This window comes from Aquimarina atlantica (assembly GCF_000626715.1).
GTDB lineage: Bacteria > Bacteroidota > Bacteroidia > Flavobacteriales > Flavobacteriaceae > Aquimarina > Aquimarina atlantica.
Window position 1 is genome coordinate 57,672 of sequence record NZ_AQRA01000004.1, and the last position, 461,373, is coordinate 519,044.

Annotated in this window: 421 protein-coding genes, 5 tRNA genes and 1 pseudogene (2 of these 427 running past the window's edge); 257 read left to right on the forward strand and 170 right to left on the reverse strand. The window is 32.5% G+C overall.

Features of this window, described 5'->3' with window-relative positions; translation table 11 throughout:
• Nucleotides 1–436 carry the 3' portion of an AI-2E family transporter gene (locus ATO12_RS09160; RefSeq protein ID WP_034241431.1) on the forward strand. Its footprint begins 653 nt before the window's first position, so 436 of the gene's 1,089 nt are visible here — the last part of the coding sequence; its start codon lies beyond the left edge, outside the window; its stop codon occupies nt 434–436.
• The gene (locus ATO12_RS09165; RefSeq protein ID WP_034241432.1) at nt 437–1,624 is read left to right on the forward strand and encodes a THUMP-like domain-containing protein; all 1,188 of its coding nucleotides are present in this window, start codon (nt 437–439) and stop codon (nt 1,622–1,624) included.
• 21 nt (nt 1,625–1,645) lie between these two features.
• Here ATO12_RS09165 and ATO12_RS09170 read toward each other — a convergent pair whose 3' ends face one another.
• The gene (locus ATO12_RS09170; RefSeq protein WP_051575706.1) at nt 1,646–2,116 is read right to left on the reverse strand and encodes a hypothetical protein; all 471 of its coding nucleotides are present in this window, start codon (nt 2,114–2,116) and stop codon (nt 1,646–1,648) included.
• A 30-nt stretch (nt 2,117–2,146) separates the two neighbouring features.
• Nucleotides 2,147–3,745, reverse strand: coding sequence for a hypothetical protein (locus ATO12_RS09175; RefSeq protein ID WP_131248800.1), 1,599 nt, complete (start codon nt 3,743–3,745; stop codon nt 2,147–2,149).
• A 268-nt stretch (nt 3,746–4,013) separates the two neighbouring features.
• Between ATO12_RS09175 and ATO12_RS09180 the strand changes: the two genes are divergently transcribed.
• From ATO12_RS09180 to ATO12_RS09285, 24 genes are all read left to right on the forward strand, one after another.
• Nucleotides 4,014–4,097 (forward strand) — tRNA-Ser (locus ATO12_RS09180).
• 16 nt (nt 4,098–4,113) lie between these two features.
• Nucleotides 4,114–4,188: transfer RNA gene (locus ATO12_RS09185), tRNA-Pro, on the forward strand.
• A 22-nt stretch (nt 4,189–4,210) separates the two neighbouring features.
• Nucleotides 4,211–4,284: transfer RNA gene (locus ATO12_RS09190), tRNA-Arg, on the forward strand.
• A 51-nt stretch (nt 4,285–4,335) separates the two neighbouring features.
• Nucleotides 4,336–4,584: a GIY-YIG nuclease family protein gene (locus ATO12_RS09195; RefSeq protein WP_034241434.1), complete on the forward strand. Its 249-nt coding sequence runs from the start codon at nt 4,336–4,338 to the stop codon at nt 4,582–4,584.
• Between the two features lie 659 nt (nt 4,585–5,243).
• Nucleotides 5,244–5,414, forward strand: coding sequence for a hypothetical protein (locus ATO12_RS26015; RefSeq protein ID WP_165583357.1), 171 nt, complete (start codon nt 5,244–5,246; stop codon nt 5,412–5,414).
• A 35-nt stretch (nt 5,415–5,449) separates the two neighbouring features.
• Nucleotides 5,450–5,623, forward strand: coding sequence for a hypothetical protein (locus tag ATO12_RS26020; protein ID WP_165583358.1), 174 nt, complete (start codon nt 5,450–5,452; stop codon nt 5,621–5,623).
• 189 nt (nt 5,624–5,812) lie between these two features.
• A complete protein-coding gene (locus ATO12_RS24735; protein WP_051575707.1) occupies nt 5,813–6,781 on the forward strand; it encodes an ATP-grasp domain-containing protein in 969 nt (322 codons plus the stop codon).
• Entirely contained in the window at nt 6,778–6,957 is a 180-nt protein-coding gene (locus tag ATO12_RS09205) for a hypothetical protein (protein WP_034241435.1), read from the forward strand. Before ATO12_RS24735 ends, ATO12_RS09205 begins: the two co-directional genes overlap by 4 nt.
• Before the next feature lie 5 nt (nt 6,958–6,962).
• On the forward strand, nt 6,963–7,844 hold the full coding sequence (locus ATO12_RS09210) for a hypothetical protein (RefSeq protein WP_034241436.1): 882 nt from the start codon (nt 6,963–6,965) through the stop codon (nt 7,842–7,844).
• Nucleotides 7,845–8,087: 243 nt separating this feature from the next.
• Entirely contained in the window at nt 8,088–10,277 is a 2,190-nt protein-coding gene (locus tag ATO12_RS09215) for a tetratricopeptide repeat protein (protein WP_034241437.1), read from the forward strand.
• 211 nt (nt 10,278–10,488) lie between these two features.
• Nucleotides 10,489–10,698, forward strand: a complete 210-nt coding sequence (locus ATO12_RS09220; protein WP_034241438.1) for a hypothetical protein — start codon at nt 10,489–10,491, stop codon at nt 10,696–10,698.
• 96 nt (nt 10,699–10,794) lie between these two features.
• A complete protein-coding gene (locus ATO12_RS09225; protein WP_034241439.1) occupies nt 10,795–11,364 on the forward strand; it encodes a hypothetical protein in 570 nt (189 codons plus the stop codon).
• Nucleotides 11,365–11,397: 33 nt separating this feature from the next.
• On the forward strand, nt 11,398–12,822 hold the full coding sequence (locus tag ATO12_RS09230) for a DUF1566 domain-containing protein (protein WP_034241440.1): 1,425 nt from the start codon (nt 11,398–11,400) through the stop codon (nt 12,820–12,822).
• Nucleotides 12,823–13,021: 199 nt separating this feature from the next.
• Nucleotides 13,022–13,585: a hypothetical protein gene (locus ATO12_RS09235; protein ID WP_034241441.1), complete on the forward strand. Its 564-nt coding sequence runs from the start codon at nt 13,022–13,024 to the stop codon at nt 13,583–13,585.
• Between the two features lie 14 nt (nt 13,586–13,599).
• Complete coding sequence (locus ATO12_RS09240) at nt 13,600–14,193, forward strand: hypothetical protein (protein WP_131248801.1); 594 nt, start codon at nt 13,600–13,602, stop codon at nt 14,191–14,193.
• A 46-nt stretch (nt 14,194–14,239) separates the two neighbouring features.
• Nucleotides 14,240–14,689, forward strand: a complete 450-nt coding sequence (locus tag ATO12_RS09245; RefSeq protein ID WP_034241443.1) for a hypothetical protein — start codon at nt 14,240–14,242, stop codon at nt 14,687–14,689.
• 31 nt (nt 14,690–14,720) lie between these two features.
• Nucleotides 14,721–15,926: a type III secretion system chaperone family protein gene (locus ATO12_RS09250; RefSeq protein WP_034241444.1), complete on the forward strand. Its 1,206-nt coding sequence runs from the start codon at nt 14,721–14,723 to the stop codon at nt 15,924–15,926.
• 3 nt (nt 15,927–15,929) lie between these two features.
• Complete coding sequence (locus ATO12_RS09255) at nt 15,930–17,003, forward strand: trypsin-like peptidase domain-containing protein (protein WP_034241445.1); 1,074 nt, start codon at nt 15,930–15,932, stop codon at nt 17,001–17,003.
• A 26-nt stretch (nt 17,004–17,029) separates the two neighbouring features.
• Nucleotides 17,030–17,356, forward strand: a complete 327-nt coding sequence (locus tag ATO12_RS09260; RefSeq protein WP_034241446.1) for a hypothetical protein — start codon at nt 17,030–17,032, stop codon at nt 17,354–17,356.
• Between the two features lie 5 nt (nt 17,357–17,361).
• Nucleotides 17,362–17,871 (forward strand): hypothetical protein, encoded by a 510-nt coding sequence (locus tag ATO12_RS09265; protein WP_034241447.1) that lies wholly within the window; start codon nt 17,362–17,364, stop codon nt 17,869–17,871.
• A 118-nt stretch (nt 17,872–17,989) separates the two neighbouring features.
• The gene (locus ATO12_RS09270) at nt 17,990–18,550 is read left to right on the forward strand and encodes a LemA family protein (protein WP_034241449.1); all 561 of its coding nucleotides are present in this window, start codon (nt 17,990–17,992) and stop codon (nt 18,548–18,550) included.
• A gap of 14 nt (nt 18,551–18,564) precedes the next feature.
• Complete coding sequence (locus tag ATO12_RS24740; RefSeq protein WP_051575708.1) at nt 18,565–19,374, forward strand: DUF1266 domain-containing protein; 810 nt, start codon at nt 18,565–18,567, stop codon at nt 19,372–19,374.
• Between the two features lie 3 nt (nt 19,375–19,377).
• A complete protein-coding gene (locus ATO12_RS09280) occupies nt 19,378–20,448 on the forward strand; it encodes a DUF3137 domain-containing protein (RefSeq protein ID WP_034241451.1) in 1,071 nt (356 codons plus the stop codon).
• Nucleotides 20,449–20,693: 245 nt separating this feature from the next.
• Nucleotides 20,694–21,569, forward strand: a complete 876-nt coding sequence (locus tag ATO12_RS09285) for a hypothetical protein (RefSeq protein WP_034241452.1) — start codon at nt 20,694–20,696, stop codon at nt 21,567–21,569.
• A 261-nt stretch (nt 21,570–21,830) separates the two neighbouring features.
• Here the strand turns inward: ATO12_RS09285 and ATO12_RS09290 are convergent, their stop codons facing one another.
• Both ATO12_RS09290 and ATO12_RS09295 read right to left on the reverse strand, forming a co-directional pair.
• The gene (locus tag ATO12_RS09290) at nt 21,831–22,718 is read right to left on the reverse strand and encodes a DMT family transporter (protein ID WP_034241453.1); all 888 of its coding nucleotides are present in this window, start codon (nt 22,716–22,718) and stop codon (nt 21,831–21,833) included.
• A 42-nt stretch (nt 22,719–22,760) separates the two neighbouring features.
• Nucleotides 22,761–23,978 carry an MFS transporter gene (locus ATO12_RS09295; protein WP_051575709.1) on the reverse strand — a complete coding sequence of 406 codons (1,218 nt, stop codon included), beginning with the start codon at nt 23,976–23,978 and terminating at the stop codon, nt 22,761–22,763.
• Nucleotides 23,979–24,100: 122 nt separating this feature from the next.
• Here ATO12_RS09295 and ATO12_RS09300 point away from each other — a divergent pair, with 122 nt between their 5' ends.
• The 3 genes from ATO12_RS09300 (at nt 24,101) to ATO12_RS09310 (ending at nt 26,722) form a co-directional block, all read left to right on the forward strand.
• Nucleotides 24,101–24,994: a LysR family transcriptional regulator gene (locus ATO12_RS09300; protein ID WP_034241454.1), complete on the forward strand. Its 894-nt coding sequence runs from the start codon at nt 24,101–24,103 to the stop codon at nt 24,992–24,994.
• Between the two features lie 179 nt (nt 24,995–25,173).
• Nucleotides 25,174–26,223, forward strand: a complete 1,050-nt coding sequence (locus ATO12_RS09305; RefSeq protein ID WP_034241456.1) for a hypothetical protein — start codon at nt 25,174–25,176, stop codon at nt 26,221–26,223.
• A gap of 1 nt (nt 26,224) precedes the next feature.
• On the forward strand, nt 26,225–26,722 hold the full coding sequence (locus ATO12_RS09310; protein WP_034241457.1) for a GNAT family N-acetyltransferase: 498 nt from the start codon (nt 26,225–26,227) through the stop codon (nt 26,720–26,722).
• A 62-nt stretch (nt 26,723–26,784) separates the two neighbouring features.
• Here ATO12_RS09310 and ATO12_RS09315 read toward each other — a convergent pair whose 3' ends face one another.
• Nucleotides 26,785–27,621: an AraC family transcriptional regulator gene (locus ATO12_RS09315; RefSeq protein ID WP_034241459.1), complete on the reverse strand. Its 837-nt coding sequence runs from the start codon at nt 27,619–27,621 to the stop codon at nt 26,785–26,787.
• A gap of 95 nt (nt 27,622–27,716) precedes the next feature.
• On the opposite strand from ATO12_RS09315, the gene ATO12_RS09320 reads away from it, so the two are divergent.
• The gene (locus ATO12_RS09320) at nt 27,717–28,733 is read left to right on the forward strand and encodes a zinc-binding alcohol dehydrogenase family protein (protein WP_034241460.1); all 1,017 of its coding nucleotides are present in this window, start codon (nt 27,717–27,719) and stop codon (nt 28,731–28,733) included.
• A gap of 56 nt (nt 28,734–28,789) precedes the next feature.
• Here the strand turns inward: ATO12_RS09320 and ATO12_RS09325 are convergent, their stop codons facing one another.
• The 20 genes from ATO12_RS09325 to ATO12_RS09420 form a co-directional block, all read right to left on the reverse strand.
• On the reverse strand, nt 28,790–29,362 hold the full coding sequence (locus ATO12_RS09325; RefSeq protein ID WP_034241461.1) for a uracil-DNA glycosylase family protein: 573 nt from the start codon (nt 29,360–29,362) through the stop codon (nt 28,790–28,792).
• Nucleotides 29,363–29,558: 196 nt separating this feature from the next.
• Complete coding sequence (locus tag ATO12_RS09330) at nt 29,559–30,035, reverse strand: YHS domain-containing (seleno)protein (protein WP_034241969.1); 477 nt, start codon at nt 30,033–30,035, stop codon at nt 29,559–29,561.
• Nucleotides 30,036–30,054: 19 nt separating this feature from the next.
• The gene (locus tag ATO12_RS09335) at nt 30,055–30,405 is read right to left on the reverse strand and encodes a hypothetical protein (RefSeq protein ID WP_034241462.1); all 351 of its coding nucleotides are present in this window, start codon (nt 30,403–30,405) and stop codon (nt 30,055–30,057) included.
• A gap of 9 nt (nt 30,406–30,414) precedes the next feature.
• Nucleotides 30,415–30,765, reverse strand: a complete 351-nt coding sequence (locus ATO12_RS09340) for a hypothetical protein (RefSeq protein ID WP_034241463.1) — start codon at nt 30,763–30,765, stop codon at nt 30,415–30,417.
• Between the two features lie 108 nt (nt 30,766–30,873).
• Nucleotides 30,874–31,980, reverse strand: coding sequence for a helix-turn-helix domain-containing protein (locus tag ATO12_RS09345; RefSeq protein WP_240486117.1), 1,107 nt, complete (start codon nt 31,978–31,980; stop codon nt 30,874–30,876).
• 154 nt (nt 31,981–32,134) lie between these two features.
• Complete coding sequence (locus ATO12_RS09350) at nt 32,135–32,647, reverse strand: hypothetical protein (RefSeq protein WP_131248802.1); 513 nt, start codon at nt 32,645–32,647, stop codon at nt 32,135–32,137.
• 32 nt (nt 32,648–32,679) lie between these two features.
• A complete protein-coding gene (locus tag ATO12_RS09355; protein ID WP_034241465.1) occupies nt 32,680–33,639 on the reverse strand; it encodes a phage tail protein in 960 nt (319 codons plus the stop codon).
• Nucleotides 33,623–34,147, reverse strand: coding sequence for a hypothetical protein (locus tag ATO12_RS09360; RefSeq protein ID WP_034241467.1), 525 nt, complete (start codon nt 34,145–34,147; stop codon nt 33,623–33,625). The genes ATO12_RS09355 and ATO12_RS09360 overlap by 17 nt, the downstream gene beginning before the upstream one ends.
• The gene (locus ATO12_RS09365) at nt 34,147–35,334 is read right to left on the reverse strand and encodes a PilN domain-containing protein (RefSeq protein ID WP_034241468.1); all 1,188 of its coding nucleotides are present in this window, start codon (nt 35,332–35,334) and stop codon (nt 34,147–34,149) included. Before ATO12_RS09365 ends, ATO12_RS09360 begins: the two co-directional genes overlap by 1 nt.
• Nucleotides 35,334–37,229 (reverse strand): type II secretion system protein GspD, encoded by a 1,896-nt coding sequence (locus tag ATO12_RS09370; protein WP_081802017.1) that lies wholly within the window; start codon nt 37,227–37,229, stop codon nt 35,334–35,336. The genes ATO12_RS09365 and ATO12_RS09370 overlap by 1 nt, the downstream gene beginning before the upstream one ends.
• 2 nt (nt 37,230–37,231) lie before the next feature.
• Complete coding sequence (locus ATO12_RS09375; protein ID WP_034241470.1) at nt 37,232–38,647, reverse strand: GspE/PulE family protein; 1,416 nt, start codon at nt 38,645–38,647, stop codon at nt 37,232–37,234.
• The gene (locus tag ATO12_RS09380) at nt 38,644–39,129 is read right to left on the reverse strand and encodes a hypothetical protein (RefSeq protein WP_131248803.1); all 486 of its coding nucleotides are present in this window, start codon (nt 39,127–39,129) and stop codon (nt 38,644–38,646) included. Before ATO12_RS09380 ends, ATO12_RS09375 begins: the two co-directional genes overlap by 4 nt.
• Nucleotides 39,129–39,551 carry a hypothetical protein gene (locus tag ATO12_RS09385; protein WP_034241473.1) on the reverse strand — a complete coding sequence of 141 codons (423 nt, stop codon included), beginning with the start codon at nt 39,549–39,551 and terminating at the stop codon, nt 39,129–39,131. The genes ATO12_RS09380 and ATO12_RS09385 overlap by 1 nt, the downstream gene beginning before the upstream one ends.
• 9 nt (nt 39,552–39,560) lie before the next feature.
• On the reverse strand, nt 39,561–40,694 hold the full coding sequence (locus ATO12_RS09390; RefSeq protein WP_034241474.1) for a type II secretion system F family protein: 1,134 nt from the start codon (nt 40,692–40,694) through the stop codon (nt 39,561–39,563).
• Complete coding sequence (locus ATO12_RS09395) at nt 40,684–41,178, reverse strand: PulJ/GspJ family protein (protein WP_131248804.1); 495 nt, start codon at nt 41,176–41,178, stop codon at nt 40,684–40,686. Before ATO12_RS09395 ends, ATO12_RS09390 begins: the two co-directional genes overlap by 11 nt.
• Complete coding sequence (locus tag ATO12_RS24745) at nt 41,165–41,506, reverse strand: hypothetical protein (protein WP_051575710.1); 342 nt, start codon at nt 41,504–41,506, stop codon at nt 41,165–41,167. Before ATO12_RS24745 ends, ATO12_RS09395 begins: the two co-directional genes overlap by 14 nt.
• On the reverse strand, nt 41,484–42,707 hold the full coding sequence (locus ATO12_RS09405) for a bactofilin family protein (protein ID WP_131248805.1): 1,224 nt from the start codon (nt 42,705–42,707) through the stop codon (nt 41,484–41,486). Before ATO12_RS09405 ends, ATO12_RS24745 begins: the two co-directional genes overlap by 23 nt.
• Entirely contained in the window at nt 42,704–43,480 is a 777-nt protein-coding gene (locus ATO12_RS24750; RefSeq protein ID WP_051575711.1) for a toxin-antitoxin system YwqK family antitoxin, read from the reverse strand. The genes ATO12_RS09405 and ATO12_RS24750 overlap by 4 nt, the downstream gene beginning before the upstream one ends.
• 729 nt (nt 43,481–44,209) lie before the next feature.
• On the reverse strand, nt 44,210–47,395 hold the full coding sequence (gene ccsA / locus ATO12_RS09415) for a cytochrome c biogenesis protein (protein WP_034241977.1): 3,186 nt from the start codon (nt 47,393–47,395) through the stop codon (nt 44,210–44,212).
• Nucleotides 47,396–47,634: 239 nt separating this feature from the next.
• Nucleotides 47,635–48,963 carry a hypothetical protein gene (locus ATO12_RS09420; RefSeq protein WP_205625232.1) on the reverse strand — a complete coding sequence of 443 codons (1,329 nt, stop codon included), beginning with the start codon at nt 48,961–48,963 and terminating at the stop codon, nt 47,635–47,637.
• A gap of 302 nt (nt 48,964–49,265) precedes the next feature.
• Here ATO12_RS09420 and ATO12_RS09425 point away from each other — a divergent pair, with 302 nt between their 5' ends.
• From ATO12_RS09425 to ATO12_RS09435, 3 genes are read left to right on the forward strand one after another with little or no spacing between them, the layout of a single operon-like run.
• Nucleotides 49,266–50,030, forward strand: coding sequence for a Rossmann-like and DUF2520 domain-containing protein (locus ATO12_RS09425; protein WP_034241478.1), 765 nt, complete (start codon nt 49,266–49,268; stop codon nt 50,028–50,030).
• On the forward strand, nt 50,014–50,538 hold the full coding sequence (locus tag ATO12_RS09430; protein ID WP_034241479.1) for a KdsC family phosphatase: 525 nt from the start codon (nt 50,014–50,016) through the stop codon (nt 50,536–50,538). Before ATO12_RS09425 ends, ATO12_RS09430 begins: the two co-directional genes overlap by 17 nt.
• A 44-nt stretch (nt 50,539–50,582) precedes the next feature.
• On the forward strand, nt 50,583–51,152 hold the full coding sequence (locus ATO12_RS09435) for a non-canonical purine NTP diphosphatase (RefSeq protein ID WP_034241480.1): 570 nt from the start codon (nt 50,583–50,585) through the stop codon (nt 51,150–51,152).
• A gap of 1 nt (nt 51,153) precedes the next feature.
• Here the strand turns inward: ATO12_RS09435 and ATO12_RS09440 are convergent, their stop codons facing one another.
• Nucleotides 51,154–51,786, reverse strand: coding sequence for a CPBP family intramembrane glutamic endopeptidase (locus ATO12_RS09440; RefSeq protein WP_034241481.1), 633 nt, complete (start codon nt 51,784–51,786; stop codon nt 51,154–51,156).
• 841 nt (nt 51,787–52,627) lie between these two features.
• On the opposite strand from ATO12_RS09440, the gene nhaC reads away from it, so the two are divergent.
• The 3 genes from nhaC (at nt 52,628) to ATO12_RS24760 (ending at nt 57,256) form a co-directional block, all read left to right on the forward strand.
• Nucleotides 52,628–54,112 carry a Na+/H+ antiporter NhaC gene (gene nhaC, locus ATO12_RS09445; protein ID WP_034241482.1) on the forward strand — a complete coding sequence of 495 codons (1,485 nt, stop codon included), beginning with the start codon at nt 52,628–52,630 and terminating at the stop codon, nt 54,110–54,112.
• A 296-nt stretch (nt 54,113–54,408) separates the two neighbouring features.
• Nucleotides 54,409–55,647 (forward strand): S8 family serine peptidase, encoded by a 1,239-nt coding sequence (locus ATO12_RS24755; RefSeq protein WP_051575712.1) that lies wholly within the window; start codon nt 54,409–54,411, stop codon nt 55,645–55,647.
• A 361-nt stretch (nt 55,648–56,008) separates the two neighbouring features.
• Complete coding sequence (locus ATO12_RS24760; RefSeq protein ID WP_051575713.1) at nt 56,009–57,256, forward strand: S8 family serine peptidase; 1,248 nt, start codon at nt 56,009–56,011, stop codon at nt 57,254–57,256.
• 285 nt (nt 57,257–57,541) lie between these two features.
• Here ATO12_RS24760 and ATO12_RS09460 read toward each other — a convergent pair whose 3' ends face one another.
• The 4 genes from ATO12_RS09460 to ATO12_RS09475 are packed head-to-tail and all read right to left on the reverse strand — an operon-like array spanning nt 57,542 to nt 62,416.
• Complete coding sequence (locus ATO12_RS09460) at nt 57,542–58,099, reverse strand: OsmC family protein (protein ID WP_034241483.1); 558 nt, start codon at nt 58,097–58,099, stop codon at nt 57,542–57,544.
• A gap of 29 nt (nt 58,100–58,128) precedes the next feature.
• Nucleotides 58,129–59,946, reverse strand: coding sequence for a PLP-dependent transferase (locus ATO12_RS09465; protein ID WP_205625233.1), 1,818 nt, complete (start codon nt 59,944–59,946; stop codon nt 58,129–58,131).
• A gap of 13 nt (nt 59,947–59,959) precedes the next feature.
• Complete coding sequence (locus tag ATO12_RS09470) at nt 59,960–61,402, reverse strand: aldehyde dehydrogenase family protein (RefSeq protein WP_205625234.1); 1,443 nt, start codon at nt 61,400–61,402, stop codon at nt 59,960–59,962.
• Between the two features lie 3 nt (nt 61,403–61,405).
• Nucleotides 61,406–62,416, reverse strand: coding sequence for a homoserine dehydrogenase (locus tag ATO12_RS09475; protein WP_034241484.1), 1,011 nt, complete (start codon nt 62,414–62,416; stop codon nt 61,406–61,408).
• A 116-nt stretch (nt 62,417–62,532) separates the two neighbouring features.
• On the opposite strand from ATO12_RS09475, the gene ATO12_RS09480 reads away from it, so the two are divergent.
• Entirely contained in the window at nt 62,533–63,003 is a 471-nt protein-coding gene (locus ATO12_RS09480; protein WP_034241485.1) for an Lrp/AsnC family transcriptional regulator, read from the forward strand.
• Nucleotides 63,004–63,024: 21 nt separating this feature from the next.
• Here the strand turns inward: ATO12_RS09480 and ATO12_RS09485 are convergent, their stop codons facing one another.
• Entirely contained in the window at nt 63,025–63,417 is a 393-nt protein-coding gene (locus ATO12_RS09485) for an acyl-CoA thioesterase (protein ID WP_034241487.1), read from the reverse strand.
• A gap of 90 nt (nt 63,418–63,507) precedes the next feature.
• Between ATO12_RS09485 and ATO12_RS09490 the strand changes: the two genes are divergently transcribed.
• Both ATO12_RS09490 and ATO12_RS09495 read left to right on the forward strand, forming a co-directional pair.
• Nucleotides 63,508–64,137 carry an NAD(P)H-dependent oxidoreductase gene (locus ATO12_RS09490; protein WP_034241488.1) on the forward strand — a complete coding sequence of 210 codons (630 nt, stop codon included), beginning with the start codon at nt 63,508–63,510 and terminating at the stop codon, nt 64,135–64,137.
• 142 nt (nt 64,138–64,279) lie between these two features.
• The gene (locus ATO12_RS09495) at nt 64,280–65,485 is read left to right on the forward strand and encodes a DegT/DnrJ/EryC1/StrS family aminotransferase (RefSeq protein ID WP_034241489.1); all 1,206 of its coding nucleotides are present in this window, start codon (nt 64,280–64,282) and stop codon (nt 65,483–65,485) included.
• A gap of 18 nt (nt 65,486–65,503) precedes the next feature.
• Here the strand turns inward: ATO12_RS09495 and ribB are convergent, their stop codons facing one another.
• The 9 genes from ribB to ATO12_RS09540 form a co-directional block, all read right to left on the reverse strand.
• On the reverse strand, nt 65,504–66,655 hold the full coding sequence (gene ribB, locus ATO12_RS09500) for a 3,4-dihydroxy-2-butanone-4-phosphate synthase (RefSeq protein ID WP_034241490.1): 1,152 nt from the start codon (nt 66,653–66,655) through the stop codon (nt 65,504–65,506).
• Nucleotides 66,656–66,702: 47 nt separating this feature from the next.
• Nucleotides 66,703–68,148, reverse strand: a complete 1,446-nt coding sequence (locus ATO12_RS09505) for an LptF/LptG family permease (protein ID WP_081802018.1) — start codon at nt 68,146–68,148, stop codon at nt 66,703–66,705.
• 113 nt (nt 68,149–68,261) lie between these two features.
• Nucleotides 68,262–68,894 carry a LolA family protein gene (locus tag ATO12_RS09510; protein ID WP_034241989.1) on the reverse strand — a complete coding sequence of 211 codons (633 nt, stop codon included), beginning with the start codon at nt 68,892–68,894 and terminating at the stop codon, nt 68,262–68,264.
• 58 nt (nt 68,895–68,952) lie between these two features.
• Entirely contained in the window at nt 68,953–71,448 is a 2,496-nt protein-coding gene (locus tag ATO12_RS09515) for an FtsK/SpoIIIE family DNA translocase (RefSeq protein WP_034241492.1), read from the reverse strand.
• 67 nt (nt 71,449–71,515) lie between these two features.
• Complete coding sequence (locus tag ATO12_RS09520; protein ID WP_034241493.1) at nt 71,516–71,884, reverse strand: diacylglycerol kinase; 369 nt, start codon at nt 71,882–71,884, stop codon at nt 71,516–71,518.
• 6 nt (nt 71,885–71,890) lie between these two features.
• A complete protein-coding gene (gene tpx, locus ATO12_RS09525) occupies nt 71,891–72,391 on the reverse strand; it encodes a thiol peroxidase (RefSeq protein ID WP_034241494.1) in 501 nt (166 codons plus the stop codon).
• Between the two features lie 113 nt (nt 72,392–72,504).
• On the reverse strand, nt 72,505–72,762 hold the full coding sequence (locus ATO12_RS09530; RefSeq protein ID WP_025664919.1) for a DUF6952 family protein: 258 nt from the start codon (nt 72,760–72,762) through the stop codon (nt 72,505–72,507).
• Nucleotides 72,743–73,057, reverse strand: coding sequence for a thioredoxin family protein (locus tag ATO12_RS09535; RefSeq protein WP_034241495.1), 315 nt, complete (start codon nt 73,055–73,057; stop codon nt 72,743–72,745). Before ATO12_RS09535 ends, ATO12_RS09530 begins: the two co-directional genes overlap by 20 nt.
• A gap of 74 nt (nt 73,058–73,131) precedes the next feature.
• Nucleotides 73,132–73,770: a peroxiredoxin gene (locus ATO12_RS09540; protein WP_034241496.1), complete on the reverse strand. Its 639-nt coding sequence runs from the start codon at nt 73,768–73,770 to the stop codon at nt 73,132–73,134.
• A 279-nt stretch (nt 73,771–74,049) separates the two neighbouring features.
• Here ATO12_RS09540 and ATO12_RS09545 point away from each other — a divergent pair, with 279 nt between their 5' ends.
• The 4 genes from ATO12_RS09545 to ATO12_RS09560 all read left to right on the forward strand — a co-directional run bounded on the left by ATO12_RS09545 (nt 74,050) and on the right by ATO12_RS09560 (nt 78,430).
• Complete coding sequence (locus ATO12_RS09545; protein WP_051575715.1) at nt 74,050–76,284, forward strand: tetratricopeptide repeat-containing hybrid sensor histidine kinase/response regulator; 2,235 nt, start codon at nt 74,050–74,052, stop codon at nt 76,282–76,284.
• 122 nt (nt 76,285–76,406) lie between these two features.
• Nucleotides 76,407–77,576 carry a trans-sulfuration enzyme family protein gene (locus ATO12_RS09550; RefSeq protein WP_034241497.1) on the forward strand — a complete coding sequence of 390 codons (1,170 nt, stop codon included), beginning with the start codon at nt 76,407–76,409 and terminating at the stop codon, nt 77,574–77,576.
• Nucleotides 77,577–77,579: 3 nt separating this feature from the next.
• Complete coding sequence (gene bshB1, locus ATO12_RS09555) at nt 77,580–78,296, forward strand: bacillithiol biosynthesis deacetylase BshB1 (RefSeq protein ID WP_034241498.1); 717 nt, start codon at nt 77,580–77,582, stop codon at nt 78,294–78,296.
• Between the two features lie 58 nt (nt 78,297–78,354).
• Nucleotides 78,355–78,430, forward strand: a tRNA-His gene (locus ATO12_RS09560).
• Between the two features lie 72 nt (nt 78,431–78,502).
• Here the strand turns inward: ATO12_RS09560 and ATO12_RS09565 are convergent.
• Nucleotides 78,503–79,561, reverse strand: a complete 1,059-nt coding sequence (locus tag ATO12_RS09565) for a M28 family metallopeptidase (RefSeq protein WP_034241499.1) — start codon at nt 79,559–79,561, stop codon at nt 78,503–78,505.
• A 171-nt stretch (nt 79,562–79,732) separates the two neighbouring features.
• Here ATO12_RS09565 and ATO12_RS09570 point away from each other — a divergent pair.
• A tRNA-Ser gene (locus tag ATO12_RS09570) sits at nt 79,733–79,817 on the forward strand.
• Nucleotides 79,818–79,908: 91 nt separating this feature from the next.
• Here ATO12_RS09570 and ATO12_RS09575 read toward each other — a convergent pair.
• From ATO12_RS09575 to ATO12_RS09585, 3 genes are all read right to left on the reverse strand, one after another.
• Nucleotides 79,909–80,442, reverse strand: coding sequence for a flavodoxin family protein (locus tag ATO12_RS09575; protein WP_051575716.1), 534 nt, complete (start codon nt 80,440–80,442; stop codon nt 79,909–79,911).
• A gap of 117 nt (nt 80,443–80,559) precedes the next feature.
• Nucleotides 80,560–81,159: a flavodoxin family protein gene (locus ATO12_RS09580; protein ID WP_034241500.1), complete on the reverse strand. Its 600-nt coding sequence runs from the start codon at nt 81,157–81,159 to the stop codon at nt 80,560–80,562.
• 27 nt (nt 81,160–81,186) lie between these two features.
• Complete coding sequence (locus ATO12_RS09585) at nt 81,187–81,573, reverse strand: hypothetical protein (RefSeq protein ID WP_034241501.1); 387 nt, start codon at nt 81,571–81,573, stop codon at nt 81,187–81,189.
• A gap of 197 nt (nt 81,574–81,770) precedes the next feature.
• Here ATO12_RS09585 and ATO12_RS09590 point away from each other — a divergent pair, with 197 nt between their 5' ends.
• Entirely contained in the window at nt 81,771–82,529 is a 759-nt protein-coding gene (locus ATO12_RS09590; protein ID WP_051575717.1) for a BRO-N domain-containing protein, read from the forward strand.
• Nucleotides 82,530–82,692: 163 nt separating this feature from the next.
• Here the strand turns inward: ATO12_RS09590 and ATO12_RS09595 are convergent, their stop codons facing one another.
• Both ATO12_RS09595 and ATO12_RS09600 read right to left on the reverse strand, forming a co-directional pair.
• On the reverse strand, nt 82,693–83,133 hold the full coding sequence (locus ATO12_RS09595) for a GNAT family N-acetyltransferase (protein ID WP_034241502.1): 441 nt from the start codon (nt 83,131–83,133) through the stop codon (nt 82,693–82,695).
• Nucleotide 83,134: 1 nt separating this feature from the next.
• On the reverse strand, nt 83,135–84,373 hold the full coding sequence (locus tag ATO12_RS09600; RefSeq protein WP_034241503.1) for a YncE family protein: 1,239 nt from the start codon (nt 84,371–84,373) through the stop codon (nt 83,135–83,137).
• 244 nt (nt 84,374–84,617) lie between these two features.
• On the opposite strand from ATO12_RS09600, the gene ATO12_RS09605 reads away from it, so the two are divergent.
• Complete coding sequence (locus ATO12_RS09605; protein ID WP_034241504.1) at nt 84,618–85,409, forward strand: LytR/AlgR family response regulator transcription factor; 792 nt, start codon at nt 84,618–84,620, stop codon at nt 85,407–85,409.
• A 1-nt stretch (nt 85,410) separates the two neighbouring features.
• A complete protein-coding gene (locus ATO12_RS09610) occupies nt 85,411–86,478 on the forward strand; it encodes a sensor histidine kinase (protein WP_081802020.1) in 1,068 nt (355 codons plus the stop codon).
• A 34-nt stretch (nt 86,479–86,512) separates the two neighbouring features.
• On the opposite strand, the gene ATO12_RS09615 is transcribed toward ATO12_RS09610, so the two are convergent.
• On the reverse strand, nt 86,513–87,184 hold the full coding sequence (locus ATO12_RS09615; protein WP_240486118.1) for an SGNH/GDSL hydrolase family protein: 672 nt from the start codon (nt 87,182–87,184) through the stop codon (nt 86,513–86,515).
• A gap of 263 nt (nt 87,185–87,447) precedes the next feature.
• Here ATO12_RS09615 and ATO12_RS09620 point away from each other — a divergent pair, with 263 nt between their 5' ends.
• The 5 genes from ATO12_RS09620 to ATO12_RS09640 all read left to right on the forward strand — a co-directional run bounded on the left by ATO12_RS09620 (nt 87,448) and on the right by ATO12_RS09640 (nt 93,481).
• Complete coding sequence (locus ATO12_RS09620) at nt 87,448–88,263, forward strand: hypothetical protein (RefSeq protein ID WP_034241507.1); 816 nt, start codon at nt 87,448–87,450, stop codon at nt 88,261–88,263.
• A 238-nt stretch (nt 88,264–88,501) separates the two neighbouring features.
• On the forward strand, nt 88,502–89,398 hold the full coding sequence (locus ATO12_RS09625; protein ID WP_034241508.1) for a LysR family transcriptional regulator: 897 nt from the start codon (nt 88,502–88,504) through the stop codon (nt 89,396–89,398).
• A 79-nt stretch (nt 89,399–89,477) separates the two neighbouring features.
• Entirely contained in the window at nt 89,478–90,425 is a 948-nt protein-coding gene (locus ATO12_RS09630; protein ID WP_051575719.1) for a YeiH family protein, read from the forward strand.
• A 477-nt stretch (nt 90,426–90,902) separates the two neighbouring features.
• On the forward strand, nt 90,903–93,107 hold the full coding sequence (locus ATO12_RS09635) for a PAS domain-containing sensor histidine kinase (RefSeq protein WP_034241509.1): 2,205 nt from the start codon (nt 90,903–90,905) through the stop codon (nt 93,105–93,107).
• Nucleotides 93,104–93,481, forward strand: a complete 378-nt coding sequence (locus tag ATO12_RS09640; RefSeq protein ID WP_051575720.1) for a response regulator — start codon at nt 93,104–93,106, stop codon at nt 93,479–93,481. The genes ATO12_RS09635 and ATO12_RS09640 overlap by 4 nt, the downstream gene beginning before the upstream one ends.
• Before the next feature lie 43 nt (nt 93,482–93,524).
• On the opposite strand, the gene ATO12_RS09645 is transcribed toward ATO12_RS09640, so the two are convergent.
• The 3 genes from ATO12_RS09645 to ATO12_RS09655 form a co-directional block, all read right to left on the reverse strand.
• Nucleotides 93,525–94,634 carry a DEAD/DEAH box helicase gene (locus tag ATO12_RS09645; protein ID WP_034241511.1) on the reverse strand — a complete coding sequence of 370 codons (1,110 nt, stop codon included), beginning with the start codon at nt 94,632–94,634 and terminating at the stop codon, nt 93,525–93,527.
• 89 nt (nt 94,635–94,723) lie between these two features.
• A complete protein-coding gene (locus ATO12_RS09650) occupies nt 94,724–95,113 on the reverse strand; it encodes a hypothetical protein (protein ID WP_034241512.1) in 390 nt (129 codons plus the stop codon).
• A gap of 210 nt (nt 95,114–95,323) precedes the next feature.
• Nucleotides 95,324–96,217, reverse strand: a complete 894-nt coding sequence (locus ATO12_RS09655; RefSeq protein WP_034241513.1) for a DUF72 domain-containing protein — start codon at nt 96,215–96,217, stop codon at nt 95,324–95,326.
• Nucleotides 96,218–96,375: 158 nt separating this feature from the next.
• Here ATO12_RS09655 and ATO12_RS09660 point away from each other — a divergent pair, with 158 nt between their 5' ends.
• The 4 genes from ATO12_RS09660 to ATO12_RS26025 all read left to right on the forward strand — a co-directional run bounded on the left by ATO12_RS09660 (nt 96,376) and on the right by ATO12_RS26025 (nt 101,317).
• Complete coding sequence (locus tag ATO12_RS09660; protein WP_034241514.1) at nt 96,376–97,113, forward strand: LolA-like protein; 738 nt, start codon at nt 96,376–96,378, stop codon at nt 97,111–97,113.
• Nucleotides 97,114–97,178: 65 nt separating this feature from the next.
• Complete coding sequence (locus ATO12_RS09665; protein WP_034241515.1) at nt 97,179–100,247, forward strand: WD40/YVTN/BNR-like repeat-containing protein; 3,069 nt, start codon at nt 97,179–97,181, stop codon at nt 100,245–100,247.
• A 387-nt stretch (nt 100,248–100,634) separates the two neighbouring features.
• Nucleotides 100,635–101,039: a hypothetical protein gene (locus tag ATO12_RS09670; protein ID WP_034241516.1), complete on the forward strand. Its 405-nt coding sequence runs from the start codon at nt 100,635–100,637 to the stop codon at nt 101,037–101,039.
• 113 nt (nt 101,040–101,152) lie between these two features.
• Nucleotides 101,153–101,317, forward strand: coding sequence for a hypothetical protein (locus tag ATO12_RS26025; protein WP_165583354.1), 165 nt, complete (start codon nt 101,153–101,155; stop codon nt 101,315–101,317).
• 69 nt (nt 101,318–101,386) lie between these two features.
• On the opposite strand, the gene ATO12_RS09675 is transcribed toward ATO12_RS26025, so the two are convergent.
• Together ATO12_RS09675 and ATO12_RS09680 are read right to left on the reverse strand one after the other, a co-directional pair.
• Nucleotides 101,387–102,334, reverse strand: a complete 948-nt coding sequence (locus ATO12_RS09675) for a phosphoribosylaminoimidazolesuccinocarboxamide synthase (RefSeq protein ID WP_034241517.1) — start codon at nt 102,332–102,334, stop codon at nt 101,387–101,389.
• Nucleotides 102,335–102,456: 122 nt separating this feature from the next.
• Nucleotides 102,457–103,413 carry a PhoH family protein gene (locus ATO12_RS09680; protein ID WP_034241518.1) on the reverse strand — a complete coding sequence of 319 codons (957 nt, stop codon included), beginning with the start codon at nt 103,411–103,413 and terminating at the stop codon, nt 102,457–102,459.
• Nucleotides 103,414–103,678: 265 nt separating this feature from the next.
• Here ATO12_RS09680 and ATO12_RS09685 point away from each other — a divergent pair, with 265 nt between their 5' ends.
• From ATO12_RS09685 to ATO12_RS09735, 11 genes are all read left to right on the forward strand, one after another.
• On the forward strand, nt 103,679–104,509 hold the full coding sequence (locus tag ATO12_RS09685; RefSeq protein ID WP_034241519.1) for an SAM hydrolase/SAM-dependent halogenase family protein: 831 nt from the start codon (nt 103,679–103,681) through the stop codon (nt 104,507–104,509).
• Nucleotides 104,510–104,577: 68 nt separating this feature from the next.
• Entirely contained in the window at nt 104,578–104,862 is a 285-nt protein-coding gene (locus ATO12_RS09690; RefSeq protein WP_034241520.1) for a putative quinol monooxygenase, read from the forward strand.
• Between the two features lie 69 nt (nt 104,863–104,931).
• Nucleotides 104,932–107,331 (forward strand): gliding motility-associated ABC transporter substrate-binding protein GldG, encoded by a 2,400-nt coding sequence (gldG, locus tag ATO12_RS09695; protein WP_034241521.1) that lies wholly within the window; start codon nt 104,932–104,934, stop codon nt 107,329–107,331.
• A 137-nt stretch (nt 107,332–107,468) separates the two neighbouring features.
• Nucleotides 107,469–108,182 carry an ABC transporter ATP-binding protein gene (locus ATO12_RS09700; protein WP_316932922.1) on the forward strand — a complete coding sequence of 238 codons (714 nt, stop codon included), beginning with the start codon at nt 107,469–107,471 and terminating at the stop codon, nt 108,180–108,182.
• A 34-nt stretch (nt 108,183–108,216) separates the two neighbouring features.
• Nucleotides 108,217–108,576, forward strand: a complete 360-nt coding sequence (locus ATO12_RS09705) for an MmcQ/YjbR family DNA-binding protein (RefSeq protein ID WP_034241523.1) — start codon at nt 108,217–108,219, stop codon at nt 108,574–108,576.
• A 79-nt stretch (nt 108,577–108,655) separates the two neighbouring features.
• The gene (gene rmuC, locus ATO12_RS09710; RefSeq protein ID WP_034241524.1) at nt 108,656–110,002 is read left to right on the forward strand and encodes a DNA recombination protein RmuC; all 1,347 of its coding nucleotides are present in this window, start codon (nt 108,656–108,658) and stop codon (nt 110,000–110,002) included.
• A 21-nt stretch (nt 110,003–110,023) separates the two neighbouring features.
• Nucleotides 110,024–110,362 carry a hypothetical protein gene (locus ATO12_RS09715; protein ID WP_034241525.1) on the forward strand — a complete coding sequence of 113 codons (339 nt, stop codon included), beginning with the start codon at nt 110,024–110,026 and terminating at the stop codon, nt 110,360–110,362.
• Nucleotides 110,363–110,371: 9 nt separating this feature from the next.
• The gene (locus tag ATO12_RS09720; RefSeq protein ID WP_034241526.1) at nt 110,372–110,704 is read left to right on the forward strand and encodes a hypothetical protein; all 333 of its coding nucleotides are present in this window, start codon (nt 110,372–110,374) and stop codon (nt 110,702–110,704) included.
• 44 nt (nt 110,705–110,748) lie between these two features.
• Nucleotides 110,749–111,909 (forward strand): serine hydrolase domain-containing protein, encoded by a 1,161-nt coding sequence (locus ATO12_RS09725; protein WP_034241527.1) that lies wholly within the window; start codon nt 110,749–110,751, stop codon nt 111,907–111,909.
• Between the two features lie 2 nt (nt 111,910–111,911).
• Complete coding sequence (locus ATO12_RS09730) at nt 111,912–112,280, forward strand: hypothetical protein (protein WP_025664882.1); 369 nt, start codon at nt 111,912–111,914, stop codon at nt 112,278–112,280.
• A 42-nt stretch (nt 112,281–112,322) separates the two neighbouring features.
• Nucleotides 112,323–112,865 (forward strand): acyl-CoA thioesterase, encoded by a 543-nt coding sequence (locus tag ATO12_RS09735; RefSeq protein ID WP_034241528.1) that lies wholly within the window; start codon nt 112,323–112,325, stop codon nt 112,863–112,865.
• Nucleotides 112,866–112,998: 133 nt separating this feature from the next.
• On the opposite strand, the gene ATO12_RS09740 is transcribed toward ATO12_RS09735, so the two are convergent.
• Complete coding sequence (locus tag ATO12_RS09740) at nt 112,999–113,427, reverse strand: lipocalin-like domain-containing protein (protein WP_034241529.1); 429 nt, start codon at nt 113,425–113,427, stop codon at nt 112,999–113,001.
• A gap of 151 nt (nt 113,428–113,578) precedes the next feature.
• Complete coding sequence (locus tag ATO12_RS26030) at nt 113,579–113,737, reverse strand: hypothetical protein (protein WP_165583359.1); 159 nt, start codon at nt 113,735–113,737, stop codon at nt 113,579–113,581.
• 351 nt (nt 113,738–114,088) lie between these two features.
• Here ATO12_RS26030 and ATO12_RS24765 point away from each other — a divergent pair, with 351 nt between their 5' ends.
• Complete coding sequence (locus tag ATO12_RS24765; RefSeq protein ID WP_051575721.1) at nt 114,089–114,469, forward strand: c-type cytochrome; 381 nt, start codon at nt 114,089–114,091, stop codon at nt 114,467–114,469.
• Nucleotides 114,470–114,563: 94 nt separating this feature from the next.
• Here ATO12_RS24765 and ATO12_RS09750 read toward each other — a convergent pair whose 3' ends face one another.
• Nucleotides 114,564–115,781: a S8 family serine peptidase gene (locus ATO12_RS09750; RefSeq protein ID WP_051575722.1), complete on the reverse strand. Its 1,218-nt coding sequence runs from the start codon at nt 115,779–115,781 to the stop codon at nt 114,564–114,566.
• Nucleotides 115,782–116,567: 786 nt separating this feature from the next.
• Between ATO12_RS09750 and ATO12_RS09755 the strand changes: the two genes are divergently transcribed.
• Nucleotides 116,568–118,820 carry a TonB-dependent receptor gene (locus tag ATO12_RS09755; protein WP_034241530.1) on the forward strand — a complete coding sequence of 751 codons (2,253 nt, stop codon included), beginning with the start codon at nt 116,568–116,570 and terminating at the stop codon, nt 118,818–118,820.
• Nucleotides 118,821–118,953: 133 nt separating this feature from the next.
• On the opposite strand, the gene carB is transcribed toward ATO12_RS09755, so the two are convergent.
• Together carB and rpmH are read right to left on the reverse strand one after the other, a co-directional pair.
• Complete coding sequence (gene carB, locus ATO12_RS09760) at nt 118,954–121,806, reverse strand: carbamoyl-phosphate synthase large subunit (RefSeq protein ID WP_034241531.1); 2,853 nt, start codon at nt 121,804–121,806, stop codon at nt 118,954–118,956.
• Nucleotides 121,807–121,906: 100 nt separating this feature from the next.
• A complete protein-coding gene (gene rpmH / locus ATO12_RS25300) occupies nt 121,907–122,065 on the reverse strand; it encodes a 50S ribosomal protein L34 (RefSeq protein WP_074410140.1) in 159 nt (52 codons plus the stop codon).
• Between the two features lie 176 nt (nt 122,066–122,241).
• Here rpmH and ATO12_RS09770 point away from each other — a divergent pair, with 176 nt between their 5' ends.
• The 3 genes from ATO12_RS09770 (at nt 122,242) to ATO12_RS09780 (ending at nt 124,607) form a co-directional block, all read left to right on the forward strand.
• A complete protein-coding gene (locus ATO12_RS09770; RefSeq protein ID WP_034241533.1) occupies nt 122,242–123,126 on the forward strand; it encodes a DUF6263 family protein in 885 nt (294 codons plus the stop codon).
• Between the two features lie 8 nt (nt 123,127–123,134).
• On the forward strand, nt 123,135–123,650 hold the full coding sequence (locus tag ATO12_RS09775) for a hypothetical protein (protein ID WP_034241534.1): 516 nt from the start codon (nt 123,135–123,137) through the stop codon (nt 123,648–123,650).
• Between the two features lie 150 nt (nt 123,651–123,800).
• Nucleotides 123,801–124,607, forward strand: coding sequence for a TlpA family protein disulfide reductase (locus tag ATO12_RS09780; RefSeq protein ID WP_051575723.1), 807 nt, complete (start codon nt 123,801–123,803; stop codon nt 124,605–124,607).
• Nucleotides 124,608–124,615: 8 nt separating this feature from the next.
• On the opposite strand, the gene ATO12_RS09785 is transcribed toward ATO12_RS09780, so the two are convergent.
• The 3 genes from ATO12_RS09785 to ATO12_RS09795 form a co-directional block, all read right to left on the reverse strand.
• The gene (locus tag ATO12_RS09785) at nt 124,616–124,984 is read right to left on the reverse strand and encodes a sulfite exporter TauE/SafE family protein (RefSeq protein WP_034241535.1); all 369 of its coding nucleotides are present in this window, start codon (nt 124,982–124,984) and stop codon (nt 124,616–124,618) included.
• 210 nt (nt 124,985–125,194) lie between these two features.
• Entirely contained in the window at nt 125,195–126,145 is a 951-nt protein-coding gene (locus ATO12_RS09790) for a lytic transglycosylase domain-containing protein (protein ID WP_034241536.1), read from the reverse strand.
• Nucleotides 126,146–126,212: 67 nt separating this feature from the next.
• Nucleotides 126,213–126,884: a hypothetical protein gene (locus ATO12_RS09795; protein ID WP_034241537.1), complete on the reverse strand. Its 672-nt coding sequence runs from the start codon at nt 126,882–126,884 to the stop codon at nt 126,213–126,215.
• 299 nt (nt 126,885–127,183) lie between these two features.
• On the opposite strand from ATO12_RS09795, the gene ATO12_RS09800 reads away from it, so the two are divergent.
• A complete protein-coding gene (locus tag ATO12_RS09800) occupies nt 127,184–127,495 on the forward strand; it encodes a GNAT family N-acetyltransferase (protein WP_081748243.1) in 312 nt (103 codons plus the stop codon).
• A gap of 80 nt (nt 127,496–127,575) precedes the next feature.
• Here ATO12_RS09800 and mtaB read toward each other — a convergent pair whose 3' ends face one another.
• Nucleotides 127,576–128,889: a tRNA (N(6)-L-threonylcarbamoyladenosine(37)-C(2))-methylthiotransferase MtaB gene (gene mtaB, locus ATO12_RS09805; protein WP_034241538.1), complete on the reverse strand. Its 1,314-nt coding sequence runs from the start codon at nt 128,887–128,889 to the stop codon at nt 127,576–127,578.
• Between the two features lie 156 nt (nt 128,890–129,045).
• On the opposite strand from mtaB, the gene ATO12_RS09810 reads away from it, so the two are divergent.
• Entirely contained in the window at nt 129,046–130,653 is a 1,608-nt protein-coding gene (locus ATO12_RS09810; protein ID WP_034242005.1) for an ABC transporter substrate-binding protein, read from the forward strand.
• Nucleotides 130,654–130,809: 156 nt separating this feature from the next.
• Here ATO12_RS09810 and ATO12_RS09815 read toward each other — a convergent pair whose 3' ends face one another.
• The 3 genes from ATO12_RS09815 to ATO12_RS09825 form a co-directional block, all read right to left on the reverse strand.
• Nucleotides 130,810–131,991: a GlmU family protein gene (locus ATO12_RS09815; protein WP_034241539.1), complete on the reverse strand. Its 1,182-nt coding sequence runs from the start codon at nt 131,989–131,991 to the stop codon at nt 130,810–130,812.
• Between the two features lie 902 nt (nt 131,992–132,893).
• The gene (locus tag ATO12_RS09820) at nt 132,894–133,145 is read right to left on the reverse strand and encodes a type B 50S ribosomal protein L31 (RefSeq protein ID WP_025664866.1); all 252 of its coding nucleotides are present in this window, start codon (nt 133,143–133,145) and stop codon (nt 132,894–132,896) included.
• A gap of 136 nt (nt 133,146–133,281) precedes the next feature.
• Nucleotides 133,282–133,758: a hypothetical protein gene (locus ATO12_RS09825; RefSeq protein ID WP_034241540.1), complete on the reverse strand. Its 477-nt coding sequence runs from the start codon at nt 133,756–133,758 to the stop codon at nt 133,282–133,284.
• 328 nt (nt 133,759–134,086) lie between these two features.
• On the opposite strand from ATO12_RS09825, the gene ATO12_RS09830 reads away from it, so the two are divergent.
• The 8 genes from ATO12_RS09830 to ATO12_RS09865 all read left to right on the forward strand — a co-directional run bounded on the left by ATO12_RS09830 (nt 134,087) and on the right by ATO12_RS09865 (nt 142,787).
• On the forward strand, nt 134,087–134,614 hold the full coding sequence (locus ATO12_RS09830; protein WP_034241541.1) for a DUF4199 domain-containing protein: 528 nt from the start codon (nt 134,087–134,089) through the stop codon (nt 134,612–134,614).
• A gap of 164 nt (nt 134,615–134,778) precedes the next feature.
• On the forward strand, nt 134,779–135,300 hold the full coding sequence (locus ATO12_RS09835) for a DUF4199 domain-containing protein (protein WP_034241542.1): 522 nt from the start codon (nt 134,779–134,781) through the stop codon (nt 135,298–135,300).
• Between the two features lie 3 nt (nt 135,301–135,303).
• Nucleotides 135,304–136,251 (forward strand): glycosyltransferase family 2 protein, encoded by a 948-nt coding sequence (locus tag ATO12_RS09840; RefSeq protein ID WP_034241544.1) that lies wholly within the window; start codon nt 135,304–135,306, stop codon nt 136,249–136,251.
• 120 nt (nt 136,252–136,371) lie between these two features.
• Nucleotides 136,372–138,099 (forward strand): phospho-sugar mutase, encoded by a 1,728-nt coding sequence (locus tag ATO12_RS09845; RefSeq protein WP_034241545.1) that lies wholly within the window; start codon nt 136,372–136,374, stop codon nt 138,097–138,099.
• A gap of 31 nt (nt 138,100–138,130) precedes the next feature.
• On the forward strand, nt 138,131–139,960 hold the full coding sequence (locus ATO12_RS09850; RefSeq protein ID WP_034241546.1) for an ABC transporter ATP-binding protein: 1,830 nt from the start codon (nt 138,131–138,133) through the stop codon (nt 139,958–139,960).
• Nucleotides 139,961–141,226: 1,266 nt separating this feature from the next.
• Nucleotides 141,227–141,775 carry an RNA polymerase sigma factor gene (locus ATO12_RS09855; RefSeq protein WP_034241547.1) on the forward strand — a complete coding sequence of 183 codons (549 nt, stop codon included), beginning with the start codon at nt 141,227–141,229 and terminating at the stop codon, nt 141,773–141,775.
• Nucleotides 141,776–141,806: 31 nt separating this feature from the next.
• On the forward strand, nt 141,807–142,331 hold the full coding sequence (locus ATO12_RS09860) for a hypothetical protein (RefSeq protein ID WP_034241549.1): 525 nt from the start codon (nt 141,807–141,809) through the stop codon (nt 142,329–142,331).
• A gap of 9 nt (nt 142,332–142,340) precedes the next feature.
• Nucleotides 142,341–142,787 (forward strand): hypothetical protein, encoded by a 447-nt coding sequence (locus tag ATO12_RS09865; protein WP_034241550.1) that lies wholly within the window; start codon nt 142,341–142,343, stop codon nt 142,785–142,787.
• Nucleotides 142,788–142,836: 49 nt separating this feature from the next.
• Here the strand turns inward: ATO12_RS09865 and ATO12_RS09870 are convergent, their stop codons facing one another.
• Nucleotides 142,837–143,898 (reverse strand): WD40/YVTN/BNR-like repeat-containing protein, encoded by a 1,062-nt coding sequence (locus ATO12_RS09870; RefSeq protein ID WP_034241552.1) that lies wholly within the window; start codon nt 143,896–143,898, stop codon nt 142,837–142,839.
• 84 nt (nt 143,899–143,982) lie between these two features.
• Here ATO12_RS09870 and ATO12_RS09875 point away from each other — a divergent pair, with 84 nt between their 5' ends.
• The 9 genes from ATO12_RS09875 (at nt 143,983) to ATO12_RS09915 (ending at nt 158,331) form a co-directional block, all read left to right on the forward strand.
• Entirely contained in the window at nt 143,983–145,194 is a 1,212-nt protein-coding gene (locus tag ATO12_RS09875; protein WP_034241553.1) for an RsmB/NOP family class I SAM-dependent RNA methyltransferase, read from the forward strand.
• 204 nt (nt 145,195–145,398) lie between these two features.
• Nucleotides 145,399–149,073: a phosphoribosylformylglycinamidine synthase gene (gene purL, locus ATO12_RS09880; RefSeq protein WP_034241554.1), complete on the forward strand. Its 3,675-nt coding sequence runs from the start codon at nt 145,399–145,401 to the stop codon at nt 149,071–149,073.
• A complete protein-coding gene (locus tag ATO12_RS09885; RefSeq protein ID WP_034241556.1) occupies nt 149,070–149,627 on the forward strand; it encodes an isochorismatase family protein in 558 nt (185 codons plus the stop codon). Before purL ends, ATO12_RS09885 begins: the two co-directional genes overlap by 4 nt.
• A 301-nt stretch (nt 149,628–149,928) precedes the next feature.
• Nucleotides 149,929–151,701 (forward strand): AMP-dependent synthetase/ligase, encoded by a 1,773-nt coding sequence (locus tag ATO12_RS09890; RefSeq protein WP_034241557.1) that lies wholly within the window; start codon nt 149,929–149,931, stop codon nt 151,699–151,701.
• Between the two features lie 195 nt (nt 151,702–151,896).
• On the forward strand, nt 151,897–152,352 hold the full coding sequence (locus ATO12_RS09895) for a MarR family winged helix-turn-helix transcriptional regulator (protein ID WP_034241558.1): 456 nt from the start codon (nt 151,897–151,899) through the stop codon (nt 152,350–152,352).
• Between the two features lie 17 nt (nt 152,353–152,369).
• The gene (locus ATO12_RS09900; protein WP_034241559.1) at nt 152,370–154,775 is read left to right on the forward strand and encodes a 3-hydroxyacyl-CoA dehydrogenase/enoyl-CoA hydratase family protein; all 2,406 of its coding nucleotides are present in this window, start codon (nt 152,370–152,372) and stop codon (nt 154,773–154,775) included.
• A gap of 41 nt (nt 154,776–154,816) precedes the next feature.
• On the forward strand, nt 154,817–155,176 hold the full coding sequence (locus ATO12_RS09905) for a four helix bundle protein (protein WP_034241560.1): 360 nt from the start codon (nt 154,817–154,819) through the stop codon (nt 155,174–155,176).
• Nucleotides 155,177–155,235: 59 nt separating this feature from the next.
• Nucleotides 155,236–156,429: an acetyl-CoA C-acyltransferase gene (locus tag ATO12_RS09910; RefSeq protein WP_034241561.1), complete on the forward strand. Its 1,194-nt coding sequence runs from the start codon at nt 155,236–155,238 to the stop codon at nt 156,427–156,429.
• Between the two features lie 90 nt (nt 156,430–156,519).
• Nucleotides 156,520–158,331, forward strand: coding sequence for an acyl-CoA dehydrogenase family protein (locus ATO12_RS09915; protein WP_034241562.1), 1,812 nt, complete (start codon nt 156,520–156,522; stop codon nt 158,329–158,331).
• Nucleotides 158,332–158,418: 87 nt separating this feature from the next.
• Here ATO12_RS09915 and ATO12_RS09920 read toward each other — a convergent pair whose 3' ends face one another.
• From ATO12_RS09920 to ATO12_RS09935, 4 genes are all read right to left on the reverse strand, one after another.
• Nucleotides 158,419–159,108 (reverse strand): ArsR/SmtB family transcription factor, encoded by a 690-nt coding sequence (locus ATO12_RS09920; RefSeq protein WP_034241563.1) that lies wholly within the window; start codon nt 159,106–159,108, stop codon nt 158,419–158,421.
• Nucleotides 159,109–159,205: 97 nt separating this feature from the next.
• A complete protein-coding gene (locus ATO12_RS09925; RefSeq protein ID WP_034241564.1) occupies nt 159,206–159,676 on the reverse strand; it encodes a DinB family protein in 471 nt (156 codons plus the stop codon).
• A 12-nt stretch (nt 159,677–159,688) separates the two neighbouring features.
• Nucleotides 159,689–160,081, reverse strand: a complete 393-nt coding sequence (locus tag ATO12_RS09930; protein WP_034241565.1) for an amino acid-binding ACT domain-containing protein — start codon at nt 160,079–160,081, stop codon at nt 159,689–159,691.
• 149 nt (nt 160,082–160,230) lie between these two features.
• Nucleotides 160,231–160,686, reverse strand: coding sequence for an OsmC family protein (locus ATO12_RS09935; protein ID WP_034241566.1), 456 nt, complete (start codon nt 160,684–160,686; stop codon nt 160,231–160,233).
• Nucleotides 160,687–161,171: 485 nt separating this feature from the next.
• Here ATO12_RS09935 and ATO12_RS09940 point away from each other — a divergent pair, with 485 nt between their 5' ends.
• The gene (locus ATO12_RS09940; protein ID WP_034241567.1) at nt 161,172–161,966 is read left to right on the forward strand and encodes a sugar-binding protein; all 795 of its coding nucleotides are present in this window, start codon (nt 161,172–161,174) and stop codon (nt 161,964–161,966) included.
• Nucleotides 161,967–161,970: 4 nt separating this feature from the next.
• On the forward strand, nt 161,971–163,125 hold the full coding sequence (locus ATO12_RS09945) for an MFS transporter (protein WP_034241568.1): 1,155 nt from the start codon (nt 161,971–161,973) through the stop codon (nt 163,123–163,125).
• 49 nt (nt 163,126–163,174) lie between these two features.
• Here the strand turns inward: ATO12_RS09945 and ATO12_RS09950 are convergent, their stop codons facing one another.
• Complete coding sequence (locus ATO12_RS09950) at nt 163,175–163,648, reverse strand: RNA polymerase sigma factor (protein WP_262482576.1); 474 nt, start codon at nt 163,646–163,648, stop codon at nt 163,175–163,177.
• Between the two features lie 202 nt (nt 163,649–163,850).
• Between ATO12_RS09950 and ATO12_RS09955 the strand changes: the two genes are divergently transcribed.
• The 19 genes from ATO12_RS09955 to ATO12_RS10040 all read left to right on the forward strand — a co-directional run bounded on the left by ATO12_RS09955 (nt 163,851) and on the right by ATO12_RS10040 (nt 186,239).
• A complete protein-coding gene (locus ATO12_RS09955; protein WP_051575725.1) occupies nt 163,851–165,020 on the forward strand; it encodes a FecR family protein in 1,170 nt (389 codons plus the stop codon).
• Nucleotides 165,021–165,289: 269 nt separating this feature from the next.
• Entirely contained in the window at nt 165,290–168,844 is a 3,555-nt protein-coding gene (locus ATO12_RS09960; protein ID WP_165583360.1) for a SusC/RagA family TonB-linked outer membrane protein, read from the forward strand.
• A 13-nt stretch (nt 168,845–168,857) separates the two neighbouring features.
• A complete protein-coding gene (locus tag ATO12_RS09965; RefSeq protein WP_165583361.1) occupies nt 168,858–170,339 on the forward strand; it encodes a RagB/SusD family nutrient uptake outer membrane protein in 1,482 nt (493 codons plus the stop codon).
• A 12-nt stretch (nt 170,340–170,351) separates the two neighbouring features.
• Entirely contained in the window at nt 170,352–171,287 is a 936-nt protein-coding gene (locus tag ATO12_RS09970) for a substrate import-associated zinc metallohydrolase lipoprotein (RefSeq protein ID WP_034241571.1), read from the forward strand.
• 17 nt (nt 171,288–171,304) lie between these two features.
• Nucleotides 171,305–172,642 (forward strand): DUF4302 domain-containing protein, encoded by a 1,338-nt coding sequence (locus tag ATO12_RS09975; protein ID WP_034241573.1) that lies wholly within the window; start codon nt 171,305–171,307, stop codon nt 172,640–172,642.
• A gap of 304 nt (nt 172,643–172,946) precedes the next feature.
• A complete protein-coding gene (locus ATO12_RS26355) occupies nt 172,947–174,476 on the forward strand; it encodes a nuclear transport factor 2 family protein (protein ID WP_034241574.1) in 1,530 nt (509 codons plus the stop codon).
• 25 nt (nt 174,477–174,501) lie between these two features.
• Complete coding sequence (locus ATO12_RS09985) at nt 174,502–176,229, forward strand: amidohydrolase family protein (RefSeq protein ID WP_034241575.1); 1,728 nt, start codon at nt 174,502–174,504, stop codon at nt 176,227–176,229.
• A gap of 80 nt (nt 176,230–176,309) precedes the next feature.
• Nucleotides 176,310–177,647, forward strand: coding sequence for a M28 family peptidase (locus ATO12_RS09990; RefSeq protein ID WP_034241576.1), 1,338 nt, complete (start codon nt 176,310–176,312; stop codon nt 177,645–177,647).
• Between the two features lie 119 nt (nt 177,648–177,766).
• Complete coding sequence (locus ATO12_RS09995; RefSeq protein ID WP_034241577.1) at nt 177,767–179,389, forward strand: M1 family metallopeptidase; 1,623 nt, start codon at nt 177,767–177,769, stop codon at nt 179,387–179,389.
• A 9-nt stretch (nt 179,390–179,398) separates the two neighbouring features.
• Nucleotides 179,399–180,124, forward strand: coding sequence for a sulfite exporter TauE/SafE family protein (locus ATO12_RS10000; protein ID WP_034241578.1), 726 nt, complete (start codon nt 179,399–179,401; stop codon nt 180,122–180,124).
• 186 nt (nt 180,125–180,310) lie between these two features.
• Nucleotides 180,311–180,484 (forward strand): hypothetical protein, encoded by a 174-nt coding sequence (locus ATO12_RS26035; protein WP_165583362.1) that lies wholly within the window; start codon nt 180,311–180,313, stop codon nt 180,482–180,484.
• Between the two features lie 166 nt (nt 180,485–180,650).
• The gene (locus ATO12_RS10005) at nt 180,651–181,160 is read left to right on the forward strand and encodes a GNAT family N-acetyltransferase (protein WP_034241579.1); all 510 of its coding nucleotides are present in this window, start codon (nt 180,651–180,653) and stop codon (nt 181,158–181,160) included.
• A 14-nt stretch (nt 181,161–181,174) separates the two neighbouring features.
• Nucleotides 181,175–181,528, forward strand: coding sequence for a hypothetical protein (locus ATO12_RS10010; protein ID WP_034241580.1), 354 nt, complete (start codon nt 181,175–181,177; stop codon nt 181,526–181,528).
• A gap of 196 nt (nt 181,529–181,724) precedes the next feature.
• On the forward strand, nt 181,725–182,423 hold the full coding sequence (locus ATO12_RS10015; RefSeq protein ID WP_034241581.1) for a hypothetical protein: 699 nt from the start codon (nt 181,725–181,727) through the stop codon (nt 182,421–182,423).
• 59 nt (nt 182,424–182,482) lie between these two features.
• On the forward strand, nt 182,483–183,589 hold the full coding sequence (locus ATO12_RS10020) for an AraC family transcriptional regulator (RefSeq protein WP_034241582.1): 1,107 nt from the start codon (nt 182,483–182,485) through the stop codon (nt 183,587–183,589).
• A gap of 99 nt (nt 183,590–183,688) precedes the next feature.
• Entirely contained in the window at nt 183,689–184,144 is a 456-nt protein-coding gene (locus ATO12_RS10025) for a nuclear transport factor 2 family protein (RefSeq protein ID WP_240486120.1), read from the forward strand.
• Nucleotides 184,145–184,314: 170 nt separating this feature from the next.
• The gene (locus tag ATO12_RS10030) at nt 184,315–185,154 is read left to right on the forward strand and encodes an alpha/beta fold hydrolase (RefSeq protein WP_034241583.1); all 840 of its coding nucleotides are present in this window, start codon (nt 184,315–184,317) and stop codon (nt 185,152–185,154) included.
• Nucleotides 185,147–185,641: an RNA polymerase sigma factor gene (locus tag ATO12_RS10035; RefSeq protein WP_034241584.1), complete on the forward strand. Its 495-nt coding sequence runs from the start codon at nt 185,147–185,149 to the stop codon at nt 185,639–185,641. The genes ATO12_RS10030 and ATO12_RS10035 overlap by 8 nt, the downstream gene beginning before the upstream one ends.
• Nucleotides 185,634–186,239, forward strand: coding sequence for a hypothetical protein (locus ATO12_RS10040; RefSeq protein WP_034241585.1), 606 nt, complete (start codon nt 185,634–185,636; stop codon nt 186,237–186,239). The genes ATO12_RS10035 and ATO12_RS10040 overlap by 8 nt, the downstream gene beginning before the upstream one ends.
• 137 nt (nt 186,240–186,376) lie before the next feature.
• Here ATO12_RS10040 and ATO12_RS10045 read toward each other — a convergent pair whose 3' ends face one another.
• Nucleotides 186,377–187,318 carry a hypothetical protein gene (locus tag ATO12_RS10045; protein ID WP_034241586.1) on the reverse strand — a complete coding sequence of 314 codons (942 nt, stop codon included), beginning with the start codon at nt 187,316–187,318 and terminating at the stop codon, nt 186,377–186,379.
• A 726-nt stretch (nt 187,319–188,044) separates the two neighbouring features.
• Between ATO12_RS10045 and ATO12_RS10050 the strand changes: the two genes are divergently transcribed.
• From ATO12_RS10050 to ATO12_RS10070, 5 genes are all read left to right on the forward strand, one after another.
• Complete coding sequence (locus ATO12_RS10050; RefSeq protein ID WP_034241587.1) at nt 188,045–188,857, forward strand: TraB/GumN family protein; 813 nt, start codon at nt 188,045–188,047, stop codon at nt 188,855–188,857.
• A gap of 63 nt (nt 188,858–188,920) precedes the next feature.
• Nucleotides 188,921–189,793, forward strand: a complete 873-nt coding sequence (locus ATO12_RS10055; RefSeq protein WP_034241588.1) for a ketopantoate reductase C-terminal domain-containing protein — start codon at nt 188,921–188,923, stop codon at nt 189,791–189,793.
• A gap of 13 nt (nt 189,794–189,806) precedes the next feature.
• Nucleotides 189,807–190,583 carry an agmatinase gene (gene speB / locus ATO12_RS10060; protein WP_034241589.1) on the forward strand — a complete coding sequence of 259 codons (777 nt, stop codon included), beginning with the start codon at nt 189,807–189,809 and terminating at the stop codon, nt 190,581–190,583.
• A gap of 86 nt (nt 190,584–190,669) precedes the next feature.
• A complete protein-coding gene (locus ATO12_RS24770; RefSeq protein WP_051575728.1) occupies nt 190,670–191,560 on the forward strand; it encodes a helix-turn-helix domain-containing protein in 891 nt (296 codons plus the stop codon).
• A 49-nt stretch (nt 191,561–191,609) separates the two neighbouring features.
• Nucleotides 191,610–192,122, forward strand: a complete 513-nt coding sequence (locus tag ATO12_RS10070) for an SRPBCC family protein (protein ID WP_081802025.1) — start codon at nt 191,610–191,612, stop codon at nt 192,120–192,122.
• Between the two features lie 87 nt (nt 192,123–192,209).
• Here ATO12_RS10070 and ATO12_RS10075 read toward each other — a convergent pair whose 3' ends face one another.
• Nucleotides 192,210–193,181, reverse strand: a complete 972-nt coding sequence (locus ATO12_RS10075) for an NAD(P)-dependent alcohol dehydrogenase (RefSeq protein ID WP_034241590.1) — start codon at nt 193,179–193,181, stop codon at nt 192,210–192,212.
• Nucleotides 193,182–193,436: 255 nt separating this feature from the next.
• Between ATO12_RS10075 and ATO12_RS10080 the strand changes: the two genes are divergently transcribed.
• The 5 genes from ATO12_RS10080 to ATO12_RS10100 all read left to right on the forward strand — a co-directional run bounded on the left by ATO12_RS10080 (nt 193,437) and on the right by ATO12_RS10100 (nt 198,651).
• Nucleotides 193,437–193,874, forward strand: a complete 438-nt coding sequence (locus ATO12_RS10080) for a hypothetical protein (protein ID WP_034241591.1) — start codon at nt 193,437–193,439, stop codon at nt 193,872–193,874.
• 264 nt (nt 193,875–194,138) lie between these two features.
• A complete protein-coding gene (locus tag ATO12_RS24775) occupies nt 194,139–195,623 on the forward strand; it encodes a M28 family peptidase (protein WP_051575729.1) in 1,485 nt (494 codons plus the stop codon).
• Nucleotides 195,620–196,585 carry a threonine ammonia-lyase gene (locus ATO12_RS10090; protein WP_034241592.1) on the forward strand — a complete coding sequence of 322 codons (966 nt, stop codon included), beginning with the start codon at nt 195,620–195,622 and terminating at the stop codon, nt 196,583–196,585. The genes ATO12_RS24775 and ATO12_RS10090 overlap by 4 nt, the downstream gene beginning before the upstream one ends.
• A complete protein-coding gene (locus tag ATO12_RS10095; RefSeq protein WP_034241593.1) occupies nt 196,569–197,525 on the forward strand; it encodes an ornithine cyclodeaminase family protein in 957 nt (318 codons plus the stop codon). The genes ATO12_RS10090 and ATO12_RS10095 overlap by 17 nt, the downstream gene beginning before the upstream one ends.
• A gap of 4 nt (nt 197,526–197,529) precedes the next feature.
• Entirely contained in the window at nt 197,530–198,651 is a 1,122-nt protein-coding gene (locus tag ATO12_RS10100) for an aminotransferase class I/II-fold pyridoxal phosphate-dependent enzyme (protein WP_034241594.1), read from the forward strand.
• Nucleotides 198,652–198,755: 104 nt separating this feature from the next.
• Here ATO12_RS10100 and ATO12_RS10105 read toward each other — a convergent pair whose 3' ends face one another.
• The 4 genes from ATO12_RS10105 to ATO12_RS10120 all read right to left on the reverse strand — a co-directional run bounded on the left by ATO12_RS10105 (nt 198,756) and on the right by ATO12_RS10120 (nt 202,570).
• The gene (locus ATO12_RS10105; RefSeq protein ID WP_034241596.1) at nt 198,756–199,466 is read right to left on the reverse strand and encodes a hypothetical protein; all 711 of its coding nucleotides are present in this window, start codon (nt 199,464–199,466) and stop codon (nt 198,756–198,758) included.
• A 139-nt stretch (nt 199,467–199,605) separates the two neighbouring features.
• Nucleotides 199,606–200,307: a hypothetical protein gene (locus ATO12_RS10110; protein ID WP_034241597.1), complete on the reverse strand. Its 702-nt coding sequence runs from the start codon at nt 200,305–200,307 to the stop codon at nt 199,606–199,608.
• Between the two features lie 144 nt (nt 200,308–200,451).
• On the reverse strand, nt 200,452–201,129 hold the full coding sequence (locus ATO12_RS10115; RefSeq protein WP_034241599.1) for a hypothetical protein: 678 nt from the start codon (nt 201,127–201,129) through the stop codon (nt 200,452–200,454).
• Between the two features lie 274 nt (nt 201,130–201,403).
• On the reverse strand, nt 201,404–202,570 hold the full coding sequence (locus tag ATO12_RS10120) for a threonine synthase (protein WP_034241600.1): 1,167 nt from the start codon (nt 202,568–202,570) through the stop codon (nt 201,404–201,406).
• 316 nt (nt 202,571–202,886) lie between these two features.
• Between ATO12_RS10120 and ATO12_RS10125 the strand changes: the two genes are divergently transcribed.
• Complete coding sequence (locus ATO12_RS10125) at nt 202,887–203,183, forward strand: putative quinol monooxygenase (RefSeq protein WP_034241601.1); 297 nt, start codon at nt 202,887–202,889, stop codon at nt 203,181–203,183.
• 147 nt (nt 203,184–203,330) lie between these two features.
• Here the strand turns inward: ATO12_RS10125 and ATO12_RS10130 are convergent, their stop codons facing one another.
• The 3 genes from ATO12_RS10130 to ATO12_RS10140 all read right to left on the reverse strand — a co-directional run bounded on the left by ATO12_RS10130 (nt 203,331) and on the right by ATO12_RS10140 (nt 205,734).
• On the reverse strand, nt 203,331–204,080 hold the full coding sequence (locus ATO12_RS10130; protein ID WP_034241602.1) for a hypothetical protein: 750 nt from the start codon (nt 204,078–204,080) through the stop codon (nt 203,331–203,333).
• Nucleotides 204,081–204,265: 185 nt separating this feature from the next.
• On the reverse strand, nt 204,266–205,045 hold the full coding sequence (locus ATO12_RS10135) for a hypothetical protein (RefSeq protein WP_034241603.1): 780 nt from the start codon (nt 205,043–205,045) through the stop codon (nt 204,266–204,268).
• A 119-nt stretch (nt 205,046–205,164) separates the two neighbouring features.
• Nucleotides 205,165–205,734, reverse strand: a complete 570-nt coding sequence (locus tag ATO12_RS10140) for a Crp/Fnr family transcriptional regulator (RefSeq protein WP_034242019.1) — start codon at nt 205,732–205,734, stop codon at nt 205,165–205,167.
• Between the two features lie 242 nt (nt 205,735–205,976).
• Between ATO12_RS10140 and ATO12_RS10145 the strand changes: the two genes are divergently transcribed.
• The 17 genes from ATO12_RS10145 (at nt 205,977) to ATO12_RS10225 (ending at nt 222,544) form a co-directional block, all read left to right on the forward strand.
• Nucleotides 205,977–206,351, forward strand: a complete 375-nt coding sequence (locus ATO12_RS10145; RefSeq protein WP_034241604.1) for a hypothetical protein — start codon at nt 205,977–205,979, stop codon at nt 206,349–206,351.
• Between the two features lie 132 nt (nt 206,352–206,483).
• Nucleotides 206,484–206,924: a hypothetical protein gene (locus tag ATO12_RS10150; protein WP_034241605.1), complete on the forward strand. Its 441-nt coding sequence runs from the start codon at nt 206,484–206,486 to the stop codon at nt 206,922–206,924.
• Nucleotides 206,925–207,176: 252 nt separating this feature from the next.
• Nucleotides 207,177–208,232 (forward strand): serine hydrolase domain-containing protein, encoded by a 1,056-nt coding sequence (locus ATO12_RS10155; protein WP_034241606.1) that lies wholly within the window; start codon nt 207,177–207,179, stop codon nt 208,230–208,232.
• Nucleotides 208,233–208,385: 153 nt separating this feature from the next.
• Nucleotides 208,386–209,120 carry an acetolactate decarboxylase gene (locus ATO12_RS10160; RefSeq protein ID WP_240486121.1) on the forward strand — a complete coding sequence of 245 codons (735 nt, stop codon included), beginning with the start codon at nt 208,386–208,388 and terminating at the stop codon, nt 209,118–209,120.
• Between the two features lie 251 nt (nt 209,121–209,371).
• Complete coding sequence (locus ATO12_RS10170; RefSeq protein ID WP_131248806.1) at nt 209,372–209,791, forward strand: hypothetical protein; 420 nt, start codon at nt 209,372–209,374, stop codon at nt 209,789–209,791.
• Between the two features lie 86 nt (nt 209,792–209,877).
• Nucleotides 209,878–210,555 (forward strand): CPBP family intramembrane glutamic endopeptidase, encoded by a 678-nt coding sequence (locus ATO12_RS10175; protein ID WP_034241609.1) that lies wholly within the window; start codon nt 209,878–209,880, stop codon nt 210,553–210,555.
• Nucleotides 210,556–211,877: 1,322 nt separating this feature from the next.
• A complete protein-coding gene (locus tag ATO12_RS10180; protein WP_034241610.1) occupies nt 211,878–212,618 on the forward strand; it encodes a LytTR family DNA-binding domain-containing protein in 741 nt (246 codons plus the stop codon).
• A 158-nt stretch (nt 212,619–212,776) separates the two neighbouring features.
• Nucleotides 212,777–214,276: a nitrilase-related carbon-nitrogen hydrolase gene (locus tag ATO12_RS10185; RefSeq protein ID WP_034241611.1), complete on the forward strand. Its 1,500-nt coding sequence runs from the start codon at nt 212,777–212,779 to the stop codon at nt 214,274–214,276.
• A 145-nt stretch (nt 214,277–214,421) separates the two neighbouring features.
• Entirely contained in the window at nt 214,422–215,591 is a 1,170-nt protein-coding gene (locus ATO12_RS10190; RefSeq protein WP_034241612.1) for a WG repeat-containing protein, read from the forward strand.
• Between the two features lie 499 nt (nt 215,592–216,090).
• A complete protein-coding gene (locus ATO12_RS10195; RefSeq protein ID WP_034241614.1) occupies nt 216,091–217,248 on the forward strand; it encodes an FAD-dependent monooxygenase in 1,158 nt (385 codons plus the stop codon).
• Nucleotides 217,249–217,559: 311 nt separating this feature from the next.
• Nucleotides 217,560–218,801: a C1 family peptidase gene (locus ATO12_RS10200; RefSeq protein ID WP_034241616.1), complete on the forward strand. Its 1,242-nt coding sequence runs from the start codon at nt 217,560–217,562 to the stop codon at nt 218,799–218,801.
• 165 nt (nt 218,802–218,966) lie between these two features.
• Entirely contained in the window at nt 218,967–219,128 is a 162-nt protein-coding gene (locus tag ATO12_RS26040; protein ID WP_165583363.1) for a hypothetical protein, read from the forward strand.
• Between the two features lie 91 nt (nt 219,129–219,219).
• Complete coding sequence (locus ATO12_RS10210) at nt 219,220–219,993, forward strand: N-acetyltransferase (RefSeq protein WP_034241620.1); 774 nt, start codon at nt 219,220–219,222, stop codon at nt 219,991–219,993.
• A gap of 110 nt (nt 219,994–220,103) precedes the next feature.
• The gene (locus ATO12_RS24780; RefSeq protein ID WP_051575731.1) at nt 220,104–220,955 is read left to right on the forward strand and encodes a helix-turn-helix domain-containing protein; all 852 of its coding nucleotides are present in this window, start codon (nt 220,104–220,106) and stop codon (nt 220,953–220,955) included.
• A 69-nt stretch (nt 220,956–221,024) separates the two neighbouring features.
• Nucleotides 221,025–221,747 (forward strand): metallophosphoesterase family protein, encoded by a 723-nt coding sequence (locus ATO12_RS10220; RefSeq protein ID WP_034241623.1) that lies wholly within the window; start codon nt 221,025–221,027, stop codon nt 221,745–221,747.
• Complete coding sequence (locus tag ATO12_RS26695; RefSeq protein WP_449371650.1) at nt 221,737–221,952, forward strand: DUF7220 family protein; 216 nt, start codon at nt 221,737–221,739, stop codon at nt 221,950–221,952. Before ATO12_RS10220 ends, ATO12_RS26695 begins: the two co-directional genes overlap by 11 nt.
• A gap of 181 nt (nt 221,953–222,133) precedes the next feature.
• Complete coding sequence (locus tag ATO12_RS10225; RefSeq protein ID WP_034241625.1) at nt 222,134–222,544, forward strand: hypothetical protein; 411 nt, start codon at nt 222,134–222,136, stop codon at nt 222,542–222,544.
• A gap of 56 nt (nt 222,545–222,600) precedes the next feature.
• Here ATO12_RS10225 and ATO12_RS10230 read toward each other — a convergent pair whose 3' ends face one another.
• From ATO12_RS10230 to ATO12_RS10265, 8 genes are all read right to left on the reverse strand, one after another.
• Nucleotides 222,601–223,233, reverse strand: coding sequence for a GyrI-like domain-containing protein (locus ATO12_RS10230; RefSeq protein ID WP_034241627.1), 633 nt, complete (start codon nt 223,231–223,233; stop codon nt 222,601–222,603).
• Nucleotides 223,234–223,362: 129 nt separating this feature from the next.
• On the reverse strand, nt 223,363–223,917 hold the full coding sequence (locus ATO12_RS10235; protein ID WP_034241629.1) for a GrpB family protein: 555 nt from the start codon (nt 223,915–223,917) through the stop codon (nt 223,363–223,365).
• Nucleotides 223,918–223,969: 52 nt separating this feature from the next.
• Nucleotides 223,970–225,307, reverse strand: coding sequence for a M16 family metallopeptidase (locus tag ATO12_RS10240; RefSeq protein WP_034241630.1), 1,338 nt, complete (start codon nt 225,305–225,307; stop codon nt 223,970–223,972).
• Between the two features lie 64 nt (nt 225,308–225,371).
• Complete coding sequence (locus ATO12_RS10245) at nt 225,372–225,977, reverse strand: FMN-dependent NADH-azoreductase (protein WP_034241632.1); 606 nt, start codon at nt 225,975–225,977, stop codon at nt 225,372–225,374.
• Nucleotides 225,978–226,083: 106 nt separating this feature from the next.
• Nucleotides 226,084–226,425, reverse strand: a complete 342-nt coding sequence (locus tag ATO12_RS10250) for a VOC family protein (protein WP_034241634.1) — start codon at nt 226,423–226,425, stop codon at nt 226,084–226,086.
• A gap of 248 nt (nt 226,426–226,673) precedes the next feature.
• Nucleotides 226,674–227,978, reverse strand: a complete 1,305-nt coding sequence (locus ATO12_RS10255; protein ID WP_034241636.1) for a hypothetical protein — start codon at nt 227,976–227,978, stop codon at nt 226,674–226,676.
• A gap of 148 nt (nt 227,979–228,126) precedes the next feature.
• The gene (locus ATO12_RS26360) at nt 228,127–228,987 is read right to left on the reverse strand and encodes a response regulator transcription factor (protein WP_034241638.1); all 861 of its coding nucleotides are present in this window, start codon (nt 228,985–228,987) and stop codon (nt 228,127–228,129) included.
• Nucleotides 228,988–229,161: 174 nt separating this feature from the next.
• A complete protein-coding gene (locus ATO12_RS10265; RefSeq protein WP_034241639.1) occupies nt 229,162–230,799 on the reverse strand; it encodes an ABC-F family ATP-binding cassette domain-containing protein in 1,638 nt (545 codons plus the stop codon).
• 133 nt (nt 230,800–230,932) lie between these two features.
• Here ATO12_RS10265 and ATO12_RS10270 point away from each other — a divergent pair, with 133 nt between their 5' ends.
• Complete coding sequence (locus ATO12_RS10270) at nt 230,933–231,508, forward strand: YdeI/OmpD-associated family protein (protein WP_034241641.1); 576 nt, start codon at nt 230,933–230,935, stop codon at nt 231,506–231,508.
• A 7-nt stretch (nt 231,509–231,515) separates the two neighbouring features.
• Here ATO12_RS10270 and ATO12_RS10275 read toward each other — a convergent pair whose 3' ends face one another.
• Together ATO12_RS10275 and ATO12_RS10280 are read right to left on the reverse strand one after the other, a co-directional pair.
• Nucleotides 231,516–232,244 carry a LytR/AlgR family response regulator transcription factor gene (locus ATO12_RS10275; RefSeq protein ID WP_034241643.1) on the reverse strand — a complete coding sequence of 243 codons (729 nt, stop codon included), beginning with the start codon at nt 232,242–232,244 and terminating at the stop codon, nt 231,516–231,518.
• 29 nt (nt 232,245–232,273) lie between these two features.
• Nucleotides 232,274–233,344: a sensor histidine kinase gene (locus ATO12_RS10280; protein WP_034241645.1), complete on the reverse strand. Its 1,071-nt coding sequence runs from the start codon at nt 233,342–233,344 to the stop codon at nt 232,274–232,276.
• Nucleotides 233,345–233,532: 188 nt separating this feature from the next.
• Between ATO12_RS10280 and ATO12_RS10285 the strand changes: the two genes are divergently transcribed.
• The 4 genes from ATO12_RS10285 to ATO12_RS10300 all read left to right on the forward strand — a co-directional run bounded on the left by ATO12_RS10285 (nt 233,533) and on the right by ATO12_RS10300 (nt 242,304).
• Nucleotides 233,533–235,950: an outer membrane beta-barrel protein gene (locus ATO12_RS10285; protein WP_081802026.1), complete on the forward strand. Its 2,418-nt coding sequence runs from the start codon at nt 233,533–233,535 to the stop codon at nt 235,948–235,950.
• Nucleotides 235,951–236,039: 89 nt separating this feature from the next.
• Nucleotides 236,040–239,348 carry an amidohydrolase family protein gene (locus ATO12_RS10290; RefSeq protein WP_034241647.1) on the forward strand — a complete coding sequence of 1,103 codons (3,309 nt, stop codon included), beginning with the start codon at nt 236,040–236,042 and terminating at the stop codon, nt 239,346–239,348.
• A gap of 57 nt (nt 239,349–239,405) precedes the next feature.
• The gene (locus tag ATO12_RS10295; protein WP_034241649.1) at nt 239,406–240,782 is read left to right on the forward strand and encodes an amidohydrolase family protein; all 1,377 of its coding nucleotides are present in this window, start codon (nt 239,406–239,408) and stop codon (nt 240,780–240,782) included.
• Between the two features lie 25 nt (nt 240,783–240,807).
• Nucleotides 240,808–242,304, forward strand: a complete 1,497-nt coding sequence (locus ATO12_RS10300) for a S10 family peptidase (protein ID WP_034241651.1) — start codon at nt 240,808–240,810, stop codon at nt 242,302–242,304.
• 124 nt (nt 242,305–242,428) lie between these two features.
• Here the strand turns inward: ATO12_RS10300 and ATO12_RS25800 are convergent, their stop codons facing one another.
• Nucleotides 242,429–242,623 carry a hypothetical protein gene (locus tag ATO12_RS25800; protein ID WP_131248807.1) on the reverse strand — a complete coding sequence of 65 codons (195 nt, stop codon included), beginning with the start codon at nt 242,621–242,623 and terminating at the stop codon, nt 242,429–242,431.
• A gap of 397 nt (nt 242,624–243,020) precedes the next feature.
• On the opposite strand from ATO12_RS25800, the gene ATO12_RS25670 reads away from it, so the two are divergent.
• From ATO12_RS25670 to ATO12_RS10320, 5 genes are all read left to right on the forward strand, one after another.
• Nucleotides 243,021–243,194 (forward strand): hypothetical protein, encoded by a 174-nt coding sequence (locus ATO12_RS25670; RefSeq protein ID WP_205625235.1) that lies wholly within the window; start codon nt 243,021–243,023, stop codon nt 243,192–243,194.
• Nucleotides 243,195–243,197: 3 nt separating this feature from the next.
• Nucleotides 243,198–244,208, forward strand: a complete 1,011-nt coding sequence (locus ATO12_RS10305; protein WP_034241653.1) for a pirin family protein — start codon at nt 243,198–243,200, stop codon at nt 244,206–244,208.
• Nucleotides 244,209–244,359: 151 nt separating this feature from the next.
• Nucleotides 244,360–246,378: a response regulator gene (locus ATO12_RS10310; RefSeq protein ID WP_051575732.1), complete on the forward strand. Its 2,019-nt coding sequence runs from the start codon at nt 244,360–244,362 to the stop codon at nt 246,376–246,378.
• 161 nt (nt 246,379–246,539) lie between these two features.
• Nucleotides 246,540–248,618, forward strand: coding sequence for a response regulator (locus ATO12_RS24785; protein WP_051575733.1), 2,079 nt, complete (start codon nt 246,540–246,542; stop codon nt 248,616–248,618).
• A gap of 7 nt (nt 248,619–248,625) precedes the next feature.
• Nucleotides 248,626–249,450: a DUF1853 family protein gene (locus ATO12_RS10320; protein ID WP_051575734.1), complete on the forward strand. Its 825-nt coding sequence runs from the start codon at nt 248,626–248,628 to the stop codon at nt 249,448–249,450.
• A 21-nt stretch (nt 249,451–249,471) separates the two neighbouring features.
• Here ATO12_RS10320 and ATO12_RS10325 read toward each other — a convergent pair whose 3' ends face one another.
• The 3 genes from ATO12_RS10325 to ATO12_RS10335 form a co-directional block, all read right to left on the reverse strand.
• Nucleotides 249,472–252,126: a T9SS type A sorting domain-containing protein gene (locus tag ATO12_RS10325; RefSeq protein ID WP_034241655.1), complete on the reverse strand. Its 2,655-nt coding sequence runs from the start codon at nt 252,124–252,126 to the stop codon at nt 249,472–249,474.
• Between the two features lie 232 nt (nt 252,127–252,358).
• Nucleotides 252,359–253,822 carry a sigma 54-interacting transcriptional regulator gene (locus tag ATO12_RS10330; RefSeq protein WP_034241657.1) on the reverse strand — a complete coding sequence of 488 codons (1,464 nt, stop codon included), beginning with the start codon at nt 253,820–253,822 and terminating at the stop codon, nt 252,359–252,361.
• Between the two features lie 45 nt (nt 253,823–253,867).
• Nucleotides 253,868–254,998, reverse strand: coding sequence for a vWA domain-containing protein (locus tag ATO12_RS10335; protein WP_034241659.1), 1,131 nt, complete (start codon nt 254,996–254,998; stop codon nt 253,868–253,870).
• Nucleotides 254,999–255,208: 210 nt separating this feature from the next.
• Here ATO12_RS10335 and ATO12_RS10340 point away from each other — a divergent pair, with 210 nt between their 5' ends.
• The 3 genes from ATO12_RS10340 to ATO12_RS10350 all read left to right on the forward strand — a co-directional run bounded on the left by ATO12_RS10340 (nt 255,209) and on the right by ATO12_RS10350 (nt 258,970).
• Entirely contained in the window at nt 255,209–256,681 is a 1,473-nt protein-coding gene (locus tag ATO12_RS10340) for a M28 family peptidase (RefSeq protein ID WP_034241660.1), read from the forward strand.
• A gap of 258 nt (nt 256,682–256,939) precedes the next feature.
• The gene (locus ATO12_RS10345; protein WP_034241662.1) at nt 256,940–257,302 is read left to right on the forward strand and encodes a hypothetical protein; all 363 of its coding nucleotides are present in this window, start codon (nt 256,940–256,942) and stop codon (nt 257,300–257,302) included.
• 192 nt (nt 257,303–257,494) lie between these two features.
• A complete protein-coding gene (locus ATO12_RS10350) occupies nt 257,495–258,970 on the forward strand; it encodes an SLC13 family permease (RefSeq protein ID WP_034241664.1) in 1,476 nt (491 codons plus the stop codon).
• Nucleotides 258,971–258,977: 7 nt separating this feature from the next.
• Here ATO12_RS10350 and ATO12_RS10355 read toward each other — a convergent pair whose 3' ends face one another.
• Entirely contained in the window at nt 258,978–259,214 is a 237-nt protein-coding gene (locus ATO12_RS10355; RefSeq protein WP_034241666.1) for a hypothetical protein, read from the reverse strand.
• 116 nt (nt 259,215–259,330) lie between these two features.
• Here ATO12_RS10355 and ATO12_RS10360 point away from each other — a divergent pair, with 116 nt between their 5' ends.
• The gene (locus ATO12_RS10360) at nt 259,331–260,104 is read left to right on the forward strand and encodes an MBL fold metallo-hydrolase (protein WP_034241668.1); all 774 of its coding nucleotides are present in this window, start codon (nt 259,331–259,333) and stop codon (nt 260,102–260,104) included.
• 19 nt (nt 260,105–260,123) lie between these two features.
• Entirely contained in the window at nt 260,124–263,345 is a 3,222-nt protein-coding gene (locus ATO12_RS10365) for a VPS10 domain-containing protein (protein WP_034241670.1), read from the forward strand.
• Between the two features lie 89 nt (nt 263,346–263,434).
• On the opposite strand, the gene ATO12_RS24790 is transcribed toward ATO12_RS10365, so the two are convergent.
• From ATO12_RS24790 to ATO12_RS10380, 3 genes are all read right to left on the reverse strand, one after another.
• Entirely contained in the window at nt 263,435–265,531 is a 2,097-nt protein-coding gene (locus ATO12_RS24790) for a M12 family metallo-peptidase (RefSeq protein ID WP_081802029.1), read from the reverse strand.
• Between the two features lie 206 nt (nt 265,532–265,737).
• Nucleotides 265,738–266,577 (reverse strand): DUF5694 domain-containing protein, encoded by an 840-nt coding sequence (locus ATO12_RS10375; RefSeq protein ID WP_131248809.1) that lies wholly within the window; start codon nt 266,575–266,577, stop codon nt 265,738–265,740.
• 48 nt (nt 266,578–266,625) lie between these two features.
• Nucleotides 266,626–267,927: a hypothetical protein gene (locus ATO12_RS10380; protein WP_034241673.1), complete on the reverse strand. Its 1,302-nt coding sequence runs from the start codon at nt 267,925–267,927 to the stop codon at nt 266,626–266,628.
• A gap of 202 nt (nt 267,928–268,129) precedes the next feature.
• On the opposite strand from ATO12_RS10380, the gene ATO12_RS10385 reads away from it, so the two are divergent.
• The 35 genes from ATO12_RS10385 to ATO12_RS10555 all read left to right on the forward strand — a co-directional run bounded on the left by ATO12_RS10385 (nt 268,130) and on the right by ATO12_RS10555 (nt 302,251).
• Nucleotides 268,130–269,173 (forward strand): sensor histidine kinase, encoded by a 1,044-nt coding sequence (locus ATO12_RS10385; protein WP_081802030.1) that lies wholly within the window; start codon nt 268,130–268,132, stop codon nt 269,171–269,173.
• A complete protein-coding gene (locus ATO12_RS10390) occupies nt 269,170–269,880 on the forward strand; it encodes a LytR/AlgR family response regulator transcription factor (RefSeq protein ID WP_034241675.1) in 711 nt (236 codons plus the stop codon). The genes ATO12_RS10385 and ATO12_RS10390 overlap by 4 nt, the downstream gene beginning before the upstream one ends.
• A gap of 116 nt (nt 269,881–269,996) precedes the next feature.
• Nucleotides 269,997–270,686, forward strand: a complete 690-nt coding sequence (locus ATO12_RS10395; protein WP_034241676.1) for a DUF2490 domain-containing protein — start codon at nt 269,997–269,999, stop codon at nt 270,684–270,686.
• Nucleotides 270,686–271,258 (forward strand): cysteine hydrolase family protein, encoded by a 573-nt coding sequence (locus ATO12_RS10400; protein WP_034241678.1) that lies wholly within the window; start codon nt 270,686–270,688, stop codon nt 271,256–271,258. The genes ATO12_RS10395 and ATO12_RS10400 overlap by 1 nt, the downstream gene beginning before the upstream one ends.
• Before the next feature lie 464 nt (nt 271,259–271,722).
• Complete coding sequence (locus tag ATO12_RS10405) at nt 271,723–272,121, forward strand: hypothetical protein (RefSeq protein WP_131248810.1); 399 nt, start codon at nt 271,723–271,725, stop codon at nt 272,119–272,121.
• A gap of 280 nt (nt 272,122–272,401) precedes the next feature.
• Nucleotides 272,402–273,040 (forward strand): hypothetical protein, encoded by a 639-nt coding sequence (locus ATO12_RS10410; protein ID WP_034241682.1) that lies wholly within the window; start codon nt 272,402–272,404, stop codon nt 273,038–273,040.
• A 257-nt stretch (nt 273,041–273,297) separates the two neighbouring features.
• Nucleotides 273,298–274,227 (forward strand): hypothetical protein, encoded by a 930-nt coding sequence (locus ATO12_RS10415; RefSeq protein ID WP_034241684.1) that lies wholly within the window; start codon nt 273,298–273,300, stop codon nt 274,225–274,227.
• A gap of 100 nt (nt 274,228–274,327) precedes the next feature.
• Nucleotides 274,328–275,683: a hypothetical protein gene (locus ATO12_RS10420; RefSeq protein WP_034241686.1), complete on the forward strand. Its 1,356-nt coding sequence runs from the start codon at nt 274,328–274,330 to the stop codon at nt 275,681–275,683.
• Nucleotides 275,684–276,021: 338 nt separating this feature from the next.
• Nucleotides 276,022–276,273, forward strand: a complete 252-nt coding sequence (locus tag ATO12_RS10425; protein ID WP_034241688.1) for a type II toxin-antitoxin system ParD family antitoxin — start codon at nt 276,022–276,024, stop codon at nt 276,271–276,273.
• 339 nt (nt 276,274–276,612) lie between these two features.
• Nucleotides 276,613–277,626, forward strand: coding sequence for a helix-turn-helix domain-containing protein (locus tag ATO12_RS10430; RefSeq protein WP_051575737.1), 1,014 nt, complete (start codon nt 276,613–276,615; stop codon nt 277,624–277,626).
• A gap of 62 nt (nt 277,627–277,688) precedes the next feature.
• A complete protein-coding gene (locus ATO12_RS24795) occupies nt 277,689–279,098 on the forward strand; it encodes a serine hydrolase domain-containing protein (RefSeq protein ID WP_051575738.1) in 1,410 nt (469 codons plus the stop codon).
• A 308-nt stretch (nt 279,099–279,406) separates the two neighbouring features.
• Nucleotides 279,407–280,243 carry a LytR/AlgR family response regulator transcription factor gene (locus ATO12_RS10440; protein ID WP_034241691.1) on the forward strand — a complete coding sequence of 279 codons (837 nt, stop codon included), beginning with the start codon at nt 279,407–279,409 and terminating at the stop codon, nt 280,241–280,243.
• Nucleotides 280,244–280,367: 124 nt separating this feature from the next.
• On the forward strand, nt 280,368–281,030 hold the full coding sequence (locus ATO12_RS10445) for a CPBP family intramembrane glutamic endopeptidase (protein ID WP_034241693.1): 663 nt from the start codon (nt 280,368–280,370) through the stop codon (nt 281,028–281,030).
• Between the two features lie 257 nt (nt 281,031–281,287).
• The gene (locus tag ATO12_RS10450) at nt 281,288–281,770 is read left to right on the forward strand and encodes a hypothetical protein (protein ID WP_131248811.1); all 483 of its coding nucleotides are present in this window, start codon (nt 281,288–281,290) and stop codon (nt 281,768–281,770) included.
• Between the two features lie 213 nt (nt 281,771–281,983).
• Entirely contained in the window at nt 281,984–282,931 is a 948-nt protein-coding gene (locus tag ATO12_RS10455; protein ID WP_034241697.1) for a GTP-binding protein, read from the forward strand.
• A gap of 52 nt (nt 282,932–282,983) precedes the next feature.
• A complete protein-coding gene (gene mog, locus ATO12_RS10460) occupies nt 282,984–283,532 on the forward strand; it encodes a molybdopterin adenylyltransferase (RefSeq protein ID WP_034241700.1) in 549 nt (182 codons plus the stop codon).
• Nucleotides 283,533–283,664: 132 nt separating this feature from the next.
• On the forward strand, nt 283,665–284,159 hold the full coding sequence (locus tag ATO12_RS10465; RefSeq protein WP_034241702.1) for a hypothetical protein: 495 nt from the start codon (nt 283,665–283,667) through the stop codon (nt 284,157–284,159).
• A 274-nt stretch (nt 284,160–284,433) separates the two neighbouring features.
• Entirely contained in the window at nt 284,434–284,949 is a 516-nt protein-coding gene (locus ATO12_RS10470) for a DUF6886 family protein (protein ID WP_034241704.1), read from the forward strand.
• A 200-nt stretch (nt 284,950–285,149) separates the two neighbouring features.
• Nucleotides 285,150–285,971 carry a LytR/AlgR family response regulator transcription factor gene (locus ATO12_RS10475; protein WP_034241706.1) on the forward strand — a complete coding sequence of 274 codons (822 nt, stop codon included), beginning with the start codon at nt 285,150–285,152 and terminating at the stop codon, nt 285,969–285,971.
• Nucleotides 285,972–286,075: 104 nt separating this feature from the next.
• The gene (locus ATO12_RS10480) at nt 286,076–286,726 is read left to right on the forward strand and encodes a dioxygenase family protein (protein ID WP_165583364.1); all 651 of its coding nucleotides are present in this window, start codon (nt 286,076–286,078) and stop codon (nt 286,724–286,726) included.
• Between the two features lie 3 nt (nt 286,727–286,729).
• Nucleotides 286,730–287,206 (forward strand): DoxX family protein, encoded by a 477-nt coding sequence (locus tag ATO12_RS10485; RefSeq protein WP_081802032.1) that lies wholly within the window; start codon nt 286,730–286,732, stop codon nt 287,204–287,206.
• A 256-nt stretch (nt 287,207–287,462) separates the two neighbouring features.
• Nucleotides 287,463–288,569 (forward strand): helix-turn-helix domain-containing protein, encoded by a 1,107-nt coding sequence (locus ATO12_RS10490; protein ID WP_034241708.1) that lies wholly within the window; start codon nt 287,463–287,465, stop codon nt 288,567–288,569.
• A 100-nt stretch (nt 288,570–288,669) separates the two neighbouring features.
• Complete coding sequence (locus tag ATO12_RS10495; RefSeq protein WP_034241711.1) at nt 288,670–289,716, forward strand: S41 family peptidase; 1,047 nt, start codon at nt 288,670–288,672, stop codon at nt 289,714–289,716.
• A 305-nt stretch (nt 289,717–290,021) separates the two neighbouring features.
• A complete protein-coding gene (locus ATO12_RS10500) occupies nt 290,022–290,897 on the forward strand; it encodes a hypothetical protein (RefSeq protein WP_034241713.1) in 876 nt (291 codons plus the stop codon).
• A gap of 272 nt (nt 290,898–291,169) precedes the next feature.
• Nucleotides 291,170–291,775 carry a histidine phosphatase family protein gene (locus tag ATO12_RS10505; protein ID WP_034241715.1) on the forward strand — a complete coding sequence of 202 codons (606 nt, stop codon included), beginning with the start codon at nt 291,170–291,172 and terminating at the stop codon, nt 291,773–291,775.
• A gap of 90 nt (nt 291,776–291,865) precedes the next feature.
• Nucleotides 291,866–292,954, forward strand: coding sequence for a serine hydrolase domain-containing protein (locus ATO12_RS10510; RefSeq protein WP_034241717.1), 1,089 nt, complete (start codon nt 291,866–291,868; stop codon nt 292,952–292,954).
• A 111-nt stretch (nt 292,955–293,065) separates the two neighbouring features.
• On the forward strand, nt 293,066–294,343 hold the full coding sequence (locus tag ATO12_RS10515; RefSeq protein ID WP_034242041.1) for a serine hydrolase domain-containing protein: 1,278 nt from the start codon (nt 293,066–293,068) through the stop codon (nt 294,341–294,343).
• 84 nt (nt 294,344–294,427) lie between these two features.
• A complete protein-coding gene (gene bla, locus ATO12_RS10520; protein WP_394331713.1) occupies nt 294,428–295,333 on the forward strand; it encodes a class A beta-lactamase, subclass A2 in 906 nt (301 codons plus the stop codon).
• Nucleotides 295,334–295,508: 175 nt separating this feature from the next.
• The gene (locus ATO12_RS10525) at nt 295,509–296,675 is read left to right on the forward strand and encodes an FAD-dependent monooxygenase (protein ID WP_034241721.1); all 1,167 of its coding nucleotides are present in this window, start codon (nt 295,509–295,511) and stop codon (nt 296,673–296,675) included.
• A gap of 128 nt (nt 296,676–296,803) precedes the next feature.
• Nucleotides 296,804–298,063 (forward strand): hypothetical protein, encoded by a 1,260-nt coding sequence (locus tag ATO12_RS10530; RefSeq protein WP_034241723.1) that lies wholly within the window; start codon nt 296,804–296,806, stop codon nt 298,061–298,063.
• A gap of 26 nt (nt 298,064–298,089) precedes the next feature.
• Complete coding sequence (locus ATO12_RS10535; RefSeq protein ID WP_034241725.1) at nt 298,090–298,827, forward strand: class I SAM-dependent DNA methyltransferase; 738 nt, start codon at nt 298,090–298,092, stop codon at nt 298,825–298,827.
• 386 nt (nt 298,828–299,213) lie between these two features.
• A complete protein-coding gene (locus ATO12_RS10540; protein ID WP_034241727.1) occupies nt 299,214–299,777 on the forward strand; it encodes a Crp/Fnr family transcriptional regulator in 564 nt (187 codons plus the stop codon).
• 170 nt (nt 299,778–299,947) lie between these two features.
• Nucleotides 299,948–300,337: a RidA family protein gene (locus ATO12_RS10545; protein ID WP_034242042.1), complete on the forward strand. Its 390-nt coding sequence runs from the start codon at nt 299,948–299,950 to the stop codon at nt 300,335–300,337.
• Nucleotides 300,338–300,677: 340 nt separating this feature from the next.
• The gene (gene map, locus ATO12_RS10550; RefSeq protein WP_034241729.1) at nt 300,678–301,442 is read left to right on the forward strand and encodes a type I methionyl aminopeptidase; all 765 of its coding nucleotides are present in this window, start codon (nt 300,678–300,680) and stop codon (nt 301,440–301,442) included.
• A gap of 44 nt (nt 301,443–301,486) precedes the next feature.
• Nucleotides 301,487–302,251: a class I SAM-dependent methyltransferase gene (locus ATO12_RS10555; RefSeq protein WP_034241732.1), complete on the forward strand. Its 765-nt coding sequence runs from the start codon at nt 301,487–301,489 to the stop codon at nt 302,249–302,251.
• 371 nt (nt 302,252–302,622) lie between these two features.
• Here ATO12_RS10555 and ATO12_RS24800 read toward each other — a convergent pair whose 3' ends face one another.
• Entirely contained in the window at nt 302,623–304,062 is a 1,440-nt protein-coding gene (locus tag ATO12_RS24800; protein ID WP_051575741.1) for a serine hydrolase domain-containing protein, read from the reverse strand.
• Nucleotides 304,063–304,270: 208 nt separating this feature from the next.
• Between ATO12_RS24800 and ATO12_RS24805 the strand changes: the two genes are divergently transcribed.
• The 6 genes from ATO12_RS24805 to ATO12_RS10590 all read left to right on the forward strand — a co-directional run bounded on the left by ATO12_RS24805 (nt 304,271) and on the right by ATO12_RS10590 (nt 308,702).
• Nucleotides 304,271–305,347 (forward strand): sensor histidine kinase, encoded by a 1,077-nt coding sequence (locus tag ATO12_RS24805; protein ID WP_051575742.1) that lies wholly within the window; start codon nt 304,271–304,273, stop codon nt 305,345–305,347.
• Nucleotides 305,344–306,030: a LytR/AlgR family response regulator transcription factor gene (locus ATO12_RS10570; protein ID WP_034241734.1), complete on the forward strand. Its 687-nt coding sequence runs from the start codon at nt 305,344–305,346 to the stop codon at nt 306,028–306,030. The genes ATO12_RS24805 and ATO12_RS10570 overlap by 4 nt, the downstream gene beginning before the upstream one ends.
• A 178-nt stretch (nt 306,031–306,208) precedes the next feature.
• Nucleotides 306,209–306,784 (forward strand): Crp/Fnr family transcriptional regulator, encoded by a 576-nt coding sequence (locus tag ATO12_RS10575; protein WP_034241736.1) that lies wholly within the window; start codon nt 306,209–306,211, stop codon nt 306,782–306,784.
• A gap of 68 nt (nt 306,785–306,852) precedes the next feature.
• Nucleotides 306,853–307,422, forward strand: a complete 570-nt coding sequence (locus ATO12_RS10580; RefSeq protein WP_034241738.1) for a sugar O-acetyltransferase — start codon at nt 306,853–306,855, stop codon at nt 307,420–307,422.
• 1 nt (nt 307,423) lies between these two features.
• Entirely contained in the window at nt 307,424–307,720 is a 297-nt protein-coding gene (locus ATO12_RS10585) for a SemiSWEET family transporter (RefSeq protein WP_034241741.1), read from the forward strand.
• Complete coding sequence (locus tag ATO12_RS10590; RefSeq protein WP_034241743.1) at nt 307,713–308,702, forward strand: Gfo/Idh/MocA family protein; 990 nt, start codon at nt 307,713–307,715, stop codon at nt 308,700–308,702. The genes ATO12_RS10585 and ATO12_RS10590 overlap by 8 nt, the downstream gene beginning before the upstream one ends.
• Before the next feature lie 59 nt (nt 308,703–308,761).
• On the opposite strand, the gene ATO12_RS10595 is transcribed toward ATO12_RS10590, so the two are convergent.
• A complete protein-coding gene (locus ATO12_RS10595) occupies nt 308,762–309,868 on the reverse strand; it encodes a helix-turn-helix domain-containing protein (RefSeq protein WP_034241745.1) in 1,107 nt (368 codons plus the stop codon).
• A 154-nt stretch (nt 309,869–310,022) separates the two neighbouring features.
• Here ATO12_RS10595 and ATO12_RS10600 point away from each other — a divergent pair, with 154 nt between their 5' ends.
• From ATO12_RS10600 to ATO12_RS10610, 3 genes are all read left to right on the forward strand, one after another.
• Complete coding sequence (locus ATO12_RS10600) at nt 310,023–310,571, forward strand: type II toxin-antitoxin system RatA family toxin (RefSeq protein WP_034241747.1); 549 nt, start codon at nt 310,023–310,025, stop codon at nt 310,569–310,571.
• Between the two features lie 10 nt (nt 310,572–310,581).
• On the forward strand, nt 310,582–311,451 hold the full coding sequence (locus ATO12_RS26635; RefSeq protein WP_316932921.1) for a VOC family protein: 870 nt from the start codon (nt 310,582–310,584) through the stop codon (nt 311,449–311,451).
• A gap of 120 nt (nt 311,452–311,571) precedes the next feature.
• Nucleotides 311,572–312,783, forward strand: coding sequence for a bifunctional alpha/beta hydrolase/OsmC family protein (locus ATO12_RS10610; RefSeq protein WP_034241750.1), 1,212 nt, complete (start codon nt 311,572–311,574; stop codon nt 312,781–312,783).
• A gap of 82 nt (nt 312,784–312,865) precedes the next feature.
• On the opposite strand, the gene ATO12_RS24810 is transcribed toward ATO12_RS10610, so the two are convergent.
• Nucleotides 312,866–315,934, reverse strand: coding sequence for an InlB B-repeat-containing protein (locus ATO12_RS24810; protein ID WP_051575743.1), 3,069 nt, complete (start codon nt 315,932–315,934; stop codon nt 312,866–312,868).
• A 184-nt stretch (nt 315,935–316,118) separates the two neighbouring features.
• Nucleotides 316,119–318,497 (reverse strand): Ig-like domain-containing protein, encoded by a 2,379-nt coding sequence (locus ATO12_RS24815; protein WP_051575744.1) that lies wholly within the window; start codon nt 318,495–318,497, stop codon nt 316,119–316,121.
• Nucleotides 318,498–318,661: 164 nt separating this feature from the next.
• On the opposite strand from ATO12_RS24815, the gene ATO12_RS10625 reads away from it, so the two are divergent.
• Entirely contained in the window at nt 318,662–319,549 is an 888-nt protein-coding gene (locus ATO12_RS10625) for a DoxX-like family protein (RefSeq protein WP_034241752.1), read from the forward strand.
• An 18-nt stretch (nt 319,550–319,567) separates the two neighbouring features.
• Here the strand turns inward: ATO12_RS10625 and ATO12_RS24820 are convergent, their stop codons facing one another.
• Nucleotides 319,568–322,837, reverse strand: coding sequence for a M36 family metallopeptidase (locus ATO12_RS24820; protein ID WP_051575745.1), 3,270 nt, complete (start codon nt 322,835–322,837; stop codon nt 319,568–319,570).
• A gap of 412 nt (nt 322,838–323,249) precedes the next feature.
• On the opposite strand from ATO12_RS24820, the gene ATO12_RS10635 reads away from it, so the two are divergent.
• Both ATO12_RS10635 and ATO12_RS10640 read left to right on the forward strand, forming a co-directional pair.
• Nucleotides 323,250–323,732: a YdeI/OmpD-associated family protein gene (locus ATO12_RS10635; protein WP_034241754.1), complete on the forward strand. Its 483-nt coding sequence runs from the start codon at nt 323,250–323,252 to the stop codon at nt 323,730–323,732.
• Nucleotides 323,733–323,835: 103 nt separating this feature from the next.
• Nucleotides 323,836–324,435, forward strand: a complete 600-nt coding sequence (locus ATO12_RS10640) for a superoxide dismutase family protein (protein ID WP_034241756.1) — start codon at nt 323,836–323,838, stop codon at nt 324,433–324,435.
• Between the two features lie 57 nt (nt 324,436–324,492).
• On the opposite strand, the gene ATO12_RS10645 is transcribed toward ATO12_RS10640, so the two are convergent.
• Genes ATO12_RS10645 through ATO12_RS10655 form a run of 3 tightly spaced genes read right to left on the reverse strand, consistent with a single transcriptional unit; the run spans nt 324,493 to nt 326,059 of the window.
• The gene (locus tag ATO12_RS10645) at nt 324,493–325,110 is read right to left on the reverse strand and encodes an alpha-ketoglutarate-dependent dioxygenase AlkB family protein (protein ID WP_034242056.1); all 618 of its coding nucleotides are present in this window, start codon (nt 325,108–325,110) and stop codon (nt 324,493–324,495) included.
• The gene (locus ATO12_RS10650; protein ID WP_034241759.1) at nt 325,097–325,342 is read right to left on the reverse strand and encodes an Ada metal-binding domain-containing protein; all 246 of its coding nucleotides are present in this window, start codon (nt 325,340–325,342) and stop codon (nt 325,097–325,099) included. The genes ATO12_RS10645 and ATO12_RS10650 overlap by 14 nt, the downstream gene beginning before the upstream one ends.
• Before the next feature lie 3 nt (nt 325,343–325,345).
• Nucleotides 325,346–326,059 carry a 2OG-Fe(II) oxygenase gene (locus ATO12_RS10655; protein ID WP_034241760.1) on the reverse strand — a complete coding sequence of 238 codons (714 nt, stop codon included), beginning with the start codon at nt 326,057–326,059 and terminating at the stop codon, nt 325,346–325,348.
• Between the two features lie 292 nt (nt 326,060–326,351).
• Here ATO12_RS10655 and ATO12_RS10660 point away from each other — a divergent pair, with 292 nt between their 5' ends.
• Entirely contained in the window at nt 326,352–327,536 is a 1,185-nt protein-coding gene (locus ATO12_RS10660) for an LETM1-related biofilm-associated protein (protein WP_034241762.1), read from the forward strand.
• Here ATO12_RS10660 and ATO12_RS10665 read toward each other — a convergent pair whose 3' ends face one another.
• Both ATO12_RS10665 and ATO12_RS10670 read right to left on the reverse strand, forming a co-directional pair.
• Entirely contained in the window at nt 327,537–328,160 is a 624-nt protein-coding gene (locus tag ATO12_RS10665) for a hypothetical protein (RefSeq protein ID WP_034241764.1), read from the reverse strand.
• A gap of 4 nt (nt 328,161–328,164) precedes the next feature.
• Complete coding sequence (locus ATO12_RS10670) at nt 328,165–328,659, reverse strand: RNA polymerase sigma factor (RefSeq protein WP_034241766.1); 495 nt, start codon at nt 328,657–328,659, stop codon at nt 328,165–328,167.
• Between the two features lie 145 nt (nt 328,660–328,804).
• Between ATO12_RS10670 and ATO12_RS10675 the strand changes: the two genes are divergently transcribed.
• The 16 genes and pseudogenes from ATO12_RS10675 (at nt 328,805) to ATO12_RS10740 (ending at nt 341,343) form a co-directional block, all read left to right on the forward strand.
• Nucleotides 328,805–330,100 carry an NAD(P)/FAD-dependent oxidoreductase gene (locus tag ATO12_RS10675; RefSeq protein WP_034241767.1) on the forward strand — a complete coding sequence of 432 codons (1,296 nt, stop codon included), beginning with the start codon at nt 328,805–328,807 and terminating at the stop codon, nt 330,098–330,100.
• Between the two features lie 674 nt (nt 330,101–330,774).
• Nucleotides 330,775–331,158: a hypothetical protein gene (locus ATO12_RS10680; RefSeq protein ID WP_240486122.1), complete on the forward strand. Its 384-nt coding sequence runs from the start codon at nt 330,775–330,777 to the stop codon at nt 331,156–331,158.
• 91 nt (nt 331,159–331,249) lie between these two features.
• Complete coding sequence (locus tag ATO12_RS10685) at nt 331,250–333,403, forward strand: TonB-dependent receptor (RefSeq protein WP_034241771.1); 2,154 nt, start codon at nt 331,250–331,252, stop codon at nt 333,401–333,403.
• Between the two features lie 29 nt (nt 333,404–333,432).
• Nucleotides 333,433–333,855 (forward strand): DUF2141 domain-containing protein, encoded by a 423-nt coding sequence (locus tag ATO12_RS10690; RefSeq protein ID WP_081802037.1) that lies wholly within the window; start codon nt 333,433–333,435, stop codon nt 333,853–333,855.
• Between the two features lie 105 nt (nt 333,856–333,960).
• Nucleotides 333,961–334,584, forward strand: coding sequence for a hypothetical protein (locus tag ATO12_RS10695; protein ID WP_034241773.1), 624 nt, complete (start codon nt 333,961–333,963; stop codon nt 334,582–334,584).
• A gap of 53 nt (nt 334,585–334,637) precedes the next feature.
• A complete protein-coding gene (locus ATO12_RS10700; protein ID WP_034241775.1) occupies nt 334,638–335,990 on the forward strand; it encodes a 2TM domain-containing protein in 1,353 nt (450 codons plus the stop codon).
• Entirely contained in the window at nt 335,983–336,336 is a 354-nt protein-coding gene (locus ATO12_RS10705; RefSeq protein WP_034241776.1) for a 2TM domain-containing protein, read from the forward strand. The genes ATO12_RS10700 and ATO12_RS10705 overlap by 8 nt, the downstream gene beginning before the upstream one ends.
• A gap of 40 nt (nt 336,337–336,376) precedes the next feature.
• Nucleotides 336,377–336,664 (forward strand): annotated as a pseudogene (locus ATO12_RS10710) (2TM domain-containing protein).
• Nucleotides 336,665–336,683: 19 nt separating this feature from the next.
• A complete protein-coding gene (locus ATO12_RS10715) occupies nt 336,684–336,977 on the forward strand; it encodes a 2TM domain-containing protein (RefSeq protein ID WP_034241778.1) in 294 nt (97 codons plus the stop codon).
• 44 nt (nt 336,978–337,021) lie between these two features.
• Complete coding sequence (locus tag ATO12_RS10720) at nt 337,022–337,330, forward strand: 2TM domain-containing protein (protein WP_025664684.1); 309 nt, start codon at nt 337,022–337,024, stop codon at nt 337,328–337,330.
• Nucleotides 337,331–337,421: 91 nt separating this feature from the next.
• The gene (locus ATO12_RS10725) at nt 337,422–338,177 is read left to right on the forward strand and encodes a LytR/AlgR family response regulator transcription factor (protein ID WP_034241782.1); all 756 of its coding nucleotides are present in this window, start codon (nt 337,422–337,424) and stop codon (nt 338,175–338,177) included.
• A 308-nt stretch (nt 338,178–338,485) separates the two neighbouring features.
• On the forward strand, nt 338,486–340,108 hold the full coding sequence (locus ATO12_RS10730; protein WP_034241783.1) for an AraC family transcriptional regulator: 1,623 nt from the start codon (nt 338,486–338,488) through the stop codon (nt 340,106–340,108).
• Nucleotides 340,109–340,246: 138 nt separating this feature from the next.
• Nucleotides 340,247–340,408: a hypothetical protein gene (locus tag ATO12_RS26045; RefSeq protein ID WP_165583365.1), complete on the forward strand. Its 162-nt coding sequence runs from the start codon at nt 340,247–340,249 to the stop codon at nt 340,406–340,408.
• A gap of 205 nt (nt 340,409–340,613) precedes the next feature.
• Nucleotides 340,614–340,766 carry a hypothetical protein gene (locus tag ATO12_RS26050; RefSeq protein WP_165583366.1) on the forward strand — a complete coding sequence of 51 codons (153 nt, stop codon included), beginning with the start codon at nt 340,614–340,616 and terminating at the stop codon, nt 340,764–340,766.
• A 65-nt stretch (nt 340,767–340,831) separates the two neighbouring features.
• Complete coding sequence (locus ATO12_RS10735; protein ID WP_034241785.1) at nt 340,832–341,032, forward strand: hypothetical protein; 201 nt, start codon at nt 340,832–340,834, stop codon at nt 341,030–341,032.
• Between the two features lie 128 nt (nt 341,033–341,160).
• Nucleotides 341,161–341,343: a hypothetical protein gene (locus tag ATO12_RS10740; protein WP_131248812.1), complete on the forward strand. Its 183-nt coding sequence runs from the start codon at nt 341,161–341,163 to the stop codon at nt 341,341–341,343.
• A gap of 101 nt (nt 341,344–341,444) precedes the next feature.
• Here ATO12_RS10740 and ATO12_RS10745 read toward each other — a convergent pair whose 3' ends face one another.
• Both ATO12_RS10745 and ATO12_RS10750 read right to left on the reverse strand, forming a co-directional pair.
• Entirely contained in the window at nt 341,445–342,248 is an 804-nt protein-coding gene (locus ATO12_RS10745; protein WP_034241789.1) for a lysophospholipid acyltransferase family protein, read from the reverse strand.
• A 42-nt stretch (nt 342,249–342,290) separates the two neighbouring features.
• Nucleotides 342,291–342,890 (reverse strand): NUDIX hydrolase, encoded by a 600-nt coding sequence (locus tag ATO12_RS10750; RefSeq protein WP_240486123.1) that lies wholly within the window; start codon nt 342,888–342,890, stop codon nt 342,291–342,293.
• A 38-nt stretch (nt 342,891–342,928) separates the two neighbouring features.
• Between ATO12_RS10750 and ATO12_RS10755 the strand changes: the two genes are divergently transcribed.
• Complete coding sequence (locus ATO12_RS10755) at nt 342,929–343,687, forward strand: peptidylprolyl isomerase (protein WP_034241793.1); 759 nt, start codon at nt 342,929–342,931, stop codon at nt 343,685–343,687.
• A gap of 60 nt (nt 343,688–343,747) precedes the next feature.
• Here ATO12_RS10755 and ATO12_RS26055 read toward each other — a convergent pair whose 3' ends face one another.
• The 7 genes from ATO12_RS26055 to ATO12_RS10785 form a co-directional block, all read right to left on the reverse strand.
• A complete protein-coding gene (locus ATO12_RS26055) occupies nt 343,748–343,909 on the reverse strand; it encodes a hypothetical protein (RefSeq protein WP_165583367.1) in 162 nt (53 codons plus the stop codon).
• A gap of 244 nt (nt 343,910–344,153) precedes the next feature.
• Nucleotides 344,154–344,345, reverse strand: a complete 192-nt coding sequence (locus ATO12_RS10760; RefSeq protein ID WP_025664677.1) for a hypothetical protein — start codon at nt 344,343–344,345, stop codon at nt 344,154–344,156.
• A gap of 319 nt (nt 344,346–344,664) precedes the next feature.
• Nucleotides 344,665–347,307 carry a TonB-dependent receptor gene (locus ATO12_RS10765; RefSeq protein ID WP_034241795.1) on the reverse strand — a complete coding sequence of 881 codons (2,643 nt, stop codon included), beginning with the start codon at nt 347,305–347,307 and terminating at the stop codon, nt 344,665–344,667.
• Nucleotides 347,308–347,348: 41 nt separating this feature from the next.
• Nucleotides 347,349–348,152 carry a GLPGLI family protein gene (locus ATO12_RS24825; RefSeq protein WP_051575747.1) on the reverse strand — a complete coding sequence of 268 codons (804 nt, stop codon included), beginning with the start codon at nt 348,150–348,152 and terminating at the stop codon, nt 347,349–347,351.
• A gap of 12 nt (nt 348,153–348,164) precedes the next feature.
• Nucleotides 348,165–348,962 carry a GLPGLI family protein gene (locus ATO12_RS24830; RefSeq protein WP_051575748.1) on the reverse strand — a complete coding sequence of 266 codons (798 nt, stop codon included), beginning with the start codon at nt 348,960–348,962 and terminating at the stop codon, nt 348,165–348,167.
• 68 nt (nt 348,963–349,030) lie between these two features.
• Nucleotides 349,031–349,225, reverse strand: coding sequence for a hypothetical protein (locus tag ATO12_RS10780; RefSeq protein WP_034241796.1), 195 nt, complete (start codon nt 349,223–349,225; stop codon nt 349,031–349,033).
• Nucleotides 349,226–349,730: 505 nt separating this feature from the next.
• On the reverse strand, nt 349,731–350,447 hold the full coding sequence (locus ATO12_RS10785) for an RDD family protein (RefSeq protein ID WP_034241798.1): 717 nt from the start codon (nt 350,445–350,447) through the stop codon (nt 349,731–349,733).
• Between the two features lie 36 nt (nt 350,448–350,483).
• On the opposite strand from ATO12_RS10785, the gene ATO12_RS10790 reads away from it, so the two are divergent.
• The 12 genes from ATO12_RS10790 (at nt 350,484) to ATO12_RS10845 (ending at nt 361,516) form a co-directional block, all read left to right on the forward strand.
• The gene (locus ATO12_RS10790; RefSeq protein WP_034241801.1) at nt 350,484–351,446 is read left to right on the forward strand and encodes a stage II sporulation protein M; all 963 of its coding nucleotides are present in this window, start codon (nt 350,484–350,486) and stop codon (nt 351,444–351,446) included.
• Nucleotides 351,439–352,311 carry a hypothetical protein gene (locus tag ATO12_RS10795; protein WP_034241802.1) on the forward strand — a complete coding sequence of 291 codons (873 nt, stop codon included), beginning with the start codon at nt 351,439–351,441 and terminating at the stop codon, nt 352,309–352,311. The genes ATO12_RS10790 and ATO12_RS10795 overlap by 8 nt, the downstream gene beginning before the upstream one ends.
• Before the next feature lies 1 nt (nt 352,312).
• On the forward strand, nt 352,313–353,062 hold the full coding sequence (locus ATO12_RS10800; protein ID WP_034241803.1) for a hypothetical protein: 750 nt from the start codon (nt 352,313–352,315) through the stop codon (nt 353,060–353,062).
• A 4-nt stretch (nt 353,063–353,066) separates the two neighbouring features.
• The gene (locus ATO12_RS10805) at nt 353,067–354,278 is read left to right on the forward strand and encodes a DUF4350 domain-containing protein (protein ID WP_034241805.1); all 1,212 of its coding nucleotides are present in this window, start codon (nt 353,067–353,069) and stop codon (nt 354,276–354,278) included.
• A 30-nt stretch (nt 354,279–354,308) separates the two neighbouring features.
• Nucleotides 354,309–355,349: an AAA family ATPase gene (locus ATO12_RS10810; RefSeq protein ID WP_034241807.1), complete on the forward strand. Its 1,041-nt coding sequence runs from the start codon at nt 354,309–354,311 to the stop codon at nt 355,347–355,349.
• A gap of 5 nt (nt 355,350–355,354) precedes the next feature.
• Nucleotides 355,355–356,686: a DUF58 domain-containing protein gene (locus ATO12_RS10815; RefSeq protein ID WP_034242063.1), complete on the forward strand. Its 1,332-nt coding sequence runs from the start codon at nt 355,355–355,357 to the stop codon at nt 356,684–356,686.
• 109 nt (nt 356,687–356,795) lie between these two features.
• Nucleotides 356,796–357,779, forward strand: coding sequence for an ankyrin repeat domain-containing protein (locus ATO12_RS10820; protein ID WP_034241809.1), 984 nt, complete (start codon nt 356,796–356,798; stop codon nt 357,777–357,779).
• Nucleotides 357,780–358,219: 440 nt separating this feature from the next.
• On the forward strand, nt 358,220–358,405 hold the full coding sequence (locus ATO12_RS10825) for a hypothetical protein (RefSeq protein ID WP_131248813.1): 186 nt from the start codon (nt 358,220–358,222) through the stop codon (nt 358,403–358,405).
• 14 nt (nt 358,406–358,419) lie between these two features.
• Nucleotides 358,420–359,106 carry a HupE/UreJ family protein gene (locus tag ATO12_RS10830; protein WP_034241813.1) on the forward strand — a complete coding sequence of 229 codons (687 nt, stop codon included), beginning with the start codon at nt 358,420–358,422 and terminating at the stop codon, nt 359,104–359,106.
• A 33-nt stretch (nt 359,107–359,139) separates the two neighbouring features.
• Nucleotides 359,140–359,760, forward strand: coding sequence for a hypothetical protein (locus ATO12_RS10835; protein ID WP_240486124.1), 621 nt, complete (start codon nt 359,140–359,142; stop codon nt 359,758–359,760).
• 201 nt (nt 359,761–359,961) lie between these two features.
• Entirely contained in the window at nt 359,962–360,384 is a 423-nt protein-coding gene (locus ATO12_RS10840; protein ID WP_034241817.1) for a DUF2141 domain-containing protein, read from the forward strand.
• A 181-nt stretch (nt 360,385–360,565) separates the two neighbouring features.
• A complete protein-coding gene (locus ATO12_RS10845; protein WP_034241819.1) occupies nt 360,566–361,516 on the forward strand; it encodes a LysR substrate-binding domain-containing protein in 951 nt (316 codons plus the stop codon).
• A gap of 14 nt (nt 361,517–361,530) precedes the next feature.
• Here the strand turns inward: ATO12_RS10845 and ATO12_RS10850 are convergent, their stop codons facing one another.
• From ATO12_RS10850 to ATO12_RS10860, 3 genes are all read right to left on the reverse strand, one after another.
• Nucleotides 361,531–361,728 carry a hypothetical protein gene (locus tag ATO12_RS10850; protein WP_025664664.1) on the reverse strand — a complete coding sequence of 66 codons (198 nt, stop codon included), beginning with the start codon at nt 361,726–361,728 and terminating at the stop codon, nt 361,531–361,533.
• 135 nt (nt 361,729–361,863) lie between these two features.
• Nucleotides 361,864–362,664 carry a TIGR00266 family protein gene (locus tag ATO12_RS10855; protein ID WP_034241821.1) on the reverse strand — a complete coding sequence of 267 codons (801 nt, stop codon included), beginning with the start codon at nt 362,662–362,664 and terminating at the stop codon, nt 361,864–361,866.
• Between the two features lie 102 nt (nt 362,665–362,766).
• Entirely contained in the window at nt 362,767–363,228 is a 462-nt protein-coding gene (locus tag ATO12_RS10860) for a DUF4442 domain-containing protein (protein ID WP_034241823.1), read from the reverse strand.
• A 153-nt stretch (nt 363,229–363,381) separates the two neighbouring features.
• On the opposite strand from ATO12_RS10860, the gene ATO12_RS10865 reads away from it, so the two are divergent.
• The 6 genes from ATO12_RS10865 (at nt 363,382) to ATO12_RS10890 (ending at nt 368,433) form a co-directional block, all read left to right on the forward strand.
• On the forward strand, nt 363,382–363,834 hold the full coding sequence (locus tag ATO12_RS10865) for a DUF4870 domain-containing protein (protein WP_034241825.1): 453 nt from the start codon (nt 363,382–363,384) through the stop codon (nt 363,832–363,834).
• A gap of 4 nt (nt 363,835–363,838) precedes the next feature.
• Nucleotides 363,839–364,372, forward strand: coding sequence for a zinc metalloprotease (locus ATO12_RS10870; protein WP_034241827.1), 534 nt, complete (start codon nt 363,839–363,841; stop codon nt 364,370–364,372).
• Nucleotides 364,373–364,437: 65 nt separating this feature from the next.
• Nucleotides 364,438–364,773, forward strand: coding sequence for a PadR family transcriptional regulator (locus ATO12_RS10875; protein WP_025664659.1), 336 nt, complete (start codon nt 364,438–364,440; stop codon nt 364,771–364,773).
• A 1-nt stretch (nt 364,774) separates the two neighbouring features.
• A complete protein-coding gene (locus tag ATO12_RS10880) occupies nt 364,775–366,529 on the forward strand; it encodes a PspC domain-containing protein (RefSeq protein WP_034241828.1) in 1,755 nt (584 codons plus the stop codon).
• 62 nt (nt 366,530–366,591) lie between these two features.
• Nucleotides 366,592–367,311: a head GIN domain-containing protein gene (locus ATO12_RS10885; protein WP_034241830.1), complete on the forward strand. Its 720-nt coding sequence runs from the start codon at nt 366,592–366,594 to the stop codon at nt 367,309–367,311.
• A 264-nt stretch (nt 367,312–367,575) separates the two neighbouring features.
• A complete protein-coding gene (locus ATO12_RS10890) occupies nt 367,576–368,433 on the forward strand; it encodes a GIN domain-containing protein (RefSeq protein ID WP_034241831.1) in 858 nt (285 codons plus the stop codon).
• 97 nt (nt 368,434–368,530) lie between these two features.
• Here ATO12_RS10890 and trxB read toward each other — a convergent pair whose 3' ends face one another.
• The 6 genes from trxB to ATO12_RS10920 form a co-directional block, all read right to left on the reverse strand.
• Nucleotides 368,531–369,499, reverse strand: a complete 969-nt coding sequence (gene trxB / locus ATO12_RS10895; protein ID WP_034241833.1) for a thioredoxin-disulfide reductase — start codon at nt 369,497–369,499, stop codon at nt 368,531–368,533.
• A gap of 328 nt (nt 369,500–369,827) precedes the next feature.
• Nucleotides 369,828–370,850, reverse strand: coding sequence for a hypothetical protein (locus ATO12_RS10900; RefSeq protein WP_034241835.1), 1,023 nt, complete (start codon nt 370,848–370,850; stop codon nt 369,828–369,830).
• A 200-nt stretch (nt 370,851–371,050) separates the two neighbouring features.
• The gene (locus ATO12_RS24835; RefSeq protein ID WP_051575750.1) at nt 371,051–372,979 is read right to left on the reverse strand and encodes an NHL repeat-containing protein; all 1,929 of its coding nucleotides are present in this window, start codon (nt 372,977–372,979) and stop codon (nt 371,051–371,053) included.
• A gap of 106 nt (nt 372,980–373,085) precedes the next feature.
• Entirely contained in the window at nt 373,086–374,993 is a 1,908-nt protein-coding gene (locus tag ATO12_RS24840; RefSeq protein WP_051575751.1) for an NHL repeat-containing protein, read from the reverse strand.
• Nucleotides 374,994–375,008: 15 nt separating this feature from the next.
• The gene (locus tag ATO12_RS24845) at nt 375,009–376,601 is read right to left on the reverse strand and encodes a cadherin domain-containing protein (protein WP_051575752.1); all 1,593 of its coding nucleotides are present in this window, start codon (nt 376,599–376,601) and stop codon (nt 375,009–375,011) included.
• Between the two features lie 557 nt (nt 376,602–377,158).
• On the reverse strand, nt 377,159–377,887 hold the full coding sequence (locus tag ATO12_RS10920) for a DUF6261 family protein (RefSeq protein ID WP_034241837.1): 729 nt from the start codon (nt 377,885–377,887) through the stop codon (nt 377,159–377,161).
• 681 nt (nt 377,888–378,568) lie between these two features.
• Between ATO12_RS10920 and ATO12_RS10925 the strand changes: the two genes are divergently transcribed.
• Nucleotides 378,569–379,297, forward strand: a complete 729-nt coding sequence (locus ATO12_RS10925; RefSeq protein ID WP_034241838.1) for a hypothetical protein — start codon at nt 378,569–378,571, stop codon at nt 379,295–379,297.
• Between the two features lie 30 nt (nt 379,298–379,327).
• Here ATO12_RS10925 and ATO12_RS10930 read toward each other — a convergent pair whose 3' ends face one another.
• The 10 genes from ATO12_RS10930 to ATO12_RS10975 all read right to left on the reverse strand — a co-directional run bounded on the left by ATO12_RS10930 (nt 379,328) and on the right by ATO12_RS10975 (nt 391,702).
• On the reverse strand, nt 379,328–381,181 hold the full coding sequence (locus tag ATO12_RS10930; RefSeq protein ID WP_034241841.1) for a tetratricopeptide repeat-containing sensor histidine kinase: 1,854 nt from the start codon (nt 381,179–381,181) through the stop codon (nt 379,328–379,330).
• Nucleotides 381,182–381,273: 92 nt separating this feature from the next.
• Nucleotides 381,274–382,530 (reverse strand): sensor histidine kinase, encoded by a 1,257-nt coding sequence (locus ATO12_RS10935; RefSeq protein WP_034241843.1) that lies wholly within the window; start codon nt 382,528–382,530, stop codon nt 381,274–381,276.
• 24 nt (nt 382,531–382,554) lie between these two features.
• Nucleotides 382,555–383,802, reverse strand: coding sequence for a sensor histidine kinase (locus ATO12_RS10940; RefSeq protein ID WP_034241844.1), 1,248 nt, complete (start codon nt 383,800–383,802; stop codon nt 382,555–382,557).
• 36 nt (nt 383,803–383,838) lie between these two features.
• Nucleotides 383,839–385,125 (reverse strand): sensor histidine kinase, encoded by a 1,287-nt coding sequence (locus ATO12_RS10945; protein ID WP_034241847.1) that lies wholly within the window; start codon nt 385,123–385,125, stop codon nt 383,839–383,841.
• A gap of 5 nt (nt 385,126–385,130) precedes the next feature.
• Nucleotides 385,131–385,874, reverse strand: a complete 744-nt coding sequence (locus ATO12_RS10950; RefSeq protein ID WP_051575753.1) for a LytR/AlgR family response regulator transcription factor — start codon at nt 385,872–385,874, stop codon at nt 385,131–385,133.
• Between the two features lie 242 nt (nt 385,875–386,116).
• Complete coding sequence (locus ATO12_RS10955) at nt 386,117–387,103, reverse strand: cadherin repeat domain-containing protein (RefSeq protein ID WP_034241849.1); 987 nt, start codon at nt 387,101–387,103, stop codon at nt 386,117–386,119.
• 264 nt (nt 387,104–387,367) lie between these two features.
• Entirely contained in the window at nt 387,368–388,099 is a 732-nt protein-coding gene (locus ATO12_RS10960) for a LytR/AlgR family response regulator transcription factor (RefSeq protein WP_034241851.1), read from the reverse strand.
• A gap of 1 nt (nt 388,100) precedes the next feature.
• The gene (locus ATO12_RS10965; RefSeq protein WP_034241853.1) at nt 388,101–389,450 is read right to left on the reverse strand and encodes a sensor histidine kinase; all 1,350 of its coding nucleotides are present in this window, start codon (nt 389,448–389,450) and stop codon (nt 388,101–388,103) included.
• Nucleotides 389,451–389,487: 37 nt separating this feature from the next.
• Nucleotides 389,488–390,753, reverse strand: coding sequence for a hypothetical protein (locus ATO12_RS10970; RefSeq protein ID WP_131248814.1), 1,266 nt, complete (start codon nt 390,751–390,753; stop codon nt 389,488–389,490).
• Nucleotides 390,754–390,784: 31 nt separating this feature from the next.
• The gene (locus ATO12_RS10975) at nt 390,785–391,702 is read right to left on the reverse strand and encodes a T9SS type A sorting domain-containing protein (RefSeq protein WP_034241857.1); all 918 of its coding nucleotides are present in this window, start codon (nt 391,700–391,702) and stop codon (nt 390,785–390,787) included.
• A gap of 213 nt (nt 391,703–391,915) precedes the next feature.
• On the opposite strand from ATO12_RS10975, the gene ATO12_RS10980 reads away from it, so the two are divergent.
• The 3 genes from ATO12_RS10980 to ATO12_RS10990 all read left to right on the forward strand — a co-directional run bounded on the left by ATO12_RS10980 (nt 391,916) and on the right by ATO12_RS10990 (nt 393,657).
• Nucleotides 391,916–392,542 carry a trimeric intracellular cation channel family protein gene (locus ATO12_RS10980; protein WP_034241859.1) on the forward strand — a complete coding sequence of 209 codons (627 nt, stop codon included), beginning with the start codon at nt 391,916–391,918 and terminating at the stop codon, nt 392,540–392,542.
• Between the two features lie 55 nt (nt 392,543–392,597).
• Nucleotides 392,598–393,047, forward strand: coding sequence for a PaaI family thioesterase (locus ATO12_RS10985; protein WP_034241861.1), 450 nt, complete (start codon nt 392,598–392,600; stop codon nt 393,045–393,047).
• 157 nt (nt 393,048–393,204) lie between these two features.
• Nucleotides 393,205–393,657, forward strand: a complete 453-nt coding sequence (locus tag ATO12_RS10990) for a GNAT family N-acetyltransferase (RefSeq protein WP_034242072.1) — start codon at nt 393,205–393,207, stop codon at nt 393,655–393,657.
• A gap of 78 nt (nt 393,658–393,735) precedes the next feature.
• On the opposite strand, the gene ATO12_RS10995 is transcribed toward ATO12_RS10990, so the two are convergent.
• Nucleotides 393,736–398,820 (reverse strand): GEVED domain-containing protein, encoded by a 5,085-nt coding sequence (locus ATO12_RS10995; RefSeq protein WP_034241863.1) that lies wholly within the window; start codon nt 398,818–398,820, stop codon nt 393,736–393,738.
• A gap of 727 nt (nt 398,821–399,547) precedes the next feature.
• Here ATO12_RS10995 and ATO12_RS11000 point away from each other — a divergent pair.
• The 7 genes from ATO12_RS11000 (at nt 399,548) to ATO12_RS11030 (ending at nt 407,395) form a co-directional block, all read left to right on the forward strand.
• A complete protein-coding gene (locus ATO12_RS11000; RefSeq protein ID WP_034241865.1) occupies nt 399,548–399,880 on the forward strand; it encodes a hypothetical protein in 333 nt (110 codons plus the stop codon).
• Between the two features lie 339 nt (nt 399,881–400,219).
• Nucleotides 400,220–402,550, forward strand: coding sequence for a TonB-dependent receptor (locus tag ATO12_RS11005; RefSeq protein ID WP_034241867.1), 2,331 nt, complete (start codon nt 400,220–400,222; stop codon nt 402,548–402,550).
• A gap of 54 nt (nt 402,551–402,604) precedes the next feature.
• Nucleotides 402,605–403,846 (forward strand): PepSY-associated TM helix domain-containing protein, encoded by a 1,242-nt coding sequence (locus ATO12_RS11010; protein WP_034241868.1) that lies wholly within the window; start codon nt 402,605–402,607, stop codon nt 403,844–403,846.
• A 189-nt stretch (nt 403,847–404,035) separates the two neighbouring features.
• Entirely contained in the window at nt 404,036–404,467 is a 432-nt protein-coding gene (locus tag ATO12_RS11015) for a hypothetical protein (RefSeq protein ID WP_034241870.1), read from the forward strand.
• 69 nt (nt 404,468–404,536) lie between these two features.
• Nucleotides 404,537–405,361 carry an OmpA family protein gene (locus tag ATO12_RS11020; RefSeq protein ID WP_034241872.1) on the forward strand — a complete coding sequence of 275 codons (825 nt, stop codon included), beginning with the start codon at nt 404,537–404,539 and terminating at the stop codon, nt 405,359–405,361.
• A 199-nt stretch (nt 405,362–405,560) separates the two neighbouring features.
• Nucleotides 405,561–406,514, forward strand: coding sequence for a bifunctional helix-turn-helix transcriptional regulator/GNAT family N-acetyltransferase (locus ATO12_RS11025; RefSeq protein ID WP_034241874.1), 954 nt, complete (start codon nt 405,561–405,563; stop codon nt 406,512–406,514).
• A gap of 434 nt (nt 406,515–406,948) precedes the next feature.
• The gene (locus ATO12_RS11030) at nt 406,949–407,395 is read left to right on the forward strand and encodes a hypothetical protein (RefSeq protein ID WP_034241875.1); all 447 of its coding nucleotides are present in this window, start codon (nt 406,949–406,951) and stop codon (nt 407,393–407,395) included.
• Between the two features lie 89 nt (nt 407,396–407,484).
• On the opposite strand, the gene ATO12_RS26365 is transcribed toward ATO12_RS11030, so the two are convergent.
• Both ATO12_RS26365 and ATO12_RS11040 read right to left on the reverse strand, forming a co-directional pair.
• Nucleotides 407,485–410,973: an Ig-like domain-containing protein gene (locus ATO12_RS26365; protein WP_051575754.1), complete on the reverse strand. Its 3,489-nt coding sequence runs from the start codon at nt 410,971–410,973 to the stop codon at nt 407,485–407,487.
• A 211-nt stretch (nt 410,974–411,184) separates the two neighbouring features.
• Complete coding sequence (locus tag ATO12_RS11040; RefSeq protein WP_051575755.1) at nt 411,185–414,274, reverse strand: glycosyl hydrolase family 18 protein; 3,090 nt, start codon at nt 414,272–414,274, stop codon at nt 411,185–411,187.
• 338 nt (nt 414,275–414,612) lie between these two features.
• On the opposite strand from ATO12_RS11040, the gene ATO12_RS11045 reads away from it, so the two are divergent.
• A complete protein-coding gene (locus tag ATO12_RS11045) occupies nt 414,613–415,323 on the forward strand; it encodes a LytR/AlgR family response regulator transcription factor (RefSeq protein ID WP_034241877.1) in 711 nt (236 codons plus the stop codon).
• A gap of 290 nt (nt 415,324–415,613) precedes the next feature.
• Here the strand turns inward: ATO12_RS11045 and ATO12_RS11050 are convergent, their stop codons facing one another.
• The 7 genes from ATO12_RS11050 to ATO12_RS11080 form a co-directional block, all read right to left on the reverse strand.
• Nucleotides 415,614–418,226, reverse strand: coding sequence for a glycosyl hydrolase family 18 protein (locus ATO12_RS11050; RefSeq protein WP_081802039.1), 2,613 nt, complete (start codon nt 418,224–418,226; stop codon nt 415,614–415,616).
• A 91-nt stretch (nt 418,227–418,317) separates the two neighbouring features.
• Entirely contained in the window at nt 418,318–420,993 is a 2,676-nt protein-coding gene (locus ATO12_RS24855; protein WP_081802040.1) for a glycoside hydrolase family 19 protein, read from the reverse strand.
• 226 nt (nt 420,994–421,219) lie between these two features.
• Nucleotides 421,220–423,469, reverse strand: coding sequence for a response regulator (locus tag ATO12_RS11060; protein WP_034241881.1), 2,250 nt, complete (start codon nt 423,467–423,469; stop codon nt 421,220–421,222).
• A 537-nt stretch (nt 423,470–424,006) separates the two neighbouring features.
• Nucleotides 424,007–425,101 carry an acyltransferase family protein gene (locus ATO12_RS11065; protein ID WP_034241883.1) on the reverse strand — a complete coding sequence of 365 codons (1,095 nt, stop codon included), beginning with the start codon at nt 425,099–425,101 and terminating at the stop codon, nt 424,007–424,009.
• Nucleotides 425,098–426,918 carry a sodium:solute symporter family protein gene (locus tag ATO12_RS11070; protein ID WP_034241886.1) on the reverse strand — a complete coding sequence of 607 codons (1,821 nt, stop codon included), beginning with the start codon at nt 426,916–426,918 and terminating at the stop codon, nt 425,098–425,100. Before ATO12_RS11070 ends, ATO12_RS11065 begins: the two co-directional genes overlap by 4 nt.
• A 9-nt stretch (nt 426,919–426,927) precedes the next feature.
• Nucleotides 426,928–427,653, reverse strand: a complete 726-nt coding sequence (locus ATO12_RS25680; protein ID WP_034241888.1) for a LytR/AlgR family response regulator transcription factor — start codon at nt 427,651–427,653, stop codon at nt 426,928–426,930.
• Nucleotides 427,653–428,672, reverse strand: a complete 1,020-nt coding sequence (locus ATO12_RS11080) for a sensor histidine kinase (protein WP_051575757.1) — start codon at nt 428,670–428,672, stop codon at nt 427,653–427,655. The genes ATO12_RS25680 and ATO12_RS11080 overlap by 1 nt, the downstream gene beginning before the upstream one ends.
• A gap of 244 nt (nt 428,673–428,916) precedes the next feature.
• Between ATO12_RS11080 and ATO12_RS11085 the strand changes: the two genes are divergently transcribed.
• The 6 genes from ATO12_RS11085 (at nt 428,917) to ATO12_RS24860 (ending at nt 440,801) form a co-directional block, all read left to right on the forward strand.
• On the forward strand, nt 428,917–431,919 hold the full coding sequence (locus ATO12_RS11085) for a TonB-dependent receptor domain-containing protein (protein WP_034241890.1): 3,003 nt from the start codon (nt 428,917–428,919) through the stop codon (nt 431,917–431,919).
• 18 nt (nt 431,920–431,937) lie between these two features.
• On the forward strand, nt 431,938–433,551 hold the full coding sequence (locus ATO12_RS11090) for a RagB/SusD family nutrient uptake outer membrane protein (RefSeq protein WP_034241891.1): 1,614 nt from the start codon (nt 431,938–431,940) through the stop codon (nt 433,549–433,551).
• Between the two features lie 127 nt (nt 433,552–433,678).
• A complete protein-coding gene (gene nagB, locus ATO12_RS11095) occupies nt 433,679–435,595 on the forward strand; it encodes a glucosamine-6-phosphate deaminase (protein ID WP_034241892.1) in 1,917 nt (638 codons plus the stop codon).
• 144 nt (nt 435,596–435,739) lie between these two features.
• A complete protein-coding gene (locus ATO12_RS11100; RefSeq protein ID WP_034241893.1) occupies nt 435,740–436,612 on the forward strand; it encodes an N-acetylglucosamine kinase in 873 nt (290 codons plus the stop codon).
• Nucleotides 436,612–438,915, forward strand: a complete 2,304-nt coding sequence (locus ATO12_RS11105; RefSeq protein WP_034241895.1) for a family 20 glycosylhydrolase — start codon at nt 436,612–436,614, stop codon at nt 438,913–438,915. The genes ATO12_RS11100 and ATO12_RS11105 overlap by 1 nt, the downstream gene beginning before the upstream one ends.
• A 47-nt stretch (nt 438,916–438,962) precedes the next feature.
• Nucleotides 438,963–440,801, forward strand: a complete 1,839-nt coding sequence (locus ATO12_RS24860; RefSeq protein ID WP_051575759.1) for an Ig-like domain-containing protein — start codon at nt 438,963–438,965, stop codon at nt 440,799–440,801.
• 73 nt (nt 440,802–440,874) lie between these two features.
• Here the strand turns inward: ATO12_RS24860 and ATO12_RS11115 are convergent, their stop codons facing one another.
• On the reverse strand, nt 440,875–441,294 hold the full coding sequence (locus ATO12_RS11115; RefSeq protein ID WP_034242082.1) for a DUF3995 domain-containing protein: 420 nt from the start codon (nt 441,292–441,294) through the stop codon (nt 440,875–440,877).
• A 5-nt stretch (nt 441,295–441,299) separates the two neighbouring features.
• On the reverse strand, nt 441,300–442,433 hold the full coding sequence (locus tag ATO12_RS11120; RefSeq protein WP_034241896.1) for an FAD-dependent monooxygenase: 1,134 nt from the start codon (nt 442,431–442,433) through the stop codon (nt 441,300–441,302).
• An 83-nt stretch (nt 442,434–442,516) separates the two neighbouring features.
• Between ATO12_RS11120 and ATO12_RS24865 the strand changes: the two genes are divergently transcribed.
• Nucleotides 442,517–443,140 (forward strand): TetR/AcrR family transcriptional regulator, encoded by a 624-nt coding sequence (locus ATO12_RS24865; RefSeq protein WP_051575760.1) that lies wholly within the window; start codon nt 442,517–442,519, stop codon nt 443,138–443,140.
• Nucleotides 443,141–443,182: 42 nt separating this feature from the next.
• Here ATO12_RS24865 and ATO12_RS11130 read toward each other — a convergent pair whose 3' ends face one another.
• The 23 genes from ATO12_RS11130 to ATO12_RS11240 all read right to left on the reverse strand — a co-directional run.
• A complete protein-coding gene (locus ATO12_RS11130; RefSeq protein WP_081802041.1) occupies nt 443,183–443,944 on the reverse strand; it encodes a type 1 glutamine amidotransferase domain-containing protein in 762 nt (253 codons plus the stop codon).
• Between the two features lie 54 nt (nt 443,945–443,998).
• Complete coding sequence (locus ATO12_RS11135) at nt 443,999–444,664, reverse strand: hypothetical protein (RefSeq protein WP_034241900.1); 666 nt, start codon at nt 444,662–444,664, stop codon at nt 443,999–444,001.
• 117 nt (nt 444,665–444,781) lie between these two features.
• Nucleotides 444,782–445,159 (reverse strand): VOC family protein, encoded by a 378-nt coding sequence (locus ATO12_RS11140; RefSeq protein WP_034242084.1) that lies wholly within the window; start codon nt 445,157–445,159, stop codon nt 444,782–444,784.
• 247 nt (nt 445,160–445,406) lie between these two features.
• Nucleotides 445,407–446,225 (reverse strand): AraC family transcriptional regulator, encoded by an 819-nt coding sequence (locus tag ATO12_RS11145; RefSeq protein ID WP_034241902.1) that lies wholly within the window; start codon nt 446,223–446,225, stop codon nt 445,407–445,409.
• A gap of 159 nt (nt 446,226–446,384) precedes the next feature.
• Nucleotides 446,385–447,932, reverse strand: a complete 1,548-nt coding sequence (locus ATO12_RS11150) for an amidohydrolase family protein (protein WP_034241905.1) — start codon at nt 447,930–447,932, stop codon at nt 446,385–446,387.
• A 119-nt stretch (nt 447,933–448,051) separates the two neighbouring features.
• A complete protein-coding gene (locus tag ATO12_RS24870) occupies nt 448,052–449,113 on the reverse strand; it encodes a helix-turn-helix domain-containing protein (RefSeq protein ID WP_131248815.1) in 1,062 nt (353 codons plus the stop codon).
• A 148-nt stretch (nt 449,114–449,261) separates the two neighbouring features.
• Nucleotides 449,262–450,386 carry a DUF6920 family protein gene (locus ATO12_RS11160; RefSeq protein ID WP_034241907.1) on the reverse strand — a complete coding sequence of 375 codons (1,125 nt, stop codon included), beginning with the start codon at nt 450,384–450,386 and terminating at the stop codon, nt 449,262–449,264.
• Nucleotides 450,387–450,542: 156 nt separating this feature from the next.
• A complete protein-coding gene (locus ATO12_RS11165; protein WP_034241910.1) occupies nt 450,543–450,866 on the reverse strand; it encodes a winged helix-turn-helix transcriptional regulator in 324 nt (107 codons plus the stop codon).
• Nucleotides 450,867–451,062: 196 nt separating this feature from the next.
• Nucleotides 451,063–451,611 (reverse strand): DinB family protein, encoded by a 549-nt coding sequence (locus tag ATO12_RS11170; RefSeq protein WP_034241912.1) that lies wholly within the window; start codon nt 451,609–451,611, stop codon nt 451,063–451,065.
• Between the two features lie 53 nt (nt 451,612–451,664).
• On the reverse strand, nt 451,665–452,201 hold the full coding sequence (locus ATO12_RS11175) for a Crp/Fnr family transcriptional regulator (RefSeq protein WP_034241914.1): 537 nt from the start codon (nt 452,199–452,201) through the stop codon (nt 451,665–451,667).
• A 191-nt stretch (nt 452,202–452,392) separates the two neighbouring features.
• On the reverse strand, nt 452,393–453,823 hold the full coding sequence (locus ATO12_RS11180; protein ID WP_034241915.1) for a serine hydrolase: 1,431 nt from the start codon (nt 453,821–453,823) through the stop codon (nt 452,393–452,395).
• A 105-nt stretch (nt 453,824–453,928) separates the two neighbouring features.
• Nucleotides 453,929–454,675 (reverse strand): hypothetical protein, encoded by a 747-nt coding sequence (locus ATO12_RS11185; protein WP_034241917.1) that lies wholly within the window; start codon nt 454,673–454,675, stop codon nt 453,929–453,931.
• Between the two features lie 121 nt (nt 454,676–454,796).
• The gene (locus tag ATO12_RS11190) at nt 454,797–455,252 is read right to left on the reverse strand and encodes a hypothetical protein (protein WP_034241919.1); all 456 of its coding nucleotides are present in this window, start codon (nt 455,250–455,252) and stop codon (nt 454,797–454,799) included.
• A 164-nt stretch (nt 455,253–455,416) separates the two neighbouring features.
• Nucleotides 455,417–455,827, reverse strand: a complete 411-nt coding sequence (locus ATO12_RS11195) for a hypothetical protein (RefSeq protein ID WP_034241921.1) — start codon at nt 455,825–455,827, stop codon at nt 455,417–455,419.
• A gap of 57 nt (nt 455,828–455,884) precedes the next feature.
• On the reverse strand, nt 455,885–456,418 hold the full coding sequence (locus ATO12_RS11200) for a Crp/Fnr family transcriptional regulator (protein WP_034241923.1): 534 nt from the start codon (nt 456,416–456,418) through the stop codon (nt 455,885–455,887).
• A gap of 63 nt (nt 456,419–456,481) precedes the next feature.
• Nucleotides 456,482–456,733, reverse strand: coding sequence for a hypothetical protein (locus ATO12_RS11205; protein WP_034241926.1), 252 nt, complete (start codon nt 456,731–456,733; stop codon nt 456,482–456,484).
• Between the two features lie 20 nt (nt 456,734–456,753).
• The gene (locus ATO12_RS11210; RefSeq protein ID WP_051575762.1) at nt 456,754–457,665 is read right to left on the reverse strand and encodes a TolB-like translocation protein; all 912 of its coding nucleotides are present in this window, start codon (nt 457,663–457,665) and stop codon (nt 456,754–456,756) included.
• A 382-nt stretch (nt 457,666–458,047) separates the two neighbouring features.
• Nucleotides 458,048–458,398: a DUF1801 domain-containing protein gene (locus tag ATO12_RS11215; RefSeq protein WP_034241928.1), complete on the reverse strand. Its 351-nt coding sequence runs from the start codon at nt 458,396–458,398 to the stop codon at nt 458,048–458,050.
• A gap of 94 nt (nt 458,399–458,492) precedes the next feature.
• Complete coding sequence (locus ATO12_RS11220; RefSeq protein WP_034241930.1) at nt 458,493–458,873, reverse strand: VOC family protein; 381 nt, start codon at nt 458,871–458,873, stop codon at nt 458,493–458,495.
• 5 nt (nt 458,874–458,878) lie between these two features.
• Nucleotides 458,879–459,436, reverse strand: coding sequence for a YbhB/YbcL family Raf kinase inhibitor-like protein (locus tag ATO12_RS11225; protein ID WP_034241932.1), 558 nt, complete (start codon nt 459,434–459,436; stop codon nt 458,879–458,881).
• An 89-nt stretch (nt 459,437–459,525) separates the two neighbouring features.
• Entirely contained in the window at nt 459,526–460,365 is an 840-nt protein-coding gene (locus ATO12_RS11230; protein WP_034241935.1) for a helix-turn-helix domain-containing protein, read from the reverse strand.
• 160 nt (nt 460,366–460,525) lie between these two features.
• On the reverse strand, nt 460,526–460,927 hold the full coding sequence (locus ATO12_RS11235; RefSeq protein WP_051575763.1) for a hypothetical protein: 402 nt from the start codon (nt 460,925–460,927) through the stop codon (nt 460,526–460,528).
• Nucleotides 460,928–461,034: 107 nt separating this feature from the next.
• Nucleotides 461,035–461,373, reverse strand: the 3' end of a protein-coding gene (locus ATO12_RS11240) for a leucine-rich repeat domain-containing protein (protein WP_034241937.1). Its footprint extends 645 nt past the window's final position; 339 of the gene's 984 nt are visible here — the last part of the coding sequence; its start codon lies off the right edge, out of view; it ends in the stop codon at nt 461,035–461,037.

Here is a 461,373-nt window from a genome sequence, read left to right on the forward strand (position 1 = left end):
TCTCTTTATCTTATATACCATACTCTTATTGATATTTGGAGTTCATAATGCCATTGCTGTTGCTTTAATTGCTGCAATTTGTAATCTAATCCCATACGTAGGCCCATTATTTGGTGGAGTATTTGTGATCATACTAGCGATCACCAGCAATTTAGGGTTTGATTTTCAGACTGTGATTTTACCCAAAATAACTTATATCCTGATTGGTTATCTGATCATTCAATTGATTGATAACTTCTTAAATCAACCCTTAATTTTTGGAAACAGTGTAAAATCTCATCCACTAGAAATCTTTTTAGCTATTCTTATTTTTGGATTACTCTTTGGGATCGGCGGACTTATCGTTGCGGTACCTTTTTATACTGCGATCAAAGTAATTGCCAAAGAATTTCTTTCTGAATATAAAATAGTAAAAACACTTACCAAAGATCTCTAATTGAATCCTTTACTACTACATAAAGAGGTCCAGGAGTTTATTACTAAAAAATCTGAGGGTGCCCTTGATATAAGTACCCTGATTTTAAGCGGTAGCCCTTTTGAAGGAATTTCTGGCAAAGAGTTAGCACAACAAATCCAGGGAAAACGTAAAGCAAAAAGAAAGTTACCAACCTGGCATGATAAAAACAAAATCTATTACCCGCCAACGCTTAACCTGGAACAAACTTCTTCTGAAATAACAGCTTTGTATAAAAGTAAGCTTGTTTCGGGCACATCTTTAATCGATTTAACGGGTGGTTTTGGAATTGATGATTATTTTTTTGCAAAACATATCACAACCGTAATTCATTGTGAATTAAATACATCATTAAGCAAAATCGCTTCACATAATTTTGAAATACTAGAGCAGAAAAATATCCAAACTATTATCGGAGATGGATTAGACATTTTGAAAGATCACAATACTCTGGATTGGATTTACATAGATCCCTCTAGACGACATGATAGCAAAGGAAAAGTATTTTTTCTCGAAGATTGTTTACCCGATGTACCTTCTAATTTAGATTTACTTTTTAAGAAAAGTAAAAATATCTTAATCAAAACTTCTCCTTTACTAGATATTCAAATGGGGAGTAAAGCATTGCAAAACATAAAAGAAATTCATGTTGTTGCGGTAGAAAATGAAGTTAAAGAATTGATATGGATTCTTGATAAAACCTATACTGAAGATATCAAAATTATGACTATCAACATTCAAAAAACGGTACATCAGGAGTTTTCTTTTTTTCTAAAAGATGAAGCCAGGCAATCTGCAAATATGGGGTTACCAATGACCTATCTTTATGAACCCAATGCAGCAATCCTAAAAAGCGGAAGTTTTCAAAGTATTGCTACTACCTTTGAGTTAACAAAACTTCATATTAATTCGCATTTGTATACTTCTGATCATAAAATTGATTTCCCAGGAAGAAGGTTTGAGGTCATAGCAGTATATCCGTATCAAAAAAAGGTACTGTCAAAAATTGGGATCACCAAAGCGAATATTACAATACGTAACTTTCAGGAATCTGTTGCTACTTTAAGGAAAAAGTTTAAAATCAAAGATGGAGGTGATGATTATCTATTTTTTACAACAAGTTATGACAACAAAAAAGTAGTAATTCATTGTAAAAAACTTAATTCTTAAAGCAATAAGGTATTTAATTACTTAATCAGAAAAAATAGATGACTGTGCTATAAAATTTTCTATATATAGTTTTAGTTTTTCATCCTCGACCTTATCGATATTATCAAATATATAATCTTTATCTTCTTCTACATTTTTATTATAACCCGTAATTTTAGGACTATTGGTTTGAATACTTAGTCTAATCATCCTTAATTCGATATTATCAGGTTCAGACAGTATAGATTCATCTATCATTTTCTTTGCTTTGCTGAAATATGATATTTTACTAAATGGGTTTAAGGAAAATGAAGCTTTTAATGCGAGCGCTGCACCGTGATATGCCTGATAAATTGCTCCTTTATTTTGCAATCCCTTTTGTGTAAGTTCATAGAATTGTTCTGCCTTTTCTTTTGATTCACTACATGTTTTATATGCCTCTCGTATATCTTCGACACGAACAGTATCTCCTAAAGAAAAGGTAAAAGTTACTATGAGCAATAAAATCTTCATTACTTTTTTATCGCAAAAAAAGCCGATTTATTATTTTGCCAATGCTATTTTAAGCAATAGATTATTCTTTTTACCATCATAAGCTTCCATAATCATACTTTTATTGGGTAATATTGCGGCTTTGGTAAGTTCTAAAACATCTAAACGAGAATTCCTGATATCACTTCCGGTAAGAATTGCTTCTTTAGTAACCTCTCCTGTTGCATCATCAATAACATAAGAAGTAAGATAAATAAACTCTTTTTTGCCATCAAAATATCGCGTAGGGGTTTCATCTAATGATCGTTTAAGATTCGTAAAATCATCTACATAAAATAAATATAGTTTGCCATCGTTTTTAAAATTTAGATAAGACATACTGCGTTTACCTCTAGTTCCCATTTGATACTTTGGCAGTTTATGCATCCATACCATTGTATTATCTGATCCTAATTTAAAAACAAAAATATCCCTGTAATAATATTTATATGTTGTCCTGGAACCCGAAGAACTAGAAGTTGTAAATGATTCTACAAAACGTTGTTCTCCCAGAAAGGTAGTACTTCCATCACTATTAAATACGATATCATTTATTTTAAGCTTTTCTAGGTCTTTTAAATCATTTTCTTTTTGAGTTCCTTCATTAATCCGTTCTTCTCTCTTTAGAGCAAGGCTTTGTAATGTTTCTAAAGGAATATCACTTTTTATTATAGCACCTACGGTACCATTATCAGACAAGGCAGCAGAAAAGACTCCTGAGATCTCTTCTTTATTGTTCGAATTAGCGTAAAATCCTGATACTTTTACTTTTCCCGCTCCATCAACCTCAATCACTGCATCAGTAATTGATCTGCCAGAAATATCAATCTTGCTTTTTATAATTTCACTGCCCTTCTCTTCGGTAATCTTAAAAACTTCAGTGTGGTATGTGTTTTCTAGCTTATTTTTGTCCTTTGATTCTTGATTAAAAACAGAGGCTGTCATATAAAAATGACCGTCATTACCAATCGCAAAATCTTCATTCTGAATTCTGCCAGACGAATATGGTAACGTCACTTTTCTTTTCCACAAAAGACTTAGATCATCCTTATAGACTGCGATTCCTATTTTATCTCCTTTTCCCGAACTTGTTTCTATGCGGTATAAAATCAACAGCTTTTTTTCATCCGCAGATTTTTTGAAAACAAACTTATTAATTCTTCCTCCTGCATCAAATCCGTAAGTACTCTTAAAACCAAAATCTCTATTCACATTTTCTCTGTCATTAACCAACTGAATAGGTTTTTCTACCACTATACCTGTAAGAGATACTTTTTGCGCGTATGCTTTATCATTTATAGAATAAAACACCACTGCTTTTCCTCCCAGTTTCATGACAGTTTCAAAATTTCCTTTGTCATCTACAACTTGTCGTTTCTTTACATCTTCTTTAAGGTTATCTAGAGAATACCTTTGTATAGTCATAGAATTTCGTCCTTTCTTAATAGAAACAAGTCGATTTCCTGAAGCTACCTGATACGTATTTATATTTCGTATTCGTTTATATTTTTCTCCTATTTTAAAAGAAAAATCTTCAAGCAAGATAGGTCTTTGTGCAAATGTGTAGCTAGAGATAAGTAAGGCGAAAACTAAAAGATATCTACTATTCATTTTTATATTGTTTTTATAAATCTTCATAACATAAAATATAGGTCAATAGTATACAAATATATAAAAGAAGTATTTAAGGTTTTTGTAGCATATTGGTCAAAATCTAGGCCAATTTATGTTTAAAGAAAAAACTGATTTTCAAGTTTTTAAAAAGAAGGTTGCGTTAAATAAAAAATAATGGTAAAAAAATGTTGCATCATAGACTCATAAAACCTACATTTGCATCCGCATTTGAAATACTAATGCGATGTTCATAACAGAATGTATAGGAGAGGTGCCAGAGTGGTAATGGAGCAGATTGCTAATCTGTCAACGCGCAAGTGTTGCCTGGGTTCGAATCCCAGTCTCTCCGCTTTATTTTTATGATTCGGGGTGTAGCGTAGCCCGGTTATCGCGCCGCGTTTGGGACGCGGAGGTCGCAGGTTCGAATCCTGCCACCCCGACAATAAAAATAAATTACATACTGGTCGCGTAGCTCAGCTGGATAGAGCATCTGCCTTCTAAGCAGACGGTCACAGGTTCGAATCCTGTCGCGATCACAAAAAGCCTTACTTTTGTAAGGCTTTTTTGTTTTATAACCTTTTCTAAATATGTTTATCGTTTATATTCTTTTTAGTGAAACTATTGATATGTATTATGTAGGGCATACGGCAAATATCAAGGACAGACTAGTAAGACATAATCAAGGAAGAAGTAAATCTACTAAAAGAGGGATCCCATGGAGGCTAATGTATTCAGAAAGCTTTAAAACAAAACCTGAAGCATATCAGAGAGAAATGCAAATCAAAAAAAAGAAATCCAGAAAATATATTGAAAATTTAATTAACTCTAGCGAATAGAGCATCCCGATTTTCTAATCGGGACCATCACAGGTTCGAATCCTGTCGCGATCACAAAAAGCCTTACTTTTGTAAGGCTTTTTTGTTTTTAAATTGCCCGATTTTATTTATTTTTTTGGTAAGCATTCAACAAACTACACCTTCTATGATTTTGTTTTAGGGATTAAAATCAATTGGCCTTAGAAAAATTATCCGAATTTTTCTTACAAGTCTAATGTGATTAACTTAATTCAACTGAAACACAGTCTAAAAAGGGAATGATCAATTTAATTTAAAACTCTCCGAAAATATGGTAGTATTCAACGAATATTAGCTTAAACCTTTCACTTTTTTATTCAGACACTTCAAATAAAGATTTACTATACAGTTTCTAACTAAATGTTTCTACTTTCACTATGCATTTACATGTATATAAAATATAGTGATCATTAAATTATCTATAATGGGAGTTAGACTTAGAACAAGTTTGATGATCAATTTTGTCAGACGAAGTTAATAGCAACTAAAAATCGAAAACAATTCTAAATAACATAACGCATATTTTAGATAATTAAAGACTATTAATATACAATGTCATCTTACAAACTTTAGGTAACCGAAAATTCTGTATGTAAGATGTGTACTAAATTAATTGAGAGTAGGTATTTAAAACTAAAAACATGAAATTGTTTAAAAAATTCACAAACGAAAAACTAAGTTTAGAAAAAACAGCATTAAAAAACATTACGGGAGGTAATTCAAATTCTAGACACGAATACGAACGCTCGTATTGTCAAATAACTGAACGATACATGAATGATATGGATGCCGATTACAAACTGGATAACTAACAAGTTATCATATCTAATTTTTAAAATTTAAAATCATGAAACAAACAGATTTTAATTTACTTACAAAAGAAGAACTGTTAACGATTAACGGAGGGCTTTTAGGAGGAATTACCGATCCTGATTTAGATGAAACTGGTGAAAAAATAACTGATCCTGATAATGAAGGTGATGGTGAAAAATCCCCAAATTACTGCTTAATTGCTCGTTAAAATTAATTTCTCATAAACTATTTAAAGTTTATGAGAAATTTTAAAGTTAAAACATTTAAAGATTTTCTGTTTTGAACTCATCTTGACTTTCAGTCATTTTTTAGGGAAAAGAAAAAGTTAAGATGAGTTCTTTATTAAAATAATAATACTCAAAACATATTGTAAAAAAGTTTTGTTTGATATAAATCAATGAAAAAACCTGAAATTCTTATTATTTCATCAGAAAGAGATATCAATTTTAAATCAATTACTGAATGGTTGTCCTTTTATGATGCCAATTTTTTTTGCATAAATATAGATAGAGATGTCATAAGCATATATGATTACGATATGCAATCAAAAAACATGGTTTTAAGAGTTACAAATGAGTTTGAAAGTTGTAAAATTTCATTAGAATTCTTAAAAACTGTATTTATTCGAAATGGAAGTCTCAAATTTAAAATAAATACTATCCCAGAATTGTTAAGACATAAAAAAGGGATAAAAGATTATATTTATTTTTATGATAAAACATTAGATAGCTTTTTAGAATACTATTTTTTGCAAAATTTTAAAGTTATTGGTTTATGGAACAATGCTTACATTAATAAACTTATTGTTTTAGAAGAAGCTGTTAAGGTAGGATTAAATGTACCCGAAACATATTTAAAGACGAATTTAGAAACACTTTCTTCGCAAAAATCTTACATTTCCAAAACTCTTTCTTTGCCTTTAGTTATAGAGTCTGATACACATAGATTTATGACTTACACTGGTAATGTTGATTTTTCTTCTAATGAAGAAGATTTTATGACATCACTAATTCAAACCGAGATTAAAAAGTTATTCGAAATTCGGGTTTTTGTTTTTTTAAAAAAAATGTATGCGATGGCCATTTTTTCTCAAATGAACGAAGAATCTACTGTTGATTATAGGGTATACAATCATGAAAAACCTTACTTAGACGAACCTTTTATTATTCCAAACGAACTAAAGATTAAAATATTGAATTTAATGGATAGGTTAAAACTAAATACTGGTTCTTTTGATTTCATATATACAGAGACAGGGAAATACTATTTTTTAGAAGTTAATCCTACTGGTCAATTTGGCTACTTAGGTAGTGTTTGTGGAGTAAATTTAGATAAAATTATAGCAGAGGAAATAATTAATTTATGAAAAACATAAAAAAATACAAGGAAAAAATGAAGGAAATTGCTTTTCCTATTGATGTACTTAATGTTAAAGTTTATTCGAAGAAAAGCTTAATTCCAAAAGAAAAAAAACAATTTTATTCTTCAATTAGCAGAGCATATTGGGAGTACGTAACCATTCCTAATAAAAAAATCTTGTAACTCTTATGTATGGTATTTCTAGTAATGTTGCTTTTATAAAGGGATATAAAAAAAGTTTTCTAGTTAATTTTAAAAACCACAATATATTTCACATCGATAATCCAGAAGCTGAAGAAGTATCTAAATTTATTAAACAACGTTTTTTTAAGAAAGAAGAAGTATCTTCTGAATTAATTAATTTTTTTGAAGAACAAAGAATGATTTATAAAATTAATTCTAAAATTTCAAAACAATTCCCTCTTAAAACATTAGAATATAATTCGAAACACCTGATTGAATATTTGGTTCTTGATTACAAAGACGATTTAATTGTACAAAAAGTTCTTAAAATTTGTTCGTTCTTCAAAATTCCAAATTTAATAATTGTTACAAATAATCACTTAACTAAAAAGATAGACGACTTTTTAAGCAATAATTTCTATCCCGAATCTGTCACTTTTATTTCCGACAATGAAAAAATTTATAATAGAAAAAATAATTTTCGTACATTCTATCTCAAAAGAGATAAAAGACCTTTTGTAAACAAAGATTCTATGGATTTAAATTATTCCTTATTTCTAGAATCTCAATTTTATCATAACTATTTTAACAAAAAAATATTCATCGATAAAAAAGGAAATATTAAGAACACTCCAGAATCTGAAATTTCTTTTGGCAACATATATTCTTATAATATTACACAAGTAGTTGCTAAAGCAATTTTCAATCCAAATTTTCAAAAATATTGGAAGGTTAATAAAAACATTTGTAATGTCTGTAAAGATTGTGAGTTTAGGTATATGTGTGTAGATAATAGGATTCCATATCAAAAAAATGAATATGAATGGTTTCATAAAACAGAATGTGATTATAATCCCTATACTGCAACTTGGAAAGAAGAAACATAAACGTCCTAGTAACTATTCTGTATTATTTTGTGGATATCCAGATTCGTGATCTAAGATTTTAGTATACATAAATAATATGTGATCACAGAAATAATAAGTTTTTTAAGAAACGATATACCTTTTTTTTTGTTTTTTTAATTCTCAATCTTATTAAGATAAAACTAGAGAAGTGAACTTTATTTAAATAAATTAGTAGATTTAACAACTAATATTTATTAGCATCAGAAACTGTAAGTTCATTTTATGAATTCTATTAAATACATTTTCATAACATTTGTTTTTTTTCTTTTTTCAAAAGATCTACAAGCTCAAAATAAAAAGATTGACAGTCTAAAAATTGAATTAGAAAAACATAAAACAAATGATACAATTCGAGTTAATTTATTATGTGATTTAGCATTCTCTTCTTTTCAAAAAGACGTGAATTCTGCCAAATTATATCTCGAGAAAGTAGAGGAATTAAGTAACACGCTAAACTATACAAAAGGAAAAGCAAAAGTATCATACTTAAGAGGGGTTATTTTTTCAGCACAATCAGAGTTTGACCAAGCCATTAAAAGCTTTAATGATGCCATTCTGTTGTATGAAAGCATTAATTTAAAAAAAGGCATCTCGAAATGTTATAGAGGTGTAGGGATTACTACTTATTATAATAATGAGTATAGGAAATCTATAGAATATCACAAAAAATCCATTCAAATTGATACCGAAATTAATGACGAAAAAAATACTGCTGTAAGCTTAAAATATATCGCCTATGCCTATTCTGATATGAGCAACTATGATGAGGCGTTAAGGTATTTTAATAAAGCGTTAACCATTAATAAAAAATATAATAATGAGGCAGAAATTTCGAGTTGCTATAATAATATTGGGATTTTATATCATGAGAAAGGAAATAACCCTCTTGCTTTAGAGTATTATAATAAATCATTATTTATTTCAAAAAAAATAAAAGACACTACAGCTATCTCAAAAGCTTTAAATAATATAGGGATTATTTATAAAGGGAATCAGCAATATGAAAAAGCTATACAAAATTATAAAGAGTCTTTAAAAATAGAGGAAAAAGTAGGAAACAAAAGATATATCAGCAAGGCTTTAAATAATTTAGGTATAGTATATAATAGAAAAGGCGATAGCAAAAATGCACTTATTTTTTTAAACAAGGCTTTAAAAATAAGTAGAGAAATCTTATATAAAGATCAGATTTCTATCTGTTTAAACAATATTGGTGATGTTTATTTATTTTCATTTAAAGACAACACAAAGGCTCTTAAAAGTTATACAGAAGCCAAAACTATTAATATAGAGATTGAAGATGACTTAGGGTTATGCAATTCTTATTTGGGAATAGCTACCGTTTATGCAAATCAAAAAAAATATGATCAAGCATTATTTAATGTTTTAAAAAGTAAAGAGCTCTCTGAAGAACACGATCTTTTAGATTTTAAAAAGGATGCGTACGAATTACTTTCAAATATTTATAAAAATACTGGCAATTTTAAAGAAGCGTTTTTTAGTCACCAAAAATTCAAAGCAATTAGTGACAGCCTTTTAAACAAAAAAGGGATTGAACGAATGACAGCTCTTGAATACGAATATAAATACAAAAATGAGTTAGAATCTGCAGAAAAAAGAGAATTAAGATTAACAAAAACCGTAAAAACAACCTCTCAAAATTTAGCAAAGTCACAACGTGATTTATTGTTGGGTGTAATTGCTTTTTTAATAACAACACTACTTTTGGGGGCTATCATTTTCTTTTTAAAATTGAGAAACGAAAAATCCAAAACTCAAAATATTGTGATCGAACAAAAGCTGTTACGTTCACAAATGACCCCACATTTTATATTCAATTCACTCTCTGTTTTACAAGGAATGATATTAAATAAAGAAGAAAAAAAGTCGGTTTCATATTTGTCTAAATTTTCAAAATTACTTCGTATTATATTAGAAAATTCGAGAGATAAAACCGTTTTACTATCTCAAGAATTAAAGGCAGTGAGAAATTATCTAGCACTTCAAACTTTAGAGAGTAAATCGAGTAAATACACCGTTTCTGTAGAAGATACAATAGATGAAACTTTATTTAAAATATCACCTATGCTTATTCAACCTTTTGTTGAAAATGCCATAGAACATGCCTTTACTGATCAACAAGAAGAAAAGATCATTAATATACATTTGTCATATCTGAATAACGATTTAATATGTAAGATCTCAGATAATGGCATTGGCATTGATGCTGTGAAGAAAAATAAAAACCACGATAAAAAATCATTATCCACTACTATAACCTTAGAGCGATTAGAAATATTATCAAAAGATTTTAAAATGAGAGGTTCGGTTATGGTTGAAGATCGAAAAAAATATAACGAAAAAGGAACACTAGTCACTTTGGTAATCCCTTACATTCTACAAAAACCTTAATACTGTACTCTATATAAAAATAGTACTCACAGAAGATAAAGAATATATCAGAAACAGTTTATTTAACGTATTATAATTAGTAACTATTCTATCTTTTGCGAATATTTTTTTAAGTATCACGTTTATTTGTTCTAAAGCTTCAGAAATAGATTACCTATTTCTTACTCCACTCCTACCATATACTTTTATCACAAATAATCGATAAAAGCATATGGAAAACATTAAAACAAAACTAGGTCAAGGTGGATTATTACTGGCAGCAATGGGCATCATGTCTATCCTGCTCTCTATTTTTAACTATAACATCAAATTACTTTCCTGGGTAGATCTATGGGGAAATACCATGGGTTGGATTATTAGGTTTCTTCTCATACTTGTAGGAGCTGCATTGTTCATTCTTTTTGGAAGAAATGAAGAATAAATCAATGAAAATCTATACCCAAAATAAATGATCACATATCTAAATGTTTAATATGGGGATATACCCCACTTCTCAAGAACAATACAAATAAAACATATGAAAACAATACAATGTATAGCAATAATTGCGGTTGCAGTAGCAACTCTAATATCCTGCGGAGGAAGCGTAACCAACCAACCCGCTAATGCAGATGGTTTTTCTGCTATCGCAAAAGAAATAGAAAACAAATTTGGTGAACATGCGCATTTCACAAACATAACTGTAATGCACAACAAATCTATAGGGAACACAATTTCATTAACTGTTACTGAAGCCCCAGAATCCTTAAAAATGGGACAATGGAATTTTATAAATGGCTCTTGGACACAAAACTCAGAGATTACTGTTGAAATTCCTGAAGGTACAAAAGCAGCTGATTTTATGTTTCAGTTAGATGAGAAAATAAACCTTAAAAAATTAGGTGAGTTAACCGAACAATCCTGTAAACGATTAACCACCGAAAAAGATATCAAAAACCCTACGTTAAAAATGGCTTTTGTAAAGTTTCCTAAAAACGGGGATAACTCAAAAACAGAATATGTAGTTACGCTTGAACCAGAGAATGGAGGAACCAGCTTCACATTTTACTACAAGCTAAACGGCGATTTTATAAACATGAACTACTAAAAATAAAAACCAAAAGAATAAAAGTAAAAAAACATGAAAAGAGCATTAAAAACAACATCCTTATTAATAGCAATATTGTTACTTAATTTTAGCTGTAGTAAAGACGATGAAGTTCTGGCAATTAATCTTAAAGATGTAAAAGTAACTATCGATGAAAACCCAACAAACGGACAGGTTCTTGGTAAAGTTGAAAGCGATAACAGCAGTTCATTAACTTTTAGTATAACAACCCAAACACCAGCAGGAGCGCTGAGTATAAATAAAAACACAGGAGAACTAACCGTTGCCGATGCGACATTGTTCGATTTTGAAACAAACCCTACAATTACGGCTACTGTTTCTGCGAATGGAGCTCTAAACAAAGCTACTGTAACAATTAGTATAAATAACATTAATGAGTTAAATATTCTGAATTTTACTACTAGCATAGATGAAAACCCAACCGATGGGCAATCGCTAGGTACAGTACAAGCCACAGGAGATGCAACATTAAGTTACAGTATCGCTTCTCAAACACCAGCGGGAGCATTAAGTATAAATGCAAGTACAGGAGAGTTAACCGTTGCAGATGCTACCTTGTTTGATTTTGAAACGAATCCAACAATTACAGCAACTGTCGCTGTTGATAATGCTGGAAATATCCAGAATACAAATGCAACAATCAACCTTAATAATGTAAATGAATTAATAAGCGTTCAGAACTTTACAACAACCATCGATGAAAATCCAACCAATGGATCTGCGCTTGGTATCGTTCAGGCCAATAGTGCTGGCACCTTAAGTTTTAGTATTACCTCCCAAACACCCGCAGGAGCATTAAATATAAACACAAGCACAGGGGAATTAACGGTTGCTGATGCTACCTTGTTCGATTTTGAAACTAACCCTACAATTACAGCTAATATCTCTGTAAATAACTCCGAAAATACCGAAACAGCTACAACCACAGTTAATCTTAATGATGTAAATGAAATTGGTGAGTTTAAGTATGGAGGTGTTATTTTTTGGTTAGATCCTTCAGATAATAACCATGGCTTAGTATGTGCTGTTAGCGATCATCCTGCTAATTTAACTTGGGGATGCCTAGGTACAGATATAGCTGGAGCTAATGGAACTGAGATAGGACAAGGTCAAGCCAATACAACTGCGATTTTAGCCAGTTGCTCTACAGCTGGTATTGCAGCAGATATTGCATCAAACAGTACTTATGGAGGTTATACCGATTGGTTTTTACCTAGTAAAGATGCTCTAAAGGAAATACATATACACAGAGCAATAATAAATAATACTGCAGCTTTAAATGGAGGATCGGATTTAGTATCTCAACATTACTGGAGTTCATCACAAGTTAATGCTTTTGGGGCTTGGGCAATTTTAATTGGTGTTGGAACTGAAAGTTCAGGGTCTAAATCAAATATGGCTTTAGGTTTTCATACACGTGCAGTAAGAGCTTTCTAAAATTTTTGATTCAAAAAAGCAAATCACCTTTAAAACAAGGTGGTTTGCTTATCACTAAAAAAGCCCTAAGCTTTTCTCTATAGAAAAATAATAACATCAAAAACAGAGTACAGCCCTTCGTTAGATTCTACTTATAATTTTTCATCAACAGCTAAGGCCATAGTATAATTAAAAACAAACCAGTTTATTAACATAAAAAATGAAAAAAATAACAATTGTACTTTTAATAACAATTTTTTTCTCCTGCAAAGGTAAAAAGGACTACATCAGTGATCCCGATGACATCGTATCTATACAAAAACTTGTAAATGAGGTTTTCGAAAAGGACAAAGAAGTCTATTACTTTTCATTAAGCAGTGCCGAGAGACTAAGAGGAACCTTAAGTTCAATCTATTTCACATATAAATTTAAAGATACCTATTTTAATCAAACCTATGATGTACAAAGTAATACTTTTAGTGATCCGGTTAAAAAATCACGTGATTACAAAAAAGGTTTTAAGATCGGTGATCTAGATCTAACTGCCATCCCAGAAAGGTATATGGAAGCGCTACAAATTTTGGAAGATAAGAAGCTTCTAAAAGAAGACAAACTTTATTATCTGGATAGCTGGGATTATAGAATAGATAGGAAAGGAGAAGTTTATGTAGACTTTACCTTAAACTTCTATGTAAGTTCAAACACTCATGGTAGAGTAAGAACTACAACATACGACTCTCATAATTTTACAATAAAAAACAACCAGTTAAAATTACGGAAATGATAAAAAATAGTTTCATGACTATTTCCATTATTATGTTACTCTTGTTAACAAATTGCGGAAGTGGTAATTCTGAAATCGTATTACATACCCAGGAAGGTATAGATAACTTGAACAAGTTGCTTGAAAATGAGTTTGATTTAGAAAAGGAAATTACATCATTAAGTATTTCAAATCAAAACTCATACTCCCCAAAAGTGGATCAAATTTCGATTTTCTTTACTGAGGATAATATGAAAGATATGTGGTTTTATTCAATAACTACATCAAAGCTTCATAAGCCAGAACCTAAAGAGAAAAGTGATTACCAACCAAAATCACTAAAGATCAAAGATCTAAATACGGCCAAAATACTCGCCAATTACAAAGAAGCAGTAGCAATGATTACCAATACTACAGATGAATTTGCAAATTTTTACTTAAACGGATACAACATACAAGTAAATCAAGATTCAGATATAATAGAACACTCTTTTAATGTTTTTACAGAAAAAACAAAAAATGGGGTAAGCTACTATGGGAAAAGGTTAGTAGAAAACAAGTTTAAATTTTCGTTTGGTACAGATAAATCGGGAAAACTAATCTGTACGGATGGATTAGATGTTTTTTAACACCATTCTTATTAACATATTCATATTAACAATAAAAAACTAAAAAATGAAAGTAACGGTATTTAAAGCAATTGATGACCCAACAATTGATGACATAGAAAAAGTAATAAAAGATAAACTTGGAGACAAGTATACTTATAAATCGTCTAGAAAAGCATCTAGTATGGCAGGTAAATTATTAAAAGGATCTGCAGAAGATTCCATTACGGTAATAAAAAATGCGTATCACAGATTTGTAGTGGTATTACGTGCAGAAAAAGATCCAACATCACTGTCTGGTTTATATACTTCTATTCATTTTTCAAGTGCAACATTAGCAGGTTGGTTAGGCTTTTTACATAATGAAGTTGGTTTTATAGGTCGAATTATTATTCGTACCATTTATGGTAAAGATGATCCTATTTATGATGAAGTGAAAACCATAGTAAAGGATAGTTTTAGAATTGAAGAAGAAACGATTGATACTGGATTGGGTTCTCTATTTAAAAAAGCATAACAAGCTGATCTATTACTAAATACTACATAAAATGAATAAAAACAATACTTATTTCCCGCCAATACATGCAAAAAAAGCAGCTACCCGGCAAGATGAAAAGTGGGATGAAGCAATAGCTTTGTTTAACAGCAAACAATACAATAAAGTCTTACCCACAATATTGGATTATGTTGGCAGTCATTTACAAAGCAAAAAAAATGGTAATACCTATGAAATAGCGCATGGATCTGTGGTTATCACGATTACGCAAACAGCAGAAGAACTGTTGATAAAATGTCCTTTTCTAAACATCGAAAATGCTAAAAAAGTACCATTGATGCGTAAGTTGGCAGAAATACGTATGCATCCGCTTAACCTTACTAATGTTACGTTAGAGAATGATCTGGTTTATTTTTCTTTTTCTTGCCCCATAAATTTATGTGAACCCTATAAAATTTACGGTGTACTTAGAGAAATTTGTTACTATGCAGACAGTTATGATGATGAGTTTATAGAAAAGTTTGATGCAACACATCTTCAAGAACCAAACATAACACCTTTACCAGACAATGTAAAGGAAGAAGCATATTCTAATTATCAAAAAATTATAGAAGAAGGTATACGGCGCTTTGATCATTATATGGAAAATCGCCACGAAAACAATGCCTGGTACACGCTAAACATTACTTTAAAAAGAATAGAGTTTTATGCAGAACCGCAAGGGTATTTACGTACCGTATTAGAAAATGCCATAGACGATATTTTTGACAGAAATACTCCTTTTCAGAATCGATTGCTAAATGGTAAGGCAAGTTTAGAAAAATTACAAAGCTATTCTATCGATAAATTTTCAGAAGATTTATATCAGGTAGAGACATTCATTCCTCATAAGTATAGCGGTAAAAAGGAAAATATCAGAGAAAATTGGGAAGACAGTTATATAGATGCCCGGGAAATGATAGCTAATTCTAGGTTTGAAGATGCTACAAATTTGTTGCAATCCTGCTTCTATGGTCTGTTCTACTATAATCTGGTTGATGAAAGCATCAGTAACCCCATTACCGACGCTTTGGCCCAAGCCAATGGACTGGATTGGAACCAGGCAGCTCCTACTTTATTGAAAGGAATGGAAGCCGTTATGGAAGATAATTTTCTGGATAATGATTATGGAATGGATTTATCAAAAATAATGGGAGAACAAATGCAACAATCCATGGCAGCAATGCAGCAAATGATGAAAAATTTTAAAGTAAACTAAACAATGAGTATCGTAAATAATATAGAAAATTCAGTTTATAGAATTAATACTTCCAATGGTTCAGGAACAGGGTTTTATAGCCTACAAGATCATGTTATTGTAACCAATTATCACGTAGTATCTGGCTGTTTAACGGTAAGTATAGAAGGGCAAGATAAGAATAGATATTTGGCAAGGGTTGTGTATATAAATCAAGGTAAAGATATTGCCTTTTTACAAGCAGAAGATTTACCCAAACCTGCCGAGACCATACTTACAAATCACGATAGCGAAACCGCCTCTAGAGATAAAGTGCTAGTATTAGGGTATCCATACGGTATGCCCTTTACGGTTACAGAAGGTATTGTATCTAATCCCAGACAGATCATAGGGGGGAGTAATTTTATACAAACAGATGCTGCTATCAATCCAGGAAATAGTGGTGGCCCTGTAATTAATGAAAAAGGTGAATTAGTAGGTATCGCAACATCTAAATTTTCGGATGCAGATAATATGGGCTTTGCAATCCCAATAGAAACGCTACGCGAAGAGCTGGAAATTGTTAGTGAATTATCTGGTGAGTATACTATAGGTTGTCCTAGTTGCAATAGTTTAATCGAGGAGAAAACAGATTATTGCCCTAATTGTGGAAACGACATTGATGAAAAACTATTTGAAGAAAATCCGCTTTCAGATTTTAGTTTAAAAGTAGAAGAAGCCATTACTAAATTAGATTTAGATCCGGTTTTGGCAAGATCTGGTAGAGAACGTTGGTATTTTCATCAAGGTAGTGCAGAAATACGAATGTTTGTATATGATAATAATTATTTGTTTGCCACCTCTCCGCTAAACGATTTACCTCGTAAAAATTTAGCCGAAGTATATACATATATTTTAACTGCCAATACAGGGAAGCATAGATTATCCATTTCTAATAATCAAATATTTCTCTCCTACCGAATACACATAAGTGATTTGTATTCAGAAAACAAAGAAGAATTTCTTGAAGACATCGCACAATTGGCTTTAAAGGCAGATGATTTAGACGATATGTTCGTAAATGACTTTGGTGCAAAAATGACACATTATAGTAAATAATTTTATAACCCCAAAACTAAAAATCAATGTGGTTTATATTTCCAACAATTATACTATTGATAGGCTCATTAGGGCTTTATCTTAATATAAAAGCCTATAAAAAAGGAGAAACTATTAGTTTCAAAAAACTCATAGTTACAGTAATGCTCATTTTCTTAGGTGGTGGTGTTTTTCTACAAAAAATGGGAGTAGTTGACAATGAACATTTAAAACAACTATCACTTGCTTTTGATAAGGAAGCTAGAGAAGAAATAGAAAAGGAAAGGGAAAAAAAGAAAAAAGAAGCAGAAGAAAAGAGAAAAGAAATGTTTAAGCGAATAGGCCGAGAAACTAAGAAATTAAGTGAAAATTAAAACTCATGAAAATTAATAAAACTGTACAATACATAGGAATCTTTATTGCAACAGCACTATTTTTTCTATTTCAAAATGGAGGCGACTTGTTTCAAGGACCCGGAGAGAAAGGAGAAATTACAACTATTGAAACCTATAAAGAATTAAGAAAGCAAACTTCAAGTGACGGTAAACGTATTGCATTTATAGGTAGAGCATCTGTTTCAAATGCTGATATTACCCTAAGAATTGGAGCTCCTCTCAATTTAATGTTCCTTACTCCTGACGGTACTTATATAGAGCACCTCCCCTTTCCTTTCGGAAAAGAAGATAAAAACTCTTGTTACCTGCCAAATTCTTTTACTCCAGAAGATTTAGTCCTATATGACAATGAAGGTAAGCTACATAAATATGATGAAAATGTTATGGTATCATTCACATTAGAGCGCATAACAAATGCCATACCCGAAAAAGACCCTAAGACCAATGAGTATGCCTGGAGATATAATCAGTTAAGAATTGATCCAATAGAATAAGAAGATTGAAAAATGAAATGCTCTTCTACCATCATTCTATTATTTGTGACCATATTATCTAGTAAAGCACAAAGAACCTCCAAATACAAAGAATATAACCATTAAAAAAGTAAAAATTATGGGAGTAATGATAATAGTAGCGGTTGTATTACTAATTCTAATAGTAGGAATTGTAATTAACAACCAAATAATTGCTAAAAAAAACCAAGTGGCACAAGCCTTTGGTAGTATAGAAATTTATCTTAAAAAACGGTTTGATTTAATTCCGAACCTGGTAGCAACTCTCAATAAGTATCTAGCACATGAAAAAGAGATCCTGCTAAAAGTTACAGAACTTCGGAGTCAAATAGAAAAAGCAACCGAGCCTAAAGCAAAGATCGAAGCTTCTAATGAATTGACAAAAGTTATGAGTGGTTTGAATATTAATGTAGAGAACTATCCAGATTTAAAAGCCGATACACAATTTATAAACCTTCAGTTTGAACTGTCGGATATAGAAGACCAGATTTCTGCAGCCCGTAGAGCTTTTAATGCAGCAGTGACAAGTTATAATAATAAGATACAAATGTTCCCTGCAAGCATAGTGGCGAGTATTAGAAAAGACAAAGCAGAAACGCTGTTAGAAATCCCAAAAGCAGAACAAAAAGAAATAAATATCAATCAATTATTAAACAATTAAAATCGAATATACATATGCAAATGTTACAAAATTTACCATGGTATGGTTATGTGTTACTGGCAATAGGAATTATTTCTTATGCTTATAAATATTTTAAAACAGCTAAAGAAGGTCATGATGAAGCCGATTTAAAAAAAGTTAAATTTAAATCATCAGAAGGCAGTACTCTAACCAGAGAACAACAGTTTGCCATTGCTCTATACACACCAATAGCAGAATGGTGGGGCGCAGATACGAATACTTTAACATTTCTTAACCAAAAATCTGCAAATCGCTACTTAAAAAGATGGCGTATAGACACTAAAGAAGGATACTGGGACTTAACCGAGTATTTTATGAAAGATGGTAGACGTTGGTACTATAACTTCATTTATAATATGATAAACACTTTGCCCGAAGAAGACTGGGAGAAGGTAATGAAAGATTATTTTGGCGATAATGAAAGAGCCTTTAATTATCTAAAAGTGTTAACATCTAATAAAGCATTAAACGAACTCAAACAAAACGGGCTTTTTACCTTTGATAACGAAATGGATATGGGTATTGCCGGGTATGATGCAGCAATCCTGGTAGGACAAGCCAGAAAAGCCTATACTACAGGTATAATTACAGAAGAAGAAGCTTTTAAAGTTATCAAATTTGCAAGAGAACTTGCCATACATCATTTCTCTTCCTGGGAAGAGTTTGGAAAAAGTTTTATCCTTGGTTTTGCGTTCGATCAACAACATCGTGAGCGTTCTTATAGAGAAGAAATATACCATCTCTACAAGCAAGTATCAGAAAATCCGGTGAGCCCATGGAATACTATTAATTGGCCCAGTTAAACTATGGAACGTTTAATAGAAAAAGTATATGCAGAGGTAAGTAATGAACTTTCTATTATTTACCAAAAAAGAAAGTACACCTTATTTTTTCAAAAAATAATGTGGCTTATCACAGGGGCTTATTTTGTTTTAATGCTATTAAATATAGGAGCTAATTATTTTCCTAATTCAAAAAATAGCTTTTTAAGTTTTTTCGAACAGTTTAAGGCAGCACCTAATAATCCTTATGCTAATATATACCCCATTATAGGATTGGTAATTTTATTATATCCCACCGCATATGGATTTGCAAGAGCATTTCAAAAATTCAAAATAAAGGAAACGCAAACCATAGCCAAAATGGTGAAAATGTTATTCCCAAAGGTAAGTTTTGCCCAAAACACAGCTGTTCCCACCAACGAAATAGCCAAAAGTAAACTCTTTTCCTGGATAAACGTAAACTCGTTGATGTATAGCTATGGGCAACTACGAAGCTCAACAAATGATAATGTTATCAACATTGCCGATATAGGTATTGTTGAAGAAAACATTTCGAACAAGACCATTGGTAGTTTTATGCGCATTCCAATACTAAATATAGTTCTGATAATATACCAGTATGTACTCAAAAATATATTCACCAACAAATCAGCAGATAATGTCTATTATACGTTTAGAGGCATGTTTTGTTGGTTAAGGTTTAAAAAATCTCTTAATGGGCATACGGTAATTTTAACAAATAATCAGCGTTCTAAATTAGATCGGTTTTTCAGTACCCATTTTAAGGAAGAGCAAAAAATACACTTAGAAGATCCCAGGTTTACCGATCAGTTTATAGTGTATGGAACCGATCAGATCGAAGCGCGTTATGTATTGTCTACAGCACTTATGGAACGAATAGTTACTTTAAAAGAAAAATTTAACCAGCCTATACTCTTATCTTTCCAAAATCAACAAATGTACCTGGCTATAAAAAACGAAAATGGTCTGTTTTCTTTTCCATCCGGAAAATTAGCCAGTATAAAAATTATAGAAGAATTAGCTAATGATATAGAAACGGCTTTGCAAATAAGTACTGAATTAAAATTAAACTAAATTAGAATATGTTTTAAAAAAGAGAATGAAACACAATACTATTATAAAGTTATAAATAACTGAGAGATCTTCAATAGTAATGTTGTGTATTCTATATGTCACCTTGTTGGTAGTACTAATAACTTTCATAGACTTTAAGCTCATCAACAAACAAATCTAGATCATTACCTACTACTCTATTTACCGAGCTTTGATCTTACCTATTAAGCCCATATTAAATCCTAATTGAAATCTGCTACCGGATAATGGTTTGCAGATTTTTTATATTTACTAAAAAATACATCATACATGGGGGAGCTACTGAAGGATATAAATCTATACTTATAAATATTGAAAATGATGAGTACATCATCGCTTTTCTTGCTAATACAGGTGATCAGACAAATGAACTTGATCTTGCTAAAAAATTACAACAATACTATATACTACAGAAAATGAAAACTAGATTACTATTTCTAAGCATTACCTTATTTGTTTCGGGTATTACAAATGCACAATCTATAACCGGATTATGGACCGTAGATCAAGTAAGTGTAGGCGACAAAAAAATGACTCCAATCGCTAAATGGTTTAAGTACAATGCAGATCACTCGTATCAAGCTGGTAATGGATGGTTACAAAATGACGAAGGTAGCTGGACATACAATAAAAAAGAAAAGCAATTTCTTCCTGAAAGTAAAAATGGTAAAGATGAGTACGGAGCCTTTAAAGTTGAATTTTCTAATGATAAAATGAAATGGATACGTATAGAAGATGGAATGAAAGTAATAGTTTCTTTATCCAGAATCTCTGATGTACCTAAATCTCCCAAAGATAAAGCTGTCGGAAACTGGCAACTGGTTTCAGTATATAAAAATCAAAAAGACATTACAAAATCTTACAATCCAGAAGGTAAAGAAGCTATTTTTATTCGCTGGACAGGAACGTACCGTAAAACACATCCGGATACTTCAAGATCAAATGGATATTGGTATATGAATGCACACAAACCCGAGCTACATTTAATTGACTACAATCGCGCTATAGATGTTCAGGTATTTATAGTTTCGTTTCAGGATAACCTAATGACAATGAAACCTAAGAATACCAAAAACATTACATTTACATATAAAAGAACATAAAAAGAGGTTATAAGGAATAGTACTTATCGTATCGTGTAAATGCATATTATAATAAATAGTTTCAATCCATAAAATCTTTCCTTTTTTTAATTTCTTCAAGAAATTTTTCTTTATCCTGTTTATTAAATTTCTTTATAATTTTCTTCATAAAGAAAGACCAAATGAAATATTTTCCAAATGACGAGTTCATACAGCAAATCTATTGATTAGTATATTGTGATAAATGGTTATGTAGTTTCCTTTAGTTTTGCAAGAATCTGATTAGCTTGTTTTTTTGTTTCTTAACGCTAATACATTCCCCAAAATAATAAGGACAATTCCCATAAAAGCATATATATCGGGTTTATATCCTTCAAAAATGGTAGAAATAGTTAAGGCAATCACTGGTATTACCACTATAACATAGGCTGCTTTACTTGCCCCTATTTTACCTATCAAGGTAAGATAAGAAGTAAATGCAATAATAGACCCGAAAACTGTCAAATATGCCAGTGATGAGATATAAGAAAATGAGGTGTCGAAACCTATAGATTTTCCGCTAAACAAAGCTATTAATAACATTGCAGCAGCACCATATAGCATTCCAAAACCATTGGTTTGAATAACAGGAAGCTTAAATTTGCGTTGATTATTTGAAGAAGTAATATTTCCCAAAGAAGCAAAAATGATAGAGCAAATACAAAATATCAATCCCTTAAGCTGATCATTGGTTAAATCTATCCTTCTAAACTCGGCCTGGTATATCAGAACGGTTCCTAAAAGCCCGAAGATAGCCCCTATTATGATCTCTTTTTTTATTTTATCCCCTAAAAATATTGCTCCAAAAACTATGTTCATAAAAATTAATGTAGAAAACGCTACAGCCACTAACCCACTACTTAGATATTGTTCTGATAAATATACCAACCAATAATTTGTTCCAAACAATAAAACTCCCTGTAAAGCAATAAAAAAGTGTTGTTGTTTTGTAAATGATAACGGAAGTTTTCTAATCTTAGAATACCCTAATAATATAATACCCCCTAGTCCAAATCGATAGGCAACAGAGACTATTGGATCTACAGTTCCCAATTGGTATTTAATGATATACCACGTAGATCCCCATATTAATGCTGGAATTATAAATAATAAGTAATTAGATTTTAGCATAGTTAAATAAATTTATTCTTTAAAACTAGATTATTATATTCTCTAAAAAACTCCTTTTGTTAATTTATATGTATTGGTGGTATATAACTTGGCGCATACCATAAATAATACTAATGAAAAAAGAATGAATCCTATTAAAACAAAAAGAAAATTAGACCATCCCCATTTTGATAATATATATCCTGTCGAACTTCCAATACCCCCTGCTCCTATGTACTGACATATTAGGTATAAGCAATTTGCTGTGCTTTTTCCTTCAATTGCATATTGAGATATTATCTTGTTTACCACCGTCTGAATCCCTAATAGACTAAATGTAAGTAAGCTTAAACCTAATACTAATAGCCATAACTCTTCTACAAATAGTCCTAATGTTCCTATTAGAAATAGTACTAACAGGATTTTAAGCATACGAAAAGAGTGAATTCGGTTAGTTAAGGCCCCAATTGTTATTGTCCCTCCTACTCCCGTGATATAAATTAGAAATAATAAGGAAATAACATAATGCGGAAGTGAAAAAGGAGGCATTTCTAGCCTGAAACTTAAATAATTATAAATGCTCACAAAAGTCCCCATCATTAAGATCATCAAAATGTAAACTCCCAAAAACAAAGGGTTTTTAAGGAAGTTTTTCATGTATATTAGCTTTTGAAATGTTTGAATTTTTTGTGGATTAAAGTTTAAGGATTGTGGTAAAAGTCTCATAAAAAAGACACTTAATACCATTCCTACGCCTCCAATAAATAATGTAGCTATTCTCCAATCATACCAACTAGAAATTAAACCTGCTACCACACGTCCCCACATACCACCTAATACATTTCCGGCTAAATATATCCCAATTACAATCCCAACATATCTTACCTCAACTTCTTCAGAAATATAAACAATAGCGACTGCTATCACTCCCGATAACAAAAAGCCCTTTATAAAGCCAAAAACAACCAATATATTAAAACTCCATGAGATTGCCGAGAGCATTGTGACTAATGAAGATAGAAATAAAGCAATCAACATTAATTTTTTGCGGTGTAATATATCTGCATAAAACGCAAACATAAAAAGGCCTAGAGCAATACCAATCATAGAGGATGAAACAACCAGACTACTAACAGCCGGAGACACCAAAAAACTTTCGCTTAGCGATGGTAATAACGGCTGAAACATATAAAACTGTGAGAAAGCAGCTAAACCAGGGATAAATATCGCTTTTCGGATATCTTTATAACGTCTTGTACTTATTTCTGCTTTTGTTTTCATTACTGTAGTGGCATCCTCTTTTATTATAAGTTAGAAAGGAATTGAAGTACAAAGTTTAAAATTATTTTTACATTAGTAAAACGTTATTTTCTTATCATATACATTAGTAAAACTTATTAATTATGGAGTTACGCCAATTGAGCTATTTTGTTAAAGCCGCAGAGTGTTTAAATTTTACCGAGGCTGCTCATAAAGTATTCATAACACAAAGTGCGCTTTCGCAACAAATAAAATTATTAGAAGAGGAATTGGGGGTTCCTCTTTTTGATAGAATCGGAAAGAGAATACAACTTACAGAAGCTGGTTCTTTATTTTTAACCCGTGCGAGGCATACACTTAAAAATGCCGAAAATGCCAAACAGCTAATAGAAGATTTACAAAACCTGCAATCCGGAACTTTATATATTGGAGTAACCTATGGGTTAACCAATTTGTTTACAGAAACATTGATATCCTTTTCTACAAAATTTCCTGCTATACAAGTGAAAGCTTTCTTTGGTACATCGGATGAATTAATAGAAAAACTCAAATCGGGTATGTTAGACTTCATTTTATCTTTTAATAAGGCAACAGATGATCAGATGATTACAACTATTCCGTTATTTCAATCCTATTTAACGTTGGTAATACATGAATCCCATCCATTTGCCAGCAAAAAACAAGTTAGTATAGAAGAACTTAATACAATAGAACTGGCTGTGCCTGCAGAAGGATTTACCACTAGAAAAGTTCTGGACAAAGCATTTAGAACTAATGAACTTCCTTATCAGTATCAAATAGAATTAAATCATATTCCCACCTTAATTCGACTTATCGAAACCGGAAAATGGGCAACTGTTCTTACAAAATCGACCACACAATATTTGCCTACACTTAAGAGTATTCCTATAAACAAAAAGAAACTCAAATTACGATCAGCAATACGATATCTTAAAGGGAATTATCAAAAAAAAGCTTCTAAAATTTTCTTTCAAATGATTTTAGAGCATTATAAACAGAATACCGATTTAAATTAGCATACCATGAGAATGATAATTCAGAAAGTTATCATAAATAAATCCATAGACGATCTAAAAAAATAAATTATAACCTAAATTAGAACGGAATTCTAAAATCTAAAAACAGGTAAGGATGATTGCCTATTTTTTTAATAACAACTTTTATATTCATTTAGGTTAGCGTGATAAGGTAATACATGAATGATCATACTTCAATACAAAAAATAAGAATAGTCCTGGTAGGCCTAGGTACCGTAAACATTGGTGTACTTAAAATTTTGATAGAAAAAAAGGTCATCATCGCAAAAAATTATAACCTGGAAATACACGTTATGGGTGTGGCCGATTCTTCTGGAATTGCTGTAAAAGAAAATGGATATACCTACGAAGAACTAATTCATTTAAAATCGAATGGAAATAAAGTAAACCAGTTAGAAGGATATCTCTCTGGAGTGTCCATAGAGCAAATTACAAATCACATAAAAGCTGATGTATTGATCGATGGATCACCAGTTAATCTTAAAACAGGAAATCCGGGATTACAAGCAATACGAAACGCTCTTGATAAAGGATGGTCTGTAGTTAGTGCAAACAAAGCGCCACTGGTATTAGCCTATGATGAGTTGCATCAACTGGCCAAAAAGCACAGTGGGAAACTAGCATATAGTGCAACAGTTTGTGGAGGACTACCTGTAATCAATATTTTACAACGTGATCTGCAAGCGACAAATCTTATTGGTTTTAAAGGAATTTTTAATGCTACTACTAATTTTATCTTAGAAGCATTAGAAAAAGACGGATCTTTTGATGATGCAGTTAAAGAAGCACAAAGATTAGGTGCAGCAGAAACTGATCCATCCCTGGATATTGACGGATATGATACCGCAAATAAACTGTATATCATCATGAAATCTTTTACAGAATTCTCTGGTACAATCTCCGACATACAAATAGAAGGTATCAGAGCTATTACTTCTGAAGACATTAAACAGGCAGCGATACAAAATAAAAGAATAAAATTATTAGCTGTAGCAGAAAAAAAAGCAGATACCTGGAGTTTATTAGTTCGCCCCACAAAGGTAGAAGCCAGTTCTTTTATAGGTAATTGTGATGGTTGGGAAATGGGTATTGAATTACAAACCGATTATTACGAGGAGTTATCTATGAAAATATATGAAGAAGATCCGATAACCACCTCTGCAGCTGTAGTAAGGGATCTTATTAACATTTCAAAAAAATCTTTCTAATATGAAATCTCCCGAAATACATATTCGACCTGCAAATAAAAAAGATCTCGAAGCAATTTGGAGTCTATGGAAAGTAGTCGTAAATCAAAAAGTCTATTTCCCTTATGACGATAGTTTTTCACGAGAACAGATTGAAAGCAGTTGGATAAATCTAAATAATAACTGTTTTGTGGCAGAATTAGAAAAAGAGATTGTAGGAGCTTACATTTTGAAGCCTAATCAACCAGGATATGGAAGTCATATTGCTAATGCTTCATATATGGTTAACAGTCAAAAAAGAGGGATGGGCCTTGGACATAAGCTTTGTGCGCATTCTATCAATGCAGCAAAAGAATTAGGGTATTATGCTATGCAGTTTAACCTGGTCGTTAGTACCAACTCACCTGCTATAAAAGTATGGCTGGCAAATGGTTTTGAGATTATAGGAACCATACCTGGAGGTTTTAAGCATTTTGAAAAAGGATATGTAGATGCTCATATTTTTTATAGGAAATTATAAGTTTTATACATTTCAGAAAAATGATACATATGTAAGTTCTATATGGTAAAATCATGATAGACTCATGCCAATTCTTTTCTATACTTTGTGGGACTAATTCCTTTATTCTTTTTAAAGAATTTATTAAGATGACTAACATCTGTAAATCCTAATTCATCAGTAATTTCGGTTATGCGCATATCACTATATTGCAGCCTGTTTTCTATTAATTTAATCCTGTAATTTGTAATATACTGCTGTAAGGTTTCTTTGGTATGCTTTTTAAAATAACGACCAAGGTATGTTTTAGAAATACCAAACTCATCACAAATTTCTTCAGTTCTCAATTTGCCCGGGTCATATATATTCTCTTGTATATATTGTAATATGTTCATCGCTTTTTCTTCTGTGCCCGCATCTACCTCATCAGGAAGGTATTTTGCGATATTTCTCGCCACAATAACAATTAGTGTATTCACTAACTGCTGTATAATTTCTTTGTTGTATAAATCCCTGTTAACATATTCCCGTATCATAGCTTCAACCATAGGTTTGACCAATGTTTTATCGGTGAGGTTTCTTAAAATACACCCTGGTTGATGATTTGCATTTTTTAGAATAAATTCTAATCGTTGAATATTATCAGCACTTATTTTTCCTGATTTAATATAAATATCATTAAATCTCAAAAAGAAAAATTGTGTGGTTGTATTAATTTCTATAGAAGATATATCCGTAGGAGTTAATAAAAGCATATGTCCGGGACGATATTGAAATTCGTTCTTATTTACCCGTTGAATTCCTGTACCCGATAAAATATAAACTAATTCAAAAAAACTGTTTTTGTGCTCATGTACCGGAGATTGATCCAATGTCTCAAAAGCAATCGAAAAAGGTTCGTATAAATTCTTTTTATCCATGATTACACATTTTTACATTTAAAACGAAAAAATATACTATTAAATAGAGCTAACAAAGGTATAAATTTGCTGTAAATTATTAAAACATATATTTTATGAAAGCCATAGGAATCAAAACATCATTACCTATAAGTGAAGAAAATAGTTTAATTCAGTTTGAAACAGAACAGCCTCTACCAAAAGGACATGATTTATTAATAAAAATCAAGGTAGTAGGTATGAATCCAGTAGATTATAAAGTTCGGCAAAGAAGTGCACAAAACCAGGAATTAGATTCCCCAAAAATATTAGGTTGGGATGCTGTAGGTATTGTTGAAGCCATAGGTGACAAAGTAACCTTATTTAAAACGGGAGATGAAGTGTTTTATGCAGGAGACATTACACGTCCCGGATCTAATGCCGAATATCAATTAGTAGATGAGCGTATAGTAGGTAAAAAACCGACAACTATTTCTGATGCAGAAGCTGCTGTAATGCCTTTAACTTCGCTAACCGCTTGGGAGACATTGTTCGACAGACTCAAGCTAACCCCAGGAGAGGGAGAAGGAAAAACAATACTAATTATTAGTGGTGCAGGTGGTGTTGGCTCTATTGCAACTCAATTAGCCAAAAAACTAACCAATTTAACCGTCATAGCTACTGCTTCTCGTCCCGAAAGTCGTTTATGGTGTCAAAATATGGGAGCCGATCATGTTGTAAATCATCATAATCTCATAGAAGAAATACATACTTTAGGGATCAATACCGTAAACTACATTCTCAATTTTTCGGGAACCTCTGATCATTGGGAAAACATAATCGAATTAATTGATCCGCAAGGACATATATGTACTATTGCAGAATCTCCTGATAACCATATCAATATAGGATCTTTTAAATCTAAGAGCATCACCTTGTCTTATGAACTAATGTACACAAGATCTATGTATCAAACAGAGGATATGATCGAGCAACATCATATCTTAAATAAAATAGCTGCATTGCTCGAAAACAATAAAATTAAATCAACACTCAACAGCACTCTTCATGGTTTTACTATTGAGAACTTTAAAGAAGCTCATCAAAAATTAGAGTCAGGAAAAACCATAGGAAAAATTGCAATTACATTTTAAAAAACACACTGTTTGGAAATAGAGAAATAATAGCTAAAATAGAACTCTATTACGAATTACTTAAGTATTGAGCGAACCTGTAGTTGTAACTGTGGTATGACCTCTTTTTTATACCATTCATTTTTTGCCTGCCAAATATTATTTCTTGGCGAAGGGTGCGGTAATACAAAATAATCTGGTAAATATTCTTTATAATTTTTTACTGTATCTGTTAATGTTCTTTTTAATCGATCGCCCAAATAATACTCTTGAGCATATTTACCAATAAGTAAAACAAGTTCTACATTTTCTATTTTAGTCAATAGTTTTTGATGCCATAAGGGAGCACATTTTTTTGTTGGAGGGAGATCTCCGGATTTCCCTTTTCCCGGATAGCAAAACCCCATAGGTACAAGCGCTATTTTTTCGGGATTATAGAACGTTTCATCATCTATCCCCATCCAGGCTCTTAAATTCTGCCCGCTTTTATCATCCCATGGGATTCCCGACTTATGAACGATACTTCCTGGAGCTTGCCCTATGATCACTATTCTACTATGGGCATGTGCAGAAACTATTGGCCTTGGTCCTAATTCTAATTGCGCTGCACACTCACTACATTTTGAAATCGAAGACAATAATTTTTGCATAATATATACTACGTTTTGTAAACTGATTAGTAAATTATAAAATAATATGGTTTTACTTAACCTGTTTAAGATTTGTTTGATTTTTTGTTCTATTCTTCAAAAAACACCCCAGCCAATTAGCTAAGGTGTTCTGCATAAGAAAAACTAAACACCGGTTAGGACTTTTCTACTAGACTAAAGAAAAGTATCAAAACCTTTAATTATATGTATTACGAAGTTTCTCCCAATTGCTATTAGCTTTTGCAACTAATTTTTTGTGATTGTTTTCTGCAAGCCATAATTGCTGTGCATCTAACTCTATGTTGTATAAAAACAAAAAGTACTTTCCGTCTTTTACTACAAACTTATTCGGGTCAGGTCTAAATTTGGCACCAGCATACACACCAAATGCACAGAATCCCCCATATTGTGGTAAATATTGTTTAGGGTTCTTATCAAACTTAGACTTCTGCTCTTTAGAAGTAAAATAATACACAACCTTCTCATGTTCAGATTTATATTCTTTGTTTCCTCGTTGTGCAATACCGAGGTCCAGATAAGATACAGGACTATATCCCTGTAGTGCTATATTGCTGTTATCGATATTATTTCCTTTCTTATCCTGTGCAATAGTAGTCATGGTTGTCATTATCATTACTACTAATATTATTTTTATGTTTTTAAAAGTTTTCATATTTCTAATTTTAAAATTGTTATTTACTTTCACTTAGAGAAACGACTAGAAAAATTACAGCGGCATTTATCCAATAGTAATATCCATCTATTCCTTTTAGATCAAACAAAAAGGGAAGTATCATAAATGTGATCGCTACCAAAAGATCTATAGCCAGATGTCCCTGGTATGGAATTGTTCTTACAATCCCTAATTTGTAATTGGTAAGTATACTAACTACAATTACCGCAAGACCAGTTAAAATCGAAAACCAAAATGCTATCCCTGAAGAGTTCCCTAGATTAAGTAAAATTGGTAACGTTATAAGGCCTACTGCCGCCGAATAATCGGCTACACCATGCAATGTGGGAGTGATAATTCTTAATTTCATGTTTTAATCTTAAGCGTTAAAATATTCTTCTTGTATAACCTGTCCGTCATTGTTCCATATTCGTCTTATGATTTCATGCCAAAAAATGGTGCTATTATCGGTCATCTCGAAATCAAATGTAAATTCTGAAGCAGAAACATTACCATCTACTATCGTATGGTGATGAGTAATACCATTTACTTTTTTAATAGAATTGGCAAAACCTTCCATCTTTTCTACCATTTGCGCTTTATTTTTGGTCGTAAGGTTATTATAATCAGAGGTTGTAGCATCCTCGGCAAAAAATTGTTTTACCGCATCTACTATTGCTCCTTGTGTAACAATACGATCCATTTCTGTAGCTAATGCTTTAATATCCATTGTTTTATTTTTAAATGATTAAACAAATATTGTTTTGTAATTACACAACAAATTTCTGGATATGTCGAGGAAAGAGAGCTACAAAAAAAGTACTAGTTCTTGTACTTTTTATTCTTGAAATGTGCTTTTGAAATGTGATGGAGATTCTCCTGTATAATGCTTAAAAAAGTTAGAGAAATGGTTAGGCTCTTCAAAACCTAACTCTATCGAAATCTCTTTAATTGTAAGGTTTTTGGCTAAAAGAGACTTTGATGTATGAATCATTTCAGATCTAATAAGTTTCCCCAGAGAAGTTTGCATTTTATCTTTCACTTTCCGAGATAGTACTTTTGGAGAAAGGTTCATTTTTGAAGCATAAAAGTCAAGTGTTCTTTCTTTGGTATGGTATTGTTGAAGAAGTTCGAGGATATTCTGAGAGAAAAGATCTCTATTTTGATAATCAAAATCTTCTCTAAATTCTAACGGATTTCTACCCACGTTATTTTTAAAAACTCTGGTAAAATATGCCGGATCGTTGTATCCTAAATCATAAGATATTTCCTTAATACTTTTATCGGTAAAAGCAATCTCTTTTTTACTTTCTAATAGTTTTTTACCCGACAACAGAGATTTTAGAGAAATTCCTATTTTATTTTTAATCAAAGATTGAATATTATATCCATTTTCATCAATCAAAGCAGTGAGTTCTCTATTGTTAAAAGTACTAGAATATTGCATATCAATAATATCCTTTGTATCAAAAATAACCCGGTACTCTTCCTTATTGGCCTGAAATGGGTTTTGGCAATACCACTGTTCTGCAGAAGCATCTATGATACGATCTACTGCTATATCATGCCCTGCTGTTTGATTTGTTATTTTTTGAAAATCATTGGATGCATCAAAATTAATATACCCAAGAGAAATAAGGTGCTTAAACAACACTCTAAACTCTTTATTTCTAATCACCATTTCATCAGGAAATTCGATTTTTCGAATCAGGAAGTTATCTGAAAGAAATTTTATATACTGCCCCTTTTCGAGATAAATAGCTTTGTTTTGCCAATCGAAGTAATTCTTAAAATCTACCTGAATACCACCACTACCAGATAAAACCTGGAAAAAAGTATATTGATCTATAAAGTATACTTTATTTATTTCTGGTGTAAATTCTATAAACACAATAATAGCTTGATTGGTGTATAGTGGGTCGAAATTTTTATCAAAAAATAACACCTCAACAATCTATTAATTATTAAAATCGACAAAAGTTTTTCTTAAAGAGTTTAAGAATATACTTTTTAGAATATATAGAGCAAGGTGGTAGAGTGATATATTTTCTTTTTTACAGAAAGCATTCTGGGTATAATTTAACAGTATACCCAGTTTATTATTTACTTTTTAATACGGTTTTACTTTCCCTGCTTCTTTTTATGATTATAGAATCTCTAAATATTTTTTTTACCGAAATATCTTCTAGCATATCCCCTTCTCTAATCTTATAAAATTTATTATTCATTCTAATTAAGATTAGTTCTGAAGTACTTTTAGATCCTTTTACATAACCGTGGTAACTTAATTTAGGCCATGGTTTCTTAACGCTATTTTTAGGAGTAATATTTGTTTTCTTAGGCCTGTTATTCGACACCAATTTCGTATTTGTTTTACGCTTTTTTGTTCTAGAAACAACGTATTTCCCTAAGAATGGGTCTCTTTCAACTTTTCTAAGATCAAAGGTATCTTTCGAAAAATTCATTCTAGGATCCACAATAGTAATTGGATTAACCGATACGTTGCTCTCTTCTACATTGTTTCCAAAAAACTTGAAAATTTTATTAAAAACAATTGCCCAGATGACAAGCATAAAAAAAATCAGAACGCTATTTAAAATCTTTTTATTCACTAGCCTAAAAATTACAATTCATTAGGTTCTATTTACTCAACCGTTATTTTTCTAACTTCACTATAAATACTTTTATTACCCGCTTGATCTAGGATTCTTACTCTCCAATAATAATCCCCTAAATTAGAAAATGTTATTTCCTGAGAGTTCGAACTAGTTGGTACTGTTTCAATTATAGTTGCAAAACCGCTATCTGTCGCTACTTCTATAACGCTAGATAATGTAGATTGTATTTCTCCTGTATCACTAGGTATATTCCAGGTAAAAGTAATAGGAGATGATCCTTTTGCATCGTTATTAGGAGATGCCAATGTGGGTTGGTTAGGTGCTTGAGTATCCAAAAATATCTTTCTCGTTGAGAATTTGGTTTCACTATTATCATTTACTGCTTTTACTTTCCAGGTATAAATTGCATCTTCACTCATGACCGTAGAACTAAGTGTAAAATTATTATTGGTTAAATCAGGAGTCTGGATTTCGGTGGCTGTATTTCCTTGAATGGTTTTATCAACCACAACAGTATATGAAGTTGCCGACTGGATTCTATCCCAGGTTAATATTAAAGCATCCTTATTCGTATAAAAATTCTCTGATGGTGATGTTAAAAACACAGTTTGATTTGTTAAATCATCTGATACAGAAAGTGTAAAAGAAATAGGAAAACTATAGGCTGTGGTGTACGCAAAATTTTCTCCTCGTATCCTCCAGCTGTATTCACCAGGATTAAGACCATATGTAAAGTTATTTCCCTTAACTAACGAGTCTAACACACTTCTTTGTGTAGCCTCTTCTACTACTTGTATTCTATAATCATCTGCATCTGCTAATTCGTCCCATCTAAACTGAACCGAATTACCATCGAGATTACTTTTATCTTTTGGCGCTACTGTTGTTACCAAATCATCTGTAATATTTTCTTCGAGAACATCATCGCATGCTATTAACAGAAACAAACTGCCAAAAATTACACCTATACTAACTATTTTTTTCATAATTCTGAAATATTATCTTTACTCTTAATTTATTTTTTCGTGTTTGGAATTCTTTTTCTTTTACAAATGAAATACTAACAATATTTGAAAACTTAAATTCTCTCTCGAATGCATACACTATTTCTAATAGTTCATTAAAATCTCCTTCTAATGTTAATTGGTTACTAATTACATTAAAACCATTACTTTCTGCTATATGAATTTCATCTAAGTTAAAAACATATACATTATCATATGTAGATGCAAAATCTAGTATTTGTTGTTGTATTTCTTCGGGTTCTACTCCTTGTTTTCCTATTATTTTATCATAAAATTTTAATTCTGCCTGTGTTTGAGTAACATCGGTTGTTGATGAATTTACATACGCTAATTTATCTTCTAATTCCCGAACCTGATCATAGGCGTGTCGAGTGATTTTAAAAGATCGTTTATTCGCTGCCATAAATAGCAATATTCCAATCGCTATAAGCCCAATTAATTTTTGTTTATATGTTAAATTTGCAAACACTATTGTACAACGATTTTTAAAGTGAATTCACTTTTTTTATTTCTACTCTTACTAAAATCCAAAATCTCTATTTTGGAAATCCATTTTTCCTTCTTTAACTCTTTAACCCAAGAATTAATGGGCATACTCGAACTAGAATTACCATTAATAATAATGGTATTTGTTTCAAATATTATCTTTTCAAAATTCTTAATCTTTTTCTGTGTAGGGTTAATCTTCATGCTATTAAGCCCTACATTATCAGGGATTGAGTTTACAATACGATACATATAAAAAGAAAGAAAGTTTTGATTTAAAATCCCCGATTCCTGAAGTATTTTTGTTTTGTTCTCTTTTTCGCTTTCTAGTTTTTTTACCTGATTATAAGTATCATTAAGGTTATATAATTGAGATTCGTAGCTTACATACTTATCATTATAGTAATTCAATAATAAATAACTAATCAATAATGCAGACAGGAAAAAAATCCCTAGTACCGTAGCAACGGTATTAAATGCCTTTTTAAGTACATTTTCTTTTTTATTCTCTTTTAAAAATTCTGCATCATAGCTAAAATCATCTGATGGATATAAATAATGAAGCAGTGTAGAAAATAAAGGAACCTGGGTATTGTTAATCTTTTCCTCTCCCAGGATATATTCTTTGGTAATAGCATCCTGTTTTTGGGCTTCTATTAGATAGTTTTCTTCAAAACTCAATTCATAATCGGCAGAAATAATTGATGATGTATTAGATAACCCTTTAAATAGTGTTCCTATAAAAGGGCCAATACTATAATCTACAACCAAATATTTACTTTCTAAAAACAGTGCAAAGAATTTTTCTAAAACATCTTTTCTTACTATTGAAATAAAATTTTGTTGATTTTGGTGTAGTTCATAAATATAAAAATCATCAATAGAAGCGTTAAACAATACTTCTTTTAAATAGTTTCCTTTTGCAGAAACTTGTTTATTTATAATCCCTTTTCCATAAAAATTAAGAAGTAAAGGAACCGATGTATTCACTTTATCTTTAACAACGTCAAAATCCTCTGTAGAAAAAGAATTTTCTACCGACAAAGCATCGGATTTCTTATCTACTATAAGCACATTATATATTGGGGTATCCCCCAATACTATACCTATAATAGCATATTGTTTTTCCTGAAAAGGCTTTACAATATTATTTTTTATCTGTTCTAACATTAGTAAACAACAGTCGGTTTTATAAACACATGTAACTTTGACTTCTTTTTTTTCTTGGTTTTACTACTAAAAAACCACTTTATTATTGGTATTCTAGATAAAACAGGTGTTCCTGTTCCTGAGTTTTCTTTTTCTAATTCATCTAATCCTCCCAGAAGTATCATTTCACCATTTCGTACTCGAACCAAGGACTCAAACTGCTGGGTTGATTTTCCTGGTGGAGCGTTCTCTCCTGCTCTTCCTAAAAAGGCACTCTTTTCTACCACAATAGTTAGTGTTATTTGCTCATCTTTAGAAACAAAAGGTTTTATATTAACACTTAAATTTGCATCTGTAGCTTTCCATTGACCTGACTGTAAAATATCACTATTTACTCCAGTATTAATTAACCTGTTATTTTGTTCGAAGTAATAATTAGTTTCTCCTATAGAAATTTTTGCTTCATGACCACTTAGTGTAGAAATCTTGGGAGTCGATTGCAATCGGATTATAGAATTATTTTCTAAAGCCTTTAAATTAAGATAAAAGTCTTTTGCGACTTTACCAAGATTAAAAATACCAAACCCATTAAAGGCATCTATTAACTTATTTACAGAAGATGAATTTAAAGTAACTTCAGATTGTGGAAATAAAGCTCCAGAAGTAACTCTCTCTTTTTTATCTATTCCTGCTTTAATCCCAGTTTGAATATCGTATCCTTTTTGATATTGTACTATAAGTACCTCTATAAGGATCATAGGGACCACTTTATCAATTTGTCTTATATATTCTTTTAACTCTAATATTCTTGGTCTTGAACCAGATACTACAAATCCATTAAGTTCTATAAACTCCTTAAGTTCTACATTTTCTATTAAGTTTTTAGGTAATGTTTCTAAAACAGTTTCTATCGTTCTGTTCTCAAGTTGTATAAGTTCTGTACTTCTAAGGCCTTCTCCATTTTGATCTCCGATAAGATAAAAATCATCTGTTTTTTTGTATGTACTGTTTTTACCCATAAAAACATGATCCAAAAGCTCATCGAAAGTAATTTCATTTACTACCAATGTTGTAGTTGCTCCCTTTGGTTTATCATACATGAAGTAGTTGACATTGAGTTTTTCTGCTGCTTCTAATATCAGCGAAGTAATATCGGCATCAAATGCCTGAACACTTAAAAACCCACTCGGAAGAACCGTTATTTCTGCAGATGATTCTGGGCTTCTGGTTTTCTTACCTTTCCTCGACGATCCAGTAGCAGTACCTGCTGCTGGTACTTGATCTTTTTCTACATAATAAAACCCATTATCATCTTTAGTGATAATTAACCTATTAGATTTAGCCATCATTTCCATTACCTGATCAAATGGTCTATTTAAGATATAAGCAGAAACTTTTTCATTTTTCACATTAGGGCCTAAGATTACATTTTTACCAGACACATCAGTAATCTTTTTAGCTACGCGAGGTAGAGAATCGTTTTTAAGTTTAATAGCCAAGAAATCATTTTGGCTATTGTAAGTGACATCGATTTCTTTAAGCACTTTTGGTTTCGGAAGTTCTTTTGGTTTTATAGTTTTCTTAAAAACAATGATTTTGTTTATAAACTCTATACTTAGATTATATTTCTTGATCACAAAAAGAAACACATCCTTAACAGGAACATTAAAAAAGCTACTAGAAACAATCTGGTTAAGATCTGGATCTGCACTTATATTTAGCTTGTGTTCTATTGCAACAGAGGTTAGAAAATCATATAGTGTAAGTCCCGAAACATCTATCTGTATCGTTTCGTTAAGTTCGGGAGTTTCTTGTGCATATGCATTAATTTGTTCCTCTATCTTTTGCATGTCTTGCTGTGCATACGAAAGTGGAATTACACAAACTAATACTATATAATATAAAAATTTCTTCATAATTAAGCTTTGATCAGCAGCGAATAAATTTCTTCGAGAGAAGTTTCCCCTTCTTCTAATAAATTAAAAGCTTTATCCGCGAGGCTTTGGTATTTATAACTTATATTTTGTTCTAGATTATGACTATTATTTTTAATGGCATTCACCACATCATCTGTGATCGATACAATTTCATAAATTGCTCTTCTGCCCTTATACCCGGTATAGTAACATTCTGTACATCCTACCGGCATATGATGTGTAGATAAGGCCCTAGGAAGCTTATAATTTCTAGGAAGTTCTTCTTCGTTAAAAGGAGTCTCTTTTTTACAATGCGGACATAATTTTCTAACTAATCGCTGCGCAACAGATAGGTTTAAAGTCTCTGCAATATAAAATGCAGGAACTCCCATATCAACTAATCTGGATATGGTTCCCAGTGCAGAATTAGTATGTATTGTAGACAATACTAAATGTCCTGTTAATGAAGCTCTGATAGCCATTTTAGCAGTCTCGGCATCCCTGATTTCCCCCAGCATGATTATATCTGGATCTTGTCGTAAAAATGACCGCAATGCAGAAGAAAAAGTAAGCCCGATATCTTCTTTAAGTTGTACTTGATTAATTCCCTGTAACGTATATTCAATCGGATCTTCTACGGTTACAATATTTCTTTTTACATCATTAAGAAGTTTTAGCGTAGCATACAGTGTTGTTGTTTTACCAGATCCGGTAGGCCCGCTAATTAATACAATACCGTTATTCTTTTTTACGGCTTCAAGGTATTTAGCTTTTTCATCTGCCTCCAACCCCAGATCTTCTAATCTAATATTAGAAGCATCTTTTCCTAACAGACGCATCACCACTTTTTCACCATGTAAGGTGGGTAATATAGAAACCCTAATATCAAAATCTTTATAATCTATCCTTCCGTCTTGTGGTAGTCTTTTTTCTGTGATATCCAGATTAGATTCTATTTTGATCTTATTTACTAATTCTAAATAACTCTCTTTAGGAATTTTATATTTTTCAACTAAAACACCATCAATACGTAATCTTGCTCTTGCTTCCTCTTCATATACTTCAAAATGAATATCACTACTACCAATAGATTTGGCTTCAAAAATCAAATTATCCAAAAAGCTACTTTCTACAGTAGATATACTTTGTGTTGCTTCCTGATCTCTAGTATTCTTTCTGTAATAAACAAACAGTGCTTTATTTAATCGTTCTGATGAAATCTCATCAAACTTCAATGATTTTCCCAAATACAATTCTAACTCTTCTTTGATCTCAGAATTTACTTTTTCTGCATCGATATAGAGTTCCATTACATCCTCGGTATTGTTCTTAGGAATAATACTATAATGATGTGCTAAATCAGCGTTGATAAGCTGTTTTAGTTCTACAGATATTTCTATGTTAGCATCAGTACTCAAATGATAAAGTCGTAAAAAATGTTAGTTGATAAAAATAAATTTGGAATCATCAAACCGATGATATATAGTGATAAATATCCCGCCAATGGTATCGTTTTTTGTTCATCTTTATTCTGAAATATTGCATACAATACTAAAGACAATATCATCCCCGAAATAAAGAACAACATATAATTTCTAAAGGAAAAGAGAGGAATCACAGCGATTAAAAACACCAAATCTCCTATACCAATATATTGCTTAAATGGGTTTTGAAATTTTGACTTTTTAATGGAAAAATATGCCGCAATTGAAATGAAATTAATTCCGATAAATGCCAATGATTTCAAACCATCAAAAAGAACTATGATATCTTTATTCATATATATACTCACCACAAACACCAAAATAGGTAGCCCGATGTGTATATGTCTATATTTGATATCCTGATATAGCATTACTCCAAAAGAGATGAATAAAATAGATACTAATACGTATGTCATTAGTCCTTTACCGTTTCTTTTAATAACTTATTATGATCAATCTCCCAGGTATTAAAAGTGCCATCACCATCAAAATCGGATAGAGAAACCGCTCTGGCTTTAAAAGAATTAGTAGACGCTTCTATGATCTCAATTCTATACACAGCTTGCCCTCCTTCACTAATAGATAGTGCTGGTTCAAAGCCTAAAGCTTCAAAATCGGTTGTATACTTAGAGTTACGATAAAAATAGCTTTTCTCTAATCCATACAGATGGTTAAGCATACTCTGGGCTTCAATGGCTTTTGCTTGAGATACTACAGCCGTTTGGTTTGGTAATACCAATAGTATTAAAATCCCGATAATACATAATACAATTACCAATTCTGACATCGAATATGCCTTTACATATACCTTTTTACTGGTGTTCTTTTTTATCTTCATTTTCCTTTTTTAAGAAGGTTGAATAATTTTACTTAAATCAAACATAGGTGAATACATTGCAATTAATACAGTACCCACAACCAAACCTATGATTACGATTATTAATGGTTCCATAATAACACCAATCATCTTAGTTTGGTGTTGTACTTCTTCATCATATTGTTTAGCCAATCGCTCAAACATATCATCTAATTTATTTACCTGTTCGGCTACGCTAACAAGTGAAACCAATTTAAAATCATATATAGAATGTTTGGCTAATGCTTTTGAAAAAAGAGTTCCTTTTGTGACTTCTTTTTTGATCATATCTAAACTTGATTCTAATGGATAAAAGGATATCATACGCTGCACTAAATCCAAAGAAGTTACTAATGGAGTTTTTGCAGATAATAACAAGCTTAGTGATTGACAAAAACGAGTGATGTATATTTTTCTTACCAGTTTACCAAAAAACGGGATTCGTATAATTACATTAGATATTGCTTTTCTATAAAAAGTCCTGTCTTTAAAGTAAAAGTGAAAAGCGATTATAGAGATCAAAGCAGTACCAAAAACTATACTTATGGTCGAAAAATGCTCTGAAACAAAAATGATCTTTTTAGTTAAGTTTGGTAAATCTTTTCCAAACTGTTTAAATACAGTAGCGAACATAGGTACGACATACTTCATCATAAAATAAAGCACTCCAAAAGTTAACAGCAATACAAACGAAGGATATGTAAAAACCGATAATAACTGTCTTCGCATTTTTACTTTTCTGTCGAAATACTGAAATAACTCTAGTAATACTTCGTCTAATTTTCTGGTTTCTTCCCCAATTTTAACACTAAAGTATTCATACGGAGAGAATTTCCCGGAGTCTCGTAAGGCCTCGAATAAAGCTTTACCTTGTACCACTTCTTTTGTTATACCCTGTATCAAATTCTTGTGTTTCTCTTTTTTTTGTTGGTCTTTTAATATTTCCAGTGCTTTTCTAAAATCTACTCCAGAGTTTAATAAAACAGAAAGTTCTTTATAGAAATCCATTTTATCTTTATCAGAAAAACGATTACCAAAACTCACTTCTTTAGAGAAAAAACTATCGTTTTTCTTCTTTGTCTTAGTGACATTTTTTGTTTTATATGTTGAAATATTAATACTCATCCAGCAAATAATTATTCATTCTGGATGCAAGAGAAATTTCTTTTGATTCAAAAAAATCAAAACTTGCTCCCAGTATCTCAATTTTTAGTTTTATGAGTTGATATTTTTCCTCAATTTTTTCGTTTTGGTCAAACTGAACCTCCAGAACTTTTATATTAAAAGTGTCTACAGCCTCTGCTTTTCTAATGATTTTTTCTGTTTTGAAAAAATAGTGTATCTCTTTATTCGCATTCTCTAATACAATATGTCTATCATCATCTATAGCTATAGACGTGCTAAGCTGAACATCTTTTGAAAAAAGGTTTTGAAACTGGTTATATGTCATCAAATCATCTTGTTGATCTGCATAAACCACTACTTGTCTGGATAAATTATCATAAATAACATATACCATCGTAATGACCAATGATGATATCACCATGCCAATAACGAGTTCTAACATTGTAAATGCCTGTAATCGTGTATGTTTTTTATTCTCTAACAATGTATTGATATGTTTCTTTTTTTGATTGTACCCTTATCGTAAATACAACTTTATATCCTGCGTTATTTTCTAATTTCTCTACTTTTTTTACTACAGTAAAAGATTCAAAATCATAATCTTCATCTATAAATTGTTTTTCACTTTTTGTTTCCCAAAACAATTCCTTTACCTTTTGCCGAGCCTGGTAATGAGCAATACTATGATCAGAATCCAAAACTCTACTATAAATTATAAGCGCCATAGACAAACAAATTGCAATGATAGTCATGGCAATTACCGATTCTATAACAGACCCCGCTTTAACATTATATTTGTTTAATAATTGCATAGGGTTTAAAGTATTCACTTTTATTTTTAAAGAGCGGTATCCTTACAAATTCATCAGGAAGACTTTTCCTATCAATTGTTCCGTTTAAAATATAATTATCATAAGCAGAAGCTTCTGTTCTAAGGTAAAAGTTACTTGTGTATACTGTACCTATTACATTTCCTTTAAGTTGCAACTTACCACTACAGTAGATATCTCCAATTACTTCGGCGTCTTCCTCTACAGTAATTATTTTATCTAATCCTCTATTTATATCATTTATCACTACTCCTCCCAAAATCTTACTTTTCTTTCCTATAACAACCTCTCTTTTATCTACATTACCTGTATTCATCAAAATACCCGATGGATATTTTAAAACTACATTTTCTTCAAGTCCAACAACTTTTTCTGCGAGTACCTGTACATTACCAACAAAACCAGATTCGAACGCTACCTTAGGAGCCTCTATGATAATATCTTCTAGTACATTATTTTTTTTGATATAGATCGAGTCTTTAGATTTTATAACAATATTTCCCGAAAGCTTTTTATTATCTACGATTATCGTATCACTTTCTATAACCAGCGTTTGCTTACTAAAGCCATTATACAGAACAACATTATCTTTTATTTCATTTAACCTAATCTGGCGTGCATTATCAATATCATATGCAAAATCTATATGATCAATCTTTGGCAAACTCGTTTTTGAATTACGTTTTGTACCTATCAAAAATTTTGTATCTCGATAGGCATTAGAAGTGATATATCCAGCTTTTATACCTGATTTTGGTAGAAACACATTACCTGTTATTTTGGCTTTTTCTACCATAAACAAAGGTTTCGAAGCATCTGAAAGGTAAAGTGCCAGTGCATCTTCTTTTTGCCACTGCCCTATCAAAGCTGCTCTTTTTATGGTGTCTTTCTTAAAAACAGAAGTGGTTAACAATACCTTATAAAATCCCCACGGTTTTATTCTACCAGATGAAACCATACCATTATCAAAAACATCCACGGTAATTCTCTTCTCTTCGATATCCTCTATTTTTGCAAGAAAATACTCTTGTGCAGATTCATTGTTAGATACCAGTTCGGCATGGGCATCAAGCATTCCCTGGTGTATTTTAGCATATCCGCTCATCAATAGCAGCGAATAACAAAATATCCCTACTACAATACAAATTAGTATTGCATACGCTATAGAACCGGCTTTTATCACGTATTATCCTTTTCTTTTTTACCAAACAACCGTTGAAAGAAATTTGGTTTATCGTTAGTTGTCTTTTTTTGTTTTGCTTTTTTAACTCCCTTTTTAGTATTCCCTTTTGCTTTTGGGTTATTATTCTTTGTCTTTTTAGAAGTTGCCTTATTTTTATCTTTTTTAGAAAAAAGTCTTTTAAAGAAACCTGGTTTTTTCTCCTGAGGAACTACTGAATCTTTGACTTTCTTTTTAAATAATTTACCAAAGAATCCTGGCTGTAGTGTATCTTTTTCTTTACGTACTTTTTTACTATAATCTATGGTATCACCTTTTTGTACAAAAACCCATTTCCCAGATCGTTTACCACTGGTATATTTACCCTTTGATATTACATTACCAATACTATCATAGAATACACATTTGCCATTTAGAACTCCTTTGTTCCAGTTTTCTGTAGTTGCTAATTGACCATTTTTATACCAGGATTTCCAGACACCAATCTTTTTTCCTTTATTAAAATTACCTTTCTCTGCCAATTCATTAGAGTAGTAATACTTGGTATATAACCCATCCAATAATGCTCCTGCATAATCACTTTGCGTAGCCTGTACTTTTCTGGATTTAAACCAATAGTATTTTACTCCTGTTTTTGGTTTTGGCTCATCTTCTGTAATATGAAAACTTTCTTTATACTCGGTAGTACTGATATTTTTCTTATTAAACAGTTCCTGTGAGGTTTTACAACTCAACAGGCAGGTAAATATGATACTTATATATATTATTTTTTGCATTCCTTTACAATACTTTTCTAACCCTTGTGGTTATTATTTTTTTTTCGCAAACTTATTGTTATACTATTATATAATTTGATACTCAAAATGTAGTTTATTCCTTATTACATTATACTTAGTAAACTACATCAACTATTAATATAAAAAGTTAAAAAACCAAACTAAAAACCTCAATCAACAAACTGTATATCAAACCATTAAACATAAATTTCAAAATAAACACATAGGTACAAGACCTTGTATATTTATAAAAAATGAAGTCGCAAATATATTCATTTTTAAGTTGTTAAAAAGTTAAGATTTAACTTTGCTTTAAGAGATTTATTTTTCTTAAAAAAGCTAGCTCTCTATACGTTTTCAAACCTTACATTACATATAATCAAACATATTAGATCACTTGTTATCATGCTTTTATCTTAATCTGGATCTCATAAAAAATTATGTCTAATCTTACATTATGTCGTTTTTCACAGTACAAGAATACGAGTCCTGAGTTTCATTTTTCGGGACTGAGGATTTTTTTTTTAATTTTTTTTAATATGACCCAAAAAAAAGATATAAAAACTGTGTTGTATGTTAGATTTCACTAAGCAATTCTGATTATCATTATGCATTGATAATTACAGGGAATATCTAGTTCTGTCCTTTTTTTTAACAAAAAAACACCATACTATTATCAAATATATAAGGATAATGAGTTTTAGAAACTTTATAAAATAGAGAATTTGATTATTTCTTTGTAGAAATTACTTTTTTATTTTTCTTATAATGCACTTTGTTTCTCCAATATGAAACTATGCCTAGTAGCGCTAAAAAGGCAATAGAATAATAGACTGCGTTAGGCGTAATCACTTTATCTCCACTAGCATACGAATGCAATCCTTTGAGGTAAAAATTAACTCCAAAATACGTCATTAAAATACTATATACAGCAATAACAGAGGCCAGGTTAAACCACCATCTTCCTCTTAGACCTGGCACTAATCTCATATGTATCACAAAAGCATACACCATAATACTTATCAAAGCCCACGTTTCTTTTGGATCCCAACCCCAGTAGCGTCCCCAACTCTCATTAGCCCACATACCCCCAAGGAAATTACCAATAGTAAGCATAACTAACCCAATAGTAAGTGCCATCTCATTGATAATGGTTATCTCTTTAATATTAATATCCATTCGTTTCTTATTTGATTCTGTTGTTAATATCATTAATAACAACGATAGAATCCCTAAAATTGCTCCGACAAAGAATGGTCCATAGCTACCTACAATAATAGACACATGAATCAATACCCAATATGAATCTAATACAGGTTGTAAATTTGCAATTGCGGGGTCTGTCCAGTTTTCATGAGCAAAAAACAAGATAATTGCCGCTACAAAAGTGGTAGCTGCAATGGTAAGGTTACTTCTTTTTCCAAAAGCAAGACCTATTGCCAGGGTTGTCCACCCAACATAAATCATAGATTCATATGCGTCACTCCATGGTGCATGTCCCGAAACATACCAGCGAATAATTAATCCTGCAGTATGTAGAATAAAAAGTAGAATAACTATTCCAATTGAACCATTAATTGCCCCTCTAACAATTTTAGAATCTTTAAATATCCTTACAATTACAAATATCATTAGCAGTAAGCCTATTACGCCATAGTATCGGTATAGTGTTCTAAAAATGTCATATTTATTCAGTACAATTTCTGCTTTGATTTTTTTATCTGTTGGTAATACTTCGTTTCCAAATTTTTTCTGAAAACTTTTAATGCTTTCAATATATTGATCAGGTTTGCTATAATCTCCTGTTGTTCTTGCTTCTCGTAAAGATTGGCGATAAATCGGAATGATCTGTCTGGTGTATACCGAATCCATTCCGCTAAATTTAAATTCATTTAACTCAGGCATAGAAACCCATTTGTTTCCTTCATCACCCGGAACCGGAAAAACTCTTAAAATTCCTCCTCCTAAAGCTTGATTAAGTAGATAAAATTTTTCATGAGTTTTGAGAAAATCTTTTTCAAAACTACTTGGGGTATTTGTGCTACTTGCTTTTTCTAAATAAGGAGCTAACTTATATGATCCGTCTGGTTCTACAAGATCTATTAAAGATACTCTTCTTTCGGTTTTCGGAACTCCTAATATCTTACGTATACTATCATTTTCTCTTTTAATTTCTATAATTGGCATGCTGTACCAGATAAATGGGTTTTCTACCATTGATACAAACACTTGGTCTGCATTCAAACCTTTATAGGTATCTTTTTTACTAAGTTTACGCAATAATTCTGAGGAAAAAGTATTTACAGGCTTCATCCTCCCTCTTTCATCCTGTATCACTATGCTTCCAAACTTAGCCGCATGAGCAGCAGGAACAACATTGGCTAAAATAACCGAGTCTAATTGTGCCTTACTAGGTAACGATGGTAAGTGATTTGTATGATCAGGCTGAGGTTGGTCTTGCGCAAAAGAAAAAGTGGATACTAGTAATGCCAAAAATATGGTTAATGTTTTTTTCTTCTTCTTTATTTTACTCAATTTATCTTCTATTTCTTTAAAACGCGATCCTTTGGTAAAAAGAATTAACATTAATCCTAAATATAATAACATATATCCTATATAAGTAATCCATGTACCCCAACGATCATGATTTACAGAAAGTACAGTTCCTTTTTCATCTGGATCAAAAGAGGCTTGAAAAAACCTATATCCTTTATGATCTAGTACATGATTCATATAAATATCATATGGTTGAGAAGAATTTCCTTCTACAATATCAACTTTACTCTTAAAAGATTTATAAACATTTTGCGTACCCGGGAATTTTTCGGCTATAAAATCATTTAATTTTAATGCAAAAGGTAATTCCATTTGTTTAGAACCATAGCTAAAATACATATCCAAACCTCCTAATGAGATTTTGGTCATATCGTTATTATACCCTTTTCCTCCCAATAGCTTAACTTCTTTGGTTTCTCCATTAGTAGAGACACTTAATACCAAGGCATCTTCTTGTCCTTTGTCTTTAACCTCGATAGGAACTACATCATATTTACCGGTAATTACAGGATCAGGAATTACAAATTGCATTCCCGCAGTTTGGTACAACGATCTAAGCATTAAAGGTTGAAGACTATCTTTAAATACTAATCCTTGCATCTGATCTGCCATTCTTAAAAATGACCCGTCAAAAGGAGATTCTATAAAGTAATCATCATTTTTATAGGTAATATTTATTGCTCCTTTGGTTGGTTTATTAAAACTAACCAATATATTATGAATATTAGAAACCTCTCCTTCTTTTAGAAAATGATCATGACGATTACCATCTCCAGCTTCTACTACTTTAAGATAGTTCTCTCCATCTTCAGTTTCAACTAATCCCATTTCTGCTCCCTGGATATAGTTTTGATATGTTATTGTAACAGGTTGCTTATTATAATCGGTATGAATAGTAAAATCATTAGTAGTCGCTTCTGCTAATTCTAATGCTTCTGTGATGATACGTCTGCGAGGTTCTCCATTAATTTCTCCATCCAAAAAAACGGATAAATATGTTTTTTCAGAAAGAAAAGTAGATGTTGTTTCTCCTTCTCTAATGGGCATAACGCCCTCATAGCTTATATATCGAGTAACAAAAGCCCCTATGATAATTAAAATAAAAGATAAATGAAGCAATAATGTTGCCCATTTATCTTTCTTATATAATTTATAGCGTACAATATTTCCGCAGAAATTAATAACAAAAAATACCATAATAGCCTCAAACCACCATGTATTATACACCCAAATTCTAGCTGCTGTGGTTCCGTGTGCGTCTTCTAAAAACGTTCCTACTCCCATAGAAAACGCAAAAACAATAAATAAAACTGCCATTAATCGTGTGGAGAACAAAATACTCGCTAGCTTATCTTGCATAGTTACCTTCTTTTTTTGCTGGGCAAATTTACTATTTTTAGAAGGATAATGTACCATGATCGCCTTTTGATTTTATGGTTTTAACAGAAGTATAAGTATTACCGATATCACTTTTTCGTTTTTTATAGAAAGATGTTATGTTCTATATACTTTTAGCGCTAACCACTTCTGGAAAAAACATCAAAAAAAGCAAGGCCAAAATCTGTAATGAATATAGAATTTGGCCTTTTTTATTTCTATTATAGCGCTTTTAGATATTCGACCAGATCATCTTGTTCCTGATTTGATAACTCTAGACCAAAATGATCGTTATAATGTATAACTACATCATTAAGAGTAGTAAATCGCCCATCATGAAAGAAACCATTACCATTAGATTTAACAAATATTCCTCTTAATGGTGGTGTTCTGTACATTTCTGTAGGGGATCTCTTTGCTTCAAAATCATCGATACCAATTTCTTCTGGAGTATGTAATATATTATCTGCAAAAGCACGCCCAGAATGACAAGAAATACAATTTGCTTTGCCTTCAAACAGTATTTTACCACGAATTGCCGAAGTCTCATCATAACTATCCGGATCTGGAGTTGGAGCTAGTATTGATAATTGATATTCTCGTAAGCCTTCCAGTTTCGAATCTACCATATCTACAGGTACGCTAACATCAAACAATCCTCTTTCTACTGCAAGTGGAAATTTTTCGGGATCATTTAATCTTTGATCAGAGAAATTCCCTTGTCCTCCCATGACCAAAACACCAATAAACCTATTCCAAAAGGATACTTCGCCCCAACCAGTATACGTTTCGTGGGTTATCCCCTGTAACCCATAAGCTGGTGGTATTACCAATGTTGCCAATTCTCCGTTAGGTTTTGTTACTTTTCCGTCCATTAATAATGTGGGGGCAAATCTTCCTGGCCCCCATGCATTAACAACACTATTAAAAGTCTCGACATCAACATCTAAAATAGCTGCAAGAGGAGCGTTTTTAACAAATCCCAAAATAGCTCCGACATTAAGATCTGTATTTGCCCAACCATCTTTCCTGCTTCCAATCCCAGAGGTAAATGAATCATCTACTGTAGAATGACATAAGGCACATGTGATTCCCACAGAAGTTAATTTTTTATTTTCATCAAAACTTCCTTTTACACCAATAACTGCATCCAAATCTAACAAAGCTATTGTGGTCATTGGGTCTGTTAAATCAATACTTCCATCTGTAATACCATCGACTACAGCTTGTGGTAATACTTCTGCATCTACTTTAAGTCCTATTGCCAAAGCTGTAGTTGGGTCAAGACCCGGTCCAAAACCTCCATTTGCTGTTCCCAAAATAGCTTTATCCAACTCTAATAAATCTGTCCATTGCGCCTCACTTCCAAAAGTGTCATGCCTAAAAATTTCTTTTCCCTGGGCAACCAAAGAAGGATCCAAATTAAGTTCTACCGGAGGTGGTATTACCAATTCTTCGGGTATTGGAATCAAATCATCATCCTTACACTGAGTAAAAAGTATACTAATGCCAAAGAGCATCAGAAAGAATATTATTTTTCTTAGTTTCATAGCGGTTATTTTTAATGAATTATGTAAAAGTTTTGATCATTCATGTAGTATTAATTTTTACGAGTTTTTCGCTATTGTATTAGCTACACGAGGATTTATTGTAAACCTTAGATAAATGCATCTAAAAAAGGTTACAAAATTTTGCGTTTTTTTAAACCAGGGCTAATTTTGATGGGTACTACTCCCTAAATATTTTATTCTGGATTAGTATCAATACTGCCTTTTACTACAGAACTCATTTAAAATAAAAATGAAAAAGTGTATTACTCTACTTTTTATGGGAACTTCCTTATTTTAGCCAAATGATTAGAGTTATAATTCTTGGTGCCGGTAATGTAGCTAAACACTTGTATACTGCTTTTTATAATCAAAAATCGGTAGAAGTTGTACAGTGTTACAATCGTAAAGGATTACCGTTACATCCTGATCAGAAAGAAAACACTATTATACAGGATTTTAGCGCTCTGCAAGAAGCAGATATTTATATTCTGGCGGTAAGTGATGATGCAATTGAAGAGGTTTCTAACCTATTACCTTTTACAAATAAGCTTATCGTACATACCTCTGGTAGTGTTCCTATGAATGCTCTGGCGAATACTAATAAGAGAGGTGTTTTTTATCCATTACAAACATTTAGTAAAGATAAAACTGTTGACTTTAGCACTATTCCTTTTTGTTTGGAGGCTGAAAATGAAACCGATCTCATGCTGTTAAAAGAACTAAGCACTACCCTTTCTAATAAGGTATATGAAATTTCTTCAGAACAACGTAATATACTTCATGTTTCTGCTGTATTCGTAAATAATTTCACAAATTATTTGTTTTCAACAGCAAACGATATTTGTAATGAACATGATGTTCCTTTTGAAATTTTACATCCTTTGATTTTGGAGACTGCACAAAAAATCACAAAAATGAATCCAGATCTGGCTCAAACAGGACCCGGGATACGTAATGATTCTAAAACCATAAACAGGCATTTAAAAATAATAACCGATACTACACAACAAGAACTATATAAAACCCTTACCAAAGCAATACAATCTAAATATGGAAAAAAGTTATAAAGAATATCTACAGCACATTACCACTTTTATTTTTGATGTAGATGGTGTACTTACCGATGGTACTGTCATTATCAATACCGATGGACAACTGCTAAGAACAATGAATATTAAAGATGGATACGCATTGAAAACTGCAATACAACAGGGTTTTAAAGTATGTATTATTTCTGGAGGAAAAAACGAAGGTGTGCGGCAACGTTTAAAAGGCTTAGGAATAACCGATATATATCTTGGAGCACATCACAAAGTAGAACAACTAAATGAATACCTCGAAACTAATAACATTAACATAAAAAATGTGTTATATATGGGAGATGATATTCCTGATTTACCAGTCATGAAAATGGTAGGATTGCCAACTTGTCCTCAAGATGCAGTTGCAGAAGTAAAAGAAGTTTCTAAATACGTGTCCTATAAAAAGGGAGGTAAAGGATGTGCAAGAGATGTTATCGAACAAGTACTTAAAGTCCAGGAGAAATGGATATTAGATTTTGATGCAAAGGCATAACAAGATTTTTTTTGAAAATTATATATTAGAAATTACTTATTTAAATGAAGATCGTATTCGCTACAAATAATCTTAATAAAATAAAAGAAGTACAAGCATTACTACCTTCTACTATACAAATAGTAGGACTTGGCGATATAGGTTGTATAGAAGATATTCCTGAAACTTCTTCTACTATTGAAGGTAATGCAATGCAAAAGGCCAATTATATCAAAGAGCATTATGGGTTTGATTGTTTTGCAGATGATACAGGTCTTGAAGTCGAATCGTTGCATGGTGCTCCCGGAGTATACTCGGCAAGGTATGCCGGTGAAGCCAAAGATGCTAATGCCAATATGGATAAACTTTTAAAAGAATTAAAAGAAAAAGAAAATCGTAAAGCACAGTTTAAAACTGTAATCTCTTTGGTAGCTAATAAAAAAATCAAAACATTTACAGGAATATGCTCTGGTTCTATTACCAAAGATAAGAGAGGTAAAGGAGGGTTTGGGTATGACCCCGTTTTTTTACCCGATGGATATACCGAAACATTTGCCGAACTTTCTTTATCAGAAAAAAACAAGATCGGTCATCGAGGAAAAGCAGTACGCAAGCTTATTGAATATTTTTTATGATTTATCCAGAACCGGGAAAAGCTAACATCTCTCCCATACCAACAGTAAATAACCAATTACCATAAATAGCATGTTCTATAGAAACTAAGGTAGTGGATTTTGTTTTTTGGTAAGTATAAGCAAATAATAAACCACCAACAAAAGTTAATACTTGCACTAAAAAACTACTCAAAAAAAGATGGGCTAAGGAAAAAAGGATTGCGTTTATAAAAATAAATAACCACTTATTACTAATCAGATTCTCATAACGCTCATAAAAAAAGGTTCTATATATAATCTCCTGTGGCCAAACAGACAAGAATGTATATACAAAAAGAATAATTACCCATAATCCCGGTTTTTTTATAAGTACAGAAAACAACTTATCCGGAGCAATTAAAAAGACATACACTGCGGTTATTATCACAATAATCCCAAACTTAACTATAATTTCTTTCCAAAAAGGTTTCCAATATGCTTTAACAGGAAATTTCAACCTCAACAATCCTTTCTTTTTAAGAAAGACCAGAATATAAATAAACCCAAAAACAGTAGGTATAACTTTAAAAAGAAAGTGAGTATCTAATAAAAAGCTTATCGGTAGTAATACAAAAAAGCAAAATAACTCTAAGCCTTTATAAGTGTTAGTTTCCATCCTATTAGTTTTCGACTAATTTCAATATAAAAAATGAAACCAACACTATCAAGTATTGAAATTAGAATAGTGATTTTTTAACTATAGCAACACCTAAATATACGTTCATAATAAAAAAAAGCCTCTGGGGTATGAGGCTTATTAGGGTTTGGGGCGAAATTAATTTGGGCAAAAAAGACTAATTCTAGTTCAATGGGCTAATCAATATTTTAATTTCTTTATGTTTTTTCTTTTTGACATTTCAAAAGTATGTTGTTGAAATCAAAGTCTTACAAAACAACAGTATCAAAAATAATAAAATATCGATAAAATACCAAAAAATCAGATTAAATACATGATTTGTTTAACATATAATTATGATTATGTTATAATTGGTTCGTTAAACATCACATGTGAATCATAATGAAGGATAAAAAAACCAAAAGAAGCTAGTATAAATAAAGCCTATAAATGTCTTACCCATATAAAAAGCAAAAAGCCTCTGGGTATGAGGCTTATTAGGTTTAGTGTTTAAAATAACTCATTAAGAATTATTTTACTGGGACAAAAAAAGTCACAAAACAATCAAAAAATTTCAACTTTTCTCTTATTCTTTTTCTTTCACACTTCAAAAATAAAACACATTACAAATTTTATAATAAAATCACTGTCCGATAAAATCAAAAATATAGACGAAATACACAAAAACAAGATTAAATGTGTGTTTTTACTATTTTAATTCAACATTTTATATTCTTACATCTTTTCTATTTAGGTTTAAAAGTAATTAAACTCAATACAGACGTTGCATAGCTTTTATTAATATCGTAACATTACATCCATAAAATTTCGAATTTAGCATATGGAAAGTCAAAACATCACACCTACCAATCCCCAAAACGAAGATATTATTGAGAATAAAGAATTAAGCATCTGGGAAGCATTGATTCCAATTATTGCATTGGTTGTTATGTTATTCTTTAATGTCTATTATATTTATGGTGATGAAGCAATTAGTGGAAGTAATCAGTTCGTTTTACTTATGGGGGCTGCAGTAGCTGCGATCGTAGGATTTTATAATAAGGTAACTTATAAACAAATGATGGAAGAAGTTGCCAAAAATATAAAATCAACCTCTAGCGCATTAATTATACTATTATTGGTAGGATCGTTAGCAGGAACCTGGTTGATTAGCGGTATTATCCCTACCATGATTTATTATGGTTTACAAATTCTTAATCCAACTATTTTCCTGGCTGCCTGTGTAATTATTTGTGCTATTATATCTATTGCAACAGGTAGCTCCTGGACTACCTCTGCAACTGTAGGTATTGCACTTATTGGTATTGGTGATACCCTGGGAATCTCTCTCGGGATGACAGCAGGTGCTGTAATCTCTGGTGCTTATTTTGGAGATAAAATGTCTCCCCTATCCGATACCACAAACCTAGCCCCCGCAATGGCTGGCGGAGAGTTATTTTCTCATATAAAATATATGGCGTATACAACTATACCTACTATAGTAATCACGCTACTGGTTTTTATTGTTATCGGATTTACTATTGATACCTCTGGAACTCCCGAAATTAGCGAACAGTTACATGTTATTGATAATGCTTTTAATATTTCTCCCTGGTTATTTATTGTTCCTGTTTTAATTATTGGTTTAATTATTAAAAAAACACCTCCAGTAGTCGCATTACTTATAGGTACACTGTTTGGTGCTATTGCTGCCGTTATTGCTCAACCAGAAATCGTAACGACCGTTGCCGGTAGTGACGAATTCACATTTAATTCTGCATATAAAGGAGTGATGAATGCAATAACAACAAAAACATCTATACAAACATCCAATGCCGAACTTACTAAACTATTTACCTCTAAAGGAATGGTCGGAATGTTAAATACCATTTGGTTAATACTATGCGCAATGGTATTTGGTGGTGTGATGGATGCGATTGGAGCATTAGCTAGAATTAGTAAAGCTTTATTGAATTTATTCGATTCGGTATTTGGCCTTTTTGCCAGTACGGTAGTAAGCTGCCTTGCACTAAATGTAACTGCATCTGATCAATATTTAGCTATCGTAGTACCAGGAAGAATGTATGCCAAAGCTTATAAAGATAAAGGACTAGCACCAGAAAACCTTAGTCGTACTCTAGAGGATTCGGGAACTGTTACTTCGGTTCTAATTCCCTGGAATACTTGTGGAGCTTATCAAAGTGGAGTACTAAATGTACCTGTATTGGATTATTTCTTTTTTGCTATTTTTAACTGGCTTAGTCCATTTATGACACTAATTTTTGCTGCTTTCAGAATTAAAATAAAGCAGTTGGCTAAAGGCTAATAACGATCAACAACATACAAAAAAGCACATTGAGAACAATGTGCTTTTTTGTATTCCTAGATGTTTTAAAAGCATATTCATTCAGAATAAATTCGAAATAGAAAAAAAGTAAAACCTGCTAACCAACACATTACATATCAGTACTTAAGTTCAATTAGCCCTAATAAAATTCGAATACCGCATCAAAAACCACTCTTTTTTAGAATAGTTTTCAGTTTTTAACACAAAAAACAAGAATACCACTATTAAATACATGCAATTATAGATTTTTGAAATCTTAACATAAACTTAATATTATGAAAACAATTCAAAAAATTATTCGCATCAAAATGGTTCTAATCATGTTTGGAATCGCAATTTTTTTAAATTCTTGTTCTAAAGAAGAAGTTTCTGAGGACCTATCTACAGAAATTCCTTCTACAGGTATTAGTGCAGCTCAAGCAGTTCCTAATAGCTATATCATTGTTTTTAAAGAAGATGAAAAATTAAAAAAGAACAAACAAAAAGTAACCCAAAAAGCATCTGGTATTCTATCTAAGCACAAAATTTCTTCGGATAAAATGAAATTTGTTTACGAAACTGCAATACAAGGATTTAACGTTGATGACATTTCTACAAAAGAAGTAGAGTTACTTAAAAATGATCCTGATATTCTTGCTGTAGAGCCTAATTACATCGAGAAATTAGACGTTACTGTAGAACAAGGAGTAATGCCTTCTGTAACAACATCTAATAAGGCTGCAGCTACTGAAGGCTATTATGAAACCGGAGGAGATTATGTAGACTGGGGAGTTGTAAGAGTTGGAGGATACACCTACTCTACCGATAAAACTGCATGGGTTCTGGATAGTGGTGTGTATGCTCATCCTGATCTTAACATCGATTATGATCGAAGTACTACTTTTGTAGATAACAATTGGGGAGACAGAAACGGTCATGGTACTCACGTAGCAGGAATCATTGGTGCAATGCATAATGGGGATGGTGTTGTTGGAGTTGCTCCAGGAGCTAAAATCGTTGCGGTAAAAGTATTAAGTGATGAAGGAAGTGGAACACAAGCACAAATCATTGCAGGAATCAATTATGTTGCTAATAATGCTAGCTATGGTGATGTATGGAACTATAGTATAGGGTCTAAAAAAAGAAAAATTACTGTAGCTTATGAAACTGCTTTTAAAAACTTGGCCAAAGTAACCTTTGGAGCTATGGCTGCGGGAAATCAAAACGATGATGTACAATACTACTCTCCACAAAGAGAATTTATATCAAATGCTTGGGTAGTTGGCAACATGACCTCTTCAGATGCTGCTGCATCAGGTTCTAATTATGGAGATAACGTACATGCATGGGGACCAGGAACAGGGATTTGGTCGTGTGGTATAGGTGGCAATGAATTTGCAAAAAAATCAGGTACTTCTATGGCTTCTCCTTATGTGGCAGGTGTATTACTAGTTAGAGGAAATGGCAAAATTATTAGTGATGGCACTGTTAGCAAAGGAGGATATTCTGCTTCTATAGCAGTCGTAAAAAAATAAAACCATTCTAATGATATTTTTATTTCAGAAATTAATTAGTTGTACATAAGCAAACTTAGTTGTTTGTGTATGCTGTAAAAGGCTGTTTAACATGTTAAACAGCCTTTATTCTTTATTCTGAGGAAGGTTTAAAAATCATATTTATTGATAAAAAATTCGAAATAAAAAATCAGTAAAATCCTACTAAACAACATATTACATTCTATCTTCTTTGTTTACCAGGTCCTAATAAAATTCGAATATCACATCAAAAAGAACTATTTTTTAGAATTGTTTTCAGTTTTTAACAAAAAAGTTAAGAATATGATTGTTAAGTATGTGTATTTATAGATTTTTGAAAACATAACATAAACTTAATATTATGAAAACAATTCAAAAAATTATTCGCATTAAGATGGTTCTAATCATGTTTGGAATCGCAACTTTTTTAAACTCTTGTTCTAAAGAAGAAGTCTCTGGGGAAGTATCAACAGAAATTCCTTCTACAGATATTAGTGCTGCACAAGCGGTTCCTAATAGCTATATTATTGTTTTTAAAGAAGATGAAAAATTAAAAAAGAACAAACAAAAAGTAACCCAAAAAGCATCTGGTATTTTATCTAAATACAAAATTTCTTCGGATAAAATGAAATTTGTTTATGAAACTGCGATACAAGGATTTAACGTTGATGGCATTTCTACAAAAGAAGTAGAGTTACTTAAAAACGATCCTGATATTCTTGCTGTAGAGCCTAATTACATCGAGAAATTAGACGTTACCGTAGAACAAGGAGTAATGCCTACTGTAACAACAGGAAAAGACTCTAATAAGGCTGCGGCTACTACCGGTTATTATGAAACCGGAGGAGATTATGTAGACTGGGGAGTTGTAAGAGTTGGAGGATACACCTACTCTACTGGAAAAACGGCATGGGTTCTGGATAGTGGTGTGTATGCTCATCCTGATCTTAACATCGATTATAATCGTAGTACTACTTTTGTAGATAACAATTGGGGAGACAGAAACGGGCATGGTACTCACGTGGCAGGAACCATTGGTGCAATGCATAATGGGGATGGTGTTGTTGGAGTTGCTCCAGGGGCTACAATTGTTGCAGTAAAAGTATTAAGTGATAGCGGATCTGGAACACAAGCGCAGATCATAGCAGGAATCAATTATGTTGCTAATAATGCTAGCTATGGTGATGTATGGAATTATAGTATAGGGTTTACTAGCAGAACAATTAGTGTAGCTTACGAAACGGCTTTTAGAAACTTAGCAAGAACTACATTTGGCGCTATGGCTGCTGGTAATAATAATGATGATGTACGATATTACTCACCACAAAGAGCATATATCGAAGGATGCTGGGTAGTTGGAAACATGACCAATATAGATGTTGCTGCAGGCGGTTCTAGCTACGGAGACAATGTACATGCATGGGCTCCGGGAACAAGAATCTGGTCTTGTGGTATAGGCGGTAACGAATTTGCACTAAAATCTGGTACTTCAATGGCTTCTCCTCATTTGGCAGGTATATTGCTTGTTAATGGAACTGGTAAGATTTATACTGATGGTAATATTAGCAAAGGAGGATATACAGCTCCTATAGGGGTCGCAAAAAAATAAAGACATTTTAATGATATTATTTCAGAAATTGGTTAATTGTAAATAAGCAAACTTGGTTGTTTGTGTATTCTGTAAAAGGCTGTTTAAAATTTTAAACAGCCTTTTCAATTTACTATAGGTAAACCACAAAAATTTACATGGTATCAAGACGAGTTGATTTATCATCCTATAGAAAACAGGGTTTACTTGATATTTTTGGTTTCTATAATATTAAAAGGCTGTATGAAAATTTCATACAGCCTTTCTTTATTTACCGCCAAAACGGGTAAATTCAAACTAAACTAACTAATTTTTTACCATTGTAGGATTAACTACCAGGCTAGAAATCATTTTCACTTTGTTTGATACGGTAGCATAGTTTGGTGAAAACTGGATAACCTGATCTGCAATTTCTTTAAAATCCTGCTCTGTACCATTTCCTTCAACAGTAAAGCAATATTCTATTGCATCGTATCCTACAGGAGAAGTTTCGTTTATGCCCAAAAATCCTTGTAAATCTAGAGTTGATTTTATCTCTAAAGAAACTCCTTCTAATTCGATTCCTTTTATTGAAGCCATAGCTACAAAAGTTACCATCATACAGCCCGAAAGTCCTCCTAACAAATAGTCCTGGGGTGTTGGAGAAGAATGTTCTCCTAATAGTTGTTCTGGCTCATCAATAACAAAAGAAAAGCTATGAGGTATCTTTTCATCTCCAAGCTGTAATGCATTGGTTTCAACCCCTACTTTTGTACCTCCTAACCAGGTCGCTTTAATACCTCCAGAATACATTCCATTCTTAGCATCCTGTTCAACTGTATTTTTATACGTCCCTAGAGCCTCTAAATTAATTCCGTTAATCATAATTTTTAAAGTTTTAATTGTTAATGTATTTAATTTAAGTATCCGTGATCTACTAATTGTTGTTGTACTTCCATGTATGTATCTGCATATAATTTATCTACTTCACTTCGGGACAAGAAAGAACTAGAGAATCCTGGTTTTTCTGGATCTATCATTAATTTTACAGATTGCATAAAGTGTTGTATCAATTCTTTAGGGTTTTCATTACCTACCGATACTCTCATTGTTGTTTTATGAATACCTGCCTCTATAAGCGCATCTTTATTTAACTCAGAATGAGATGTAAATGCAGGACATAAAAGTGTAGTATTAATCTGTCCTAAACTTACCTGAAGACCAAATGCAGGAGCTAACGTATCAAAGAACATTTTAAATGACTTATCCGATACTTTTGCTTTTTCAAAATCAATAGTGAATAAAGGCGAAGCTAGTTGATACTTACTAATTTTCTTCATAATACCATGATTATGGTTGTTTTCTAGTGCATTACAGTGTACTGTAATACCAGGGTTAGAGTCGAAGAACTTAGCCAACACCAAAGTATTTACACATTTTTGAACCATTCTCATGCTTAGTGTTTTCATACCCGATAACACCTCGAATGCAGTATCAGAATCTAAGAAAGCACCTTTAATGTAGTATACATTCCAGAATAAAGTTTCGTCCCATTTTATTCCATCTACTTCATCACCTTTTGGCAAGAACATTAGGTTATTTTTACCGATAATACCTCCTGCTATTGCATTACCAGATCCGGTAATATCTTTGGTATAGCTATGAAATAAGAAATCTGGTCTACATTCTTCATCTTCATGTTGTAATGGTTTGATTAAAAACGGTGTAGCTACAGTACCATCTAGCATTACTGTTGCTCCATTTTGCTTAGAAACTTTACAAATAGCAGGTACATCCAGCATATAACCATGAGGATTACAAGGGGACTCCATATACACATGTAATTTGTTCCCAGAAGAAAGAATATCCTTATAATCTTCTTTTGCTTTTTCTAATACTGGTTTAAAATCTTCAATAGAATATCCATCAAACCAAACCACATTAATGGCAAACTTATTCTTTTTAGCAAAAAAGTCTTCGATTAACTGGTAAACTCCTCCGTAGATATTTCTAGAAAGAATAAGAACATCTCCATGGTTTAATACATTACTCAATAGCGCATCTACAGCTGCCATACCACTATTAAAATTCCATGCAGTATACTCATCTGCATATTTACCTGCTTCTATGTGTACCATATGAGTAGCCAGAGCCATAGAAGTAGGATTTAATAACCTAGAGTATATATGGTGTATTGATTCTTTACCGTTAAAAGCATCATCGACCCATTCTGTACAAGAGTAATCGTATGTAGAGGTACGCGCAATTACTGGAGTCGCAGAAAACAAGGCTGCAATATTATTAAATAAAGGATGAGGTCCTTTGGCTTGTAAAGATTCGTCTGATTGCCCTAAAGACTGATAGGTTTTACTTAATGGGCTTTGTAATGTTTCTAATACTTTTGCTATCTGAAAAGATAAAAAACGTTTCGCATTAAAGTACGCTACTTTTTCTCCCTGATCTAACTTTGCAATTGTATTATTGGTTATTTCCTGTAATTTAGAAATATCTGATTGTGCATGGTAAATATCCATAGCAGCACCTTTTAGGGCTTCTCCATATGCACTATCAACATCTATTTGAAAATGTTCTAACTGCTCGATGGCCAACTCTTCTATAGTTGTGCTTGCTGTAGATTTTCTCCTAGGTGATAACACTTTAGCCATATCCATATTTTCATTTTTTGCTATGGCTTCATCTGATAACATCTCTACGTTTTCTATACTATTCATATCTATTATTTATTTAAAGGTTAAAACATGCAATTTTAGTTGTGGTCATTTCCCGTATAGCAGATTTTACGCCTTCCCGGCCAATACCACTTTGTTTAATTCCGCCAAAAGGCATCATATCGATTCGGTAATCAGAAGAATCATTAACCATAACTCCACCACATTGCAATTGGTTAACTGCCTTAAATGCTGCTTCTATCGAATTTGTAAAAATTCCTGCATGTAATCCATAAGGAGAATCATTACTAGCTTTAATACCTTCTTCTAATGAGTTAATTCTGGAAATTGTTGCTACAGGTCCGAAGATTTCCTGTTTACCATTTAGCGGATGGTCATGATTTCCTTCTATGAGTGTTGCTTCAAAAGCGTTGCCTACTCGATTTCCTCCACATAAAACCTGATAACCAGAATTTTTTAAATCAGAAATAGAGTTCTCTATAACATCAATTGCTTCTGAAGTAATAATAGGTCCCATATCGGTATTAGCATCATCTGGATCTCCTAGTTTTACTGATTTCGCCAGGGCAACTACTTTTTCTTTGAATGTATCATAGATCGCATCGTGAACATACATACGTTTTACGCCTACACAGTTTTGCCCAGCTGCCCATATCATACCACCTATACAGTTTTCTGCAACGGTATCGATATCAACATCATCCATGACTATTACCGGAGAGCTCGAACCAAGTTCCATTGCTACTTTTTTAATTCCAGCAGCTTTTATGATCGCCTCTCCGGATTTTGTCCCCCCAGTAAAACTTACCATATTAACACGCGGGTCTGTAATTAATGTATTCCCAAAATTACTTACCGGTCCTGTTATGATATTTAGAATATGATGAGGCAAGCCTGCTTCTAGAAACAACTCCCCTAATTTTATTGCAGAAATTGGAGTAAAATCTGATGGTTTAAGTATAACCGCATTACCCGAAGCTATTGCAGGACCCAATTTATGAGCCACCAAATTAAGAGGATCATTAAAGGGTGTAATTGCGGTAATAATACCTATAGGATCATGTACGTAATATCCTGTTCTCGAAGCGGCTCCTGCAAATGCATTAAAAGGCACGGTTTCTCCTGTAAGTCTTTTAGCCTCTTCACTACAAAGAGTTAATGTATTGATACATCTGTCGACCTCTTTGGCAGCCTCAATTTTGGTTTTAACTCCTTCGTTTACTATAATTTGAGTAAATTCTTCCTTCCTTTCTTTTAAGAAAACAACTACTTTGGCAATAATCTCACTTCTATCATAAGGTGATATATTTCTTGAGATTTCTTTTCCTAACTCTGCAGATTGTAAAGCCTTCTGTACATGATCTGTATCTGCACAAGAAACAGCATATACCTCTTTTCCTGAATACGGATTTAATACTGGCAATTTTGTTGGACTTTCTACCCAATTTTCTCCAATCAACATTTTCATGGTATCAATCTTGTCTAAAGTGCTTATCATACCTCAACTATTTTTAATAATGGATAATACATCTGAGAATACAGAGTAACCCGTTTCAAGTTTTCCGGCTCCGGGTCCCGTAACCATAAGTTTTCCTAAATATGCAGTAGAGACTTCTATTGCATTAGTAACACCTCCAATATTTGATAGTGCATCTTCGGTATCTAAAGCTTCTGGTTGTACCCTTGCTTCTATAGTTTTACCAGTTTTTGTTAAGCTTCCTACAAGACGAATGTTTTTTCCTTCCTTTTTAGCAGTATCCAGCTCCTCTTTAGAAATAGTATCTATACCAACAGTAGGTATGTTATCTAATCCCAGGTCAACACCAAAAACTTTATGAGAAAGTATAGCTACTTTTCCTCTTGCGTCATATCCCTTAACATCATTCGTAGGGTCTGCTTCTGCATATCCTTTTTCCTGAGCCACCCCTAATGCATTTTCAAAAGAGTCTCCCTGAGACATTTTTGATAGGATATAATTACTTGTACCATTAAGGATTCCTCGTATACTTACGATATCATCTCCGGCAAGGCATTCTTCGATTAACGAAAATGTAGGAGTACCACTTAATACGGTACCTTCATATCGCAGCATCACCTTATTATCATTTGCTAACTTGTTTAACTCTGTATAATGTAATGCAACCGGCCCTTTATTTGTGGTAACTACGTGCTTACCATTAGTAAGAGCATCCTTAATAAAAGTATATGCAGGGTCTCCTGTTGTATAATCGCTATATGTTGCCTCTACAATAAGATCTATACTATCTATTTCAGAAAGAGAGTCTCCATCTGTTAATGAAGTATCACTTATTTTTTCTCCATTATTTAGTTTATTTAAAAGTTCATTAATATTTATCCCCTTGGGATTATATATATTTCCTCTTGCAATATCTTTAACAGCTACAACCTTGATATCACTTCCAAATTTTTGAGAAATCCAATCTGTTTTTTGCTCCAGAATTTCTAAAAAACCTCTACTTACGGTACCCAATCCTATTATACCTATATTCATTTTTGAATTTAATTTTATAAGTTCACGAACAAAATTCACTATATTTACAAATTATATGAATTATATTCATATTAAATTTTAGTAAAAACGAAATAAATTCTAAAAAGACAGTAAATATGAAGTTAGACCAGAAGGATATTCAGATTTTAAACCTATTACAAAATAATGCTCGGCTTTCAAACAAAGAAGTAGCTGCAGAGCTGGATATTGCCCCCTCTACTTGTCATGAACGATTAAAAAGATTAACCAGAGAAGGTTTTTTTAAAGCTTTTAATGCTGATCTTAATCTAAAAAAATTAGGAATCAATGTACAGGTAATAGTAGCTATACGCTTAAAAAAGCATGAACGAGAAATTATAAATTCTTTTATCAAAAGAATACGAACACTTAAGGGAGTCATTAAGTTTTATCATATGGCAGGAGATACCGATTTCATGATTCATATTGGTGTAAAAGATTCTGATGATCTTAGATCCTTTATTCTTGATAAATTAGCAAACTTTAGTTACATAGATCATATAGAAACGGCTATGATTTTTTATGATGAATGCGTATGCAATCTTTCTATTTTTGAATCTGAAAATTGAAAATAGTTACCTCAAAAAGAATTATTTGTTAACTATAGGAATTGGATTTTTATGATTATCAATAGCTACAAACTTAAAGTGCCCGGTAACTGCTAGTTCTCTATCGTAACTATACATATCTTCTTTGTAAATATCGACTTTTACTAAGCAACTGGTTCTTCCTACTTCTGCAATTCTAGCTACAAGTTCTACAATGGTTCCTTCGGGTATTGGTTTTTCAAAATCAATTTTATCTGTAGATATGGTCACTACCTTTTTTCTACTAAAACGAGTAGCACAAATAAAGGACACTTCATCCATAAGCTGTAATGCTGTACCACCAAACAAGGTTTCGTAATGATTGGTTGTATTAGGAAACACAGCTTTAAAGATTCTTGTTTCAGATTTATTAATCAATTCTTCTATAGCATTCATACAGTTGTGATATAGTTTTTTCTTATCATTTTATCTGTCAAAGGTAAATCTTATCGTACTATCTTTGTCATATACTTAAAAAAACTTCGAATGAATATTATAGAAAGTTTACATTGGCGTTATGCCACCAAAAAATTCGATACTAAGCAAATTGTTTCTCAGGAAAAAATAGATACACTAACAGAAGCTTTTAACCTTACCGCTACCTCATATGGTTTACAACCTTTAAAATTGGTGGTGATTAAGAATAAAGACTTACAAAAAGAACTCACCTCACATTCCTGGAATCAACAACAAGTTGCTGACGCATCTCATGTATTGGTATTTTGTATAGAAAAAACTATTGGAGAACAATACATATCCAAGTATTTCGATACGGTAAAAGAAATAAGAGATACTCCTGAGGAAATATTAAAACCTTTTAAAGAGCAACTCGTAGATTCTTTTACTTATAAATCCCCAGAAGAGATATCAAACTGGGCTGCAAAACAAGCATATTTGGCCCTGGGAAATATACTTACCGTATGTGCTATCGAAAAAATAGACTCTTGCCCTATGGAAGGTTTTATACCAGAAAAATACGATGAACTCCTTAACCTTAATGATTTAGGATTAACATCGGTACTGGTATTACCCATTGGATATCGAGCAGAAGACGATATGTTTTCTGAGTTAAAAAAAGTAAGACGCCCTATTACAGACACCATCATTACTATCTAAGTTTTGGTTTATTACATGTAATCAACACTATAAAAAATATTAGGTATTGTTATAATCAAAAAAATCTAGAATAACCACTGTAAAATCAAAACTCTTTTCGGTATTTTTGCTGGAAAGAGTTTTTTAATTTAACACTACACTTATGCCAGGATTTGAGTTATTTGGTGCAGAAGAACAAAAAGAAGTTCAGGATGTTTTAGATAATGGAGTTTTAATGCGATATGGATTTGATCCTATGAGAAATGGTCATTATAAAGCATTAGAATTAGAAAGAGATTTAGCAAACAGAATGCAATCCAAATATGCCCAGGTAGTTTCTAGCGGAACCGCAGCTTTAACGGTTGCATTGGCATGTGCAGGTATAGGATCTGGAGATGAGGTAATTATGCCTACATTTACTTTTGTAGCAAGTTTTGAAGCTATATTATCTGTTGGAGCGATTCCAATATTATGTGATATAGATGATACACTTACCCTAGATCCTAAAGCTGTTGAAGCATCTATCACTCCTAAAACCAAAGCAATTATGCCTGTGCATATGTGTGGATCTATGGCAGATCTTAGCGCATTAAAAGCAATTAGTGATAAACATAATCTTATTCTATTAGAAGATGCTTGCCAGGCTATCGGAGCCACGTATGACGGAAAACCATTAGGAAGTTATGGAGATCTGGGTTGTTTTTCTTTTGATTATGTTAAAACTATTACCTGTGGTGAAGGTGGTGGTATCATTACTAATTCTGAAACATTTGCTGATCGGGCACATAAATATCAGGATCATGGTCACGATCATGTTGGTAATGATCGTGGCGCAGAAACTCATCCTTTCTTAGGGTATAACTATAGATTATCTGAATTAAATGCAGCAGTAGGAATTGCGCAACTTAGAAAATTAGATCATACATTAACAATTCAGGAAAAAAACTATACAATACTACGCAATGCTCTGGCAGAAGTTCCCGAAGTTTCTTTTAGAAGAGTACCAGAAACAGGGGTAGAAAATTATTCCTTTCTAAATATATTTTTACCTACAGAAGACATAGCCAGAAAAGCACATAAAGCTTTGGGAGAAAATGGTGTAGATGCCTGTTTTTATTGGTTCGATAATAACTGGCATTACTATAAAAAATGGGAGCACCTTTTGGAACAGAAATCTCTTAGTAAGTTTTCTCAGGAAATACAATCAGGATTACAAAAAAACAATAGATCGTTTGATGCGAGTGATCTATGGATGGGGCGTACTATTTCTTGTTTAATCAAGTTAAATTGGTCTGAAACTGAAGTAACAAACAGAGCCTCAAAAATGGTTGAAGCTTTAAAAAGTGTTCTTGTAAAAAGTGTACTATAAGATTAATTGGGTATTTATTTAATACCCAACATAGTCTACGATTTCTAATCCGTATCCAATCATCCCAACACGTTTTTGTTGTACCGTATTAGATACTAATCGTAGTTTATGAATATTAATATCATGCAAAATTTGTGCTCCAATACCAAAATCTTTGCTATCCATAGCTATTTTTGGTGCTTTTACGACATCTTTTCCATTTTGAATTTCTTTTAAAGCACTTAAACGCCCTAAGAGATTAAGAGATTGACTTTCTTGGTTAATAAAAATTATCGCTCCCTTACCTTCGCTATTAATACGCTGAAACATAGCATCCAGACGTTTATCGGCATTATTAGTTAATGTTCCCAGGATATCATTATTAAATAAGGTAGAATTGATTCTGGTAAGTACAGGTTCATTTTCTTTCCAAGAACCCAATGTTAAAGCAATATGTACTTGATCATTAGTTGTTTGTTTATAGGCTCTAAGTCTATAATTTCCAAAACGTGTAGTGATATTAAAATCTTCTTTTTTCTCGATTAGAGAATCATGTTGCATACGATATGCTACCAAATCTTCTATCGATATTAATTTAAGGTCAAATTTCTTGGCAACCTCTACCAATTGAGGTAAACGTGCCATAGTACCATCTTCGTTCAAAATTTCGACCAAAATCCCTGCTGGTTTAAAACCTGCAAGTCTTGCTAAATCTACAGCTGCTTCAGTATGCCCAGTACGTCTTAACACTCCTCCATTTTTCGCCTTGAGCGGGAAAATATGTCCTGGTCTACCCAAATCATGAGGTTTTGTATCTTCCTGGATTAATGCATTTATGGTTTTGGCTCTATCGTGAACAGAAATTCCTGTGGTACACCCATGCCCTATCAAATCTACCGATACGGTAAATTGTGTCTCATGTAATACGGTATTGTTCTGAACCATCATATCGAGATTTAGCTCCTCACAACGATCTTTTGTAAGTGGAGCACAAATCAATCCACGACCATGGGTTGCCATAAAATTGATCATCTCTGGAGTTACTTTCTCTGCCGCAGCAATAAAATCTCCTTCATTTTCACGATCTTCATCATCTACCACAATAATCACCTTTCCCTGCCGAATATCTTCAATGGCTTCTTGAATGGTATTCAATTTCATTTTGTTTGTGGTATTAGTTGCTTGTGACATAATCATACTCTTAAATTTATTACCGGCAAAGATATTTAAAAAGAAATCTATTTTTTGGTTTTAGAAGATCGTTTTGCAAAGAAATTCTTTATTGGCTGGATAAAAGTGTCCAGATTAAAAATTCCCTGATCTGTAGTTGCTCTATACGTTAGAAATATACTTAACGGAAATACAATGCATGTAGAAAGCCATGAGCCCACAAATGGAGGAATCCCTCCTTCTTCGGCGCTATTTTTGGCGAAAATTCCAATAAAGTGATAGGTCAAAAACAATACTACTCCGATAACTATAGGTAGTCCTAACCCTCCTTTACGAATTATAGCTCCCAAAGGAGCTCCTACAAAAAACAATAAGATACACGAAATTCCCAAAGCAAATTTATCATGCAATGACATTTCGTATTTATTTAGAGCTCTTCTCTTAAAGCTTAGGTTCTTCTGCGTCGAATTTAGCTTTCTTATTACTCCATCTGCAGTAGATGAAGCAATCTGGTATATCTGTACTTTCTTAAGTGTATTAAAATAATCTCTTATATGTAATGTATCATTACTTGTTTTTGGAAGAGAATCAACTATTTTGATGTTTTTATTTAATCCATCAAACCCTATCCTTCTATCAACTTCAACTGTCATGTTTTTCATATCACTATTAACCTGAATAGATAATGTATCTATCTGATCTTGTAGCTCATTAACATTAAGCATATTATATCCTTTACTATATTGTTGCTCATCCATATCTACATTTCCCAATGATGATAAATCTATATTAAGAACATATTTTTTAAAATGTGTTTTGGCAAAAGGCAATCTATTTCTTTTTTGAGGAGAATTTTGTTGAATCTCGTCATAATAATTACCATCATTAAGGATTAAGGTAATCAAATCAGAATTGATATTACCTTTCAACTCTCCTCCTACTGCTTTTATAACTGTAAAATTGCCAGGTCGGGCAGCTTTCTTATGAATGATAACATCTCTAAGAAACTCATCATTATCACCATATTTTTCTGCTACTTTTATATTTATATCACCTAAATCATTAAACTGATTAGGAGTTATTACCATTGCAGGTTTTACTTTAACTATATTTTTACGAAGATTTATAAATCTTTTCTCTGAAGACGGAATCACTGTATTCGAAAATAAAAACGCACCTATTCCAACAAAAAAGATAAAAACAGATAAGGTTCTCATAGCTCGCTGCAAGGATATCCCAGAAGATTTCATCGCAGCAAACTCATAGTTCTCGGCAAAATTACCAAAAATCATGATAGATGTTAACAAAATAGTTAGTGGCAAAACCATGGGAATCAATCTAGGAGTTGCAAACGTCAAAAATTTTAATATTACTGAAAAATCGAGATCTTTTCCTGCCAGTTCTGATATAAACAACCAGATTGTTTGCAATAAAAGGATAAACATAATAATTACAAAGAGCGGGAAAAATGTCTTTACAAAAGTTGTTAAAATATATCGATCTAAAATTTTCACTCGTTTTCTATTTTCTAACCGCAAAAATATACATTAATTAAAACTAAAGAACGTGTGTAAATTTTTACACCCGTTCTTTTTTATACCTTTATTTCTTTATGTCTTAATTCTTTCTAATCTAAGCGATTGATATAATAATTTTCATATTTTGACTTATCAAATACAAATAATGTTTCTGAAAGCGGTTGATTAGTTTTAAAACTATTCACCGTAATTGTAACATTAGTACCATTATTTTGTTTCTGAATCATTTTGTAAATATGCTTTGTTTGCTTATCAATACCAAGTAATATTTCTTTTAAATCACTTTTTGAGTCAATAGGTATCAATTTTACATATTGAATTTTTCTACCTTTTACATTCTGAACAATATCCATTTTATAGGTATATCCATCTTCGTAGAACGTTAACATTTTTGAAGGTGTCACACTTGTACCATCATCTTCATCCTGAGAAGAAATATTGATTTCTTCATCTTCTGGAACAATTACATGTAGCTTTTTACCGTCATACATACGTTTGGTCCCCATGATATTAAGCAGGTACTTATTCCCTTGTAACGTCACATCACCTCTGGTTTCTTGAGCAACATGTTCTGCCTGATTATTAATTGCATATTTAAAGTTAATAACAATATTGGTGTAGCTATTTACTTTTTTGGAAACCTCATCCAAAAGATCTTTGGCACTTTGGGCTTGTGCAGTAGTTATACCCAATACAAATAGTAAAAATATAGCCTTTTTTATCATTTTATTTATTCTTCTTTAATTACTAATTACCATTATCATATTATACATCAGCTTATTACTCATTATCCAGTAATTGCTGAAGCGAAATTAAATCAGGTACTAAAACTTGCCTTGCTTTACTTCCTTCAAAAGGACCGACGATTCCTGCAGCTTCTAATTGATCTATTAATCTACCGGCTCGATTGTACCCTAATTTTAATTTCCTTTGTAATAAAGACGCTGATCCTTGTTGAGCTGTTACAATTACTTCTGCAGCTTCAGCAAAAAGTTTATCTCTATCCTTTTTATCTATATCAAGACTTGTGCCACTTTCTTCTCCCAAATATTCTGGTAACAGATGTGCATCTGGATACGCTTTTTGACTACCAATATAATCTGTTATTCGCTCTACTTCTGGAGTATCTACAAAGGCACATTGTATTCTTACAACATCATTTCCTTGTGTATATAGCATATCTCCTCTACCAATTAATTGATCTGCTCCTCCTGTATCCAAAATTGTACGGGAATCTATTTTAGAAGTCACCCTAAATGCTATTCTAGCAGGGAAATTAGCTTTGATCATACCCGTTATTACATTTACAGATGGTCGTTGGGTAGCTATAATAAGATGTATCCCAATAGCACGAGCCAATTGAGCCAATCTGGCAATAGGAGTTTCTACCTCTTTTCCTGCGGTCATAATAAGATCTGCAAATTCATCTACTACAAGCACAATATATGGTAAAAACTTATGCCCGTTCTCGGGGTTTAATTTTCTAGCTTTAAATTTAGCATTATACTCTTTAATATTTCTAACCATTGCCTGTTTTAGCAGATCATATCGAGCATCCATCTCGATACATAAAGAATTAAGTGTATTAATTACTTTGGTATTATCTGTAATAATAGCTTCTTCTGTATCAGGCAATTTAGCCAGATAATGTCGCTCTATCTTATTAAACAATGTAAGTTCTACCTTTTTTGGATCTACTAAAACAAATTTCACTTCTGCAGGATGCTTCTTATAAAGCAACGATGTAAGTATCGCATTGAGTCCGACAGATTTTCCTTGTCCTGTAGCTCCTGCCATAAGAAGGTGAGGCATTTTGGCAAGATCTACTACAAATGTTTCGTTCGAAATCGTTTTACCCAAAGATAATGGTAATTCCATTTCTGCATTCTGAAATTTTGAAGAAGAAATTGCAGATCGCATCGATACGATAGTAGCTTTTTTATTAGGCACTTCTATACCTATAGTTCCTTTACCTGGTATAGGAGCAATAATACGAATCCCCAGAGCCGCTAATGATAATGCGATATCATCTTCTAGATTTTTAATTTTAGAAATTCGAATTCCAGCCTCGGGTACAATCTCGTATAATGTCACTGTAGGACCAACGGTAGCTTTAATTTGAGCTATTTCAATTTTGTAATTTTTAAGCGTCTCTACAATACGGTTTTTATTTTCTTCTAATTCTCCCTGGTCAATAGTAATTCCTCCCGATTGTGTGGTATAATCTTTTAATAGGGTAATTGCAGGAAATTTATAGTTTCCTAACTCTAGTTTTGGGTCAAACTCACCAAAATCTTTAACCAGCTTAGCACTTAGATCTCCAACTACTTCTTCTTCTACCGTAGTTTCGACTTCCATTGCAATATCCTCGGGATTATCTTCTGATTTTATAATTAGTTTCTCTGGAATCTCGTTATTTCGATTATTTGGATCTCCATAAAAATCATTAATTGTAGGGTTTAATGTAATCTCTCCGGCATTATTATCTTTTTTAATCTCGTCTTCCTTCTCATTTTGCTTTTTATCCTCTTGCTTTTTATTAGCATCCTTAGATTTAGCTATGATTGAGTCTATTTTTTCTTTAATACTAGAGCTAGTGCTATCAGAAGTAGGAGTAGATACAGTTTGTTTATTATTCGTTTCTGAGGTTACTTCAAAATCCTTTGCTATAGCTCTTTGGGTATTTTTTAAAGAATCCGATATTTTCTCAGGAGTATACCTTAAGCGTACTACAATATATACAATTGCAAAAAAGGCCAGTACAAGAACAGTACCTATAAAACCTATATAGTCTCTTAAAAAATCATTGGTTTCGTACCCAATAATACCAGCTAATAAACCTCCATCTTTTTCTACAAAACCTAAAACTACAGATATCCATAGCATGACTAACCCTCCCCAAAACCAAAATCCAAATAGTTTCTTTTTGTTAAGGTCAAAGAACAAATACACTCCTGTTAACGAGGTTAACACAGGTAGGATCAATGCAGAAATTCCGAACCCTTTAAAAATAAAGAAATGACTTACGGTGGCTCCAAATTTACTTAACCAGTTTTTTGGAGATGATGTTCTATTATAAAATTGTGATATTTCACTTTGATCAATTTTCCAATTAAAGAAAAACGAAACAAAGGCAAAAAATAATCCTATCCCTAAAAAGAATAAGAAAGTACCTAGAACAACTTTTTGTTGTCTTGATAACGTAAATTTTTCTTTTAGTGAAGTCTTAGGTTTTTTTGTTGTTTTCCTTTTTGTACTTACCTTTTTTTTGGCCATTTTTTGGGTATCTTATCGCAAAAATACGAATATCTATATTGGAACGTAAAAATGACTAAAAAATTTTCTAAACTAAATAAGGGATATAAATTAAAAATCCGATTATTATAGCTGTAATTGCAGCAATAAAAACAGCTCCCGCGGCTATATCTTTTATAACCCCTATTTTATTATGAAAATCTGGATGAACAAAATCTGCGATTGCTTCGATTGCGGTATTTATCCCTTCAACACTCATTACCAATCCAATAGCAAAAATTTGCAAAATCCATTCGATCGAAGTAATATTAAAATAAAAACCTAATATTGTCATTGCTATTGCAATCCCAACCTGTACTTGTATACTTGGTTCTGTTTTTATCAATAACAGAGCTCCTTTAAAAGCATAACCACAACCTCGCAATCTGCCAACTACAAATTTTAATGCTTTACTCATAGGATACTAAGACAATATTTCGAGTGCAGCAGAATAATCTGGTTCCTGTACTATTTCTGGCACTTGTTCTGTATATAAAACAGTTCCATCCTCATCAAGAACAATAACTGCTCTAGAATGTAACCCTTGTAATGGTCCATCTACAATTTCTAGTCCGTAGTTTTTTCCAAACTCTCCGGTTTTAAAATCAGAATGATTGATTACATTTTCTAATCCTTCTGCTCCACAAAAACGATCTTGAGCAAAAGGTAAGTCACGTGATATACATAATACTTTAGTATTTGATAAATTACTTGCTTCCTTATTAAATGCTCTTACCGAAGCCGCACAAATTCCTGTATCTATAGAAGGAAAAACATTTAAAACTACTCTGTTTCCTTTATAATCAGATAATTTTGCTGTAGATAAATCGGTATTTACCATTTCAAAATCTGGTGCACTTTGTCCTACTTCTGGTAAATTTCCACTAGTGTGAATTGTATTTCCTTTTAATGTTATTGAAGCCATAATAAATGATTGTTGTTTTAAGAGTTATAAAATTAGTAAGATTATAGTGTAATATTAATAAGTTTTTAGAAAATAAAAAAACCTACAATTACTTATAGTAGGTTTTTTGTTTTTTAGGTATCTATAGATCCAAGGACTCTTTTCATAAAGCTATTTAGAGCTTCTTTTTTTGGAGTACCTTCTTTGATCATTTTATCAACTTCTAGAGCTCCATACATATTAGAGATTAGCTCTCCTATAACATCTAACTCTTCATCTTTTAATGAAGGTACTTCTGTTAAAGCTTCTAGAGTTTCAATAGTCTCTACGATAAAGTCTTCATCGTTTTCTTCGATAAAGCTTGTAAGGTGTTTAATTACCGGTAACTTCATCTACCAAATTTTTTAGAATATCAAATTTATTAGTTTGAACCTGGTTTACAAAAGCTCCGCTTTTGAATGCAGCAAATGTCGGAAGATTATCTACCGTGGCTAGTTTTCTAGATTCAGGATATTTTTCAGCATCAACAACAACAAAAGTGGTATCGTTATTTTCTGAAGCCAGTTTTTTAAATTTTGGTTTCATAATCCGACAGTTACCACACCAAGTGGCAGAATACTGTACAATCACAGTATCGTTATCCTGTATTAGTTGTGAAAGATTATCTGCTGCTAGTTCTTGTACCATATTATTTGAATTAAAGTTTAGAAAAAATTTCTCTGGGGTTATTGCCCAGAGAAATTTTTAATTAGGATTTATCATTAATGAGTTGCCAGGTAAGAAGCTACTCCTTTTCTATCTGCATTCATTGCATCTTTTCCCTCTTCCCAGTTTGCAGGGCATACTTCACCATTTTTTTGTACATGCGTATACGCATCGATCAATCTTAAAAACTCAGCTACATTTCGACCAACAGGCATATGGTTTATTCCTTCATGAAAAACCGTACCTTCTTCATCGATTAAATAAGTAGCTCTATACGTTACATTATCTCCTTCTACAGTTACAACACCAGTTTCTTCATTATAAGTTTCATTTGTAATATCCAGAATACCTAATGTGCTTGCAAGATTACGATTAGAATCTGCAAGAATTGGATAGGTTACTCCTTCAATACCTCCGTTATCTTTAGATGTATTTAACCAAGCAAAATGAACTTCTGGAGTGTCACAAGAAGCACCAATTACGATTGTATCTCTTTTTTCAAATTCATTTAAAGCTTCTTGAAAAGCGTGTAATTCTGTTGGACAAACAAATGTAAAATCCTTAGGGTACCAAAAAAGTAATACTTTTTTATTCTTATTTTTAGCTTCTTCTAAAACGTTAAGCTTAAAAGTATCGCCCATATCGTTCATTGCATCAACGTCTAGATTAGGAAATTTTTTACCTACAAATGCCATTTTTTTATTTTTTAAAATTTATAATTGATTAATTTTTGACAACGCAAATATACGCCTACTTATAGAACAATAATTACTGTATAATTTTAATTATTTATATTTATATAGTTTTTTCTAATCATAGAAAGATTTTTTACAAAACGAATCAAATTCCTACACAAACATCCGTTTACCTACAAAAATTACGGATAAATAGCACTTTTTTTACGGTGAATTACACTGCGTTAAATCTATTTTTGTATTTTCGTCAACGTAAATAAACCAAGAATTTATTGAACGTTGAAAAATTTTATTCAACATATAACTATATTATTTTTAATAAGCTTTACTCTTACTGTACAGTCTCAATCTTCTATAACTTCTGATAGTATTCAAAGTTATATTGAAAAAGCTGAGAAGTTACAGGAAGAATACAAGTACGAACAATCTTTGGAAATAGCTCAAGCTGCACTTCATTATGCACAATATAATAATGATGATAAGAGTCTTGGGTATATAAATAATATTATTGCCAAAAATTATGAAACTAGTGAAGATGATAATGAAGCCAGAAGATATTATAGAAGAGCATTAACCTATGCTCGAAGTTCAAAGAGTGAAGTATTAGAAACAGATCTATACAATAACCTTGCTCGAGTATATACCAAACACAACCTTACACGTAAACAAGGAGTAGGGTATTACAAAAAATCTTATGAGTTTGCCGTAAGGTTAAAAGATACTATAAGAATGATACGTCCATTATTAAATCTTGGAGAATATTATATTTCCAGAAATGATTTTGACAGTTCTTATGAATATCTGGCACCGGCAAGAAAGTTGATTCATCAAAAGTCTTCTAATCTGGATAAAACCAAACTAAATAGCCTTTTGGGAAAATATTTCCTTAGTGTACGAAAGTTTAAAAAATCGGAAGAATATACAGATAAAGCAATATCATATGCCATTGGTGAAACTAAAAATAAAGAAAATAACGATGAGTTAATTTCTAGATATTATGAAGAGTTGGCTTCTGCATACGAAACCAAATCGGGTCTATATGTTAAACAAGATGACTACAAAAAGGCATACAACTATCAGAAAAAACAATTTCAAAATATATTACAGGCAAACAATCATAAGAAATTAAAAGAGCTTAGACGTGCCAATATTAAGTATGAAGTTGATATTTTTGAAAAAAGAGCAAAAAAGGCAGAATCTGAGAAAAAAGAAAGTGAATCAGAAGTTGTAAAATGGAGAATTAGTATTATCCTGGGGATCATTCTAATTCTAATATCATTAGCTTTCTTAATTAGTTCTTATAAGAATAATATACAAAAGAAAAGGCTTAACAATGATTTACTAGACAAAAACAAGGAATTAATAAGTGCCAAAGAAACTGCAGAGCAAGTATCTACTTTAAAATCTCAGTTTATCTCTACTGTAAGTCATGAACTTAGAACACCGCTATATGGCGTAATTGGACTTACGTCTCTATTAATGGAAAACCCTGACAAAAAGAAGACCAATGAATATTTAGAATCTTTAAAATTTTCTGGTGATTATCTTTTAGCTTTAATTAATGATGTTTTACAGTTAAGCAAAATAGAAACTAATGAGGTTAAACTCGAAAAAGTATCTTTTGATATTAGAACACTCATAGAAGGGATTGTTAACTCTCTTCATACCAAACAAAAAAGCAACAACAATACTGTTCATATTGATATAGACAAAAAAATAAATACCACTTTACTTGGAGACTCGGTAAGATTATCACAAATTTTAATAAATCTAATCGGTAATGCTCTTAAATTTACCAAAGATGGAAACATTTGGGTTAATGTAAAATGTATTGACAATAAGGAAGATAATTATATTTTACGATTTATTGTTAGAGATGATGGAATAGGAATCCCTAAAAATAAGCAACAAACAATTTTTGACAACTTTGCACAGGTAAAGAACGAAAACCAAGAATATGAAGGTACAGGATTAGGATTAGCAATTGTTAAGAAATTAATTCATCTTCACAATAGTGAAATTCATATAAGAAGTAAAGAAAACCAGGGATCTGAATTCTATTTTGATCTGTACTATGAAAAAGCTGTAAAAGAACAGCAGATTTCATTAAAGACAGGAGAAAATTTAAGTATCGGAACAAGCAATTTCTATGTTCTTATTGTAGATGATAATAAAATAAATCAAATTGTCACTCAAAATATCCTTAAAAAGAAAGGATACACTTGTAATATTGCAAACAATGGTATGGATGCAATCGAAATGTTAAAAAATGAAAAGTTTGATTTGGTATTAATGGACATAAATATGCCTGAAATGAATGGCCTTGAGGCTACCAAAGTAGTACGAACTTTTAATACTAATATTCCGATTATAGCACTTACAGCTGTTGAAGAAGGAGAAATAAGAAATCAAGCTTTGTCAGTAGGCATGAATGATGTAATCATTAAACCTTATGACACTCAACAATTCTTCCAGACAATAATGAGAAACATCTCAAAAGTAAAAATGATATAGCCCAGTTAAAAAGGGCGAAACGAAATCTGTTATATTCGATCATTTAATCTGTTAAATCTTATCTGATTTCTTCTGAAAGTCTTAATTTAGATGCGATAACTATAAGATTTACCACATTCATTATGAACACAAAAAACATGGGGTTTAATACCATCTGTACTCATCATGGCGAAATTAAGGATGAACAATTTAAAGGAGCTATATCGCCAATTTATATGTCTACCTCTTATGCTTTTGAAGGTGTAGATGTAAAACGTTATCCCAGGTATTTTAACACTCCCAATCAAGAAGCGTTGTCTAAAAAAATAGCTAAGCTCGAAAAAGGAGAATCTTCTTTGATTTTTGGTAGTGGTATGGCAGCGATAAGCACTACACTATTTGCATTTTTACAGAAAGGAGATCATATCGTTTTACAACGTACACTCTATGGGGGGACTGCCAATCTCATTAATGAAGAGTTTAAAAAACATGGTATAGAATTTTCTTATGTAGATGCTCAAACCCCAGAAGGTTTTAAACAAAAAATACAACCTAATACCAAAGTAATCTATATAGAAACACCTTCTAATCCTCTACTCACAATTATTGACATTAAATCTATTGCTGATTTAGCAAAAGAAAATAATATTGTTACTATTATAGATAACACTTTTGCGTCTCCTGTAAATCAAAATCCAATTCTATTTGGTATTGATATCGTTATTCATTCTGCTACCAAATACCTGGGAGGCCACAGTGATATTCTAGCAGGGGCTGTCATTTCTAGCGAGAAAAATATCGATCAGATATTTCAGGTTGCTAAGAACTTTGGTGGCAGTTTAAGCGACTTTACAGTATGGATGTTAGAGAGAAGTATAAAAACACTGGGCATTAGAGTACAACGCCAGAATAAGAATGCGCTTAAACTTGCTAAATGGCTTAAAAAACATGAAGATATTGCCAGAGTCTATTATCCTGGATTGAAATCACATCCCGACCATGAGATTGCTAAAAAACAAATGACAGGTTATGGTGGTATGCTATCTTTTGAATTAAAAGAAGGCATAGATGCCAGTAAATTTCAAAAAGAATTAAAGCTAATAAAAAGCTCTATGAGTCTTGCCGGAGTCGAAAGCACTATACTATCCCCTACCCTTACCTCACATGCATTACTTACCGAAGAAGAACGAAATTTGCAGGGGATCAAAGATGGGTTATTACGATTAAGCGTAGGAATCGAAGAAAAAGAAGATTTAATGCAAGATATACAACAAGCCATAGAAAAAGTAAAAGTCCCAGAATTAGAACATTAAAATATGAAGTTAGATATTCTAGCCATAGGAGCTCATCCTGATGATGTAGAACTAAGTTGTTCAGGCACCATAGCCAAAGAAGTTAGTAGAGGTAAAAAAGTTGGAATACTGGATCTTACCCGAGGAGAACTAGGAACAAGAGGTACTCCCGAAATTAGAGATCAGGAAGCAAAAAATGCTTCTAAGATCCTAGGAGTTGCTACCCGCGAAAATTTGGGTTTTAAAGATGGGTTCTTCATAAATGATCAACATCATCAATTAGAGGTCATAAAAAAAATAAGAAAATATAAACCCGAAATTGTACTGTGTAATGCAATTGTTGATCGCCATATAGACCATGGCAAAGGAAGTAAACTAGCTAGTGATTCTTGCTTTTTGTCGGGATTAAAAAAAATTGAAACCACTCTTGATGGTGTAAATCAAGATCCATGGAGACCCAAACACGTATATCACTATATACAATGGGCCAATATTGAGCCTGACTTTGTCGTAGATATTAGTAGTCATATCGATAAAAAAATAGAAAGCGTTATGGCATATACTTCTCAATTTTACGATGCAGGTAGTAAAGAGCCTGTTACTCCTATCTCGAGTAAGAATTTTATTGAAAGCGTAAAGTATCGTGCTGCCGATTTAGGACGAATAATAGGTGTAAATCATGCCGAAGGCTTTACCGTAGAACGCTATATAGCAGTCGATTCTATTTTTGATTTAATTTAATTCAAAAAAATGTTTGTAGAAAGCTATAAATACTTTATTTTTGCACCCGAAATTAAATGGTGGTTGTAGCTCAGTTGGTTAGAGCGCCTGATTGTGGTTCAGGAGGTCGTCGGTTCGAGACCGATCTTCCACCCTTTATAATAAAAAGCCCTTTTTCAAGGGCTTTTTTGTTTCATTATAGTTTGTGTTTTATTTTAACCATCTTATTATTCACCTTCTTTAGCACCATCAACAATAATTCTCTCTGCTCTATTTGCTACTTCCCAGGCGGTATAAAATACTAACTTTGCTCTTTTAGTCATGAGTTCATATTCTATTTTATCTGGTGTATCGGTTGGTTTATGATAATCCTCATGTACTCCATTAAAATAAAATATGATAGGAATATTATGTTTTGCAAAATTGTAATGATCACTTCTAAAATAAAATCGATTAGGATCGTTTTCAGCATTATATGTATAATCCAAATCTAATTTGGTATGCTCGGCGTTTACTTTTTCGCTGATATTGTGTAATTCTGTACTTAACCGATCGCTACCGATTAAATAGACATAATTGCTTTTATCCTTTCCCTCATGTTTTTTATCAATTCTTCCTATCATATCGATATTGAGGTCGGTTACTGTATTTTCTAAAGGAAAAACAGGGTTCTCTGTATAAAATTTAGAACCATACAATCCTTTTTCTTCACCTGTAACATGCAAAAATAAAATAGATCGCTTTGGCCCCTTACCATCTTTCTTTGCTTTCATAAAGGCATCTGCTATTTCTAATATACTTACTGTTCCAGAACCATCATCATCGGCACCATTATAAACATTATCATCTTTATCAATCCCTACATGATCATAATGCGCAGAAATCACTACAATCTCATCAGGTTTTTCTGTACCTTCAATAAACGCCAATACATTCTCTGAAGATTTGATACCTCCCCTAAAATAGCTTTCTGGAATTTCCTGATAATAATCATCTCCTCCTAAAGGAGAAGGGATACCCATTCTTTGGTATTGCTTTTTTAAATATTCTGCGGCTTTCTTCTGACCCGGCTCTCCTGTATCACGTCCTTCAAACTCATCTCCTGCAAAAACGTATAAATAATCTTTTAATTCTTTAGCAGTAATGCTTTCGGCATAAGTAACTGCAGTTAATTCTGTATTCACACTAGTATGTGAATCTATTTTTGGGTTAGTAGGTGTAGAATTTTGTGAAGTCCCACAACAACTGACTATAAATGAGCTAACTAGTATTATAGTATTTTTCATGTAATAATTTAATTAATAAAGCACAATATACTCAATTCATCTCATATGAATAAGGGAATACCCTTTTTAAAGAAAATATCTCTTAAATTATTTTAAATTTTTCTTTTTAGAATTAAAAAAGGTTTTATATTTGCACCCGCATTCAGGGAATACCTGATGAGACTAAACACTGGAGAAATGGCAGAGTGGTCGAATGCGGCAGTCTTGAAAACTGTTGAGGGTCACACCTCCGGGGGTTCGAATCCCTCTTTCTCCGCAAGGAATGTATTAAGTTCCTATAAAAGCCCATAAATATGATTTTTATGGGCTTTTTAATTCTTACACTTTTTAGAGAAAACCATCAAAGTTTATGTCGTTTCTTTTTTAGCTATATATGTTTCTAAAAACTTATGATATATATCTACTTTTTTTAACCTTGTAAGATCTTCTTGAGTTACTTTATAAGCACCTTTACGCTCTTGTTCTGGAGTAATGAATGTTCGGGTTTCGAATTCTATGATTACTTTAGGCTCATAATCCGCCAATTTTCTTAATTGAGCCATAATTTTTTCTTTTTGCGTATCGCGACCAGAACACAATGTTATAAATGAATAGTTTGTAAGGTATTCTTTGTTTTTTTTGATAAAGGTTTTCATCGGATGCGCTATGATATAGTTCCAAATAGGAGCCACCAAAACAATATGGTGGTAGTCATTCCACAAGATGTTTAGTTCATTGATCCTAGGAAAACGATTAAACAACATATCTAACATAATCCTGAACATCCCTCGTTTTTTGGGTTCGGTGATTTGCAACAGATCTGCTTCCAGATCTTTGGCTAGATCTTTAGCCAATAATTCATTGTTTCCAGAAAAGGAAAAGTAAACGATTAGAGTTTTCATAATGGTGCATTTTGTGTAAGAATTATTTGAAAAACGACTTAAATTCTGGTAACTGCGAAAGCAATAATATCATCTACCAGATCATAAATCAAGTAGTAAAACCATAACTATTTTAAACTATTTCTGAATTCTTTCAGCTATTTCTTTTCCAAAGTCATTTGCCATTTCTACAGCAATTTTACTATTTGATCTTTTTGTTTTTGATTCGGTATTGGGTTTCATTAACCAAAATACTCTTGAATCAATAAGTATGGCTTCTTTTTGTTTGATCAACTCTTCAAGCAAACGTTGAGATCTTTTTGTAGAGCCGCTACCTAAAGTGATCGCAACTACATGCTTTCTCTGTAAATAATCTATATTTTTTATGTGATCACGAATTGCTTTATCGGGAGCCCAATTATAAGTATTCGCACAGAACACATATAAATCAAAAGACTCTTTTTCAAATTTTTTGGCAGCAGCTACTGTAACCACTTTTGATCCCCAACCCTTCTCTAACAAGCCTTCTGCAAATGACTTGCTTACTTTTTCATCAAGATTATAAATCGGATCAGGGTCATAAACAATAAGTGCCTTCTGATCGCTATTAGCCGACCCAACGACAGCAATCTTTTCAGGTCCTTTTTTATCCACAATAACAGTAAGCACTATCCAAACAATCAATGTTAATCCCAATATTACCAGAATATTTATCATGATCCTTTTTCTTCTTTTCATTATCCGTAATTATATTTTTTAAAAAGATTAATATGGAACCAGTTCATATCCTGCATTCAGCAAGAGAACTCCTACTAAAAACAGAAGTACGTATAACACTTGTACTAATTTTATATTGATAAATTCTAACCATTTGGCGGTTCCTTTCGGAAAGATAAACAGCAACAACCCCATACCTAATGAAATCCAACCTATGACAGTAATGATAAATTTCCAGTTTGGTTCCCATATATTATGAAAAAGGATGTTGAGTAATCCCACAATAATTGTTATAAATGAAGTTATAATTACAAATTTTTGATCTTTTAAGTCCTCAAAAATCTGTTTGATCCTATTGGGGTTAAAACTCAATACGAAGAAAAATATAATCAAATACCAACCCCAAAATTTTGCTAAAAATATAGATATGTCCATAATAAACTTTTATATGATCCATCTCAAATATAGAAACTACACTCCTTTTTTAATATGACCAATGTCATTAGAGCATTCTTTAAAATCTACTCATAAGTCTAGTGTTGCGATAGCACTTAAATATTTAAAAATCTGATAATTATCATTGTGAGATAATTCATATGCAATTATTTTTATTTTTCTGAAAAACCACCATAATGAAACCTGAAATCGTAAAAAAAGGAACTAATTATTTTCAGCAGCTAACATCTGTAGAAATCAATAATCAAATTTGGTTCATTGTTGATGAAGTAGTAAAAGTGCTTGAGTTAGGAAATCCGGATGAAGTTTGGAGTACACTGGATATAGAAGAACGTTTTGCTACCGAAATATTTTATAATGGAGCTCAAAAAAACGCGAACCTGATTTCTGAAAGTGGTTTATATTCTTTAATTTTTAAAAGTACCACAAACAGTGCTAAAAAATTTAGAAAATGGGTCACTAATCAGGTTTTACCGCTAATACGTGTTAGAGGGTATTATACTACAAAGCGATTAGAAATACCCAATTTTGTAATCCGGTTTAATGATAATTGGGATCGCATATCTTCTGGCTATTTTTCGATATTAAGCGAACTTTTTATTAGGTTATATGGACGGTTTGAACAAGAAGGGTATATTTTACCCAACAAAGCTTTAGACGGTAAAGAAATACGGCCAGATATTAGTGTTTCTATTCATTTTGAAAAACATCTTGAAGAAAATTATCCACAATATAACCGTGAATTTAAAACCTATCTTCATCGATTACCAAATGGTAAAGAAATAGAAGTGAAACAATACAGGAATCATTTGCTTCCCACATTTATAGATTTTGTAGACAATCATTGGTTACCCGAACATGCATATACCTATTTTAAAAGTCGTGATAAAGAAGCCTTAAAATACCTTCCAAAATTAATCGGATCAGAAGCTTGATATCACACTTTTTATTTCGATTCGTAAAATAAGTAACGGTACAAATTCTCTACATTGTTCCCGAAATATTTTATCATGACATTTTTATACCTTAGTTAATTATGATCGGTTATCTTATGAAGATTTTCACGTATATCTCTCAAAAAAGGAATTTTACAAACGATCATGTTTTCATTTTATAGAGATGTAAATCTTTTCCCCAATAATGTTCTTCGATATGATATGTTTTTAATCCAAATTTCGCATAAAATTGATATGCATGCTGCGAAGTCCAAACTTCAATATTATGTATATCTACGTTTTTTTCTATCTCTTCTAAACAGTGCAAAATCATTTTTCTGCCTATCCCTTTACCTTTAAAATCCGGGTGAATAAAATCCCACGAAAGCCTTGCGGTAGTATCATCACTCTTATGATAACCTCCACAACCAATTACCTTATTCTCTTTCTTTACAACAAAATATGTTTTACCATGTGTCTTTAAGTAGCCTGTAAGGTCTTCCCATTCTTTTTCGGCAAAATACTCGGGAACATTTAGAAAAAATATATTCTTGAGTTCGGGTAACTGTTCTTCTCTATATCTAATAATTTGCTCTTCAAGCATTTTAGAAAGGATTAAAAATTCTAATTCTTTGTGGCTCCCATTTATCTAGTAATGGGATGTTCTTTTTATCATAAAAAGGCCATTGACTGTTTGAAATATAAAGATATCCCATTTCTTTATAAAATTTACCATTGGTAGGCTCTCCTTTATACGATAATGCATTATCCAAAATTTTGACTTTAGTCACTTTATTAACACCTATAGTTAGTTGTATCACCTTTTTAGGGTTAGAATTATTTTGAATAGCCACCAATGTAGTATCATTAATATAATTTAAACCATCTATACCTTTTAATAAATACGACTTGGATTCATACCACATTCTATCAGAAAAATCTGCTAAACTTAATTTCATAATCCCTTTTATATAATCGGCTATAAATAGATGCTGGTGCGTATGATCAAGAGTTATCCCTTGTAAGTTAAATGCCTCTTTTACCTCAAAAGAATTTTCGAGCACTCCTTTATTGGCATCTATTACAAATATTTTGGGCGACACAGAATTAGTTGCATATATTTTATTGTTTTTAGCTAAAACCATACTTCCAATAACAGCTTCTTCTGGTATTTCTATTTTAGCAAGTACGCTTCCATTTTGGGTATTTATCTTATACACAAATGATTTGTTATTTTGCTCTTTATCATATTTACTATAATTCGGAAACATAGAAGATGATACCCAAATAGAGTTCTTATCTACTCCTTTTATAATTGCAAAAGCAGCACCTGCTAAAGATAGAAGTTCTTCAGACTTTTTGGTTTTTAGATTATATTTAATAACAAATCCGTTTCTTACATCTGTGAGATAAGCCATGTCTTCTACCACAACAATATCTTCGACATGATATTTGTTTGATATTTCAAAAAGAACTGAGCTTGATTCTTTTTGAGTTGAAAAAAAGGAAGCTTTTTTCTTTAAATCGTTTGCAAACCTCTTCTCTGCTAAAAGAGATTTAAAATCTTCATCCTCAAATTTTAATTCTGAGTTCCAACTCAGCAAAGTACTCAAAAGTTCAAAAGCTTGTTCATTCTTACCATTAAGCGTATAAGAAGCCGCCAAATTAAACAATATAGTAGGCTGCGAAGGGTGTAACTCTAAAGCTTTTAAATTAAGTTTTTCAAAGGCTTCAAAGTTTTTATCCTTATACGCTTCAATACTCTTTTTATAGAGTTCATTTAAGCTTTGTGTATACCCTGTTAAAGTTACCAGAAGAAAAAATATGAGTATTTTAAATTTCATGATCGCTATACTTTTATATGATAATCTATACATCAAATATGATAAATTACTATGTGAAAAATTGAATGAAAATATCATGAAATAGCTCATAAATATCATTTTTTTGACCATTTGGTAAATGTTTCGTTTACTTACGGTTATTTCTATACTTCGATGTGTTTTAAAAAATGATTTGATACTATGAATTAAAAGTTTAAATTATAAACGGCTTAATAAAACTACATACTTACCTAGATTCATTATTATGAAAATACTTATTGTTGATGATGAGGCTTTGGCCAGAAAGAGGATTTTAAAATTGATTATTGAAGCCAAAGTAACCGATTCTATTTTTGAGGCATCGTCTGGTAAGGAAGCTATACAATATATTCGTGAGTTAGAGCCCGATCTTGTTTTCTTAGATATACAAATGACAGACATGACTGGTTTTGATGTCTTAAAAAAAGTGCATCCAGAATATACTCCTACTATTATTTTTGTAACTGCTTTCGATAGTTTTGCTGTAAAAGCATTTGAAGTGCAAGCAATTGATTTTTTATTAAAGCCTTTTAAAAAAGAACGATTTTTTGAAGCTTTACACAGGGGAATCAATCGTATCAAAATAAATGAAAAAGAAATCTTTTCCTCAAAAATGAATAGCTTAATTCAATTTCTAAAAAATGAAGAAACAAGCATATTAGAGGAGCGTAACACCTATTTAGAACGAATTGTTTTAAAACTAGGAAAGAAATATTATTTTGTAGAAACCAGCGATGTAAAGTATATCGTTTCATCTGCCTACTATGCCGAAATTTTCACGTATTCGGGCCAAAAACATGTATATCGTATTTCTATGAGTGATTTTATTAAAAAATTAGATCCAAAAGAATTTATTCGTATAAACAGGTCAACTATCATTAGATTGAAAGAAATTAAAGAGATTATAGGAGAAGGTATGGGAGATTATAGTATTATCATGAACGATGAACAATCATTCTCTTTAACAAAAACATATAAAGCGTCTTTTCTAAAGAAAATTGATATTAAGAATTCTTAAAATGTTAGATAAAAAACTTTTTAGATTTATAGTTCTCTTTTATATTTTGGCATGCCTCTTCGGTCTTGTTAATGCTCTTTTTCAAAAAATAAGCGGAGTTTCACTTAAGTCATTTACCTGGATTGGGCTTATCATGAATTACTTGTTTAATTATGGTACCAAGTTCATATTTATTATACTATCAATCATATTTACGAGAGTTTATATTATGCACAAATTCTCTCTACCCATTAGCATCATTATTCACACTCTAATTTCAGTTTTATTATCATTGTACAGTTCGATTCTACTATTGGGATATGAAAAATATATCCTGGGATTTACCGATGTCATTGATATAAAAGTAATTTTATTAAGGTTAGCTTATAGTTCTAATTTTAATTTTTTTGTCTATTTCACGCTAATCACCATTCTATATGCTTATTACTATTTTAAAAAACAGAAAGATCAGGAAATCAAAGAATCTAATTTAAAAGCGCAATTGCTGGATTCAAAAATTAAAGTCTTACAATCACAGCTACAACCACATTTTCTATTTAACGCTTTAAACGACATCTCTTCTTTAATGGATATTGATATTGAAAAATCACAAGATGCATTAGCCGATTTAAGTGAAATGCTAAGAAAAACACTAAGTATCAAAGATGTAAAATATATTACTTTAGAAGAAGAGTTATCAATTTTGAATAAGTATTTAGATATTGAAAAACTACGATTTGGAGAAAAATTAAATTTTAAAATTGATATTGCTGATTGTATATTACTAGAAAAAGTACCTCCACTTATCTTACAACCTATTGTAGAAAACTCTATAAAACATGGTTTTTCATATACCCATGATACAATTGTAATTGGTGTAAAGGTTTTTATTCTACATGATGATATTGTTTTCGAAATAACTAATAATGGAGCACAATTACGACAAGAAAAAGTTGTTTTTGGTAATGGTATCAGTAATGTTTTAGAGCGAATAGACACCTTGTATCAAAGTAATTATTCATTTGAAATTAGAAATAATGAAAATTCTGGAGTGATCAATTGTATAAAAATACCAAGAATTTTTGAATAGGTTAAGCGCTCTTAACATTTTACAATATAAATAACTACTTCAAAAACAGTGACTCTACAATCACTTTGGCTGCCGCCCTACTACCAGATAAAGAAGGATGAAATTGATCTGGACTGTAATATAAAAAATCGTTAGTGTTATCAAAATGTTGTTTCCAGACTTTTCCTACAGGACATAGTATCGCCTTATTTTTGATTGCTGCATCTGTATAGTTTTTAATTACACCATCAAAAGTATGATAGTATATTCTCGATGGCCACACCATAAAATAAGCCAATTTTGAGCCATTTGCGTTACATAAGTTACTATACTCTTTTCCAGAGTTAAGAAGCATTGCTCTCCCATCTGCCTGGGACGAAGGCCCTTGCTGTACAATCACAAAGTCATATTTCTTTGTTTTAATCAGACGTTGAACTTCTTTATCTGCCCAATGATCTACGATAGCATAATTAGGCTTAGCCAGCATGGTAGTCGTAACCATAATCCCCTTTCTTTTTGCTTCTTGTGTTACTAATCTGGGTAAATTATTGCTATAGGTTAAGCTGTTACCCACAAACAAAAGATCATATTCTTCGCGCGACATATCATTACTACCATCTTGTTGATCAGAAGTTCTGATACCTGATTCTTGTGTAATATGAGTAGATGAGCAAGATATACACATCATACATAACCCTACAAATAGTATAATCGTTCTGTTAGCCATTGTGTTTTATATAGATATAAATAAGGACATAAGTTTATACAAATATTCTGGTTTTGGAGATTAATGATATCGATAATCCATTTTTTGATAATAACACATTACAAGTTGATATCTGTAATTTTAAAAACCAACCAATTACTGATACTTCATCAAATTTATAATGAGTTATAACATAACATAATACCCCATAACAAATTACAATAACCTTTTTACATACGAGATCTATACATTTGGATTTCAAACTTAAAACTCACACATCAATTATGAAAAAATCATTTTTAAAAAGAAAGTCAAAATCATGGACAGCCCCCGTATGTATTCTTGTATCTATTTTTATTTTTTTTGCTTGTCAGCATGAAGATAGTGATGAACAAAGTACTGAATCTATCGACGAAGATGCTACATATTCTCTAGCTAAGATTTTAATTTCTAACGGAACAGAATTAGATTTTTTTGCAGTTAAAGGAGAAAAAGGCATTGGTATCGATGAATATACTCGTTCAGAAAATCCCCTAATTAAAATGGATGATAACGAATCTTTTTTGGAATTATATCTAAAAATAGCTCCGAAAAATGCTGAAATTCCTTCTAGGTTAATCGAAGATCATGGTAAAGGAGCCCAAAAGTTAATCTCTGGAAGAAAAATTACTAACAATGCAGGTAAAATAGTATCGATAGATATGAAATCTGTTTCTTTTGAAATAGAAACTAAAGAAAACACAGACGAAACAAAAAGTAGTTGTTTTCTAAATTGCTATTCTTTATCAGGTAATTCTGGTGGCCCCTATAGAAAATGTAGTTGGAACAAAGCTTCTAGTTTTGGAGTAAACGACGGAGGTCATAAAAGACGACATATGGAAGCATTAACCAAAGCATGCGATGGTAGATGGCAACATAAACTACAGGTAAGAAGTTTTAAAAAATGGAAAACTAAAATTACCCGGACTATCGAAAGTGGATGGACGCGAAGAACTAAATATCGTGATATACGTAGGTCTCATAAAATACAAAGAGATACCAAAGGTAATGGTCCTCACGATGCTGATGCTTCATCAAAATTCTGGTCTGGTAAATTCTAGAAAACTAACTTTCAGTTATTTAAATATTTAACTAATCTTAAAAACCGTAAAGTGCATTTTTTTTTACGGTTTTTTTTAATGTATTTTCACTACTTCGAAGGTAGATTGCATACCTGGTAGGGAATATACAAAGTAAAACGTTATAATTAATACTGCTAAGAAAGAGATTAATATATCAAAAATTACTTTTTCAATACGTCTCTTTTTATTGAAAGGCAAATCACCTAAGTATAGTCTAATGATTTACAGATTAAAAGTTTTTAAAAAAGTTGCTGATTTTCTAAGTTTTACCAAAGCTGCCAAAATGCTTTTCATCACACAACCAGCAATAACAAAACATATAAATGAATTAGAAAAACATTTTGGCAAAGCCTTGTTTAACAGACATGGTAACAAAATAAGTTTAACTCCCGAAGGAAAATTATTATTACAATATGCCAATAAAATATTGAGTTTATATAATCAGCTAGAAGATGATTTTCTAGCTTTAAATAGCAAATTCCCAGATAAGATCACTATAGGAGCAAGTACTACGATTTCTCAATACATTTTACCTAAAATATTATCAAAATTTAAAGCAAAATATAGTACTACCAACATCACGCTTCTGAATAATAATTCTGAACAGATAGAATCATCAATTATCAATAAACAAGTAGATATTGGTTTTACCGAAGGAAATACTTCTAATCCGTTATTACATTACGAGACATTTGTTTTAGACGAAATTGTTTTGGTCACCAGCGCTGATAATACTACATTAAAAAAGCAAGAAATTACGCTAAAAGAATTAAAAAAATTACCATTAATATTACGAGAAAAAGGTTCTGGCACCAGAAACATTATAAAAGATGCTTTGCAAAATGCAAATGTAGATATTAGTCAATTAGCAATTGAGATGACCTTAGGAAGTACCGAAAGTATCAAAACATATTTAACGCACTCGGGCTCCTACTCTTTTCTATCTATTCATTGTATTACAGATGAGTTAATGGCTAATAAGCTAAAAATCATTGATATTACTTCTTTTACCATCAAGCGTGTTTTTCATATGGTGAATTTACATGGAGAATATTCGAATACTGTAGAAAAAACAAAACACTTCTTTGCTGCTCATTATAACCTAATGGAATAAGAGATTACAAATTGTAATGAAATTCATGCTGTAAAAACACTCAAATTTGTATCTACGATTCAGTATTAAAAAGACGTAGATGAATATTTTGAAGAAAGAAAAGGTTACTCGACTTACCGGAATAATTATATTTTTTCTAATTATAGTAGCATGCTTATGCTCAATAATAAATAGTTCTGTAGCATTATTATTAGGTGTTATATTTACTAATATATTCGGGAATCGATTTCTTGTATTTAATAACAAAGCCATTAGTTTTTTACTTCAACTCGCTATTATCGGAATCGGTTTTAACCTCGATATCCAGAAAACATGGGCTATTGGGCAAAATGGTTTTATGTATATCATGTTTTTTGTAATTTTTGCCTTATGTATTGGGATTTTATTAGGAAAGACCTTTAAGGTCGAACAAAAAACAGCGCATTTAATTTCTTCGGGAACCGCTATCTGCGGTGGGAGTGCAATTGCAGCAATAGCATCTACCATAAATGCCCCAAAAGAAGGTATTTCTATTGCTTTAAGTATAGTTTTTATTCTTAATGCAATAGCATTATTAGTTTTCCCAGCTCTAGGGCACTTATTTAATTTATCCGAATATCAGTTTGGTTTATGGAGCGCTATTGCCATTCATGATACCAGTTCAGTGGTTGGGGCTGCGCAAGTCTACGGAGAAGAAGCCTTAAAAATAGCTACAATCATTAAGTTGGTTAAGACGTTGTGGATAGTCCCTGTAGCTATTTTTTCTTCTCTGCTATTTAAGGGTGAATTCCATTCAAAAAAAATACCCTGGTTTATACTAATCTTTGTTTTGGCAATTATCATAAATAGTTATTCGGCAATCTCTAGTACAATTACAAATTCGATATATACAATTTCAAAATCAATATTTGTAGTAGTTCTCTTTCTGGTAGGAATGAACTTATCTATTTCTAAAATAAAAGCTGTTGGGTGGAAACCTGCAGTTCTAGGAATATCGACATGGTTTATTATATCAACAATCTCATTATTTACAATACTTAATTTATAATAACCAGAGAATGAACAGTTATAACACTTCTGATATTTTTATGAAAAACCTTTTTATGTTTCCCTTTCTGGATGTATACGGGTTCTATCATATATACATCTGGAAAGTTATAGTAATTCTACCTCAATCCATTTAAAAATAAGTCGGTTGTTTTTTGGAGTTAGGTAGTATTTACTATTTATATTAAGCCTTCTAACGCTAATTTTAGAAGGCTTTTCTTTATTTTGTAAGGTTAAGGTTTTAATATTTTCGTTTAATAGACTTTAAAATATCGGTATCGCTCTTATGAGTTACAAAAACATTAACATTCACATTATCAGAAATATCTGTAATTATTCCTGTATTTTATAGAGAAACACTACGAGCAAAGTTTGGGAAATCTCAACTATAATACAGGGAAAATTATTTTTTTGAAGCCAATTCCAAACAGAGAATTACAAATCATTTTGTAACTTTAAGTAGAATTAACCAGTACGTATGTCTTTAACTTTACAAAAATTTGGAATTTCATCAGAAAAAACATTGCTATTTCTTTTTGTTCTAAAAAAAGATGGAGAAATAATTTCTTTCAATAATAGATGCGAGCTATTATTTCCTCTTGATAAAAATAAAATTGAAGGAAAATTCATTACCGATTTTATAATCGATAAAGATGTATCTGTATTTTTAAGTTCGACATCTGGTTTATCTCATAGCAGTCCGCTTATCAACGTATCTTTAAACTTTCCTACAGAAAATCAAGGAGTAGTCTCAATAAAATTTGATTTCAAACTACATAATGATTTAATTTATGCAACAGGAATAGATACTACAGAAGAATACAAAGAACATAGAGCTTTATTAACCATTTCAAAACTAGCCAAAACAGGCGCCTGGTATTTTAATCCCAAGAATAACGAAATGTATTGGTCAGATGGATGTTACTTCATAAACGAGTTAAGTCCCTGCACTTCTATAACTAGAGAAAAAGAAATTAGTTTTTATCCTGAAGATGCCAGAGTGAGAATAAAAAGTTTCCTCGATAACCTTATCAAAGACAAGGAAACTTATGAGTATACAGAAAAAATTATTACCGAAAAAGGAAATGAAAAATGGATTAAAGTTATAGGACAACCTGTTATCTATAAAGATGAAGTTGTATATGTAAACGGAACTATCACAGATGTTACAGATCGGCACAATTACATCGAAAAATTGAAATACAGTGAAGAAACTAAACATTTAGCTTTAAAAGGAATACAATCTGGGTTATTTGATTATCATGTAAAAAACAATGAAGTTTTTTACAGTTCGGATTTTAAAAAAATGTTGGGGTTACCGCTAGATCAGGATTTTGTAGCAGAAGAAGAGTTTAGAAAAATGATACATCCAGATGATGTAGAAAAAATGCTTAAGAGGAGACAAGATAACTTTAATCAAGAAGGTAATTACTATTATAATTACTATCGGCTCAAACATATTAATGAAGGATATCGACATTATGAGGTGTATGGTTTCAAAAGAAAAAACGCAAAGGGAGAAATAACCCGAATGATTGGTAATTTGATCGATGTTCATCAAAAAAAGATTAATGAAAGAACTATTGTAGAAAGTAAAAACCGATTACAGGCAATTGTTAATAATGGGTTTGCGTATACAATTTTGTTAGATACCAAAGGGGTAATTCTAATGACTGATGAGAAATCTGTAAAAATTATAAAAAGAGATTTTAATGTAAATCCAAATCAGGTATCTTGTCGCTTTATAGATGTTATGCCTCTTAATTTTAAAAATTCTTTTGCTCATGAATTTAATGAAGCCCTAAAAGGAAATATTGTAAAAAAAGAAATAGAGCGTATTACTCATAAGGGTGATTTACAATGGCTCGAAGCCAAATATACTCCCGTTTTTGATCAAGAAAAGAAAGTAAATTCTGTTCTTGTTAGTTTTCTGGATATTACAGAACGAAAACTAGCAGAAATAGCAATTAAAGAATCACATATTAAAGAACAGGAGTTAAATAGTCTTAAATCAAATATATTATCCAATTTTAGCCATGAAATAAGAACTCCACTAAATGGTATAATGACAGTTAGCAAACTCTTATTAGATGAGGAAAAACCTGACGAAAGAGAAAAACTCCTGGAGTATCTCGAAGAAAGTAAAAACAGGCTGCTGGATACCATCAATAACTTATCTAATTTTAGCGAAATTGAAGCTATAAAAAAGAATATAAACGTACAAAAATTAGATATTAACTATACCATAGAAACTTCGTATAGAGAGTATAAACATATGGCCGAAGCAAAGGAACTAGCTTATCAATTAGAACTTGATCAAACCAGTCCACAGGTTAACATTGATAAAGATTTATTTAGAGCTGCGATAAATAATATTATCCATAACGCTATTAAATACACTAATAAAGGAAGTATAATTATTAAAGTTAATTCTCAAAATTCAAAAAATAATGTTTATATTTCAATAACTGATACTGGTATTGGAATAGATAACGAAAATCTTAAGAAAATTTTTGATCCTTTTATGCAAGAAAGTATTGGTATGAGTCGTAAATATGAAGGAACCGGTATCGGACTAAGCTTATCGAAGCGATATATTGAAATCCTGGAAGGGAAAATAGAAGTTAAAAGTACAATAGGTAAGGGTACCGAATTTAATATTATAATTCCAAAATGCCTATGAATGTTCTCTACGTAGAAGATAATAAAATAAATGCAATGGTAATGGATAAAATGTTATCCAGAAATGATTCTAATGTTATTATTGCAGAAAATGGTTCACAAGCTCTTAAAGTTGTGAAAGAAGAGGCTCTGGATCTTATTCTGGTTGATATTAATCTGGGCCTTAATCAAATGGATGGCTGCGAATTACTTCAAAGATTTCGCAAACTAGATATTCTCAAAAACATTCCTGTTTTTGCAGTAACTGCTTATGCCATGCCAGGTGATGAGCAACGTTTTATTAATATTGGGTTTGATAATTATTTCTCTAAACCTGTAAATTTTGATCAACTTTTATCGGTCATATCAAAAATAGGTACATCACAAACAACATAATTGCAGAAAGAATTATAAGAGATTCAAAAATTATAGTTTTTGATTATCTAATCTGGTTAAATCGTATCCCAAGTTCTTTTTCTAATTCTCTTATGATTTGCACCTCTGATTTAGTTATTAGAGCTAAAGATAGACCTGTTTTTCCTGCTCTGGCTGTTCTACCACTTCTGTGCGTATAATATTCTATTTGATCTGGTAATTGATAATGTACAACAAAAGCCAAATTAGCAACATCAATACCTCTCGCTGCAACATCTGTAGACACCAGTAATTGTAACGTTTTTTTCCTAAACGCTCTCATCACTTTATCTCTATCTTTTTGTGTCATTTCTCCTTCGAGAAGACCTACTTCATAATTTTTGGCTTTTAGTTGTTTATGAAGTACACGGGCAGCAGCTTTGGTTTTCGTAAAAATAATTCCTCTACCCCCTTTTTGCGTTTTCAGAAAATACGCAAGCGTATCTAATTTATTAGCCTCATCACCTACTACAAATTGATGTTGTATTCCTTTATTAACTGCATCATCTTTATCAATACTTATTTGTACTGCGCTTTTACTAACATAAGAATTTATAATTTCATTTAATGAAGATGGCATTGTAGCAGAAAAAAGCCAAACGTTTCTATTTCCTTTGGTTTTAGATAAAATTGTAGTTAGATCCTTCTTAAACCCCATACTTAACATTTCATCGGCCTCATCCATCACCAATGTCTTTATCTCAGAAATATCGACCGCCTTCCTGTTCATTAAATCTATAAGTCTGCCGGGTGTTGCCACAATGATATGCGTAGGTCTTTTTAATCTCGAAAGCTGTCTTTCAATTTTTTCACCACCATATACCGATTCGGTAAAAATCTTATCTGTATACTTGGTAAACTTAAAAAGCTGTTTTGCTATCTGCTGACCCAATTCGCGAGTAGGAGCCAAAACTAAAGCCTGAACATGTTTTTTAGAAGGGTTGATCTGGGATAATAACGGAATTCCAAAAGCCGCAGTTTTTCCGGTTCCAGTTTGAGCTTTCCCAATAAAATCAGTTCGCTGATTCATCAAAACAGGAATTGCCTGTTCTTGAATCTTTGTAGGAATTGTAATTCCCATCTCCTTCAAACCTTTATTAAGATCTTTGGGTACTCCTAGCTCTAAAAACGTCATATATATCTGATTTAAGTTGCAAAAGTAATCGAATATCTATTCATAATTCAACTTAATCAAAAAATAACCTGTTTAATTGTTAAATCCTATTAACAAGCAATACTCATAAAATAATCAAAGAGTTGTTTTTTCATACTTAATCCCTTTTTATGAAAATGAGATTTATTCATACAAAATCCACCAGAGCAGTTAAAATCAGACCCTTCATCAGAGAATAAGATGTCTAACAAAACTAATTCATTAGCATGATCATGATCTGCATGGTGGTTTTCGGTCTCAACAATATTAAAATCGTAAGAAAAAAGCTTCTTTTTAGCAAATGCTTGATTTTGGATTAAAATAGGTTGATCGGTAAGAAAAGAAAATATATTTTCCTGTTCGTGATTAGAATGATTGATAGTAGTACTAGATTGAGAATTAGCTAGATTAGCAATTAACAAAAAAACAAGTATAAGAGGATAGCGTAAAAGTTTATTCATACAGTTGATATTTAAGGGACCATGAGTAATTCTAAATAAATCCAAAATAACAATGTTAAGTATTTTCCTACAACATTAATTTTAAATTCATCGGCAAACTACGCATATGTTCGCTAAAAAGCAAAAAAAACTAAATTTTTAACATTTACAAAAGAAGGTAATACCATTAAATTATAAGTAAAATCTACTGGATGGCTCTAGGGTTCGACATTAAAATAATTTGAGGTCATTAGATAAATGATTATTAGGCAAACCTAATTGTATTCCTAAATGATCATTTAATTCTTTAATGAAGTACTTAGAAAGCAAAGGGGATTCTACTTCCAAATTTTGATGTACAAAAAAATGTATATGATTAATCCCTTTATCTTTCCAGGTAGAAAGTCGTTTTGCCCAATCATCAAGCCTCGTATAATCTGTTTTGTGATTTGCTCCAACATATCTCACAAAAGCTTCGTCATTAGTTAAACGCATATGAAGTAAATCTCTTCTACCTGCAGTATCTGTTATGATATTTGATATATTATTACTTTCGAGAAGGCTATATAATTCATCGGCTACTGTTACATCATTAAACCAATCTGTATGTCTAAATTCTACAGCCAGACGTATTTCTTTAGGCCATTTTTCTATAAACCGAATCACTCTGTCAAAATTTTTAGGAGCAAAATTACCATGCATCTGCAAAAAAATGGTTCCTAATTTTTCTTTTAGATGAATTACATTAGCTAAGTATGCATCAACATAAGGTTCTACATCTTCATTTAACCTTTTTAGATGAGAAATATTCTGCACTAATTTTGGGAAAAATTTAAACCCTTCCGGAGTTTTATCATACCATTTTTTAAATTGATCTTCAGGAAAAATCCTATAAAATGTAGCATTCAATTCAATACTATTAAACTGTCTAGAATAATACTCTAGTTCATCTTTTGTTCCTCTTGGATAAAACCCTTTTAAGTCCTGCCTGTTCCATTTAGCACAACCAACATAAGTAGATAAACTTCCTTTTGCTGTAGTATGTAGTACTCTTGCCGTATCCTTATGATCATCTGGTAAGCTAAAATCTATGTTATCAGGATGTTCTACTTTGCCAAATTTCATGCAGTTGGTGTTTTATATTTATATGATGAAAATTAATCAAAAAAATAAGATGACTAACAATTACTTTGATCTTATTACTATAAAAATATCTAAAAAAGTGTAACAAAAATATGACACGATTGACTAATTGTTACAACAACATCATAAAATCACAACTAATGAATGCTTTAAAATCTATTACAGTAGCTCTTGTATTAGCTATTTCAACATCATTTTACGCACAAACTGCAGATGAAATAGTTAACAATTACTTCGAAAACACAGGAGGAAAAGAAAATTGGGAAAAACTAGAAGGCATTACTATGAAAGGAGTAATGAAAATGCAAGGGATGGAAATTCCTTTTGAACAGGTTATGATGAAAGACGGACGCCAGTCTACTACGATCGAACTACAAGGAAACAAAATGATCTGGGCTGCATATGACGGAAAAATCTCATGGTCTAGAAATCAGCAAACTATGGAAGCTGAAAAGAGTGACAATGAAGCTACAGAAAATATGAAGAAGCAAACCAAAGATTGGCCTTCTCCATTTTTAAATTATAAGGAAAAAGGATATGCAATAGAACTTATCGGTAAAGAAACTGTGGATGGAACAGAAACTTTTAAAATAAAGGTAACCAAAGATCCAATTACGGTTAATGGTCAATCACAACCTAATATTTCTCACTACTATTTCGATACCGAAAATTTTGTACCTATTATAATTGAAGAAGAGATTCAGGAAGGTCCTATGAAAGGTCAGAAAATAAAAATGTCTATTAGCGATTATCAGGAAGTAGAAGGATTATACTTTCCTTTCTCACAAAGTAGTCAATTCCAAAGTATGGATTTTAAGGAGTTTGATCTCAATCCAGAAGTAGAAGCTTCATTATTCGCTTTCCCAGAAGGAAAATAAACACAAATTATAATCCCCAAATTAAAAGTTTGGGGATTTTTATTCTAAATAAACAACCAGTAATTATGAACAAACAATTTATAATTGCAAGCTTGGCTATACTCTTTTCCATACACTTGCAAGCACAGGAAGTTGTTCTAAAAGGCAAAGAACTATTCGGAAACCTTGAAGCACGACAAATCGGACCCGCACTCATGAGTGGTCGGATAATAGATTTAGAAAATCACCCTACTAATGATAGAATACTATATGCCGGTACTGCTGGCGGTGGAGTTTGGAAATCCTCGAATGGAGGAGCTAGCTTCTCCTCTGTATTCGATGATCACGCGCAATCAATAGGAGTAGTAAAAATAGATCCTAATGACCCAGATAATACTATTTGGGTAGGTACAGGTGAAATATGGACCAGAAATAGTGTTTCTATCGGTGATGGGTTATATAAATCTACAGATGGAGGGGCAAACTGGAAAAAAATGGGGTTTGAAAATTCAGAACGAATTGGTAGTATCGAGATTAATCCCAAAAACTCTAATGAAATTTATGTTGGAGTCTTAGGAGCTTTATGGGGAGATAGTGAAGAAAGAGGAGTATACAAAACGGTAGATGGAGGGAAAACCTGGAATAAGATACTTTATGTTAATGAAAAAACAGGAGTTAATGATCTTATAATGGATCCCAATGATCCTAATACGCTTTATGCAGCGATGTGGGAGTTTAGAAGAACTGCCTGGGGATTTAATTCTGGAGGACCTAATAGCGCATTGTACAAATCTACAGATGCCGGAAAAACATGGAATAAAATCCATAATGGTTTTCCTAAAGGTGATCTTGGTAGATTTGCTTTGGCAATAGCTCCTTCTAACTCCAAAATAGTATATGCCGTTGTAGAAAGTAAAGAAGATAAAGGACTATATCGTTCTGATGATGCAGGAGCCAGTTGGAAATTATTAAATGGAGATTTTGGTTTAGTAGTTAGACCTTTCTATTTCTCTAGAATTGTTGTAGACCCAAAAAATCCAGATATTCTGGTTAAAGGAGGATTGTTTGGATCTATCTCCAGGGACGGAGGAAAGACCTTTAAAAACCTGGGTAGTATGCATCCAGACATACATGATGTTGTTTTTGACATCAACAACTCAGATCGAATGTATGTCGGAACCGATGGTGGAGTGTATAGAAGCTGGGATGGTGGATCTACAATGGATATGGTAGATAATTTACCTATTTCTCAATTCTATCATATTAGTGTAGATAACGAAGAACCATATAATATTTATGGTGGCCTGCAAGATAATGGATCCTGGTGGGGACCATCTTCTTCTCCTGGAGGCATAGAAGCACGGGATTGGAATCGCGTTGGATATGGAGATGGATTTAGAGTATTAAAACACCCGACCAAGAATATTATTTATTCTGAAATGCAAGGTGCACAAAATGTATGGAGATATGATGTAGACAAGAATTACACCAAAAATATTGCTCCTTTACCTATTAAAGGAGAAGCTGATTTACGTTTTAACTGGAATGCTCCAATGGCGGTGAGTAATCATCAACCAGATCGGTTTTATATGGGGAGTCAATTCCTTCATGTAAGTGATGATATGGGTGATAACTGGAAAAAAATATCTCCAGATCTTACTACCAATGATCCTGCAAAACAAGATAAAGAATCAGGAGGTATCTCTACAGATAAATCAGGAGCCGAAACGCATACTACAATTTTTACCATTGCAGAATCTCCAATTGATCAAAAGGTAATTTGGGTAGGAACCGATGATGGTAATGTACAGGTTACCCAAGATGGTGGGGCAACCTGGACCAATACAGTAGCTAATATTCAAGGATTACCAAAAAATACATGGGTATATCACATAGAAGCTAGCTCTCATCATAAAGGAACGGCATATGCCGTGTTTGATGGTCATGCATCGGGAGATATGAATACCTACGTATATAAAACCTCTGATTTTGGAAAAACATGGAAATCCCTAGTAACCGATGAAATCATAGGGTTTGCAAGAAATATTCAGGAAGATTATGTAAATGAAGACCTACTCTATTTAGGTACCGAGTTTGGATTGTTTATCACCATAAATGGTGGTAAGAACTGGTCTCGTTTTACCAATAATATGCCAGCTGCTGCTGTTCATTTTATTGATCTACAGAAAAAAACTAATGATCTTGTATTAGGAACCCATGGTAGAGGCGTTATTATTATTGATGATATATCTCCTCTACGGCAAATAAACCAGGAGATTCTTGTCAAAGATGTTCACTTTTTTGATCCTAAACCATCGATAATCAAAGAAGAAGGTGGTTTTGGTGGAGGAAGTACAGAGCTTCAATTTATAGGAGATAATCCTAGCTCTTCTGCAAAAATTATCTACTACCTTAAAAAGAGGCATACTTTTGGAAAAATGACACTATCTGTGCAAGATCAAAATGGTACCGAGATCGTAAGTCTTGTACCCGGAAAAGCTAAAGGTATCAATATAGTAACCTGGAATTTCAGAAAAAAAGGACCTAAAGTAGCTGCCGGAAAAACATTTACCTTTAGTGGATTTACTGCTCCAAGAGCTTCAGCAGGGACGTATAAAATAGTACTTAAAAAAGGTAAGAAACAATATGAAAGTGCCATAACACTACAAAATGATCCTACTTCCTTAATATCAGAAAAAGACAGAATTGCTCATAATAAAACAACACAAGAGTTATTTAATGATATGGAAGATCTGGCATACCTCGTTCATAAAATTGATCAAAATATAAAGAAAGCCGAAGCAGTATTAAAAAAAGTTCCAGCTTCGCAAAAAGTTACTTCTGCCGTTGTTAAGGAGTTAAATGCATTAAAAGAAACTCTGGTAGTAACTACAGGGGATAATTATGTTGATGAAGCCGAACCTCAGCTAAGAGAAAAATTATCTGATTTATATGGCGAAGTAGCAGAACAGTTCGAAAAACCTTCTTTTGCACAATTAGAAAATCAGGAAGTATTAGAAGCTAGATTAAATGAAGCTAAGGCCACATATGAAAAAATAAATGGTAAACAGATCGCAAAATTTAACAAATACCTTGAAAAATCTGGTGAAACTCCTGCCAAAATTTTAAGTAAAGAAGAATTCATAAAGAAATAAACGAAAAAAACACCCTGTTATACAAAAGCCCTCTGTAATCGAGGGCTTTTATTATATATAATACCATTTCCAATCTAAATTTACTCAATAAAACCGCGTCTTTTTGTCTAATATTTCAAAATAAAACACAACCGTAGCCCTGCTATGCTTGAATTTTCTTTTTCATCTACCCCAAAAATCCATCATTTTTCTTATGAGTAAATTTAAATCAGAACTGGTATAACTTATTGTTAAGGTAATATAACAGAAAAACAAAAAGACTAGATTAGTATAACCAAAAACACTCCATATGCAACTCTTTTATTGTTTATAAGTCGTTTAAAACTCTAAACATAGTCTTGATTTTTGAGCACAACAAATACTTATTTTTAGTAAACCTTCTTTATTATGGAAAACAGGGAATCAAATTTATTGGCAATACGACCGCAGTTATTAAATGCAAGAGTTTCTGAAAACATGTCTAATGATGAGCAATTTCAGAACAAAACAATTAGACCTATTATAAAACTACAAGGTGATCTATTGATCGAAGTATTTAAAAACTATATTAAAAAAAGAAAGAATACTTTCTATGAGTTATCCTTAGAAAAACGCTTTGATTTTATAGAAAATGCCATCCAAAAGGATATGAAATTCAGAAATAGTTTAAAAGGAATGATTATAGGGCAATTTACTGTAGAAGAATACCAGGTTTATATGAAAAACTCTTCTGCCTTAAATAAGCGAATGATGAGTATTGTAAAAGAGCGCTTACAAGATAACATACAATTGTTAGAATATAAGGTAGCTTAATTAATGGTTTTATTACTCATATCAAAAGACACTGTTAATTGTGGTAATACCGTAGTAGAAAATAAGGCATTTCATATATCTTTAGAAGTATAATAACTTTTAAAACCTATGTCATGTTAAATAACATTATAAACCTTAATGGTGTTGAAAAATTAAACAGAAAACAACAATTATCTATTAACGGAGGAAGAAAACAATGCATTGATCCCAGAACTGGTATGTGTACTGATTATGGGCGTCATTGCGCAGAACTCGAATGTGTCTTTGTAATCGATTAATTATTTTATATCAAAAAAGCTGTCACTTTAATTAGTGGCAGCTTTTATAATAAAGATACTATCGTTTTTCTATTTATTTAAATAGTCTAGTACATTTTCTTCTATCCTTCGTTGTATATCAGAGACATCTTCTTTTATAAAAGATACTCCTGTTATATTTTCATATAATTCGATATATCGTTCAGAAACAGAATTAATATATTCATCTGTCATTTCTGGAATCTGTTGGCCTTCTTTACCTTGAAAACCATTGCTAATTAACCATTGTCTTACGAATTCTTTAGACAATTGTTTTTGTGATTCTCCATGTTGTTGTCGTTCTTCATATCCTTCAGCATAAAAATAACGAGAAGAATCCGGAGTATGAATTTCGTCAATTAATACAATTTTACCATCTTTTGTTTTCCCAAACTCATATTTGGTATCTACAAGGATCAACCCTCTTTTAGCAGCGATCTCTGTTCCTCTTTGAAAAAGTTTACGAGTATAATCTTCAAGAATCAAATAATCTTCTTCAGAAACGATTCCTTTGGCCAAAATCTCTTCTCTAGAAATATCCTCATCATGCTCTCCATTATCTGCTTTGGTAGAAGGTGTTATAATAGGTTCTGGAAATTTATCATTTTCTTTCATCCCTTCTGGCATTGCAACACCACATAGTATTCGTTTACCTGCCTTATATTCTCTTGCTGCATGACCAGATAAATACCCACGAATTACCATCTCTACTTTAAAAGGGTTGCAAAGGTGTCCTACTGCTACATTAGGATCTGGAGTGGCTATTAGCCAATTTGGCACCAAATCTTCGGTTTCTTTCATCATCTTGGTTGCAATTTGATTAAGAATCTGCCCTTTAAAAGGAATTCCTCTTGGCATAACTACATCAAATGCAGATAAACGATCGGTTGCAATCATTACCAAAAGTTCATCATTTATACTATACACTTCTCTTACTTTTCCCTTGTATACCGATTTTTGATTAGGAAAATTATAGTTTGTATCTACAATTGTATTCATTACTTAGTTGTGAGTATTTGAGTTATTTAGCATGAGCATTTGAGTTATTTAGCTTGTGAGTAAAACATACATATATAACGCATTACTCATAGTAAAATGTTCTCACCTACTCCCCTGCTAAACTATCCATTTCTGTTTTCAATTTCTTTATAGGCTGCAATTACCTTTTTTACTAATCTATGGCGAATCACATCTTTATCGTCCAGGTAAATCATACCAATCCCTTGAATATTCTTAAGCACCAGTAAAGCTTCTTTAAGTCCAGAAGTAACTCTTCTTGGTAAATCTATCTGTCCAGGATCTCCAGTAATAATAAACTTTGCATTCTTACCCATACGAGTCAGGAACATCTTCATCTGTGCATGTGTTGTATTTTGCGCTTCGTCAAGGATTACAAAAGCATTATCTAATGTTCTACCGCGCATAAATGCCATAGGAGCAATTTGTATAACTCCTTTTTCTATAAGACTGTCTAGTTTTTCACTAGGGATCATATCTCGTAAAGCATCATATAAAGGCTGCATATACGGGTCAAGTTTTTCTTTAAGATCTCCTGGCAAGAACCCCAGATTTTCTCCGGCTTCTACTGCAGGACGTGTAAGGATAATACGTCTAACCTGTTTCTCTTTTAGCGCTCTAACAGCCAATGCCACTCCTGTATATGTTTTTCCGGTACCAGCTGGTCCTATAGCAAAAACCATATCATTTTTATTACAGGATTCTACCAGTTTGCGCTGGTTAGCGGTCTGGGCCTTAATTAATTTACCCCCTACTCCATGCACCAAAGTTTCTCCACTATTAGCCGATGTCTCATAATCAGCTTTACTTTCGCTAGTGAGTACACGTTCGATTACATTTTCATCCAGTTTATTGTATTTACTAAAATGCTCTAGAAGCATATTAAGACGCATATCAAACTCTTCGAGCATGTCTTCATCTCCATACACTTTCATTTTACTGCCTCTCGCTACAATTTTTAACTTGGGGAAGTATTTTTTTAATAATTGAATATTACTATTCTGAAGTCCGAAAAACTCTCTCGGATTGATTTCTGTAAGTTCTATGATAAGTTCGTTCAAAAGCTATACGAATTTTAGTATGATTTTTTTTTAGGATTGACTAAGTTTGCTAAAGTTGTTCAAGTTTTTGTCGGGAAAACAAAATAGAAATTTAAAACGGAGCAAAATGTTTATATCATCACAATATGAATTAGTGATCAAAAAAACAATACATACGATGGTTTTATCATCATTTTGTTGTCCAAAGAAAAGCTTTGAATAACTTCAAAACAAATTTACATATTTTTAAGTGCTTACAACTAAAAGATATTAACAATTCTTATACATGCCAATTATCACCTTAACTACAGATTTTGGAATCAAAGATCATTTTGTATCTGCGGTTAAAGGGGCTATTTATACCGAATTGCCAGATGCCAAAGTTGTTGATATATCCCATGAAATTTCACCTTTTCATATAACAGAAGCAGCATATATTATACAAAATGCTTATAAAAGTTTCCCAAAAGGAAGTATTCATATTGTAGGGATCGATAGTGAACCTAATCCAGAAAATAAACATATTGCTGTAAAACTAGATGATCATTACTTTATATGTGCTAATAATGGATTAATCGGTTTGATTACGTCAGAATTTAATCCAGAAAAGGTTGTAGAAATAAATATTCATGATACCATTGTTTCTAATTTTCCTGTGTTAGATGTCTTTGTAGCTGTGGCTTGCCATATTGCCCGAGGCGGTACACTAGAAGTTATTGGAAAAACAATCTCAGAAATCAAAACCATAAAAGGGATTACTCCTATTGTAAACCTTGGAGATAAGCAAATTGTAGGTAGCATTATCTATATCGATAATTATGGTAATTTGGTTACCAATATTACACGTAAACTATTTGATGAGATCGGTAAAGGACGTAAATTTAAAATCACAGCACGTACAGCTGTGTTCGAAGATGTATATAATAGATATAGTGATGCTATCAATTTTGATATCGAAAAAAGTAAGCGAGAAGAAGATGGTAAAAAATTAGCCGTCTTTAATTCTTCGGGATACTTAGAACTAGCTATTTATAAGAGTAACCCTAAAACTGTAGGAGGAGCTTCTAGTCTCTTTGGATTATATTATAGAGATACGGTAAGCATTAGTTTTGAATAAATTAACATCTAAAAAGAATCGAGAATAAACCATAAAACCCTTGTAGGTATACTTTTGAAAATTAAAAAATGATAATACGAATCGTAAAAATGGGATTTTTACCCGATCAAATTGATGCTTTTTTAGAAAACTTTGAACAGAATAAAGAGAAAATTAGAAATTTTGAAGGATGTAGCCATCTAAAATTAGTAAGAGATGTAAGTAAGATCAATCAATTTTTCACCTATAGTCATTGGGAATCCGAAGAACACCTCAATAACTATAGAAACTCTGCGTTATTCAAAGGAGTTTGGGCAAATACCAAAAATAAATTTAGTCAAAGACCCGAAGCTTGGAGCGTAACCGAAGTTTAAAGTTTATTAAATCTGGTTTCAGATTTTCCTGATACCACAAACTTAAAAAACCTCAACCCTAAAAAAACTATGTTTGCATTAATACGAAAAGAAATCAATACCTTTTTCTCCTCTGCCGTAGGATATTTGGTGATTGCTATATTTTTAATTCTTAACGGACTCTTTTTATGGGTTTTTAAAGGACAATTTAATATTCTGGATAGTGGATTTGCAGATCTTTCTCCATTTTTCCAGATTGCACCATGGATATTGTTATTTCTCATCCCTGCGGTAACCATGAGAAGTTTTGCAGAAGAAAAAAAACAGGGAACTTTAGAGGTATTAATTACAAAACCAATTAAAAACTGGCAACTGGTATTAGGAAAGTATTTGGGTAGTTTATTCTTAATCCTAATCGCTTTGATCCCTAGTCTGCTTTATATAATTACTGTTTATCAGTTAGGAAAACCAATAGGTAACCTCGATATCGGCAGTACGATAGGATCATACATTGCATTACTATTACTTGCTGCATCTTATACTGCAATGGGTATATTTTCTTCTTCGATTACCAACAATCAGATTGTTGCTTTTTTGATTGCTCTGTTTCTGTGTTTCGTTTTTTATTTTGGTTTTAGCGGGCTTGCAAATTACAACTTGCCAGGAGCAATACATACTTTCCTTGAACAACTAGGAATGCAATTGCATTATGAACGTATGAGTCGGGGTATTTTAGACACTAGAGATATTTTTTATTTTTTAAGTAGCATTCTATTATTTGTAGTTCTTACCATTGTCATTCTTAAAAAAAGTACTGCCAGGCAGAAAATCAAACCTATAGGTATTACACTAATCCTTGCCGTTGTTTTATTTTCGATAGGAAACTCATTATACAATCGTTTTGACCTTACCCAAGATGGTCGTTTTACACTTTCTGAAGCTACAGAAAACCTAGTTAAGGAAGCTGCTGCTCCTGTTGTTATCGATGTACTATTAGAAGGAGATTTTCCTTCAGAGTTTAGACGTTTACAATCTGAAACTAAACAAATGTTAGAAGAGTTTAATACTATAAACCCTAATATTCAATACATTTTTACCAATCCATTAGAAGAAGAAGAAATACGTGCGCAAACCATTACAGAATTACAAAAGTTTGGTCTAACTCCGATGGAGGTTAGCGTACAAGAAAATGGAAAAACCGAAACCGAAACTGTAGTTCCCTGGGCTATTCTAAGCTATCAAAACCGAAGCGTAAAGATTTCATTAGTCAAAAATACTATTGGAGCTACATCAGAAGAACGCGTAAATAGTTCTATTCAACAATTAGAATATGCTTTTGCAGATGGATTAACTAAATTACTACATCCTAAAAAACATAAAATTGCCGTACTTAAAGGAAATGGGCAATTACCAGATATCAAAATTGCCGATTTTATCAAAACCTTGCAAGATTACTACTTTGTAGGAGCCTTTACACTAGATTCTGTAGCTGGTAATGCGACAAAGACATTACAAGAGTTGCAAAAATTTGATATGATTATCAATGCTAAACCTACAAAAGCATTTTCTGAAAAAGAAAAATATGTATTGGATCAATTTGTAATGAATGGAGGAAAATCTTTGTGGCTATTAGAATCTGTAGCTATGGAAATCGATAGTTTAATGAATCCCGAAGGATCTTCTGTTGCGATTATGCAGGATTTAAGATTAGGGGATGCTTTATTTTCTTATGGACTAAGAGTTAATCCCGTTTTGGTAAACGATTTATATTCTGCACCATTGGTATTAGCTTCTGGGCAAGGTAGTAACACTCAATTTACTCCATATCCCTGGTTTTACGGATCACTAACCAAAAGTACTGGTAATCATCCTATTATTAAAAACACAGAATCTGTAAAATTCGAATTTTCGAACCAGATTGACACGCTAAAAAATGGTATAAAAAAGACGATACTACTTACAAGTTCTGATAAATCAAAAATAGAAGGAGTACCCAAAGAAATACGATTAGAAAATATTATTAGAAAAAAACCAGACATTGCTAGTTATAACGAAGGACCTCAAAACCTAGCAGTATTACTCGAAGGAAGTTTTAAATCTACCTATAAAGATAGAATAAAGCCTCACAAAATACAAGATCACAAAGATAAGAGTGTTTCTACAAAAATGATCGTTATTGCCGATGGTGATATTATTAAAAATCAAACGCGAAAAGGACAACCAATAGAGTTAGGTTTTGACCCTACCATGAATTTAAAATATGGAAATAAGGAATTTTTATTAAACGCAGTAAATTACTTGTTAGATGATTCTGGTCTTATCGAAATTAGGAGTAAAGAAGTCAAAATTTCATTTCTGAATGTAGAAAAAGTTGTTGCCGGTAAAACACTATGGCAAGTTATTAACATCTTGGTTCCTCTACTTATCCTTGCTATTTTTGGGTTCTTATTTTCGTTTATCAGAAAGAAAAAGTATAGAAAAAATGTTTAAAATTCTATTCTTTATATTTGATATAGAAAAACTTTGAACCTTAAAGCCTTACATCTATTAATAATGAACCCTTAAATATCGTTCTTAAAACAGAAGATCTCTCTATTGGTTATCGAACCAAAAAGGAACTTAATGTTATTGCGGCAGATATCAATCTAAAACTACACGAAGGAGAACTAGTAGGATTGGTAGGTGCCAACGGTATCGGAAAATCTACTTTACTACGTACCCTATCCCGTGTGCAACCTGCTCTACATGGCAAAATTATGCTGTCTGATATTGAGCTTCAATCGTATAAATCTGTTGAATTAGCCTCGCAGCTAAGTATTGTATTAACAGAGCAAATTGCTTCAAAAAACCTAACAGTACAGGAATTAGTAGCTCTTGGCAGACAACCCTATACGAACTGGGTAGGAAAAATGGCAGAAGAAGATATAGAGCAAATAAAAAAAGCAATCGAGGTAACACACATTGGCGATTTGGTCGCCAAAAGATGTTTTGAACTTAGTGATGGGCAGTTACAAAAAGTACTTATCGCCCGTGCTATTGCTCAGGATACTCCTTTTATTATGTTGGATGAACCCACAACACATTTAGACGTCTACCACAAAGCTTATATATTGAAACTACTAAAACGTCTGGCTTTCGAAACTAGAAAAACTATTCTTTTTTCAACTCATGAAATCGATTTTGCAATACAATTATGTGATAAAATGATTGTAATGAATCAAGATGGTTTCGAATTTGGAAGACCCAAAGAATTAGTCCAATGCCGAGCTTTTTCATCTCTTTTTCCAGAAGACCTGATTCTTTTTGATTCTAAATCCGGAAGGTATAAAGTACGAAGTTAAACGCCTCGATATTTTATTTTAAATTCTTACGATCATGAACATAGAAGAATACCGAGAATACTGTATTAATAAAAAAGGAGTAACCGAATCTTTTCCTTTCGGAAAACTTCCTGATGTTTTAGTTTTTAAGGTATTAGGAAAGATGTTTACTGCAACAGATATATCTTCTTTTAAAGCCATAAGTGTAAAATGCAATCCCGACGATGTTGATATCCTAAGAGAAACTTATGCTGCTGTACAACCTCCTTCATATATGAGTAAAAAACACTGGAACAAAATAATAATAGATCACTCTATACCAGATATTCTAATAAAACAATGGATAGACGACTCTTATGATTTGGTAGTCAAAAAATTACCTGTTCGGGAAAGAAATAAATTAAAAGAATCGTAACATCATAAATATTAAAACTTCGGGTACTTCATCCAAATTTTCATTGCTTATCTTTATCTTTGAGTAAACAAAAGATTACATGTCAGAATACACACCGATTATCATTGCCGTTGGGGTAATCATCATATCAATTATCGTAGGTTTTTTTATTGGAAAATACGTAGTTTCATTACAACACAACAGTGAAAAAAGCGCTACTAATGAAAGAGCAAATTTGCTTCAATCTCAGTTTGATGAACTTAAAAATAATACCGAAAAACAACTTTCTGAATTGATTAAAGAACGTGAAGAGATTCGTAGAGAAAAGGATTTCCTCAATACAGAACTTACGCGCCGTAATGCCGAATATGAAAACCTTCAACTTAAAAACGCATCTCAGAAAGAAGAAGTAGAAAAGCTTCAGGAAAAATTCACCAAAGAATTCGAGAATCTTGCCAATAAAATCCTCGATGAGAAGTCTAATAAATTTACAGAACAGAACAAAGAGAATATAAAAAGTATCCTAAATCCATTACAGGAAAAGATCAATACTTTTGAGAAAAAAGTAGAACAAACCCATAAAGAGAGTATCGATTATCACGCAGCATTACGCCAACAAATAGTAGGCCTTAAAGATCTTAATGAACAGATGAGCAAAGAAGCTACTAATCTTACCAAAGCACTTAAAGGCGACAGCAAAATGCAGGGTAATTGGGGAGAATTAGTGTTAGAGCGTGTATTAGAAAAATCTGGATTAGAGAAAGATAGAGAGTATTTTGTACAGCAAAGTTTTACGCTTGATAATGGGCAACGAGTGATGCCGGATGTAGTGATTTATCTGCCAGACAATAAAAAGATGGTGATTGACTCTAAAGTAGCACTTACCGCATATGAGCGTTATATCAATGAAGAAAATGAAGAGCTAAGAGCTACTCACCTTAAAGAGCATATCACCTCATTAAAACGCCATGTAGATCAACTTTCAGAAAAAAACTATCAAGATTTGTATGATATCGAATCACCAGATTTTATTTTGATGTTTGTTCCTATAGAACCTGCTTTCGCAATAGCAATTAATCAGGATAATAAGCTATACAATCAGGCTTTCGAGAAAAATATAGTAATCGTTACTCCTTCTACCCTTCTGGCTACTTTACGTACTATTGACACCATGTGGAATAATGAAAAACAACAACGTAATGCTATTGAGATTGCTCGACAGGCAGGAGCTTTATATGATAAGTTTGAAGGATTGGTAAAAGATCTTACCGGGGTAGGCAAAAAGATAGACGATGCCAAAAAAGATTATTCTGCTGCAATGAATAAATTGGTAGAAGGTAGAGGAAATCTGATTACAAGCGTCGAAAAACTTAAAAAGATGGGTGCTAAAGCCAAGAAATCATTACCCGAAGCTATAATTAAAAGAGCTACCGAAGAAAATGAATAATCTACAAAACATATTTTAATCATGGTATCAAGTTCTAATGTATCAGAAATCATACTCAGAGTCACCGGAGCACTGTTTTACATTCTGCCTATCCTGGTATTTATTATACTTACGATATATTATATGAGTAAAAAAGGAACGACAAAAGAAGGTATCCTTATACTTATCGGTAACATTTTGATTCTGATCGTAGCTATTTTACATCAATTCCTATACATGTTTATAGATTCTTGGGGGTTTGATATCTATTCTATTATTAATACTGGAGTAAATACTATTTCATTTATAGGATCGATACTCTTTTTAATTGGTTTCTATATAATGATCCAAAAAATTATTAAAAACAAGGTTTCTGAATAAAAAATAATTATGGAACTAAGCATTACAGAAATTCTTAAGTACTTTTTTTTAGGTATTATAACCTCAATACCCCAACTGGTTATAGCCATACTATGCATCTATTATATAATTAAAGTGGGATCAAAAACAGATGGGATATTATTAACTACAGGTAGTATTATATCTTTATTGTGCGGGATTTCGAATACCGTGGGGACCACGTATATTAGTACATTAGGAGCAGATACTTATCTAACCTATATATATGTTATACAAGGTTTTTCTTTTTTAGGATCAATTCTTTTTGTTATTGGCTTTTTCTTATTGATTAAAAAAACAATAAAGTACTTTGTTCAATCCTAAAAGATTGAAACTGGTATTTATAAATAATTAAAAAATGTAAACACATGAAATTTATACTTATAAGGATATATTTCTTTGTTGCTCTTTTCGGAAACGTTTTTCATAGTGCTACTGCGCAACAGGCTTATTTTCCTGAAAGAGGAAACTGGGAGGAAAAAAGTCCAACCGAATTTAAAATAAATGCGCAAAAACTTCAGGAAGCGGTGCAATTTGCTTTGGATCATGAATACTCGGGATCAAAAGATCTACGCGAAGCTATTGTAAAAGGTTTTATAAGAGAACCTTATCACAAAATCCTGGGGCCTACCAAAAAAAGAGGTGGCCCTGCTGGCCTTATCATTAAAGACGGATATATTATATCTAAATGGGGAGATGTAGACAGAATAGACATGACATTTAGTGTTACCAAAAGTTATTTATCTACTATGGCAGGATTAGCTGTAGATAATAAATTAATACATTCTGTTGATGATTACACTTATACCACCATATGGGATCATACTTTTGATGGAAAGCATAACAAGAAAATTACCTGGAGACACTTACTAACACAATCCTCGGATTGGTCAGGACAACTATGGGGTGGATATGACTGGGCAGATCGTCCCCCAAGAGAGGGTGGTATCGATGATTGGAAATTTAGAAAACTCAACGAGCCCGGAACTGTTTTTGAGTACAACGATGTTCGTGTTAATGTATTGGCTTATTCCTTATTACATGTTTGGAGAACTCCATTACCGCAGGTATTAAAAGAAAAAATAATGAACCCTATTGGTGCATCAACTACATGGAGGTGGTATGGGTATGATAATTCCTGGGTTGCCGTTGATGGTATCAATATGCAATCTGTAAGTGGAGGTGGCCATTCTGGTGGTGGATTATTTATCAATACATTAGATCATGCCCGATTCGGACTACTTTTTCTTAACAACGGAAACTGGAACGGAACACAATTATTATCTAAAGAATGGATCATAGAAGCGATCAAGCCCTCGCAAGCCAACCCTAACTACGGTTTTATGTGGTGGCTTAACCAAAAAGGATCTAGGCATTGGGAAGGATTACCAGAACATTTGTACTACGCCGCAGGCTTTGGTGGTAATTTTATTGTAATTGATCAAAAACAAAACCTCGTTGTAGTTACACGATGGCTCGAACCTAATAAGATCGATGAATTTATGACCAAAGTATATAATGCATTCTAATTATGAAAAAAATACTCGCAATACTCATTATTGTAATTTTAACACTTTTTGCTGCATGGTATGCATTTATATATTATGCATCGTATAGTGAGGGAACCCGAAGTGGTGAACTCATAAAATTTAGTAATAAAGGTGTGGTTTTTAAAACCTGGGAAGGCGAAATTAGTCAGGGAATCTCTGGAGCGCAAATATTTAGTTTTTCTGTAGAAAGTCAGAAAGAAGATATCATTAAGAAACTGGAAAAATTTCAGGGTAGATATGTAAAGCTAAAATATAAGGAGCGTTTTGCAAAAGTTTCCTGGCTTGGAGATACAAAGTATTTTGTTATTGATGTCGTTGAAGAAGACTCTCCGCATTTTAGGAACAAATAGTATCTTCTTTAGTATTACATTACCAATTAAATGGATAACTAAATGAAAAAATACAAAACCAATACAGAATCCAGAGTAATTATTTCAGAACTCATGCTTCCTTCACATTCTAATTTTAGTGGAAAAATACACGGTGGATATATCTTGTCTTTGATGGATCAAATCGCTTTTGCATGTGCTTCCAAACATTCTGAAACTTATTGTGTAACAGCCAGTGTAGATAAAGTAGATTTTTTAAAACCTATCGAAGTCGGTGAACTTGTAACACTTAAAGCGTCAGTAAACCATGTAGGTAATACTTCTATGGTCGTAGGAGTAAGAGTCGAGGCAGAAAACATACAAACGGGTAAAGTAAAACACTGCAATTCAAGTTATTTTACTATGGTGGCAAAAAATGATAAAGGAAAAAGTGTATCAATACCAGGATTAATTTTAGAAAATAAAACTGCGATACGACGATTTGTAAGAAGTATTATACGTAAAGAAGATTCGGTTACAAGACGTAATCGTTTTAAGGATTCAGAATTTGAACTCGAATCTCATCTGGAAATTCTTGAGCAATATAATGTGAAAATAAATCTATAATTACAACCGAAACATAAGTATCTTAAATTTTGCTTCATACTCTTAATCCATAAAAAAACAGCCAATTTATGCATGGCTGTTCTTAATCTTTTGTTATGTTTTATGGATTATAACGATATCAAAACAGAGTATGTTATAATTTCTGATAGTCAAATGTTGTTATAGCCCCTTCATCGTTATACATTATAGTTAATACATCATCTGTAATCGTAAACATTGCGATATCAATGGTTGTTTTTCCTTCAAAAACATAATTAAGAGTTAACTTATCTCCCTCTTCTGTCCAGGTTCCTGTGATTTCAAAATCAATCTGACAATCTGTATTTACAGGGGCATACCCAATTTCGGTATACGAATCTGAGGTGAATTCTATAGTTGACCTTTTTTCACAATCGGTAATATTCATAAGTTCTCCATTCTGTCTAAACGAAGTTTGTCCCCATTTACCCACTAGAACAGATGTCGATGATAGATTTTCATTTTCTTTGTTATCATCATCATTATTACAAGAAATCATCACTATTCCTATAATAATAAAACCAAGTAAACAATACTTTTTCATAATTAAGCATTTTCTGTATAAGATTCATATTTAAGTGAGCTTATCGAAGCTATAAAACCCTTTGTTTCAAACAAATAATGGATAAGTTCACTTTCACATTGCAAATAGAAAATAAAGGTAAATCAATCTATTTTATCTAGGTTTACAGTCGTTAATACTCATCTGAATACTCATCTGTGTTTTCATCGGCAAATCCACTACTTCTTGCTCTTCTCAATGCCACTCCCACTCTTCTTACTCTTCTTCTTGCTCCTCCTTTAATAGAATGTAATTCTTGTTTTTCTAATTTTTTGAAATTTAGTTTTTTCATACCGTAAAAGTTTTATTCATAATTATTATCTCGATCAAAGAACATGAATTCAAAAAACAAAACACATAAATTGATTATGGAATCAGACCGGATGTATACAAATGCACATTTTCTAGTACCAAAAAAGTGGATATAGGAATAAAAAAAGCAGCTTCCGAATTAAAAAATGTTACCCAATTGGTTCATAATTTTACTTCAATTTATTAGAAAACCTAAAGGCTTTCTTAGGTAAGAAAGTTCTCGAATGTATTTAAAAATGTAGGTTTTTATCTCTCTATACTTAAATCGAGATGACTTCGTTATACTATCTATTAGTAAAATCTTTGTATATTTCATATAAAAACCCCCGTTATGGAAAGTATATTCAAAAAAATTTCAGTACTGTTCATCGTCTTACTTTGTTTTAACTGTAGCAGTGGTGATGATAGTCCGCAACCTAACCCCAATCCGGATCCTGATACAAATCCAAACCCAAATAAAATTACAACTTATGATGCAGATGTTAAGGCAATTATAGATGCTCAATGTGTACGTTGCCATACTGTTCCTGCTCAAAACGGGGCTCCTTTTCCTATGCGTAATTATACCGAAACTATAGTTGGAGTAAATAGAGATCTTGTTCTTTTAGTTAAATCAACAGGAGCTAATGTAATGCCTCCAGAAGGTAGGTTACCACAAGCAACAATAGACATTATCTTAGATTGGGAAGCAGATGGTTTTTTAGAGAAATAACATTGCAATTCTCTTTAGTTCACTACTTAAAACAAAAAAGAGGCTGGAATCACCCAGCCTCTCTAATACATACTCAAAATATGAAACTACCGTATTAATTTGTGGTAGCTATAGGAGCCGTGTAGCCTCCTTTACTTACAGAACCATCGGTTCCTGTACTGTTACCTCTTAGTAATAATATTCCTGCCACATGTGGTGACGCCATAGAAGTACCAGAGATTCTATTAAATTGTCCGTTTAACCAAGTAGACCATACTTGCGTACCTGGAGCCCAACGATCTACACTTCTTCCGTAATTAGAAGATCCTGCAGGACCATCATTTCTGGTCATGTTACCAACATTCCAAGAATTAGCAGTTCGTAATCTTTGTGGTGAATAATACTGTGTATCATCATTACTATTACCTGCAGCCATAGCGCCATAAGTTGTTCTTTCCAGGTTTCTAAATGCATTATCTATAGTTATATTAGTATGACGATTTCTATATCCTACACTATAATTCCAGGTATCTCCATTTCTTGCATTTCTGGCAACATAATCTATACCACTAAGTATACCTGCATCACTACCACTACCCTGTGCATTTAAAACTCTTACAGAAACAACTGTAGCACCGTAAGCCACACCAATAACTCCAGAACCATTATTTTTTGCAGCAACTGTTCCTGCTACATGAGTTCCGTGTCCATTTTGATCTTGCCATGACCCACCAACAAAACTTCTACTTCGGTTAGTATCAATGTTTAAATCACTATGTGGTGCAATCCCACTATCAATGATCCAGCAAGTTCTACCACTACCATTTGCTCTACCCACTCTATTTATACCCCATGGTAAAAAGTCTCCGCTAGGCAACCAAGAACCTTTGTTCGCAGCTTTATTCTCAACAGTTGCAGGAAGTTGACTTACAGGTTTTCCCATTTCAACATCCAGTGTTCTGATATAATTAGGCTGTACATATGCAATTTCAGGATCATTTTTAAGCATTTTTACCTGCTCTTCAGATAAATTTTCTATATGAAAACCTTGTATAGCATTGCTGTAGGTTTGCTTTATGTTATTCTCTGCTATCGCATATTTGGATAACGTTTGCTGAGACTTAGCTTTCATACCAGCACTTTTACCAAATAGAGATTTATCTTCTTTATAAATTATGATATACTCTCCAGGTATCGCCTGTTCTGCTCCTACAGTTTCTGTAGGTTCTATTCCCGTTTCTATATCGGTAACCCCATCGGCGTCTTTTTCACAACTATAAAAGAAGATAGAAAAGACCGTTAGCATACTTAAAAATTTCAGTTGAGTTTTCATTATTGTTTGATTTTTCTATTAAATGTTTAATTCTAGATTTTAAATTAAAAATGTTGAGCTCTTCATTAAAATTTGTTATTCAAAAGTAGAGATAAATTCAAATAAACAAATACGGCAAACACGTAACATACAAATAGTTACATTTCATTTATTTAACTTTAATCTAAATAAACAATCCCTTGATTTTCAATAATGCAACACTGTTGCATTATTGAAAATCAAGGGATTAAACTAAAAATTGTAATGGCCAATTTTGGGGAAATTTCAGCAGAAAAACGACATTAAAAACTTAAAGGAGTTAAAGCTAATTTAACTATATTTAACACACAATTAACTCTAAATTAACATACATACGAATCTTATTCGGTGAGAATTGGTGTTATTCCTATAGTATTATTATCAAAAAATGTATGCATTTTGGATCAAAATGTGCATTTTTTCCAAAATTCTAACAAAAAAATTACTTTTTACATAATCCAGATACTTATAAAACAGCAAAATCAAACATTTCAAAATTCATATTCATGTATTAGAATTTAGTTCGTAGATGTATTTAATAAAAAAGCCATAATAATAATTATATCGCCAAAAATCAATCTCTTCAGAATTTTCATCCATAAACTCATTCCCCTTTCTTCTCCTTGATACAAGTCTCACTATATTTTGCCATTCTTTCCTTTATAATGTATTAACATCTAGGTTTTTAATCTAAATCATGATAATTATCATTATTTAGATTTAATTAAAACAAAACATTTGCCCTCTATAATACAACTGCTCAAAAAAATGAAACACATCTTTATCCTTCTACTATTAGTGTCAGGTATTTTACAAGCAAAAAACACATTTGATATTTCCGGAAAAGTAACCGCTAACAACGAATCCTTACCTTTTGTAAATATATATTTAAAAGGCACAAAAATAGGTGCTGTAAGTCAGGAAAACGGAAATTTTATAATTGAAAATATCCCTGAAGGTGATTATGTTTTGATAGCATCTTTTACGGGGTTTAAAACATATCAAAAACAAATCTCTTTACATGAAAAGAACATAATAATTAATATCAATCTTGAAGAGGTTGAGCTTCTAGATGAGATTGTAATTACCGGAACTCTAAAGCCTGTAAAAAGACTTGAAAGCCCCGTTCCTGTAGAAGTATATTCTCCAACCTTCTTAAAAAAGAATCCTGCCCCTAATATTTTTGAAGCTTTACAAAATGTAAATGGTGTACGGCCACAAATTAATTGTAGTGTATGTAACACTGGTGATATTCATATAAATGGTCTAGAAGGCCCATATACTTTGGTTTTAATTGATGGTATGCCTATTGTAAGTGGTTTATCAACTGTTTATGGGCTTTCTGGAATACCAAACTCCTTAATTGAGCAAGTTGAAATAGTAAAAGGTCCTGCTTCATCTTTGTACGGTAGTGAAGCTGTTGGTGGATTAATTAATGTAATTACAAAATTACCAGAAAACGCTCCTCTATTTTTTGCTGATAGTTATGTAACAGATTGGGGAGAAACAAATTTTGATGTAGGATTTAAGGCCAAAATTGGTGAAAAATCTAATATGCTTCTCGGAGCTAATTACTTTAATTACTCTAATCCCATTGATAACAACAATGATAATTTTACAGATGTTACTTTACAGGATAGAATTTCTGTTTTTCAAAAATGGGATTTTTCTCGAAAAGAAAATCGTGTATTTTCGATGGCTGGACGTTTCTTTTATGAAGATCGCTGGGGTGGTGAAATGCAATGGAATCCAGAATTCAGAGGTGGTAATGATATATACGGTGAAAGCATATACACAACACGTTACGAGGTAATTGGTAAATATCAATTACCAATAAAAGAAAATATGATGTTTCAGTTTTCATACTCTGATCACGATCAAAATTCTGCATATGGAGATACTTTTTACCTTGCAAAACAGCGTATTGGTTTCGGGCAATTAACATGGGATATATCTAAACAAAATCACGATCTTCTTTTTGGTACAGCAATGCGTTACAATTATTATGATGACAATACTCCAATTACAGTAAACTCTGATAAAATTGTAATTCCTTCCTTATTTGCACAAGACGAAATAACGATAAGCGAAAAACACAAACTGTTACTTGGTGCAAGGTATGACTATGACAAAAGGCACGGTAATATTTTTACTCCAAGATTAGCATACAAATTTAAACCCACAGAACACGACATTTTTAGGCTAAACGCAGGAACAGGTTTTAGGGTTGTAAATCTATTTGCCGAAGAACATGCCTCTTTAACAGGTTCTCGGGATGTAATCATAGAAGAAGAATTAAAGCCCGAAAAATCTTATAATGTTAATGTAAATTACTTGAAAAAATTATATACCAAAAACAGTATGATTATTGGTATCGATGCTTCTACCTGGTATACTTATTTTACTAATGCGATCTTACCAGATTATGACACCAACCCAAATCAAGTTATTTATGATAATCTTGATGGTTCTGCTACAAGTATGGGCTTAAGTGTTAATTTAGATGCTGTTCTGTCTAGTAATTTTAAAGCACTGGCTGGGTTTACAATTCAAGATGTGTCTCAAAAAGAAAATGGTGTTAAACAACGGCAGGTACTTACCGAAAAATATTCGGGTACCTGGACCATCTCTTATAAAAACTTCAATTATAATTTTACTATTGACTATACGGGAAATCTATATGGTCCAATGCGTTTACCTGTTTTGGGTGAATTAGATCCCAGAAAAGATGAATCGCAGGTTTGGAGTATTCAAAATATTCAATTAACCTATGATGGTTTTAAAAATTTTGAAGTATACGGCGGAGTAAAAAACTTATTGAACTGGACACCAAATAAAGGTAACCCTTTTATCATAGCAAGAGCCAATGATCCTTTTGATGAAAATGTGGTTTTTGATACTAATGGTAATGTTATTCCCACAGCAGACAATCCTTATGGATTATCTTTTGATCCAACATATATTTATGCACCAAACCAAGGTAGACGTTTATTTATTGGATTAAGATATAGATTAAACTAATTATTTTTTCATATTATAAGAAATTATTATGTGTTGCTAATACATAGCATTTCAAAAAATATGAATTCGAAAAATAAAAAAACCAGATTGTAGATCTACAATCTGGTTTCTTATCAATTCTGTATATAAAATATTATTTACTCAAATACATTTTACGTCTCGAATATAGATCATAAAATTGATCATCTTTAAGATCATCAATAAACAAGATGCTCTCTCCTGTACTTTTCATTTCTGGACCTAATTTCTTATTAACATTAGGGAATTTATTGAACGAGAATACAGGTTGTTTAATAGCATATCCATCTAAGTGAGGTTTAAAGTCAAAATCCGTCACTTTCTTCTCTCCCAGCATCACTTTAGTTGCAAAATTTACATAAGGTTCTCCGTATGCCTTAGCAATAAAAGGTACTGTTCTCGATGCTCTTGGGTTTGCTTCAATGATATAAACCTTATCATCTTTGATTGCAAACTGAATATTGATTAGCCCTACAGTGTTTAGCGCTAATGCAATTTTATGTGTATGATCTTTAATCTGCTGCATTACAAATTCTCCCAGGTTAAAAGGAGGCAAAGTAGCATTAGAATCTCCAGAATGAATTCCACATGGTTCTATATGCTCCATAATCCCAATGATATACACGTTTTCACCATCACATATTGCATCTGCTTCTGCTTCGATTGCTCCATCCAAATAGTGATCTAACAATAATTTATTATTAGGAATTTTACGTAATAAATCAACCACATGTTCTTCTAGTTCTTGCTTATTAATTACAATCTTCATGCCTTGCCCTCCTAATACATAAGATGGTCTTACCAAAATTGGAAAATCTAAACGATCTGCCACCTCAAGTGCTTCATCGGCAGTTTCGGCAGTATCAAACTCTGGATATGGAATATTATTCTCTTTTAACAATTTAGAGAAGTTCCCTCTATCCTCGGCAAGATCCAGAGATTGATAACTTGTTCCTATAATCTTAATCCCGTAGCGATCTAGTTTTTCAGCAAGCTTTAATGCGGTTTGCCCACCAAGTTGAACAATTACTCCTTCTGGTTTCTCATGTCGAATAATATCATAAATATGCTCCCAAAATACTGGTTCAAAATATAATTTATCGGCAGTATCAAAATCGGTAGATACAGTTTCTGGATTACAATTGATCATTATCGTTTCATATCCACACTCTGAGGATGCCAACACGCCATGTACACAACAATAGTCAAATTCAATTCCTTGTCCAATCCTGTTAGGACCCGAACCTAAAACAACAATTTTCTTTTTATCACTAACAATACTTTCATTAGAGACTGATATTTCTCCTTCTGGCGTTTCTATTTCTGCTTCAAAAGTAGAATAGAAGTAAGGAGTTTGAGCTTTAAATTCTGCAGCACAGGTGTCTACCAATTTATATACTCTTTTTATCCCTAACTCATCTCTCTTATTATATACTTCACTTTCATAACATCCTACCATATGAGCTATTTGTCTATCTGCAAAACCTTTTTGTTTTGCTTCTAGTATTAATTCTTTGGTAAGAGATTGAATGGTATATGTTGAAATCTCTTTTTCAAGATTATATAATTCCTCGTATTGTTTTAGGAACCACATATCTATTTTTGTGATTTCGTGTATTCTGCTTAACGGAATCCCCATCTGGATAGCATCATAGATTACAAACACACGGTCCCAACTGGCATAGGTAAGTTTATCTATAATTTGATCATAGTCTTTATACCCTTTCCCATCGGCACCAAGTCCGTTTCTTTTAATTTCTAAAGACTGAGTAGCTTTATGCAATGCTTCCTGGAATGATCTACCGATTGCCATAACTTCTCCAACAGATTTCATCTGAAGTCCTAATGTACGATCTGACCCTTCGAATTTATCAAAATTCCATCGTGGGATTTTTACAATTACATAATCTAATGTAGGCTCAAATAAGGCCGAAGTAGATTTGGTAATCTGGTTATCTAATTCATCCAGGTTATATCCAATAGCCAGTTTTGCAGCTATTTTTGCAATCGGATATCCCGTTGCTTTTGATGCTAATGCAGAAGAACGAGAAACTCTAGGGTTAATCTCGATAGCAATAATATCTTCATTTTCATCGGGACTTACAGCAAACTGTACATTACATCCTCCTGCAAAATCCCCAATACTACGCATCATATGGATTGCCATATCACGCATACGTTGAAAAGTTTTATCACTTAACGTCATTGCGGGAGCTACTGTAATCGAATCTCCGGTATGGATTCCCATAGGATCCATATTCTCTATAGTACAAATAATAACTACATTATCATTATTATCTCTTAACAATTCTAATTCATATTCTTTCCACCCAATCAAAGCTTTATCGATCATCACTTCGTGAATTGGAGAAACTTCTAGTCCACGAGTAAGTAATGTATCAAAGTCTTCTTCTTTATAAACAAAAGATGCTCCTGCACCACCAAGTGTATATGATGCTCTAATTACAAGAGGAAATCCAAATTCCTGGGCGATCTCTTTTCCTTTTAAATAAGAATTGGCGGTTGCCTGAGGAGCCATCGGAATTCCAATAGAAAGCATTAGTTCTCTAAACTGCTCTCTATCCTCGGTAATATTTATAGCGTCTATATCTACTCCTATGATCTCTACATCAAAATCTTTCCATATTCCTTTTTCATCTGCTTCTATACAAAGGTTAAGAGCTGTTTGCCCTCCCATTGTAGGTAATACGGCATCAATCTGAGGATGTTCTTTTAAAATCTCTATTATTGATTTGGTATTTAATGGTTTTAGGTATACATGATCCGCCATAGAAGGATCTGTCATAATAGTAGCAGGATTCGAATTGATCAGAATTGTTTCTATCCCATCTTCTCTTAAAGAACGTAGGGCTTGTGTACCAGAATAATCAAACTCACACGCTTGACCAATAACAATTGGTCCCGATCCTATAATAAGTATACTCTTTAGTTTTTCTCTTTTTGGCATGTAATAATGGTATTGCTTTTCCTATAAAATTATGTACTAGATATAAAAAAAGGCGTTACCTATAAAGTAACACCTTTAATATTTTTAATGAACGTTATCATTAGTGCTTATGTCTTAGTTCAGACGAAACAGATATCTTCTTTCTTCCTTTTGCTCTTCTACGAGCCAACACCTTTCTACCATTTGCAGAAGCCATACGCTCTCTGAAACCGTGTTTGTTTTTTCTCTTTCTCTTCGATGGTTGAAACGTTCTTTTCATTGCTATATATCTTTATAAATCTTCTTGAAATATCTAATTCGATCCTTTCTGAGAATTTCTTCCCAAAACTGCGGGCAAATATACAAAGAGTTTTTACTTTGACAAACGTAAATATCAAATATTTTTTATCCAAAAAAATTAGTTTCTTTGCACAAGAAAATCGCAATCCTGTTTTTATGAAAAAACCACTCATTTTTATACTAGTATTGATACTATCGATTACTGGTTTTTCTCAAACTACTTTGCAATATAATCTTAATGTAGGAGATTCTTTTGCAATTCGTCAGGATTCTGAACAAATAATTACGCAAGATATTTCTGGAGGACAACAAATAATCACAAATGATATTACTGCAGAGATGTCTTTTATAGTGACAAAAGTAGAAAACAGTTTGTTTTATATAGAAATGAAATATCAAACATTAAAAATGAAAACAAGTTCTCCTTCTCTAGGCGTTCTTATGGATATGGATACTTCTATAATACCAGATTCTACCGATGTACAAGGACGTATTTTTCAAGGGCTTATCAACTCCCCTATTACTATGGTAATGCAAAAAAATGGTAAGATTAATGCCTTAGAAGGAACAGAAGTTCTTATCGATAATATGATTAAAAATGCTGGTATCACAGATCCTAATACGATAACACAAGTTCGAGCCAGTTTAGATCAACAATGGGGAGACAACCAATTACTAGGTAATTTTGAGCAAATGACATTTATCTATGGTGATAATAATGCTACCGTGGGTGACAATTGGGAAAATGAGTATACCGGTAAAATGAAAAGCAAAAATAAATGGAACATTGCTTCAATTATAGATGAGAACACAACAATTGAAGGTGCATCAGAAATAGAAATGGAAAACACAAATGCTGGTGCTACTATAATCGTATCGGGTTCTCAAAAAGCAATGATCACAGTGAATAATAAAACGGGGCTTATGTTAGAAGGAAGTACAGAAGGTATTTGTGAAGGAAATACCTTAATCTCTACTATGCCAGATACCAAAATACCAACATCAATAAAATTTAAAAACAACTACAAAACAATAAAATAAGGTTAAAAATGTACAACAAAAATATAAAATTAGTAATCGCAGCAATCGTTATCGGGGTAGCAATATGGCAGATAGTAGAAGGATATGTAGGTAATGGAATTATGCTTATTTTATTAGCTGCAATTTTTGTCTTTTTATATTTTAAAAACGAATTAATCCTCCTGGCTTTCTTAAGGTTACGTAAACAAGATTTTGATGGCGCCAGAAAATGGTTAGACAAAATCAAAAAACCAGAAAGTGCTCTTACCACAAAACAACAAGGATATTACAATTATCTTCTTGGTATAATGTTATCACAAACCAACATCACACAAGCCGAAAAGCATCTTAAAAAAGCAATAAAGTTAGGATTATCGATGAATCAGGATCTTGCCGTGGCAAAATTAAATCTTGCTGGTATTGCAATGACAAAACGCCGTAAAAGAGAAGCTCAGATGTTGCTTACAGAAGCCAAAAAATTAGATAAACACAATATGCTTAAGGATCAGATCACTATGATGAAACAGCAAATGAAGAAAATTTAGGCATACTAATTGTATAGAAAATTACGTTTAATGATAGTTTAATACAATCTTTAGAACGTTTTTTAATTAAGTGAACATCAAAAGTTTTACACCCAAAAAATGTTTTTTTTGATGGCATTATATTACATTAGCTACCGTAATCTATTTATAATGAAGAAATTATTAGTATTAGGAATACTCACTTTATATTTTAGCAATTCCTTTGCTCAAGAAGAAAGACAAATACCATTTTCGGTTGCTATTTCGGCGCATATTGTAAAATATAACCAAAAAATTGATCTTGCATATAAAGATAAAGATCTAGAACGTGCAGAATTCTTATTTGACTCCCTGGTTACTAACCACCTTAGCGGTACCTATATGGATAACTTTAATGTATATCCACTAAAAGGAGACCCTATTCTTTTAAGAGATTACGAAAAACCAATTTTTCTTATTACGTATGCTTCCTGGTGTGTTCCTGGTATTGGAGAAATCCCTGCATTAAATGATTTAGCCGATAGATTTCATGATCAGATTGATTTTGTAGTACTCTTCTGGGATAATAAAGAGAAATTAAAAGAAAAAGTAAAAGAATACAATAGTAACATTCATTTAGTTCATATTGATGAAAAGACGAACCAGGATTCATATATCATCAATAAGTTAAAGCATGCATTAGGTTTTCCTATGATGTATTTTATGGATGGGAACAAAAAAATATTAGATATTAGAAAAATTGTTACTCATCACTCTAGTGAAACATTAAGTAACTCATATAATATTCACTTTAATTCGTTATCCAAAGGCGTTTCTCTTTTAATTGCTGATCTGGATTTAAATACCGAAATAAATAATGCTGAAGCTGAGGCAAAAGAAAATGAAGATCGGCGTACAGATGAGGAACGAAATATTGACGAAGAATACGAAAGATATAAGCGAGAACGCGATTCTATAAATAATAAAAAGGATAATTAGTATATCATCTATTTACCCATTATCATTTTTAGAGCTACCAGTAATAATACTCCTCCAAAGATTTTTTTTAGCAATGCCTGGTTTATAGAAATTGCTAGTTTACTTCCTAGATACCCTCCAATAATGAAGGTTACTGCTATTATAATTGCGTATTTCCAATTTACAAACCCTTCATTATAGTAGTTATATGCTGCCAATAATGTTACCGGGACTGCTAATACGGCAAGGCTAGTTCCTTGTGCCTCATGCTGAGAAAAGTTTACCCATAAAATCAGGAGAGGAATCATTATCACGCTTCCTCCTATCCCCAATGTACCACTAAAAAACCCGGCTAATAATCCAATTAAGATTAACGAAATAAGTACTGATGTATTCACACATTTAAATTTTAGCAATCAACTGGTAACTAATCATAAAATTAAGAACGTGTAACTACACAACGTTCTCTCATTAAAAGCAGTTTCAAATATTTTCCTATACAAGACGTTTAAGATAATAGCCATATAAGGTTATTTCTTAGTGTCATGCCTCATCATATTCATACTACTCTAAAACAAGTGCTAACTTAAATAAAAAATCTCAAATTCTTATTGCCCGGTTGTCGTTTTATAATATCCTTCTCTTGGTATTTTTATAAGATATTCTTTACCAGAATGATTATTTAAACGAGCTTCTCTAAGCCAGGGATTATGTAGTTTTAAAATCTTATAATTGATATCATATTGCTCAGCAAAGGCAGTAAAATCTGCAATAGGCTCATCTACCAAAACATTAAATGTTGGAATATGAGTATACAAATCTTCATCACTAAAATTGAAGCCATATTTCTTTGGATTGCTTAAGATTTCTTTTACCGCTACAATTCTAAACACATATCTACCTGTTTCTTCTCCTAATAAAAGATCATAATACGAAGCCGCTTTTTGTTTCTCGAGTCGTCTATTAATCCCTGCTCTACCCGCATTATATGCTGCTGCTGCCAACGTCCAGGAGCCAAATTTTTCTTTTGCGCTTTTAAGATACTTACAAGCTACCTCTGTAGATTTTTCAATATGATAACGCTCATCTACATTTTCGTTTACTTCTAACCCATATTCTTTGGCAGTACCTTTTAATATTTGCCAAAATCCAGTGGCTCTTGCAGGAGACACTGCTTGAGTTAAACTACTTTCTATTACTGCCAAATATTTAAAATCATCAGGAACCCCCTGCTCTTTAAGGATCGGTTCTATAATAGGAAAATACTTATTAGCTCTTTTAAAAAGAAGTAAACCATTAGATTGCCAATAGGTGTTAACCAACAACTCTCTATCCATTCGTTCTCTTATATCTGGATTTTCTACAGGTACTAATTCTCCAGAAAAATTAAGATTATCTGGCATTGCAATAGCATATACATTATAATCATTTACTAATTTTTCTTCCAGAATTTCTTGAGCTAATGGTTTTTCTGGCTGATGGTCTTGTGTAGCGTTTACTAAAATTCCGAAGGTGAACAGCACACCTAGAAGAACTAAAAATTTCTTAATTGTTTTCATTACTTAAGTAGATTTTGATTTTATTGGGGAATAAAATTTATTGTACAATATAGCGTAAAAAGTTAGATTAACGTAAGTTATCACTAATTATTTCGGGTAAATTTTTATTAAACCACCTTGCTCTATTTACAATCATAACATGAGTTCCCCCATCAACTCTTATACAATTTTTAATATTTGCGATAGGAAAAACGATGTCTTTATCCCCATGAATATGAATAAGATTATCTGGTGTTTTTTCTTGATTCCAACATACCATGTTTTCTATAGCCCAATCCAAATACCTTTTATCATTTATAGATAAATATTTTTGATACATAGCGGCACGTTTTTTTGCAAAATCACCAAAAGCCAATTTTTCCCAATTATCAATTTTAGAAACTATTGCCGTTGGAAACAATTTATAAGCCCTGGTTTTTCTGGCAATTTTAATTCGGGTAGGTAATTCGAACTTGTTTTTTACACTCGAAATAATAACAAGTTTCTTTAAACTCAAATACTTGCTCATCTCCTGCACCATCACACCTCCAAACGATACGCCGATCAAAATACAGTTTTTATGCTCAATTTCTTCACACATACGTTTTGCATAATCCTCAATAGACTCATTCTTATTTGGGATTTTCCAAGGTAGGGTTTGAGTTACAAATTTATCCCTGGGGAGCTTAATATATTCGAAGATTGAAACATCTGCTGCCATCCCCGGAACAAAATAAACATAGCTAACTTCCTGCGACATAGGTATTTTAACAGTGGGTATTAAATTTAAAACTCTAATTTTCTTATCTTTGCGTATCAAAATTATAGTATTCCTTTGTTAGAAAAAAGGAAACATTGAGTTAAATTTTTGCAAAAAGGGAATTTTAGAACTAACTAATCTTAGTTAGACGAGGCAAGGTAAAACCTTATTTTCACTAGGTTAATCACCTTTATTTTAGACACATACATCTAGAAAATCCTCTCTAATAAGATGGTTATGATTAGTAAGGTTAGCTCCTTATAAACATTTGATTAAATATCTCAATAATTTAAAAAAATATGGAGAACATGAGTGCTGTTGAATTAGAAATTATCGACAATGAATTTCTAAGACAATTCGAAACTACAATTGACGGTCAAAAAGCAAAGATCGAATACGCGCTACAGGAAAGAAAAATATTTCTTACTAAACTTATCATGAGTGAAGAACATCTTGAAAAAGGTTACGAACAAGATTTTATCGTTGCAGTATTTAATGTAATTGAAGAACGTAATATTAGATTGGTGCCTACCAGTCCTATCATTGCAAAATTTATGAGAAAAAACCGAAGGAAATATAAAGACTTACTTCCTGTTGGAATAAATATATAGTCTGATTACTCTATTATAACACACAAAAGCCTGCTGTATAGCAGGCTTTTGTGTGTTATATATCGAACTTAGCTTGATTTTTATGCTATAAAATCAAATCTAACCATTCCATCTTCATCAATAGTTGTTAATTTCACTTTATGCAAGGTATTTACATATAATGGATTCCATGGCATTTTTACTTTCACATAATTTTCGGTAAAACCATGTATATACCCTTCTTTATTTTCAGACTCAAACAGTACTGTTCTTTCGGTTCCTAATTGGCTTTCATAAAACGCTCTTCTTTTCTTTACAGATAATCCTCGCAACATTTTACTTCTTTTCTTTCTAACATCCTGAGAAACCACTCCATCTAAGTCTGCTGCTACAGTGTTATCTCTTTCAGAATAAGTAAATACATGTAAATAGGAGATATCTAATCGAGATAAAAAGTTATAGGTATCTAAAAAGTGATCATTGGTTTCACCAGGAAAACCAACAATAACATCTACCCCAATACATGCATGTGGCATTACTTCTTTAATTTTTTGTACCCTGTCTACATATAGATCACTAAGATATCTGCGGCGCATCAGTTTTAATATATCATCACTGCCAGATTGTAAAGGGATATGAAAATGTGGCACAAAAGTCCTGGAACCTGACACAAAATCTATGGTTTCATTTTTAAGTAAATTGGGTTCTATAGACGAAATTCGTAATCGCTCTATCCCTTCAACTTTATCCAATGCCTGTACAAGTTCGAAAAAAGTATGTTCATGTTTCTTATTTCCGAATTCACCTTTACCATAATCTCCTATGTTAACTCCGGTAAGCACAATCTCTTTAATTCCTTTTTCAGAAATCTCTTTAGCATTTTTTAATACATTCTGCAGCGTATCACTTCGCGAAATTCCTCTGGCAAGTGGAATTGTGCAATAGGTGCATTTATAATCACAACCATCCTGCACTTTTAAGAATGCACGGGTACGATCCCCTATAGAGTAGCTACCCACATAAAAATCGGCTTCTTCGATTTCGCAAGAATGCACTTCTCCAAAATCATTTTTAGAGAGATCATTAATATAATCGGTAATCTTAAATTTTTCTGTTGCCCCCAAAACCAAATCTACACCATCAACAGAAGCTAATTCTTCTGGTTTTAACTGAGCATAGCATCCTACTGCAGCTACAAAGGCATCTGGATTTACCTTTTGCGCTTGTTTAACTATGGTTTTAAATCTTTTATCTGCATTTTCGGTAACAGAACATGTATTAATTACATAGATATCTGCATTCTCAGAAAAATCTACACGATCAAAGCCTTCATTTGTAAAATCTCTTGCTATTGTAGAGGTTTCTGAAAAATTCAGTTTACAACCCAAAGTATAAAAAGCAACTTTTTTTCTCATAAAACATAAGTGTCATTTCCGCAGGGGCAGAAATCTCATTATATTTACCCATACCAAAACTCAAAAATATTGAGTCACTCTAGAATAAATTTTCAGGGTGCAAATATACCAACAATAATTCGTTTACTAAAATTGAAGTGTGTTCATTATTTTTTCATAATTCGCTATTTAACAATAGCTTATATTTTACTTACTCTCATATCCTGTAAAGATTCTTCTCGAGAAAACAGAGATCATTTGGTATTTCGGTATAATCAATATGAAAACGTAAGCTCATTAGATCCGGCATTTGCCAGGGATGTTGCTAATATCTGGTCTACTAATCAGCTATTTAACAGCTTGATACAACTAGACGATTCTTTACATATTAAACCCGATATTGCAAAAAGATGGGAAATTTCTGAAGACGCTCTTACCTATACCTTTATACTTAGAGATGATGTAAAGTTTCATAAACATGAACAATTTAAAACCAAAGACAGTACCCGATACGTTGTTGCAGAGGATTTTGTGTATAGTTTTAATAGATTAGTTGATCCCAAAGTAGCATCTCCCGGTAATTGGGTACTTAAAACGGTAGATACCTATACCGCTGTTAATGATACTATTTTTGAAATCAAACTAAAAAAACCATTTCCTGCTTTTTTAGGATTGATGAGTATGCGATACTGCTCTGTAGTTCCTAAAGAGGTGGTATCATTTTATGGTAGTGAGTTTAGAGCGAATCCTATTGGTACCGGTCCTTTTAAATTTAAGCTATGGGAAGAAAATATCAAGCTCGTTTTGCGTAAAAATGAATTGTATTTTGAAAAGGACAAAAATGGCAAACAACTCCCCTATCTCGAAGCTGTAGCCATTACCTTTTTACCCGACAAGCAAAGTGAATTTTTACAGTTTGCCAAAGGAAATATCGATTTATTAAATAGTTTAGATGCCTCATATAAAGATGAATTATTAACCCCTAGCGGAAAGTTAAGAGAGAAATACAAAGAACGCATCAATATAAGCAAAGGTTCTTATCTAAATTCTGAATATCTGGGCTTCTACCTCGATACAGACAAAAAGGAAATACAATCAAAACTATTAAGAAAAGCTGTTAATCACGGTTTCGACAGGAAAAAGATGATTACCTATCTAAAGAATGGCATAGGAACTCCTGCAATACACGGTTTTATCCCAAAGGGTATTCCCGGATTTAATAGTATTCCCGGATATGAGTATGACCCGGTAAAATCACGTAAGTTGGTCGAAACGTATAAAAAGCAAACAGGAAATAACAATCCAACCATACGAATTGCCACAGATGCAAATTATCAAAGTATTTGTGAATTTATACAGCGAGAGCTTGAAAAAGTTGGGTTAAATATCATAGTCGACGTTATGGCTCCTTCGACAATACGCCAAAAAAAATGGAAAGGAGAATTAGAATCTTTTCGAGCCAGCTGGATTGCAGATTATCCCGATGCCGAAAATTTTCTATCGCCATATTATAGTAAAAACTTTACTCCTCATGGCCCTAATTATACCCATTTTAAAAATGAAACTTTTGATCGGCTATACGAAGAAAGCTTTTTAATAACCGATATCAAAATAAGAGAGCAGCATTATGCAAAGATGGATTCTATCATTATTGCAAATGCTCCTATCGTCCCTCTATATTACGACCAGGTAGTTCGATTTACTCAAAAAAACGTAAAAGGGCTTACCAATAATCCGCAAAATTTCCTGGTACTAAAACGAGTTTGGAAAGAACCTATTAAATAATTAAGGTTTGGCGTATTTTATCTTATATATCACCTAGATCGAAAGGTTTTCTACTATAATTTGCTTCGACAAGCTCAGCATGACACCACGGTTAAAAACTAACATGCCAGAAAACACGTAGTTTTCTTTTATCAAAATTAATAGTACACAAAAAAATTACTTTTCATAACTCTTTCGCCATTGCCTGGTATCTTCAAAGATATGTTCGAGAATCTGTTCTTCTTGTTTTGTAAACTCAACTTTTCTTCTGGCCATAACTACTTTAGCCACTTCAAAAGCTTTTTTAGTCAGGTAGGTCGTAAAACCGGCACTTCCTCCCCAGCTATAGCTAGGTACAAAATTACGAGGAAAACCTGTACCAAAAATATTGGCATTTACTCCTACTACAGTTCCTGTATTAAACATAGTATTGATACCACATTTAGAATGGTCCCCCATCATCAAACCACAGAATTGCAATCCTGTTTTTGTAAAACTTTCTGCTTCATAATTCCATAAGCGAACTTCGGCATAATTATTTTTAAGATTAGAGGTATTCGTATCTGCTCCCAGGTTACACCATTCTCCTATTACAGAATTCCCCATATACCCGTCATGTCCTTTATTAGAGCATCCAAATATTACAGAATTATTGATCTCTCCTCCTACCTTAGAATGCACCCCAATAGTAGTACCACCATAAATCTTTGCTCCCATCTTTACTACAGCACGATCACAAAGTGCAAAAGGCCCTCTAATCATACTACCTTCCATGATTTCGGCATCTTTTCCTATGTATATTGGTCCTTTACTGGCATTAAGTGTTGTAAATTCTAGTGTTGCCCCTTCTTCAATAAAAATATTTTCGGGTGCGATAATATTATTACTTTCAGGAATAGGTTGACTCACCCTATCCTTTGTTAGCAGCTTAAAATCATCAGCAATCGCCTGTTTATTTTTTGAAAAGATATCCCAGGTGTGTTGTACTGTAAACACATCGGCATCATAAGCTAGTACTTCGTAGGTTTCAAAATCTACCTCCTGCCCCTCTTTTACATAAAAAGCGATAGGTTCGTCATTGCAAAAAATAGCTTGTTCGGGTTTTAGGTTTTTGATAGCAGCCACCAACTGTTCTGATGGTAAATAAGTAGCATTGATCATTATATTCTCTGCCAGCTCTACCATAGGAAATTTTTCGCTTAGGTATTCTTCTGTTACTGTAGACGTAGTATATCCTAAATATTGCTCCCATTTCTCGCGAATGGTTAATATCCCAATCCTAATCTCGGCAACTGGTCGTGTATAAGTAAATGGCAATAACGCATTACGTGAAGCACCATCAAAAAGAATATAATTCATGTTTTGATTTCAAAAAATTAGTTAGTTATACGGCTGCAAAAATAAAGACGTTAATATTAAAAATAGCGTTGTTTGACGAATTTATTTGTAAAATAATATAAATAGTCTTTGAGAGCAGACGTCACTTGGAGTAAAACTCTGTAAGAATTTAATATCGAGAAGTACTTTTTGGTTATACATTTTCTTGTTTTGGATATACCAAATCAGAGATTTGGCACTACCATTGACGTATTTCATAATGATTTGTTTTTTCATAAACTTATATACTCCTAAGACTGTAGTTTAATTTAGCTATTATTTGGCTTTCTGTTCATTTTAGTTCACAAGGTTTTTATTTGATAATATTGAGTTCATGAATCTACGATTTCTTTGCTCGCCCGGCAGCAAACAGAACCAAAAGAAAAGGCGCTCAACCACATCATCTCGCCCACAGCTTACGCTATTATCGTAAGGTATTTTTCAATTTCATTGAAAACCAGATTTTTTTTACTAAAATCTTTCCAAGGCTTCATAGATGTTGCAAACGCAAAACAAATCTTATACTGGTGAAAAAAGATTTCAAAGCCCTGCTTTGAAACGTCAGCTTAAACACTGGATAAAATTTTATTGGATGTCTCAAACTGACGAAAATTGCTTATCTATTATTCACATTAAAATAATAAAATGAATTTGTCATAATTTGAGTTCGATCTAAAAAAATCATGTCGATTCGAGTGTTTTGTCGTAATAGATATGGAGACAAAATGTACTTCGACAAGGCCTGTCCCGAGTTTATCGAAGGGCTCAGCAGAACTATCGAGAATAGTGATTTGCTTTCAAAAAGCTATTCTCTAGTCGTTTTAAATTAGCATAAAAAAAGCCTTTCCGATTAGAAAGGCTTTCTATTATAGTATAGTACTAAATTACTTTTTGAATTTAGCATATTTGTTTTTGAATTTATCAATACGTCCTGCAGTATCGATAAGTTTAGACTTACCGGTATAGAAAGGATGTGATGTTCTTGAAATTTCCAATTTCACTAACGGATACTCTACACCATCTACTTCTAAAGTTTCTTTAGTATTGGCTGTAGATTTAGTTAAAAAAACTTCATCGTTAGACATATCTTTAAAAGCAACTAATCTATAATTTTCTGGGTGAATACCTTTTCTCATTGTATTATTCTTTTCTATTTTCGAGGTGCAAATTTACAACTATTTTTTTAAATGCAAAATTATTTCACAAATAAAGAAATGTAAATTAATTGGTACAGCAAACACCTGTTAACTATTGTAGAATATTATCTAAATATTATTGTTCTTGACAACCGCATGCCCAATTAAGCAAGGCTCCTAGTTCTTTGTAATTTGCACCAACAGAGTCACTAGCATCGCAACAACCTGAATTCTTATTAGATCTCATTTTAACATTTAATCTTAAATATTCAAATTGATAAGCAATGCTATAAAACTCTTCTGGTGTTAAATTTAAAACTACAAGTTGATAATATACATCCAAGAATGCTTGAGTTTGATCCCCAAGAAATCCCTGAACCATAGTCTCTAATTCTGTTTGACTCAATGGTGCAGTTACTGATTTTTGAGATACATCTTTAATAAATGCCTCATATTTTCCAGTTTTAACAGCACTATTATTAAACTCAATAATAGTTTGCTTTACCAGGTATTCTTTCTCCGCTAATGAAACTTGTGTAGTTTCCTCATCTTGCGAACAAGAAATTACAGTAAGGAAAGAAATCACAAATGTAAAAAGTAATAGTTTTCTCATAAATACTAGTTTCGTTAATATATTTTTATACAATTCTAATTGGGGTAAGCAATTCTAAAAAAAGTTTAAAATTTAATAATTCATAAGGTTATCACCACCTAAAACACAAGTTATCAACAGATTACTATTTTATAGTTATTTTTGGCGAATCCCCTTATTTTACGCCTATTGACACCTTATTCTAATTACGGTAAAACCGTAGTTATTTAGTAAATATACGATAAAAATATGAGTTCTATCGATAAAGTGCTATTTTCGTAGTAACTGTAACATTTTATTATATTTGTGCATTTATGGTTAACAAGCAACTGAAAAACATTTTTATACTATGGAAGAAACAACTATTTCTATCAAAAAACATATATTAAAATATGGAATAACTTTAGGAATATTATTCGTTGTATATGGTGTTATTTTATACCTAACCGATAATACGACCAGTAAAAATCAAATTTTTGCAGTTATAAGAGCAACAATACTAATTGGTATTATTATTTATGGAATAAAGGTTTACAAGTCAGCCAATAATGGTTTTTTAAAATTGAATGAAGCTCTAAAAATAGGTATTGGGATTGCTTTAGTTGGAGGTATCATTACTATCGTTTGGAATTCTCTTTTAATGAACGTAATAGAACCCAATATGACAGATCAAATATTCGATGCTCAACGAAAGGCAATGTATGAAAAAGACCCAAATATATCTCAAGAACAAATCAAACAAAGTAGAGCACTGGTCGAAAAAATTAATTCTCCTTATATAATGTCAATAATAGGGATAGCTTGGAATTTATTTTCTGGTTTTATCATTTCTCTAATAGGCGGGGCCATCATGCAAAAAAACAGAGATGTTTTTTAATGTATAGACTTATTTATCTACTTGTTACCCTAAAACTTATGTTTATTATATCTAAAAATACTAAGTATACGTTAGTGATCAATCCTATAAATTTATTACGCATGCTGTAACAATTTACTATATTTGTGTACTTATGGTTTATAATAACCTAAACTGTTTTATATATGGAAAATAAAATCCCAACAGCAAAATTTAGTTCTAGCTATGGTATTATACTTGGTATGATCCTAGTTCTCATTCATGTAATAATGTATGTTAGCGGATTATTGTTAGATGGTGAGCAATGGCCTATGTATTTATACTACATAATATTTCCAATTTTTATATTTTTTGCAATACACACATTTAAGAAAAAAAGCAATGGTTTTTTAAGTTTAGGACAGGCTATAAAAATAGGCATTAGTATTGCTGCATTAAGTGGTCTTGTATATGCAATATATAATGGTATTTTTAATTTTTTTATTGAACCAGATTTCATAGATCAGATGTTGGAAGTTACAAGAGAAAAGATGATGGAGAATCCTAACATGACAGAAGAACAAATTGAAATGAGTATAAACTGGGCAAAGAAACTTGGAGGACCGATTATTGGGGGCGCCTTTTTTATATTATTAAGCGTCTTTTTTGGTTTTATATACTCTCTTATTGGGGGTTTAATCATGCAAAAGAAACAAGACTTATATTAATATATGAATATATCTGTGGTCATACCACTGCTTAATGAGCAGGAATCACTTAACGAATTATACAATTGGATTGCAAACGTTATGCAATCCAATTCTTTTTCTTATGAAATTATCTTTATCGATGATGGTAGTACCGATGGGTCGTGGGATACCATCTCTGCATTATCCACAAAAGATCCAAATGTAAAAGGAATTCGTTTTTTAAAAAACTTTGGCAAATCCCAGGCACTACACTCGGGATTCAAAGAAGCACAAGGTGATGTCGTGATCACTATGGATGCTGATTTACAGGACAATCCAGAAGAAATCCCAGAATTGTATGATATGATCACCAAAGAAGGATATGATCTCATTTCCGGATGGAAAAAGAAACGATACGATTCTGTTATTGCCAAAAATCTACCCTCAAAATTATTTAATGCTGCGGCCAGAAAAACATCTGGTGTTAAATTACACGATTTTAACTGTGGACTAAAGGCCTATAAAAATATAGTAGTCAAAAATATCGATGTACATGGCGAGATGCACAGATATATTCCTGTGCTAGCCAAAAATGCCGGTTTTGCAAAAATCGGTGAGAAAGTGGTACTACACCAGGCTCGAAAATATGGTAAAACCAAATTCGGGATGAGTCGTTTTATAAACGGTTTTCTGGATCTGGTTACCATTTGGTTTATGTCGCGTTTTGGCAAAAGACCCATGCACTTTTTTGGTCTTATAGGCACCTTGCTTTTCATTATAGGATTCTGCTTTTCGTTATACCTGGGGATCGATAAACTTTTTATAGAAACCAAAGGAAGACTTATCGCGCAACGGCCGGAGTTTTATGTAGCGTTAACCTCTATGATCCTGGGAACACAGTTCTTCCTGGCAGGATTCTTAGGCGAAATTATCCTAACCAGTAAACGAAGTAAAGAGCGATATAGCATCGCAGAAAAGATACATCTTTAATATACTTAATCCATTTTGCAGACAAAAAAATCAAAATGATTTATATATCGAAGCAGTTTATGCGTATTTCAAAACTTTTTTACCAAAATTAAATAGTATTTTTGCACTAAAATCACAAGCATGCAAATCACAGATTCTGTTATAAACCTTAGAGTTGACGAATGGTTAACTCCGGTTTTTGATACCGCCACACAAAAAGAAATTAAAAATTTACAGGATACTAATTCAGAAGAATTAAAAGAGAGTTTTTATAAAGACCTCGAATTTGGTACTGGCGGTATGCGTGGTGTCATGGGCGTTGGTACCAATAGAATCAACAAATATACCCTGGGAAAAAGCACTCAAGGATTAAGTAATTATCTGATTAAGCAATTTGCTGGAGAACAGCCCAAAGCAGTAATCGCTTATGATTGTAGACACAATAGTGATACATTGGCACAAGTTGTTGCAGATGTATTTTCTGCTAATGGGATTAAAGTCTATTTATTCTCTAGTCTTCGTCCCACTCCAGAATTATCTTTTGCCGTACGAGAATTAGGATGTCATTGTGGCATTGTACTTACTGCAAGTCATAATCCGCCAGAATATAATGGATATAAAGTATACTGGCAGGATGGCGGACAATTAGTTCCTCCGCAGGATGGTGAGATTATTTCAGAAATAAACGCATTAAAATATTCAGATATTCGATTTGATACCAATCCCGATCTTATTCAAAAAATAGATCAGGAGATCGATACGGTTTTTATCGAACAAAGTGTAAAAAACGGAAGTTTTGCAGCTACCCAGGAAGCAAAAGACAATACAACCATTGTTTTTACTTCGTTACACGGCACCTCTATTACTGCTGTGCCCGAGACTCTCGAAAAAGCGGGATACAAAAATGTACATATTGTACAAGAACAGGCAGAACCCGATGGTAATTTTCCTACTGTAAAATCTCCTAATCCAGAAGAACCAGAAGCCTTAACTATGGCAATGGAACTCGCTGCCAAAGTTGATGCAGATATTGTAATCGGTACTGATCCCGATTGTGATCGATTAGGAATAGCTGTGCGTAATGATCAGGGAGAGTTACAATTACTTAACGGAAACCAAACTATGATTGTAATGACCTGGTTTTTGTTAGAAAATTATAAAAAACAAGGGTTTACAGGTAACGAGTTTATTGCCTCTACCATAGTATCGACTCCGATGATGCAAAGTCTGGCCCAGGCCTATGGTGTAGAATATAAAGAAGTACTCACCGGTTTTAAATGGATCGCCAAATTAATTAAAGATTTCCCCGAGCAACACTTTATTGGTGGTGGTGAAGAAAGTTTTGGATTTATGGTTGGTGATTTTGTTAGAGATAAAGATGCAGTAACATCTACCCTACTCGCTTGTGAAATTGTTGCTTTTGCGAAAGCTAATGGCAGTTCTTTTTATAGTACTTTATTAGATTTATATACAAAACATGGTTTTTATAAGGAGCATTTGGTTTCATTAGTAAAAAAAGGAATCGATGGTGCTGCAGAGATTAAGCAAACTATGGTGGATTTAAGAAATAATCCTCCAGAATCTCTTAATGAAGAAAAAGTAGTACTGATCGAGGATTATCAAACGGGTATTGCCAAAAACGTTCAGGATCATACAGAACACAGTATCGATATCCCAAAATCAAATGTTTTGATATTTTATACCGAAGCGGGAAGCAAAATTGCTGCCAGGCCCAGTGGTACAGAACCGAAGATCAAATTTTATATCAGTGTACAGGAATCACTTCAGACAAGTGCCGACTTTACTACTGTACAACAACAATTAGATGGTAAAATTGAAGCCATCAAAAAAGACTTACAATTAACTTAAACAACAGTGATAGCTGTTCAGTATATTTTTAATGAATTATTTTAAACAAATTCTTCGCTTTGCGAAACCCTATAAATCTTACGGAATTTTAAATATAATCTGTAATATTTTTTATGCACTTTTCAGCGCATTATCATTTATAGCACTAATACCAATGTTAAAAGTGTTGTTTAATAAAGATGAAGGTATTGTGTATCCAAAACCAGAATGGAAAGGCATTGTAAGTTCTAAGGAATATCTAACAGATAGCTTGAATTTATATATTTCAGATACCATTGCGTCTGAAGGAAAATTACAGGTTCTTACCTATATGATTATTGTAATCATATCTATATTTATGCTAAAGAACCTTTTTAATTACCTGGCAATGTATTTTATTACTTTTTTAAGAAATGGTGTACTAAGAGATATAAGAGATGAGCTTTATGAAAAAACTATTAGTTTACCACTGTCCTTCTTCTCTGAAAAAAGAAAGGGGGATACTATGGCTAGAATATCTACCGATGTCTTAGAAATACAACATTCCTTCTTATCTATATTAGAACTTATTGTAAGAGAACCTTTAACAATTATTTTCACCTTAATATTTATGTTTTACCTGAGTACAAAACTCACCTTATTTGTATTTATTTTTATCCCGATCTCAGGGTTTTTAATTTCATTAATTGGTAAAACACTGAAAAAGCATTCTGACAAAGTTCAACAAGAACAAGGTTTTTTTCTATCTATTGTTGAAGAAACTCTTGGCGGATTAAAAGTAATTAAAGGGTTTAATGCTGAAGGGATTTTTGGAAAAAAGTTTAAGCAATCTACTAAAAGGTTTTTCAGCTATTCGAACACCTTATTAAACAGGCAGAATCTAGCATCACCAACAAGTGAATTCCTTGGTATTTGTGTTATCTCTGTATTATTATGGTATGGTGGAAGACTTGTTTTTATAGATGGTTCCTTAGAATCAGAAATGTTTTTAGCTTATATCGGTTTAGCATATAACATTTTAACTCCTGCTAAGGCGATTTCAAAAGCCAATTATGGAGTTAAAAAAGGTAATGCAGCAGCAGAGCGTGTACTCGAAATATTAAATACGACCTCTCCTCTACAGGATCATCCGGATGCAAAAGAGAAAAAAGAATTTACTTCTGATATTAGTATAGAAAACATCTCTTTTAAATATGAAGATGAGTATGTTCTAAATGATTTTTCTTTACAAGTACCCAAAGGCAGTTCTGTTGCCCTGGTTGGTCAGTCTGGTAGTGGTAAATCTACTATCGCCAATCTTGTTACTCGTTTTTATGATGTAAATAAAGGAAGTATAAAAATAGATGGTATAGATATCAAAGACCTCACCAAACACTCCCTAAGAGATTTAATGGGATTGGTTACCCAGGATTCTATTTTATTTAATGAATCTATAAAAAATAATTTATTGGTTGGAGATCCTACTGCATCTGATGAAGAAATTATAAAAGCCTTAAAAATTGCTAATGCGTGGGAATTTGTAAAAGATTTACCAACTGGTATTGAAACCAATATAGGAGATAGTGGTAACAAAATTAGTGGTGGACAGAAACAACGATTATCTATAGCTCGTGCTGTGCTAAAAAATCCTCCGATCATGATTTTGGATGAAGCCACTTCTGCCTTAGATACTGAAAGTGAGCGGTTAGTACAATCTGCATTAGAGAACATGATGAAAAATAGAACAAGTATTGTAATTGCTCATAGGCTATCTACAATACAAAATTCAGATTTAATCGTTGTAATGCAAAAAGGAAAAATTGTTGAACAAGGAACGCACGATGAGCTTATTGCTAAAGATGGTATCTATCAAAAGTTAGTTAATATGCAATCATTAGAATAGGTAAATCCTCTATAATAGCAGCTATATAAATAAAAAAGAGTGCTTCCGCACTCTTTTTCTTCACACAAATCATCTTAATTTAGGGGCTTATTCTAAAATTAAAACTCACTCTTATTAATATCTTCCATCTTGGGGGGGATGGAAAGACTAACTTTCTTTAATTATGGTGTAAATATACTACAAAAATCCGGTACACACAAATAAAAATTGAATTTTATCTATAAAAAATACTTTTTATCAGCATAAATTAAAATACAATATTATTTTTTGTAGTATAAAACCTACAAAATTATTTATTAAAAGAATAACAAATTTTCTTTAAATAAAGGTTATCGAAAGTATGAAACAGAAAAAAGAGTGCTTTCGCACTCTTTCTCTTCACACAAATCATCTTAATTTAGGGGCTTATTCTAAAATTAAAACTCACTTTTATAAAAACTTTCATCTTGGGGGAAATGAAAGAACTCAATCATTATTACACTGTAAAGATAGTAATTATTTTTAATCCACCAAATAAAAAATGCATTTTATCTAATAATTATGTTTTTTAACACTACATACCAAACTAAAAATATCAATTTTGTAATACTAACCTTACAAATGTTAATTTTTTAAATAAGAATATAAAACAGAAAAAAAGAGTGCTTTCGCACTCTTTCTCTTCACACAAATCATCTTAATTTAGGGGCTTACTCTAAAATTAAAACTCACTTTTATAAAAACTTTCATCTTGGGGGGAATGAAAGAACTCAATCATTATTACACTGTAAAGATAGTAATTATTTTTAATCTACCAAACAAAAAATGCATTTTATCTAAAAATAATGCTTTTAAACTTTAAAAAACAAACTAAAATTATAAAATTGTAGTATTTTACTTACAATCATAAATCATACTCAACTTGAACTATAAAGGTATAAAACATAAAAAAGAGTGCTTTCGCACTCTTTCTCTTCACACAAATCATCTTAATTTAGGGGCTTACTCTAAAATTAAAACTCACTTTTATAAAAACTTTCATCTTGGGGGAAATGAAAGAACTCAATAATTAATTACACTGTAAAGATAGTAATTATTTTCAATTCACCAAACAAAAAATGCATTTTATCTATAAAAAAAGCAAATAATCATGTTTTTTAACGTTTATTCCTACAAAATTCTTACAAAATAATATTCTTGTACTAATTAAACCTTTTTTATGTACATTAGTCATATAGTAGTACCAAGGTCAAATAATTGATCTTTTAAATAAAACTAATTTTACTTTTGAACACTCAAGAAGAACAAGAACTACTTATTGCCTTACAATCAGAAGAGCATATCAATATCGCTTTTGGTAAGCTTGTTGCTATATATCAACAACGGCTTTATTGGCATATCAGGAATATGGTAAAAAATCACGATGATACAGATGATATATTACAAAATGTGTTTATTAAAGTGTATAAGAATATAAAAAAATTTAAAGGAGATAGTAAATTATATTCCTGGTTGTATCGCATAGCAACGAATGAATCTATTACTTTCCTTAATCAAAAAGCAAAAAAATATAATATTAGCAATGAAGAGTTAAGTTTACAGTTAATCCAAAATCTCGAAGCAGATGTATATTATGAAGGAGATCAAATACAATTAGAGTTGCAAAAGGCTATAGCGACGTTACCACAAAAACAACAACAGGTTTTTAATATGAAATATTTTCAGGAGCTAAAATATAGAGAGATGTCAGAAATTTTAGAAACCAGTGAAGGAGCATTAAAAGCTTCATATCATTTAGCTTCAAAAAAAATTGAAGAATTTTTAAAAAAAGATTAAACCTTTTTGTATTAAAAAAGTCTTACTATCAGTGAAAAAAGATAAATCACATAAAAACAATGACGGCTTTAAAGTACCAGAAGGCTATTTTGAAAGTTTTGAAAACAAACTTTTTGAAAAAATAGCTTCTGATACCGATGGTCAACTGAGTTCTAAAATGGATTCGGGTTTTAAAGTTCCCGAAGACTATTTTGACACTCTTAAAGATACTGTATTGCAAAAAATTGATGATGATACCCCCAAAGGGAAACTTATCTCATTACAAACCAGAAGAACTATTTTATACTTCTCTGGTATTGCCGCAATGATTGCTATTATCATATCTATATCCATACCAAAAGAATCAAAAGTAAATTTTGATACTATTGAAGTTGCAGATATACATGCTTATTTTAATGAAGAAGATATTGAATTAAGCACTACAGAAATAGCAGCGCTATTAGATGATGATATTACATATTCTGAGACATTCGAAAAAGAAATAATAGATGATGAAACTTTATTAGAATATTTATCAGAAGAGGATTTAGATGATGATATTATATTTACAGAATAAAACAAACACATGAAAAAGATAGTTTTACTTATTTGCTTTACCTGTTTTTCTATAGGTGCTTTTGCTCAACACGGGTCAAGAGAAAAAATAAAGGCATTTAAAATCGCATATATTACCGAAAAATTAGATTTAACCAGTAAAGAAGCACAGCAATTCTGGCCCATTTATAATGCACATGAAGAGACCGTTGGAAAACTTAGACGTCAAGAACGTAAATTAATTAGACGTATAAAAGAAGCCAATGATACTCCTGCTGGTCTAAGTGATACAGAAGCAGAAGATGCTATAAATAGTTTTCTGGAAGTAGAAGAACAGAAATCACAATCTCGAAAAAAATTAATCGTAGATTTAAAGAAAGTCATGCCGAGTAAGAAAATTCTAAAACTTATAAAAGCAGAAGCAGATTTTCATAAACGTATGCTTGCAAGAATTAAAGAGCGAAGAAAAAGGCATTAGAGTTTATTGATAAGAAAACAGAAAAAGAGGTTGTTATAAACCTCTTTTTTTATTTAAAAACCAGTTTGGCAATTCTTCCTTTACCTGCCGCTATTGCAATACTATCATTTATAAACCTTACCGTATAAAAACCTTCTTTACTTAGTTCTTTCCAACTTTTCCCCAAATCATTAGAAATCGATATCCCTGTAAACCCAACTGCTACCATTTCCTTACCACCACCATTAGGTATATATCGTATACAACTCTTATACCCTGCTCCGCTACCTTCTGATACCAATTCCCAGGTCTTTCCTCCATCTTTTGTAATCGCTTTATTCGCCTCATTCCCCTCTGGAGCTGTATAATCTCCACCAAAAACAACCCCATTATTCTCGTCATAAAAATCAATAGAATATGCTCCCGTAGTTTCTTTTCCCTGAATCATAGGAGTATTATAAACCTCCCATGTTTTTCCTTTATCAGGAGAATAAAACACTCTCGACTTCATTCCTCCTGTTGCTATCCATGTTTTATCGCCTATAATTGCGATGTTTCCATTGCTTGCGGCAAATGCTGCTTCTCCAACAAAAGTTTTGGGTAAGTTTTCGCAAGAAAGCTTTTTCCAGGTCTCTCCCCCATCTCTTGTAATAAGTATAGACAAACACGTATCTGTAGGATCACCCATTGCAATTCCTTCATTAGCATTCCAAAATGCAATTGCATCATAGAACGCTTTTTCGTGCATTTCGGTATATACTATTTTCTCCTTTTTGCTCTTTCTATCTATTTTCCTTAATCGTGCAGGAGAGCTTACTCCCAAGCTAAAAAACGACTTATCGGTAAAACCAACAGCACGCTGTTCTGCAATCCAGTTTTTCTTTTTTGTAGTATCAGCTTTCGAAAACTCGATAATGGTCTTCTTTTCTGTAGTAAGGTTTATAAACCCGTACCCTTTATTAAAACCAAAACCAATCAAAGTATCATTATATATATCTAAGGCTCGTATACTTACAGAATCTTTTAAAATAGTTTCTATTTCAACTTTAGAAAAATGATGAGTAACCACTTTCTCTTCTGTAGTGCAAAAAACAAAAGTCAAAACAAATAATAAGGTATAGATTAGTTTCATAGGTTCTGATATCAATAATTATAGTCAAATATAATAGTATTTGATCACAAAGGTCTACCTTTGCACACCTTAAAAAATAATACAATGCGTTTACATAGAAATCTTGTCTTTGCTGTTATAGATGGATTACATGAAATATTTAATGAAGGAAGCTATGCAGATAAAGTGGTTCAGAAATTATTGAAACGAGACAAAAGATGGGGATCACGTGATCGTAGTTTTATTGCAGAAACCGTGTACGAAATTGTACGATGGAAACGCCTATATACCGAAATAGCTGAAGTAAAAGAACCTTTCTCTAGAGAAAATCTATGGAGGGTTTTTGCAGTATGGGCTACACTAAGGGGCATTTCTCTACCCGATTGGAAACAAATTGGCCCTACACCTACTCGTCGTATCAAAGGACGTTTTGATGAGTTAAGTAAAATAAGAAAATTTAAAGAATCTATTCCCGATTGGTTAGATCAATTAGGAGAACAAGAACTGGGAAAACTCTGGGATAAAGAAATTAGTGCACTTAATGAACAGGCTCCTGTAATTCTTCGTGCAAATACTTTAAAAACATCAAGAGAAAAACTTAGAAGTCTGCTAGAAGATGAAAATATCGATACCGAATTTATTAAAGGATATCCAAACGCACTTAGGCTTACCGAAAGAACTAATGTCTTTACTACAGAAGCATTCAAAAATGGATTATTCGAAGTACAAGATGCTTCTTCTCAATTGGTAGCCGATTATCTAGAAGTACAACCAGGGCAACGTGTTGTAGATACCTGTGCAGGTGCAGGTGGTAAAAGCCTTCATTTAGCAGCATTAATGCAAAATAAAGGGCAGGTTATTGCTATGGATATTTATGGTAACAAACTTAAAGAGCTTAAAAGAAGAGCACGTAGAGATGGTGCACATAATATCGAAACCCGGGTTATTGAAAGTACAAAAGATATCAAAAAATTACACGGTAAAGCAGATCGTGTTCTTATCGATGCTCCATGCAGTGGTTTGGGAGTTTTGCGACGAAATCCTGATGCTAAATGGAAATTACAACCTGAGTTTTTAGATAAAATCAGACATACACAAGCCGAAATACTTGAAAATTATGCTAAAATAGTAAAGCCCGGAGGAAAATTGGTATATGCTACCTGTTCTATTTTACCCTCTGAGAACCAGGACCAGGTAAAGAATTTCCTTTCTAAGGAAACAGGGAATGATTTCACCCTAATCAAAGACAAGAAAGTACTTTCGCATCAATCGGGATATGACGGGTTTTATATGGCATTATTAGAAAGAAAACTATAAATCGATCACAAATATCATATACATGGTTTTAGTGATATTATTAGAACAATTCATTCTAACAAAAATAGTTTCATAACCAAATTTCTGAAACATTGTTTAAAATTCGGTGAATAACTCTAGGATTCTATCTTAGTTTTTTATCAAATTTTAGTAAGAAAGTAGTAAATTTGCAGCTTAATAAAAATCAACACAAATAATCGAAGTATGATTCATTTCTTCGGAAACCAAAACGAGAAAGTATTTGCAGTTCAAACAGCCAATGAAATCTCCCCTGAAACCATAAAAAAATTAACCTGGTTATTTGGCAACCAACCTCAACTATCTGCGGCGTCTATTGACGCTTTTTTTGTTGGTCCACGTGCCGCAATGATTACTCCGTGGAGTACCAATGCCGTAGAGATCACTCAGAATATGGGTATTGAAGGCATTATACGAATAGAAGAATTTCGGGGTGTTACAAAAGATTATGTTGATTTTGATCCTATGCTCTCTCAAAAGTACAGCAAATTAGATCAGGATATCTATACCATAGATATAGAACCAGAATCAATCATAGAAATCGATGACATTGCTGCCTATAATATTGCCGAAGGTTTAGCACTTAGTAATGAAGAGATTGAATACCTCGAAGGAGTTAGCAAAAAAATAGGGAGAAAACTTACAGACTCAGAAGTTTTTGGATTTTCGCAAGTAAATTCTGAGCACTGTCGCCATAAAATATTTAATGGAACCTTTGTGATTGATGGAGAAGAGCAACCTACTTCGCTTTTTAAACTCATCAAAAAGACGTCAGAGACACATCCAAATGATATTGTTTCTGCTTATAAAGATAATGTGGCCTTTATAAAAGGACCAAAAGTTACTCAGTTTGCCCCAAAAACTGCTGATAAGCCTGATTTTTATCAGGAAACCGAATTTAATAGTGTGATTTCGCTTAAAGCGGAAACACATAATTTTCCTACTACGGTAGAACCATTTAACGGAGCTGCAACAGGGTCCGGAGGTGAAATCAGGGATCGTCTTGCAGGAGGAAAAGGATCTTTACCTCTTGCCGGAACCGCAGTATATATGACCTCTTATTCGCGATTACAAGATAATCGCCCATGGGAGCAAGCCATGACAGAAAGAGATTGGTTATATCAAACTCCAATGGATATTTTAATAAAAGCTTCTAACGGAGCTTCTGATTTTGGAAATAAATTTGGTCAGCCTTTAATTACAGGATCTGTACTCACTTTCGAACATGAAGAAGACGCCCGCAAACTTGGTTTCGACAAAGTAATTATGCAGGCAGGTGGTATTGGTTATGGTAAAGCCGAGCAAGCTATTAAAGCCACTCCAAAAAAAGGAGATAAAATCGTAATCCTGGGAGGAGAAAATTATCGAATCGGTATGGGGGGTGCAGCCGTATCCTCTGCAGACACCGGAGAATTTAGTAGCGGTATCGAATTAAATGCCATACAACGTTCTAATCCAGAAATGCAAAAACGTGCCTCTAATGCAATTAGAGGTATGGTAGAAAGTGAAGAAAATACAATTGTATCAATACATGATCACGGTGCAGGAGGACATCTTAACTGCCTTTCTGAATTGGTAGAAGAAACCGGAGGAAAAATCGATTTAGATCAATTACCGGTTGGCGACCCTACATTATCTGCAAAAGAAATCATAGGTAACGAATCCCAGGAACGTATGGGATTAGTTATCGGACAACAAAATATAGATACACTGCAACGTATTGCCGAGCGCGAACGCTCACCTATGTACGAAGTAGGAGATGTTACAGGAGACCACCGTTTTACTTTTCAATCCAAGACCAAAGGAGATACTCCAATGGATTTGGCATTAGAAGATATGTTTGGTAGTTCTCCTAAAACCATAATGAACGACAATACTATTGATCGTAAATATGATAATCTTTCCTATAGCAAAGAAAATTTTCGAAACTATCTCGAACAGGTACTACAATTAGAAGCTGTTGCCTGTAAAGATTGGTTAACCAATAAAGTAGATCGCTGTGTAGGAGGAAAAGTTGCAAAACAACAATGTGTAGGGCCATTACAGTTACCTTTAAATAATTGTGGAGTCATGGCTCTTGATTATAATGGTAAAGAAGGTATTGCAACTAGCATTGGGCACTCTCCTATCTCGGGTTTAATTAACCCTGAAGCTGGTAGTAAAAATTCTATTGCAGAAGCATTGACCAATATCATATGGGCTCCACTACATGAAGGTTTAAAATCTGTTTCTTTATCTGCAAACTGGATGTGGCCTTGTAAAAATGAAGGTGAAGATGCAAGATTATATAAAGCGGTAAAAGCAATTTCAGATTTTGCTATTGATTTAGGAATTAATGTGCCTACAGGTAAAGATTCACTATCGATGAAGCAAAAATATGCAAATGAAGAAGTTATTGCTCCGGGAACCGTAGTGATATCTGCTGCTGCACATTGTAATGACATCACCAGAGTTATTGAACCTGTTTTACAAAAAAATAGTGGAGATATTTATTATATTAACCTGTCTAATGATAAACATCAGCTTGGTGGTTCCTCATTTGCACAAATATTAAATAAAATTGGTGATGAAGCTCCTAATATTAAAGGTGCTGCTGATTTTAAGAAGACTTTTAATGTAATTCAAGACCTTATTAAAGGAGATAAAATTGTAGCGGGTCATGATGTTGCTTCGGGAGGTTTAATTACTACACTATTAGAATTATGCTTTGCCGATCGTAATCTTGGAGCAGAACTAGATCTTTCTAAAATCGGAGAATCAGATTCAATCAAGCTATTATTTGCAGAAAATTCGGGAATCGTTTTTCAAAGTGCTTCAAATTCAGATATCGAATCTATACTCTCTAAAAACAATATTGAGTTTTTCAATATTGGTACAGTAAAAGAAGAAGCTTCTTTAATCATAAAAAATCAATCTGACTCCTTTGATCTTCCTATAGAAGAATTAAGAAATACATGGTATACAACTTCTTTCTTATTAGATCAAAAACAAACTGCAAATGATTTAGCAAAAGATCGGTTTGAAAATTATGCAAATCAACCATTACAGTATTCTTTTCCAAAACACTTTGATGGTAAACGACCTGTGATTTCTAGTGAGTTCGAAAGACCAAAAGCAGCTATCATACGTGAAAAAGGAAGTAATTCTGAACGCGAAATGGCTAATGCCATGTATCTCGCTGGTTTTGATGTAAAGGATGTACATATGACCGATTTGATTTCTGGTCGTGAAACATTAGAAGACATTCAGTTTATTGGGGCCGTAGGAGGTTTCTCTAACAGTGATGTTTTGGGATCTGCCAAAGGATGGGCAGGTGCCTTTTTATATAATGAAAAGGCAAATACCGCCTTAAAAAACTTCTTCAAAAGAGAAGACACATTATCTGTAGGTATTTGTAACGGTTGCCAGTTATTTATGGAACTGGAAGTTATTAATCCCGAGCATGAAAAACATGGTAAATTAACTTATAATGATTCCCACAAGCATGAGAGTAGTTTTACTTCTGTAAAAGTACAGGATAATAACTCTGTAATGTTATCTACTTTGGCAGGAAGTACACTGGGAGTATGGATTTCTCATGGTGAAGGAAAATTTGATCTACCGCTATCCGAAGATCAATATAACATTGTAGCAAAATATGGGTATGAAGGATATCCTTCTAACCCTAACGGATCAGACTATAATACAGCTATGATGACAGATAAAACAGGTCGCCATTTGGTAATGATGCCTCATATTGAACGTTCTATCTTTCAATGGAACTGGGCTAACTATCCACAGAATAGACGTGATGAAGTATCCCCATGGATCGAAGCTTTTGTAAATGCTCGAAAATGGATAGAGAAAAATACGGCTGAATGAAAAACAGAAAAGCGCTCTTAGTAATTGATATGCAAAAGGGTTCTTTTACTTCAAAAACTCCACGATTTGATACAAAAGGAGTTGTAAGTAGGGTTAATACGCTTGCAGCGTTATTTAGAGCCTCTGATTTTCCTGTATTTTTTATTCAACATGATGGTACAAAAATGAATGAATTTATACCAAATTCGGTGGAGTGGGAATTACTAGATGATTTAGAAATCGAAACAACAGACCATTTTCTAAATAAGTATGCAAATGATATATTTTATAAGTCTAAGCTTCAATCCAAACTAAACGACTTAAATATCAATGAGCTATTCGTTACAGGTTGTGCAACTGATTTTTGTGTAGAATCTACTGTGCAATCTGCTCTAACAAAAGATTACAATATAACTGTAGTAGCAGATGGACATACTACTGGAGACCGGCCCCATTTGAAAGCTAAAAAAGTTATTGAACACTATAATTGGGTTTGGCAAAATATGATTCCGACCAATGGAAAAATAGAAGTTAAAAAATTTGAGCAGATAAAAGACGAACTAATAAGGCATTAAGTTTCTTTTTCTATAAATTGTTAATATTGTTTTTAAGCTTTTAAACAATAAATATTTTATTAAAAACGATAAAATATTGAGAAGTTAACAAATTACAGCCTCTTTTTTTTATATCTTAGAGTTGTGTATTATAAGATTTTTTATAATTTGCGAAACTATGCGTGCATAATAGTTCTTTAAAGTTCTTAAGTAATGGTGTATTCTAAATTTGTTCATCTATAAATTTAATTACCCAATCACTTTAAAAACAACCATCTATAAAGAACTTTAGAAGGCTACAAAAATTATTTTTAAACAACTTATGACAAAAATTACGAGATTATTTGATTTCCCACATTATCAATTAGAAAAATTTAATTTAGACAAGGCTTTAATAACTAAATATAATGGTGAATGGATTGCTACTTCTACTAAGGAATATGTAGAAAAAGCAAATCAAATTAGCCGTGGTTTGTTACGATTAGGAGTAAAACCTAATGATAAAATAGCAATTATATCTTCTAATAACAGAACAGAATGGAATATCACCGATATCGGTGTCCTTCAAATCGGAGCACAAGATGTTCCTATTTACCCTACAATTTCTCAAGAAGATTATGAATATGTTTTAAATCATTCTGAATCAACCTACTGTTTTGTTTCTGACGAAGAAGTATTTGAAAAGGTTAAAAACATTAAAGCTAATGTACCTTCACTAAAAGAAGTCTATTCGTATAATGATATTTCGGGCTGTAAAAGTTGGAATGAAGTTCTCGAATTAGGTAAAAACGATAGTAACCAATCTGAAGTAGAAGAAATTATGGCTTCTGTAAAAGAAGATGATCTTGCTACTTTAATATATACTTCAGGAACTACAGGAAGACCTAAAGGTGTGATGCTAAGTCATAAAAATGTAGTAAGCAATGCTATAAACAGTTCTACCCGATTTCCCATTGTAGATGGAGAAACAAAAGCTTTAAGTTTTCTTCCCGTATGTCATATTTACGAAAGAATGCTAATGTATCTATATCAATATCGTGGTGTAGGTATATATTTTGCAGAATCTTTAGAAACTATTAGTGATAACCTAAAGGAGGTTAAACCCGAGGTTATGACTGCAGTACCGAGATTACTAGAAAAAGTATATGATAAAATTATTGCCAAAGGAGCTGATCTCACAGGGATTAAAAAGAAATTATTCTTTTGGGCTGTAGATCTGGGGTTAAAATACGAACCCTATGGAGCAAATGGCTGGTGGTATGAGAAAAAACTAGGCCTCGCCCGAAAACTTATTTTTAGTAAATGGCAAGAAGCTTTGGGAGGTAATTTAAAATTAATTGCTTCTGGTAGTGCTGCGTTACAGCCAAGACTTGCACGAATATTTAATGCTGCCGGGATGGGAGTTATGGAAGGATATGGGCTTACCGAAACGTCTCCTGTAATCTCTGTGAATGAAACAGGAAACGGAGGAATGAAAATAGGCACTGTAGGAAGAATGATCCCGGATACCGAAGTAAAAATAGCAGAAGATGGTGAGATTTTGGTAAAAGGCCCTCAAGTAATGTTAGGGTATTATAAAGATGAAGAAAAAACCAAAGAGGTATTAAAAAATGGATATTTTCATACCGGTGATATTGGCGAAGTTGATAGTGATGGATTTTTGCGCATTACCGATCGTAAAAAAGAAATGTTTAAAACTTCTGGAGGTAAATATGTCGCTCCGCAATTAATAGAAAATGCCATGAAACAGTCTCGTTTTATAGAGCAAATAATGGTAATTGGTGAAGGAGAAAAAATGCCTGCAGCGTTTATACAGCCTAATTTCGAGTTTTTAAAAGAATGGGCAGAGCGTAAGGGAATACAAATAGGTAACTCTATGCAAGAAGCTCTTAAAAATCAAACAATTATTGACCGTTATCAGGAAGAAGTTGATGAACACAACAAAAAGTTCGGAAAATGGGAACGAGTAAAACGCTTTGAACTTACATCGGATGAATGGAGTATTGATGCGGGTCACCTCACTCCTACTATGAAATTAAAAAGAAAAGTAATAAAAGAAAAATACAAAGATCTTTATTCTAAAATTTATGGCTAATTCAATTAACTGATTACAACGCAAAACATATGTAAGCTTTAACTGTTAATCAGTAAACTCCTCATTTTATGGGGAGTTTTTTTATTAATTCAACAAAAAAGTGTAAATTACATCAACTTTTCTCGATTTTTTACTTTATTTATTATGCACGCATAATAAATTTTCTTACCTTTACATTTATAATAATTTTTTTGAATGAGAGAAAAGACAATCGATTATGCACTTAGAGCTACCTGGATGGCTGTTGCTAAGATGTATAATGAAGAAGCCAGCAAAAAAGGAAGTACAATGGCTACTGGATTTGCATTACTAAGCATAGATCCAGAAAGCGGTACACCTTCTACTTCATTAGGTCCCAAAATGGGAATGGAAGCTACAAGTTTATCACGCACTTTGAAAACCATGGAAGAAAAAGGATTGATTTTCAGAAAGAAAAACCCTCAGGATGGACGTGGTGTATTGATTTATCTCACTCCGTTTGGTGTAGAAATGAGAAATTTCTCTAAAGAAGTGGTTTTTACTTTTGATGCTACGGTAAGAAAACATGTTTCACAAGAAAAATTAGATATTTTCTTAGAAGTGTTTCAAATCATAAATGACCTGATTTCATCCAAAAAAATTTACTCAAAACAAGAATCTATAAAACCTTAACAACTCGAAGTTAAAAAATGAAAAGAATCATTAAAAAAGTTGCAGTTATCGGCTCAGGAATTATGGGGTCCGGTATTGCATGTCATTTCGCTAATATTGGTGTCGAAGTACTATTATTAGACATAGTCCCTCGAGAACTTAACGACAAAGAAAAAGCGAAAGGCCTTACTCTAGAAAACAAAGTGGTCCGTAATCGATTAGTAAATGATTCACTTACCGCTGCTCTTAAATCCAAACCCTCTCCTATATACCATCAAAAATTTGCGAATCGAATCACTACAGGAAACCTGGAAGATGATATCGCTAAAGTTGCAGATGTAGATTGGATTATAGAAGTTGTTGTAGAAAGATTAGATATCAAAAAAATAGTTTTTGAAAATCTTGAAAAACACAGAACACCGGGTACATTAATTACCTCTAATACTTCCGGTATCCCTATTCAATTTATGAGCGAAGGGAGAAGTGAAGATTTCCAAAAACATTTCTGCGGAACTCATTTCTTTAACCCTGCTCGTTATCTTAAATTATTTGAAATCATTCCGGGTCCAAATACTTCTCAGGAGGTTTTAGATTTTCTTAATGGATATGGAGAACAATACCTGGGAAAAACCTCAGTAGTTGCAAAAGACACTCCTGCTTTTATTGGTAATAGAATAGGAATCTTTAGCATTATGAGTTTATTTCATATGGTAAAAGAAATGGGATTAACAATAGAAGAAGTAGATAAACTTACTGGTCCTGTAATTGGTCGTCCAAAATCTGCCACATTCCGTACAGTAGATGTGGTTGGTCTCGATACTTTGGTTCATGTAGCTAACGGTATTGCCGATAATTGTACAGATGACGAACGTCACGAATTATTCAAACTCCCCGATTTCATCACTACTATGATGGAAAACAAATGGTTAGGAAGTAAAACCAAACAGGGATTTTATAAAAAGAATGTCGGTGCCGATGGGAAAAGAGAAATCTTGTCTTTGGACTTAGATACTTTAGAGTATAGAGAAAAGAAAAGAGCTTCTTTTGCTACGCTTGAAATGACAAAAACTATCGACAAAGTAGTAGATCGTTTTAAAGTATTAGTATCAGGTAAAGATAAAGCTGGAGAATTTTATCGTAAAAATTTATCCGCATTATTCGCATATGTATCTAATCGTATTCCTGAAATTACAGATGATTTATATAAAATTGACGACGCAATGAAAGCTGGTTTTGGTTGGGAGCATGGTCCTTTCCAAATTTGGGATGCTGTCGGAGTAGAAAAAGGAATCGAAATGATGCGTGCAGAAGGTTATGAACCTGCTTCATGGGTACTAGATATGACCGCATCTGGTAGTGCTTCCTTTTATACCGTAAATAACGGAGCTACATTTTTCTATGATATTCCTAAAAAAGAACAAGTAAAAGTACCAGGGCAAGATGCATTTATCATTCTGGATAATATTCGCAAATCTTCAGAAGTATTTAAAAATAGCGGAGTTGTAGTAGAAGATCTTGGTGATGGAATCCTAAATGTAGAATTTCAAAGTAAGATGAACACTATTGGTGGTGATGTATTAGCCGGACTAAATAAAGCTATCGATATTGCCGAGAAGGATTTTCAAGGATTGGTCGTTGGTAATCAAGCCGCAAACTTCTCTGTAGGTGCAAATATCGGAATGATATTTATGATGGCAGTTGAGCAAGAATACGATGAGCTTAATATGGCAATTAAATACTTTCAGGATTCTATGATGCGTATGCGTTATTCTGCAATCCCAACAATTGCTGCGCCTCATGGTATGACACTTGGTGGTGGATGTGAGCTTTCTATGCATGCCGATAAAGTAGTAGCAGCTGCAGAAACATATATAGGACTCGTAGAATTTGGTGTTGGTGTAATCCCTGGTGGTGGTGGTTCTAAAGAAATGGCATTAAGAGCCTCAGACACTTTTAAGAAAAATGATGTAGAGCTTAATGTATTACAAGAACATTTCTTAACTATAGGTATGGCCAAAGTATCTACTTCTGCTTACGAAGCTTATGATACTAACATTCTTCAAAAAGGAAAAGATATTGTAGTCGTTAATAAAGATCGCCAGATTGCCACAGCAAAAGCTCATGCAAAATTAATGGCAGAACAAGGATACACGCAGCCTGTAAAACGTAAGGATGTAAAAGTCTTAGGAAAACAAGCATTAGGTATGTTCTTAGTAGGAACTGATGCTATGGAAGCTAGTAAATATATCTCTGAGCATGATCATAAAATTGCTAATAAACTGGGCTATGTAATGGCAGGAGGAGATTTATCAGAACCAACATTAGTAACAGAGCAATATTTACTGGATCTAGAACGTGAAGCTTTCTTGTCACTTTGTACAGAACGTAAAACTCTTGAGCGTATCGAGCATATGCTTAAAAAAGGAAAACCATTACGTAACTAAATATAAAGAAACTAGAGGCTAGACCTTAAGAGACTAGACAAATGGCAAGACATAATTTTAAAAAATTAAAAATTTGGCAGGAAAGCATGAAACTGGTAAGTGACAATTATAAACTTACAAGAACCTTTCCTGAATCTGAAAGATTTAATCTAATTAGCCAAATGAATAGATGTGCTGTTTCAATTCCTTCAAATATATCAGAGGGATCAAGCAAGAGTACAAATAGACATTTCAAAAAGTTTCTAGAAAATAGTTTAGGATCAGCTTTTGAGTGGGAAACTCAACTTATTATTTCTTTTAATGAAAATTATTTTAATAAAGAAAAATTTGAGGAATTAGAAAGTAAAATTTTACAAATACAGAAAATGATAGGATCTTTTATAGATAATTTGACTGACTAGAGTCTAGGTTCTAGTCTCTAGATTCTAGAATCTTCATTTTCAAAACAAACATAGTAACTATGAGTAAAACAGCATATATAGTAAAAGCATATAGAACAGCCGTAGGAAAAGCTCCTCGCGGAGTGTTCAGATTTAAAAGAACAGATGAATTGGCCGCTGAGACTATTCAGCATATGATGAAAGAATTACCTCAATTGGATAAAGAACGTATCGACGATGTAATTGTGGGTAATGCTATGCCAGAAGGATCTCAAGGACTTAATATGGCTCGTCTTATCTCTTTGATGGGATTAAATTCAATTGATGTCCCGGGAGTAACTGTAAACAGGTTTTGCTCTTCAGGGATTGAAACCATTGGTATTGCTACCGCAAAAATTCAGGCAGGAATGGCCGATTGTATTATTGCTGGTGGTGCAGAAAGCATGAGTTCTGTTCCTATGACAGGATATAAAACAGAACTTAATTATGACTTGGCCAAATCAGGACATGAAGATTATTATTGGGGAATGGGAAATACTGCAGAAGCAGTAGCCAATCAATTTAATGTATCGCGTGAAGATCAGGATGAGTTTGCATACAACTCCCATATGAAAGCTTTAAAAGCTCAAGCAGAAAATCGTTTTCAGGACCAAATTGTTCCTATTAATGTTGAGCAAATCTACGTTGATGAAAATGGAAAAAAAGCTACCAAATCATATACAGTATCTAAAGATGAAGGACCTCGTGCAGGAACCAGTAAAGAAGTTTTAGGAAAGTTAAGACCTGTATTTGCTGCAGGAGGAAGCGTAACTGCCGGTAATTCTTCGCAAATGAGTGACGGTGCTGCTTTTGTTATGGTTATGAGTGAAGAAATGGTAAAAGAATTAAATCTCGAACCTATTGCAAGACTTGTTAATTATGCTGCCGCCGGTGTAGAACCAAGAATTATGGGTATCGGTCCTGTAAAAGCTATTCCGAAAGCCTTAAAACAAGCCGGATTAAAACAAGACGACATAGAACTTATAGAGCTTAATGAAGCTTTTGCATCTCAATCGCTTGCTGTAATCAGAGAACTAGGTCTTAATCAAGACATCGTAAATGTTAATGGTGGTGCTATTGCATTAGGACATCCTTTAGGGTGTACAGGAGGAAAACTTTCTGTTCAATTATTTGACGAAATGCGTAAACGTGATATGAAAGGCAAATACGGAATGGTAACCATGTGTGTAGGTACAGGACAAGGTGCCGCTGGTATTTATGAATTTTTAAACTAAACTAGAATTGAGATTTGAGTATTGAGAATACTGTACAAACTATCTTACTACTCAATACTCATTATTAATTGCTAAAACCTTATTAAAAAAATGAGTGATAAAACTATAAATAAAGATATTCTTAGAGGAGGACAATTCCTTGTTAAAGAAACAAATTGTGAAGATGTATTTACTCCAGAAGATTTTTCTGAGGAGCAAAGAATGATGCGTGATAGTGCTAAAGAATTTGTAGATCGTGAGCTGTGGGCACATTGGGAACGATTCGAAAGTAAAGACTATGCATTTACAGAAGAATGCATGCGTAAAGCCGGTGAACTTGGACTTTTAGGAGTTTCTGTACCCGAAGCATATGATGGATTGGGAATGGGATTTGTATCTACCATGTTAGTTTGTGATTATATCTCTGGCGCTACCGGATCGTTTAGTACCGCTTTTGGAGCTCATACCGGTATCGGTACCATGCCAATCACCCTATATGGTAATGAAGAGCAAAAGAAAAAATATGTCCCTAAGCTTGCTACCGGTGAGTGGTTTGGAGCATACTGCTTAACAGAACCAGGTGCAGGATCAGATGCAAATTCTGGTAAAACAAAAGCTGTTCTTTCTGAAGACGGTACACATTATTTGATTTCTGGTCAGAAAATGTGGATATCTAATGCTGGCTTCTGTAGTTTATTTATTGTCTTTGCCCGTATTGAAGATGATAAAAACATCACAGGATTTATCGTAGAAAACGATCCTTCTAATGGGATTTCTCTTGGTGACGAAGAAAAGAAACTAGGGATTCACTCCTCTTCTACCCGCCAGGTATTCTTTAGTGATACCAAAGTACCGGTAGAAAATATGTTATCAGAAAGAGGTAATGGTTTTAAAATAGCAATGAATGCACTAAATGTAGGTCGTATCAAACTTGCTGCTGCCTGTCTTGATGCGCAACGTCGTGTGATTGGTGAAGCTACTAAATATGCCAATGAGCGTATCCAGTTTAAAACACCTATTATGAACTTTGGTGCTATTAAAGCTAAAATTGCTGAAATGGCAACCAACGTTTATGCCGATGAATCTGCTAGTTACAGAGCAGCAAAAAATATCGAAGATAGAATTGCTATCCGTCAAGCGGAAGGAAATACACATCAGGAAGCAGAACTAAAAGGTGTCGAAGAATATGCGATCGAGTGCTCTATTCTTAAAGTTGCCGTTTCTGAAGATGTACAAAGTTGTACCGATGAAGGTGTACAAATTTTTGGTGGTATGGGATTCTCTGCAGATACCCCAATGGAATCTGCATGGAGAGATGCTCGTATCTCCCGTATCTACGAAGGTACTAACGAGATCAATCGTATGCTTGCCGTAGGAATGTTAGTAAAGAAAGCTATGAAAGGCCATGTAGATCTTCTTGGGCCTGCCATGAAAGTTGCAGATGAGCTAACTGGTATTCCATCTTTTGACACTCCTGATTATTCAGTTCTATTTTCTGAAGAAAAAGAAATTATAGCTAAGCTTAAAAAAGTATTCTTGATGGTTGCAGGGGCTGCTGTTCAAAAATTTGGACCACAACTCGAGGAGCATCAACAATTATTATTAGCTGCTTCAGATATTTTAATAGAAATTTACATGGCAGAATCTGCAATCTTACGTACGGAGAAAAATGCAAAACGTTTTGGTGAGGAAGCTCAGGAAACTCAAATAGCAATGTCTCAATTATATTTATATAATGCGGTAGATATTGTTATTAAAAAAGGAAAAGAAGGAATAGTTTCTTTTGCTGAAGGAGATGAACAACGAATGATGTTAATGGGACTTAAGCGTTTTACCAAATATGCAAATCAACCAAATGTAGTTGCATTAAGAACCAAAATTGCTGATAAAATTGCCAAAGAAAACGGGTATTTTATTGGATAATCATTAGAATATAAAAAACACATCATATAATGTTTTGTGTTTAATTTATCATAAGAAACCGCCTTTTGAATAATAAAAAGGCGGTTTTTATATGTCCATATTTAGTCTTGTTTTCAATTCTAGTTTTCCTTTTCCTGTTATCAAAATCTCTCTAGAGTCTTTTTTCCTGCGTATCCAGTCATTTTGCAACATCATTGTAAGAAAAGAAGCCCCTAATGCACCTGCCAGGTGATGCCTACGCTCACTCCAATCTAAGCACGGATGAGCAAAAGATCGTTTTTGTGATATTACATCATCGATATTAATACCAACATCTCGAAACCAACTCTTTCCTATAGAAGTAACTTTATAGGTTCGTTCTACAATTTCTATCATACCCTTATCCAGCAAGGCATCAGTAATTTTTACGCCTATTTCCCCTGCCAAATGATCATAACAGGTTCTGGCATATGTTATACCATTAAGTTCTGGCTTTTTAGCTCTGGTATATGCATCATTCATAGATACTAGTCCAGCCATAGATTCAATAACCTGAGCTACTTCTGAAGTCGCATACCTATAATAGCGATGTCTTCCTTGTTTTTCTACCTGCAATATATGAGCCTGAATTAGTTTTTTTAAATGATTACTTGCTGATTGTGCAGAGATATTAGCACATACTGATAGCTCTAGAGCCGTATATGCTCTACCATCTAATAAGCACCATAGCATAACAGATCGAGATTTATCCCCTAATAAAGAGGCGATCTGAGCAAATTTATTTTCAAACTCTTCCATTAACTATTATCACAATATGATCTGGTTTTAATACACAAAACTAATGCAATATCATTTGCGCTTTGAATTTACTATAATATAATCGATATCATCATTTTCAATCCCATATTTTAGGTCTTTTTACTCCAAGTGTTCTCAAATAATCAAGCATCTGCCCCATATGCACTGCTTCATGAAACACGATTCTATTGAGATAGTCACCAAGCTTTTTGCTCTGCCCCACTTCTGTTCTTTCTATTCTTATATTTTCGAGATCTGTGTCTGTTAACTCCTCTATCATATCAAGAAAACTCTTTCTATAACGCTTTGCCATCTCTAGCTCAAACTCCAGATCCACATACTTCATTTCTTGCCATGGAGAATAGTAATCTCCCAGATTTCCTCTGTTGTCAATTATTTTATGAAATAAATGCTCTGCTTCTAACACATGTCTAATCATTTCAATAATAGAGAATGCATTTTTATCTGGTTTCCAATCAAAATATTCTTCTGGTATTCCTTTCCAAAGCTTAATACTTCGCCTTCTTGTCTCTGTACAGTTTAACAAGATGATATCTATCGAATTCATTATATGTATGTTTTAATATATTCCTCTGCTCCAATTCTCCGAAACAATTTTTCCTTTTTCATAATCATCTACAACTAGTATTAATTGATTATCATGATCGCTATATTGTGTTATTATATTAATGTTATTTTTTTCCATTAAGCGGCAAATTTTCCCTAACTGCCCGGGAACTTCCTGATTTAATTTCTGAATTAGCACTTCATTTACCGCAAAGACTTCAACCCCATAAGACTCTAGTGCTTTCTTTCCTTTTTCTGCATCTTCTACCAAAAAATTGGCTACCCCTATATTGTTATGTACAAAAACGCCTCCTCCTTCAAGGCTTACTCCTGCATTTCCTAAAACCTCTCCCATTTCTGCCAAAGCCCCAGGTTTGTTGTCTAACTTGATTGCTAAATTTTTCATCTGTTCTTTTTTATTGTTTTTTTAGTTGTCAGATGAAATTACTCATCTGTTGATTACTTATAATTATGGTATTCGTGAATCTTTGATTTCACCATTGAACCTCTCGGTTGCTATCCACTCAATTGTTATAGCTCATTTCATATTTGATTTTATATTAATTTAATTTGAATATTGGCTTTGATAGAGTTTGCGATAAAACAATTAGAATGTGCTAGGTTATGCATTTGCTCTATAGCTTTTGTTGAAGGATAATTTCCTTTAAAAATCACCTTAGGGGATAATGTAATTACAGTAATTGCTTTTTTTCCTTTTACTTCTTTTAATAGCCCTACAGGATGATCTTCATAACACTCTACAATGTATTTTTTCTTTGCAGCAATAGATAGAAAAAATAGCATATGACAACTCGAAACAGATGCTAAAAATGCCTCTTCGGGATCTACCGCAGATGCATCAGACATTGGAGTAGGAATTATGTCTGGAGAAGAAGAAGCCCGTATTTCTGCTCCTCCATCAAAATACCAGGTATGCACCCTACTGTATTTTCCACTCTCAAAGGCTTCATGTTGATTTTTCTTCCAAAGTATTCTCGCCGAATGTTTCATTCTACGTATTGGTTTTTGTGTAACGCAAAAGTAAAACAGCAATGTTTTTTTTATTTCATTCTAGAATGAAGTATGAAGTTTTAATCCATAATTTCAAAAAAAAGAGACAGACGTATGTACATATTAATTTTTTAAAAGAAAATATTTTCTTCCTAAACCATAATGACCAAGAGCCTCTTATTTTTATTTAGTGTCCAAATTCTGTCTATATATATCTTATTTCATTCTTTTATTACTTACACAAAATAAAAGCAAACCTTAGTATTTTATTTCAAAATAAGATATTAAGGTTTATTGAATACTCACTAAAATCAAAACTCAATTTAATCCGTTTTTTAATGTTATATAAATATAAAACATCTATTTCTGGTTATCCCGTAATCTACCATTAGAAATACAAATGATTATTACTTATTTATATGCCACATCTTATTTTTAAAATTTTGTTCACTACATTTATCATAATTATGTCACTAAATCTCATTATGAAAAGAATATTTTTATTATTCATTTTATTATTTATACTAAGTTGTAAAAAAAACCTTCCTAACTCGACTAAAGATGAGCTGGCAGTCCTAGATCAAAAAGATTTACGAAAACAGAACGTTAAAATTGATCATCAAATCAGAAAAGTTAAAAAAGCAGTAATTGTTCCTAAGCTAGATGGTAAAATGGATGATCCTATCTGGAAAGAAGCTATTTGGTATGGTTTTGATCAAAGATGGTTGGGAGCACCGTATACTTTTAATGATTTTTTTGGAAGATATAAAGTAGTCTGGACCCCAGAAGCATTGTATGTATTAGTCGAAATCAAGGATGATGTTTTATTTGATCAAAACAAAGATCCATTAAGTTTATGGTGGGATGATGATTGTGTAGAAATTTTTATTGACGCAGATAACTCTGGTGGGGATCATCAATATTCTAATAATGCATTTGCATATCATGTAGCATTAGATGGAAATGTAGTGGATCTCGATAAACATAAAAAACCTGTACTATATAACAATCATGTTAGCTCTAAACGTATTACTAATGGTGATGTATCGGTATGGGAATTTGAGATTATTGTATATGATGATACTTATGAAGAAGGAAAAGTTAATGACCCAATGATCTTAAAAAAAGATCAGAAACTAGGTTTCGCTATTGCTTATAATGATAATGATGGCAGCAAAGAAAGAGAAAATTTTATCGGTTCTGTTTTTATCCCGGGAGAAGAAAAAAATTTGGGGTGGATTAATGCCGATATTTTTGGCACAATCATTTTAGAAGAATAATGTATTGAAATCAAAATTCTACATACTCCCTGTAATTATCATTTCGCAGTTTTTCTGTACTTCGTTATGGTTTGCCGGTAATGCTGTCATCGATGACCTTGCTTCTCAGTTTAATGTAGAGTTTAATATCCTGGGGTATCTTTTATCTTTTGTACAATTCGGATTTATTGTAGGAACACTCACTTTTGCTTTATTAACATTAGCCGATCGGTTTTCTCCTTCTCGCATATTTATGATTTGTGCTTTCTTGGGAGGGCTTAGTAACTTATCCTTGCTTATTCCTGATATTACAGTTTTTAATTTACTTACTGCAAGATTTGGTACTGGTTTTTTTCTTGCCGGAATATATCCTATTGGTATGAAAATAGCTTCTGATTATTATAAAGATGGCCTAGGAAAAGCACTTGGATATCTTGTAGGTGCTTTGGTATTAGGAACAGCTTTTCCTCACCTAATTAATCAGTTTTCGTGGAGTAGTGATTATAAAGCAGTAATTATTAGTACATCTATTTTAGCATTTGTCGGAGGCTTAGCAATGTGGTTTTTGGTTCCCGATGGTCCGTACAGAAAACTTGTTTCTAAACTTCAGCTTGGGATAGTCACACAACTTTTTAACATACCCAGTTTTAAAAAAGCTGCTTTTGGATATTTTGGACATATGTGGGAACTCTATGCATTTTGGGGATTTATCCCAATTATCCTTAAAACGTATTCTCGCTTACAATCTGTACAACTACAGGTATCTTTTTGGTCTTTTATTATAATAGGCGTTGGTTTTATTTCTTGTATTCTGGGTGGTTTGATTTCATTAAAAACCGGCAGTAGAAAAGTAGCATATAATTCATTATTAATTTCCGGAATATTTTGTATTGCTTCTCCTCTGCTTTTTCTATTACCTCCCGAATTATTTTTAATTGCTTTATGTACCTGGGGAATGTTAGTCATTTCAGATTCCCCTCAATTTTCAACAATGGTGGCTGCTGCTGTGCCTCCCGAATTAAGAGGAACCGCTCTTACAATTATTAATTGTATTGGATTTGCCATTACTATAATTAGTATTCAGTTATTATCCTTTTTAACAGGTAAATTAGATAATACTATGCTATATGTATTTTTAAGCATAGGTCCTATTTTAGGAATATACACATTAAGAAAATAAGTATCTAAGTACTAATAGGTTTGAAAGATTCTTTTTGGCCAGAAATATCCTAGTCTATAGGCTCGAGAGCTTCTTTAATTCTTGACATCGCTTTTGACATTTGAGCTTCGACAGTTTTTACCGAAATATCCAATTGTTCTGCTACTTCTTTATATTTAAATCCCTGGATTTTATTTAAAACAAATATTTCTTTACATTTTGGAGGAAGCTTTTCAATTTCGGCCTGAACACGATTTATTTTTTTCTTGATAAAATCGTTATCCTCCTCTACAAAAACATCTAAAGTGTTTTTTTGTATTTGTTCTATATAGTTTAACTCTTTTTTATTTTTATTATATGAATCTATCAATTCATAATAGCATGCTTTGTATAAATAATTCTTGATAGAAGTATTAATATTTAATTTTTTTTTATTCTTCCAAATCTTAAGCATTACGTTCTGAACAACGTCTTCTGCTTGTTGTTTATTCCTTGATAAACTATAGATATAGGAGCACAATTCGTTATAGTACATTTCATACAAATGCCTGTATACAAATTCATTACCTTTTTTAAGTTCCTTTATTTGGGTCTCGTTCTTTATAGCACTCTTTTTTTAACTCATTTTTAAACCCTCTCGCAAAACAATTAACAAAAACTTTACATAAATAATAAAAAAAATAGTTTCAGAAGTAAGGGTTTTTTATTTTTTTCAAGTCTTAACTATAAATAAGCCAATAATTCGCATGAAAAAAAATAAAGATTTGGATATAAATCAAATACTTAAATACCTAAATAATGAGATGTCCGAGCGAGAACTCACCGAGTTCAAAAAATTATTGAATGATGAAGAAAATTTAAACGAATTTAAAAAATACATTATCACCGATCATTACATCCAATTAGGCAAAAATGATTTTGATAATCAAAAAGCAGCATCATCATTCCAAAAACATATACAAAGTACAAAATCTCGTACTAAAATCCGCAAAAATAGAATCAATAATTACTTAAAATATGCTGCAGTTTTTGTAGGGCTTATAGTTGGTAGTGCTTTATACTACAACAATACTTTTTTTGGTACCGATTCTACTCTAAATGAAGTAACATTACAGTTAAGTGATGGCAGTCTTGAAACCATACAAGAGAATGAGTTATTTAAAGAAATTAAAAATAATGATGGTACTGTAGTTGGGATTCAGGAAAAAGGTAAAATAGTATATAACAACGAAAAAAATAACATCGCAGAAGCTAAACCAAAAATCAATACATTAAAAGTTCCTTATGGAAGAAAATTTCAGTTAGAATTATCTGATGGTACAACGGTTCATGTTAATGCAGGTTCTACATTAAAATTTCCTGTGCATTTTGTTGCCGGGCAGGTTCGTGAAGTAGAATTATCTGGTGAAGCCTATTTTGAAGTTGCCAGAAATGAAGAAGCTCCGTTCGTTGTATCTACCAATGGTATTAAAACTGAAGTTTTAGGAACAAAATTTAATGTCTCTTCTTATGCAGATGATTCATTTTCTGAGGTTGTTCTGGTAGAAGGTAGTGTAGGTGTATTTAAAAACAAGGGACGATTTGATAAAGATACCGATCAAATACTTAAGCCAAATCAAAAGGCTAGTCTTTTAAAAACAGGTCAGAATTTGAATATTTCTACCGTAAAAACAGAAAATTATACCGCTTGGGTTGATGGGATATTACTCTTTAAAAATGAAAGTTTTGAGAGTATCATTAAGAAACTTGAGAGGTCTTACGACAAGAAGATAACAGTTAATTATCAAAAAATTAAGAAAGAAAAATTTACAGGTCAGTTCGATGTAGAAAGTATAGAAGATGTATTAAAAACATTTAAAAGCAATACCTTCTTTAATTTCACCATCAAAGAAAATGAAATAATTATTAACCCCTAAAGCAAAAAAAGTATGTTTCCAAAGTGACTAGAAAACAAAAAAATCGAGAAATGCTGCAACATCTCCCGATTTAGAGTAAGCGTAATTTAACAATGGTTCAATCATTAAATCATATTAAAAATATGAAAATAATTAGACAAAACCACACAAATGGTGTGGCAAAATTAATATTTAATTTGAAAATGAGGCTAACAATACTATTAATTATATTGTCTCTATTTAGAATAAATGCAAATACGTATTCTCAAAACACTAAAATTTCACTAGACGTGAAAAACTTTACAATTGAGAGAGTATTTGATTTAATACAACAAAAAACTGAATTTAAAGTATTTTTTAAAGATGCTGAGGTAAATACTAAAAGAAAGGTATCTTTTAAAGTTTCTAACAAAAGAGTAGAATATATTTTAGATAAAATATTTAGAAATACTAATGTTTCTTATAAAATAGTAGATAAGCAAATCGTATTAGTAAAAAAAGAAGTTAATTCTAATATACCAACAATCAAAAAACGACAGTCTGCACTTATTAAACCTCAAAAAGGGTTTGAAATTAATGGGCAGGTAGTTGACAAAAACGGTCTCCCCATCCCCGGGTCTACTGTATCTATTCAAGGAACTACTCAAGGAGTAGTTACAGACTTTGATGGAAATTTTACGATGCGAGTTTCGGTATCAGACATACTTAAAGTCGAAAACTTAGGTTACGAAACTCAAACTATTACGATTACAGATAAGAATAAAAAAACATTTAATATTGTATTAAAAGAATCTGTAGAATCACTAGATGAAGTGATTATTACTGATGGTTATAAAAAAGTAGATCGTCGTCTTTTTGCCGGAGTTGCTACGAAACTTAATCTAGAAGATATTAAAATTGAAGGTGTTTCTGATGCCTCAAGACTTTTAGAAGGTAGAGATGCAGGTGTTGTTGTAGATAATGTTTCTGGTTCTTTTGGTGCATCACCAAGAATTAGAATTAGAGGTAACACCTCTCTTAATGGTAACAATAATCCAATTTGGGTGGTTGACGGAGTAATTCTGGAAGACAATGTTGAATTAGATCAACAGGATTTAGCTTCTGGAGATATCAATTCATTAATTGGTTCTTCTATTGCTGGATTAAATCCTGATGATATTCAGAGTTTCTCTATTCTAAAAGATGCTTCTGCAACAGCATTATACGGAGCGCGTGCCAAGAATGGAGTAATTGTAATTACAACCAAAAAAGGTAAAAGAGGTGGATTAAGTGTAAACTATAGTAATAATTTTGCTTATCGTTTAAGACCTCGATATACAAATTTTAATGTATTAAATTCTCAACAAGAATTATCTGTATATGCAGAATTGGTAGATAAAGGATTAATAGATCTTACTACAGCTCAGCTTGCAGAATCTTACGGTGTTTTAGGTCAGTATTACAACCTAAGAAGAACTAATGATGTAGAGATAGGAGCTAACGGAGAATTAGCAGATAGTTTTTTCAGACGTTACCAGGTGGCCAATACAGATTGGTTTAAAACACTTTTTAGTGACTTTTCATTACAACAGACGCATTCTTTAAGTGTATCTGGGGGAAGTGATGATGCGATTTACTATTTCTCTGCGAGTTACCTTAATGATCAAGGACAAACTATTGGTGATAATGCGCAGCGATACACCACAAAACTAAATACCAAATTTAACCTTTCTGACAAGTTTTCGATAAATACATCATTAACGGGTAGTTTTAGAAAACAAAAAGCTCCGGGTACTAATGATAGATCATTAAACCCATTAACTGGTGAATTTGAGCGTGAATTCGAAATCAACCCATATAGTTTTTCTTTAACCAACAGTAGAAGTGTTACCCCGTATGATGAAAATGGTAACCTAGAGTTCTTTAGAAAAAACTATGCACCTTTTAATATCATTCATGAATTAGAAAACAACTATATTGATATTGATGTAACGGACATTACATTCCAAACAGATTTAAATTATAAGATTACTAATAATTTAACGGCTACTTCTACTTTTAACTACCGTAAAGCAATTACTCAAAGAGAGCATATTATTGGTGATAAGTCTAACCAGGCAGAAGCATTTAGAGCAGATGAAGGCGTTTTGGCAAATGTAAACCCTTTCTTATATCAAGATAGAGATAATTTAACCAGACCTCCATACTCTATATTACCAGAAGGTGGTATAAATATTTTTAATGAAGATATTTTAGACTATGTATACTGGAGAAACTCTATTTCCTGGAACCCGTACATAGGAGATAATCATCAATTTACGTTTCTTTTAGGACAAGAAATAAAATCTTCTACAAGACAACGTAGAGAATACAATGGTATTGGTATCTCTTATGACAATGGATATCTAATTAACACCAATCCAGATGCTATTGATCAGGCAATTGATAATAACGATCAATATTTTGATATTGAAAACTTTAGAGATCGTTTTACCGGTTTCTTCTTCAATGCAGGATATACTTTAAACAACAAGTATACAATTAATGGTACAATAAGATATGATGGATCTAACTTACAAGGATCAAGTCCGGATGCAAGATATCTTACAAACTATAATATAAGTGGAGCATGGAATATTGATAAAGAAGATTTCTTTAAAGCAGAATGGGTAAATCTTTTAAAACTAAAAGCTACCTATGGTCTATCAGGAGGTAGAGGTCCATCAAACACAAGTGCTTCTCTTGACTTAAGAGGTCAGACTCCATTACGTCCTCAGGATCAAGAAAGTGTAATTAGAATTAATTCATTAGAAAACTCTAATTTAACTTTTGAAAAGCTTAAAGAATTTAGTGTTGGATTAGAATTCTCTATGTTTAACAGCCGTGTTGCGGGTGAATTAGGATATTATAAACGTAATTCATTTGACCTTATTGGAACCATTAAGACGAGCGGTGTAGGTGGTGAAGCTTTTAAAACAGGTAATTATGCCGATTTAGATGTTGAAGGATATGAATTTGCCCTATCTACAGTAAACCTAAAAACAGATAAGTTTAAATGGTCTACAAATATTAATGTAGGTTATAATACTGAAGAAGTAAAAGAACTTAAATTTGATCCTCGTATGGTAGATTTAATATCTCCATCAGGAGCACCTTTTACTGGTCGTGAAATCTCTGCATTATACTCAGTTAGATTCGCTGGTTTAAATGAATTTGGTATTCCAACATTCTTTGATGCAGATAATAATAGAGTAACTAATATAGATCTTCAGAGTAGAGAAGATATTGAAAAAGTATTAAAGTATGAAGGACCTACCCAACCTAGAGGAGCAGGTGGACTTAACAATACTTTTGAGTACGGTGGTTTTTCTTTATCAGCTAACATTTCGTTTAAATTCGATTACAAGATTCGTTTAAATAGTAATTTCGATGCAGCGTATACAGATTTCAACTCTCTTCCTGGAGAATTAATCAACAGATGGGCTGTTCCCGGAGATGAAAACGTAACGAATATCCCTGCTATACTGGATAATCGTGTTTTAATAAGTGAACTTAACGGTTTTGTAAATAACGGAGTTGTATTTGCTGGAGATAATGCATACCAGTTATATAACAATAGTGACCTAAGAGTAGTAGACGGAACATATGCACGTATGAGATCTATAGCATTAGGATACTCTGTACCTTCTTCATATGCTGAAAAATTAGGTCTTACCTCTGCAAGAATTCGTTTGCAAGGAGAGAATTTATTCTTAATATACTCTGACAAAGGGTTAAATGGTCAGGATCCTGAATTCTTTAATTCTGGAGGAGCTGCATTACCAGTGCCAAAAACTGTATCTCTTTCACTTAATGTTGGATTCTAAAAAAAGATTAATTATGAAGAATTATAAATTAACATCATATATATTACTACTACTTCTTGTAACCATTGGTTCAAGTTGTGAGAATTATTTGGATGAAGCTCCAGATGATAGATTAGAGTTAGATACTGTTGAAAAAGCTGCCAAAGTGGTAGCAGATGCATACTCACAAGGTAGTTATGCTTTTACAGATGCATATACTGACTTAGTAGGACCAACAGGAAATCCAGATTCTGGAGGAGTTATTCAAACTTCAGGAGGAAATACAATTAGGCTTCAGGATACTCAGATATATACCTGGGATAATGTAACCGCTATTTTTCAGGATACCCCAACGTATTTTTGGGATCAAACCTATGAGGCTATTGCACAAACCAATGAAGTATTAGCAGTAATTGATAATCTCGAAGGAGATCAAGATTTAAAAAATGCAGTAAAAGGCGAAGCTCTTCTTGCCAGAGCATATAACCATTTCATGTTAGTAAACATGTTTGGTATGCATTATGATCAAAATGCTTCTTCAAACTTAGGAGTACCTTATGTATTAAAGCCTGAGACCGAATTTCTACCAACTTACACGCGTAATACAGTGGCTGAAGTTTACGACCTTGTTGAAAAAGATTTATTAGAAGGATTAGCCCTAATCAAGGATGATTTTTTCTCGGGGACAAAAAAGTATCATTTTACTAAAAAAGCTGCTCAGGCTTTTGCATCAAGGTTTTACTTATGGAAAGGAGATTATGCTAAGTGTAAAACATATAGTGATTTATTTCTTGGAGGGTCTCCTCAGACGTATATTAAAGATTATGCTACACTTACAGGATCTGGTTATAATGATATTGCCGATAAATATGGTAGCCCAGAAGACGAAAGTAATGTATTAGTTGTTCAAAAATTTAGCACATTCCAACGTCGTAGTATCGGGTACAGATTAAATAGTGCTGGTATTAACAATACCTTTGCAAATATATTTAACGTGGCAGATGCAAGAACATCTACAGGAGTATGGAATGTAGGTACAGATGCCAGATATCTTTCTAGACTTAGAGAATATTTCTTTAGAGAAAACCTTTCTTCTAATTCGGGATTAGCATATCATATTTCTCAAGAGTTAAAAGGAGAAGAAGTAATATTAAACAGAGCTGAAGCGAACCTGTTTCTTGGTGACCAAGCTGCAGCACTGGCTGATATTAATTTGATTGCTAATAATAGATATGCAGGAAATCAATATACCGATCTTGCCGCTCTTGTTACATTTTATTCTGCAAGTAGTGAAACCGATGCTATTACTCAATTAATATTAGATGAGAGAAAAAAGGAATTCATAGATCATGGATTACGCTGGTTCGACATCAAAAGATTCAATCTTCCTGTTACTCACGTATTGCCTGTAAGTGAAGGTGGAGGAACTTTTGAACTTACTGCAAACGATCTAAGAAAAGCAATACAAATTCCTGATGATGCTATTTCATTTGGATTAACCCCAAACCCTAGATAAAAAATATTAATTATGAAAACATCAAAAATTTTAATAAAACCAATATTGTTTATCATCCTAGGTTTAATAGTAATATCTGGATGTGATAGAGAAGAAACATTACAACCAACAACTATTTTTGAAGGAGAAGCTGAATCAACTGATCCGCTTGATATATTCCTTAAACAAGAGTTTAGAGATCCTTATGGGTGTGATGTAATATATAAGTTTGTAGATCGATATATAGATCCAACAAAATCTGCTGTACCACCGCGTAGAGATGTGGTACAACCTATTGCCGAATTAATCAAGCAAGCGTGGATAGAGCCTTATAACAAAGCTTCAGATCAGGGAGAAGATTTCTTAAAAACGTATTTCCCTGCAGAAATTGTATTAATAGGTTCTCCTCTATTCAATGGTGATGGTACAATCACACTTGGAGTTGCAGATGCAGGAGTAAGAGTAACACTTACACAAGCTAATGAGTATGCCCCAGGTAATACTGCTTGGATTATACAAACATTTAGAACCTTACACCATGAGTTTGCTCATATAGTAGATCAGAATTTCAATTTTGATGTAGAGTCCTTTTTCAAAATCTCAAGTGATGATTATACATCGCAAGGAACATGGACAACTTTAATTGAAGGTGGAAACGAAAATAGTACTGCATCAATAAACAACGCAATTGTAAGAGGAATGGTAACTCCTTATGGTACTTCTTCGGTTGCAGAAGATTTTGCAGAAATCATAGCTCGTATTGTTACTACTGATCCTGCTGTTTTTGAAGCTACTTATATCACCCCTATTGATTGTTCTGCTGCAGGAGCTCCGGCCAACTGTGCCGAAATAAATACGGGTAAAGCTCGTATTAAACAAAAATATGATGCTGTAGTAAAATACATGAAAGAAGATGTAGGAATCAATCTTTTAACAGTAAGAGACGAATTTTTAAACAGTATTAACTAATTAAACATTAGAACGACATGTTAAAAAACATAAAAATATATACATTACTATTGATTACTCTGGGTTTTATGGCCTGTAGTACCGATAATGAAGTAGAACCGTTATTTGATCAAAACGTTGATAGCCGTGTTGATGCTCTTTTAAAAGGTTATAAGAAAACACTTACTGATGCAGAATTTGGATGGAAACTTGTTTACCAACCCAACAACAGTGTAGGTTTTTATAATATTTTCTTAGATTTTAATGAGGATAATACTGTAGAAATTGTTTCTGATCATGCTCTGGGAGCACAAGATCTTGAAACAACTTATAGAGTAGGAAAAGCTCATTTCCCAGAGTTAGTATTCGAAAATTACTCTACTTTTCATAATCTTTTCGAAATCAATGGGTTTAATTTGAAAGCGGAATTCGAATTTATTTTCCAAAAAGTCGAAGCAGACCGAATCGAGTTTAGAAGTAAAACCGATACCGATGAAGAAGATATCACTATAGTTGTATTCGAAAAAGCAACTCAAGGAGAAAAAGAACGAGTTACAAATACAAGAGATTCTTACGAAGAGATTGCTTTAGGTCATGACAGTAATCGTTTCCTTAGAAATATAATTGTTACAGATCCTAATGCAGCGCCTACAGATCCTCCTTTATTTCAAGGTACATTTGCCTATGCCGAATCTGCCAGAGTAGGAGTAATTACAACTTTTGATCAATCAACAGGAAATATAGCATCTACAAATTACCCTATAGCGGGTACAGATGTTGGATTTAATTTCGGAACCGCTTTACAAGTAAATGGTTTAGATATTTCTACCTTTACTTTTGATGAAGCAACCAATACTTTTGTTTCTACAGATGGAGGATTAAATACTGTTATTGGTTATGATCTAGCTCCTGTTGCGACGGGACCTCTTCCTTCATTATTTTCTACAGATGTAGATACTTTTGATACAAGGTTCCCTACGTATTCATATTTTGATGATACTTCGCAATTTTACCTTCAGCGAACTTCTCCTGACTTTTTACACCTGGTTAAAAGTACTGGTGCATTTCGTCTAGACATTTTAATGAATGCTTTTGCCCCAGGTGTACATGGCATAAGATTTAGAGGAGTTACTGGACCTAACGGAACTCTAGTTGCTGCTGTTAGTTTTACAAAAACCTTGGGAGAAAAACTTACGCTTACACTTCTTGGTGCTACTGATCCTATTGATGATGTAGTAAGTGTACTTGATCTTCTAACCGATACGGGAGGATGGTACATACAAGAAACCGATGAAAGTCCTTTTGCTTCAAATCCATCATTTCAACTTACAAGTGTGAATTTCCCCAATTTTAGATTTTCCGTGTATGGAATCTAATCTTATTAACAATATACACAATTGACTATTGTTCCCTCAATAGCCTTTCTAACTCAACTTTCGAAAACCCGGAGCATTAGCTCTGGGTTTTTTGATTATTTTTTTAAAAAATTAAGTGTGTTTTTAGTCTTGTTGTCTCAAGCATTTGGGTATTGAATTGCGCAGTAAAACTATAGGAGGAAATAGGTAAAAATAAGATTGATAAACGACAACATTTTAGTCAATCAAAAAAGGCTAAATGCGTTCATTAACATTTACTTAAGAATAACGTCGATATTTCAATGTATTTTAGAAAACAAAAACAATGAAGCACACAATTGTTCTTTTACTAGTACTTACTACAATATCTACTTTCTCACAAACCGATACCGAAGTATATCTTTTTGATATCAACAAACAAGGAGAAACAATCAAACTTAGCAACCAAAGAAACATATCTAACAATAAAGGATATGATAATCAACCTTCTATCTTTAATGATACTATGGTTTTGTTTTCTTCTACACGTAATAAACAAACAGACATAGCTATATATGATAGTAAAAAAGCTAACGTAGATTGGATTACTGAAACCAAAAGCGGTAGTGAATACTCCCCTACCAAAATCCCAGGAAAAAATGAAATTTCATCCATTCGTCTTGATCAAGATGGTAAACAACTCCTATATCGTTATGATTACAAAACCGGAGAGTCTAAAGTTCTATTAGAAGGACTTAAAGTAGGGTACCATACCTGGTTTAATCAAGATATATTGGTTTCATCGGTACTCGAAGATAATACAATGTCATTAGTAGTATCCAATATAAAAGAGAATACCAATCATACTTTTCAGAAAAAAGTAGGAAGGTCATTGCATAAAATACCAAAATCAAATCTAATTAGCTATATCAGTAAAGAAAATAAAAATTGGGAGATTAGATCGATTGATCCTATATCAGGAACCACCAAAAAAATCATAAATACAATACCAGGATCCGAAGATATGTGCTGGTTACCAGATGGTACTATACTGATGGGAAAACAAAACCAGATTTATAAGTTTAATCCAAAAACAGATACCAGATGGAGCATCTTTTATACTTTTATGGATAAAGAAATTGGTAATATTTCCCGAATAGCAGCAAATACTACCGGAAACATGCTTGCTGTAGTATCAGACATATCTCCCGAACATATTGTTCAAAAACAATTAGATGCTTATAATGCCAGAGATATAGATGCTTTTTTAGCTACATATAATGACGATGTATTAATTTATGACTATCCCAATACAGTACGTTATAAAGGCAAAGAAGCTATGCGTCCGTATTATGACAAAAAATTTAAGAATCAACCTAATTTATTTTGTGAAATTAAACATCGTATTGTACTTGGTAATAAAGTAATCGACGAAGAATATGTTACGTATAGTGATCGAAAAGTAAGGGTTATTTCTATATATGAGATTAAAAACGGAAAGATTGCCAAGGTTACTTTTATTAGACCTCAATATGATAATGCTATTGAAAAAAGTACTCTAAGCATAGTTGATAAACAGCTCGACGCATACAACACAAGAGATATCGATGCTTTTGTTGCAACCTATACCGAAGATATAAAAGTTTACAATTTTCCTTATAAATTCTTATACGAGGGTCATGAAAATATCAAAAAAGGATATACCAGTTTCTTTAACAACACACCCGATCTTAATTGTAAAATCAAAAACAGGATAGTTATGGGTAATGTTGTTATTGATGAAGAGTTTCTTACCATTAATAAACAACATTATAGCGCCGTTGCCATTTATGAAGTAAAAAATGAGAAAATAGCCAAAGTTGTTTTTATTCAGTAATGTAAATAATTACACAAACTAAATGATGAAAAAAATAGTAATCCTAATAATTCTATTTATAATTATTAATCCAGCTCTTAGTATAGCTCAATCAATAATCATAGAAAACATTAACATAATTGATGTTGAAACCGGGAAAATCAAAAAACAGCAAAATATAGTAATAGAAGGGGAAAAAATAATATCTATTTCTCCTAAAAAAATCGCCTCAAAAGAAAATACTAAAGTCATTAATGGTACAGATAAATTTGTCATTCCTGGTATGATTGATTCTCATATCCATTTTTTCCAAACAGGAAGTTTATATACTCGTCCCGACGCTATAAATCTAAAGCACATAGTGCCTTATGAAGATGAAATAAAATTTGCAAAAAAAATAGTCCCCGATAATTTTAAAAGATATTTAAGGTTGGGTATTACATCTGTTATGGATGTTGGTGGGCCATTCTATAATTTCATAATTAGAGATAGCATATCCAAAAATAATATTTCTCCAAATGTTTATGTTACTGGCCCTCTCTTTTCTCCTTATCAACCTGAAGCTTTTTCTAAACTTGAGGATATTCCTATTGAAAAAATCACCACCAAAGAACAAGCCACTACTCTTTTTAATAAAATGCTTCCGTATAAGCCCGATTTCATTAAGATTTGGTATATAGCTAATAAAAATATTCCAGCAGAAAAAACATATCCTATTGTAGAGCATATTGCCAAATTAACTCATAAAAATAATTTAAAGCTTACCATACACGCTACTCAATTAAATACAGCAAAATTAGCAGTAAAAGCTGGCGTAGATATATTAGTTCATAGTGTTACAGACACTTTAATAGACAACGAGTTTGTGAAATCGCTAAAAAAGAATAATGTAACATATATTCCTACATTAATAGTTTCTAATAATTATGGAAAATCTTTTTTAGGTAAACCAGACAATCATTTTCAAGACCTTACCTTTGCAAACCCTACTGTATATCGTTCATTAACGGATGTAAAAAAATTCTCTAAGGAAGACACTCCTAAAGGACTTAAAAGATTGAGAAATAATGAAAAAACATATCTGGAACGATCTGCAGCCAAAGATGAAATTATGTTTCAGAACCTGAAAAGATTATCCGAAAATAGTATAAATATAGCTACAGGTACTGATGCAGGAAATATAGGAACCATTCACGCTTCCTCTTACATACAGGAAATCGAAGCTATGAAGAAATCTGGCATCAGTAATTTGGATATTTTAAGAGCTTCTACTATAAATGCTGCAAAAGGCTTTGGTTTAGATAATCAAATCGGTTCTATTTCTGAAGGAAAAATAGCAGATTTAGTTATTCTTAAAAACAACCCATTGGATAATCTTCAAAATCTAAATTCAATCGAAGAAGTAATTAAAGGTGGTAAAAAAATAGGGGTTTTAGACTTAATCAAAGAAACACCTGAGCAAGTTGTACAGCGACAAGTAAATGCATACAACGCAAGAGACATAGATGTATTTATGGATACATATTCTGAAGATATTAAAATTTATAATTTTCCAGAAAAAATTTCAATGAATGGAAAAGATCAAATGCGAGAAAGATTTAAAAGTATGTTTCAACGAGTACCAAATCTATATTGCGAAATTAAAAACCGTATTGTATTAGGTAATAAAGTAGTGGATCATGAGTATGTTAAGTTCGGAGAAAAATATTCAAGTGTTATAGCTATTTATGAAGTAATAGATGGTAAAATTTCTAAAGTTACATTTTTAAGATAATTCTTATCATCTTATATATTTGTTAAGAGATCATCATTACTTCGCTCTTTTATTTAAATTAGGCGATCAAATTCACACAAATGAAAACATTTTTTACTACTACCCTACTTGTATTATCTACCATTTTAACCGCACAAACAGATCAACGTATTTATGATATCATCAATGCAGTTTCTGCAGATAGAATTGAAACCGATATCAAAAAGTTAGCGAATTTCGGAACTCGCAATACATTTAGTGATACTATCTCTCAAACACGAGGTATCGGGGCAGCCCGAAGATGGATCAAAACAGAATTCGAAAATATCTCTAAACAGTGCAAAAACTGTTTAGATGTATTTTATCAAAAAGATTTTGTAACCAAAGATATGGGATCCAGAGTACCTCATGATGCCTGGGTCGTAAATGTAGTAGCTATACAAAAAGGAACAAAGTATCCTAATCGCTATATTATTATGAGTGGAGATATCGATTCTCGGGCCAGTGATACTATGGATTTTACTACCGATGCTCCCGGTGCAAATGATAATGCCAGTGGGATGGCAGGAACCATTGAAGCTGCAAGAGTATTGTCAAAATACACGTTTGAGAACAGTATCATTTATGTTGGATTATCTGGAGAAGAACAAGGCCTCTTTGGTGGTGGAGGATTAGCAAAATACGCTAAAAACAAAGGCTGGGACATTATTGGAATCCTTAATAATGATATGATTGGAAATATTAAAGGAGTAGACGGAGTTATCGATAATCGAGCTTTTAGAATATTTTCTGAACCTACCAACCTTACCGATGATGAAAAAACGGTAAGACGTAGACGTTTTTATGGTGGAGAAGTTGATGGGATTTCGCGTCAATTGGCCCGATATGTACATAAAAATGTAAAAACCTATATGCCAGAGATGAACCCAATGATGATTTATCGATTAGATCGTTTTGGTCGTGGTGGGCATCACAGACCATTTAATGATTTAGGCTACGCCGGAATTCGAATTATGGAAGCGCATGAAAACTATACCCAACAACATCAAAATATTCGCGAGGAAAACGGAATTAAATACGGAGATGTTGTAGAACATGTTAACTTTGATTATGCTGCAAAACTTACTGCAGTTAATGCGATAAATTTAGCAAGTATTGCCTGGGCTCCTCCTGCCCCATCCGAAGTAAAAATAGGTGGTATTGTAGAACCGTCTGCAAAATTTAAATGGAAAAAAGCCAATGATCCTAATATCAAAGGTTACAAAATATATTGGCGAGATACGACTTCTCCTACCTGGGATCATAGTCGTTTTGTAGGAAATGTAGATAATTTTGTTCTGAATGGCATTGTTATTGACAATTTCTTCTTCGGAATAGCCACTGTTGGAAAAAACGGTCATGAGAGTCCGGTTGTATTTCCATCAGAAACTTTTAGATAAAGTACAAAAAAGAGTCTGCTAATAATTTCGAAACTAATACAAAATTGATTATTATGCGAATTCTACTAATCTAACCGTTAGACATTAAATATAATTATCGAGAAATAAACATACCATAGATGAAAACATTCTATACTATAGTCTTTAGCATTTTAAGCCTTACGCTACTGTCTGCGCAAGAGTCACAATTTACCAGGCAAGATTCATTGCGAGGGTCAATAACTCCAGAAAGAGCTTGGTGGGATTTAACCTATTACCATCTTGATATTGCTGTAGATCCAGATAAAAAAACTATTTCAGGAAAAAACACAATTCATTATAAAGTGTTGAAAGAGCATAACGTAATGCAGATCGATCTGCAACCTCCTTTAAAAATAGAAAAAGTACTTCAGGATAATAAACCATTACAAGTAACATCTGAAGGAAATGCTCATTTTATAACACTATCAACAGTACAAAAAGAAAATAGCAAAAATGCAATAGAAGTATACTATAGTGGTAAACCTCGTGAAGCCGTTCAAGCACCATGGGATGGTGGTATTTCATGGAAAAAAGATCAAAACGGAAAACATTTTGTGGCTTCCTCATGCCAGGGATTAGGAGCAAGCGTTTGGTGGCCCAACAAAGATCATATGTATGATGAAGTAGATAGTTTGCTAATTAGTGTTAATGTACCATCTACACTTATGAATGTATCTAATGGCCGATTGCGTAAAACAGAAAAACATGACAATGATACCAAAACATATCATTGGTTTGTAAGTAATCCAATTAATAACTACGGTGTAAATATCAATATCGGAGATTATGTACATTTTGGAGAACAATATGAAGGCGAAAAAGGTAAACTTGATATGGATTATTATGTACTAAGAGACAACCTGGAAAAAGCAAAAAAACAATTTAAAGATGCCCCAAAGATGATGAAAGCTTTTGAGCATTGGTTTGGCCCCTACCCATTTTATGAAGATAGCTTTAAATTGGTAGAAGTACCTTATCTGGGGATGGAACATCAAAGCTCTGTCACGTATGGAAACAAATATATAAATGGATATCTTGGTAATGACCTTTCTGGATCAGGATGGGGATTGAAATTTGATTTTATTATTATTCATGAGTCCGGTCATGAATGGTTTGCTAATAACATCACCTATAAGGATGCTGCAGATATGTGGATTCATGAAGGTTTTACAGCATATTCTGAAAGTCTTTTTCTTGATTATCATTATGGAAAAAAGGCCGCTGCAGAATATGTAATAGGTACCAGAAAAAAAATCCAAAATGACTCCCCAATTATAGGAACATATAATGTAAATAATGAAGGATCAAGTGATATGTACCTTAAGGGATCAAACATGTTACACACACTTCGACAACTTATAGAAGATGATGAAAAATGGAGATCTGTCCTAAGAGGGCTTAATTCTACATTTTATCATAAGACAGTGACAACAAAACAGATCGAAGATTATATTAGCAAAGAAACTAACATCGATTTAACTCAATTTTTTGATCAGTATCTAAGAACTATAAAAATACCTGTTCTCGAATATAATATTAAAGACGGTAAATTAAAATATCGTTATAGCAATATCGTAGATAAATTTGATATGCCCGTACGTCTTTTTATAGATGGTAATCCAAAATGGATACAACCTAATGCCAATTGGCAAACAAAAGATATTAAAGGAAATAAACTTACCGTAGATCCTAATTTTTATATAAATGTAAAAGAACTATAGGTATATAAAATGGCATCTTATCTTATTCCGTTTACTGCTGCTTTTATATTAGGTGTATCTAAATCGGGGCTCAAAGGAATGGGGATTGTGGTTGTTACTCTAATGGCATTGGCACATGGTGCAAAAGCATCTACAGGAATACTGCTACCTCTTTTAATTTTTGCAGACGTTTTGGCTGTACTCTATTATAACCGACATGCCCGTTGGAAATATCTCTTCCGATTTCTCCCATGGATGATTGGTGGAGTTCTGGTAGCTGTTTTTGTAGGAAAAGATCTTCCTGAATATATATTTAAGAAAGGAATGGCCGTGATTATCATCATCAGTGTTATCATCATGTTTTTTTGGGAACGATACGATAAAAAAAACATCCCTAATAAGCTTTGGTTTATTGGTACTACTGGGTTTGCAGCAGGTTTTACTACAATGATAGGAAACCTGGCGGGAGCATTTACCAATATCTTTTTTATGGCAACCCGAATACCAAAAAATGAATTTATTGGTACCGCTGCCTGGCTTTTTTTTATCATCAACTTGTTTAAACTCCCTTTTCATATTTTTAGCTGGCACACCATAAATACACAGTCACTAACCATAGATTTATATTTGATTCCCGGAGTTATATTAGGATTCATTATTGGGCTTAAAGTGGTTAAACAATTTAAAGATCACCAATATCGAAAGTTTATTTTAATCATTACAGCAATTGGAGGGTTAGTTATCTTATTCAAATAATCACTGGTATTATTAAATGATTATCGGGTAATAGTCTATATACATTAGGCAAAAACTTCACAAAAAGACTACTTTATTTTATCGATTAATACCTGCCAAGTTAAATTTTTAGTTAATTAACCCTATTCTTAAAAAAATAACACTGCTAATTTGATACATTTAAGTATTAATCAAATTATATATATCATGAAAAAAAAGCAATTAAAAAAACTCAAACTCAACAAAAACACAATTTCTAAGTTTAGTGCTCAAAAAATTAAAGGAGGAGTTAGCAATGAATGCGATTCTAGTTTTCGACCTTTCGAGTGTCCTCTGGGATGTGCTACAGCGGTTACTATTTGCGCAACAAACGATTGCTAAAAAAGTTGTTATCTTTTTAAAATAATAACTTTAGAGTCGTAAAAATTAATTTTTTACGGCTCTAATTATTGTATAGAAATAATTGATTCATTCTTATTACTGCCAAAATGTAATTTCTTTTGAATATTTTTAGCCTTTATAAAAGTTTCAAAAAACGAAATTTACAATGTTTCCAGAACTACAAACCGAAAGATTATTCCTAAGACAGTTAAAAGAAAGTGATGATCAGGTGATTCTCTTTTTAAGATCTAATGAAATTGTTAACACCTATGTAAAAAGACCTAAAACAAACACAAAGGAAGAAGCAATTAATTTCATCAATAAAATTAATAAGGGTATTGATCAGCAAGATTGGTTATTTTGGGGAATTACTATAAAAGATAATCCCGAACTTATCGGTACTATCTGTTTATGGAATTTCTCAGAGGACAAAAAAATAGCAGAAGTAGGCTACGATTTACACCCAAAATTTTATAAACAAGGAATCATGAACGAAGCTCTGATAAGTATCCTGGATTATGGGTTTACAACTTTGGGGTTAGATCGTATAGAAGCTTTTACACATAAAAACAATGAGGCTTCAAAGAAACTACTCATAAGAAATAATTTTAATCATATTGAAGATAGAATAGATAATGATAACCCGGATAATGTTATTTTTTCTATTTCTAAGTGATAAGTAACATAAAAATGAGAATTTTAATAGTATTGGGTATTATAACGATTAGTATTATCATCATTCTTATTGTTCTTCTAAAAAAACGAAAACCAATATCCAATTGTATTCTTTATAAAAATTATGTTTTAATAAGAGATTCACCTTATTCTGATACTCTAAGCGATTATGAAATAATAAAAGAAAAAGATAATCTTAGGTTTAGAACCAAAGAAGGCTATTCTTTATTTATTATAAAAGTAAATTCTGAAGAGAACCAGGAAGTAAAATTAATAGGGCTTGCCAGTTATGGTGCCAGAAATGTTGAATTTAATCGGTACATATGTAATTTGGTTAATCAAATTAACAATACAACGAATATTAATTAAGCACATATTTCATACTTAGAGTTAGTAGATTTTAATTGGAGTATCTCTACACTACCAATTTTCGCGATTTTATCTTCAAATAAAAGTACACATACGGTATATGTACCTTTCGCCCCCTATTATTCTTCATTTCCCAGATAATAGCATATACATTTGTCTTGTAAAAAAAATTCATTAATTAAAACTGAAAAACTATATGAAGCTTTTAAAAATCTCGTTATTAACACTCTTTTTGGCTGTTAATTTTATATCTCTGAATGCGCAATCAAAGACAAAAACATATGCTCTAAAAAAAGGACACGTATTTGATATCATTTTTATAAACACCAAACCCGACACTAAACAAAAACTACAGAATTACTTTAAAACTGCATTTCCTGTTGCCGAAAAAATGGGGTACCATAGATTACCTGGTGTTGCTATAAAAGGAAATCCGACTCAAGGTAATTATCATCCCGAAAGTATGATTTTTGGATATTGGGATACGCTTAATGGGCGAGAAAAATTCTTACAGGATATTCAAAAAATAATGCCTGATTTTCATGAAGAAAGAAGAAACATCTGGTCTACATTTGGTCTTACATATTACGAATTAAAACAAGATCTTTCTTTTAATATTGATCCTGAGAAATTTAATATTGCAACTGCATATTGGCACAAAGACAAATCTTCTTTTCAAAAATTCAAACAAAGGTGGATACAAAAAATGAAAAAAGCAGGTGGTCAAACACAAGTTGAGCTTACAGAAGGCGCATCTCCTTTTGGGTATAACTACAATCCAGATTATTTTATTATTACCACCTGGGAAAACAAGGCCGCTTTTGAACAATTTTATAAAGAAAATCTAAACATGGATCATAGTTCGGTGAAACATGTGAACCAGTTTCAGATTTAGTGACTATTTTAGACCTATAAAAAGCAGGTTATTAAAAATAACCTGCTTAATATATCATTATGCAAACACTTTTAAATCAACTCGTATATTTTGGGTATTTCCAGAGTCTATTTTTACTCTGTATTTATCTTTTTTCTCCAAAAAACAGAAAAAACATTAATGGATATGTTGCTTTTTTGGTCCTGGTTCTTATGATTGGTTTATCGGGTCGAGTACTTTATATATCAGATATCTTTGGTAAAAACTTTCGGTTGATTGCATTTTCTGAGTTCGCAACACTTTTATTTGGGTCTACAATCTATTTATTTACCAAATCTTCTTTATTAAACAAACGCTTTTCGTACCAGGATTTGTTACATTACCTTCCCGGGGTTTTCTATATTATTTTTGTTGTTTTTATATTTATGCTTCCTACAGACGAAGTTATTGGAGCAAGAATTAAAAGTGGAGAATTATTTCGTACCATAACTATTTTTATAGGCATTGGGTTGCTCTTCAATATTACATATTGGATAATGAGTCTACACTTATTTCTTTCTTTCAGAAAAGAGTTACGTAATGAATTAAGTTATACGGTAAAAACACAGTTTTTTCTTAATTTCCTAATTGCAATTGGCATTTGTCTGCTATCCTGGGTGATTGTCTATTTCATTAGTATTTTTGGATTCGAAATGATAGAAAGAAAAGCAAGAGAAACAATTTGGTTAAGTATAGCCTTAATCATTCTTTTTATCGCTTATTATGGTATGATTTCTCCTGATTTATTTAAAATTGTCCCTGCCCAAGTTCAAAAAAAGTATGCGCAATCCAAATTATCGAAATCAGATCTTGATCAGTTACAAGCCAAATTAGATCGGTTAATGATAGAAAAAAAACCGTATCTCAACAGAAAATTATTAAAAGCAGAACTTGCTGATATGTTGGGAGTAAGTAGCCCCGAAATAGCTCGATTATTGAATGAAAATATTGGTATGAATTTCTTTGAATACATTAATTATCATCGAATTAAAGAATTTGTAGAATTAGCACAAACAGATAAAGCAAAAAATTTAACCTTTTTCGGACTGGCTCAGGAAGCAGGTTTTAATTCTAAAACTACATTTAATAAATCTTTCAAAAAATTGATGGGAACGTCTCCAAAAGAATATTTTACTTCTCAGCAATAAATAATACTACCTATTACTCATTAACATTTAAGAAAATTTTCAAACTTAATTATTAGATATCTTATATTTTTAGAAGTAAAAACAATAAGGTTTCGTATCATGAAATATATACTTAAAATTGCTTTGGTATCTGGCATTAGTTTATTAATGTATCAAACAAATGCACAATCCAAACAGGACTCTCTGGATATTAAACAAGTAGCTCTCGACTATCTAGAAGCCCAACACAATGTAAACCCTAAGCAATTTGAACGTGCTGCTCATCCTAGAATGGTAAAAAGAACCTTTTGGAAAAATAAAGCTACAAACAAAGAATACCTTCGAGAAACGTTTACAGATTTTATGGTAATTCTCTCTGAGTTCTATAACAGTAATGGAGATAAATTTCCTAAAAACCCAAAAAAAGAGGTCGTCATATTAGATATTTATGACAAGACAGCTTCTGTAAAACTTATTGCAGATGAATGGATTGACTACATGCATATTGTAAAAATAAACGGTACATGGAAAATTGTAAATGTCTTATGGCAATTTAACGATTCGTCCAAACATTAACCTGTATTCATCATAAGCTAGCGCTATACTATCTTCGTTAGCCTAACATTAATTAGAAACGAACAGCTCTTTTTTTATTTGTTTTTATTTTTTTTACCCCGGGTGTAACAATTCACAACTTTCTGCATCAAAGGGGAAAATTAAAATAGAAATACAATAAAAATAGAGACATGAAAACATTTAGAATTACCCTCTTAGCATTAATCATCATTAACCTGGGATTTAGTCAAACATCGGCTATTACAACCAAAATAGTTGGACAAGGAAGTCCTGTGTTATTTTTACCTGGCTTTACCACTCCTGGATCAATCTGGAACGAAACTGTAGAACATTTAACTACGAAAAGTGAAGCTCATCTTATTTCTTATGCTGGTTTTAATGGCAATCCACCTATTGCGATGCCATGGTATGATACTATTAAAAAAGAATTGATCGCATATATCAAAAATAAAAATCTAACTAATGTAACAATTATAGGCCACAGTATGGGCGGAAATTTAGCAGTCGATCTTGCTGCAGCACTACCCGATACAATTACCCAGTTAGTTATTGTAGATGCTATCCCGTGTATGCGAGAATTAATGATGCCTGGTGTACCAGAAAGTCAAATACAATACGATAGTCCATATAACAAGCAAATGCTACAGGCAGAAGATACACAGTTTAAACAAACTGCTACCATGATGGCACAAAACATGACCAATAATAAAGATAAAGTAGATACTCTAATCAATTGGATTATGGAAGCTGATCGCGAAACCTATGTATATGGATATACCGATTTATTGAAGCTTGATTTAAGAAAAGTTCTAAACAAAGTGACTGCAAAAACTTTAATTCTGGGAGCGTCATTTCCTTCTGTAGAAATTGCAAAGTCTAATTATGAAAAACAATATGCTACTTTAGCAAACAAATCTATAGAAATGGCTTCAGACAGTAAACATTTTATAATGTTTGATCAACCCGAATGGTTTTATACAAAAGTAAACGCTTTCCTGGCAAATGAGTAAGAAGAACCAACAGCTTTTTGAGACCGTATATCGCCAGTGCTACCCTATGGTCCAGCAAATGTGCCTCGGTTTTATGAAAGGAGATATAGATTTGGCTAATGATCTTTCGCAAGAAGTATTCATTAACATCTGGAATGCTCTCGAAAACTTTAAAGGGCAATCTACGCATAAAACCTGGGTATATAGAATCACAGTAAATACATGCCTGCAATACATAAGAAAAGAAAAAAAGAAAAAGAGATTATCCTTTGAGAAAATAGAGCATGTTCTGGTTGATGAATCACAACATCAGGAAACAGATCAAGAACAAGGGTTATATATAGCCATAGGCCAATTAGAAGAACTGGATAGATTAATTATCATGATGGTGTTAGAAGGACAGGACTACGAAACTATATCTCATGTCTTAGGTATCAAACCTACCAATGTTAGGGTAAAAATTCACAGAATAAAGAAACGACTTAAAAAAATATTAAATCATGAGTAATGAATTTGATGAATTGCAACGCAAGTGGCAAAAAGGGAAAAAAGATATCGAGAGTAACTCTGAAATACGGGAAGAAACACTATCTTCTATAGCATCGAAGAAAAATTCTAATATCCGTTTTCACTACGGAAATATTATAATACTTTCAATCACTTTACTAGGAATATCTGCCTTTTTCTACTATGTCGCTCCGGTAAAAGAATTATTAAGTAGAATTGGAGTAGCTTTGATGATAGGAGGATTATTACTAAGAATACTAATCGAATGTGGTAGTGTTCTAAAGTCAAAAAAGATCGATGTCATAGACGATGTCTTAAAAACAACTAATAATACAATAGCATTTTATAAGTTTAGAAAACGTATTCATGGACCAATCACTATTACCATTATTGCATTGTACACCATTGGTTTTTACATGATCACCCCAGAGTTTAGTTTATACTTTACCACATGGCAAATGGTGTTGATTGATGTTTCTTATATTATTGGTGCTATTATCTTTATTAAGTTCGTTAGAAGTAGTATTCAAAAAGAGATACGAACCCTTTTAGAAATTATCGAATTAAAAAATAAAATTGTTGAAGAAAATGAGGTGTAAAATCTTCCTTCCTTAACTTTTATTTCAATTTATAAATGCAAAACTGTAACGCTTTTTAGAACCATTCATTGTGCAAAATATAAAAAAGGAGCTAACATATAATAGCTCCTTTTAAATATAATCAAGTTAGACAACTTTTACCAATTAATATTGTGCGTCCATCTATTAGATTCTACATCTCCTGTCATTTTTTGCTTTATTGTTCCATTAAGGTTTATTTGCCAGATCGGAGTTCCTCCAAGCGATCCAGGATTGTTAAACGTTCTTAATAAAAATGATTTGTGTGAATGACAAGAATTTGAGAACCTTAAATTATATGTAGTAGGGTTACCGCTAAAATCAGGGTAGGCCGGTCGGTTAGGGTTCTGTAAATTAGTTAAAAATGAATTGTCTGTGACATTGACAAATATCTCCCTGTTTTCTCCAGATAATCTCCACGACCCTCTTCTGTGGTTGTATTCTAAATATAACCTTAACCAAAGATTATAATTATGTTGGAATCCTGTGATGATATATTCTCCAAAAGCTTGATGAAGGAATCTAAAATTTCTAGCAGAAGGCCCACCATGGTTTACTCCATTTTGACAATTAATATAACGCTGTTGACGAAACTCCTTAAGCTCCCAGTACGCTCTATTAAGGTTTATTTCAACACTTTTTTCTAAATCTTCATTATCTGTGGAAACAGGTGTAGCAAATACAGAGCCTACTTTTTCTGATGTAGATTTTCCATTTTTTGCAATACTTTTTTTGATAAAATTTCCGTCTACTAATTCTATAATTTCATTATTTAGTTTGAACTGGTTATCTTCATTAAGGATAGCTTGAAGCGCAGGAGAATACACCATATTGTCTTTTTCTACACTGTAAAAAGAAGTAGATTCCAGAGCCTCAACGTCCATTTTAGCATATTCTGAATATGCTTTATGAAATGCATCCCAATTTTCATAACTGTTAATATCAGCATCTTTGATACTATCGTTTTGTTGGAGATCACTTTTTACAATTTGTTCCTCTGGTTCACAAGATATGTTTGTTATGCTAATGATCAAGGCAATTAATAAAAATGTTTTTTTCATAATTAATTAGATTTAAAAGTTTATAAAATATTAGTACATCTTAAAAGATGTTGAAGCATGCTTTGTTAGTAGTGTTCTTAACCATTTAAATGTTAATGTTAAAACCATGTGAATTTCTGTTAAACCTACCCTAATTAAAAAAAGGAAAATTCCTTCATTTTTAGATATTGTGTCTTTTCGCGGTGGATTATATAATGGTTAGAGGAATAGTATTGTAGAGTAATTCTCTTCATTTTATAGTAATATAAATATGAAGGTCTTAGTTCTAGAACTAATATATTTTACTCGTAATAACCTTAAATTATTGATATAATACCATAAGATTTTATGGTATAGTGTAGATGATTTGTTCTTTCCCTACTCTGAGAAAGGAAGCTGTAGCTTAGAGCATCCGTTAAGAAAACGAAGCATAAAAACCTTCTCTTATTAACTTCGCAAAAATTAATATTGCAAAACTGTAACAATCTTTAAACAATAGTATCTATAGAAAAGAGGATGTTCTTTAGTATCCTCTTTTTTAAGGAATATAATTATCTATATACTTAAATTAATCATCATCAATCAAACGAACATTATTATATTTTAAAACAGGTAGTACTGCATGTACTACTTGTTTTATTTTTTTACACATACAATTCTCTTAGTGATATTCACAATACTTAAAAATTATAATTACATTGGTCTTTATAATTAATTGTCGATTGCTATTTAAAACAAAAAAAATGTATGTACAAAAACATTATTGTCCTTCTTAGCTGTTTCATGATATTATCTTGCAGTAAGAAAAATACAGAGTTAATTCTTTTAGGAACTGTTCACCAACCTGTAGAAAATTTTAATTCGGATAGTCTATATAATATCCTGGTCAAAATAAAGCCCGACCTTATCTTATATGAATGTGATTCTTCTTTTTTTACAACAGATTTTAAATTCAAAAAAACTTGGGATAGCAATGAGAATATTGCTACAATAAAATACATGAACACTTTTGATGTAAAAGTAAGACCATATGATTTTACAGGGCGAAATGAGTATAGAATTAAAATAGGTTCAAGGCCAACAGATAGTAAAGCTTTTAAAATGCTAGATAGTTTATATAAAGAAGGAGTACTTAATCGGGAAGAAGAAAAAGTTTACAAAGAATTCCTGGTAATAAATGATACCTTAAATTCTTTTGCCTATTTGGGGTCAAAAGCATTTAATAATCTAAAAACCGATAGTGTATCAAACATCAGACAGGATTTTCAATATAAAAAGCTGGGAAAAATAATGGCTAATATCCCTGCTTTTAAAACTACATATCATAAAAAAGCAGATGGAGATAGCATTAGCTACCTCGAAGGTTATAAACGAGCATCTGATTTTTGGCAACTTAGGAATAAAACAATGTCAAAAAATATTCTTCATTTCACAAAAGAATATAAAGATCAAAGAATTGTAGTTTTAAATGGTTATTTTCATAGATACTATCTAAATGCCTTACTTAGACCTAAACAAAATATAAATGATTTTACGATAAAAGAATTTCATGAATATTAAAAGCATATTATATAAATACATGAGTTTCCTTCATGTTAATATAACTACTCACTAAAAGAATAAATGAAAAGAATTGGAGTATTAGGTTTGGGAGCAATAGGTTCTGTAATGTCACGGATATTAGTCGCACATCCTGAAAACGAAATATTCTATTACACCAGAACCCCCAAATCAAAAATCAAAATACAATTTCAAGATAAAAAACTAGAAATACCTATTAATTCTGAAAAAGAAAGATCTGAAGAACTCGATTGGTTAATAATATGCTTAAAAGAATATCATTTTGAAGCTGCCAAAGAACAACTGGCTCAATTAATTGGAGTACATACCAAAGTTGTTGTGATAAGAAACGGTATAGAATTAAAAGCATCTATTACACCTTTTACCAAAGGTGAAAATATTTTGGAATGTATGATTGATTGCCCAACTCAACCAATTGAGGATAATTATTACTTGCAATTCTCTAAACCGATACTAAAAGTCCAAAAAAGCGAGTTAGCAAAACGATTTAGAGCGCTTTTTGTCAAAAATGATGTACAAATAATAGAAGTGCTAGATTACAAAACCGAAAATTGGAAAAAACTAATAGAAAGTTCTGCACTGGGATCCATACTATGCTTAACCGGAAGAACATGCTCTGTTTTTGAAAACCAGGAAGTAGTTGATCTCTTTAAAAACCTATTGAGAGAAGGAATTGAAGTAGCAAAATCTGATGGAGCTATAATCGAAAGTAGTTTCGAGTCCGAAATATTACATAAAATAACTTCGTACTCTAAAACAAAAGGAAGCTCAATGCTATCAGATCGGTTAACGGGAAACATCATAGAAGTAAATGCAAAAAACGGGGCAATCGAAAAGGTAGCTTTACAACATAAAATTGCAACACCAATTAACGATACTATTTGTAAATTACTCAGGCAAATAAATCAGAATTAATACCTAAAGATACATGAGTAAAATCGTCATACAAGGAATACAATTTGATAAAAAATCTTCTTTTCAGCAAGGTCCCAGATTGGCTCCTCCGCTAATTAGAGAAGCATTACACTGCGGTTCTCTTAATTTATTTACCGAAAACGGAATCACAATCGAAGATTCTAGAATAACCGATAAAGGAGATTTTGATATTTCGGACTATTTCGATATTGAAACCATAACTTCGAATCATTTAGCATCTGACACAAAAGTTTTTACCCTGGGAGGAGATCATTCTATTACTTTTCCTATCATTAAAGCGCTTCATAAAAAATATCCGAAATTAGATATTTTACATATCGATGCACATTCTGATCTATATGATAACTATGAAGGTGATAAATACTCTCACGCATGCCCTTTTGCAAGAATCATGGAAAATGGATTCGCTGCAAGGTTAGTTCAGGTAGGGATTAGAACATTAAACACACATCAGGCAGAGCAGGCAGAAAAATTTAATATCGAAATTCATCAAATGAAAAATCTCGATATAACCAAAATATCTCAGTTTGATAATCCTGTATATATCTCACTGGATATGGATGGTTTTGATCCAGCGTATGCGCCCGGAGTTTCGCACCACGAGCCAGGAGGCCTATCCTCTAGACAAGTAATAGATTTAATTCATACTATAAAAGGCGAAATTGTTGGTGCCGATATCGTAGAATACAATCCTAACAGAGATTTTCAGAATATGACTGCATTTCTGGCAGCCAAAATGATGAAAGAAATTTTGGGAAAGATGTTATAATTAATTACAATATCATAGATTATGCTAACAAATATAGTATTCTATACATTATCACAAATTGTATATGTTGATCAAATAAAATTAGAGTGACATCTGAAAACGAAATCATAACTTCAAAAAAATGGGAATTGGATAAAATTTCAATTTCTCATAATATTATTGATTATAAAACATTTGGATCTTATGTCTCTAAAAATAATTCTGAATCGGTTAGACTACATTTTGGACTAAGTGGAAATTATAATTTTAAGTACAAACAGCTAAACTCTTCTTTCGATTTAGTAGGATCACACAATAACATAATGTATTCTAAAGGAATAGAAATCGAAGTATCTAACAAGAGTAAAAGAATTGAGACTTTTGGAATTAATTTCGATACAGATTTTTTTATTCATATTGCTCAAAACGGAAATGAATCACTAAAAAAACTGGCCGATAAAGTAATCCTTAATGAAAATGCTATTCTATCTAATGAGTGGAGGCCTAATAATTTTAAAATACAACAAGTAATTAATGAAATTCTATATGCACAATATACTAATGAACTCAAAAACCTATTCCTACTATCAAAAAGTATTGAACTTCTCGTATTACAAGCAGAACTATATGAATTAAGCACCACGAACAAATTCATTAAGTCAAATTCTGATAAACAAAAACTATTTGAAGCAAAAGAAGTTTTAACCCTACAAATAGATAATCCGCCAACAATTAGTCAATTATCAAAAATAATTGGTCTCAATGAATATAAACTCAAGAAAGGGTTTAAAGAATTATTTGGCACCACTGTATTTGGGTACATTCATAATAATCGAATGCATCTGGCCAAAAGATTATTATTAGGAACCGATCTGTCTGCAAAAGAAATTGCTTATAAAGCTGGTTATAGTTCTCCTCAACATTTTTCAAAAGCATTTAAAAAAGAATTTGGGACTACTCCCGATAGTATTAGAAATTATCCCGATCGTACAATCTAAAGGAAGAAAATGGTAGCATTTTTGGTTTCAAATTGTAAAACTAAAACATATGAAAACCAGATTTTCCTTATTAATAATCGCCTCATTATTATTAATAGGCTGTAAATCAAAAAACTCTACCGCAATTATGATGATCGAAAAAGAAATTCAGTTCAATGCTAATAAAGAAAAAGTATGGGAATTATTAACAAATCCAGCAATAACCAAACAATATATGTATGGTTGTGAAGTGCTATCAGATTGGGAAATAGGAGGCTCCATTTTTTGGAAAGGCCAAACCGAGGATGGTAAAGAAGTTACCTATGTAAAAGGAAAAATAGTTGAATATAAAAAAGGAAAACGGGTAACTTTTACCATGTTTGATCCAAATATGGAAATTGAAGACATTCCTGAAAATTATTTGAGTCTAACGTATGACCTAAAAGAAAAAAACAATAAAACTATATTAAAACTTACTCAGGGAAATTTTGCAACCGTTGCTCTTGGAGAAAAGAGATATGAAGAATCTCTAAAAGGGTGGGAAATGGTAATCCCAACTATGAAACAGATAGTAGAACAATAAATCTCGAATAAAGAGAAACAATAACGGTTTGCTTATTTTTTCAAACCGTTATTTCTGCATTCACTTTTTATAGTATTTTTTTATTATTTAATTTAAATTTATAATAATATTTCCTTTTTTGTTTCCGCTTTCAATATATCTGTGAGCTTCAGCAATTTGTTCTAAATTGTATCTTTTATCAATAATTGTATTTAATTTTCCTTTTTCAAAAAGTATGGTTAGTTCTTTTAAGAATATTTTTCGTAATGAAATAGGTCGAAAACCTGTAGCTGAAAACATTACTTTCTTTTTACTAAACACTTTTGTCCACAGCATTTGAAAAAGGGTAGAAACTTGTAGAACAGGATTTAGATATATCCCTTTTTTAATCAATGAGTCTTTACAGTCATAAAATGAACTTTTGTTAGCAACATCAAAAATAATATCATAGAGTTCTCCATTTTCTGTAAACTTATCACAGGTATAATCAATAACTTTATCAGCACCCAGCGACTTTACCATATTCATATTGGTTGAACTGCATACTCCTGTTACATTAGCTCCAAACGATTTTGCAATTTGAACAGCAGCAGACCCCACTGTCCCCGAAGCACCATTAATAAGAACTTTTTGATTGTTTTTCACTTTTGCCATAGATACTAAGAAATTCCAAGCAGCCATAAAAGTACAAACTGATGCGACATCCTCATCATTCATGTTTTCAGGTTTTTTTAGCAATAAACCTTCTTCTTCAATACAAACATACTCTGCATAACAACCTAGATTTTGGCCAGAATGTCCAAATACTTTGTCGCCTACTTTAAATTTAGTAACATCATTACTTATTTCTACTATTTCTCCAGAAAATTCAGCACCCAACACAGAGTTTTTAGGTTTTGTTAAACCCAAAAATAATCTTGTGAAGTATGGTTCTCCTTTTCGTTGTAAAAGATCTTCTGTAGTAATTGGTATTGCATTTATCTTTATCAATACCTCTTTGCCTCTAGGTATAGGCTTTTTAACATCTTCAAGTTTAAATACATCTGGAGTTCCATATTTATTAATTGTAACTGCTTTCATTATTTTAATTTTAACGTCACACAACGACAATGTATATACATTAGAAAGTCATCAAAATAGCAAAGAAAATAATGATTTCCTAAAAATTAAAGTTACCATTATCCTACGTTTCTTAAAGTGCTTGATATTTAACGATATGAGCTCCAGGTAGACTTTATCAACCCAAAGATTTCACTGAAAACAAGGGGATACAAATCATTTATGATGTCTATCTTTGATCCTAAGATATATAGTAAATAATTAACGTGAGGACATATGAAAAAAATAATTTTAATTCTTTTAGTATTCTTACCGCTATTTTCTTTTTCGCAAAACGACTTAGATAAAATTCTGGTAGGGAATCACTATCTATCTGTTCAATGGATTTCATGGGACTATTTTGGAACTGCCAAGATCGAAAAAACAGATAACGACAATGTATATACAATAGAGGGCCATCAAAATAGTAAAGAAAGTAGTGATTTCTTAAAAATTAAAGGTACTATTACTCCAAGCTCTGCAAAACATTTGATATTTAACGGTACTATTGAGACTCAGGTAGATTTTATAAACAACGGAAAACCTTGCAAAAGAGAAGGAAAATTTAATTTTAAAGTAAAGGGAAACAGAAAGTACTGGAGGCTCCAGGAGATGGGTAACCCCTGTAGTGAAGTTACCGATTATGTAGATATTTATTTTATTCAAAAAAAATGATATCCTACAAAATTTCATTATCCAAACAGATATCCAGGGGCTATACTCCTAATTTTTATCTACTGAATTATTTTTTTTCTATATTTGTATAGACAGAAATATAGTAACAGTATGTTACACTCTTGTTTTTTAGCTTAAGGAAGAACATCGGAAAAACAAGTGAATTTCTTTACGGAAAACCTCCGTATACCTTAATCAACAAAAGTTGGTTTGGTGTACGGAGGTTTTTTTATTACACCAGGTATTAATTAATACATTACTATTATGAAAAAAGGTATCATCGCATTTGTGGCAATTATCATTGTTGCTATTGTTACTTTGTATTTCTTTCCCCAAATTTTATATACCACATCATTCGGGCAAAGAATATTGATGAAAATGGAAGGAGATCAAGTAGCAGAATTTTATTTTAAAGAAAATCAGACTACCAAAGACACCCTATACATGAATGGTGTTATTTATTCTAATACACTATATGATATTAAAGAAATCCTATTCGAAAATCCAGAAGTAACCACATTGGTAATGGAAGAGGTTCCCGGGTCTATTGACGATGAAATAAATCTTCTTGCTTCTCGCGAAATCAGGAAACACCATATAAACACTTACATCCCCAAAAACGGAATGGTAGCTTCTGGCGGAACAGATATGTTTTTGGCAGGAGAAAAACGAAATATTCACGTTACAGCCAAGTTGGGAGTACATTCCTGGTCGGGAGAAGATAGTGTTGCATTAGATTTTCCGAAAGACCACGAAGAACATAAAAAATATCTAAACTACTATACCGAAATGAATATTCCTACAGCATTTTATTGGTATACATTAGAAGCAGCTCCTGCAGATAGTATTCATTGGATGACAGCTAACGAAATAAAAAAGTATGATGTAGTAACCGATTCGGGAATAGAAACAACCGAATTATTGGATATTCAAAGACAAATATCATCAGATCAGTATTTAGGAAGGGGCACAGGAAACAATCAAAAAGCACAAGACTTTATCAGGTCATATTTTAAAGATATCGGTTTAGAAAAATTAGATGCAGATTATGATTCTCACTTCACTTTTAAAGATAGAAAAACCAAAAAAGAAAGAACAGGGACTAATTTTATAGGCTATGTAAAAGGAAAAACATATCCCAAAAAATATATAGTTATTGGTGCGCATTATGATCACCTTGGGGTAATAAACGATACGATATACAATGGTGCAGATGATAATGCCTCTGGTACTTCTGCCCTACTGATCCTAGCAAAATATTTTTCTAAAAACCAACCTCAGCATTCTATTCTTTTTGCAGCTTTTGATGCCGAAGAATTAGGCCTATTTGGTTCTAAACATTTTGTAGATAACCCTCCTGTTTTGTTATCCGATATCAAACTCAATATCAATATGGACATGATTAGTCGTAATCCTAAAAACGAAATATATGTTGTTGGGACCTATCCTTATCCACAATTTAAACCCATAATCGAAAGTATTGCTAAAGATGGTCCATTAACCGTTTCTTATGGTCATGATGATCCAGAAGATAAAACCAAAGATTATTGGATGTTTTCTTCTGATAATGGTCCTTTTTTTAGAAAAGGAATCCCCAATATCACTTTTAGTGAAGAAGATCACCCAGGTTATCACCAGGCAAGCGATGATGTCGAAGAGATACATCCCGAATATTATAAAAACGTAGCAAAATTAATACAGAAATCTATTGAAGCGATAGATCAAAATTTTCCAAACTCAAAACAATGATACGTGCTACAGATATAATTGATGCTTACAAAATCAGTAAACCTGATTTGAATAGAACACCTATGGCTCATTCTCCAGAACTAAGTAAAATATCCGGGGCGAATGTCTTTCTTAAAATGGAATTTTTACAATATACAGGATCATTTAAAATACGAGGAGTTCTTACTAAAGTACGCAGTTTAGACAAAAGTGTTTTTGACAAAACTTTTGTAGCGGCATCTACAGGAAATCATGCTGCGGCGTTTGGTTATGCTTCAGAAAAATTTGGGTTTAAAGGTGTATTATTCCTTCCGAAAAAAACAAGTGATGCAAAAATAAAAACTCTTGAACAATATGGGATGAGAGTTATTTTCTATGGTGAAAACAGCCTGGAAACAGAAGAAAAGGCAAGAGCCTATGCAAAAGATATCAATGGTGTTTTAATTCATCCCTATAATGACCAGGAAATCATTAAAGGTCAAGGTACTATCGCTGTCGAAATAGAAGAACAAGTACCAGAAGTTGATGTTATTTTAACACCTGTGGGCGGTGGCGGACTGGCATCTGGCATAAGTACTTATTTTAGTACTCATCATACTATTTCGGTCGTTGGTTGTCAACCTAAAAATGCTTCAGAAATGCATTTATCGATACTACAAAACGGTATTGTTCCTCCAAGTACTTTATCCACTATCGCAGATGCATCTGCAGGCGGAATTGAAAATAACGCCATCACCTTTGATATTTGTAAAAAACACTTATCTGGTTTTGAGATTATCGAAGAAGAAGATATTAAAAAAGCCGTAGCGTTTATGATGAAATATCATAAAGTAGAAATTGAACCCACCGCCGCTTTGCCGGTAGCAGCATTATTACAAAGCAAAGCGTATCATGGAAAAAATGTGGTTCTGGTACTAACAGGAAAAAAAATAGACAATCAATTATTAACTCAAATAATGGTGAAATATGGCGACTATTATTAATCTAAAAGACATAAAAAAAAGTATACAATCAGTAGATATAGTTGCGGCTATGAAAGAAGGTTTTATACATTATAGTAATGAAAAAACGGTGGTTCCGCCCGTAGGTGAATTATTATTTGAAGACCCTCCTGGAGATGTGCATATTAAATATGGATATATAAAGAATGATGATTTTTATGTTATCAAAATTGCCTCTGGTTTTTACAACAATTCAAAATTAGGGATAGCTTCCAGTCAGGGAATGATGCTCATATTTAGTCAGAAAACAGGGCAGCCTGTAGCCATTTTATTAGACGAAGGGCATCTTACCGATATTCGTACTGCAGCAGCAGGTGCTCTGGCAGCTATGTATTTTGCTCCAAAAAAAATAAAAGCCATTGGTATTATTGGTACCGGAATACAGGCCAAGTTACAGTTGCAATTTCTGCAGAAAAACAATCCTTGTAAAACCGTATGGGTATGGGGAAGAACACTAGAAAACACAGAGAAGTTTAAAGCAGAATTGAGTCCTGATTTTGATATTCATATTGCCAAAACTCCAGCAGAAGTAGCAAAAAACAGTACTTTAATTGTTACTACCACTCCTTCTGAAGTTGCATTGCTCGACGCAAAAGATATCCTGCCAGGTACTCATATCACAGCAGTAGGATCTGATACTTCAGACAAACAGGAACTTGATAGTAAAGTGCTTCAAAAAGCAGATATTGTCATTGCAGATAGTATTCCGCAAAGTAAAAATAGAGGCGAAATATATCGAGCCATTAAAGATGGTACAATTTCCGAAGAAAAAATCGTTGAGCTTGGTCATGTAATTCAGGATCCTGCCTTGCAGCGTACCAATGATGATCAAATAACAGTAGTAGACCTTACAGGAGTTGCAGTACAAGATATAATGATTGCAAAAGCTGTTTATAAAACATACATGAATACTAAAATATAATAGAATGAATATTCCAATTTTTGAACTCGAAAGAGTACAATCTTTATTTGAAAACACGGTAGATTACAATCTTACCGAAAGTGGTTTTCATCCCTATACACTTAATGAGCTATTAGAGCAAGATCAGATAGATACACTTACCAATACTGTTTTGGGATACGGGCAAACTAACGGTTCTATCCCATTACGTAAAAGGATTAGTGCTATGTACAATGGTGTAAATGAAGAAAATGTATTGGTAACCAATGGTTCTTCTGAAGCAAATTTTATTGCTTGCCATACATTACTAGAAAAAGGAGATGAAGTGGTTATGATGGTCCCCAACTATATGCAGATTTGGGGTATTGCCGAAGAAATGGGATGTGTTCCCAAGGCATTTCATTTACGAGAAGAAAACAAATGGAGACCTGATATTGAAGAATTAAAGACCCTGGTCACTTCAAAAACAAAAATGATCGCACTTTGTAACCCTAATAATCCTACAGGATACACGCTTTCTTCTGAAGAAATGCAGGAGATTGTAACTATCGCAAAGCGTGTAGATTCCTGGGTATATTGTGATGAGGTATATCGCGGAGCCGAATTAAACGGAGAAATCATAGAAAGTTTTATTGGGATGTATGATAAGGTGATGGTTAATGGTGGGCTATCTAAAGCTTATGCCCTGCCCGGATTACGTTTGGGATGGTTAATAGGCCCAGAAACATTGATTGCAGATACATGGGCATATCATGATTATACCTCTATTACTGCGGGTATTATGAGTCATTATATTGGTGAGATTGCATTAAGACCCGAAAAACGTAAAGAAATACTAACCCGAAACAGAACCATGCTTAATGAAAATCTAAAAGTAGTAAAGCAATGGCTCGATCAATACGGGGACTTATTTGAATATGTACCCCCAAAGAGTGGAGGAATGTTATTTATAAAATACAATTTAGATATTAATTCTACCGAACTGGCAGAATGGTTACGAACAGAAAAAAGTGTATTTATTTTGGCAGGAGATTGTTATGGGATGGACCATCATTTTAGAATAGGGATTGGAGAACGCAAAGAATATATCCTGGCGGGTTTAGAACGCGTTAAACAAGCTCTAAAAGAACGGTTTAATTTATCATAGCAGTCCCTGTCATAATTTTTGGCAAATAATCAAAACAGGCTGTCTAAAAAGGCAGCCTGTTTAATAGAGGTAATTTTTGTTTACATCAAATTTAGACTACTCTTTTATCTAACAAAGTAGTTTTTAGGTCCACTTGATTGAGTGGTACATCCATTTTTGGATACAGAAAGGGTAACGGTAGATCCTCCTTTACGTAACACAACACTTCTTCCTGTTTTATAAGTGGTACCGCCGTTATGAACAACTTTCCACTTATAGGTGTACTTGGTATCATAATTCTTGGCATCAAGAACAGAATTAAAAATTTGCTCTATCATTGTATGTCCACCGCTAGGGCATGGTGTTGAAGAATGATCTGGGGGAATAGCAACAAACTTTCTATGACTTGCCATGATATTATTATTTTCCATATATGTATAATAAATATTTCCCTCATTTTTATTGACTCTTTTGATTGTTACTTTTTGTTCTTCGTCAGACCCTACAATTTCAAAACAGCCGTCTACTAACCAAAAAAGAAAATTAGGGTGATATCCTTCTGCAACTATATTAACACCTACTTCCGGAATAGTTTGTCCATTTTCAACAATAACTTTACCTGGTACATATTTCAGAATTTTCCATAATTTAGAAGACTTATTAACTGCAACATTTGTAACTTTATTATTCTCATTTCTTCTATGTGAAACGGTTTCTGAAGGAACTTCCTTCATTTCTTGATCATAAATATCAAGATTGCTATCTTCTTTCTCACAACTACCAATAAAGATGGTTAGCATTAGCATTGAAGCAATTTTAAAAATTCTATTTTTCATCGTTTGTTGTTTTATGAATTAAATGTGTAATTGTAAATAATTAGAATACTCAATATAGGAGATTGCAAACCACAGCTGTTATATTAACTACGCTTATGTATGCTCATACCAAAAAAACAAGCCTGTTTTGCAACCTACATTATCGCCCTATATTCACATGAAAGTTTTGAGTTCTTGTTTGTGCAGTACAGCCATCCAGAGTAACAGTGAGCGTGACATTAAAATTACCAAAACCTCGCAGTCTAATACTACTTCCTGTTCCGTAGTATGTATTTCCTTTATTAACTACTGTCCAGTTATATGTATATTTCTCATCATAATTACTAGCCGTAACATATTTAGAAAAGCTTTGTCCCATTTTGGTATGTTCACTGGTAGGACATGAAACTGTAGGTGGTGTAGTATCTGGATAAATAAAAGCATCAAAAGTAAGAACAGAATATCTACCATCACCGGTAATAAAAAAAAGCTTGCCTTCATTTTTATTGATTCTTTTAACCCGTACTGTTCTTTTATTATGGGTATTATCAATAATTTTAAAACCTCCGGTAGCAGCCCAGGTTCCATCACAATTTGCTTCGGCAATTGTGATCGTATTTACATAAGGGTATACTTTTCGGGTTCTAAAATCCATCCACATAGGACCTTCATATCTTTTAATACTCCAGTTATGGCAACCATTAGCTGCTTTTGTAGTAGAGTTATCTATTGTAGAAGCCTCTACAGATATATTTTTTGATTCTCCTTCAAGACTATCAAAAGTACCATCATCACTCTCGCAACTACTAATAAAAGTTGCCAGCATTACCATAGTGATTACTTTAAAAATTGTTTTTTTCATGATTTGTTGTTTTATAAATTAAATGTATGATTGTAAATAATTAGGATACTCGATACAAAGCATAGTGAATCATAGTCATACTATATTAGATATACCTATTTTATATACTTAGGATTCAAAGTCGAAGACGAGACTGCTTTTTAATTACCTTCCTATGTTTACATAAAAGTTTTGAGTTCTGGTTTGCGTAGTACAACCATCTTGGGCAATCGAAAGCGTGACATTAAAATTACCAAAACCTTGCAGTCTAATACTGCTTCCTGTTCCGTGATATGTATTTCCTTTATTAACTACTGTCCAGTTATATGTATACCTCTCGTCATAATTACTGGCTGCAGCATATGTAGAAAAACTTTGTCTCATTTTGGTGTGTTCACTGGTGGGACATGGCGGTGGAGGTGGCGGTGGTGATACTACAGGAATTGCAATAAAATTACGTCCAACACTGCTAAACCCTCCTTCTGCTCTTTTTACATAATGTGTAATTGAGCCTTTTTCTTTATTTGTTCTAAGAAATCTTACCCCTACTTGCTTAAAACATCCTGAAGTTTTCCAAAACCCAAAAGGATTCTTTGCCGTTACCCTTACATAAGTCCCTATATGAGGTACATATTCTCCATTAATTACATCATAAGGGCCGTCAAATCCATCGATTTTAAAGAAAGGATCATCAAGAGATCGCATCTTTGTAGTTGCGTTATCGGTTATCATTTCTTTTGATTGTACCTGGGTAGCATCAAGAATACTGTCGTCGGTTTCACAACTACTTATAAAGATAGCCAGCATCAAAACAGAAAGAGTTTTAAAAATTGTTTTTTTCATGATCTGTTATTTAAGAATTAAATGTGTGATTGTCAATAATTGAATGTATCTCAAGCACATAGCAGCCCTACTATTGTATTAATATCCTGAAATGCAAATCAATTATTAGATCCAAAAGTAGAAGCCATACACTCTTTACACTACCCTGTTTTCAGTGAAACCGTATTTATTTTGATGTAGTTATCAGGTGCTTTTTAGATCGGTAACAAACTGTCTTTTTTAAAAAGAGATACTACCATTTATAGTTTGGATATACTATAAATGGTATAACAAATTATGAATATAAATTTTCGGTATACTTATATACAGATCCTGTATTAAGTAGTACTACCGATTCATTGTCTTTTATCCAATGGGTCTGCTTTAGTTTTTTGTATGCAGCCCATACTGCAGAGCCTTCCGGAGAAATAAATAATCCTTCTGATTTTGCAAATTCCTGCATTCCTTCTCTTATTTCATGATCAGAAATAGAAATGGCGGTTCCGTTACTTTCATATAATGTTTTCATGATCAATCGATCTCCAAATGGTTTTGGCACTCTTAGTCCATTCGCTATGGTTGGAGCAGGATTCTCATATTTTTGCACATGATCCATTTCATTATGAAAAGAAGTAACAACAGGATTACATCCATCACCTTGAACAGCTACCATTCGGGTGGGGATATGATTTATCCACTGTAAGGCTTTCATTTCGAAAAAGGCTTTCCAGATTCCTATTAATCCGGTGCCTCCTCCTGTAGGATATAGAATTACATCTGGTAATTTCCATTGTAACTGCTCTGCAATTTCATATCCCATTGTTTTTTTCCCTTCTAATCTAAAAGGCTCTTGCAGTGTAGATACATCAAACCAGGATCCATCATTTTGTGATCTCATCATACGGGCAGCATCAGCAATATTTCCTTTTACCTTAGTAACATTTGCTCCCATGATTTCACAATCTAACTGAAACGTTTTTGGAGTTTCTTTGGGCATAAAAATATGAGCTTTAATTCCTGCTTTAGCACAATACGCACTAAGCGCACTTCCTGCATTTCCGGCAGTAGGGATACACATTGCTGTAATCCCATGTTCTTTTGCTTTACTTACTGCCATACTAATCCCCCGGGCTTTAAAAGAACCTGTAGGGTTACCAGACTCATCCTTAAGCAATAATCGGGATTGGTTATAGGTAGATTCGAGTTTTGATAATGCGAGAAGTGGTGTAAATCCCTCTCCCAGGCTAATGCGGTTCTCTTCTTTTTCTATTGGTAACAGCTCATGATACCGCCACATAGTTGCCGACCTATCTTGTAAATCATTTTTAGAGAAATGGTTATGCAAATTATAATACGCAATCAGGGGTTGATTATCCTTTAAGCAAAAGCTATGTATTTGGTTCTTATCATAAATTTCTCCGCAGTGATCACATCGAAGATAAGAGTATTCATTAGTGAGCATAGTATATCAATTTTTATCCTAATAAAAATATAGCGCGACAGGGATACCCCAAAAAGGATTAATTCATGAATAGCTATATTTACCGCTTTATATTAGGGATAACCACAGAATAACCATCGAATAAATGGTCAATCAAGAATAGTTAAGATTTATCTACGATACAAACAAAAAAAGAGTGCCGGTTTCATCGTTAGATTAAGGTTTTTTCCTCCTCGTTTTTCAATGTACAACATTAAGTTCGTTTCTTAATTTAGATTAAGAGTATTCAACTTTTTGCTTTCTAATTTTGCTTTACATATTGATTAAATAAAAACTAATGGAAACAAATTGTGAAGTAATTTTAAAGTCAGAGGTCAAAAATTCTATGGTAAATAATCTTATGAATTTTCTTGACGAGAACCTACCAAATGTAAGAGGATTTAAAGGGTGTTTATCTGTAAAAATACTTTTTAATAAGGAGACTAATGAAATGGTATTTTATGAAGAATGGATAAGCAAGAATCATCATACAGATTACATAGCTTTTATTTCTAACAATGGGATCATGGCAAAACTCGCTGCCTTTTTAACAAAAGCACCAGAGATTAACTATTATCATAAACTAGCTATATAATTGTAAAATCCATATTCCTAAAGGTGTTCTTGAGTTAAGAAACATAACTACTACCTAATGTATTCTTATTTATAGAACACCTTGATGTATCAGAAATCTTCTCTTTACTACAACATTTTTTTATAATAAAATTGAGTATCTAATCTCTTAATCTGTAAAAGGCAAAAGAGATAAGCTTATCGCCAGAAGATTACTAGACATATGAAAAAACAACGGATACTTAAAACCAAAAGATGTTCTTATATATCCATAAATTAATGCACTCATTAATTGAGGTAAAGTAAGAATCGGAAGCAAAAGAATATTTGTCAAGTTTAACTCATACTTTGTAATGTGTATCCAGGCAAAACACACGCAGGAGATATAATATATACTTCTAAAATGTGTTCTCCAGAAGTTAGCCAATCTCTCTTTTATTGATGTACTATTAACTACAGGATACAAGAGTAATCCTAATGCAATTGCAATAACTACTCGTATCATAAAGCTTTCGTCTATTGCACTTATTTTTGTTTGAAAAACAATTTTGGTCAATGCATAATATGAAAATACACTTGATGATAGTGCAATATAAATGGGTTTAAATTTTAAGGAAAGCCTAAAAGCAACTTCTTCTATAAGAGGGAGAATTATCCCACCGACTACTAATAAAACCAATGGAGAAAAACGTTCTAACATATTTGCTTTTTGCACATTCTCTGGATCATATACGAGAGCAAAAAACAAAATTACAGGAATCAATAACATGAATTTTAAAAAGTACAATCCAATGGTATCATATATTTTAAGGGTTACAGATTTTTCCAGGTTATTTTCATACTTCGGCTTTTTTATAAAGCCGATGAGTTCTTTAAACAAAGTAAAATAGTATTTGGGTGTAATTAATGGGTATCTCATGTTTTGATTTTTAACCAGAAGACGAGAGATATGATCATTTGTAACATACAAGTGTATATCACCTTGTGATATACCATAGTAAAATGTCTACCTCAAAAAACTGTTTTCTATTTTGATGCAACGGTACTCTTAATAGAAAAAGTATCGGGTAGAATTTATGATATCGGGTTACGAAATACGATATCTTACTTTTTTGGATATCCCATTAGATAAATTTTTTCAGATTTTCCTTCTATAACATCTTTTTTCCAGATATAGGTATCATCCTTAATGCCTTGTAAAAGCTCATCGAGATCTTCTAACCGATATATTCTCCCGCTTGAAATTACGGCATCCCAGGCAAAACAAAGAGGAATTACAGGGATTATATACGTAAAAATAAGCTGCCTGATCGTTAAAGGGCGTGCCAATGGTGTGATAAAAAGACATAAAATTACACTAAGAGGAATAAAGAGCCACCATAGCAGGAGCGGAAATTTTTTATTGATTTCCATAATACAAATCGGTTGCTTTTTGCTTTGTACGACTGCTAAAATACTTCTGGCCTGATCTGGTCTCATATGATGAAAACTACCTACCATGGTAAATATCCCTTGTATAGAATCATCAATATGCGTAGCATCCAAAGGAGTGGTTCTATATTGTATATAATCACTACTACTGTTTATTCGTTTTGCAGCTTCTAAGTTGGGATACAGGTCTGACAAAACCAATTCGACATCTTCGAGATGATGTTGATTTCTTAATAATGCTATCGTATCGATCATAGGTCCCCCACTACCCGAGCATAAGTCGATAATTTTTGTGGCCCCGGTACGTTTAATAAGATCTGCAAGCAGTATAGCCATATCCCGGCTCGTGTCAAACTTTTTATGCATTACCACAATGAGTCGGGTCATACAGATTCTAATCCAATTAGGAAACCATGGTAAATCTTCGAATTCAAATAGGTGTATTCTCTTCATTTTATCAAAAGGATTAGGGAAAATAAGGTAAACAACATATCAGAATGATAGTCTCTTTTAACATCCTAAGACAAAATTATAAATTTAACGAACACAAAGTTTTGATCCAAATCAAATTCTTACTTCGCCCCTCTAATTCTACTTAATGTTTCTTGTGTAATCCCCAAAAAAGAAGCAATATCTCCCAGAGGAACACGAGATTCTATTTTTGGATGTAGATCAATCAAACTATCATAACGTTGTTGCACCGTTCTAAACTGAAGAGAGGCTATGCGTTCTCTAAGTTGGTAAATTACTTTGGATAAGATAAGTCGGTACAGATGCTCGAAGTCGTGATGTTTTTTACATAAAGCCTCTAAATCATCATGCCCTAATGCTACCAGGGTACTGTCTTCTAATACTTCTATAGTATGAGAGCTGGGTCTACCATGTACAGGATCGGTTGTCGATGGAATAAAATCGTTTTCTAATGCAAACCAATCGGTTATTTTTTTATCATCAGACCTATAATAAGCTTTGAGTGCGCCTTGTATGATATAATAGAATTTATGCGAATACGCCCCTTCTTTTACCAGTATATCTCTTTTCTTATACTCGACAATTTTTATTTTTTCGGACCAATCATAAATAGCTTCAGCACTAATGCTGCCATACTTTTCTGTTATCTTTTTAAATATATCTTCTATCATAAAAATCAATCGTTTTTGAGTAGCGTTTACAGCGGTAAATATGCAAAAACTTGCTTACATAGCTTATGGCTTTGGTACAAATTTTCTAAAAACTCCAATCGTCTCAATCTCATAAAATTAAACTTTTATCGCACCCTGCGGTTTCCCGTAAAAATATCTAAAAAGGGAGTGGTAGTTTAGTGCCTAAAAATATATCATAGATAATTTTTAGCTACATCAAGAAAAACAAGGGATTTAAAAAAATGAACAAATTAAGTCGTAAAATCAGAGAAATTTCTGAAAATAAGAATATCGAACGAGAAAAAATAATACAAGGACTATTAGAACATCTCGAAGTAAAATATAACCTTAAAGATCATCCCGAAGAAGACCAACACATTATTAAAGGTATCCAAAAAAAGATTATTAGTGTATTACTACAAGAACCAAATCAAAAGAAGGAATTAAATCAAACGGTAAAATACAATGATATCTTTGATCTGGATAGGATAGAAATGAGCCTACTAAACGATGCCTGGAACGAACTAGAAGCCCGCGACGAAGTATATGCCGAAGCTTTTGAAATAGGATTAACCGATAGCGGTATTAGAAAACATCGCCAGGAAATTATAGTTTAAAAAAACATAAATAAACGTTTATAGATCATTATAAACTGATTTATGGACTGGTGAATATATATCTTTGTTAGCAATCCTTTAACGCAACTATTTTACAATTTATGTATCTATTGTGTATAAAATATAAAATATATGAAAAATAGAATTTCACTTTTATCATTAATTTTAGGAATTTGCTTTTTTACAAGTTGTAGTAGTGATGACAATTTAACACAAATAAAAAGGCTTAACGGAACTTGGGAACTTATATCATATAAAAATTTAGTAACAGGGGAAATTACAACAAAACCTGTTGATTTAGATTTTAATGTTATTTTAAAATTTGACGATACATCTAATCCTAATAAAGTAACAAGTAATCAATTCTTAGGAGAATATACTTACAACTCCTTTTCTTCTTTTAAACTAAATTCATATTATCTTACCGAAATTTACGAACCAGAATGGGGAGCATCTATATATGAAATTGTACAAAAAGACGAAATACTTGAATACACTATAAAAAACTCTGAATTAAAAATATATTATAATAATGGCAACAATGTAATAACTCTAGAAAAGTTCATTGAATAATGAATATCTTACCCGATAGCGCGAATTTGTAAACCCGATAGCGCGGATTTGTAATCCGCGAAACATAAGGAAATATCAAAACAGTCACTTATACTACGACTGTTTTTTTTGTTTTAATAGCGCAGATTGCAAATCTGCGCCATCGGTTATATAATTACTAGAAGCAACTATATATCTTTGTTAGCAAACATTAAAAACAACATTTCGGTAACATTAATAAACATTGCCAGACTTATAGGAAAACAAAAATAAATGAAGATAATCATTAGTGTAATAATTTTATTAGTATCAGGTCAACTTGCGTTTGGGCAATCCCGAGAGAAAAAAATTGATTCAATTTGTCAAGCTATCCAAAATAAAAACCCTAAAGTCGGAATTAGTATAGGATTTATAGACAACGGAAAAGAATATTTCATCAATTATGGAGAAATCAGTCGGGAAAGTGATTTGAAAGTGGACGAAAATACTGTTTATGAAATCGGCTCTATTACAAAATTACTGACTGCTAACTTAATAGTACAAGCCCAAGACGAAGGAAAATTGAAAGTTGACGATTTTATAGATAACTATTTACCGAAAGAATACATATTGTCCGAAAAATTAAAAGGCAAACTTAAAATTTCTGATTTAGCTTCCCATCAATCAGGTCTGCCAGATTTTGATTTTGGTAAACTTATCAAATTGAACCCTAAACAACCTTTAAACATAAAAAAAGAGACCATTCATTCTATTATAAACGACAGTACAAAATTATCAGATTATGGTAATTATAGATACTCAAATATAAGCTATGTTTTAATGGGCATTATGTTAGAAAATATCTACTCAAAAAGTTTTGACAAATTGATAAAGGAAAAAATACTCGTTCCTTCAAAAATGAATAATACTTTGACAACAGACTTCAATGTTAAGAACAAAGTTATTGGATACGATATAAATGGAGTACAGCAAGATTATTTTGTTTGGAATTCATTATTTGCATCAGCAGGTTTGCTAAAGTCGAACACATTTGATATGTCAAAATTATTAAAAACACTTTTGTCAAATAAAGGCAAAATCGGAAAAGCAACTTCAGTAACAGAAAAGACGTTTTATAAAAACACCCTGATGGAAATAGGTTTCGGACAAGAAATAGAACGAAACGGGAATGACACTTTCTTTTATAAAGCGGGCGACACATTTTCCTGTTCCTCGATTTTTGCTTACGACAAGAAATCAAATTGGGGAATAGTGATAATGATAAACCACAAAAATTCCGATTTAATAAGAGAGTTGATTAATACAATTTATGAACAAGTATTGAGATAAAAAACGTTTGCCCGATAGCGCGGATTTGTAATCGGCGAAACATAAGAAAATATCAAAACAGTAACTTATATTGTGACTGTTTTTTTGTTTTAATAATCTATGTACTGGTGAATATATATCTTTGTTGGTGGTAACCTGACAAAACGAAAAAAATTGAATTCGAATATAAAACAAATAGTATTTGCACTTCTGACAATTGGACTGATAAGTTGTAATTCTACGCACAAAAAAGATAGCTCTAAAAAAATAGAAACCTACACCGATATTAAAATTGTAGGAGCGATGAAAAATGTGATGTGGAAGGGGGAATTGGGTAGCAGTATTAACCTTGATACTATTGCTGATAAAAATGGCCTTTATGGAATTGGACCAGAAAGCTATTTAACAGGAGAATTGCTGATTAATAATGGAAAAAGTTATGTATCAAAAGTGGCTTCTGATTCGACAATGACCGTTAAAAAAACATTTGATGTTTCTGCACCTTTCTTGGTTTACGGAAACGTAAAAGAATGGAATGAAATTGAATTACCTGCCAATGTTAGGACAATTAAAGATGTAGAGAAATTCATTGACAATACAACAACTGATTTTAAAAGACCTTTTGTATTCAAATTAATAGGGCAAACAAGTGCAACTATTCATATACAGAACTTGCCAGAAGGAACAAAAGTATCATCACCTCAAGAAGCTCATCAAGGACAAACTAATTATGAATTGTTTAATGAAAATGTTGAAATAGTTGGTTTTTTCTCGACCGAACATAAAGGAGTATTTACACATCACGATTCATATGTACATATGCACTTGATAACAAAAGACGAAAGTAAAATGGGACATGTAGACGAATTGGAAATTAGAAAACTAAAATTGTATTTACCTAAAAAATAAAAAAGCGTCAATTCGAGTGTTTTGTCGTAATGAAATAAAGACAAAATGTAATTCGGCAAGGCCCGTCCTGAGTTTATCGAAGGGCTCAGCAGAACTATCGAGAATAGCTTTTTTTGCCCGATAGCACAGATTACAAATCTGCGCCATCGGTGTGAAATGAATAATTTTTGAAAAACTCGATAGCGCGGATTTGTAATCCGTGCTATCAGCTATATATCTTTGTTGTAGCACATTACCGAACACGAATGAAAATGAAAACATATATAATAATCGGACTTTTAATTACCATTGGATTAATGACTTTTATAAGTTGTAATTCAAAGTCAAATAGTACGAAAACAACTATAGAGAAAAAAGATACTATTCCAAAGGACTTAGAAGTTATCTTAATTAAACCTTTTAATAGTGTTGTCTATAAATCAATGGCCGAAAATAGAATTTTTATAGATTACTATTATGAAGAAGGTTTTTTTCAAGGAAATCTAATTTTAGAATTAAACTCAGATGAAATAATTGAATTTAATAAAGACTCTGGCACCTTTTTAAACGATCAATCAAATCTTATATCAAAAGATTTTAAGAACTTATTTAAACTAAGAAATATTACGCCTTTTATTGAAGAAAAACAAAGAACTGAACTAATAAAAAATTGGAGAATAAAAAATGAATAAAAATTAAAACGTGCTACAACCATACCTAAACTGCATTAAAACGCAGTTTAACCCAACGTTATACTTAAACAGAAAAACCAATAAATTTGAACAACGAATTGATAAGTACCCTAAAAGCCTTCTTCGCGACTCTACTCTATATTGTTGGACTTGAACTTATCGGCTCTTGGTTATATATAGCAGAAGTAATTGAATTTGAAAATTATCATGATTACTATTTTTTAATACAAGGAGTTTTACAATTAATTGTGATTCTGATTTTTATTTACTTTATAAAAAATCGGACTTTTAAAAACCTGATAAAAAAAACTCATCGCAAATGGTACTTAATTGCTTTCATATTGGGAATTTCATTTGTATTTATGCAAACACCTTTAAAATGGATGTACAACCTGTTGTTCGGAACTGAATATCAAATTGCATATAGGTTTGATGGTTTATCAAAATTCAGGAATATAAATTTTATTTCCTTTATCCTGTTTATTCCAATTGGAGAAGAGTTATTTTTTAGAGAATATATTCAGAATAATTTACAGAAAAAAACGACTGAACTTATTGCTATTTTATTGACTTCCTTTTTGTTTGCTTTGATTCATTCTCCATATAAAAATTTGATATTAGAATCTGCCAAACAAGATTGGCACCTATTTTATTTGACAATATTTGGCGGAATAATCTCTGGTATTCTTTATTCTAAATCTAAATCGACTGGGCCATCGATTGTCTTCCATGTATTTTGGAATTTAACTGCAATGATTGTCTGAGTAAATAAGCGCTAACAATGACACCCGATAGCGCGGATTTGTAATCCGCGAAACATAAGGAAATATCAAAACAGTCACTTATACTATGACCGCTTTTTTGTTTTAATAGCATTTTATATACAGAAACATAACCCGAAGCCTTACCGAGATGCTTGTAAGGATCAACAAGGTATTTCTTTGTATTAAAATTATAGCTCTAAGTACCTTATAGGGTAGTTCGAAGGGGTGCCGAGATACTTCGAAGCGTTAAAAAGGTAGTTCGAGCTATCTTTTTTAGGATCGCTATCCATCAATGTATCGCAAAAAACCCTTAAAGTATCGCTTTTAGTCTGTAATCTATCACTTCGAAGCGTTAATGTATCGGCTCGAAGCATTAAAATATCAGCTCGAACCCGATAGCGCGGATTTGTAATCCGCGAAACATAAGGAAATATCAAAACAGTCACTTATACTATGACTGCTTTTTTGTTTTAATAGCACGGATTACAAAAATCCGCACCATCGTTTATAGCATTTTATATACAAAAACATAACTCGAAGCCTTATCGAGATGCTTGTAAGGATCAACAAGGTACTTCTTTGTATTAAAATTATAGCTCTAAGTACCTTATAGGGTAGTTCGAAGGGGTACCGAGATACTTCGAAGCGTTAAAAAGGTAGTTCGAGCTACCTTTTTTAGGATCGCTACCCATCAATGTATCGCAAAAAATCCTTAAAGTATCGCTTTTAGTCCGTAATCTATCACTTCGAAGGATTAATGTATAGCTTCGAAGCGTTAATGTATCGGCTCGAAGCATTAAAATATCAGCTCGAACTACCTTTTGATACATTCGACTCCATATCGACATGCTTCTACCTCTTAAAGACACCTTTCGAAACGTTACCGAAGTCCTTCGAAGACTCCCTTTATGGCATCGAACCCCAAAAAAGATCACTTTTACCCCTCCTGCCAAGCCCTCTAGGCCATATCATATCTGCTCGAACCCTCATTGTATCCCTTCGAAAGGTCATCATCACCCTTCGAAGCGTTAAAATATCAGCTCGAACTACCTTTTGATACATTCGACACCATATTAACAAGGGGGTACCCCCTTGTCGATATGGGGTTACGCTCTTATCCCCGACCTGTTTTTATAACACCGTTTGTTTTTCGCTGTGGATGGAAAATAAAATTTCTTAGCTTTGGACAAATAAACTAAACATAACACTTCGTAAACTCTATTGATCAAACAGTTTGCTCTGGCGATCGCTACACAAACACAGTTTAATCAACAAGGCTAAGACTGAGTTTACTACATGTTGGTAACAAGCAAAAAATTGAGATGAATACACTAAACCCATCAATTAAACATCACTTATTAGTAGGAATATTTATTGGTCTTTGGGGTTTTGCTTTTGCGTTTTTTGTAAGACCATTTGATGATGGAAGCATAGGTTTAACGGGTTGGATTAGAATAAGTGTAGGATTTAACTTCATCGCATTTTTGGTATATGGATGCTTAAGTGTTGTTCAAAAATATATTTATGATAAAACAAAGAAATGGTCTTTGAGTTATGAAATAGGAGCTATTGTTTTTTATCAGGTACTCTATACTATAGGAACATTTATTTTTTATAAAAGTCCGTTATTAAATGGAAATTATACTTTTTTTGAATTCAATACTATCATCACTCTAAGAGTCGCATTAGTAGCGCTTCCTGTTGTTATTATAGCCAGAAGGTACTTAATCAAATTAATACCTATAAAAGAAGATATAGTAACGATTAAAGGAGAGAATAAGTTAGACATCTTAAAAATTAAAAAATCAGAATTAATTTGTATTTCTAATGCTCAGAATTATGTCGAGATTTTTTATCTAAAAAACAATGTATTGCATTCTAAGCTAATTCGGTCTTCGTTAAAAGCGCTACAAGAAGATTTGGATTTTATGTTTCAGGTACACCGTTCACATCTCATTAATCCTTTTCATTTTAAATCCTGGAAGGATCAAAATACCATATACCTAACCGAAATAGAGCTTCCCGTTTCTAAAAGTTATAAGAAACAGTTATTATCCTTATAATTTTCTGTACCTAAAATCAACTGTTTTATAACAGTGTCAATTATCGTTATTTTTTTCGTACCTAAAAACGATAGCTTTATACCTAAACCCCAAAAACACTGGGGTTAGCGAGTGATTCAATTTACTTTTGTTTCCTATAATCAATACCATAAAAACATATGAAAACAGTAAACAACACACTCGGCAAATTAACATTTTTAGTACTACTATTAGTAATACTCCTTATTTCTAATGGCGGGTACACCATGTTTTTTGCTCCCTGGATTTCAATCACCATGTTACTTTATGCAGTTCGACAGCTCTCTGTTATTAAAGGATTTTTGTTAGCGTGTGTACTGCTGGTAATTGCAACTCTATTTCAGAATTCCGAAATTCTACCGTTTCCTTTTCTCATGTATGCCCTTATAATGGCTCCTTACGGATTGATAGCCGCAATACCATATCTTATAGATTCATTTTTTTCAAAAAACCGGAACACATTTTTACATACATTAATCTTTCCGACAGCATTAGTGCTTATTGAGTATATAAGTAGTCAATTTCTACCCTATGGGAGTTGGGGACACATAGCCTATACACAACAATCACAAAACGTTTTATTACAGTCGGTTTCTGTTTTCGGAATGGGATATATTACTTTTTTGATAGGTTGGTTTGCTTCTATCATCAATTGGATACTCATCCAGGAGTTGCAATGGGTAAAAGTTAAAAAAGGGATTTTGATATATAGTGCGACTATTGGACTAACCTTAGGATATGGTAGTTATCGTTTGCTATTTCAAAAATCTAATGCCAAGACCATCAGAATAGCATCTATTTCTGCCATAGATAACTTACGAATCTACGATAACAATTTTTATGGTCTTAATTTAGAAGGTGGTAAAGAAAAATTTAAAAAACAGGCTCTCGATCTAAATCAGAACTTAATAGAGAGAAGTATACAAGAAGCCAAGGCGGGAGCAAAAATAGTGTTTTGGGCAGAGGGAAATGCTCTTGTTTTAAAAGAAGATGAAAACAAATTATATGAGTCAGCTAGTTTAGTAGCTAAGGAAAATGAAATATATCTTGGTGCAGCGGTTGCCGTTATCGATCCTACTAACGATAAACCTTTAGAAAACAAATTTGTTTTATTTGACCCAAAAGGTAAAAAGACTATCGATTATTGGAAAGTGATTCCTGTTCCTGGTGGTGAAGCTGCTATGAGTAATATCAAAGGTTCTACCATTCAAAAATTAAAAACACCTTATGGAATAATTGGATCGGCTATTTGTTTTGATATGGATTTCCCCCAATATCTAAAACAAGCCAAAGGAACGGATATTATGTTGGTACCAAGTAATGACTGGAAAGGCATTGACCCTATTCATACAAACATGGCAAAATTTAGAGCTTTAGAACAAGGATTTAACCTGGTGCGTCAAACAAGTTTTGGATTATCAGCTGGTTTTAATTATACCGGGGAAACCCTTAGCGAAATGGATCATTTTACAGCTAATAGTAAGGTTCTCATAACGCAACTACCTACAAAAGGAACTACGACTGTATATTCTCTTATAGGTGATATTTTTATTTATTATTGCTTACTAATGTTTATTGTAGTAATAGTTAAGCTAAAAAAACTGCCTATAGCAAAAAGAAAGGAAAACGAGTTAGACTAAAAAAACCAGTTATCCCATCGAGTAGCCCAACGCCATGCATAAGCAAGGTGTTGGGCTCTCTTAATCCTGTTAATGATTAAAACTTAAAGATTTACTAATTTAGCTACTTATATAAGAAAAGAGGCCATCCTACTTAATTCAAAAAATGAAAAAAATTACTTTACTAATTTCGGTTACCCTACTATTTATAACAAGTTGTAATTCGCAAAATAAAAAAAGTGAAACCTTTTTACCGGTTAAGATGAATAATGGACTTTATGGCTATATAAATCATAAAGGTGATTCTATTTTAAAACCACAATATGAACTTGCAAAAAAATATTCAGAAAACTTAGCTTGTGTACGAGTGAAGCGCAAATTTGGTTACATCAATGAGCAAGGAGATATTGTGATTAAACCTATTTTTAGAAAAGCAGGTGATTTTAAAGATGGTTTTGCAAAAGTTACTACTAATGAAGGAAAACATACCTATGTAAAAAAAGATGGACAACTGCTTAACCAATATTTTGATATGTGCTACCCATTTAAGGATGGAATGGGAAGAATAGAAAAATTCGGTAGCGGATATGGCTCTACTTATGGTTTTGTAGATAAAAATGGTGAGATTGCGATAGCACCCAAATATGAAAATGTGGGAGATTTTTATAATGGCTTAGCCTTAGTAAAAATAAATAGTAATTATGGCTATATAAACAAATTAGGAGAAATAGCAATTGAGCCAAAATATTATTCTGCCACTAAATTTAAAGAAGGGTTAGCTGCTGTAAGAGATACCGAAAGTAAAACAAAATTCATAAACACCAAAGGAGAGATAGTACTTGAGATTGATAGTTATTATATCGGGTATAATTTTAGTGATGGGCTTGCTATGTTTAATCAAAAAGGAAAGAAAGGTCACGGTTTCGTAAATAAAAAAGGAGAAATCGTAATTAAACCTGATGATAGATTTGAAGCTATTGATAATTTTAATGAAGGAGTAGCACGATTTTTTACTAAAACAGAAACTGGGTTCATTAATACAAAAGGAGAGATTGTTTTTAAAGTCAAAAAAAATATAGCCTTAGGTGAGGTTTCTGAAGGGATGATTTCGTTTCAAGTAAAAGATGATAACCTATCTTCAAATAAGTATGGATATATGAATCTAAAAGGAGAAATTGTGATTGAACCTCAGTTTCAAGAAGCAGAGAGTTTTGTTAATGGTGTGGCTAGAGTGGTATTGAAAAATTCTATAACCAGTCGTTATATAGACAAGAAGGGAAAATTTATGTATATCCCTAGTAGAGAAAAACATAAATTTAAAGGTAGAATGCACTAGAGTAACCATTTACTTACTGTATATATCTCGTTCTGGATACATATACACCACGCAACCATTAAAACACATTTTATAAAACTATCTGAATCAAAAAAATGGTGTATAAAGGACAAATTTTGAGATCACCAGAATATTGGCTATGCTGAAAAAAATTAACTTTATTATCGTATAAAAGCCAAACTTTTCAGCTTAATACTACTACTCAAGATAAGTTTAATAGTAAACTACCTCATGGCAAGCCCATGAGGCATTGGATTGAAAAATGATTTAGATTTCGAGGCAAGCCTCGGAGCATTTAAATCTCGATTATCGAGTAAAATTTGATCTATATCAAATGATAATTGATAATTTGAACTGATCTTTGTATGCATCTAAGGTAAAATATATGCATATCAAAATAAGAGTTGGTAAGCTAAACCCGGATTCTGCATTAAAAAGTCTATTGTAGGATTCGGGTTAAAAAAGAGAATACGTAATCCTTTACTAGTAATACAAAATAATGGTTAATACTATAGCAATTATTGGAGGGGGAATAGGAGGGTTTGTAACCGCATTATCCTTTGATAAGTTGAATATCCCTTATACATTATACGAAAGAGCAGCATGTTTAAAAGTAGTGGGAGCAGGAATATGGCTATCACCAAATGCACTACAAGTATTAGAATGGATTAATCCCGAGTTATTAAAAGAAATTCAGGATTCTGGGAATAGTTTCAACCGAATTTTAGTAGCCAATCACAAATTAAAACCAATATCTGATTCTGATCAGAAGTTTGTTCGGGAAAAATTTGGATACACCACAATGGCAATCCATAGAGGAAAACTACAACAAATTTTATACAAATACATAAAGCAGGAAAATATAGTACTGGATAAAACCTTCAAAGAATATGTCCAAAATAGCGACAAATCACTAAAAGTTAATTTTACAGACGGGACTTCAATTCAAACCAAATCTATTATTGGTGCAGATGGTATTCATTCTTGTGTAAGAAAGCAATTATTCCCTAACAGTAAAATAAGGTATACCGGGCAAACCTGCTGGAGAGGGATTTCGGATTATAACTTAGGTAGCGAACTAGAATCGGTTGGTTTTACATTATGGGGGCAAAAGTTTCAATTCGGAATATCTAAAATATCTGAAGGAAAAGTATATTGGTTTGCCGTAAAATTAAGCGAACCTAATTTGAAAGATGATAAAGAAAATCTAAAAAATAAATTAACGAATATGTTTTCGGGATACCATCCCCTGGTTAATGACTTGATTAAAAATACATCGATCGACAACATCATTAGAGGTGACCTTTCGGATTTAGAGTTACTACAAAAATGGAACTCTCAAAATATTTGTCTTATCGGAGATGCAGCACATAGTATGACTCCCGATTTAGGGCAAGGTGGTGCTCAAGCCATCGAAGATGCTTTTTATATAGCACACTTTATTAAAGAATCGAATACCCTAGAAACTGCTTATGATGATTTTTATGCCTATCGAAAATCAAAAGTCGAAAAATTAGTTAAACAATCCAGAATTACATCAAAAATTGCAATAACAAATCGATTTGGTGAAATCATTAGAAATTTCATCCTAAAATATACACCAGAAAAATATATGAAAAAGCAAATGGTCGAATTATATCAACTAGATAAATGGTAAGCAATCGATCAATTTTGAATATGGTACAACTTAACCACTAGCACCCAAAAGTTTTTATTTTCTTTCCTCTTGTATGTAAAACTGAACCCTTTGGCAGACTCAGTATAGTCTCACCAAAGATATTAAATAGCTGATTTTCAATTAGATTGTATATCAATCTGATAATTAGAACTATGCTAGTAAAATTTAGTATTTTAGAGACATTAAAAATTCGGTTCTTTATTGAATCGAAAAACCAGCATCTTTTATATGCTATTCTATATATAAATTATGTATAGGTAAATAGTACTCAATTTTAAAACCACACCATCATGAAAAAATCATTACTCTTATTACTCTTACTACTTTCAACACAGTTATTTTCTCAAACTATTCCATGCGATTTCTCATGGAATAATGCCCCAACAACAGGTGGTAATCGAGATTTTGTTACATCTGCAAGAGCTCAAATCGATCAAGGACCATGTTTATCCTTTGCTTTTAATGCTGCTATAGAAACAATGTATGGTATCGAGAACAGTGTATACGGTTCTAGTCTGTTTTCACTTTCTGATGCATATCTTGATTATAAAGTATGGAATGCCCCTAATTATCTTCCTATTTTAAATTCAAGTTTTAAAATTCCATTAGCAGTAGCTGGGGGAGAAATTAATGCCTTTGCTCCCCAAACATGCCCTGTAAATAATCCTGACATAAACGGGTGTAGTATCCCTAGAGGTAGTGTATTAGCTTACATAAATCATGCAAACGGTCAAAGATCATATAGGATATTTCTAGATACCAACTTTTCTCCACCCGTTTGGGCTGTTGATGATGGAGGTGCTTTAGGTAATTATGTCACAGTAGGTAATGCTACTCAATTAAGTACAAGCGACATTAACTCTGTTAATGATATTAAAACGAAGATCTTAAACAATGGTCCCATAGTCGTAAAAGTATCAGGTATCCAAAATGGAGTTCATGATGCTAAAAAATTTAGAAACTATAACATACCAGCCGCTGGGTTATCATACCATGCTTTTACAATTATAGGTTGGACAAGTGATTCTCGTTGGGTGATTAAAGATAGTTGGCGCGGAATGTCTGGAATTGTTAATACCAACCAGAATGTAGATATCGTAGGCTTAATGAATAGCGGAAGCGTAGAACTCTATCAGGTATCAGGTATATCTTACAATGGTAATAATACATCTACGAACCCAACAGTTTTATCTGTTAATGAATGTATCCCAACCATAAATTTAACATTATCATCTATAAGCCTTGATATTGATTATGCACATATTGGAGGTTACTTGTATCACAAATTTTGGGTGTCTAGTAATATTCCTGTAGACAGATGGGTTTGGGGAATTGACTACCCTAATGGCTCATTAAAACGATCCCAGGTAGATAACTCTGATTCTAGCTCTATATTAATGTCACCAACTACCAGTGGTTTGGTAACCGTTTATGTTAGAGCATACAAAAATGGTCAAACCGTTACTAAGGAAAGAAGAATACATTTATCTAATGGCCAATCCTCGGGAGGAGGGCCTGAAAATGGATGGTAATATTCCCTTTTCTTGTTTCTCGATTCTTTTGGCAACACTAACACAGTTTCTATTTTTTTGGTCGTTTACAAACCAAAAAAATAGAAACTGTAACAAATAATAGAATCGAAATACTAATTATAAAAAACAATAAAAGTGAGTAGTATGACTAAAAAAAAATCATTAATGCTATTATCAATGGGTTTGTTGGTAATTGTGCTTGGGCAAATATTTTCGCATTATATAGCATTACCTGATCTGGCTAAAGGTGCATTTACAGGTATTGGGATAGGAATACTACTGGTCGCATTAACTTTTGGTAAATTTAAATCAGCCCACTCTAATTAAAATAAATACCGAATAGTCAATTGATTCGGCTATGATTTTCTTACTTAGATACATATATTTAGATTAGGCTTTATTAAGAAAAAAAGCAAAAATGGAACAGTTAATCGACTTAAATACAGAAAACATATCGGCAGAACATATTTGCTGTGCAATATCTGATAAGAAATGTTCTGATAGTTATCAGGCCAAAAAAGATTGGTTGACAAAGGAATTTAATAACGGATATGTATTTAGGCGAATTAATCAAAGAGCAAAAGTATTTATAGAATATGGTCCTGCAGAAAAATCCTGGATCCCAATTAAAGCATCTAATTATCTTAATATTAATTGTTTTTGGGTATCTGGAAAATTCAAAAAGAATGGATACGGAAAAGCACTGTTAAAAACAGCAATTGATGACGCAAAAAGTCAAGGAAAAGATGGATTAGTAACCGTTGTCGGAACTAAGAAATTTCATTTTATGAGTGACACAAAATGGTTTCTAAAACAAGGGTTTGAGGAGGTTGAAAGAATTTCGAGTGGATTTAGTCTTTTAGCCAAAAAAATAAGCCCAAACGCCGAATTACCAAAATTTAATGAATCTGTAAAAAGCGGAGAATGTTCTGAAAAAAATGGAATCGTAGTTTATTATTCTAACCGTTGCCCTTTTGCAGAGTTTCATGCAAAAAACTCTCTGATCGAAACTGCAAAAAATAGAAATATTCCATTAAAAATAATTAAATTAGAAACCATGAAACAGGCTCAGTCAGCCCCAAGTCCGGCAACTATTTTTAGTCTTTTTTATAACGGAAAATTTATGACAACAGATATTAGTGTTTGTATGGATACACGATATGATAAAGTAATGAGTAAAATTTTAAAATAAAAAACACCCAGTAACAGTATTTATAGTGAATACATATTTTGGTGCTTAGCCCAAGAGTAATAACTTTAATCAAGTTCACTACTCTTTTGACATATAATTGATTTTATTTTATGGTAAAACTTGAAGAAATAACCGCTACTCCAACATTTTCGAATCAATTAGAAAATAAGATATTATACGCTAAGCATCATGATGATATTTCTATATCATATACCTCTACATATTCTTTAAAATATGTTATCGAGGGAACTAAATACTATAATTTCGACAATCAAGATATTAAGATTACAAAAAATCAATATCTAATTATAAATAATAATAGCTGCATTACTACCGAAGCAAAAAAGGGAACAAAAGGATTATCTTTCTTCTTATCCCCCAAACTAATTAGCGAAATATACAAATATCACTCAAGTGATACATCGCAACTTGAATTTCTTGAAGTGACCCAAAAAAAATCAAATAATGAAGTAGGGTTTTTATTGGATAAAATCACTAATCTCTATGAGCATAACCAATTTGATTTTAATCAACAAATGGACAATCTATTCATTCGTATCTCTGAGGCAATTGTACAAGAACAGGCTAATATTGATACGGGGTTTGCGACATTAAAAATAGTGAAATACAATACAAAAAAAGAACTGTTTAAATTAATTTCGATAACTAAAGAATATATAAATGATAATAGTAGTGAAGACATTTCGCTAGATAGTATGAGTAGAGATATTGGTATCAGTAAATATTATTTGCACCGATTATTTACCGAAATTAACGGTACTACACCATTAGCATATCTAACTGCTATTCGCTTGGCAAAAGCAAAGCATAGATTGCGGTATTCTAAAGATTCTATTTTTGAAATTGCAATCGAATGTGGCTTTGATAACACATCTTACTTCTCTAACCTATTTAAGAAGCATACAGGCTTTACTCCTACTCAATACCGGAAAAAATTATAAAATCTGCAAGATTTTATAAATCCTTCGTACAACGCATATCTATTTTTGTTCCTATTAAAACAAAAACGTATGTATGAAAAAATAGCACATATCACCGATTTGCATTTAGATGAAGCATACCCACTAAAAAATGGAGTGCTCGCAAGAAAACAATTCGACAGTATTGTAAAGGATATAAAAGATAAAAAGATTACCAGGGTTGTCTGTACAGGAGATATTGGCGAAAACAAAGGCATCTCATATTTCTTCGAACAACTCAATACCAAGGCTTTATCAATAACCCTGGGGAATCACGATACATTTTCTGAAATTTTGAAATATTATAACAAAGGTGCAGATTACGATTCAGAAAAATTATATAGCAGTACTATAACAGAATATCACAAATTCATATACTTAGATTCCTCTGAAGGTGTAATTGATGACAAACAATTGCTTTGGCTTGAAAAAGAACTTATTTCGGCAACCTCAATTATCATTTTTGTACACCATCCCATTATTGGTCTTAATTTGAAAGTTGATGAAATTGGAAAACTTAAAAACAGAGCGAATGTAATCTCTCTATTAGAGAATAGCCCTAATAAGATTACAATTTTTTGTGGGCACTATCATATGGAGAGTACTATACTTCACAAAAATATTACACAACACATTACTCCTGCTGTTTCTTATCAGGTAGAAAAAACTCTAAATACTATAGAAATCAATACTACTGTTTTTGGTTACAGGATTATCGAAATAGATAAATACAACACATCTTCAAAAATTCAACTATTACATAATGCAAACTAAAAAACAATCCTTTATAGAAAGTTTAGTTAATGTAAGTATAGGTTTTTGTATCACTATGGTTTCTTTACATATTATATTTCCAGTATTGGGTATAGAAAACAATTCTGGCAAAAATATCATCTTAACTATTTACTTAACTCTTTTAAGTATCTTAAGAAATTATGTACTAAGACGATATTTTAATCGAAAACAAACACGCCATTAACCTAAACTATTTCTTTATTTGCAAAAGGACAATAGAAAACCTAACAAGTGTAATAGCATCATGGCAACAGTTATTGATAATTGTTCAGTAGATTTTATTCTATATAGTATTTCTTTGTATACTTGTATAAATAGGCTATACCTTATACATTGGCACCTAATCTAAACGCAACAAGAAAACTATGGTTTTTCAACAGATTATCGATAAAATGACCCTGCATCCTAAACGACTTTTTCTAATCGATGGTTTAGGAGCACTACTTTCTGCCTTTTTATTAGGAGTTGTTTTAGTAAAACTCGAAAACATTTTCGGGATTCCCGCAACAGCACTTTACATTCTTGCTTTTTTGCCTTGTATTTTTGCGATCTATGACTTTTATTGCTATCTAAGCGTTAAGAAAAACCAGAGGTACTTCTTAACAGCTATTGCATTAATGAATCTTATCTATTGCTTTATTTCAATAGGTATAGCGTTGCAGCATCTGCAAAAAATAACTGTTTTTGGTTGGGGATATATTTTAATAGAAATTCTTATTCTAATTGCACTAATTACGATTGAATTAAAGACGGCTTCCAAACTAACTTCTAAGTAGTACTATTTGGGTATACCTATGATAAAAGAGAGATCAGTTTAATATGTTGTTCTAAACTATTTAGAAACTACCTTAAATCGTAAAACTGTTTTTAGTTTTTCGGCGGGTACTTTTCTAAAATCTGACAGGTAAATTTCTCTATGCACTTTAGACAGTCTGTAGAGATGTTCTTTATTGGCAAATTCTTCCATCACCTTAAAACTTTCGGGTTCGTTGTCGTAACTCCCCAGGTGCATCATCTGGATACACTTGCCTTCTGTTATTTTCTCGAATTTTACTTTTTCTAATAACACATGAGGTTTCTTTTTCCTGGTTTGATCAATCATACGTTTCGCTAATTCATCATCAACAAAGTCGGGTTGCCTGATCATTAATTTAAAAACCAGATCATCTTTGTTGATACTACCATTGTATGTTTTCTTTGCTTCTTCGTTAATATCCCAAACCCCTTCTAGCGGATAAACGGTATAATCAAAATATCCTTCAGGTGCAGTTCCTTTTTTTAATCCCATTTTTATCGCGTATGAAACCGCATATAATACACCAATAAATTCTGAAAAAAATTCACTATTAGGATTGCCCTCTCCCTCGACAGTAAGAAAATTGTATTGAGGAATCTCAATGATCTCGGGAGTATTTTTGGGTATATACACTCCTTTTTCTTTTTTTCTCCATTCGTGCTTCATCATATATGCTCTTTTAGTATATCATTTATAAAATTAGACTAGCTGTAATAGACAGTGTTCTAATGGTATAAAACAAAAATAAAACGCAGTGATGACAACCCTATGTCAACAGTATTTATAAAAGATCGTATTTTATGTTCTCTCTTCTCTGGCTTTTTCAAGAACTGATTCAATAAACTCTTTTGCCATAGTCTCTTTCAATTTGGCATATACTTTTCGATCTTGATTCGCTTTTTTGGCTATTTCGAGTTTAATTTTTTGGTACATTTCTCTTTCGCTTGCATTCTTGATCAAATAATCTCTAAACAGTATATGTCTTTGCAATTCTCTGCTATGAATCGGACAAACATAAAGGTGATGTGTGATATTGTCTAATACTGAATGCTTTGTAGCTGTAGTTTTTCGCTTAAAAGCTTCTCTTTCTTTTATTCCCTGATCGCCATTGTGGTAATATCCCAGTTTTTCTAATCCTCTTTCTATTGTAGCAAAAGACACGTTTTTATCGTAAACAATATCAATATCTATAATGGGTTTTGCAGCTAGATCTTTAACTGCAGTACTCCCGACATGTTCGATTGTAATTTCTATATCCCAAAGCGCTTCTTTAATCACTCCCTTGATACTATTGAAATTATATACCCAATCAGGTTGATAGTTTTGTATCAGCATTTCTTTTGTATTATTCATACTATACCACTAAAATACTGAAACAAGATACTATCGAATTCATAAAAAACACTTATTCTTTTTTACCTGAGACAAATAATACTCTAAACGGTTTTCGCTTCAGCCATTTTTCTGCTCCTTTTTTTACATCCTCCCTGGTAAGTTGCAATTGCTCTTCGAGTCTTTTCATGTAAAATCCTGGATCTGCTGTAAACAAAAAGCCTTCTCCCAACAGTTCTGTTCTACTCCACTGAAAGCCTAATCGTTGTTGCATTTCTTTTATGTCACTAATTTCACTTTGTTTGGCATTTAAGAGTTCTGCTTCTGTAACTCCTTTTTTTATAAGTTCAGTTACTTTATCTAAAACCAGATTTTCTATTGCTATGCTATCTGTTACAGTAGTAAAGGTACTACGTATTGCAAATTGCCCAGCAAACTCATACATATCTGTAGACACTGTGTGTTTTATGACAGATTTTGGGAAACGACTTTTGTGGTTAAGTCTGGTATTGAGTATGGCTGCTACAAGTTTTAAAGTACCATCATCACGAGATCCCCATTTGGGCACCGCCCACGAGAACACCATTGTTTGTATAGTATCCTTTGTGTGAGGAGCTTGCATCGTTATATTTACCCCTACATGCTGTGTGGGTTTAATGATCTTGTGATCTCTTACTTTTGATGGAAGGTTTTTGAAATAGGCCTCTATTTGCTTTTTAGTATCTTCTACATCAAAATTACCTACCACAAAGAGCACTGTATTATCTGCATATACAATTTTGTGATATCGTTCTTTAAATTCCTTTAATTTAAAATTTCTGTTATTTTCGATTACCCCATACCCACTACTACCATAAGGATGATTTTTACCAAAGGTACCTGTATAAATCGCCATTCCTCCCGATGCGCTCCATTGTGGGTTTTTAGCATTTCTATCAATTTCAGCCAGTACTCTTTTTCTTTGAAACTCTACTCGTTTTTCTGTAACACGATCTGTCCCGGCTTTTAATCGCCCGGCTACCATGGCTAAAGCAAGGTCTACTCCTTTTGGTTTTACTTTTACATAAAATCGGGTATAATCCTTTTTAACCTGTGCATTACTCCCTGTTCGATAGGTATTCAATTGCGCTCGTTTAAGGCTATCCATTTTACCAAATGGCATAACGTGTTCAAAAAAATGAGCAAAACCATACTGATTGGGTTGATCCATACTAATTCCTTTGCGAAGCCAAAACTCTACAGAAACATCTTCTACATTAGGATCGGGTTGCAATATAACATCAAGCCCATTTTTTAAGGTATAGTGTTCGTAGTTTAATAACAGCGTATCTATCTGCCCATATGAACTTAAGGTAACCACAACATGAAAAAGCAATGAGCAAAAAAATGCTCTGGATCGTTTTTTTGACATAATTGAAAAGTTTTATGTATAGATCAAAAACTTTCAAAAATGTTACACCAAGCATAACAGTGGTCTAGTACCACTGCTCTACTACTTTCGAAATTTCAGTTTTTGCAGTTGCAATAATAGTACCTACTTTTTCTTGATACTGAGTTACTCCGAAAGCAGAAATTTGTTCAGAAGGGATCCCCATAAATTCAAAATTTCTTTTAATAGTAGGAGAAAAGTATTCTTGAACTGTTTCTTCAGCATAATCTCCCCCTGCCACTGCTAATATCAGTGCTTTTTTTCCTTCACAAAGCCCTTTATAGCCACCGTCTTCTGTAACTGCAAACGTTTTATCAATAACTACTATAGTATCAATCCAGGCTTTTACTGTAGCTGGCAATGAGAAATTATACATAGGAGAAGCCAATACAATGTTATCTGCATCTAATACCTGTTGGATTAATTGAAAATGATTTGAAAGTCTTTCTTTCTCTTCAGCTGTATATTCTGGTTGCCCTCCATATAATATTAAATTTAGATTATCATCAAGTAACAAATCTGGTGGAGAAGCTACTAAATCTAAAAATGTAATTTCTGTTTTACTATCGGCTAGTTTAATAAACTCATCTACCAATTCTTTTGTGTATGACCCTTTTCTTGGGGCATAACTTACCACTAATGTTTTTTTCATTATATGTTTTTTATATCACGATTGTAAAAATGCTTGTTATTAGAAATTTGTAAAACCCAATACTTGCGATGTTGTTATAAGGTATCTTATATTTTGATGTATCTCCTTACTTATCTGTCCAAACCGCCAGTTTATTTCCGCTGGGATCAATAAATTCAAACCGACTCCCACCAGGAAAAGAAAACACTTCCTTTGCTATTTTTCCACCATTTTTTTGCACATTTTCTAAGGCTTGTGATAAGTCATCATGATATAAAACGACCAAAGTACCTCCTGTACTGATTTTTTCTACTTTGGCAAATCCCCCTGAAATTCCAGCTTGATGAAAATCACAATATTGATCTCCATAATCTGTAAATGTCCAGCCAAAAGTGTTGCCATAGAACTTTTTGATTTCATTTAAATCTAATGCCTGTAATTCTATAAAGTTGATTTTATTATTTTCCATATATGATTTTATTTATTTTGAAGTAAAAATAAAATGGCAGACTGACAACCCTATGTCAGTATACTTTCTGATATGGAAATTTTCTCAGTACATGACAAAAAACAACTATTCTTGATCCAATTAAGTATATCGTTAATTTATTATCAAGACCTCACAGGTTTTTAAAACCTATGAGGTCAAATAAAATGTATAATTTTAAATATTTGTTGGTTTGTTTTTTATCGTGTACTAAACAAAGTTTTATTAGGCTATTTAAAAATGTTCTTTTTAGACCTTAAAAATCGTTCGGGATAAAAAACAAGTTGTATCAAATTGTATTCTAATTGATTAAAATTAAACTTTTTTCCATCTACCTCGAAAGAAGAGAAGGGATACCAGCGTAAGTTTGTTCTTAAAATTAAATACTCTTCTGATTTCCCAGGGACGATATCCCACCCAAAAGTGATACCAGGTTCAACTTTACCAAATGTTAGTTTTTTACTTCCTTCATCTGTTATTTCTGAATATTTAATATGATCATAAGCTACATTTAAACCTATAAAGGGAGCAAAACCAGTGTAATCGGTTAAGAATTTAGCTGTTTCTAATGCTACAGAAGTTTTCTTAATGGTTTGCCTGGTTCCATAGGCTTGTTGTTCAAATTTTGGATTTCTAAACGATACTGCTGTAAACATATTAGCTGTATTAAATTGATATCCTAAAGCAATATCAAAATACCCACCAGATGCTTGTTTTTTATTTAAATATGGGTATTCACTATCATTATATTCAGACGAAGCAAGAGAAAAAGAAACAGAGGGTCCGACAGCAGCAAAAAAATCACCAAAACTTGAAGCATTTAGCCCCAGGCTTGACACTTCGGGATAGCTGTTCCATCGTTTATTAATAGCAGGGTCTCCGTTATCTTTGGTAAGGTCCATAGCATAAAGTAGTCCTAGTTGTAAACTAAAATTGGGGGTTTTAATTTTTTGGAATTCGGTTTTCGATATGGGGTAATTCCATACGTTATCAGGATAGTAGTTGACTCCTAATCTGGCGGTAAAATTTTTATATCCATATAATATTCCGGCATCTGCAGTCCATGTAAAGTTTTTTTCAAGCTTAGGCTGATCTTCATCTGGTCTTACAACCTGTTTAAAATCTAACGCAGACCAACCAATACCAACATAAGGTCGGAGTCTCTTTTCTCGATACGCCCAAGGTAAAAAACGGGCGCCAGTAACGGTATAATGTGTAAATTCTACATCTGTTTCTTCATTCGATTTAAGATTAAACTGTCTTAAAGGAAAGGATACATAGAATTCTGCATGCCCCCAGAAATGGAAACCACCCCAATATAAGGTTGTATTTATAGTTTCTGGATGTTTAAAACTAGTAAGTTCATTTCCCGAGAGTCGTTTTCCTGTAAATGATGGGAGTACGTTTCCACCCACTTCAAAATAGGTTTTCGCAAAATCTAACCTTTTTTTATCTGTAGTAGGTAGTACATCTTCTTGTGCCGATACATTAAATGAACAGAACAGGACGAAAGTCATTAAAAAAATGTGTCTCATGTTTGAGTATTACGTTAATGAAAATAATACCACAAAAATGAATAACAAACGATATTGTGACAATAGAGAATTTGTACTAAATAGCTGGTTATTTTAAATATCATACAAAAGTATGATACCCGTATTAGAGGTAAAAAAACGAGGGTAATTAACTAGATAACAACGAAATAAGCTCTATCCTATTACTTATCTTGCACTTTCTGTAAATGTTAGACACATGTGTTTTTACGGTAGGAATTGATATGAATAGCTGTTCTGATATTTGCTTATATGTATTCCCTTTAATAAGAAGTAAAGCAATTTCCTTTTCTCTGTTAGTCAAGGAATAATTAATTAGGTTTTGCTCTTTCACCGTATTTTTGGGTTTAAAAAGAGATAATCGTTCTATATCGCTCCATAATTTGCTTCCTGCAAGTACAATAAAAATTAATGGAAGCGTGAATCCTATTTTTGTACTTATACCATTAAAATCAACAACATAATTGGTTAATAAAGAAAGTGGGATCATAATTAGAACGGCAATAGCAATATACCGCTCGATTTTTTCGCGATGTACTATGTTTACTTTTGGTTTGGTTGTTCTTATTAAAATCATAGACAAAACAACCGAAACTCCTAAAAAAATTGCTACTGCATATTGTAAAACATTTAATATTTTAATAAAATGCCCAGTAATAGCAAGTATCGCTAACATACCAGAAAAGGCTATGAGTATCTTTTTAAAAATAGGTTTTACAGTATGACGTCTCTCCTCTAAAATATGCAAAGGGGTGGTAAGTGCCACCAATATCATCGCCAATAAAATAAAAATATTAGTAGTATCGGAATGGTTAAAAGGTTTAAAAAAATAGGTAACTGTTAGCGCAATGATTAGTAAAAGCAATGAAATTGTAAAATATATAGTTTCGAGCGTTTCGATGTTTTTTTTATAACAAATAACCTCTAAGAATAACGCAATGATAATTAGGGAATATGCTAAAATCAACAATACGATTTCTAATATCTCCATTCGCTATCTATTTTATACATCGATATTCTTATTATTCAAAACAAACTAACTGTCTCTAAATTATATTCAGATTATTGGTCTACAAATCTAGCAGATTTTTTGATAGATCATATATTATTTATTATACCCAGATAAGAGATGTATTGGTTTTTCTAAGTAATAACAGTCGTAGTGTTATGATTTAAGATCAATTTCTTTTAGGTTTTCAATCTTGTTTCTGGAAAGAAAATCGTCTATGGTTTCAAAATGCTCAATTACTCTTTTGTTTTTAAACTCAAATACCTTTTGTGATAATCCTTGTAAAAAGTCTCGATCATGAGAAACCAAAATTAAGGTACCATCAAAATTTAATAAAGCCTCTTTTAATACATCTTTTGATTTTAAATCCAGGTGATTGGTAGGCTCATCGAGAATTAAAAGATTAACAGGTTCTAAAAGTAACTTAACCATTGCCAGTCGTGTTCGCTCTCCTCCCGAAAGGACACTTACTTTTTTATCGATATCATCGCCTCCAAACATAAATTGTCCCAAAATATTTTTGATCTGTGTTCGTACCTCTCCTTCTGCTACCTCATCAACTGTCTGAAATACGGTAAGGTTCTGATCTAATAATGCCGCTTGATTTTGAGCAAAATATCCTACTTTAACATTATGTCCCAGATCACAAGCCCCTTCGTACTCAATCTCTCCCATAATTGCTTTAATCATAGTCGATTTACCTTCGCCGTTACGCCCTACAAATGATACTTTTTCTCCTCTCGAAATCGACAAATTTGCATTTTTAAACACTATATGGTCGTCATAGCTTTTTGATAAATCTTTTACTATTACAGGATAATCCCCTGATCGAACTGATGCAGGAAATCTTAGTTTTAAAGAAGAAGTATCGATCTCATCAATCTCGATAATTTGCAGTTTCTCTAGCATACGCTCCCGTGAGTTTACCTGATTGGTTTTTGAGTATGTACCTTTAAACCGTTCGATAAAAGTTTTGGTATCTGCAATAAATTTTTGTTGTTCCTGGTATGCTTTTATTTGATTGGCTCTTCTTTCTTCTCGTAGCTGCAGATAATGTGAGTAATTTGCTTTATAGTCATAGATTCTCCCCATTGTCACCTCTATAGTTCTATTGGTGATGGTATCGATAAATGTTTTATCATGAGAGATCACAATAACTGCTTTGGCTTTATTGATCAAAAAATCCTCTAACCAGACCACAGATTCTATATCTACATGATTGGTAGGCTCATCTAAAAGAATAAGATCTGGTTTCTGTAATAAGATTTTAGCAAGCTCTATACGCATTCTCCATCCACCACTAAACTCACTGGTTGGTCGTGCAAAATCTTCTCTTCTAAACCCAAGTCCTTTTAGAGCTTTCTCTACTTCGGCTTCATAATTAACCTCTTCTATAGCATAAAATTTCTCTCCCAGATCAGTTACTTTTTCGATAATAGCCATATACTCACTAGACTCATAATCGGTACGAGTTTCGAGTTCTTTATTTAATCGATCCATTTCTTCCTGCATTCCCAAAATATTGCTAAAAGCCTTTAATGCTTCTTCAAATACAGTACAGTTATCATCTGTTAACAGATGTTGCGGTAGATATGCAATCACTGCTTCTTTGGGACATCTTACATGTCCTTTATTTGCTTTCTGCACTCCAGCAATAATTTTCATCATAGTAGATTTACCAGCACCATTTTTACCCATTAGGGCAATTTTATCATTTTCATTAATAACAAAAGAAACATTACTAAATAATGTTTCGCCACTAAACTCTACAGCAATTCCGTCTACAGAAATCATATCTTTCTAATTTAAGAATGCAAAACTAAAAAAAAGCAGGGCATCAAAAAGGAATCTGATTATATTTTGAATATATATTGTATTCCAAAAAATTATTACCTTGAAAACATAATTTTACCAAGGTCTTTTTTTTATGTCTGACAAACCCGAATTATATTTTAAAAACGATCAGGAATGGCGTTCCTGGCTTCATAAAAATCACAATCAATCTCAGGGGGTTTACCTTATACTTTATAAAGTTGAGAGTAAACAACCTAGTATGCGATGGGAAGAAGCTGTAAAAGTAGCATTATGTTATGGCTGGATAGATTCTACAGTAAAAAGACTGGATGATCAACGTCGCAGGCAATATTTCTGCCCTCGTAAACCCAAAAGCGTTTGGAGCAAAGTCAATAAAACGTATATCATAGATCTAATCAAACATGATTTGATGCATCAAAGTGGTTTGGCTAGTATCGAAGTTGCCAAAAACAACGGCTCATGGATTGCTCTGGATGATGTAGAAAATGGTATTATTCCCAAAGACTTACAACATGCCTTTGATCAAAACCCTTTGGCTTTTGAAAACTACCAAAACTTTGCCAAAGGCTATCGCAAAAGCTATCTCTACTGGCTTAATCAAGCCAAACGACAAGAAACTCGTGATAAACGTATTATAGAAATTATTAAATTCTGTGAAGCGAATATAAAATCCAGAGGAAATAGGTGATATATATTTAAAACATTAATCGTTTTATATTATCCATATAACCACGACTTACTCTTACCACATCCTCGTTTTGCATAATTACATCATAGCTCTTCGTATACTTATTCAATTCTTTTACCTTGTTAAGGTTTATAATAGATGAGCGATGTACCCTAATTAGAATTGTATTATTAAATTTTTCTTCCAGGACCGAAATACCAAAATTACTAAGGTATACTCCTGTATCTGTTATTAATTTAGAGTAATCACCATAAGCTTCTACTCTTATAATATCTTTTACAGCGATTGTAATTAGTTTTCCTTGTGACTGCACGAGTATTCGTTCTGGATATTTGGGTTGATCCATCAATAGGCTTTCTGCCAAAGGTCTTACTTTGTTTTCGCCCATATACGAATTTAAACGTTCGATAGCTACTTTGAACCTTTCTTTGGTATAAGGTTTAAGTAAATAATCAATTGCATGTACTTCAAAAGCTTGCAATGCATATTTATCGTATGCTGTCGAAAAAATGATTTGTGGTATTTCCTCGATATGTGTTAGTACATCAAACCCACTCATTCCTGGCATTTGTACATCCATAAACACAAGGTCTGGTTTAAATTCATTTATCATTTTAACCGCATCCACTCCGTTATTGGCTTCTCCTAACAGGATAAGTTCAGGAAAATCAGTCAAATATTCTTTAATCAATTTCCTTGCAGCAGCTTCATCATCTATAATAAGTACTTTTTTCACACGCTTATTTTTTTAATGCTCGTTTTATATTATATAACAAAATTAACTTTTAATCCTTGTGGTGTATTATCACTTAGTTTAAGAGTAGAATTGTACATCTTCTCTATTCGCATTTTGGTATTGGTTAATCCTATACCTTTACCATATACTTGTTCTTTATTCTTTATTCCAACACCGGTATCTGCAATTTCAAAAAATAGTTTGTCATCATTCTTAGAAATTGTAATGGATACTTTTCCTCCATCGATCAGAGAAGCAAGTCCGTGCTTTACAGAATTTTCGACCAATGGTTGTAATAGCATAGGAGGTATCATTTCTTCCATTACCTTTTCATCTACATCAATCTCTATCTGTAAGCGTTCTTCGAAACGTTCTTTTTCTAATGCCAGGTATTTTTTTACAAAATCCAACTCTTCTTTTAAAGGAACTTTTTCGACTTGAGAAGCTTGTAATTGGTATCGAAACAAATCTGACAATTCTGCGATTAAGTGTCTTGTTTTTTCATTTTCAGGAGGTACCGAAGCGCTAATGGTATTAAACACATTATATAAAAAATGTGGATTCAGCTGAGCTTTTAATGCCGACAACTCACTTTTTAATGCTACAGCACGTAATTCTCCTTCAATTTTTATCTTTTTCTTATTGTCAACATGATATTGATAAGAGTGAAAAATCCCGAATTGTAAAATATAGAATAAAGCAGGAAGGTATATATCCCAAATTTGTGCAGGCCCTTTTAAATAGAAAAAACCAAACATAGTACTAAAAACACTATACAATTGCTGCCATATAACAACAAATAAAGGTAGTAATATTAGATGTAACAATAACTTCTTTTTTATTGACCACGTCCTCAATTTTCTAAAAAGCAGCCACCAAATAGGAATAGTGATAATGAATTTTAAAGTATAACCTAATCCACTATCATCCATAAAACTTATGGGATCAAATAGGATGTTATCTTCTTGCATATACCCACCACGATTTATCCATAATGCAATATGGTAGGCAGATGCAAAAAACAAATAGATAGAACTAAAGACAATAAGTTCGATAATCCGAATGTCAAAAATTCTTCTTTGTAAAAAAGGCTTTTTCATAATTGTATTCTAATAAGCACAAAGCTAAAATTAAAACACTTCTCCAACACATATATTTCGATGAATTGTCCTATATCAAGATAAGTTGTCCTTTCCTGTTTAACGAGTTAATAGCCAGCTCGTCGGTTTACAGATGTTCCATATTGTTTCATTTTTCAAATTTGTCGAAACAAAAAAATAAAACAATTATGTGTGGAAAAAACAACAAATGGATCGTATGTATCGTCCTAGTATTTATGTCTCTAAATGTAATCAAAGCGCAACATACAATAAAAGGTATTGTTCTGGATCAACAATCAAAGCCAATTGATGCGGCTACAATTTCTCTTATCAGAGTTACTAACAAAGAATTCATAAAAGGCGTAATCACCAACGCAAAAGGAGAATTTAATATCGAAAATGTAAAAGACGGAACATATCAAGGTATTATCTCAAGCCTTGGTTTTGATGATTATACATCTGCTCCTCTAACGGTTAATGGCAAGGATATAGATCTAAACCAGATTACGCTTACTATAAAAACAGAAAACCTGGATGAAATAACTATAGTTGCAGAAAAACCAATTGTACAGGTAATGGCAGATAAAACTGTTTTTAATGTGCAAAATACCCTTAGTACAACAGGAACATCTGGGTATGAACTCTTACGAAAAGCTCCCGGAGTTATCGTTGATAATAATGATAATCTTATTGTAGAAGGTAAAACTGGTGTATTGATATATATTGATGATAAACCTTCTGTACTTAGAGGAGAAGATCTTATTAATTACTTAAAAACTATTCAATCCAGCGATATCGAAGCCATTGAGATTATTACACAACCTTCTTCAAAATATGAAGCCGAAGGTAATGCCGGAATTATCAATATTAAACTAAAAAGGGATAAAAGTCTAGGTACAAATGGTTCTGCAAGTGCAGGAATCACTTATGGAGACTATGCCAGATACACTAGTTCTGTTTCCTTTAATACCCGAAATAAAAAATCTAATCTATTTGGGACATATAGTAATCGTTTTGGAAAGAGTTTTAGTTTTATTGATCTATATAGAATACAAAACAATACCATTCTTGATGCCAAATCAGAAACAGTTAATGAAAATAATAGTAACAATCTAAAATTAGGATATGATTACTTCATGAATAGCAAATCTACTTTAGGTCTTATTCTTACAGGAAATTTTAATAATTCTATTTCGAATACAGATTCCAGAACACTTATTATTCCTCCCGGAAATAGTACTCCCGAAGAAGTTTTAGTTGCCGGAAGTGATACCGACACCAAAACTAGTAATCTATACGCTAATCTAAATTATCGCTACAAAGATACTCTTGGGCACAGCATGAATATAGACCTGGATTATGGGAAGTATAACAACGACAGGGCAAACCTACAACCCAATCGATATTATAACGGAGATGAAACCGAACTACAAAGTGAAACCGTTAACTTCTTTAATACTCCTATAGACATTACCATTTTTACTGCAAAAGCAGATTATGAACAGGATTTTCTTAAAGGAAAATTAGGACTGGGAGTTAAATATTCTAATATAAATACAGAGAATGAATTTGATTTCTTTGATAGAGTAAACGGACAAGATATTCTTAACCTGGATCAAAGCAATGATTTTACCTATGATGAGCAGGTTCATGCCGGGTATTTTAACTATAACCGAAAATTCAAAAAACTAAACATACAATTTGGTCTTCGAGTAGAACAAACCAAATCCGATGGACAATTATTTAGTAGTCAGAATACAGTAGATAACAGAGTAAAAAGAGATTACGTTGATTTTTTTCCTAGCGGAGGCATCACTTACTTAATGAATCAAAAGAATTCTTTTGCATTGACGTATAGTCGACGAATACAACGACCTAACTATCAAAACTTAAATCCTTTTGAATATAAAATCAATGAATTATCTTTTAGAAAAGGAAATCCATTTTTGCAACCGCAGTACACCGATAACATCAAACTTTCACATACGTATAACTATAGACTAACTACTGCTTTAAGTTATAGTGTAATAGGTGATTATTTTGCACAAGTAACCGAATCCCAGGGCGAAAATGAGAACTTTATCATTACCAGAAATGTAGCAGATCAAAAAGTGATTAATCTAAGCATATCCTACCCTACCAAAATTAACAACTGGTGGAATGTTTATTACAGTCTTAATGCATATAGAACCATTTTTGAGGCTAATAATCAGGATTTTGTTTCAATATCTCAAAATACATTAAGCCTATATGGTCAAAATACCTTTTCGTTACCTCGAGGTTATAAAATGGAGATTTCGGGATGGTTTAACTCACCATCGATCTGGGGAGGAACATATCAAATCAAAAGTTTAGGTTCGTTAAACCTAGCTTTTCAAAAACGTTTCTTCTCTAATAAACTAACTGCCCGGTTAGCTTTTAATGACATTTTATATACTTCTCCATGGAAAGGAGATACTCGATTTGGAGATTTATCTATACAAGGTAATGGAGGCTGGGATAGCCGACAGGTTCGTTTTAACTTAACCTATAATTTCGGAAGCAAAGACGTAAAAAAATCCAGAAAACGTAAAACAGGCATTGAAGATGAAAAAAATAGAATCTAGGATTCTATTTTTTTCAAAATCGCATTAACATCACTTTAAGATATTTTGTATGATAAATCCTTATTTTCGGATCATATAAATCACTCATCATGCACAAACATATTGTCACCACTCTGATTATCGGGGTATTTTTAATCTTCAATACTCAAGCTCAAAAAGACAAAAAAAACAAAAAAGAAGATGAAAAATGGGATGTTTCTAATCCTAAAGGAGAGTTTAATTATAAAGATCATACGTTTACCACAGATCAGGGTACCTGGATGAATCTGGATGTTAGCCCCGATGGTAATACTATTGTGTTTGACCTTTTGGGGGATATCTATAGTATGCCTGTTTCTGGCGGAAAAGCAAAAGTATTACGTACAGGAATTCCTTTTGAAATACAACCACGTTTTAGTCCAGATGGTAAAAAAATCTCTTTTACCAGTGATGCTGGTGGTGGTGATAATATTTGGGTAATGAATAGTGATGGTAGTGATCCTAAACAAATTACTAAAGAAAAATTTAGATTACTAAACAATGCTACCTGGATGCCAGATGGTAATTATCTGGTAGCAAGAAAACACTTTACCTCTCAGCGTTCGCTAGGTGCAGGTGAAATGTGGCAGTATCATATCACCGGAGGTTCTGGTTTGCAATTAACCAAGAGAAAAAATGACCAACAGGATGTTAATGAACCTCATATTTCTCCCGATGGTAAATATATGTACTATGCAGAGGATATGTATCCTGGAGGTTTTTTTCAGTATAATAAAGACCCTAACAAACAGATTTATGCCATTAAAAGATATGAATTTGAAACCGGAAAAACGATTACTGTTACTGGTGGACCAGGAGGTGCAGCACGACCACAAGTATCCCGAGATGGTAAAAAACTGGCTTTTGTAAAAAGAGTTCGTACCAAAACGGTATTGTATATTCATAATCTCGAAACCGGTGAAGAATGGCCAATCTATGATAAGCTGAACAAAGATCAGCAAGAAGCCTGGGCGATTTTTGGGATATATCCTAATTTTAACTGGATGCCTAACAACAAAGAAATTATATTCTGGGCCGGTGGAAAAATCAATAAAATTGATATAGAGAATCAGCAAGTAACTAATATTCCGTTCACAGTAGATGCTACTATTAAAATTGCCGAAACTTTGCATTTTAATGCTCCTGTTTCTCCCGAGAAATTTACCTCCAAAGTAATTCGTAACGTGGTTACTTCTCCAGATGGCAATACTATAGTATTTAGTGCTCTTGGGCATTTATGGAGTAAAAACTTACCCAAAGGAAAACCCCAACGCCTTACTACCCAGTCTTCTGATTTTGAGTTTGAACCTAGCTTCTCTAAAGATGGTCAACATATCGTGTATGTCACCTGGAATGATGAAAACCTGGGAGCAATACATAAAATCCCTGCTTCGGGGGGTACTTCTACCAAGTTAACCACAAAAAAAGGAATTTATAGAACTCCGGTATTTAATGCAACAAATAACTTAATCGCTTTCAGAAAAGAAGATGGAAATAGTGATCAAGGCTTAAGCTTCACTAAAAATACTGGTATTTATACCATGTCATCTTCTGGTAATAATGCTAAGTTAATAACAGAAGAAGGTGAATACCCTATGTTTTCTATGGATGGAAAGCGTATCTTTTATCAAACCGGCGGAACATATTTTGGAAATCTTACTAAAGAATTAAAATCTGTTGATCTTAATGGAAAGGATAAAAAGACACATATAAAATCTAAATACGCCAACCGGTTAGTACCTAGTCCTGATAACAAATGGATTGCTTTTACCAATCTACATAAAGCATTTATTGCTCCACTGGTGCTCAATGGTAAAGAAATAGACCTGGATAACAACTCTAAAGCTGTACCAGTATCTCAAGTCTCTAAAGATGCAGGAATCAACCTTCATTGGTCCAGAGATAGTAAAAAAATAATATGGACTCTTGGAGATGAGTATTTCTCTAACGAGGTTAAAGATCGCTTTACATTTTTACCAAATTCTCCAGAAAAAGTAGGAGAAATAACCGCAACAGGGATAAAAATCGGTTTAGAAGTAAAAACAGATGTCCCAAAAGGTAGAATTGCATTTACCAATGCCAGAATAATCACGATGGAAGGTGATCAGGTAATCGAAGACGGAACTATCATTATTAAAGGCAACCGTATTGAAAAAATTGGAACTGCTTCTGAAGTAGCTGTACCTAGTGATGCAATGGTGTATGATACAAAAGGTAAGACAATCATGCCGGGTATTGTAGATGCACATGCACATGTAGGAGGATTTAGATATGGATTAACTACTCAAAAACATTGGCAATTATATGCCAATCTGGCTTTTGGAGTAACCACATCTCATGATCCCTCTGCCAATACAGAATCGATTTTTACTATGGTCGAAATGATTAAAAGTGGAGAAATGGTGGGACCTCGCCTCTACTCTACAGGAATTATCCTATACGGAGCAGATGGAGATTTTAAAGCAGTAATCAACAAACTGGAAGATGCACGGTCTTCTATAAGAAGAACCAAAGCATTTGGTGCTAAATCTGTGAAGAGTTACAATCAACCTCGTAGAGATCAGCGTCAGCAAGTTATACAAGCGGCAAGAGAACTTCAAATCAATGTAGTGCCCGAAGGAGGATCTACTTTTTATCATAATATGAGTATGATTATGGATGGCCATACAGGAGTTGAACATAATATTCCTGTTGCTCCGGTTTATAAAGATGTAAATGAACTTTGGAAAACCAGTAACACAGGATATACGCCTACCTTAATTGTAAATTATGGTGGGATGAATGGTGAGTACTATTTCTACCAGAAAGATAAAGTTTGGGAAAATGAAAAACTGCTTAAATATACTCCTAGAGCTATTATCGATGCTCGCGCAAGACATAGAACCATGGTTCCTGATGAAGAATATGAGAATGGACATATCCTGGTTTCAAAGACATGTAAAGCCCTAACCGATGCAGGTGTTAAAGTAAACCTGGGAGCGCATGGGCAGTTACAAGGTCTTGGAGCGCATTGGGAGTTATGGTTACTTCAACAAGGAGGAATGACTAATATGGAAGCTTTAAGAGCAGCAACCCTAAATGGAGCAGAATATATCGGTGCAGGAAATGATATTGGTTCACTAAAAGAAGGAAAACTAGCCGATCTTATCGTTCTTGATAAAAATCCTTTAGAAAATATCAGAAATACAGAAACTGTAAAATATACTATGGTAAACGGACGCTTATACGATACCGATACCATGAATGAGATTGGTAATACAACCAAAACGCGAACTAAATTCTGGTGGGAGAATGCTAATTATAGTCAAGCTTTCCCTTGGCACGAAGAAGCACAAAGCTTTATGAAACCAGGATGTGGATGTCACTTAGGGCATAATTAGATTTATAGCTCTTGCAAGGACTAAAAAGATCAACAGTTAAATTTTAAAATTCTGGTAATGAGAACATATCTTTTCATACTGCTTACAGCACTGGTAACTTCTTGTGCTCAACCTCAAAAACAAGTGAGTAAAACTGCTATCCTCATTACAGATGCTACGATTATAAATGTAAACAATGGTACTGCCATAGAAAAACAACAAATTGTAATCGATTCTGGAAAAATAAAAAAGATCGCTAGTGATATAGAAAATCCAGAAGGGTATACTACAATGATCAACGCCCAGGGAAAATACATCATCCCGGGATTAGCAGAAATGCATGCACATATCCCACAACCTTCGACATCAAAAGAACGAATCGAAGAAGTTTTGTTTTTATACCTTTCTAATGGGATAACAACAATACGAGGTATGCTTGGTCATCCTTATCACTTAAAATTAAGACAACGTGCAGAAACAGGTGATATCCTGAGTCCTAGAATTTTTACCTCTAGCCCATCTCTTAACGGAAATTCTATAAAGACAAAAGAAGAAGCTATTGCCAAAATAACAGCGTATCAGAAAGAAGGATATGACTTCTTAAAAATTCATCCGGGTATCACCCTAGAAGTATTCGATCAATTGGTAAAAACCGCCAACGAAGTGGGTATCCCCTTTTCTGGGCATGTTCCTGTTGATGTTGGCATACGACATGCTATACAAAGTAAATATACTTCTATTGATCATATTGATGGTTTTTTAGAAGGATTGGTTCCTGAATCTGAAAATGTAAACCCGGGAGATAACGGCTTCTTTGGATACAATTTCACCCCTCTGGTAGATGAGTCCATAATTGATGAATTAGTACAACTTGCAAAAGACAATAATATCTGGATCGTTCCTACTCAAAGTTTATTCGAAAGGTGGTTTGCTCCCATCACGGCAGATGAGTTACTGAAGGACCCCGAAATGAAGTATATGCCCGCTTCTACATTACTAAATTGGAAACAACGAAAAAGTCAGTATACCGAAGAGAATCCTAATTTTAATAAAGAACAATGGCAGCAATTTAATACGATAAGAAGAACATTATTAAAAAAGTTACATGATAACGGACATCAAATATTATTAGGTTCTGATGCTCCACAATTATTTAATGTTCCTGGATTTTCAATTCATCACGAAATCGACGGAATGATAGCGGCTGGATTAACACCACTGGATGTACTGCAATCAGCAACAATAAATCCTGCCTTGTTTTTTGGCAAGGAAAATACATTTGGGCAAATCAAAGAAGGATTAGATGCCGATATTGTTATTCTAGATGCAAACCCACTAGAAGACATCAAAGCTTTAGCGCAGGTTTCTGGTGTAATGATAAGAGGGAATTGGCTTTCTAAAGAAACCATAGATCAAAAATTAAAAGAAATTGCTCAGAATGCCCAGAAAAACTAACAATACTAATTAGCACACCATAAAAATGAAACACATATTTTCTTTATTCATTACAGTGTTTGTTATTTCGCTTTACGCGGAAGCACAAAATGTTAAAGTTCCTATTGACACCACTATAGTAACTAATCATACAACGACGATAAAAGGAAAAGCTATTACATACAAAGCAACAGTGGGGTTTCAACCCGTTTGGGATGAAACAGGAGTACCTATAGCTTCTTTATGTTATACGTATTACAAAAGATCCGATATCAAAAATGATGAAAATCGACCTTTACTCATTTCATTTAATGGTGGTCCGGGATCAGCTTCGGTTTGGATGCATATTGCCTACACAGGGCCTCGTATTCTTAAGATCGATAATGAAGGGTTTCCTGTACAACCTTATGGAATTAAAGCTAACCCTAATTCGGTGCTGGATGTAGCAGATATTGTTTTTGTAAATCCTGTAAACACCGGGTATTCTAGAATGATCCCAGGAAAAGACGGAAAAATGCCTGATAAAAAGCTGTTCTTTGGGGTAAAAGCAGATGTAAAATACCTGGCTGATTGGATCAATACGTTTGTTACTCGAAACAATCGTTGGCGATCTCCAAAATATCTTATTGGAGAAAGTTATGGAACCACACGAGTTTCTGGTCTGGCGCTTGAGCTTCAAAATCGCCAATGGATGTATCTTAATGGAGTAATATTAGTCTCTCCTACCGAAATAGGTTTTAAATTTGATGGCCCGGTAGAAGTAGCAAATCGATTACCCTATTTTGCTGCCGCGGCATGGTACCACAAGATGTTGCCTCCAGAGCTTCAGAGCAAAGATTTACTCGAAGTACTTCCAGAAGTAGAAAAGTATACGATTAATCAATTGCTTCCGGCTATTGTAAAAAGTGGATATCTGGACGCTGCCAAAAAAGAAGAGGTTATCAACAAGATGGCGTACTACTCTGGTCTTTCTAAGAAAACCATACGACAACATAATCTCGAAGTACCAAAATCATATTTCTGGAAAGATCTTTTACGAGATAAAGAAGGATATACAATTGGCCGATTAGATTCTCGCTATAAAGGAATGGATATAAAAGATGCTGGGGATAATCCTGATTATAATAGTGAGTTAACTTCCTGGCTTCATTCTTTTACACCCGCTATTAACTATTATTACAGTCAGGAATTAAAATTTAAAACCGATTTAAAATATAATATGTTTGGTCCCGTTAGACCCTGGGATAGAACCAAAGGTAATAATACCGGTGAAAACCTAAGAAGAGCTATGGCCATGAATGCCAACCTTCATACGATGATCCAATCGGGGTATTATGATGGTGCTACTACCTATTTTAATGCTAAATATGTGATGTGGCAACTCAATGCAAATGGGAAACTTAAAAATCGCCTAAGTTTTAAAGGATATCGCAGTGGTCATATGATGTACCTTCGTAATGAAGACCTGATTAAAGCGAACGATGATATTAGAGCATTTATTACCAAATCATCTGTTAATATAAATAAAGGATCAAAATATTAAGCTTATGGCTGCAATCCAATTGAATTATTATTAAAGATTACTAATTTTCTCCTTAAACTAAGAAGTTCGAAACAAAAAAGAGGGTATATGGTTTTTCATACACCCTCTATTTGTTTTATACTATTTAGAATAGAATACACCCTCCTCGTCTATCACAACGGCCGGGGATACATAAACTTTGATTATTATCCATAGTACAACCATCTCCACTTGAGCAACATTTAATAGTTGGTGGTAACGATGGCCCCGAACCTTTAATATGTAACTGTTGATTTTTACTTAATTTTCGAACTCCTGCTAAGTTTAAAATGTTTTTCATTGTATAAAATATTTAATAATTAATAAATCGAATATTGGTTTTCACTCTAATTTTTGTAACTCGAACTATAAGTTTTGTCTCAAAGTATCTTCAGTTAAGTTTATAGATAAATCCATTTATGGTATAGTTGAAAAATGTTTTTCTTCTATTTCAGGTAATCTTCTAAGTAAATTTTATAACATAGATAGTATTCTAAAGATCATTGTTGTCATTAGATTTGCATCTACTTATAATATCAATTATTTAGATCAAACATATCTAGTATAGACTTCAACTACTACCCTGTTTTCAGTGAAACAAAAAAATCAAAAAAAATTACTATTAAACAGTATCTTTAAAGTAAAGAATTACTAGTCAAAAAAATTATGGTGCCAGAACTTATTCCAATATTAATTATGTGATTTGGCAACTCAACGCAGATGGAAAACTTAAAAAGCGTCTAAGTTTTAAAGGGTATGATAGTGGTCACAGGATGTATCTTCGTAATGAAGATCTGATTAAAGCGACTGATGATATTAGAACATTTATTACCAAATCATCTATTAATATAAATAAAGGATCAAAATATTAAATTATGGCTGCAATTATTAAAATCAAACCGTTAGGCTTTCCCTGGGAAACCAGTGACCCATTTTTATTCTGTGCATATCATGAAGATCAATATCCAAAAGGAAACGGAGGGTTAGGTCCCGATGCGTCCTTAGAAGGACGTAATATTGGTCAGGATTTTACGCTTAAAGATGGATGGCGAATGTATCATGGAACCAAAATTCCTGGTTTTCCGGCACATCCGCATCGTGGTTTTGAAACCGTTACAATTGTCCAGAAAGGATTGGTGGATCACTCTGATTCACTTGGGGCTGCAGGACGTTTTGGTAACGGTGATGTACAATGGATGACAGCGGGCAAAGGTGTTCAGCATTCTGAAATGTTCCCTTTGTTACATACCGAAAAAGAAAATCCATTTTTGTTGTTTCAGATTTGGCTTAACCTTCCCAGGAATAAGAAAATGGTGGAACCACATTTTAAAATGTTATGGAGTGAAGAAGTTCCTAAAATAAAGAAGCAGGATAAGTTTGGACATAGTACCGAAATTACTTTAATTGCCGGAAAATTAGATGATATAACAGCTCCCTCTTCTGCCCCTGATTCCTGGGCAGCAGATCCAAATAATGAAGTAGCGATATGGACTATCAAAATGGATGCGAACGCAACATTTAGTTTTCCTATAGCCTCTACAGGTATAAACCGATCATTATATTTCTTTAAAGGAACCGAAGTTACCAGTGAAGGGTATACTATTCCTGTACAGCATGAAATTATTCTAAACGCGGATCAGGAATTTACACTAAAAAATGGTAATACCGAAGCGCATATATTACTATTACAAGGTAAGCCGATCAATGAACCTGTAGTAAAGCATGGGCCATTTGTTATGAACAGCCAGATAGAAATCAGGGAAGCTATACAAGAATATCAACAAACAGAATTTGGAGGTTGGCCCTGGGATAGTTATGATCATGTGCATTCCCCTTCTAAAGGTAGGTTTGCTTTATACCCTGATGGTACAGAAATAAAAAAGTAACATATCCTAATCTTAATAGTTGGGTAAATAATGCTTATCTTTAATTCTAACATATGTTAACAACATCATTATCATCACCTTAGAAGATTTGATTTAAATGTGTAATCGAAAAACATTTCTTTTACCCTTCCTGTTTTGTCTGTGTTCAGTTTTGTTTTTTTCTTGTTCGAAAGAAAAAATAATAACGAACGCTGAAGCGGATTGGTTAAAACAAAATGATTCTATTACAATAGCTTTATTTCCGTATTATCCTCCCTATCAATTTATAAATAACAATACTACTATTGAAGGTATTTTTATTGAATATTTTAACCTGATTGAAGATAAAATAGATCACAAGTTTAAAAGAAGGTATTATTCTAATTGGTCTCAACTGGTAAAAGATGCCAAAAGTAAAAAGATTGATATGATTCTGGAAGCTCAACAAACCTGGGATCGCAGTCAATATCTAAATTTTTATACCGAATTCTTTAACACTCCGTTTGTTCTTGTAGCCTCAAAAGATACTCCCGATGGACTCACTTTAAAAGATTTTAACACTAAAACCATAACGGTTCCTCTCGGATATTCTTCTGAAGAATATTTAAGAAAAAAGCACCCAGAAATTAAACTCAAAACCTATCTCAATGAAAGTATGGCATTACAAAAGGTGCAAACAGGAAAACACGATGCATATTTTGGTCCAAAAACTGTCGCTAATTTTTTAATAAAATCTAAAAACTTCGACAATCTTAAAATCATAGCCGAAACTAAATATTCTTACATCCCCAGTATTGCTGTAGCTAAAGACAATGCCATTTTAAATAAAATCATTCAAAAGACAACTAACAGTATTTCTGATAGCGAAAAACAAAATATTATAGAAAACTGGCTTTACATTAAAACAAAACCATTTTATAAAAACCCAAATTTTTTGATTCCTTTTGTCTTTTTTATATTACTGGGTTTACTTATTGTTTTAGGGATCAACTTTTATTTGGGTTACACCGTAAAACACAGAACTAAAGCGCTTAGAATAGCAAAAGATAATGCCGAAAAGGATAATCAATTAAAAACAGCATTTATTCATAATATATCTCATGAAATCCGAACACCCATGAATGGTATTATTGGGTTTTCGAGACTTCTTAAAGAATCTAGCACAACAGATAACCAAAAAGCAAAATACACCGAAATTATAGTTAACAGCAGTAAACAATTAATTGCTAGTATGGATAACGTACTCGAAATTTCGAAACTACAAACTAAACAGGTCATTCTTACTCAAGAAGAAACCGATCTATACGAAGTTTTTGATATTGTTTTTTCAACTTTCGAAATAATAGCAAAGAAAAAAGGGATCTCGCTTATACTTAATAATAATCTGCTAGAGGATCAACGTTATGTGCGTATTGACAAATCTAAGCTTATTAAAATTATAACTAGTCTAGTTAAAAATGCAGTTAAATATACTCAAAGAGGAGCAGTACTTATTTCTGTTATGTTACAATCAGATTTTTTAGTCATTAATGTACGGGACTCTGGAATTGGAATTGATCCTAAGAATCAACAGCTTATATTTAAAAGTTTTTCTCAATCAGAAAATCAAATTTCAAGAAAATATGGAGGATTAGGACTGGGACTTACAATAGCCAAAGAGTATACTAACCTAATGAAGGGTGAGTTATCTTTTTCCTCTATTCCTGACAAAGGATCCACATTTCGAGTCGAGTTACCCTATCATCCTATTACTATTGCTAATCCTCTTAATACAATATCACCTACATTATCCAAAGACACAAAAACCAGACAACATACTATCCTTATTGCAGAAGATGGTGACGTTAATTTTTTGGTTCTTAAAACAATTTTACTAAAAATAGAAAATTATCACTTTACTATTCATCGTGCCAAAAATGGAAAAGAAGCGGTAACATTTTGTAAAGAAAACAATGCTATTAACCTGGTCTTTATGGATATGAAAATGCCCGAAATGGATGGGTATGATGCTACAAAACTGATAAAAAAATTACACCCAGAGCTTCCTGTGATTGCACAAACAGCCTATGCTAACAAAGAAGATATACTTAACGTTTTTGCTGCTGGATGCGATGATTTTATAGCAAAACCTGTTGATCCCGAAATTTTAAAAAAAGTTATTCATAAATATTTATCTGTATATTCTTTCTAAAAGAAATACAATGCCTTAGAGTATAAAAATTTATGATTTTCGAATCTATATTAATTCACTTTGTTCTACAAATAAGCTTAGTGTTTCTTGAAAGTGTTACTATTAAATAGTATCTTTATTAATAAGGAGCAAAAAAAGTAAGGGATAACTAGTAAAAAGCTATGGCAAAAAAATTACTATATATTTTCTGTTCCTTTAGTATATGGATAGGATTTTTTTCTTGTTCTAAATCTACAGTCCTAAGTGACAAAGAAAAAGATTGGCTACAAAACAATGATAGTATTTCTGTCGGGCTTTTTCCATATTATGCCCCATATCAATTCATTAATGAAAATGAAGAAATAGATGGTATCTTAATCGATTACCTCTCGCTTATCGAAAAGAAAATAGATCGCAAATTTCAGCGAAAACTGTATACAAATTGGGAACAACTTCTAAATGATGCAAAAAATAATAAAGTTGAAATTGTTTTAGAAATCCAACAAACCAATAAAAGAGATGCTTACTTTAATTTCTACTCACAACTCTTTGAGTCTAGTCATACTATTGTAACTCAAAAAGGTGTTGATTATGGTACACATCTAACAGATTATAACGACAAAATAATTACAGTTCCTAAAGATTATGCGATATATGAAATTCTAAAAGAATATGAAAAAGATCTCAACATTTCTACAGAAATAGATGATTTAAGTTGTTTAAAAAAAGTTAGTTCCGGAAAATATCATGCCTATATTGGGCCAAAGGCAGTAGCTAATTATCTTATAAAAACCGAAAATCTAGATAACCTTAAAATTGTTTCAGAAACTCAATATACATATGCTCCAAGCCTTGCTGTTCAAAAAAGTAATGTTATGCTTAGTAATATTATTGCTAAGACTACCAATAATATTACTGATCACGAAAAGGAAATTATTTTTGACAATTGGCTATATAATGCTGTCGTTCCTTTTTATAAAAAAGCAAGTTTCTGGATTACACTTACCGGGATTATTCTGTTATCGTTAGTTGTTATTCTTCTTCTTAACCGATATCTTAAATATTTAATCAAACAAAAAACAAAAGAATTAAAAATTGCTAAAGAACGAGCCGAAGAGAGTAATAAATTAAAAACTGCATTCATTCATAATATTTCGCATGAAGTACGTACACCTATGAACGGTATTATTGGTTTTTCTGAATTACTTAATGATCCACAAATTACATCGGATCAACAAAAAGAATATTCAAAAATTATTATAAAAAGCAGCAATCAATTAATAAACATTATCGATGATATCATCGAAATTTCAAAATTAGAGACAAATCAGGTCGAAGTTCGTTTTGAAGAAATAAATATTAACGATACGTTACAAAAGTTATTTTCCGATTTTCAGAGTAAAGCGATTAGCAAAAATATTGCAATATACCTCAATAATAAATTAACCGATGATCAGGGGATCATACTTATGGATAAGTTAAAAATCCATAAGATTCTGCAAAACCTTATTGATAATGCAATTAAATTTACAACCAAAGGTATGATAGAGATTTCTTGTGAAATTGAAAATAGTTCTTTGGTGATTACGATTATAGATACGGGAATAGGTATTAAACCAGAAGATCAGGAACTAATATTTAGAAACTTCTCACAATCTGAAAAAGAAGTTACAAAAAGCTATGATGGTCTTGGATTAGGTTTATCAATTGCCCAGAAAAATGCCAAGTTAATCGGAGGCAATGTTACTTTTGTGTCAATGGTAAATAAAGGTTCAATATTTACATTAACAGTACCATACAACCCCATTGTTAATCCTGTCGTATCTGATATTTCTTCGGATAAAGAAGAGGCTCCTGATATTCCTATAAAACAAGTTATTTTAATTGTAGAAGACGGGGATGTAAATTTTTTATTTCTTAAAACGATATTACTTAAGATGAAAGGATATAAATTTGTAATTCATCGTGCAGAAAATGGAAAGCAAGCGGTAGAGATTTGCAAAAAAAACGAACATATCGATTTAATTCTCATGGATATAAGAATGCCCGTAATGGATGGTTATACAGCTACAAGAAAAATAAAGAAAATGAGACCCGGATTACCTATTGTAGCACAAACAGCATACTCTACAGAAGAAGATATTCAAAAAGCATTAGATGCAGGATGCGATGATTTTGTTTCTAAACCCGTAGATAGAAAAATACTAAAACCTATCATTAACAAATACTTTTCAGTTTTTTCAAAATCAAAATTCACCTAAAACCTAAATGTCAATCAAAACTGAATATTTAGGGTTTTTAAATAGTAAACCCTTATGGACTAACAAAACTCTTTTGGGATTATTTCCTTTTGATATTGAAAAAGTATTAGAAAACGATGTTTTACCAGATGTAACAGAAATTAATATTCGGGATAATGAAGTATTAGGTAAGCGTATAGAGTTTTTTTTTGAATACTGCATTACCAATACTGATCGGTATGAGATTATAGCAAAGAATATTCAGGTATACCAGGATAAAATTACCATCGGAGAATTAGATTTTCTAGTACAGGATCATAGCGGCAATAAGACTCTACATATTGAAGTTGTATATAAATTTTATCTGTATGACCCATTACTTGAAGGTGAGCTTCAGCAATGGATTGGTCCTAATCGCAAAGATACTTTACTTCAAAAAATAGAAAAACTGAAAACCAAGCAATTGCCATTACTCTACAGAGAAGAAACCTTATCTATTCTTGAGAACTTGCATATAGATCCAAAAAGCATTCATCAATGTGTATGCTATATGGCAAATCTTTTTGTTCCTCTATCTATGAAAAAAGAATTATTTCCAATTGTAAATAATCAATCTATTATAGGTTTTTGGATATCATTAAAAGATTTTACTTCAGAGCAATATGGTAGTTCTCTTTTTAATATTCCGAAGAAAAAAGATTGGGTTACCGATCCAAAATATGGTGATACCTGGTTTTCTTTTACTGTTATAAAAGAGCAGGTTCAGCTAGCATTATCGCAAAAAAAATCTCCATTACTTTGGATGAAAAGTAATGAAGATTCTTATAAACGTTTTTTTGTCGTTTGGTGGTGAGACGTAAACTAAATTAAAGCCCTATCTTTTGTAAAATATTTTAGTAATATTACTTTCTAAAGAATCCATATATTGTAATTTAATAATATATGCTCCTTTAGATAAATTAGATACATCTAGTAATTTTTGATTTTTATAGTCTACTATTTTTTCACCATATATATTATAAATAGTTATAACAAAATCCTTATCCAAAACATGGTTTTCTATTTGTAATTGATCTTTGGCAGGATTAGGGAATATTTTCACATTCAATGTTTTCTCCATGTTATTTTGAGTAGAAGACGATACGGTGGTATTTTGACAATATGCTGCCTCCTGATAAGGTGCAATCGAAATAGTTTTATATACTGGTTTCTTATAATAGTCTGTTATTTTAGAAGCTAACCATTGGTCATCATCTCCATTCGTACCAATAGGAGCTATCCCAGTGGTAGATCCTCCACCCCATAAAATTGTAAAGACATTCATATCTGCCAATTTTTGCATGTTAGATGTGCTCCAATCATATCCATTATCATTACTCAAATGTTCTCCAATATTTTTGGCTGCATAATGTGGTTGTGTTAACACTATCTTTTTTAAATCCGGATGTATCTTATTAAGATCTGTTCCTATCCTTTGATCTCCCAAAAAAAATGGAGCCGAAGCCGAAGAATGATTAGCAATATCAAAATTGATAATATTCTCATCTGCAGTTGGCATATGTCCTCCAGGGATTTGCCATAGCATTATAGGAGCATTTCCTATTCGTTCTGCTATTTCTTTGCAAAAGATCAAATATTTGTTCCAATGTTTTGCTGCCCATGCATAACTATCTATAGAAACAGGCCCAAAGCAATCTCTTTCATATCTATCAAAAGCTATAAAATCTGGTTTCCAATCTCCTGTGTATAGTTCTAAATCATTCATAAAATCTGCTACTTCTATAGCTTCACTTACGGGGTCATTATATTCATTTGCATTTTTATATACCCAACGAGCAGACCCTGCAGACCAAACATTTTGTTGGTATCCAAATGGGATTTTACATTCTCCCACATGATGAATCAAAAAGTTTATGGATTGAAAATAACCTTTTAAATTATCTGAAAAAGAAGGAAGGTTATCGATACTCAAATTTTCATCTTTAAAAGCTTTTTTAATGTCTTGATTTACATTAATCTTTATTGTTCTTATATTATGGTCGTTTCCGAAAACTACATCTTGTTGAATCGCTCCTATTAGATCTGGACTTATTACAAAAGCTCCAGGATTAGGGTGATCTGCATCTTCATAACTTAGCATTACTTTAATCTCTTGAATCAAATTTCTATAATGAAAATATAAATTTTGATTTTCGGTCATATCTTTTATAGCTTCTCCTGATCCGCCTCCACTAGCATTAGCAGTATAATGAACCATTACAGGAAGTATTTTCCCTTCTTGATTAGCTTCTAACCGTCGTGCTTGCTTAATTGTATTTATGGTAGCTGTCATATCAGGAATTTTACCTCTATCTCCAGCACCATCAATACCAGAGTACTTAAACAAAGCACTTAAAGGAGATTTTTTTAAACCTTCATCAATGTCAGAAGCGGCGCTAGTTATGGTACCATGTGACAGATATTTAGGAAAGCCTTTTACTGTAAATTCTTTTATGGGATAATTTACGAAGGAAACATTTAATTGGTTAGGTTTACCAATCGATATAGTTATATTATTATCATATCTTGGTACATATATAATATCTTTAATTGTATCGGTATAAGAAGAGATAGTTACAGAGTAACTTCCTTCCATAAACTTAGTTATCGTATTACTACCTTCTACAATTTTTTCGTTTTTAGTAACATCATTTATGTCTTTATTTTTTAAATCAATTGTTGTAGAAACTCCATTAGGAAGTCCATTTACATTAACAATTAGATTTTCTGTTTTTATAGTCGATTTAGTATACGGTACAGAAATTGCATTATTGGTATCTGACGGCAAAAAAGATAACGGTGATGTCTTAGAATACTTACTTTTATAAACGGTATTACCCGAAATAAAATCATTTGCCCATATTTGATATTGTTTATTAATTCTCAATAAACTAGTATTCGTAGTAGTAATGGTTTTGGTTACTTGAGTATCAAATTCATTATTTTTATAAGTAACCTCAACAACATTAGAATCATTACCCGTTACCGTAGTAGTTACGTTTACAAATAATGAAGGATCTCCATTTTCTGGATAGAATCGAACAGCATCTGCCAAACTCTCGTAAGACAATGTTACTGTTTTTAGATTAATCTTGGCTTTAAAGCTTTCGTTAGAAGATAATTTATAATCTACCCAAGATTCGTCTGAAAGTTCTATGTCAATAGTATTACGATATTGGTCTCCATTTGGAGAAGACTTCATACTTACAGTTTTTGGATAAGATATACTTCCGTTAGGAACAAAGTTTACCAAACCAGGTACTGCATCTGATAGAAATTGAATTTTAGAATTTTTAACACTGATATCATTTTGACCAGTGTTTTTCACTTCAATAACAAGGTATACATCTCCCCATGACTGTGGTGAAAAATCCATTTTTAATTGGTGTTCTGTTGTTTCTCCACTATAATTTCTGATAAACGTTTGTGAATAAACAAAAAAGTTAACCAGCAAAAACGTGGTGAGTAAAAATTTGAGTTTGTGTCTCATGATGTTAAGTTTTAAAAGTATAAACATTTATATATTATTTATGAATACTTAACAAGATATAAATAGGTAAGAATGATATAAAAAAAAATATCTAAATGGTATAAAACAACACATTATCAGGCTATTTCTACTCATAAAACAGAATTCCTTTAAAAAAAATAGCATTCTTTTTAGAATGCTATTTTTTATATATTATTATTTATCTGATTTCATTTTTTGAAATAATTTTAAACTATAATCCACTTATATAACTCCCGTAAAGATCATTAAAATGAAATCCTTCTGATAATCTATGTTTACTTAGTTTTTTAAATTCTACCAATCCCCACAATAAGAATTCCATCATAAAATAACTTTCTTCTGCACTCATTTCGGGATGATATTCGTTAATCAGATTTTTGAGAGGTGTAATAGCATCTAGTTTCTCTTTATATTCTTTATCTGATATATCATCTAGTAATTCGAATCCACTCTCTTCGAAAAACCAATTTATCAGGTTTTGATACGGGCTTTCATACCCCTCTTTTTCTAGTTTTTCGATTTTCGGAAAGTACTCGGGAAATAAAGTCTTAATCGCATCAGCAATTAAGGAATTTGCTACAGAGGCAGCTCCCTCCTGCTCTCCTTCATATACCAGTTCTACTTTACCGGTAATAGCAGGAATAACCCCTGTAAAATCACTTAATCGCAGTACCGTTTGATCATCACCAGATCGTAATGCTCTGTATTCTGCCATACTTAACAAGTTTTCATAAGCAGTAATACTCATTCTGGCACTTATACCGCTTTTATGATCAATAAACTCACTTTCTCTAGCCTGAAAACTAATCTGTTCTAACAAATCCTTTGCAATCTCTGGTACATAAACCAAATCAGACTGTCTCGAATCTAATTTAGCTTCTTGCTGGGTAATCGTTTTTGCTATTTCTACAGTTTTGGGATAGTGAGTAAGAATCTGTGAGCCTATTCTATCTTTCAAAGGGGTTACAATGCTTCCTCGATTTGTATAGTCTTCTGGATTTGCTGTAAACACAAATTGTATATCCAATGGTAATCGAAGTTTAAACCCTCTAATCTGGATATCCCCTTCTTGTAAAATATTAAATAATGCTACTTGTATACGAGCTTGTAAATCTGGCAATTCATTAATAACAAAAATACTTCGGTTTGCTCTGGGGATCATCCCAAAATGTATCACACGATCATCTGCATAGCTTAATTTTAGATTTGCAGCTTTAATTGGATCTACATCTCCTATGATATCTGCTACAGTAACATCTGGAGTTGCTAATTTTTCTGCAAACCGCTCTGATCTATGTAACCAACTAATGGGGGTATCATCACCTTTTTCTTCTATCAAGTTAGTGGCATACCTAGAAATAGGATGAAATGGATCATCACTAATTTCTGATCCTTCTACAACAGGAACCCATTCGTCTAAAAGATTAATCATTTGTCTTGCTAAACGGGTTTTTGCCTGACCCCGTAATCCTAATAAATTAATATTATGCCTAGAAAGAATTGCTCTTTCTAATTCGGGAATCACTGTATTTTCATAACCATGAATACCGGTAAAAGTATCTTCGTTATTACTAATCTTTGTTCTTAGATTATTTCTTAATTCATCTTTTATCGATATACTTTTATATCCAGATTTTTTTAATTCGCCTAATGTCTTTATATCTAAAATTTTCATCTTTTCTTTTTCGTACTTACAATTACTGCTATATTCAAAACGAGCTTATCCTCGTATCCTTTTTTTTCTATTCGTTTCGTAGTCTTCAAAAATCATTTCACCTAAACCATTAAGACCCGTATAAAATGCTTTTCCTTGATTTGCATACGTAAACTCTCTTACAAACTGCATTAAATAAGGATCTTGTGCAATCATAAAGGTAGTTATAGGGATATGTAATTTCCTGGCTTGTTGAGCCATCATATAACATTTACTTATGATATACCTGTCTAACCCATTACTATTTTTATAGTATTGTCCATCTGGCATTCTTAAACAACTAGGTTTACCATCTGTAATCATAAAAATCTGCTTATTTGTATTACGCTTTCTTCGCAACATATCCATAGCCAGCTGCAAACCTGCTACGGTATTCGTATGATATGGTCCTACCTGTAAGTAGGGTAAGTCTTTGATCGCAATTGGCCAAGCGTCATTACCAAAAACCAATATATCTAATGTATCTTTTGGGTATTTAGTAATAATAAGTTCTGCCAGTGCCATTGCAACTTTTTTGGCAGGAGTTATACGATCTTCACCATACAAAATCATACTGTGACTAATATCGATCATTAGCACTGTACTCATTTGTGCTTTAAACTGGGTTTCTTCGACTACAAGGTCGTCTTCGGTAAGATTTAAATCACCAATACCATGGTTAATTTGTGCATTTTTAAGACTTTCTGTTATTGATATTTGTTCTAATGAATCTCCATATTGATACTTACGAAACTCCCCAGAGTGTTCATCTCCTTTACCAATGTAACTTGTTCTGTGGTTACCTGCTCCGCTACGTTTTAGCTTTCCAAAAATTTGATCCAGAGCCCTTTTACGAATTGCCTGCTCGGTTTTGGCTGTGATAGACATCCCTCCCTTACCATCTGGTTGTATCTCTTCTCGAATGTATCCTTTCTTTTTTAAATCTTCTACAAAATCATCCAGCGTGTAATTTTCATCAGTAAGCTGATATTCTTTATCTAATTCTTTCATCCAATCTAAAGCCTCATCAAGGTCTCCTGAAGTATGGGTAATAACTTCCTGAAAAATATCAAAAAGCTTATCAAACATAGATTGTTCTGGTGCCTCAAAGATTTTGAATGCAAAGCCTTTTCTAAATACTTTTTTTTCTTTTTTCATTAGATAAAGTTAGTATAATTTATAAAAGATAGGAACATATTATCTATCGAAGAAATGAGAATTAACATTTGTTTTTGAGAACTTTTATTAGAAAACAACTTCTTGTACTGTAACAAAGTACAAACAATTGTTATCTTTGAAAAGAAGGTAGCTGTGTTTAATTATACACTATACCATTAATTTGATCATACCATTATATCATTCTCACTCATGAAAAAATCTATTATACTCTCGTTACTTTTTCTTTTTACCATCTCTATTTCCGCACAGAATGATGTCGAAAAAGTAAAATCTACTGTTTCTAAAAGCGAAATTGAAGGGCATATTTATTTTCTGGCTTCAGATGAACTAAAAGGTAGGCAAACCGGAAGTCTCGAAAACAAAATTGCTGCACAATATCTTGCTAATATGCTACGAGGATATGGAGTACAGCCAATTCCCGAGACAACTAGTTATCTTCAAAATGTAGATCTAAAAAAAACATCTGGAGCTACAAAGACCGAGTTTAAGACAGGAGCTTTGGTTTTAAATAAAATAGCAGCTTTTATACCAAAAAATGCCAATTATAAAGGAAAAGCAGTGTTTTTAAATTATGGTCTCGAAGAAGATTATAATACTGTTGATGTAAAAGGTAAATATGTAATTACTATTATAGGGTCTAAGGAAAATAAAGAGATTAGACCAGCCTTTTCTAAAACTAGAGAAAAAATGAAGCTAGCCAAGCAAAAAGGTGCTCTTGGTATTATCGAAATCTGTAATGTTGATGATCGTTTGTGGACAAGAATAGAACATAATTTAAATGGTGAAAAGATGTCTATTGCTGATCATAACAAAAATGATTCTGATAACTTTTCTCATGTATGGATAAATGACAAAAAAGAAGATATTAGTAAACTATTTGCAACAAATAAAGAAATTGATATCGAATTTACTATCGAAGGAATCAAGAAAAGTACAGTTACTTCGCAAAATGTCGTTGGTTATGTAGAAGGTACAGATCCCAAACTTAAAAATGAATACATCATCTATTCTGCTCATTACGACCATGTAGGTATCGGTAAAGCTGTTGAAAATGATTCGATATACAATGGCGCCCGGGATAATGCTGTTGGTACAGTTACCGTACTTTCTGCAGCAGAAAACATTGCAAAATATCCAACCAAAAGATCAGCACTTTTTATCCTATTTACAGGAGAAGAAAAAGGACTATTAGGAAGCAAGTGGTATGTAGATCACCCGGTGATTCCTTTACGTCAAATGGTCTATTGCTTTAATAGTGATAATGGAGGTTATAATGATACAACACTGGCAACGATTATTGGTTTAAGCAGAACAACCGCGCAAAAAGATATTGAAGACGCCGCTACTACATTTGGACTAAAAGCCATTGATGATCCTGCTCCCCAACAAGGGTTATTTGATCGGTCTGATAATGTAAATTTTGCTGCAAAAGGGATTCCTGCACCTACTTTTAGTATGGGATTTACAGCTTTTGACGAAGAAATCACAAAATATTATCACCAGGTTACCGATAATCCAGACACTTTGGATTATGACTATTTATTTAAGTTTTTTCAATCGTATGTTTTAGCATGTAGAAACATTGCTAATAATGAAACAACTCCTTTTTGGGTAGAAGGAGATAAATATTATGAGGCTGGTAAAAAACTATATAAGAAATAAGAATAAAGTAATCACCATATTAAAACTGTAAATATTAGTTTAATAAGAATAAAAGATAGAAAAGCAAAATTTTAAGAGAAATTATCATTTTTTTAACATAATAATATCCTAAAAAAGGTATTTAAGCAGTAATTTTACAATACCCCTTTTTAAGATAATTGTTAAGCACTATACAAATACCTATGACAATACACGTAAACCCAACGTAATTGCATATTATTTAGTGATATAGTATGTAATTCGCAAAATCGTTAGATTATGAAAAATTACATACTCTCTTTTTTAGTATTTTTCTCTTTTTTAGTATTTCCAAATAGTAGTATTGAAGTTTCTTTATACGAATTCACTGTTGATCAAAGTCAAAACCCTCGTGATCGTAAACTTTCTGCTGAAGAAGTTAAAGAAAGAGGACTTGATCTTTTGGCAAATCAAATTGTCGAAAACATTGACGAAATTGATTTACGGAAAACTGCAAGATCTGCGATTTTCGAAACATCCTATGGGTTTAGATGGAAAATGGTTAATCTACATACCGGTAAAATAATTATCGTAAAAGTTGATAAAAACTTTCATCTTATTTCTGCACGAAATAGTGACAAGTCAAAAGTGATGATACCTTAACAAAACCTATTTACACCATACATCTTTTTTCTTTCTCCTATATCTCTTTATAAGAATTTGTAGAGAGCATCATAACTATTACCTTATAGTCCTGAAGTAATATTTCTATGCTTTGGGATAAAGATTTAATTCTTTTATCTATACTTTTATCAATCATTTACTAAACCTATGATTTCTTAACAATAGCGTCGCATGAATGTAAGTATTAAAAAAATAGGAGCCATATCTGGTCCTGCAATTTTTTTCCTTGTATTATTTTTTTTTCATCCCGAGGGTTTAAGTAAAGAAGCCAATGCGATACTGGCTAGTACACTATGGATTGCCATATGGTGGATTACCGAGGCCATTCCTATTGCAGCCACTTCACTGTTACCCATTGTTTTGTTTCCGTTATCTGGTGGTTTAGATATTAAAACAACAACTGCAGCATTTGGCAATCATAACATTTTTCTATACGCCGGGGGGTTTATATTGGCTATCGGGATAGAGCGATGGAATCTACATAAACGTATTGCACTAAGCATTATCAATATTATTGGTACCAATGTTAAAACCATGATTCTTGGTTTTATGATTGCTACTGCATTTTTATCGATGTGGATTTCTAATACAGCAACATCTGTAATGATGTTACCTATTGGTATTGCAATAATCACTCAACTTACCGATAACCCAAACACGATCGAAGATGAAAATAAAATCTTCGGAAAAGCACTAATGCTTGCCATAGCATATAGCGCATCTATTGGAGGAGTTGCTTCACTTATAGGAACTCCTACTAATCTTATTCTAGCTGGGATTGTTAAAGAAATCTATGGTTATGAGATCACATTTACCAATTGGATCGTCATAGGTTTGCCCATCTCATTAGTAATGTTATTCCTCTGTTGGCGTTATTTGGTTCAAATTGCATTTTCTTTTAAACAAAAAGAATTTCCAGGAGGGAAAAATGAGGTAAAAAGACAACTAAAAGAATTAGGTAAGATATCTTTTGAAGAAAAACTGGTACTCGCTGTATTTATATGTACCGCTTTTGCCTGGATCACAAGGTCATTTTTATTACAACCTATTTTTCCGGCTATAGACGATACTATAATTGCTATTACTGCAGCAATACTTCTTTTTCTTCTACCTAGTCGTGAAAAAGGGAAACCATTAATGAACTGGCAATCGGCAGTAAAGTTACCATGGGGTGTACTTTTACTTTTTGGTGGTGGTCTTGCTTTGGCAGCAGGTTTTAAAGCATCGGGATTAGCACTATGGATCGGTACGCAGATGACACTATTGCAAGGAGTTTATTTGATCACTCTTTTGGCCTTTATTGTTACTGCTGTAAATTTCTTAACCGAAATCACTTCAAATGTAGCTACAACCTCGATGTTATTACCAGTTTTGGCATCAATGGCGCTATCACTTGATGTACACCCATTTATTCTTATGGTAGGTGCAACAATTGCAGCATCATGTGCATTCATGCTTCCTGTAGCTACTCCACCTAACGCAGTGGTATTTGGTTCGGGTTATTTAACCATTCCCGATATGATGAAAAAAGGATTTTGGTTAAACATCATATCTATTATCTTAATTATAGCAATCACTTACTATCTCCTTCCCTATTTCTGGGATTTTGAACCATCCTCTTTTCCAAAGGAATTTAAAAAAATATAGTTGTCATTTATGATACAAGCATCTTTTTTAAAGTTTCGTAATCCTCCAAATATTCCCAGTATATAACTCTATCGTATGCATATTTTATCAAAATATACTTTTCGCTAATCGATAAAATTCTCTTAACCGCTACTATTTTTTTTGAAGCCTCTTCTACTTCTACTTCTTCTATAACTTCTCGATTTCGAGCATCAAAGCCATGAAGGATTGTATGATTCTTAAGTGTGAGTTCTATAAATTTCATTATAAATACGATTTTTAATCTTTTCAAATTTACCTCATTTTACCTTAACACGGCTTTAAGACTTTAGCGTATTCATTTTATTTACTTTAGGCTTTTCAAAACCAACCCATTAGAACGTGTTAAAAATATTCTTCTTTCTCTCTGGTTTTTTGTACAGTATTTCTTGTATTTCACAAGAAAATATAACACTTACTTATACAGGCAATATGGGGGTTCTTATATCGGATCATCAATCTTCTGTACTAATTGATGGTTTGCATAAAAAATATGGAGATGACTATTTATTTCCTTCGAAAGAAGTAGTGCATAAAATCAATACCAAATTTAAACCTAATGCCATTTTATTCACACACTACCATGGGGATCATTTTAGCGCATCGTTATCCCGGGAATATCTAGCCTTAAACAAAAAAGCTGTTCTTTTCGGAGCAAATCAAATTACGAAGAGTTTCTCTGATTATGAAGGCAGAGTATTTACGATTACCACAAAAGACTATACCAAACAAACTATAGACATTGGTAAAGTAAAGGTTACCGGGCTTAAAATAAATCATGCTGGCAAAAGGCATGTTGCTGTACAAAATGTAGGATACATCATTAAAATAAACAATAAGAATTTTCTACATGTAGGAGATACTAACTGGTTAGAAGAAATAGACTTATTTAATACGTTACAATTACAAGATGCTGGTATCGATGTTGCTATTTTGCCCTATTGGATGCTTTTACAAGATGATGCATCAATATTGATCAAAAAATATATTAACCCAAAAAAGGTAATCGCTACTCATATTTCACCCAAAATAAAAAAGAAAGAGCTTTTAGATTTAAAAAACAGATATCCCGACATATATTTTCTCACGGCATTAGAACAACAAATACAACTATAATTAATTCACAACCAAAAAAATGAAAAAACGAATATTTTTACTGTTACTACTAGGTGTGATTTCTACCTTATCTGCTCAGAAATTCACCATGGATCTTATTAAAGATAATACTCCGCGTAATATAGGTCCTGGGGGAATGAGTGGTCGTGTCACTGCTATAGATGTAGTAACTACCAATCCAGATATCATATATGCAGGAACTGCTTCTGGTGGACTCTGGAAATCTACTTCTGGAGGAATCAAATGGGCTCCTATTTTTAATAATGAAGTTACTGCTTCTATTGGTGCCGTGGCAATCCAACAATCAAATCCATCGGTAATCTGGGTAGGTACGGGAGAAGGAAACCCTAGAAATAGCCTTAATGGTGGATATGGTATCTATAGATCTCTGGATGGTGGTAAAAACTGGAAACTTATGGGGTTAGAAAAAACCCGTCACATACACAAAGTAATCATTGATCCTACTGATCCTGATATTGTTTATGTTGCTGCAATCGGATCTCCCTGGGGAGAACATCCAGAAAGAGGAGTTTTTAAAACTACCGATGGCGGTGCTACCTGGACCAAAATTCTATTCAATAATAATAAAACCGGAGCTGCAGACCTTGTTATGGATCCTACAAATCCCAACAAGTTAATAGTTGCTATGTGGGAGCATAAGCGTGATCCCTGGTTTTTTAATTCTGGAGGAGAAGGTTCTGGTCTTTATATCACACATGATGGAGGAAAAAATTGGGAAGAACGTACCGATAAAGATGGGCTTCCAAAAGGTAATTTAGGTAGAATAGGATTAGCAATAGCAGCTAATAAACCTAATATTGTCTATGCATTGGTCGAAGCCAAAAAGAATGCACTATACAAATCAACAGATGGAGGATTTAAATGGAAAAAAATTAACGATAAAAAAGATATTGGTAATCGTCCTTTTTATTACTCTGATATATTTGTAGATCCACAAAATGAGAATCGAGTATATTCTGTATTTACCTATGTAAATGTTTCTGAAGATGGTGGTAAAAACTTTACACAATTGATGCCTGCTTATGGTGTTGATAATGGAGTACACCCCGATCATCATGCATGGTGGATCCACCCTAATGATGGGAGTTATATGATCGACGGTAATGATGGGGGGCTAAACATCACACGTGATGGAGGTAAATCCTGGCGTTTTATAGGAAATCTTCCTGTCGCACAATTTTATCATATTAATGTAGACAATGAATTTCCTTATAATGTATACGGAGGTATGCAGGATAATGGTAGCTGGAGAGGCCCAGCCTATGTATGGAAAGCGCAAGGAATCAGAAACTCATACTGGCAAGAAATATCGTTTGGTGATGGGTTTGATGTTGTACCCGATAAAGATGACTCCAGATATGGATGGACCATGAGCCAGCAAGGATATGTAAGCCGCTATGATTGGATGACGGGTAATAACTATACGGTGCGCCCTACTCACCCTGACCCTAAAGTAAAATTACGTTTTAACTGGAATGCAGCGATCAATATTGATCCATTCGATAATAATACAGTCTATTTCGGAAGTCAGTTTGTGCACAAGAGTACAGATAAGGGACTTACCTGGAAAATAATATCTCCCGATCTTTCGACAAACGATCCCGAAAAACTAAAACAAGCAGAAAGTGGTGGGTTAACTATGGATGCTACAGGTGCAGAAAATCACTGTACTGTTTTGGTGGTCGAGCCTTCGCCACTAGAGCAAAATATGCTTTGGGTAGCTACAGATGACGGACGAGTACATATTACTCAAAACGGAGGAGCGAACTGGACTGATGTATCGGGTAATATAAAAGAATTACCAAAAGGAAGTTGGATTGTACAAATCAAGGCTTCAAACAAAAAGAAAGGAGAAGCTCTTTTGGTCGCTAATGATTACAGAAGATTTAACTATACACCATATGCATTTAGGACTACTGATTATGGTAAGACCTGGAAACGTATTGTTGATCAAAATGACGTAAAAAGCTACACACTTAGTATTGTTGAAGATCCTATAGAAAAAAACCTGTTATTCCTGGGTACAGATGATGGATTATACATTTCTCTTAATGCAGGGAACAATTGGACAAAATGGACCAAAGGTTTTCCTACCGTATCTGTCAAAGATTTAGTAATACAACCCAGAGAACATGATTTGGTTATTGGTACTTTTGGTAGAGCTGCCTGGGTATTAGACGATATACGACCGCTACGAGCTTTGGCAAAAAACAGTACTATTTTAAGCCAAAAATTACATCTTTTTGATCCCCCAACAGCTTATCAGGCCGCATATCAGCAACCTACAGGTAGTCGTTTTGGAGGAGATGCCTTATATAATGGTGAAAATCGTGATTATGGAGCTCTTATTTCATATTATATTAAAGTAGAAGAAAAGAAAAAAGAAGAGCCAGGCAAAGAAGAAGATAAAAAGGAAGGTGACGAAGATAAGGCTGATAATGAAGAAGAGGAAGCTAAGGTAAAGTGGGATTCTATTCATCTTAAAATCTATGATGGCGATCGTTTGATCAGAACTTTAAAAGAAAAGACCCCAGATTCTACAGGATTTCATAAAACAAAATGGTTTATGAATGAAAAGGGGGTTGATCGACCTTCGCGAAAAATCCAAAAGCAAGATAAAGAACCTGGTGGTGTTAGTGTAAAACCTGGTACATATAAACTTGTACTAGAATATGGTGATCAAAAATCTGAGGCCATGATAGAAGTTAAGTCTGATCCTAGATTGAAAATATCCCAGAAGAATATTAACGAGATTTATACAGCTTCAAAAAACATGGAAAAAATGAGGCAGTCTGCTGCAGATGCTGTAAAGCAACTTGTAGAAAGTAAAGATATAGCTTCGAAATACCAGAAAGAGCTTAAAAAATTAGATAAAAAGAAATATAAAGATCAGATTAAATTATCTAAAGATATTTCTAAAAAAATCGATAGTGTAATTGCTATCTATCTTGGTAAGGAAGATAAACGCCAGGGAATCACTCGTAATCCAGAAGTAACTGTGATGCAACGTATGGGTACGGCAGGATGGTATGTGGGTAGCCGTCAAAACGGACTAACTTCTACAGAGAACACCTTGATGAAACAAGCTAAAGATGCGTTACAAGATGCGCTGGTAAAGACTAACGAATTTTTTATAAACGATTGGAAACCCTACCGTGAAGCTATTGAGAAGCTAGATGCCTCTCCTTTTAAAGAAATAAAGAATTTTACTTTAGAATAAACTAATCTATATATTATGTAATAATAAAAAAAGGCTGCCCGTATGGGCAGCCTTTAATTAGGGCCAATTTTTTATTATTATTTAAAAAATTATTTCACAAAAATCTTTTGAGTAAGTGTTTTACTATCGGTAGTGATTTGTACAAAATAGATACCGGTAGATAACTTACTAATATCTACAGTTTTTCTCACTATATTTCCTTCTGGAGGCATTTTAAAATCTATGATCTCTAATGTTCTTCCGTTTATATCTTTGATATTAATCTGAGAAGAAGATTTTGCATTACTAATTTCAAGATTTAAAAGATTTTTTGCCGGGTTAGGGAATGCTTTTAATTGCAATCCTCCTGCTGGTCCATCTCCTTTGAAAGCAGAACTAAATGATCCTCCACAAGCACCAAGGTTTCTCCATCCTGTAGCGGTTCTTTCATACAGATACCCATTATACGTTACACGGTCACCCACATTGTATACAGTACCAGAAGAATATGGTGCCACTCCTGCACAAGGATCAGTTGTTGTAGTACATGGGCCTAAATTAACCCATCCTGTAGCAGTTCTTTCATAAAGGTTTCCATTATAGGTTACCCGATCACCAACATTATAGTTAACATTTGGAGACCAAGGCGCTACACCATCACAATTACCACCGCCACTACTACAATTTCCTGAAGAATTATAGGTAGTTTGACCACAAGCAATGGTAAAGTTATCTACGGTATCTCCTCCCGAAGCTTTTTTGGCTTGCCATGTACTACCTACTGTAGTATTTGCATTATACGAACCTCCTGCATTAGCAGATCCTTGTAAAGAATTGTTTTGGAAATACTCTAAGGTACAATCTGTATTATTGGTAAAAGTTACCGATATAGCATCTCCTGTATTACATCCGCCACCGTCACAAGATTGTAAACAACTTGATCCTGCAATATAATTACGGATTACATTTGCTGGCTGTGGTCCAAATCCTTTGTTGAAATTTACTCCAACACTGGTTTGCGGGCAATAACTCATGATAGTTCCTCCTCCAGCAGGATTTCCTGGTAAGGCACAGTTTCCTTCTGTTCGACCGGCACAACCATCTATTGCAGTATTATTACCGTTCCATACACATGCATGTGTATGTCGTGACCCTACATTGTGTCCTACCTCATGAGATATTAAGAATACATCAAAAGAATAGGTAGGTATATTTTGATAACTACCATTAATACCAGAGACTGCTGCTTTTCTAGATGAGTTACACAGGGTTCCGATTCCTCCTGCTAGTCCTCCTCCAAAACTATAATTTACCATATGCGCTAAATCTCCATTAAGACCATTTTGGTTTTTATAACTGATATAGCTATCCAGACTGTTATTGCTAAATGGCTGATTAGAAGTCCAGGCTTTGGTACCCGATAATTTAAGAGAAATCTGATCATTAGCATATAGCGCTGCTACCTGATTAAATACAGCTTCGATATAATTAGAAGCTGCCTGAGCGCCTCCCTTATCATTTACAATATCTGTACATATGTCAAAGAATATTTTCACACACTTTGCAGCAGCTTTGCTTTGTGGGTTATCCGCCAATTCTTCAATAGTGTATCCTCCTTTTTCGATATCATCTTCTACCTGGCAAGAAAAATCATATAAATAACTTACTTCCTTATCCTTATAAAGAATATGGTTCTTACTGTTATTCACGGGTCCTACTACCATATTACCATCCTGGCCATCGATACTAATAAAACCAGATACCTTATCTTCATAAAAACTTAGAGCTACCAGTGAGTTAGACTGGCCTTTTACTATACCACGATAGTGCGCTATATTATCACGAGAAAGTACCTTGCCCGAAGGCATATCTACGGCAGAAAAATCATCTGTTCTAATACTCACTTTAACAAGGTCGAGCGACATTGCTGATTTCTTCCCCGGAATACTTAAGTTCATCGTATTCGGGAAATTACCTTGTAAAGATTTCATTTTACTCTGATCTAATGAAAGCAACACATAATCCTTAAGTTCTTTCGGAATCTGTACATTGCTTTTTTTAGTAATTGCTGTAAAAATTTGAGTAGTTTCAAAACTTGAGCCCGAGGTTTTTTGTTGGGCTACAAGTTCACTGGGTTTTTGTGGTTGAGTTTGTGCAACGCTCATTACCGTAAAAAAGGCAATAGCGATTGTTAATATACGTTTCATTGTTTTGGTTTTAAGTTTTGAACCTTTACGTAGTTATGATTCTGGCCCCATAAACCATCCTCAGCAAAAATTCAAAATAGTTTGTGTGTCACTAAGTTACAAACTTAAAGCCATCCCAAAAAGGTTACCAGGTATTATTTACAAATTGTACTACTATGTTATATTTTATACCTTCTTTACTTATGGTAAACCCATTGCAAAGTATATTATTCTTTAAAATGTAGTAATGTATTAATATCATAATACTCCCAATCTGCTCTATCTTTAATAAGGTCAACCAGGATATCTTTATGCCCAGCACCATAAACTACCAAAATTCTATCATTAGGAGTAACAATTCTATTGAGATTAGTAAAGATTTTTAAATTTCTAAAGTACCATTTTGCAACCACATCGGCACCAATATAATTATCTCCTTTACCAAAAGAAACCAGGTGTTTTAGGTAAAACTTTTGATTGTAATTTTTATCAAAATCTTCAGAATTGGCAAACCTTACAATATCTAAAACAGAGCCTTTGGATATAGATTCTACATCTTTTTTCATACTACTAATCAGCCCTTTAAACTCGGCTAATTGTACCTGTTGATTATTTTGCTCTGCATAGGCAATAACAGGAGCTGTATCAAATTCTGTATGAGTATCTATAGGATACAATTTATCATGCCCCATTTGTTTTGCCAAGGGGTAAGATATCTGGACAGTTTCGCTAGACAACCTCCACTTATCCTTTTTACTTATTTCTTTTTCTAATACTCCATTTAGATACTTGGTATAATAAGTCTGGCTCCATAAGGTATCTCCTAATGACGATTCTATAGCAATCTTGGTAGGTTTAAACTTAGCAATCAAACCAATGAGTTCTTTTAATTCTGCCTGTCTTTTATCAGAATGAATATTACCCAAATCCATATTTACTTCATCGGCTCCCGGGTTATGTAAATGCATCATTCCTAAAACACTAATAACAGGTTTTTGATCCTGAGCCTTACAGGATAGACATAAAGTAAATACAGTAATTAAAATTGAAATAAGGTTACGCATCATAGTATTATTTTAAAATTATTGAATAAGTGTGTTGAACTCTAGTGTATATTAGTTTTTATTTGGGGTTACTCTTTTGTCGATAGGTAGAATGAGTTGATAATCATACCCATCAATCAGACTCTTTATCTTATGGTAATCACCGTTTACTGGTAGTGCTATTCGTCCTTCGTGGATATCCTTACGTATAGCTTCTAAATCAATGATAGTCCACTGATCCCGTTTTGCCAGGGTCATAAAATCTTGTAGACGTTTATAGTATGAAGCATATTTTTCTAAGTAATCTAATTCTTCTCCTTTTTCAGTAGTATAAAAACGGTGCCATGTATTTATGATAGTGGCTTTGCTCCCTTGTTTTTCTGCAAGTTGAGTAACCAGATCTCCCAGATCATAACAACCATTGGTTAAAATTTTTGAAGCATGCAGGTTTCCGAATTTCAGAAATACTTTAGGGTTTGACTCTGTTTGTAATGCTTTATTATAATGTGTTAAGAAGTTATTACGCATATAACTTATTCGATCTGCGTGTGAATCTTCTCGCCAACGGTTATAAATATCCCAGCTAATTTCTAAATCTTCAACTATCTTTTTGGTGTCCTCATTTCCGCGAAAGCGACTTAAGTATTGTTGCACAGCAGGTTCTTTTTGAATTTCCTCAAAAAGCTTGATTTCTGCGCCGGGCACATTATCTTTTGCATACCAGGAGGCAATGATTTTAGAGGCTTCTTCTTTTTCTGATGTAATAGTGGCATAGTCTGGAGCATCGGTAACAAAAGTGAGCAGTTCATCCATAAAATATAATGTAGATGAAAAGTACTCCTGATCAAGCCCCCAGATGTTCATATTACGCTCGCGAATTGCCTGAAGAAAATAAGCATCTTCGAGACCATCGAAGAAAGGGATCGGAATCTCATGATCTTCTTCGAGAGCATATTGCGTGGTAAACTGCTTAAGATGCTCTACTGTAGCCGATGGCGGTGTAGAAAGTTCAACTAGTTTTTTTGCCGAGTACGGCCCTACTTCAAAAGCGGTGTTATTAAATCCGGCCTCATGTAACATGGGGATAAGTCTTGTAATCAATTGCGAAGTAGCTTTTGATCCGTGGCGTTCTCCAAACATCACAAACTGTGATTTAGAAATAATACGCTCTAACATTGCACGACCTTCTCCTACAATAGCGGTATCTGTAACTGTAAAATATGCTGTCTTTGTAGCAATATACGACGCATCTATAACAGCTGCCGGACTTGTTTTCTCTTCTTTGATCGCAACAGTATCTACATCTACTGGTTGTTCTTTACAAGAGAAACATAGTAATACGATTATAATAGTAAGGGTGATAAGTGATTTCATTGTTTATTGATTTTAAAGCAAAAAAAGACGATACTGGCATAACAGATCACGGGTTTACACTTCTCTGGATATCTACCGGACAAAAGAGGGATAACGGCACTATTTGATATTTGGTTGTATAGTTTACCGGTTTTGTATAAAGAAAAAGGCCATTGTAACCAGAAACGTATAGATTACATATTCAAAATATTATTTTTGAACCATGATTGTATTTAAATCCCGTTGGAGATATCACGCATTGCTTGGCATGTTAATCATTATAATGGATATGTATGGTGACTATATCTACAAGCAAAAAGCAAATTGGACAGACTATTTTGAGTATCCCATATTCTTATTCGGCATTACGATGTATATTACTTTTTTTAGCATTTATGTGATTAATTATAAAATATTATGCCCACTTATGCTTTCGCGAAAACGTATTATACAATACTGCCTTGGCGTAATTATATTAGTGTTTCTATATGCAGGTATTCGATATTTGTTAGAAGAAGTGATACTCTACTCTATTACCGGGTTGCATAATTACGGAGATAATTTTCGCCACTTTGGGTATTATGTATTCGACAACTCCTATTATGCATCAAAAAGTTTGCTGTTTAGTACGGCCATATACCTTTTCTTTCGATTTGTTGATCATAAAGAAGCCATTCATCAATTAAAAATCGAAAATAAAAAGGCCGAGTTAAGGTTGCTTAAATCTCAATTGGGGCCACATTTTCTTTTTAATACGCTTAACAGTTTTTACTCAGAATTACTTATAGAAAGTCAGCCCAAAATTGCTGCAGATATTCATAGGCTTTCAGATTTATTGCGATTTGTGACTTATGAGACCCAACAGGATAAAATACCATTGAAAAAGGATCTTAAGTTTATTGCAGATTATATTTACTTTTTTCAAAAACGTTATGAAGATAATCTGGCAGTAGATTACCAGGTAAATGGCAATGTAACAGATCAGGAAATACCTGCCATGTTATTGATTCATTTTATCGAGAATGTTTTTAAGCACGGGATTGTTAATGATACCTCTGCCAGGGCAAATATTACGATTACCATTCATCCTAATGCTATTGAAATTAGTACCAAAAACAAAATTGCTACTTCAGAAAAATATGTAGCCCAGGGAATAGGGTATGCAAGTATTCATAAGAGGTTAACTGCTCTTTTTAAAAATGATTTCATATTATCCCGTAAAGAAGAAAAGTCTTATTTTGAAGCCTATTTAAAAATACCATTATGAATACATCATTACGTTGTCTTATTGTAGATGATGAACCGCCTGCGATACGTTTGTTAGAAAATTATCTCGAAAAAGTATCTTTTTTAGAGTGTATTGCCACTACCACAAAAGCTCTCGAAGCGCTAAAACACATCGAAAGTGATGCTATTGATTTAGTTTTTCTGGATATCCAGATGCCGGATTTATCTGGTATTCAATTATCAAAAATTATCAAAGATAAAGTACAGATTATTTTTACTACGGCCTATCCGCAATTTGCTATAGAAGGATATGACCTAAATGCTGTGGATTATTTATTAAAACCTTTCGAGTTTGATCGTTTTTATCAAGCGGTTCTTAAGGTGAAACAAAAAGAAGAGTTTTCTCATCCTGCTACCACTACAAAAGAATACGTATTTATCAAGACAGATGGTAAAAACAATTATGAAAAAGTATATCTAGATGATATCCTGTATATAGAAGGCTTAAAAAACTATGTTGCTATTCATTTGCTGCACAAACAGATTATTACCTATAGTACTTTAAAACATATAGAAAGCACCCTCCCTTCTACTACTTTTATTAAGGTTCATAAATCATATATTGTTTCGATCAACCACATTATGAAGACAGATTCTCTTCATGTCTATATTCATGATAAAACATTACCCATAAGTGATACTTATCGCAAAGCTTTTTTTGAAATGATTAGCAAAAGAAAGTTGTAAGGAATATTATTTTATTGAACTCATTTTAAATTTGTGTCAGTTTTCACATTAAATTAGATTTTCAACAGGATTACTTTATTAATTTTGGGAAAAATTCAAAAAACGTATTCTACATTATGAACACAAAGACTTTATTTCTCTTTCTATTAGTATTTGCAACATTTAATTTTTCTAATGCCCAGGACAATGGCGAAAATGAATTAGGGGCCTGGTACATGTATTTCGGGACAAATCGCGTAAGTGATAAACTTAGTATTCATTCTGAAGCGCAGTTTCGATTTTATGAAGTTGCTTCAAGTTTTAATCAATTACTACTAAGAACGGGGTTAAACTACCATATCAGTGATAAAGCAATAGCTACTTTGGGATACGGATTTATTAGCACTGATGGTACATTTGAAGATACTCCTGGCGAAGAAAACACAAATGAACATCGAATCTTCGAACAGTTTATTTTGAAGAATACTGTAGGCAAATTTAAATTCGAACATCGATACCGCCTAGAGCAACGATTTATAAGTACACAGAATGATGATTTTACCGAACATAGAGCACGATATCGTTTACAACTCACCTACCCAATTAATCAAAAATGGTTTCTAAATGTCTATGACGAAGTATTTATTAATCTACAAGAACCTATTTTTGGTCAAAACAGATTATATGGTGCTGTAGGGTATAATGTAAAATCTAATTTTAGCATACAACTGGGGTATCTCAAAAATCATTTTACCGGTGTTAATTATGATCGATTACAGCTTGGTGTGATCTATAATACTGACTTTAGAAAAAAAGAAAAAAACTAATGCACATTTCAAAAGATAATACTCCGGCGTTAGTACTAATCGATATTCAAAAAGGGTTTGAAGATATCGCTTATTGGGGTGGAGAACGCAATAATCCCGATGCCGAGACTAATATGCAAAAGCTCCTGGTATTTTGGAGAACGTATGATCTTCCTGTATTTCATATCAAGCACTGCTCTACTACACCTGCTTCTCCCCTGGCCAAAGGTAATGTGGGTAATGATTTTATGGATTTTAATACTCCGCTAGCACATGAACCCATTATCGAAAAAGATGTGAATAGTGCTTTTATAGGAACCGATCTTAAAGAGCAATTAGAGCACAAGAATATAGATACACTGGTTATTATAGGATTAACTACAGATCATTGTGTATCTACCACAACCAGAATGGCTGGTAATTTTGGATTTAACACCTATTTAATAGAAGATGCTGTTGCTACTTTTAATAAGATAGGGGCTAACGGGCAAGAATATAGTGCACAATTAATACATGATACGGCCATAGCAAGTCTAAAAGATGAATTTGCTACCATTGTATCTACAGAAACACTTCTTAATGCTCTAAGTTAAGTCAAAAACCTGGGTGATGTCTAAACACAATTACGAAAATAAGCTCGCAATACTACAGGCAATCCCGTCTGCAAACATTAAGATTGTCCCGATAGCGCGGATTTACAATCCGTGAAACATCCCAAAATATCAAAACACTTGTTATTATAACTGTTTTTTTATTATAGTACATTTATAATAATTTCAATTATAGATACAATTGTTTTAAATTTATTTTGGAGTTTAGAAACACGGATTGCAAATCCGTGTTATCAGGTTCTTCCTTGGAATAAGAGTCTAAAACCAATTAATCAATACTCCATTACACGCAACGTTGTATATCAATGTAACAAATGAAAAATATCATATTAACTATATTATCAATTCTAACTTTTGTTTTTATACATGCACAATCAGATTCATCTAGCACTAAATTGATTCAAATATCGAATGCTAAATATGCTGTTTATAAGTACGATGCGACATTGAAAGTAAATATTTTGACCTATCAATACTCTGACTTATGGGATTTAGATAATGATAAAAAAAAGGACAGTATCATATTTATAAGTAATGGTGGAGCTCATGCTTTCTATCACCTAGAAATATGGCTTTCATCATCTAATACTAAAACAAAATTTCAAAAACTATATACCGATTTCCCTTATCCCGAATGTATCAAAAGTGTAGATGAAATAGAAACTTATCTTCCTCATCTAGTTATACGAGACTTTGATTCAGACGGAATAGATGAATTATTTCTGAACGTGAACCATAATTTAGCACCAACTTTAGACGAACTAAAGGAAATGGGACTATCGACAAAACAGGTTTTAATAGACTACAAATTAGGTAAGTTAACTGTTACTGATTTCAAAAAATAAACGAAATACAACAATAGACCTGATGACGTATTTGTGCTTTAAATCCGCATCATCGAGTCATGTGATTTTTATTAAGTACAACCTGGTGAATTTAACATATATAATGATAATATATATTTTTAATCAAAGTAAAATGATTGATGTATAGTTATCTATACTATTTTTATTTTTGAAATTTGGTGATATCTTTATTGTATAATACATGATACATACAAATATTTACAAACGAGTATATGTGTACTATTACGTATATAACGTTGTTGTACTGCATTAAAAAACTATGAATAAAAAAATACTCTTTCTATTTCTCCTACCAATATTATCCTTTTCACAAATACAGCAGGAATTCTATGTCGATGATGTAGAAATAGTTGAACATTTAACAGTTAATTTCTGTGTTGATAATGATGGAAAGACAAGTAGTGTCACCATAATTCCAAACAGAACTACTTATAAAAACCAAGAAAATATAGACAAAGTTGTAGCTTATCGAAAAAGTATTGAATACTACCCTGATAGTAAACTAAGAAACAATTGTTATGACTATACATTTATCTTTGTAAACAATAAATACAATAAAAAAGAACTTAATACAACAGAATGTACAAAATGTAATGTTTTCAAAAGGGGAAAATATAAATATGGAAATATCAATTATCCAGATGTTATTATTAAGAGGCGAAAAAACATTCAAATTGAGAAGGATAAAGACTCCAAATCTAAATACAGAATTGAGTGGATATCTCCTTGTGAATATAACCTGACTTACACAATGGTGAGTGAAAAGAAACATAAGTATCTACTAGGAGAAACTATTAATGTCAAGATTATTGATATTTTGGATAACGGCAACTATGTCTATCATTCAAATTTACTTGATAGAACAATTACAACTGGAGTAATCAAAAAAGTAAATTAAAAACGCAGTACAACAACATATATGTGACCATAGCAGCTAAGTGATTAATCGAATGGTCTTTGTGTTTTTAATAAGTCGCAAAGCTTACCCAAAAGATAAGTTAGCAATCACTGCATAGGAGAATCAAAAAGTAAGGTAACTTTTTGTACTGCTACAACACATATATTAAACGTTATGAGAAATATTTAACAAGTTTCACGGAAAATAGGGTAATTAAATATCAAATATATGTACATATTTGTATAAAATATGATAACATGGTAACAGCCATAATAACAAAAGAAGAAATTAGTAGGGCAAATGTATCTAAAGCCTACAAGGAATCAATACTGAATGCATATGAGTATGCTCAAGAAGATGAAGAAGGTTACTTTTTTGATGCCGCCTGTAAAGTATTCAGGTATATATTAGAATTAACAGATGAACTTCCCAAAGAAAAACTGAATGGAATAATTTATGACGATCTGATAGATGATTCTGCTTCTTGGTCTGAAATAGATACACGCATTGTAAAAGTGATTGTTCAACATGTAAGTAAAAATGAAGATGAAGAATATCCTGACTTCTTTGAGCTATCTTCATGGCTTTTTGACAGATTAGAAAACGTTAATACAGATGACTTTGCTTCAAAAATATTAAATATTCTGCAGGAGAAAGGGCTTGTTGAATCGGAAAGAGACATGATTTTGAGTTTAGTTGTAGCACATTCTGTGATACTAATTCGAAATGAACAAACCACTAGTTTTGGAAAAATTGCATTGTCTTATATTGACGAAATTCTTGCATTAGTAAAGAAAGAGGAAGAAAGTGAAGCCATATATCAAATCTATTTGCTTCTCAAAAAAGAAAAACCTGAACAATTTAAGAATCGGTTTGAAGCACTTTTGGAAGATATGATACAATCAGGAACCAATGGGCGTTACTATGCAATAATGGCTACTGAACAAGATGATCCTGAAAGAGCATTAGAATATGCTAAAGAAGAAAGCATAGATAAATATATAAGTACAGCTTATAGAGTTTGTTTTTATGCCAAAGGCAATGCGAAAGAGAAGTACAAAAAGCTTTTATTTGCTCTTTACAAGGAACATGGAATGAATACTGAACGCTCAAAACGTGTCTTGCAAATCTGGGGAAAAGAAGATAGGCTAACAATACTTGAACAGCTTAAAGCAAATAGAAAGTAAGCCAACATCTCATAACACTATTTAAAAATCCATTGAAACACATTTTACATTAAACGTTGGGTACAATTATTATAGAAAATATCTAGTTAAAAAAACACAAATGCAACCTTTAGCAAAGATTATTACACTTTTATTAGTGTCTTCGTTATTATTCTTAGCCTCATGCTCTGAGAAAGATGAATCAAATCCTGAGGAAATGGAACCAGTTGATAAGGAATTTGTAATCTATTCCGATGAAAACTACCCTACTATACCCAGTGGTGAAATTCCAATTTCAGATCAAAGGTTTGTAGGAGGAGCCAATGCAAGTGATACCAACGATGGCTTAGAAAGCACTCCTTGGGCCACTTTTGACAAGGCACTACAAGAACTAGCTGCCTCAGATACTTGGTACTGCTTAAATATAGCATCTGACATTACTGTCGACTCTTTTATCGATACTAAATTTTATGGGTCCGGTCCTGGAACATCGTCACAATTTGCATACATTAGGAGTGATCCTGCTTTGTCGACTCCTGCAACGTTAACCTTAAATGCTAGAGTAGAAATAGATGGACAACAAAATTGGCTTTGGTATGGTTTTAAAATGACTGGTACCCAAGGGATCAATATTGGGGAGGATCTTCCAACCAATCACCATACTATACGGAATATTGAAGGAAAAATGACGGGTACAGGTGGTGATAATCATGGTTTTTTTCAGGCCGTCAATTACAATGCTAACTACTTTGGAGTGTTTAATTCTAATTTTACAGGTCCAGGAACAACGAGTGATGGTGTCCACGGCAATACAGCTGCAATCATTGCGTTTCGCGTTACACATTTGCGAATCGAAAATAATAGGATAACAAATGCCCCAAGACCTCTTTATTACAAACATTCTAATCAACCAAATAATGGTCCAGCCGACATTCACATTCGGTATAACTATCAGCCGGAAACAGCAACTGGCGAGTCTTGTTTTTTTGCCGGAAGGGTTGAAGGAGGAATATTTGAAATTACCGACAATATTTTTGGAAGCAGTGTAGAAATATCCAACGGAGGCGGTTCCGAACAGCCTGATGGGCACTTCATCTCACACAACACTTTTTTGACAGATTTAAAAATCCAAAATGGAAACGATCCAGTTGTCAATGCTACCATTAAAAATAATGTGATTGTCGGTAATCTTGAATTACTTCGGTATAAAACGAATACGAATACCAACACTACGGATTATCAACTATACGGAGGAAATATTTACTATCAATCCGAAGTATACACACTTGAGCAATGGAAAGCCCAATCTGTTCCAGGTAATCAAGATATGAATTCAATAGCCGGAATACCTCAATTTTCAGATCCCCTTATGAATCCTGAAGATTATGAATTACAGATGGATTCGCCGGGGAAAGGTAGAGCAAGCGATGGAAAGGATATTGGAGCCCAAACGGATTATGTGGGAAACAAATTGTAAAACTCAAAAACCTGATAGTTATTAACAATGGTTAAAAAATCATAGCTACCCTTAAGGACAGCAACGCTTTTTAGCCGGAACGTTGGCTTTAATTATGAAAAACTCGATAGCGCGGATTTGTAATCCGTAAAACATACTAAAATATTAAAATAGTCACTTATAATGTGACTGTTTTTTTGTTATCATACATTCACAATAATCCAACTATTGATACGATCTTCTTAAATTTATTTTGAAGTTTTAAAAACACGGATTACAAATCCGCTTTTCGAGTCTGGCAATCAGCAGATTTGTGCTTTTTACCAATTTTTGGTATTTTTGAAATAAATAATGCTAAAATGAGTAAAAATACATCAATATCACTCGGAAATTATTTTGACCAATTCATTCAAAACCAAATATCGACAGGGCGTTATAAAAACGTAAGTGAAGTGGTACGTGCTGGACTTCGACTCTTAGAAAATGAAGAAAGTAAGGTAATTGCTTTACGAAATGCAATACAAGAAGGACTTAATAGTCCATTAGTCGAAGATTTTGACTTTGACGAAAACTTAAAAAGATTAAAAGCCGAGAAAAGAAAAAATGGCTAAAGTTATCTTAAGACAAGAAGCCATAGATGACTTGAATAGCTAGAAACCTTCTTGGATTTAAGTCAGAAAACATATAATATTCTATCAAATACTTTCGGCATAAAGAATTGAAGTGATCAGAATACTTCATGAGCGAGTGGACTTAAAAAACAAAATGACCTAATAAAAATCATTATCAGAGCATGAATTTATAATCTATTTTTCTAATTTATGAATACTGATTTACTCCTTCATTACACGAATATTCTACTAATTTTTACATCACTATTTTTCGCATTCTTCTTACTCTATCTAAAATCAAAGAATAAAATAGGTAATATTTTTCTAGCTTTTTTTTTAATGGTGAGAACTGTTGATATATTTCCTTCTACTTTTGTTTTTTTAAAATTAACACCAGTTCTTGATATTTTAAGGATGGATATTGGAGCATTTTTTCAAGCTCCGTTACTTTTCTTATTTACTTTATCAGTAATCTATTCCGATTTTAAACTCTCATCAAAACATCTTATAGCATTACTTCCATTTATTGTTAGTACAGCAGTATTACTTCCAAATTTTTATTTGGCAAATGAAAGTGAACAGCTTTTATTCTATAAAAATTATACACATACATTAGAAGGTAAATTATCCTATACCTTAGCACATCTTCAAAATTTATTTTACATCATAATTACTTTTGTTTTACTTGCTAGATATAAAAAACTAGTATTCGAAAACTATTCTAAAAGTACAAACACAAATTATAAATGGTTGTTTCAAATGAATATGATGTGTTTGCTTTTATTCATTTTTGCACTCGTAAAAAACATATATCGCTTTGGGGATCATTTTGGTTTTATCTCTATTTTAAGACTCTCTACTTCTTTAATAATGCTGGGCTTTACTTGTTGGCTAATTTTTAAAGCATTAAATGCCCCTAAATTATTTAGAGGAATTTCTTCAAACTTACAATTGGCATCTATATTAAAAACAGAAAAAATTAATCCTGAAATAGACGTCTGGAATAGTCAAAAAGCAAAACTTAAAGAGTTTATGTCAGAAAAAGAACCTTATTTAGATTCAGATTTAACCATTAAGAGTTTGGCCAACCAAATGCAAATGGAAGAAAGAGATCTTTCGATTTTAATAAATACGCAATTGAATTTGAACTTTTATGAATTTATAAATACGTATAGAATAAATAAAGCAAAAAAAATATTAGAAGACACATCACAATCAAAACTTACAATACTCGAAATTTTATACCAAGTAGGATATAACTCTAAATCTTCATTTAATACCGCTTTTAAAAAAGCAACAGGAATTACACCTACCGTGTACAGAAAAAAGTTTCAAAAAAAAGAGTTCGAATAAATTATTCGGTCGTATAACTCAGTTTTATAGTTGTTTTTTGAGGTAAAAATATTTTTACAATTATGAAACCTTACAAATTAATTATTCTAATTACGCTATGCCTTTTTTCTCTACCCTGCAGTTCTCAAAGCAAAAAAATAGAAAAAGAACAAAGCCTAAAAATTAAAATAAGTGGTAAAAAAATTGCCGAGATTTTGTCATTTTTTCCTGCTGATGAACCAGGAGGAACTTTTCTTGTAACGCAAAATGGAAAACACATCGCTTCGGCAGCACTTGGAAAGAGCAACCTTGAATTAGATGTAGATATGCAATTAAATAATGTCTTCAATATTGCATCTGTTACTAAACCATTCACCGCAGTAGCAATCTTTACATTAATAGAAAAAGGAAAAATTTCTTTACATAATAAAGTCTCGAAATTTGTACCCAACTTTCCAAAAGAGGGAAAAGATATTACTATTGGGCATTTGTTATCTCATAGTTCGGGTATGGAATATAAGAACGATCAAAAGCAACGTAATGACTTTAAAAGAGCAATTAAAAATAGAAATGAAAATGACTCTAATTTTATTCTTGAATATTTCAAAAAAGAAAAGTTTGATGCAAGACCAGGAAATAAATTTGATTATAACAATGTAGCCTATCAATTACTGGGATACATTATCGAACTTGTTAGTAATAAAACCTATGAAGCATATCTAAAAGAGGTTTTCTTTACTCGGCTAAAAATGAACAATACTTTTTTAGAAAGCTCTACCAAAGTCATAAAAAATAGAGCAATTGGATACGATTCGTTTAACCAAAATGATTATCAAATTAGAAAAATAGACAGTGATGATTCTTATTTTTACTCAGCAGGTGGACTTATGTCGACAGTTAAAGATTTATCAATTTGGTATGAAGCTCTAATGAATTACAAAATAATAAGTAAACATAATGTAGAAAAACTAATTACGCCTGTTAAATACAATGATGGTACCTATGCCGGAAATGGATATGGCGTATTTACAGGGAGCTTAAATGGACATAATTTTATACTACACGATGGTTTAGGTTGGGGTTACGGTTCAATAGTATTGTATTTTCCAGAATCAAAACTTTTTATTGCGCATTTAAGAAATTGTGGGTATTGTAAATATGATGTTGGATTATCATATAGCGCACCAATCAGAATCGCGTCAATGTTACTAAATTCCGAATATTTTAATAAGAATTATCCAAACAAAACACTCTTAAGAGAATATGCCGGGACATATCACTCATCCCCTTCTAAAAAGGTCAAAATTATAGTAGAAAAAGAAGGCAAACTATACTTAGAAAGCAAAAGATTCGGATTATTACCATTAATGCCAATTAACCAGAATACTTTTTTCATTGAGAGAAATAATGAAACTATAACTTTTAAAAAACAAGCAAAGAATGAGTTTGAAATGATTTCTAACAAGGGTTTCCCAATCGTATTTAAAAAATAACGAAAGGATAACTCAATAGCTTGGATTTGCAACCTAATGGCAAGTATTTGCAATCCGTGAAACATACTAAAATATCAAAACAGTCACTTATAATGTGACTGTTTTTTGTTAGAATACATTCACAATAATCCAATTATAGATACGATTGGTTTAAATTTATTTTGAAGTTTTAGAAACACGGATTACAAGTCTGCGTCATCGAGTTTAATAAAAATACTAAAATGAATGATGACTAATTTTCTTGACAAAAATTCTATAGAGAAATTATTCTTTACTTTTGAAGCTGACAAAAAAAGAGCTTCTAATTCATGAGTATGACCCAACCCACAAGAAATGCAGTAAAAACAGTATGGCATACATTTATCAGTAGTTCTGCATGGCGTTGGTTGCAAAAAGCAATTGTATTGACGATTTTCTCTTTAGTGGTAAATCATTTAGCAACGCGTGATAGTTTTCTATATAGTGAATCGTATAGATTTCCCATAGAAGGTTTTCTGTCGACTATTGTTTTATCTATTCTCATTGGAATCATAGCAGATCTAAATTTTAAATTTTACAAGAAAAAACATTTCTCTAAAAAGGTAGAAATTGTCACTATCATATGGTTTATGATTTCTACTCTAGGATATATTACGATCATGTATATTCCTGTAAATATTATTATAGATAAAGTTGTAGGCGGACAGACAATATTCTATTATTTATTAATTGGTTTACTAATCACCTTATTATTGTGTTTTATTCTCATAGGTTTATTGTATGCTCAAGATATATACAATTTATATAGGTTATCCATAAAAGATGCTGAAATAACTATTGACAACGGCGCGAAAATGATGAAGCTTACCTATGAAAATATTGCGTGCTTTTACAGTGAAAACAAAATTGTGTATACTGTTCAAAATGATGGTACAACAATTAACACCGATTTTACATTGAATGAGCTCGAAGAAAAAATAAACGATCAATTGTTTTTTAGAGCCAATCGCCAAATTATCATTCACAAAGATGCTGTAGATCAAATTGAGAGGATCGAAAATGGCAAGTTGCGTATTCGGTTAAAAGCTTTCATTAAAAACGATGAGATTGCTGAAATTACTATCAGTCGCTACAAGCGAAAAGCATTTATAAATTGGTTTCAATAAAAGATACCAAAAACTACCGACTATTCAGTTATAATTTACGACCATCCAGTAAAAACATAAGTATTTAAAGGGGTTTTCAGAGATTTTGTTCATTACTTCGTTTAGAATTTAAAATCAAAAAACAATGAACAAAATCACCTTACGACAAATATTAATTCCGTTAATTACCATTGCAATCATCCTCTTTTTATGGTTTGGACCAATTAATTTAGATTTTCTAACGCTTATCGTTTCTTCAATAGTAATTTTTATAGCAAGTGCTATAGAATATAAAGGAAAAGCATTTTCAGAACTTGGGTTTCAACGCGAAAAATTTACGATCAAAAACATCTTAGTACTTGCCCCATTAGTTGCACTAGCGCTCTTTGTTTTTTATGCCTTTGCATTGGTTCCTGTAATTACAAAACTAACTGGAGTTCCTATAGATTATTCAAGTTTTGATCAATTAAAAGGAAATCTTCCTACCTTATTGCTTACTTTATTAATAGTGTGGGCTACTTCAGGATTTGGAGAAGAAATAATCTTTCGTGGTTATTTTATGCGACAATTTGTAAAATTCTTTGGAGAAAGCAAAATCAGTATAGTATTTAATATTGTCCTAGTTACTGGTTTTTTTGGTTTCATGCATTGGCAACAAGGCATTACAGGACAACTTGTTACTTGGATTACCGGAGCACTCATAGCCCTGATATTCTACTTGCGTAAATACGATTTGTGGTTTGTTATTGCTGTACATGGTTTTTTTAACACAATAGCTTTAACTTGTATTTACTTTGGTTTGGCGTAACGATACTAAGTAATAAATTTGAATTTAAATGTACGGATTACAAATCCGTATTATCGAAGCTTGCTCACAACACGATATTTGATGTCATAGCAGCTAAGCGATTAATCAAATGGTTGTTATATTTTGGTAAGACACAATGCTTTTCAGCAAAAGAAAATTAGCACCCAATGTACAGAAAACATCGAAAGCAAGGTAACAATTTGCCCTGCTACGACACATATATTAACGTTAGCTTTAATTATGAAAATCTATTAAATTTGAAAAACATTTATACCTATAATGCGCCAATAAAAGGATTACTTATAATAAAACTTTTATTAGGAATCAGTTTGTTATCTTTTTTTGTTTACTTATTTAAAAATGAAATTTTCCCTGATATCTGGACATTTGCAGGACCACTACTCAGTCTTGCACTTATAATAAACGGACTGACAAGCTCTAAAATAAAAGAAATAAATGTCCATAATTCACAGAAAATGATTGAAATTATTAAAGAATCCTTGTACTCAACAAAAACTAAAAAGATTAATTTTCAATCATTAAAATCAGAATTGAAATCAGAAAATGCAAAAAAAGTATTCGTTATTATAATTAAACTTAGATTAATTATTTTAGAAAATAATAAAGAGATTGAAGAGCTCGGCAGTAATTTGTTTTCACTTAATAATAGTAAGCTTACAAAGTTACATTATGACTTAAAGGCTATATACAAAAATAACCCAGATAGTGCGGAGTCGTAACCCATAAAACATACCAAAACATCAAAACAGTCACTTATAATGTGACTGTTTTTTTGTTAAAGTACATTTATAATAATCCAATTATAGATACGATTGTTTTAAATCCAGAGGATTATATTTTTAGTTCTGTTAGAAATTATTCAGATTTAGATCATAAATTAGAAATTGTTGTTTTAAATTTATTTTGAATTTAAAAGCACGTACAGAAAAGACATGGAAGCTATTATTACAGTTGTTGGTTTTTTGGGAGCAGGAAAAACCACATTATTAAAACACTTGATGATCGGCTATATTGACAAAGGTTGGAAGCCTTTTATTATTCTTAATGATTATGAAAATGCAAATCTTGATGCCCAACAATTTATCGAACAAATAGAACCTAAACAAGTCAAGGCACTTAGTGGCAGTTGTATTTGTTGTAGTGGCATAAATGAACTTAGAGATTTTGTGAATAGAATTCCTAAGCGAACTAATGGAATTACGCTTATTGAAGCTAACGGTACTTCTGATGCCTGTTCACTCATGAGCTTTCTTGGAGTTGGTCTCAACGATCGATTTCTCCCCCCTGTTCAAATATCGGTTGTTGATGTTAAAAATTGGCAAAAAAGAGGAGAACATAATGAACTTGAAGCAAATCAGATTCAGGTATCTTCTTTGATTGTATTAACACATATTGAAAATATACCATTAGACAGGTTAACCTTTGTAGTTAATGAACTACATAAACTTAACCCATTAGCAGAAATTATAAACATGGATAAGGTTGATGTTTCACTTCTTCCTAAACTCTCGCCATCTAAAAACAATGCTCAAAAGTTTGAACACCTTAAAGCGCATTGGTCTTCCTGCTCTACTGATCTACCAAATTTACCGAATTCAAATTGCATTTATGATATTTGTAATGTACTTCCAAAAAGTATCCTACGTGTGAAAGGTTGTACTCAAATTGGAAATAAAGAAGAGTACACTTATTTTGAACGAACTCCAAGTGGTGAAGTACTTGTTAGACCTTTTAATGGAGTACCAATAACAGGATCAAAACTTCTAACTATAGGCCCTGGGAGTGAACCCAAACTACTTGAAAAAGCAATCAAAACTAGCCTGTTACAACAGAATAAAAATGAACTTAAACACGCTACAACAAAGTATAAACCCTATTAAAACAGGGTTTATTTAACCCATAATTATAAACAAAGAAACTTATAGTAAAGATATGTTGAAAACCAAAATAGGAATTATAACAGTTAGTGATAGAGCTAGCGCTGGAGTTTATGAAGATGAGAGTGGAAAAGCAATTATAGATACTCTAAATGAATATTTGAATTCTGAATGGACAGATTTGTACGAAATTATTCCGGATGAACAAGATTTGATAGAAAAAACAATCATTGATATGGTTGATAATCAAAATTGCTGTTTAGTAATTACGACAGGAGGTACAGGACCTTCTAAAAGAGATGTTACACCAGAAGCTACTGAAGCCGTATGTGATCGCATGATGCCTGGATTTGGAGAGCTTATGAGAGCAGAATCATTAAAATATGTCCCTACTGCCATCCTCTCAAGACAAACTGCCGGCCTGAGAAAATCAAGTTTAATAATTAATCTTCCTGGAAAACCAAAATCGATAAGAGAGTGTTTGAGTGCCGTTTTTCCAGCTATTCCATATTGTATAGATTTAATGGATGGACCATTTTTAGAATGTAATGAAGATGTTATAAAGCCATTTAGACCAAAGAATAAGATAAAAGCCAACAGCTAACACTATGTAAACGCAATGCTTTTTTAGTGTTTTGAGGAAAATTTATGACAACAAACATCAGCGTATCTGGATAATAAATATGATAAAGTGTTTGAACAGTTGACAAAATGAACAGAAGTTAAACCTAAAAAAATGTCTAAGTATTTACTTAATTGCTTTTTACTTGTATTGCCCTTATTTATATGGAATATAGCTCTTTATAAATATCTACCCAAAGGCTATACATCTAAAGATATTTGGGATGATATTCCGTTTTGGCTAAATATAACTGAAAATATTCTAAGAGTAATTGTCTTTCTTTTCCCTCTATTAATGGTACTTTCTTTTCAATCTAAAACTCAAAAAATAGGATTAGTAGTTTACCTAGCTGCTCTTTTAATTTATTTTTTATCTTGGATTTTACAAATTTACTTTAGTGACAGTTTATGGAGCAGAAGTTTAATTGGGTTTATGGCTCCTGCATATACAACCATCTTTATTTTTATTGGAATTGCAATGATTGGCACACAATCAATTATTCTTATTCCAAGGGTAAGTTTGATTTATATTTTAGCATCAATACTTTTTGTTTCAATTCATACATACCATTCGTATTTAGCATACATAAATCTGCGACAACATATTTAGAAATTGATTAAATAAGAACGAAACCTGATAGCGCAAATTTGTAATCTGTGAAGCATACCCAAAATATTAAAATAGTCACTTATATTGTGATTGCTTTTTTGTTAAAGTACATTAACAATAATCGAGTTATAGATACGATTGTTTTAAATTTATTTTCAAGTTTTAATAGCACAGATTTGCAATCCGTGCTATCGAGATATATAATGTTGTTGGGCGTCATGAGATACAAATAAACCTCGTTATAATTCAAATTAACTAAAAATATGAATTCTAAATGTTAAGATTATTCCATATTAGTGAAGAAGAAAACATTGAAAAATTTAATCCTAGAATTTCAAAGAAACAATGGAATAACAAAATGTTGTATGTCTGGGCTATTTCAGAGCAAAAACTCCATAATTATTTATTGCCTAGAAATTGTCCAAGAATTTGTATCAATATGGGGCAATCTTCTATCTTAAAAGAACTATTACCCTTGGAAGAAATTCAAAATAGAAAGTCAATTATAATTGTACCTGAAAATTGGAAATCAAGCATACAAAACTGTATTCTTTATAAATATCAATTTAAAAAACAAAATTTCAAATTAATAGATAAAATCGCTGGTTATTATGTTAGCACAAAAACTGAATCTCCAATACATAAAGTAAAGATTAAAAACTGTATAAAAGAACTAGACGAATTGAATGTCGAATTAAAAATAGTCGATAAAATAAAAATGTTAAAAATTAAAGAAAAAATTGTCGAAAATTTAGAAGAATTCTCGATTATTAAGTGGAGTAACTTTTAATTATAAATTATGGTTTTAAACGATTATTGGAAAATAAAAAACACAGATTGTAAATCCGTGCCATCGGGTTTATATATATGTTTTTGTTTTAGATATTTCATGATATCTTTATTGTATAATACATAATAAATACAAATATTTACAAACGGGTATACTGGTACTATTGCACACATTATGTTGTTGGTAGTAATTAAAAAAAGATGAGAACACGGGAATTTAAAAAAACAATCAGCAAACTCCTACATCCCAATTTTGGAACATTGATTGTATTTTGTGTTGTACTTTATGGGTTGGCAATTTTTCAAGACTACGTTTTCTCCAGAATTAAACCAACTGGGTTTTATTGGTCCGATACTATGCTCTATAATATCTATTGGCTTTTATTTATTCCATTTATAAAAATTGCAAATTCTTTTTACAATAAAGTTCAATTCAAATCATTAACTAGCAAAGTAATGTATTCTATAGGCACAGGACTTTTATTTAGTGTTGTGCATATATTTATTTTTACTTCAATTTTTATTTTAGGGAGTAATCTTATCTATTTAGTACCTCATCGTTTTTTAACAATACTTAAAAATGCAGTCTCAAATCAATTACATATAACGGTAATTATCTATTTATTTAGTCCTTTTGTTTTTGATTACCTTAAAAGGAAAAAACAGTTAAATAAGCACTTCCAAAATCAAAAGATCAATAAGACCATTACTGTTAAAAATGGTAATCGTAGAATAAAGATTGATCCTTGTACAATTCTATTCATCAAAACTGACAGGCCCTATACAATGGTATATTCTAGTAATCAAAAATTCCTGCATGATGAGAGTTTAAAAAAACTTGAAAAATTATTAGATCCTCAAATCTTTCTTAGGGTACATCGTTCAGCAATTATTAATAAAAATCATATAAGAGAATTGAAATCTCGAAAGAATGGTGATTATGATGGAATTCTAACAAATGGACAATCTATTAGGTTTAGCAGACATTATCGACAGAATTGGAATGAATTGTTGAACCACTAAGCTTAAAAACCACTCCAGTTAGCCTATTTGCAGATAGTTGCCTTTTCAACACATTATATTTTTTTGACTTTTGAAATTCATTAAAATTTAAAAAAATGATGAATATGAAAGACACAGTAGCAATATACATCGTCGGTATTTTCTTAACTCTAAATGCTTGTTCGCAATCTGTCAAAAAGTATAACACGAATTTAAAAACGAAAATCACCTCAGAGAACACCAATCAAAAAGATTGTAATTGGTGTGGAACTTTCGAAGTTCCAAAAGATGTTTCATGGAGGACCATTATCCCTCCTAAAGAAGAACCAGGAGACAAACTTATTATTTCTGGAATGGTATATTTTCCCGATGGTAAAACTCGGGCAAAAGATATTATCGTTTACGTTCATCATACCAACAATAAAGGGGTGTATCCCAAAAGAGGAAATGAAAAAGGAAATGGTAAATACCATGGATATCTGAGGGGGTGGATGAAAACAGATTCAAATGGCAGATATGAGTTTGAGACCATACGCCCTGCCCCCTATCACAGTCATGATGGAGAGCCTGCTCACATCCACTATAGTATAGAAGGTCCCGGCTATCCCGAGTATTGGTTGACCGGACTGTGGTTTTCTGACGACCCTAGAGTAACTGAATATAAAAAGAAAATCGAGAGAAGCGGAGGGTTTTCAAATATTGTAACCTTAACAAAAGATGAAAATAATGTTTTAAGAGGTAGAAGAAATATTATACTTCAAAAGTTTAAAGATTAAGGTATGAAATCACTGTCATTTTTAAACAAATCGATTTGGACTGTCTCTGAAAAAAGTGTCAGTTTTAGTTTACTTCTATTAAGGTTTGGAGTCACATTTTCAATGATTTATCTACATGGGTACCCAAGATTTATAAACTTCAATGAATTTAGTACAGAATTTGCAGATCCCTTAGGAGTGGGTACCGTTGCGAGTTTAAGTCTTGTTGTATTCGCCGAATTCTTTTGTTCTTTGTTTTTACTATTTGGGTTGCTTACAAGATGGAATTGTATCCCACTAATTATTACCATGATTGTAGCTACCTGGGTGATTAATGGAGGGAAAGATTTTATTTTTCAAGAAAAAAGTTTTGTGTATTTAATTACCTACACCAGTTTATTAATAAGTGGAGGAGGTTACTTTTCTTTGGATTATCTGCTATTAGTTCGAAAAATGAAAACTAAAACGCTAACTACTATACTCGATGGCACAGATTTGTAACCTGTAAAACATACCATAATATAAAAACAGTCACACTATAAGTGACTGTTTTTATATTATGGTATGTTTATAGTTATAGATACGATTGTTTTAAATCCAGAGGATTATATTTTTAGTTCTGCCAGAAATTATGCAGATTTAGATCATGAATTAGAAATTGTTGTTTTAAATTTATTTTTGAAGTTTTAATAGTGCGGATTGCAAATCTGTGCTACCGGGATTACAAATAGTTAATAGTCTTAAAAAACACCGTTGAATGCTAAATATAATTGCTATAATTGTTCTTTTTGGAGCCATACAAGGGTTTTTACTTTGTTTGTATTTATATTTCAAAAAAAAAGACAATAAAAAAGCATTCAATAATTTTACTCTTTTTTTATTCTCATTATCCTTTTTTAATTTCACATATGCATTAATGTATATGAAGATTTCAAACTTGGGATTTATTCCTTTAACCTCTTTCCCTTTTCCATATAAGTATCTTATTGCAGTTGGTTTTTATTTTTTTATAAAAAGTCAACTATCTAAAGAAGAAAAAATCGTTTCAAAATATGATTACCTTCTATTCTTACCCGCTTTTTTTTATGGTCTATTACGAACATATTGGTATATAAAACTTCATACAGGTTTAGATAAAGATATTTTTTGGAATGTATATAAAGCAGGGTTCTTTACCTATAACGAATACGTTTATTTAATTTTCAACCTTCTTTTAGTAAGCCTGGCAATAAAATTTTTAACGAGGTACAAAACCCAAATAAGAGGAACAAAAGTTTCTCAAAAAAATTGGGAATGGTTCTTAAAATTTTCATACGTATTTATAGTTGTCATAATTTTAAACATAATATTAGCCGTAATTGTGCATATCGTAGGTGATCTATATAATGGAATAGTTTATTCAATTATTTTAATTTTAAATTCAATATATATTTATTGGGTAGGATTCGAGTCGCTTACAAAATCAAACTATTTATTCAATACGTTTACACTTAAAAAGCAAAATTCAATTGAAGATAAAACACCTAGTATATTGGCTCAAAAACTTGAACATTATATGAAAGTGGAGGAGGTTTTTAAAAATAAAAATTTAAAACTATCAGACTTAGCATATCTAATTGAAACAAATGAAAAAGAATTATCGGTATTTATTTATGAATCATTCGAAATGTCGTTCTCGGAGTATATCAATCGGTTTAGAATTGAAAAAGTTAAAACACTTTTAAAAACCGAAGATCAAAAAAAGTACACATTATTAGCCATAGCCGAAAATGCTGGTTTTAGCTCGAAATCTTCATTTAATGCTGTTTTTAAGAAATTTACCGGTTTAACCCCTTCCCAATACAAAGCAAGTCTTAAAAATTAATATGTCCAGTATTTTTTTTCTGGACATCCTTTCTGCTATTTTTCTTAAAAAACGGTAGGATTGCCTTTAGTTTTGTTTTCATAAATTAAAAAATAACATTATGAAATCAATCTTTGCAGGTATTACTATGTGTCTTTTACTTTTCTCATTAAACACGTATAGTCAAGGCGAAAATGTAACAGTTAAAGACAGTATTAATACATTTTATGACAAGCTCTTTGAAGAGCTGGAAGAAAACTACTTGCATACTAAAGATATAGATTGGTTAGGTCTGAAACCTTATATAAAAAAGAAAGCCTTAAAAAGTAAATCCTTCGAAGAGTCTTTAAAAACTACAGTACAACTATTTGATACCATTAAAGGAAATCATCTACTTCTTTTTTCAGAAAAAGATTGGTATAAAAGCACACTTGGCAAACAATTATCTCAAGAACAATTTAATCAAAGCCTTGCAGATGCTTATGAAAATGGAAAACCCTTTGAAGCAAAAGTTATTGATAAGAAATATGGCTATGTATTTATACCAGGAATGCTGTTAAAAGATGCTACGAGAGAAGAGTTAAATAAAGCTGCTCAAGAAATTTATGATGCCATTACAAAAGTAGATCAATCACACAACATTAAGGGCTGGATAATTGATCTTCGTTTAAATATTGGTGGTAATTCTAATGTAATGCTTGCCGGGTTGTATCACTTATTAGGAAATGGTACCACTCACCTGTCCCTGGATATTGATAAAAATGTAAAAATCCTTACCAGCATTTATAATGGTACTTTATATAAAAATCACAAAATAAATACAGCTGTAAAACCAAACTCAAAACCAAAATCACAAGTTCCTGTTGCTCTAATATCAGGAATTATGACAAACAGCGCAGGAGAATTTGTAGTTTTGGGTTTTAGAGGTCGTAAAAATACTATTGTGATTGGAGAAGAAAGTTATGGGAGTACGACTGCAAATGACTTGTATGAATTACCATATGATACAAAGGCTGCAATTACAGAAAGTTATGGAACAGATAGATCTGCTAAATTTACTAAGACTATTATTCCTGATATAGAAGTTATAAAACAACACAATTTTGAAGATCTAACAAAAGATAAGAACGTCATTATGGCTATTAAATTTATCGACTCAAAACAATAAATCAGATATTCTTGATGTATAGGGGTATCACTCACGATAGCATGAATTTGTAACCTGTAAAACATCCCTATATATCAAAACAGTCACTTATAATGTGGCTGTTTTCTTGTTAAAGTACATTCATAATAACCCGGTTATAGGTATGGTTGTTTTAAATCCAGAAAATTATATTTTTAGTTTTGCCAGAAATTATGCAGATTTAGTTCATGAATTAGAAATGGTTGTTTTAAATTTATTTTGAAGTTTTAAAAGCACGGATTGCAAATCTGCGCTATTGAATTATAAGGAATAAAATAAAGATACTTATGAAAGAAGGGTATTTCCACATTGCTGGCCCGATTTATTTTTATGCAAATGATCATGGTGAATTCGAGGATACAGATCATGTTGATACTTTTAATGAAAAATGGGGTTTTGAAGTTTTTGAAGCATTGGATATTGCCAGTAAACAATTATCTGATTTTGTAGAAAAGCATACTGGTTCCTTTGTTGGTATAAGACTTTCAAAAGCTGGACAATGGTTTAGTCTTCTTGATCTTATAGGTAATTTAGGTATCAAATCAATAGTAGACAAACATATATCTTCTTTAAGAAATTTTGTTGAAGCTTGTATAAAGGCTTCCTATGATATCGATGAGGCAATTTGGTGTGATAACGAAAGTAATTTAGGTCAATCAGAAGCCTCCTGGCTAGCCTGCAGATCTATTGAATCTGTTCCTTTATTTATAAGATTTTTAGAAACTTGTGATTTAGATCATGAGACAGACCATGCAGGTGATATTGCCGATGTATTTTGGGCCCATGGATGGACTAATGCGACCATGGCACTTTGGGTTGCACGTGTTGGAAATTGTTGTGGGCAATACGGACATAATGAAGGTTGGTATAGTGAACCTTATTTAGCAGACTGGATAAGGAAAGATAAGAACCGTGAGCAATTATTAATTCAATTAATCGCAGGAAATCTAATAGCGATTAATTCTTGGGATCTAAATTATCCCATAATAGAATTGATAGCCTCTAATGAAGATTGGTTTGCTACCCCTGATCACGGGTTAGGAGAAATAGCTGTACGTGTTACTAATGAAGCTATTAAATTAGCTAAAAGTATTGCAAAACATCATTTAGAAAATGGGACACAACCCAATAAGCATTGGTTACATGTGCTTCCGGATTCCTGATAAAACAGAAATGTATAACAAACTATTATAGCACGGATTTGTATCTTAAATCCGCGTCATCGGTTAGAGAGAGGGAGTTTATAATTCAGCCTATTGGATACCCCTGTAGAACTATGAATCTTCTAGCTACGTTTGCGTATGTCAATCCCAATGAATATTTTAGGGCATGCAGTTTGTCTTGTGCCCATATCTATATATTTTACAACATTTTAAAGATACTCGACAGATTGCTTTTACATAGCTACTTATGTATAATTGTAAATAAATCAAAAATGAAACGAATTTGTCTGATTACTCATTGTGAAGCCACACATACGGTAGACGGAAGGGTTGGTGGATGGTTCGACTCAGATCTAACAGTAAAAGGAAAACAACAAGCATCTCTGTTGCCAAGTAAGATTAGAGAGTTGGGGTTTGATGTTCAAAACTTAACTGTTTATAGTTCAGATTTAAAAAGAGCTGCCCAAACAGCTCAGATTTTGACGAACGGGACAAATACACCACTAATTCTCGATCAAAGACTTAGAGAAATGTCTTTTGGAACACATGGAGGAATGGTACAAAGTGAGCATAATAAAATCATGATACCTGTAAGCCCTAATGGAAACAGATTAGATCATCGGATATGTAAAGGAGCAGAAACTAGAAGAAATGTAGCAGAACGTATATGTCAATTTGTTGATGAGATAATAGAATTGGAAAAAGATATAATAGTTGTAACACATGGATTTGCAGCAACGTTTTTTATCGCAGCTTTTCAAAAAATTGATATTTCATCGATGGGTTATATCAATTACAGGCTTAATCCAGGTAGTATTTCAATACTCGAAGAAGATAATATATTTAAAAGTAGAGTTATCAAGCTTTTAAATGGATAAAACGCACATAACACTATATAAAATCATAGCTTTCATTCTATCGCTACGCTTTATATATTAACTAACAACCCTATTAATAGAACTTTAATCATGAAATTTAAATTTTTAATTGTATTCATTTTTGTATCTATAAGTACGCTAAGTTATGCTCAGGAACAACTACCGGATTTACCCGAAGATATTAAACAGCAGACTCAAAAACGAATAGATTTAGGGTACCATTCAGGTACTGTAATTGGTGTTGTAGATAAAAGCGGTGCACGTTATTATGGTTTTGGACAAAAATCTTTTGACGATACATCAAAACCAGACGAGTATTCAATTTTTGAAATTGCATCTATTACAAAACCATTCACAGCCGCACTTCTTGCTGATTTAGAACTGAAAGGTGAAATTAAGATAAATGATGCTATTGAAAAATATGTCCCCGTTTTTAAACAAGTATTAGCAAAGAGTAACAGAACAATTACACTGGAAGATTTACTCAATCATACCTCTGGACTTCCGCGCAATCCAACCAATACAAAAACAGAGGATTCTAATCGATATAAAGACTATTCTGTAGATGATTTAAACGAATACTTATCTGGCTATACCATGACAAATAGTACAAGAACCTATCGGTATTCAAGTCTTGCCTATTTACCATTAGAACTTGCTATAGAAAACAGAATGAATACAACTTATGAAGATTTGATAAAAGATCGAATATTGAAACCGCTGGAAATGAATGACACCTATTTTGTTGTGCCTCAAAACAAAAGAGATCGGTTAATTATGCCCTATAGAAATGGTAAACAGATGCCTGAACTAGATATGGGGCAGTTTCCTGCTGGCGGCGGAATAAAAACAAGTCCAAAAGACTTGATACAATTCATAAAAGCACAACTCGACTTGTATGTCACACCTTTGAGTGAAGCATTCGAAATGACTCATAAGGAACGATTTTCAAATAAAAAAGAGACATTAGGGCTAGCCTGGAGTATCCTAAGAAGAAAAGAATCTGGAAAAACTTTAATTTATCATAAAGGTGGATCTAAAGGCTTTGTTAGTTTTGCTGGATTTAATGTTGAAGATCAAATAGGTGTTGTTGTCTTAACAAATGGCATTCGCTATTTTAGTGATTTAGGATTTAAAATTTTAGATCCTACCTACCCTTTGACTATTGTGCAAAAGTAAACAGTAAGACGGTTGTTAATTGCACATATTAAGATTATTATCTACAAGCTGAAAAACGAAACTGTAACAAAAATCAATTTTTTTAATCCTTTAAGGAAACTAAAAGAACAAATGAAAAAAATAGCTTTAATAGTAATCTTAGGAATTGCATTTTCGTCATGTAATCAAAGTAAAAAAAACAACGATAATACTAAAAGTGAAGTCCAAATTGTAAGAGATTCTTTGACAGCAGAGTTAGATTCTATTCAGAAAAGTGGACTAATAAACGGGTTTGCTGTCGCTATGGTAAACCAAAACGGAGTGTTATACGAAAAAGGGTTTGGGTATTCTAATCAAGAAACAAAAGAAAAATATACAGAACACACAATCCAACATATTGCTTCTGTGTCTAAAACATTAATAGGGATTTCATTAATGAAGGCACAAGAAATGGGGAAATTAAAGCTTGATGATCCAATTCATAATTATTTACCATTCGAAGTAATTAATCCTAATTATCCAAATGAAAAAATAACAATAAGACAATTAGCCACACATACATCAGGTATTAATGATACCGAGCAGTATATGCAAAAAGCTTGGATTCTCACAAAAAATCAAGACTTAACAAATGTGAGTACAGATTACCCTGCACAGCGATTAAATTCATCTGAATTCAATATCCCTATGGAAGAATACTTGAAAGGATATTTAGAAATCAATGGTACATTTTATCAAGGTGATAATTATCTAAACTTCAAACCAGGCGAACGTTATAATTATTCAAATATAGGTGCAACTTTGTGTGCTTTAGTTATTGAAAAAGCAACAGGTAAAACATTCGATTCATTTACAAAAGAACATATACTTAAACCATTAGGTATGAATTCGACAGGTTGGTCCTTAAAAGATGTTAATATAAAAAAGCATTCTAGGTTGTATAGAAATGACAATACACTTTTACCATTTTATACTGCAATAACTTATCCCGACGGAATGCTTATTTCATCAAGTAGTGATATGGCAAAATATTTAGCAGAACTGGTTAAAGGATATTGTGGTGAAGGTACATTACTCTCTAAAAATAGTTATAAAGAACTCTTTACAGAGCAATTAGAAGAGAAAAACTTTGAATCAAGAAATGCGGGTCACCCATATAACGGAGATTACAGTCCTGCAATTTTTATTGGGCATAGTGCTTTGGGATACATAGGGCATTCTGGCGGTGATGCGGGAGTCGGAACGTGGATGTATTTTGATAAAGAGAAAAAAACAGGAAGGTATATTGTGATTAATACAGATATGGGAAATGATGAACGCTCTAAAGAACTAGAATACTATGCAATTTGGGATAAAATGAATGAGTATTTTGATAGGTTGAGTGTAGAAAAACCAGCACATGCCCAATAAGAGATTCGTTACTAAATTGATAGCTTATCACTTTCTACCGCAATACTTGTCATATAGTAAACGTTAGTTACAACAAAAAGAAAAATTATGGTAAAAAAAAGGCCTATAACATTCTTAATCTGTTTAATAATTTTTGCACAAGGATATTCACAAAAGATTGAAACACTAAGACAGAAAATTGAAGGTATTATAAACTCCAAAAGCGCAGTAGTTGGAGTTGCAATTAATGGAATGGAAACTAAAGACACATTAAGTATCAATGGACAAAGACATTTTCCAATGCAAAGCGTGTTCAAGTTTCCAATTGCGTTGACTATTTTATCCGAAATAGATAAAGGTAACCTTTCTCTTGAGCAAAAAATTGATATCAAGAAAAGTGAGTTATTGCCTGGACTATGGAGCCCTATACGAAAAAAATATCCCGAAGGAGCTACACTTACCATAGCAGAAATTATGAAATATACAGTTGCTTTAAGCGATAACGTAGGTTGTGATGTACTACTAAAACTTCTTGGCAAACCTCAAGCTGTTGAAAATTATTTTTCTAAGCTCGGTTTTAAAGATTTTTCTGTAAAAATAAACGAAGAAACCATGCAAAACAATTGGGATCTACAGTTTTTAAATTGGACAACACCAAAAGAAGCGAACAAGATCCTGGCAACATTTTATAAAAACAGTAACGGTCTACTTTCCAAAAAAAGTCACGAATTTGTGTGGAATGTAATGAAAGGAACTAAAACAGGTAAGAACAGATTAAGAGGGCAATTGCCTAAAGAAACCATAGTAGCGCATAAAACAGGCTGGTCGGGAGCACATAAAGAAACAGGGATAACTGCCGCAGTAAACAACATTGGAATTGTTTTTCTACCAAATGGAAAATACTTTATCATAAGTGTTTTTATCACAGAGTCAGCAGAAAACTTTGAAACTAACGAGAAAATGATATCCGATATTTCGAAAGCAACCTGGGATTATTTTATAAACCAATAAGTTATAAGTTTTCTTATTATCTTAATCGAATATTTGTAAGTAAAATCAACAGGTAATAATGTGAATAACAAATAACGGTTTAAGTGATAAAGCAAAGATTGGTAAAAAACTAAAAAGTTAGTAATAACAACCTGCTACTACCCATACATGCTACCGTTATCAGTATTATGGTAAAATGAGAGATACAAAAGATAAGATTGCAATTGTCGGTGGAGGAATCGGTGGCTTAACAATGGCTCTGACTTTAAAAAAGAATAACCAGGATTTTAAACTCTTTGAAAAATCTAATGAATTTAAAGAAGTCGGAGCAGGTATCGGACTTGCATCTAATGCTCTAAAAATATTTGATAAACTTAATATAGGTGAAGAGTTAAGAGCAAAAGGGCATTTGCTAAAAAGAACAATACTTGCCACCAAAAAATTAAAAATTCTAAAAACGGTTCCTTTCCCAGAAGAGGTTTATTGCATTCATAGAGCATCAATCATAGATGTTATCTCTGGCAAATTAGATCAAAACTCGTATGAGTTAGGTAAAGAAGTTAAAAGTATTGAAAACGAAGAAAGTGTAAAAATTACGTTTAACGATCATACGGTTAGAGAATTTGATACTTTAATTGCTTCTGATGGTATTAATTCTACCGTTAGAAAATCTATTTTTCCCGAAATTAAAATAAGACATACGCATCAAATAATTTGGAGAGGAATTACTGAGTTTGATATTAATTCTGATCTAAAACATACATATTATGAGCTTTTTGAAGGAACGTTGCGATTTTTATTTTTGCCATTAAACGATACCAAAATATTCTGGTTAGCAGTACAGGAAAAAAAGAATTTCAATAAAGATGTGTCGACATCTCTAAAATCGTACCTAATAGAAACTTATCAAAATTTTGCTCCTATAGTGTTGGATATGCTAAACAAAACAACCGAAAGCGACATTCTTCAAAATGAATTGGCAGATATAAATCCCAGCTATAAAGACTGGTTTAAAAACAATACTGTTTTTATTGGTGATGCTATTCATGCTACCACACCTAATCTTGCACAGGGAGCTTGCCAAGCTATCGAAGATGCGTACACTTTGGGGCTTTGTTTTAAAAACAATACCGGTAATGCTTTTTCTGAATACCAAAACATAAGATCTAAAAAAGTTAAATACATTGTGAAGCAATCCTGGAAAATTGGTAAAATGTCAATGACAAATACTAGTTTTCAAAAAAAACTACTCCTTTTATTATTAAGATTTCTTCCCAAAAAGCAATATCAAAAAAGATTTAATCGCATAATCAACATTGAATATTTAAATACATTAGAACATATTCCCAGTGGCAATAATTAAAGACTATGGTAATTCAAAATTAACTACTTCTTTTTTTAGATTAGAAAGAGATAATGAATTAACTCTTATTTTTTAGGCAAACTGTAACATTTATCATTGTATTCCATCTTTTATTTAAAACCAATACTATGAAAGAAATCAGAAAATTGTTATTTCTTATTATTTTGTTATTTGCTTGTTTTGCTTCAAAAAAGTTGTCCGCACAAAATGATTATTCTATTGACTCCATTATTCAATCAAATAAATATACTTTCAAAATTGTAAACAATGAAATTATTGGAAATGGAAAAGATTTTTTAAAAAAAGAAGCTGGAAATTCTCAATTTTTCATGATTGGTGAGTTACATGGAAATCAAGAGACTCCCCTATTTACTTCTGCTATTCTTAACTTACTAAAGCCTGTAGGATACAACAATTTTGCTATTGAAATTGGTCCTTTCAGTAATAAAAAATTACTATCTATTATTAAGCAAAAAAATGGTGTTGATTCTCTATCAAATTTTTATAAAAAATACAACCCAGATAATTTAACAAATCCAATTCCCTTTTTTGATGGGATGGATGAAGTTAGAATGCTACAAACTGCTTTAATTAATAACTATACTATCTGGGGAATCGATCAAGAGTTTGTGTATGCTGCCCCCTTTTTATTTGATGAAATTTTTAATACGGTAAAAAAACTAAAAAATAATTCAAAAGATTATGAACAGATCTATAAAAAAGCTCACGCTTCTTTATTAAAACACCTTACTACGAAATCCAAATCCAAATTTAATCTTCTATTAATGGATAAACATATTCTTGAGTTTATTTCTGAATCAAAAGGAACAGATAACGAGGTTACTACTCTATTAACAGAGTTAGAAAAAAGTTGGCAAATATATGCTTACGGAAACGGCCCGACAAAACAATATTTTGAAAGTAATAACTCAAGAGCGATTATGATGAAACATTACTTTTTTGACTATTATAAAAAAGCTTTATTAAAGGAGCCCAACCCAAAAATGGTCTTGAAGATGGGTAGTATGCATACCGTTTATGGAAAAAATCCTTTAGCAATTTATGATATTGGAAATACTCTATATGAATTAGCAATATTAAATAGTTCTAAAAGTTTTAATCTTGCACTTGCTGGTAGGTATTACATTAGAAGCAGTGGAGAAAAAATTGATCGCTTGAAATATGTTCCAGAGTATAAAAAACTATTTGAACATCAAGAAAAAAATCTTTGGACTCTCTTGGATTTAAGACCTCTTAAAAAAGCTATTTACAATGGGAAAATTAAGATAGATGATAAGAAATTTAAAAAGCTCCTTAACAGATATGATTCTGTTCTCCTGAAAACTCTTACAGCTGCAACAGAAGATATTAGGGATTATAAAAAATAAATAACTCATAAAAAATTTCAACATAAATGAATAGCCTGTATTCTGATTTAGCTAAAGTTTATGATGCAATGTATGCTACTTTTATTGATTATAAAGATGAATATGAGTTTTATAGTGAAGTACTTAAGAAATATAACAAAAAAAGCCTTTTAGAAATAGGTAGCGGAACTGGAAACTTGACAACATATTTTAAAAAAAATGGATTTGAATATTTAGGCTTTGATTTAAATGAAGAAATGCTGGAGATAGCCAGAATAAAAAACCCCGATTGTATATATATAAAAGGAGATATGCGTTCTTTTAAACTTGAAAAACCAGTGGAAAGCATAATAATGACAGGAAGGACTATTAGTTATCTACTTAGCAATCAAGATGTAGAATCTACCTTAAAAAGCATTCATAATAATTTAGAAAAAGGAGGGGTATTTTGTTTTGATTTCATTGATGCCAATAAATTCATACCAGAAATTTCTGAAGGAAAAGAAATAACACACGAAGCAAGTTATGATAACATATACTATGTTCGAAAAAGTAAGTGGAACCTAAATTTAAAACAAGGAATGGATTTTATTTGGGAATCAAATTATTATAAAAAAGAAGGAAAGAAATTAATTGAAATCGGAAAAGACAATTCGATAATACGAACTTTTACCATAAATGAAATTGAAATATTTCTTCAAATAAATAATTTTGAAATCAGAAAAATTATTAAGAAAAAATCATATGCTTTTCCAACTTATGCTATTATTGCTCTTAAAAAATAGAGCCTCCTTTTTATTTTCCTTTCAAGAAAGAAGTACAGACAACAAAATGTTGAATAGAATAGTCTAGTATACCATCTTAATTATCAACATTAAACCTATCGAAGGTATTTATATAAGTATTTTCAAACATCCTTGATAGTTTTTGATCATTTTTTGTTTTAAAGCCTTGATGAACAAAATCAAAGTAATCTTGAACTGTTTTTCTTGAAAAATAGTTCAGTATTCAGTTTAACATAAATTTTGGTAAGTTTTTTTTATAAAAAAATCATTTTTTTCCCAAATCAAAAAACAACTTCTATATATTTAAATAGATAAAATCAGGTTAATACAAAGATTCGTGTTAGACATCATTTAAGTACAATATCCAAAATTAGAACTATTCTTTAATGAAGGAAAAATTAAAAGAGCATATCGAAAAGCTAATACCTCTTACAGAGGATGAGTTTACTTTTATTTTATCCCATTTTTCAATTGAAAAATATAAAAAAAACGATTTTCTTATTCAACAAGGAGAAAATGTAAATTACTGCTACTATGTTGTTTCCGGACTTTTAAAGTTAGTATTTAACGATAAAGATGGGAAACAACATATTGTGTCATTTGCCATGGAAGATTGGTGGGAAAGTGATTTTTCAGCTTATTTTATGCAAACTAAAGCTAAAATGTCACTGCAATGTATTGAAAACACTATTGTATTTTCGATTAGTCTTAAGAATTATCAAAAATTATCAACTGAATTACCAAAAATGGGGTCTTTCTTTCTCAAAAAATCTAACTTAGGACATATTGCTTCACAAAATAGGATTTTATCTTTTCTAACTTCAAATGCTAAAGAGAGGTATGAACAGTTACTTAAGCAATATCCTCTATTATTTCAACGAGTTCCCAAAACCCTTTTAGCTTCATATTTAGGTGTTTCGCGTGAGACACTTAGTCGGCTTTCTTCCTAAAATTTTCATTTCTTCATAATTGTGATGTTTGTCACACTCGAACAATACTATTATTCAAATATTTGTAGTGTAAATACAAAATTACATTTATGAGAAATAAAGTAATAGTATTCGTACTTATATTATTAACTACAGTGCCAACATTAGCACAAAAGAAAAAAAAGGAACAAATGGAAAAACAAATAATTAATCCATGGAAATGGCAGGATGAAAGAAGTTATGCACAAGCAATTGAAGTTAAAAAACCTGAAGGAACCCTATATGTTTCTGGACAAACGGCAATCAACAATGATGGAAAATCAAGTACTGGTGACATGAAATTCCAACTAATTGAATCTATTAAGAATTTAGAGACAGTTATTGAGAAAGCTGGATATGAATGTAAAAATATTGTTAGATTAAACATCTATACTACTTCATCAGATGAGTTTTTTTCTTGTTTTGATGTCTTCCAAAATTGGATAACTAAACACAACATAAAACAAGCAAGTACTTTATTAGAGGTAAAAAGTCTTTTTGAAACATTAAAAGTAGAATTAGAAGTCACTGTTGTAAAATAGTATTTGATTAAGGCATTCTAAATTAAAAAAAACGAATACCCAACAGCGCATCCTATGTAAAGCTTTTTCTAAGTTTTAGGTTAAAAACACTAGACCTAAACATTCTAATCGATTCATAATTAATAATTCAACAATAAATAACTGGATAAAATCAAAGCAATTTTAAACTGTTTTTCTTGGAAAATAGCCTGTAATGAGTCTAAAATTAATCATTGTAAATTCTTTTTTATAAAAAAGTCATTTTTTCCCAAATCAAAAAACAACTTCTATATATTTGAATAAACAAAACCATGTTAATACACAGAGATTCACCATATAATTAATCAGAAAAAGCATATAGATGTCAATAACAAAAGAATCCGAATTAATCGGAATGAAAAAAATTAGTAAAGTCGTTGGTACTACACTTAAACTAATGAAAAAATACGCTAAAGTTGGTATGTCTACTAAAGAATTAGACGAGTACGGTGGCAAAATTTTAAAAAGCTACGGAGCTAAATCTGCACCTTATAAGATGTATGGTTTTCCTGGTTATACTTGCATAAGTATAAATAAAGAAGCTGCTCACGGAATCCCATCTGAGAATAAAATACTAAAAGAAGGAGATTTAATTAATATTGATGTTTCAGCTGAGCTGAATGGGTTTTGGTCTGACAATGGAAGCTCATTTATTATCGGAAAAGATATTCACAATCACCAACCACTTGTGGATGCTTCTAAAAATATATTGCGTAAAGCAATAAATAATATAAAAGGTGGAGTGAAAATTTCAGACATTGGGTATCTAATAGAAACCGAAGCTAAAAAAAATGGGTTTAAAGTAATCAAAAACTTAGCTGGACATGGAGTTGGGAGAAGTTTACATGAAGACCCAGAAAATATTTTGAATTACAGAGTTAGAAGTAATAGAGAAAGATTTAAGAAAAATACCACAGTAGCTATTGAAACTTTCATTTCAACAAAATCAACTGTTGCCATAGAACTGGATGATGGTTGGACTTTAGTTGGAGACAAAGGCGGTTTTGTTTCTCAGCACGAGCATACAATATTAATAACAGCCAAACACCCAGAAATTCTTACAAAATCTAATGGTATTTTTCTATAGACATAAGAAAATTCTCACTTATATATTATTAACATAAAATCATAATGAAAAGTATTGGAAATGATATAACAGAAAGACTCATTGAAACTGGTAAATTAAAACCCGGGATGAGAGTTTTAGATTTGGGATGCGGAAATGGAAATGTCTCTTTTATAGTTTCAAAGTTTGTCGGTCAACACGGAATAGTTGTAGGATTGGACAATAATAAAAATGCTATTAATGCTGCCAAACAAAAAGCAAATGAACTTGAGCTTTCTAACATGAAGTTTATCGAACTCGACATTACTAAAAACTTTGAGATAGAATATTCAAAATTTGACGTCATTATAGTCAGGCGTGTATTGATGTATCTTTCTAATCCGATTAAAACCATTAGAAATGCTATTACTCACTTAAAACCAAATGGTTTATTTTTAGTTCAAGAAAATGATATGTCGCTCGTTCCAATTGGCTTAGAAGGAATGCCTATTCACCAGAAAATAATTGGTCTCATAAAAAAGACACTTGCTAAAGAAAATGCAAATCTAAACTTTGGTTTTGAATTAAATACGATTTTAACAAATTCGGGATTGAAAGTAGAGAAAATTTGGGCAGAAGCAACAGTTAGTACGCCTTCCCAGCTCACTCCTTGGAGTTTTTTAGCAAACGTAATGAAAGAAAGAATGCTAAAACATGAAGTAATAAAAAATTTATCCGAACTAAACCTCGATAGTTTAGAAGAAAGATTAACTGAAGAAAGGTTGTCAAACACCAAAACTTTTATATCAGACATAGTTTTTTGTGGTGTAGCAAGAAAACTTAGCATTTAATTTTATCAAAAAAACAGACAACTCACTACAACATTATATACAATAAATAAGGCATTCTGCTGTTCACGAAAGTTTAGTAATATTTACTAATACCGTGAAATCATTCATTTAGTTCAATTAAAATTTGAAAGTTTATCACTCACCATATATACTTAAAAATTCAACGAGTTATAGAAAAGAAATAAACCTTACTATAATATAAGTTTTTAACAATAATAAAACAGGTTTTCATCGATATCGAGAGCTATTACCAACAGATATTATTATAAGTAATAATCAACTTGTTTTAAATTTATTAATGAAGTAGGTTTAACACTATCTCTTTTAATGAATTTAAAACAAGTTGGTTTCGATAAAAGGATATTAAATTCTTACCGTATACCTTCTATCCTTAATTCTCCTTTAGGATTGGGAGTAACATCAAATAGAATCTGTTCTACCTCGGTTTTGGTTTTAACACCAAGAGCTACTTCATTTTCTTTTACCATAATTTGTACGATCTTTCCTCCTTTAAGATTCTCATGTAATTGTTTAAACATCGCTAAATGTCTTTGCATAGAAAAAGAATTTTTAAACATTGAAGTCATTCTATTTTCTATAAAAGTTTTCCAGGTATTTTGATCATTTTGATGCACCGTCTGCATAAACTCTTCTACTAATTGATCTGCCATTTCTCCGATTATTGTTCCCTTTGATTGTTCAGTAACAGTAGGATTGAAATCAGGTTTTAAAAGTATTCCTGCTATTTGAGAAGTAATATTCTCGAATTTGCGTTGCACCGCATTGGTCATTATAATAATAGTAATCTCTTCATCGAGATAACGCCACATATCTGCAAAGAAAACCCCATTACCTCCATTATGAGCAATCAATTCGGTATTACGAGGTGTAGGAAAAATTGCCCATCCATATCCGTAATATGATCCCGCCCCCTCTCCTTCTTCTATATGTTTACCATAGTACTTGGTTTTTGCTGTAGCATCCAGAATTTTATCTCCTAGCAACGCTTGGTGCCATTTATACAGATCCTGTGTGGTAGATAACACACCTCCATTTGCTTTTAAGTGCCAGTATGGTCCATCTACACCCCATTTCTTATCTGTAGGTTTTCCCCAATGTTTGTTTTTACGATATCCCACCGCTATATCATTAAACAAAGGTTTTTTATACCCTGTTTGGTGCATCCCAGAAGGTTTCCACAGGTGTTTCATCAAATATTCTTCATAAGACATTCCTGAGACTTTTTCTATAATTATACCTAAGAAACTATATCCTATATTAGAATATCTAAACCTGGTTCCTGGTTTGAATACTAATTCCCCTTTAAAAGCTTCTTCGATAAAGTCTTGAGTAGAAATATTTTCATAATCACCTCCTATTACATCTTGAAACCCTGAAGAATGTGTAAGTAAATGATGTAAGGTGATATCTTGTTTATCTTTGGGTACGTTTACTATATATTTAGAAAGTTTATCTTCTACAGAAAGTTTACCCTGCATTTCTAATTTTAAAATAGCGGCTCCCGTAAATTGCTTGGTGATCGAACCAATATCGAAAACTGTTTTGGGAGTACTTTTGATTTTGTTTTCTCGATTAGCATATCCGTATCCTTTTTCTAGAAGTACGCTTCCTTTCTGAGCGACCAAAACACTTCCAGAAAATCCTGATTTTTCTAATGCATTGAGATAGGCTGATAATTTCTCTTTATTGGTTACAGTAGCACTACTAACTGCTTCTTGTGCTACAGTTGGTTCTTGTTTGCAGGATAGTAGAAAACTTAGCAGTACTACTATTTTAAATACATGTTTCATCTGTTCTTTTTTTAATGATTTTGAATAACAATATTAAAATGGTTATCAACAGTTTACAACAAAATGTTACCTAGGTAAAAACTAAGTTATATATATCAAAATCTAGGTTATCAAACGTATTCTTACCTTATTTTGGGGTTTTGTACCATAAATTAAGAGTATATCACTTTTACAGAATTGGTTCAACAATTATCTATACATTTGAATTGTGAGCATACAACAAATATCTTTACAACGATGGATCGAGGTTTTCCTGAATATTCTATTTTGGGTTGCTTCTATTGCTATTTTACTATTGACAACCGAGGTAGGAATTGTTGAAAATACAGTAGAAGATGAAAATGGAACAATTGTACAAGAAACTATAGAAATGGGGATTTTTACTCTCCCCGATTTTATAGGTATGATCAGTATTATTCCTTTTTTTTATGTCGTTACTTTTTACCTAACTCCAAAATACTATTCATCTAAAAAGTATCTGATCTTTTCTGGGCTACTCTTTTTAAGTTTAACAGGCCTTTTATCAATAGAATTAGGAGTTGTATATTTTCAGAATACTGTGTTTCATACCATGATGATACGGTTCTTTACATTTTACAACCTATTTTTTATGGTGGTTGCAGTTGTATATGGCATGTTAAGACATCAATTAAAAATGGAAACACATCAACAAACTTTAGAAAAAGAAAAGATAAGTGCCGAACTACAATTGATGCAATCACAGATCAATCCACATTTTATGTTTAATGCCTTAAACAATTTATTGGCGATATCAGAACGGTCAGAAAATACTGAGACTTCTTCGGGGATAACAAAACTGTCGGATCTTTTACGATTTATGATTTATGATACTCGAGCAGCAGAAGTATTACTTTCTAAAGAAATTGAATTTATAGAAAACTATATTGCTCTTCAAAAATTAAAATATAGTACAGAAGATCCTTTTGAGATTTCATTTATTACAAAAACCAATAATGAAGATCCAAAAATTGCACCTACACTATTAATTCCTTTTGTTGAAAATGCATTTAAACATGGCCTTGACATCCAAACCCAATCTTTTATTCATATCAAGCTAAAGCTTAACGCTAACCAACTATATTTTGAAGTTAAAAACTCAAAACATCATCTTAAGAAAACCGAATTCGAAAAAAAATACTCTGGTATCGGTTTAGAAAATGTAAAAAAACGCTTGCATTTGATCTATCCAAATCAATATAATTTGGATATCAAAGATGATGAGCATATCTTTTATGTACAATTAAAAATTGATCTTGCCATATGATTACAGCTGTAATTATAGATGATGAACCTAATGCGATAGAGCTATTACAAGGCTATATCAAAAAGCTATCCTTTGTAGAATGTATTCGTAGCTTTAGAAATCCTATAGAAGCATTGGTATTTTTAAAAGAACACAGCGTAGATCTCATATTTCTGGATATCAATATGCCGCAATTATCTGGTATTTCTTTTATAAAAACACTAGAAAACCCTCCTAAAATTATATTAACAACAGCATATTCTGAATATGCCGTAGAGAGTTATGAATACCAGGTCGCTGATTATTTACTAAAACCCATTTCGTTTGAACGTTTTCTAAAAGCGGTACTTAAAATTAAGGATACTATTGAAGAATCTGTACCACAAGAAGTAACTAATGATATCATCTATATAAAAAGTGGTCAGCAACAGTTTAAAACCAGTATCGATGATATTTTATATCTTCAAAAAGATGGTAATTATATAAATTATATTACTAAAGAAAAAAATATTCTTGCCAGGCAATCGATTAAAAATGCCCTGGATGAACTAGGAAAAGGGTTTATACAGATTCATAAATCAACCATTATTAATGTAAACCATATTTTGGCTTTTGATTCTAATTCGGTAACAATTAATGGTACTAAATTATCAATAGGACAATCCTATAAAGTAGCTTTTCAAAACTATATAAAGTCTACATAAATATAAATCATTATTGATATTGCTTCATCTCTAACTCTTTAACGATTCAAGATATTTTATCAAAATTTCTTTAGTTTAAAACTATAGATGAAGTATATAGAATTCCTTTATTGTACAAAATAGAATAAGAGATACTACTAAATTCTTACTTTTGAATATAAGAACTATATCCTAAAGCGTGGAAAAAATTATATCTAGTATAAAAAGTATGTATGCGGTAAGCGATGCTTCTATAGCATCTTTAACCAGTAAGATGACAAAACTACATCTTCCTAAAAAGCATGTACTTATTAAAAGTGGAGTTGTAGACAAAAATTACTATTTCATCGAAAAAGGATTGACGCGTTCTTATTGCATTATTGATGGAGAAGAAGCCACTACCTGGTTTAGTAAAGAAGGAGAATTAGCCTTCTCTATGCTAAGTTGTTATGAAAACAAACCAGGATTTGAATATGTAGATTTATTAGAAGATTCTATTATATATGCTATCCCGGTACATGAATTAAACTTATTATACAAAACCAATATTGAAATTGCGAATTGGTCCAGAATAGCACATCAAAAAGCATTTCTTGATCTCGAATTACGGCATATTGCCTTGGCAACGCAGTCTGCTAAAGAACGTTATGATACTTTTACCAAAGAGAAATCTGATTTATTTAAACGTGTAAAACTAGGCTATATCGCTTCTTTTCTGGGAGTTACTCAAGTTACTCTAAGTAGATTAAGAGCTAAACAACATTTTTTAACATAGGTAAAAAATATTCTTCTAAAACAAAGCTAATTTTATACGGTCGTTATTTAATTAAAGAAAACATGCATATGACCGAAAAAGAAAAAATGCTGGCTGGTGAATCTTATGATACCAGGGATCCCGAATTAATCAAAATGTATCATAAAGCACGAAAATTAATGCAGGTGTATAACACTCTGGACTCTACAGATACCAAAGGTAAAAAACAAACTCTATTAGATTTATTAGGGTATATTGGAGATGGTGCATGGATCGAACCTCCTTTTTTTTGTGATTATGGAGCCCATATTTCTGTAGGCGAAAACACGGTAATAAATACCAATTGCATGTTTATCGATGATAATACAATAACTATTGGAAAAAATGGGTTAATTGCACCTTTTGTTCAGATATATACAGCAAAACATCCTGTAAAAGCTTCTGAGAGAATACAAAACTCTGGTAATGCTCCTTTTACGACATTAACAAGCCCAGTAAAAATTGGAGATAATGTATGGATTGGTGGAAACAGTGTTATATTACCAGGAGTTACTATCGGTAATAATGTTACCATAGGAGCAGGATCTGTAGTAACCAAAGATATTCCTGATAACACTTTAGCTTTCGGAAATCCATGTGCAATTATAAAAACCATATAAAATGAACTTTTTACAATCTATCCCAGAATCAATATTTGAAATTATCGGTTTTTCTATTGGTTTTTTTGTCTGCATCATAACTGCCATTCAAATTATTAAAGAATACAAATCAAAACAATCCAGTAGCCTTTCGCCAGGCTATGTTATGGGATGGTTATTTGTATATTCATTTTGGGCTCTCTATGGACTTAGGTTTGAAGCAATCGCTTTATGGACAACAAATAGTCTTGCATTATTCCTGCAAATTGGTTTGTGCATTATAGTATTTAAGAAAAATAAAAAAAATCAGCATGTCTAAAATAAAAATAGGCATCATAGGGTACGGTAACTGGGTTAAAGACGCTTATATACCTGCTCTTGCCTATGACGGAAGGGCTGATATTGTTGCCATTTCTGCAAAAAGTGATGCTACCATCGCGGCTATCAAATTACAATTTGGAGATACCATCGATATATCTAATAATTATGAAGATCTGCTACATTCACCCTCGATTGATGCCATAATGATTGCCGTACCTGATGCCTTACATGGCAAAATTGTAATGGAAGCACTAGATTCTGGTAAGGCTATCTTTTATGAACCTCCTATTGGTCATACCAGAGATTTAATCCCTAAAGTATTGAGTAAATTGGTAAATGCTTCGCAAATCACACATGCCGATTTAGAGCTAGGGCTTATTCCTGTTATAGCAAAAGCTGCTGAACTCATAAAAAATGAGGCTATCGGGAAAATCCAAACTGCAACTATTGATTTAAGATCTAATTGGGGGCCAGAACCTGATCAGGATACAACAAATATCAATCGTTTATCGCTCTGGTATGTTCATGTCCTTAACATATTACTAAATGCCACACCGAGTCGGGTTCTTATTATGGATGGTTATGGAACTAGTGGACGAAGACAAACCCGAAGTTCTGGTTTTTTTGATTACAATGGTATTTGGGGGGAGTTAAAAGTTAATATAGATAGTGTAGACGAACTGGTCATTACCGTAGAGATTATTGGTAGTAAAGGAGATATTTTCATAGATATTTTAACAGGAGAATTGAAATTAAGAACCAAAGAAAAATCTTTAATAGAACATTTTCCTGCATTGCAGCCTTATGCAGATTGGCCCGGAATGAGAGAATCGATTACTCATTTTTTAGATGCCGTAGAAAGTGGAAATCCAAGTTTTGCCAATGCACACCTGGTTGCAGAATTACAAGCCATAGGCATGGCATCTGAAGAATCTAAAGATACAGGAAATTGGGCTATAGTAAAAAGTATACTACCATAGTAGTATTTATATTCTCTTTTACTGTTCTAAAATCATTTAAATTAACGTGTAGTAGTATTTTATTTACAATATTTACTCAGATATTCTGTTGGTGTCATCGAAGTTACTTTTTTAAATGCTCTATAAAAACTGGTTTTACTACTAAACCCACACTCTTCACCAATAGCCTGAACGGATATTCTCTGTAGTGCACCCGATTGTAGCATTTTTTTAGCTTTTTTAATACGATGGTGATTCGTTATTTCATAAAAATTAGAATTCATTTTCTCACTCAATACCTGTGAGATATGATGAGATGGCACATCAATAGTCTTTGATAAATCTGCTATTTTAAAGTTAGGTATTACATACCAGTCTTCATTTTCAAAAAAAGCCTGTATTTGTTGTTGTATTTCCTGTGATCGCATTTCAGACAATGGAGATGTTTTATATTTTTTGCCTTCCAATACAGGAAGAATTTGCTTTATATCCACAATCCAATACCCTAGTAACAATACGGTTATCGACATTAGTCCAGAAAGAATAATCTCTGCTGTTATCGCAGAAGCACCGGTAAGTAAAAAACCTGCTTGCAATATGATTTCTATAAAAGCTAAAATCGCAAGTAATACACCAAATCGTTTTAGTAAAATACTATTCTTTTTATCTTTTTTATATATTATTATTAAGGTTGCAACCGAATATATCAACAATAAGATCAAATGTAAACTTGCTTGCAACCAATCAGAAAAAGCTACTGCACCACCAGGTAAAATATCATAATAGTATTGTATGATTTCTTGTTTTTCTTCTGAACTTCCCAAATACCTGGGAAAAAGAAGTGTCAACATTATTAAAAAAGGTAAAACATTAATAGCATCTATTTTTTTTAACTTAAAAGAAGGATCCCCATAACTCTTCACAAATAGGTAAAAACAAGGACCTACCAAAAATAACAATGGATATCCAATCCCTAACATATGTGGCCATTGCCTGATCAGTTGAGTAGTAAACAACAAGTATGTAAACAAATGCTGTATGAGGCCAAAAAGAGTTATAGCTAGAAAATATCTCGATTGTTTAAGCGAGGTACTTTTAAGAATTACCAAAATAACAAAACCGCCAACCACAATAACTCCTCCTAACAGAAAAGTAACCATAAATGCAAAAGACTCTATACTATTCATAGTATAAAAATAGTGCTACTTAATTAAATGAAAAACCGAATCAGGTATAATATATAACGAATGAGTATCAATTAATTGAGTGTACCCTATTTTCAAGGCTTCCCACGATTTTCTAAACTACTTTTATGGTATAAAAACAATTAAAAAAATAGATATGATACGTAAAATTTTAAAAGGAATAGCTTTATTTCTGGTACTAGATATTGTTATTGTACTGGTATATGGTTTTGTTCAATATCCAAAAGCCAAAGGCGTACAACACTTTACTGCTGAGCGAGTCATTAATGCTCCCAAAGATCAGGTTTGGGAAATAATTTCTGATGTGGGTAACTACCATAAAGTAACTGCTTCTAATATTAATCATGTAGAGATTGTTGAAGGAGAAGGTTTAGGAATGAAACGTGTTTGTAGTGCACCCGATGGAAGCAGCTGGGAAGAAACCTGTACATTATGGAACCCTGGTAAAGAGTTTCAGTTTGTTGTGAATACTCAAAAAGAAGATTACCCTTTTCCTTTAAAATCATTATCCGGTTCCTGGAAATTGGAAGAAATAGACGCTACTCAAACTCGTCTTTTTCTGGACTTTGCCTACGAATTTAAAAGCCCTTTTCTAAGCGGATACTTTTTATCTATGGGGACAGAACAAGCCGAAAAAGACACCGAATTTTTATTAAATAACTGGCAGAGATTAGCTGAAAAATAAAATCAATATTATGAAAACATATATCACAATACTTATATTTTTGATCTCTACATACACCATCTTTTCTCAACAAAAAATTCCAGGTTGGTTTATTAATAATATGGAACAATCGGTTGGTAGCTGGATTACTGATAATAAAACCTATAAAAGTAAAAATGAACCTTTTGATCAATACGGTATGGATTGGAAATGGGGAATCGGAAAACAAAGTATCACTGGTAAGCTTTATGGACTAATTAAAGGGAAAAGACAAGGAACTTTTTGGGAATTCCGGCAATATTGGGATTTTACCAAAAACCAGGGTATTGTTATTCAATACGGAGTTGATGGTACAGTAGGAATTGGCCCTATGACTCAAAAAGAAGGAAATCAAACCGAAATGATTCAGGAATTTACAAATCCTGATGGTAATAAAAATATTCACAAGCATATTTCAAGTTTAAAAGAAGGTGAACTTATTACCACTTCATTCGACATTCAACCAAACAAAACATGGAAAAAAAGAAGATCGTACATTTGGCATATAACCAAAAACAAAAACATCATGAATCTCGGTATTTTTTCAATTTCATTAGCAGTAAAGGATATTAAAGTTTCTAAAGACTTTTATGAAAAACTAGGTTTTACAATGATCGATGGCAATTTGGATCAAAAATGGGCTATTCTTAAAAATGGTACATCAAAAATTGGGTTGTTTCAGGGAATGTTTCCTAAAAACACACTGACTTTTAATTCGGAAAATGCTCGTGATATTCATAAAAAGATAAATGGAGAAGAAATTATGGTTACTATGTCTAATGGTATGGATAAAAACGAGGGACCTGCATCTTTTATGATTACCGATCCCGATGGAAATCCTATTTTAGTTGATCAACATTAAAAAAAGTATAAATCAAAAAAACCTGTCAGTTTACGAATCATTCACGGGTTTAAATTAATGGTACTTAAAATGTTATTTTAAAGCAAAAAATTCGACCTTTAGTATAAACTATCACGAATTATGAGTCTTTCTAAAGTTACTTTTATCAATGCAGATGGCCAAACATTATCGGGGAGGTTAGAGCTTCCAGCCGATCAGCATCCGCATAATTTTGCATTATTTGCACATTGTTTTACTTGTAATAAAAATCTGGGTGCGGTACGAAATATAAGTCGAGGTCTTACTTCTAAAGGATTTGGTGTGTTAAGATTTGATTTTACCGGGCTTGGAGAAAGCGAAGGTGATTTTGAGGATACCAATTTTTCTGGTAATGTTGAAGATCTTGTAGCTGCCGCACATTTTTTAGCAAAAGAGTATAAAGCTCCTTCCCTGCTTGTGGGGCATTCTCTTGGTGGTGCCGCCTCAATATTTGCTGCGGCAAAAATAGATAGTATCAAAGCGGTAGCGACTATTGGAGCTCCTTCTAATCCAAAGCATGTTGCTCATCTATTAAAAAGTGGTTTAGAAGAAATTCAAACTAATGGAAAAGCCACAATCAATCTAAGCGGAAGAGATTTTACAATAAAAAAACAATTTTTGGATGATTTAGAAACCAAATCACTTCCTAATGTTGCGAAGAATTTAAATAAAGCACTTTTAGTCATGCATTCTCCACAGGATACTACAGTACCTATAAAAAATGCCGAAGAAATCTATCACGCAGCTAAGCACCCTAAAAGCTTTATAACATTAGATGGAGCAGATCACTTACTGATGCGAAAAGAAGATTCTGTATATGCAGGAACGGTTATTGCCGAATGGTCATCACGATACATTGAGATTCCTGAAGAACCAAAACTTAAAAGCCAACATCATGTAGTTGCCAGTTTAGGAAATGCTGAAGGGTATACAACTCATATGAAAGTGGGTAATCATTATATGATTGCAGATGAGCCAGAAAGTGTAGGAGGTCATGATTTTGGACCATCACCCTATGAGTATGTATCGGCAGGATTATCGGCCTGTACAGCTATGACTATAAAAATGTATGTTGCCCGAAAAGGGTGGGATTTACAACATGTAGAAGTACACACTAGTTATAGTAAATCTCATATAGTAGACTGTGAAAACTGTGAAGATCCAACCGCAAAAATTGATACTTTCGAAAGAGAAATAAAGATTGAAGGAAATCTTGACGAAAAACAAATTGCCAGAATCTTACAGATCGCAGATAAATGTCCGGTTCACAAAACATTACATAGCGAAACACAGGTAATTACGACTTTGATTTAAAAAATTATAGCAGAAAGAACCGCTAATTTCATAATAAATTAGCGGTTCTTATCAATATTATTTACTCTTTTTTTAGATCATATCATTGTTTTATTAATCTCTGTGTCTTTACAATCTTACCATTTTGATTATGTATTGAAAGTAAGTAAAGTCCAGAATCAATGTGCTTTGGAGTTATTGTTATCGTTTTATTTGATGCTGTTACTAAAATTCTTTCTTTATAAATGACTTTTCCTTCTAAGTTATAGATAACAGCTGTATAATCTTTATTTTTTTCTGATAAAGGTGCAGTAATATTAATTGCTGTAGTAAAGGGATTAGGATGTACTATAAAAGATTTTTTGTCTGTAATTGCAATAATCTCTGAAGATCTGGCACTAACAGTTGTATATTCTACAATTAATCTGGCTGCTTTGGTAGCCCCTCCTTCATATGAATCTGCTACTCTTTTTGCCGATGTACTGGTTAAACTATTTCCCTTTCCTCTAATAATAAAACTTACGTTGTTACCAGATGTCCAGTTGTTTTTATTAACCAAGCTTTGCACCATATTTTTCAGGTTAGGAGAACGTTGGGCATTTCCACTTTGATTACGGGACCAGGATTGTGGGTTCCAGGTAACTTTATTTGAAAACACAGCTCTTCCTGAAACATTATTGGATGATGAAAATGCTGGTGAATTATTACTATTATGAAGTGATATTTCTAATGTAGCTCCTGCACTATGGCTTTCGTCTGCAGTAAACTGCAGGTAAGCATTGGTTATAGTTGCATTTTTGGGTATTCCTACCGACCTGAATCGTAATCCGATAACCTGATAACTAGAATTATTACTACTATCATAAACCAATTCTAAATCACTACTATTCGTATATAAGCTTCCGTTTTTGTCCTCTTCTACATCATCATTTCCATTACTTATAGCAACTTCTACAGTTTGCGATCCTCCTGTAGAGGTTTCGCTAAAAGTAGCAGTAATATCTTTGTTAGCATTCATTGTAATAGTAGCGGGGTTTGTGGTTCCTGCAAGTGCCCCACTCCATCCATCAAACTGCCATCCAGATGAAGCAGTTGCGGTAACTGTAGCCAAGCTACCATCACTATAGGTTCCTCCTCCACTTACAGTACCTTGTCCTACTGTACTTGTGGTTAGTGTATAGGAAGTAGAAGATTGATTACGCATATAATTTGCATACACCGAGTATCTGTAATTACTTTGAGATCCACTGCCATAATTTGATGGTATATTATTACCGTTTGCAGACCAACTTGATCCAGTAGCCTGATATCTTCCCGGGCTTCCAGATACATAAGCGATACCAGGATTGTTAGAAAATATCCAGGCCAACCATATCGTATCTCCGTTATTTACAGTAACCGGGCTTTGTAAAGAAACGGTTTGCCATCCCCTGGTTGATCTTACTACCGTTATATTAGTTTGTCCTAGTTTATTGCCAGGCACTCCATTGTTATCTGCATATACCCCTAATTGCACATTTCCGGTGCCACCAGCAATATGCATTGTAATACTTTGCAAAATACCATCTTCACTCATTGTATATGGCATAGCTCTACGGGTAGCGTGTTTTGAGTCGCTGGTTCCAATAGTTGTTATTCCTAGTGTATAAAGTGTAGCAGATTCATCTAGTGTAGTAATGCTTTTTGTTGAACTAAATCCTGAAACATTTCCTGCTGCATCTTTTGCTTTAATTCTGAAGGAATATGTAGAGTTTGGAGATAGTCCATTTACCGTATATCCAGTAGAAGCTATGGTAGTTATCACCGTATTATTTTGATATACATCATATCCTGACACAGCAATATTATCTGTTGATGCATTCCAGTTTAAAGAAACCGAATTTGCTGTTACATTAGATGATGTTAAACCCGTTGGCACGGAAGGTGCCTCATTATCTGGTACATTGGTATTGTTTATAGTTATCACAGCACCATTAGAAGGATTCCATATATCTAGATTTGAAGGTGTTTGAAATACATTATTGTTTGACACCTCTCCTACTTGAGAGGCATTATCTACCTTGATTGTTCTGGTTTCTATCTTATTTGCATCTACAAAGATCCATTTAAACTGGTTAAACATTGCCGAATTACGAGTCCAGCTTTTGTTATCATTATTAGAACGTAACGGAGCTCCCCAACAGCCTTCTCCTGCATATACAGTTCCGTTTTGATCATCTCTTACAAATCCTTCGTCATTACCAGACCCGGTAGATGGTCGAACGGGCCAGGTAGTTTTTACGGTGTGAGCATCACATTCTACCACTAATTTTACGCCTTTATCATAAAAAAGTTGCGCCCAGTTACTGTATTGACTATTTCCTTCTCTTTTAGAAGAAACATGAGGTCGCATGGGTTTATGATATTGTGCCATTTTCCAGATTACATTAGGATTGGCATTTAGATCATTTTGTAACCATGTAGTTTGGCTTCCCGAAATAGAAATTTCTGTATTAAGTGTATATGTTCTCACCAAATTATTCCCAAAGGTCAGGGCATAATATACACTGGATGAGGGTACATCAAAAAGATTATAAATACTGTTATTACTATCTTCATGATTTCCTCGAGTAGCTATAATTGGAAACATTCTGTTATCATTCGCAATGGTTAGTTGCCAATCATTAAACCAATCGATCCATTCAGAATTACTATCTCCATTAGTCATATCTCCACCAAATAATACGGCATGAGGTTTTAATTTTGCTACTAAGCGATTTGCATTTTTTCTTGGCGTACGATTATTACGAGAGTCCCCTCCTGCAATGAAAGATAATCGACTATTATCTCCCGGAGCAGTTTTAAACCAAAAACGCTCACTGGTTCCCTGGCTGTCTTTAATTACAAAATAATATGCCGTATTAGGAGACAGTCCTGTAAGACGAGCAAAATTATTATTCATTCCTTTATAAGACACTGTCCTGTCTGGAGTTTTAGAATTTGGGTAACTGCTATAATTTGTTCCATAATCTGTGGTTCCGTAATAAACAACAGGGTTATTTCCTGAGGTCTGATCCCACCCAATTACTATAGAAGTGGCGGGATTATCCCGTAAAGTTAGACGGTATTTCCCGTTAGAAGCTTGAGTTTGTAATCCCAAAAGAATTACAATAAGAAAAATAAGTTTTTTCATTATTTGTGTGTTAGGGTTAGTGTATTAAGAAATCAAAAGTACTTTATTACGAATACGTTAAGCACACCTAGATTTACTATTAATAGAGAATTAAATCTGGTAACATAAACTTTAAAAAATCATAACAAATAACAAGAGGTTAATTAACATAGATACGTTGAGGGTTACCTTTTTTCTATATATGTTATTTTTTTACCACTCTCTTAGTAATTAAAGAATATCCGTTTTTATCTATCACTTGAATAACATACATTCCTTTATCCAGAATTTCGGGACGAATACTTACCATATTATTTTTGATTTGTGTTTTCTTAGAAAATAGACGTTTTCCATTAGCACTATAAATCTCTACATGTATTTCATCTTGTGCTATAGGAATCAGAATATTTAATGCTTCATCAAATGGGTTAGGATATATTTTAATTTTATGTAATTCGGTATCTAATGGCGTAGTAGTTATAGTACTAATTTGAGCTTCTTTATTGATTCTCGAATTTCCTTTAAAAGTATAATTCACTATCAATTTAGCTGCTTTATTCTCACCACTTTCATAAGCGCTTGCTACTCTCTTATATTTAGTCCTCCAGGAACTTTTTCCTTTTCCACGAATAATAAAACTCATATTATTACCTGCACTCCATCCTCTTTTGTCTACTATTTGTTGTACCATCTCTCTAAGATTAGGAGTTCGCTGATCATTACCGCTTTGCCCTGCGATCCACGGCCTAGGTTTCCATCGTATTTTATGAGATACAACATTTCTACCAGACACATTATTTTCATTAGAAAACAGAGGTGAATTATCACTATCATGCAAGGAAAACTCTAGTTCTGCTTCTTTGTGATGACTCTCATCGGCTGTGAACTGGATGTATGCGCTGTTAATAATTGCTCCTTGCGGTATTACAATGTTCTGAAAACGAATACCTACTTTTTGAAAACTTATAAGATTTGTAGTGTCATAAACCAATTCTAGATCGCTGCTATCTACATAAAGTTGACCTACAAAATTTTCTTCTACATCATCATATCCTCCTGCTACAGGGATCGTAAGGTTTTCTGAAAACTGTCCGACATTGACTGTTATTTCTTTTTCACTGCATAAATCATGGTTATCAAATGCTATTACTTTGATATTATGAATTCCATTGGTAAAATTTTTCAGAGTGCTATATGGAGCAGCAACATCAACATCTATTAAATTTTCATCTATATAAAATTCGACTCTATCAATTTTTCCATCACTATCTGTTGCATTTACTTCGATCGCTGTATTTCCTACGGGAATATGTTGCCCATCTTGTAATGTAGCAAAAGAAACTTGAGGTGCACTAAACGCTTTATTTATAATCTTAATCACACTGCCATTCGAGGGGCTCCAGATATCAAGATTGCTAGGGATTTCAAATACATTGTGGTTAGAAACTTCTCCTACTTGAATTGCATTATCAACTTTTATGGTTCGCGTTTCAATTTTTGCTTCATCGACAAAAATCCATTTAAACTGATTGAATTTGCCAGAATCTCTTGTCCAACCTTTTATATCATCATTATCTCGTAATGGCGCTCCCCAGCCTCCTTCTCCTACATACACTGTCCCATCATCATCTCTTATAAATCCGCCTTCATTACCAGAACTAGTAGAAGGTCGTAAAGGCCAAGTGCTTTTAACAGTATGGGCATCACATTCTATTACCAATTTTACACCTTTATCATAAAACAACTGCGCCCAATTTGCATATTCTATAACATTATCTATCTTAGAAGATACATGAGGAAGCATTGGAAAATGATATTGTGCCATTTTCCAGATAATTTCCTGATTGATATTGAGATCATTCTTTAACCAGTTAGTTTGATCTCCAGAAATAGCAGTAAGAGAGTTTAGTGTATAGGTTCGTACCAGATTACGCCCAAAAGTAATTGCGTAATGTACACCAGAAGAAGGTACATCGAATAGGTTAATAATTGTATTATTACTTTTTTCATGATTTCCTCTGGCGGCGAGAATAGGGAACATTCTTCCATCGCTGGCAATAGTTAACTGCCAATCATCAAACCAGGTTCTCCACTGCGAATTACTATCATTATCTGTCATATCTCCTCCAAAAAGTACCGCATGTGGTTTTAGTTTTGCTACCAGACGATTAGCATTTAATCTTGGAGTTCTATTATTTCTAGAATCACCACCGGCAATAAAGGAAAATCTGCTATTTTCTTGTGGCGCAGTTTTAAACCAAAATCGTTTACTTACTCCTTCACTATCCTTAATCACAAAATAGTATGCTGTATCCGGGCTTAATCCTGATAAGCGAATAAAATGATTATTCATTCCACGATAAGCAATTATGCGATCCGGAGATTTCGAATAGTTATAATTGGTATAATTGATACCATGGTCTACTGTATCAAAATATACCATAGGATTATTTCCAGAAATTTGATTCCACCCAATAACTATAGAAGTCGCTGGATTATCACGTAGAGTTAAACGGTATTTATCGGTAGAAGCATAAGTCTGCAACCCAATAAGAGCTACGATAAGTAAGTAGATTTTTTTCATGGCTGTGTAACATTGGTTAATGAATTGCAAATTTAAATTATTGATAAGCAGAAAATTAAACCCTTTTCAACCTTAATTAAGAATTAAATCAGGTAACAAAAACTTTTACAAAACATAACAATAAGCTTAGGTCTTAATAACATTGATTACTTTTAATTTGTATCATGAAAAATCCTAAAGCATTACGTATTCTTAAAATATCTGTTTTTTTAATTTTCACTGGTAGAGCATGGCAACATCTGTTTTGGGATGCTCCATATCGATCTTTCTTTTGGGATGAAGCTCTTTTAAAACCTGTTATCGAAGGAATTTTTAGTGTATCATGGAAAGATTATGTGACAAGTAGCACAACGGATAAGGCAATTCAAACTATTATACGAAGTAATGGCATACTCTATTTGATAGCTGCATTTTGTGCCTTAGGATTTACCACAAGTAATAAAAAATGGTTGCGTTTTCCTATACTGGTAGGAGGAGTTTCTTTAGTAATTCTGGCTATTCTTCTTACTAAAGAAAAATTTTATCATACGGCTCAGTTTTTTGAGCATAGCATCCAATTTGGTTTACCTTTTGTTTTACTTTATACACATGCTGATAATTTTACTTCTAAAAGATTTATCCTTATTCTAAAAATATTAATTGCGGTCACTTTTTTTTCGCATGGGCTATACGCTTTTGGGTTTTATCCTCTTCCTGGAAAATTTGTAGATATGGTTATTCAAATCATTGGATGTTCGGAGTCTGTGGCTGTCACTTTTTTGTATATCGCTGGCATTTTGGATTTTATAATTGCTGTTTTAATTTTTATTCCAAAAACGGCTGTATATACTTTATGGTATGCATTATTATGGGGGTTGCTTACCGCATTTGCCAGAATTGTCGCTAATTTTTATATTGATTTCCCCCTGCAATCTATTCATCAAAACCTTTATGAGGTATTATATCGTATTCCTCATGGTTTAGTACCTTTTATCACCATATTAGTTTTGAAAAGTAAAATGGTATTAAACACATATCAAACAAAAAAGACCGTTCTCTCGAACGGTCTTTAGTATTACTCTACAAATCAGTTATTCAATAATAAAACGCTTTATTGTATCTTTTTCTTTCCTTTCAGAATTTTGGATTTTAAGTATGTACATACCTGCACCCAAGCGATCAAGATTGATAAAGCCATTATTATTAAGCCTTCCTTCTCCAACTACTTGTCCCATAATATTTATAATCGAGTATGATGTATTTGATATTTCTTTACTAGGAACAAACACTCGAAGTAAGTTTCCTTTCTTCAATGGGTTTGGTGCAATTCTAATCGTCGATACCTCACCTTCATCTTCATCACCAAGAATTGGAGTCATACTTCCAAATGCTGCAAGTGTTTCTGCTGCTAACGATCCACCACAAGATCCTTCGTAAATTTTGACATTAGAGAATATTGAGTTATTCCCGCTACCGGCATCGTTATCATTTATAAATACTAAACGATCCATACTACCTGTATAAAAATCACCTACAGGAATGACATATTTCTTGGTTCCGCTAGCATAATTATCAAAGTTGGTGACTCCATAATTTTGAGTACCATGAACTTTAAAATACCTAGAAGATGTTAATGAATTATCATTTTCAAAGCCAACTGCATGGATTTCACCTTGAGAAGTGCTACTAAAATCAAACTCTATTACTGTATTTGCTGTAACGGTATAATTAAGGCTAATATATTTCCAGGTATTATTCTGCATAGATAATCCAGCTCCACCACTTACTATTGAGAAATCACCTGCACTATCTTGATTAGAGAATGCATTAATCTGGAAATCGTTAAAATTCAAAGCATCACACACGGGTGGATTGGTGGTTCCATTTTGAATACTCACCGCATCTATAGCAATATCACTTTGCCAACCACTACTACCACTACCTGTAACTACATTAAATCGTAGTTGTACACTTGCGTTACCAGCATAGGCTGATAGATCAACATCTGCTGTATTCCAACTACTACCTTGAGCACCTGTTTTAGAAAATACGCTTGTCCAGTTTCCTGTGTTATCAGTTCTTGCTTCGACTACCAAAGTATTTATAGCACTACCTACCATATGGTATTGGAATGCAAGTTTAGGAGTTGTTAAACTACTAAAGTTTAAACAAGGAGAATTTAAAATAGCTCTCTTATTAGGATATCCTGTTCCGTTACCCGAAGCTTCAACATATAGGTAGAACGTACCATCTGCCGCACTACTTGGTCCTGTTCCTGTAGAAGGAGTAGTTCCAGAATTTCTGGTCCAGTTTAGATCATCTCCCGATGTTGCCTGTGCCCATTGTCCTAAATTAGTTTCGAAACTTTCTGAGAATGGGAATGAAGTCACATCTCCAGAACAATTACCTGGATCCGGACCTGGGTCATCACAAGGATTTACAAAAGAAACGGTTTGGTCTGAATTAGTATTAGAACCACCGTTATTATTTTCGTTAGCATCTTTTCCTACTCCACGTGCTGCAAAAGCTTTCCAGATCAAACATTTATATTTTTCATTATACAGATCTTTATCTGCCTGAAGGATTCCATCTCTACCCGAAACAAATCCCGGATTATTAGCTGTATTCTTTAATCCTTCAATAACAAGGGCCATAGCAATATTATTCCCACCAGTTCCATTATAAAAATCGGCATCAAAACCTTCCTGGTCGATTAAAGCCCAGGTCATATCCCAAAGAATTGTTGCAAATGCATAACCAACTCCATGAGGTACTCTAAGGTTATTTATATCTCCATAGTCTGTACTATTAATAGATGTATCTGTAGAATATCGGGTTGGTCGAATTCCGTTTCCAGAAGTTGGTTGACCCAGCGCATAAGTCCCAACACCTCTTCCATCTGTACCTACATCACCTGCTTTCATGGTAAGTATTAATCCAAAAAAGTCAGACCAACCTTCTCCCATTTGCTCAGATCCTCCTAAAACATTAGAAGAAGGCCCTCCTACTAATCGAGTAGAAATACCATGTCCGTACTCATGGGCTATAATCCCATTATCAAAATCTCCATCTCTCTTAGGGTTGGTTTTATTCCATAAAAACATTTGCATTCTTGGGTTACTTCCATCTGGTGGAGTACCAAAATTTGCATTATTGATACAATTGGTTCTAGGATCATTACAAGTAACACTACCATCTTGAGCATCGGCATTTACGGAATCGCTTCCTGCTCCTCCTTTACCATAGTTGTTTTCTTGAAAATTACCACTAGCTTCATTAAAACCATATTGGTAGAATACATCATGTATGATATTATTCCAGTAAAATAAATTGGTTATAGCTGCATCTCTATAATTACTAGGATCCTGATTAAGATTTAATGGAAAATCAAAGTCAAGACTTGATCCTCCATTAGGAGAAGAACCTGTACCATTATTTCCGTTAATATCATCCTGTGCCCATACATTATTACCTCTTGTAATGGTGTATTCTGCTCCATTACTTCCGTTTGTATCGTGCCACCCGTAAGGAGATGCCGTTGCATTTGCCGGATTTGTAACTATAGAGCGACTACCATGTATTGGGCTTTCTACCGGCATTGCAAGTACATTATATGAATCTGGCGCCAAAGCTGTCGTTGGTGCTTCTGCAACTGTTACTAATGGTTTAGTTTCAAAAAGAACAGATTCATGACTATGTGAGGTATGGTCAGGATCTTCAAAAGAACACTTTACTACCCAGTTATCTTCATAAATAATTTCGCCCGTTTTAGTATCGACATAACTACTCCACCAGTTATGACCATTTTTTTCATATAAATTCACATTCCAGCAAAGGCGTAATTCATTGTTGTGCAACTTATATACTTTCTTAACTTTTATAGGTTCATTATCTGCTGTGATACCAGAATCCAAGAATTGTGATACATCGTTTCCGTTAGATTTACTTACGGTCTTAGATAACCTTTTGGCAGGAGGCAGGTTATGTGCTCGTATAACCGCATTTATTGCCGAAATTTCTGTAGAAGATGCTTTAGTAGAAGTAACTTTTGATTTTACTTCTTTAATAAATTGATCGATTTCATAAGTAATTTTGCCATTATTGACTGTTAACTTATATGCCCCATCTACTATAGGGATTCCATTATAAAGCTGATTAACATATACGTGTGTAATACCAGCTTTTAACGAAGGAACTTCATCTGTTATCCTCCATTCTGAAAAATCGGTATTGAAAGTTTTTGAAGAAGCTTCTTTAGCAATATCTCTAAAGTGATTTCGAACGAGGGTGTTCGAGTTTTGTGCAAGAATTGTTTGCCCTATTAATAATAATAGAATGACAAACGAGTAACCTTTTTTCATAAAAAATATTTTGAGTTTGTGTTCTATAAAATTAACAAAAATTAAAGCATTTATAAAAACAAATGAAAATACCTCATAAAATACTCGAAATTTAACAATTCTATTAAAATATGTTCAATATCTGCATTGTAGCACTTTTTGTTATTCATAATATTTTGCTCAGCTATTATAAATACAGGTTCTAAGATCAAAATATTTTTTGCCAAAAAATTTACCTAAAAAAAGAGAAGGATACGAATCCCTTTTTAGCATTACGGAAAAAGCATCGAATTTAATATCATTTTTTTCTAAAACTAACGTTAGTTATCTTTACTAAATATCAAATTTGATTAACACTATCACAAAAACATTAAACAAGATATTCTGAAAATAAAACAGAATCTGTTTTATTTTTTAGGTAAAACCAAAGGCAATGAAAACTCATATTTTTAAAACTTCGCTTCATTCTAGTCATAGCGTTATTGTACCTACCAAAATTGCACAATCTCTTATAGAAGAAGGACATAAAAGAGTGGTTGTAGAAATTACTTTTAATACAGCATCGGTACAATTTCATGCAGCTTTACAAAAATGGAACAGTAATTATCTCATTACGTTTAATAAACAAAATCAAAAAAAACTAGGAATGTTTCCTACAGATTTTTTTGAAGTTACATTACACGAAGATACTACTAAATACGGAGTAGAAATGCCAGAAGAATTTGATGCTGTTTTACAAAGCGACCCAGAAGCTTTTGAAATCTTCGAATCTTTAACAGACGGAAAAAAGCGAAGTTTAATTTATTACATTCTAAAAATTAAAAACTCTCAATCCAGAATCGATAAAGCTTTAATTATTACCGAAAATCTAAAGCGAGGTATACGAGATAATAAAGAACTCATAAAAAGAATGTAGTTTACTTATTTTATAGTGCTTTGGGATTTCTTATTCAATTTTTTTGTCATAAACTAAAACTGCATTATATTACGTTTGTAAATGACATACAAATCATAAAACTATGAAAACGTTAAAATTGGTAGTGTTAACTTTCTTATCAATAGCTGTATTTGGTTGTAAAGGAGAAAAGAAAGAAGCTACAGATCAGGAAAATACTAAAGAAAATGTAGACACTACTGCGAATCAGGAAAACAAAGAAGAGAATATCACGAAAACTATAGAGTTTGCTCTAGAGCCAAAAAGTGACAGTAAGGTTTCTGGTAAAGTTATTTTTACCGAATCTGAAGGTATGGTAAACATGGTAGCAGAATTAACAGGGTTAGACGAAGGAGAGCATGCTATCCATATTCATGAAAAAGCAGATTGTACTTCGGCTGATGGTAAGTCTACAGGAGGACATTGGAATCCAACTATGGAGCCACATGGGAAATGGGGTGCTAAAGAAGGATACCATAAGGGAGATATCGGAAATTTTAAAGCTGATGCAAGTGGCCATGGTAATATTACTTTTGCTACTAACGAATGGTGTATTGGTTGTGATGATGATAAAAAGAACATAGTAGGTAAAGCAATTATCGTACATCAAGGTATAGATGATTTTACTTCTCAACCTTCTGGTGCTGCGGGTAGCAGAGTGAGTTGTGGAGGTATTATTCAATAAAATTTATCTTATAGAACAACACAAAAAGAGGCTATTTTAAAATAGCCTCTTTTTGTGTTATATATCTTTTTCAATTATAGTTCTAAAAGTTAAATTAATCCGTGGTGTGCTTATCATTTTTGTGGGTGGCAAACGATGTAACCAATTAGTTTGTGTTCTACCTTTCATTATTAACAAACTTCCATTTTCTAAAACCAATGCTCTTTTTTCTTTTGTAACTTTATGCTTAAAGGCAAATTTTCGCTCTGCTCCAAAACTTAATGATGCAATTGCACCATTCTTTTTAAGATCTTTTTCGGCATCACTATGCCAAGCCATTCCTTCGCTACCAGTATGATACAAATTAAGCAAGCAAGAATTGAATGTTTCACCAGTCTTTTGTTCGATAAGCTCTTTTAATTCTAACAATTCTGGTATCCAGGGTAGTGCCTTTTTTGTGGTATTTGAGTATGTATATTCAAATGATTTTTCTCCATACCAGGCCACTTTACGTTTCGTTATAATACGTTTACCATAAATAATAGCTTCATCATTTTTCCATTCTATATTTTCTAGTAAGCGATTAAAATAATGATGGGCTTGCTGTGATGACATCAATTTCCCATAATAATTTACAATACCATCATGAGGCAATATATTTTTTTCATGATCTATTATATGACTAAACAAATCCATTTTTCCATTTTTTATATTCATCTTTCATACAATGCCCGCAGGGTCTATACCCATGGTTCTTTGCTTCATTTTCTGACCAAAAAAACACTCGGTTTTCTTGCTTCATTCTCTTTCCCGATCGGCATTTCAAAGTTCCATAAATTTTGAGTTTTTGGTTACCACCAAAGCAAATTTCTTGTTGCTTTATTTTTTTTCGTAAATCTATACTTTCTATTTCCTTGTGTAGTATCATTTTCTAACTAACAGCATCATGAAAAATCACTCCTAAGGTATATCTTTTACCACTATGTAACTCGCTCACTCCATGTTTCATATTTACTCTATAGTATCCTTTTGTTCCTTTTACAGGTCTAAAATTAGTTGTAAAAATAAGCATATCTCCTTTTTTAGGTTTTAAAACAATAGCTTTAGACTGAGCTCTGGGAGTTTGTTGTGTTATTACAAATTCTCCTCCTGTATAATCCTTATCCGGTTCGTTTAAAAACAAAACAGCTTGAAGAGGAAAAAACACTTCTCCATACATATCCTGATGTAATGTATTAAACCCTCCTACTCCATATTTCAAAATCAACGGGGTCGGTTTTAACTGATCATTAGCATGGCATAGTGCCTGTAACTCCCGAAGTGTTTTAGGAAAAATCTTATCTATTTTCAAGATTTTCATCCACAAATTGGCAATCGGTGCAAGCATTGGATATATATTTTCTCTAATCGCCTGTACGAGTTCTGGTAATGGGTAATCAAAATATTTATACTCTCCCAAACCAAATCTGTATCGTTCCATCACTACTGTTTTACGATAACCTCTCGGATTATCGTATTGGTCTACCATCTCCCTACATTGATTTTCTAAAAGAAATTCTGGAATTATGACATATCCTCTTCTACTTATTTCATCGGTTACTATTTCCCAATCTATAGTTTCTATTTTACGTTGTACTTCTATCACAGTTTTTAAGTGTCTACACCTTTTTATTAATACGTTTCTCTGAAACCGTAAAACTCTTATAATTATCAGATTCTTAAAACCCATTTCTTGCGTTGTTATCAATATAAGTGTTCTAACACAGCCTAATCACCTGTATTCTGATACAATTTTGCTATCTTTTGATATGTCGTGTAAGATGTTCTGAAGGCGGTTATAATATCATAGAAATTTCAGTTTTCTTTATACATTTTAATGACTTTTCAAAATAGCTTTTCACCAAAATAAAATTAACTTTGTAATAAATCATTAATCAATGAATCCTTCAACTTCGGGTTGGGTCGAAAAATTCTTAAGAGATCTCGATGGCGACTCTAATTTGCCTAAATGGTCATTTGATAAGTTATATCTCGATTTAAGACGAGTAGGTTTTATCTATGGTACTTCTATAGATATTATTATAGTTAATGATTCGGATATTGTTTATTCTGAAGAAGAAAAAACAAAGATCAATTTATTTGCTGCACTAGTGATTACCTACTATGATACGATCGAAAATGCTAATAAAAATGATTGTATTGAAGCACTTATACAGTTCTATGATTTTTTAGATACCAAAAAATCTATTTTTTCTTTGGGGAATATACTTCCCGGAAACAAAAGTGAAAAGCTCGAAAAAATCATACATGCCCGTATACAAACCAACGAATCTGTTTTTAAGAAAAACTTTAGCCATTTATTAACGAATGCATTATTGTTTATCGATGTGTTAGCTTTTGAGTATTTTCTTATACATGATAAAGATCCTTTTGGATATGCTGCCAAACTAGAAGAAACCCTAACAAATACTGTTTTTCTTGCGCTAAATTCTAAAAAAGAGCAGGACGAATACGACAAACTTTTGGTTAAGTTATTTTCATCTTCTGTACGGTATACAAATATTTCTACCGAAGAAGAAGCTAGTTTTGATTATATAGAATTAGATCCATATACAGATGAAATTGAAAAAAAATATATCCTGGACCTTACCAGTTTAGCTGTTTGGAATGACAGAGAAGTAGATACAGGAGAACAGAGTTTTATGCTTGCTCTTGGGACAGAGCTTGAGCTACCCCATACGGTAATAGCAGAATCGATTGATTTGGTACAATCGTTTATTAATCAACATAAAGAAGATATTTCATTTTTTAATTACTCGAATCCCGCATTACATTTTTACCAGCAAACCTCGAGAACAGTAAGTATATTGATATTAAGGAATAAAAAAAGACTTATTAAAGAAATCTCTGAAAGTAAAGATCTAATGATTTTATTAGGACAATCTACTATGCGAGATTTATCTAAGGAAGAAAAACAACAAGTAAAAAAACAACTACTCGATATCTGTAAAACGATACCTTCTTTGGCTATTTTTATTCTACCAGGCGGAAGTTTATTATTGCCCTTACTGGTCAAATTTATTCCTCAGCTGTTACCTTCTGCATTTAATGAGAATAAATAATTATATCTCAAGTTTTTTAAGCTCCCCGTAATTTCTTTTCAACCTTCGGGTAAAAATTCCATAAATAACCCTGTAGAATAACGCTATTACCCCTATAAATACTGAAGTAACCAATAAAGTAACTACTATAATTAACCATACTGGCAATTGATTTTTGGCAGAGCTATTCTGAAATGTTTCTGTAAACATAAGCGCATAACTCATTGTAGCAATCATTGCTAATGCAAAAAAGCTAATATTTACCCAGATATATCGTTTTACGGTTCTTCTGGTTTTTATAATATTTTCCATTAATACTTTAGCAGAATCGGTAGCCTTTATTTTCTTATAGTTGATATAAAAACGTGTAATAAAGTATATCAAAATACCGTAAGAAGCAATTGAAGCTATTAAGGAGAACAACCCCATATCCACCTTTTCTACATTCGAATACATTCCGTTTAATCTAAATACGACATCCAAAGAAGCCCATAATAGAAATTCTAAAATACTAATGATAAAAATCCATCTTACAATAGAAGAAGATTTCTTTAGTATCATTTTATATATTTCTTTATAAGACAATCTGGGAAGCACATCTTCCTGCTTCTTCCAGTCTTTCTTTAATAGTTCTAATTCATCCATGGGGTTACGGATTTAATATTTTTTTCAACTTCGTTTTTACTCTATTCATCTTTACTCGGGCATTTACCTCGCTAATACCCATGGTATCAGCTATTTCTTTATATGATTTATCTTCAAGATATAAAAAAACCAAGGCTTTCTCAATATCATTTAATTGTTTTACTGCTGCATACATTAGTTTAAGTTGTTGCTCTACCTCGTCATCATATTCTTCAGCCTTTATCTTAAAATTCATCGTATCAAGATCTGCGGTCTTAATACTTCTTTTGGACCTTCTGTATAATGTAATTGCAGTATTTAATGCAACTCTATACATCCAGGTACTAAATTTTGCGTCTCCTCTAAACTTAGGATATGCTTTCCAAAGCTGAATCGTTATTTCCTGAAACAAATCATTATGTGAATCTGGATCACTGGTATATATTCGGCATACCTTGTGCACAATATTCTGATTTTGCTCAAGATTGGTTACAAAACTATGTTCTAATTCTTTATTCACTTTGGTCAGTTACTTCTTATATGTAGCCAAGAAAACATTTATGTTACAAATAAAAATAAAAGTATGATAATTTTAATCATAAATCCAAGTATTCTGTAGGGTATATAATTTTATCACTTTATCTTTGTAACACAACATATATCTTATGAATATTCCACATACCAATTTACCCAGGTTAGTCGTAATTGGCGGGGGTTTTGCCGGAGTTGCACTAGCAAGAAAAATGGTTAAAGAAGATGTACAACTGGTCTTATTAGACAGGCATAATTACCACACTTTTCAACCACTTCTTTATCAAGTATCTACAGCATCATTAGAACCAGATTCTATTGCATATCCACTTCGTAAAATTGTTAAAAGAGGTAAAAATACTTTTTTTAGAATGGCCGAAGTAACAGCCATAGATCCGAATATTCAAAATATACATACCAATATCGGTAGTATTTCTTATGATTATCTTGTTATTGCTACAGGTGCACGAACCAATTTTTTTGGAAATACTACTATAGAAAATAATGCGATGCGAATGAAAAACCTGCCGCAAGCATTAAATTTACGTAGCTTAATGCTTGAGAATCTGGAGCAGGCAGTAATTACCACAGATCCAGAAGAAAGAAAAGAATTGCTGCGTTTTGTACTCGCAGGTGCTGGTCCTACAGGTGTTGAACTAGCTGGGGGGATTGCAGAGTTAAAACTAAACGTACTTCCCAGAGATTATCCCGATATGAATTTTGATGATATGGAAATTCATTTGATAGAAGGTGCACCTCGTGTGCTTCCTCCTATGAGCGAACATGCATCAGAAAAAGCTGCTAAATTCTTAAAAAAATTAGGAGTGCATATTCATACCAATACACAAGTACAACATTATGAAAACAATATAGTAAGTACTAATACCGATTTATCTCTTAAAACTGCAACCTTTATATGGTCTGCTGGCGTAACCGGGGCTCCTGTGTCTGGAATCGATGCAAAATCTCTAATACCAAGAGCCAATCGATATAAAGTGAATGAATTTAATCAAATCGATGGGTATCAAAATATTTTTGCTATCGGTGATATCTCTGTAATGGAAACTAAAAAATATCCCAAAGGGCATCCCATGGTTGCGCAACCAGCTATACAGCAAGGAAGCCATCTTGCAAAAAACTTAAAACGTCACCTTAAAGGTAAAGACATGATACCTTTTAAATATTTCGACAAAGGATCTATGGCTACCATTGGCCGTAATAAAGCTGTAGTCGACATCGGAAAATTTAAATTCGGGGGATTCTTTGCCTGGTTTATATGGATGTTTATTCATTTATGGTTCCTGGTAGGTTTTAGAAATCGATTTGTTACCTTTTTTAATTGGGTATATAATTATATTAATTATGATAAGGCTGCACGATTAATTGTTAGACCTTTTAAGAATAAGGAAAATACTATAGAAAGAGTGTAGTACTATATCTAGTCATACTAAGCCTTAAAAACCGTTAGTCTTGTGGTGAAATCATCACAAAGTTCAACATCAAATTATATTCTAAAAGACCTTCTAATGGGGCAAAAAGACGTTCCATTAGACATTAGTGTCTCAAATTTAGGCTCTGATGTCTCAAAATTGAGTGTTGGATGTCTAATTTTGGAAGTCAACTTCTCAAATTTAGAGACTCTCCTCTCAAAAATAGATCATTCCTATCCAAATTTTCGTCAAAAAGATCCAACAGATGATCTAAAAGTCCCATCACCCGATGTAAGAGGCTCAATTTTTAAGCGAGTTTAGTATTGAAGTGATTTAAACTTTTCCAACTCGCTATAAAAATGCTCTTTTTCACCAGAATCAAAAAAGCTTAAACCACTTTATGATAATGGAATAGTTCTTCGATAAAAATAGATTCTTTCTTCCATCCGCTATAAAAAGTCATTGAACTGTACAAAAAAACATCTCGACGAATTCTTCGGTAATCTTAGCACTTATAAAAGTAATTTGGACCTATAACAGTATCGACATCCTGTTTTAAGTTCGAGATATTTATTATAAAAAGCTTATCCAATATTCTTTTTCATACAACAGGATGGTAATACAGAAGTTTAGATGACTTCGCTGTACTATTAATACCCTAAAACCTGATCACCATGAAAAGAATATTACTTTTTACTACTATCCTATTGTGTATAGAAATGACGGCACAAAACACAAACAACACTGATTTTTGGCAAAAAGATAAAATCATGCATAGTGTGGGTTCTTTTGGTATAAGTACTATTACTTATACCTATTTATCGATTCATCCAAAACATAAAAATCTTCCCGAATTGCAAAAACGATTAATTTCTCTTTCTACTACCCTAATTATAGGTAGTTTAAAGGAAGTTGTGGATAGTACATCATCAAATCATTATGCATCCTGGGATGATATGGGAGCAAATGCTATAGGCGCATTAACGTTTCAGGCCGTTGTTACCATTCCTTTAAATTTTAACACAAGACATAAACGAAAAAAACAACGTTACAATTAATCCTCAAAATTCTACAGTTCGGTAACATTCAATTTCAGTTTTTGTATAGATAGATCATTTTTGACCTCGCAATCAAAAAATTATTATATACATGAAATTAGCACTAACCTTTGCCTTTATCGCAATTCTATTATCAACAAACGCCCAAACGACTATTACAGGAAATGTGACTGACGCATCAGGAATTCCGATCGAAGGAGCAAATGTCTATCTAGACGGAACTTATGATGGAGGGTCCTCTGATACAAACGGAGCTTTTTCTTTCTCTACTTCAGAAACAGGACCTCAAACCTTACTGGTTTCTTTTCTTTCTTTTGAAACATATTCGATGTTAACCGACGTCTCTGCAATGAATAACCTAAAAATTGTACTACGAGAAGACGTAAACTCTTTAGGCAGTGTTGTGCTTAATGCCGGAACATTTTCTGCCGGAGATAACAGCAAGGCTTCTGTGCTCTCTCCTATTGATATTGTTACTACAGCAGGTGCTGCAGGAGATTATATTGGTGCGTTTCAGACGTTACCAGGAACTTCTACCGTTGCCGAAGACGGTCGACTTTTTGTACGGGGTGGAGATGCTAATGAAACTAATATTTATATCGACGGACTAAGAGTTTTTCAACCTTTTGCCGCAACCACAAATAATATTCCTACTCGAGGGAGGTTTTCGCCTTTTCTTTTTAAAGGCACTAACTTTTCTACCGGTGGCTATTCTGCAGAATATGGTGATGCCTTATCTAGTGTTTTATTATTAAATACTATAGATGAACCCGATCAGGAAAAAACAGATTTATCGTTTATTAGTGTTGGTTTGGGTGTTGGAAATACGCAAAAATGGAAAAAGAATTCATTAAGTATTAATGCTTTTTATCTCAACCTAAAACCATACCAGGAAATCATTTCACAACGGGTAGATTGGAAAAAACCATACGAGTCACTATCAGGAGAAGCCGTATACCGCCATGCATTTGAAAAAGGGCTTTTAAAAGTATATGGAGGCTTAAACTATGCCGAATTTGATCTTGTTCAGGAAGACATCAATACACCAGAAGGAGTTAATTTTGGGCTTAAAAACAGAAATTTATATCTCAATACTTCTTATAAAGGACGCCTGGGTAACGATTGGACTATTGCAACCGGTACTAGTTTTGCGAATGATCATAACGATATTAAAATTGTAAATACTAATGTTGACAATAATGAGAATAGTTTTCATTTTAAACTGAAATTAAGAAAGAGATTTAGCAATCGCTTTAAATTAAATTTTGGTGCAGAACAATATGTAGGTGCGTTTTCAGAACATGTTGCTGTCCCTAATGCTACTACTTTTAAAAGCTCATTTGATAATAATAGTACTGCGGCTTTTACTGAAGCTAATGTGTTTTTCAGCAAAAAACTAGCAATGCAAATAGGAGTTCGTGGGGTACATAATACCTCATTAGAGTATACCAAGATCTCACCCAGAGCTTCTTTAGCCTATAAAACATCATCTAAATCTCAGGTATCATTAGCCTATGGTGATTTTTACCAGGCACCACAACAAGATGTTTTAAAATATAATGAAACACTAGAACCCGAAAAATCATCACATTATATTTTTAATTACTTATATCAAAATAACAGAAGGACTTTTAGAGCCGAAGCCTATTACAAATCGTATGAAGAACTCGTTAAATTTGATACAGATCGCCCAGAGTTTACTAGTTTATATACTAATAACGGAAGTGGTTATGCTGCCGGATTAGATATCTTTTGGCGAGATAATAGATCAATCAAAAATCTCGAGTACTGGGCTAGTTATTCTTATCTCGACACCAAAAGAGATTACAAAAATTATCCTAATAAAGCGACGCCAAATTTTGCTGCAAAACACAACCTTTCTCTGGTTACAAAATACTGGATCGAAGATTGGAAATCATTACTAAGTGCCACCTATAATTTTGCTTCAGGTAGACCCTATAATGATCCTAATCAATCTGTATTTCAAAATGAAAAGACAAAAACTTTTAATTCAATCAATTTGAGTTGGGCATACCTTATTAGTCAACAAAAGATCCTATACTTCTCGGTTTCTAATGTGCTAGGGTTTGATAATGTTTTTAACTATCAATATGCAAATACTCCTAATGTGGATGGAAACTTCTCCAGGCGCGCTATAAGACCTAATGCAGATCGCTTTTTTATCGTTGGTTTTTTCTGGACCATCAGTGATAATAAAACCGATAATCAATTAGACAATCTATAAAACTTGGTAAAACTATAATCTATACTATTATGAAAACTTTAAAATTTACAGCTATTCTGTTGCTCATGTTATGCATAAAAACAGGAATTGCTCAAGAATCTAAGCATTCTCTTACCGTTATTGTCTCTAATATAGAATCTAACCAGGGTACCATACAAGTTGGACTCTATAATTCTAAAGGTGGTTTTCTGAACAAAATATACCAATCTATTAGTACTAAAGCCAAGATTGGAAGTGTGGAAGTCATTTTTAAAAATATCCCTAAAGGCGAATATGCAATTTCATTATATCACGATACAGACGGTAACCAAAAACTTAACACTTTTCTTAGCATTCCTACAGAGCCTTATGGCATTAGTAATAACGTAAAAGGAAGGTTTGGCCCACCAAAATGGGAAGATGCTAAGTTCTCTATTTCTGATAAAACAATCGTACAATCTATCAAATTGTAAGGGTATTTACATTTCATCCATTAAAAAATACACTTCGGTCATAAATACTTTAAAAAGATCAGTTACCTCATGATCTTTACACTATAAATTAAAAATCAAACCATCATGAAAACAATAGTTATTATACTTGCTTTTTTAACCATTACCGCTACCAATGCTCAATCATCATATGAAAAAGGAATGACTAAAGCTTTTGAATTATGGGGAAATAAAAACCCTGATGAAGCTATCAATCTTTTTGAACGTATTGCGAAAGCCGAAAAAGAAAATTGGTTACCTTACTATTATGCCGCTCAAGTTCATATTATTACTACTTTTAGTATAAAAGATGCAGAAGCTATAGAATCCAGGTTAAAAAAAGCTCAGGATTACCTTAATGAAGCAAAAATATATACGAGTGATAATGCCGAAATACTAATTATGGAAGCATTGCTTAATACAGCATATGTTGCATACAATCCTTCGGTATATGGGATGACATTGTCTGCCAAGGTAGAACAACTATACCAAAAAGCCAAGGTATTAGAACCCAAAAACCCAAGAGCAACTTTATACCATGCCGAATGGAAAATGGGAGGCGCAAAATTCTTCGGCAAAGATCCAAAAGTCTTTTGTCCTGAAGTAGAAAAAGCTATCTTGTATTTTGAAAACGAATCACATGATATTCCATTTTACCCAAAATGGGGCAAAGATCAGGTAAAACGTGTTCAGGAAAACTGTAAAGGATAATTTTAAAAATCAAAAATTAGTCCTTGATCATATTAAAAAAAAAAGAGGTATAGATGAATGATTTAAAAAAAATAGCCATTGTTTCACTAGTAGTTTCTGCAATAGTTGCATTAGTAACTTTATTAGTAAATGGATTTAATTTTGATCGAATCCTTACTGTAAAATGGTGGACCATTGCCTATATGTATTGTTTCGTTCTAACCTATCTAAACTCTCTTTATTTTAGTATTTTAAATAATAAATTCGAGTGGAAAAACAAGGGATTACAGAGGGTTCTAATTGGAGCTGGTGGGTCTATCATTATAACAATGGTAGGATATGCAATATGCCAATTTGTTGTTGCTGTAGTCATACTTAAAACTCAAACAAGCTCAGAGTTTATTGCCGATCAGTCCTTTCAAGATTACCTGTTTCCGTTATTACTAACAGTTATTATTTCGTTATTCTTTCATACGGTATATTTCTATAAAGCCTTACAAGAGAAAAAAGTTACGGAGCAAAAGATTATAGCAGGAACTGTTTCTGCAAAATTTGCAGCACTAAAGAACCAATTAGATCCTCATTTTTTGTTTAACAGCCTTAATGTATTGACCTCATTAATTGAGGAAAATCCAAAAATGGCGCAAAAATTTACAACCTCGTTATCAAAAGTATATCGATATGTTTTAGAACAAAAAGATAAAGAACTGGTTACTGTAGACGAAGAGTTAAAGTTTGCCCGAACCTATATGACTTTGGTACAATTGCGTTTTGAAGATAGTATTGTATTTGATATTCCTGAGCAAGCTTCTAATCCAGATGCAAGAGTAGTCCCACTATCATTACAAATTTTACTTGAGAATACTGTAAAACATAATATAGTGATGCCAGAGAACCCATTGCACATCAAAATTTATGAAAAAGATAACTTTCTAATCGTTGAAAATAATCTTCAACCCAAAGAAGTCATTAAACAAAGTAGTGGTGTGGGATTAGGAAATGTACAACAACGATATGGTTTATTGACAAAAAGGAAGTTTTCTGTATATAAAACAGAGAATGCATTTATCGCAGAACTTCCAATATTAACAAAACAAATAAAATCTGTAGATATGACAATTTCAGAAAATATAGAACACACAAAAAGTATAAAATATAAAAGAGCAAAAGAGCGTGTACAAAAGATCAAAGAATTTTATGGTAATCTGATTGCCTATATGCTTGTTATTCCCGGACTGGCAATATTAAATTATAAAACCACTGGGTTTGGCATCCCCTGGGTTATATTTCCTATTGTAGGTTGGGGAATTGGACTCATCTTTCACTATTCTGAAGCTTATGGGTATCATCCCATATTAGGAAAAGACTGGGAGGAGAAAAAAATTAGAAAATACATGAACGAATCAAATGACAGCTATCATGAATGATTATAACGAAGAAAAAGCTTACGAAAAAGCGAAGAAAAGACTTGAAGAAGAAAAAGGGTTCTATTCTCACCTTGCCGTGTATATTGTAATCAATATTGCTCTACTGTTTTTTATGTCAAAATTAGCAGCCTTTATTGGAACCGACCCTAATGATTCTGGTTTTAAAAACTGGAGATTCTGGAATACTTTTTTAACTCCTGTAGTATGGGGAATAGCATTACTCGGACATGGATTATGGGTATTTAAAGAGAAGTTCTTTCTGAAAAAATTCTTTAAAAAATCTATTTTCAGTAAAGATTGGGAAGAGCGTAAAATCAAAGAATTTATGGATAAGGATAAGTTTTAATTCTTTAAAAAAACATCAAAAAACTTTAAAATTAGTAATCATGAAAGATTTTGAAAAAGTAAAAAGATATGAACGGGCAAAAGAGCGGGTAGAAAGATTAAAAAAGTTCTATACCAAACTATCGGTTTACATCATCGTCATAAGTTTTTTAGCAGGATTAAATTATTATGAAAATGAATGGAGACATGCCTGGTTTTTATGAGTAGCCTTTGGTTGGGGAATCGGTTTAACCATTCGTGCTATAAAAACATATGAAATAAATCCTTTATATAACAAAAATTGGGAAGAACGTAAGATCGAAGAGTTTATGCGTAATGAGAATTTTTAAATCTTTTTAAGTAACCATCATGAAAGATTTTGAAAAACAAAACCTATTTAATCTAGCCAAAATAAAGGTGCAAAAAGAGAAACGGTTTTATTATCATCTATCAATTTTTGTAGTTGTTAATATCGCCCTACTATTCTTAAAAGGAGAGTATCTGATTTTTAGCAGTACTGTTACCACAGAGAATCAAGAAATCATAAGAAGTTGGTTTGATAAAATTATGCTCATGATTCCAGTACTTTGGGGGATAATTTTACTGCTTCATGGGTTGATAATTCTTGGTGAATCTCTTCTTTTAGGTAAAAAAGATGATTAGAAAGATTAAAAAAATATGGTGTCAAATTATAAAACGAATACATTATGAAAGATTTTGATAAAGAAAAAAGATATGAACGAGCAAAAGAGCGTGTAGAAGAATTAAAAAAATTCTATAATAATCTATTCTCTTATATTATCGTTATTGGGTTTCTGGCCGGATTAAATTATTATCAAAATGAATGGCATTATGCCTGGTTTTTATGGGCAGCATTTGGATGGGGAATCGGTTTAGCTTTTCATGCAGTCAAAGCCTACAGAATAAACCCTATGTTTGATAAAAATTGGGAAGAACGTAAGATCAGAGAATATATGGATGAGGAACAAAACCAAGAGCAACAACGTTGGGAATAAAAATGACACTAGCAACGTGTGAAATCAGAAATGATATACACTAAACATAAATTCTTTACTTCCTTATAACTTTAAAACTAACTATAAAAGAATGAACATTATAATTATTGAAGATGAAAAACCGGCTGCCAGACGTCTTAACAGAATGCTAGGTGAACTAAATATAGAAGTACATACCATGCTACATTCTGTACAAGAATCCATAGAATGGTTTAGTACAAATGAGCATCCAGATCTGATTTTTCTGGATATTCAGCTTAGTGACGGGTTATCTTTTGAAATATTTGACGCAATTACCATAAAAAGCTCTATTATATTTACGACGGCTTATGATGAATATGCGCTCAAGGCTTTCAAATTAAATAGTATCGATTACCTGTTAAAACCAATAGATGACGAAGAGTTAGAAGTTGCTGTACAAAAATATAAAGAGCAATTACCCAAAAAACAACAGCTTCAGGTAGATTTTGAAGATATCAAAAAATTGCTTATTAATCCTATGGATCGTACTTATAAAAAGCGATTTACCACCAAGGTAGGACAGCATCTAAAAATATTTTCGGTAGAAGATATCGAATGTTTTTATTCTGAAAATAAAGGAACATATCTGCATACGACAGATAATAGAAACTATCTGATCGATACCACTCTCGAATCTCTTGAAGATGAACTAAATCCACAACAATTTTTTAGAGCAAGCAGAAAGTTTTACATCAATATAAACGCGATACAAGATATTATATCGTATACCAATTCGAGATTACAAATTAAACTTAATCATTTTAACGAACAAGAAATTATTGTTGCCAGAGAGCGCGTAAAGGATTTTAAATTGTGGTTAGAATAACAGAAATCAAGAGTTATATTTTCTCTTGGTTTAACTATTGTCTGTTATCAGAAATGCATATTGATCTATGATCTATCATGTTCTCCTGGTAAAGGTATACATACCCATATCGGTTTCATCTGAAGAACACTTCACTTTTAAGTATTTTGTAAAATAAAAGGTACCCCAAATTATTTCTTTATCAATTAAAGAAACAATTGTAATATCTTCAATACCTTATTTCATTTCTAACCATTATGAGTATGTGATATAAATATTCTGGAAAAATAAAAGTATTACTTACTTTTGATAGCACACATTCTATCATAATGACAATCCACTATAAACCTTTACCAGGTAAATACCTTATTTTACTTTTATTTATTTTCATATTCAACCCCTTTTATGTTTTTGCTCAAGAAAATGATAATCAAGACATTATAGAGCACATCAAACATGCTGCTGTACTTTACGATAACGAAGATTATGAAAAAAGTATGTTTTATTATGACAAAGCCGAACAAATAGCTAAAAAATTGCATCATGATTCTTTATTATCTATTATATATGCTAGAAAAGGTCATATACATCTTAGAGATGGAAAAAACAAAGATGCACTTGATGCTTATTCAAAAGCATTAGAGATTACAGAATTAACAGGACATAAAGAAGTTGAAATTAAGGCGAATTCAGGGCTCATTGTTATTCTCAAAAGAATGAACAGGCTAGACAAAGCTTTAAAAACTGCACATCACTCACTTAAATTAATACCAAATACTAATCTATACAAAAAAGGGGCTCACGCTAGTATTTTGATTCTTACCAGTGAGGTGTATTTAGATAGAGAACAGTATGATTCTACATTATATTATATAGAAAAAGGATTAGATATAAGCAAAGAACTAGGATATAAAGAGGCCGTTTTAGACTTATACATAAAAAAAGGAATGGTATATTATTACCAAAAAAAATATGATACATCTTTAGACTTTTTATTTAAAGCAAAAAATATTCTATCTCAACAAAAAATTAATAACAAAACCTATCCCATAATCAATACCAATTATTTCATTGCAAGTTGTTATTATCAGCAAGAATTTTATGATAAAGCAATTAATGTATTAACCAATAGTATAAACAACTTTACAGAAAATGATTCCTTAAAACCCCCAGCGATTAGGTCTCATTTACTTCTAGCTCATTGTTACAATGAAAAAAAAGAACATGAAAAAGCCAATCTGTGGAGTAACAAATATGTTAAATTAAATGAATCTTATCAAAAAGATAAAGATCAAACAGTAGATATTATTCACGAAAAAGAAACGAATAGGCTTCAAAAAGAAATAGTAACTCTTAAAGCAAAACAAACCGAAGATAAGCAAGCAAAAAACCTAATATTCTGGACTCTTTTAATCACATTAACAACGCTAACTTGTATCGTTTTTATGTATATCAAAAAACAACGATCTAATAAAGCTTTATTTAACAAATTAATGAAAGAAATTAACGATTTAGAATCTATTAAACAAACTACAGTTAACAAGAAAGAATCGTCTAAAGAAATCATTATTGACGATCAGAAAATCAACGAGATTATTAAAGGCCTAGAAAAATTAGAAGTTCAAGAGTACTTTTTGAAGTCAGAATGTAATTTACGGTCCATGGCAAAAAAGTTAAAAACCAATGCCACGTATTTATCCAAAACAATAAACATTCACAAAGAAAAAAACTTTACCGATTACATCAATGATCTTAGAATTGAATATGTTCTAAAAAGATTAAAGGATGATAAAAAATTTAGGTCATTTTCTATTCAATCTATTGCTGCAGAAATTGGATATAAAAGTAGCTATTCGCTGGTGAAACATTTTAAAACAAAAACAGGCATCAATCCGTCCTATTATATTAAGAGTTTAGATAAGCAGCATTTAGACTCAGAAATCAGCATATAATCTATGGCTATTTTAAACAATTTAGCCATAAGTAATTGTTATAAGCTTTTAAAATAAAATATATTTCTAACGAAATACATTTTTCCAGATTCTTATATACTTAAGAAAAAGCTTATCAATAACTAAATTACCTTAAAAATGAAAAAAGACGGAACACAAAAAATCAATCTCAAAAAGTTAACAATAGCAAGGATCAACTTAGGTTCTATGAAAAAAATAGAAGGAGGGTCTAGTGTTTTAACAAGTAAAGTTGCAGAAGTACACGGAGTAATAATTGATTTTTGTTATAACGAAAAATAAATATTACTTTTTCAAAATATGTATTACCCTGCAAATGTGCAGGGTTTTTTTATGGCTATTTTGTTTAAAATGGTCATACTTCATTTTTAATACCTCTAATTGCTACATACTTTAGTTTCAAAATCAAAACACCCATAGTGATGAGTTTTGATAAAGGGGTAACCGAAAACCTTATCTATAGAGTAGGTAATTAAAACTTATTATCATGTTTAATAACATTTTAGATTTAAAAGGAGCAATTCAATTAAGCAAAAACGAACAACAAACAATCAAAGCTGGCACATATTATGGCGATCAATGTCTTAGACTTTGTAGTGGCCATTGTTCTTTTGGACGTTGTTTTGAGCAGTTAGACTAAATATTATTTCCCCTAAGGTTAATCCTTAGGGCTTTTTGTTGTATTTCTAATTTAAAACATTAAAAATGATTCTTAAAATTTTAAAAGTCAACGGAGTTAAGGTACTTAAAAAACAGCATCAGAAATCTATTCACGGTGGCACATATGGATGCCAAAATGTAGCAAGAAAATGTACAGAGGATAGTGATTGCTGTTCAGGAAGTTGTGGAGTAGAAAGAATTATCAACGGAAATGTAGTCATGCTTTCTATATGTTCATTTGCCTAAATACCTGGATCTATTTTTTGAACAATCAGTAAAAATATAAAAATAAGAAGTTATCAGGATTATAGACAGAAAAATGCAACTGTCTCAAAATGTTTGCTACCATAATAAAACAATTAATTTCTAACAAAATGAAAAAAATAGTGCAATTAAAAGGGGCTCAAATTTTAAATAAAAAAGAGCAAAAATCTATTAATGGAGGTAACACGGGTATGCGTTGTTATAATCATGCGGACTGTAGTGTTTTAAATTCGATACCTGGTTTTGAGCATGAAGAATTCTTTTGCTTTTGGGGAATGTGCCAAATAGCATAATAGATTTTTTTGTACATATTGAATCAACATTAAAAAGTCAAAAGATCGAATGATCTCTTGGCTTTTTTTTAAGAAAAGGAGAATAATAAGTTACTAAAAAATTAATATTCCCATTGTCTTTTCTTATTTAGTTCTTCCTCGGCTTCTAATTCTTCTTTCGGAATTACTTTAAGAAAAGATGGATGTTGTTCTATAGCATACTCTAATTTACTCACGATATCATCTATAGAATCGTTTTCATAATCAATATCCAGTGGCTTTTTTATCACCATAGATTGTAATATTCCTCGTTTTTTAATGCGAATGCCTTTTTTATCAAAAGATCTTCTAAAGCCGTCTATTACAATAGGAATTACTATGGGTTTATATTTTCGAATAATATGGGCAGTTCCTTTACGAATAGGTTTAAAAGGTTTTGTTGTTCCCTGCGGAAATGTAATCACCCACCCATCTTCTAATGCTCTCGAAATATTAGTTATATCGCTCATTTTTACCTGGCGATTCACATCTTTTCCTTTCTCTCTCCAGGTACGCTCTACAGTTATAGCTCCGGCATACGCAAGAATTCTTGCTAATAATCCAGCTCTCATCGTTTCTTTTGCAGCTACATAATACAGATTAAGCTTAGGTTGCCATAAATACCCTACATTTTTAATAGAGTCTGTACGACCACTTAGACTTGCATTAAAAACATGAAACATCGCTACTACATCAGCAAAATAAGTTTGATGATTAGAAACAAATAACACATTATTATCAGGAAGGTTTTTAAAAATTTCGCTTCCTTCAATTTGTAATTCATTAAAACCTCTATAACGACTATGCGTTAACCCACCCATAATGCGGATAAGCCATTTTTTTAAAAATAATATATGTCCAAATGGATTTCTTTTAAATAATCCCATATGTAGAAAACCGGTTGTATTAGGAATGCCAAATATACAAAATCATAATGCTATTGACGTCTTTAAAAGCATTTTAAGCTCACTTAACATCATTGCGGTTGCTCCCCAGACCACGTAACCGTTTAGTTCAAAGGAAGGTACCTCTATATTCTGTGCATAAGAAGTAGTCAATTTTTTAAAAACCACATTATCTTCATTAAGAAGTTCTGTTAACGGAACCTCAATAACTTTTGCAACTTCTTCTTTCTGACGAACAAAATTGGGTCTTCTCTCAGAAAATCCTAAAAACGGATGTACCCAAAAATTAGAAGGAGGTATATATACTTTGGTAAGGGATTTAATAACAGTAACAGTATTGGGTTTTACTCCTACCTCTTCATGAGTCTCTCGTAGCGCTGTCTCTGTATAGTTTATATCGTGCATCTCTACTTTTCCTCCAGGCAATGCAATCTGTCCCGAATGTACTCCTTCGTATTCGGGTCTTAAAATCAGTACAAGATGAGTTATGGTATCCTTAGGGTAAAAAAACATCATCACTGCAGCATTTCTAGGGTTTTTCTCTTCAATTTTAAGATGATTCAAAGCTTTCCTACGAGCTTCTGGAGCCATAATAAAATGGGAAGATTCTCCCGGTACTGACATTTTTTCTATTTTTGGGATTAAATTCTTAAATGTTTCAAATGTCATTTACCAAATCAATTTTATGCTTTTGCGTATCTATTCTCATATTCTCTAGTTGTGAAGATACACATTCTAAGAAAAATAAACAGGATGTAAAAACAAATACAGATTCAATTTCTGTAAATGACAAAAAGAGAAAAGAGGGTTTTACTGCAACACAGAATGAAAAAAAATCGGATAACGAAAATAAAGATACTGAAGAAGAGCCATTTAGACTTACTAATGATAATCTTGAGGAATTCCTGACGAATTATGGCAAAGAAAATCCAGAAACATTAGTTAATATAAAAACTATACATGGTGATATTCATATCAAATTATACAAAAAGACACCTATACATAGAGCAAATTTTATCTACCTGGTAAAACAGAAATACTTTGATGAAACTTTTTTCTATCGTGTCGCAAAAGGCTTCGTAATTCAGGGAGGTAATAGTGATCGCCAACAAATGGCAAATAAACGTCATGAAATTGGTGATTATACCATTCCGCAGGAACCTGTAAAGGGTTTAAGACATACCAGAGGGGCTGTTGCTTTATCCAAACAATGGGTAGATAATCCTTCAAATCGCTCTACACCATTCGAATTCTTTATTGTAATTGCCAAAAATGGAGCTTTTCATCTAGATGGAGAACATACAATTTTTGGAAAAGTCGTAAAAGGAATGGATGTGGCCGATAAGATTTCTAATGTTCCTACAGACGGTAGCGAATGGCCAAAAGAAAATATTTTTATAAAAGCAGAAGTGATTAAGTAGGTGATATGTATACTAGCATCCGAAAAAGAAAAAAGCGGACCTAAGTCCGCTTTTAAAAATTTAGCACGGTGCAGCAATGGTTTCGCATTGACATGTATTGTGTGTTCCCACAGCCCACTTTACATGTTCTTTATACGGCCCCATAGGATGCGCCAACCCACCTTTTACCTGTGCAATAGTCTTTTTGTTTAATTCTAATTTTTTAAAATTCATTTTTTTCATGTTATAAAAGTTTTATGATTTATACCATCATATCAACAAGAAAAAAAATTGTTACCCTAAAAAAGAAACTATTTTGATAAAAACCGAAGAGAAGGAATAAAACAAAGGAGAAATTGGTTTTGCAGTATCTAGCTAGATCTAAGTTTATTCCTGTTTATTAAAAAGGAAAAAGCCCTGTGAAAGGGCTTTTTAAAGTAAGTTTTAAATACTTCTTTTATGATGATTACTCGTTGATGTTGTCATCTTAGAAAGCAGGACCACAACCACTGTAATTCAGACACTTTTCAAATTTATTATCATTTGTCGGGTGTTGTTCATCACATGCAGCAAATACTACACTACAATCTGTTCCTCTCATTTTTCCTCCTGATACACGTTTTAGGTTACTTCTGGTTAATGATTTAACACCATTAATTTTTAAAATAGATTTTAACATGATTATTGTTTTAAGAATTAATTTGTTGGTAGTTTTTTAAAGTCGCTTACAACTTTTACGACTATTTTCGCGAAAATATTTTACAACATCATAACATGTTGTGTGTTATAAAGATAGTGTAACTATATACTGTATTGAAAGGTCTGGTACTAAGCATTTATAAATCTTAACTTATCAATTTATAAATCTTAACTTGTGCTTTTATTACATCCTTATGGGTAATTCAAGACAAAAAAAAGGTACTTAGAAAAAGAAAGCATTTTTATGAAAGCTGAAGGGATAGAATAATAATAGTGTTACATCAATCAAATACAATAGTTTAAAACCTATAACTTGCCTTAAGCAACACATATCTTGGTAGCAATCTATATTCTGTACTTGAAATATTAGTATCACTTATTGAATAGTTTCTAAAAACTTTTGTATCTAATACATTATTACCAATCAAAGAGAAATTTAAGCTTTTATTTTTAGGTTTATAGTTTATTTCAAAATCTAAAAAATAATAAGTATCATCATCATTATCCAAATTATTAAAATAATAACGTTCAGATTGCAATTGCATATTTAACTTAGAATTTAATACAAATGAAACATCAAGGAAAGATGTATTTTGTATTGCTGTATTTGTGGTAATTATTGTCTCAATTTCTGTTGTATCCCAGGCTGTTCCAAAATGATAATTAAAAATTCCTCTAAAACCAGATCTTATTTCAAAACCATATCTATAATTTTGATTTATTATCGATCTTAGGCTTGTATTATTGACTATATTTTTAAACTCTGTTTGTGAATACCCGAACTTAATTTTAATGTTATTTCTTATAAATCTTATATAGCGATCTAAGCCAGAATTTACACTATAGAACTCTCTATCGGGAATAACTAATTTTGTCGTTTGCACGAAGTTTTGAGCTATTACAGCATTAGTACTAAGAAAATCGTTGTCTTTGATATATGACAAGGTTATATTAGCAATGAATCTATCCCCAAAATTACCCAGATTATATCCTGCAAATACTCTTGTAGAATTAAGCTGATTAAATTCTCCTGTTCCTCTTGAAAAACTCCTGTAGCCTGTTAATACATGATTGGTATATACATCTGATACACGAGCATTAGAATTTCTATTTTCTGCAAATGCAAAAACCTTATTTGCTTTATTAATCTCCCATTTAAAATCTAATTTTGAGTTCATCAAAAAAGGAGATTCCTTTAGTTTTTTATTGATCTCATCTAAAGAATTAAATAACTGATGTCCTTCTACATGTAATGCTACACTTACATCATTTAATTTCTTTCTATACCCAGCACTCAAATATAAATCATGCGTCTGATATTGAGTCATATTTCTATATTCTTGAGGGTTAAGGACTATATTTTCGGTTTCCTTTAGAAAGAATTCAGAAAATAATCGATCTTCCCTAAATTCATATCCTACCCCAAAATCTAGTAAATCCTTATTTTTTTTTCTATCTAATATATGAGCTTTGATCCCAGTATAATTAAATTTATTCTCACTGAATTGTTTTATATTATTTACTTCCTGAATTGATGGAAACAACTCTTCAAATAAAAATTGATCAGTCCCATATTTTTGAGGTTTTTTCTCATTAATATATCTTCCTGTCAATAGTAGTACTTTATTACTTTTATATCTACTGCTAAATTTAATCATATGATCGTGTAACACATTCTGATCATCTAAATTCTCATTGTTTTCTATTTCGTTAAATAATAATTGTGAATCTGTTTCAATTCGTGATCTATTATATTTCCCTTCATATTCTAACATTTTAGTGTTAGAAATGTCATATTTCAATTCAATTCTTCCAAATCCAACATTTGTAGCTTTACCTAAGGTATATTTTTCTGTATTGGTAAACTCGGTTGTATTACTAAAGAAAGTATCAAATCCGTCTTTAAAAAAACGATTGTCATCAGCATTAAATAATCCTAGTACTTTTAGGTCTATCTTAGAAGAAAGTTTAAAAATAGAGTTTAAAGAAACCAGTTCTGCATTATTAAAGTTGGTTCTGGATTTTTTTAATCCCGGTACATTAGTGTTCATAGATATTAATCCATATGCTCTTTGATCTTCTCCTATACTACCTGGTTCTTCTGTATAATTTTGTGCATCGATAAGTCCTCGTACATCATCGGTTACATCTTCTCCAACATTATTTAAGCTTCCTAATAGAAAATATTTGTTTTTCTTACCAAAACTAGAAATAGTAGCATCAACATCGTATCTATTTTCTGAAACCACCCCATAGCCTGGAGAAATTGTACCAAACCAAGCTCTTTTAAAATCTTCATCCAATTTAAGGTTTAAGGCAACCTTTTCACTTTCTTCAATACCTTTAAGCAATTTATTATTCGAATACCGTCTTAATACTTCAACCTTATCTACGGCATTCACATCCAAATTTTTGGTCAATAATTTGTACCCTTTTTTAAAAAAATCATCACCTTCTATCATTACTTTTTCTACCTCTTTACCATCTACTTTTATGGTTCCGGTATCCGATACATCCACTCCCGGTAGTTTTTTAAGTAAATCCTCTACAACAGTTTCTTCTCCTTGTTTAAATGATGAGGCATTAAAAACAATGGTATCTTTTTTTTCGGTGATTGCTCTTTCTGACTGTATGACTACCTCGTCTAATTCGTATGAAGTAGCATATAGCACCATATCTTTTTGAACCGTTGTACCATCCTTTAGCATAATGTCAATATCTTTTGTCGCATATCCCAAGCCTGAAAAACTTAAAGTTAATTCTCCTATGGCATCTGCTTGAAGCACATACTTACCTTTTTGATTGGTATAAGCAAAAGCAATAATAGCTTGTGTCTCTTTTTGTTTTAAAAACACATTGGCCGATGCAATAGGATTTGATATAGAATCTGTTACTGTACCCGAAACGGTAGACTGGGCAGATAAAAAATTGCCTAATAGCATTAATATTAGGCAATATGTATACTTTATAAACTTATGATATATCAATTATAAAGTTCTTTAGTTCTATTATTTCTTTTTGGGCATCCATCACATTCGTGATCTTCAGCTAATCGGGCTCCTTTTGGTAAAGATACACGAGCTCTAGCCATAGTATTTTCGTATTCATTTTTTATGGCATCTATATATACTGACATTGGCTGAATTTTCTTTACATCATCAGGAATAACTAATTTTTCTTTTACCACTAAAGGGTTTACACCTAGTTCTATTTTAGCAATTTCATATTTAAATTTATTAGTCTGATCAGTAGCTTCCATAATTAAACCTGGCAATCCTCTCAATTTCCATGGTCCATAAGAAATAGGTACTTCTGTAGTGAACCAAACGGTATATTCTCTCCCTCGAAATGGAGTTGTAGCTTTCTGACATTGATACATGCCTACTTTTTTAAATTCATCATGTAATTTCCATGGGATCGTTTCTATACTATCTTTTATGGTATATAATTCTTGTGATACAGTTTCTCTAAACACTAATTCTTTTTTATCTAAATCACTAAAATAAAAGGGAGTTTTTTTACTTTTTAAAACTTTGATCTCAGTTCGTATCGTAGTTGCTCCTCTCACTTCTTCCTTAGGCGTATTAATCGCTTTAGTTTCTTTTGATTTGATATACATTGATGTATTACTATCAAAATACAACTTCCAAGTACTTGTAAATGATATACCGTTAGGATTGTTTACTATATTGTAATAAGTGACAACACCTGTTTTAATTTTTTCTTGTGCAATAACCGTATTACCCAATAAAATGATCAATGTAATTAAAAAGTTTAGTTTATTCATTCTAGTTTATAATTAATCAAATCGCTCTAAACTATTGTTTTTTGGATCAGGACAAACATCACAGTCTGTCATTAGCTTTGCCCCTCTAGGTAAAGAAGCTCTAAGATTTGCCAATGTTTCTTCAAATTTATTTTTAAGTGCTTTTATATAGGTTGTCATATCTGTGATTTTGTCTATACTCGGCTTGTTTAATTTACCTTGAACTTCATTCTTATCTGGTTGTAGATTTATTTTAATAGCTCTAAACTCAAACTTACCCGTTTCTTCTGTAATTTCTAGAATCAGACCGGGTAATCCTCTTAATTTCCATGGGCCATGCGATATAGGAATTTCTGATGTAAACCATGCTGTATATTCTCTTCCTCGATATTTTGCTGTAGATTTTTGACAAGAGTACACCCCTATTTTTTTATGTTCATTATGTAACTGCCAGGGAATAGATTCAATATTATCTTTAACAACATAAAGTTTACCAACTATCGATTCTCTAAAAATTAATTCATTGGTCTTGTTATTTGTGTAGTAATACGCTCGTGGCAAACTACTCTTCATTACTTTATGTTCAGAAGCAACCCTTCCCTCTTCTCTTTCTTCTTCTATTGATTTTTCATGATTTACTCTCTTTGCTACTCCTTCTTCTCTATACGAAGAAATAACACTGTTAAAGTACAACTTGTAAGGAACTGCAAAAGAAACGCCATTTTCATTATGGATTATATTTTGATATTTTACAATACCAATAGTTTCTTTTTGCGAGTTGGCTGTATAATTAAAGATTAAAAAAACTACTATAAATATTAGATTTTTCATTTCTGTTATATAAGATTATTTATATTAAAACCGTTTCCGTAAAAAATTCAATTATTTATTTAATCTAACTAACATGGAAATACGGAAACACCTATCCAATTTCCAGCGTGATCATAATGATCCACTATTCTATAACAATTATCATCCTCCTCAACGATTTGTGTTGAATTATTACTTTCAATTTCTAATTTTTCATTAGAGTTTACTGCATACGTTGCATATGCACTTAAAAATATTCCTAAAGTTAAAACGATTTTTTTCATATCTACTTTGATTTTAAAAAATTAATGATTTGTATGTTTATTCTTATTACAGAAACGGTTTCCTTTTTGTATTCAATTCAAAAATCAGCCGTATATTTCTGTACTATATCAATTACATTTTTCTCCGTACAAGAAAATATGATTAGATACATACTACACACCTTCATTCTCGAAATTGATCAATAAAACAAATATGAAAATCCGATTTCTAGGTAGGATAGTGGAGTAAATCGAACTGTAATAAAATACTACCATTTTTTCTTGACGCAACGCATACGGTTATCCCGTAAAACTTTTACATTCCACCATAATAAACTGAAAATCAAATAAATAAAATTTAAAAAAACATAAAAACACCTCTTTTTCAATTATATAACATCAATTATTGAAATATTAAACATGATAGTTAAAAGTGCATTAATAGTAAAAGAGACTAAAAAGGAGACCTAAGCTCTAATTGTTAGTCACAGCCTGTCGAAAACTAATTAATGATAGGTAATGATGATTACAACTTCTGTGTATAATAATTATAATCGGCAATTACGCGATCTACGAATTGTAATGGTTTTTCTTGTGGAGTAACATCCATCAAAGTACTTACTTTTTTAGAAAGTTCGAGAATGATATTATGATCTGCATCTCGTCTTGCTTCGGTATAAATAGTTTTTATTTTACGCATCTCGGCATCACTAAAAACAGTAACCTGGGGATACATGGCTACATAGTCTTCTGGGATATCAACTAATATGGTTTGGTTAAATCGTACACGTTGCCGCTCACTAATCACAGTAGTACCTGCTGCCATATCTCCCAGACGTTGTCCTTTGCCATTTAATAAAATAGAGACAACAGCAACACCGCCAAATGCCAATGTAATATCTAACAAACGAAGTAACCATCGTACCAGATAATTCGAGAAAGCAGGTCTTGCTCCATCCATACGGGTCACTTTTATTTTCATCGTTGCTTTACCGGGAGTTTTACCATCCCAAAATGTTTCCCATAATATGAAATATAAGAACGGAGGTAAACCTAAAATTAACCAAAAAGCCCATTGGTCTCCATGATCTAAACTTAATGCTCCAATCATAAACGTAGCGATAATAAAATACGCTATGATAATCAAAAGATCAATGAGATATGCTAGAATACGCTCTCCTATTCCGGCAGCATTTTGCTGTATACTAACATTTTGAGCAGTTTCTATTTGAAAATTATCCATTAATTATGTTTCTTTGAACCTCTTAATCTTCGATACATGCGTGAGGCGGCTTTTGTGAGGCAAAATAAAGATAAATGGTTAAAATTTGAAAGTGTTCTGGTTAATAATGCTCAAATAACTCCAGATGAGCTTTCTAATTTATATATAGAGATAACTGATCACCTTAGTTATGCTCAGACATTTTATCCTAATAGTCAAACTCTTAATTATTTAAATGGTTTAGCATCTAGTGCTCATCAAAAAATCTATAAAACAAAAAAAGAGAAAAAAAATCGGTTGTATTCTTTTTGGGTTAAAGAATTTCCTTTAGAATTCTATCAATATCAAAAACATTTACTTATTGCATTTCTCATTTCTGTTTTATTTACAGCTATAGGAGCATATTCTTCTGCAACAGACGGGGCATTTGTAAGGTCGATCTTAGGTGATGCTTATGTGAATATGACCTTAGAAAATATTGCTAACGAAGATCCCATGGCTGTTTACAAAAAAATGGAAGAAACTAATATGTTTTTGGGTATCACCATAAATAATATTAGAGTAGCTCTTAATTGTTTTATTCTAGGAGTGATGTTTGGGATAGGAACCATATATATGCTCATGCAAAATTTTATAATGCTAGGTTCTTTTCAGTATTTTTTCTACGAGAAAGGATTACTTTGGGAAAGTGCCCGTACGATATGGATTCATGGTACCATTGAAATTTCTGTGATTATTATTGCAGGGTGTGCAGGTCTGGTTGTAGGAAACTCTATTTTGTTTCCAAAAACGTATACTCGACTTACTTCTTTTGTTAAAGGAATTAAAGCAGGGTTAAAAATTGTGATTAGCACAGTTCCCTTTTTTATATTAGCAGGGTTTTTAGAAGGCTTTGTGACCAGACATACCGAAATGCCAGATTGGCTCGCTATTTTAATCATATCTGGGTCGCTAGCTCTCATCTTGTTTTATTATGTAATTTACCCCAGACAACTTTATAACAGACTAAAAAATGAATAACAACTACATAGAATTTAAGAAAAAAAGAGAATTAGGAGATATCCTAACAGATACTTTTGCTTTTATACGACAAAATGGTAAATCATTGCTATCTGTTTTGTTAAAAACTTCGGGAATCCCATTTATATTACTTTTACTTGCTTCTGCATATTATACACATTCATCTGCCAATATTTTTGATCCGGTGAGTATTAGAAATGGTGGAATGTATAATTCGGGAAGTCTTATCATTGCTCTTTTTGCAATGTTGGCAACCTTACTTGTATTTTATGCATTACTTTTTGGTACAGTTTTACACTATATTAAAAACTATATTGATAATAAAGGTAATGTTGACCTTGAAGTGGTAGTACAAGGAGTAAAAAAGGATTTTGGAAATATTATCGGATTAGGAATTCTTTCGGGATTGATTACCTTTTTTGGTTTTATGCTTTGTGTTATTCCTGGTATCTATTTGTATGTCCCTATGAGTTTGGTTTTTTCAATTCTAGTATTTAGGGGTACTAGTATTTCTGATGCAATAAATGATAGTTTCATACTTATAAAAAACGAATGGTGGATCACCTTTGCTACACTTTTTATTATAGCAATACTTATAGGAGTAATAGGCTTTGTATTTTCTATTCCTGCATTGATCTATACATTTACCAAATCGTTTACTGCTGCTTCAGAAGGGTCTTTGGCTGATCCATCTACTATGTTTGATTGGGTTTTTATCGCCTTAAACACTTTATCATCAGCAGCTCAGTATATACTATATATTATCACTGCAATTTCTACTGCATTTATATATTATAATTTGAATGAAAGAAAACACGCTACAGGCGCATTAGAACAAATTGATTCTTTAGGTAAATCAGAATAAATTGAAAATTCTTTACTACGTCTTATTTTTTGTGCCACTCTTCTTATCAGCAAGAGTTCAGGATAGTACTGCGATAACTGATCCCCAGGAGTTAGTTTATGATCTCGACTCTCAGCAAAAAGCACCACAGTTTGATCATCAAAAAATAGAAGAGTTTAAAACACAAGATGATTTTGATTATACCGAATATCAAGAACCTGATAATTGGTGGACACAGTTTAAGAACTGGGTCACTCAACTTTGGAATCGATTTATCTCGTGGCTGTTCGGTACAGAAGAAGTAACGGGGTTCTGGGCAGTAGTTTTTAGATTACTCCCCTACCTTTTAATTGTAGGAGTATTATTCTTATTAGGTTGGTTGTTTATGAAAGTAAACCCATCGGATATGCTTCTTGAAAAACAAATTCCTCCGCAAATAGAACTTACAGAAGACGAAGATATTATTCAAAACCAAGATATTCAACAATTGATTGATCAGGCCTTACAGCATAAAAATTATAGATTGGCAATTCGGTATTATTATCTGTTTGTACTAAAAAAATTATCTGATGTAGAACTAATTGAATGGGAAGCTCAAAAAACTAATACTGATTATATCAAGGAATTAGCAGACGACACGGTACAACGCCAATTTAAATCCATCACCAAATTATACGATTTTATCTGGTATGGTAGCTTTGAGGTTAATGAAAAATTATACCTGAAAGCTGAAAAAGAGTTTACTTCTATAACCCATCTTATTCAACGTTAATGTGATGACTAAAAGTTCTAAAATATTAATCGTCATCATTATAGTAGCTATTGGTATACTTACTTTTATAGAAGCTAGTGAGCCCGAACCTGTAAACTGGTATCCCAGTTATGCAAAGACCGATAAAATTCCTTTGGGTTCCTTTGTATCTTATAATTTAATCAAGGAATCTTTTGATATCGAAGGATTACAAGATATAAACCAACCTCCTTACGAATTTCTTAACGATAATGATTCTATATCGGGGACATACTTTTTTGTTAATGGATCAATCAACTTTGATAAAAATGAGCTAAATACCCTATTAAAATGGGTTGAAAACGGAAATACATTATTTGTATCGGCAAAAACTATTGAAAATCGATTATTAGACACTCTTAATATTGAAACAGATAATCTTATATCAATAGATAACATATCTACAAAACCTCTTGTTGAGTTGGTTAATAAAGAGCTTAAAACACCATCTCCTTTTTTATATGACCAAGATATTTATAACCCATATTTTAACGAATTAGATACGATAAATGCAACTATTTTGGGGGTTACTCAATTGTATAATGACACACTGAAGGTCAAAGATCCAAAAGTAAACTATATACAACAATCTTTTGGCAAAGGGAAAATCTTATTACATACTTTCCCCGAGGCCTTTGGGAATTATTTTATGCTAACAGACAAAAACTATCAATATTCTCAAAACCTTTTGGCCTATATAAATCCCAATCAAAAAATACTATGGGATAATTATTATAAGTCAGGAAAAACATTTTATACCTCTCCACTTTTCTTACTTTTAAATAATCGCTATCTCAAATGGGCATATTACTTTGTTCTTATTGGAGTAGTCCTTTTTGTAATTTTTGAAGGAAAACGAAAACAACGTAGTATTCCCATTATAGAACCCTTAAAAAACCAGACTCTATCTTTTACAAAGACGATTAGCGGAATGTATTTTGAAAAAGGGAAGCATAAAGAAATTGCTACTAAGCAAAACCTGCTATTTTTGGATTACGTACGTAACGTGCTTAGAATCCCGACAAATGAGCTCAATGAAAAAACAATAATCGATATTGCTTCCAGAAGCAATAATAGTATAGAGGATACCAAAATACTATTCAAATATTTTGATGAACTGAATAAAAAAGTAAAAATCGAAAAAGAAGATGTATTAAAGCTTTATGAATTGATAAATACATTCAAAAGCCAATCTTAAAAAACGATATATCATTTAAACGAATCATAAATGGAAAACGAAGAAATTAAAAATAATACAAATCCAGAGCAAACTTCTGAGACAACCTCTCAAGAGCAAAATCTGAGTTTTCAGAATAGGATAGATCTTAGCGAATTACAACAATCTGTAGAGAAACTAAAAGCAGAATTGGCGAAAGTAATCGTGGGACAGCAGGATTTTATCGAACTATTAATTGTATCTCTGTTATCTAACGGTCATGTTTTAATCGAAGGAGTACCTGGGATTGCAAAAACGGTAACCGCCAAATTATTTGCCAGAACGTTAAAGACAGATTTTAACAGAATTCAATTTACTCCTGATCTTATGCCAAGTGATGTATTAGGAACTTCTGTGCTTAATATGAAAACAAGTGATTTTGAATTTAAAAAAGGCCCTATTTTTTCTAATATGGTTCTTATTGATGAAATTAATCGTGCTCCTGCCAAAACTCAGGCAGCCTTGTTTGAAGTAATGGAAGAAAGGCAAGTAACCATAGATGGTATTCGATATCCAATGGCCCCTCCTTTTATGGTATTAGCAACTCAAAACCCTGTAGAGCAAGAAGGGACTTATGCCCTACCAGAAGCACAATTAGATCGGTTTTTATTTAAAATCAAGGTAGATTACCCTACTCTCGAAGATGAAATCAATATCTTAAAAACACATCACGAGAGAAAAACAGCAAAACCTATAGAAATGGTGAATTCTGTAATTACCCCAAAGCAATTGCTAGAATTTAAAGCAAAAACGCAAGAGGTAATTATCGAAGAGAAAATTTTAGGATATATTGCCGAGATTGTAACCAAAACCAGAACACATCCTCATTTATATTTAGGAGGTTCTCCACGAGCATCAATTGCTGTTATGAATGCCTCAAAAGCTTTTGCTGCAATCAACGGGAGAGATTTTGTTACCCCCGAGGATATAAAAAAATCCCTTTTCCCTGTGCTACGCCATCGTTTGATCTTATCACCAGAACGTGAAATGGAAGGAATGACAACAGAAAATGTTATTGAAATGATCCTGCAATCTGTAGAAATACCACGCTAGTTTTGATCCAGTTTTTAAAATCACTATATCTAAGCTCTAGAGTATTTTACATACTCACGCTACTATCAGTATTGTTTTTATTCTCATACTGGTTTACTTCAATATATCCTATTGTCTGGTTATTGGTATGGGGATTAATGATTGTTTTTCTATTTGATATTGTGACTTTGTATACTACTAAAAATGGAATTCATGCTAATAGAATTTTACCAAATAAATTTTCTAATAGTGATTTTAATGCCGTTCCGGTTCGAATAAAAAGTAATTACAAATTTACGACCTATGTAGAGGTTATCGATGAGATCCCAGTGCAATTTCAAAAACGTGATTTCCTTAAAAAAGGAAGTATTTCTCCTAAATCTATTTTAGATTTTGAATACTCATTACGACCTGTAAAACGAGGAGAATATGTCTTCGGAAATTTATATGTATATGCAATGACCAGAATAGGCCTTGTAAAACGTCGTTATAGTTTTGATAAAGCTGCAATGGTAAAAGTATATCCTTCTTTTATCCAGATGAAAAAGTATGATTTTCTGGCTATTGATAATAAGTTAACCCAAATAGGACTTAAAAAAATACGTCGTATTGGGCATACGATGGAGTTTGAGCAAATTAAAGAATATGTAGTCGGTGATGATGTTCGTACGATTAACTGGAAAGCTTCTGCAAAGCACGGTAACTTAATGATTAATCAATTTCAGGATGAAAAATCTCAACCTATCTATTCTATTATCGATGCCAGTCGTGTTATGAAAATGCCTTTTAAAGAATTAAGCCTTCTGGATTATGCCGTTAATAGTACCCTGGCTTTTTCTAATATTGCCCTAAAAAAACATGATAAAGTCGGGATGTTATCCTTTTCGAATACAGTAAATGATTTTTTGCCGTCTAGCGGAAAGAAAACATACATTAACAATATCTCTGAAACACTTTATAATATTAAGACTCAATTTCTTGATTCTGATTATGGGTTACTATATACCCATGTTAAACGACAAATAAACCACAGAAGTTTACTTCTGTTATATACTAATTTTGAACATCTATCGTCATTAAAAAGACAACTTCCATATCTGCAGGCATTGGCTAAAAAACATGTATTGGTAGTGATTTTCTTTCAGAATACAGAGCTTGATCATCTTATTGAACAAAATGCAGAGGATCTACAAACCATTTATGATCAAACTATTGCTCAGCAATTTGCATATGACAAAAAAGTAATGGTAAAAGAGTTACAAAAACATGGGATACAAACGGTATTAACTACTCCAGAAAACCTTACGGTTAATACTATTAATAAATACCTGGAGATCAAAGCCAGAGGATTATTGTAGTTTTAGAAACATCTCTTCTCTATAAAATGTACTATTTTCATATAAATTTTTGTTCCGATATTAGATCCTAATAAAGAAAGATAACTCCTGAGTTAATCTATAAAAAATTATGACAGCATTTAACAGTTTAGACATATCAGATATTAATCAGATCAAAGAGAAAATTGCTCAAGGAATTGATATTAATATAACCGACTCCTATGGTGAAACTATGCTTCATAAGGCTGCTTATTATGAAAAAATAGATGTTGTTAAATTACTTGTTGAAGAAGGTATTAATATCAATGCAGCAAATAGTAATGGTGCAACCGCACTGATAAAAGCTTCAGATAGAAATGAAGAAATTAGCCGATATCTTATTGAAAACGGTGCTAATGTTACTAATAAAGAAGGGAAAAAGCATGATGGTTTCTCTGCACTTCACTATGCTGCCCGTAAAGGGCTACATAATCTAGTTAAACTATTACTGGAAAATGGCGCAAAAGTAGATGAATTGAGTAACTATAAAAGCACACCTTTTAATGAAGCCATTCGTTTTAATCAAATAGAATGTGCTGATATTTTATTAGCAAATGGTGCTAACATCGATAATAGATATGATAGTATGTATCATAACGATATTGGATCCTTACATTTTGCAATTAATGGTGGGTATGATTATAGTAAAAATTTGGTGAAATACCTTATAACGAATAATGCAGATGTAATGCTAAAGAATGGTGAAGGAATATCTGTTCTGCATCTTGCTGCGCAAGATCAAAATAATGTGTTAACAATTCAATTACTAAATGCAGCTCCCAATATTAATGCAGTTGATGCAAATGGTAAGACCATAATGCATCATGCGGCATTTAACCAAAACATATCGGTTTTAAAAAAAGTACTCAAAACAAAGGAGATCGATTTAAATATTAAAGATAATGATGGCCACCCTCCTCTCTATTATGCAGAAAACGAGAAAAATGCTGCACTCATTATTGCAGCTGGTGCTATTTATGATGAGAGTAAAAAAGCATCAGAACTTTTTATGAATTTATATAGCGAATACCTCAACAAAGAAATTATTGCTAAAGAACTCATGAAAATTAAATAAGAAATTTATTTCATTCCCAAATAGAATATACTTGAATCATATACCCTCATAATATACATTAGAAACTTCGAGGTTAATACTAAAATGGGCACTCTAAATCAACACAAAAAAACTTCTTTAATTAGAATTTGTTTACTACCTATGCAACTATAAAATCATTATTTTCTGTTTTCTATTTTTATAGAAAATTCATACCACTAAGAGATATACATACTTTGTGGCAATCTTAGAAAAAAACTATATTTACCATGTAAGCAACACTATTTTACTTATGAAATCATAAATAATAAAATGATAATTTTTTATTTTAGAAATCAAGGATAAGATACATTTTTAATCAAAAAATTAAGTTAGTTAAATAGTATGGCTTCAAAAATTTAAAAGAAACTTATTAGAATTAACTCATCTAAAAAAACACAAACATGACAATTAAAAAATCAATGATTATCGCGGTATTAGCTTTAGGGGTTTTAGGAGCTTGTACAGAGAAAAAAGAAAAAAAAGAAGAAAGCACAGATCCTGCTAAAGTAGAAGCTACTCAAGAATCAACAACAGAGGTTGACGAAGCTGAAAAAGCAAGGTTAGACAGTATTCGACAAGTAAAAGAACACGGGCACGCACATTAACCAATATTGAAACAATGTTTAAAAGCACTACAACATTCTTTATATTTCTAATCCTTGTGTTGGTTTCAATAACAGCAAATGCGCATGGTGTTGATGATGAAACACAGTCTTTCTTATTAGGAAATAAAGGAATTGCTTTTGGTCCGTTTCTATACATTGGTGCAAAACATATGATAACGGGATATGACCACCTACTTTTTCTAGTGGGGGTCATTTTCTTTTTGTATCGAACAAAAGAAATACTATTATACGTAAGTTTTTTTACGATCGGCCATAGTCTTACTCTATTACTCGGCGTAATGGCAGATATTAATGTAAATGCTTTTTTAATAGATGCCATTATTGCATTATCTATTGTATATAAAGGGTTTGATAACCTAGGAGGATTTAAACAATTTTTTAAGAAACAGCCCAATACTAAAATAGCCGTATTAATTTTTGGATTATTTCATGGTTTTGGACTAGCTACCAAATTACAAGAATTTCAGTTTGATAAAGAAGGACTATTTGTAAATCTAATTGGTTTTAATATAGGGGTAGAAATAGGACAGTTTTTAGCATTAGGGCTAGTTCTCATACTTTTAGGGGTTTGGAGAAGATATAATAGTTACGCTAAATTTTCTAATCTTACTAATATACTTCTTATGGCTGCAGGTTTTCTATTGTTTGGATTTCAAATGACAGGATATTTTATGGCTTAACACTAAATTATGACAACAAGTAATACTCACATAATGAATAAAAAGCAACTTATAAAATCAATTTTTATAGCGTTGTTTATTGGTTTTGTCGTACTTATAACAGCAGTTTTACCTGCAGAATATAATATAGACCCATTAGGAACAGGAAAACTCTTTGGTTTTAGTCGATTGTATGTAAATGATACTGAAAAAACAGAGTCAATCGATACAGCACCAGTATCTCAATTAAATTTCAAGAAGCTAAAATTAGAAAAATTAGGTTCTCCGCCAAACGTACCTAAACCTGTAGAAGCAAACAATCCACCACCATCAGAACAATTTACAGAACAAAATGATACAATTAATGTTACTGTTCCTGCAGGAAAAGGTATAGAATATAAGTTTAAAGCATTAAAGTATGGAAGTATAAAATATGAGTGGAGTACTACAAATGATGCTATTGTTTATATAGATTTTCATGGAGAAGTAAAACAAGAAAACCCTCCCGAAAATGTATTTTATGAGAGTTATACTTTGGCATATTCTAATAATATGGCAGGAACATTTACAGCCCCTTTTGAAGGTAAACACGGTTGGTATTTCAGAAACAACAACAAAGAAGACATTACCATAACGATAAGATTAAAAGGGCAATACAAGCTATTTGATAAGTAAAATCTTATATGCAATTTCGAATCTCTGATTATCATCTTTAACTCACAGAGCATATAATTTTACGGCTTTTATTTTATGTAACTATTCTAGAACTACATTTCATCCTATAAAAATGACAACTGAGGAGTTTCTTATTGCTCCTTAATAAAGGTTTATAGACTTTTGATTTATCAAAAACAAATAACTATAAAACTTTATCATATGAAAACTCTAGCATTATTAGCCGCGCTTTTAGTTTCTAACTTTCTTCTTCACGCTCAGGAAAAAACTAAAGGAGTAACCATTACAGTAACTGTTCCTAATATAACAAGTTCTGAAGGAGAAGTTCTTTTTGGACTTTATGACGAAAATACTTTTATGAAAGCTGCTCCAATCAAAGGTGAAAAAAGTACAATTGTAGATGGGGTAGCAAAAGTTACTTTTTCTAATGTTCCTGAAGGAGTGTTTGCCATTACATGTTTTCATGATGTAAATGGAAACAATCGAATGGATTTTGAACCTGGCGGGATGCCAAAAGAAGATTATGGTGTGTCTAATAACAACATGAGTTACGGTCCTCCACAATGGAATGAAGCCAAATTCGAAGTAAACTCAGAAAACCTTGAGCTGGAAATCAGAATGTAATTAAAAATCTATATTCATCAATCTATTAAACCTGAATAACAGGTATATTAAAAAAGGAATTGCATCTCATCTATGCGTTCCTTTTTTTTATTTCAAAAACAATAGACAAAACAAATTTTTAATAATTATTTAATAAATAATATCAATAGCTTTTATATTTTTGTTCCCCAAAACACAGACCATGACCATAACACAATTAAAATATGTTTTAGCGGTAGCAGAACACAAAAACTTTACCAAGGCTGCAGAGAAAACTTTTGTGACTCAACCTACACTAAGTATGCAAATTCAAAAGCTTGAAGAGGAGTTAGATATTCTCATCTTTGATCGTAGTAAAAAACCTATAGAACTTACAGAAGTCGGTAATAAGCTTGTTCAACAAGCAAAAAATATTGTAAACGAGAGTGAACGAATTCAAGATATTGTAGATCAACAAAAAGGCTTCATTGGTGGTGAATTCAAGTTAGGGGTTATTCCTACAGTAATGCCTACTCTTTTACCTATGTTTTTAAACAATTTCATAAAAAAATACCCAAAGGTAAAATTAAAAATAGAGGAGTTACATACAGAGGCTATAATTGAACGCCTTCTCGATGGTCATCTGGATGCTGCTATTGCTGCAACGCCATTAGAAAACGAAAATATAAAAGAACGTGTTTTATATTATGAACCATTTGTAGGATATATTCCTTCTACCCACAGACTAAATCAGAAGAAAAAAATTGATATTACTGATCTTGATATCGATGACATGCTTCTTCTAGAGGATGGTCATTGTTTTAGAGATGGGATCATTAATTTATGCAAGACTAAGAAAAGCTATGAGGAAGATCATTTTCAGTTAGAAAGTGGTAGTTTTGAGACCCTTATAAAGCTGGCTAACGAAGGTCTGGGAATGACTCTTCTACCCTATTTACATACTTTGGATGTAAAAAACGGTGAAAAAAATAATCTTCACTACTTTAATGAGCCTTCTCCTGCGAGAGAAGTGAGTTTAATTTTTAATAAAAGTGAACTAAAAATGCAAATTATTGATGCTTTGCATTCTACTATTGCTGGTGTTGTAAAAGGAGCTATTACTTTTCAAAATGTAAAAATTATTAGCCCTATGGCAAAAATAAAAAGCGACTAGAAAGTCGCTTTTTTTTATGATTTTAAATAGATTAAACAAGATTGCAATTCTGGTTGTTTAACTGTTAGTGATTGAATCCAGATTTTTAATTCTTCAATCTCGTGAGGAAGTAGTCTGTTTAGTGCTTTTAAAACTTCCTTAGTAAAAAGATTAACATCAAAACTTACTTTTTTAAGCACAGTTTTTGTGTAATCAAACATTGCTCTAGCCATAAATTAATAGGGGTTTAAAAAATGTTAGGTTTAAACAAGTAATTGTAGGAATAATCTTATAGTTTTTAAAGTTGTTCTAGCTAATATATGTAAATAAAACTAAAAAAACAGTCTTTTGGCGCTTATTTAACACTGTTAAAAACTGTTATCGCCATCTAAAAGATCTCCTAAACCACCTAGAATACTACCCTCGCCTTTACTTTTCCCTCCTCCTCTGGGGGCCAATGCTAATACTCTATTAGCAAGTCTGCTAAATGGTAAAGATTGTATATACACCACTCCGGGACCAGTTAATGTGGCAAAAAACAATCCTTCTCCTCCAAAAATGGTATTTCTAATTCCTCCTACAAATTCTATATCATATTGTACCCTTTTAGAAAACCCAATAATACAACCTGTATCTACCTTTAGTTTTTCGCCTGGTTGCAGTTCTTTGCGGGAGGTAGTTCCTCCTGCATGAACAAAGGCCATACCATCACCTTCTAATTTTTGCATAATAAAACCTTCGCCTCCAAATAATCCTCTTCCTAATTTCCTAGAAAATTCTATTCCTACAGAAACTCCTTTGGCAGCACATAAAAATGCATCTTTTTGGCAAATAAATTTTCCTCCATAATTAGTTAAATCAACAGGAATAATCTTTCCCGGGTACGGAGAGGCGAAACTTACCTTCTTTTTTCCACCTACCTGATTATAAAAAGCGGTCATAAACAAGCTTTCCCCTGTTAGCAATCGTTTACCAGCTCCAAATATTTTACCAAGAACTCCAGTATCTTTTGCAGAACCATCACCAAAAATCGTGTCCATTTTTATGCCATCGTCCATCATCATAAAACTTCCTGCTTCTGCAATCACTCCTTCTTGTGGATCCAGTTCTATCTCTACATACTGCATTTCTTCTCCTATAATTTCGTAGTCGATTTCGTGTGCCGTCATATTTTTTTAATGTTTATAGTATATTGATTAATGAATAGTTTCTTTATGAGTAAACGAATTTCATAAAGTGTTACAGTCTAATCATTTTTTGTTGTAAAATTTTTACTTTTCATTCTTTACTTTAACTGTCCATTCAAAATTGAACGTAGAAACTTCAATACCGTCCTGATTAGTTCCTATTGATTTCATCCAAACCGTTTGCCCCTCACCTGTTTCAATTGTTTTTTTAATTGCGTCTTCTACCAAATGTCCATCGGTACACACAAAAGTAATTCTACCTGTAGCTTTTTTAGTATAGGTAGCATTATTGCTTGCCACCAGCATCGATATTTTTTTACCACTATTTCTTATATACCCTGTTACCAAAGCTCCTGTGGTTAATTCTGCCGCCATTCCCTGTACCGCCCAAAACATAGATTTAAAAGGATTCTGGTTGATCCACCGATGTTTTACACTAACCGTACAGCTGGTTGTATCTATGTTTTTAACCCTTACACCACATAGCCAGGCAGAAGGTAACTTAAATAGTAAGAATGCATTAAGTTTTCTAGGAGTAATATCCATGAGTTTTATTTTTAGTTCTCACAATATAGGTAAAAGAAATAGTCAAGAAAAGAGTAAAAAATCTTAAAATTATGTTAAATTATGGTACTATGTTTTGCATAATACCTTTTTTTAACCATATATTTGCATAAGAAACTATTATATACTTTTACAATGTCAATCAAAAATCACAAAAATATCGCAACGTTTATGCATTTAGGTGCATTCTCAAAATACTTTATTCCTTTTGGGAATTACATAGTTCCGATACTACTATGGACGACCAATAAGGATAAATCAGATTTTATAGATGATCATGGTAAGGAAGCCATCAATTTTCAATTAAGTATTCTATTATATACTGTAATACTGGGAATATTTTCTTTTCCGTTTTTTATCTTTCATGTCTTTGGAGATGCAACAATTACAGATTTATTTCATTTTAATGATTTTTCTATCAATTTTTCTGACGCAGGAGGTTTTAGAACTCTTATAGGAGCATCATTTATCGGAATTATAGCACTAATCGGTTTTTTTCTGGAAATAATTTTTGTTATCACTGCTGCTTTAAAAGCAAACAAGGGAGAAAGTTACAGATATCCATTATCTATACGATTTATAAAATAATATAATGAAGCAAACCATTAACATAAAATATATTTTGATAACCGCCCTTGCAGTTCTGTTGTCCTTCTTTTTTCATGAATTGGCACATTTACTTACAGGAAAGTTATTAGGATATCCTATGAAGATGACACTTAATTCGGCTTTCTTAGCAGAAGGAGAATATACATCGGTATGGCACGAATATTTGGTAAGCGCAGCAGGGCCTATTTTTACTATACTAACAGCATTTATGTTTTTTTATGTGATCAGAAATACAAAAAACACATATTGGTATCCATTCTTATTCTTTGCATTTTCATTTAGGTTAATGGCCATGATTGTATCAATTTTTAACCCTAATGATGAAGCCAGAATAAGTCAATGGCTCGGACTTGGACAATGGATATTACCGTTAATTGTATGTTTTACGTTATTTTTTCTTGTTATAAAAACGTCAAAAGAACAGGGATATAGTTTAAAATTTAACCTAATCAATTATATTTTGACCTCTGTTTTTATTGCCGGAGTAGTACTCTCTGATCAATATTTTTTAAAATAATCATCAATCATCAATACCTAACATCAATCAAAAAATGAACAGTTTAACTTTTAAAAATTAGTTTTATGAAGATCGAAAACACAAAAGCGCAAATGCGCAAAGGTGTTCTGGAATATTGCATACTTTCTATCCTTAAGGACGATGATGCCTATGTAGCTGAAATTTTAGAAACCCTTAAAGACGCAAAGATGCTTGTGGTAGAAGGCACGATATATCCCTTATTAACCAGACTTAAAAACGCTGGATTACTAAGCTATCGCTGGGAAGAATCTACATCGGGGCCACCACGAAAATATTACGGACTCACAGAAACAGGAAAATTGTTTCTTAGCGAATTAAATACCACTTGGGACGAATTACGGAATGCTGTAAATCTGGTAACCAAACAAAAAAAGAAGTAAAATGAATAAGACAGTTAATATAAATTTAGCAGGCATATTTTTTCATATAGACGAAAACGCTTACTTAAAACTGCAACGCTATCTCAGCGCTATAAAACGCTCATTTACCGATTCACAAGGGAGAGATGAGATTATATCTGATATAGAAGCCAGAATAGCAGAATTGTTCAGTGAAAAAATAAAGGACGAACGACAGGTTATCGGAAACAAAGAAGTAGAAGAAGTAATTGCTGTAATGGGACAGCCAGAAGATTATAGATTAGATGAAGAAATCTTCGAAGATGAACCAAACACAACATATCAAAAAACGAAACCATCAAGACAATTATTTAGAGATACAACAAACTCTTATGTAGGAGGAGTAAGTTCTGGTTTAAGTCACTATCTGGGGATTGAACCAATTTGGATTAGGTTAGCCTGGGTATTGTTTACTGTTTTCTCTAGTGGTGCATTTGTTCTGATCTATATCGCATTTTGGATTTTTGTACCCGAAGCAAAAACAACAGCCGATTTTTTGGCTATGAAAGGTGAAGCCGTTAATATTAGTAACATAGAAAAAAAAATTAAAGAAGGGTTTGATGGTGTAGCAGATACCGTAAAAAATGTAGATTATCAAAAATATAGCAGCAAAGTAAAAAGCAGTTCTACTACTTTTTTTGAAGCTTTAGGTGATGTATTACTATTCTTCTTAAAGATTTTTGTGAAATTTATAGGTGTGATTCTTATAATAGTAGCTGGAGTTACTCTTATTAGTCTATTTGTTGGTCTGTTTACGATAGGAACATTTGGATTTATGGATGCCCCATGGGTAGAATATATTGAAGTAGGCAGTCATCCCGAAGTTCCATTATGGTTAGTATCATTAGTAACATTTTTTGCCGTAGGAATACCTTTTTTCTTCCTGTTTATTCTTGGTCTAAAAATTCTGATAAAAAACCTAAAATCTATAGGAACACCAGCCAAATTAGGTTTATTAGGAGTATGGATATTTTCTCTTATAGGGTTAGGAATTCTTGGAGTTAGACAAGCTACACTCGAAGCATATAACGCAGAAGTGATTATGGAACAAAAAGTACTTCCGATCACAAGCAACGATACACTAACCATAAAAATGCAGGGAAATAACAGATATACTAAACACCTATATCATAGAAATGATTATAAAATCAAAAGAGATGACCAGGGAAATCGGGTAATCGTTATCCAGGATATAGAAGTATATCTAAAAGCTTCAAAAAGAGACTCGACAGTACGAATTATGATAGAAAAAAATGCAGAAGGAAGATCTTATGAAGAAGCTTCTAAAAGAGCCGAAGAACTTAAATATGGATATGAAGTACATGGTAATACACTTTTATTAGATGGATATGCAATTACGGATTATGCTAACAAATACAGAGATCAGGAAGTAAAAGTAATCTTAACATTACCAGAGGGAATTACCGTATATGCAAATGATAATACCTCTGGATTTAATAACTCATGGAAATACGATGATTATATCTCTATCGATGGAAAAGAAGGAGAATACATAAAATTAATCGACGGGAAATTCGAATGTGAAGATTGCCCCAAAGATGAGAACGATTGGGAATATAACGAATGGGATGAAGACGACGATAGCGTAAACATAAATATAAACTCTGAAGACAACGATTTTAAATTAAAAATCGGAGAAGACGGAGTAGAACTAAATAATGAACCCGTAAAAGTAAAAATAGACGAGGACGGAATAGAAATAAAAACCGAAAATTAAATCAATCTGCTTCTGCAGACTAATCAAAAAACGAACAGTTAAATATATCAAAACAAACAGTTATGACTACACTAGCCAAAATTATTATCACCTTTTGCTTATCAGCTTTATGCTGCTCTTGTAATGTTGTCTTTAATGGGGTTAAAGGCCAGGGAGAAGTAATTAGAAAAGAAAGAACCATTAACCAGGATTTTAATGCCATAAAAGCAAGTAGAGGTTTAGATGTTATCCTGGTAGACGATTCTGATCAAAAAGTAATTGTAGAAGCTAATAAAAACTTACACGATCACATCGAAGTATATGTAGAAGGTAATACGCTATACGTTACTTCTGATCAAAACATATACTATGCAGACGAAAAAAATGTATTTGTATCTTATGACAAAATCAATAAAGTTCATGTTAATAGTGGTGCGAGTGTCTCTTCTAATGAACCTGTAGTTCAAAAAGAACTTGATCTTAGTGCTACTAGTGGTGCAGATATTAAATTAAAAGTAAAAGCCGAAACAATAACAACTTCTGTTACCAGCGGAGCCATGATGAATTTGACCGGAAAAGTAAATAATCATAAGGCAAATGCTACCAGTGGTGCAGATATTCGTGCAGAGGATTTGTTAAGTTTAGTATCCGAAGCAAAAGCAACAAGTGGTGCATCTATTAAAATTCATGCAAAAAATGAGTTTACCGGGAAAGCAACAAGTGGTGCAGATGTTGTTTACTACGGAAATCCTGAAAAAGTATCTGAAACAGATAACTCTGGTGGAGATGTTAGAGGCCACTAAGAGCTAACAACCCAATCAATAATCAACCAAAATTAAGCTGTCTGAGAAAGCAACACTAACCAACCCATGCTTTCCAGGCAGTTTTTTTATAGTAAATTGAAAAAAGTTTAAATCACTTCTATTTCAAAAAATGATGATCTATTATTTTTTTAATCTGAAAATAATATAAACCTCTTCTCTATTTATATTTGTAATAAGTTTTATATACAACCTATACTTAAAGGCAAAAAAAACTGTTTATTAGTATATAAATTTCGCACAAATATGAGAACATTATTTTTAGTATTGACACTTCTGGTATTAGGAAACACTTACGGGCAAAAAGAAAAAATTAAAGGCAATAAAATTGTTAGTACCGAACAACTAGATGTTGAAGATTTTCATACCATAGAAATTTATGAAGGTTTCGAAGTTACTCTAGATGAAAGTAATGATAATCAAGTAAAGATCGAAGCAGATAGTAATCTGCAAGAAGTTATACAAGTAGAAGTTGTAGATAGCGTTTTGACAATCAAGTCTGATCGGGATATGCGACGTGCAAAAGCATTAAATCTTGATATTTCTTATGCATCAGAATTAAAAAAAATTATAGTATATGACAAGGTAAATGTGAAATCCTTGTCCCCCATTAATAGTACTTTGCTTGAAGTACATGCAAATGATAATGCCGAAGTATTTCTTACCGCAGATGCCAACCAGGTAAATTGTATAACCAACGGAAAATCGGTAGTAGAATTACATGTTACTGCTCAGGAAGTTACGTATCAAATCAATGAAAATTCTGAAGTAAAAGGAATTGTTACAACCGATAGCCTTAAAGTAGATTTATATCAAAAAGGATATGCAAAACTTGAGGGAGAAGTAAAATCGATGTTAGTACGAGCAGATAGCGACACCGACTTTTATGGTGAAAAATTGAGTGTTGCCAAAACTACACTAATTGCAGAAGGTGCTAGTGATTGCTATATTTTGACCAACGAAGAAATTAGTATTGATGCAAAAGATAAGACCGAAATTTATCTACTTGGTGAGCCAAAGGTGATTATCAACACCTTTGCCAATGAAGCTATTTTGTACAAGAAAAATATAGACTACGTTCCTAGTAGGTTTAGGTTAAATTAAAGCGTATCTAAAAAGTAAACTTCCTTTGTCAAACTGACAATCTAGTTTTGATGTTATTTTTTAGATACACTCTTTTCTTAATGCTAAATATTTCGACTTAAGCCGAAACTTCATCATTTGTTTCTATCGTTGCAAGGTATCGTTCTGCATCTAATGCAGCCATACATCCTGTTCCTGCAGCAGTTACAGCTTGTCTGTATTCTTTATCCTGAACATCTCCTGAAGCAAATACTCCCGGGATATTTGTCTTTGTAGATTTTCCTTCGGTAATCAGGTATCCTGTATCATCCATATCTAATTGCCCTTTAAAAATATCGGTATTTGGTTTATGACCAATAGCGATAAACAAACCGGTAATCTCGATCTCTTCTTTATTACCTGTTTGGTTATTTACCATTCGTAATCCTTCTACCACCTGATCTCCTAATACCTCATCAACTTCGGTATTATACATTACCTTAATATTGGGTGTATTATTTACTCGATGTTGCATTGCTTTAGAAGCTCTCATATGATCTTTACGAACTAGCATAGTAACATTAGTACATATATTTGCCAGATAAGTAGCTTCTTCTGCTGCAGTATCTCCTGCTCCTACAATGGCTACGTCCTGTCCTTTGTAAAAGAATCCATCACAAACTGCACATGCCGATACTCCACCGCCACGTAATTTTTGTTCACTAGGTAATCCCAGGTATTTTGCTGTAGCTCCTGTAGAGATAATAACGGTTTCTGCTTCAATCTGTGTAGTGTTATCCACAGTTACTTTATGAATCCCTCCAACTTCTTTACTAAAATCAACAGCAGTTACCATCCCGATTCGTACTTCTGTACCAAAACGCTCTGCTTGTTGTTGTAACTGAACCATCATTGTTGGTCCATCGATACCTTCTGGGTATCCTGGGAAATTATCTACTTCTGTTGTCGTTGTTAATTGGCCACCTGGTTCCATACCGGTGTACATAATGGGTTTAAGATCTGCTCTTGCTGCATATATTGCTGCAGTGTATCCTGCAGGACCCGAACCTATAATAAGACACTTTATTCTTTCTATTGTATCAGACATATTCTCATCATTTTATATGATGTAAAAGTAGCAATTTGATCATAAACCTTACAGTAAAGTTATTAAGAATTGTTATATCTATATAGACATCTTATATCTAAGCATTATATATTGAATTTACTACAGTTTTTATTTACAACAACTCTTTTTGCAATAGTATATCAACATAAAAAGCACAACTATTTTATATATAAATAACAAAGAGGCAGACGAGTATTACGTCTGCCTCCGGTTATCCATTTCAATCCTTCTAGAAGAGATTTTAATCTTCTTAAAGAAATTCAAATCAGGGTAGGATGACTATTTGTAAAGACAACAACAACTGTCTTTAATTTACATTTACGGTTGTACCACAGCTTTGATTTGCCCTAACAATCAAGGTACCATTACTAGCAGATGAGTTTCCGCTAAAACTATAGTATAGATTTTTTTTGCAATCAAATTTAGCTCCCCCAAAATGTGTTGAAAGTCGAGATCCATTCCTCGATCCTTCTTTATATATATAAATTTCTTTCCCTGTTTTATTAACAATATGTACTCTGTTTTCAAGATCACTTTGTCTTGCCATTTGATTTCTTTCTTTGATACGCTTGTACTCTTCAGAATTCATCCAATCATCTCTTTGTTTATTAATAGCTGCTATAATAAACTTTCTGGTACTTTCTGTATTCTCCACAAGAGCTGCATTTTTTGGGGTTTTTAACCATTCTGCATATACTTCTTGTTGTTTATTATATGCATTGTCTAAATATTCCTGAAGGGTTTTGTGAGGTTGCATTGCCTTCATTTTTTTAGGCGATTTCATTACTTCTTTCATCTTTTTTAAACCTCCCATTTTTTTTGCTTGATACTCTAATACAGCTTTAAGCTTATAATTATCCTTATCTACCCATTCTTTTAGGATATAAATTTTACCATCTAAAAACACAAGGCGGCTATCATAAGTAGATTGATGAATTTTTCTAGGCGCAAAACCTATTTCATCTTGCATGGCTGGACTTCCTTCGTACACATTATGTACATAAGTAATCGGGAATGCTTCATTATCGGGTATAAACATGCTTTCTTTATGATCATCAGGACGTTTAGCATTTTCTCCGAACAACATGTACACCTCTTTGTGTGCTCCTGGTTGAATTCTATAGTCTTTAAAATTGGTGATTTTATATAGCAATACATCCAAGCCTCCTTGATAATCACCACTACTGCTTTGCTGCGTTAAATAAGCCGTGTAATTCCCGACTTGAATAGATTCCAGTTCTTCAGTTTGATGTTTTATTTCTCCCTGTGCTTTTAGGTTATGGCAAAAAAACAGTAAGCCTAATGCCGCTAATAATATGATATTTTTCATTTTATTTTCTTTATAATAATTTTTGTGTATCAAAACATCTTATCCCAAACTCTAAGATTTAGGATAAGATGTTTGATTCATCTATTTTTTTAGAAGTATGAGAAATAACAATAACTTTATTATTTTCATACTATGGCTTTATATAAGTTAAATAGGGTTTGATGTAAAAAATTCACTCCAAACCCTATTTGTACTATTGTTTATTGAACAAATATTTTCCGGATATAATCATTTTGATAATCGGTAACATAAATAGTTCCCGAACCATCTATACACAGATTGACAGGTTCATTAAATTGAGCAGCATCTGCATTACCATTGGCAAAGCCCATAGTACCAGAACCTGCATAGGTAGACACTACTCCTGTAGGAGTAATTTTACGAATACGATGATTATCTTTATCTCCAACATATATATTACCAGAGGCATCTCGGGTAATTCCATAAGGAAGGCTAAATTGAGCTATAGTACCTGCACCATCTGTATATCCTTGCGTAGACCCGGCAAGAGTAAGTACAGATCCCGTATCGGTAATCTGGCGAATCACATGATTCGAAGCATCTGCTATATATAGATTTGTAGATAGACCTATGACCACATCAGTAGGTTCATTAAACTGAGCGGTTGTAGTGTTACCATTCACCAAACCACTACTACCTGTACCTGCGTGGGTATATACTACACCAGCAGTAGTAATGTAACGGATACTATGATTACCCGTATCTGCTACATACAGATCACCATTTGGGTGTACATCAATCCCATACGGGGAATCAAACTGAGCAACAGTACCTGTACCATTTACAAAACCTCTAACACCAGACCCTGCAATAGTAGATACTACCCCAGCAGGAGTAATTTTTCTAATTCTATGATTATCGGTGTCTGCTACATAAAGATTTCCTGCAGTATCTATCGCCAAACCATTAGGGTTATCAAACTGAGCAGTTATACCAGGACCATCTGCAAACCCTGCAACGCCAGATCCTGCAAGAACTGTGGTTGCTCCCGAAGAAAAATATTTAAGAATACGGTCTTTACGAGTATCAGCTACATATATATTTCCCGAAGCATCTACTACTATTCCGGTATGCAACTTACTAAGAGCTAAAATGCTCTCTACATTTACATCAGAGACATTGGTTACGTTTATGGTTACTGTAACGGGAGTTGCGTTTAATGTTCCATCACTTGCATGGGCCTGGAATGAATAACTTGTCCTGGTTTCAAAATCTAAACTTCCTCCGGATTTTAGACTTATTTCACCAGAATTCGTATCAATTTCAAAATTATCACTGTTCACGTTATTGGCTAACCTATAACTAACCACATCACCATCTTCGTCTGTTGCACTCAAAGTACCTATAACAACAGTTTCTGCTATATTTTCGACAGCAGTAAATGTAGTAGAGTTAGCACCAAAGATAGGGGCTTCATTTACATTAGTAACATTAATAGTAACCTGTGCAGATGCCGTAAATGTACCATCATCTGCAGTAATTGTTACCGTATGACTGGTCAGAGTTTCGTAATCTAAAAATCCTGATTTTAGTTTGATTTCATTGTTTGTCATCTCAAATTCGGCTAAAGCACCGGCAAGATTAGTTATGGTATACGTAAGATTATCATTATTAGGGTCGGTAGCAACTATGGTTCCTAATACAGTCCCTGATGTTGAATTTTCTGCTGCACTAAACGTTTGATCTGCAATAACAGGTGGCATATTCTCATCTGCATCAATAACAGTAATGGTAATTTTTGCAGCTGCTTTGACTTTACCATCAGTTACTTCTACCGTAATTTCATACGTAGTTTTGGTTTCAAAATCTAATGATTTTCCTGTCGCCAGGCTTAGTGCTCCTGTTTTAGTAATTTCGAATAGATCATCACTGTTTGCAGTAATACTATAACTTAACTCATCTTTGTCTGCATCGGTAGCTTTTACCATACCAAATACATCTGTATCTGTTGCTGATTCTGATACGTTAAAGGACTGTGCCTTAATTTCTGGTGCTGTATTGGTTGGCGGAGTTACAATCGTTGCTGCCTCGTCATCTTTACTACAACTTACAAGGGTTAATACTATACCAATAGTAAATAGTATAAAGGCTTGGGATACATTTTTCATTCTTTTATGACTATATTTTGGGTATACTTATTTATTAAACAACAACCTCATCTCAAGTTCTGAAACCCGAGATATGAGGTTGAATACTTATGTTTTTTTTTAGGATTTATTCAATGACAATTTTACGGATACGGTTATTGAGCCTATCTGCTACATAGACTTTTCCCGATGTATCTACAGCCACTCCTGAAGGCTGGAAAAATCTTACTACCGAACCATTACCATCTCCAAAACCACTAGTCGATCCCGCTACAGTAGATACTACTCCTGCTTGTGTAATCTTACGTATACGATGGTTTAGCCTATCTGCTACATATACATTATTCGATGCATCTAGAGCTACTCCTGAAGGGTTAAGAAATCTGGCTAAATTAGCAGGTCCATCTGCAAAGCCCGAAACAGACCTGCCAGCAAACGTAGTAACTACTCCCGTAGGTGTAACTTTACGAATACGATTATTCAGTCTATCCGCCACATATAGGTTTCCATTAGTATCTATAGTTACTCCTGCGGGGCTATCAAACTGAGCTGCTATACCGGTACCATCTGCAAATCCTTGACTAGATCCTGCAACGGTAGTTACTACTCCTGCCGGAGTAATTTTACGTATACGGTGATTCTGACTATCAGACACATATATATTTCCCGAGGCATCTACGGTTATTCCTTCCGGATGATTAAATCGTGCTAAGGCGCCGGTTCCATCGAGATATCCCTGAGTACCTCCTGCTATGGTGGTCACTACACCTGCCGGGGTAATTTTACGAATACGATGATTGTTTCGATCTGCAACATATACGTTCCTCGAGGCATCTACTGCTATTCCAAAAGGAAAATTAAATTGAGCTGCTGATCCCACACCATCTGCACCACCTTGAGTACCTCCGACAAAAATACTAGTTGATGTTCCTCCGGGGTTAATCTTACGAATGCGGTGATTAGAGTAATCTGCTACATATATGTTTCCTAGTGCATCTATTGCCACCCCTGTTGGGTTATTATATATCGATGAACCTCCCGGACCTACAGTAGATACATTCACCCCCATAACATCAGTTACATTAATACGCACTCCATGTTGCAAGTCTGTAAGATTTCCATCTGTTGCTTGTACAGTTATGGTATGACTTGTTTGGTTTTCATAATCTAGAAATTTCCCTGTTGATAAACTAATTTCACCGGCACTGTTGATTTCAAAAAGGTTACCTGGGTTATTATTAAGCGTATAAATTAGAGTATCTCCATCAGGATCTGTAGCCGTTACTGTAGCAATAATAACCGTATCATCTATATCTTCTGGTTGACTAAAAGTATAATTACGATCCGGGAATCTTGGTGCTTCATTAACATCCGTAACATTAATCGTAATTTGTGCAGATGCTGTAAGTGTACCATCGTTTACGGTAACTGTTGCGGTATGACTTGTTAGGGTTTCATAATCAAAGAATCCAGATTTTAGTTTGATTTCATTACCAGCCATCTCAAACTCGGCTACAGCACCCGCAGGATTAGCTATGGTATAGGTAAGGTCATCGTTATCGGGATCGGTAGCAACTACCGTAGCCAAAACCGCATTTAATGCCTGATTTTCTGGTACATCAAAAGTTTGATCGGCAATAACAGGTGGCATATTTTCATCTACATCAATAACTGTAATCGTTATTTTTGCAGCTGCTTTAGCTTTACCATCGGTTACTTCTACCGTAATTTCATGAGTTGTTTTGGTTTCAAAATCCAATGTTTTTCCTGTTGCCAGGCTTAGTGCTCCCGCTTTGGTGATTTCGAACAGGTCATCACTATTGGCAGTAATATTATAACTTAACTCATCTTTGTCTGCATCGGTAGCTTTTACAGTACCAAATACATCGGTATCTGCTGCCGATTCTGATACGTTAAAAGACTGTGCTGCAATCTCTGGTGCTTTATTAGTTACAGGGGTCGTTGCATCATCATCTTTACTACAGGATAATGTCAGTATTGCTATACATAGCAAAAGTAATTTAATTGTTTTCATAGTTAATATATATTATTATTGTGTAATTTTTCGAACTCGATTACCTGTTTCGTCGGTAACATATAGATTTAAGGATGCATCTATTGCAATACCATATGGACGTTCAAACTTTGCTATACTGGCATCCCCATCTATATATCCACTTTCTATTCCTGCCAAAGTACTTACTACACCTGCAGAAGTAATTTTACGAATGCGATGATTCTGAAGATCTGTAACATACAAGTTTCCAGAAGGATCTATAGTGATACGAGTAGGAAAATTAAATTGTGCGGCACTACCTGTTCCTTCTGCATAACCGCTACTGCTTCCTGCAAAAGTAGTTACTACCCCAGAAGAGGTGATTTTTCGAATACGGTGATTTGATTGATCGGTTACATAAACATTTCCAGAATTATCTGCCACCACATCAGATGGGAAACTAAATTTTGCAGCCGTTCCGGTTCCTTCTGCATATCCTTTAATAGATCCTGCAAGAGTCGTCACCTCTTTTAATGGTGTAATTTTACGTATCAGATGGCTATTTATATCGGTAACATATATAATATTGTTTGCATCTACTGTTATTCCCGTTGGGCCATTAAATCTAGCCGCGCTACCAGTATCATCTATATTACCCGATAATCCAAATTCGCTACCAGCGAACATGCTAACTACTCCACCTGGAGTAATCTTGCGTATACAATGATTACCTTGATCTGCTACATATATATTATCAGAAGCATCTATTGCCAGGTCTATAGGAAAATGAAACTTTGCTGCACTGCCTGTACCATTTGCATATCCTTTAACACTTCCTGCAAAAACACTAACTGTACCATCAGGTGTAATCTTATTAATTGTATGATTATAAACATTTGCAACATATACATTACCAGAAGCATCTACTACCAGCCCTTGAGGAGCATTAAACACGGTAATAGGGCCACCTCCTGCCAATGTACTTACTGTGGTAATATCACTAACATTAATTGTTATTGTTTCTGAAGCGCTGTGGTTTCCATCTGTTGCTTCTATAATAATCTCATGAACACTTTTTGTTTCAAAATCTAATGTTTTACCTACAGCCAAACTTAACTCTCCTGTGGTTGTTATTTCGAATAAATCATTACTATTCGTTATAATACTATAGGTAATTTGATCTCCGTTTTCGTCTGTTGCAGTAACAGTACCAATTACCACAGTATCTTCTATGGTTTCTGCAGCGGTAAAAGATTGCGCACTTATTGCAGGGGTATCATTACCATCTGTCACTGTAATTGTAACTTTTGCAGAAGCTTTGGCTTTGCCATCAGTTACTTCAACAGTAATTTCATGAGTCGTTTTGGTCTCAAAATCTAATGTTTTTCCCGAAGCCAGGCTTAATGCTCCTGTTTTAGTGATTTCGAATAGATCATCACTGTTTGCAGTAATGCTATAGCTTAATGCATCTTCGTTAACATCTGTAGCTGTTACCGTACCGAATATCTCAGTATCGATCGCAGTTTCTGAAGCACTAAAAGATTGTGCCTTGATTACCGGAGCCAAATTAATGGTCTGATCATCATCTTTACTACATGATAGTGCCAAGATAGCTATCACTAGTAATAGAAATTTTGTTGTTTTCATAGTACAGTTTCTCATTATGGGTTACTTTATTTTGACTTTCGTGTTTGATTTGTAATGGGGAGTATTAGAAAAGCAAAAGGATCTCCCCCTTAATTATCATTTTCTCAAGAGTCTATTCTTCTCTGGTGTTTGTCTGGTATTAAAAACAGTGATTTAACTTCATTTTGGTATAGAAAAATGTATCATATACCATTGTAGATATTTCAATTAGCGTAATTTTTTGTATCATATTTTTGTTTTAGAATTAATAATTCTCAACAAGAATACAGACAACCGTGTAGAAGAGAGTAAAGGAGTTTGTGAAACGCTATTTGAGTTTGTGAATGGAAATAATCTATTATAAAATAAGGTAATCTATTGATAGTATGAAGTATACTCTTATATATAAGTGAAGTAGTAATTTACATTTTTTAGAAAGTCAATTCTTCTTTGTTAAACTGAGCCTGTCGAAGTTTAATACTATTATTATTTAATTAATCTTCGATAGGCTCAGACAGACATCTAGCCTTAAATTTATTTATAGACCTTCTATACGATCATAATGATTAATCTCTAGCTCATTGTTTGATCTGTTTCTTCTGTAGTATTTCTTTTCGGTGGGTAATAATTTGCTGGTATCGTTCTGCCAATGTAGTTAATTCTCTTTGCAACACATCATATATATTGTTTTCATCGAGTTCTATATAAGCTTTTATTCTATTTATCAATTGGGTATACACAGTAATGGCTTCGGGCTTGATTGTGGTAAACGAAGTTTTGTTATGTTTACTCTCTTCTTCAATTCGGTTACTGTATAATTCTCTAAATTTCTGATTGGTCACCTTAAGATGGTCTGCCCAATGTTGTAGTTCTACCTTCTGCAATGCTGTTTTTAAAGTATGCTCTGTTTCGAGATCACTAATAAGATTATGAATAGCTGCACTTTCTGATTCATAATTCATACGGGCAATACTCCCACCATAGCTATCGATGCGGTCTAACAATAAATGTGCTGCAGTCTTTACTGTTGGGTTTTTATGATAGGTATTCATCAAAAAACCATATCGAAGGCCAGTTACGGCTTCATCTCTGTTACGGTCTAGTTCTTCTAATTCTTTGGTAAACTCCTTTTCTCGCTCATAGATTAAAGCGTCATCTAATCGAGCTACTATTTTCCTTAAAGGGTCAACCTTTGTCTGGATATGAAGTGCTACCGGATCATTTTTTTCGCAAATATCTACTGTATTGCGTAAAAACTCAATGAATTCTTCTTTATGAAGAACAATAAGGTTACTGGATGTTAACATAATTTTGGTTTAGATTTTAAGATATTATAAGTAACAAAAATCTTTGCTAAATATTTCACAAAACAAACCACAAATAACTAATTAACAACACATTAACATTTACACACACTTCAGCAGATTCATGCATAGACCATAGCAATTTCCTGCACCCTGCAGCGAATCCATGTGTAAACCATAGCGATCTCCTGCGCCCTGCAGCGAATCAATGTGTAAACCATAGCGATCTCCTGCACCCTACGGCGAATCCATATGTAAACTATAGTGATCTCCTGCACCCTACAGCGAATCAATGTGTAAACCATAGTGATCTCCTACGCCCTGCAGCGAACCCATGTGTAAACCATAGTGATCTCCTGCACCCTACGGCGAATCAATGTGTAAACCATAGTGATCTCCTGCGCCTTGCAGCGAACCCATGTGTAAACCATAGCGATCTCCTGCACCCTACGGCGAATCCATGTGTAAACCATAGTGATCTCCTGCATGCTGTGTACTGATTTTAAGAAAATAACATAAAATCTCTTTTCAGCATTTTTATGGTCTATTCTGGTCTAACTTCTACATAAGGATTGTATTTTAGTATATAAAAAATCATTACCTATAGTTTCTACATTCAACACATATAAGTACTATGGTAATTATAGAATGCTATTAATAATAATTTTGAACATATAAAATAAGATGGATACTATAAGTAGTATTATTAAAAAGGCTCAGGACGATTTATTTCCCGAATTAGAGAAAAAAATTCGTTTGGAGTTACAAAAAAAAGATAAAAATTGGCTTATTGACCAGATTATTTACCTTACCTGTGAAAGACATAGTTTACATGAGCAGAAAAACAGGCTTGAAGATATGAAGAAGCGTCTGGATCGAATACATAAGGTAGGTTATGATGATCGAGCCTTAATGAACTTTGTGGATAAGTATCGAAAAATTAGTAGAGAATATCTAGAAGAGTCTCGTTTCCTTATGCAACCACCGCACATGGGTTTAGCAACTATTGAACCTCATCAAAGATCAAAAAAAGGTGAGATCTTACTCGAAGAAGCACGAGATATGCTCTATTTGACTTTATATGGTGATACAACTATTAATGTTAATTTGACACGAGGACAGGAAGAGGTTTTGACCATAATATTACCTCTTAGTAAATCGGACTCGCTATTTTTTCTAAAAGCAGTTACAGAAGTCAATGCAGACGGAACCTGGAGTGATCCAGAAGGGGTATCAAATGATGATCATACTAATAATGTCGGATTACAAGTAGAATTTAGTGATCATAAAAAGGGCAGTATTGGAATGGCCATATTTGTAGCATTAAACTTAATCAATCTTTTACATGTAAATGAACAAATTTTTTATGCCCGTATGGAAAAGGTAGAGCGAAGTTCATTGCAATCGCTGTAAAACAAGTATTTCTGATGCATCAAACTCAGTTTAATACTTTTTTTGAAAAGGCATTCTAATTTCTACTCGGGTACCGATAGCCAATTGATCATTATATAAATCAAAGATCTCATACCCTATATCTGTACCATACTGATCTTTTAGGATTTCTAATCGCTGTTGTATCGCTTTTAATGCAAAGGATTCATGGTGATTGCCTTGTCGCTCCTGTATCTTTTTTGCTTCCTTTCTACCGATACCATTATCGATGATCGTACATAACAAATGATCTGTAAATGTAAAATCTATGGTAAGTTGTTTTTTACCTGCTTTATGCAGCAAACCATGTAGCAATGCATTTTCTATAAAGGGTTGTACTATTAAAGAGAGTACAGATAACCCCTCTGTATTTATGCTTTGTATAGAGTATGTAAAATCATCTTCGAATCTTAATTTCTCTAGTTGAAGATAGACATCTAAAAACTCTAGTTCTTTTTCTATCGCTATAAAGTTTTTACTAGAATAGTTTAAGGTATTTCTAACCAATTGTGCAAACAAAACGATATAATCATAAGAAGAATCTGTATTTTGCTGAAGGATTAAATCCTGAATAGAATTGAGGGAGTTAAATATAAAATGGGGGTTCATTTGAGATTTTAAAGCTTTTAATTCACTTTCTTTATATTGCTTTTCTATCTCTAGTCGTTTTTGAGTTTCTTGAAACTCTAAGGTGATTAATTCCATTTTTTTTCTGGCACGTAATCTCCCTATTAGGAACAATGCACTCATTAATATTAAAATTGCGATAATAATGGCTCCAATGAAGTAATTTTTATTTTGTCTCGATGTAGCCTCCGCAAGTTTGGTTCTGGCTTCTGCAGCATCCTTTTGGGCTGCTATTTTATCTGTTTCGTAAGCTACCTTTAGTTTTTCGGTAAGTGCTTTACGTTCATTTGAATCTATAGAATCTTTTAACTTCTTGTATGCCGTATTAAATTCTGTAGCCTTTTCCTGATCCTGCAATATGCTATAAGCTATAAATAAATTTTGAAGGATATGCTTTTTAAAGTGTAAACTAGCTCCCGAATCTTCATAATTTTGTAATGCTTTTAAATATATAGGGACAGATTCTTCATGTTTTCCCTGAGAAGATTTGATTTGTGCCATTTGCATATATGCACTACCTATACGCACGGTTTGCTTTGTGGTTATATAATATGCTAATGGCTCACTAATAAACTCTAACGCTTTCTCATATCTTTTTTGTATTTTATATAAATTACTTAAAGACATTTTCATTACCATCTCTCCGGGTTTAAACCCTACTTCGTGGCACATTTGAATACCTTTGGTATAATACTGCTCGGTTAGATCTAACTTTCTGATTTTTAAATAGAGATTTCCAATATCAAAATATGTTCTTGCTCTCGAAGGAGAAGGAGGGTCATTCTCGGTTAATGCTAAATTTTCTAAAGCTAATGCTATACTTTTTTTATCATCTCCAGAATTGGCATATACAATTTGCAAACCACTGTTTGCTACTAGTTTTTGTTGTTTTGTACCAAAAGCATCAGCTTCTTTTTTAGCAATAATAGCTTGTTTCATCGCATCGTCCCATACTCCCTTAGCCCTATAATATCTGGCCATTTCATTTTGTATACTTACGCTATGATATTTGGCATCTATAGCTTTAGATATTGTAAGAGCTTCTTGAAGGTATGGTAGTACTTTCTCCATATCTCTATCTATATAGTAATAGGCTATTTTGATTAAAGAATTAACCCGTATTGTATCTTGGTTTACATTATTATTTAGAGCGGTGATAAGGCTGTCAATCGATTTTTCCTGAGAAAAAATATTGAACGAAATTAGGATTGCCAGAAGAAAGCTATTTTTTTTGAGCATTGTTAAATAAATAATCTTCAACAAGAATACTTACAACGCAAAAGAAGAATACAAATGAGTTTGTGAAACTCAATTTGGATTTGTGAACAGGATTAATATTTCTTTTTGTAGGGCATTCTGATTTCAACTTTGGTACCTATGGCAAATTTATTATCATATAAATCTTGTATATGATATCCCACCACTGTACCATATTGCTCTTTTAAGATTTCTAAGCGTTGTTGTATCGCTTCGAGGGCAAAAGATTCATGATGCCCTCCTTGTCGCTCCTGGATTTTCTTTGCTTCCTTTCTACCAATACCATTATCCGTAACCGTACATAATAAATGATCTGTAAATGTAAAATCTATAACGAGTTCTTTTTTACCCGTTTTGTGTAGTAAACCATGGATCAGGGCATTTTCTATAAAAGGTTGTACGATTAGAGAAGGAACAGATAAACCCTCTGTATTGGTATGTTGGATAGTATATGTAAAATCATCTTCGAACCTTAATTTCTCTAATTGAAGATATATTTCTAAAAACTCTAATTCTTTATCAATAGCAATAAAGTTTTTATTAGAGTAGTTTAAGGTATTTCTAACCAGTTGTGAGAACAATACCACATAATCATAAGAAGAATCTGTGTTTTGTTGCAGGATTAAATCCTGAATAGAATTAAGTGAATTAAATATGAAATGAGGATTCATTTGAGATTTTAAAGATTTCAATTGTAAAAACGCCAACTCATTCTTTTTACTTAGTTCTAATTCTTTATATGCCGCTTCGAGGTCTTGTTTGTTCTTTTTTAATTCAATTTCCTTTTTCCTATTTAATGATTGCGAATAATTTAATATAACATAACTCGCAACAAAAATGGATAATATTAAAATAGGGTTCATTGTTTTCTCGGGATACAGACCTGTAGTTATTACAAAAGGGATGTAATATAATCCCCAACAAAGTACCATTATTAATAATGTTATCCATTTATTATCAATTAATACTAGTGCTATCAAAGGGCATAAGAAGTAAAAATTCTCCATCAAAATAGAAGACTCAACAAAGTTTGCAAAAACAAATATGACAAAAATAAGCACCAAGATAAATAAGATACGTGCTAATAAAAGCTTTTTATGCTTTTGCAAAAAAACTATACTTACTATTGTAATAAAAGAAAAGAAACGCACCTTTAGCCCTTCTATTAAAGTTTCTGCAAAAAAATAATCAAACGCTGTAAAAAAAATAAGAAACACAAACCATGTTAAACAAAAAGCATTTAACAATCGTATTCTTTTGTGCTCTATCTTATTATCTTGATAGATACCTGTATTTATAAGTTGTTTATATAGTTTTTTTATTTTAGTCAATTCATACCTGATTATAAAGCCTTATCAATATTTCTTTTGAAAAGGCATTCTGATTTCTACTTTGGTACCTGTAGCATACCCATTATCATATAAATCAAACACTTGGTATCCTACCGCTGTACCATATTGCTCTTTTAAGATTTCTAATCGTTGTTGTATGGCTTCAAGAGCAAAAGATTCATGACGACCTCCTTGTCGATCCTGGATTTTCTTTGCTTCTTTTCTACCAATACCATTATCGGTTACTTTACATAACAGATCATCTGTAAATGTAAAATCTATAGTAAGTCGCTTTTTACCCGTTTTATGTAGTAAACCATGGATTAGGGCATTTTCTATAAAAGGTTGTACGATTAGAGAAGGAACCAATAAACCCTCTGTATTGGTGTGTTGGATTCTATAAGTAAAGTCATCTTCGAACCTTAATTTCTCTAGTTGAAGATATATTTCTAAAAATTCTAGTTCTTTATCAATAGCAATAAAGTTCTTATTAGAGTAGTTTAAGGTATTTCTAACCAGTTGTGAGAACAATACTACATAATCGTATGATGAATCTGTATTTTGTTGAAGGATTAAATCCTGAATAGAATTAAGTGAATTAAATATGAAATGAGGATTCATCTGTGACCTTAGCGATTTTAATTGTAGTAGGGCCAATTCTGTTTTTTTAGATTCTTTTAATTCTTTATAAGCTAACTCCAACTTTTTCTCATTACGAATATTAAGTTTTTTAAAATAATTAACTATTGCGTAAATACAATAAAACAAAATTATTATCACTACACCATTCATCCTGTTCGGGTGATCTTTAGGGTATATATCAAGATAATAGTAAGGAATAAAAAAGCAAACTATACTTACCAATGTAAATATTATCGGTAAAGTTTTTTTTTGATAAATCGATAAGCTAATTCCCGGAATTAGAAGGAAGTAATACTCTGTGTAAATCCCAGGGTTAACCATTACGGTAGATAAATTTATAAAAATGAATAAATATAAAATCCACAACATTTTGGCAAACCCAAAAAAACCTTTCTTATTACATATCAATACAGAAATTAAATAAAACTGGGATATATAACTTATGATATGAGAACTTAGAGGCTTTTGAATAAAAATTAAATCTCCTATATAAAAAAATATACTGGTATGTAAAGCAATCAGCATATAAATATTTACCAGTCTTGTATGTTTATTTTGTATCGCACTAAATTCATCGTGGATACCAATAGCTATTATTTTTTTGTACCAGGCTGTTATTTTTTTTATCATCCTTTATCCCATTATAAAATCAAATATTCCTACTAATCAGTATTTTTTCTGAAAAGGCATTCTGATCTCAACTTTCGTACCTATGGCAAGCTCATTATCATATAAATCAAACACCTCGTAACCTACAGCTGTACCATATTGATCTTTTAGGATTTCTAATCGTTGTTGTATGGCTTCTAGGGCAAAAGATTCATGACGACCTCCTTGTCGCTCCTGGATTTTCTTTGCTTCTTTTCTACCAATACCATTATCGGTAACTGTACATATCAGATTATCTGTAAATGTAAAATCTATAGTAAGTCGCTTTTTACCCGTTTTGTGTAGTAAACCATGGATTAAGGCATTTTCTATAAAAGGTTGTATGATTAAGGAGGGAACAGACAAACCTTCTGTATTGGTATGTTGGATAGTGTATATAAAATCATCTTCGAACCTTAATTTTTCTAGCTGAAGATATATTTCTAAAAATTCTAATTCTTTATCAATAGCAATGAAGTCTTTATTAGAATAGTTTAAGGTATTTCTTACCAATTGTGCAAACAAAACAATATAATCATAAGAAGCATCCGTATTTTGCTGAAGGATTAAATCCTGAATAGAATTAAGTGAATTAAAAATAAAATGAGGATTCATTTGAGATTTAAGGGACTTCAGTTGTAAAAATGCCAATTCATTCTTTTTGCTTATTTCTAATTCTGAATACGCTTTTTCTAATAGTAACTTTTGAGTTTCTATAATACTATTCTGTTGCTGTAGTTTATCATTATTTTCTTTTAAAGAGAGTTCATTTTTTATGTTTAGATTCCTAAAAAGATTCACAATAAAGAATACTCCTATAAACATAAATACAACATTAATATACCCAAAGTATTTTTCGGGATAAACAGGATGTAAATAATTGGGTAGATAAAATAAAATAATAGAAAGTGCAAGTGCGATATAATGAATATACTTTTTATCAAAAAACAGTAATGAAAACAAAGGAATAACCATATACTGATACTCTGCATAAAACCCTCTAAATGTAAAGTTTGCATGCAAAAATAGAATTAGCATTACTACAGATATAAATGCTAATCTAGATATAAAAAGATGTTCTAATTTTTGCAGGTATAGTATTCCAGAAAATATAACAATTTCTACAACCAAAATCATTACTCTGGATGTTGTTAGTTGTTGTATTGCAAAATCAAAACATAAAAAGAACAGCGAAGCAAATAAAGAGATTAAAGAACATAAATTAAGTACTTTAGATCGTTTTATCTCTAATGGAGTACTATTTTCTGTTATTCCCAGATGAATTAATTGTAGTAGTCTATTCATAAAGTCTATCGTATGGTATTTTCAAAAGAACTAAAACGGGTTCTGGAGATTTTGGCAGTTATATTTTGTGCCAATGTTATTGTCAAACTAGATTTATTAATGACTTCAATATACTTTAAATTTATCATCCAGGTTCTGTGAGAGCGAAAAAAAGAAATATCCTCGGGTAGTAGATTTTCAAAATATTTTAAGTTTTTACTCGTCGTTAGCGGTTTATTTTCTGTTGTATAAATTTTGCTATACGACCCATCCGCTTCTATCGCTATAATGGTGTTAATCGCAATAATACGTCTATTACCTAATTCGGGAAGTATAATTTGTTTAAACTCTTTTTCTTTTATAGTGTTTAGTAAAACCTGGTAGTCTTCTATCTTCTTTTGCTTTTCTATTTTGTTTTGCAGTTTTTCTACAGCCTCTATTAATCGTCTTCTATCTATAGGTTTTACCAAATAATCTATAGCCGATAACTCAAAAGCTTTTATAGCATACTCATCAAAAGCGGTCACAAAAATGATATCAAAATTCATTTCGTCAAAGAAATTTGCAATCTCATACCCCGCATAGTTAGGCATTTGTACATCTAAAAAAACGACATCGGGTTGTAATTCTTTGATCTCTTTTACAGCATCTTCGAGGCAGGAACACTTGGCAAGAATATCTATATGTAGATCACAACGTTTTATTAAATTTGATAAAACATTTCTCGCCCTTTGCTCATCATCTACGATTATTGCTTTAATTACATTCATGTAACAAAAGTAACTAGTTTAAAATTAGTGATCATGAAACAGTTTGCGAACGATAGTTTGAGTTTATGAATAGCAAGTATAACTATCATATAACCACTCTTTTTCTATTTCATTAAAAAACAGACCATAATATTAAGCCCTCACAAAGTTTATCCTAAATTTGATTCAGAATTGCTTGTGAGGGCATGTAAAACTTTACAGCGGTCTAAATACCAATGGTAAATAGGATACTAAAAATATATTTAAAACACTGCTATAACTTCTGGTACATCGGTAACCATAAGTGATATATTTTTGAATACTGTAGAGTTTCCATCGGTTACACGAACCTGAATGGTATGACTGGTATCTGTCTCATAATCTAAATTTTTTCCTGGTGCCAAACTTAAATCACCATCATTACTAATCTCAAAAAGACCACTTGGATTACCCGACAAACCAAAACTAAGATTATTACCTTCTGGATCAGTTGCACTTACTGTTCCTATCAATACTGTATCTGCAATATCTTCTGCTGCTATAAATCCAGGTTGATTAACAAATACCGGGGCTTCATTTACATCGGTTATTTCTATTTGTAGTACAGCCGTAGTGGTTAAGCTCCCGTCTGATACTTCTATGTTTAAAGTATAAGAGGTTTGAGTTTCATAATCAAGATTCTCGCTAGCCTTTAAGCTTATCTCACCAGAGTTCGATATCTCAAAAATACTCGTATTCTGTGGAGTGGTACTTGTAATCGAAAATGTAAGGTCATCATTATTTTGATCGGTCGCAACAATAGTTCCTAACACTCCAGAAGCATCTTCTGCAAATGAAAAATCCTGATTGGCTACTTCTGGAGCAACATTTTCATCAACATCAGTTACATTAATGGTTATTTTTGCATTGGTTTTAGTGTTGCCATCAGTTACCTCTACTGTAATTTCGTGAGATTTTTTGGTTTCAAAATCCAGGTTTTTCCCTGTGATAAGACTTAATGCTCCTGCCTTGGTGATTTCGAACAATTCATCATTGTTTACAGTAATACTATAGCTTAATTCATTTTTCTCTGTATCTGTTGCTGTTACTGTACCAATTACTTCTGTGTCGGCAATTGATTCTAATACACTAAAAGATTGTGCTTTAATTACAGGGGGTAAATTAATCAATTGATCATCATCTGTATTACAACTAGAAATTAATAGTCCAATTACTAATAAACTCTTTAAAAAAAATAATTTTGTTTTCATGAAATGGGTTTTTAAAATTCATCACAAAACTGAATATTTTGGTAGTCTGAACTAAGAATTTACTTCCGAATGGATCATTTTAATTTCCTAATGAAAAATAGTTGCTACTTTTTCTTCTAAAAAAGAGAGATCCTTTCTTAGATGCATTATAATATTTTTTCTGCCTGATTTTGAGAAATGTTAGATAGAGAATGACAATTTTCATGATTTGGTTGTAGACAAATGAAAAGCAATCGATTTGTAATATGTGGTAGATCTTACGTTTTAAGTATAAAAAATGGCTTCAAAATTATCTTTATAACCTTTACTTACGGGTATTACAAGTTGTGTGTGTAATACAACTTCTTTATTTTTTTTAGAATACGTTTCTATTTTATTACTATTAACGATCCAGGAACGGTGTAATCTTATAAAATCTGTGTCTTTACATAATAGTTCTTCATAATAGCTTAATTTTTTGGCGACCATATACTTTTTATCATCTACAGTATGAAGAATTGTATACATTCTATCTGCTTCTATACACAGTATAGTATCTATATCTAAAATAGCATAATCTGATTTATAAGGGATTGCTATTTTTTTTAAGCCTTTCCTGTTTTCTAATAAAGTTTCGATGCGGTTATAGCCAAACGAGCTATTATGTATTCGTATTACCTTTTTTATGGCTTTCTTTAAAAGTGAAACATCAATGGGTTTTAGCAAATAATCTATTGCCGCTATTTGAAATGCTTTTATGGCATAATGATCGTAAGCAGTAACAAAAATAATATGGAAATTCACATCTTCAAATGCATTCAAAAGTTGAAACCCGTTTTTTTGAGGCATTTCGATATCTAAAAATACCAGTTCGGGCTTGTGCTTATTTATCAATTTTACAGCTTCATCTACATGCGTTGCTTCGGCTACTACATTAATTTCTGAGCAAAAAGAATCTAGTAAATAGCTCAGATTTTCCCTTGCATTTATTTCATCATCAACAATAATAGCATTCATCTTAGTCACTTATTAAGGTATAAGGTATTTTTAAAATTACTTTAGTACCTATTTTCACATTTTCATAGGTAAAACCAATATCTGTCTTGTAGTAATCTTTTAATAATAACAATCTATCTTCAATTGCCTTGGTAGAAAAAGATTGATTTGCTTCATTTACTTTATTTATGGTTTTAGATGCTTTTAAACCTACACCATTGTCGGTAATAATACACTTAAAAACCTCATCTTGCTGAAATTCTAATTCTAATATTTTCTTACCTTCCTGTTTATGTAACAACCCATGTTTTATGGCATTCTCTACAAAAGGTTGAATAATCATAGACGGAATTTTTATATCTCCTATAGTATCTGCTCCTTGAATACTATATTCTAAAGAATCCCTAAACCTGAGGCGTTCTAATTCTAAGTACTTTTTTAAAAGAGATAATTCTTCTTCAAAATACACAAAACTCTTTTCGCTCATATTAAGGTTACCTCGTATTAAAGTGGCAAATTGAGTTAGATAATCATATGCTTCTTGTTTATCACCTTTAAGCACTAGGTTTTGTATAGAATTCATGGCATTAAACATAAAATGAGGATTCATCTGCGCTTTTAAAGATTTTAGCTGCAAATGTGCTACCTCACTTTTTTTTGTCTCCTCTAGCTGTTTATATGCCAGTGCTAATTTTTCTTCGTTAGCAATATTATGTTTTTTAAAATAATTTACTATCGCATAGATACTGTAAAACAAACAAGTAACAACGACAACTTGTATTCTATTAGGGTGATCTATTGGATAGATATCAAAAAAATAATAAGGGATAAAAAAACAAATAATGCTTAACAATGTGCATATAATCGGAATGGTATTTTTTTGATAAATAGATAAACAAATTCCCGGAATCAAAAGAAAATAATACTCTGTATAGATACCGGGATTAATCTTTAATACCGATAAATTAATAAAGACAAATAAATATGCAATCCACATGATTTTTGCATAATCAAAAAGATGTTTTTTATTACATATTAATATGCTTATTAAGGCAATATAAGAAACGTATGCTGTAAAATGGTCTGATATAGGTTTGTGAACAAAAATTAAATCTCCTACATAAAAAATGATTGACGTATGTAAACAAATTAAAACATAAATATTTACAAGCCTTGTTCGTTTGTTTTGTAAATCAGAGAATGTATCGGCAGTACCAATCGCAATTATTTTTCTATATAGCGCTATAATTTCTTTCATCCATTTTTTTATACCATCAATTATAAAAATAATTTTTCGATATAAATAAAATTGTTTCCGAATAACCGTTTTATATTTCCAGATTGCACAACCTGGTAGAGTTAACTTTATCATAAAAACGCTATATAACTAATTGATAGGATCGTGGTAACTAATTCACATACTTACACTCTAAAACATTCTGTCCTCTAACAATACCTTCTGTAAAAACCTTTTGATAGCCGTTACCATTATATTGTTGTGCAAATGTCACATACTGAAAACTGCATTTACCGTCCTTACGTTTCATAATAATAACGCCCGATATTCGTCTACCAAGCTGTACACCTGTTAGTGTATTCCTGTAAATACTCCAATCGTTACCTGTAAAATAAGCTTTGATGATTGTTTCTTCCCAACGATATTGACTTGCCCAGGACTTTGCTGCCAGTGTAGCCTGTTTTTCTAATGCCGAGTTGCTAAATCCTTTTGCAGGTAAACGTCTGTTCTTTATAGCTTCGGCTTCCTTCGCAGCATATGTCTTTTCTACATATTCTTTTGCCTTCAATGACCAATCTGCCAGTTTAGTATCTATTTTATCCTGAGCTTCTTTGCTTACCAGTAAATTTCGTATTACTTTTTGATCTTTATGGAAATAGTTGAACTTTTCATAAGTTCCCCATGTAGATTTTCCCAAATCATTTCCTGAACTATATTTTGCCCAAATAATCGATAGCGGACTTTCTACAAACATATACTCTCGTCTATTGCCTCCAACATCATAAACATCGACTCCTAAAACCTTACTTAGTTCTATCATAAAACTATAATCTTCGCTATGACCATTAGATAATTTTAAGAGTAGTTCTTTGCCTTTTTCAACATCTATATTCACCGAATTAAATGACTCTCCATTGTGCAATTCTTTTGCAGCTGGATAATAAAGGTTACTATCGCTATCAACAGCTTGTGCGCCAACCCCACCTGTCATAATCTGTTTTGAAAAGTCTATTGCCCAATCTTCTACTTTCTTTTTATTCATACCAGCGACCTTAGCTTTATCTGCACTAAAGAAATTGGCATATAAAAAAGTCTCCCAAATACCTTCTCCTATAGCTACTGCCGGTGTTTTTGGAGCTACAGATATATAGCTATTTTCATCATAAGGGATCACATAGATACCCGAAGTACCATAAATAGTTTTCCCTGATGCTTTACTGGCATCAGGATTATAGGTATATACTGCTGGCATACATTGTTTACAAGATGCCATTGCTAATAACTTTACACCATTGTTTTCTCCAATTTGTAAAATTTGTTGTTTTTTCCCATCTCTTGAGGGTTCTAATAAATGAACCATTTGATCTTGCGCATAGAATTGATTAACAAAAGTGAAACTTAATGCTATTAGTATTTGTAAATAGTTTTTCATTTTCATGATATACAGTTTAAATATGCGATGTAGTATCTTATTCTTTTATCACCTTTTTTCTTATTCTTTTACTTTTTGTCTCTATCACAAGCCAATATATTCCTCTCTTCATTTCTGAAATATCTAATTCATTAGTATTCTGTTTCTCTACTACATTTTCTCCAGTGAATGTATATAAAGTGAGTTTCTCTATTTTTTCTTCAGATCGAATAGTAACAAAGTCATTTGCCGGATTTGGATATACAATGATGTCATTACCTATCTTCTCTATAGATTCTGGCATACCAACCACAGAAAAACCTATATCTACCTGACTATCTGTAGCATCTATACATATATCACTATAACTAGCAGATGCATCTTTTCGCCAGCGCCAATTTGTAGGAGGAGTAAACCCTCGATCTATATTAATACATATTAGTTTAGGGTTATTTTCTGCAAACAAAGTGAAATTAGGGTGATGGTTATTTCCATTTGCTATATCCAATGTTTTAAGGTTTGGATTGTCATAACAATAAACAGATTGTAAAGATGGATACCCACTTATATCTAAATCGACTAACTCATTATCTGAACAGGTGAGTACAATTAGATTAGGATTGTTACCTAAATTTATTGTACTAATTTTATTTCCGTCTACTTGTACAGTTATTAATTTCGTATTATTACTTAGATCAAGTTTGGTTAATAAACCACGTGCAACAACGAGTTGTCTTATATTTATAAAAAACTCTATCCCTGTTAAATCATGTATGAATGGAGTTTGTCCAACAGATAAAAGGCCGCTATAATTTTGTGCTTCTGAAACATCTATTTCTCCGTCATTATTCAAATCTATTGAAGGAGAATGATGTATCAAATCATTTTTAAAATTAGAGTCAGGAAAATTAATAATTTGGCTGTAACCACTAATAGCCATAAAAAATAAACCTAGTGTAAGTAATTTTTCTTTCATTTTTACTGTATCTTAAATATATTATTTACTAAAAGTAATAGTTAAGATTTCAGAACAAGGAAAGGATTTGTGAATCGTAATTTGAGTTTGTGAATAGCTCAGGTAATTAATTGCTTTTTAAAAATATGTTTCTTTTCATTATGCAAACAACACTAAACTTTAATGTTTTAAAATCAGATAAGTTATATTACATTTAACCACAAAATCAGTGAAATGACAATTTTTAATGTCTTAGATATTTTAGGAACCATCGCATTCGTAATATCAGGTTCGTTAAGTGCAATGCACCGAAAATTAGATCTCTTTGGTATTTTTATCATTGCATTTGTCACTTCTATTGGTGGTGGTACTATTCGAGATATTCTTATAGGTAATACCCCAGTTTCCTGGATGCAAAATACGACCACAATGTATTTAATAGGAGGAGTAACTATATTTTCAATCATTTTTAGAAATAAACTAGATTATCTTAAAGGGTCGATTTTTTTATTCGACACTATTGGATTAGGAGTATTTACGATAATTGGGGTCGAAACAGGAATTAATGCAGGATTAGAACCTATTGTTTCGGTTGCTCTGGGAGCTACAACCGGATGTTTTGGAGGTGTGTTACGTGATATTCTATGTAATGAAATACCAGTACTTTTCAGAAAAGAGATATATGCTACAGCTTCTATAGCGGGTGGAGTTTGTTTTATGGTACTATACTCGTTTGATTTAGATCAGAACATCACATACATCTCTACGGCCATGTTAATCATTATAATTCGATTACTGGTTGTAAAATATAAAGTATCATTACCATTATTTACTACAGCGAACAACGATCTTACGAATTGATTTTTCTAAATAATTGGTATCTTATTAGGCTCAATTTTGTTATTTTTTGTGTAGCATGAAATTCGAACCTAAATCAGATACGTATAAGAAAAAAGTTAAAGAAAGCTTTGAACGACAAGAGTTCATGAAGCTAATCAATGCCCAATTAATTGACGTTCGACCGGGATATTGCGAGATTCATGTGCCTTATCATTCTAGTTTAACACAGCAACATGGTTTTTTTCATGCTGGCATCATTAGTACAATTGCTGATAATGCAGCTGGATATGCAGGCTTTTCATTGATGGAAGAAAATTCTTCTGTTCTAACCGTAGAGTTTAAGATCAATTTAATGGCTCCCGGGGATGGAGAACTACTTATAGGAAAATCAAATGTATTAAAAAACGGAAGAACGCTTACCATTTGTACATCTGAAGTATTTATCAGTAAAAATGGTGTAGAAAAACTGTGTGCTGCTGCGCAACTAACACTAATTGAGCTTAAAAATAGTAGCGATCAGAAATAATTCAATTATTGCTTAGGACAGGTTTGATCTTGTTTATCTTTTCCCTTTTTGTTTTTTATAGACTAATCATAGAAGGCGCATTTTGATCTCTACTTTTTTAAGTGTATTTAATATAACAAGAACAGCTATAATATTTAATAAAATACAGAAGTTACTCATGAATTTCAGAAAAGCAACCCAACAAGATGTTCCTTTCATCGTACAAATGATTGCTAATGATGATTTAGGGAAAACCAGGGAAAATTACCAAATTCCTCTCCCAAAAGAATATTTTAAAGCCTTTACAGCTATTAATGCAGATCCGAACCAGGAATTGATTGTAGTAGAAAATAATGATTTTGAAATTATTGGCACTTTACAATTATCTTTCATACAATACTTAACATACCAGGGAGGAATTCGAGCTCAAATTGAAGCTGTACGAATTCGGGAAGATCAAAGAGGTAAAGGAATAGGACAAAAAATGTTTGAGTGGGCTATAGCGAGAGCAAAACAAAAAAGCGCGCATGTATTACAACTCACTACAGATAAAAAACGATCCGAATCCATACGGTTTTATGAGAAATTAGGATTTATAGCTTCTCATGAAGGTATGAAGCTTCATTTTTAAGCTTAACATCTATGGTTTATAAAAAAGGCTGCCTTTTCAGACAGCCTTTTATAATAACAAACCTATTTATACCTAAAACTAATATTTAAGGACTTGTAAAGTTTTTGTTTTTGTATCTGTCATTATTTTCACAAAATAACTTCCAGACATTTTTATCTGTTCACCTAAGGTTATTTGTCCAGGGTTTTTTCCATATTTTTTATGGATCAACAATTTTCCTTGTATATCATAAACCTTTACCACTAAATCTCTTTTATCTAATGTTGATGTATTGATCACAAAATTCTCAGAAAATGGATTAGGAGAAATAGTAATGTTTTTGCCTAAGCTATACTCATTGCGATTTTTAACTCCCATTACTTTGGTAGTAATCGTCTGATTTGGATTTGTTTGATATGCATAATCCAAAATAGTGTAAGATAAGCCATCATTAGCTACAGATATATGAAACCACCCGTAGTGTGTGTTACCATTAACCTTAAAAGTAAATCCTACAAAGCCAGATTTTCCTTTCCAATCGGTATAGTCTGAAGAACTTATAATATAACTATTAGATTCTGCTCTAAAATTACTAGCACTATCAATTCCTATCCCCTCTCCTATTAATGCTACATTTTTACTAGTACCTACGCAGACAAGGTCTTTATCATAAGTAACCAATCTCACAGAATTGCTAGTATACCAGGCACCATAGTCTTTATTATCTCCGGTTTCTATTCTAAAAAACTCCCAGGTATTTGATGAGGTAACGGTTATATCATTAATATCTACATAAACCACTCCTGTATCTGTATTACAAGGAGCACAAGAACCACCGCAATCTATACCTGTTTCATTTCCATTCTGGATACCATCATTACAAGTAGGAGTAGAAACTGTTCCTATAGAGATGGTATAATCCTCAACTTCACCATAATCAAAAGAACCGCATGGTGATGGGATTGTATTGTATCTCATAGATACCCTCATTCTGGTGTTTCCATTTTTTGCACCATCAGGAATTGTAAAACTTCCACTTACAGAAGTATCTTTTGAAGCAGCTTTGCTCCACACTTGTTCATTAGGATCTTCAAAATCTCCATCCTGATTATAATCGACCCATACGCTATATGCTTCAGAATAAACTGTACTCGCCCATTTTGGTGTTATAGTGATGGTATGTGCAGTTCCTTTAGACAAGGCTGTAGATACAGAGGTAAAATCATTATACCCTCCACTTCCTACTGCAGATGTATTATCAATAGCACCTAATTGAACTCGGTTAATATATTCTGCAGATGGATCATTACCATTAGCCGCACAATACGTTAAGGTAGCACAAGGAGCACATGAACCCCCACAATCTATGCCAGTTTCATCACCATTTTGAATACCGTCATTACAGCTTGGTGTCGTTTGACAAGGAGTACATGAACCACCGCAATCTACACCGGTTTCATCACCGTTTTGAATACCATCATTACATGTTGGCGTTGTGCTATTTCCAACATACACCGTATAATCTTCTACTTCACCCAAATACGTATCATTTCCGCAAGGATTTATTTTATCTTTGGATCCATATCCCATTCGTACTCTCATTCGTAATGGAGTCCCTGTTAAGGCAGAAGAAGGTACAGTTACCGTACCATTATAAGGGCCGGGACCGTAAAGAGAAAATACTTCTTCATCTGTATCTATAAAATCCCCATCCTGATTCCAATCGATCCAAGCCCCAATTGCATTGTATGACCAATGTTCATTTATAGTCTTTATTGTTAATGCAATTTGCTCCCCTTTTTGAACAACTGTAGATAAATTGGTGTGATCAGAATAGGGATTATGAGCCGTACTATTATTGATATCGCCAAAAATCACTTGGGTAATGTGTAACTTACTATCTTCATTAGATGCGTCACAAAACGTTATAGGTGCTTTTTCAATATTTAATGTTATCGATTTAGAATCTGTTGCACCATCATTATCATATGCAGTAATCGTTAATTCATGTTGCCCAGGAGACAGAAAGTTTAATTTATTGATATGTGTCCATTGATAAGGGGCTACATAATCTGTAGAAATTAATTCTCCGTCTACTTTTAGTTCTGCTTTTTCAACTTTCTCGTCGTCTTTTATAACAGTTTCAACAGCTATATTTTCTTTTTGAACAAAATTCTGTCCGTTAGAAGGTTTTAACACTGTAATTACCGGTGGAGTATTAACCGGAGCCGGATCATTAGTAACAATTATGGAGTAATCTTCAATTTCTCCGATACTGTTTTGTGTTCCGCAAGGAGTTATATTATCTTCTGCTCCGTAACTCATTCGTACTCTCATTCGTGTTGTCCCTAATTTTGCACCAGATGGAGGCGTAATTTGTTTTGAATAGGGCCCAGCAGCATATTTATGAAAAACTTCTTCTCCAGCATCGATAAAATCTCCATCCTGGTTCCAATCAATCCACACTCCTAATGCATTATATGTCCAATGTTCATTTTGTACAGTAATATCTAATGGAGTACTTTGATTGGTTCGTATTATTGCTGCCAGTGAAGTATAATCTACATAAGATGTTGTATATCCTGAAGCATTTTCAAAATCACCTAATCGAATTTTTGTAATATGAACATCGTCTCCTCCTTCTTTATTTGTAGCACTACAATATGTATTTGTACTAGACGGGTATACTTTAATATAATTCTGAATCGTTTTTGTATCGCTACTTCCCCCTGTTCCTTGTGCCGTTAAGGTAACATTATATTCTCCTGGAGAGTTATATGTTATCTGTGGTGTTTGTTCATTAGTTGCACTAGAAGGAGCCCCAGATGGGAAAGACCAGTCAAGACCTGTAATATGACCTGTAGATTCGTTTACAAAATCTATTTTTCCTCCTGCAATAGTAGTTTTATTTGTAGCCGAAAACTCTGCTACTGGATTGTCACTAATATCGGCGTCCTTAAGTGGTCCCGTGATTATAAAATCGGCAGAACGGCTACCTGATGAGTTTAAATTTTTAAAATACCCAACAGTATACTTAAAGTTATTTACAAGTTCATTTTCTCTAAGTTTTAATATAGTATTATCAAGTTGCTGAGCAATATCTTTGGGTGCTGCTCCCGATCCTGTTCCTGTTATCTTACCTTCTATTTTAAAACGCCTATACGATTTTTCGGCATCTATCGCAACCGAAATGTTACTGGTATTGGGTAAGTTTCCTATTTCATTTTGAATTGCAGCAGGGCTTCCTATGCTAATTTGATTATCATCAAGCCAGTTTGTTGTAGGTTGCCATCCTATAACTTGTTCATTTTTTACTTGATTTAAGAAATTGTTATATGAAGTTTCCCCATTATTTCTAAGCTCACTTACAAAATTATCAAATCCAGAGATGTCATTATTTCGGGTATACTCAAAAAAACGTTTTAAATAGTCAAAATTATTAAGATACCAATTATACCAGGCCGCGTTTCCGTAGGTGTAATGATAAAAATTGCCACTATCATAACTCGAATTAAAAACAGTATTAAGAGAAGGCCAACCCGATCCTCTATTGATAATCGCTCTTGTATTTTGTGCTAACATTTGTACTCCATTAGTATCTGTAGATCCCGCAAAAAAATCGGCCATTCCTTCTTCATACCATACTAATCTACTATTGTTGTATATCTCTGATGATCCCCAGTTACCCGGTACCAAATACCTACCTTGCAAATAATGACAATATTCATGTCTAAATAAAGATTCTAAAGATAAAGAGCTTTCTACCCCGACAGTTCGATCCCAGGTATAAAAAGTCGCAATCCCTTCTAAGTACATTCCTCCGTTATCGGTACGAATACCAAATAACAATGGTGCATAATCATCGTATTGCTGTTTAGAACCAAAAACGATCATGTTAATGGTAGTATTGGTATCTCCTGCAACCGGTTCATCGGTTTGTACTAATCTAAAAAACTGACTTTGCACTTGTTTAGCTGCATGATACAGGTTTTGTATTTTTTCATCACTAAGAGGAGTACGAATGATCATTTTATCATCATCATAAGATACGGTCTTAGGAAACAAATATTCTTCTACTTCTTGTCGTATCGATAATGGATGCTGACAAAGGTTATAAGCACTACAATCTCCATATTTGTTCAAGGCCATTTTTGCTTTTGCCCAACTAGGGGATAATTTTGGGAAATAATTGGTTATAGCTGCCAGGTGCCCTTGTATATCTCCAATAAGCTTATCTGATTCTGCTAATATGGCCAATGCCCCTGTTGCATTTTGCCATAAATATTGAAAATCTCCTCCTTTACTAATTAATGCACTATTTACCGCTGCCTTTCCTAACAAATCAAGAACTTGTTTGTCACTAACCAGTCCGTTTACAAAATCATCGGTTACTGTATTATAAAAAGCATTATAAACTGCGTTAGTTGCTTTTGTATATGCTTTTTGTATATCTGGGTCTGTAATGGATGTCCAGGTTTCATTGACTGCAAAATCTCGTAGCACTCTCTCAAAAAGATTAATAGAAGCTGCTTTATGACGTGATTTTAAGTCTCCTGCTACTATAAGTAACTCTTCTAATACTTCCATAGCGTATACATTATGATTAAGAAGTGACGAATTACTTCCTAAACCAGCAATTGCCTCATGTATTATATTATAAGTATCTGGGGTTAAATCAATTGATGTTTGATAAAAATCCAGATATATAGCAATATGCAGATAAATTGTTAGTCCATACATTCCTGTGTTGTTGGTACCGTTATAGGAAGATGCCAAACCTCTCACTTCATTGGCTACTGCTTTTACTTTATCGTTAGAAAAAATATAAGGTGAATAGGAACTATAATTAAATAAATCTCTATAACAATCATAATCATGAGTTTGTCGTATAGCACTGACTAATGCCGAAGTAGATAAGCCATACCAATCTGCATTGGTACTATATTGGCAAGCAGCCTTTCTAGCGATTCCAAAAGTATTATCTTTGGCTTTAGCACTCGGAATAGGACCATCATTTTCATGAGAAACTCTCGAACAGTGATCAGATGAATGATCGGATGAATGGTGTGATGACTTGGGTATCGGTTTGTGATGTTGAGCAAATGATAACTGGATTATCATTATAAGGCCAAAAAGCAGCCACATTGTTTTTTTCTCAAATAGAGAACATTGTAAAGATTTCATAAGATTTGTGTAAATAAAATATCCCTCGATCTTTTGTATAGGTTTATCGATCAGGATATAAGTTAAGTTTTAAATAAATAAGTATTTCTCAAGAGTAAAGGATATTCTTTATACTCGAAAATAAATGATAAGCCCTTTATGATATTGTCTATACATAATACAACACCATAAATCAGTAATCGTATAACATCTATATGAACGAATATATTATTTACGGTCACCAGATGTTTCTTTGTCTTTTAATTGTATGTAAAAATCAAAGCAAGTGTCTTTTAAAAATAAACTGAATCCAAACAATTATGCTGGGCCAGTATCTTCATAAATATGTTGAAGTGTAGAAATAATTTTGTTCTTGTGCTCAGGGAAAATTGAACGTAGCTGGCTGTTTTTCATTGTTTTAAAGTTTGTGTTTCTTAGTTGAGATAAAATTAGTTGATTTAAAAAATGATTATCAATAGTATATTATCCAAAGTTGATTTAATATTAACCTTAATTTGATCGTTTATCTTTTTTATTAGCATAAATAGTATTTCACAAATCAAACAAGCTTATAATCAGGGGGAGTTCGATCAAAGAAAAACATCTATTTTACAAGCTTAGAACAGCTTATTTGTTTTTTAGAATAAAAGAACCATTCAAATTTGTATTTTTGCACGAAATTTTATGCATACTGATGAGAATTCTATTCTCCATATTATTATTTTTTTCTTTTGCCATACGCCCCGCTATGGAAATCAGTACTGTACTCTACTACCAGCTTAATATTGATAGTATTATAGAGAAATATTGTGTAAATAAAGAACGCCCTCGTCTTAATTGTAATGGTAAATGTTATTTAATGAGCCAAATGAAGGCGAAAACACAACCATCAAAAGAAAATTCTGATACTACTATTATAACAGAAGCTTTTATTCCGCTATTTTTTCAGGAAAACACAATACAAATAAAAAACACAAATCCGTTTGTTTTAGAACATACTCAGAATTGGAAATTAAAAAACAGCTATCTAAAAACGATTGCTAAAGATATTGACCACCCTCCCGAGTACATCTTTTCTTAATTACACATCATATTTTGAATTTAATTTTTGAATAGATCATCAGTCAGTTTTTATTCAAACATTACTATTACAAAAAATTCAACATTTTTTAATATCAAAAAGACGATACTTTCTGGTATCAGTACTAAGATTTTTAGTTGAACAAACACGTAGTAAAATTCAAAAATCATTAACCCATATACCTTGACAAAGAAAAAGTTAGGTTCTTTGTTTGGCTCTGTATAAAAAGGTTTTTGAGTTCATGCTATTTGTTTTCGGCTTACTACGCCTAAAAGCGTAGTGTTTTTTAATGGTACCCTATAATTAGGAAAGAATCGTCATTGCAACTCATTATATACAATGAAAAACATATTAGTTTATGCAGTTACCCTATGCTTAGGGGTATACGGCTATACACAACAATCATATAAAGGAAAAATAGTAGATCATACTAACAATCCATTATCAGGGGCAACTATTATTGAATCTAATAGTACTAATGGAGTAATGAGTGACTCTGAAGGAGTTTTTAAAATCACATTAGAAAACTCTACAGAAGTCACTATTAGTTTTCTGGGATATATCACCAAAAAAGTAAATTTAACAGATACTTTTACTACTATTAGATTAGCAGAAGATAATGTTGCCTTAGAAGAAGTTTTGGTAACCTCTGCAAGTAGAGAAATTCAAAAACGTTCTGAAGTACCGGGGTCTATTGCTTCAATACAAACGCAGGCAATTTCCGAAACCAAAGCTTTTGGTATTGACCAATTGGTAAACCAGGTGCCCGGAGTATTTATGTCTACCTCACGATCAGCAAGTAATGAACAACATTTTATGGCTGTTCGTACTCCTATTTCTACAAAAGCACTGTTCTTATATCTAGAAGATGGCATGCAAATTCGACCTACTTCGGTATTTAATCATAACGCATTATTAGAGATGAACAATACTTCTTTTGGTCGTGTTGAAGTATTAAAAGGCCCGGCTTCAAGTATCTATGGTAGCGAAGCTATAGGAGGTAGTTTTAATTTTATTACCAAAAACCCAACAGAAAAACTTACTGGTGGTATTGGTTTTCAAATTAATGACTTAGGCTTAACTCGATATGAGTTCGAAGTTTCAGATAAAACCAGTGAAAACTTCGGCTTCTATTTAGGTAGTCATCATGTACAGCGAAAAGATGGCCCCATAGAACATAGTGATTATGAAAAGTTGGCTGTTACTTTTAAAACAGTGTATGACATTACCGAAACCGCAAGATGGACAACTGTTTTTGATCTTGTAGATTATCGGTCAGACATGTCTGGTTCTTTAAGTGAAACCGATTACAATGAAGGAAATTATGAAAGTGATCAAACATTTACCGAAAGAGAAGCGATTACATTTAGAGCCAGAACTACACTAGACAAATTTTGGGACGATGCCAATAAAACTTCATTCAATTTTATGGTTAGAAATAATCGAATGGATCAAATTCCGTCCTATAGAATACGTCAATTTAGAAATCAGGGACAATTAACAGGATTAGGTTCGGGAGAAGTAAATTCTAATCGATTTAAAAGTTTTGTAGGATTAATTCAGCATAAGTTAGATTTCAACTTTGCCAATTCTTCATTAATCATTGGTGCTACAGCAGATTATTCACCACAAGATTATGTAGCAGAGACCATACAAGTTGTTGTTGATCCCGAAACGGGAAGAAACCTGGAATACACTGTTAATTCCAGAGATTTTATCCTTAACTATAAAGCCAATATATTTAATTATGCAGGTTTTTTTCAATATGAGATATCACCAGTAGAAGCCTTAAAAATTACCGCAGCACTGCGTTATGATGGTTTTGAATACGATTATGATAATCAAGTCGAAACTATAGGTGTAAATGATGCCGTAGATAATTTTAATAATCTAACTCCTAAATTAGGTGTCAATTATAATTTTAATACAAAAGCCGGGATGTATGCAAACTATTCGCAAGGGTTTGCACCTCCCCAGGTTTCTACATTGTATCGTAATAGAAATGAACTACTAGGTATAAAACCAAGTCGTTATCATAATTACGAACTTGGAGGTTATTTCACTATTCCTTCAAAATTAAAATTAGATGCTGCTATTTATCTTCTTGAAGGACAAAACACCTTAATTACCTTAAGAGATCAGGATGATAACTTTTTTAGTACCAATGCTGGTAAAACTCGATCATATGGTATTGAGTATGGTATAACCTGGATTCCTATAGAAGGATTATCGATAACTCATAATGGTAGTTATGCGCAGCATCGTTATGTAGAGTTTTTTGATAGAGGAATTGATTATTCTGATACCGACAGAGAAACTGCTCCCAATCTATTGGGGACTTCTTTAATTACTTATCGTAAGAATTATGAAAACAATTTTGGATTCAGTATAACGGCAGAACACGAATTGGTAGGTAAATACAATACCAGTTTTGAAAATCAGATAGATAATGAAGATGGCACTTTTGATACTGCAACCTATGATGGACATTCTGTTTTTAACCTTAGAGCTACCGTTCATTATAAAGGTTTTGAAGTATGGGGTCATGCACTTAATGTTTTTGATGAGTTGTATGCCGCCAGAGCCTCATTTAATAGATTTAGAGGAGAAAATAGTTTTACGATAGGAAATCCAAGAGCTTTTCACCTTGGAGTAAAATATAATTTCTAATAACCAATCCTCACAGGTTTTTAAAAACCTGTGAGGATTAAATTTAGTTAAGAAATGAAAAAAAACAGACAACTAAACCAATGGCTTTGGAAATGGCACTTCATCGCAGGATTAATATCTCTTCCGTTTATCATCTTACTTTCTATAACAGGAGGATTATATTTATTTAAAGCAGATTATGAAGCTTCCAAACATAAGGACATTAAAGAGGTAGTGGTTCAGGGAGCTCCTATTTCTCTTCAACAACAGTGGGAAATCGCAAACAAAAATGCTATAAAGAAACCCAATACAATGATTCTAACTTCTGCAGCTAACCAGGCCACAGAGTTTATATCAGGTCGTTTTGGTGGTAAAAGCAGTTTATATGTAAACCCATATTCGGGAGCTGTTTCTGGAGAAATTATCACCAGAGATACAACTATGTTTAAAATTAGAAAGCTGCATGGCGAATTGCTATCGGGTAAATTTGGAACCAAAATCGTTGAACTTATTGCGAGTTGGATGATGGTTCTCATACTCACCGGGTTATATGTTTGGTGGCCCGATCGTGGTCGCAAAATAAAAGGTGTTTTTATACCCAGAATGAATGAGGGAAAAAGAACATTTTATAGAGATATACATGCTATTACAGGGTTTTGGATTTCTGGGTTATTACTCCTCATTCTGGCCGGTGGTTTTCCCTGGACAGATGTGGTTGGTGAAAATTTTAAACAACTCCAAAAAATAACCAATACTGGTTATCCTGCTACATGGAAAGGGCACCAATTACAATCAAAAGACAAAGGAGATGCTTTAACATTGGATCAAATGGCAGCCAAAGCAGAGGATCTTCAACTTCCGGGAACAGTAATGATTCATTTTCCAAAAGGTCCTAAAAGTGTTTTTAGTGTATCTAATGTAAACCCATCTGATCTTAATACGCAAAAAAAGATCCATTTTGATCAATATTCTGGCCAGCAAATTCTATCTAATAATTGGGATGATGTAGGTATTTTGATGCGTGGCCGAATGTGGGTTATGGCATTTCATCAAGGAGAATTTGGCGCCTGGAGCTGGTGGTTGATGCTACTAACCGCTATAGCATTAACTATAATGAGTATCTCTGCATTGGTTTCTTATGTAATGCGAAAACGTAAAGGAAATTGGGGAATCCCAAAAGTACCTGTAACCTTTAAAATCGGATATGGAATCATGGTATCGATAGTAATTTTGGCTATCGTATTTCCTCTATTCGGAATAAGTCTCCTTTTGATCATCAGCACAGAATATCTAAGAGCTAAAATCAAAAAATCTTAATCAAATGTATATGTTAACTTATATTCTAATTACGGTAATTTCATGTTGTCTCCTTTATATTATTATACAAATGCATAAAATGAATAAAATCGGACAGCAATACAAGCAAGCTAAACTTCACAAGAAAAAGGAAAAACAATATCTTTGAAACGTTTAGGCTATCAAAATAAAAACTTAAAAATTACAATTATGAAATCATCATTTTTATACTCAATTTCACTACTATTATTATTTATATCCTGTAATCAACTTTCTAAAGAAGAACAAGAGTTTGATACTCTCATGCAAAAAGTAATTGATGTGCATGACGAAGTTATGCCAAAAATGGGAGAAATGAGTAGTCTTATTAAAGAGCTGGAAACTAAAATAGATACTACCGATCAAGGAAAATCATATGCAAAAGCGCAACAAGATGTAAAGGATGCTTATGATTTTATGATGACCTGGATGAGTGATTTTAGTGATAAATTCCCTCATGAGGAAGAAGGCAGTACAACAGATCCGGAAAAAGTATCATCACAAATAAAGCTGCTTAAGGAAGAAGAAATTAAAGTGAATTCTTTAAAGGATCAAATCAATTCTAGTATTAAAAATGCAAAGCAATTATTAGAAAAGTCATAACGACCGGTTGCCGTGTTATTTATAAAAATGTTTTACTTTAGCAATTGCAACAAATCATATTAAAGATCAATGAAAAAAATTATTTTATTTGTTTGTGTATTGTTTATTTCGACTTTGTCTATTCATGCACAGAAAAAAAAGGACCTTCTTGAAGAAATAGATAAACTAAGAAAGGAATTAAAAACTACTGAAGCCGAGTTAAATGATTCTCGTAAAAAGGAAAAAGCAACATTAACTCAGGTAAAAACGATGGAAGCCCAAGTAAAGGATCTAAAAGAAACTAATGCTTCTCTTTTAACCAATATGAGTAGTTTTACTGAGCTATCGAATCAGAAAGCTAAAAACTTAGAAACTTCTCTTAAAAGCCTTCAGGAAAAAGATAAACAAATTAAGACCATAAACGATGCAATTGGAAAAACTGATTCTACCAAACTAGCCACGTTAACGGTTTTAAAAAATGCACTTGGTAGTGATGCTAATATTGCCGTACAAAACGGAGCTGTGTTAATCACTCTGGCTAATACACTATTGTTTGGTGAAGATGATAATAATTGCGTTATCGAAGATAAAGCAAAAGGTGTTCTAGGAAAGATAGCAAATGCTTTAAATGCAAAACCTGATTTAAAAATCATTGTCGAAGGAAATAGCAATGCGATTAAATTTAAAGACAAAAGTATTAGCGATAATTGGGATCTTAGTACAAAGCAAGCTGCATCGGTAGTAAGAGCACTACAAAATGATTTTAAAGTTGATCCAAAAAGAATGGATGTTTTGGGAAAAAGTGAATACGGTTCACAAAGTATAGAAACTGCTACCAGAATCATAATTGATCCAAAGTTTGACGAGTTCTATGGGCTTGTTAAAGAGAATATGAAAAACGGATCCAAAAAATAGAAATACTCCTATTTTTATATAAGACACCCGATCCTTGTGATCGGGTTTTTTAGTACAAAAACCTAACAAAATACAGGTTTTAAGCTCTACTTTTAGCGTTTTACCCCTATCCCCAGTATCTTCATAAAAATGAGCTCATTTTGAAAAAAGAAAGTAAATTATTATATTTACGTAACTGATTACGTAATTAATTATACATATGAATTTTTTTGATAATATTGGTATTATAGCAATTGGCACCAGGCTTAGAATGTTAAGCGAAAAGATGACAGAAGATGCTACAAAAATTTATGAAATGTATAATGTAGATTTAAAACCAAAATGGTTTCCTGTGTTTTATGTTCTATCTCAGAATGGCGAAAAATCTATCACTGCCATAGCCAATGAGATTGGTCACTCTCATCCCTCTGTTAGTAAAATTGTTCGGGAGATGGTTAAGGAACAAATTTTATGTGAAAAAAAAGACAAAAATGATGGAAGAAAGAATAACATCGCGCTAGCTCCTAAAGGCAGACAGATCGCAAATCATATTAAAGATCAATATATCGATGTACAAAAAGCTGTAGAAGTTACCTTAAATCAAAGTAGGCACAACATGTGGCATGCTATCGAAGAATTCGAATTTCTTTTGAATCAAAAATCAATGTTTCATCGTGTTAAAGAAGAAAAAAAGCTTAGAGAAATAAAAAAGGTTGAGATCGTTCCTTATGAGTCTAAATATAGAACTTCGTTCAAAAACCTTAATGAAGAATGGATTACTACCTTTTTTAAGATGGAAGAAGCCGATCGTAAAGCTTTGGATAACCCAAAAGAGTACATTTTAGACAAAGGGGGCGAAATAATTGTCGCATTATACGAAAAAGAACCCGTTGGTGTATGTGCCTTGATAAAAATGGATGATCCTCATTACGACTTTGAACTTGCCAAAATGGCTGTTTCTCCGCAAGCCAAAGGTAAAGGTATAGGTTGGTTATTAGGAAAAGCTATAATTAAAAAAGCACAATCGCTAAATGCTCAAAAAATATATTTAGAAAGCAATACCGTATTAAAACCAGCGATTAATCTATATCATAAGCTAGGTTTTAATAAAGTAGTAGGGCACTCAACTCCATACGAGCGATGTAATATCCAAATGGAATTGATATTAAACTAAAAATGGCTATAATCTCGGCGTTAGGCAGGAGTTGAATCTAAAAATCCTTTCATAATGGATTTGTTTACTTGTTTTACCTCAGCTCCTCCACGCCGAATCATAGCCTATATTCTTTTAGAATACATAATTCTGGTCTTAAAAATAATAATTTGAATCTGTATTCCTATTCAGAAATTAAAGATTTGAATGCATTTGATATATAATGCAGATAGAACAATAATAATTGCAAAGTTATTATTTCTCAAAAAAGAAGTGTCTGTTTTTTGAGAAATCAATGCATTTCAGAAATTTCGACAGAAATAAAACCAATCATCCGATCACATATAGATTACTTAAAATCAACATTTTAACAATATCATAAAAGCTAATCAAGTTCATTTTATCTCACCTTTTTTTCGTAACTTAATAAGATACTCACTTTAAACCTCTCAATCATGAAAACCTTAGTACTGATTCTATTAGGGGTGTGCTTTTATTCTGCTGTTATGCAACAGAATAAAACTACCGATATTGAGCCTTATAACCTTGAAGGTGTTTGGGAACTTAAACATCAGTTTCTTTATGATCATAATCAAATAAGCGATACGATCTTAAATCAAAATGGATATCGCCAGGTAAAAATGTATAGCAAAGAAAAAGTGATGTGGACCCGCTTTGATCCAAAAGACAATAACGAATGGTTTGGTTATGGTACTTACATCATCAAAGATGGTATCCTTGAAGAACGTTTAGAATATGCTTCTGGACCAATGATGAAAATTGTAGATACCATTCAAGTTTTTAGATTTGAACTAATGATGGATTCTAACTCTTATCAACAAATTAATATTGATAAAAACGGGCAGTATACACTTGCCGAAAACTACAGTAGAATCGAATAAACTCTTTTTAAGAAAATTAGATCAAAAACAATGGAGTCCAGATATCTGGACTCCATTTTTAAACAATACACTTAGAAAATTAAAACAAATTACTCTCTAATTATTTTACCCGTTGTCTTGTTTTTGGAAACTGTAATCGTATAAAAATACATTCCCGATTCTAGTTCACCGATATCAAAACTCTTAACACTTTCTCCTCTTTGAAGCCTGTCATTTTCAATACTATAAACTTCAACCCCATTCGTATTAAATATCTGGAATCTGAAATAATCAGAACCTGATTTAGAAATGGCACTATCTAAAGCAACGTTAATTACGTTTCCAGAAATAGGATTAGGAAATACCTTCCCTATACTATTTTGTGCATTAGCAGCTCTGGCACCTAATCCATTTAAATATGCTCTATGACTCGAAGAAAAAGTAGAATTATTTACCAAATCCCAATTTATAGACCAGGTCATTAAACCTCTAAAACTAGGATATGTAGAATTGGTAGTATACGTTCTTCCAGGATACGAAGTTCCCTTAATCAAATAATCAAGAGCTTGTTGTACAACTGCTTCAGAAGTATATCCGCTTCCTGCTGCTTGAGTAGTAGCGGGCAACCCAATCGCAACCTGATCTGCTCTAAGGCCAGGGAACGTAAGTCCTGTTTGAGCAACCGGGAAACCAGTAATTAACATTTCTGCCATAGCTACATGAAAATCTGCAGTGGCTGGCTGATATATTTTTCCATCTCTACCAAACATAGAACCTGTATTATAGTGCTGAACATGGATATAATCCATTTCATTACGTAATGCATGAATTACAGGCAAATACGCTCCAAAAATTCCAGAATAATTTCCATAAGCACCTTGTACATAGGCTGTTTCTGGAGCCATGCTTAATATAAATCTATTTGCCCCAATATTGGTTCTAATAACTTTTGTAGCCGAAATAAGGTTTTTGATTTTTGCTGTAGTTGGATTCCTAAAATCAGAATCTCCGCTATCCAGTGAAAGGGAGCTTCCTTCCAAATCTATATCCAATCCATTGAAACCATATGTATTGATAATATTGGTCATAGAACTTATAAATAAATTCTTTTCTGCTTCACTATTCAATTCTACTCTTGCATTAGCACCTCCAATAGAAATTAGTACTTTTTGTCCTCTACTCTTTACAGTAGCAACATCATCTATAAAAGCCTGAGTATTTCCATTATAAATACTATATGGACTAAATTGCATATCGGCTGTACTTCCTGCTTTAGGTTCTGCAAATGCAACACAAATCACATCCCAATCTCTGGATACTTCGCTCAGTCTTGGAGTAGTAGAGCCATTATCAAAATTATGCCAGTATCCTACCAATATTTTTCCTGGTAAATCATTATTTCCTCCTCCTGTACTACTTCTAATTACAACTGGATCAGAAGTGGTTTGGTTATTCTCATTATCGGTTGCTACCGCAGTTAAAGAATAACTACCAGATTGTGCATTGGTAATGGTATAAGAATACGGATTGGTAGTGTCTTCTCCTAGTTTTGTAGTGCCATTAAAGAACTCTACTTTAGTAACGGTTCCATCATCTGTTGCGGTTGCGTTAACAACAACTGAACTACCTGCAGTATATGTTGCTCCATTTGAAGGCGATGTGATATTTACTACAGGAGCACCGCCTGTTCCTCCTCCACAATCACCTGTTTTTGACCAGGCATCCTGCCAATGAGCTCCGGTACCTGGTGCATATGCCCATGCTGCTGCAGAAGAACACCACCCAGGGATATTACATTTAAACTTCTCTCCTTCGTTTTGTACTTCCTGATCTTTGCTATATGAAGTTCCTGCAACATATTGTGGTAACCCATCACAATTACCATTTCCTACTGTAGTTACAGAAATCGATATCGCAGAAGATGTTGAAGTAGCTCCACTATTATCAGTAGCTTTTGCTGTTAATGTATAATTTCCTACAGAAGCATTAGAAATTGTATATGTATAAGGGCTACTAGTATCCTCTCCCAGTTTTGTGGTTCCATTAAAGAACTCTACTTTGGTAATAGTTCCGTCACTATCAGAAGCATTTGCTGTAACAGAAATTGAAGTCCCTTCGTTAAAAGAGTCATTATTATTGGGCGAAGTAATCGTAACTGTTGGAGGAGTATTATTAACTCCATTAACGGTAATATTTATTACAGATGATGTAGTCGATGCTCCCTGGTTATCGGTTGCCTTGGCAGTTATTGCATAATTTCCTGCAGAGATATTTTGCCAAACATATTCGTAAGGACCAGAAGCATCTTCTCCTAGTTTTGTGGTTCCGTTAAAGAATTCTACTTTAGATACTGTACCATCTGTATCTGCTGCATTAGCAGATATTGTTACAGATGCTCCTTCCTGAAACGAGCTATTGTTATTTGGAGAAGTAATACTTACCGTAGGACTCATATTAGGAGTACTACCGGTACAATCTCCTGTTTTTGACCAGGCATCTTGCCAGTGCGCGCCAGTACCCGGTGCATATGCCCATGCCGCAGCAGAAGAACACCACCCAGGAATATTACATTTGAATTTTTCTCCTTCATTTTGTACTTCCTGATCTTTGCTATACGAAGTACCTGCAACATATTGTGGTATTCCTGAACAGTTTCCTCCTCCGGTATCAGCAAGTGTAGTTGCAGTTGCAGTATTACTAAAATCAGATTGATTATTTGCAGCATCCTTTGCTTTTATTCTAAAAGAATAAGAAGTGTTTGCTGTTAAGCCAGTTACTTGATAAGAAGTACCAGTTGCAGTCGCAACAATAGTATTTCCTTGATATATATCATATCCCGTTACAGCTACATTATCGGTAGCGGCATTCCAGGCAAGATCTACTGTAGTTTGTGTAGCATTTGATGCTCCTAGACCAGTAGGAACAGAAGGTGCCTGTGTATCAGTATCTCCTCCATCAAAATTGATGTCACTAGTCGAATAAAATGCCTCTGGGCTGTCTGATCTTTGCCAAATACTATAAATAACATGTTTACCCGTCCTAGCAGGAAGTGTTACCGGAATATTAACAATCCTTTCTGCTGCACTTGGTGGTGTTCGTACTAAAAGTTCAAGGCTATCCCACGTTAATGGCTGGTCGGGTGTCCAGCTTGCTTTGGTTATATAAACTTCATAATAAGCAGTTGCATGAGGAGCATGATTTGTCCAAGTAACTGTAAATGGTCCTGGAGAAACTTTTGTCGACACCCAATCAGATCTAACTTGATCCATGCCTCCGTATTTTTCAGGCCTTCCACCGCTAGCCAGATTTCCATCCATCACATATTGCTGATGATTACCATTAGCATTCGCTTGATTAATTTCACTCCAATCATATAATGGCTGTGTACCATGAGAAGCTACTGCTGCAACACAAGCCGCAGAATCCGGACTTTCAGGGTCTTCCTGAAAACAATTCCAAACACGACTTGGTGGGTATGTTACTGTGCCATGGGGGAAAACAGATAGAATTACTGTTAGAAATAAGGTCGTACAAATTAACTGTCGCCATGAACAATTAATTTTAATAAAATTTACTGAGTTTGTGTGTGTTTTAAACATGGTTTTACTATTTAAGTGTTATATCGAAATATACAAGCACTCGAATTGACGAATTTTGAGACTCAAAAACATCAATACGCACAATGGGTTGATAAATAATTCAACCCATCAAAAAATCTGTAATCGTAATTTATATAATAAGATTCTTAATAGTAGTAACCATAAAAGGGTAGAAGAAATACCCTTTTATGGTTACAAAAACTATTTTAAATTAATTTGATACTTTCATCTTACCATATTCTTTTTCTTTTCCTATAGTAATCGTATATAAGTACAAACCAGTTTTTAGAGAACTAATATCAAATGTTTTACCATTCTTCCCATTCATCACATTATTTTCAAAATCTAATAACTTAGTTCCGTTAAGGGAATGTACTTCAAATCTAAAATTAGAGTTAGATTTTCCTGAATTTATCATCACATTTATGATACCATTTTCAGTTGGGTTCGGAAATACGCTTACCGCAGAATTTCTTACTGTGCAATCTCCTGTCTTTGACCAAGCAGATTGCCAATGAGCTCCGGTACCTGGTGCATATGCCCATGCTGCTGCAGAAGAACACCATCCCGGAATATTACATTTAAACTTCTCTCCTTCATTTTGTACTTCCTGATCTTTACTATATGAAGTTCCTGCAACATATTGTGGTACACCATCACAACTACCATTTCCTCCACCAGTAGTAACCGAAATTGATATCGCAGAAGATGTTGAAGTAGCCCCTTCATTATCAGTTGCTTTAGCTGTCAATGTATAACTTCCCACAGATGCGTTAGAAATTGTATATGTATAAGGACTGCTAGTATCCTCTCCCAGTTTTGTGGCTCCATTAAAGAATTCTACTTTGGTAATAGTTCCGTCACTATCAGAAGCATTTGCTGTAATATCTACTGAAGTCCCTTCTACAAACGTAGTATTATTAGCAGGTGATGCAATACTAACTGTTGGAGGAACATTATTTCCACCTCCATTATTATCACAAGGCCCTATCTTTTTCCATACTCCATCAGGGTTTGAATTCGTTTCTGGGTTTTGGTTTTGTGTCCACCATTTAGCCTGGTAATGTACATTATTGTATTTTACATCTTTACCTCCGGTGTATACCTCTGTAGCAGACCAGGTTGGAAAATTACTACAATTATCTCCACCTGTACTACCATTCACAGTTACAGAAACGCCAGAAGATACTGTTGTTGCATTTTTATCATCTGTTGCTTTTGCAGTTAATGTGTAGTTTCCTTTAGCAACATTTGCCCATGAATATTCGTATGGTGCTGTAGTATCCTCTCCTAATAGAGTTGTACCATTATAAAATTCAACTTTTGTAATACTACCATCAGCATCAGGATCTGATGCATTTGCTTTTATGACAATAGTAGTTCCTTCTGTAAAGGTAGCATTATTAGCTGGTTCTGTTATATTTACTACAGGTGGTGTGTTTGTACCACTACCATTTACAGATATAGAAACCGCAGAAGAAGTTGTCGAGGCATTACCATTATCGGTTGCCTTTGCCGTTAAAGTATAATTACCTGCAGCAACACTCGCCCACGAATATTCATATGGTGATGTTGTGTCTTCTCCTAATTTTATACTACCATTATAAAATTCGACTTTAGTAATAGTTCCATCGCTATCTGCTGCATTTGCGGTTATGAGAACTGTGTCTCCTTCTGTAAAAGTAGCATTGTTGGCAGGAGCAGTTATATTAACTGTTGGAGAAACATTTCCTCCTGATCCTCCATTAGCAAAAACTTCATTAATTTTATTCACCAAAGGAGATTTTACATCAGACCATCTTTTAAGTTTTCTACCAAAAGAAGTTGCTGTACCTCCAAATTCAAGATCACCATAGACTGTCCAAATAATGGTCCCGGCAAGCTCATTATCATTAATAAACTGAGCTTTAATACCAATAGATTCTTCGTCATCATAACTCAAAAAATACTTCCCATTCACCAAATAAGGAACTTTGGCTTCGTCATCCCATTTTCTGGTCCATCCACTATTAGGGGATAAAGCTTTTTGTTTGATAAAGAAATAATTTGGTGTACCATCATATACTTCTTTTGGCCAATTTGTATAATCTGCTGCCGTTTGTATAGGTCCATCGGGTTGAACAGTTTCTGCTCTTTTTACAGTTTTTACATTAAGATCTGCATTTCCTTCGGTAACAACACCTCTACCATAGAATGGAGCTCCAAAACATATTTTGTTTTTAGGAACTCCTGCTTCAACAAGTTTTTGTAAAGTAGATTGCCAATTAAAAAAAGATACTTCTGCATCAGTATATGGGTAAACAGGAGCATTATGTCCTGCTTTATTAGACCAACCACCATTATAATCATAAGTCATCATGTTAAAGTAATCCATATTAGCAACTACTCCAGACCAATTAAATCCATCCAGTTTTCTTGGATCTGCAGCCATAGCCGATGTAATTAATTTTGTAGGTCCTATAGCATTACGAATTTCTTGTAGTAAAGATTCAAAATTCGCAAAATCTGCCTGACTACCTGTAAAATTCATTCCTGAAAATGGTCCTGGATATTCCCAGTCTAAATCAATTCCGTCGAAACCAATATTGATTAATCTTTTACAGTCTTCAATAAATTTTGCTCTTTTTACAGGATCGGCAGCCATTTCTGGGAAATGTTTACACATACTCCATCCACCAATCGATGCCATCACTTTTACTCCTTTTTGATGTGCAAGATCTAGTAATCCCGGAGCTCCATTTTCTTTTTTAAGAGGTAACGGTAACCCTCCACTTAATCCCCAAACCGGGTGTGTCCAGGTACTAGCCCCAACCTCTACTTGAAATCCTTGAGCTTCTGCACGTCTTTTTATATCTTCATTTACATAGTTTACATATTCTAATTCTCCGAATAAAAGATGTAAATCCCAACTGCTATACAAATCTGTATAAAATAAATCAGCAGGTTCTTGTGTTACACCATCTTGATATATATTCTTATTTCTATGATCTCCACTATGTAAAGAACCATCACGAGCTACTCCAAAAAATGAATAATTTAGAATTGTGTATTTAGAATAATCAATATTTAAATGTGTGAGTGCTCCTGCTTCAGGCACTCCAGCTTTACTATTTTTCCAGGCATCCCAGTTGGTAATATATCCTATAATCTGTTTTTGATGATCAGAAGTGGTAGCACTCCCTCCTGTGTTCACTTGTGCAAAAGCAATGGTTGAAATGCACATAAAAATAAAAAGCAAAGATGTTTTCAGATACAAATCTAGAAAACGCCTAGCCTTAAAAGTTTGGTTTAATTTTTTCATAATTTCTTACCTTAAGTTATAAATGGTTTGTGTTATTATTTACGAAAACGTTGTAGTTTTCAATGAAAAAGTAGAAAGAACTCGGGGTTTAAAAAAACTAATTAGCTGAATGACTTAAAACTGTAGATTTTCAGAAGAAAAACAGGAATAAGATGCATTTTACTCATATTCTATAATTTCTATAGGAAAAAGAGATTATCTTAAAAAACCTTTTAAAAAGAAAACAATAAAAAAGAATAAATCAGGTTACATACCCAGATAGGAAATAAGAATTATTCATAAAAAAAAGAGCAAATAATTACTATTTATTTATAGAACAACCCCTAAAAAACTACAGAATGAAAGTAAGATGTCTACTCATAGACAATGACCCGTTAGCTATCAATACTTTAAAAAAACACCTGGCACATTTTGAACATTTCGAGATAGTTTTTGTATGTAATAATGCTGTTGATGCCTTTAATTTTATTCGTGAAAATTCGATTGATTTAGTTTTTGTCGATATTTATACACCTATGGTTAATGGATTAGAATTTATTAAAAACATACACAATCCTCCTCTTATTATTATTACTTCTTCTGATGAAGATTATGCTGTACAAGGATTTGAATTAGGTGTTATTGATTATTTAATAAAACCAATCTCTTTAAAAAGATTAGTAAAATCTTTACATAAAATATCCAGAACATTAAATACTGTAAACAAACTGCCTTATACATCCTCATTAGAAGATCATATTTTTATTAAAGTAGATAAAAAAATGATCAAAATATATTTTGAAGATATTTTATACATAAAAAGTCTTAAGGATTATGTTATTATAAAAACAGATCATAAAGATTATGTAACGCATTATAACTTATCTGCAATTACCAGACTACTACCAGAGTATCTTTTTATAAGAATCCACAGATCATATACTATCGCTATTAATAAAATTAAGGCTATTGATAAAAATTGTATCGAAATTGAAGATAAATCGCTCCCTATGGGAAGAAATTATATAAAAAAGGTTAAAGGTACTATCATAAATGGGGTTACCGTTTAAATCAAAAAAGATCCGGGATATACCCGGATCTTTAGTATGTATAAATGACCAGCATCTATTCACAACATAACAAACAAAATTTTAAGTAGCGAGTACAACCAAAAAGAAAACCAATATTACAGAATACTAAACCGTTGTTTTTATAAAAATGAGGTTTTAGAGGTTTATATTATGGTTGATACGTCTGCCAAATCAGGGCCCTAGAATGCGTCTGTTAAAAAATCGTTGAGCTTGTGTTAGCTAATCAATGTTTCAGGACCCGTCATTTGGCAATTTTCTATTACTTCATTTTATTTTTTAATTACTTTTTTGGTGATTACTTCTCCACCAATATTAATTTTGTAGATATAGATTCCACTTTTAAGAGTCGATAAATCTTGTGTAAAATCTCTGCTTCCTGTATATTCTCTTAAAGATTTTGTATGCATTAATTTACCATAGATATCATATACATCAATTTTCACCCACGACACTTCAGGAACTGTTATCTGATATTTTATAACATCATCTACCAATGTTTGAAATGCAACAGAAGACATATTTGGATTACTCTGAACACAGTCTGAAACAAACTCCCACACAGAGCTACTACCAGGGGTCTCTCCTTCTGTCCACCATTTGGCTTTGTAGATTTTTTGACTATGGTATACTTTATCTCCACTATTATAAGCAATAGATGTTACCCATTGTGGAGATCCACAAAAATCTCCACCATTAGAACCACCGCTACAACTAGAAACAAATTCCCATACAGAGCTACTTCCCGGAGTTTCTCCCTTTGTCCACCATTTATTAGTATAGAGGTTACCGTTATAGCTTACTTTTTGCCCTGCTATCGCATATACTTTATCAGCTTGCCATTCTCCTATTCCATCACAGCTTCCTCCCGCTACTTTTTCTTTCACAGTAAACGTAACAGTTGCCTCTGTAGATAGCCCTTCATTATCTGTAGCCGTAATTTTATAGGACACTTCACCAAAAGCAGTAGGAGTCCAGTCTGTAGTATATAGAGTACCATTTGCAGTTGGAGTAATTTCAATATTGTTTACCATAAATTTCACAGAGCTTACCTGATTGTCATCTGTTACTGTGGCTTTTAACTCAATTGATGACAATGCTGTTTGCTCTATAACATCTGCATCTTTTGGTGTGATTAGAGTTATTGATGGAGGTGTGTTACCTCCCACTACTTTCTTCTTTACTGTAAAAACAATTGTCTTTTCTGAAGTTGCATTTTTATTATCTGTAGCAGAAGCAATAAGCGTTACTTCACCAAATGCTGCAGGAGTAAAACTGGCTGTATAGTTACTTCCATTTGCTGTGGCGCTAATATTAGTAGTATTATGCTTAAATACAAAAGATTGAATAGTCCCATCTGAATCTGTAGCACTGGCTTTTAGTGTTATCGGAGACAATTCTGCCAATTCGATAACTTGCCCATTTGTGGGAGCTTCCCACACTACTGTTGGTGAATTGTTTATAGGATCGGTGTTTCCTGCAGCCTCATTTACTGCTTTAAGAATACTTGAAGGTGAATTATATTCGGTATCTTGGGTAAGTTCCCATATAATCAACCCCTGATGCCCATACTGCTTAGAATATTTAATTTTTTCTGCAGCTAATTTTGGTGTGTTATAGTATATTTTTTTTCCATTTTCTCCTATGTATCCTCTTAATTTTTTAGGATCCTTAGGGTCATAAGTTGTAGCTGCATTAGCAAAATCTTTTATGATATCCTTATAAGGAACAAATTTAGCTCCATTTCCTCCATCAGGTTTTTTTTCAGAAAAATCATAACCATACACTGGTAATCCGAAAGCTAGTTTGGCTTTTGGTACATTAAATCCTCCTGCATGATTCCAGGCTGGTGCGGCAAATCCCATCCAATATTCTAATGCATCTTGTGCAGAATAAATTGGATTATCTGCTGTTTGCCCTTGATAAGTCCCTGGTTCTACTTTATAAAGAGAAGAATGAGGTCCTTCTGGAGATTTATCCCATGATCCTGTAAAATCATAAGACATAAGACCAATCCAATCCATATAGTCTGCCATACCATCATCATAGTTATTTCCGTACCATGAAGTTCCAAAAACAGCGGCAGTAATTAACTTATTAGGTATTTTGGCTCTTAATTTCTGGCTTAATTTTGTTAACCCAATACCTGCGGGGTGAGGACCTTTATCAGCATCTCCCCATTTGCTACCTCTTACTCTTCCTCCCTGATCTGAAGTCCCGCTAATGGCTGGGTCTGCCCACCAACATTCCATATCCAAATCAACACCATCCAGATCATTTTGAGTAACATAATTAGCAATCAATGTTGCAATTTCATCTAGTTTGCTATCGTTGTTTTGATATTTGGTCATTAACCATAGAAATGCATAATCGGTAGCTCCTCCTAATGCAACAGATACTTTTACTCCTTTGGCTTTAGCTTTTTGAAGAACTCCCAAATCGTTAAGAACAGAATCTACTTTTCTAGATTGAAACTCATCAAAAGATATAGAAGCAAAGTTTGAGCTGTTATAATCGTTATTATTTTGCTTAAACATCAAAAAAGAAATATTAAGATGTGTTACTACCTCTGGATTAAATTTATTTTTGATATCATAATCAGCAACCCAGGTGGGCAGATATCCTATAATTCGCTGTTTTCCAGAATAATCAGGACCTAGTCCACCATCACCACATGGTCCTATTAGTTCCCAGGAACCAGCTCCAGGAGCATCATTGGTATAGTATTTACACTTATAATTATTATTATTATAAGAAACTTCTTGCCCCTGTTTATAAGGGACTTTACTTGCATCCCACTCTGGAGAACAGGCAGGAAAAGTGTATTGTGCATGCATCAATAGCGCACAAAAAAACATAAACAAAAATGTATAAAAATTTTTCATGATTAGTGTGATTAATTAATTCGAGTTTTTATATGTATAATCGGGTAGCTAAATCAGTAATAGATAACTACCCGAAATAGTTCCTTAGCAGTTAATTTTTAAGGATTTTCTCAAAATAAACATCGTCATTTATATATATTTTAAATACATAAAGACCTTTTTTGAGATTTGACAGATCGTGCGTAAATGATTTTAGTGTCTTTGTATGGACCCCATTAAATGATTGCGTACTTATCAATTTTCCAGAAAGATGATATAAGTTAATCTTTACCCATGATACATTATCTGTTTTTATTCTAAAGTTTACAATATCCTGAGTTACAGTAGGGAAAACAGAGTACTTATTTGAAGTTATATCAACATTACTTTTACCGCAAGTTCCGGTTTTTGTCCAGGCCATTTGCCAATGCGCTCCTGTACCGGGAGCATATGCCCATGCTGCTGCAGAAGAACACCACCCCGGAATATTACATTTAAACTTCTCTCCTTCGTTTTGTACTTCCTGGTCTTTACTATACGAAGTTCCCGCAACATATTGTGGCAGTCCTTCACAATTTCCATTTCCTCCACCACTAGTTACCGTAACTGTTATTGCAGCAGAGGTTGAAGACGCTCCTTTATTGTCTGTCGCCTTTGCGGTTAATGAGTAATTTCCTACTATAACGTTTTCGAATGTAAAACTAAAAGGGCTAGCGCTACTTTCTCCTATTTTACTGTTATTATTAAAAAATTCTACCTTCGCAATCGTGCCGTCGCTATCTGATGCATTTACTGTGATAGGAATCGAGGTTCCTACTTCAAAAGAAGTATTATCTCCCGGAGAAGTTATACTAACAGTAGGAGCGTTATTATTTCCTCCTGTTGTTTTTTCTTTTACAGTAAAAGAAATTGCTTTTTCTGACGTATTATTTTGATCATCTGTAGCAGATGCTATAATCGTAATTTCTCCGAATGCAATTGGTGTAAAGCTAGCAGTATAGATATTTCCTGAAGCGGTAGGAGTAATATTAGTACTATTATACTTAAAGATAAAAGATTGAATAGTTCCATCGGTATCAGTAGCACTGGCTTTTAGGGTAATTGGAGCAAGCTCTTTTTGTTCTACAACCTGCCCACTACCTGGCGATTCCCAAGTTATTACGGGGTTACTCCCATTAGAAACACCGCATTCTTTTACAAATTCCCATACAGTATCGCTTCCTGGGACATTACTACTATCTGCATACCATTTGTTTCTATAGACTTTATTATTGTATTTTACATAGTTATTCTTGTCCTTATAAATTCTTGAAGCATTCCATTCGGGCACTTCCTGGCAATCAAGATTTACTCCATCCCAAATAATAACTTTAATTTCTGATGTTGCCGTTATACCATTTTCGAATACCGCATTAGCGCTTAAAACATGGCTTGTATAACTAGATGGTGTCCAACTGAAGGTTACTCCATCAAAAGTTTGATTTCCTACAGTTGTAGTAACACTTACTAATTTTGTGTTTTTTTCGTCTATAGATAAACTTACCGAAATTGGAGAAAATGTAGATTGCTCAAACATTTGATTATTCTTGGGGCTGGTAAATGTTACTTGAGGTTTTTGCGCACAGGGTTCTGCGGTTAAATCAGCAGAGTCTCCTCCATACTTAGACATATCTTTACATCCACAATCAGAAAGATCATGAACTCCATCCATATCTGTCCCTATTTGATAGATGTCTGTAAATCTTTCATAGTACCCTATTCTATCTAACACCTGAGGCTTTTCTGTACCTTGTCCACATTCTACGCCTCCATTAATAATATTTACAGTCATCCCTAATCCCGGAATTCTATTTTTGGTTTTGTCTAGCTCATTAGGAGTCCATTTGTTCACCATTACATCATGAGCAGATGGTTTGGGGTATTGAGGTGTCATCCAAAACCAAATGGCAGTCTGAAAAGCCAAAGCAGCATCTTCTATTACTTTTTCTGGATGATTCAAAAGTATTTGTTTGTCTCCAAATATAAATTCACTTGCAGGGCCGTAATTATAATTATATGATAACTGTATGGGGCCTCTGCCCTTGTATGATTTTCCTGGAGTTGGAGGATAGTTTGTATCGGGAGAAGCATAAGAAGCATTCGTAGGCTCTTCACGAAAGTGTAACCCCCATGAAAATTGTCCTCCGGGAGCGGTTGACCACCCCCCTGTAGTCTCGTGAGAGATATTAGCAAAAAAAGCTGTGATTTCTCTTTTTCTGGTTTCAAGGCTTCCTTCTCCCAAAAAAGATCCATAATCTACTTTTTGAGTAACAATTTCTTTATCAGCATTTCTTGGTGCATCAAAATCTACATCGGTTCGAATCACTTTTGATACTCCTGTAGTCTTATCTACACGTGTAATTCTATACGCATTCGTACCGCACCTTCTTTCAAAGGTCACTTCGATTTTACTCATTCTATTAATAGCCTCGATAAAAGATTCGAAAGTATAAAAATCATCTTTTGGATCTAATACCCAAACACCACCTCCGGTGTCTTTGGCACCAAAACGATACGGGAACAAGGTGTTCCATAAATCTTTATTTATCAAATCATTAACCTGATACAATGGATTTATGGTCAAAGATTTATCTAAAGAAGAAGAATCAGTTATTCTTGATACCCCGGGATATATATCATCATTAGAAAATGTTAGGTTGATAGTTAAGAGTAATACGGTAAAAATCATTAACCATGATTTCCTGCCTAAAACCCTTTGGTTTTTTGGAGTGGTGAGTTTGTGTGTCATTGTTAAAACAATTTTGTGTTAAGCTGTTGGTTTTCTTCAAGTTATTAAAACCCTGATCTCAAAATACCACTTTTACGTCCTCTTGGAGAAATAAATTATACGAGCGACACTTTTTAACACACAAAAGCCATCAGATTGGCAATAAGTGAAATTTTAGATTTATCTTAATTATGCAATTTTATAATTGTGAGTTATTGAAGAAAAAAGATCAATTAATTAGGAGATATTAAGACTTAACAGACCTATTTTTTGAAATAACAATTTGGATCTGCTGCAATAGTGTTGCGGGTTCGAAAGGTTTATTTATCACTTTAGTAATACCAGCTTCTACGAAATTTTCTTTGTTTTCAGATTCAGAAATAGCTGTTAACGCAATTATTGGAGTTTTCTCATCTGATTTACGTATTCGTTTCGTTGTTTCAAATCCATCAATCCCTTCCATCATTATATCCATAAAAATAAGGTCATATCCATTTTTCTCTGTCATTTTTAATGCTTCATAACCGTCTGATGCAATTTCACATTGATAACCAAAATTAGTTATGATTTTTCGTGTAATTAATTGATTAATTTTATTATCCTCGACAACCAAAATTTTTACATCTTTCTTTTTTTTATCATCGAATTCTGCTTGCTCTACTTTCTCTTCCAGGTATTCGAAAGGTATTTGAAAACTAAAAGCAGTACCCTCCTTTTCGTTTGATACAACATCTAGCTTACTATTGCATTGAAGAAGTAGTTTGTTAGCTATGATCAGTTCGAGAGTAGTTAGGTTATTTTCATCTGACAAGGAAGTAAAAATCGCAGATTCGTTTTCTATAAAGGCTTTATTTAATTCTTCTTGTTTTTTCTTAGTGAAATATAATGCTTTACTCTTTATTGAAAACAAGATAGTACTTGTATTTTCTCCTGAAAAAAGATGTTGTACAGAAAACTCTATAACGCCCCCATTTATATACCTAGAAGTATTTGAAAGGATACTAATAATTATTCTTGATAAGTGATCAGGATCGCCCAAAAGTTTTTTAGGTAATTTATCATCTAATAGAAACTTAAAATCATTATTGTTTTCTCCTATTATAAAAAAATTAAGAGAGTCTTTAATTGTATTTGCTAGTTGAATAGGGTCAAAAGGGTGCTTTTTTAAAGAAATTTTATAAGCATCGTCCGATCTGTTTAATTCTATAATATCATTAATAAACCGTAATAAATATTTCCCCGAAAACTGTAATATATTTAACTGCTCTTTTCGTTGGTCTTCGTTCGACTCTTTACTTTCTAATAAATGTGCAATGCCATTTATTGCATGAAGAGGAGTTCTTAATTCATGAGTAATATTATTTATAAACAATGTTTTCTGTTTATATGCTTCTTCTACCTTATTTTTTGCCTCTAATAATTCTTCATTTTTCTGTTGTAAGAGTATGTTATTTTCTGTTTTTAGTCTAGAATTTTTATATTGAAGTAAAATCAAAAGAACCAGAATAACTATAATTACAATTCCTGATATTAAAAGATATTCATTAAGTTTTAATTGAGTTTGTTGGTATTTATTCTCTGCCAGAATCCTTTCATTATCTTTTTGTTTTAGTTGAAGCTCTTTGTATCCCTTTATATCCTGAGCGTACTTTTCGAGAAAGATATTATTCTGTTTTGCTTGTTCTTGAATATATTCTTTATAATAGTCATTAGCGAGTTTATGCTCTTTTTTTCGATCATATATCTCTGCAATCCCAGTAAGATAGAGTGTATGGTTTGCAAAATTAGTTGTTTTTGCAGAGTCTATTTCTTGCTTAGCAATCTTTTCACCTTTTCTAAAATAACTAAGTGCTTCATCATACCTATTTGTTTTCACACATGCTGTACCAATTCGATAATATAGATATATCAATCTAACATCTTTATGATATTTTTTTGCAAGTTCTATGGCTTTTTGAGAAACCTCATAACAATTTTTCCAGTCTGCATTTCGATAATAAATAGACGTTAGATTTACCAGCATATCTATACTTTGCTCTTCATACTTATAAGTTTCGGCTCCCTCTATCGCTTTTTTCAAGAAAAAAATCGCTTTATCATTATCTTTTGATATTATTTTATGATACAACCCCCAAAGGTTATTTATATAAATTTCGCCATATTCATCCTGCACTTGCTTTTGTAAAATAGTAGCTTTTTCGAGATAAGTTTCAAACCCTTCTAAATCCTGAACGGATATATATAATCCACTACGTAGTCTATAGATTCGGGCAATATGTCTTTTATCACCACTGTCTAATGCTAATTTTTCGGTTTCATCAATTATTGTAAGAGCCTTACTTATATAACTATAATCTATCCAATGCTCTATAGAGTCTAAATTTTGTTCTAAAATATTCTCCTCCTGTAGAGAAGAGAAATTATAAATCTCTTTAGCATGAGTATATAAAATTGATAATAAAATCAGAACTATTAGGGTGTGTACATTTCTTTTCATAAAACATCTTGTTTTATCTTTTAGCTTAGAGCACAACTTTATTGTAAAGAATTTAAAATCAATTTACATATCATTAGATCCTATTAAAAAAATTACATTGTCCTCGATAATTGTAATCACGAATAACAAATCTCAAGCATTTTATCAGGTAGATATAAAACAAGATGGGGTAATTATTTGCATTACAGCTTGTATTGAGTTTAATTCTAAACAAAAATAAAATTTATTTTCCAAAATTTTAACACAATAAATCTTTTTAGGCAAAATATTTTATAGAGATAAGGTACTACATGAAGTATTTTTAAGTACTAATTGTCTTTACTTCTTGTAGTATACTTTAATAATACCCCTTGTAATTGTTTTTATTATAGAAGTGGTTTAAACTTTTTTGATTTAAGTGAAAAATAGTGGTTTTGTGTTCAGATGAAGTATTTTTTTAGTTGCATAGCAGAGCTACGGAAGTCAAAAATTATGAAATATGAACGTAAAAAGACATTTTTTTTAGCAATTTGAAAAAAGTTTAAACCACTTCATTATCTAAACTTTAATAAATATCTTTTTTTTGTATAAAAAATATGCCAAAAGAGTATAGAAACCAACAACAACCAATGCATAAAAAAAAGAAGATAATAGTTTATCAATCGATGGGTACACAAAAAATGTTTCAAAAAGAAATTGATGCACCGAAGTTTGAGAATTGATTTTAATTAAATAAAAAGATTTAGCAAATATCATAGAAGAAAAATAGATAATAATTGCATTGGCTCCTACATATTTCACAAGGTTACCAAAATCATACTTTTTATAATCCATAAAATAATGAAATAGCACTAAAAACAGAGTTGCATAGCCCGATGTGACTAGTACAAAACTACTACTCCACAACACTTTATTGATCGGGAAAAAGATACTCCATAAATACCCTATGATCATAAAGCTCCCTCCCATTATAGCTAACAAAATAAGTTTTCGTTTTGCTGTACTTGTCAAAATTTCTCCAACAAAAATACCGGTAATTGTTGTCACTATAGCTGGTAATGTACTAAGAATACCTTCTGGATCATAATCTGGTTTCCAAATATGGTCTTTAAGTAATACATAATCCAGGTAATTAGCCCAGTTATTCGATCCTCTTTCTAGTATAGGAGACGCTCCATTGGGCAGTGGGATATATGTCAACCATATCCAATACCCAACAAGAATAGTAACAGCAATAAAAATCAACTGTTTTCGATTACAATTCAAATATAGAATAGATGCTATGCAAAATATAATTCCTATTCGCTGCAGTACCCCAGGCAGACGTACAGATTCTGTTTCGACAAAAGGAAAATAAGGTAAAAATACATTAATAAATAGCCCCAGTGCAATCAATTTAAGACTACGTATAAAGATTTTTTTATACATAGTCCTATCTGCTTTTTTATATTTGTAAACAAACGATATTGATATTCCTACGATAAACAAAAAGAAAGGAAATACAAAATCTGCCAAAGTAAGACCATTCCATTCTGCATGTAACAATGGTTTATACACATAAGACCAATCTCCTGGTGTATTTACGAGGATCATAAGCATGATAGTAAGTCCTCTTAAAAAATCAACAGATTGTACTCTTTGTTTTTTTATCATGAAACCAAATTTTTACCTAATCGTTTCCATACTTTTGCAAGTAAAAAACCTGCCAGTACGGATAAAGTGGTAAGAATAATGGCTTGTGTTATGTTTCCATAAATCCAACTTCCCATAGAAAACAAAACACCGTATACCAAGGCGCACCCAAGTAACATCGCCAGTAACCCTGAAGGCACCATCCATTTTTCTTGTTTTTCTGATATTTCAATATTTTCTTTGTTTGCCTTTTCCAATATATGACTCCATCCTGGTCCACCTGGTTGAACTCTAGAATAAAACTTAAAAAGAATATCGTCATCATCTGGTTTGGTTAAGAAAGTAACAGCAACCCATATGATAGTAGTTATTAATACGACTAATGGAAACTGAAACCATGAAGGGAAGATTCCTTCTACCGTATCAGAACCAAAGAGAACTCCGTTTATATGTGGAACACTGATTAAAATCGAAATAATACCAGAAGAAAACATAGCAGAAATTTCACTCCAAGCATTGATTCTCCACCAGAACCATCTTAGAATAAAAATTAATCCGGTTCCTGCTCCAAACATTAAAATGTATTTAAATATCTGAACCGCATTGGTAAGTGCTAATGCAAGTAAAGTACTTAATGCCATAAGTACAACTGTTGCAATTCGCCCCATATTAACCTGAGCTTTTTCTGTAGCATCTTTATTTACATATTGTTTATATACATCATTAACTATATAGGATGCTCCCCAATTTAAATGTGTTGAAATCGTAGACATATAAGCAGAAATCAAAGATGCTACTACAATTCCTAAAAGTCCGCTGGGTAATTTTGTAAGCATTGCAGAATATGCAAGGTCATGCCCTAGTTTATCTTGAGTAACATCGGGAAAAGCCTCTTGAATACTGGTAAGATCAGGAAATACAACTAAAGACGCAAGTGCTACAATGATCCAAGGCCAAGGTCTAATTGCATAATGCATTATATTAAAAAAGAAAGTAGCACCAATAGCATGATTTTCATTTTTTGAAGCAAGCATTCGTTGCGCTATATACCCACCACCTCCTGGTTCTGCGCCAGGATACCAGGAGCTCCACCATTGTATTGCCAATGGAATAACCAGTAAAGAAATTAGTGCTTCTTTATTATCAAAATCTGGCACTAGAGAAAGTTTATCTTTTACGTTAGGATGAGAAACGAGATTTTCTAAGCCGTTTACTTCGGGTAGGTTAACACAATAATAAGCTGCACCTACCGCACCTGCCATTGCTACAAAAAACAATAAAAAATCAGAGTAAACCACTCCTTTAAACCCTCCTAAAGCACTAAAAATAACAGTTACAACAGCCGCATAGCCTACAGTTTCTATAGCAGACAGACCAAGCATTACCTGCCCTATTTTGATAGCTGCTAATGTTACTCCAGACATTGCCAAAATATTAAAAATAACTCCTAGATATACCGAGCGAAATATTCTAAGAAAACGTGCTGGTTTACCAGAGTATCTAAGCTCATAGAACTCCATATCTGTATTTACATTAGATCGTCGCCATAATCTGGCATAGATAAATACAGTCAATAATCCTGTTAATAAAAAAGCCCACCATACCCAATTTCCTGCAACACCATCTTGTCTTACAATATCGGTTACCAAATTAGGAGTATCTGTAGAAAAAGTCGTAGCAACCATAGAAAAACCTAATAACCACCACGGCATACTTCGTCCTGATAAAAAATATTCTGATGCGCTTTTACCTGACCTTTTCGAAACTATAATACCAATGAGCAATGTAGTTAAAAAGAAAAATATAATAATTGAATAATCTAAGGTACTAAGTTCCATTTCTGAGTTTTATTTTAATAAATTTGATTTGTTTTTTAATATTCGTTGTTTGGCATGAGCGGCATAATTCCTCCCTATCGGAATTCTTTTGTCTCCCACCTCGACAAGGTTTCCTTCTATAGACTTTACTTTATCTATAGCTATGGTATATGATTTATGAATCCTTATAAAATTTTCTGAAGGCAGTTCTTCACTGATACTTGTTAAAGATTTATGAGACATAAACGTATCTTCTAATGTACTTACTCGAATGTAATCTTTGAGACTTTCTATAAAAAGGATATCGGTCAACAAAATTTTCACCAATTTCTTATCTACTTTTAAGAAAATATGAGCTGGTTGCATCAAATCCATAGAAGGCTCGTGTTTCTTTATTGTAATAAGCCTTGCTGTTAATTTATTTATCGATTTCAAAAATCGATTAAAAGAAATAGGTTTTACCAGATAATCGAGAACTTCTAGCTCATAACTTTCTAATGCATATTCTTTATAAGCTGTAGTTATTATTGCCTGAGGATATTCTTTCAAGCTTTTTAAAAATTCTAAGCCATTCATTCTAGGCAGGTTTATATCTAAAAACACAGCATCAACACCGCCTTGTTCCAAAATAGTTAATGCTTCAATTGGATCCTGAAAAGTACCAACAATTTCAACATTTTTAAATTCTTTTAAAAATGATTCAATAACTTCAATTGCCAAGGGTTCATCATCAATTATGATACATTTAATAATCATTATATAGGGATTTTAAGCAAAATCGAATACTCATTATTTTTTTGGGTTATATTTAATGTATATTTTTTTGGGTAAAGTATTTCTAATCTTCTTTTTACATTTTTTATTCCAATTCCGTTAAGTCTTTTAGTTTCAGATTCGTCTTCATAATTATTTTTGGATATAAATATCAGTTCATTTTCAAATCTTTCAAAAGAGATTAACAACTCCATTCTATTATTATTCTTAAGTCCATGCTTAAAAGCATTCTCAATAAATGGTAAAAACAGCATAGGAACTACTTTAACATCATCGATATTACCATTTATATCAACTCTAGAGTCTACTCGATCACCATAACGCATTTTTTCGAGCTCTATATAATTATCGATATGATCAATCTCCTGTAAAAGAGGGAGTTTTTTTTTACTGGTATCATAAATTACATATCTCATAAAGTTAGATAGTTTTAATACAAGATTAGGTGCTAAATCCGATTTTTTTATCGTTAATGCATATAAACTATTAAGTGTATTGAAAAAGAAATGAGGTTGTATCTGTGCTTTTAAATATTTTAACTCTGTTTTATATTGCAACTCACTTAAATTTCTATTCTTATTTTGCATGATCAAAAAGTCGACCGTATACTTTATTGCAGAGGTTAATCCTACAACATACAATTCTCCTATAGCTACTGCTACAATATGATTAAACCCAAATGGATCTAGTCGTCCTTCTACTTCGGGCCAGATATCTTCGGTAACCAATAATAGGTTTAAACCTGATCTTAATATATAATGAACCCCAAGAGACACAAATAAGAAAAGTATATAATGTACATACTTTTTTTTGAATATGAATTTAGGTACTAAATAATAAATATTAAAATAAACTAAGATGATGTGTAAAGGAAATTCTACAAGGTTCGATTTTAATGAATACCAATAGTCATTAAAATAACTTCCCCATCGAATTACATTAAATAGAAAATAAATAATCCAAAAATATAAATGATACTTTCGTTTAATAGTCCTTTGCACGTTACCCCTCTTTTTTCAAAATCACTAAATCATACTTGTTAAAACCTATTTTTTAACAAAAATTTTTGAAAAATGTAAGGCTATTTATACAGAAAAACAAAAAAAATAAGAATATCAAATTTTAAAAAAACCGTCATCTATCAATGCATGTCGATTGTTATTAAAACCATGTCGTTTGTCTAAAAAAAATTTTGTTAAATAATTAAAATACTACTTTGAGATCATTCAAAAAACACATATTAATATGAAACAAAAGATTTTAACCCTAACCACTCTATTATTTTTTTCTTTTCTGAGTTTTGGGCAGGGAACCCAAATAACGGGGACAGTAACGGGGGCTTCAGATGGTGTACCACTACCTGGAGTTAATATTATTGTAAAAGGAACTACAAATGGAGTACAGACCGATTTTGACGGAAATTACACGATCACTGCAGCGGCAGGAGATGTAATTCAGTTTTCCTATTTAGGAATGTCAGACAAAGAAATTACTGTAGGTAGTGAAACAGTAATAAATGTTCAGCTACAAGAAGATGCTGAACAATTAGAAGATGTAGTAGTAACTGCACTGGGGATTAAGAAAACGAGAAAATCGCTTACGTATGCCGCCCAGGACATTAATGCCGCTGAATTAACCAAAGTAAAAGATGCTAACCCAATCAACAGTCTTTCTGGTAAAGTAGCGGGTGTTGTTGTAAACAGAAGTGCTTCTGGTGTCGGTGGATCGGTAAAAGTAACTTTACGAGGTAATACTTCTACTAGGGATAACCAACCTTTATATGTGGTTGACGGTATTCCTTTACTAAACAATTCAGCAATCCAGCCTAACAGTACATTTGGTGATATTGACAATGCTGGAAACAGAGATGGTGGGGATGCACTATCACTGATCAACCCTGATGATATAGAAAGTATGACTGTATTAAAAGGTGCGTCGGCTTCAGCTTTATATGGTAGTCAGGGATCTAATGGGGTTATTTTGATTACTACTAAAAAAGGAAAATCAGGAAGCTTTAAGGCCAATGTATCTTCTAGTTTTACAGTAGACAATGCTGCTTATTTACTTGACTTTAATGATCGTACAGAAAAAAACATAGATGACTTCTTAGAAACAGGAACAACAGCAATTAATTCATTGTCAGTATCAGGAGGAACAGAAACTGCTCAAACTTATTTTTCGTATGCAAATACACAGGCTTCAGGAATACTTCCTACGCATAATGTAAAAAAACATACTTTAAACGTAAGAGAAACAGCTAAACTTTTTGACAATAGATTAACTGTAGATGCTAACATATTATTATCAACTCAAAAAATACACAATAAGCCAGTTTCTGGTTTATATTACAACCCACTAGTGGGAGCAACTTCTTTTAGTTCAGATACCGAACGTTTAAGAGATTATGAAGTATTTGAAGAATTCAATGCAGATAGAAATTTAATGGCCCAAAGATGGCTTGGAGAAACTTCTGATATCGTACAAAACCCATATTGGATAGTAAATAGAAATGCCAGTGATGATCTAAATCAAAAAGTGTTGGCATCTGTTTCTTTAAAATATAAGTTTAATGATTGGTTAACCGTTCAAACCAGAGGAAGTTATGATAAAAACTTCTATAAATTTGAAAGAAGGATACACGCTACTACAAACGGAACACTTTCTGCTACAAATGGTCGTTATTTATTAAATGATGTAGAGGATACTCAAATCTATGGTGATATCATAGCAACTATCAATACTCCTCTTTCCGACAGTTTTAATTTAACTGCTAATATTGGTACCAGTATCAGAAAATCAGACTTAGGTGAAAGCACTTTATTAGATTCTGGTGTAGGAGGTAATTTAAAAATACCGAACATCTTTACACTTTCTAATTTTGTAGTGGGTACTGTAGGGGTTGTCCCAATATTAAAAGAAACTCAAGCAGAGCAAAAAGAAGTACAATCTTTATTTGCTAGTACTACACTAGGTTTTAAAGATATGTTATACTTAGATTTAACTGCCAGAAACGATTGGTCTTCAACTGTTTCAGACTCTTTCTTCTATCCATCTTTTGGTCTTACCGCAGTATTAACAGAGATGTTTGAAATGCCGGAGACTATTTCTTTTGCAAAAATAAGAGGGTCTTATGCAGAAGTAGGTAATGATATACAAAGTTTTGCCAATAACCCGATCAATACTATTGGTACAGGTCAAGGTGGATTAAATCCTCCTAGTATAATCCCTTTAAGTGAATTAAAACCAGAAAAACAAACTTCTTTGGAATTTGGTACAGAATGGCAATTTTTTGATAATCGTTTAGGGTTTGATGTAGGGTACTATAAAACAAACACTATTGATCAATTTATGACCATTGATGGAGGAACTTTTACAGATTTCTTTTCAATCAATGCTGGAGATTTTGAAAACACTGGTATTGAAGCTTCGATTACAGCAACTCCAGTACAAAATGAAAACTTCTCATGGGATGCAACGATTAACTTTGCTAGTAATAAAAATACAGTTAAGAAATTAGATCCTAGATTAGGCAGAGACTTCTTAGAACTAACACCTTTTAATGTTAACTCTTATGCCTTATTAATTAGAGAAGGGGGGGCCTTTGGTGATATTTATGGAAGACAATTGCGTAAAAACGAAAACGGACTCCCTATAGTAACACAAGACGGTAGTGGTAGTCTTTCTTTTTCTGAAGAAGATACTACCATTGATGATCCAAATGTTCCTAGAGGATTTAAAAGGTTAGGTAATGCCAATCCTGATTTTTCCTTAGGATTCAGTAATACTTTAACCTATAAGAATATAACATTAACCTTTTTGGTAGATGGAAGATTTGGAGGAGAGGTAATGAGCCTTACCGAAGCTATAGTTGATGGTTTTGGTAACAATAACAGAAATGGTTCGGTTAGAGTATTTAATGAAACTACAAATTCTGAAACAACTATACCTGCTTCTCAATATTATCAATCTATTGGAGGAAGAAATGGATTTACTAGCGAATATATGTATGATGCCACTAATGTTCGTTTAGCAGAATTATCATTAGGATATAGATTTAATTTAGGAGAAAATAGCTTCTTTAATTCTGTAAATACATCCATAGTAGGTAGAAATTTATTTTTCTTTTATAAAGATGCTCCTTATGACCCTAATGTATCCTTAAGTACGGGAAACGGACTTCAAGGTGTTGATATATTTGGGTCGCCATCTAGCAGAAGTATTGGCCTTAATGTAGGATTATCATTTTAATACAAAGAAATAAAGATTATGAAAAATATAATGAAGAAAACAATTATTACTGCTTTTGTTGCGTTACTTGTCTTTTCTTGTACCGACGATTTTGAAGCATTAAATACAGATCCAAATGGTCTGACAGATGAACAAAGCCAAGCTGATTTCACCAATGTAGGAGGGCCATTTAAACCTATATTTCTAAATCTGTATAGATACGATCCTGCATGGCACACTCAATTGCAACATAATTTGAATGCAGATACGTTTTGTGGATATATGGCTCCACCAAACCCTTTTGCCAATGGAGCAAACACAACTAATTATGCTTTTATCGGTTTCTGGGATCAGTTCCCTTGGGATATTCCTTATTCTTCAACAGGAGTAATGAAAAATGCAGGTTTGATAAAAATACGTGGAGAAGAAAGATTTCCTTTAATGTATGCTGTAGCAAAAGTTCTTAGAGTTTTAGGAATGCACCGTGTAACTGATGTATATGGACCAATCGTATATTCAAAATACGGATTAAACCCTACATTTTCAGAATATGATCGTCAGGAAGATGTATACAATCAGTTTTTTGTTGAACTTGAAGAAGCCATAACTACATTGTCTACGGATCCGTCAAATACTCAATTTGCAAATTTTGATTTAGTCTATGGTGGAAATTTAGGACAGTGGATCAAGTTTGCTAATACTTTACGCTTACGCCTTGCGATTAGAATTTCAAAAGTGGCTCCTGCAAAAGCTAAAATAGAGGCTGAAAAATCTTTAGCGCACCCTGGAGGACTTCTTGAATCAAATGCAGATAATTTCTTGATTCAAGGGGGAGCAACCCATCCTTTAACAACATTTAATTCTAGTTGGAATGATGTACGTATGAATGCTTCTATGGAATCAATACTGGTAGGGTACAATGATGCAAGAGGCCCTGTGTTATTTGAAGAATCAAACGTAACTCCTGGCCAATTAAAAGGATTACGTGGTGGTATGCCATTACTTCCGGGGTACTCCGCCGCGTTAGATCAAAAAGAAGATTATGTTGAATTTTCCAGATTGGGAGATTCTTATATTGCTGATAGAACCCCTACTACAAGTATTCAACTTATGAACGCTGCAGAGGCATATTTCCTTAAAGCAGAGGCTGCGTTAAGAGGATGGACTGGTGCAGGTGATGCACAAGCAAATTATGAAATGGGAATCAACACATCTTTCGCTCAACACGAAGTTTCTGGGGATGCGCCAGCTTATATTTCGGATAACACTTCTACAGCTATTGACTATGTAGATCCTGTCAATTCATCAAATAATATAAATGCAGTAAGTAATATTACTGTTTCCTGGGATGCTGGAGCTACAAATGAAGAAAAATTAGAGAAAATCATTACTCAAAAATGGATTGCTATATTTCCTGACGGGCAGGAAGCATGGAGTGAATATAGAAGAACCAGTTACCCTAAAATATTTCCTGTTGTAGTTAACAATAGTGGAGGTACTATTGATACTGATCTTCAAGTAAGAAGGTTACCATTCCCTAACAGCGAAATAAGCACTAATCCTCAAGGAGTAGCGCAAGCAAGAACACTTCTTGGTGGGGCTGATAATGGAGGAACCCGACTATGGTGGGATGTTCCTGGTGGAAATTTTTAAAAAATTTGAGTTAGCCAAATAATACTGACGAAAGAGATGGATAGAGCATACCCTCTCGATTCCATCTCTTTTCATCAAAAGCCTTAAAATAATTAAAAACAATAAAAAATATCAAACTCTTGAGGAAATGATCCAGGAAATTGAATATAAACAGGTAGGACAGTTTGAAAAAACGAAGTTTGAGAAGATTCATAATGAAATATTCCCCGATTCGTCGACAGCTTCAAAACTTGTTGCCCACGAAATTGCAACACTAATTAAACAAAAACAAGAAGAAGGAAAACCTTGTGTACTCGGTCTGGCTACAGGTTCTTCACCTATAAAAGTGTATGAAGAATTGGTAAGCCTACATCGTTCTGGAGAGTTAAGCTTTTCAAATGTAGTTACTTTTAATCTGGATGAATATTATCCTATGGATACAGGTCACCAGCAAAGTTATTATCATTTTATGCATCAACACTTGTTTGATCATATTGATATTAACCCAGAAAACATCAATATTCCTGATGGTACCGTTCCTCTTGAAGAAATGGATCAATATTGTATTGATTACGAAATGAAGATCAAAAAGTATGGTGGATTAGATTTTCAACTCTTAGGAATTGGTAGAACAGGACATATCGGCTTTAACGAGCCTGGATCACACCCTAATTCGGGAACACGAATCATTACGTTAGATCATATCACCAGAACTGATGCTTCTTCTGATTTTAACGGTTTAGAAAACGTTCCTAAAAAAGCGGTCACTATGGGAATAAGTACCATAATGAAATCCAGAAGGGTGTTGCTATTAGCCTGGGGACATAAAAAGGCTACAGTAGTAAAACAGACAATAGAAGGTGAAATTACATCCAACATCCCTGCATCTTTTTTACAAGAACATAAAAATACTACTATCATCCTTGATTCTGAAGCAGCTTCTGAACTTACACGAATCAAAACACCATGGTTGGTAGATCAATGTATCTGGAAAGAACAATTAAAATTTAAAGCAGTTACCTGGTTGAGTCAAGAACTTAACAAACCTGTCTTAAAACTTACAGATAAAGATTATAATGATAATGGCATGTCTGGTCTTTTGGCAGTTGAAGGATCATCTTATGATCTAAACATTAAAATTTTTAATAAACTTCAACATACCATTACAGGTTGGCCAGGAGGAAAACCAAATGCAGATGATACCAACAGACCCGAGAGAGCTTTACCTGCAAAAAAGAGGGTTTTAATTTTTAGCCCTCACCCAGATGATGATGTAATATCAATGGGAGGAACATTCTTGAGATTAATCGATCAAGGACATGATGTACATGTTGCTTATCAAACTTCTGGTAATATAGCCGTTACAGATGATGAAGCTTTAAAGTTTTCTGAGGTAGCCAATAGTGTCCATCCTGGTAAGGAAGGAGATACTTTTAAGAAAGTCATTGCATTCCTCAAATCAAAAAACCAAGGTGATATTGATATCCCAGAAGTTCGTTTAATTAAAGGATTAATTAGAAGGATGGAATCTTTGGGAGCTACTCGTTATTTTGGATTAGATGATGATAAAGTTCATTTTCTTGATCTCCCGTTTTATGAAACCGGAAGAATTAGAAAAAATCCTCTGGGAGAAAAAGATGTAGCTCTTACAGCAGATATTATCGAAAAAATAAAACCACATCAAATATATGCAGCAGGTGATCTAGCCGATCCTCATGGAACCCATAAAGTTTGCCTGGATGCTATTTTTGAGGCTGTTAACAACCTAAAAAGTAAAAGTTTCATGAATGATTGTTGGGTATGGCTATATAGAGGTGCCTGGCAAGAATGGGACGTTTCTGAAATTGAAATGGCTGTTCCTCTAAGTCCACACGAAGTATCCAAGAAAACTAATGCTATTTTATATCACCAGTCTCAAAAAGACAGAGTGATGTTTCAAGGAGAAGATTCTAGAGAGTTTTGGTTAAGAGCTCGTGAAAGAAATAGAAATACAGCAATATTATATGATAAGCTTGGTCTTGCAGATTATGAAGCTATAGAAGCTTTTAAGAGATATATATTTTAAAATTAATTGCTTTGTTTGTTAGATAAATTTTTGCAAAAAAACAACCTTCCCTCAATACATGAGGGAAAGTTGCTTTTAAAAAGAATCTCTTTGCTATGCACCAACAATAAGAAAATACATAAATGATAAATAAACTAATGACTAATGATATTATTTGCAGATAGCGGTTCTACTAAATGTGACTGGGTTCTTGTTAAAAATGATGGAGAGCTTATTCATAAGACTAAAACCGATGGTATAAATCCTCTATTACTTTCTGACGATGCTATCATAAATATTGTTCAAAAAGCAAATACCATACTACAAAAAAGAGATCTTATTCATAAGATTTACTTTTATGGAGCAGGGTGCGGCGAGGCTGATGCTAAGAAAAAAATAGCTCTCGTACTACAATCTATATTTAAAAATGTAACATCTATTGTTATAGAAGAAGATATTATTGGAGCTGTAAAAGCTACAACAGAAAAGCCAAGTGTAGTATGCATTTTGGGAACGGGAACAAATTGCTGTTATTTTGATGGAATAAACGTTATTCAAAAATCCCCTGCTTTAGGATATTTATTAGCAGACGAAGGGAGTGGTAATTATTTAGGGAAAAAATTAATTAAAGATTATTTTCTAGGCAAAATGCCATCAGATACAGCTTCATTATTTAAAAATGATTATACTACAGAACTTAATCAAATTCTTGATGAGTTATATTGTGCTGATCACCCTAATAAGTATTTAGCTTCTTATGCTAAATTCATTTTTAGAAATCGGGGAAATGCTTATCTCGAGGAAATTTTACATCATGGTATTTCAAAATTTATAAATACCTACCTTTTCCAGTATAAAGAAGAATTATCCAAACACCCTATACACTTTGTAGGTTCGGTAGCCTACTACTCGCAAGATATCATAAAAAAACTATTAGATGACTGTGGTTATCGGGTTAAGGGTTTTGTAAAAAAACCTATAGACCATTTAGTTAATCGCCAGATCATGCAAAGAATTTCTCAAAAAACAAGTCAGTAATGAGTTTACGAATTATACCCATCTTTTTTTTAATATTCATGGCCTGTAAAAGTCCAGATTCATCATCTCCTGTTAATCGATCTTTGAGTATTACCCCCATACCTTTCAAAGTAGATACAAAACAAGGATATTTCGAGATCAACAAAAAAACTACCTTTCTATGTAGTGAAACATCTTCTGAGGTTATTGCAAGTTTTTTTATCGAAAAAATTAAAGCTTTTACAGGTCATTCTTTTTCAATACACAATGAGAGTGATACCAAAAATAACATTCAATTAATCAAAGAAAGTACTCTAGACTTTGGTGAACAAGAATATCACTTATCCATATCAAAAGATGAAGTAAAAATAAAAGCTAAAACCGATCAAGGATTATTTTATGGTATGCAGACTTTTATGCAACTTCTTCCGTTATATGGTGCTAATTCAAAAAATCAAATGCATCTTCCTGTTAAAATCCAGGCTGTAGAAATAGAAGATAAACCACGTTTTGGTTGGCGAGGAATGCATCTGGATGTTTCCAGGCATTTTTTCTCTATTGATTTTATCAAAAAACAACTTGATGTATTAGCACTTTTCAAGATTAACAAATTTCATTGGCACCTAACCGATGATCAGGGATGGCGAATAGAAATAAAAAAATATCCGAAACTTACAGAGATTGGATCTAAAAGAAAAAATGCTGATGGTTCGGTTCATCAAGGATTTTATACGCAAGAAGAAATAAAAGAAGTTGTACAATATGCCAAAGAAAGGTTTATTGATGTAGTTCCGGAATTTGATACCCCTGGACATGCTATAGCTATTTTGGCTGGATACCCTGAGCTTTCTTGTGGTAAAGAGAAATATGAAGTAAGAAATTTATGGGGTGTCGAGTCTAGTATTCTTTGTGCAGGAAAAGAAGAAACGTACACTTTTATAGAAGATGTAGTTCAGGAACTATCTACCCTATTTCCATATGAATATTACCATATGGGAGGAGATGAAGTACCTAAAGATCAATGGAAAAACTCTTTAGAATGCCAAGAATTGAAAAAACGTGAAGGCTTAAAAGACGAAAAAGAGATCCAAAGCTATTTTATGGCTCGCGTAGAAAAAATCTTATTAAAATTTGATAAAAAAATGATTGGCTGGGATGAAATCCTCGAAGGAGGCATTACCCCTACAACCAATATTATGTCATGGCAAGGAGAAGAAGGTGGAATCAAAGCTGCTAACAAAGGACATGATGTTATCATGACTCCTGCAAAATACTGTTATTTTAACTTTTATCAGGGTGATTTTAAAGCAGAACCATTAGCCTTTGGGGGGTATATCCCGCTAGAAAAAGTATATCACTATGACCCCATACCAAAAGAAATTAAAGACGATAAAAAGAAACATATTTTGGGTGCACAGGGAAATGTGTGGACAGAATATGCTTATGAAGACAAAACAATCGAATACCTGTTATACCCACGTATTATAGCATTGGCTGAAACTACATGGTCGCAAAAAGAAAATAAAAAATTTGATGATTTCTTAAATAGATTGAATACTGTTTATGATGTGCTAGAATATCATCATGTTAATTACCATATTCCTCTTCCTGAGGGGCCCACTTCAAATAAAATTGTATTTATTGATAGTGTAAGCATTCCTTTTACCACTACACATCCGGTTAAAATGGTATACACTACAGACGGAACAGATCCAAATGCATCTAGTACAGCATATACCGAACCCTTACATTTTAAGGAAAATACAGAACTACGAATTGCCTCTATATTGAAAAATGGAAAAATGAGTAGCATTCGAAAATTGAACATTACAAAAGAAAATCCTATTGCCGCTTCTGAAATGGAAAAACTATCTCAAGGGCTTATAATGAGAACGGTAAAAGGTAATTTCGATAGTATAAGTGATATTAAGGATACTACAAAAATGCATACCTCTACGGTTAAAAAAATTGAAGATGCCAACACCACATACCACTGGGGGCATGAAGTGAAGAAAGATAATTTCAAAGCTGTTTTTCTTGATGGTTATGTTGATATCCCAGAAGATGGAGTGTATTATTTTTCCAGTACCCAGGATCAGGTTTGGATAGGAGATCAGCTTGTTATTGATTATAAGACTCCGTTAAAAAAACATCCTAAAGAGAGTTCGATCGCATTACAGAAGGGAAAGCATAAATTAAAAATAGTGTATCTAAACAATATAGCAAAAGGTTGGGCTACAGATTGGAATACTGTAGAACTCAAATACAGAAAAGCTTCTGAGGTTGATTATAAAGAAATAAACGAAAACATGATTTTTCATTAGCTGTATAATAACCTCTACATATTCACAAACTCTTAATTTAATACACAATGAAATTACTTAAAAGATTATCAGTCGTCTTACTCATACAGGTATTTTTATTTTCCTGTACGAATGAAAGTTTTTTAGAAGAAGGGGCCGCAGAGGTTCAAAATTCTGAAACAAATCTAACAGACAAAACAGCACTCACAGAACCTATTGTCTTAGGATATTTCCCTTCCTGGTCCGAAAGCTGGGCTGGACCCGGGCAAGGATCAAAGCTAAGAGATATCCCAGAACATATCACTCATGTTTTTTTGGCCTTTGCAAAACCTAATCTTAGATATCAAAAAGGTTCGTTAGATATCACCGATACAGGTATTCAAACTCCTTACGGCGGAGATACTTTAAAAGAATCTGTTGCAGCCTTAAAATCAAAAGGAATCAAAGTTATTCTATCTGTAGGTGGAGAAACATATTGGGGTACAGATGCAGCCTATGATATCAATTATCAACAAATCAAAGATCTGGTAGATGATATGGGATTCGAAGGTATTGATTGGGATTTTGAGCCTAACGGTAGTTTTGCCACTATAGGTGATCCAATAAATGTACAACGTTTTATCGATTTCTTCACAAATTCTAGAGCCATTATGCCAAAAGGGCAATACCTGTTAGCTTGTGCTCCTGCTGGTGTTGGAGCCTTAGGTGGTGCAAATAATGATAACCCCTCCTCCCCTTTTGCCTATAGCAAAAGAAACACAGTAACAGGAGAATCTGATACTAACCTATTTAATGCAACTTCTCCTAATCAAGCCATTAGTCTATTTGGTTTTGCTACTACCGGGCATATGATCCCTGTAATGGAGGCTGTTGGTGATAAAATCGACCTTATCGCATATCAGGGATATAATACAGGAGCGGCCAGTAATAGAAAAATTATGTATGATGCCTATAAACATTATTCAAATCAGTATGGATTTTCTATTGCAGCCGGAGTTCATTATCCTAACGAGCCTTGGGGGCCGTATTATGAATATACCTATCAAAATGTAGCAGAACTATCTAACCATATTGCTGCAAATAATACTACTAATGATGGAGTTATGATATGGCAATTATTACTGGGTAATACCAACTCATCGGCATATGGGTATCTTCATATTGCTAGCCAGGTACTCAATGGTGTTTCACAATCTCAGGCAATCGCAAATGCAGAAAATTACCCAGAATCTCCATACACTGGCGATGGCGGTGGAGGCGGTGGATCAGGCTGTGATTCTGCTCCCTGGAATGCTTCTGCTACATATAACACAGGTCAGGAGGTTGTGTATAACAATAAATTATATCGCGCAAAATGGTGGACCAAAAATGATAGTCCATCATCAAATACTGGAAATGGACTACCATGGGAATTCGTTCAGAACTGTGATGGTAACGGTGGAGGAAACAATCAATCTCCATCTGTATCTATTACATCTCCAGCAAATAATCAATCTGTAACCCAGGGACAATCTGTCAATATTACAGCAAATGCTTCTGATACCGATGGAACGATTACTAAGGTTGAGTTTTTTCAGGGAACCACTAAACTCGGAGAAGATACAACAAGCCCGTATAGTTATTCATGGAATAATGCTCCTGTAGGAAATTATACCTTAAGTGCTGTTGCCACAGATAATGCTAACACAACAACTACATCGGCTACAGTATCTATCACTATCACTTCTGGTGGTGGTAATGGAGGTTCTTGTAGTGGTATTGCAAATTGGGAAGCCTATCCAACAGTATATAATGTGGGAGATAAAGTAGTATATCAAGGTACTTTATACGAAGCTCAGTCAGGGCCAATATGGGTAACCCCAGGTAGTGGAGAACACTGGTGGAAAACTATAGGTACCTGTAATTAAAAATAGTTTTTGATTGTTAAAGTCCTCCGACACATTGGATCAGTGAAGGAGGGCTTTTTTATATCTGCATTTTTCATTTTATAAGTTGAATTAATATCCCGATTACTCCAATTACCAGGCATAATGGAGAAAATATTTTTGAATCTGCTTTCGAGAATTCGGTATTCTTTATTTTCTTGAAAAAACCGACATATCTAAATTCTCCAATAGCCCGTAAGATAAAAACAGAAGGAATAAACCAGTATCCATAGATTGCTATCCAATTTGGAATCTGAATATTTATAAGCCCCGATTTTATAAGATAAATCAATCCAAATGCAACCAACACGAGCCCTACCACTAAGGTTCCGAATTTAGGAATCGCAAGCATATTCTTCTCATTGCCTTTTGTAGGAATAACCTTTTTTAATCCCCAAACACCTCCAAAAAGCCAATAGAAATGAAAACCACCAAGTACTGTAAAAATTAAACATAAAATTATAGATAGTATCATGATCATCATAAGTGTGGGATTTGAAAGATTTGTTCAGATTGTTTTCTGTTGAATGAAGAAGGTGTCATTCTCATCAATTGGTTTCGGATTCCTATTAAAATTGGATTTGATAAATGTGCTATTTTTCCAAGCATCCAACTTGCCTTTACTACCTGGTGCGCTTTAGGAAGTCTTAGTTTCTGAAAGGTTGCAAAAGCTTGATGTACTTCGTATTTAGATAAACACTCTGATAGAATGTAAGCATCTTCTATTGCCTGGCATGCCCCTTGTCCCATATTTGGAGTCATTGCATGCGCTGCATCACCAATAAGGCAAACCTTTTCTTTGTACCAAAAACTAGTTGGTTTTAAATCTGATATTTCTGCTGTATGTATATGTTCTTTTTGAGTTGAAGAAATTATACTTTTAATAACCGAACTGTACTTATCAAAGTAGTTCTCAATATTATGTGCAGAAAATTCATTTTTACCAGTTTTGAACGATTTCAAGGCATACCAATATACTTTATCCTTTGCTATTTGAACAAATCCGAATCGATCTCTTTTTCCCCAGGCTTCATTTAGTTCGTTTTTGTATGCACCAGGAAGTTTAAAATCTGTTACTCCTCTCCAACAAACTTGCTTAGCATTTCTTATTATAGTCTCTGGAAACAAGCCTTGTCGCACAACCGATTTTAGCCCGTCTGCACCAATGAGTATTGAAGATTGAATTTGTTTTCTATTTTCAAACGTTAGTGAATATCCATGATCGTTTGATTCTACCTTTTTTAAACGATGATTTAAGTGTATTTCATTAAATTTTAATTCGTTAATTAAAATTTGTTGTAAAGCACCCCGATGAATTGCAATATTCTTTACTTTATGCTTTTTTTCGAAAAAAGATAAATCAACTTTAGAGATGGGATTTAGATCTGCTTTGGTAATATTCATCGAAGCAATGTAATTTCCATTGTCTTCAATTATTTTTCTCAGCCCTAGTTTTTCATACACCTGCATTGCATTATTAGCTAAAATAATCCCCGCTCCAACAGGTTTTATATTTTCAGCTTGCTCAAAAATTCTCGTTCTAATCCCCTTTTGTTGAAGTGCAATTGCAGTGGTTAATCCTCCTATTCCTGCTCCGATAATATCTATAGTCATAAATAACAATTGTTAATATAGTACAAATGTACTAAAAATAATCAACCTAGTACATTTGTACTAAAAATGATATCTTTGTATAGATGAATGCAACAAAACAAAAGATTTTAATAAAATCCCTGGACCTCTTTAATGATTCTGGGATTTCAAATGTATCCTTAAGAGCCATTGCTGATAAGGCGGGGATTAGTGTGGGTAATCTACAATATCATTTTAAGAAAAGAGAAGATATCATTGAAGCGCTCTATTTTGAGTTAGTTGAAAAAATCGACAGTATTCTTTTTATAAAAACCGATGATTTACTACAATCATTTTTAAATATCTCTGTAGAAATTGTTACTATACTTTATGAGTATCATTTCTTTTTATTAGATTTTATAACTATTACCAGGAGAAATTATAAGATAAAAAGGCATTATTCTGAACTTTCAAAACGAAGAGAAATAGAATTTATAAAAATTGTGGATGTTCTTATTAAAAATGGGGTATTCCGTGAAGAACTGCTAAAAAATGAATATCACAGTTTGTTCAAAAGGATAGAGGTTATTAGTAATTTTTGGTTTTCTTCTATTTTGATTCAAGCCGATGTTTTGTCGAAAGAATCTATTAAACAATACTCATTATTGATAAGCCAAAGTATTTATCCATATTTAACCGATGAAGCAAAAAAACAATACGCAACTATTTTTCCGTCTCAGTTGGTTTAATTGATAGTAACATTTCTTGTATATAGTATTGCAAGTTAATTTTCATTCGCTTGTATTAAGTAATTTTAAAACTTCTTCTGCAACAAATTTTCCACTTGTAGAAAATGATGCAGTTATCAATCTGTTTTTCGAATCAACAACTTCGTAATTCACTTTTTTTTCGTGATTATATATTTTTAGATCAGCCCCTCTTTTTTGCAATTCAATTTCCATATCGTAAGGTAATAAAGCACCAAAATTCGATTGTTTCATAATATTTTTCTCATTCCAGGAAGGAAAGCTTGTCATTGTTTTGTTGCTTACCAAATATGCTCCAGATTTCAATTTTACGTCAATAAGTGTTGCTGTTCCGTGGCCAACTGTCCCGATTACTCCATTAGATTCATAGATTTTGGCTATAATTTGCTGAACTTCTTTATTCTTGTGCGTATCCCAAAATTGTCCATATCCTCCTGGAATAAAAACAGCCAAATATTCTTCTGGATTAATATCTTCGGGCTTAAGGCTATTTTTGGTCTTATTACTAAATAGATCTGATTTTATGATTGATTTTACTATTTCTGTGGTATCTCCGCTATGATATATCGGAATTTCGCCGCCTTTTGGTGACAAAATATCAACCTGATACTGTTTTTTAGCAAATTCATTAAACGGAATTGCTAATTCAATCAAATAAGTTCCATTAGGTTTATCCCCCATCTTGTCAACGCTGGTGGTCATAAACAATATCTTATTTTTTTCTACTCTATCACTACAAGAGATAAGTAAAAAGACGAATAGAAATAATGTACAATATTTTCTCATTTTATTTATAGTCTGATAATCTTTTTTACAGTAGTTTAGTTTTTATTTCGATTACTATTCTTTACAACTTACCGAGTTTTCCAGTACACTATCATATTTTTCATTTAAAATAACTCCTAATTGATTTAGAAATTCTAAAATATTCATAAGTGCTTCCAATTCTCTTTTTTGCAAAGCATTTGCAGCTTTATCTATTTCTTTTTGAACTCTTCGTTGTAGATTATAAAGGTTTTCAATTTCGTATAGACACTCATAATCAAAAATGTTAGAGATGTTAAGAGTCATCGTTGTTTTCCATGCTATTTCAGATAAATTGGGGATCTCTAGATCTATGTAGGTACTTCCCCAATACCTAAATAAGGAATCATTAACAGCAATAGAATCTTTAACTCTAAAAAAATCCGGATATTTTTTATTAAGACTATCTAAATATGATGGTGTAGTTATAACTTTGGACGTATTTTTATCATAAACACTCTTAAACTTGCTGTAAGCATCTAAAATAGATTGATAGTTATTCAAGATGTTGTCTATTTCTTTTTTATTACTTTTTATTTCTTCAGTAATTTTATTAATAGCTATTTTTTTATCTTCATTTAGTTTTTTTGATGTATTCCAATTATTAAACCAAATAGCTAGATTTATACCAATAAAAAGAAGCAGAATTTCGCCTAAAATGTACTTCCAGTTAGGCTTTTCTTTTAGCTTGAAAAATCTCATAAAACTGATTTTAGATTAAATGCTTTATTATAAAGATCTATTTTTTAGAGGTATTAAATATATTGATTAATACATAAAAGACTCTTGCCAATAACAAGAGTCTTTTTATGTATCGCTTTACTCTGGTTTTGTGTACGTAACTACATCAATACCTATTCCGTTAGGGTCTACAATAGCAAAATGTCTATCTCCCCATGGTTCATTGCGTATGTCGATTTCAATTTTTACACCTTTCTTTTTAATTTCGGTATAAACTTTATCTACATCATCAACTTCAATAGTAAGATACACACCATTACCGGCAAAGGGTTTTTGAAATATAGGTTTTTGTGTCGGATGATTAGGTAGTAAAAAGCTAATTTCGGCTTGATGATTAGGGGTATGCATTAGCAGATAAAATTCATTTTCAAATGTAACTCCAAAATCGAGCACCTTTGTGTAAAACTCTTTAGTTTCGGTTAGTTTTTCAGTGATAATTCCTGCATTTAATTTCATAGTTTTTAAATTTTGATTTGTCTGAGAAAATACTTGTGTAGCTGTTAATAGAATAAATAAGATTTTTAAAAATTGTTTCATCTGTTCTTTTTTTATTGTTTTTTAACTGTCAGATGGAATTAGCCATTAATCATACCGGTTGGTATTAACCTAATTATTATGGCTCATTTCATCATTTTAAGTTTTTATTTATTCTTCAAAACTATAGTGTTAACACAATTAAATATTGTAAAAAACGGACATATCACTAAGTTCTTTTAAAAGCTTTATTTGGAGTAACACCATAAAAGTTTTTAAAATCTTTAATAAAGTGAGATTGGTCATAATAGCCAATATCATAAAAAAGTTTATTTTGTTTAAGGCTTTGATGAGATGGTTTTGCTTTTAATATATTCTGAAACTGAACGACTTTACTAAATGTTTTAGGAGAGTCGCCAATATAGAATTGAAAAAGCCTTCTTAATTGTCTATTACTAATTCCTACATCTACATCTTTTTCTATATTTAGTACTCCGTAATTTTTTAGAATGGTATCGATAGCATTGTAAAGTCGGTTATCAAAATCAAAGACAGTATGATTTAAAACGTTGGTAAAGTAAGTGTCAAATTTTGATTTAATCTCCTCAATGTTTAGTTTAGGGTGAAAATGACTGGCTATAAATTTTGATGTTTGTGGTACAAAATCTTCTAAATTTTGAAACTTGTTACTTAGTTCGCTTGCGTTTACCTTGAAGATCTGAGGAAATATCGTTGGCAAAAACCTAACACCCACATAATTGAATTCTGGTTGTAATACGTATTCTGTATATTTTTTACAAAAACCGGCAACAAAATTATCTTTAGGATTATTTAGTTCGAATAGAATATCAATACACCCATCAGAAACTACTTTATAGCTAAAAGCCCCATTTAGTTTTTCGGTTGTTTTTAACTGCCAGTAGCAATAGATATAAGGTTGTAATTTGGTTGCTGGCAAAAACTCAATATAATTTACATTTTCTTTGGTTTGTTGTATAGTGGGTTGAATGGGTTGAAATAATCCTCGAATTTGTCTTGTTAAATTCATATTACCTGATCATAGTTATAAAAATAGTATGAGTTTTTTCATTATTTGATTTTATGTTTTTGGTCAGTTTGCACACAACATACTATGATGAGTACAAAAATTAAAAGTAGCGAACTTTCTAGTGACTATTCAGAAATTCCCCGCTTTTTTTAAACAACTCTAATCGCTTGGATTTGCAGAAAGTGTATTTCTTGCATACTTTTTACCGTGCACAATAACCAAATGTATAGCATTATATGCCAATATATCATCTAGTGGATCTTGATTCAGCAACAATAAGTTTGCTATTTTACCTTTTTCGATAGTTCCGTATTTGTCGTTTAGATGAAAAGCATTTGCATTATTAAATGTAGTAGCCATAAATATCTTTTCTAATGAAATTCCTGCTTCAAACCAATGTTTCATTTCTAAAAATCCATTGTATCCCGGAGGATTTGCATGATTATTCATAGCCGGTGTATCAGACCCAAATAACAAATTACCATTCTCACCAGATAGATAGTTAGTACTAATATTGACTTTATCTAAAACTAACTGCATCATACCAGCTATTTCTCTATCCGGGGTTTCTGAGTTAAAATAATCTCCGCCATAGGTCATAATTCTCTTTTTTTGCCATAATCCTTCGTCGGTTTTTAACCATTTCAATAAATTAAGAGGCAATACATTTTTTAAATTTGAATCATTTATAAAATTAGGATTAAAGACATCTTTTTGCCCTGCAATTACTCTAAAAGTGGGTTGATAGCCAATCTTCTTACGGGCAATGGTCGATAACAATTCTTTATGAGTTTCTGGTAGTTTACTTACATTCAAATATTCTTTTATTAATCCCCAGTGCCACATTCCGTGAGCAATAATATCAACATTAGCTTCTGATCCGAATTTTTGTGCAGAAAATGAGTTTGCATGTAGTAATACAGGAACGTTTTCATTTTTTGCCTGATGTACCAAATCTTTTATAATATCTAATGTAGGTAATTCCCAAACCATCTCTTCGGTACCACCAAATCCATCTTCATAAATAGTTTTTATACAGATTCCATCTTGTTTATTAATGATATCCGAAACTACTTTTTTTACAGAGTGATCATTACTATTTATTGTATCTGGTATGCTAACATTTTTGTTGTATTTATCATGTAAAAAGTTGGGGTAGAATTTATATCGATCTTTTGGATCATCCTCTGCCATCATAAAATCATTCATCACTTTTACCTGCTCACCACATGTATAAATGTCGGGTTTAATCTCTTTATCATTAATTTGTTTTATAATTTTTGGATTATAGTTATTAGGATCAATTAGCGTTGTATAACCAAAATATAAATAACTATTTGGAAGCTGCTCATAATAGCTATTCGCTAATTCTGGTAGAGCTCTTACCTGTTTATAATTCATTCCTGCAATAGAGCTCAAATGCACATGTGAGTCTATTAACCCCGGAGTTAAGTATTTTCCGGTTCCATCGATTTTTTTAAAAACACCTTTTACATTTGGTTTCTGCTTTCCGCAAAAAAGAATAGTCTCATTATCGATCAGTACATTTCCTATATACTTTTGTAGTATACCGTTTTTACTGGCTGATATTATAGTAACATTATCTATATAGAGTCCATTATCTATAATAAAAGTAGGATTGTCATTTTTGCACCCTATACTAATTAGTAGTGTACAAAAAAGTATTGTTGCTTTTGATAGGTTCATTTTTTATCTTGTTTTAGACAAAACTATCATAGAGAAAAAGGGTTATCGCCTTAAAAGAAGATTTAGGACTCAAAATATTTGTATAGTCGTCCTAAAAGAAGATTTAAGATTAGTAGTTGTTAGAGTTTTTTATACTGTGATGGAGATAATCCTGTAGCTTTTTTGAATGCAAGATTAAAAGTTGATTTCGAATTAAATCCACAATCAAAAGCAATACTTAGCATTTTATAATGATTATATGCTTTGTCATTTAATCTTTTCTTTACCTCTTCTACTCTCCAATTATTAATATAATCATTAAAATTCTTGTTACTATGTTCATTGATAACAAAAGACAGAACTTTTGGATTCACATCTAGTGAATTTGCAAGAGTGATTAGAGAAATATCACCATCTAAAAAAGGTTTTTTCTCATTCATAAAAAGAGTTAGTTTATCTAATAAATGTTTGCTTTCTATCTCTTCTAAAATAAAAGTTTTCCTTTTTGGAGTTTCTTTATTATCAAATAAAAATTGTGTACGGATAATAACTTGTAAACTCAAATAATAAAGAATCACAGCTAATAGTACCATTATTGGGTAATAGTATACAAGTTCCATGTTGTAGTCAAAATACATCCATTCTACCAAAACATAAGCTATCCAAATAATAAAAAAACCAAAAAACATAAATATTAACTGGTTTACTAATCGATATAGTATTTTAGAATAATACGAATTATTTTGTTTGTACAAGTTATAGGTTAGATATAAATATATTGAGAAATAAATGATACTAAAACTTTCGTTTATTTTTATAGTATTTTGCAGATACTTCTGATAATTGGCAGCATCTTTAACTGTAAAATAAAATAACAGATATCCTAAATTTACAATGAGAAAAGGTAAGAAATGTTTACTCTTGAATTTTATGTTTTCTGTAGTGTTTGAACATTCTTTAGTATATAAATAGAATGCGGGAGAAACTAATAAAATGAAATTAAGATTAACCAGAAACAATACTTGATTGTTATAAATACTTATTATTAAAACTCTTCCTAATATAGCTGCAAAACCAATTAATATTAGAGCCAGATACAGTTTCTCTTGTTTCGATTTAAAACCTTTTATTAAAAGTAACACTCCAATAATAAGACCTTGCAGAGTGCCAAAAGAAATAATGAAATTAATTACTTTGTACAAACTTCTAATTCGTTAAATTATTTTTTAGTTCTAATATTTTACAACGGTTTGGCCTAGGAGTAGTTATGAATTTTAAAGCCACTACTTTTTCAGAAAGTAATTTACGAAATAAAAAACAATAGCGGTTTTGAATTACAATCTCATATTACTATTTCTTATGTACACTATTAGTCACTGGTATTTGTTCTGTGTTATATTCGATGTATTTAATTTTTAGTTTCAACCAGGTCCATTGTTTAGTATCTAAGTGCCAACTCACCTCGCACTCAACAGGTATCTTTATGCCGTTGCGTTCTTCGGTTTTGGTTGCAGTTACCGTCCATTTTTTTGGCTTAACATCATTTGCTTCTTTATAACGAAATGCAACGAATTTTTTAAATTGTCCGTTTTCGTCAAAATAGAAAACTCCCGAACCTTTTGTTCCTTTATATTGCATCGTTGCTTTGGCAGCATTGCTATCTAAACTCTCCCATTCTATGTATGGGCTTAAAGATGCCGAAGGAAACCAAACGATTTCTGCCAGGTATCTTTGTAAAGCTGCCTGGTCGATTTTCTCATTATTTTTTTCATCTGCTACAGCAATAATCGAAAGAAGTTTTATTACTATTTCACCTTTACCATCTACAAATTTATCTCTACCCGTAACGCCCAAAATAGAATTCATTTTGGTGTTGATATTCCAATTAAAGGCGGGCGGTTGGATTGTAAAATACTGCTCGGCTGTTCCTTTGTTCCATTTAGTTTGTTCTGGCTTTAACTTTAATTGCAATTCTTGAGTTAAACATAAATTTGTTGTTTTTGGTTTCCCAATTACCCCACTATGGATTAGCCATTTCTGAACAATTTCTGGCAAGTCAGAAATATCATCTTTCAGAATAATTTTTTGGTTTGTATTTTTTGAGTTCTTGAATAGTGCTTTTCTTTCCTTTTCAATTGTATTTTTAAAGCTATAATCTGAGTATGCCACTAGTATAACCAATAGAATAATTAGATTCACTATTGTACCAAACTTTGCATCAGACCAATACATAAAAATCAAAATTTGAGAAATAATTAAAGCTAATAATCCACAAACCCAAAAATATTCTGATCGAATCAGAACCATAATAATAGTAATTGCAAAAAGTAGAAATGTCAGTAACCAAAAAAGTCCTGATGCTTTCGAAATGGGTTGGTTAATTGTATTGAATTCAGCAATCTCGAATGCCTTAAGAAATCCAAATAAATGGGTAAACCCGTGTGCTGCAATTAAAAGTATGAAAACTATTCGCATTGTTTTTCCTGCTTGTAACCAACGTTTTGTACATAATGTGTTTTAATACGTTATCTACCATTACTGTACGCTCGTTTTTATTTATCTATTAATATTGGATATATATTACAAAATCAAGGAGTTACTCCTCTCTTAAACATCATTTTTAAGACTATTTTATAATTGTTTGCCAAATTCATCAAGGACTTCTAACACAGTAATCAGTTCTTTTCCTCTTGCTGTTAAAGAATATTCTACTTTTTTAGGATATACTTCATAGTCCTTTTTTTGAATGATCCCATCCTCTACCAATTCGCTCAACTGTTTGGTTAAAGCTCTTTTAGAAGCTTCAGAGTTGTATTTTTCTAAATCTTTAAGCCTACAAGTCCCTCTATTAAGTTCGCATAATAGTGCGAGTTTCCATTTTCCCGAAATAACATGTAGAGTTTTCTCCATCGGGCAATCAATTTTTAAAGGTGTTTTTCTAGTGTAGGTTCCCATGTATAATGTTTCTTAAAATTATAAATAAACATAGTATATATCGTTAACGAAAGTATAAAAAACAGTCCTTTTGTCAAGCTAAAATGATATCCAGGGGTACTTATCTAAGTGGGTTTTAGTAGGTTTTGTTAAAGAAAGTGTTAAAATTAAAGCAGTAAAACTTCGACAAGCTCAGCTTGACACCAAAAAGCACTTTTTAATAGCTATTCACTATTTTATTACATTGTGCAATATGCCTTTGGTTATGATAAATAAGTATCCTATACGTATCTCCCAATTTTAAGGTTATCCATTTCGAAATACTGATTGATGTTTTAATCTTATTTAAATCTTTACTTCTTGCAACATCTAATAATTCTAATGTTTTGTGTTGCTGTGCTATAAAGCGGTCAATACAATTTTTGTCCAGATCACTATTAATCGGATCTTTATCTTTGAAGGTTTTCATTGTATTCAATTTTTCTCTGGGAAGCATCATTTTTGCAAAGTAATTCCCCATAAGGCCTGATTTAAAAACAGCTGCATTTTTTCTTTTTGATGTTAGCATTCTATTTTCAATCTCAGGAAGATAAAAGTCTCCATACAAATTTAGATGCTCCAGGCACTCTAAAATACTCCAACTCTCTGGTGTATTTCTCCAATTGAGTTTTTCTATAGATAACTGATTATATTTTTCTGCTTCATTTATATTTTTTCGCGTTCTTTCTACCAAATCCTGTAGTAATTCTTTTGATGCTATCTTCATTTGTTTTTTTATACAAAACTCTATGATTTGAAGCTTTAAAACATTGATCGAAATTAAGATTTTTTGATTCTCGAAAGTGTTTCGGGAGTCATTCGTAAGTAAGATGCAATATATTTATTGGGTATTTCCTGAAATAACTGAGGGCTACGTTTTAAAACCCTGTTATATCTTTCTACAGGAGAAGTGGTTAAAATATCTCTTTCTCTTTCCATTTGCTGTAAAACAAAATTTTCGAAAATCAGATACCACGTTTTAGTGTGCACTGCAGAAGACCATATAAAGTTCATAAGATTTTCTTTTTTAATCATCTTTAAAGTTGTCTTCTTTAGGGCTTGAATATAAAAATCAGATGGTTTTTCGTTTATAAATGAATCGAGAGCTGCAATAAAATTATTTTTATATCCAAACCTAATGGTATGTTCTTCAAACTCATCGATCACAAAAATTCTTAAACTACCATCTACAACCAGGTACGCATTGGTATCGATACTTCCTTTTACTTTTAAATATTCATTTCTATCGAGTTTCAGTTCTTTATCCCATAAATCTTGATTGTTTATCTCTTCTAACAGGGTTGAAATTGGGTCCATATTTTTGCGTGCTGATGTTCGTCTTTATACAACAAGATAACTTTTCAATACAGGGGTTCGTTGATCACATACTAAAATAGCAAAAAGAAGTAAACTTATGGTTTGGTATCCGTAATTTCTGAAAAAAATCAAGTGCTATTCGGGTGTGTATTTTTTTCAATTTACAATACATCCTATTTTTAGACATATCACTATAACTTCTTATTTCGCTTCCCATTTGATACTAAAGTTGTTCTGGATCCAATGGCAAGGCTTTCTATTTCTTTATCCTTATTTGCGGTAAAATCAATCCACCAATCGGGATCGGATTTAAAAATAAATTTGTGTTCGCTAATCGGTACAATAACAAACTTTCTTCCCTGGTCTCGTTGCGAATTAAGCTGTCCGTTTTCTAATGTGATATTACGAATGGTTCCATCTTCGTGAGTATAGGTTCCTGTAAATTTCTTTAACACACTTTCATCAAAGGATTTAACCTGTTCTAGATGGGATGAAATTCCTAAAACATCTGAAGCTAACTGTACAGCAAGCCCTCCCGGATGACTTCTATTTAGGTTTGACAACACAATAATTTGTAAGTCCTCTTCAAGAACCCATAGCGAGTAACATTCGGTACCATGTACATTTCCCCCATGCTCTACTGTGGTGTATTTACCCAAAGTTGCAGCCCACCAACCTAATCCATATTTAGTTTTTCTACCATCGTGCAGGCTTTGAGAAGTGAAAGCGATCTGTTTTTGTTTCTCACTAATTAATGTATTGTTTTTTAAAGCGTCGTACCAAATAGTAATATCATCGATAGTAGAAATGATACCCCCATCTGCAAGTGTCCCGGGTTTTACAGCTTTTGCATGAACAATCTTATGAGATTCTTCCTCGGCTATTTCGTATCCTTTAGACAACTGCGGGATGATTTCATAAAAATCATAAAAACTTGACTGTTTCATGTTTAATACATCAAAGATATGCTCTTGTACATATGCTCTAAACTCCTGTTTGGAAACATTTTCAACAATTTTGCCTAATAAAACATATCCTGAGTTCGAATACTTCCAGTCGGTTCCTGGTTTAAAATCGAGTGAAGCATTATTGATTACATTTATAATAGTATCCATAGTTACCCTATCTGTACCATGATGATCATAAGAAGGTTTCACTTCTGTGTATTCTGGAATTCCTGCAGTATGCCCTAATAACTGTCGAATTGTAATGCTATGATCATGTGATTGCTTATACTCGGGGATATACTCTTTGATATCACTATCAAGAGATAGTTTTCCTTGTTCTTCTAACATCAAAATACAAACAGCAGTAAATTGTTTTGTAATAGAAGCAATACGAAATTTCATATCGGTTTGAGCCTCTACCTGATGTTCTATATTTATATTTCCGAATGCTTTTTTGAGCAATGTTTTTCCTCCTTTACGAATTAAAACAACTGCTCCAGCTCCATCAGCAGGATAATGAAGGGCAATTTTCTTCTCTAATAACTGGTTTAATGTAGCTTTTTCTTTTGTTTTTAAGGCATCAGGTTTTCTATCGGTAGTACATGCGATAAAAAATAAAATCGATACTAATACAATACTAAGGGGTACAAAACTTTTTGATTGAAACAGATTCATATATATAGATTTTGTACTTAAGACCTTCGTTTTTTAGAAAGGTTACATTGACCCCACGCTAAACTTTTTCGATTTGTTACAAAATTGTTGTTTTCTGTCTTGTTTTTATTTTTTTGGGATTTCACCAATTAGTACTCCTTTTTCGTTGTAAAAATGAAGTCTGGGGACATTTGTAGAGTCTATAAATAGTTTTATTCTTTCATTTCCCATAACATCTTTCATTGTAAGCTGAGGAATTTCGTTATCACTACCCAGGAATACCCTTTCTACTCCCAGGTCCCGATTCTTTTTCATTTTTCGTATCTCTTCAATGATTTCTTTTTTTCTACTTTCTGATATATTTTGGTATTTGTACTCTTCTATTAAATCAAGGTTTTTACCAAAACTACCATTACCTGTTCGATCATAAAATGTTATCCCTGATTTAATACTACCATGAATATTTTCTTTGTGTTCTAAATTGATCACCTGATTGTCGTTATATCTATCAAATGATAAATGACCAGCTCCAAACTTTCTGCCATCTGGTAACTGAGCACTATTAAAAATAAGCCCTCCTATTTCATCTCCTTCTTCATTAAAAAATATCATCCCGGCAAAGTGTTCTCTCTCTATCATATCAACAGGGTATTCTTTCCCGTTCATTCTAGGTGCTGCAATGCGTTGTTTGTTTGCCAATGCCATAACTGTGGTTCCGTCTTCGTTCACTATGTTAATCCTTTCTGCAGTAATGACATCAAATGTAGTATTCTTTATCCCGGTAAAACCTGTTAACAAAAGTGCTAACAATAATGCCCAACAAGAAATATTACTAATAATTAAAAAGCGTGTTTGTTTTTTGGAAAGATTCATTTTACACTTGGTTTTGGTTATAATTAAAGGACATATTTCATTCTTCTTTGTTACAGTAAGAATAGCTCACATGCCTAAACCTATGTGCAAAAGGTAGATACCTATACTTCGATAAACCTTACTATTTAAAACTAAATCGAGATCTCATATATAATGTGGTGAATAGATTTTTTAATTTTTCGTCTAAGTCAGGGAACATATATTTATTCTTTTTCACATCATACTTAAATTGATATTCTGGTAAATCAAATCCAAAATGTTCAGATGCCCAAAATGCTATTCCGTAAAACATCCCTTCAACTTGATAGTCGCAATGATTTAGTTCTATTTTATTTAGAACTATTGTGGTTGGTGTGCTAATTTTCTTTTCAATTATTGAACTTACCCAGGTAAGCCCTTCTTTTAAAAGTTCAATTTCAACATCTGTTAAATGTGTAGTATTAGCTTTATATTCAAAATACAGGTTGTCTGATATTTTATCTCCCTGATTGCTGTTTTTAACACTGGCCGAAATTTGTACCCAAATACCCCAACTTGTTTTTCGAATTCTATAAAGAGATGTAGATGATTTCTGCATATTATTAGGTACTTATGTCTACTATTTATGGGTATATGTCCTAACCTAATAAAATGTTACTTCGTTTGTCGAATTAATCTGCATTTAAATTATGATCTCTGTGTAAAAAAGAATACTCAGTATTTAGTCTAATCCAGATTCTAATCTCGTCGCATTCTTTTTCATCAAAAAATAAGTATATCGGGAGCTAGAAATTCTGTTTTTGCTTTTTCAGAATCAAAAATATCAAAGCTATAATGACTATTGATGAGTTGTTTAAAATTGGTTTTTAACTGCGGAAACTCTGCTATAAAATCTTTAAAATTGTCGGATTTTGATTGATTCATAAAGTGATTTACTGCTTTGGTTGCGACAATCGTTACTGTTGTATTGTATTTGTCTTTTGCTCCTACAAATTCGACAAAATGCTGTAGCTGTATATGCATCTCTTTTTCGGCTTGTTCAATACCGTGATCATTAATCATAATCCACGCCAGTCGTAAATGCGCTTCGTGACTAAAAATTTCGGGATTAAGTGTACACTCTGTAAATTGATTTTTAAACGCTTCGTCTGTAAGTTCAAAATGCTTTTCCATATTGTTTCTCTTTTATATCATTTCTTGATACAAAGGAATGAATATGGTATTTTTTTCTCATTTACATTTGTCGATAAATTGTTTTCGTGCTCTGCTTAATTGTGTTGGAGTAATACCTAAGTAGTTTGCAATGTAATAATGTGGAATTCGATTGATTACACTAGGGTATTCTTTTAAAAAGAGTGTATACTTTTCTACAGAGTTCAAATTTAACAACGACACTAATCTTGATTGTAACTGTTTATTCAATTTTTGGAATGCGTTTGTCACTATTTCGGTAATATTTTTGTCTTTATTAACCCATGACATTACTTCTGAATAATTTGCTACAGAAATTTCGCATTTCTCTAAAGCTTGAACAGACATGACTACATTTGTTTTGGGGATGTAACTACCAATAATCATATCCCCTTCCTGATAAAAATGGGTAGTGATTTCATTACCGTCATTATCATGTACAAACCCTCTCATCACTCCTTTAATTAACATACCAATTTCTATACAAGGTGTATCATATTGAAGAAAAAAATCATCTTTCTCTAATGAAATCGTCTTGTGTATCGACTCGCTAATTGTTTTGTTTTGAGACATTTTGATTTTTAATTACTAGCACCGTTCTATGTATAGTGATAAGCTATATTATGTATATACTTTCTATATTCCTTTTTCTTGTGTTGCCCATAATATTATATCACGAAAGTCAATTTTTGCTCTTTTCGTTAACGCAATAACCTCGCTTACATCTCCTTTTGCTAATTTTAAAATTGATAATCGTGTATTTTCCAGATTATACGGGGATTCAGCCATTACATGTTTTAATTCTATTGAAGAAAGTTCATCGATCACCCGATTTTTTTGTTCTTCACAAAAGTCAAGGTTTATACGGTCTAATATCTTTTTATCCATTTGTTTGATTATACATAGTGTTATCTTTTTTTTCTTAACGTATCGATAATTTTAGAGCTTACCCAGTATATATCCTGATTGCTTGTATAGAATAAATATTTGCCATCTTTTGATACAAAAGGACAGAGTTCATGATTTTTCGTATTTATTTTTTCTCCCATATTGATAGATTTTGTCCATGTGCCATCGGTATTCTTAAAACTAATATAAAGATCCCCTCTACCTAATCCTTCTGGTCGTCTTGCGCAAAAAATAACGTATGTTTCTTCTGGATCAACAAAAACATCGGCTTCGTAATTTGAAGTATTAATTGAATCTCCCAATGCAATCGCTTTCTGAAATTCTCCATTAATACTTTTAGAAGCATATATATCGAAGTCATTTCGCTTTTTTTCTGCTGTTATTTTGTCGGATGAAAAATACATTGTTCCGGTTGCTGTAAATGAAATATAGTATTCATTTCTATTCGAGTTAATATTAGGCCCGGCATTAATAGGTTCTGACCACCTGTTGCCTTTTTTTTCTACATACCATATATCATGATCTTGTTTGGCTCCCATACCATCTAATGTTCTTTCTGAGATAAAGTATAATCTGTTTTCATCTGGGGAAAGGAATGGATCGTTAAATCCGTACTTATCATGAGATAAAATAGTTCTGGGTTTACTCCATTTATCTCCTATAAGTTCTGAATATCTTATTTCAGTTCTTCCGTTTATATCTACCCCATAGAAAAATTCTGTTGCTTTGGTATTGAAAACCGAACCAAATTCTGATTCTGTTTTTTTAGAAATAAGACCAGGTGCAAATATCTCTGGAGTTAGGGACGGAGGTTTTTGTTCAAGATACTTAAGGCGGTCATCTATTTTCTGACTGCTACATAGTAACGGAATTAATAAACACCAGAAAAAACAATTAATTAGTAAACGCATATTTTTAAGTTTTATCTATTGTTAATACCATTTTATAAAAGCCGTAAAGCAGGTAATACCATTTCCAATCTAAATTTACTCAATAAAACCGCATCTTTTTGTCTAATATTTCAAAATAAAACACAACCGTAGCCCTGCTATGCTTGAATTTTCTTTTTCATCTAAGTCAAAAATCCATCATTTTTCTTATGAGTAAATTTAAATCAGAACTGGTATAATAAACAACATGCCTTGGATGGGAACTAACCCAAATATAAATATTTTGCTCGTATCATTTAGGTATCTCCAAATTTTATATTTAGCTACTTAGCCCTATATAGTATTAGCTTTTCTACTAGATTAAAAAACAATATATTTTCTTGTATACTGCTATTCACTGGCTTTATTTTTCGGCATAAAGTTCTATCGCCATATCAAATATGTTATGAATCTTTTCTATCGGAATATCTTTATTCGGGTCAATCATTAGCAATTTTGTAAACGTCCTTTTTCCCTGAATTAAATCTGGATGGTTAATTTTTATACCTTTTCCAATTGCTATATAAGGGAATTGTGTTTTCTTATCTACCCATAAATAACAAAAAATCTGATTTTTATACATAAAACAAGGTAAGCGGTAATACCATCTCGACTCAAAGTCTGAATTATAATCGATTATTATAGCTTTTAGCCCCAAAAGACAACTTTTAATCGGTTCTTCTTTATCAAAATAAAAACTGTCTATAGCCCTCATACAAATTGTTAATAGAATATAAATGTATTAAAAAAGCGCAAACTTTTATGATTTGCGCTTTATCAACTTTTTTATATGTAATAGGTAATAGTTTTTATTCGTAATTACTTAATTCTATTAAATTCTGATCAGGGTCCCTTATATAAATCGAACGTATTTTGCCTATGGCTCCCGTTCTATGTACTATCCCGGTAACGATATCAATCCCTTTATTTTCTAATTCAATTTTGATCGACTCGATTTCTGTAGATACGATAAAGCACAAATCTTCTGATCCACAAGTTGGTTTTTTAGCTTTTGGTTCAAATTCTCTTCCCTTTTGATGTAAATTTATCTTTTGGTTTCCGAAAGTGAGAGCACTCCTATTTTCGCCAAAAACCGTAGCTTCCATTCCTAAAACAGTAGTATAAAACTGAATTGTTTTTTCTATATCGTTTACTGTAATGACTATATGATCAATATGGTCAATTTTCATCCTTCCTACTTTTTGGCTCTTTGGTAGTACATCACTATACTGGCTTTGGCTATAGTATTATTCCAAAGATAATACCCTACAACTGCAGGATTAGAGTTTTCGTTAAGCCCTAATTTATCGGTTTTTAAGGCATGAACGGTAATGATATATTGATGTATCCCATGTCCTTCGGGAGGGCAAGGTCCTCCATATCCACCTACTCCGAAATCTGTGATACTTTGTATTGCTCCTTTTGGAGTCAAATTTGATTTTATATCTCCGGCATTCGATACTAATTCCTTTATATGCTCAGGGATATCAAATACAACCCAATGCCACCATCCACTGCCTGTTGGTGCATCTGGGTCATACATTGTTATTGCAAAACTTTTGGTACCTTTTGGTGCATTCTTCCACGAGAGTTGCGGAGATTCATTATTTCCTGTGCAACCAAACCCATTAAATTCCTCATTAACAGTAGCTTCTCCACCTATAGAAGTACTCGTTAATGTAAACGTCTTTTGCGCAAATAAAGATGTTGATATGGTAAGCAGTATGCCTAAAATAAAAATTGATTTTTTCATAATGGTTTATATTTAATTATACATACAAAATTATGAGTTAAAGAGGAGAACCTTATGTTTATTTTAGGTCAAAAAGTAGTGCTAAAAGTTCAATTTAATTGATACTGTTTTGGAGTAACACCAAATTTTGCTTTAAATGCGTGTATAAAATTTGAAAGGTTTTCATAACCAACCTCCTGGTAGATTTCTGATGGCCTCTTAGCCTTATTCTTTAATATAAAAGCCGAGTGTTCTAATCTCTTATCTAAAAACCATTTACTGGGTGATTCTTGAAAATGTTTTTCAAACTCTCTTTTAAAAGTGGATACACTCATATTTGATAAAAAAGCTAACTCTTTTAATGTCATTTTTCTTAGTTTATTATTTTCGACCACACTAAGAAAATTTTGAAGAGAATTACTTTGATGAGTCATCATTGAACTAATAAAATCTGTCCCATTAGTTTCTGCCAAATAGATCATGATCTCTTCAAATTTTGCCTGTATCATTTTTCTTTGAATACTCGGTGACAATCTAGAAATATCAACTAAACTATTTACGTAGTTTTTTATAAATTGATCATATTGAAATGAATATGCAGATTGTGATATGGTGTTATTAGACGTTTTGATATCAAATTTCTGAACAAATTGTAGTATTTCTTCATTCGAAAAAAACAATAATACGCTTTTATAATTTTTATGTATCGGCGAGAGTTTTTCTGTCATTAAACAATGCCCCAATTTCATTAATAGAAAACTAGAATTCTCTATTAAAAAAGATGAATTATTTGTAAAAACTTCCTTTTGGCCATCAATCAAAAAGCTAAAGACATTTTTTGTGAGTTTGATTTGTTGTTTATCATGTTCTCTAGTGGATTGATAATAGTATAGGTTAGTAAACGTATGTTTATCAGAGGTTAATTCGATAGGAAGTGTTACTGTTTTCATAGGAGCCCTTAATTTAAGAAATTCCTTTTTTCTGAGTGGTACTTTTTTAAACTTTTGTACGAAGTGTTCTAATGCACCAGGTCATTATTATACCAGGATATGTATACAACTTCTCCTATTTATCAGTTTATCATCAATTACAACCGTCCCTATTCATTTTTTAATTCCAGATAGAGTCTCCTGTTCGTAGTTTCCATACGGTATTATTATCTATAAATTTTAGAGAAGAATTGTTTATGATTTCAAAAATAATATCATTTTGAAGTTCTAATATATTTGATGATGAAAATATTACTATTTTGTTATTTCCAATCTTATAATTTGCAGAATATTTTATGTCTGTAAACAGTATTTCGACATTTTCATTATCGATAAAACTTAATTCCTGATGGCAGTTTATAAAAAAATTAGGGTCAGTTTGCGCATCTATGCATTCTTGTTCGGTTTCAAAAAAAAGATAGTCAAAAGTTTTCCCTACAAATTCGTTATTTTGGGAATCATCATCGTTTGAACAGCTTAAGAGCACTATTCCTATAATTAACAATAAAAAATATTTCCCCATTTTCGTTTTTAATATAGATTCCTTTTGTAAGAAAAGGTTGCGTTTATATCTAATGTCTGTTAACGGTCTGCCGTATTGCAGATTTCTATCTTACTATAATTAATTATTTATTCATACAAATGAATAACGTCAATTTTGACAGATTCCTTTTTCATTGTATTCAAAATTTTCTCATCATACTGTGTTCCATCAATATGTATCCAGTCAATTGAATTTGATTTTCTAAGTATTTCTATCAAGCTATTAAAGTCATTAAACTGAGTATTAAACTGTAGGTTTATCGATTGTAATGATGGAATTTCGGAAACACATAACGGTATTGTCTCAAATTTTGTTGAGTGTAAATCTAATATCTTTAATGATTTTAGGTTGCAAATATCATCTGGAAAAAAATGTAATGTAGCTCCACTAATACTTAATTCTTCTAAATTCGTGAGTTTTTCAAA

What these genes read in the sequence shown, in the direction of transcription:
- ATO12_RS09170 (WP_051575706.1), bottom strand. Translation starts at nt 2,116, where the DNA reads ATGAAGATTTTATTGCTCATAGTAACTTTTACCTTTTCTTTAGGAGAT.
- ATO12_RS09175 (WP_131248800.1), bottom strand. Translation starts at nt 3,745, where the DNA reads ATGAATAGTAGATATCTTTTAGTTTTCGCCTTACTTATCTCTAGCTAC.
- ATO12_RS09195 (WP_034241434.1), top strand. Translation starts at nt 4,336, where the DNA reads ATGTTTATCGTTTATATTCTTTTTAGTGAAACTATTGATATGTATTAT.
- ATO12_RS26015 (WP_165583357.1), top strand. Translation starts at nt 5,244, where the DNA reads ATGAAATTGTTTAAAAAATTCACAAACGAAAAACTAAGTTTAGAAAAA.
- ATO12_RS26020 (WP_165583358.1), top strand. Translation starts at nt 5,450, where the DNA reads ATGAAACAAACAGATTTTAATTTACTTACAAAAGAAGAACTGTTAACG.
- ATO12_RS24735 (WP_051575707.1), top strand. Translation starts at nt 5,813, where the DNA reads ATGAAAAAACCTGAAATTCTTATTATTTCATCAGAAAGAGATATCAAT.
- ATO12_RS09205 (WP_034241435.1), top strand. Translation starts at nt 6,778, where the DNA reads ATGAAAAACATAAAAAAATACAAGGAAAAAATGAAGGAAATTGCTTTT.
- ATO12_RS09210 (WP_034241436.1), top strand. Translation starts at nt 6,963, where the DNA reads ATGTATGGTATTTCTAGTAATGTTGCTTTTATAAAGGGATATAAAAAA.
- ATO12_RS09215 (WP_034241437.1), top strand. Translation starts at nt 8,088, where the DNA reads ATGAATTCTATTAAATACATTTTCATAACATTTGTTTTTTTTCTTTTT.
- ATO12_RS09220 (WP_034241438.1), top strand. Translation starts at nt 10,489, where the DNA reads ATGGAAAACATTAAAACAAAACTAGGTCAAGGTGGATTATTACTGGCA.
- ATO12_RS09225 (WP_034241439.1), top strand. Translation starts at nt 10,795, where the DNA reads ATGAAAACAATACAATGTATAGCAATAATTGCGGTTGCAGTAGCAACT.
- ATO12_RS09230 (WP_034241440.1), top strand. Translation starts at nt 11,398, where the DNA reads ATGAAAAGAGCATTAAAAACAACATCCTTATTAATAGCAATATTGTTA.
- ATO12_RS09235 (WP_034241441.1), top strand. Translation starts at nt 13,022, where the DNA reads ATGAAAAAAATAACAATTGTACTTTTAATAACAATTTTTTTCTCCTGC.
- ATO12_RS09240 (WP_131248801.1), top strand. Translation starts at nt 13,600, where the DNA reads ATGACTATTTCCATTATTATGTTACTCTTGTTAACAAATTGCGGAAGT.
- ATO12_RS09245 (WP_034241443.1), top strand. Translation starts at nt 14,240, where the DNA reads ATGAAAGTAACGGTATTTAAAGCAATTGATGACCCAACAATTGATGAC.
- ATO12_RS09250 (WP_034241444.1), top strand. Translation starts at nt 14,721, where the DNA reads ATGAATAAAAACAATACTTATTTCCCGCCAATACATGCAAAAAAAGCA.
- ATO12_RS09255 (WP_034241445.1), top strand. Translation starts at nt 15,930, where the DNA reads ATGAGTATCGTAAATAATATAGAAAATTCAGTTTATAGAATTAATACT.
- ATO12_RS09260 (WP_034241446.1), top strand. Translation starts at nt 17,030, where the DNA reads ATGTGGTTTATATTTCCAACAATTATACTATTGATAGGCTCATTAGGG.
- ATO12_RS09265 (WP_034241447.1), top strand. Translation starts at nt 17,362, where the DNA reads ATGAAAATTAATAAAACTGTACAATACATAGGAATCTTTATTGCAACA.
- ATO12_RS09270 (WP_034241449.1), top strand. Translation starts at nt 17,990, where the DNA reads ATGGGAGTAATGATAATAGTAGCGGTTGTATTACTAATTCTAATAGTA.
- ATO12_RS24740 (WP_051575708.1), top strand. Translation starts at nt 18,565, where the DNA reads ATGCAAATGTTACAAAATTTACCATGGTATGGTTATGTGTTACTGGCA.
- ATO12_RS09280 (WP_034241451.1), top strand. Translation starts at nt 19,378, where the DNA reads ATGGAACGTTTAATAGAAAAAGTATATGCAGAGGTAAGTAATGAACTT.
- ATO12_RS09285 (WP_034241452.1), top strand. Translation starts at nt 20,694, where the DNA reads ATGGTTTGCAGATTTTTTATATTTACTAAAAAATACATCATACATGGG.
- ATO12_RS09290 (WP_034241453.1), bottom strand. Translation starts at nt 22,718, where the DNA reads ATGCTAAAATCTAATTACTTATTATTTATAATTCCAGCATTAATATGG.
- ATO12_RS09295 (WP_051575709.1), bottom strand. Translation starts at nt 23,978, where the DNA reads ATGAAAACAAAAGCAGAAATAAGTACAAGACGTTATAAAGATATCCGA.
- ATO12_RS09300 (WP_034241454.1), top strand. Translation starts at nt 24,101, where the DNA reads ATGGAGTTACGCCAATTGAGCTATTTTGTTAAAGCCGCAGAGTGTTTA.
- ATO12_RS09305 (WP_034241456.1), top strand. Translation starts at nt 25,174, where the DNA reads ATGAATGATCATACTTCAATACAAAAAATAAGAATAGTCCTGGTAGGC.
- ATO12_RS09310 (WP_034241457.1), top strand. Translation starts at nt 26,225, where the DNA reads ATGAAATCTCCCGAAATACATATTCGACCTGCAAATAAAAAAGATCTC.
- ATO12_RS09315 (WP_034241459.1), bottom strand. Translation starts at nt 27,621, where the DNA reads ATGGATAAAAAGAATTTATACGAACCTTTTTCGATTGCTTTTGAGACA.
- ATO12_RS09320 (WP_034241460.1), top strand. Translation starts at nt 27,717, where the DNA reads ATGAAAGCCATAGGAATCAAAACATCATTACCTATAAGTGAAGAAAAT.
- ATO12_RS09325 (WP_034241461.1), bottom strand. Translation starts at nt 29,362, where the DNA reads ATGCAAAAATTATTGTCTTCGATTTCAAAATGTAGTGAGTGTGCAGCG.
- ATO12_RS09330 (WP_034241969.1), bottom strand. Translation starts at nt 30,035, where the DNA reads ATGAAAACTTTTAAAAACATAAAAATAATATTAGTAGTAATGATAATG.
- ATO12_RS09335 (WP_034241462.1), bottom strand. Translation starts at nt 30,405, where the DNA reads ATGAAATTAAGAATTATCACTCCCACATTGCATGGTGTAGCCGATTAT.
- ATO12_RS09340 (WP_034241463.1), bottom strand. Translation starts at nt 30,765, where the DNA reads ATGGATATTAAAGCATTAGCTACAGAAATGGATCGTATTGTTACACAA.
- ATO12_RS09355 (WP_034241465.1), bottom strand. Translation starts at nt 33,639, where the DNA reads ATGAAAAAAATAGTTAGTATAGGTGTAATTTTTGGCAGTTTGTTTCTG.
- ATO12_RS09365 (WP_034241468.1), bottom strand. Translation starts at nt 35,334, where the DNA reads ATGTTAGAACAGATAAAAAATAATATTGTAAAGCCTTTTCAGGAAAAA.
- ATO12_RS09370 (WP_081802017.1), bottom strand. Translation starts at nt 37,229, where the DNA reads ATGAAGAAATTTTTATATTATATAGTATTAGTTTGTGTAATTCCACTT.
- ATO12_RS09380 (WP_131248803.1), bottom strand. Translation starts at nt 39,129, where the DNA reads ATGACATACGTATTAGTATCTATTTTATTCATCTCTTTTGGAGTAATG.
- ATO12_RS09385 (WP_034241473.1), bottom strand. Translation starts at nt 39,551, where the DNA reads ATGAAGATAAAAAAGAACACCAGTAAAAAGGTATATGTAAAGGCATAT.
- ATO12_RS09390 (WP_034241474.1), bottom strand. Translation starts at nt 40,694, where the DNA reads ATGAGTATTAATATTTCAACATATAAAACAAAAAATGTCACTAAGACA.
- ATO12_RS24745 (WP_051575710.1), bottom strand. Translation starts at nt 41,506, where the DNA reads ATGCAATTATTAAACAAATATAATGTTAAAGCGGGGTCTGTTATAGAA.
- ATO12_RS24750 (WP_051575711.1), bottom strand. Translation starts at nt 43,480, where the DNA reads ATGCAAAAAATAATATATATAAGTATCATATTTACCTGCCTGTTGAGT.
- ccsA (WP_034241977.1), bottom strand. Translation starts at nt 47,395, where the DNA reads ATGCAAGATAAGCTAGCGAGTATTTTGTTCTCCACACGATTAATGGCA.
- ATO12_RS09420 (WP_205625232.1), bottom strand. Translation starts at nt 48,963, where the DNA reads ATGAAACTAAGAAAAATAATATTCTTTCTGATGCTCTTTGGCATTAGT.
- ATO12_RS09425 (WP_034241478.1), top strand. Translation starts at nt 49,266, where the DNA reads ATGATTAGAGTTATAATTCTTGGTGCCGGTAATGTAGCTAAACACTTG.
- ATO12_RS09430 (WP_034241479.1), top strand. Translation starts at nt 50,014, where the DNA reads ATGGAAAAAAGTTATAAAGAATATCTACAGCACATTACCACTTTTATT.
- ATO12_RS09435 (WP_034241480.1), top strand. Translation starts at nt 50,583, where the DNA reads ATGAAGATCGTATTCGCTACAAATAATCTTAATAAAATAAAAGAAGTA.
- ATO12_RS09440 (WP_034241481.1), bottom strand. Translation starts at nt 51,786, where the DNA reads ATGGAAACTAACACTTATAAAGGCTTAGAGTTATTTTGCTTTTTTGTA.
- nhaC (WP_034241482.1), top strand. Translation starts at nt 52,628, where the DNA reads ATGGAAAGTCAAAACATCACACCTACCAATCCCCAAAACGAAGATATT.
- ATO12_RS24755 (WP_051575712.1), top strand. Translation starts at nt 54,409, where the DNA reads ATGAAAACAATTCAAAAAATTATTCGCATCAAAATGGTTCTAATCATG.
- ATO12_RS24760 (WP_051575713.1), top strand. Translation starts at nt 56,009, where the DNA reads ATGAAAACAATTCAAAAAATTATTCGCATTAAGATGGTTCTAATCATG.
- ATO12_RS09460 (WP_034241483.1), bottom strand. Translation starts at nt 58,099, where the DNA reads ATGATTAACGGAATTAATTTAGAGGCTCTAGGGACGTATAAAAATACA.
- ATO12_RS09465 (WP_205625233.1), bottom strand. Translation starts at nt 59,946, where the DNA reads ATGAATAGTATAGAAAACGTAGAGATGTTATCAGATGAAGCCATAGCA.
- ATO12_RS09470 (WP_205625234.1), bottom strand. Translation starts at nt 61,402, where the DNA reads ATGATAAGCACTTTAGACAAGATTGATACCATGAAAATGTTGATTGGA.
- ATO12_RS09475 (WP_034241484.1), bottom strand. Translation starts at nt 62,416, where the DNA reads ATGAATATAGGTATAATAGGATTGGGTACCGTAAGTAGAGGTTTTTTA.
- ATO12_RS09480 (WP_034241485.1), top strand. Translation starts at nt 62,533, where the DNA reads ATGAAGTTAGACCAGAAGGATATTCAGATTTTAAACCTATTACAAAAT.
- ATO12_RS09485 (WP_034241487.1), bottom strand. Translation starts at nt 63,417, where the DNA reads ATGAATGCTATAGAAGAATTGATTAATAAATCTGAAACAAGAATCTTT.
- ATO12_RS09490 (WP_034241488.1), top strand. Translation starts at nt 63,508, where the DNA reads ATGAATATTATAGAAAGTTTACATTGGCGTTATGCCACCAAAAAATTC.
- ATO12_RS09495 (WP_034241489.1), top strand. Translation starts at nt 64,280, where the DNA reads ATGCCAGGATTTGAGTTATTTGGTGCAGAAGAACAAAAAGAAGTTCAG.
- ribB (WP_034241490.1), bottom strand. Translation starts at nt 66,655, where the DNA reads ATGTCACAAGCAACTAATACCACAAACAAAATGAAATTGAATACCATT.
- ATO12_RS09515 (WP_034241492.1), bottom strand. Translation starts at nt 71,448, where the DNA reads ATGGCCAAAAAAAAGGTAAGTACAAAAAGGAAAACAACAAAAAAACCT.
- ATO12_RS09520 (WP_034241493.1), bottom strand. Translation starts at nt 71,884, where the DNA reads ATGAGTAAAGCATTAAAATTTGTAGTTGGCAGATTGCGAGGTTGTGGT.
- tpx (WP_034241494.1), bottom strand. Translation starts at nt 72,391, where the DNA reads ATGGCTTCAATAACATTAAAAGGAAATACAATTCACACTAGTGGAAAT.
- ATO12_RS09530 (WP_025664919.1), bottom strand. Translation starts at nt 72,762, where the DNA reads ATGAAGTTACCGGTAATTAAACACCTTACAAGCTTTATCGAAGAAAAC.
- ATO12_RS09535 (WP_034241495.1), bottom strand. Translation starts at nt 73,057, where the DNA reads ATGGTACAAGAACTAGCAGCAGATAATCTTTCACAACTAATACAGGAT.
- ATO12_RS09540 (WP_034241496.1), bottom strand. Translation starts at nt 73,770, where the DNA reads ATGGCATTTGTAGGTAAAAAATTTCCTAATCTAGACGTTGATGCAATG.
- ATO12_RS09550 (WP_034241497.1), top strand. Translation starts at nt 76,407, where the DNA reads ATGAACACAAAAAACATGGGGTTTAATACCATCTGTACTCATCATGGC.
- bshB1 (WP_034241498.1), top strand. Translation starts at nt 77,580, where the DNA reads ATGAAGTTAGATATTCTAGCCATAGGAGCTCATCCTGATGATGTAGAA.
- ATO12_RS09565 (WP_034241499.1), bottom strand. Translation starts at nt 79,561, where the DNA reads ATGAAAAATACTATAATACTAGTTAGCTCATTTATAGTCAGTTGTTGT.
- ATO12_RS09575 (WP_051575716.1), bottom strand. Translation starts at nt 80,442, where the DNA reads ATGAAAACTCTAATCGTTTACTTTTCCTTTTCTGGAAACAATGAATTA.
- ATO12_RS09580 (WP_034241500.1), bottom strand. Translation starts at nt 81,159, where the DNA reads ATGAAAAGAAGAAAAAGGATCATGATAAATATTCTGGTAATATTGGGA.
- ATO12_RS09585 (WP_034241501.1), bottom strand. Translation starts at nt 81,573, where the DNA reads ATGGACATATCTATATTTTTAGCAAAATTTTGGGGTTGGTATTTGATT.
- ATO12_RS09590 (WP_051575717.1), top strand. Translation starts at nt 81,771, where the DNA reads ATGAAACCTGAAATCGTAAAAAAAGGAACTAATTATTTTCAGCAGCTA.
- ATO12_RS09595 (WP_034241502.1), bottom strand. Translation starts at nt 83,133, where the DNA reads ATGCTTGAAGAGCAAATTATTAGATATAGAGAAGAACAGTTACCCGAA.
- ATO12_RS09600 (WP_034241503.1), bottom strand. Translation starts at nt 84,373, where the DNA reads ATGAAATTTAAAATACTCATATTTTTTCTTCTGGTAACTTTAACAGGG.
- ATO12_RS09605 (WP_034241504.1), top strand. Translation starts at nt 84,618, where the DNA reads ATGAAAATACTTATTGTTGATGATGAGGCTTTGGCCAGAAAGAGGATT.
- ATO12_RS09610 (WP_081802020.1), top strand. Translation starts at nt 85,411, where the DNA reads ATGTTAGATAAAAAACTTTTTAGATTTATAGTTCTCTTTTATATTTTG.
- ATO12_RS09615 (WP_240486118.1), bottom strand. Translation starts at nt 87,184, where the DNA reads ATGGCTAACAGAACGATTATACTATTTGTAGGGTTATGTATGATGTGT.
- ATO12_RS09620 (WP_034241507.1), top strand. Translation starts at nt 87,448, where the DNA reads ATGAAAAAATCATTTTTAAAAAGAAAGTCAAAATCATGGACAGCCCCC.
- ATO12_RS09625 (WP_034241508.1), top strand. Translation starts at nt 88,502, where the DNA reads ATGATTTACAGATTAAAAGTTTTTAAAAAAGTTGCTGATTTTCTAAGT.
- ATO12_RS09630 (WP_051575719.1), top strand. Translation starts at nt 89,478, where the DNA reads ATGAATATTTTGAAGAAAGAAAAGGTTACTCGACTTACCGGAATAATT.
- ATO12_RS09635 (WP_034241509.1), top strand. Translation starts at nt 90,903, where the DNA reads ATGTCTTTAACTTTACAAAAATTTGGAATTTCATCAGAAAAAACATTG.
- ATO12_RS09640 (WP_051575720.1), top strand. Translation starts at nt 93,104, where the DNA reads ATGAATGTTCTCTACGTAGAAGATAATAAAATAAATGCAATGGTAATG.
- ATO12_RS09645 (WP_034241511.1), bottom strand. Translation starts at nt 94,634, where the DNA reads ATGACGTTTTTAGAGCTAGGAGTACCCAAAGATCTTAATAAAGGTTTG.
- ATO12_RS09650 (WP_034241512.1), bottom strand. Translation starts at nt 95,113, where the DNA reads ATGAATAAACTTTTACGCTATCCTCTTATACTTGTTTTTTTGTTAATT.
- ATO12_RS09655 (WP_034241513.1), bottom strand. Translation starts at nt 96,217, where the DNA reads ATGAAATTTGGCAAAGTAGAACATCCTGATAACATAGATTTTAGCTTA.
- ATO12_RS09660 (WP_034241514.1), top strand. Translation starts at nt 96,376, where the DNA reads ATGAATGCTTTAAAATCTATTACAGTAGCTCTTGTATTAGCTATTTCA.
- ATO12_RS09665 (WP_034241515.1), top strand. Translation starts at nt 97,179, where the DNA reads ATGAACAAACAATTTATAATTGCAAGCTTGGCTATACTCTTTTCCATA.
- ATO12_RS09670 (WP_034241516.1), top strand. Translation starts at nt 100,635, where the DNA reads ATGGAAAACAGGGAATCAAATTTATTGGCAATACGACCGCAGTTATTA.
- ATO12_RS26025 (WP_165583354.1), top strand. Translation starts at nt 101,153, where the DNA reads ATGTTAAATAACATTATAAACCTTAATGGTGTTGAAAAATTAAACAGA.
- ATO12_RS09675 (WP_034241517.1), bottom strand. Translation starts at nt 102,334, where the DNA reads ATGAATACAATTGTAGATACAAACTATAATTTTCCTAATCAAAAATCG.
- ATO12_RS09685 (WP_034241519.1), top strand. Translation starts at nt 103,679, where the DNA reads ATGCCAATTATCACCTTAACTACAGATTTTGGAATCAAAGATCATTTT.
- ATO12_RS09690 (WP_034241520.1), top strand. Translation starts at nt 104,578, where the DNA reads ATGATAATACGAATCGTAAAAATGGGATTTTTACCCGATCAAATTGAT.
- gldG (WP_034241521.1), top strand. Translation starts at nt 104,932, where the DNA reads ATGTTTGCATTAATACGAAAAGAAATCAATACCTTTTTCTCCTCTGCC.
- ATO12_RS09705 (WP_034241523.1), top strand. Translation starts at nt 108,217, where the DNA reads ATGAACATAGAAGAATACCGAGAATACTGTATTAATAAAAAAGGAGTA.
- rmuC (WP_034241524.1), top strand. Translation starts at nt 108,656, where the DNA reads ATGTCAGAATACACACCGATTATCATTGCCGTTGGGGTAATCATCATA.
- ATO12_RS09715 (WP_034241525.1), top strand. Translation starts at nt 110,024, where the DNA reads ATGGTATCAAGTTCTAATGTATCAGAAATCATACTCAGAGTCACCGGA.
- ATO12_RS09720 (WP_034241526.1), top strand. Translation starts at nt 110,372, where the DNA reads ATGGAACTAAGCATTACAGAAATTCTTAAGTACTTTTTTTTAGGTATT.
- ATO12_RS09725 (WP_034241527.1), top strand. Translation starts at nt 110,749, where the DNA reads ATGAAATTTATACTTATAAGGATATATTTCTTTGTTGCTCTTTTCGGA.
- ATO12_RS09730 (WP_025664882.1), top strand. Translation starts at nt 111,912, where the DNA reads ATGAAAAAAATACTCGCAATACTCATTATTGTAATTTTAACACTTTTT.
- ATO12_RS09735 (WP_034241528.1), top strand. Translation starts at nt 112,323, where the DNA reads ATGAAAAAATACAAAACCAATACAGAATCCAGAGTAATTATTTCAGAA.
- ATO12_RS09740 (WP_034241529.1), bottom strand. Translation starts at nt 113,427, where the DNA reads ATGAAAAAGTATTGTTTACTTGGTTTTATTATTATAGGAATAGTGATG.
- ATO12_RS26030 (WP_165583359.1), bottom strand. Translation starts at nt 113,737, where the DNA reads ATGAAAAAACTAAATTTCAAAAAATTAGAAAAACAAGAATTACATTCT.
- ATO12_RS24765 (WP_051575721.1), top strand. Translation starts at nt 114,089, where the DNA reads ATGGAAAGTATATTCAAAAAAATTTCAGTACTGTTCATCGTCTTACTT.
- ATO12_RS09750 (WP_051575722.1), bottom strand. Translation starts at nt 115,781, where the DNA reads ATGAAAACTCAACTGAAATTTTTAAGTATGCTAACGGTCTTTTCTATC.
- ATO12_RS09755 (WP_034241530.1), top strand. Translation starts at nt 116,568, where the DNA reads ATGAAACACATCTTTATCCTTCTACTATTAGTGTCAGGTATTTTACAA.
- carB (WP_034241531.1), bottom strand. Translation starts at nt 121,806, where the DNA reads ATGCCAAAAAGAGAAAAACTAAAGAGTATACTTATTATAGGATCGGGA.
- rpmH (WP_074410140.1), bottom strand. Translation starts at nt 122,065, where the DNA reads ATGAAAAGAACGTTTCAACCATCGAAGAGAAAGAGAAAAAACAAACAC.
- ATO12_RS09770 (WP_034241533.1), top strand. Translation starts at nt 122,242, where the DNA reads ATGAAAAAACCACTCATTTTTATACTAGTATTGATACTATCGATTACT.
- ATO12_RS09775 (WP_034241534.1), top strand. Translation starts at nt 123,135, where the DNA reads ATGTACAACAAAAATATAAAATTAGTAATCGCAGCAATCGTTATCGGG.
- ATO12_RS09780 (WP_051575723.1), top strand. Translation starts at nt 123,801, where the DNA reads ATGAAGAAATTATTAGTATTAGGAATACTCACTTTATATTTTAGCAAT.
- ATO12_RS09790 (WP_034241536.1), bottom strand. Translation starts at nt 126,145, where the DNA reads ATGAAAACAATTAAGAAATTTTTAGTTCTTCTAGGTGTGCTGTTCACC.
- ATO12_RS09795 (WP_034241537.1), bottom strand. Translation starts at nt 126,884, where the DNA reads ATGTCGCAGGAAGTTAGCTATGTTTATTTTGTTCCGGGGATGGCAGCA.
- ATO12_RS09800 (WP_081748243.1), top strand. Translation starts at nt 127,184, where the DNA reads ATGGAGAACATGAGTGCTGTTGAATTAGAAATTATCGACAATGAATTT.
- mtaB (WP_034241538.1), bottom strand. Translation starts at nt 128,889, where the DNA reads ATGAGAAAAAAAGTTGCTTTTTATACTTTGGGTTGTAAACTGAATTTT.
- ATO12_RS09815 (WP_034241539.1), bottom strand. Translation starts at nt 131,991, where the DNA reads ATGAATTATATTCTTTTTGATGGTGCTTCACGTAATGCGTTATTGCCA.
- ATO12_RS09820 (WP_025664866.1), bottom strand. Translation starts at nt 133,145, where the DNA reads ATGAGAAAAGGTATTCACCCAGAAAATTATAGATTAGTTGCTTTTAAA.
- ATO12_RS09825 (WP_034241540.1), bottom strand. Translation starts at nt 133,758, where the DNA reads ATGAGAAAACTATTACTTTTTACATTTGTGATTTCTTTCCTTACTGTA.
- ATO12_RS09830 (WP_034241541.1), top strand. Translation starts at nt 134,087, where the DNA reads ATGGAAGAAACAACTATTTCTATCAAAAAACATATATTAAAATATGGA.
- ATO12_RS09835 (WP_034241542.1), top strand. Translation starts at nt 134,779, where the DNA reads ATGGAAAATAAAATCCCAACAGCAAAATTTAGTTCTAGCTATGGTATT.
- ATO12_RS09840 (WP_034241544.1), top strand. Translation starts at nt 135,304, where the DNA reads ATGAATATATCTGTGGTCATACCACTGCTTAATGAGCAGGAATCACTT.
- ATO12_RS09845 (WP_034241545.1), top strand. Translation starts at nt 136,372, where the DNA reads ATGCAAATCACAGATTCTGTTATAAACCTTAGAGTTGACGAATGGTTA.
- ATO12_RS09850 (WP_034241546.1), top strand. Translation starts at nt 138,131, where the DNA reads ATGAATTATTTTAAACAAATTCTTCGCTTTGCGAAACCCTATAAATCT.
- ATO12_RS09865 (WP_034241550.1), top strand. Translation starts at nt 142,341, where the DNA reads ATGAAAAAGATAGTTTTACTTATTTGCTTTACCTGTTTTTCTATAGGT.
- ATO12_RS09870 (WP_034241552.1), bottom strand. Translation starts at nt 143,898, where the DNA reads ATGAAACTAATCTATACCTTATTATTTGTTTTGACTTTTGTTTTTTGC.
- ATO12_RS09875 (WP_034241553.1), top strand. Translation starts at nt 143,983, where the DNA reads ATGCGTTTACATAGAAATCTTGTCTTTGCTGTTATAGATGGATTACAT.
- purL (WP_034241554.1), top strand. Translation starts at nt 145,399, where the DNA reads ATGATTCATTTCTTCGGAAACCAAAACGAGAAAGTATTTGCAGTTCAA.
- ATO12_RS09885 (WP_034241556.1), top strand. Translation starts at nt 149,070, where the DNA reads ATGAAAAACAGAAAAGCGCTCTTAGTAATTGATATGCAAAAGGGTTCT.
- ATO12_RS09890 (WP_034241557.1), top strand. Translation starts at nt 149,929, where the DNA reads ATGACAAAAATTACGAGATTATTTGATTTCCCACATTATCAATTAGAA.
- ATO12_RS09895 (WP_034241558.1), top strand. Translation starts at nt 151,897, where the DNA reads ATGAGAGAAAAGACAATCGATTATGCACTTAGAGCTACCTGGATGGCT.
- ATO12_RS09900 (WP_034241559.1), top strand. Translation starts at nt 152,370, where the DNA reads ATGAAAAGAATCATTAAAAAAGTTGCAGTTATCGGCTCAGGAATTATG.
- ATO12_RS09905 (WP_034241560.1), top strand. Translation starts at nt 154,817, where the DNA reads ATGGCAAGACATAATTTTAAAAAATTAAAAATTTGGCAGGAAAGCATG.
- ATO12_RS09910 (WP_034241561.1), top strand. Translation starts at nt 155,236, where the DNA reads ATGAGTAAAACAGCATATATAGTAAAAGCATATAGAACAGCCGTAGGA.
- ATO12_RS09915 (WP_034241562.1), top strand. Translation starts at nt 156,520, where the DNA reads ATGAGTGATAAAACTATAAATAAAGATATTCTTAGAGGAGGACAATTC.
- ATO12_RS09920 (WP_034241563.1), bottom strand. Translation starts at nt 159,108, where the DNA reads ATGGAAGAGTTTGAAAATAAATTTGCTCAGATCGCCTCTTTATTAGGG.
- ATO12_RS09925 (WP_034241564.1), bottom strand. Translation starts at nt 159,676, where the DNA reads ATGAATTCGATAGATATCATCTTGTTAAACTGTACAGAGACAAGAAGG.
- ATO12_RS09930 (WP_034241565.1), bottom strand. Translation starts at nt 160,081, where the DNA reads ATGAAAAATTTAGCAATCAAGTTAGACAACAAACCTGGGGCTTTGGCA.
- ATO12_RS09935 (WP_034241566.1), bottom strand. Translation starts at nt 160,686, where the DNA reads ATGAAACATTCGGCGAGAATACTTTGGAAGAAAAATCAACATGAAGCC.
- ATO12_RS09940 (WP_034241567.1), top strand. Translation starts at nt 161,172, where the DNA reads ATGAAAAGAATATTTTTATTATTCATTTTATTATTTATACTAAGTTGT.
- ATO12_RS09955 (WP_051575725.1), top strand. Translation starts at nt 163,851, where the DNA reads ATGAAAAAAAATAAAGATTTGGATATAAATCAAATACTTAAATACCTA.
- ATO12_RS09965 (WP_165583361.1), top strand. Translation starts at nt 168,858, where the DNA reads ATGAAGAATTATAAATTAACATCATATATATTACTACTACTTCTTGTA.
- ATO12_RS09970 (WP_034241571.1), top strand. Translation starts at nt 170,352, where the DNA reads ATGAAAACATCAAAAATTTTAATAAAACCAATATTGTTTATCATCCTA.
- ATO12_RS09975 (WP_034241573.1), top strand. Translation starts at nt 171,305, where the DNA reads ATGTTAAAAAACATAAAAATATATACATTACTATTGATTACTCTGGGT.
- ATO12_RS26355 (WP_034241574.1), top strand. Translation starts at nt 172,947, where the DNA reads ATGAAGCACACAATTGTTCTTTTACTAGTACTTACTACAATATCTACT.
- ATO12_RS09985 (WP_034241575.1), top strand. Translation starts at nt 174,502, where the DNA reads ATGAAAAAAATAGTAATCCTAATAATTCTATTTATAATTATTAATCCA.
- ATO12_RS09990 (WP_034241576.1), top strand. Translation starts at nt 176,310, where the DNA reads ATGAAAACATTTTTTACTACTACCCTACTTGTATTATCTACCATTTTA.
- ATO12_RS09995 (WP_034241577.1), top strand. Translation starts at nt 177,767, where the DNA reads ATGAAAACATTCTATACTATAGTCTTTAGCATTTTAAGCCTTACGCTA.
- ATO12_RS10000 (WP_034241578.1), top strand. Translation starts at nt 179,399, where the DNA reads ATGGCATCTTATCTTATTCCGTTTACTGCTGCTTTTATATTAGGTGTA.
- ATO12_RS26035 (WP_165583362.1), top strand. Translation starts at nt 180,311, where the DNA reads ATGAAAAAAAAGCAATTAAAAAAACTCAAACTCAACAAAAACACAATT.
- ATO12_RS10005 (WP_034241579.1), top strand. Translation starts at nt 180,651, where the DNA reads ATGTTTCCAGAACTACAAACCGAAAGATTATTCCTAAGACAGTTAAAA.
- ATO12_RS10010 (WP_034241580.1), top strand. Translation starts at nt 181,175, where the DNA reads ATGAGAATTTTAATAGTATTGGGTATTATAACGATTAGTATTATCATC.
- ATO12_RS10015 (WP_034241581.1), top strand. Translation starts at nt 181,725, where the DNA reads ATGAAGCTTTTAAAAATCTCGTTATTAACACTCTTTTTGGCTGTTAAT.
- ATO12_RS10020 (WP_034241582.1), top strand. Translation starts at nt 182,483, where the DNA reads ATGCAAACACTTTTAAATCAACTCGTATATTTTGGGTATTTCCAGAGT.
- ATO12_RS10025 (WP_240486120.1), top strand. Translation starts at nt 183,689, where the DNA reads ATGAAATATATACTTAAAATTGCTTTGGTATCTGGCATTAGTTTATTA.
- ATO12_RS10030 (WP_034241583.1), top strand. Translation starts at nt 184,315, where the DNA reads ATGAAAACATTTAGAATTACCCTCTTAGCATTAATCATCATTAACCTG.
- ATO12_RS10035 (WP_034241584.1), top strand. Translation starts at nt 185,147, where the DNA reads ATGAGTAAGAAGAACCAACAGCTTTTTGAGACCGTATATCGCCAGTGC.
- ATO12_RS10040 (WP_034241585.1), top strand. Translation starts at nt 185,634, where the DNA reads ATGAGTAATGAATTTGATGAATTGCAACGCAAGTGGCAAAAAGGGAAA.
- ATO12_RS10045 (WP_034241586.1), bottom strand. Translation starts at nt 187,318, where the DNA reads ATGAAAAAAACATTTTTATTAATTGCCTTGATCATTAGCATAACAAAC.
- ATO12_RS10050 (WP_034241587.1), top strand. Translation starts at nt 188,045, where the DNA reads ATGTACAAAAACATTATTGTCCTTCTTAGCTGTTTCATGATATTATCT.
- ATO12_RS10055 (WP_034241588.1), top strand. Translation starts at nt 188,921, where the DNA reads ATGAAAAGAATTGGAGTATTAGGTTTGGGAGCAATAGGTTCTGTAATG.
- speB (WP_034241589.1), top strand. Translation starts at nt 189,807, where the DNA reads ATGAGTAAAATCGTCATACAAGGAATACAATTTGATAAAAAATCTTCT.
- ATO12_RS10070 (WP_081802025.1), top strand. Translation starts at nt 191,610, where the DNA reads ATGAAAACCAGATTTTCCTTATTAATAATCGCCTCATTATTATTAATA.
- ATO12_RS10075 (WP_034241590.1), bottom strand. Translation starts at nt 193,181, where the DNA reads ATGAAAGCAGTTACAATTAATAAATATGGAACTCCAGATGTATTTAAA.
- ATO12_RS10080 (WP_034241591.1), top strand. Translation starts at nt 193,437, where the DNA reads ATGAAAAAAATAATTTTAATTCTTTTAGTATTCTTACCGCTATTTTCT.
- ATO12_RS24775 (WP_051575729.1), top strand. Translation starts at nt 194,139, where the DNA reads ATGAAAAAAGGTATCATCGCATTTGTGGCAATTATCATTGTTGCTATT.
- ATO12_RS10090 (WP_034241592.1), top strand. Translation starts at nt 195,620, where the DNA reads ATGATACGTGCTACAGATATAATTGATGCTTACAAAATCAGTAAACCT.
- ATO12_RS10095 (WP_034241593.1), top strand. Translation starts at nt 196,569, where the DNA reads ATGGCGACTATTATTAATCTAAAAGACATAAAAAAAAGTATACAATCA.
- ATO12_RS10100 (WP_034241594.1), top strand. Translation starts at nt 197,530, where the DNA reads ATGAATATTCCAATTTTTGAACTCGAAAGAGTACAATCTTTATTTGAA.
- ATO12_RS10105 (WP_034241596.1), bottom strand. Translation starts at nt 199,466, where the DNA reads ATGAAAAATAGAATTTTTAAAATTGCTTCAATGCTAATGCTAACCATC.
- ATO12_RS10110 (WP_034241597.1), bottom strand. Translation starts at nt 200,307, where the DNA reads ATGAAAAAAACAATTTTTAAAGTAATCACTATGGTAATGCTGGCAACT.
- ATO12_RS10115 (WP_034241599.1), bottom strand. Translation starts at nt 201,129, where the DNA reads ATGAAAAAAACAATTTTTAAAACTCTTTCTGTTTTGATGCTGGCTATC.
- ATO12_RS10120 (WP_034241600.1), bottom strand. Translation starts at nt 202,570, where the DNA reads ATGCTCACTAATGAATACTCTTATCTTCGATGTGATCACTGCGGAGAA.
- ATO12_RS10125 (WP_034241601.1), top strand. Translation starts at nt 202,887, where the DNA reads ATGGAAACAAATTGTGAAGTAATTTTAAAGTCAGAGGTCAAAAATTCT.
- ATO12_RS10130 (WP_034241602.1), bottom strand. Translation starts at nt 204,080, where the DNA reads ATGAGATACCCATTAATTACACCCAAATACTATTTTACTTTGTTTAAA.
- ATO12_RS10135 (WP_034241603.1), bottom strand. Translation starts at nt 205,045, where the DNA reads ATGAAGAGAATACACCTATTTGAATTCGAAGATTTACCATGGTTTCCT.
- ATO12_RS10140 (WP_034242019.1), bottom strand. Translation starts at nt 205,734, where the DNA reads ATGATAGAAGATATATTTAAAAAGATAACAGAAAAGTATGGCAGCATT.
- ATO12_RS10145 (WP_034241604.1), top strand. Translation starts at nt 205,977, where the DNA reads ATGAACAAATTAAGTCGTAAAATCAGAGAAATTTCTGAAAATAAGAAT.
- ATO12_RS10150 (WP_034241605.1), top strand. Translation starts at nt 206,484, where the DNA reads ATGAAAAATAGAATTTCACTTTTATCATTAATTTTAGGAATTTGCTTT.
- ATO12_RS10155 (WP_034241606.1), top strand. Translation starts at nt 207,177, where the DNA reads ATGAAGATAATCATTAGTGTAATAATTTTATTAGTATCAGGTCAACTT.
- ATO12_RS10170 (WP_131248806.1), top strand. Translation starts at nt 209,372, where the DNA reads ATGAAAACATATATAATAATCGGACTTTTAATTACCATTGGATTAATG.
- ATO12_RS10180 (WP_034241610.1), top strand. Translation starts at nt 211,878, where the DNA reads ATGAATACACTAAACCCATCAATTAAACATCACTTATTAGTAGGAATA.
- ATO12_RS10185 (WP_034241611.1), top strand. Translation starts at nt 212,777, where the DNA reads ATGAAAACAGTAAACAACACACTCGGCAAATTAACATTTTTAGTACTA.
- ATO12_RS10190 (WP_034241612.1), top strand. Translation starts at nt 214,422, where the DNA reads ATGAAAAAAATTACTTTACTAATTTCGGTTACCCTACTATTTATAACA.
- ATO12_RS10195 (WP_034241614.1), top strand. Translation starts at nt 216,091, where the DNA reads ATGGTTAATACTATAGCAATTATTGGAGGGGGAATAGGAGGGTTTGTA.
- ATO12_RS10200 (WP_034241616.1), top strand. Translation starts at nt 217,560, where the DNA reads ATGAAAAAATCATTACTCTTATTACTCTTACTACTTTCAACACAGTTA.
- ATO12_RS26040 (WP_165583363.1), top strand. Translation starts at nt 218,967, where the DNA reads ATGCTATTATCAATGGGTTTGTTGGTAATTGTGCTTGGGCAAATATTT.
- ATO12_RS10210 (WP_034241620.1), top strand. Translation starts at nt 219,220, where the DNA reads ATGGAACAGTTAATCGACTTAAATACAGAAAACATATCGGCAGAACAT.
- ATO12_RS24780 (WP_051575731.1), top strand. Translation starts at nt 220,104, where the DNA reads ATGGTAAAACTTGAAGAAATAACCGCTACTCCAACATTTTCGAATCAA.
- ATO12_RS10220 (WP_034241623.1), top strand. Translation starts at nt 221,025, where the DNA reads ATGTATGAAAAAATAGCACATATCACCGATTTGCATTTAGATGAAGCA.
- ATO12_RS26695 (WP_449371650.1), top strand. Translation starts at nt 221,737, where the DNA reads ATGCAAACTAAAAAACAATCCTTTATAGAAAGTTTAGTTAATGTAAGT.
- ATO12_RS10225 (WP_034241625.1), top strand. Translation starts at nt 222,134, where the DNA reads ATGGTTTTTCAACAGATTATCGATAAAATGACCCTGCATCCTAAACGA.
- ATO12_RS10230 (WP_034241627.1), bottom strand. Translation starts at nt 223,233, where the DNA reads ATGATGAAGCACGAATGGAGAAAAAAAGAAAAAGGAGTGTATATACCC.
- ATO12_RS10235 (WP_034241629.1), bottom strand. Translation starts at nt 223,917, where the DNA reads ATGAATAATACAAAAGAAATGCTGATACAAAACTATCAACCTGATTGG.
- ATO12_RS10240 (WP_034241630.1), bottom strand. Translation starts at nt 225,307, where the DNA reads ATGTCAAAAAAACGATCCAGAGCATTTTTTTGCTCATTGCTTTTTCAT.
- ATO12_RS10245 (WP_034241632.1), bottom strand. Translation starts at nt 225,977, where the DNA reads ATGAAAAAAACATTAGTGGTAAGTTATGCCCCAAGAAAAGGGTCATAC.
- ATO12_RS10250 (WP_034241634.1), bottom strand. Translation starts at nt 226,425, where the DNA reads ATGGAAAATAATAAAATCAACTTTATAGAATTACAGGCATTAGATTTA.
- ATO12_RS10255 (WP_034241636.1), bottom strand. Translation starts at nt 227,978, where the DNA reads ATGAGACACATTTTTTTAATGACTTTCGTCCTGTTCTGTTCATTTAAT.
- ATO12_RS26360 (WP_034241638.1), bottom strand. Translation starts at nt 228,987, where the DNA reads ATGGAGATATTAGAAATCGTATTGTTGATTTTAGCATATTCCCTAATT.
- ATO12_RS10265 (WP_034241639.1), bottom strand. Translation starts at nt 230,799, where the DNA reads ATGATTTCTGTAGACGGAATTGCTGTAGAGTTTAGTGGCGAAACATTA.
- ATO12_RS10270 (WP_034241641.1), top strand. Translation starts at nt 230,933, where the DNA reads ATGTCTGACAAACCCGAATTATATTTTAAAAACGATCAGGAATGGCGT.
- ATO12_RS10280 (WP_034241645.1), bottom strand. Translation starts at nt 233,344, where the DNA reads ATGAAAAAGCCTTTTTTACAAAGAAGAATTTTTGACATTCGGATTATC.
- ATO12_RS10285 (WP_081802026.1), top strand. Translation starts at nt 233,533, where the DNA reads ATGTGTGGAAAAAACAACAAATGGATCGTATGTATCGTCCTAGTATTT.
- ATO12_RS10290 (WP_034241647.1), top strand. Translation starts at nt 236,040, where the DNA reads ATGCACAAACATATTGTCACCACTCTGATTATCGGGGTATTTTTAATC.
- ATO12_RS10295 (WP_034241649.1), top strand. Translation starts at nt 239,406, where the DNA reads ATGAGAACATATCTTTTCATACTGCTTACAGCACTGGTAACTTCTTGT.
- ATO12_RS10300 (WP_034241651.1), top strand. Translation starts at nt 240,808, where the DNA reads ATGAAACACATATTTTCTTTATTCATTACAGTGTTTGTTATTTCGCTT.
- ATO12_RS25800 (WP_131248807.1), bottom strand. Translation starts at nt 242,623, where the DNA reads ATGAAAAACATTTTAAACTTAGCAGGAGTTCGAAAATTAAGTAAAAAT.
- ATO12_RS10305 (WP_034241653.1), top strand. Translation starts at nt 243,198, where the DNA reads ATGGCTGCAATTATTAAAATCAAACCGTTAGGCTTTCCCTGGGAAACC.
- ATO12_RS24785 (WP_051575733.1), top strand. Translation starts at nt 246,540, where the DNA reads ATGGCAAAAAAATTACTATATATTTTCTGTTCCTTTAGTATATGGATA.
- ATO12_RS10320 (WP_051575734.1), top strand. Translation starts at nt 248,626, where the DNA reads ATGTCAATCAAAACTGAATATTTAGGGTTTTTAAATAGTAAACCCTTA.
- ATO12_RS10325 (WP_034241655.1), bottom strand. Translation starts at nt 252,126, where the DNA reads ATGAGACACAAACTCAAATTTTTACTCACCACGTTTTTGCTGGTTAAC.
- ATO12_RS10330 (WP_034241657.1), bottom strand. Translation starts at nt 253,822, where the DNA reads ATGAAAATTTTAGATATAAAGACATTAGGCGAATTAAAAAAATCTGGA.
- ATO12_RS10335 (WP_034241659.1), bottom strand. Translation starts at nt 254,998, where the DNA reads ATGAAAAAAGAAAAAAAAGTATTTAGAAAAGGCTTTGCATTCAAAATC.
- ATO12_RS10340 (WP_034241660.1), top strand. Translation starts at nt 255,209, where the DNA reads ATGAAAAAATCTATTATACTCTCGTTACTTTTTCTTTTTACCATCTCT.
- ATO12_RS10345 (WP_034241662.1), top strand. Translation starts at nt 256,940, where the DNA reads ATGAAAAATTACATACTCTCTTTTTTAGTATTTTTCTCTTTTTTAGTA.
- ATO12_RS10350 (WP_034241664.1), top strand. Translation starts at nt 257,495, where the DNA reads ATGAATGTAAGTATTAAAAAAATAGGAGCCATATCTGGTCCTGCAATT.
- ATO12_RS10355 (WP_034241666.1), bottom strand. Translation starts at nt 259,214, where the DNA reads ATGAAATTTATAGAACTCACACTTAAGAATCATACAATCCTTCATGGC.
- ATO12_RS10365 (WP_034241670.1), top strand. Translation starts at nt 260,124, where the DNA reads ATGAAAAAACGAATATTTTTACTGTTACTACTAGGTGTGATTTCTACC.
- ATO12_RS24790 (WP_081802029.1), bottom strand. Translation starts at nt 265,531, where the DNA reads ATGAAACGTATATTAACAATCGCTATTGCCTTTTTTACGGTAATGAGC.
- ATO12_RS10375 (WP_131248809.1), bottom strand. Translation starts at nt 266,577, where the DNA reads ATGATGCGTAACCTTATTTCAATTTTAATTACTGTATTTACTTTATGT.
- ATO12_RS10380 (WP_034241673.1), bottom strand. Translation starts at nt 267,927, where the DNA reads ATGAAATCACTTATCACCCTTACTATTATAATCGTATTACTATGTTTC.
- ATO12_RS10385 (WP_081802030.1), top strand. Translation starts at nt 268,130, where the DNA reads ATGATTGTATTTAAATCCCGTTGGAGATATCACGCATTGCTTGGCATG.
- ATO12_RS10390 (WP_034241675.1), top strand. Translation starts at nt 269,170, where the DNA reads ATGAATACATCATTACGTTGTCTTATTGTAGATGATGAACCGCCTGCG.
- ATO12_RS10395 (WP_034241676.1), top strand. Translation starts at nt 269,997, where the DNA reads ATGAACACAAAGACTTTATTTCTCTTTCTATTAGTATTTGCAACATTT.
- ATO12_RS10400 (WP_034241678.1), top strand. Translation starts at nt 270,686, where the DNA reads ATGCACATTTCAAAAGATAATACTCCGGCGTTAGTACTAATCGATATT.
- ATO12_RS10410 (WP_034241682.1), top strand. Translation starts at nt 272,402, where the DNA reads ATGAATAAAAAAATACTCTTTCTATTTCTCCTACCAATATTATCCTTT.
- ATO12_RS10415 (WP_034241684.1), top strand. Translation starts at nt 273,298, where the DNA reads ATGGTAACAGCCATAATAACAAAAGAAGAAATTAGTAGGGCAAATGTA.
- ATO12_RS10420 (WP_034241686.1), top strand. Translation starts at nt 274,328, where the DNA reads ATGCAACCTTTAGCAAAGATTATTACACTTTTATTAGTGTCTTCGTTA.
- ATO12_RS10425 (WP_034241688.1), top strand. Translation starts at nt 276,022, where the DNA reads ATGAGTAAAAATACATCAATATCACTCGGAAATTATTTTGACCAATTC.
- ATO12_RS10430 (WP_051575737.1), top strand. Translation starts at nt 276,613, where the DNA reads ATGGTGAGAACTGTTGATATATTTCCTTCTACTTTTGTTTTTTTAAAA.
- ATO12_RS24795 (WP_051575738.1), top strand. Translation starts at nt 277,689, where the DNA reads ATGAAACCTTACAAATTAATTATTCTAATTACGCTATGCCTTTTTTCT.
- ATO12_RS10440 (WP_034241691.1), top strand. Translation starts at nt 279,407, where the DNA reads ATGAGTATGACCCAACCCACAAGAAATGCAGTAAAAACAGTATGGCAT.
- ATO12_RS10445 (WP_034241693.1), top strand. Translation starts at nt 280,368, where the DNA reads ATGAACAAAATCACCTTACGACAAATATTAATTCCGTTAATTACCATT.
- ATO12_RS10455 (WP_034241697.1), top strand. Translation starts at nt 281,984, where the DNA reads ATGGAAGCTATTATTACAGTTGTTGGTTTTTTGGGAGCAGGAAAAACC.
- mog (WP_034241700.1), top strand. Translation starts at nt 282,984, where the DNA reads ATGTTGAAAACCAAAATAGGAATTATAACAGTTAGTGATAGAGCTAGC.
- ATO12_RS10465 (WP_034241702.1), top strand. Translation starts at nt 283,665, where the DNA reads ATGTCTAAGTATTTACTTAATTGCTTTTTACTTGTATTGCCCTTATTT.
- ATO12_RS10470 (WP_034241704.1), top strand. Translation starts at nt 284,434, where the DNA reads ATGTTAAGATTATTCCATATTAGTGAAGAAGAAAACATTGAAAAATTT.
- ATO12_RS10475 (WP_034241706.1), top strand. Translation starts at nt 285,150, where the DNA reads ATGAGAACACGGGAATTTAAAAAAACAATCAGCAAACTCCTACATCCC.
- ATO12_RS10480 (WP_165583364.1), top strand. Translation starts at nt 286,076, where the DNA reads ATGAAAGACACAGTAGCAATATACATCGTCGGTATTTTCTTAACTCTA.
- ATO12_RS10485 (WP_081802032.1), top strand. Translation starts at nt 286,730, where the DNA reads ATGAAATCACTGTCATTTTTAAACAAATCGATTTGGACTGTCTCTGAA.
- ATO12_RS10490 (WP_034241708.1), top strand. Translation starts at nt 287,463, where the DNA reads ATGCTAAATATAATTGCTATAATTGTTCTTTTTGGAGCCATACAAGGG.
- ATO12_RS10495 (WP_034241711.1), top strand. Translation starts at nt 288,670, where the DNA reads ATGAAATCAATCTTTGCAGGTATTACTATGTGTCTTTTACTTTTCTCA.
- ATO12_RS10500 (WP_034241713.1), top strand. Translation starts at nt 290,022, where the DNA reads ATGAAAGAAGGGTATTTCCACATTGCTGGCCCGATTTATTTTTATGCA.
- ATO12_RS10505 (WP_034241715.1), top strand. Translation starts at nt 291,170, where the DNA reads ATGAAACGAATTTGTCTGATTACTCATTGTGAAGCCACACATACGGTA.
- ATO12_RS10510 (WP_034241717.1), top strand. Translation starts at nt 291,866, where the DNA reads ATGAAATTTAAATTTTTAATTGTATTCATTTTTGTATCTATAAGTACG.
- ATO12_RS10515 (WP_034242041.1), top strand. Translation starts at nt 293,066, where the DNA reads ATGAAAAAAATAGCTTTAATAGTAATCTTAGGAATTGCATTTTCGTCA.
- ATO12_RS10525 (WP_034241721.1), top strand. Translation starts at nt 295,509, where the DNA reads ATGAGAGATACAAAAGATAAGATTGCAATTGTCGGTGGAGGAATCGGT.
- ATO12_RS10530 (WP_034241723.1), top strand. Translation starts at nt 296,804, where the DNA reads ATGAAAGAAATCAGAAAATTGTTATTTCTTATTATTTTGTTATTTGCT.
- ATO12_RS10535 (WP_034241725.1), top strand. Translation starts at nt 298,090, where the DNA reads ATGAATAGCCTGTATTCTGATTTAGCTAAAGTTTATGATGCAATGTAT.
- ATO12_RS10540 (WP_034241727.1), top strand. Translation starts at nt 299,214, where the DNA reads ATGAAGGAAAAATTAAAAGAGCATATCGAAAAGCTAATACCTCTTACA.
- ATO12_RS10545 (WP_034242042.1), top strand. Translation starts at nt 299,948, where the DNA reads ATGGAAAAACAAATAATTAATCCATGGAAATGGCAGGATGAAAGAAGT.
- map (WP_034241729.1), top strand. Translation starts at nt 300,678, where the DNA reads ATGTCAATAACAAAAGAATCCGAATTAATCGGAATGAAAAAAATTAGT.
- ATO12_RS10555 (WP_034241732.1), top strand. Translation starts at nt 301,487, where the DNA reads ATGAAAAGTATTGGAAATGATATAACAGAAAGACTCATTGAAACTGGT.
- ATO12_RS24800 (WP_051575741.1), bottom strand. Translation starts at nt 304,062, where the DNA reads ATGAAACATGTATTTAAAATAGTAGTACTGCTAAGTTTTCTACTATCC.
- ATO12_RS10570 (WP_034241734.1), top strand. Translation starts at nt 305,344, where the DNA reads ATGATTACAGCTGTAATTATAGATGATGAACCTAATGCGATAGAGCTA.
- ATO12_RS10580 (WP_034241738.1), top strand. Translation starts at nt 306,853, where the DNA reads ATGACCGAAAAAGAAAAAATGCTGGCTGGTGAATCTTATGATACCAGG.
- ATO12_RS10585 (WP_034241741.1), top strand. Translation starts at nt 307,424, where the DNA reads ATGAACTTTTTACAATCTATCCCAGAATCAATATTTGAAATTATCGGT.
- ATO12_RS10590 (WP_034241743.1), top strand. Translation starts at nt 307,713, where the DNA reads ATGTCTAAAATAAAAATAGGCATCATAGGGTACGGTAACTGGGTTAAA.
- ATO12_RS10595 (WP_034241745.1), bottom strand. Translation starts at nt 309,868, where the DNA reads ATGAATAGTATAGAGTCTTTTGCATTTATGGTTACTTTTCTGTTAGGA.
- ATO12_RS10600 (WP_034241747.1), top strand. Translation starts at nt 310,023, where the DNA reads ATGATACGTAAAATTTTAAAAGGAATAGCTTTATTTCTGGTACTAGAT.
- ATO12_RS26635 (WP_316932921.1), top strand. Translation starts at nt 310,582, where the DNA reads ATGAAAACATATATCACAATACTTATATTTTTGATCTCTACATACACC.
- ATO12_RS10610 (WP_034241750.1), top strand. Translation starts at nt 311,572, where the DNA reads ATGAGTCTTTCTAAAGTTACTTTTATCAATGCAGATGGCCAAACATTA.
- ATO12_RS24810 (WP_051575743.1), bottom strand. Translation starts at nt 315,934, where the DNA reads ATGAAAAAACTTATTTTTCTTATTGTAATTCTTTTGGGATTACAAACT.
- ATO12_RS24815 (WP_051575744.1), bottom strand. Translation starts at nt 318,497, where the DNA reads ATGAAAAAAATCTACTTACTTATCGTAGCTCTTATTGGGTTGCAGACT.
- ATO12_RS10625 (WP_034241752.1), top strand. Translation starts at nt 318,662, where the DNA reads ATGAAAAATCCTAAAGCATTACGTATTCTTAAAATATCTGTTTTTTTA.
- ATO12_RS24820 (WP_051575745.1), bottom strand. Translation starts at nt 322,837, where the DNA reads ATGAAAAAAGGTTACTCGTTTGTCATTCTATTATTATTAATAGGGCAA.
- ATO12_RS10635 (WP_034241754.1), top strand. Translation starts at nt 323,250, where the DNA reads ATGAAAACTCATATTTTTAAAACTTCGCTTCATTCTAGTCATAGCGTT.
- ATO12_RS10640 (WP_034241756.1), top strand. Translation starts at nt 323,836, where the DNA reads ATGAAAACGTTAAAATTGGTAGTGTTAACTTTCTTATCAATAGCTGTA.
- ATO12_RS10645 (WP_034242056.1), bottom strand. Translation starts at nt 325,110, where the DNA reads ATGGATTTGTTTAGTCATATAATAGATCATGAAAAAAATATATTGCCT.
- ATO12_RS10650 (WP_034241759.1), bottom strand. Translation starts at nt 325,342, where the DNA reads ATGATACTACACAAGGAAATAGAAAGTATAGATTTACGAAAAAAAATA.
- ATO12_RS10660 (WP_034241762.1), top strand. Translation starts at nt 326,352, where the DNA reads ATGAATCCTTCAACTTCGGGTTGGGTCGAAAAATTCTTAAGAGATCTC.
- ATO12_RS10665 (WP_034241764.1), bottom strand. Translation starts at nt 328,160, where the DNA reads ATGGATGAATTAGAACTATTAAAGAAAGACTGGAAGAAGCAGGAAGAT.
- ATO12_RS10675 (WP_034241767.1), top strand. Translation starts at nt 328,805, where the DNA reads ATGAATATTCCACATACCAATTTACCCAGGTTAGTCGTAATTGGCGGG.
- ATO12_RS10680 (WP_240486122.1), top strand. Translation starts at nt 330,775, where the DNA reads ATGAAAAGAATATTACTTTTTACTACTATCCTATTGTGTATAGAAATG.
- ATO12_RS10685 (WP_034241771.1), top strand. Translation starts at nt 331,250, where the DNA reads ATGAAATTAGCACTAACCTTTGCCTTTATCGCAATTCTATTATCAACA.
- ATO12_RS10690 (WP_081802037.1), top strand. Translation starts at nt 333,433, where the DNA reads ATGAAAACTTTAAAATTTACAGCTATTCTGTTGCTCATGTTATGCATA.
- ATO12_RS10695 (WP_034241773.1), top strand. Translation starts at nt 333,961, where the DNA reads ATGAAAACAATAGTTATTATACTTGCTTTTTTAACCATTACCGCTACC.
- ATO12_RS10700 (WP_034241775.1), top strand. Translation starts at nt 334,638, where the DNA reads ATGAATGATTTAAAAAAAATAGCCATTGTTTCACTAGTAGTTTCTGCA.
- ATO12_RS10705 (WP_034241776.1), top strand. Translation starts at nt 335,983, where the DNA reads ATGAATGATTATAACGAAGAAAAAGCTTACGAAAAAGCGAAGAAAAGA.
- ATO12_RS10715 (WP_034241778.1), top strand. Translation starts at nt 336,684, where the DNA reads ATGAAAGATTTTGAAAAACAAAACCTATTTAATCTAGCCAAAATAAAG.
- ATO12_RS10720 (WP_025664684.1), top strand. Translation starts at nt 337,022, where the DNA reads ATGAAAGATTTTGATAAAGAAAAAAGATATGAACGAGCAAAAGAGCGT.
- ATO12_RS10725 (WP_034241782.1), top strand. Translation starts at nt 337,422, where the DNA reads ATGAACATTATAATTATTGAAGATGAAAAACCGGCTGCCAGACGTCTT.
- ATO12_RS10730 (WP_034241783.1), top strand. Translation starts at nt 338,486, where the DNA reads ATGACAATCCACTATAAACCTTTACCAGGTAAATACCTTATTTTACTT.
- ATO12_RS26045 (WP_165583365.1), top strand. Translation starts at nt 340,247, where the DNA reads ATGAAAAAAGACGGAACACAAAAAATCAATCTCAAAAAGTTAACAATA.
- ATO12_RS26050 (WP_165583366.1), top strand. Translation starts at nt 340,614, where the DNA reads ATGTTTAATAACATTTTAGATTTAAAAGGAGCAATTCAATTAAGCAAA.
- ATO12_RS10735 (WP_034241785.1), top strand. Translation starts at nt 340,832, where the DNA reads ATGATTCTTAAAATTTTAAAAGTCAACGGAGTTAAGGTACTTAAAAAA.
- ATO12_RS10740 (WP_131248812.1), top strand. Translation starts at nt 341,161, where the DNA reads ATGAAAAAAATAGTGCAATTAAAAGGGGCTCAAATTTTAAATAAAAAA.
- ATO12_RS10745 (WP_034241789.1), bottom strand. Translation starts at nt 342,248, where the DNA reads ATGGGATTATTTAAAAGAAATCCATTTGGACATATATTATTTTTAAAA.
- ATO12_RS10750 (WP_240486123.1), bottom strand. Translation starts at nt 342,890, where the DNA reads ATGTCAGTACCGGGAGAATCTTCCCATTTTATTATGGCTCCAGAAGCT.
- ATO12_RS10755 (WP_034241793.1), top strand. Translation starts at nt 342,929, where the DNA reads ATGTCATTTACCAAATCAATTTTATGCTTTTGCGTATCTATTCTCATA.
- ATO12_RS26055 (WP_165583367.1), bottom strand. Translation starts at nt 343,909, where the DNA reads ATGAAAAAAATGAATTTTAAAAAATTAGAATTAAACAAAAAGACTATT.
- ATO12_RS10760 (WP_025664677.1), bottom strand. Translation starts at nt 344,345, where the DNA reads ATGTTAAAATCTATTTTAAAAATTAATGGTGTTAAATCATTAACCAGA.
- ATO12_RS10765 (WP_034241795.1), bottom strand. Translation starts at nt 347,307, where the DNA reads ATGCTATTAGGCAATTTTTTATCTGCCCAGTCTACCGTTTCGGGTACA.
- ATO12_RS24825 (WP_051575747.1), bottom strand. Translation starts at nt 348,152, where the DNA reads ATGAATAAACTAAACTTTTTAATTACATTGATCATTTTATTGGGTAAT.
- ATO12_RS24830 (WP_051575748.1), bottom strand. Translation starts at nt 348,962, where the DNA reads ATGAAAAATCTAATATTTATAGTAGTTTTTTTAATCTTTAATTATACA.
- ATO12_RS10780 (WP_034241796.1), bottom strand. Translation starts at nt 349,225, where the DNA reads ATGAAAAAAATCGTTTTAACTTTAGGAATATTTTTAAGTGCATATGCA.
- ATO12_RS10785 (WP_034241798.1), bottom strand. Translation starts at nt 350,447, where the DNA reads ATGGATAATTTTCAAATAGAAACTGCTCAAAATGTTAGTATACAGCAA.
- ATO12_RS10790 (WP_034241801.1), top strand. Translation starts at nt 350,484, where the DNA reads ATGCGTGAGGCGGCTTTTGTGAGGCAAAATAAAGATAAATGGTTAAAA.
- ATO12_RS10795 (WP_034241802.1), top strand. Translation starts at nt 351,439, where the DNA reads ATGAATAACAACTACATAGAATTTAAGAAAAAAAGAGAATTAGGAGAT.
- ATO12_RS10805 (WP_034241805.1), top strand. Translation starts at nt 353,067, where the DNA reads ATGACTAAAAGTTCTAAAATATTAATCGTCATCATTATAGTAGCTATT.
- ATO12_RS10810 (WP_034241807.1), top strand. Translation starts at nt 354,309, where the DNA reads ATGGAAAACGAAGAAATTAAAAATAATACAAATCCAGAGCAAACTTCT.
- ATO12_RS10820 (WP_034241809.1), top strand. Translation starts at nt 356,796, where the DNA reads ATGACAGCATTTAACAGTTTAGACATATCAGATATTAATCAGATCAAA.
- ATO12_RS10825 (WP_131248813.1), top strand. Translation starts at nt 358,220, where the DNA reads ATGATTATCGCGGTATTAGCTTTAGGGGTTTTAGGAGCTTGTACAGAG.
- ATO12_RS10830 (WP_034241813.1), top strand. Translation starts at nt 358,420, where the DNA reads ATGTTTAAAAGCACTACAACATTCTTTATATTTCTAATCCTTGTGTTG.
- ATO12_RS10835 (WP_240486124.1), top strand. Translation starts at nt 359,140, where the DNA reads ATGAATAAAAAGCAACTTATAAAATCAATTTTTATAGCGTTGTTTATT.
- ATO12_RS10840 (WP_034241817.1), top strand. Translation starts at nt 359,962, where the DNA reads ATGAAAACTCTAGCATTATTAGCCGCGCTTTTAGTTTCTAACTTTCTT.
- ATO12_RS10845 (WP_034241819.1), top strand. Translation starts at nt 360,566, where the DNA reads ATGACCATAACACAATTAAAATATGTTTTAGCGGTAGCAGAACACAAA.
- ATO12_RS10850 (WP_025664664.1), bottom strand. Translation starts at nt 361,728, where the DNA reads ATGGCTAGAGCAATGTTTGATTACACAAAAACTGTGCTTAAAAAAGTA.
- ATO12_RS10855 (WP_034241821.1), bottom strand. Translation starts at nt 362,664, where the DNA reads ATGACGGCACACGAAATCGACTACGAAATTATAGGAGAAGAAATGCAG.
- ATO12_RS10860 (WP_034241823.1), bottom strand. Translation starts at nt 363,228, where the DNA reads ATGGATATTACTCCTAGAAAACTTAATGCATTCTTACTATTTAAGTTA.
- ATO12_RS10865 (WP_034241825.1), top strand. Translation starts at nt 363,382, where the DNA reads ATGTCAATCAAAAATCACAAAAATATCGCAACGTTTATGCATTTAGGT.
- ATO12_RS10870 (WP_034241827.1), top strand. Translation starts at nt 363,839, where the DNA reads ATGAAGCAAACCATTAACATAAAATATATTTTGATAACCGCCCTTGCA.
- ATO12_RS10875 (WP_025664659.1), top strand. Translation starts at nt 364,438, where the DNA reads ATGAAGATCGAAAACACAAAAGCGCAAATGCGCAAAGGTGTTCTGGAA.
- ATO12_RS10880 (WP_034241828.1), top strand. Translation starts at nt 364,775, where the DNA reads ATGAATAAGACAGTTAATATAAATTTAGCAGGCATATTTTTTCATATA.
- ATO12_RS10885 (WP_034241830.1), top strand. Translation starts at nt 366,592, where the DNA reads ATGACTACACTAGCCAAAATTATTATCACCTTTTGCTTATCAGCTTTA.
- ATO12_RS10890 (WP_034241831.1), top strand. Translation starts at nt 367,576, where the DNA reads ATGAGAACATTATTTTTAGTATTGACACTTCTGGTATTAGGAAACACT.
- trxB (WP_034241833.1), bottom strand. Translation starts at nt 369,499, where the DNA reads ATGTCTGATACAATAGAAAGAATAAAGTGTCTTATTATAGGTTCGGGT.
- ATO12_RS10900 (WP_034241835.1), bottom strand. Translation starts at nt 370,850, where the DNA reads ATGAAAAATATCATATTATTAGCGGCATTAGGCTTACTGTTTTTTTGC.
- ATO12_RS24835 (WP_051575750.1), bottom strand. Translation starts at nt 372,979, where the DNA reads ATGAAAAATGTATCCCAAGCCTTTATACTATTTACTATTGGTATAGTA.
- ATO12_RS24840 (WP_051575751.1), bottom strand. Translation starts at nt 374,993, where the DNA reads ATGAAAACAATTAAATTACTTTTGCTATGTATAGCAATACTGACATTA.
- ATO12_RS24845 (WP_051575752.1), bottom strand. Translation starts at nt 376,601, where the DNA reads ATGAAAACAACAAAATTTCTATTACTAGTGATAGCTATCTTGGCACTA.
- ATO12_RS10920 (WP_034241837.1), bottom strand. Translation starts at nt 377,887, where the DNA reads ATGTTAACATCCAGTAACCTTATTGTTCTTCATAAAGAAGAATTCATT.
- ATO12_RS10925 (WP_034241838.1), top strand. Translation starts at nt 378,569, where the DNA reads ATGGATACTATAAGTAGTATTATTAAAAAGGCTCAGGACGATTTATTT.
- ATO12_RS10930 (WP_034241841.1), bottom strand. Translation starts at nt 381,181, where the DNA reads ATGCTCAAAAAAAATAGCTTTCTTCTGGCAATCCTAATTTCGTTCAAT.
- ATO12_RS10940 (WP_034241844.1), bottom strand. Translation starts at nt 383,802, where the DNA reads ATGATAAAAAAAATAACAGCCTGGTACAAAAAAATAATAGCTATTGGT.
- ATO12_RS10945 (WP_034241847.1), bottom strand. Translation starts at nt 385,125, where the DNA reads ATGAATAGACTACTACAATTAATTCATCTGGGAATAACAGAAAATAGT.
- ATO12_RS10950 (WP_051575753.1), bottom strand. Translation starts at nt 385,874, where the DNA reads ATGAATGTAATTAAAGCAATAATCGTAGATGATGAGCAAAGGGCGAGA.
- ATO12_RS10955 (WP_034241849.1), bottom strand. Translation starts at nt 387,103, where the DNA reads ATGAAAACAAAATTATTTTTTTTAAAGAGTTTATTAGTAATTGGACTA.
- ATO12_RS10960 (WP_034241851.1), bottom strand. Translation starts at nt 388,099, where the DNA reads ATGAATGCTATTATTGTTGATGATGAAATAAATGCAAGGGAAAATCTG.
- ATO12_RS10965 (WP_034241853.1), bottom strand. Translation starts at nt 389,450, where the DNA reads ATGATAAAGTTAACTCTACCAGGTTGTGCAATCTGGAAATATAAAACG.
- ATO12_RS10970 (WP_131248814.1), bottom strand. Translation starts at nt 390,753, where the DNA reads ATGAAAATGAAAAACTATTTACAAATACTAATAGCATTAAGTTTCACT.
- ATO12_RS10975 (WP_034241857.1), bottom strand. Translation starts at nt 391,702, where the DNA reads ATGAAAGAAAAATTACTTACACTAGGTTTATTTTTTATGGCTATTAGT.
- ATO12_RS10980 (WP_034241859.1), top strand. Translation starts at nt 391,916, where the DNA reads ATGACAATTTTTAATGTCTTAGATATTTTAGGAACCATCGCATTCGTA.
- ATO12_RS10985 (WP_034241861.1), top strand. Translation starts at nt 392,598, where the DNA reads ATGAAATTCGAACCTAAATCAGATACGTATAAGAAAAAAGTTAAAGAA.
- ATO12_RS10990 (WP_034242072.1), top strand. Translation starts at nt 393,205, where the DNA reads ATGAATTTCAGAAAAGCAACCCAACAAGATGTTCCTTTCATCGTACAA.
- ATO12_RS10995 (WP_034241863.1), bottom strand. Translation starts at nt 398,820, where the DNA reads ATGAAATCTTTACAATGTTCTCTATTTGAGAAAAAAACAATGTGGCTG.
- ATO12_RS11000 (WP_034241865.1), top strand. Translation starts at nt 399,548, where the DNA reads ATGGAAATCAGTACTGTACTCTACTACCAGCTTAATATTGATAGTATT.
- ATO12_RS11005 (WP_034241867.1), top strand. Translation starts at nt 400,220, where the DNA reads ATGAAAAACATATTAGTTTATGCAGTTACCCTATGCTTAGGGGTATAC.
- ATO12_RS11010 (WP_034241868.1), top strand. Translation starts at nt 402,605, where the DNA reads ATGAAAAAAAACAGACAACTAAACCAATGGCTTTGGAAATGGCACTTC.
- ATO12_RS11015 (WP_034241870.1), top strand. Translation starts at nt 404,036, where the DNA reads ATGAAATCATCATTTTTATACTCAATTTCACTACTATTATTATTTATA.
- ATO12_RS11020 (WP_034241872.1), top strand. Translation starts at nt 404,537, where the DNA reads ATGAAAAAAATTATTTTATTTGTTTGTGTATTGTTTATTTCGACTTTG.
- ATO12_RS11025 (WP_034241874.1), top strand. Translation starts at nt 405,561, where the DNA reads ATGAATTTTTTTGATAATATTGGTATTATAGCAATTGGCACCAGGCTT.
- ATO12_RS11030 (WP_034241875.1), top strand. Translation starts at nt 406,949, where the DNA reads ATGAAAACCTTAGTACTGATTCTATTAGGGGTGTGCTTTTATTCTGCT.
- ATO12_RS26365 (WP_051575754.1), bottom strand. Translation starts at nt 410,973, where the DNA reads ATGTTTAAAACACACACAAACTCAGTAAATTTTATTAAAATTAATTGT.
- ATO12_RS11040 (WP_051575755.1), bottom strand. Translation starts at nt 414,274, where the DNA reads ATGAAAAAATTAAACCAAACTTTTAAGGCTAGGCGTTTTCTAGATTTG.
- ATO12_RS11045 (WP_034241877.1), top strand. Translation starts at nt 414,613, where the DNA reads ATGAAAGTAAGATGTCTACTCATAGACAATGACCCGTTAGCTATCAAT.
- ATO12_RS11050 (WP_081802039.1), bottom strand. Translation starts at nt 418,226, where the DNA reads ATGAAAAATTTTTATACATTTTTGTTTATGTTTTTTTGTGCGCTATTG.
- ATO12_RS24855 (WP_081802040.1), bottom strand. Translation starts at nt 420,993, where the DNA reads ATGACACACAAACTCACCACTCCAAAAAACCAAAGGGTTTTAGGCAGG.
- ATO12_RS11060 (WP_034241881.1), bottom strand. Translation starts at nt 423,469, where the DNA reads ATGAAAAGAAATGTACACACCCTAATAGTTCTGATTTTATTATCAATT.
- ATO12_RS11065 (WP_034241883.1), bottom strand. Translation starts at nt 425,101, where the DNA reads ATGATAAAAAAACAAAGAGTACAATCTGTTGATTTTTTAAGAGGACTT.
- ATO12_RS11070 (WP_034241886.1), bottom strand. Translation starts at nt 426,918, where the DNA reads ATGGAACTTAGTACCTTAGATTATTCAATTATTATATTTTTCTTTTTA.
- ATO12_RS25680 (WP_034241888.1), bottom strand. Translation starts at nt 427,653, where the DNA reads ATGATTATTAAATGTATCATAATTGATGATGAACCCTTGGCAATTGAA.
- ATO12_RS11085 (WP_034241890.1), top strand. Translation starts at nt 428,917, where the DNA reads ATGAAACAAAAGATTTTAACCCTAACCACTCTATTATTTTTTTCTTTT.
- ATO12_RS11090 (WP_034241891.1), top strand. Translation starts at nt 431,938, where the DNA reads ATGAAAAATATAATGAAGAAAACAATTATTACTGCTTTTGTTGCGTTA.
- nagB (WP_034241892.1), top strand. Translation starts at nt 433,679, where the DNA reads ATGATCCAGGAAATTGAATATAAACAGGTAGGACAGTTTGAAAAAACG.
- ATO12_RS11100 (WP_034241893.1), top strand. Translation starts at nt 435,740, where the DNA reads ATGATATTATTTGCAGATAGCGGTTCTACTAAATGTGACTGGGTTCTT.
- ATO12_RS11105 (WP_034241895.1), top strand. Translation starts at nt 436,612, where the DNA reads ATGAGTTTACGAATTATACCCATCTTTTTTTTAATATTCATGGCCTGT.
- ATO12_RS24860 (WP_051575759.1), top strand. Translation starts at nt 438,963, where the DNA reads ATGAAATTACTTAAAAGATTATCAGTCGTCTTACTCATACAGGTATTT.
- ATO12_RS11115 (WP_034242082.1), bottom strand. Translation starts at nt 441,294, where the DNA reads ATGATACTATCTATAATTTTATGTTTAATTTTTACAGTACTTGGTGGT.
- ATO12_RS11120 (WP_034241896.1), bottom strand. Translation starts at nt 442,433, where the DNA reads ATGACTATAGATATTATCGGAGCAGGAATAGGAGGATTAACCACTGCA.
- ATO12_RS24865 (WP_051575760.1), top strand. Translation starts at nt 442,517, where the DNA reads ATGAATGCAACAAAACAAAAGATTTTAATAAAATCCCTGGACCTCTTT.
- ATO12_RS11130 (WP_081802041.1), bottom strand. Translation starts at nt 443,944, where the DNA reads ATGAGAAAATATTGTACATTATTTCTATTCGTCTTTTTACTTATCTCT.
- ATO12_RS11135 (WP_034241900.1), bottom strand. Translation starts at nt 444,664, where the DNA reads ATGAGATTTTTCAAGCTAAAAGAAAAGCCTAACTGGAAGTACATTTTA.
- ATO12_RS11140 (WP_034242084.1), bottom strand. Translation starts at nt 445,159, where the DNA reads ATGAAATTAAATGCAGGAATTATCACTGAAAAACTAACCGAAACTAAA.
- ATO12_RS11145 (WP_034241902.1), bottom strand. Translation starts at nt 446,225, where the DNA reads ATGAATTTAACAAGACAAATTCGAGGATTATTTCAACCCATTCAACCC.
- ATO12_RS11150 (WP_034241905.1), bottom strand. Translation starts at nt 447,932, where the DNA reads ATGAACCTATCAAAAGCAACAATACTTTTTTGTACACTACTAATTAGT.
- ATO12_RS11160 (WP_034241907.1), bottom strand. Translation starts at nt 450,386, where the DNA reads ATGCGAATAGTTTTCATACTTTTAATTGCAGCACACGGGTTTACCCAT.
- ATO12_RS11165 (WP_034241910.1), bottom strand. Translation starts at nt 450,866, where the DNA reads ATGGGAACCTACACTAGAAAAACACCTTTAAAAATTGATTGCCCGATG.
- ATO12_RS11170 (WP_034241912.1), bottom strand. Translation starts at nt 451,611, where the DNA reads ATGAAGATAGCATCAAAAGAATTACTACAGGATTTGGTAGAAAGAACG.
- ATO12_RS11175 (WP_034241914.1), bottom strand. Translation starts at nt 452,201, where the DNA reads ATGGACCCAATTTCAACCCTGTTAGAAGAGATAAACAATCAAGATTTA.
- ATO12_RS11180 (WP_034241915.1), bottom strand. Translation starts at nt 453,823, where the DNA reads ATGAATCTGTTTCAATCAAAAAGTTTTGTACCCCTTAGTATTGTATTA.
- ATO12_RS11185 (WP_034241917.1), bottom strand. Translation starts at nt 454,675, where the DNA reads ATGAATCTTTCCAAAAAACAAACACGCTTTTTAATTATTAGTAATATT.
- ATO12_RS11190 (WP_034241919.1), bottom strand. Translation starts at nt 455,252, where the DNA reads ATGCAGAAATCATCTACATCTCTTTATAGAATTCGAAAAACAAGTTGG.
- ATO12_RS11195 (WP_034241921.1), bottom strand. Translation starts at nt 455,827, where the DNA reads ATGGAAAAGCATTTTGAACTTACAGACGAAGCGTTTAAAAATCAATTT.
- ATO12_RS11200 (WP_034241923.1), bottom strand. Translation starts at nt 456,418, where the DNA reads ATGTCTCAAAACAAAACAATTAGCGAGTCGATACACAAGACGATTTCA.
- ATO12_RS11205 (WP_034241926.1), bottom strand. Translation starts at nt 456,733, where the DNA reads ATGGATAAAAAGATATTAGACCGTATAAACCTTGACTTTTGTGAAGAA.
- ATO12_RS11210 (WP_051575762.1), bottom strand. Translation starts at nt 457,665, where the DNA reads ATGCGTTTACTAATTAATTGTTTTTTCTGGTGTTTATTAATTCCGTTA.
- ATO12_RS11215 (WP_034241928.1), bottom strand. Translation starts at nt 458,398, where the DNA reads ATGAGGGCTATAGACAGTTTTTATTTTGATAAAGAAGAACCGATTAAA.
- ATO12_RS11220 (WP_034241930.1), bottom strand. Translation starts at nt 458,873, where the DNA reads ATGAAAATTGACCATATTGATCATATAGTCATTACAGTAAACGATATA.
- ATO12_RS11225 (WP_034241932.1), bottom strand. Translation starts at nt 459,436, where the DNA reads ATGAAAAAATCAATTTTTATTTTAGGCATACTGCTTACCATATCAACA.
- ATO12_RS11230 (WP_034241935.1), bottom strand. Translation starts at nt 460,365, where the DNA reads ATGAAAACAGTAACACTTCCTATCGAATTAACCTCTGATAAACATACG.
- ATO12_RS11235 (WP_051575763.1), bottom strand. Translation starts at nt 460,927, where the DNA reads ATGGGGAAATATTTTTTATTGTTAATTATAGGAATAGTGCTCTTAAGC.